The sequence below is a fragment of the Microbacterium sp. SORGH_AS_0888 genome (assembly GCF_030818905.1).
GTDB lineage: Bacteria > Actinomycetota > Actinomycetes > Actinomycetales > Microbacteriaceae > Microbacterium.
This window is the reverse complement of the sequence record NZ_JAUTAZ010000001.1, coordinates 3,060,378-3,510,551: the sequence shown is the minus strand read 5'-3', so window position 1 is coordinate 3,510,551 and position 450,174 is coordinate 3,060,378. Positions and strand designations below refer to the sequence as shown.

Annotated in this window: 451 protein-coding genes, 7 tRNA genes, 16 pseudogenes and 1 riboswitch (2 of these 475 running past the window's edge); of the genes and pseudogenes, 183 read left to right on the top strand and 291 right to left on the bottom strand. The window is 68.7% G+C overall.

Going from position 1 to position 450,174, the window contains the following annotated elements; all coding sequences use genetic code 11:
* The 5 genes from QE381_RS17230 to QE381_RS17210 form a co-directional block, all read left to right on the top strand.
* On the top strand, nt 1-385 hold the end of the coding sequence (locus QE381_RS17230; protein WP_307220157.1) for a family 20 glycosylhydrolase. The gene continues 1,025 nt to the left of window position 1, outside the view; only the last 385 of its 1,410 coding nucleotides appear in the window; its start codon lies off the left edge, out of view; the stop codon is at nt 383-385.
* Nucleotides 382-1,632, top strand: coding sequence for an N-acetylglucosamine-6-phosphate deacetylase (locus QE381_RS17225; RefSeq protein ID WP_307220156.1), 1,251 nt, complete (start codon nt 382-384; stop codon nt 1,630-1,632). The genes QE381_RS17230 and QE381_RS17225 overlap by 4 nt, the downstream gene beginning before the upstream one ends.
* A 56-nt stretch (nt 1,633-1,688) precedes the next feature.
* On the top strand, nt 1,689-2,063 hold the full coding sequence (locus QE381_RS17220) for a YrdB family protein (RefSeq protein WP_307220153.1): 375 nt from the start codon (nt 1,689-1,691) through the stop codon (nt 2,061-2,063).
* The gene (locus tag QE381_RS17215; protein ID WP_307220151.1) at nt 2,060-3,463 is read left to right on the top strand and encodes an FAD-binding oxidoreductase; all 1,404 of its coding nucleotides are present in this window, start codon (nt 2,060-2,062) and stop codon (nt 3,461-3,463) included. The genes QE381_RS17220 and QE381_RS17215 overlap by 4 nt, the downstream gene beginning before the upstream one ends.
* A gap of 90 nt (nt 3,464-3,553) precedes the next feature.
* A complete protein-coding gene (locus QE381_RS17210) occupies nt 3,554-4,036 on the top strand; it encodes an NUDIX domain-containing protein (protein ID WP_307220149.1) in 483 nt (160 codons plus the stop codon).
* Nucleotides 4,037-4,189: 153 nt separating this feature from the next.
* On the opposite strand, the gene QE381_RS17205 is transcribed toward QE381_RS17210, so the two are convergent.
* From QE381_RS17205 to QE381_RS17180, 6 genes are all read right to left on the bottom strand, one after another.
* Nucleotides 4,190-4,969, bottom strand: a complete 780-nt coding sequence (locus QE381_RS17205) for a glucosamine-6-phosphate deaminase (protein WP_307220147.1) — start codon at nt 4,967-4,969, stop codon at nt 4,190-4,192.
* Nucleotides 4,962-5,984, bottom strand: a complete 1,023-nt coding sequence (locus tag QE381_RS17200) for an ROK family protein (protein WP_307220145.1) — start codon at nt 5,982-5,984, stop codon at nt 4,962-4,964. The genes QE381_RS17205 and QE381_RS17200 overlap by 8 nt, the downstream gene beginning before the upstream one ends.
* Before the next feature lie 34 nt (nt 5,985-6,018).
* A complete protein-coding gene (locus QE381_RS17195; protein WP_307220143.1) occupies nt 6,019-6,861 on the bottom strand; it encodes a carbohydrate ABC transporter permease in 843 nt (280 codons plus the stop codon).
* Between the two features lie 121 nt (nt 6,862-6,982).
* Nucleotides 6,983-7,939: a carbohydrate ABC transporter permease gene (locus QE381_RS17190; RefSeq protein ID WP_307220141.1), complete on the bottom strand. Its 957-nt coding sequence runs from the start codon at nt 7,937-7,939 to the stop codon at nt 6,983-6,985.
* Nucleotides 7,940-8,013: 74 nt separating this feature from the next.
* Entirely contained in the window at nt 8,014-9,282 is a 1,269-nt protein-coding gene (locus QE381_RS17185) for an extracellular solute-binding protein (protein ID WP_307220139.1), read from the bottom strand.
* Nucleotides 9,283-9,341: 59 nt separating this feature from the next.
* Nucleotides 9,342-10,514: an ROK family transcriptional regulator gene (locus QE381_RS17180; RefSeq protein WP_307220137.1), complete on the bottom strand. Its 1,173-nt coding sequence runs from the start codon at nt 10,512-10,514 to the stop codon at nt 9,342-9,344.
* Nucleotides 10,515-10,668: 154 nt separating this feature from the next.
* Between QE381_RS17180 and QE381_RS17175 the strand changes: the two genes are divergently transcribed.
* Nucleotides 10,669-12,141, top strand: a complete 1,473-nt coding sequence (locus QE381_RS17175; RefSeq protein ID WP_307220135.1) for a L,D-transpeptidase — start codon at nt 10,669-10,671, stop codon at nt 12,139-12,141.
* A 50-nt stretch (nt 12,142-12,191) separates the two neighbouring features.
* On the opposite strand, the gene QE381_RS17170 is transcribed toward QE381_RS17175, so the two are convergent.
* The 3 genes and pseudogenes from QE381_RS17170 to QE381_RS17160 all read right to left on the bottom strand — a co-directional run bounded on the left by QE381_RS17170 (nt 12,192) and on the right by QE381_RS17160 (nt 15,334).
* Complete coding sequence (locus QE381_RS17170; RefSeq protein WP_307220586.1) at nt 12,192-12,641, bottom strand: BLUF domain-containing protein; 450 nt, start codon at nt 12,639-12,641, stop codon at nt 12,192-12,194.
* Nucleotides 12,641-12,886 carry a hypothetical protein gene (locus tag QE381_RS17165; RefSeq protein ID WP_307220133.1) on the bottom strand — a complete coding sequence of 82 codons (246 nt, stop codon included), beginning with the start codon at nt 12,884-12,886 and terminating at the stop codon, nt 12,641-12,643. Before QE381_RS17165 ends, QE381_RS17170 begins: the two co-directional genes overlap by 1 nt.
* A 230-nt stretch (nt 12,887-13,116) precedes the next feature.
* A pseudogene (locus QE381_RS17160) lies at nt 13,117-15,334 on the bottom strand (NADP-dependent isocitrate dehydrogenase).
* A gap of 314 nt (nt 15,335-15,648) precedes the next feature.
* Between QE381_RS17160 and QE381_RS17155 the strand changes: the two are divergent.
* The gene (locus tag QE381_RS17155; protein ID WP_307220131.1) at nt 15,649-16,101 is read left to right on the top strand and encodes a GNAT family N-acetyltransferase; all 453 of its coding nucleotides are present in this window, start codon (nt 15,649-15,651) and stop codon (nt 16,099-16,101) included.
* Nucleotides 16,102-16,222: 121 nt separating this feature from the next.
* Here QE381_RS17155 and QE381_RS17150 read toward each other — a convergent pair whose 3' ends face one another.
* Entirely contained in the window at nt 16,223-17,401 is a 1,179-nt protein-coding gene (locus QE381_RS17150) for an MFS transporter (RefSeq protein WP_307220129.1), read from the bottom strand.
* Nucleotides 17,402-17,582: 181 nt separating this feature from the next.
* Between QE381_RS17150 and QE381_RS17145 the strand changes: the two genes are divergently transcribed.
* The 6 genes from QE381_RS17145 to QE381_RS17120 all read left to right on the top strand — a co-directional run bounded on the left by QE381_RS17145 (nt 17,583) and on the right by QE381_RS17120 (nt 23,086).
* Entirely contained in the window at nt 17,583-18,497 is a 915-nt protein-coding gene (locus QE381_RS17145) for a methylenetetrahydrofolate reductase (protein WP_307220127.1), read from the top strand.
* Nucleotides 18,498-18,564: 67 nt separating this feature from the next.
* Entirely contained in the window at nt 18,565-19,548 is a 984-nt protein-coding gene (locus tag QE381_RS17140) for an ABC transporter substrate-binding protein (protein ID WP_307220125.1), read from the top strand.
* On the top strand, nt 19,545-20,351 hold the full coding sequence (locus tag QE381_RS17135) for an ABC transporter permease (protein WP_307220123.1): 807 nt from the start codon (nt 19,545-19,547) through the stop codon (nt 20,349-20,351). The genes QE381_RS17140 and QE381_RS17135 overlap by 4 nt, the downstream gene beginning before the upstream one ends.
* Complete coding sequence (locus QE381_RS17130; RefSeq protein WP_307220120.1) at nt 20,344-21,240, top strand: ABC transporter permease; 897 nt, start codon at nt 20,344-20,346, stop codon at nt 21,238-21,240. Before QE381_RS17135 ends, QE381_RS17130 begins: the two co-directional genes overlap by 8 nt.
* Before the next feature lie 14 nt (nt 21,241-21,254).
* On the top strand, nt 21,255-22,025 hold the full coding sequence (locus QE381_RS17125; RefSeq protein ID WP_307220118.1) for an ABC transporter ATP-binding protein: 771 nt from the start codon (nt 21,255-21,257) through the stop codon (nt 22,023-22,025).
* Nucleotides 22,022-23,086 (top strand): methylenetetrahydrofolate reductase C-terminal domain-containing protein, encoded by a 1,065-nt coding sequence (locus QE381_RS17120; protein ID WP_307220116.1) that lies wholly within the window; start codon nt 22,022-22,024, stop codon nt 23,084-23,086. Before QE381_RS17125 ends, QE381_RS17120 begins: the two co-directional genes overlap by 4 nt.
* A 1-nt stretch (nt 23,087) precedes the next feature.
* On the opposite strand, the gene QE381_RS17115 is transcribed toward QE381_RS17120, so the two are convergent.
* Complete coding sequence (locus QE381_RS17115; RefSeq protein ID WP_307220115.1) at nt 23,088-23,240, bottom strand: hypothetical protein; 153 nt, start codon at nt 23,238-23,240, stop codon at nt 23,088-23,090.
* Nucleotides 23,237-23,761, bottom strand: a complete 525-nt coding sequence (locus QE381_RS17110) for a cyclodeaminase/cyclohydrolase family protein (RefSeq protein ID WP_307220113.1) — start codon at nt 23,759-23,761, stop codon at nt 23,237-23,239. Before QE381_RS17110 ends, QE381_RS17115 begins: the two co-directional genes overlap by 4 nt.
* 69 nt (nt 23,762-23,830) lie before the next feature.
* Between QE381_RS17110 and QE381_RS17105 the strand changes: the two genes are divergently transcribed.
* Nucleotides 23,831-24,415, top strand: coding sequence for a helix-turn-helix domain-containing protein (locus tag QE381_RS17105; RefSeq protein WP_307220111.1), 585 nt, complete (start codon nt 23,831-23,833; stop codon nt 24,413-24,415).
* 76 nt (nt 24,416-24,491) lie between these two features.
* Nucleotides 24,492-25,805 carry an FAD-binding oxidoreductase gene (locus QE381_RS17100; RefSeq protein ID WP_307220110.1) on the top strand — a complete coding sequence of 438 codons (1,314 nt, stop codon included), beginning with the start codon at nt 24,492-24,494 and terminating at the stop codon, nt 25,803-25,805.
* 23 nt (nt 25,806-25,828) lie between these two features.
* On the opposite strand, the gene QE381_RS17095 is transcribed toward QE381_RS17100, so the two are convergent.
* The 7 genes from QE381_RS17095 to QE381_RS17065 form a co-directional block, all read right to left on the bottom strand.
* Nucleotides 25,829-26,434, bottom strand: coding sequence for a pyridoxamine 5'-phosphate oxidase family protein (locus QE381_RS17095; RefSeq protein WP_307220108.1), 606 nt, complete (start codon nt 26,432-26,434; stop codon nt 25,829-25,831).
* On the bottom strand, nt 26,431-27,249 hold the full coding sequence (locus QE381_RS17090) for a creatininase family protein (RefSeq protein WP_307220106.1): 819 nt from the start codon (nt 27,247-27,249) through the stop codon (nt 26,431-26,433). Before QE381_RS17090 ends, QE381_RS17095 begins: the two co-directional genes overlap by 4 nt.
* Complete coding sequence (locus tag QE381_RS17085) at nt 27,246-28,535, bottom strand: amidohydrolase family protein (protein WP_307220104.1); 1,290 nt, start codon at nt 28,533-28,535, stop codon at nt 27,246-27,248. Before QE381_RS17085 ends, QE381_RS17090 begins: the two co-directional genes overlap by 4 nt.
* Before the next feature lie 114 nt (nt 28,536-28,649).
* Nucleotides 28,650-30,461 (bottom strand): ABC transporter ATP-binding protein, encoded by a 1,812-nt coding sequence (locus QE381_RS17080; RefSeq protein ID WP_307220102.1) that lies wholly within the window; start codon nt 30,459-30,461, stop codon nt 28,650-28,652.
* Nucleotides 30,461-32,338 (bottom strand): ABC transporter ATP-binding protein, encoded by a 1,878-nt coding sequence (locus QE381_RS17075; protein ID WP_307220101.1) that lies wholly within the window; start codon nt 32,336-32,338, stop codon nt 30,461-30,463. Before QE381_RS17075 ends, QE381_RS17080 begins: the two co-directional genes overlap by 1 nt.
* A 149-nt stretch (nt 32,339-32,487) precedes the next feature.
* Nucleotides 32,488-32,985, bottom strand: a complete 498-nt coding sequence (locus QE381_RS17070) for a methylated-DNA--[protein]-cysteine S-methyltransferase (RefSeq protein WP_307220098.1) — start codon at nt 32,983-32,985, stop codon at nt 32,488-32,490.
* Entirely contained in the window at nt 32,982-34,466 is a 1,485-nt protein-coding gene (locus tag QE381_RS17065; protein WP_307220583.1) for an Ada metal-binding domain-containing protein, read from the bottom strand. The genes QE381_RS17070 and QE381_RS17065 overlap by 4 nt, the downstream gene beginning before the upstream one ends.
* A 219-nt stretch (nt 34,467-34,685) precedes the next feature.
* On the opposite strand from QE381_RS17065, the gene QE381_RS17060 reads away from it, so the two are divergent.
* Nucleotides 34,686-36,107, top strand: a complete 1,422-nt coding sequence (locus QE381_RS17060; RefSeq protein ID WP_307220096.1) for an NAD(P)/FAD-dependent oxidoreductase — start codon at nt 34,686-34,688, stop codon at nt 36,105-36,107.
* Between the two features lie 92 nt (nt 36,108-36,199).
* On the opposite strand, the gene purH is transcribed toward QE381_RS17060, so the two are convergent.
* The 11 genes from purH to QE381_RS17005 all read right to left on the bottom strand — a co-directional run bounded on the left by purH (nt 36,200) and on the right by QE381_RS17005 (nt 47,122).
* Nucleotides 36,200-37,804, bottom strand: a complete 1,605-nt coding sequence (purH, locus tag QE381_RS17055) for a bifunctional phosphoribosylaminoimidazolecarboxamide formyltransferase/IMP cyclohydrolase (RefSeq protein ID WP_307220094.1) — start codon at nt 37,802-37,804, stop codon at nt 36,200-36,202.
* A gap of 26 nt (nt 37,805-37,830) precedes the next feature.
* Nucleotides 37,831-38,424 carry a phosphoribosylglycinamide formyltransferase gene (gene purN, locus QE381_RS17050; protein WP_307220093.1) on the bottom strand — a complete coding sequence of 198 codons (594 nt, stop codon included), beginning with the start codon at nt 38,422-38,424 and terminating at the stop codon, nt 37,831-37,833.
* Between the two features lie 9 nt (nt 38,425-38,433).
* Entirely contained in the window at nt 38,434-39,633 is a 1,200-nt protein-coding gene (locus QE381_RS17045) for a DUF6350 family protein (protein WP_307220091.1), read from the bottom strand.
* A gap of 75 nt (nt 39,634-39,708) precedes the next feature.
* Nucleotides 39,709-41,259, bottom strand: coding sequence for a polysaccharide deacetylase family protein (locus QE381_RS17040; RefSeq protein ID WP_307220089.1), 1,551 nt, complete (start codon nt 41,257-41,259; stop codon nt 39,709-39,711).
* Entirely contained in the window at nt 41,256-41,813 is a 558-nt protein-coding gene (locus QE381_RS17035) for a hypothetical protein (RefSeq protein ID WP_307220087.1), read from the bottom strand. Before QE381_RS17035 ends, QE381_RS17040 begins: the two co-directional genes overlap by 4 nt.
* Nucleotides 41,814-41,915: 102 nt before the next feature.
* Nucleotides 41,916-42,359, bottom strand: coding sequence for a nitroreductase family deazaflavin-dependent oxidoreductase (locus tag QE381_RS17030; protein WP_307220085.1), 444 nt, complete (start codon nt 42,357-42,359; stop codon nt 41,916-41,918).
* 162 nt (nt 42,360-42,521) lie between these two features.
* Nucleotides 42,522-43,424 (bottom strand): succinate--CoA ligase subunit alpha, encoded by a 903-nt coding sequence (gene sucD / locus QE381_RS17025; protein WP_307220083.1) that lies wholly within the window; start codon nt 43,422-43,424, stop codon nt 42,522-42,524.
* A gap of 33 nt (nt 43,425-43,457) precedes the next feature.
* Nucleotides 43,458-44,624: an ADP-forming succinate--CoA ligase subunit beta gene (sucC, locus tag QE381_RS17020; RefSeq protein ID WP_307220082.1), complete on the bottom strand. Its 1,167-nt coding sequence runs from the start codon at nt 44,622-44,624 to the stop codon at nt 43,458-43,460.
* Nucleotides 44,625-44,778: 154 nt separating this feature from the next.
* Nucleotides 44,779-46,224 carry a glycosyltransferase 87 family protein gene (locus tag QE381_RS17015; RefSeq protein ID WP_307220080.1) on the bottom strand — a complete coding sequence of 482 codons (1,446 nt, stop codon included), beginning with the start codon at nt 46,222-46,224 and terminating at the stop codon, nt 44,779-44,781.
* Nucleotides 46,221-46,493: a helix-turn-helix transcriptional regulator gene (locus QE381_RS17010; protein WP_307220078.1), complete on the bottom strand. Its 273-nt coding sequence runs from the start codon at nt 46,491-46,493 to the stop codon at nt 46,221-46,223. Before QE381_RS17010 ends, QE381_RS17015 begins: the two co-directional genes overlap by 4 nt.
* The gene (locus QE381_RS17005; RefSeq protein ID WP_307220076.1) at nt 46,493-47,122 is read right to left on the bottom strand and encodes a hypothetical protein; all 630 of its coding nucleotides are present in this window, start codon (nt 47,120-47,122) and stop codon (nt 46,493-46,495) included. Before QE381_RS17005 ends, QE381_RS17010 begins: the two co-directional genes overlap by 1 nt.
* A 139-nt stretch (nt 47,123-47,261) precedes the next feature.
* Here QE381_RS17005 and QE381_RS17000 point away from each other — a divergent pair, with 139 nt between their 5' ends.
* From QE381_RS17000 to QE381_RS16985, 4 genes are all read left to right on the top strand, one after another.
* Nucleotides 47,262-47,930 (top strand): TetR/AcrR family transcriptional regulator, encoded by a 669-nt coding sequence (locus QE381_RS17000; protein WP_307220074.1) that lies wholly within the window; start codon nt 47,262-47,264, stop codon nt 47,928-47,930.
* A 104-nt stretch (nt 47,931-48,034) separates the two neighbouring features.
* Nucleotides 48,035-49,267 (top strand): acyl-CoA dehydrogenase family protein, encoded by a 1,233-nt coding sequence (locus QE381_RS16995; protein ID WP_307220072.1) that lies wholly within the window; start codon nt 48,035-48,037, stop codon nt 49,265-49,267.
* A gap of 93 nt (nt 49,268-49,360) precedes the next feature.
* Complete coding sequence (locus tag QE381_RS16990) at nt 49,361-50,515, top strand: AI-2E family transporter (protein WP_307220070.1); 1,155 nt, start codon at nt 49,361-49,363, stop codon at nt 50,513-50,515.
* 15 nt (nt 50,516-50,530) lie between these two features.
* Complete coding sequence (locus QE381_RS16985; RefSeq protein ID WP_307220068.1) at nt 50,531-51,562, top strand: ATP-dependent DNA ligase; 1,032 nt, start codon at nt 50,531-50,533, stop codon at nt 51,560-51,562.
* 10 nt (nt 51,563-51,572) lie between these two features.
* Here QE381_RS16985 and ligD read toward each other — a convergent pair whose 3' ends face one another.
* Entirely contained in the window at nt 51,573-52,592 is a 1,020-nt protein-coding gene (gene ligD / locus QE381_RS16980; RefSeq protein WP_307220066.1) for a non-homologous end-joining DNA ligase, read from the bottom strand.
* A 52-nt stretch (nt 52,593-52,644) separates the two neighbouring features.
* Nucleotides 52,645-53,646 carry an SseB family protein gene (locus tag QE381_RS16975; protein WP_307220064.1) on the bottom strand — a complete coding sequence of 334 codons (1,002 nt, stop codon included), beginning with the start codon at nt 53,644-53,646 and terminating at the stop codon, nt 52,645-52,647.
* A 365-nt stretch (nt 53,647-54,011) separates the two neighbouring features.
* Here QE381_RS16975 and QE381_RS16970 point away from each other — a divergent pair, with 365 nt between their 5' ends.
* Nucleotides 54,012-54,275 carry a helix-turn-helix domain-containing protein gene (locus tag QE381_RS16970; RefSeq protein WP_307220062.1) on the top strand — a complete coding sequence of 88 codons (264 nt, stop codon included), beginning with the start codon at nt 54,012-54,014 and terminating at the stop codon, nt 54,273-54,275.
* A gap of 3 nt (nt 54,276-54,278) precedes the next feature.
* Here QE381_RS16970 and QE381_RS16965 read toward each other — a convergent pair whose 3' ends face one another.
* The 4 genes from QE381_RS16965 to QE381_RS16950 are packed head-to-tail and all read right to left on the bottom strand — an operon-like array spanning nt 54,279 to nt 60,726.
* On the bottom strand, nt 54,279-56,702 hold the full coding sequence (locus QE381_RS16965; RefSeq protein ID WP_307220060.1) for an ATP-dependent helicase: 2,424 nt from the start codon (nt 56,700-56,702) through the stop codon (nt 54,279-54,281).
* Nucleotides 56,703-56,744: 42 nt separating this feature from the next.
* The gene (locus QE381_RS16960) at nt 56,745-58,142 is read right to left on the bottom strand and encodes a mechanosensitive ion channel family protein (RefSeq protein ID WP_307220058.1); all 1,398 of its coding nucleotides are present in this window, start codon (nt 58,140-58,142) and stop codon (nt 56,745-56,747) included.
* Nucleotides 58,139-60,265 (bottom strand): adenylate/guanylate cyclase domain-containing protein, encoded by a 2,127-nt coding sequence (locus QE381_RS16955; RefSeq protein ID WP_307220057.1) that lies wholly within the window; start codon nt 60,263-60,265, stop codon nt 58,139-58,141. Before QE381_RS16955 ends, QE381_RS16960 begins: the two co-directional genes overlap by 4 nt.
* 26 nt (nt 60,266-60,291) lie before the next feature.
* Nucleotides 60,292-60,726: a hypothetical protein gene (locus tag QE381_RS16950; RefSeq protein WP_307220056.1), complete on the bottom strand. Its 435-nt coding sequence runs from the start codon at nt 60,724-60,726 to the stop codon at nt 60,292-60,294.
* Between the two features lie 611 nt (nt 60,727-61,337).
* On the opposite strand from QE381_RS16950, the gene QE381_RS16945 reads away from it, so the two are divergent.
* Nucleotides 61,338-61,410 (top strand) — tRNA-Met (locus QE381_RS16945).
* Nucleotides 61,411-61,503: 93 nt separating this feature from the next.
* On the opposite strand, the gene QE381_RS16940 is transcribed toward QE381_RS16945, so the two are convergent.
* Nucleotides 61,504-62,211, bottom strand: coding sequence for a phosphatase PAP2 family protein (locus QE381_RS16940; protein ID WP_307220055.1), 708 nt, complete (start codon nt 62,209-62,211; stop codon nt 61,504-61,506).
* A gap of 139 nt (nt 62,212-62,350) precedes the next feature.
* Here QE381_RS16940 and QE381_RS16935 point away from each other — a divergent pair, with 139 nt between their 5' ends.
* From QE381_RS16935 to QE381_RS16925, 3 genes are all read left to right on the top strand, one after another.
* A complete protein-coding gene (locus QE381_RS16935) occupies nt 62,351-62,911 on the top strand; it encodes an isochorismatase family protein (protein WP_307220054.1) in 561 nt (186 codons plus the stop codon).
* Nucleotides 62,908-63,843: a GlxA family transcriptional regulator gene (locus QE381_RS16930; RefSeq protein ID WP_307220053.1), complete on the top strand. Its 936-nt coding sequence runs from the start codon at nt 62,908-62,910 to the stop codon at nt 63,841-63,843. The genes QE381_RS16935 and QE381_RS16930 overlap by 4 nt, the downstream gene beginning before the upstream one ends.
* A gap of 65 nt (nt 63,844-63,908) precedes the next feature.
* Nucleotides 63,909-64,475 carry a DUF1992 domain-containing protein gene (locus tag QE381_RS16925; RefSeq protein WP_307220051.1) on the top strand — a complete coding sequence of 189 codons (567 nt, stop codon included), beginning with the start codon at nt 63,909-63,911 and terminating at the stop codon, nt 64,473-64,475.
* A gap of 76 nt (nt 64,476-64,551) precedes the next feature.
* Here QE381_RS16925 and QE381_RS16920 read toward each other — a convergent pair whose 3' ends face one another.
* Nucleotides 64,552-65,577 carry a methionine synthase gene (locus QE381_RS16920; RefSeq protein WP_307220049.1) on the bottom strand — a complete coding sequence of 342 codons (1,026 nt, stop codon included), beginning with the start codon at nt 65,575-65,577 and terminating at the stop codon, nt 64,552-64,554.
* A 19-nt stretch (nt 65,578-65,596) separates the two neighbouring features.
* Nucleotides 65,597-66,589, bottom strand: coding sequence for a putative oxygenase MesX (locus tag QE381_RS16915; RefSeq protein WP_307220048.1), 993 nt, complete (start codon nt 66,587-66,589; stop codon nt 65,597-65,599).
* Nucleotides 66,590-66,712: 123 nt separating this feature from the next.
* On the opposite strand from QE381_RS16915, the gene QE381_RS16910 reads away from it, so the two are divergent.
* Entirely contained in the window at nt 66,713-67,654 is a 942-nt protein-coding gene (locus tag QE381_RS16910) for a LysR family transcriptional regulator (RefSeq protein WP_307220046.1), read from the top strand.
* Nucleotides 67,655-67,777: 123 nt separating this feature from the next.
* Complete coding sequence (locus tag QE381_RS16905; protein ID WP_307220045.1) at nt 67,778-68,059, top strand: helix-turn-helix domain-containing protein; 282 nt, start codon at nt 67,778-67,780, stop codon at nt 68,057-68,059.
* Here the strand turns inward: QE381_RS16905 and QE381_RS16900 are convergent.
* Nucleotides 68,056-68,877: an SDR family NAD(P)-dependent oxidoreductase gene (locus QE381_RS16900; RefSeq protein ID WP_307220043.1), complete on the bottom strand. Its 822-nt coding sequence runs from the start codon at nt 68,875-68,877 to the stop codon at nt 68,056-68,058. The two genes, QE381_RS16905 and QE381_RS16900, sit on opposite strands and share 4 nt — an antisense overlap.
* 27 nt (nt 68,878-68,904) lie before the next feature.
* On the opposite strand from QE381_RS16900, the gene QE381_RS16895 reads away from it, so the two are divergent.
* Both QE381_RS16895 and QE381_RS16890 read left to right on the top strand, forming a co-directional pair.
* The gene (locus tag QE381_RS16895; RefSeq protein ID WP_307220041.1) at nt 68,905-69,360 is read left to right on the top strand and encodes a MarR family winged helix-turn-helix transcriptional regulator; all 456 of its coding nucleotides are present in this window, start codon (nt 68,905-68,907) and stop codon (nt 69,358-69,360) included.
* A gap of 5 nt (nt 69,361-69,365) precedes the next feature.
* A complete protein-coding gene (locus tag QE381_RS16890; protein WP_307220040.1) occupies nt 69,366-69,746 on the top strand; it encodes a hypothetical protein in 381 nt (126 codons plus the stop codon).
* A gap of 91 nt (nt 69,747-69,837) precedes the next feature.
* On the opposite strand, the gene QE381_RS16885 is transcribed toward QE381_RS16890, so the two are convergent.
* The 5 genes from QE381_RS16885 to QE381_RS16865 form a co-directional block, all read right to left on the bottom strand.
* The gene (locus tag QE381_RS16885; protein WP_307220038.1) at nt 69,838-70,233 is read right to left on the bottom strand and encodes a hypothetical protein; all 396 of its coding nucleotides are present in this window, start codon (nt 70,231-70,233) and stop codon (nt 69,838-69,840) included.
* A gap of 352 nt (nt 70,234-70,585) precedes the next feature.
* A complete protein-coding gene (locus QE381_RS16880; RefSeq protein WP_307220037.1) occupies nt 70,586-72,769 on the bottom strand; it encodes a DUF5979 domain-containing protein in 2,184 nt (727 codons plus the stop codon).
* A gap of 227 nt (nt 72,770-72,996) precedes the next feature.
* Nucleotides 72,997-73,320: a hypothetical protein gene (locus tag QE381_RS16875; protein ID WP_373426963.1), complete on the bottom strand. Its 324-nt coding sequence runs from the start codon at nt 73,318-73,320 to the stop codon at nt 72,997-72,999.
* Between the two features lie 498 nt (nt 73,321-73,818).
* Complete coding sequence (locus tag QE381_RS16870; RefSeq protein ID WP_307220035.1) at nt 73,819-74,130, bottom strand: hypothetical protein; 312 nt, start codon at nt 74,128-74,130, stop codon at nt 73,819-73,821.
* Between the two features lie 327 nt (nt 74,131-74,457).
* Entirely contained in the window at nt 74,458-74,931 is a 474-nt protein-coding gene (locus tag QE381_RS16865; RefSeq protein WP_307220033.1) for a hypothetical protein, read from the bottom strand.
* Nucleotides 74,932-75,285: 354 nt separating this feature from the next.
* Between QE381_RS16865 and QE381_RS16860 the strand changes: the two genes are divergently transcribed.
* Nucleotides 75,286-77,316, top strand: a complete 2,031-nt coding sequence (locus QE381_RS16860; RefSeq protein WP_307220031.1) for a SpaA isopeptide-forming pilin-related protein — start codon at nt 75,286-75,288, stop codon at nt 77,314-77,316.
* A 665-nt stretch (nt 77,317-77,981) separates the two neighbouring features.
* Here QE381_RS16860 and QE381_RS16855 read toward each other — a convergent pair.
* On the bottom strand, nt 77,982-78,923 hold the full coding sequence (locus QE381_RS16855; protein ID WP_307220029.1) for a MerR family transcriptional regulator: 942 nt from the start codon (nt 78,921-78,923) through the stop codon (nt 77,982-77,984).
* A gap of 103 nt (nt 78,924-79,026) precedes the next feature.
* Here QE381_RS16855 and QE381_RS16850 point away from each other — a divergent pair, with 103 nt between their 5' ends.
* Nucleotides 79,027-79,509, top strand: a complete 483-nt coding sequence (locus tag QE381_RS16850; protein WP_307220027.1) for a helix-turn-helix domain-containing protein — start codon at nt 79,027-79,029, stop codon at nt 79,507-79,509.
* Between the two features lie 222 nt (nt 79,510-79,731).
* Here QE381_RS16850 and QE381_RS16845 read toward each other — a convergent pair whose 3' ends face one another.
* Nucleotides 79,732-80,289 carry a hypothetical protein gene (locus tag QE381_RS16845; protein ID WP_307220025.1) on the bottom strand — a complete coding sequence of 186 codons (558 nt, stop codon included), beginning with the start codon at nt 80,287-80,289 and terminating at the stop codon, nt 79,732-79,734.
* Nucleotides 80,290-80,335: 46 nt separating this feature from the next.
* On the opposite strand from QE381_RS16845, the gene QE381_RS16840 reads away from it, so the two are divergent.
* Nucleotides 80,336-81,103, top strand: a complete 768-nt coding sequence (locus QE381_RS16840; RefSeq protein WP_307220022.1) for a class I SAM-dependent methyltransferase — start codon at nt 80,336-80,338, stop codon at nt 81,101-81,103.
* A gap of 6 nt (nt 81,104-81,109) precedes the next feature.
* Here the strand turns inward: QE381_RS16840 and QE381_RS16835 are convergent, their stop codons facing one another.
* On the bottom strand, nt 81,110-81,757 hold the full coding sequence (locus QE381_RS16835) for a TetR/AcrR family transcriptional regulator (RefSeq protein WP_307220020.1): 648 nt from the start codon (nt 81,755-81,757) through the stop codon (nt 81,110-81,112).
* A gap of 89 nt (nt 81,758-81,846) precedes the next feature.
* Between QE381_RS16835 and QE381_RS16830 the strand changes: the two genes are divergently transcribed.
* Nucleotides 81,847-83,301, top strand: a complete 1,455-nt coding sequence (locus QE381_RS16830) for an MFS transporter (RefSeq protein ID WP_307220018.1) — start codon at nt 81,847-81,849, stop codon at nt 83,299-83,301.
* Nucleotides 83,302-83,634: 333 nt separating this feature from the next.
* Nucleotides 83,635-83,931 (top strand): helix-turn-helix domain-containing protein, encoded by a 297-nt coding sequence (locus QE381_RS18005; RefSeq protein ID WP_373426962.1) that lies wholly within the window; start codon nt 83,635-83,637, stop codon nt 83,929-83,931.
* 333 nt (nt 83,932-84,264) lie between these two features.
* Here the strand turns inward: QE381_RS18005 and QE381_RS16825 are convergent, their stop codons facing one another.
* Both QE381_RS16825 and QE381_RS16820 read right to left on the bottom strand, forming a co-directional pair.
* Complete coding sequence (locus QE381_RS16825; RefSeq protein ID WP_307220016.1) at nt 84,265-85,434, bottom strand: FAD-dependent oxidoreductase; 1,170 nt, start codon at nt 85,432-85,434, stop codon at nt 84,265-84,267.
* Nucleotides 85,435-85,445: 11 nt separating this feature from the next.
* Nucleotides 85,446-87,080, bottom strand: a complete 1,635-nt coding sequence (locus QE381_RS16820) for a DHA2 family efflux MFS transporter permease subunit (protein ID WP_307220014.1) — start codon at nt 87,078-87,080, stop codon at nt 85,446-85,448.
* A gap of 109 nt (nt 87,081-87,189) precedes the next feature.
* Here QE381_RS16820 and QE381_RS16815 point away from each other — a divergent pair, with 109 nt between their 5' ends.
* The 4 genes and pseudogenes from QE381_RS16815 to QE381_RS18000 form a co-directional block, all read left to right on the top strand.
* Nucleotides 87,190-87,681, top strand: coding sequence for a MarR family winged helix-turn-helix transcriptional regulator (locus QE381_RS16815; RefSeq protein ID WP_307220012.1), 492 nt, complete (start codon nt 87,190-87,192; stop codon nt 87,679-87,681).
* A gap of 1,239 nt (nt 87,682-88,920) precedes the next feature.
* The gene (locus tag QE381_RS16810; RefSeq protein ID WP_307218771.1) at nt 88,921-89,220 is read left to right on the top strand and encodes a transposase; all 300 of its coding nucleotides are present in this window, start codon (nt 88,921-88,923) and stop codon (nt 89,218-89,220) included.
* Nucleotides 89,217-90,077, top strand: a complete 861-nt coding sequence (locus QE381_RS16805) for an IS3 family transposase (protein ID WP_307218769.1) — start codon at nt 89,217-89,219, stop codon at nt 90,075-90,077. Before QE381_RS16810 ends, QE381_RS16805 begins: the two co-directional genes overlap by 4 nt.
* 559 nt (nt 90,078-90,636) lie before the next feature.
* A pseudogene (locus QE381_RS18000) lies at nt 90,637-91,806 on the top strand (recombinase family protein); the annotation flags it as partial.
* Between the two features lie 649 nt (nt 91,807-92,455).
* On the opposite strand, the gene QE381_RS16790 reads toward QE381_RS18000, so the two are convergent.
* The 4 genes from QE381_RS16790 to QE381_RS16775 all read right to left on the bottom strand — a co-directional run bounded on the left by QE381_RS16790 (nt 92,456) and on the right by QE381_RS16775 (nt 93,974).
* Nucleotides 92,456-92,531: transfer RNA gene (locus QE381_RS16790), tRNA-Ala, on the bottom strand.
* A gap of 11 nt (nt 92,532-92,542) precedes the next feature.
* Nucleotides 92,543-92,878: a hypothetical protein gene (locus tag QE381_RS16785; RefSeq protein WP_307220007.1), complete on the bottom strand. Its 336-nt coding sequence runs from the start codon at nt 92,876-92,878 to the stop codon at nt 92,543-92,545.
* The gene (locus QE381_RS16780) at nt 92,875-93,432 is read right to left on the bottom strand and encodes an Asp23/Gls24 family envelope stress response protein (protein WP_307220005.1); all 558 of its coding nucleotides are present in this window, start codon (nt 93,430-93,432) and stop codon (nt 92,875-92,877) included. The genes QE381_RS16785 and QE381_RS16780 overlap by 4 nt, the downstream gene beginning before the upstream one ends.
* On the bottom strand, nt 93,429-93,974 hold the full coding sequence (locus QE381_RS16775; RefSeq protein ID WP_307220004.1) for an RNA polymerase sigma factor: 546 nt from the start codon (nt 93,972-93,974) through the stop codon (nt 93,429-93,431). Before QE381_RS16775 ends, QE381_RS16780 begins: the two co-directional genes overlap by 4 nt.
* 176 nt (nt 93,975-94,150) lie before the next feature.
* On the opposite strand from QE381_RS16775, the gene QE381_RS16770 reads away from it, so the two are divergent.
* Genes QE381_RS16770 through QE381_RS16745 form a run of 6 tightly spaced genes read left to right on the top strand, consistent with a single transcriptional unit; the run spans nt 94,151 to nt 96,389 of the window.
* The gene (locus QE381_RS16770) at nt 94,151-94,561 is read left to right on the top strand and encodes an Asp23/Gls24 family envelope stress response protein (protein WP_307220003.1); all 411 of its coding nucleotides are present in this window, start codon (nt 94,151-94,153) and stop codon (nt 94,559-94,561) included.
* Nucleotides 94,558-94,746 (top strand): DUF2273 domain-containing protein, encoded by a 189-nt coding sequence (locus QE381_RS16765; protein ID WP_307220002.1) that lies wholly within the window; start codon nt 94,558-94,560, stop codon nt 94,744-94,746. Before QE381_RS16770 ends, QE381_RS16765 begins: the two co-directional genes overlap by 4 nt.
* Complete coding sequence (locus tag QE381_RS16760) at nt 94,746-95,054, top strand: hypothetical protein (RefSeq protein ID WP_307220000.1); 309 nt, start codon at nt 94,746-94,748, stop codon at nt 95,052-95,054. The genes QE381_RS16765 and QE381_RS16760 overlap by 1 nt, the downstream gene beginning before the upstream one ends.
* Nucleotides 95,051-95,611, top strand: coding sequence for a DUF6286 domain-containing protein (locus tag QE381_RS16755; RefSeq protein ID WP_307219998.1), 561 nt, complete (start codon nt 95,051-95,053; stop codon nt 95,609-95,611). Before QE381_RS16760 ends, QE381_RS16755 begins: the two co-directional genes overlap by 4 nt.
* Nucleotides 95,608-96,156 (top strand): hypothetical protein, encoded by a 549-nt coding sequence (locus QE381_RS16750; RefSeq protein ID WP_307219997.1) that lies wholly within the window; start codon nt 95,608-95,610, stop codon nt 96,154-96,156. The genes QE381_RS16755 and QE381_RS16750 overlap by 4 nt, the downstream gene beginning before the upstream one ends.
* Before the next feature lie 53 nt (nt 96,157-96,209).
* Nucleotides 96,210-96,389, top strand: coding sequence for a CsbD family protein (locus QE381_RS16745; protein ID WP_307219995.1), 180 nt, complete (start codon nt 96,210-96,212; stop codon nt 96,387-96,389).
* Nucleotides 96,390-96,451: 62 nt separating this feature from the next.
* Here QE381_RS16745 and QE381_RS16740 read toward each other — a convergent pair whose 3' ends face one another.
* The 3 genes from QE381_RS16740 to galU all read right to left on the bottom strand — a co-directional run bounded on the left by QE381_RS16740 (nt 96,452) and on the right by galU (nt 98,981).
* Nucleotides 96,452-97,216, bottom strand: coding sequence for a large exoprotein (locus QE381_RS16740; protein ID WP_307219993.1), 765 nt, complete (start codon nt 97,214-97,216; stop codon nt 96,452-96,454).
* A gap of 250 nt (nt 97,217-97,466) precedes the next feature.
* Entirely contained in the window at nt 97,467-98,093 is a 627-nt protein-coding gene (locus QE381_RS16735; protein ID WP_307219992.1) for a GNAT family N-acetyltransferase, read from the bottom strand.
* Nucleotides 98,094-98,096: 3 nt separating this feature from the next.
* A complete protein-coding gene (gene galU, locus QE381_RS16730) occupies nt 98,097-98,981 on the bottom strand; it encodes a UTP--glucose-1-phosphate uridylyltransferase GalU (protein ID WP_307219990.1) in 885 nt (294 codons plus the stop codon).
* Between the two features lie 39 nt (nt 98,982-99,020).
* Between galU and QE381_RS16725 the strand changes: the two genes are divergently transcribed.
* Genes QE381_RS16725 through mscL form a run of 3 tightly spaced genes read left to right on the top strand, consistent with a single transcriptional unit; the run spans nt 99,021 to nt 100,383 of the window.
* Nucleotides 99,021-99,617, top strand: a complete 597-nt coding sequence (locus QE381_RS16725; protein WP_307219988.1) for a 5-formyltetrahydrofolate cyclo-ligase — start codon at nt 99,021-99,023, stop codon at nt 99,615-99,617.
* Between the two features lie 15 nt (nt 99,618-99,632).
* Complete coding sequence (locus QE381_RS16720; protein WP_307219986.1) at nt 99,633-99,926, top strand: FmdB family zinc ribbon protein; 294 nt, start codon at nt 99,633-99,635, stop codon at nt 99,924-99,926.
* A gap of 34 nt (nt 99,927-99,960) precedes the next feature.
* On the top strand, nt 99,961-100,383 hold the full coding sequence (mscL, locus tag QE381_RS16715; protein ID WP_307219985.1) for a large conductance mechanosensitive channel protein MscL: 423 nt from the start codon (nt 99,961-99,963) through the stop codon (nt 100,381-100,383).
* Nucleotides 100,384-100,466: 83 nt separating this feature from the next.
* On the opposite strand, the gene QE381_RS16710 is transcribed toward mscL, so the two are convergent.
* The 3 genes from QE381_RS16710 to QE381_RS16700 form a co-directional block, all read right to left on the bottom strand.
* Complete coding sequence (locus QE381_RS16710) at nt 100,467-100,715, bottom strand: hypothetical protein (RefSeq protein ID WP_307219983.1); 249 nt, start codon at nt 100,713-100,715, stop codon at nt 100,467-100,469.
* Nucleotides 100,708-104,397 carry an AAA family ATPase gene (locus tag QE381_RS16705; RefSeq protein ID WP_307219982.1) on the bottom strand — a complete coding sequence of 1,230 codons (3,690 nt, stop codon included), beginning with the start codon at nt 104,395-104,397 and terminating at the stop codon, nt 100,708-100,710. The genes QE381_RS16710 and QE381_RS16705 overlap by 8 nt, the downstream gene beginning before the upstream one ends.
* Nucleotides 104,398-104,534: 137 nt before the next feature.
* A complete protein-coding gene (locus QE381_RS16700) occupies nt 104,535-104,777 on the bottom strand; it encodes a hypothetical protein (RefSeq protein ID WP_307219981.1) in 243 nt (80 codons plus the stop codon).
* Nucleotides 104,778-104,844: 67 nt separating this feature from the next.
* Here QE381_RS16700 and QE381_RS16695 point away from each other — a divergent pair, with 67 nt between their 5' ends.
* From QE381_RS16695 to QE381_RS16680, 4 genes and pseudogenes are all read left to right on the top strand, one after another.
* Nucleotides 104,845-105,111 carry a methylated-DNA--[protein]-cysteine S-methyltransferase gene (locus QE381_RS16695; protein WP_307219979.1) on the top strand — a complete coding sequence of 89 codons (267 nt, stop codon included), beginning with the start codon at nt 104,845-104,847 and terminating at the stop codon, nt 105,109-105,111.
* A gap of 96 nt (nt 105,112-105,207) precedes the next feature.
* Nucleotides 105,208-106,062 carry a LuxR C-terminal-related transcriptional regulator gene (locus QE381_RS16690; RefSeq protein ID WP_373427000.1) on the top strand — a complete coding sequence of 285 codons (855 nt, stop codon included), beginning with the start codon at nt 105,208-105,210 and terminating at the stop codon, nt 106,060-106,062.
* A gap of 211 nt (nt 106,063-106,273) precedes the next feature.
* Nucleotides 106,274-107,381, top strand: a pseudogene (locus tag QE381_RS16685) (fatty acid desaturase).
* A gap of 148 nt (nt 107,382-107,529) precedes the next feature.
* Nucleotides 107,530-108,771 (top strand): LCP family protein, encoded by a 1,242-nt coding sequence (locus QE381_RS16680; protein ID WP_307219977.1) that lies wholly within the window; start codon nt 107,530-107,532, stop codon nt 108,769-108,771.
* A 14-nt stretch (nt 108,772-108,785) separates the two neighbouring features.
* On the opposite strand, the gene QE381_RS16675 is transcribed toward QE381_RS16680, so the two are convergent.
* From QE381_RS16675 to QE381_RS16645, 7 genes and pseudogenes are all read right to left on the bottom strand, one after another.
* Nucleotides 108,786-109,373, bottom strand: coding sequence for a G5 domain-containing protein (locus QE381_RS16675; RefSeq protein ID WP_307219976.1), 588 nt, complete (start codon nt 109,371-109,373; stop codon nt 108,786-108,788).
* A gap of 128 nt (nt 109,374-109,501) precedes the next feature.
* The gene (locus QE381_RS16670; RefSeq protein WP_307219974.1) at nt 109,502-109,858 is read right to left on the bottom strand and encodes an LPXTG cell wall anchor domain-containing protein; all 357 of its coding nucleotides are present in this window, start codon (nt 109,856-109,858) and stop codon (nt 109,502-109,504) included.
* Complete coding sequence (locus QE381_RS16665) at nt 109,855-110,943, bottom strand: WxL protein peptidoglycan domain-containing protein (protein ID WP_307219973.1); 1,089 nt, start codon at nt 110,941-110,943, stop codon at nt 109,855-109,857. The genes QE381_RS16670 and QE381_RS16665 overlap by 4 nt, the downstream gene beginning before the upstream one ends.
* On the bottom strand, nt 110,925-111,551 hold the full coding sequence (locus tag QE381_RS16660; protein ID WP_307219972.1) for a hypothetical protein: 627 nt from the start codon (nt 111,549-111,551) through the stop codon (nt 110,925-110,927). The genes QE381_RS16665 and QE381_RS16660 overlap by 19 nt, the downstream gene beginning before the upstream one ends.
* Nucleotides 111,552-111,636: 85 nt before the next feature.
* Nucleotides 111,637-112,491 carry a GH32 C-terminal domain-containing protein gene (locus QE381_RS16655; RefSeq protein WP_307220579.1) on the bottom strand — a complete coding sequence of 285 codons (855 nt, stop codon included), beginning with the start codon at nt 112,489-112,491 and terminating at the stop codon, nt 111,637-111,639.
* A 15-nt stretch (nt 112,492-112,506) separates the two neighbouring features.
* Nucleotides 112,507-114,360 (bottom strand): annotated as a pseudogene (locus tag QE381_RS16650) (glycosyl hydrolase family 32); the annotation flags it as partial.
* A 352-nt stretch (nt 114,361-114,712) separates the two neighbouring features.
* The gene (locus tag QE381_RS16645) at nt 114,713-114,982 is read right to left on the bottom strand and encodes a helix-turn-helix transcriptional regulator (RefSeq protein WP_307219970.1); all 270 of its coding nucleotides are present in this window, start codon (nt 114,980-114,982) and stop codon (nt 114,713-114,715) included.
* Between the two features lie 87 nt (nt 114,983-115,069).
* Here QE381_RS16645 and QE381_RS16640 point away from each other — a divergent pair, with 87 nt between their 5' ends.
* Both QE381_RS16640 and QE381_RS16635 read left to right on the top strand, forming a co-directional pair.
* Nucleotides 115,070-115,444, top strand: a complete 375-nt coding sequence (locus QE381_RS16640; protein ID WP_307219969.1) for a hypothetical protein — start codon at nt 115,070-115,072, stop codon at nt 115,442-115,444.
* The gene (locus tag QE381_RS16635) at nt 115,444-115,881 is read left to right on the top strand and encodes an ImmA/IrrE family metallo-endopeptidase (RefSeq protein ID WP_307219967.1); all 438 of its coding nucleotides are present in this window, start codon (nt 115,444-115,446) and stop codon (nt 115,879-115,881) included. The genes QE381_RS16640 and QE381_RS16635 overlap by 1 nt, the downstream gene beginning before the upstream one ends.
* A gap of 58 nt (nt 115,882-115,939) precedes the next feature.
* On the opposite strand, the gene QE381_RS16630 is transcribed toward QE381_RS16635, so the two are convergent.
* The 10 genes from QE381_RS16630 to QE381_RS16585 all read right to left on the bottom strand — a co-directional run bounded on the left by QE381_RS16630 (nt 115,940) and on the right by QE381_RS16585 (nt 127,914).
* A complete protein-coding gene (locus QE381_RS16630) occupies nt 115,940-116,419 on the bottom strand; it encodes a PaaI family thioesterase (RefSeq protein WP_307219965.1) in 480 nt (159 codons plus the stop codon).
* On the bottom strand, nt 116,412-116,984 hold the full coding sequence (locus QE381_RS16625) for a TetR/AcrR family transcriptional regulator (RefSeq protein ID WP_307219964.1): 573 nt from the start codon (nt 116,982-116,984) through the stop codon (nt 116,412-116,414). Before QE381_RS16625 ends, QE381_RS16630 begins: the two co-directional genes overlap by 8 nt.
* Nucleotides 116,981-117,415, bottom strand: coding sequence for a tautomerase family protein (locus QE381_RS16620; RefSeq protein WP_307219962.1), 435 nt, complete (start codon nt 117,413-117,415; stop codon nt 116,981-116,983). Before QE381_RS16620 ends, QE381_RS16625 begins: the two co-directional genes overlap by 4 nt.
* 49 nt (nt 117,416-117,464) lie before the next feature.
* Nucleotides 117,465-119,042: an AMP-binding protein gene (locus QE381_RS16615; protein WP_307219961.1), complete on the bottom strand. Its 1,578-nt coding sequence runs from the start codon at nt 119,040-119,042 to the stop codon at nt 117,465-117,467.
* Nucleotides 119,043-119,114: 72 nt separating this feature from the next.
* Nucleotides 119,115-120,083, bottom strand: coding sequence for an ROK family protein (locus QE381_RS16610; protein WP_307219959.1), 969 nt, complete (start codon nt 120,081-120,083; stop codon nt 119,115-119,117).
* A complete protein-coding gene (locus QE381_RS16605) occupies nt 120,080-122,809 on the bottom strand; it encodes a CocE/NonD family hydrolase (protein ID WP_307219957.1) in 2,730 nt (909 codons plus the stop codon). Before QE381_RS16605 ends, QE381_RS16610 begins: the two co-directional genes overlap by 4 nt.
* A gap of 44 nt (nt 122,810-122,853) precedes the next feature.
* Nucleotides 122,854-123,708, bottom strand: a complete 855-nt coding sequence (locus QE381_RS16600; protein WP_307219955.1) for a carbohydrate ABC transporter permease — start codon at nt 123,706-123,708, stop codon at nt 122,854-122,856.
* 2 nt (nt 123,709-123,710) lie between these two features.
* On the bottom strand, nt 123,711-124,622 hold the full coding sequence (locus QE381_RS16595) for a carbohydrate ABC transporter permease (RefSeq protein WP_307219954.1): 912 nt from the start codon (nt 124,620-124,622) through the stop codon (nt 123,711-123,713).
* Nucleotides 124,607-125,926, bottom strand: coding sequence for an ABC transporter substrate-binding protein (locus QE381_RS16590; protein ID WP_307219953.1), 1,320 nt, complete (start codon nt 125,924-125,926; stop codon nt 124,607-124,609). The genes QE381_RS16595 and QE381_RS16590 overlap by 16 nt, the downstream gene beginning before the upstream one ends.
* Nucleotides 125,923-127,914: a beta-mannosidase gene (locus QE381_RS16585; protein WP_307219952.1), complete on the bottom strand. Its 1,992-nt coding sequence runs from the start codon at nt 127,912-127,914 to the stop codon at nt 125,923-125,925. The genes QE381_RS16590 and QE381_RS16585 overlap by 4 nt, the downstream gene beginning before the upstream one ends.
* A 95-nt stretch (nt 127,915-128,009) precedes the next feature.
* On the opposite strand from QE381_RS16585, the gene QE381_RS16580 reads away from it, so the two are divergent.
* Nucleotides 128,010-128,630, top strand: coding sequence for a TetR/AcrR family transcriptional regulator (locus QE381_RS16580; RefSeq protein WP_307219950.1), 621 nt, complete (start codon nt 128,010-128,012; stop codon nt 128,628-128,630).
* Nucleotides 128,631-128,642: 12 nt separating this feature from the next.
* On the opposite strand, the gene QE381_RS16575 is transcribed toward QE381_RS16580, so the two are convergent.
* Entirely contained in the window at nt 128,643-129,293 is a 651-nt protein-coding gene (locus QE381_RS16575) for a TetR/AcrR family transcriptional regulator (protein WP_307219947.1), read from the bottom strand.
* A gap of 126 nt (nt 129,294-129,419) precedes the next feature.
* On the opposite strand from QE381_RS16575, the gene QE381_RS16570 reads away from it, so the two are divergent.
* Complete coding sequence (locus QE381_RS16570) at nt 129,420-130,922, top strand: DHA2 family efflux MFS transporter permease subunit (protein ID WP_307219945.1); 1,503 nt, start codon at nt 129,420-129,422, stop codon at nt 130,920-130,922.
* Nucleotides 130,923-130,975: 53 nt separating this feature from the next.
* Here QE381_RS16570 and QE381_RS16565 read toward each other — a convergent pair whose 3' ends face one another.
* The 3 genes from QE381_RS16565 to QE381_RS16555 all read right to left on the bottom strand — a co-directional run bounded on the left by QE381_RS16565 (nt 130,976) and on the right by QE381_RS16555 (nt 132,113).
* On the bottom strand, nt 130,976-131,263 hold the full coding sequence (locus QE381_RS16565) for an antibiotic biosynthesis monooxygenase (protein WP_307219944.1): 288 nt from the start codon (nt 131,261-131,263) through the stop codon (nt 130,976-130,978).
* A gap of 67 nt (nt 131,264-131,330) precedes the next feature.
* Nucleotides 131,331-131,693: a metalloregulator ArsR/SmtB family transcription factor gene (locus tag QE381_RS16560; protein WP_307219942.1), complete on the bottom strand. Its 363-nt coding sequence runs from the start codon at nt 131,691-131,693 to the stop codon at nt 131,331-131,333.
* Between the two features lie 72 nt (nt 131,694-131,765).
* Nucleotides 131,766-132,113: a hypothetical protein gene (locus tag QE381_RS16555; protein ID WP_307219941.1), complete on the bottom strand. Its 348-nt coding sequence runs from the start codon at nt 132,111-132,113 to the stop codon at nt 131,766-131,768.
* A 118-nt stretch (nt 132,114-132,231) separates the two neighbouring features.
* Here QE381_RS16555 and QE381_RS16550 point away from each other — a divergent pair, with 118 nt between their 5' ends.
* Together QE381_RS16550 and QE381_RS16545 are read left to right on the top strand one after the other, a co-directional pair.
* Nucleotides 132,232-132,456, top strand: a complete 225-nt coding sequence (locus QE381_RS16550; protein ID WP_307219939.1) for a hypothetical protein — start codon at nt 132,232-132,234, stop codon at nt 132,454-132,456.
* Nucleotides 132,457-132,577: 121 nt separating this feature from the next.
* Complete coding sequence (locus QE381_RS16545; protein ID WP_307219938.1) at nt 132,578-132,820, top strand: helix-turn-helix domain-containing protein; 243 nt, start codon at nt 132,578-132,580, stop codon at nt 132,818-132,820.
* A 6-nt stretch (nt 132,821-132,826) separates the two neighbouring features.
* Here QE381_RS16545 and QE381_RS16540 read toward each other — a convergent pair whose 3' ends face one another.
* Entirely contained in the window at nt 132,827-133,150 is a 324-nt protein-coding gene (locus QE381_RS16540) for a hypothetical protein (protein ID WP_307219937.1), read from the bottom strand.
* Between the two features lie 508 nt (nt 133,151-133,658).
* Entirely contained in the window at nt 133,659-133,979 is a 321-nt protein-coding gene (locus QE381_RS16535; protein ID WP_307219935.1) for a hypothetical protein, read from the bottom strand.
* Nucleotides 133,980-134,037: 58 nt separating this feature from the next.
* On the opposite strand from QE381_RS16535, the gene QE381_RS16530 reads away from it, so the two are divergent.
* On the top strand, nt 134,038-134,262 hold the full coding sequence (locus tag QE381_RS16530; protein ID WP_307219933.1) for a hypothetical protein: 225 nt from the start codon (nt 134,038-134,040) through the stop codon (nt 134,260-134,262).
* A 31-nt stretch (nt 134,263-134,293) separates the two neighbouring features.
* Here the strand turns inward: QE381_RS16530 and QE381_RS16525 are convergent, their stop codons facing one another.
* Nucleotides 134,294-135,610 (bottom strand): hemolysin family protein, encoded by a 1,317-nt coding sequence (locus QE381_RS16525; protein WP_307219931.1) that lies wholly within the window; start codon nt 135,608-135,610, stop codon nt 134,294-134,296.
* Nucleotides 135,611-135,945: 335 nt separating this feature from the next.
* On the bottom strand, nt 135,946-136,125 hold the full coding sequence (locus QE381_RS16520) for a hypothetical protein (RefSeq protein WP_307219930.1): 180 nt from the start codon (nt 136,123-136,125) through the stop codon (nt 135,946-135,948).
* Here QE381_RS16520 and QE381_RS16515 point away from each other — a divergent pair.
* From QE381_RS16515 to QE381_RS16495, 5 genes are all read left to right on the top strand, one after another.
* The gene (locus QE381_RS16515; protein ID WP_307219929.1) at nt 136,118-136,372 is read left to right on the top strand and encodes a hypothetical protein; all 255 of its coding nucleotides are present in this window, start codon (nt 136,118-136,120) and stop codon (nt 136,370-136,372) included. The two genes, QE381_RS16520 and QE381_RS16515, sit on opposite strands and share 8 nt — an antisense overlap.
* 470 nt (nt 136,373-136,842) lie before the next feature.
* A complete protein-coding gene (locus QE381_RS16510; RefSeq protein WP_307220576.1) occupies nt 136,843-138,132 on the top strand; it encodes a branched-chain amino acid ABC transporter permease in 1,290 nt (429 codons plus the stop codon).
* Between the two features lie 11 nt (nt 138,133-138,143).
* Nucleotides 138,144-139,139 (top strand): branched-chain amino acid ABC transporter permease, encoded by a 996-nt coding sequence (locus QE381_RS16505; RefSeq protein ID WP_307219928.1) that lies wholly within the window; start codon nt 138,144-138,146, stop codon nt 139,137-139,139.
* Nucleotides 139,140-139,149: 10 nt separating this feature from the next.
* A complete protein-coding gene (locus QE381_RS16500) occupies nt 139,150-140,154 on the top strand; it encodes an ABC transporter ATP-binding protein (RefSeq protein ID WP_307219927.1) in 1,005 nt (334 codons plus the stop codon).
* Nucleotides 140,151-140,936 carry an ABC transporter ATP-binding protein gene (locus QE381_RS16495; RefSeq protein WP_307219925.1) on the top strand — a complete coding sequence of 262 codons (786 nt, stop codon included), beginning with the start codon at nt 140,151-140,153 and terminating at the stop codon, nt 140,934-140,936. Before QE381_RS16500 ends, QE381_RS16495 begins: the two co-directional genes overlap by 4 nt.
* A 197-nt stretch (nt 140,937-141,133) precedes the next feature.
* Here QE381_RS16495 and QE381_RS16490 read toward each other — a convergent pair whose 3' ends face one another.
* From QE381_RS16490 to QE381_RS16480, 3 genes are all read right to left on the bottom strand, one after another.
* Entirely contained in the window at nt 141,134-142,351 is a 1,218-nt protein-coding gene (locus tag QE381_RS16490) for an ABC transporter substrate-binding protein (RefSeq protein WP_307219923.1), read from the bottom strand.
* Between the two features lie 303 nt (nt 142,352-142,654).
* Nucleotides 142,655-143,605 (bottom strand): EamA family transporter RarD, encoded by a 951-nt coding sequence (gene rarD / locus QE381_RS16485; protein ID WP_307219922.1) that lies wholly within the window; start codon nt 143,603-143,605, stop codon nt 142,655-142,657.
* 87 nt (nt 143,606-143,692) lie between these two features.
* On the bottom strand, nt 143,693-144,619 hold the full coding sequence (locus QE381_RS16480; protein WP_307219921.1) for a DMT family transporter: 927 nt from the start codon (nt 144,617-144,619) through the stop codon (nt 143,693-143,695).
* A gap of 69 nt (nt 144,620-144,688) precedes the next feature.
* On the opposite strand from QE381_RS16480, the gene QE381_RS16475 reads away from it, so the two are divergent.
* Nucleotides 144,689-145,429 carry a haloacid dehalogenase type II gene (locus tag QE381_RS16475; RefSeq protein WP_307219919.1) on the top strand — a complete coding sequence of 247 codons (741 nt, stop codon included), beginning with the start codon at nt 144,689-144,691 and terminating at the stop codon, nt 145,427-145,429.
* Nucleotides 145,430-145,459: 30 nt separating this feature from the next.
* On the opposite strand, the gene QE381_RS16470 is transcribed toward QE381_RS16475, so the two are convergent.
* On the bottom strand, nt 145,460-146,908 hold the full coding sequence (locus QE381_RS16470; RefSeq protein WP_307219918.1) for a PLP-dependent aminotransferase family protein: 1,449 nt from the start codon (nt 146,906-146,908) through the stop codon (nt 145,460-145,462).
* Between the two features lie 19 nt (nt 146,909-146,927).
* Between QE381_RS16470 and QE381_RS16465 the strand changes: the two genes are divergently transcribed.
* Nucleotides 146,928-147,290 (top strand): hypothetical protein, encoded by a 363-nt coding sequence (locus QE381_RS16465; protein WP_307219917.1) that lies wholly within the window; start codon nt 146,928-146,930, stop codon nt 147,288-147,290.
* Nucleotides 147,291-147,399: 109 nt separating this feature from the next.
* Here QE381_RS16465 and QE381_RS16460 read toward each other — a convergent pair whose 3' ends face one another.
* A complete protein-coding gene (locus QE381_RS16460) occupies nt 147,400-148,275 on the bottom strand; it encodes an SDR family oxidoreductase (RefSeq protein WP_307219915.1) in 876 nt (291 codons plus the stop codon).
* Between the two features lie 294 nt (nt 148,276-148,569).
* Nucleotides 148,570-149,316: a hypothetical protein gene (locus QE381_RS16455; RefSeq protein WP_307219914.1), complete on the bottom strand. Its 747-nt coding sequence runs from the start codon at nt 149,314-149,316 to the stop codon at nt 148,570-148,572.
* 259 nt (nt 149,317-149,575) lie between these two features.
* Between QE381_RS16455 and QE381_RS17995 the strand changes: the two genes are divergently transcribed.
* Entirely contained in the window at nt 149,576-149,818 is a 243-nt protein-coding gene (locus QE381_RS17995) for a DUF3263 domain-containing protein (RefSeq protein WP_373426961.1), read from the top strand.
* On the opposite strand, the gene QE381_RS16450 is transcribed toward QE381_RS17995, so the two are convergent.
* From QE381_RS16450 to QE381_RS16430, 5 genes are all read right to left on the bottom strand, one after another.
* Complete coding sequence (locus QE381_RS16450) at nt 149,784-150,362, bottom strand: hypothetical protein (protein ID WP_307219913.1); 579 nt, start codon at nt 150,360-150,362, stop codon at nt 149,784-149,786. The two genes, QE381_RS17995 and QE381_RS16450, sit on opposite strands and share 35 nt — an antisense overlap.
* Nucleotides 150,363-150,377: 15 nt before the next feature.
* Nucleotides 150,378-150,551: a hypothetical protein gene (locus QE381_RS16445; RefSeq protein WP_307219912.1), complete on the bottom strand. Its 174-nt coding sequence runs from the start codon at nt 150,549-150,551 to the stop codon at nt 150,378-150,380.
* Between the two features lie 794 nt (nt 150,552-151,345).
* Entirely contained in the window at nt 151,346-151,807 is a 462-nt protein-coding gene (locus QE381_RS16440) for a hypothetical protein (RefSeq protein WP_307219910.1), read from the bottom strand.
* A 9-nt stretch (nt 151,808-151,816) separates the two neighbouring features.
* Nucleotides 151,817-153,553 (bottom strand): hypothetical protein, encoded by a 1,737-nt coding sequence (locus QE381_RS16435; protein ID WP_307219908.1) that lies wholly within the window; start codon nt 153,551-153,553, stop codon nt 151,817-151,819.
* The gene (locus QE381_RS16430; protein WP_307219905.1) at nt 153,504-155,519 is read right to left on the bottom strand and encodes a hypothetical protein; all 2,016 of its coding nucleotides are present in this window, start codon (nt 155,517-155,519) and stop codon (nt 153,504-153,506) included. The genes QE381_RS16435 and QE381_RS16430 overlap by 50 nt, the downstream gene beginning before the upstream one ends.
* 571 nt (nt 155,520-156,090) lie before the next feature.
* Here QE381_RS16430 and QE381_RS16425 point away from each other — a divergent pair.
* The 4 genes from QE381_RS16425 (at nt 156,091) to QE381_RS17990 (ending at nt 157,668) form a co-directional block, all read left to right on the top strand.
* Nucleotides 156,091-156,219, top strand: coding sequence for a hypothetical protein (locus tag QE381_RS16425; RefSeq protein WP_307219904.1), 129 nt, complete (start codon nt 156,091-156,093; stop codon nt 156,217-156,219).
* Nucleotides 156,220-156,534: 315 nt separating this feature from the next.
* A complete protein-coding gene (locus tag QE381_RS16420; protein WP_307219902.1) occupies nt 156,535-156,804 on the top strand; it encodes a hypothetical protein in 270 nt (89 codons plus the stop codon).
* A 98-nt stretch (nt 156,805-156,902) separates the two neighbouring features.
* Nucleotides 156,903-157,208: an antibiotic biosynthesis monooxygenase gene (locus QE381_RS16415; protein ID WP_307219900.1), complete on the top strand. Its 306-nt coding sequence runs from the start codon at nt 156,903-156,905 to the stop codon at nt 157,206-157,208.
* Between the two features lie 181 nt (nt 157,209-157,389).
* Complete coding sequence (locus QE381_RS17990; protein WP_373426999.1) at nt 157,390-157,668, top strand: hypothetical protein; 279 nt, start codon at nt 157,390-157,392, stop codon at nt 157,666-157,668.
* Between the two features lie 358 nt (nt 157,669-158,026).
* On the opposite strand, the gene QE381_RS16410 is transcribed toward QE381_RS17990, so the two are convergent.
* Nucleotides 158,027-158,611 (bottom strand): hypothetical protein, encoded by a 585-nt coding sequence (locus QE381_RS16410; protein ID WP_307219898.1) that lies wholly within the window; start codon nt 158,609-158,611, stop codon nt 158,027-158,029.
* Nucleotides 158,608-159,135 carry an RNA polymerase sigma factor gene (locus tag QE381_RS16405; RefSeq protein ID WP_307219896.1) on the bottom strand — a complete coding sequence of 176 codons (528 nt, stop codon included), beginning with the start codon at nt 159,133-159,135 and terminating at the stop codon, nt 158,608-158,610. The genes QE381_RS16410 and QE381_RS16405 overlap by 4 nt, the downstream gene beginning before the upstream one ends.
* A 45-nt stretch (nt 159,136-159,180) precedes the next feature.
* On the opposite strand from QE381_RS16405, the gene QE381_RS16400 reads away from it, so the two are divergent.
* The 5 genes from QE381_RS16400 (at nt 159,181) to QE381_RS16380 (ending at nt 162,818) form a co-directional block, all read left to right on the top strand.
* Nucleotides 159,181-159,597, top strand: coding sequence for a phosphatidylglycerol lysyltransferase domain-containing protein (locus tag QE381_RS16400; RefSeq protein WP_307219894.1), 417 nt, complete (start codon nt 159,181-159,183; stop codon nt 159,595-159,597).
* 122 nt (nt 159,598-159,719) lie between these two features.
* Nucleotides 159,720-160,220, top strand: coding sequence for a hypothetical protein (locus QE381_RS16395; RefSeq protein ID WP_307219892.1), 501 nt, complete (start codon nt 159,720-159,722; stop codon nt 160,218-160,220).
* A 339-nt stretch (nt 160,221-160,559) separates the two neighbouring features.
* Nucleotides 160,560-161,054, top strand: coding sequence for a transposase (locus QE381_RS16390; RefSeq protein ID WP_307219890.1), 495 nt, complete (start codon nt 160,560-160,562; stop codon nt 161,052-161,054).
* Nucleotides 161,023-161,454 (top strand): hypothetical protein, encoded by a 432-nt coding sequence (locus QE381_RS16385; RefSeq protein WP_307219888.1) that lies wholly within the window; start codon nt 161,023-161,025, stop codon nt 161,452-161,454. The genes QE381_RS16390 and QE381_RS16385 overlap by 32 nt, the downstream gene beginning before the upstream one ends.
* A gap of 99 nt (nt 161,455-161,553) precedes the next feature.
* Nucleotides 161,554-162,818, top strand: a protein-coding gene (locus QE381_RS16380; RefSeq protein WP_307220573.1) for an IS3 family transposase whose coding sequence is annotated in 2 segments (ribosomal slippage) — nt 161,554-161,857 and nt 161,857-162,818 — 1,266 coding nt in all. Because the reading frame shifts where the segments join, the coding sequence is not laid out codon by codon here.
* 128 nt (nt 162,819-162,946) lie between these two features.
* Here the strand turns inward: QE381_RS16380 and QE381_RS16375 are convergent.
* The 9 genes from QE381_RS16375 to QE381_RS16335 all read right to left on the bottom strand — a co-directional run bounded on the left by QE381_RS16375 (nt 162,947) and on the right by QE381_RS16335 (nt 170,421).
* A tRNA-Arg gene (locus QE381_RS16375) sits at nt 162,947-163,021 on the bottom strand.
* A gap of 13 nt (nt 163,022-163,034) precedes the next feature.
* Nucleotides 163,035-163,664, bottom strand: coding sequence for a hypothetical protein (locus QE381_RS16370; protein ID WP_307219887.1), 630 nt, complete (start codon nt 163,662-163,664; stop codon nt 163,035-163,037).
* 110 nt (nt 163,665-163,774) lie between these two features.
* On the bottom strand, nt 163,775-164,986 hold the full coding sequence (locus QE381_RS16365) for an MFS transporter (protein WP_307219885.1): 1,212 nt from the start codon (nt 164,984-164,986) through the stop codon (nt 163,775-163,777).
* Nucleotides 164,987-165,362: 376 nt separating this feature from the next.
* Entirely contained in the window at nt 165,363-166,139 is a 777-nt protein-coding gene (locus QE381_RS16360) for a hypothetical protein (RefSeq protein ID WP_307219883.1), read from the bottom strand.
* Nucleotides 166,140-166,143: 4 nt separating this feature from the next.
* A complete protein-coding gene (locus QE381_RS16355) occupies nt 166,144-167,283 on the bottom strand; it encodes a hypothetical protein (protein ID WP_307219880.1) in 1,140 nt (379 codons plus the stop codon).
* Nucleotides 167,284-167,319: 36 nt separating this feature from the next.
* On the bottom strand, nt 167,320-167,616 hold the full coding sequence (locus QE381_RS16350; RefSeq protein ID WP_307219878.1) for a hypothetical protein: 297 nt from the start codon (nt 167,614-167,616) through the stop codon (nt 167,320-167,322).
* Complete coding sequence (locus QE381_RS16345) at nt 167,613-167,870, bottom strand: SAV_915 family protein (RefSeq protein WP_307219877.1); 258 nt, start codon at nt 167,868-167,870, stop codon at nt 167,613-167,615. Before QE381_RS16345 ends, QE381_RS16350 begins: the two co-directional genes overlap by 4 nt.
* Nucleotides 167,871-168,010: 140 nt before the next feature.
* Nucleotides 168,011-169,744: a ubiquinone-dependent pyruvate dehydrogenase gene (gene poxB / locus QE381_RS16340; protein ID WP_307219876.1), complete on the bottom strand. Its 1,734-nt coding sequence runs from the start codon at nt 169,742-169,744 to the stop codon at nt 168,011-168,013.
* A gap of 65 nt (nt 169,745-169,809) precedes the next feature.
* The gene (locus QE381_RS16335) at nt 169,810-170,421 is read right to left on the bottom strand and encodes a TetR/AcrR family transcriptional regulator (RefSeq protein WP_307219874.1); all 612 of its coding nucleotides are present in this window, start codon (nt 170,419-170,421) and stop codon (nt 169,810-169,812) included.
* A gap of 151 nt (nt 170,422-170,572) precedes the next feature.
* On the opposite strand from QE381_RS16335, the gene QE381_RS16330 reads away from it, so the two are divergent.
* The 4 genes from QE381_RS16330 (at nt 170,573) to QE381_RS16315 (ending at nt 172,751) form a co-directional block, all read left to right on the top strand.
* Nucleotides 170,573-171,166, top strand: a complete 594-nt coding sequence (locus QE381_RS16330) for a DUF6230 family protein (protein WP_307219872.1) — start codon at nt 170,573-170,575, stop codon at nt 171,164-171,166.
* Nucleotides 171,157-171,594 carry a DUF6114 domain-containing protein gene (locus tag QE381_RS16325; protein WP_307219870.1) on the top strand — a complete coding sequence of 146 codons (438 nt, stop codon included), beginning with the start codon at nt 171,157-171,159 and terminating at the stop codon, nt 171,592-171,594. The genes QE381_RS16330 and QE381_RS16325 overlap by 10 nt, the downstream gene beginning before the upstream one ends.
* Nucleotides 171,591-172,325, top strand: a complete 735-nt coding sequence (locus QE381_RS16320; RefSeq protein ID WP_307219868.1) for a hypothetical protein — start codon at nt 171,591-171,593, stop codon at nt 172,323-172,325. Before QE381_RS16325 ends, QE381_RS16320 begins: the two co-directional genes overlap by 4 nt.
* A 147-nt stretch (nt 172,326-172,472) precedes the next feature.
* Nucleotides 172,473-172,751 (top strand): Fe-S cluster assembly protein HesB, encoded by a 279-nt coding sequence (locus tag QE381_RS16315; RefSeq protein ID WP_307219866.1) that lies wholly within the window; start codon nt 172,473-172,475, stop codon nt 172,749-172,751.
* 96 nt (nt 172,752-172,847) lie between these two features.
* Here QE381_RS16315 and QE381_RS16310 read toward each other — a convergent pair whose 3' ends face one another.
* From QE381_RS16310 to QE381_RS16295, 4 genes are all read right to left on the bottom strand, one after another.
* On the bottom strand, nt 172,848-176,333 hold the full coding sequence (locus tag QE381_RS16310; protein ID WP_307219865.1) for an error-prone DNA polymerase: 3,486 nt from the start codon (nt 176,331-176,333) through the stop codon (nt 172,848-172,850).
* A 15-nt stretch (nt 176,334-176,348) separates the two neighbouring features.
* A complete protein-coding gene (locus QE381_RS16305; RefSeq protein WP_307219863.1) occupies nt 176,349-177,872 on the bottom strand; it encodes a DNA polymerase Y family protein in 1,524 nt (507 codons plus the stop codon).
* Nucleotides 177,872-178,558 (bottom strand): hypothetical protein, encoded by a 687-nt coding sequence (locus QE381_RS16300; protein ID WP_307219862.1) that lies wholly within the window; start codon nt 178,556-178,558, stop codon nt 177,872-177,874. Before QE381_RS16300 ends, QE381_RS16305 begins: the two co-directional genes overlap by 1 nt.
* 104 nt (nt 178,559-178,662) lie before the next feature.
* Complete coding sequence (locus tag QE381_RS16295) at nt 178,663-179,571, bottom strand: EamA family transporter (RefSeq protein ID WP_307219860.1); 909 nt, start codon at nt 179,569-179,571, stop codon at nt 178,663-178,665.
* 40 nt (nt 179,572-179,611) lie between these two features.
* Between QE381_RS16295 and QE381_RS16290 the strand changes: the two genes are divergently transcribed.
* Complete coding sequence (locus QE381_RS16290) at nt 179,612-180,124, top strand: MarR family winged helix-turn-helix transcriptional regulator (protein ID WP_307219858.1); 513 nt, start codon at nt 179,612-179,614, stop codon at nt 180,122-180,124.
* On the opposite strand, the gene QE381_RS16285 is transcribed toward QE381_RS16290, so the two are convergent.
* The 3 genes from QE381_RS16285 to QE381_RS16275 all read right to left on the bottom strand — a co-directional run bounded on the left by QE381_RS16285 (nt 180,121) and on the right by QE381_RS16275 (nt 182,713).
* Nucleotides 180,121-180,618: an HNH endonuclease gene (locus QE381_RS16285; protein WP_307219856.1), complete on the bottom strand. Its 498-nt coding sequence runs from the start codon at nt 180,616-180,618 to the stop codon at nt 180,121-180,123. The two genes, QE381_RS16290 and QE381_RS16285, sit on opposite strands and share 4 nt — an antisense overlap.
* Before the next feature lie 295 nt (nt 180,619-180,913).
* Entirely contained in the window at nt 180,914-181,783 is an 870-nt protein-coding gene (locus tag QE381_RS16280) for a M23 family metallopeptidase (protein WP_307219854.1), read from the bottom strand.
* A 234-nt stretch (nt 181,784-182,017) separates the two neighbouring features.
* A complete protein-coding gene (locus tag QE381_RS16275; protein ID WP_307219852.1) occupies nt 182,018-182,713 on the bottom strand; it encodes a metal-dependent transcriptional regulator in 696 nt (231 codons plus the stop codon).
* Nucleotides 182,714-182,817: 104 nt separating this feature from the next.
* On the opposite strand from QE381_RS16275, the gene serC reads away from it, so the two are divergent.
* Nucleotides 182,818-183,930 (top strand): phosphoserine transaminase, encoded by a 1,113-nt coding sequence (gene serC / locus QE381_RS16270; RefSeq protein WP_307219851.1) that lies wholly within the window; start codon nt 182,818-182,820, stop codon nt 183,928-183,930.
* A 61-nt stretch (nt 183,931-183,991) separates the two neighbouring features.
* Here the strand turns inward: serC and QE381_RS16265 are convergent, their stop codons facing one another.
* Together QE381_RS16265 and QE381_RS16260 are read right to left on the bottom strand one after the other, a co-directional pair.
* A complete protein-coding gene (locus QE381_RS16265) occupies nt 183,992-184,645 on the bottom strand; it encodes a DUF3027 domain-containing protein (RefSeq protein ID WP_307219850.1) in 654 nt (217 codons plus the stop codon).
* Entirely contained in the window at nt 184,629-185,012 is a 384-nt protein-coding gene (locus QE381_RS16260) for a cold-shock protein (protein WP_307219848.1), read from the bottom strand. The genes QE381_RS16265 and QE381_RS16260 overlap by 17 nt, the downstream gene beginning before the upstream one ends.
* Before the next feature lie 111 nt (nt 185,013-185,123).
* On the opposite strand from QE381_RS16260, the gene QE381_RS16255 reads away from it, so the two are divergent.
* The 6 genes from QE381_RS16255 (at nt 185,124) to QE381_RS16230 (ending at nt 191,734) form a co-directional block, all read left to right on the top strand.
* Entirely contained in the window at nt 185,124-185,390 is a 267-nt protein-coding gene (locus QE381_RS16255; RefSeq protein WP_307219847.1) for a multidrug ABC transporter ATPase, read from the top strand.
* 2 nt (nt 185,391-185,392) lie between these two features.
* Complete coding sequence (locus tag QE381_RS16250; RefSeq protein WP_307219846.1) at nt 185,393-187,078, top strand: helicase-associated domain-containing protein; 1,686 nt, start codon at nt 185,393-185,395, stop codon at nt 187,076-187,078.
* A 45-nt stretch (nt 187,079-187,123) separates the two neighbouring features.
* A complete protein-coding gene (locus QE381_RS16245) occupies nt 187,124-188,782 on the top strand; it encodes a DNA repair helicase XPB (protein ID WP_307219844.1) in 1,659 nt (552 codons plus the stop codon).
* A gap of 104 nt (nt 188,783-188,886) precedes the next feature.
* Nucleotides 188,887-189,579 carry a response regulator transcription factor gene (locus tag QE381_RS16240; RefSeq protein ID WP_307219842.1) on the top strand — a complete coding sequence of 231 codons (693 nt, stop codon included), beginning with the start codon at nt 188,887-188,889 and terminating at the stop codon, nt 189,577-189,579.
* A gap of 5 nt (nt 189,580-189,584) precedes the next feature.
* The gene (locus QE381_RS16235; protein ID WP_307219840.1) at nt 189,585-191,321 is read left to right on the top strand and encodes a cell wall metabolism sensor histidine kinase WalK; all 1,737 of its coding nucleotides are present in this window, start codon (nt 189,585-189,587) and stop codon (nt 191,319-191,321) included.
* A gap of 125 nt (nt 191,322-191,446) precedes the next feature.
* Complete coding sequence (locus QE381_RS16230) at nt 191,447-191,734, top strand: WXG100 family type VII secretion target (protein ID WP_307219838.1); 288 nt, start codon at nt 191,447-191,449, stop codon at nt 191,732-191,734.
* Nucleotides 191,735-191,801: 67 nt separating this feature from the next.
* On the opposite strand, the gene groL is transcribed toward QE381_RS16230, so the two are convergent.
* The 5 genes from groL to QE381_RS16205 form a co-directional block, all read right to left on the bottom strand.
* Nucleotides 191,802-193,421 (bottom strand): chaperonin GroEL, encoded by a 1,620-nt coding sequence (gene groL, locus QE381_RS16225; RefSeq protein WP_307219836.1) that lies wholly within the window; start codon nt 193,419-193,421, stop codon nt 191,802-191,804.
* Between the two features lie 222 nt (nt 193,422-193,643).
* Nucleotides 193,644-193,847 (bottom strand): cold-shock protein, encoded by a 204-nt coding sequence (locus QE381_RS16220; protein WP_307219834.1) that lies wholly within the window; start codon nt 193,845-193,847, stop codon nt 193,644-193,646.
* A gap of 123 nt (nt 193,848-193,970) precedes the next feature.
* The gene (locus tag QE381_RS16215; RefSeq protein WP_307219833.1) at nt 193,971-194,531 is read right to left on the bottom strand and encodes a LytR C-terminal domain-containing protein; all 561 of its coding nucleotides are present in this window, start codon (nt 194,529-194,531) and stop codon (nt 193,971-193,973) included.
* Between the two features lie 31 nt (nt 194,532-194,562).
* Entirely contained in the window at nt 194,563-194,808 is a 246-nt protein-coding gene (locus tag QE381_RS16210; protein ID WP_307219832.1) for a DUF3263 domain-containing protein, read from the bottom strand.
* Nucleotides 194,809-194,817: 9 nt separating this feature from the next.
* Nucleotides 194,818-195,828: a DUF2332 domain-containing protein gene (locus QE381_RS16205; RefSeq protein ID WP_307219831.1), complete on the bottom strand. Its 1,011-nt coding sequence runs from the start codon at nt 195,826-195,828 to the stop codon at nt 194,818-194,820.
* Between the two features lie 65 nt (nt 195,829-195,893).
* On the opposite strand from QE381_RS16205, the gene msrB reads away from it, so the two are divergent.
* Nucleotides 195,894-196,301, top strand: a complete 408-nt coding sequence (gene msrB, locus QE381_RS16200) for a peptide-methionine (R)-S-oxide reductase MsrB (protein ID WP_307219829.1) — start codon at nt 195,894-195,896, stop codon at nt 196,299-196,301.
* Nucleotides 196,298-196,834, top strand: coding sequence for a nitroreductase family protein (locus tag QE381_RS16195; RefSeq protein ID WP_307219827.1), 537 nt, complete (start codon nt 196,298-196,300; stop codon nt 196,832-196,834). Before msrB ends, QE381_RS16195 begins: the two co-directional genes overlap by 4 nt.
* A gap of 23 nt (nt 196,835-196,857) precedes the next feature.
* On the opposite strand, the gene QE381_RS16190 is transcribed toward QE381_RS16195, so the two are convergent.
* The 3 genes from QE381_RS16190 to QE381_RS16180 form a co-directional block, all read right to left on the bottom strand.
* Nucleotides 196,858-197,814, bottom strand: coding sequence for a DMT family transporter (locus tag QE381_RS16190; protein ID WP_307219825.1), 957 nt, complete (start codon nt 197,812-197,814; stop codon nt 196,858-196,860).
* A gap of 89 nt (nt 197,815-197,903) precedes the next feature.
* Nucleotides 197,904-199,244 carry a nitrate/sulfonate/bicarbonate ABC transporter ATP-binding protein gene (locus QE381_RS16185; RefSeq protein WP_307219824.1) on the bottom strand — a complete coding sequence of 447 codons (1,341 nt, stop codon included), beginning with the start codon at nt 199,242-199,244 and terminating at the stop codon, nt 197,904-197,906.
* A gap of 41 nt (nt 199,245-199,285) precedes the next feature.
* On the bottom strand, nt 199,286-201,034 hold the full coding sequence (locus QE381_RS16180; RefSeq protein WP_307219823.1) for an ABC transporter permease subunit: 1,749 nt from the start codon (nt 201,032-201,034) through the stop codon (nt 199,286-199,288).
* A 209-nt stretch (nt 201,035-201,243) separates the two neighbouring features.
* Here QE381_RS16180 and QE381_RS16175 point away from each other — a divergent pair, with 209 nt between their 5' ends.
* Nucleotides 201,244-201,648 (top strand): metalloregulator ArsR/SmtB family transcription factor, encoded by a 405-nt coding sequence (locus QE381_RS16175; RefSeq protein WP_307219822.1) that lies wholly within the window; start codon nt 201,244-201,246, stop codon nt 201,646-201,648.
* A 71-nt stretch (nt 201,649-201,719) separates the two neighbouring features.
* Here QE381_RS16175 and QE381_RS16170 read toward each other — a convergent pair.
* Both QE381_RS16170 and QE381_RS16165 read right to left on the bottom strand, forming a co-directional pair.
* A tRNA-Thr gene (locus QE381_RS16170) sits at nt 201,720-201,792 on the bottom strand.
* A gap of 210 nt (nt 201,793-202,002) precedes the next feature.
* Complete coding sequence (locus QE381_RS16165; RefSeq protein WP_307219820.1) at nt 202,003-202,974, bottom strand: thioredoxin domain-containing protein; 972 nt, start codon at nt 202,972-202,974, stop codon at nt 202,003-202,005.
* 208 nt (nt 202,975-203,182) lie between these two features.
* On the opposite strand from QE381_RS16165, the gene QE381_RS16160 reads away from it, so the two are divergent.
* A complete protein-coding gene (locus QE381_RS16160; RefSeq protein WP_307219818.1) occupies nt 203,183-204,286 on the top strand; it encodes an ABC transporter ATP-binding protein in 1,104 nt (367 codons plus the stop codon).
* 75 nt (nt 204,287-204,361) lie between these two features.
* A complete protein-coding gene (locus QE381_RS16155; RefSeq protein ID WP_307219816.1) occupies nt 204,362-205,666 on the top strand; it encodes a DUF4032 domain-containing protein in 1,305 nt (434 codons plus the stop codon).
* A gap of 14 nt (nt 205,667-205,680) precedes the next feature.
* Here QE381_RS16155 and QE381_RS16150 read toward each other — a convergent pair whose 3' ends face one another.
* The 6 genes from QE381_RS16150 to QE381_RS16125 form a co-directional block, all read right to left on the bottom strand.
* Entirely contained in the window at nt 205,681-206,322 is a 642-nt protein-coding gene (locus QE381_RS16150; protein WP_307219815.1) for an NAD(P)-dependent oxidoreductase, read from the bottom strand.
* Nucleotides 206,323-206,342: 20 nt separating this feature from the next.
* Nucleotides 206,343-207,347, bottom strand: coding sequence for a 23S rRNA (guanosine(2251)-2'-O)-methyltransferase RlmB (gene rlmB, locus QE381_RS16145; RefSeq protein ID WP_307219813.1), 1,005 nt, complete (start codon nt 207,345-207,347; stop codon nt 206,343-206,345).
* Nucleotides 207,347-208,768: a cysteine--tRNA ligase gene (cysS, locus tag QE381_RS16140; RefSeq protein ID WP_307219812.1), complete on the bottom strand. Its 1,422-nt coding sequence runs from the start codon at nt 208,766-208,768 to the stop codon at nt 207,347-207,349. The genes rlmB and cysS overlap by 1 nt, the downstream gene beginning before the upstream one ends.
* Nucleotides 208,769-208,834: 66 nt before the next feature.
* Complete coding sequence (gene ispD / locus QE381_RS16135) at nt 208,835-210,025, bottom strand: 2-C-methyl-D-erythritol 4-phosphate cytidylyltransferase (protein WP_307219810.1); 1,191 nt, start codon at nt 210,023-210,025, stop codon at nt 208,835-208,837.
* Between the two features lie 9 nt (nt 210,026-210,034).
* Nucleotides 210,035-211,306 (bottom strand): acyltransferase, encoded by a 1,272-nt coding sequence (locus tag QE381_RS16130; protein ID WP_307219809.1) that lies wholly within the window; start codon nt 211,304-211,306, stop codon nt 210,035-210,037.
* A 13-nt stretch (nt 211,307-211,319) separates the two neighbouring features.
* Entirely contained in the window at nt 211,320-211,802 is a 483-nt protein-coding gene (locus tag QE381_RS16125; protein WP_307219807.1) for a CarD family transcriptional regulator, read from the bottom strand.
* Between the two features lie 143 nt (nt 211,803-211,945).
* On the opposite strand from QE381_RS16125, the gene QE381_RS16120 reads away from it, so the two are divergent.
* Nucleotides 211,946-212,449, top strand: coding sequence for a DNA modification methylase (locus tag QE381_RS16120; protein ID WP_307219805.1), 504 nt, complete (start codon nt 211,946-211,948; stop codon nt 212,447-212,449).
* 96 nt (nt 212,450-212,545) lie between these two features.
* On the opposite strand, the gene QE381_RS16115 is transcribed toward QE381_RS16120, so the two are convergent.
* Nucleotides 212,546-213,229 (bottom strand): response regulator transcription factor, encoded by a 684-nt coding sequence (locus tag QE381_RS16115; RefSeq protein WP_307219803.1) that lies wholly within the window; start codon nt 213,227-213,229, stop codon nt 212,546-212,548.
* A complete protein-coding gene (locus QE381_RS16110) occupies nt 213,226-214,458 on the bottom strand; it encodes a cell wall metabolism sensor histidine kinase WalK (protein WP_307219801.1) in 1,233 nt (410 codons plus the stop codon). The genes QE381_RS16115 and QE381_RS16110 overlap by 4 nt, the downstream gene beginning before the upstream one ends.
* Nucleotides 214,459-214,611: 153 nt before the next feature.
* On the opposite strand from QE381_RS16110, the gene phoU reads away from it, so the two are divergent.
* A complete protein-coding gene (gene phoU, locus QE381_RS16105) occupies nt 214,612-215,268 on the top strand; it encodes a phosphate signaling complex protein PhoU (RefSeq protein WP_307219798.1) in 657 nt (218 codons plus the stop codon).
* 60 nt (nt 215,269-215,328) lie between these two features.
* Here the strand turns inward: phoU and QE381_RS16100 are convergent, their stop codons facing one another.
* Complete coding sequence (locus tag QE381_RS16100; protein ID WP_307219796.1) at nt 215,329-216,078, bottom strand: phosphoglyceromutase; 750 nt, start codon at nt 216,076-216,078, stop codon at nt 215,329-215,331.
* A gap of 40 nt (nt 216,079-216,118) precedes the next feature.
* On the opposite strand from QE381_RS16100, the gene QE381_RS16095 reads away from it, so the two are divergent.
* Complete coding sequence (locus tag QE381_RS16095; protein WP_307219795.1) at nt 216,119-216,991, top strand: class I SAM-dependent methyltransferase; 873 nt, start codon at nt 216,119-216,121, stop codon at nt 216,989-216,991.
* 47 nt (nt 216,992-217,038) lie between these two features.
* Here QE381_RS16095 and QE381_RS16090 read toward each other — a convergent pair whose 3' ends face one another.
* The 4 genes from QE381_RS16090 to QE381_RS16075 form a co-directional block, all read right to left on the bottom strand.
* Entirely contained in the window at nt 217,039-218,148 is a 1,110-nt protein-coding gene (locus QE381_RS16090) for an aromatic acid exporter family protein (protein ID WP_307219793.1), read from the bottom strand.
* A 2-nt stretch (nt 218,149-218,150) separates the two neighbouring features.
* Nucleotides 218,151-219,245: a folate-binding protein YgfZ gene (locus QE381_RS16085; RefSeq protein ID WP_307219791.1), complete on the bottom strand. Its 1,095-nt coding sequence runs from the start codon at nt 219,243-219,245 to the stop codon at nt 218,151-218,153.
* Complete coding sequence (locus QE381_RS16080) at nt 219,242-219,844, bottom strand: FABP family protein (RefSeq protein WP_307219789.1); 603 nt, start codon at nt 219,842-219,844, stop codon at nt 219,242-219,244. Before QE381_RS16080 ends, QE381_RS16085 begins: the two co-directional genes overlap by 4 nt.
* Nucleotides 219,845-219,992: 148 nt before the next feature.
* Nucleotides 219,993-220,286 (bottom strand): hypothetical protein, encoded by a 294-nt coding sequence (locus QE381_RS16075; RefSeq protein ID WP_307219786.1) that lies wholly within the window; start codon nt 220,284-220,286, stop codon nt 219,993-219,995.
* Between the two features lie 112 nt (nt 220,287-220,398).
* On the opposite strand from QE381_RS16075, the gene QE381_RS16070 reads away from it, so the two are divergent.
* From QE381_RS16070 to QE381_RS16055, 4 genes are read left to right on the top strand one after another with little or no spacing between them, the layout of a single operon-like run.
* Nucleotides 220,399-221,097 (top strand): winged helix-turn-helix domain-containing protein, encoded by a 699-nt coding sequence (locus QE381_RS16070; protein ID WP_307220569.1) that lies wholly within the window; start codon nt 220,399-220,401, stop codon nt 221,095-221,097.
* A 56-nt stretch (nt 221,098-221,153) separates the two neighbouring features.
* Nucleotides 221,154-223,319: an RNA degradosome polyphosphate kinase gene (locus QE381_RS16065; RefSeq protein WP_373426960.1), complete on the top strand. Its 2,166-nt coding sequence runs from the start codon at nt 221,154-221,156 to the stop codon at nt 223,317-223,319.
* On the top strand, nt 223,316-224,254 hold the full coding sequence (locus QE381_RS16060; protein WP_307219782.1) for an NUDIX hydrolase: 939 nt from the start codon (nt 223,316-223,318) through the stop codon (nt 224,252-224,254). The genes QE381_RS16065 and QE381_RS16060 overlap by 4 nt, the downstream gene beginning before the upstream one ends.
* Nucleotide 224,255: 1 nt before the next feature.
* A complete protein-coding gene (locus QE381_RS16055; protein ID WP_307219780.1) occupies nt 224,256-224,789 on the top strand; it encodes a chemotaxis protein CheY in 534 nt (177 codons plus the stop codon).
* A gap of 96 nt (nt 224,790-224,885) precedes the next feature.
* Here the strand turns inward: QE381_RS16055 and QE381_RS16050 are convergent, their stop codons facing one another.
* Nucleotides 224,886-226,181: a M1 family metallopeptidase gene (locus tag QE381_RS16050; protein ID WP_307219778.1), complete on the bottom strand. Its 1,296-nt coding sequence runs from the start codon at nt 226,179-226,181 to the stop codon at nt 224,886-224,888.
* Nucleotides 226,178-230,122 (bottom strand): Pls/PosA family non-ribosomal peptide synthetase, encoded by a 3,945-nt coding sequence (locus QE381_RS16045; RefSeq protein WP_307219776.1) that lies wholly within the window; start codon nt 230,120-230,122, stop codon nt 226,178-226,180. The genes QE381_RS16050 and QE381_RS16045 overlap by 4 nt, the downstream gene beginning before the upstream one ends.
* Before the next feature lie 83 nt (nt 230,123-230,205).
* Between QE381_RS16045 and QE381_RS16040 the strand changes: the two genes are divergently transcribed.
* From QE381_RS16040 to QE381_RS16015, 6 genes are all read left to right on the top strand, one after another.
* Complete coding sequence (locus tag QE381_RS16040) at nt 230,206-231,369, top strand: substrate-binding domain-containing protein (RefSeq protein WP_307219775.1); 1,164 nt, start codon at nt 230,206-230,208, stop codon at nt 231,367-231,369.
* Nucleotides 231,370-231,525: 156 nt separating this feature from the next.
* Nucleotides 231,526-232,644 carry a phosphate ABC transporter substrate-binding protein PstS gene (locus tag QE381_RS16035; protein ID WP_307219773.1) on the top strand — a complete coding sequence of 373 codons (1,119 nt, stop codon included), beginning with the start codon at nt 231,526-231,528 and terminating at the stop codon, nt 232,642-232,644.
* Between the two features lie 169 nt (nt 232,645-232,813).
* Entirely contained in the window at nt 232,814-233,827 is a 1,014-nt protein-coding gene (gene pstC / locus QE381_RS16030) for a phosphate ABC transporter permease subunit PstC (protein WP_307219771.1), read from the top strand.
* Entirely contained in the window at nt 233,824-234,915 is a 1,092-nt protein-coding gene (gene pstA, locus QE381_RS16025) for a phosphate ABC transporter permease PstA (RefSeq protein ID WP_307219769.1), read from the top strand. The genes pstC and pstA overlap by 4 nt, the downstream gene beginning before the upstream one ends.
* Before the next feature lie 26 nt (nt 234,916-234,941).
* Nucleotides 234,942-235,721 carry a phosphate ABC transporter ATP-binding protein PstB gene (gene pstB, locus QE381_RS16020; RefSeq protein WP_307219768.1) on the top strand — a complete coding sequence of 260 codons (780 nt, stop codon included), beginning with the start codon at nt 234,942-234,944 and terminating at the stop codon, nt 235,719-235,721.
* A gap of 233 nt (nt 235,722-235,954) precedes the next feature.
* A complete protein-coding gene (locus QE381_RS16015; protein WP_307219767.1) occupies nt 235,955-236,809 on the top strand; it encodes a type IV toxin-antitoxin system AbiEi family antitoxin domain-containing protein in 855 nt (284 codons plus the stop codon).
* Nucleotides 236,810-237,062: 253 nt separating this feature from the next.
* Here QE381_RS16015 and QE381_RS16010 read toward each other — a convergent pair whose 3' ends face one another.
* From QE381_RS16010 to sigK, 3 genes are all read right to left on the bottom strand, one after another.
* Nucleotides 237,063-237,947 (bottom strand): aminodeoxychorismate lyase, encoded by an 885-nt coding sequence (locus tag QE381_RS16010; protein WP_307219765.1) that lies wholly within the window; start codon nt 237,945-237,947, stop codon nt 237,063-237,065.
* 237 nt (nt 237,948-238,184) lie between these two features.
* Entirely contained in the window at nt 238,185-238,979 is a 795-nt protein-coding gene (locus QE381_RS16005; RefSeq protein WP_307219764.1) for an anti-sigma factor, read from the bottom strand.
* A complete protein-coding gene (gene sigK, locus QE381_RS16000; RefSeq protein WP_307219763.1) occupies nt 238,976-239,566 on the bottom strand; it encodes an ECF RNA polymerase sigma factor SigK in 591 nt (196 codons plus the stop codon). Before sigK ends, QE381_RS16005 begins: the two co-directional genes overlap by 4 nt.
* A 189-nt stretch (nt 239,567-239,755) precedes the next feature.
* On the opposite strand from sigK, the gene QE381_RS15995 reads away from it, so the two are divergent.
* Nucleotides 239,756-240,418, top strand: coding sequence for a fasciclin domain-containing protein (locus QE381_RS15995; RefSeq protein WP_307219761.1), 663 nt, complete (start codon nt 239,756-239,758; stop codon nt 240,416-240,418).
* A gap of 104 nt (nt 240,419-240,522) precedes the next feature.
* A complete protein-coding gene (locus QE381_RS15990; RefSeq protein ID WP_307219759.1) occupies nt 240,523-242,121 on the top strand; it encodes a molybdopterin-dependent oxidoreductase in 1,599 nt (532 codons plus the stop codon).
* Between the two features lie 4 nt (nt 242,122-242,125).
* On the opposite strand, the gene QE381_RS15985 is transcribed toward QE381_RS15990, so the two are convergent.
* A complete protein-coding gene (locus QE381_RS15985; RefSeq protein ID WP_307219757.1) occupies nt 242,126-242,764 on the bottom strand; it encodes a DNA-directed RNA polymerase subunit beta in 639 nt (212 codons plus the stop codon).
* Between the two features lie 112 nt (nt 242,765-242,876).
* On the opposite strand from QE381_RS15985, the gene QE381_RS15980 reads away from it, so the two are divergent.
* Nucleotides 242,877-242,949, top strand: a tRNA-Lys gene (locus tag QE381_RS15980).
* A gap of 162 nt (nt 242,950-243,111) precedes the next feature.
* On the opposite strand, the gene QE381_RS15975 is transcribed toward QE381_RS15980, so the two are convergent.
* Genes QE381_RS15975 through ribB form a run of 4 tightly spaced genes read right to left on the bottom strand, consistent with a single transcriptional unit; the run spans nt 243,112 to nt 246,045 of the window.
* Nucleotides 243,112-243,570: an SRPBCC family protein gene (locus tag QE381_RS15975; RefSeq protein WP_307219755.1), complete on the bottom strand. Its 459-nt coding sequence runs from the start codon at nt 243,568-243,570 to the stop codon at nt 243,112-243,114.
* A complete protein-coding gene (locus QE381_RS15970) occupies nt 243,567-244,160 on the bottom strand; it encodes a hypothetical protein (RefSeq protein WP_307219754.1) in 594 nt (197 codons plus the stop codon). The genes QE381_RS15975 and QE381_RS15970 overlap by 4 nt, the downstream gene beginning before the upstream one ends.
* On the bottom strand, nt 244,157-245,389 hold the full coding sequence (locus QE381_RS15965) for a lysophospholipid acyltransferase family protein (protein WP_307219752.1): 1,233 nt from the start codon (nt 245,387-245,389) through the stop codon (nt 244,157-244,159). The genes QE381_RS15970 and QE381_RS15965 overlap by 4 nt, the downstream gene beginning before the upstream one ends.
* Nucleotides 245,386-246,045 carry a 3,4-dihydroxy-2-butanone-4-phosphate synthase gene (ribB, locus tag QE381_RS15960; protein ID WP_307219750.1) on the bottom strand — a complete coding sequence of 220 codons (660 nt, stop codon included), beginning with the start codon at nt 246,043-246,045 and terminating at the stop codon, nt 245,386-245,388. Before ribB ends, QE381_RS15965 begins: the two co-directional genes overlap by 4 nt.
* A gap of 75 nt (nt 246,046-246,120) precedes the next feature.
* On the opposite strand from ribB, the gene QE381_RS17985 reads away from it, so the two are divergent.
* From QE381_RS17985 to QE381_RS15950, 3 genes are all read left to right on the top strand, one after another.
* Entirely contained in the window at nt 246,121-246,672 is a 552-nt protein-coding gene (locus QE381_RS17985; protein ID WP_373426959.1) for a MarR family winged helix-turn-helix transcriptional regulator, read from the top strand.
* A 42-nt stretch (nt 246,673-246,714) separates the two neighbouring features.
* The gene (locus tag QE381_RS15955) at nt 246,715-248,898 is read left to right on the top strand and encodes an MMPL family transporter (RefSeq protein WP_307219748.1); all 2,184 of its coding nucleotides are present in this window, start codon (nt 246,715-246,717) and stop codon (nt 248,896-248,898) included.
* 72 nt (nt 248,899-248,970) lie between these two features.
* Nucleotides 248,971-249,507, top strand: a complete 537-nt coding sequence (locus QE381_RS15950) for a MarR family winged helix-turn-helix transcriptional regulator (protein WP_307219746.1) — start codon at nt 248,971-248,973, stop codon at nt 249,505-249,507.
* Nucleotides 249,508-249,616: 109 nt separating this feature from the next.
* Here the strand turns inward: QE381_RS15950 and QE381_RS15945 are convergent, their stop codons facing one another.
* The 7 genes from QE381_RS15945 to QE381_RS15915 form a co-directional block, all read right to left on the bottom strand.
* A complete protein-coding gene (locus QE381_RS15945; RefSeq protein WP_307219744.1) occupies nt 249,617-250,684 on the bottom strand; it encodes a helix-turn-helix domain-containing protein in 1,068 nt (355 codons plus the stop codon).
* A gap of 16 nt (nt 250,685-250,700) precedes the next feature.
* Complete coding sequence (locus tag QE381_RS15940; RefSeq protein ID WP_307219743.1) at nt 250,701-251,138, bottom strand: hypothetical protein; 438 nt, start codon at nt 251,136-251,138, stop codon at nt 250,701-250,703.
* 14 nt (nt 251,139-251,152) lie between these two features.
* Nucleotides 251,153-252,490: a DNA/RNA non-specific endonuclease gene (locus QE381_RS15935; protein ID WP_307219741.1), complete on the bottom strand. Its 1,338-nt coding sequence runs from the start codon at nt 252,488-252,490 to the stop codon at nt 251,153-251,155.
* A complete protein-coding gene (locus QE381_RS15930; protein ID WP_307219739.1) occupies nt 252,490-252,810 on the bottom strand; it encodes a type VII secretion target in 321 nt (106 codons plus the stop codon). Before QE381_RS15930 ends, QE381_RS15935 begins: the two co-directional genes overlap by 1 nt.
* Complete coding sequence (locus QE381_RS15925; RefSeq protein ID WP_307219737.1) at nt 252,807-253,202, bottom strand: hypothetical protein; 396 nt, start codon at nt 253,200-253,202, stop codon at nt 252,807-252,809. The genes QE381_RS15930 and QE381_RS15925 overlap by 4 nt, the downstream gene beginning before the upstream one ends.
* Nucleotides 253,203-253,395: 193 nt before the next feature.
* The gene (locus QE381_RS15920) at nt 253,396-254,118 is read right to left on the bottom strand and encodes a hypothetical protein (RefSeq protein WP_307219735.1); all 723 of its coding nucleotides are present in this window, start codon (nt 254,116-254,118) and stop codon (nt 253,396-253,398) included.
* A 162-nt stretch (nt 254,119-254,280) separates the two neighbouring features.
* Entirely contained in the window at nt 254,281-254,499 is a 219-nt protein-coding gene (locus tag QE381_RS15915; protein WP_307219733.1) for an Lsr2 family protein, read from the bottom strand.
* A gap of 326 nt (nt 254,500-254,825) precedes the next feature.
* Here QE381_RS15915 and QE381_RS15910 point away from each other — a divergent pair, with 326 nt between their 5' ends.
* On the top strand, nt 254,826-255,158 hold the full coding sequence (locus tag QE381_RS15910) for a hypothetical protein (protein ID WP_307219731.1): 333 nt from the start codon (nt 254,826-254,828) through the stop codon (nt 255,156-255,158).
* On the opposite strand, the gene QE381_RS15905 is transcribed toward QE381_RS15910, so the two are convergent.
* Entirely contained in the window at nt 255,155-255,454 is a 300-nt protein-coding gene (locus QE381_RS15905; protein ID WP_307219730.1) for a helix-turn-helix domain-containing protein, read from the bottom strand. The two genes, QE381_RS15910 and QE381_RS15905, sit on opposite strands and share 4 nt — an antisense overlap.
* 121 nt (nt 255,455-255,575) lie before the next feature.
* Between QE381_RS15905 and QE381_RS15900 the strand changes: the two genes are divergently transcribed.
* From QE381_RS15900 to QE381_RS15890, 3 genes are all read left to right on the top strand, one after another.
* Nucleotides 255,576-256,550: a hypothetical protein gene (locus QE381_RS15900; RefSeq protein WP_307219728.1), complete on the top strand. Its 975-nt coding sequence runs from the start codon at nt 255,576-255,578 to the stop codon at nt 256,548-256,550.
* Nucleotides 256,551-256,560: 10 nt separating this feature from the next.
* Nucleotides 256,561-257,271, top strand: coding sequence for a hypothetical protein (locus tag QE381_RS15895; RefSeq protein ID WP_307219726.1), 711 nt, complete (start codon nt 256,561-256,563; stop codon nt 257,269-257,271).
* A 282-nt stretch (nt 257,272-257,553) separates the two neighbouring features.
* Nucleotides 257,554-257,898, top strand: coding sequence for a hypothetical protein (locus QE381_RS15890; protein WP_307219724.1), 345 nt, complete (start codon nt 257,554-257,556; stop codon nt 257,896-257,898).
* A 428-nt stretch (nt 257,899-258,326) separates the two neighbouring features.
* Here QE381_RS15890 and QE381_RS15885 read toward each other — a convergent pair whose 3' ends face one another.
* The 5 genes from QE381_RS15885 to QE381_RS15870 all read right to left on the bottom strand — a co-directional run bounded on the left by QE381_RS15885 (nt 258,327) and on the right by QE381_RS15870 (nt 261,926).
* Nucleotides 258,327-258,650, bottom strand: coding sequence for a hypothetical protein (locus tag QE381_RS15885; protein WP_307219722.1), 324 nt, complete (start codon nt 258,648-258,650; stop codon nt 258,327-258,329).
* A 389-nt stretch (nt 258,651-259,039) separates the two neighbouring features.
* Nucleotides 259,040-259,477 (bottom strand): hypothetical protein, encoded by a 438-nt coding sequence (locus QE381_RS15880; RefSeq protein ID WP_307219720.1) that lies wholly within the window; start codon nt 259,475-259,477, stop codon nt 259,040-259,042.
* 13 nt (nt 259,478-259,490) lie between these two features.
* Nucleotides 259,491-259,739, bottom strand: coding sequence for a DNA/RNA non-specific endonuclease (locus QE381_RS17980; RefSeq protein WP_373426998.1), 249 nt, complete (start codon nt 259,737-259,739; stop codon nt 259,491-259,493).
* Nucleotides 259,740-259,992: 253 nt separating this feature from the next.
* Entirely contained in the window at nt 259,993-261,294 is a 1,302-nt protein-coding gene (locus tag QE381_RS15875) for a sensor histidine kinase (RefSeq protein WP_307219718.1), read from the bottom strand.
* Nucleotides 261,291-261,926, bottom strand: coding sequence for a response regulator (locus QE381_RS15870; protein ID WP_307219717.1), 636 nt, complete (start codon nt 261,924-261,926; stop codon nt 261,291-261,293). Before QE381_RS15870 ends, QE381_RS15875 begins: the two co-directional genes overlap by 4 nt.
* Nucleotides 261,927-262,017: 91 nt before the next feature.
* Here QE381_RS15870 and QE381_RS15865 point away from each other — a divergent pair, with 91 nt between their 5' ends.
* From QE381_RS15865 to QE381_RS15840, 5 genes and pseudogenes are all read left to right on the top strand, one after another.
* Entirely contained in the window at nt 262,018-263,061 is a 1,044-nt protein-coding gene (locus tag QE381_RS15865) for an iron ABC transporter substrate-binding protein (RefSeq protein WP_307219715.1), read from the top strand.
* Nucleotides 263,062-263,120: 59 nt separating this feature from the next.
* The gene (locus QE381_RS15860) at nt 263,121-264,614 is read left to right on the top strand and encodes an iron ABC transporter permease (RefSeq protein WP_307219712.1); all 1,494 of its coding nucleotides are present in this window, start codon (nt 263,121-263,123) and stop codon (nt 264,612-264,614) included.
* Nucleotides 264,611-265,033 (top strand): annotated as a pseudogene (locus QE381_RS17975) (ABC transporter ATP-binding protein); the annotation flags it as partial. The gene QE381_RS15860 and the pseudogene QE381_RS17975, both read left to right, overlap by 4 nt.
* A 286-nt stretch (nt 265,034-265,319) precedes the next feature.
* Entirely contained in the window at nt 265,320-265,586 is a 267-nt protein-coding gene (locus tag QE381_RS15850) for a TOBE domain-containing protein (RefSeq protein WP_307219709.1), read from the top strand.
* A gap of 362 nt (nt 265,587-265,948) precedes the next feature.
* Nucleotides 265,949-267,403, top strand: coding sequence for a benzaldehyde dehydrogenase (locus tag QE381_RS15840; protein WP_307219707.1), 1,455 nt, complete (start codon nt 265,949-265,951; stop codon nt 267,401-267,403).
* Between the two features lie 48 nt (nt 267,404-267,451).
* Here QE381_RS15840 and QE381_RS15835 read toward each other — a convergent pair whose 3' ends face one another.
* The 8 genes from QE381_RS15835 to QE381_RS15800 all read right to left on the bottom strand — a co-directional run bounded on the left by QE381_RS15835 (nt 267,452) and on the right by QE381_RS15800 (nt 273,327).
* Nucleotides 267,452-268,663 (bottom strand): acetyl-CoA C-acyltransferase, encoded by a 1,212-nt coding sequence (locus tag QE381_RS15835; RefSeq protein WP_307219705.1) that lies wholly within the window; start codon nt 268,661-268,663, stop codon nt 267,452-267,454.
* 15 nt (nt 268,664-268,678) lie between these two features.
* Nucleotides 268,679-269,479: an enoyl-CoA hydratase-related protein gene (locus QE381_RS15830; protein ID WP_307219703.1), complete on the bottom strand. Its 801-nt coding sequence runs from the start codon at nt 269,477-269,479 to the stop codon at nt 268,679-268,681.
* On the bottom strand, nt 269,472-270,386 hold the full coding sequence (locus QE381_RS15825; protein ID WP_307219701.1) for a 3-hydroxyacyl-CoA dehydrogenase family protein: 915 nt from the start codon (nt 270,384-270,386) through the stop codon (nt 269,472-269,474). The genes QE381_RS15830 and QE381_RS15825 overlap by 8 nt, the downstream gene beginning before the upstream one ends.
* Nucleotides 270,387-270,464: 78 nt before the next feature.
* Nucleotides 270,465-271,010, bottom strand: coding sequence for a MarR family winged helix-turn-helix transcriptional regulator (locus QE381_RS15820; protein WP_307219700.1), 546 nt, complete (start codon nt 271,008-271,010; stop codon nt 270,465-270,467).
* A 25-nt stretch (nt 271,011-271,035) separates the two neighbouring features.
* Nucleotides 271,036-271,791 carry an enoyl-CoA hydratase/isomerase family protein gene (locus tag QE381_RS15815; RefSeq protein WP_307219698.1) on the bottom strand — a complete coding sequence of 252 codons (756 nt, stop codon included), beginning with the start codon at nt 271,789-271,791 and terminating at the stop codon, nt 271,036-271,038.
* Nucleotides 271,788-272,246, bottom strand: a complete 459-nt coding sequence (locus QE381_RS15810) for a hypothetical protein (RefSeq protein ID WP_307219697.1) — start codon at nt 272,244-272,246, stop codon at nt 271,788-271,790. Before QE381_RS15810 ends, QE381_RS15815 begins: the two co-directional genes overlap by 4 nt.
* Before the next feature lie 4 nt (nt 272,247-272,250).
* Complete coding sequence (locus tag QE381_RS15805) at nt 272,251-272,721, bottom strand: MaoC/PaaZ C-terminal domain-containing protein (RefSeq protein WP_307219695.1); 471 nt, start codon at nt 272,719-272,721, stop codon at nt 272,251-272,253.
* 36 nt (nt 272,722-272,757) lie between these two features.
* On the bottom strand, nt 272,758-273,327 hold the full coding sequence (locus QE381_RS15800; protein WP_307219693.1) for a MarR family winged helix-turn-helix transcriptional regulator: 570 nt from the start codon (nt 273,325-273,327) through the stop codon (nt 272,758-272,760).
* A gap of 68 nt (nt 273,328-273,395) precedes the next feature.
* Between QE381_RS15800 and QE381_RS15795 the strand changes: the two genes are divergently transcribed.
* The gene (locus tag QE381_RS15795) at nt 273,396-274,202 is read left to right on the top strand and encodes an SDR family NAD(P)-dependent oxidoreductase (RefSeq protein ID WP_307219692.1); all 807 of its coding nucleotides are present in this window, start codon (nt 273,396-273,398) and stop codon (nt 274,200-274,202) included.
* A gap of 48 nt (nt 274,203-274,250) precedes the next feature.
* Here the strand turns inward: QE381_RS15795 and QE381_RS15790 are convergent, their stop codons facing one another.
* From QE381_RS15790 to QE381_RS15770, 5 genes are all read right to left on the bottom strand, one after another.
* Nucleotides 274,251-275,012, bottom strand: coding sequence for an SDR family NAD(P)-dependent oxidoreductase (locus tag QE381_RS15790; RefSeq protein WP_307219690.1), 762 nt, complete (start codon nt 275,010-275,012; stop codon nt 274,251-274,253).
* Between the two features lie 106 nt (nt 275,013-275,118).
* The gene (locus tag QE381_RS15785; RefSeq protein ID WP_307219688.1) at nt 275,119-275,808 is read right to left on the bottom strand and encodes an ABC transporter ATP-binding protein; all 690 of its coding nucleotides are present in this window, start codon (nt 275,806-275,808) and stop codon (nt 275,119-275,121) included.
* Nucleotides 275,801-277,567, bottom strand: coding sequence for an ATP-binding cassette domain-containing protein (locus tag QE381_RS15780; RefSeq protein ID WP_307219686.1), 1,767 nt, complete (start codon nt 277,565-277,567; stop codon nt 275,801-275,803). The genes QE381_RS15785 and QE381_RS15780 overlap by 8 nt, the downstream gene beginning before the upstream one ends.
* Complete coding sequence (locus QE381_RS15775) at nt 277,554-278,411, bottom strand: branched-chain amino acid ABC transporter permease (RefSeq protein WP_307219684.1); 858 nt, start codon at nt 278,409-278,411, stop codon at nt 277,554-277,556. The genes QE381_RS15780 and QE381_RS15775 overlap by 14 nt, the downstream gene beginning before the upstream one ends.
* A gap of 32 nt (nt 278,412-278,443) precedes the next feature.
* Nucleotides 278,444-279,613 (bottom strand): ABC transporter substrate-binding protein, encoded by a 1,170-nt coding sequence (locus QE381_RS15770; RefSeq protein WP_307219682.1) that lies wholly within the window; start codon nt 279,611-279,613, stop codon nt 278,444-278,446.
* Between the two features lie 167 nt (nt 279,614-279,780).
* On the opposite strand from QE381_RS15770, the gene QE381_RS15765 reads away from it, so the two are divergent.
* The gene (locus QE381_RS15765; protein WP_307219680.1) at nt 279,781-280,212 is read left to right on the top strand and encodes a hotdog fold thioesterase; all 432 of its coding nucleotides are present in this window, start codon (nt 279,781-279,783) and stop codon (nt 280,210-280,212) included.
* Between the two features lie 24 nt (nt 280,213-280,236).
* On the opposite strand, the gene QE381_RS15760 is transcribed toward QE381_RS15765, so the two are convergent.
* Nucleotides 280,237-281,070, bottom strand: coding sequence for an enoyl-CoA hydratase/isomerase family protein (locus QE381_RS15760; RefSeq protein WP_307219678.1), 834 nt, complete (start codon nt 281,068-281,070; stop codon nt 280,237-280,239).
* A gap of 132 nt (nt 281,071-281,202) precedes the next feature.
* Between QE381_RS15760 and QE381_RS15755 the strand changes: the two genes are divergently transcribed.
* Nucleotides 281,203-283,326: an acetate--CoA ligase family protein gene (locus tag QE381_RS15755; RefSeq protein WP_307219676.1), complete on the top strand. Its 2,124-nt coding sequence runs from the start codon at nt 281,203-281,205 to the stop codon at nt 283,324-283,326.
* Nucleotides 283,323-284,189 (top strand): SMP-30/gluconolactonase/LRE family protein, encoded by an 867-nt coding sequence (locus QE381_RS15750; RefSeq protein WP_307219675.1) that lies wholly within the window; start codon nt 283,323-283,325, stop codon nt 284,187-284,189. The genes QE381_RS15755 and QE381_RS15750 overlap by 4 nt, the downstream gene beginning before the upstream one ends.
* 82 nt (nt 284,190-284,271) lie before the next feature.
* Here QE381_RS15750 and QE381_RS15745 read toward each other — a convergent pair whose 3' ends face one another.
* The 3 genes and pseudogenes from QE381_RS15745 to QE381_RS17970 form a co-directional block, all read right to left on the bottom strand.
* A complete protein-coding gene (locus QE381_RS15745) occupies nt 284,272-285,864 on the bottom strand; it encodes an amidohydrolase (protein ID WP_307219672.1) in 1,593 nt (530 codons plus the stop codon).
* Nucleotides 285,857-286,696 carry an MFS transporter gene (locus QE381_RS15740; protein WP_307219670.1) on the bottom strand — a complete coding sequence of 280 codons (840 nt, stop codon included), beginning with the start codon at nt 286,694-286,696 and terminating at the stop codon, nt 285,857-285,859. Before QE381_RS15740 ends, QE381_RS15745 begins: the two co-directional genes overlap by 8 nt.
* A gap of 91 nt (nt 286,697-286,787) precedes the next feature.
* A pseudogene (locus tag QE381_RS17970) lies at nt 286,788-287,222 on the bottom strand (MFS transporter); the annotation flags it as partial.
* Between the two features lie 114 nt (nt 287,223-287,336).
* Between QE381_RS17970 and QE381_RS15735 the strand changes: the two are divergent.
* The 3 genes from QE381_RS15735 to QE381_RS15725 are packed head-to-tail and all read left to right on the top strand — an operon-like array spanning nt 287,337 to nt 290,056.
* Nucleotides 287,337-288,251 (top strand): LysR family transcriptional regulator, encoded by a 915-nt coding sequence (locus tag QE381_RS15735; RefSeq protein ID WP_307219668.1) that lies wholly within the window; start codon nt 287,337-287,339, stop codon nt 288,249-288,251.
* Nucleotides 288,252-288,293: 42 nt separating this feature from the next.
* Nucleotides 288,294-288,899, top strand: a complete 606-nt coding sequence (locus tag QE381_RS15730) for a TetR/AcrR family transcriptional regulator (protein ID WP_307219666.1) — start codon at nt 288,294-288,296, stop codon at nt 288,897-288,899.
* 59 nt (nt 288,900-288,958) lie between these two features.
* On the top strand, nt 288,959-290,056 hold the full coding sequence (locus QE381_RS15725; protein WP_307219664.1) for a zinc-binding dehydrogenase: 1,098 nt from the start codon (nt 288,959-288,961) through the stop codon (nt 290,054-290,056).
* A 71-nt stretch (nt 290,057-290,127) separates the two neighbouring features.
* On the opposite strand, the gene QE381_RS15720 is transcribed toward QE381_RS15725, so the two are convergent.
* Nucleotides 290,128-291,183 carry a nucleoside hydrolase gene (locus QE381_RS15720; protein ID WP_307219663.1) on the bottom strand — a complete coding sequence of 352 codons (1,056 nt, stop codon included), beginning with the start codon at nt 291,181-291,183 and terminating at the stop codon, nt 290,128-290,130.
* Between the two features lie 43 nt (nt 291,184-291,226).
* Nucleotides 291,227-291,727 (bottom strand): GNAT family N-acetyltransferase, encoded by a 501-nt coding sequence (locus QE381_RS15715; RefSeq protein WP_307219662.1) that lies wholly within the window; start codon nt 291,725-291,727, stop codon nt 291,227-291,229.
* A 194-nt stretch (nt 291,728-291,921) separates the two neighbouring features.
* Here QE381_RS15715 and QE381_RS15710 point away from each other — a divergent pair, with 194 nt between their 5' ends.
* Complete coding sequence (locus QE381_RS15710) at nt 291,922-293,112, top strand: S1C family serine protease (protein WP_373426958.1); 1,191 nt, start codon at nt 291,922-291,924, stop codon at nt 293,110-293,112.
* A gap of 83 nt (nt 293,113-293,195) precedes the next feature.
* Here the strand turns inward: QE381_RS15710 and QE381_RS15705 are convergent, their stop codons facing one another.
* The gene (locus tag QE381_RS15705) at nt 293,196-293,540 is read right to left on the bottom strand and encodes an Lsr2 family protein (RefSeq protein WP_307219658.1); all 345 of its coding nucleotides are present in this window, start codon (nt 293,538-293,540) and stop codon (nt 293,196-293,198) included.
* A gap of 196 nt (nt 293,541-293,736) precedes the next feature.
* Here QE381_RS15705 and QE381_RS15700 point away from each other — a divergent pair, with 196 nt between their 5' ends.
* Together QE381_RS15700 and QE381_RS15695 are read left to right on the top strand one after the other, a co-directional pair.
* Nucleotides 293,737-295,056 carry a HupE/UreJ family protein gene (locus tag QE381_RS15700; protein ID WP_307219656.1) on the top strand — a complete coding sequence of 440 codons (1,320 nt, stop codon included), beginning with the start codon at nt 293,737-293,739 and terminating at the stop codon, nt 295,054-295,056.
* 29 nt (nt 295,057-295,085) lie between these two features.
* Nucleotides 295,086-295,409: an LPXTG cell wall anchor domain-containing protein gene (locus QE381_RS15695; RefSeq protein WP_307219654.1), complete on the top strand. Its 324-nt coding sequence runs from the start codon at nt 295,086-295,088 to the stop codon at nt 295,407-295,409.
* Here QE381_RS15695 and QE381_RS15690 read toward each other — a convergent pair.
* Entirely contained in the window at nt 295,384-296,469 is a 1,086-nt protein-coding gene (locus tag QE381_RS15690) for a WxL protein peptidoglycan domain-containing protein (RefSeq protein WP_307219652.1), read from the bottom strand. The genes QE381_RS15695 and QE381_RS15690 overlap by 26 nt on opposite strands.
* 87 nt (nt 296,470-296,556) lie before the next feature.
* On the bottom strand, nt 296,557-298,533 hold the full coding sequence (locus QE381_RS15685; protein ID WP_307219650.1) for a metallophosphoesterase family protein: 1,977 nt from the start codon (nt 298,531-298,533) through the stop codon (nt 296,557-296,559).
* A gap of 281 nt (nt 298,534-298,814) precedes the next feature.
* On the opposite strand from QE381_RS15685, the gene QE381_RS15680 reads away from it, so the two are divergent.
* Nucleotides 298,815-299,474: a hypothetical protein gene (locus tag QE381_RS15680; RefSeq protein WP_307219648.1), complete on the top strand. Its 660-nt coding sequence runs from the start codon at nt 298,815-298,817 to the stop codon at nt 299,472-299,474.
* A gap of 9 nt (nt 299,475-299,483) precedes the next feature.
* On the opposite strand, the gene QE381_RS15675 is transcribed toward QE381_RS15680, so the two are convergent.
* The 13 genes and pseudogenes from QE381_RS15675 to QE381_RS15615 all read right to left on the bottom strand — a co-directional run bounded on the left by QE381_RS15675 (nt 299,484) and on the right by QE381_RS15615 (nt 312,244).
* Nucleotides 299,484-300,059 (bottom strand): isochorismatase family protein, encoded by a 576-nt coding sequence (locus QE381_RS15675; protein WP_307219646.1) that lies wholly within the window; start codon nt 300,057-300,059, stop codon nt 299,484-299,486.
* Nucleotides 300,056-302,254, bottom strand: a complete 2,199-nt coding sequence (locus tag QE381_RS15670; RefSeq protein WP_307219644.1) for an MMPL family transporter — start codon at nt 302,252-302,254, stop codon at nt 300,056-300,058. Before QE381_RS15670 ends, QE381_RS15675 begins: the two co-directional genes overlap by 4 nt.
* Before the next feature lie 190 nt (nt 302,255-302,444).
* Nucleotides 302,445-302,520 (bottom strand) — tRNA-Thr (locus QE381_RS15665).
* Nucleotides 302,521-302,604: 84 nt separating this feature from the next.
* Nucleotides 302,605-303,144, bottom strand: coding sequence for a bifunctional 2-polyprenyl-6-hydroxyphenol methylase/3-demethylubiquinol 3-O-methyltransferase UbiG (locus QE381_RS15660; RefSeq protein WP_307219643.1), 540 nt, complete (start codon nt 303,142-303,144; stop codon nt 302,605-302,607).
* A gap of 129 nt (nt 303,145-303,273) precedes the next feature.
* Complete coding sequence (locus tag QE381_RS15655; RefSeq protein ID WP_307219641.1) at nt 303,274-304,827, bottom strand: alpha/beta hydrolase; 1,554 nt, start codon at nt 304,825-304,827, stop codon at nt 303,274-303,276.
* Nucleotides 304,824-305,982, bottom strand: a pseudogene (locus QE381_RS15650) (DNA polymerase III subunit delta'). The gene QE381_RS15655 and the pseudogene QE381_RS15650 overlap by 4 nt, the downstream one beginning before the upstream one ends.
* 73 nt (nt 305,983-306,055) lie before the next feature.
* Nucleotides 306,056-306,679, bottom strand: a complete 624-nt coding sequence (tmk, locus tag QE381_RS15645; RefSeq protein WP_307219639.1) for a dTMP kinase — start codon at nt 306,677-306,679, stop codon at nt 306,056-306,058.
* A complete protein-coding gene (topA, locus tag QE381_RS15640) occupies nt 306,676-309,336 on the bottom strand; it encodes a type I DNA topoisomerase (protein WP_373426997.1) in 2,661 nt (886 codons plus the stop codon). Before topA ends, tmk begins: the two co-directional genes overlap by 4 nt.
* 133 nt (nt 309,337-309,469) lie before the next feature.
* A complete protein-coding gene (locus QE381_RS15635) occupies nt 309,470-309,796 on the bottom strand; it encodes an Rv3654c family TadE-like protein (RefSeq protein ID WP_307219636.1) in 327 nt (108 codons plus the stop codon).
* On the bottom strand, nt 309,796-310,098 hold the full coding sequence (locus QE381_RS15630; protein ID WP_307219633.1) for a TadE family type IV pilus minor pilin: 303 nt from the start codon (nt 310,096-310,098) through the stop codon (nt 309,796-309,798). Before QE381_RS15630 ends, QE381_RS15635 begins: the two co-directional genes overlap by 1 nt.
* A 26-nt stretch (nt 310,099-310,124) precedes the next feature.
* Nucleotides 310,125-310,331, bottom strand: coding sequence for a DUF4244 domain-containing protein (locus QE381_RS15625; protein WP_307219631.1), 207 nt, complete (start codon nt 310,329-310,331; stop codon nt 310,125-310,127).
* A 57-nt stretch (nt 310,332-310,388) separates the two neighbouring features.
* The gene (locus tag QE381_RS15620; RefSeq protein WP_307219630.1) at nt 310,389-311,267 is read right to left on the bottom strand and encodes a type II secretion system F family protein; all 879 of its coding nucleotides are present in this window, start codon (nt 311,265-311,267) and stop codon (nt 310,389-310,391) included.
* A complete protein-coding gene (locus tag QE381_RS15615) occupies nt 311,264-312,244 on the bottom strand; it encodes a TadA family conjugal transfer-associated ATPase (protein WP_307219628.1) in 981 nt (326 codons plus the stop codon). The genes QE381_RS15620 and QE381_RS15615 overlap by 4 nt, the downstream gene beginning before the upstream one ends.
* 343 nt (nt 312,245-312,587) lie before the next feature.
* Here QE381_RS15615 and acs point away from each other — a divergent pair.
* From acs to QE381_RS15590, 5 genes and pseudogenes are all read left to right on the top strand, one after another.
* Nucleotides 312,588-314,562, top strand: a pseudogene (gene acs, locus QE381_RS15610) (acetate--CoA ligase).
* 150 nt (nt 314,563-314,712) lie between these two features.
* Entirely contained in the window at nt 314,713-315,510 is a 798-nt protein-coding gene (locus tag QE381_RS15605) for a GIY-YIG nuclease family protein (RefSeq protein ID WP_307219626.1), read from the top strand.
* A gap of 127 nt (nt 315,511-315,637) precedes the next feature.
* Nucleotides 315,638-316,336: a hypothetical protein gene (locus QE381_RS15600; protein WP_307219624.1), complete on the top strand. Its 699-nt coding sequence runs from the start codon at nt 315,638-315,640 to the stop codon at nt 316,334-316,336.
* A 68-nt stretch (nt 316,337-316,404) separates the two neighbouring features.
* Entirely contained in the window at nt 316,405-317,436 is a 1,032-nt protein-coding gene (locus QE381_RS15595) for an adenine-specific methyltransferase EcoRI family protein (protein WP_307219622.1), read from the top strand.
* The gene (locus tag QE381_RS15590) at nt 317,433-318,533 is read left to right on the top strand and encodes a DUF262 domain-containing protein (protein WP_307219621.1); all 1,101 of its coding nucleotides are present in this window, start codon (nt 317,433-317,435) and stop codon (nt 318,531-318,533) included. The genes QE381_RS15595 and QE381_RS15590 overlap by 4 nt, the downstream gene beginning before the upstream one ends.
* A gap of 27 nt (nt 318,534-318,560) precedes the next feature.
* On the opposite strand, the gene QE381_RS15585 is transcribed toward QE381_RS15590, so the two are convergent.
* Both QE381_RS15585 and QE381_RS15580 read right to left on the bottom strand, forming a co-directional pair.
* Nucleotides 318,561-319,334, bottom strand: coding sequence for a hypothetical protein (locus QE381_RS15585; RefSeq protein WP_307219619.1), 774 nt, complete (start codon nt 319,332-319,334; stop codon nt 318,561-318,563).
* Between the two features lie 90 nt (nt 319,335-319,424).
* Nucleotides 319,425-321,266 carry a hypothetical protein gene (locus QE381_RS15580; protein WP_307219617.1) on the bottom strand — a complete coding sequence of 614 codons (1,842 nt, stop codon included), beginning with the start codon at nt 321,264-321,266 and terminating at the stop codon, nt 319,425-319,427.
* Between the two features lie 87 nt (nt 321,267-321,353).
* On the opposite strand from QE381_RS15580, the gene QE381_RS15575 reads away from it, so the two are divergent.
* On the top strand, nt 321,354-321,878 hold the full coding sequence (locus tag QE381_RS15575; RefSeq protein WP_307219615.1) for a hypothetical protein: 525 nt from the start codon (nt 321,354-321,356) through the stop codon (nt 321,876-321,878).
* A gap of 211 nt (nt 321,879-322,089) precedes the next feature.
* Here the strand turns inward: QE381_RS15575 and QE381_RS15570 are convergent, their stop codons facing one another.
* Entirely contained in the window at nt 322,090-322,362 is a 273-nt protein-coding gene (locus QE381_RS15570) for a hypothetical protein (protein WP_307219613.1), read from the bottom strand.
* Nucleotides 322,363-322,812: 450 nt separating this feature from the next.
* On the opposite strand from QE381_RS15570, the gene QE381_RS15565 reads away from it, so the two are divergent.
* Complete coding sequence (locus QE381_RS15565; RefSeq protein WP_307219611.1) at nt 322,813-323,364, top strand: hypothetical protein; 552 nt, start codon at nt 322,813-322,815, stop codon at nt 323,362-323,364.
* A 142-nt stretch (nt 323,365-323,506) separates the two neighbouring features.
* Here the strand turns inward: QE381_RS15565 and QE381_RS15560 are convergent, their stop codons facing one another.
* From QE381_RS15560 to QE381_RS15535, 6 genes are all read right to left on the bottom strand, one after another.
* Nucleotides 323,507-323,944, bottom strand: coding sequence for a hypothetical protein (locus tag QE381_RS15560; RefSeq protein WP_307219609.1), 438 nt, complete (start codon nt 323,942-323,944; stop codon nt 323,507-323,509).
* Nucleotides 323,945-324,016: 72 nt separating this feature from the next.
* Nucleotides 324,017-324,556, bottom strand: coding sequence for a hypothetical protein (locus tag QE381_RS15555; RefSeq protein WP_307219608.1), 540 nt, complete (start codon nt 324,554-324,556; stop codon nt 324,017-324,019).
* 69 nt (nt 324,557-324,625) lie between these two features.
* The gene (locus tag QE381_RS15550; RefSeq protein ID WP_307219606.1) at nt 324,626-324,913 is read right to left on the bottom strand and encodes a hypothetical protein; all 288 of its coding nucleotides are present in this window, start codon (nt 324,911-324,913) and stop codon (nt 324,626-324,628) included.
* Between the two features lie 25 nt (nt 324,914-324,938).
* Nucleotides 324,939-325,568, bottom strand: coding sequence for a hypothetical protein (locus QE381_RS15545; RefSeq protein WP_307219605.1), 630 nt, complete (start codon nt 325,566-325,568; stop codon nt 324,939-324,941).
* Nucleotides 325,569-325,940: 372 nt separating this feature from the next.
* Nucleotides 325,941-326,234, bottom strand: a complete 294-nt coding sequence (locus QE381_RS15540) for a hypothetical protein (protein WP_307219603.1) — start codon at nt 326,232-326,234, stop codon at nt 325,941-325,943.
* A gap of 68 nt (nt 326,235-326,302) precedes the next feature.
* Nucleotides 326,303-327,310 (bottom strand): hypothetical protein, encoded by a 1,008-nt coding sequence (locus QE381_RS15535; RefSeq protein ID WP_307219601.1) that lies wholly within the window; start codon nt 327,308-327,310, stop codon nt 326,303-326,305.
* Between the two features lie 294 nt (nt 327,311-327,604).
* Between QE381_RS15535 and QE381_RS15530 the strand changes: the two genes are divergently transcribed.
* Nucleotides 327,605-327,835, top strand: coding sequence for a hypothetical protein (locus QE381_RS15530; RefSeq protein WP_307219599.1), 231 nt, complete (start codon nt 327,605-327,607; stop codon nt 327,833-327,835).
* A 43-nt stretch (nt 327,836-327,878) separates the two neighbouring features.
* Entirely contained in the window at nt 327,879-328,973 is a 1,095-nt protein-coding gene (locus QE381_RS15525) for a DUF4062 domain-containing protein (RefSeq protein ID WP_307219597.1), read from the top strand.
* Nucleotides 328,974-329,034: 61 nt separating this feature from the next.
* Here the strand turns inward: QE381_RS15525 and QE381_RS15520 are convergent, their stop codons facing one another.
* The 28 genes from QE381_RS15520 to QE381_RS15385 form a co-directional block, all read right to left on the bottom strand.
* Nucleotides 329,035-329,220: a DUF4314 domain-containing protein gene (locus QE381_RS15520; RefSeq protein ID WP_307219595.1), complete on the bottom strand. Its 186-nt coding sequence runs from the start codon at nt 329,218-329,220 to the stop codon at nt 329,035-329,037.
* Between the two features lie 122 nt (nt 329,221-329,342).
* A complete protein-coding gene (locus QE381_RS15515) occupies nt 329,343-329,618 on the bottom strand; it encodes a hypothetical protein (protein WP_307219593.1) in 276 nt (91 codons plus the stop codon).
* A gap of 296 nt (nt 329,619-329,914) precedes the next feature.
* A complete protein-coding gene (locus QE381_RS15510) occupies nt 329,915-330,547 on the bottom strand; it encodes a hypothetical protein (protein WP_307219591.1) in 633 nt (210 codons plus the stop codon).
* A gap of 83 nt (nt 330,548-330,630) precedes the next feature.
* Nucleotides 330,631-330,966: a hypothetical protein gene (locus QE381_RS15505; RefSeq protein WP_307219589.1), complete on the bottom strand. Its 336-nt coding sequence runs from the start codon at nt 330,964-330,966 to the stop codon at nt 330,631-330,633.
* 71 nt (nt 330,967-331,037) lie between these two features.
* Complete coding sequence (locus QE381_RS15500) at nt 331,038-331,703, bottom strand: hypothetical protein (protein ID WP_307219587.1); 666 nt, start codon at nt 331,701-331,703, stop codon at nt 331,038-331,040.
* A gap of 42 nt (nt 331,704-331,745) precedes the next feature.
* Nucleotides 331,746-332,972: a S24/S26 family peptidase gene (locus QE381_RS15495; protein ID WP_307219585.1), complete on the bottom strand. Its 1,227-nt coding sequence runs from the start codon at nt 332,970-332,972 to the stop codon at nt 331,746-331,748.
* 124 nt (nt 332,973-333,096) lie between these two features.
* Nucleotides 333,097-333,927 (bottom strand): hypothetical protein, encoded by an 831-nt coding sequence (locus QE381_RS15490; RefSeq protein ID WP_307219584.1) that lies wholly within the window; start codon nt 333,925-333,927, stop codon nt 333,097-333,099.
* Between the two features lie 100 nt (nt 333,928-334,027).
* Nucleotides 334,028-334,291 carry a hypothetical protein gene (locus QE381_RS15485; RefSeq protein WP_307219582.1) on the bottom strand — a complete coding sequence of 88 codons (264 nt, stop codon included), beginning with the start codon at nt 334,289-334,291 and terminating at the stop codon, nt 334,028-334,030.
* The gene (locus QE381_RS15480; protein WP_307219580.1) at nt 334,288-334,635 is read right to left on the bottom strand and encodes a hypothetical protein; all 348 of its coding nucleotides are present in this window, start codon (nt 334,633-334,635) and stop codon (nt 334,288-334,290) included. Before QE381_RS15480 ends, QE381_RS15485 begins: the two co-directional genes overlap by 4 nt.
* 40 nt (nt 334,636-334,675) lie before the next feature.
* On the bottom strand, nt 334,676-335,254 hold the full coding sequence (locus QE381_RS15475) for a hypothetical protein (protein WP_307219578.1): 579 nt from the start codon (nt 335,252-335,254) through the stop codon (nt 334,676-334,678).
* 47 nt (nt 335,255-335,301) lie between these two features.
* On the bottom strand, nt 335,302-335,946 hold the full coding sequence (locus QE381_RS15470; protein ID WP_307219576.1) for a hypothetical protein: 645 nt from the start codon (nt 335,944-335,946) through the stop codon (nt 335,302-335,304).
* Between the two features lie 96 nt (nt 335,947-336,042).
* On the bottom strand, nt 336,043-336,312 hold the full coding sequence (locus tag QE381_RS15465) for a hypothetical protein (protein WP_307219574.1): 270 nt from the start codon (nt 336,310-336,312) through the stop codon (nt 336,043-336,045).
* Complete coding sequence (locus QE381_RS15460) at nt 336,309-336,980, bottom strand: recombinase family protein (RefSeq protein ID WP_307219572.1); 672 nt, start codon at nt 336,978-336,980, stop codon at nt 336,309-336,311. The genes QE381_RS15465 and QE381_RS15460 overlap by 4 nt, the downstream gene beginning before the upstream one ends.
* 12 nt (nt 336,981-336,992) lie before the next feature.
* Nucleotides 336,993-337,367, bottom strand: a complete 375-nt coding sequence (locus QE381_RS15455; protein ID WP_307219570.1) for a hypothetical protein — start codon at nt 337,365-337,367, stop codon at nt 336,993-336,995.
* 247 nt (nt 337,368-337,614) lie between these two features.
* Complete coding sequence (locus tag QE381_RS15450) at nt 337,615-337,887, bottom strand: hypothetical protein (RefSeq protein ID WP_307219569.1); 273 nt, start codon at nt 337,885-337,887, stop codon at nt 337,615-337,617.
* Nucleotides 337,888-337,939: 52 nt separating this feature from the next.
* Nucleotides 337,940-338,269, bottom strand: coding sequence for a hypothetical protein (locus tag QE381_RS15445; protein ID WP_307219567.1), 330 nt, complete (start codon nt 338,267-338,269; stop codon nt 337,940-337,942).
* Between the two features lie 155 nt (nt 338,270-338,424).
* A complete protein-coding gene (locus tag QE381_RS15440; protein WP_307219566.1) occupies nt 338,425-338,673 on the bottom strand; it encodes a hypothetical protein in 249 nt (82 codons plus the stop codon).
* Between the two features lie 29 nt (nt 338,674-338,702).
* The gene (locus QE381_RS15435; protein ID WP_307219564.1) at nt 338,703-338,933 is read right to left on the bottom strand and encodes a hypothetical protein; all 231 of its coding nucleotides are present in this window, start codon (nt 338,931-338,933) and stop codon (nt 338,703-338,705) included.
* 245 nt (nt 338,934-339,178) lie between these two features.
* Nucleotides 339,179-339,556 (bottom strand): hypothetical protein, encoded by a 378-nt coding sequence (locus tag QE381_RS15430; protein ID WP_307219562.1) that lies wholly within the window; start codon nt 339,554-339,556, stop codon nt 339,179-339,181.
* On the bottom strand, nt 339,553-340,203 hold the full coding sequence (locus QE381_RS15425) for a hypothetical protein (RefSeq protein ID WP_307219561.1): 651 nt from the start codon (nt 340,201-340,203) through the stop codon (nt 339,553-339,555). Before QE381_RS15425 ends, QE381_RS15430 begins: the two co-directional genes overlap by 4 nt.
* 3 nt (nt 340,204-340,206) lie before the next feature.
* A complete protein-coding gene (locus QE381_RS15420; RefSeq protein WP_307219559.1) occupies nt 340,207-340,362 on the bottom strand; it encodes a hypothetical protein in 156 nt (51 codons plus the stop codon).
* 48 nt (nt 340,363-340,410) lie between these two features.
* Nucleotides 340,411-340,578 carry a hypothetical protein gene (locus QE381_RS15415; RefSeq protein WP_307219557.1) on the bottom strand — a complete coding sequence of 56 codons (168 nt, stop codon included), beginning with the start codon at nt 340,576-340,578 and terminating at the stop codon, nt 340,411-340,413.
* 23 nt (nt 340,579-340,601) lie between these two features.
* A complete protein-coding gene (locus QE381_RS15410) occupies nt 340,602-341,018 on the bottom strand; it encodes a hypothetical protein (RefSeq protein ID WP_307219555.1) in 417 nt (138 codons plus the stop codon).
* A 141-nt stretch (nt 341,019-341,159) separates the two neighbouring features.
* On the bottom strand, nt 341,160-341,909 hold the full coding sequence (locus QE381_RS15405) for a hypothetical protein (RefSeq protein WP_307219553.1): 750 nt from the start codon (nt 341,907-341,909) through the stop codon (nt 341,160-341,162).
* Nucleotides 341,906-342,655 (bottom strand): signal peptidase I, encoded by a 750-nt coding sequence (locus QE381_RS15400; protein WP_307219551.1) that lies wholly within the window; start codon nt 342,653-342,655, stop codon nt 341,906-341,908. Before QE381_RS15400 ends, QE381_RS15405 begins: the two co-directional genes overlap by 4 nt.
* A 223-nt stretch (nt 342,656-342,878) precedes the next feature.
* Nucleotides 342,879-344,711: a hypothetical protein gene (locus QE381_RS15395; RefSeq protein WP_307219550.1), complete on the bottom strand. Its 1,833-nt coding sequence runs from the start codon at nt 344,709-344,711 to the stop codon at nt 342,879-342,881.
* Nucleotides 344,712-344,861: 150 nt separating this feature from the next.
* On the bottom strand, nt 344,862-345,062 hold the full coding sequence (locus QE381_RS15390; protein WP_307219548.1) for a hypothetical protein: 201 nt from the start codon (nt 345,060-345,062) through the stop codon (nt 344,862-344,864).
* On the bottom strand, nt 345,059-345,406 hold the full coding sequence (locus QE381_RS15385) for a hypothetical protein (RefSeq protein ID WP_307219546.1): 348 nt from the start codon (nt 345,404-345,406) through the stop codon (nt 345,059-345,061). Before QE381_RS15385 ends, QE381_RS15390 begins: the two co-directional genes overlap by 4 nt.
* Nucleotides 345,407-346,806: 1,400 nt before the next feature.
* Between QE381_RS15385 and QE381_RS15380 the strand changes: the two genes are divergently transcribed.
* Together QE381_RS15380 and QE381_RS15375 are read left to right on the top strand one after the other, a co-directional pair.
* Nucleotides 346,807-347,142, top strand: coding sequence for a hypothetical protein (locus QE381_RS15380; protein ID WP_307219544.1), 336 nt, complete (start codon nt 346,807-346,809; stop codon nt 347,140-347,142).
* Entirely contained in the window at nt 347,139-347,849 is a 711-nt protein-coding gene (locus tag QE381_RS15375) for a hypothetical protein (RefSeq protein ID WP_307219542.1), read from the top strand. The genes QE381_RS15380 and QE381_RS15375 overlap by 4 nt, the downstream gene beginning before the upstream one ends.
* Before the next feature lie 9 nt (nt 347,850-347,858).
* Here QE381_RS15375 and QE381_RS15370 read toward each other — a convergent pair whose 3' ends face one another.
* From QE381_RS15370 to QE381_RS15360, 3 genes are read right to left on the bottom strand one after another with little or no spacing between them, the layout of a single operon-like run.
* Complete coding sequence (locus QE381_RS15370) at nt 347,859-348,434, bottom strand: hypothetical protein (protein ID WP_307219540.1); 576 nt, start codon at nt 348,432-348,434, stop codon at nt 347,859-347,861.
* Complete coding sequence (locus QE381_RS15365) at nt 348,431-349,048, bottom strand: hypothetical protein (RefSeq protein ID WP_307219538.1); 618 nt, start codon at nt 349,046-349,048, stop codon at nt 348,431-348,433. Before QE381_RS15365 ends, QE381_RS15370 begins: the two co-directional genes overlap by 4 nt.
* Before the next feature lie 28 nt (nt 349,049-349,076).
* Complete coding sequence (locus QE381_RS15360) at nt 349,077-349,778, bottom strand: TIR domain-containing protein (protein WP_307219536.1); 702 nt, start codon at nt 349,776-349,778, stop codon at nt 349,077-349,079.
* A gap of 182 nt (nt 349,779-349,960) precedes the next feature.
* On the opposite strand from QE381_RS15360, the gene QE381_RS15355 reads away from it, so the two are divergent.
* Nucleotides 349,961-350,566 (top strand): hypothetical protein, encoded by a 606-nt coding sequence (locus tag QE381_RS15355; RefSeq protein WP_307219534.1) that lies wholly within the window; start codon nt 349,961-349,963, stop codon nt 350,564-350,566.
* 50 nt (nt 350,567-350,616) lie between these two features.
* Here QE381_RS15355 and QE381_RS15350 read toward each other — a convergent pair whose 3' ends face one another.
* The 8 genes from QE381_RS15350 to QE381_RS15315 all read right to left on the bottom strand — a co-directional run bounded on the left by QE381_RS15350 (nt 350,617) and on the right by QE381_RS15315 (nt 358,520).
* The gene (locus QE381_RS15350; protein ID WP_307219533.1) at nt 350,617-350,946 is read right to left on the bottom strand and encodes an Lsr2 family protein; all 330 of its coding nucleotides are present in this window, start codon (nt 350,944-350,946) and stop codon (nt 350,617-350,619) included.
* A 179-nt stretch (nt 350,947-351,125) separates the two neighbouring features.
* Nucleotides 351,126-351,356, bottom strand: a complete 231-nt coding sequence (locus QE381_RS15345) for a hypothetical protein (RefSeq protein ID WP_307219531.1) — start codon at nt 351,354-351,356, stop codon at nt 351,126-351,128.
* Nucleotides 351,357-351,553: 197 nt separating this feature from the next.
* Nucleotides 351,554-353,674 (bottom strand): hypothetical protein, encoded by a 2,121-nt coding sequence (locus tag QE381_RS15340; RefSeq protein ID WP_307219529.1) that lies wholly within the window; start codon nt 353,672-353,674, stop codon nt 351,554-351,556.
* Nucleotides 353,675-353,884: 210 nt separating this feature from the next.
* Nucleotides 353,885-354,442, bottom strand: a complete 558-nt coding sequence (locus tag QE381_RS15335) for a S26 family signal peptidase (protein ID WP_307219528.1) — start codon at nt 354,440-354,442, stop codon at nt 353,885-353,887.
* Between the two features lie 54 nt (nt 354,443-354,496).
* A complete protein-coding gene (locus QE381_RS15330) occupies nt 354,497-355,369 on the bottom strand; it encodes a hypothetical protein (RefSeq protein WP_307219526.1) in 873 nt (290 codons plus the stop codon).
* Nucleotides 355,370-355,575: 206 nt separating this feature from the next.
* On the bottom strand, nt 355,576-357,036 hold the full coding sequence (locus QE381_RS15325) for a hypothetical protein (protein WP_307219525.1): 1,461 nt from the start codon (nt 357,034-357,036) through the stop codon (nt 355,576-355,578).
* A 121-nt stretch (nt 357,037-357,157) separates the two neighbouring features.
* A complete protein-coding gene (locus QE381_RS15320) occupies nt 357,158-357,862 on the bottom strand; it encodes a hypothetical protein (protein WP_307219523.1) in 705 nt (234 codons plus the stop codon).
* 133 nt (nt 357,863-357,995) lie between these two features.
* A complete protein-coding gene (locus tag QE381_RS15315; RefSeq protein ID WP_307219521.1) occupies nt 357,996-358,520 on the bottom strand; it encodes a DUF1643 domain-containing protein in 525 nt (174 codons plus the stop codon).
* Between the two features lie 103 nt (nt 358,521-358,623).
* Here QE381_RS15315 and QE381_RS15310 point away from each other — a divergent pair, with 103 nt between their 5' ends.
* Entirely contained in the window at nt 358,624-359,583 is a 960-nt protein-coding gene (locus tag QE381_RS15310) for a hypothetical protein (protein ID WP_154922845.1), read from the top strand.
* A 6-nt stretch (nt 359,584-359,589) separates the two neighbouring features.
* On the opposite strand, the gene QE381_RS15305 is transcribed toward QE381_RS15310, so the two are convergent.
* On the bottom strand, nt 359,590-359,952 hold the full coding sequence (locus QE381_RS15305; protein WP_307219517.1) for a hypothetical protein: 363 nt from the start codon (nt 359,950-359,952) through the stop codon (nt 359,590-359,592).
* On the bottom strand, nt 359,939-361,003 hold the full coding sequence (locus QE381_RS15300; RefSeq protein WP_307219516.1) for a P-loop ATPase, Sll1717 family: 1,065 nt from the start codon (nt 361,001-361,003) through the stop codon (nt 359,939-359,941). The genes QE381_RS15305 and QE381_RS15300 overlap by 14 nt, the downstream gene beginning before the upstream one ends.
* Before the next feature lie 157 nt (nt 361,004-361,160).
* On the opposite strand from QE381_RS15300, the pseudogene QE381_RS15295 reads away from it, so the two are divergent.
* The 5 genes and pseudogenes from QE381_RS15295 to QE381_RS15275 form a co-directional block, all read left to right on the top strand.
* Nucleotides 361,161-361,298, top strand: a pseudogene (locus tag QE381_RS15295) (helix-turn-helix domain-containing protein); the annotation flags it as partial.
* Between the two features lie 165 nt (nt 361,299-361,463).
* Entirely contained in the window at nt 361,464-361,763 is a 300-nt protein-coding gene (locus QE381_RS15290) for a hypothetical protein (RefSeq protein ID WP_307219515.1), read from the top strand.
* A 750-nt stretch (nt 361,764-362,513) separates the two neighbouring features.
* Nucleotides 362,514-363,845 (top strand): hypothetical protein, encoded by a 1,332-nt coding sequence (locus tag QE381_RS15285; protein ID WP_307219512.1) that lies wholly within the window; start codon nt 362,514-362,516, stop codon nt 363,843-363,845.
* Nucleotides 363,838-365,691 carry a hypothetical protein gene (locus tag QE381_RS15280; protein ID WP_307219511.1) on the top strand — a complete coding sequence of 618 codons (1,854 nt, stop codon included), beginning with the start codon at nt 363,838-363,840 and terminating at the stop codon, nt 365,689-365,691. The genes QE381_RS15285 and QE381_RS15280 overlap by 8 nt, the downstream gene beginning before the upstream one ends.
* A 36-nt stretch (nt 365,692-365,727) precedes the next feature.
* Nucleotides 365,728-365,916, top strand: a complete 189-nt coding sequence (locus tag QE381_RS15275; RefSeq protein WP_307219509.1) for a hypothetical protein — start codon at nt 365,728-365,730, stop codon at nt 365,914-365,916.
* A 467-nt stretch (nt 365,917-366,383) separates the two neighbouring features.
* Here the strand turns inward: QE381_RS15275 and QE381_RS15270 are convergent, their stop codons facing one another.
* The 5 genes from QE381_RS15270 to QE381_RS15250 form a co-directional block, all read right to left on the bottom strand.
* Nucleotides 366,384-366,560 carry a hypothetical protein gene (locus tag QE381_RS15270; RefSeq protein ID WP_307219507.1) on the bottom strand — a complete coding sequence of 59 codons (177 nt, stop codon included), beginning with the start codon at nt 366,558-366,560 and terminating at the stop codon, nt 366,384-366,386.
* Between the two features lie 3 nt (nt 366,561-366,563).
* Entirely contained in the window at nt 366,564-366,890 is a 327-nt protein-coding gene (locus QE381_RS15265; RefSeq protein ID WP_307219505.1) for a hypothetical protein, read from the bottom strand.
* Nucleotides 366,891-367,151: 261 nt separating this feature from the next.
* Nucleotides 367,152-367,679, bottom strand: coding sequence for a type IV pilin protein (locus QE381_RS15260; protein WP_307219503.1), 528 nt, complete (start codon nt 367,677-367,679; stop codon nt 367,152-367,154).
* A gap of 128 nt (nt 367,680-367,807) precedes the next feature.
* A complete protein-coding gene (locus QE381_RS15255) occupies nt 367,808-367,972 on the bottom strand; it encodes a hypothetical protein (protein WP_307219501.1) in 165 nt (54 codons plus the stop codon).
* A gap of 181 nt (nt 367,973-368,153) precedes the next feature.
* The gene (locus QE381_RS15250; RefSeq protein WP_307219499.1) at nt 368,154-369,746 is read right to left on the bottom strand and encodes a recombinase family protein; all 1,593 of its coding nucleotides are present in this window, start codon (nt 369,744-369,746) and stop codon (nt 368,154-368,156) included.
* A 154-nt stretch (nt 369,747-369,900) separates the two neighbouring features.
* Here QE381_RS15250 and QE381_RS15245 point away from each other — a divergent pair.
* Nucleotides 369,901-370,194: pseudogene (locus tag QE381_RS15245) on the top strand (acetyl-coenzyme A synthetase); the annotation flags it as partial.
* A gap of 39 nt (nt 370,195-370,233) precedes the next feature.
* On the opposite strand, the gene QE381_RS15240 reads toward QE381_RS15245, so the two are convergent.
* The 6 genes and pseudogenes from QE381_RS15240 to QE381_RS15215 all read right to left on the bottom strand — a co-directional run bounded on the left by QE381_RS15240 (nt 370,234) and on the right by QE381_RS15215 (nt 378,926).
* Nucleotides 370,234-371,043, bottom strand: coding sequence for a carbohydrate ABC transporter permease (locus QE381_RS15240; protein ID WP_307219497.1), 810 nt, complete (start codon nt 371,041-371,043; stop codon nt 370,234-370,236).
* The gene (locus tag QE381_RS15235) at nt 371,030-371,980 is read right to left on the bottom strand and encodes a carbohydrate ABC transporter permease (protein ID WP_307219494.1); all 951 of its coding nucleotides are present in this window, start codon (nt 371,978-371,980) and stop codon (nt 371,030-371,032) included. Before QE381_RS15235 ends, QE381_RS15240 begins: the two co-directional genes overlap by 14 nt.
* Nucleotides 371,967-373,301 (bottom strand): ABC transporter substrate-binding protein, encoded by a 1,335-nt coding sequence (locus tag QE381_RS15230; protein ID WP_307219493.1) that lies wholly within the window; start codon nt 373,299-373,301, stop codon nt 371,967-371,969. The genes QE381_RS15235 and QE381_RS15230 overlap by 14 nt, the downstream gene beginning before the upstream one ends.
* A gap of 314 nt (nt 373,302-373,615) precedes the next feature.
* The gene (locus tag QE381_RS15225) at nt 373,616-375,202 is read right to left on the bottom strand and encodes an HtaA domain-containing protein (protein ID WP_307219492.1); all 1,587 of its coding nucleotides are present in this window, start codon (nt 375,200-375,202) and stop codon (nt 373,616-373,618) included.
* Nucleotides 375,203-377,832: 2,630 nt separating this feature from the next.
* Nucleotides 377,833-378,369 (bottom strand): annotated as a pseudogene (locus QE381_RS15220) (HtaA domain-containing protein); the annotation flags it as partial.
* A gap of 89 nt (nt 378,370-378,458) precedes the next feature.
* A complete protein-coding gene (locus QE381_RS15215; protein WP_307219491.1) occupies nt 378,459-378,926 on the bottom strand; it encodes a neocarzinostatin apoprotein domain-containing protein in 468 nt (155 codons plus the stop codon).
* A gap of 206 nt (nt 378,927-379,132) precedes the next feature.
* On the opposite strand from QE381_RS15215, the gene QE381_RS15210 reads away from it, so the two are divergent.
* Nucleotides 379,133-380,290 (top strand): LPXTG cell wall anchor domain-containing protein, encoded by a 1,158-nt coding sequence (locus QE381_RS15210; RefSeq protein WP_307219490.1) that lies wholly within the window; start codon nt 379,133-379,135, stop codon nt 380,288-380,290.
* Here the strand turns inward: QE381_RS15210 and QE381_RS15205 are convergent.
* Together QE381_RS15205 and QE381_RS15200 are read right to left on the bottom strand one after the other, a co-directional pair.
* Complete coding sequence (locus QE381_RS15205; RefSeq protein ID WP_307219489.1) at nt 380,277-380,744, bottom strand: RidA family protein; 468 nt, start codon at nt 380,742-380,744, stop codon at nt 380,277-380,279. The two genes, QE381_RS15210 and QE381_RS15205, sit on opposite strands and share 14 nt — an antisense overlap.
* A complete protein-coding gene (locus tag QE381_RS15200; RefSeq protein ID WP_307219488.1) occupies nt 380,741-380,962 on the bottom strand; it encodes a hypothetical protein in 222 nt (73 codons plus the stop codon). Before QE381_RS15200 ends, QE381_RS15205 begins: the two co-directional genes overlap by 4 nt.
* An 81-nt stretch (nt 380,963-381,043) precedes the next feature.
* Between QE381_RS15200 and QE381_RS15195 the strand changes: the two genes are divergently transcribed.
* From QE381_RS15195 to QE381_RS15155, 9 genes and pseudogenes are all read left to right on the top strand, one after another.
* A complete protein-coding gene (locus QE381_RS15195) occupies nt 381,044-383,626 on the top strand; it encodes a transglycosylase domain-containing protein (RefSeq protein WP_307219487.1) in 2,583 nt (860 codons plus the stop codon).
* A 14-nt stretch (nt 383,627-383,640) separates the two neighbouring features.
* Nucleotides 383,641-384,577, top strand: a pseudogene (locus QE381_RS15190) (metallophosphoesterase).
* Between the two features lie 103 nt (nt 384,578-384,680).
* The gene (locus QE381_RS15185) at nt 384,681-387,131 is read left to right on the top strand and encodes a hypothetical protein (protein WP_307219486.1); all 2,451 of its coding nucleotides are present in this window, start codon (nt 384,681-384,683) and stop codon (nt 387,129-387,131) included.
* Between the two features lie 32 nt (nt 387,132-387,163).
* A complete protein-coding gene (locus QE381_RS15180) occupies nt 387,164-387,586 on the top strand; it encodes a hypothetical protein (protein ID WP_307219484.1) in 423 nt (140 codons plus the stop codon).
* Nucleotides 387,587-387,639: 53 nt separating this feature from the next.
* Nucleotides 387,640-387,713, top strand: a tRNA-Pro gene (locus tag QE381_RS15175).
* A 412-nt stretch (nt 387,714-388,125) separates the two neighbouring features.
* Entirely contained in the window at nt 388,126-388,551 is a 426-nt protein-coding gene (locus tag QE381_RS15170) for a hypothetical protein (protein WP_307219483.1), read from the top strand.
* A 109-nt stretch (nt 388,552-388,660) separates the two neighbouring features.
* Nucleotides 388,661-388,993 carry an ester cyclase gene (locus QE381_RS15165; protein ID WP_307220565.1) on the top strand — a complete coding sequence of 111 codons (333 nt, stop codon included), beginning with the start codon at nt 388,661-388,663 and terminating at the stop codon, nt 388,991-388,993.
* 106 nt (nt 388,994-389,099) lie between these two features.
* Nucleotides 389,100-390,350 (top strand): hypothetical protein, encoded by a 1,251-nt coding sequence (locus tag QE381_RS15160; protein ID WP_307219482.1) that lies wholly within the window; start codon nt 389,100-389,102, stop codon nt 390,348-390,350.
* On the top strand, nt 390,347-390,814 hold the full coding sequence (locus tag QE381_RS15155; protein WP_307220604.1) for a hypothetical protein: 468 nt from the start codon (nt 390,347-390,349) through the stop codon (nt 390,812-390,814). Before QE381_RS15160 ends, QE381_RS15155 begins: the two co-directional genes overlap by 4 nt.
* Nucleotides 390,815-390,834: 20 nt before the next feature.
* Here the strand turns inward: QE381_RS15155 and QE381_RS15150 are convergent.
* From QE381_RS15150 to QE381_RS15140, 3 genes and pseudogenes are all read right to left on the bottom strand, one after another.
* A pseudogene (locus QE381_RS15150) lies at nt 390,835-390,963 on the bottom strand (IS5/IS1182 family transposase); the annotation flags it as partial.
* 664 nt (nt 390,964-391,627) lie between these two features.
* Nucleotides 391,628-392,479 carry a flavin reductase family protein gene (locus QE381_RS15145; protein ID WP_307219481.1) on the bottom strand — a complete coding sequence of 284 codons (852 nt, stop codon included), beginning with the start codon at nt 392,477-392,479 and terminating at the stop codon, nt 391,628-391,630.
* Entirely contained in the window at nt 392,476-393,702 is a 1,227-nt protein-coding gene (locus QE381_RS15140; protein WP_307219480.1) for an acyl-CoA dehydrogenase family protein, read from the bottom strand. Before QE381_RS15140 ends, QE381_RS15145 begins: the two co-directional genes overlap by 4 nt.
* Nucleotides 393,703-393,912: 210 nt before the next feature.
* On the opposite strand from QE381_RS15140, the gene QE381_RS15135 reads away from it, so the two are divergent.
* The 3 genes from QE381_RS15135 to QE381_RS17965 all read left to right on the top strand — a co-directional run bounded on the left by QE381_RS15135 (nt 393,913) and on the right by QE381_RS17965 (nt 396,668).
* A complete protein-coding gene (locus QE381_RS15135; protein ID WP_307219479.1) occupies nt 393,913-394,872 on the top strand; it encodes a LysR family transcriptional regulator in 960 nt (319 codons plus the stop codon).
* A gap of 253 nt (nt 394,873-395,125) precedes the next feature.
* Nucleotides 395,126-396,391, top strand: a complete 1,266-nt coding sequence (locus tag QE381_RS15130) for an ABC transporter substrate-binding protein (RefSeq protein ID WP_307219478.1) — start codon at nt 395,126-395,128, stop codon at nt 396,389-396,391.
* Nucleotides 396,372-396,668, top strand: a complete 297-nt coding sequence (locus tag QE381_RS17965; protein ID WP_373426996.1) for a tyrosine-protein phosphatase — start codon at nt 396,372-396,374, stop codon at nt 396,666-396,668. The genes QE381_RS15130 and QE381_RS17965 overlap by 20 nt, the downstream gene beginning before the upstream one ends.
* On the opposite strand, the gene QE381_RS15125 is transcribed toward QE381_RS17965, so the two are convergent.
* The gene (locus QE381_RS15125; protein WP_307219477.1) at nt 396,590-397,963 is read right to left on the bottom strand and encodes an L-serine ammonia-lyase; all 1,374 of its coding nucleotides are present in this window, start codon (nt 397,961-397,963) and stop codon (nt 396,590-396,592) included. The two genes, QE381_RS17965 and QE381_RS15125, sit on opposite strands and share 79 nt — an antisense overlap.
* Nucleotides 397,963-399,273: a serine hydroxymethyltransferase gene (gene glyA, locus QE381_RS15120; RefSeq protein ID WP_307219475.1), complete on the bottom strand. Its 1,311-nt coding sequence runs from the start codon at nt 399,271-399,273 to the stop codon at nt 397,963-397,965. Before glyA ends, QE381_RS15125 begins: the two co-directional genes overlap by 1 nt.
* Nucleotides 399,274-399,414: 141 nt before the next feature.
* Nucleotides 399,415-399,512: riboswitch (glycine riboswitch) on the bottom strand.
* 334 nt (nt 399,513-399,846) lie between these two features.
* Here glyA and betA point away from each other — a divergent pair.
* From betA to solA, 8 genes and pseudogenes are all read left to right on the top strand, one after another.
* A complete protein-coding gene (gene betA, locus QE381_RS15115) occupies nt 399,847-401,556 on the top strand; it encodes a choline dehydrogenase (protein WP_307219473.1) in 1,710 nt (569 codons plus the stop codon).
* The gene (locus QE381_RS15110) at nt 401,553-403,037 is read left to right on the top strand and encodes an aldehyde dehydrogenase family protein (protein WP_307219471.1); all 1,485 of its coding nucleotides are present in this window, start codon (nt 401,553-401,555) and stop codon (nt 403,035-403,037) included. Before betA ends, QE381_RS15110 begins: the two co-directional genes overlap by 4 nt.
* A 25-nt stretch (nt 403,038-403,062) precedes the next feature.
* Nucleotides 403,063-404,136: a glycine betaine/L-proline ABC transporter ATP-binding protein gene (locus QE381_RS15105; RefSeq protein ID WP_307219469.1), complete on the top strand. Its 1,074-nt coding sequence runs from the start codon at nt 403,063-403,065 to the stop codon at nt 404,134-404,136.
* Nucleotides 404,133-406,223 (top strand): ABC transporter permease subunit, encoded by a 2,091-nt coding sequence (locus QE381_RS15100; RefSeq protein WP_307219468.1) that lies wholly within the window; start codon nt 404,133-404,135, stop codon nt 406,221-406,223. Before QE381_RS15105 ends, QE381_RS15100 begins: the two co-directional genes overlap by 4 nt.
* Before the next feature lie 47 nt (nt 406,224-406,270).
* Entirely contained in the window at nt 406,271-407,251 is a 981-nt protein-coding gene (locus QE381_RS15095; protein WP_307219466.1) for an ABC transporter substrate-binding protein, read from the top strand.
* A gap of 123 nt (nt 407,252-407,374) precedes the next feature.
* Nucleotides 407,375-408,424, top strand: a pseudogene (locus QE381_RS15090) (NAD(P)/FAD-dependent oxidoreductase); the annotation flags it as partial.
* 28 nt (nt 408,425-408,452) lie between these two features.
* Nucleotides 408,453-409,868, top strand: coding sequence for a glycine cleavage T C-terminal barrel domain-containing protein (locus QE381_RS15085; protein ID WP_307219464.1), 1,416 nt, complete (start codon nt 408,453-408,455; stop codon nt 409,866-409,868).
* 38 nt (nt 409,869-409,906) lie between these two features.
* Nucleotides 409,907-411,073 carry an N-methyl-L-tryptophan oxidase gene (gene solA / locus QE381_RS15080; protein WP_307219463.1) on the top strand — a complete coding sequence of 389 codons (1,167 nt, stop codon included), beginning with the start codon at nt 409,907-409,909 and terminating at the stop codon, nt 411,071-411,073.
* Between the two features lie 75 nt (nt 411,074-411,148).
* Here solA and QE381_RS15075 read toward each other — a convergent pair whose 3' ends face one another.
* The 8 genes and pseudogenes from QE381_RS15075 to QE381_RS15040 all read right to left on the bottom strand — a co-directional run bounded on the left by QE381_RS15075 (nt 411,149) and on the right by QE381_RS15040 (nt 417,477).
* Nucleotides 411,149-411,313, bottom strand: a complete 165-nt coding sequence (locus tag QE381_RS15075) for a glyoxalase/bleomycin resistance/extradiol dioxygenase family protein (protein WP_307220601.1) — start codon at nt 411,311-411,313, stop codon at nt 411,149-411,151.
* A 320-nt stretch (nt 411,314-411,633) separates the two neighbouring features.
* Nucleotides 411,634-411,810 (bottom strand): annotated as a pseudogene (locus QE381_RS15070) (MerR family transcriptional regulator); the annotation flags it as partial.
* 127 nt (nt 411,811-411,937) lie between these two features.
* Nucleotides 411,938-412,420 carry a GNAT family N-acetyltransferase gene (locus QE381_RS15065; RefSeq protein WP_307219462.1) on the bottom strand — a complete coding sequence of 161 codons (483 nt, stop codon included), beginning with the start codon at nt 412,418-412,420 and terminating at the stop codon, nt 411,938-411,940.
* A 49-nt stretch (nt 412,421-412,469) separates the two neighbouring features.
* Nucleotides 412,470-413,549 carry a hybrid-cluster NAD(P)-dependent oxidoreductase gene (locus QE381_RS15060; RefSeq protein WP_307219460.1) on the bottom strand — a complete coding sequence of 360 codons (1,080 nt, stop codon included), beginning with the start codon at nt 413,547-413,549 and terminating at the stop codon, nt 412,470-412,472.
* Nucleotides 413,546-414,832 (bottom strand): aromatic ring-hydroxylating dioxygenase subunit alpha, encoded by a 1,287-nt coding sequence (locus QE381_RS15055; RefSeq protein WP_307219459.1) that lies wholly within the window; start codon nt 414,830-414,832, stop codon nt 413,546-413,548. The genes QE381_RS15060 and QE381_RS15055 overlap by 4 nt, the downstream gene beginning before the upstream one ends.
* Before the next feature lie 220 nt (nt 414,833-415,052).
* Complete coding sequence (locus tag QE381_RS15050) at nt 415,053-415,847, bottom strand: IclR family transcriptional regulator (protein ID WP_307219457.1); 795 nt, start codon at nt 415,845-415,847, stop codon at nt 415,053-415,055.
* 155 nt (nt 415,848-416,002) lie between these two features.
* On the bottom strand, nt 416,003-416,722 hold the full coding sequence (gene deoD, locus QE381_RS15045) for a purine-nucleoside phosphorylase (RefSeq protein WP_307219455.1): 720 nt from the start codon (nt 416,720-416,722) through the stop codon (nt 416,003-416,005).
* Nucleotides 416,719-417,477, bottom strand: coding sequence for a glutamine amidotransferase (locus QE381_RS15040; RefSeq protein WP_307219453.1), 759 nt, complete (start codon nt 417,475-417,477; stop codon nt 416,719-416,721). The genes deoD and QE381_RS15040 overlap by 4 nt, the downstream gene beginning before the upstream one ends.
* A gap of 133 nt (nt 417,478-417,610) precedes the next feature.
* Here QE381_RS15040 and QE381_RS15035 point away from each other — a divergent pair, with 133 nt between their 5' ends.
* Nucleotides 417,611-418,582, top strand: a complete 972-nt coding sequence (locus QE381_RS15035) for a nucleoside hydrolase (RefSeq protein ID WP_307219451.1) — start codon at nt 417,611-417,613, stop codon at nt 418,580-418,582.
* A gap of 34 nt (nt 418,583-418,616) precedes the next feature.
* Here QE381_RS15035 and QE381_RS15030 read toward each other — a convergent pair whose 3' ends face one another.
* Complete coding sequence (locus tag QE381_RS15030; RefSeq protein ID WP_307219449.1) at nt 418,617-419,498, bottom strand: nucleoside hydrolase; 882 nt, start codon at nt 419,496-419,498, stop codon at nt 418,617-418,619.
* A gap of 71 nt (nt 419,499-419,569) precedes the next feature.
* Here QE381_RS15030 and QE381_RS15025 point away from each other — a divergent pair, with 71 nt between their 5' ends.
* From QE381_RS15025 to QE381_RS15010, 5 genes and pseudogenes are all read left to right on the top strand, one after another.
* Nucleotides 419,570-420,544: an ADP-ribosylglycohydrolase family protein gene (locus QE381_RS15025; protein WP_307219448.1), complete on the top strand. Its 975-nt coding sequence runs from the start codon at nt 419,570-419,572 to the stop codon at nt 420,542-420,544.
* Nucleotides 420,537-420,929, top strand: a pseudogene (locus QE381_RS17960) (ADP-ribosylglycohydrolase family protein); the annotation flags it as partial. The gene QE381_RS15025 and the pseudogene QE381_RS17960, both read left to right, overlap by 8 nt.
* Entirely contained in the window at nt 420,844-421,590 is a 747-nt protein-coding gene (locus QE381_RS15020) for an ADP-ribosylglycohydrolase family protein (protein WP_307220562.1), read from the top strand. The pseudogene QE381_RS17960 and the gene QE381_RS15020, both read left to right, overlap by 86 nt.
* On the top strand, nt 421,587-422,000 hold the full coding sequence (locus QE381_RS15015) for a hypothetical protein (protein WP_307219447.1): 414 nt from the start codon (nt 421,587-421,589) through the stop codon (nt 421,998-422,000). The genes QE381_RS15020 and QE381_RS15015 overlap by 4 nt, the downstream gene beginning before the upstream one ends.
* Nucleotides 421,952-422,728, top strand: coding sequence for a hypothetical protein (locus QE381_RS15010; protein ID WP_307219445.1), 777 nt, complete (start codon nt 421,952-421,954; stop codon nt 422,726-422,728). The genes QE381_RS15015 and QE381_RS15010 overlap by 49 nt, the downstream gene beginning before the upstream one ends.
* 6 nt (nt 422,729-422,734) lie before the next feature.
* Here the strand turns inward: QE381_RS15010 and QE381_RS15005 are convergent, their stop codons facing one another.
* The 6 genes from QE381_RS15005 to QE381_RS14980 all read right to left on the bottom strand — a co-directional run bounded on the left by QE381_RS15005 (nt 422,735) and on the right by QE381_RS14980 (nt 429,553).
* A complete protein-coding gene (locus QE381_RS15005; protein ID WP_307219443.1) occupies nt 422,735-423,316 on the bottom strand; it encodes a hypothetical protein in 582 nt (193 codons plus the stop codon).
* A gap of 18 nt (nt 423,317-423,334) precedes the next feature.
* Nucleotides 423,335-424,657 (bottom strand): amidohydrolase family protein, encoded by a 1,323-nt coding sequence (locus QE381_RS15000; protein WP_307219441.1) that lies wholly within the window; start codon nt 424,655-424,657, stop codon nt 423,335-423,337.
* Nucleotides 424,654-426,207 (bottom strand): ABC transporter ATP-binding protein, encoded by a 1,554-nt coding sequence (locus QE381_RS14995; protein ID WP_307219439.1) that lies wholly within the window; start codon nt 426,205-426,207, stop codon nt 424,654-424,656. Before QE381_RS14995 ends, QE381_RS15000 begins: the two co-directional genes overlap by 4 nt.
* A 68-nt stretch (nt 426,208-426,275) precedes the next feature.
* Nucleotides 426,276-427,355 (bottom strand): BMP family ABC transporter substrate-binding protein, encoded by a 1,080-nt coding sequence (locus tag QE381_RS14990; protein WP_307219437.1) that lies wholly within the window; start codon nt 427,353-427,355, stop codon nt 426,276-426,278.
* A gap of 42 nt (nt 427,356-427,397) precedes the next feature.
* Nucleotides 427,398-428,351 carry an ABC transporter permease gene (locus tag QE381_RS14985; protein ID WP_307219435.1) on the bottom strand — a complete coding sequence of 318 codons (954 nt, stop codon included), beginning with the start codon at nt 428,349-428,351 and terminating at the stop codon, nt 427,398-427,400.
* Nucleotides 428,351-429,553: an ABC transporter permease gene (locus QE381_RS14980; RefSeq protein ID WP_307219434.1), complete on the bottom strand. Its 1,203-nt coding sequence runs from the start codon at nt 429,551-429,553 to the stop codon at nt 428,351-428,353. Before QE381_RS14980 ends, QE381_RS14985 begins: the two co-directional genes overlap by 1 nt.
* A gap of 255 nt (nt 429,554-429,808) precedes the next feature.
* Here QE381_RS14980 and QE381_RS14975 point away from each other — a divergent pair, with 255 nt between their 5' ends.
* Both QE381_RS14975 and QE381_RS14970 read left to right on the top strand, forming a co-directional pair.
* Nucleotides 429,809-430,801 (top strand): LacI family DNA-binding transcriptional regulator, encoded by a 993-nt coding sequence (locus QE381_RS14975; protein WP_307219433.1) that lies wholly within the window; start codon nt 429,809-429,811, stop codon nt 430,799-430,801.
* Nucleotides 430,802-430,811: 10 nt separating this feature from the next.
* Nucleotides 430,812-431,519, top strand: a complete 708-nt coding sequence (locus QE381_RS14970) for a hypothetical protein (RefSeq protein ID WP_307219431.1) — start codon at nt 430,812-430,814, stop codon at nt 431,517-431,519.
* On the opposite strand, the gene QE381_RS14965 is transcribed toward QE381_RS14970, so the two are convergent.
* Complete coding sequence (locus QE381_RS14965; protein WP_307219429.1) at nt 431,505-432,815, bottom strand: nucleotide disphospho-sugar-binding domain-containing protein; 1,311 nt, start codon at nt 432,813-432,815, stop codon at nt 431,505-431,507. The genes QE381_RS14970 and QE381_RS14965 overlap by 15 nt on opposite strands.
* Complete coding sequence (locus tag QE381_RS14960; protein ID WP_307219427.1) at nt 432,812-434,950, bottom strand: glycosyltransferase; 2,139 nt, start codon at nt 434,948-434,950, stop codon at nt 432,812-432,814. The genes QE381_RS14965 and QE381_RS14960 overlap by 4 nt, the downstream gene beginning before the upstream one ends.
* Before the next feature lie 144 nt (nt 434,951-435,094).
* Between QE381_RS14960 and QE381_RS14955 the strand changes: the two genes are divergently transcribed.
* The 3 genes from QE381_RS14955 to QE381_RS14945 all read left to right on the top strand — a co-directional run bounded on the left by QE381_RS14955 (nt 435,095) and on the right by QE381_RS14945 (nt 438,015).
* Nucleotides 435,095-436,285 carry a polysaccharide pyruvyl transferase family protein gene (locus QE381_RS14955; protein ID WP_307219425.1) on the top strand — a complete coding sequence of 397 codons (1,191 nt, stop codon included), beginning with the start codon at nt 435,095-435,097 and terminating at the stop codon, nt 436,283-436,285.
* Between the two features lie 105 nt (nt 436,286-436,390).
* Nucleotides 436,391-437,158: an HAD-IIB family hydrolase gene (locus tag QE381_RS14950; protein WP_307219424.1), complete on the top strand. Its 768-nt coding sequence runs from the start codon at nt 436,391-436,393 to the stop codon at nt 437,156-437,158.
* Nucleotides 437,159-437,178: 20 nt separating this feature from the next.
* Entirely contained in the window at nt 437,179-438,015 is an 837-nt protein-coding gene (locus QE381_RS14945) for a DUF1295 domain-containing protein (protein ID WP_307219422.1), read from the top strand.
* Here QE381_RS14945 and QE381_RS14940 read toward each other — a convergent pair whose 3' ends face one another.
* The 4 genes from QE381_RS14940 to QE381_RS14925 all read right to left on the bottom strand — a co-directional run bounded on the left by QE381_RS14940 (nt 438,016) and on the right by QE381_RS14925 (nt 442,667).
* A complete protein-coding gene (locus tag QE381_RS14940) occupies nt 438,016-438,621 on the bottom strand; it encodes a thymidine kinase (RefSeq protein ID WP_307219421.1) in 606 nt (201 codons plus the stop codon).
* 12 nt (nt 438,622-438,633) lie between these two features.
* Nucleotides 438,634-440,082 carry a malate dehydrogenase (quinone) gene (mqo, locus tag QE381_RS14935; protein ID WP_307219419.1) on the bottom strand — a complete coding sequence of 483 codons (1,449 nt, stop codon included), beginning with the start codon at nt 440,080-440,082 and terminating at the stop codon, nt 438,634-438,636.
* A 93-nt stretch (nt 440,083-440,175) separates the two neighbouring features.
* Nucleotides 440,176-441,246: an aspartate-semialdehyde dehydrogenase gene (locus QE381_RS14930; protein ID WP_307219417.1), complete on the bottom strand. Its 1,071-nt coding sequence runs from the start codon at nt 441,244-441,246 to the stop codon at nt 440,176-440,178.
* A gap of 137 nt (nt 441,247-441,383) precedes the next feature.
* Nucleotides 441,384-442,667 carry an aspartate kinase gene (locus QE381_RS14925; protein WP_307219415.1) on the bottom strand — a complete coding sequence of 428 codons (1,284 nt, stop codon included), beginning with the start codon at nt 442,665-442,667 and terminating at the stop codon, nt 441,384-441,386.
* Between the two features lie 113 nt (nt 442,668-442,780).
* Here QE381_RS14925 and QE381_RS14920 point away from each other — a divergent pair, with 113 nt between their 5' ends.
* Nucleotides 442,781-443,269: a hypothetical protein gene (locus QE381_RS14920; protein WP_307219413.1), complete on the top strand. Its 489-nt coding sequence runs from the start codon at nt 442,781-442,783 to the stop codon at nt 443,267-443,269.
* Between the two features lie 9 nt (nt 443,270-443,278).
* Here QE381_RS14920 and recR read toward each other — a convergent pair whose 3' ends face one another.
* The 5 genes from recR to QE381_RS14895 all read right to left on the bottom strand — a co-directional run.
* Entirely contained in the window at nt 443,279-443,872 is a 594-nt protein-coding gene (gene recR, locus QE381_RS14915) for a recombination mediator RecR (protein WP_307219411.1), read from the bottom strand.
* On the bottom strand, nt 443,872-445,971 hold the full coding sequence (locus tag QE381_RS14910) for a DNA polymerase III subunit gamma and tau (protein ID WP_307219410.1): 2,100 nt from the start codon (nt 445,969-445,971) through the stop codon (nt 443,872-443,874). The genes recR and QE381_RS14910 overlap by 1 nt, the downstream gene beginning before the upstream one ends.
* 75 nt (nt 445,972-446,046) lie before the next feature.
* Nucleotides 446,047-448,569 (bottom strand): glycoside hydrolase family 65 protein, encoded by a 2,523-nt coding sequence (locus QE381_RS14905; protein ID WP_307219408.1) that lies wholly within the window; start codon nt 448,567-448,569, stop codon nt 446,047-446,049.
* Between the two features lie 63 nt (nt 448,570-448,632).
* Nucleotides 448,633-449,355 (bottom strand): HAD family phosphatase, encoded by a 723-nt coding sequence (locus QE381_RS14900; RefSeq protein ID WP_307219405.1) that lies wholly within the window; start codon nt 449,353-449,355, stop codon nt 448,633-448,635.
* Between the two features lie 75 nt (nt 449,356-449,430).
* Nucleotides 449,431-450,174: the 3' portion of an acetate/propionate family kinase gene (locus QE381_RS14895; RefSeq protein ID WP_307219403.1), read on the bottom strand. It continues 489 nt past the right edge of the window; only the last 744 of its 1,233 coding nucleotides appear in the window; its start codon lies off the right edge, out of view — the gene reads right to left on this strand; the stop codon is at nt 449,431-449,433.

Genomic DNA, 450,174 nt, shown 5'->3' with positions numbered 1-450,174 from the left:
CGTCCGCGCCGGCGGACGCGTCATCCTCTCCCCCGCCGACGCCGTCTACCTGGACATGAAGCCCGACGCCGACAGCCGCCTCGGACTCGTGTGGGCGAACGGCCCGACGAGCCTCGCGGACGCCTACGACTGGGATCCGGCAACCCTCATCGAGGGCATCGGCGAGGCCGACGTCCTGGGCGTCGAGGCGGCGCTGTGGACCGAGACGATCCGCACCGAGGGCGACATCGAGCAGATGCTCTGGCCGCGGCTGTACGCGGCGGCGGAGATCGCGTGGACGCCCGCGGAGGAGCGCGACGTCCGCGGCTTCACGGCGCGCGTCGAAGCGCTGTCGGCGCGCAGCGCCACGGCGGGCGGCCGCGCCGTCTCGGAGGCGGGGTCGTGACCGCGGCACCGGCTCGGGACGTCCTCGTCCACGGGGTGCGGCTCGTGAGCGACGGCGACGAGAGCCCGGATGCATGGGTGCTGCTGCGCGACGGGGTCGTCGCCGCGCGCGGAACCGGCGAGGGCTGGCGCGCGCATGCGGGAAGGACGGAGCCGAGCGTGCCACCGCACCGCGACGCGGGGGCGGCCGACGCTCCTCCGCACGATCCCGACGCTCCTCCGCACGGTCCCGACGCCGGAGCGCCGCCCGAGGTCGTCGACGCCGTCGCCGTCGCCGGGCGCGGCGCGGTGCTCACCCCCGGGTTCGTCGACCTGCACACGCACGGCGGCGGGGGCTTCGCGCACGAGGACGGCGCCGCCGCGATCCGCGGAGCGCGCGCGTTCCATCGGGCGCACGGGACGACCCGGGCCGTGATCTCGCTCGTGACGGCACCGGTCGAGGTCCTCGCCGCGCGAGTGCGCGAGGTCGCCGCGCTCACGGGCGGCGACGTGCTCGGCTCGCACCTGGAGGGCCCGTTCCTCGATCCGGGGCATCGCGGTGCCCACGACCCGGCGCTGCTGCGCACCCCGGAGGCCGGAGCGCTCGAGACGCTGCTCGCCGCGGGCGAGGGGACCGTCCGGCAGGTGACTCTCGCGCCGGAGCTGCCCGGCGGGCTCGACGCGGTGCGCCGGGTCGTCGCGGCCGGCGCCGTCGCGGCCGTCGGCCACACGGCCGCCGGGTGGGAGGCGACATCCGCCGCCTTCGACGCCGGCGCCCGACTGCTCACGCACGCCTTCAACGCGATGCCGCCGTTGCACCACCGGCTGCCCGGACCCGTGGGGGCGGCGCTCGCGCGCCCGGACGTCGTGCTGGAGGCGATCGCCGACGGCGTGCACCTGCATCCGGCCGTGGTGCGGATGCTGATGGATGCCGCGCCCGGCCGCATCGCGCTCGTGACCGACGCGATGGCCGCCGCCGGCGCCCCCGACGGCGCCTACCGGCTGGGATCGCTCGATGTCCTGGTCGAGGGCGGCGTCGCGCGGCTGGCGGGTCGGGACACGATCGCCGGATCGACCCTGACGCAGGATGCCGCGCTGCGCCTGGCGGTGGCGGCGGGGACGACGCTCCCGCAGGCCGTCGCGGCGGTGACCTCGACGCCCGCGTCCGTGCTCGGTCGACCCGATCTGGGGTCGCTGCGCGTGGGCGCGGCAGGGGATGCGGTGCTGCTGACCCCCTCCCTCGAGGTGGTCCGCGTCTGGTCTGCGTGACGCCCGCGAGTCCACCTTCCCGGGCGGGCCGGGCGGCCGCGGGATAGGATGAGCGGATGAGCACGCCGAAGACGAGCGAGCTGCCCGCGGGCACACGCGCACCCCTGAGCGCGATCGACGTCGTCGCCTTCCTCTGCGAGATCGTCGCGTTCCTCACCCTCGCGCTCTGGGGCTTCGTCGCGTGGCCCTTCCCGTGGAACATCGTCCTCGGCATCGCGACGCCCGTCGTCGCCGTCGTGCTCTGGGCACTGTTCGTCTCCCCGCGTGCCGTCCTCGCCGTGCACCCGTTCGTGCGGGCCGTCGTCGAGCTCCTCGTCTACGCGGCGGCGACCGCCGCCTTCTGGGCCTTGGGGCTGCTGTGGGTCGGTCTCGGCTACGCGGTCGTCGCGATCGCCGTCGGCCTGATCGCCGGGCGCCGCCGCCTCTCATGACGACGGATGTCGTCGAGCTGCTCCGCGCGGCGCTCGGCGACCGCGTCGACACGGGCGATGCCGGGCTCGAGGCGGCGCGAGCCGACAAGTCGGGGCACGCCGCGGCGGGTCGTCCGCTCGCGGTCGTGCACGCGGCATCCGTCGACGACGTCCGGGAGACCCTCCGCATCGCGTCGGCGACGGGCACCCCCGTGGTCCCGCGCGGCGCCGGCACCGGGCTCGCGGGCGCCGCGAACACCGGCACCGGGGAGATCTCGCTGTCGCTGCGCGCCATGGACCGGGTGCTCGAGGTGCGCGGCGACGACCTGCTCGCGGTCGTGGAGCCCGGCATCCTCAACGCAGACCTGAACGCGCACCTCGCGCCGTACGGGCTCTGGTGGGCGCCGGATCCGGCGAGCCGGGCCATCTCGACCGTGGGCGGCAACATCGCCACGGGTGCCGGCGGACTGCTGTGCGCGAAGTACGGGGTCGTGCGAGATGCCGTCCTGGGCCTCGACGTCGTGCTCGCCGACGGCCGCCTGCTGCGGCTGGGCCATCGGAGCGTCAAGGGCGTCACCGGCTACGACCTCGCGGCGCTCATGATCGGCTCCGAGGGCACGCTCGGGGTCGTCGTGGGCGCGACGCTCAAGCTGCGCCGGCTCGTCCCCGGCGAGGTCTGCACGCTGGCCGCGACCTTCCCGCACGTCGCAGCGGCCGCCTCGGCGGCGGCAGCCGTCACCGCCGCCGGGGTGCAGCCGGCGATCATGGAGCTCATGGATGCGGTGAGCCTGTCCGCCGTGCATGCGCTGCTGGATCTGCCCGCCCCGCTGCCCGGGGTCGCGCAGCTCACGATCCAGACCGACGGGCCTGCCGCACGCGAGGAGGCCGAGGCCATCGCGGCCGTGCTGACGACGGCGGGCGGCACGGTCGCGCTGTCGTCCGACCCCGACGAGGGAGAGCGACTGCTCCGCATCCGCCGATCGATGCATCCCGCGATGGAGCGCCTGGGGACGACGCTGATCGAGGACGTCTCCGTGCCGCGCTCGGCGCTGCCCGCCATGTTCGCGGAGATCGCGCGCATCGAACGGGAGCACGGGGTCGCCATCCCGACCGTCGCGCACGCGGGCGACGGGAACCTGCATCCGAACTTCGTGTTCGCCGGCCCGGACGTGCCGGCGCGGGTGTGGGAGGCGGCGGACGAGCTCTTCCGTGCCGCGCTGCGGCTGGGCGGGACGCTCACGGGCGAGCACGGCATCGGCGTGCTGAAGCGGCGGTGGCTCGCCGACGAGCTCGGCGCCGATCAGTGGCAGCTGCAGCGCCAGATCAAGCGGGTGTTCGACCCGGCCGGCATCCTCAACCCCGGCAAGGTCTTCCTCGACCCGGTCGAGGCCTCCCCCGCCCCGGTCGAGACCTCCCATTGATCATGTCCCACTTCCGACCTATGCATGTCCCACTTTCGACCGCTCGGAAGCCTGCGCAGCGGTCGAAAGTGGGACATCAAGAAGAGGGACATGAGTGAAAAGGGTGAACGGGTGAGCGAGCGGGCGATGGATGCGGCGGACGCCGTGCGCGCCGGCGACGCGGCCGCGGACGAGGAGACGCCCGTCGTGCGCGTGAGCGCGGCGGTCGTCGTCGACGAGCGCGGGCTCACGCTCGTCGTGCGCAAGCACGGCGCGAGCGTGTTCCAGCAGCCGGGCGGCAAGCCCGACCCGGGCGAGACGCCGGTGGAGACCGTGCGGCGCGAGGTCGCCGAGGAGATCGGCGTGCACGCCGACCTCGAGGACTACGAGCCGCTCGGCCGCTTCAGCGACGCCGCCGCGAACGAGCCGGGGCACCGGGTCGTGGCGGACGCGTTCCGCCTCCGCATCCGGCACGATCAGGCCGCCGCAGCGGCCGAGATCGCGGAGCTGCGCTGGGTCGCACCGGACGAGGTCGACTCCGTGCCGCTCGCGCCCCTCAGCCGCCGGCATCTCCTCGATTTCGCCTGGCGCTGACCTCGCACGACTCCTCCCGCTGCTCAGCCCGCCACCCGCTCCTCACTCTTTCTGCCCGCACGGGCGCGTTCGTCGGGCACCGGCGCGTTCGTCGGGCACCGGCGCGTTCGTCGAGCACGGGCGCGCCCGGCGACGCGGCGGAGCCCGCGGCGGTCACAGCCCCTGCCAGGCGGGCTTGTTCGCCCAGGCGTCGCGGTAGTAGTCGGCACGCTGCAGCCGCGACGCGGCGGCCTCGTCGAGCACGACCGTCACATGCGGATGCAGCTGCACCGCCGAGCCGGGCAGCATCGCCGTCACGGGTCCCTCGACGGCACCCGCGATCGCCGGCGCCTTCGCCTCGCCGAACGCGAGCAGCACGAGGTGCCGCGCGCGGAGGATCGTGCCGAGGCCCTGGGTGATGCAGTGGCGCGGCACCTCGTCGATGCCGTCGAAGAACCGCGCATTGTCGGCGCGGGTCTCGGGCGTCAGCGTCTTCACGCGCGTCAGGGAGGCGAACGACGATCCCGGCTCGTTGAAGCCGATGTGCCCGTCGGTGCCGATCCCGAGGATCTGCAGATCCACGCCGCCCGCGGCGACGATCGCCCGCTCGTACGCCTCTCCTGCCGTCTCGATCCCGGCCGTGCGGCCGTCCGGCACCTGCACCCGCTCGGGGTCGAGGCCGAGCGGCTCGACGACCTCGCGGGCGATGACGGACCGATAGCTCTCCGGATGCGCGGGGTCGAGGCCGACGTACTCGTCGAGCGCGAAGCCGCGCACACGCGACACGTCGACATCCGCGAGCCTGGAGCGCAGCGCCTCGTAGACCGACAGCGGCGTCGAGCCGGTGGCGAGCCCGAGCACCGCATCCGGCCGCGCCCGCACGAGCCGGGCGATCTCATCCGCGACGAGCACGCCCGCCTCCTGACGCGACCCCACGATGACGACTTCAGCCATGATGCCTCTCCTCCTCGGCGCCGACGACGACGCCCTCGCTCTCGGCGCCGACCGCGACGCCCTCGCAGCCGACCGCGACCGCCGCGGCGCCGACCTCGACGCCCTCGTTCCCGCGCGCGAGATCGGCAAGCCCTCCCACGATCGCGGCGCCGAGGGCCGCGGCGGACGAGCCGACCGGCAGCAGCTCCACGCGTTCGGACAGCCGCAGCGAACGCAGGAACACGGATGTCGCCGCCCCGGCGTCGAGCGACGCACGCACATCGGTCAGCAGCCGCTCGCCGAGCGCGGTGACGCCGCCGCCGAGCACGACCGCGTCGACGTCGGCCGTGAGCACGAGCAGACGCACGGCCGCCGCGACGGCGCGCGCGAGATCCTCCCGCAGCCGTATCGCGAGCGGATCGGCGGCGTCGGCCGCGTCGAACACGTCGCGCACGGGCAGCGGGACGTTGCGGCCCCACCGCGCGGCGACGGCCGCACCGCCCGCGAGCGCCTCGATGCAGCCGCGCGCGCCGCACCGGCAGACCGGACCCTGCGGGTCGATGGAGACGTGTCCCACCTCGCCGGCCGTGCCCCGCCGGCCCCGCCACAGACGCCCGTCGGTGATGAGTCCCGCCGCGACCCCGGTTCCGAGGTTGAGGTAGGCGAGGTCACGACGACCGCCGTCGAGCGCGTGCGCGCCCACGGCGGCGGCCTTCACGTCGTTCTCGACGCGCACCGGCAGCGCGAGCCGCGGTCCCACGGCGCGGGCGACATCCAGCTCGTCGATGCCGAGGTTGAGCGCGTGGGCGACGACCGTCGTCCCGGGCACCGCCTGCCCCGGCATGCCGATCCCGACCGACACGAACGGCGCGAGCCCGGGCAGCTCGCCCAGCGCGACCACCGCTCCCACGATGGTGTCGACGACGCCCTCCGGACCCCATGCGGTCGGTCGCCGGACGCGAGCCGCCACGGTGCCGTCCTCGGCGACGGCGACGGCGTCCGTCTTCGTGCCGCCGACATCCAGCCCGATCCTCATGCGCCGCTCCCCTCGGCACCGGTTCCGCCCGCCATCAGCCCTTGACCGCGCCGGACACGAGTCCGCTGGTCATCCGGTGCTGGACGAAGAGGAAGAACACGATCACCGGGATCGCCATGAGCGTCGAGGCGGCCATCACGACCGACCAGTCCGTCGCCTTGGTCGCCTGCACGAAGCTGCGCAGCCAGATCGGCAGGGTCTGCATCTCGGGACGCGTCATGATCACGAGCGCGTAGACGAACTCGTTCCACGCCTGGATGAAGGCGAACACGCCCGTCGCGACGAGGCCCGGCGCCAGCAGCGGGAAGGTGATGCGCCAGAACGCGCCGCCACGGCTGCAGCCGTCGATCATCGCCGCCTCCTCGAGCTCGGCGGGCACCCCGCCGACGAACCCGCGCAGTGTCCAGATCGTGAACGGCAGCACGATCGCGATGTACACGAGGCTGAGGCCGGCGACGGTGTTCACGAGCGCCCACCCGTCCAGCACGCGGAAGGTCGAGATGATGAGCGACTCCGCGGGGATCATCTGGACGACGAGGATCGCCACGATGAGCGCCTTGCGGCTGCGGAACCGGAACCGCGAGAGCGCCACGGCGGCGAGGAACGCGAACACCAGCGCCGTCGCGACGGTGATGAGGGTGACCGCGAGCGAGACGCCGAGCGCGGTGAGGAAGCCGTCGTCGTTCATGGCGGTGACGTAGTTCCCGAGGGTGAGCTGGTCCGGCCACAGGTGCGGCGTGGGGGTGCGCACGGCCGACGCCGGCAGGAGCGACGTGTTCACCATCCAGTACACCGGGAACACGCTGCACACGATCACGACGAGAGCGGAGAGGTTCAGCAGGATGCGGCCGGCACGCCGCTTCGCGCGGGCGCTCATGCCGCATCCCTCTCGTCGGCGCCGACGGCGCCCCTCTCCCCCGCATGTCCCACTTTCGACCGCTTGAGGGGACTCTGAGCGGGCGAAACTGGGACATGCCCCGGTCGGAAGTGGGACATGCTCATGAGTCCTCCTGCTTCAGCATCGAGCGGATGTAGTAGGCCGAGACCACGAGCATGATCGCGACGAGGATGACCGAGATCGCCCCGCCCGCGCCGAGATCGCCCGAGGCCATCGAGACGGAGTAGATGTACACGCCGATCGTGTTGGTGTCCGCGCGCACGCCGCCCACCGTCTGCAGTGCGTAGATCTGCGCGAACACCCGCAGGTCCCAGATGACCTGCAGGATCAGCAGCACGACCAGGATCGACCGCAGATAGGGGAACACGATGTGGCGGAAGCGTCCGAGACCGCCCGCGCCGTCGAGGGACGCCGCTTCGAGCACCTCGCCGGGCACCTGCGACAGCGCGGCGTAGACCGAGAACGCGACGAAGGGGATGGCGCCCCACGTGATGATGAGGGCGGCCACGGAGAAGAAGCTCAGCGGGTCGATCAGCCAGCTGTGTCCCTGCCAGTCGGAGCCGGTGACGGCCGAGAGGAACCAGTTCACCAGCCCGTACTGGGTGTCGAAGATCCAGCCCCACACGATCGTGGCGGTCAGCGCCGGCATGGCCCAAGCCAGCAGCAGCGCGATCGAGACCGCCAGTCGCATCGCACGCCCCAGCTTGGTCATGAGCACCGCGATCACGATGCCGAGCAGCATGGTCGCCGCCACGCACACGAGACACAGGACGGCGCTGCGACCGAGCACGATCCAGAACTGGGGGTCCGAGAGGACGGCGACGTAGTTGTCGATGCCGACGAACTCGGGCGGCTTCCCGAAGATCTGCGCGCGGCCGAACTTCTGGAACGACATGGCCACGAGCTGCACGAGCGGCCAGCCCACGAAGACCACGAGCATGACCGCCGCGGGCGCCATGAGCAACAGCGGCGCGATCTGGATGCGGCGGCGCCGCGGCGCAGGGAGCGCACGGCGACGTGCGGGTCCGAGCGGTGCCGGCGGGACCTGGATGGCCATGGCCTACCTCCTGTGGAAAAGGGATGCGGACATGACGCGGGGCGCCCCGTCACCGAGGCGCCCCGCGCACGATGTCAGCCGTTGAGGATGGAGTCGATCTTCTCGTCGGCCGCTGCCGCGAGGGAGGCGACGTCCCCGCCGCCGGCGATCTTGACGAACAGGTCCTGCATCACGCCCTGCGCCTCGACGTCGGCCCACTTGGGAGACGCCGGGGTCAGCTTGGCGTTGGCCGCCGTCTTCACGATGACGGCCGCCAGCTCCGGGGAGGCGGCTGCGACCTGGTCGCCGAGCGAGGTCTTCGCCGGCACGAGGCCCGCCTTCGCGAGGATCGTCTGGTAGTCGTCGCTCAGCATGATCTTCATCGCGCTCTTGGCGAGGTCCGGATGCGCCGACTTGGCCGCGATCCCGATGTTCGAGCCTCCTGCGAACACCTGTGCGGCGCCGCCGTTCTTGCCCGGCAGCGGGAAGTAGCCGGTCGTCGAGGCGACCGCGGTCGGCTGCTTCTGCTCGTCGGCGACGATCGACCAGTACGCCCAGCTGGGCGCCGAGTAGGTCGCGGCCTCCTGCGTGCGGAAGGGCACCCAGCCGTCGCTCTCGTCGCCGTCCTTGGGAGCGAGCGACGCCTTCGTCATGAGCTCCTGCACCTGCTTCAGTCCGGCCACGGAGCCGCTGCTTGCGAGCTGCGACTCCCAGGTCCCGTCGGCGTTCTTGACCGCCAGCTCCCCGCCGTTCTCCCAGATGAACGGGAGCGCGTTGTACCAGTCCTTGCCCGGGAAGTAGACGCCGGAGACGCCGGGCAGAGCGCCGGCGAGCGTCACCCCGTTGGAGACGTACTGGTCGAGCGTCGTCGGCACCGACACGCCCGCCTTCTGGTACATGTCGGTGTTGTAGAACACGACGCGCGAGCCCGAGTAGTACGGCACGGCGTAGAGCGTGCCGTCCCAGGTGCCCGCCTCGACGAAGCCGGGGAGCAGGTCGCTCCCGCCGAGGTCGTCCTTGATGTCGTCGAGGCTCACCAGCGCCCCGCTCGAGGTGAACGCGGCCGCCTGGGTGTTGCCCATCTCGACGATGTCGGGGCTGTCGTTCGAGGACAGGCTCGTCGTGAGCTTGTCGACGAGGCCCGTCCACTGCTGCTCCTCGATCACCAGCGTGGAGCCCGGGTTCTCCTTCTCGAACGTGCTGACGAGGTAGTCGCGCGCGTCCTGGGGAGTGTCGGTGCCGACGAGCCAGACCCGGATCTCGGCGTTGCCGTCCGAGGAGGTGCCGCTGCCCGATCCGGCGCAGCCGGCGAGCGCAATCGCCGAGACGCCCAGCAGGGCGACGGCTCCGAGGGACTTCTTCATGTGCTGTCCTTTTCTCTGATGGATGCGGACACGCGTTCTCGCGTGCCCCCGGGATCCCGTCACGAGACGCCGAGCCTCGCGGACAGGACCATGACGGCCGCACCGCGCAGGACGATGTCCTGGCCCTGCTCCGTCATCCGCACGGACACGCCCTCGCCCGTGGGGGCGAGCGTTCGCGTGCGGAGGGCCTCGGCGGTGGCCTGCGCAAGCACACCGCCGAGGAGCTCATGGGGGCCGGAGAGCACGATCTCCGACAGATCGAGGGCGCCCACGACGGGGGCGAGGGCGATGCCCAGCCGCTCCCCCGCGTCCCGCAGCACGGCGGTGCGGGCGTCGTCCGTGTCGGCGGCCAGCAGCCGCGCCGACAGCTCCGTGACCGACAGCCACGCCTCCAGGCACCCGACCTTGCCGCAGGCGCATCGGGGACCGCCGTCGGTGCCGACCGTGACGTGCCCGATCTCGCCCGCGGCGAACCGGCTGCCGCGCATCGGCTGGCCGCCGGCGAGCAGGCCGGAGCCGACGCCTCGCCCCACCTTCACGAGCAGGACGTCGTCGCCCGCGCCGCCGAAGGTGTACTCGGCGAGAACGGCGGCATTGGCGTCGTTCGCGACCAGCACGGGCAGCCCGAGCGCCTCGCCGAGCACCCCCTCCAGGTCGAACCCGGCCCAGCCCATGTTGGGCGCGGTGAGCACGACGCCGCGGTCGTCGACCACACCGGGCGTGCCGATGCCGACCCCGAGCACGGGGGCGTGCGCGTCGGCCACGAGGGAGCGGGCGAGGGCGATGACGGCCGGCAGCACCTCGGCCGGGTCGGCGGGATGCGGCACCTCGCCCCGGGCGACGATGTCGCCGTCGAGCGTGAGCACGGCACCGAGGAACGCATCCGCGCCCGACAGGTCGATGCCGATGATGCGGTGACCGGTGCGGTCGACGTCGACCAGGATGGCGGGCTTTCCGGGACGACCGGCCTCTCGCACCCCGGTCTCGACGACGAAGCCGTCGACGATGAGGCCGGCCACCAGGTCGGAGATCGTGACCCGGGTGAGCCCGGTCTCGCGGGAGAGGTCGGCACGGCTCATCGCGCCGCCGTGGTACAGCGTCTGGAGGACCAGGGAGCGGTTGTGCTCGCGCGCCTGCCCCGGCAGGACCTTGCGGTCCGACCGGAGGGCGCGGGGGGCGAAGCCGCCGGCCCGTGCAGCGTCGGCGCTGGGCTGCGCGTCGTGCGTTGTCATGTTTGTTAGTACACCTTACGAACAAACCCGACGCAAGCCCCGATCCCCGATGTCACATGACCGTTACATGCGCGTCCGCAACCCATTCGTGATCCCGTTCGCGGCGTCCTCGCATACCATGGAGGTTCAGGGTTCATGACACAGGGGGTGAGGCATGACCGACCTCGCAACCGGATCGACGCCGTCGTCGACAGCCACCGACGCTCCGACAGCGCTTCTCGACGCGCCCGATGCGGGCTCCGACCAGACCGCTCCCCCGTCGTACGCCTGGGCGCCGCAGGAGCCCAGGCGCCGCTCCCGCCACCTCGGTCTCTGGCTCGGCATCCCCGGCGGTCTCGTCGTCATCGGCGCCGTCGCGGCCTCGCTGATCCTCATCGCCCCCGGCACCGCGATCGCCGGCGTCGGGGTCGGCGGCCTCACGGTGGGCGGCGCCACGACCGCGCTCACCTCACGGCTGGCCGCGACCACGATCCAGATCGAGACGCCCCGGGGCGAGGTCGCCGTCACCGGCGCCGCCCTCGGCGCCTCGATCGACGCGGAGGCGCTGGCCCAGACGGCGTACTCGCAGCATCCGTTGTGGAACGTGTCCCAGTGGAACTCGGAGCCCATCGAGGCGCAGGTCACGCTCGACCCGCAGCGTGCGGAGACCGCGCTCCAGAACGCGCTCGGCGACGCCTTCGTGCAGCCGCGCGACGCGACGGTGACCTTCGACCCGGCGAGCGCGAGCTACGTCGTGGGCGACGCCGTCCCCGGCACGGGCGCCGATCTGAACGCGGTGCGCGCGACGCTCGAGCAGGCGTTCAGCCGCGGCTCGGCCCCGGCCGTCAGCGGCGCCGGCGTCGAGGTCCCGGCGTCGATCACGACCGCGAAGGCCCAGGAGGCCGCGACCCTGCTCAACCACATGCTCGACACGGCGGGCTTCTACGTCGGCACCGAGCGCACGGTTCCCGTCGACCGGGCGACCCTCGCCTCCTGGCTGACGGTCCGCAACTCCGACGGAGCGGTGACCGTCTCCGCCGACGCCGCGGCGATCGCTCCGGCCGTCGCCGCACTGCCGGGCACGGTGAACCGCGCGCCCGTCGACGGCACCGTCGTGACGAACTCGTCCGGTGACGTGCTGTCCGACATCACGACCGGGGTGTCGGGCCGCACGCTCGGCGACACCTCCGGGGTGGCCGCCGCCTTCGCCGCGCAGCTCGCCGGCGGAGACGCGCAGTTCGTGCTGCCGGTGACCGAGACGGCGCCCGCCGTCACGAAGCTGCAGCGATCGGTCGAGGTCAACCTGTCCGAGCAGCGGCTGTATCTCCACGAGAACGGCAAGGTCGTCGACACCTGGCTGATCTCCAGCGGCAAGCCCGGGTTCGAGACGCACACCGGCAACTTCCGGATCGGCTGGAAGACGCCGGAGCAGACGATGCGCGGCTACAACGGCGACGGCACCATGTACGAGACTCCGAACGTGAAGTGGGCGGCGTACTTCAACGGCGACGAGGCGTTCCACGGCGTGTACTGGCACAACAACTTCGGCCAGCAGATGAGCCACGGCTGCGTCGGGATGCCGGAGTGGCGTGCCGAGCAGGTGTACGACTGGGCGCCCGAGGGCGTGGACGTCTCGATCCACTACTGAGCGCGCGGGCGGGTGCCCGCACCCTCGGGCATCGGCGACGCGGGAGGTCGCTACGAGGCGTCGCCGGCGCGGACGCGAAACCAGAGCGAGAGCTCGTGCGCCGCGCGCGTCGCAAGGTTCTCGTCGTCCCGCTGCTCCAGGTCGTGGAACGTGTCACGGACACCGCTCGGCGCGGGATCGCTCGGCTCGTCGAGGCTCTGGTAGCCCATGCTCCAGTCCTCGAAGCGGCGCTCGGGCACCCCTTCCTCCAGCATCACGCGCAGGCGCGTGTGCCGCGGATCGGCGCGGATGCGGTCGACGAGGGCATGCACGTCGTGGGCCGAGCCCTCGAGCACCTGCACGAACCGGCCGCTGCGGTACAGCAGCATGCCGGTGATGTCGTTGCGCTGGTTGGCGGAGCGGCTCTGCGCGAGAAGCGCGGCGAGCTCGTCGTCGTCGAAGGCCTCGACGGCCTCGCTCGCGTACATCAGGGAGATCAGGTCGGGGTGCACCGCGGTCATCACGGCTGCACCGTGGGGTGCGCGGTGTCGGTTGCTGCCGATACGGCCGTCATGGCCGCCGTGATCTCGGTGAACACACCGACCTCCCGGGAAAACATGTCGCACGCCAGATACTGACCGTCGCGTTGACGGTCGACGTATCCGAGGAACTCACCGTCTCTGCTGCCGACGTGAAAGCCCTCTTCTACCCGAGCCCACGTTACTCGTGCGCCGGCGCGTGTGCCATCGAGCGTCGTCATCGCCATGGACCTCCTTGGTCAGCGCCCCGCCCGGAGCGCCCCGCTCACACTATCCGCGTTCGCCGCCACTCCCCGGAGGCTTGACGGCGAGCACGCGGCACTGTCGCGTGTCCTGCTCGTGAGACCGCGACGAGGCGCGGCCGCCGTCGCTCCGCGTGTTCGCGCGGATGCCGCGTCACAGCGACGGGGCGCGGATGCCGCAGCATCCGCGCCCCGTGACGCCCGCGCCGTGCCCCTCAGAGTGCGTCGATGATGGCGTTGAGGGTCGCGGAGGGCCGCATGACCGCGCTCACCCGCTCCGGGTCCGGGTGGTAGTAGCCGCCGATGTCGACCGGCGAGCCCTGCACCGCCACGAGCTCGGACACGATCGTCTCCTCCGCGGCAGCCAGCTGCTCGGCGACGGGCGCGAACGCGGCGGCGAGCGCGGCATCCTCGGTCTGCGCTGCGAGCTCCTGCAGCCAGTAGAGCGTCAGGTAGAAGTGGCTGCCGCGGTTGTCGATCGTGCCGAGGGCGCGTCCCGGCGACTTGTCGTTCTCGAGGAAGGTGCCGGTGGCGCGATCCAGCGTGTCTGCCAGCACCTGCGCGCGGGTGTTGCCCGTGAAGCCGGCGTAGTGCTCGAGCGAGGCGGCGAGGGCGAAGAACTCGCCCAGCGAGTCCCAGCGCAGGTAGTCCTCGGCGAGGAGCTGCTGCACGTGCTTCGGGGCGGACCCGCCGGCGCCCGTCTCGAACAGTCCGCCGCCGGCGAGCAGCGGCACGATCGAGAGCATCTTCGCGGAGGTGCCGACCTCGAGGATCGGGAACAGGTCGGTGAGGTAGTCGCGCAGCACGTTGCCGGTCACGGAGATGGTGTCGAGGCCGTGGCGCATGCGCGCGAGCGTGTATCGGGTGGCCTCCTCGGGAGCGAGGATGGAGATCTGCACGCCCTTGGTGTCCATCGTCGCCAGCGCCTGGTAGACCTTCGCGATGACCTGGGCGTCGTGCGAGCGGTTGACGTCGAGCCAGAACACGGCGGGCACGCCGGTCGCGCGGGCGCGCGTGACGGCGAGCTTCACCCAGTCCACGATCGCGATGTTCTTGGTCTGGGTCGCGCGCCAGATGTCGCCGGCCTCGACCTCGTGCTCGATGACGACCTCGCCGTCGCTGTCGACGACCTGCACGCGACCGGGGGCACCGATCTTGAAGGTCTTGTCGTGGCTGCCGTACTCCTCGGCGGCCTGCGCCATGAGGCCCACGTTCGGCACGGTGCCGATCGTGGTCGGGTCGAGCGGCCCGTTCGCGATGACGTCGTCGATCGTGGCCTGGTAGACGCCCGCGTAGGACGAGTCCGGGATCACCGCGATCGTGTCGTCCTCGCCGCCGTCGGCGCCCCACAGCTTGCCGCCGTTGCGGATGAGGGCGGGCATCGAGGCGTCGACGATCACGTCGCTCGGCACGTGCAGGTTCGTGATGCCCTTGTCGGAGTTGACGTACGACAGGCGCGGGCCGTCCTTCAGCGCGGCGGCGAACGCCGCGGCGATCTCCTCGCCCCCCTCGACGCCGTCCAGGCCGGCGAGGATGCTGCCGAGGCCGTTGTCGGCCGAGAGACCTGCGGCGGCGATCTTGTCGCCATGGCGGTCGAAGACATCCGCGAAGTAGGCGCGCACCACGTGACCGAAGATGATCGGGTCGCTGATCTTCATCATGGTGGCCTTGAGGTGCACCGAGAAGAGGACGTCATCGGCCGCGGCGGTCTGGATGACCTCGGCCAGGAACGCGTCGAGAGCGGCGGCCGACATGAAGGTCGCGTCGATGATCTCGCGCGGCAGGACCTTCAGGTCGTCCTTGAGGATCGTGACGGTGCCGTCCTCGGCGACGTGGCGCACCGTGAGCACCTCGTCGCGCCATCCGACCCACGACTTCTCGTTGGCCTTGAAGTCGTCGTGGCCCATGGTCGCCACTCGCGTCTTCGAGCCCGAGGGGAAGGCCTTGTTGCGGTGCGGGTGCTTGCGCGCGTAGTTCTTCACGGACAGCGGCGCGCGGCGGTCGCTGTTGCCCTCGCGCAGCACGGGGTTCACGGCGGAGCCCTTGATGCGGTCGTAGCGGGCCCGCACGCTCTGCTCCTCGTGCGTGACCGGCTCGTCCGGATAGTCGGGGATGTCGTAGCCCTGCGACTGCAGCTCGGCGATCGCGGCCTTCAGCTGCGGGATGGACGCCGAGATGTTCGGCAGCTTGATGATGTTCGCCTGGGGCAGGGTCGCCAGTCCCCCGAGCTCGGCGAGCGCGTCGCCGACGAGCTGGTCGGGCGTGAGGCGCTGCGGGAAGGCCGCGAGGATGCGGCCGGCGAGCGAGATGTCGCGGGTGTCGATGTCGACGTCCGCCCTTGCCGGCGACGGCCTTGACCATCGGCAGGAACGACGCCGTGGCGAGGGCGGGAGCTTCGTCGGTGTGGGTGTAGATGATCGTCGAATCAGGCACGGATCGCCTCTCGTACGGGCTTTTCGGGGTCTGCGTCAGCCTACCGCACGGCGGGAAAGTATCTCGATGTCGAGATACTTTGGTCAACGGATGCCGCGCGTGGCGGCCGTGCGCGGGAGGGCGCGGTCATGCCTGCCGCGTCGCCGCGAGGTCGCGTTCGAGCTCTGCCGCGCGGGCGGGCGGTTCTTCTCGGCGGCCGGCGAAGCGACAACTGGTCGTCGTCAACGCGCATTCGCACCCCATGACCGGCCCCCGCTCTCTGACGACATCGTCCGACGGTGGCTCCGTTCTCCACAGCACGTTAGCCTGTGATCATGACGGAGCTTCGCCTCGAAGAGTTGTCGGCCGCGACGATCGTCGCCGTGAACTCCATGTCGCTCAAGCCGGGGCAGGAGCAGTTCATCGCGCCGGTGAGCTACGGAACGGCCGCGACGGTCATGAACCCGCGCACGAGCTGGCAGCGCGTCGTGCTGGACCGCAACGAGGTCGTGGGCTTCATCAGCGCGAACTTCGACCCCGAAGAGCCGCACGAACGGTTCCGCTCCGTGCTGTGGCGCATCAACGTGGACGCCGACGATCAGGGCCGCGGCGTCGGCCGCTTCGCCGTCGAGGCGCTGGTCGAGGAGGCTCGCGCGCGCGGCATGGACCACGTCAACGTGATCTACGAGGCCGGCGAGGCCGGCCCGGACGCCTTCTTCACGCGCGTGGGCTTCCGCCCCGTCGGGGAGACGGAGTACGGCGAGACCATCGCCGAGATCCGGGTCTGACCCGTCCCGCGCCGGCGGATCTCTTCGGCGGTCGTCGCAGGATCGCGCCGGGGTCGCACCATCCCGCGGGAATTCTGCGCCCCCGGCGTCATTCTGCGAACCCGCGGAGGCCGGCGGATCGTTAGCGCGAGGCGGTGGGAGCCATCGCGAGCGCCGCGACGAGCGCCGCCGCCGCGATCAGTGCGCCGACAACGGCCGACCATCCGAGGCGTTCGTACAGCACGCCGGTGACCGAGCCGACCGCGGCGGTCCCGGTCAGCCATGACAGCTGGTAGAGCCCGCTCGCCTGCGCGCGGTCGGCCGGCGCGGCGCCCATGGTGGCGATGGCGGTCGCCACGGGCTGCACCAGGTAGCAGCCGACGGTGAACACCACCAGGCCGCCGACCGCCGCGCCCGGCGGCCCGCACGTCAGGAACGTGCCCGCGATCATGGCCGCGGCTCCCACCATCACGACGGCTCGCGCGCCGTACCGCCGCACGAGCGTCGCCGAGAAACGTGCGGAGACGGCGCCGGCGAGGTAGGCGAGGAAGATGAAGGACGCGACCGAGCGCGGCACGCCCATATCCGGTGACACGAGCCGCACGCCCAGGTAGTTGTACATGGCCCCGAACGCCCCCATCGCGAGGAACCCCTGCGCGAGCGCCGGAAGCGAGCCGCGCCGGCGGAGCTGCGTGGCGGCGGCCGCCGCCACGCCGCGCACGCCGATCCGTCGGCGGACGAAGCCTTCGACCCCCGGAGCGGCCATGAAGAACAGCGCCGCCGCGACGAGGCCGAGCACGCCGACGGCCCCGAGGCCGACACGCCAGCCGGCGGCGTCGCCGACAAGTCCGGCCACCAGCCGTCCACAGACTCCGCCGAGCGTGTTCCCGACCACGAACGTCCCGATCGAGCCGGTCACGCGCGACGCGGCCGACTCCTCCGAGATATAGGTGACGGCCGCCGCCGGCACCGCCGCCAGCGCCGCACCGAGGACCGCCCGGCTCCCCAGCACCATCCACAGCTCGGGCAACGCGGGGCCCAGCAGCGCCGCAGCGGTCGCGACCGCCAGCGCGAGCCGGACGGCGGCGAGCCGACCGTGTCGATCCGCGTAGATCGTCCAGGGCAGCACGGCGAGCGCCATGCCCACCGTCGTCGCGGACAGGGCGAGCGATGCCGTCGACAGCGACGTCCCCTCGTCGACCGCGATCGCCGGAAGCAACGCCTGCACCGAGAAGACCTGCGCGAAGGTCGCGAACCCCGCGGCGAAGACGGAGAGGCGAAGCCGCCGCTCACGGCCGCGCGCCGCATCCGCGGTCGTCACGATGCGCTCCCCGCCTTTCGACCTCCGCAGGCGCACGCCGCGGCGAGAGAGCGTGTCATACGGTGCAGCCCCAATCGAAATCCTCCCGAAACATGTAACTCCTACCGTATTCGGTGTAAGCAATATCAACATATGTTCACCGCTACTGGCAGGGAGCGGAGACATGACGGAGGGACGGCGCATGAACGCATCGGCCGAGGAGTCCGCTACGCCGGACATCGATCGTGCACGTCTGCCGGAAGGGACGGCGCTGCTCGAGAAGCTGGGCCGAGGCCGCGTCGTCGTCGGCGACTTCCCCGTCCGCGAGGCCGATCGGGACGCCCACCTGCGCACCGCCGAGGCCCTCGCCGGATCGGTCGACCTCGCCCTCATCGGCGAGCCGATCAGCGTCGTCCGGCAGTTCCCGCCGGCCTATCGGACCCGTCTGCTGCGCGACCAGGGGCTCGCAGTGTGGACGAGCCTGAACTGCCGCGACCGAAACCGGGTCGCCCTGGAGGGCGAGCTCGTCGCGCTCGCGGATGTCGGCGCGAGCGCCGTGCACGCCATCACCGGAGGACACCCCGCTCGAGGCCGCCGCCCCGACGCGATGCCCGTCTTCGACATCTCCGCCATGGAGCTGACCACGCTCGCCGCGCAGACGCCGCTCGTGGTCTCGGCCGCCGAGGCGCCCGAGGAGCCGCCGGCCGAGACACGAGCCGCACGTTTCGCAGAGAAGGCACGACGGGGCGCGGACATCGCCTTCCTCAACCTCACCAGCAGCCCCGAGGTCGTCGACGACTTCCTGCGCGCGGTGGCGGAGCTCGGCCAACGGCGCCCGGCCGTCGTGTGCGTGCCCTTCATCATCGACGAGGACACGGCCTCCGTGCTCACCAGCCTGCACGCCAGCACGATGCCCGCCGGCTACGTCGAGCGCATCCTGGCGGCCTCCGACACCCTGACCGCGGGCATCCGAGCGTTCGTCGAGCTCGCGACGGCCTACCTGGACGTGCCGGGCGTCGCCGGCGTCTGTCTCTCCGGCGGCGGTGCGCCCGGCCGGCAGCTCGACTATGCCCGCGCCATGGCCACCGCGGCCCGCGAGCTCGGCGCCGGCCTCTGACCCGCTCCTTTCCCTGTCCGCACCACCCGACCCCCACGCTCCACCCGCTCTGAGAGGAAACACCCCCATGCCCTACCGCCCGTCTCGCCGACCGATGGCCCTGCTCATCGGCATCGGCTCCGTCTTCGCACTGGCCGCCTGCAGCTCGGCACCGGCGACGGACGCCAGCAGCGGCTCCGCGTCCCTCACCCACGTCCGCGTGAGCACACTGGGCTTCTGCGACGATCCGATCGTCTGGGGCATCGACCAGGGCATCTTCGCCGACGCCGGACTGGACGTCGAGCTGGTCACCGTCCAGTCCGGTGCAGCGGGCGTGTCCGCGCTGCAGGCCGATGAGATCGACATCGCCTACGCCAACCCGCTGACCAGCCTCCAGGCGATCGAGAACGGCGTCGATCTGAAGATCGTCTCCGGCAGCTCGCTGTCCAACGAGAAGTCCTATCAGGTCGTCGTCGCCGGCGACTCGGGCATCACGAACGCCGCCGGGCTCGAGGGCGCCACCATCGCCGTGAACGCCCTGGGCAGCCTCGGGGAGATCATGACCGCACGCTGGATCGCCGACAACGGCCGCGGCGCGACCGCGCAGTTCGTCGCGCTGCCCTTCGCCGACCAGGTGCCGAGCGTCAAGAACGGCACCGTCACTGCGGCGTCCACCGGATACACGCAGGCCGCCGCGAGCCTGGCCGATGGCAGCATCCGCTCGCTGGGCAACCCGTACTACGACGGCGTCGGCGAGATCCCGACCTCGTTCTACGTCGCCGGATCCGGCTGGGTGTCCGCGAACGAGGGCGCCGCGGAGAGCTTCGCCTCCGCGATGACCACGCTCGCCGCATCCGCCTCGGACCCCGCCAACGACGACGCCCGCTTCGCGGTCACCGCCGCCGCCTGCGGCTCGACCGCGGCGGACCTGGCCGACACGCTCGAGCCCACCTATACCGGCCAGCTGGATGCCGCTCAGGTCTCGTCGCTGGTGGACATCCTCGTCGACGCCAAGGCCATCTCCTCGATCGACCTCGCGGCGGTGCTGCCGGACTGGGCCCGCACCGCATGACCCCGGTCGCGGAGCACACCACGGGTGCGGGGCGGACCTTCGGTCTGACCCGCGCCCGTGGCGCCCTGCTCGGTCTCGCCGGCGTCGCGATCGTCGTCGCCGCGTGGGAGTCGATCGTCGCGACCGGGTGGGTCTCCGCGCAGTCCCTCCCCTCGCCGCTCGCGGTCGCGGTCCAGCTCCCGGTGGTCGCCAGCGACCCGCTCTTCCTCCGCGGGCTCCTGGACACGCTGGGCGCGTGGCTCAGCGCCCTCGGTCTGGCGACGGCCTCGGCCATCGTCCTCGGGTTCCTCGCCGGAACCATCCCGGCCCTGTCCCGGCCGCTCATGGTGGTCGTCAACGCGCTGCGCTCGATCCCGGCCACGGCTCTGATCCCGGTCGCGATCCTCGTGTTCGGTCTCGGCCCCTCGATGAAGACCGCCGTCTCCCTCTACGCGGTGTTCCCGGTCATCCTCATCAACACCATCTACGGCGTCGCGGGGACCGAGCCGATGCGCATCGACGCGGCACGGTCCCTGCACTGGCCCTGGTGGCGCCGCTACCTGCTGCTGGTGCTGCCGAGCGCCACCCCCTCGATCGTGACGGGCATCCGCATCGCCTCGGGGATCTCGCTGGTCGTCGTGATCAGCGCCGAGCTCCTGGGCGCGCGCAGCGGCGTGGGACTCGCGCTCGTGCGGTACCAGCAGGCCCTGCACATCGACATGGCGTACGCCTGCATCACCATCATCGGGATGCTGGGGCTGCTCCTCTACTCGCTCATGGTCGCCCTCGAGCGGGCGACGATCGATCGGATCCACCTTGACTGACACCCAGACGCCCGCGAGCGATGAGCGCGCCGGAGGGAGGCGCGCTGCCGCCGGTGCCACGACGGCCGCCCGCACCCGCGCATCACGCCGCCTCCCCCGCGTCCTGACGCGACTGCTTTCCTACAGCTGGCTGCTCATCGCGCTGCTGATCGTGTGGGAGGTCGTCGCACGGCTGAGCCCGACCGTGTTCTTCCCACCGCTGACGGTCGTGCTCGGTCAGTTCGCACAGGACTGGCTGAGCCCGACGCCGCAGACGGCGTTCCTCTCCGACCGCTTCTGGCGGACCGTGCCGGTGAGCCTGTCGCGGCTCGCGCGCGGCTGGCTGCTGGCCGTTGTCGTCGGCGTCACGCTCGGCGTCGTCCTCGGGCGCAGCGTCACGACGCGGGCGATGTTCAACCCGGTGATCCGGTTCTGGATGTCCGTTCCGAACGCCGCGCTGCTGCCCATCGCGCTCCAGTTCTTCGGGGTCACCGAGGGCATGGGGATCTTCCTCATCTTCTTCGGCACCGTCTGGCTGATCGTGATCAACACGGCGGACGGGGTGTCCGGGGTGAACGCCTCCTGGCTGCGCTCGGCCCAGAGCCTGCGGCTGCCGCGCCGGGTGATGCTGCTGCGCGTCGTGCTCCCCGCCGCCAGCCCCCACATCCTCGCGGGGCTCCGCATCAGTGTGAACTTCGCCCTGATCCTGATGATCGTGGCCGAGCTCTACGCGACGACGACCGGCCTCGGTCGCGACATCGCGCTGTACCAGCAGACGTTCCAGTACCGCCAGATGTGGTCGGCTTTCCTGCTGATCGCGCTGATCGGCGTCCTCGTCAACGTCGTCTTCGACCTCCTGGAGGCCCGGCTGCTGCGGTGGCAGCGGCGCGGCGGCCTCCTCTCCCGCTGAAAGGACCCCCGATCATGGACATCACCGTCGACCGCGTCTCCAAGAGCTACGGCGCCACGCTCGCGCTCAGCGAGACGTCCTTCCGCATCGCGCAGAACGAGTTCGTCACGATCGTCGGCCCATCGGGATGCGGCAAGAGCACACTCCTGATGATGATGGCCGGTCTCCTGCCGACGAGCACCGGCAGCATCCGGCTCGATGAGCAGGAGGTGCGCGGCCCCGCCCACGGCGTCGGCGTCGTCTTCCAGGACTACAGCCGCTCGCTCTTCCCCTGGATGACCGTGAAGAGCAACCTCGCCATGGCGATGGTGTCGCAGAAGCTCCCGAAGGGGGAACGCGACGCACGGATCGCGCGCGCCCTGCACAGCGTGGGGCTGGAGGGCCACGAGAAGACGTATCCCTGGCAGATGTCCGGCGGCATGCAGCAACGCGTGGCGATCGCGCGCGCCGTGGTGGCGCTGCCGCGCATCCTTTTGATGGACGAGCCGTTCGCGGCCGTCGACGCCCAGACCCGCGCGGATCTCGAGGATCTGATCCTGCGCATCCGTGACGAGTACCGGGTCACCGTCGCGCTGGTCACGCACGACATCGACGAGTCCGTGTACCTCGCCGACCGGGTGCTGGTGCTGGCGGCGGGACCCGGCCGGGTGATCCGGGACCTCCCGGTCGACCTGCCCTCCCCCCGCGAGCAGGTCGCGACGAAACGATTGCCGGCGTTCGTCGACTACCGCTCGACGGTGTTCGAGCTCGTGATGCGTCCGGTGGCGAAGGAGACGCGGGCATGACCGGTCCGGCAACGCTCCCGCTGCGCGGCGAGTGCCCCAAGAGCATGATGTACGGCCCCTGCGGCGACGTGCACTCGGACGGTCGCTGCGAGATATCCTCGTCGCCCTGCGTGTTCCTCGGAACGGCCACCGTCGCGTGGCCCGCGCCCGGAGACGACGCGGTCGACCGCAGCGGCTCGGCCGCCGCGGCCATCGCGACCGAGGCGGGCCGCGAGCTGCAGGCGCTGATGTCCCGGCGCAAAGCCGTGATCACGGGCCTTCCCGCACGCGCGATGGACGTGGACTCGCTCGCGGCGTGCGCGGAGGTGCTGGCGGGATCGGTCGATGCCGTGCTCTCGGGCGACTCGGGCCGCGCCCGCGTGCAGTTCGCGCCGTCGTACCGTGCCGAGCTCATCCGGCGGGCGGGCCTGCGTGCCTGGCTCGGGATCAACTGCCGCGACCGCAACCGGGTGGCCATCGAGGGCGAGCTGGCGGGCGTCCTGGCCTCGGATGCCGCGGGCGTGCTCTGCGTCACCGGGAACCACACCGACAGCGGCCATCGACCCGATGCGCAGCCGGTGTTCGACCTGGAGGGGACACGTGTCGTGCCGCTGGCACGCCGATTCGGCCTGTTCACCGGCGCGGCGGCATCCCCCGCGGCGCCTCCCACGCGGCGACGGGCGGCCCGCTTCGCCCAGAAGGTGCGAGCCGGCGCGCAGATCGGACTGCTGCAGTACGCAGGTGAGCCCTGGCAGGTGGCGGAGTTCATCGACGAGGTGCGGGCCGAGGGAGCCGACGTCCCGTTCCTGCCGGGCGTGCCGGTCGTGATCGACCACGAGGGCGCCGCGCTGCTGGCCTCGTTCGAGTCCGCCGACCTGCCCGCCGGCTACGTGCAGCGCGTCCTCGATGCGCGCGATCCCTTCACCGCCGGCATCGAGGCCGCCGTCGACTACGGACGCGGGCTGCTCGAGCTGGACGGTGTCGCGGGCGTCGTCGCGGCCGGCGGCGCCCGGTTCGGTCAGGAACGGGAGTTCTCGCTCGCGCTTGCGACCATCGCGCGCGAGCTCGGCGGCGCCTCGTGAGCTACTCGCCGTCGAGCGTCGGCAGCACGCGCGACTCCAGCGCGCGCTGCATCGCGTCGATCCGGTGGATGGCCTCGGTCGTGGCGGAGAGCATCCGGTACGGCTCGGGGTGGGACCGCGCCAGCTCCTCGGCGGAGGCCCCGGCCTCGATCACAGCCCGCCCAGGTCGACCCCGATGTTCGTGCGGGATGTCGCCAGCGCCGTGCGCAGCATGTCGCCCGCGACGACCACGTCCGCGATGAGCGCGGGGTTGGCGAGATCCGCGAGCCGAGCAAGACCGGGCAGCACGGCGATGGCCCCGCTCGCCATCTCGGCACAGGTCTCGGCCGCGCGGACGCTCTCTTCACGGATGCGGCGGTCCCGATCGGGTCCCGGCTCGCTCCGGTACGCCGCGGCCAGCCGGGCCGAGGCCTCGCCGTCCTCGTCCACGAGTCGCAGCGCCGTCCGGCGCAGCGCCGCCGCGTCCTGGGCGAGCGCGGCGACCTCCTCGTCGCTCCCCCGCCCGACGGAGTATCCGCACACCATCTCGATCAGCGCCGCGGCGAAGCCGAGGACGACGGCGCCGGCCGAACCGCCGCCCGGGTTCGGAGCGGCCTCGGCGAGCGCCTCCGTCCAGCCGGAGACGGACGTCGATCGGACGGTGAGGGCGCTGTTCGCGGGAACATCGACGGACATGTGGATCAGGCTACATGTAAGCGGTACTGTCAGAACGCTGCCACGTCGCGGCGGGAAGGGTGGACCGAGATGACCGACCGTGGGACGACCCAGGAAGCCGACGCGTTCGCCCGTTCGCTCGGCGCCGTCATCCGGGGGCGACGGCAGGAGCTCGGTCTGCGCCTGGTCGAGGTGGCCAAGAGCACGGGACTGTCGCACTCCTTCCTCAGCCAGCTCGAGCGGGGCCGCACCCGGGCGAGCATGCGGTCGCTGTTCGCGGTCGCCCGCACGCTGAACACGACGCAGCAGGAGCTGCTCGCGCTCGCAGCGGGGCCCGATTCCGCCAACGCCCCGGAGTCTCCGCTCAGCGTGATCCAGCCCCAGACGGAGGCGCACGCACGGCTGCTGATGCATTCGGACTCGCAGGTGGACGTGACCGAGTTCGTCGGGCTCCCGTTCGAGAGCGGCGAGTTCTTCAGCCATGAGCGTCCCGAGTTCATCTACGTCGTCCAGGGCAGTATCGAGTTCGAGATGCGCGTCGCGCCGGACTCGGGCGGGAGCGTGCAGCTGCTGCAGCAGGGCCAGAGCGTGCTGTGCCCGGGATCGATGCTGCACCGGTACCGGTCGGTCGGCGCGCGCGCCGCGACCGTGCTCATGATCCAGTACCCGGCCTGAGGCCGCGGACGTAGCGCGGTCGTCCGCGTTCGGTAATGTAAGTATTTGTAAACTTTTTGATCCCCAGGAGAGCACCGTGGAAACGACCGACACCTCGCACCGGCTGGTGTCCCTCATCGACGAGCTGAGCGCACGTCTGGATCCTCGCCTCATCTCGGTGGACCGCCGTCAGCGCGAGCGCGCCTCGCTCGACGGCGCGACCATGTCGCCGATCCTCTCCGAGCTGCTTCCCGCCGGCCTCGCCGATGTCGTCATCACGCCCCGCGCGATCGACGACGTCCCCGTGATCGTGTCCGCGGCCGTGCGCCACGACATCCCGCTCACCGTGCGAGGACGCGGCACCGGCAACTACGGCCAGGGCATCCCGCTGCACGGCGGGATCGTGCTGGACACGAGCGGCCTCACCGCCGTCTCGACAGCGCAGGACGGCTCGATCACGGCGGAGGCGGGCGCCCGCATGCGCGCCATCGATCTGGTCGCGCGCGAGTCCGGCCAGGAGCTGTGCCTCATGCCCTCCACGGTGCAGAGCTCGCTCGGCGGGTTCCTCGCCGGCGGCTCCGGCGGCGCCGGCACGATCGAGTTCGGCAACACCCGCCAAGGATTCGTCCTGGCGCTGGATGTCGTCCACGCCCACGCGGACGCCCGCATCGTTCACGTCACCGGCGAACAGGCGCAGGCCTACCTGCACAGCTTCGGGGTCGCCGGCGTGATCGTTCGCGCCACCGTGCGACTGCGACCGGCGCTCGAGTGGCGTCCCGTGTTCGCGAGCTTCCCGACGCTGGGCGAGGCGTCCTCGGTCTTCCGCGCACTCGGCGCGCTCACTCCCGCGCCCAAGCTCGTCTCCGCCGACGACCCGGAGCTGGTCGGGACGCTTCCCGCCGACGACGCGCTGGCACCCGACCGGGTGAGCCTGCGCACGATCGTGGCCGACGACACGCTCGAGGCCGCCGTCGAGATCATCGAGGCGGCGGGCGGACGCGTGGACGAGGTGCGCAGCGGCTACGCCGAGACGATGCGGATGTCGGTGATCGCGTACAACCACCCCGCCTGGTGGTTCCTGCGCGCTCACACCGGCGACTACTTCCACCTCGAGGTGTTCGGCGACGTCCTTCTGGACGACCCGGAGTCGGTGCGGTCGCTGTTCGACGAGGCGCACCTGCACCTCGAGCTCGGCCACTCGGTGAACTTCGGCATGCTGCTGCTCCCCTATCGCGATCCCGGCGACGTCACGGCCGCCATCGAGCGACTGGCCGCGGTGGGCATCGGCGCCCACGACTGCCACAGCTGGATCCTCGAGTCGCCCTCGCTCGCGCTGCGCAGCGCCGCGGACCGGAACGACCCCCACGGGGTGCTCAACCCCGGAAAGCTCATCGCGGCCGCGACCGCCTGACCGCGGTCGGGCCTCGCCGGAGCTCAGCCGGGGAGGACGGCGCTGGTCCAGGGCGCGTCCGTCGTGGCGCGGCGGTACCGCACCCGCACGCTGCCGGCTCCCTGCGTCGCCTGCCAGAACGTCAGCTCGAGGGGCTCGAGCACGTAGCCGATCCAGCTCGGCGGCGCGACCTCCGGGACGGCGCTGTGGATCGTCTCCTGCCAGCGCTCGCGGCGCCGGGCCATCGACAGGGCGGCGAACGCGTCGTCGTTCAGCCACGCGAGCGTGCGCAGCTCCGGACTGCGACGAGCGAAGGCGGCGGCCGCGGCGGCCTCATCCTCGCGCACGGCGTCGCCGCGCGCCACCAGGTGACGACCCCGGTCCAGCCAGGCGAACGAGGCGGCGACCCGCGGCATCCGGTCGATCTCCGTCGTCTTCGCGCTGCGTTCGTCGGTGTGGAAGCGCAGGTTCACCCGATCGTAGGAGGACAGCACGAGCACACGGCTCGCCGGCCCGCCGTCCGCCGCGGTCGTGCTCAGCGTCATCACCACTCCGGGGGCGTCCGGCTGGGGGATCCACGCGGCCAGCACGGTGGCGGGGTCGGCCGGCGGAGATGCGGGATCGGGCAGGAGTGCCGACGGTTCGGTCATGGGCGCCCTCCTCGGGTCGCGGACGCTGTCGTGTCGTCGAATCGGAAACGTGCGACCTCGCCGATCGCCTCGGCGACCTGCGCGACGGTCGCCTCGAAGATCGCACGCCCGTACTCCGCGGTCGCCGCCGAGGGATCGCCGATGACCCCGTTGGCGGCGAGATCGTCCGAGGACCACCCGAACGACACCGGCTTGGGCGGCAACCCTATGGTGCGGTAGCTCTCCAGGTGCGTGGGGACGGTCCCCTCGGCCGAGGCCATGTCGACCGACTCCGGCCGCAGGAACAGCATGAGCGAGGTCTCCGCCGCCCCGGCGTGGAGGGCCAGGCCCCGCTCCCCGGCATCCTCTCCGTGGGGCGCGGACACGAGGCGGGGCGCGAACGCCGTGGTGGAGAAGGCGAGGAGCCCATCGTCGATCCGCAGCTCCCGCAGCATGAGCTGAACGATCGGGACGTTGCCGCCGTGGCCGTTCACGAACAGGATGCGGCGCGCCGAGGTGGTCGCGATCGCATGGCCCAGCTCGCGGATCGTCGCCATCAGCGTCTGGGCCGACAGCCACAGCGTGCCCGGCGCCCAGCGGTGCTCGTCCGACTTCGCGTAGCGCAGCGACGGCAGCAGCAGGACGCGCACGCCGGCCTCGTGGGCCCGCGAGGCCGCGCCCTCCGCCACCGCCTCGGCGATCGCGGTGTCGGTGTCCAGGGGAAGGTGCGCGCCGTGGTGCTCGATCGCCCCCACGGCACAGACGAGGACCGTGTCCTCGGTGAGCACCTCGACCAGTCGGGGACCGGAGTGGTGCTCCCATCGCAGCAGGGTCATGCGCCGACCGCCTCGGGCTGCAGGACGTTGCGGCTGCTGCGCTGACGCGCGACCAGACGCCCGCCGCGCACCACCGCCCGCTCGGGGGCGCGCTCGGCGAGCGCCTGCCCGAGCGACTCCGCACGCACGAGCACGAGGTCGGCGGGCTCGCCCGCCCCCAGCCCCGCAGGGGGAAGTCCCATCACCGCGCGGCCACCGGCACTGCCGACCCGGTACGCCTCATGCGGCGCGAGGTGCGCCGTGGCCACCAGCAGAGCCACCAGGTCCCACATGTCTCCGCGCCCGAGCGGGTTGAACGGGTCCTGGACGTTGTCACCGCCCAGCCCGACCATGACGCCCGCGTCGAGCAGGTCGCGAACCGGCGGCACCGCGCGCGGCATCGGCGGCGGTGAGCTCTGCCCCTGCAGCAGCAGGTTCGTCAGCGGGTTCACGACGATGCCCACGCCGGCCGCGGCGACCTCTCGCAGCAGCGGGGCGAGCACCGAGATCGGCTGCACCGCCAGGCTGACGCAGTGGCTCGCCGTGCGGGGGCGCGCCACATCCCATCCTCGGGTGCGCGCGGCGAGCAGCGCGAGGTCGAGCGAGTCGGGGTCCAGCGTCTCATCCGTGTGCAGGTCGACGCCGAGGCCGAACTCGTCCGCGATGCCGATCACGCGATCGGTCTCCGCCTCGGGGTCGGGCGTGAGATGCGGACAGGCGCCCAGCAGGTCCGGGCCGAGCGAGGCGGCCTCGCGGATCAACGCGGCGGGGCGGTCGTGGGACTGCATCGCCACGACCTGCACATCCAGCAACGGCCGGTACTCCTCTCGCAGCGCGACGAGAGCGCGGATGCCGCGCAGCGGATCGTCGCCGGCGTGGTAGTTCACATGGGTGCGCACGGCGGTGACGCCCGAGGCGAGCGCGGCCTGGAGCCCGCGACGCGCGCTGCGCTCGATCGTCTCGCGCGAGACGGTGTGGGCGATCAGCCGCCACGAGTCCACGGCCCCGTCGAGGTCGACCCCGGCATGGGCACCGCCGGGGCGCGTGTAGGCCTTGTCGAGGTGCGCGTGCGCGTCGACGAGGGTCGGCAGCGCCAGCCAGCCCGTCGCGTCGACCGGCGGAGCCCCGTCCGCGGCGGGGCCGGGGGTCGCGGGGGCGATCAGCCCCTCCTCCGTGAGGACGAGCGTTCGCGCATCGACGGCCCCCGTGCTCAGGTCGACGATGCGCGCGCCGGTCACGGTCCCGAGTCGGTCTCCCGGGACGAGGTCGTCGATCGCGGCCACGTGCAGCTCCTCTCGCCGGGACATGCGCGCACGGCTTCAGAATGTAAGCATAAATTACATACACCATCGATCTTGACACGCATACTGTCACCGCCATGCCCGCCAACGCGAGCGGGCTCCGGGGCCGCACGGAGGGAACTAGACGAGGGAGTTCCGCCACGCCGCGTGCAGCTGCGCGAAGCGGCCCGTTCCGGCGATGAGCGCCTCGGGCGTGTCGTCCTCGACGACCCGGCCCCGCTCCATCACCAGCACGCGATCCGCGATCGCGACGGTCGAGAGACGATGCGCGATGATGATCGCCGTCCGATGGGCGAGCAGGGTCTGCAGCGCCTCCTGGATGAGACGCTCGCTGGGGATGTCGAGCGACGCCGTCGCCTCGTCGAGGATCAGCACCGCGGGGTCTGCGAGGAAGGCTCGGGCGAAGGAGATCAGCTGTCGCTGCCCCGCCGAGACGCGGCCGCCGCGCTTGTTCACATCCGTGTCATAGCCCTCCGGCAGCTCCCGGATGAACGCGTCCGCGCCCACCGCCTGCGCCGCGCGGCGGATCTCCGCAGGCGAGGCGCCGGGCTTGCCGAGCGCGATGTTGTCGGCGACGGTTCCGCTGAACAGGTACGCCTCCTGCGTGACCATGACGATCGCGCGCCGCAGGTCGTCCTCCGACAGCTCGCGCAGGTCGACCCCGTCCAGGGTCACGGCACCGGCGGTGGGGTCGTAGAAACGCGAGACCAGCTTGGCGAGCGTCGACTTCCCCGCACCGGTCGTTCCCACCAGCGCGACCGTCTGCCCGGCGGGGATGTCGAGATCGAAGCCGGGCAGGATGACGCGTCCGTTCGCGTACCCGAACTCGACGTGGTCGAAGCGCAGATGGCCCTGAGCGGCGGCGAGCGGCGTCGCCCGAGCGGGCTCGGGGACCCCCGGCTCCTCCTCCAGCACGCCCGACACCTTCTCGAGCGCTGCCGCGGCGGACTGGTACGAGTTGAGGAACATCGCGACCTCCTGCAGCGGCGAGAAGAAGTTGCGCACGTACAGCACGGCCGCCAGGAGCACGCCGATCTCGACCCCGCCGTCGACGACGCGGATCCCGCCCCAGAGCACGACGACCGCGAGGGTGACCGACGAGATCGCCATGAGCCCCGGCTCGAACGCGCCGAAGAGCCGCAGCGACGCCTTGTTGACGTCGCGGTACTCCCCCGACAGCTCCGCGAACTCCGCATCGCCGCGGGGCTCCGTACGGAACGCCTTCACCGCGCGGATGCCGGTCATGGTCTCCACGAACTGCACGATGACCTTCGCGCTCACGACGCGCGAGCGGCGGTACACCGCCTGGGAACGGCGGTAGAACCAGCGCATGAGCAAGGCCAGCGGGATGCCGGCGATCACGAGCACCGCCCCGCTCTGCACATCCAGCAGCAGCAGTGCGATCAGGGTGAAGCCGCCGTAGAGGACACCCGAGACGAGCTCGTTGAGACCGCCGTCGAGCAGCTCGCGGATGGTGTCGAGGTCGCTCGTCTGTCGAGAGATGATGCGCCCCGAGGTGTAGGACTCGTGGAACTCGAGGCTGAGCCGCTGCGTGTGCCGGAAGATCCGCACCCGCAGATCGAGCATGACCGCCTGCGTGATCCGGGCGGCCACGACCGCGTACCAGCCGATGAGCGCCGCCCCGAGGATCCCCGTGGCCAGGTACAGGGCGACGACGCCGACCGTCGGCATCCAGTCGAGCCGGTCGACGACCGCGGGCAGCGCGTTGTCGATCCCGAACGCGATCAGCGCCGGACCCGCGACCTGCATCGCGGTGGACACGACCAGCACGACCGCGGCGAGCACCAGCCGTGCCCGCAGCGGGCTCACGAGCGAGCCGAGCAGGCGCAGCGAGCGCCGCCGGATCGCACGGCTCTCCTCGCGGGTGTAGTCGGAGCGGTCCTCGCCGCGGGTCCCGGTGACGTCGCTCATCACGAGTCCTCCCGTTCGCGTGCGCCCCGGGGGAACCGGCGGTCATCGCTGGGCAGCGGGGGGATGTCGATGGGCCCGGTGGGCACGAAGTGCTCGGCGTGATCCGCCTCGAGGCTCGAGATCACGTGGCGGTAGTGGGCGCTGTCGCGCAGCAGCTCGGAGTGCGTGCCGACGGCCGTGATCCGACCGCCCTCCAGCAGCGCGACCCGGTCGGCGAGCGCCACGGTCGAGGGGCGATGCGCGATGATCAGGGCCGTCGTGCCCTCGAGCACGCGGCGCAGCCCCTCCTCCACGCGCGCCTCTGTGTCGACGTCCAGCGCCGAAAGGGGGTCGTCGAGCACGAGGACGGCCGGCCGTGCGGCCACGGCGCGCGCGAGCGCCAGCCGCTGTCGCTGTCCGCCCGAGAGACTCAGGCCCTCCTCGCCGATGATCGTCTCGACCCCCTCGGGAAGCGCGTCGACGAAGTCGGCCTGCGCGACGGCGAGCGCTTCGCGCAGCAACGCCTCCGCGGCCGAGCCGTGCTCGTCGAGGTCGTCGCGGCCGAGCAGCACGTTGCGTCGCACCGACGCGGAGAAGAGCGTCGCATCCTCGAACGCCATCCCGATGTGGCGCCGGAGCTCCGACAGCCGCAGGTCGCGCACGTCGACGCCGTCGAGGAGCACCCGGCCGCCCGTCACGTCGTAGAGGCGGGTCGGCAGCGTCGTGAGGGTGGTCTTGCCGGAGCCCGTGAGCCCCACGAGCGCCATCGTCTCGCCGGGCCGCAGCACGAGGTCGATGCCGTCGAGCAGGTCGCGGCTGTCGGCGGGGGCATCGGGGTAACGGAACCGCGCCCCCTCGAACACGAGCTCGCCGCGCGGTTCCGGGATCGTCGCCGGCTCCGGCGGGTCGACGATCGTGTTCTCGGCGTCGAAGACCTCCATGACCCGGTCGGTCGCGGTGCGGGCGTCGAGGAGGAACGAGAAGAGGAAGCCGATCGACTCCACGGGCCACCGCAGCACCGCGCCCATCGCGAAGAAGGCGAACAGCTGTGCGACGTCCAGCTGTCCGAGCTGGACGAGCACGATGCCGACCGCCAAGCACAGCGCGAACGCGATCTCGGGCAGCAGCACGAGCCAGAACCAGATGCCGCCGACCGCGCGCGCCTTCTCGATCTCGGTGTCGCGCAGCTGCAGCGCCTGCGTCCGGAACGCGCGGAGCGCGTGCGGACCGCGTCCGAACGCCTTCAGCACGCGGATGCCGTGCACGCTCTCCTCGACCGCCGTCGCGAGGTCGCCGGCCTGATCCTGGCTGCGCCGGGTGAGCAGCCCGTATCGCTTCTCGAAGCGGTATCCGACGTACCAGAGGGGCGCCGAGCAGATCAGGAAGACGAGCCCCAGCATCCAGTGCCAGGTGAAGAGCACGGCCGTGCCGACGACGATGGTCAGCAGGTTGACGACGAGCAGGATCACCCCGAACGCGAGCCAGCGACGGATGAGGCTGATGTCCTGCATCATGCGGCTGAGCAGCTGCCCCGACTGCCACCGGTCGTGGAACGAGACGGGCAGACGTGTCAGGCGCTCCGAGAAGCCCGTGCGCAGAGCGTACTCCACGCTCGTGGACGGGGCGAGGACGAACCAGCGGCGGAGCCAGACGAGTCCCGCCTCGGCGAAGCCGAGAAGCAGCACGAGCACGGCTCCCACGGCGATCTGGCCGATGTCGCCCGATCCGATGGGCCCGGAGACGACGGCCTCGAGCATCAGGGGGATGCTCAGCGCGACGAGGCTCGCCCCGAGCGCGCTCGCGGCGCCGAGGATCAGCCGCGGCAGCACCGGGCGGGCGAACGGCAGCAGCCGCGCGAGGGCGCGCAGCGTGGAGGGCGGGGCGGAGTGTGCAGTCATGATCGAGGCGAGCCTTCGAGCCTATGCTCCGCCTCCCCCGCCGCACAACTCCCCGCTCCCTCCCCCTCGCCCCTACCCGCGAGACCAGTCTCGCCCGCCGAGACCGGTGGGTTACCCGCCGGTCTCGGCGGGCCGGACTGGTCTCGCGGTCAGCTCGCGGTCAGCTCGCGGGCGAGGAGAGCGCGCTTGACCGGCTCGCCCCACGCGAACCCGCCCATCGAGCCGTCGCTGCGGAGCACGCGGTGGCAGGGCACGAACAGCGCGGGAGCGTTCCGGGCGCAGATGGATGCGGCCGCCCTCACCGCCGACGGCCGGCCCAGCGCCGCGGCGAACTCGGAGTAGGTCAGCGGCCGCCCGGGGGCGATGGCCCGCAGCGCCGCCCAGCCGATCCGCTGCAGCTCGGTGCCCGTCTGGCTCACCTCGACCGCGTCGATCGCGGCGACGTCCCCGGCGTAGAACGCGACGACGGCGTCCGCGGCATCCGCCTGCCCTTCTCTCACCTGGGCCGGACGCAGCATCGGGTGGATGCGGTCGCGCACCGCCTCGACATCCGCCGTCCAGCCGGATGCGAGCACACGCTGCCGATCGTCGGCGACGATCGTGAATGCCCCGTCGGGGGTCTCGAGGGTCTGGAACAGGGCGGTCATGGTGCTCCTTGTGAGGGGGTCGAGGGACGTGCGGGGCGAGCCGAAGCGGCCGCGGCGCGCCAGAGGTGGGCGGTGGCGTAGCTGCGCCAGGGGGCGACGCGCTCGAGCCGGGCGCTGAGCGCGCGTGGGTCGGCGGGCAGGCCCGCGCGCACGGCGCCGGCACGCGCGGCGACGTCGCCGGGCAGGAAGACGTCGGGATCGCCCGTCACCCGCATCCGCACGTAGTCCGCCGTCCACGGTCCGATCCCGGGCATCGCGAGCAGGGCTGCACGCTGGGCGACGGGGTCATCGCCGGGACCGAGCTCGAGGGCGCCGTCGGCGAGCGCCGCCGCGGCGCCCCTGACGGCACGGATGCGGGCGGCCGGTACGCGCAGCGTCTCCGCACCGTGCTCCGCGATCGCGGCCATGGTCGGGAACAGACGGTCGGTCCCCTCATGGGCTTCGAGCGGATCGCCGAGGGCCGCCGCCAGCGCGCTCAGCGCCGACGTCGCCTGGCGCACGGTGATCTGCTGGCCGATCATGGCGCGGATCAGCATCTCGTGCGGATCGGCCGTGCCCGGAACCCGGATGCCCGGACACGCCGCGACGAGCGATGCGAGCTCCGGCGCCGCCGCCGTCAGCGCCCGATCGACCGCGAGCGGGTCGGCGTCGAGGTCGAACAGCCGCCGCACCCGCGCGAGCAGCTGGGGCAGGTCGCTCAGCCGCGTCAGCCGGGCGCGCAGACGCAGCTCGCCGCCGTCCCGTCCCACGCGGAACCAGGCCGGCCCGCCGGCGAGCGCGAGCGTCCGGGCGAACGAGTCCGCCGTGGCGACCTCGACGCCCGATACGGCGCGTGCCGCGAACCAGGCGAACAGGCCGTCCAGGTCGATCGGCGCACGGTGGGCGAGCAGCAGGTCGAGTCCGCCCGACGCGGCGGGCGCGGCGGGGTGCGCACGGGCCCGGAGCGCGGTGGGCGGCATGCCGAACACCTCGCGCACCGTGTCGTTGAACTGGCGGATGCTGGCGAAGCCCGCGGAGAAGGCGACGTCGGCGACCGGGAGCTCCGTGCCCGTCAGCAGCAGTCGCGCGGTCTGCGCGCGGTGTGCGCGGGCGAGCGCGAGCGGCCCGGCGCCGAGTTCGAGGGTGAGCAGCCGCGAGAGGTGACGCACCGAGTATCCGAGCCGCCGGGCGAGTCCCGAGACGCCTTCCCGCTCGACCACGCCGTCGGCGATCAGTCGCATGGCGCGGCCCGCGACATCCCCCCGCAGGTCCCACTCGGGCGAGCCCGGCGCCGCCTCGGGCAGGCAGCGCTTGCAGGCGCGATAGCCGGCCTCGTGAGCGGCGGCGCTCGTGGCGTAGAAGGTGACGTTGCCCGGCTTGGGCGTGCGCGCAGGGCACGAAGGGCGACAGTAGATGCCGGTCGTGCGCACGGCGGTGACGAACTGGCCGTCGAACCGCGCGTCGCGTGCGTCGATCGCACGGTAGCGCTCGTCGAAGGTCATCGCGGGTTGTGGCACTCCCCCAGCCTGACACGCGCCGACCGACTCGGCTCGCGGTTTTCGGCCACGACTGTCCGCCCGGCGCCGCCCCACGATCGCGACGTTTTCATGCACCCGCGACGCGAATGTGGCGGCGGGTTGCACGAAAACGCCGCGAACAGGGGGCGGATGCGGGGGCGCAAGCCCCCGCGGAACCCCACCGGCCCCGAGTACCGTGGCGGCATGAGCGAACGCGAGTACGACCTCATCGTCATCGGCGCCGGCCCCGTGGGCGAGAACGTCGCCGACCGCGCCGTGCAGGGCGGCCTGTCGGCGGTGATCGTGGAGAGCGAGCTGGTCGGGGGCGAGTGCTCCTACTGGGCGTGCATGCCCTCGAAGGCCCTGTTGCGTGCGGGGTCGGCGCTGCGCGCCGCACGGGACGTCGAGGGCGCGCGCGAGGCCGTGACCGGCGAGGTCGATGCGCCCGCCGTGCTCCGCCGCCGCGACGGCTTCACCCACGACTGGGACGACTCATCGCAGGTCGCCTGGCTCCAGCAGGCGGGCATCGACCTCGTGCGCGGACACGCGCGGCTCGCGGGCGAGCGCCGGGTCGAGGTCACGGCGGACGACGGCTCGACCTCGGTCCTTCTCGCCCGCCGCGCGGTCGCGGTCTGCACCGGGACCGGCGCCTTCGTGCCGGAGGAGCTCGCCGACATCGAGCCGTGGACGAGCCGCGACGCCACGGGCGTGCAGGAGATCCCCGCGCGGCTCGCGATCGTGGGCGGCGGGGTCGTGGCCTGCGAGATGGCCACCGCATTCGCCGACCTCGGGTCGCGCGTCACCCTCATCGCCCGCGGCGCGCTGCTGGCCGGGATGGAGCCGTTCGCCGGCGAGCGGGTCGCGACGGCGCTGCGCGAGCGCGGGGTCGAGGTGATCCTCGGCGCCGCGGTCTCGCGGGCGAGCCGCAGCGGCACGGTCTCGACGCTGGAGCTCGCCGACGGCCGCACGATCGAGGCCGAGCAGGTGCTCGCCGCGACCGGACGCACCCCGCGCACGGAGGACCTGGGCCTGGAGAGCGTCGGACTCGAGCCCGGCTCCTGGCTGGATGTCGACGACACCCTGCTCGTGCGCGGCACGGACTGGCTCTACGCGGCCGGCGACGTGAACCATCGCGCGCTGCTCACCCACCAGGGCAAGTACCAGGCGCGCGCGGCCGGAGACGTGATCGCCGCGCGCGCGGCCGGGGCACCGGTCGACGACGCGCCCTGGGGCGCCCACGTCGCCACCGCCGACCACGCCGCCGTGCCGCAGGTCACCTTCACCGATCCCGAGGTCGCCTCAGTGGGGCTCACGGCCGAGGCCGCGCGGGCGGCGGGTCACCGCATCCGTGTCGTGGACTACGACCTCGGATCCGTCGCGGGCGCCGCGACGCACGCCGACCATTACACCGGACTCGCCCGGGCCGTCGTCGACGAGGACCGCGGGGTGCTCGTCGGCGCGACCTTCGTGGGCCCGGATGTCGCGGAGCTGCTGCACGGGGCCACGATCGCGGTCGTCGGCGAGGTGCCGATCGCCCGGCTGTGGCACGCCGTGCCGTCGTACCCGACCGTCAGCGAGGTGTGGCTGCGGTGGCTCGAAGCGCTCGGGCGGGCCACCGCGTCCTGACGCCGGTCCGCCGCGCGGCGCTCATGCCGCCCGCTCGCCTCCGGGCGTCCCCCACGGCCCCGGGATGCCGCGGCAGCCGACGACGGTGCGGCTCAGTGGTAGAAGTGCCGCTCCCCGGTGAAGTACATGGTCACCCCGGCCTCGCGGGCCGCGGCGATCACCTCGTCGTCGCGCACGGATCCTCCGGGCTGGATGATCGCCGAGATCCCGGCGTCGATCAGCACCTGCGGGCCGTCCGCGAACGGGAAGAAGGCATCGGATGCCGCGACGGACCCGGCGGCGCGATCGCCCGCCCGCTCGACCGCCAGGCGGCAGGAGTCCACGCGGTTCACCTGACCCATGCCGACGCCGACCGTGGCGGAGTTCTTCGCGAGCACGATCGCGTTCGACTTGACCGCGCGGCACGTCTTCCAGGCGAACGAGAGGTTCTCGAGCTCCTCATCGTCCGGGCGTTCGCCCGACATGAGCTCCCACGAGTCGACGAGCGACTCGATCTCGGCCGGGAACCGGTCGGCGTCCTGCAGCAGCAGACCGCCCGAGACCAGGCGCACGTCCATCGGCTCCTGCGTCCAGTCGACCGGCAGCTGCAGCACGCGCAGGTTCTTCTTCTCCCGGAAGACCTCGAGCGCGGCGGGCTCGAAGTCGGGGGCGACGATGACCTCGGTGAAGATGTCGCGCATGTTCTCGGCCATCTTCATCGTGACGGTGCGGTTGGCCGCGATGACGCCGCCGAACGCCGAGACCGGGTCGCACTCGTGCGCGCGCAGGTGGGCGCTGGCGATCGGGTCGAGCGCGTTCGGCGCGCCGATCGCGATGCCGCAGGGGTTGGCGTGCTTGATGATCGCCACGGCCGGCTTGACGAGATCGAACGCCGCGCGCAGCGCCGCATCCGCGTCGACGTAGTTGTTGTACGACATCTCCTTGCCCTGCAGCTGCGTCGCCTGCGCGATGCCGTGGCCGCCGGCGCGGGTGTAGATCGCGGCGCGCTGGTGGGCGTTCTCGCCGTACCGCAGGGTCGCCAGGCGCTCGGCGTTGATCGTGAGGTGCCCCGGGAGGTCCTCCTCGACGAGGGTCCCCTCGGCGAACCAGGTCGCGACCGCGCGGTCGTACGAGGCCGTGTGCGCGAAGGCGCGCGCCGCGAGCTCCTTGCGCTGCGTGAGCGAGGTGCCGCCCGCCCCGAGAGCCTCGATGATCGCGGGGTAGCTCTCCGGTGAGACGACGATCGCGACGTTGGCGTAGTTCTTGGCGGAGGCGCGCACCATCGCGGGACCGCCGATGTCGATCTGCTCGACGACGACGTCGCCTTCGGCCCCGGAGGCGACGGTCTCGACGAAGGGGTAGAGGTTCACGACGACGAGCTCGAACGGCGCGATCTCGAGCTCGCTCAGCTGACGCTCGTGGTCCTCGAGGCGCAGGTCCGCGAGGAGACCGGCGTGGACGCCGGGGTGCAGGGTCTTGACGCGACCGTCGAGCGACTCCGGGAAGCCGGTGACGGAGGCGACATCCGTCACCGGGTGCCCGGCGTCGCGGATGGTCTGCGCGGTCGACCCGGTCGAGACGATCTCGACGCCGGCGCCGGCGAGCGCTTCCGCGAGACGCAGCAGGTCGGTCTTGTCGCTGACCGAGACGAGGGCGCGCCGGATCGGAACGACGTCGCGCGGGCGGTAGAGGGACGGATCGTGGCTGGGCCCGGCCATGGGGACCTCCTCGGGTGGTGGGTGGGTCAGGATGCGGCGATCGCCGCCGGGTCGAGCTCCCCGGTCGCGAACCGCCGAACGACGTCGATCAGCAGCCGCCGCTCGACCGGCTTGATGCGCTCATGGAGCGTGGTCTCGTCGTCGCCCGGCAGCACCGCCACGCGCTCCTGGGCGAGGATCGGCCCCGAGTCGACGCCGTCGTCGACGACGATGACGCTCGCGCCGGTGGTCGTGGCACCCGCGGCGAGCGCGTCGCGCACGGCGTGGGCGCCGGGGAACTCGGGCAGGTGGGCCGGATGCGTGTTGATGAGCCGCGGCGCCCAGGCGGAGACGACGGCGGGCGGCACGAGCCGCATGAGGCCGCTCAGCACGACGAGGTCCGGCGACCAGGCGGCGAGCTGCTCGTTGAGCTCGTCGCCCCAGGCCTCCCGCTCGGCGGCGCCGCGCCACGGGACGACGAAGCTCGGCATGCCGAACTCCTCCGCGTGCGCGAGGCCTGCCGCTTCGCGATCCGCGCCCACGACGATCACGCGTGCGGGAAAGTCGGGGTGCCGTGCCGCCTCGAGAAGGGCACGAAGGTTGGAGCCGGCGCCGGAGATGAGGACGGCCACCGTGAACACCCGGTCAGTCTAGTCGTGACGCGCCCGCGGCGAGAGCAGCAGGATGCCGGCCCCGACGAGCACCTCGAGCCCGATCGCGAGGGCGACGGGTCCCGGCTCCGGCCCGACCTGGGAGAGCCGGTCGGGTCCGAGCGAGCCCGAGGCGACGAGGCACAGGAGCGCGGCGACCGCGGCGGACAGCGCCGCGATCGCCACGGCGATGACGGCGCGGGGCCCGGCGGGCTCGGCGTCGCGCTGCAGGCGCGAGCGCACCGCCCAGCCCGCGAGGGCGCCCGCCGCGATCGGGAGCAGCGCGAGGACCAGCAGCCACGGCGAGGTGGAGTCGGGGAGCACGCCGAGCAGCGGCACGCCCGGCACGACGCCGAGCTGTGTGCCCGCGGGCGTGACCGAGGTGCCGACGCCGACGGCGAAACCGGGGCCGGAGAGGAAGGACACGGCCCAGACGATCAGCGTCGGCAGGTAGAGCACCTGCGCGAGTCCCATCGCGATGACGCCCCACAGGTCCAGGTTGGCCGACTGCGAGAGCGCCACGATGGTGCCGCCGCGCAGGATCAGCGCGACCGCCGTGACCAGCGCGCCCGCGCCCACGACGCCCGTGACAGCGATGGCGGCGCCGCGCACGGCGAGACCGGGAACCGAGAGCCACGCGTCGGAGACCCTGCCGAGCCGGCGGCGGAACGCATCCAGCACTCCGTCGTCGCCCTCGCGCCACGCGGTCGGCACGGCTCCCAGCACGAGCCCGGCGGCGTAGAACGCGGCCGGGAACGCGACGGCCTGCCACAGGTAGACCGCGGCGAGCCCGCTGCGCGCGGTGACCGCCGCCACGGCGGCGAACGCCGCGAACACGACGGCACCGGAGAGCACGCCCGTGATCCACGCGCCGGCACGGGCCGCACGCGCACCCGAACGGGCCCCGAAGAGCAGGGATGCCGCGGCGAAGCCGAGCGGGGCGAGCGAGAGCACGAACCGCGCGAGCGAGGGGTCGATGGCATTCGCGGCGAGGTAGGCGTCCGGGAGCGTGATGTGCAACGGCACCCCGTGACCCAGCTGCCACACGGCGACCGTGGTCTGCCAGAGCGCCGATGCGTCGCCCGCGCCGAAGACGACGAACCACAGCACCATCAGCGGCGCGAAGGCGGCGGCGATGCCGACGAGCACCGCGACGAACGCGTCGAGCGCGGAGAGGAGGAGGACGAGGACGCGTTGCATGCCTCCTCGACCTTAGTCAGGCACCGCGCCGTGTCCAGGCGCCGCGCGGCGGACCCGTCCTCTGCACAGGCTCGCTCAGCGGCCCGACTTCCACACGCCCGAGCTCGGAAGCCTGCCGCCGAAGAGCTGCCTGATGTTCACGAGCGTGAAGCCGCGGTCCGCGAGCGCGGTGTAGACCCGGTCGACCGTGCGGGCGGTGACCGGCTGGATGTCGTGCTGCAGGACGATCGATCCCGGCTGCGGCTGATCGACGACCCGGCTCACGAGGACGTCGTCCGCCGGGCCCTGCCAGTCGAAGCCGTCGACGTCCCACAGGATCGCGGGCATCCCGGCGGCGGCGAGCACGGCAGCGTTGTACTGCCCATAGGGCGGGCGGAACACGGTCGGCGCCTGCCCGGTGGCGGACAGGTAGGCGGCCGTCGTGTCGCGGATCTGCCGGGCGACCTGCGCAGCCGAGAGCGTGGTGAGGTGCGGATGGTCCCAGGTGTGGTTCTCGACGAGGTTGCCCTCGGCGAGCGCCCGTTTCGCGACCGCCGCGTAGGGGGCCGCCTTCTGCCCCATCGAGAAGAACGTGACCGAGGCGTGGTGCGCGGCGACCGTGTCCAGGATGCCGGCCGTGTACTCGCTCGGTCCGTCGTCGTAGGTCATGGCGACGCACGGCACGAGCGTGCAGTCCACGCTCGTGAACCCCGCGAACGCCGGAGCGGGCGGCTTGAAGGGCACGGCTGCGGCGGCCGCCAACGCGGCGCCGAACGGCGTCGTGATCGCGGCAGCCGTGTCGGCGGGCACCGCCATCGTGGTCGGCTCCGCCGTCGGCGGCACGCCGAGCGCGGTGAGCTCGGGAGCGGTGAAACCGGGCGGAAGGGTGACCGCGAGCGATCTCCCGGGGATCACCTCGGCCTGCGCGAGCGCGGCGCGGACCGCGGAGATCGTCGCGTCGCCGGGAGGCTGCACCGTCGCCAGGCTCAGCGAGCCGTGATCCCGACGGATCGCCTCTACGAGGTCGTCCCACAGGACGAGCGGTGCGGCGTCCGTCCACAGCGCATCACCGGTGACGACCTCTCCCGTGGCGGTGTTCGTGAACAGCGTCGTCGCGACGTCGGACGTCACCGCCCGCGACGACCCGGTGACGACGCGGATGCGCTCGCCGAAGAAGGTGCCCGCGGCCACGACCACGTCGCAGACGACGGCCGTCCCCACGCCGCCGGCGGGACCGAAGGCGGGATCGGCGAGCACCTGGGTGGCGGGCCGCAGCGTGCTCCCCCGCTGGCACGAACGGTCGCCCATCCCCGTTCCCTGCGGGAACACGGCGGGACCGTACGCAACCCGCGCCGCCGCGGAGCGGGCGGTGATCGCGTCACGCACGAGCTGCGAGAGACGGGCGTTGATCGGCGCGTCGCCGGGCAGCCGCGTCCAGCGGGCCTGGACGCCGACCGCGTCGTTGCGGATGCGCTGTCCCGACAGTCCGCCGACATCGGCCGGATCGAGCGTTCCGGGTGTCTCCACGATGCTGACGGATGCCTCGGGCCACGTCGACGGCGTCCACGAACGGTCGACGGCGGGGGCGCAGCCGGCCAGCAGCGCGACGACGGCGACGACGGCCGCCGCGGTCAGCCGCCGCCTCATCGTGCGACCGCCGTCGAATCGGTGCGGACGCGGACGCTCTCGATCAGGTGCGCGAGCACGCACGTGTAGCGCGGGAGATCGCCCTCCGCCGTCGCGACGACGATCACGGCGCCGTCGGGCTCACCGACCGCGGCCGTGACCGTCTCCGGGGCGGTCTGGGCGTGCACCGAGGTGAGTCCCGAGCCGAGCGGCTCCTCGATGGGATCGCCCACCGAGGGCGCGGCGTCGGAGAAGGCGGCGCGGGGCGATCGCGGGCTCGGCGAGAACGTCACGTCGAGGTTTCCGTCGGGGCTCGTGACCAGGAGCGAGTCGGGATCGACGAACGAGCGACGCACGGACCATTCCGCCGGCACGGTCAGGCTCGCTCCGCCGATCTCGACCGTCGTATCGGTGGTCTCGACGCGCGCACTGAGGTTCGCCAGCAGCGGCGGGAGCACCAGCCTGGCCAGCACCGCGCACGCGAGGGCGAAGACGACGACGAGGACGATCAGGATCGCGAGCCGACCCCGGCGTGAGCGCAGCACACCGCCCCGCCCCGACACCACCTGTGACACATCCCCGCCTCGAGCGGCCGGACCTCCCGACCCCGTTGCGAGTCTACAAGGGAACTGCGCGGCACCACGGAACGGCCGGCGACCGGAGGCCGCGCGAGGCCGTCATCGGTCGGCGAAGGGCTCCAGCACGAACACCGCGATGACCCGATCCGTCTTGGTCTGGTAGTCGGCGTAGTCGGGCCACACCGCAACGGCGCGCTCCCACCACAGCTCGCGCTCCTCGCCCGAGACCTCACGGGCGAGGTAGTCGCGTTTGACGGCCTTGTCCTGCAGCTCGACGTGCGGGTGGCGGCGCATGTTCCCGGCCCAGACCGGCTCCTCCGGCAATCCGCCCTTGGATGCGATGACCGCGTACCGGCCATCGTGCTCGACCCGCATCAGCGCCGTCTTGCGCAGGGCTCCGGTCTTGGCACCGACGGTCGTGAGCACGATGATCGGCACGCCGCGCAGCTCGCCGCCCTCTGCGCCGTTCGTGGCCTCGTAGGTCTCGGCCTGGGTGCGGGCCCACTCGGCGGTGGACGGCTTGTACTCCCCGGTCAATGGCATGGCATCTACGGTACTCCCCGCGCTTCGTGCGCATAACTCAGGCAGAATCGCGTCTCGGCGACGCGCGCGGCTCCGGAAGCCCGGATCTGCCTGAGTTGTGCGCACAGCGCGCAGCGAGGAGGGGTGGGCGCCGTCGGCGCCCACCCCTCCTCGCTGCCTGCGTCAGAGCGCGGCGATGATCTCGCGCATCAGGGCAGCCGTCTCGGACGGCGTCTTGCCGACCTTGACGCCGGCGGCCTCGAGGGCCTCCTTCTTGGCCTGTGCCGTGCCGGCGGAGCCGGACACGATCGCACCCGCGTGACCCATGGTCTTGCCCTCGGGCGCCGTGAAGCCCGCGACGTACCCGACAACGGGCTTGGTGACGTTCGCCTTGATGAAGTCCGCGGCGCGCTCCTCGGCGTCGCCGCCGATCTCGCCGATCATGACGATCGCCTTGGTCTCCGGGTCGGCCTCGAAGGCGGCGAGCGCGTCGATGTGCGTCGTGCCGATGATGGGGTCGCCGCCGATGCCGATGGCGGTCGAGAAGCCGAGGTCACGCAGCTCGAACATCATCTGGTACGTCAGCGTGCCCGACTTCGACACGAGTCCGATCGGGCCCTTGCCGGTGATGTTGGCGGGGGTGATGCCCACGAGCGACTCGCCGGGCGTGATGATCCCGGGGCAGTTCGGGCCGATGATCCGGGTCTTGTTGCCCTTGCTCTTGGCGTACGCCCACGCCTCGGCGGTGTCGCCGACGGGCACGCCCTCGGTGATCACCACGAGCAGCGGGATCTCGCTGTCGATGGCCTCGACCATCGCGTCCTTCGTGAACGCCGGCGGCACGAACGCGATCGACACGTCGGCGCCGGTGGCCTCGATCGCCTCCGCGACAGACGCGAACACGGGCAGCTCGACCGGGTTTCCGGCGGCATCCGTGTGCGAGACGGTCGTGCCCGCCTTGCGCGCGTTGACGCCTCCGACGACCTGGGTGCCGGCCTTCAGCATGAGGGCCGTGTGCTTCGTGCCCTCGCCGCCGGTGATGCCCTGGACGATGACCTTGGAGTCCTTGTTGAGATAGATCGACATTGTCCTAGTTCCTTGAGATCCGGATGCCGCGACTCAGGCGTTCGCCAGCTCGGCGGCCTTGTCGGCGCCCTCGTCCATGCCGGCGGCGAGGGTCACGAGCGGGTGGTTGGCCGCGGCGAGGATCGCGCGACCCTCTTCGACCTGGTTGCCGTCCAGGCGGACGACGAGGGGCTTGGTCGCGGTGTCGCCGAGGATCTCGAGCGCCTTCACGATGCCGTCGGCCACGGCCACGCAGCTCGTGATGCCGCCGAAGACGTTCACGAACACGCTCTTGACCTGCGGGTCGCCGAGGATGACGTCCAGGCCCGCGGCCATGACCGTCGCCGAGGCGCCGCCGCCGATGTCGAGGAAGTTGGCGGGCTTCACGCCGCCGTGGTCCTCGCCCGCGTAGGCGACGACATCCAGGGTCGACATGACCAGCCCCGCACCGTTTCCGATGATGCCCACCTGGCCGTCGAGCTTGACGTAGTTGAGGCCGTTCGCCTTCGCCTTGGCCTCGAGCGGGTCGGCCGCGTCCTTGTCCTCGAGCTCCTCGTGCTCGGGGTGGCGCACCTCGGTGGCGTTGTCGTCGAGGCTGACCTTGCCGTCGAGCGCGACGATGTCGCCCGAGGCGGTCTGCACGAGCGGGTTCACCTCGACGAGGGTCGCGCCCTCGCCCTTGTAGACGTCGTAGAGCTTGACGAAGACGTCGGCGACCTTCGGGGCGAGCTCCTCGTCGAAGCCGCCGGCCCGGGCGATCTCGAGGGCCTTGGCCGCGTCGATGCCCGTCAGCGGGTCGACCTCGACCTTCGCGAGCGCCTCGGGCTTCTCCACCGCGAGCTGCTCGATCTCCATGCCGCCCTCGACCGAGCACAGCGACAGGTAGGAGCGGTTGGCGCGGTCGAGCAGGACCGAGAAGTAGAACTCGCGCTCGATCTGGGCACCGGCGGCGACCATCACGCGCTTGACGATGTGGCCCTTGATGTCGAGGCCGAGGATGGCCTTGGCCGCCTCGTACGCCTCGTCGGGAGTCTTGGCGACCTTCACGCCGCCGGCCTTGCCGCGTCCGCCGGTCTTGACCTGAGCCTTCACGACCACGACGCCGCCGAGCTTCTCGGCCGCTGCCTTCACCTCCTCGGGGGTGTCGGCGACGATGCCGGCGAGCACCGGCACCTCGTACTTCTCGAACAGATCACGTGCCTGGTACTCGTACAGATCCACGGGCAATCCTTCGGTGGACGGTGGGGTGGGGTACGGCCGAGAAATCTTGATGTCGAGATATCGACCAATCCCCCACCCTACTACCGCAAGGGAAACACGCCGGACGCCTGCCCCGCTCCGCCGCGAGAAGGACGGTCCTGCGCGCTCATGCCCCTCACGCTCCCGCGGCCGGTGCCGGTCGACGAGCGAGCATGCAGACGGCCACCGCGCCGAGGATAACGAGCGACTCCCGAAGGAGCAGCCCGATCGGCTGCAGGGGCGCGAGCTGCATGCCGAGCACGACGTCGCCGAGGTTCGGCCCGGTGCACAGCAGGACGACGGCGGCCACCGCGACGAACCGACGCGCGGACCGCGAGGGCCGGGTGGAGAGAAGGACGAGCGCGGGCACGAGGTAGACCCAGTGGTGCAGCCAGCTCACGGGCGAGACGAGGCAGGCCGTGAGACCGACGATGACCGTCGCCGAGAGCTCGTCCGCGCGTCGATGTGCCACGACCGCGGCGGCAAGCCCCGCGGCGCCGGCGCCGGCGGCGGCGAGGACGGCGAGCACCGAGGGCGCTCCGGCGAAGGCCAAGGCGCCCTGGATCGAGTTGTTCCCCGACGTCGCGAACAGGCCGCCGAGGTCCACCCTGTCGCTGAGATGCCAGACCGTGTCCCGGAAGAACGTCCCGCTCGCCTCGGGGAACACGACGGCGCCGATCGCCGTGCATGCCGCGGCGATGCCCGCACCCCAGGCGAGGCGGCTCCATTGACGGGTCACCGCGAAGTACAGGAGGAACAGCGCGGGGGTGAGCTTGATCGCCGCCGCCACGCCCACGAGCGCACCGGAGGGCAGCCACCGTGCACGGCCGCCGCCTTCTCGGCGCAGGACGTCGACGAGGCAGAGGGCCATGAGGGGGACGTTGATCTGGCCGAAGATGATGTGGCTGGCCACCACGATCGACGCTCCGCTCACCGCGAGAGAGACGACGACACGGCGGACTCGTGCGGGTCCTGCCGGCGTGCAGCTCCAGATGACGCCCGTGAGGACGGCCATCGTCATCCATGACCACAGCAGATAGGCCACGGTCGGCTCGAGGAGCGTGGTCGGCAGGAGCACCAGCGCGGCGAACGGTGTATAGGTGAACGGCAATCCGCCGGGCGGCATCATGGGACCGCCGAGGTTCTGTCGATAGATGTCCTCACCGGCCGACGCAGCTGCGGCGCCGTAACGGTAGACGAGGAAGTCGACCGGGTTGACGCTGCTGACGACGGCGGTCAGCACCCAGACGACGACGAGCGACACGACGCTCGCGCCGAGAACCAGCAGCCACCGCTGGGGCACGCGGCACGTCGTCCGCGGGCGATCGCGAACACCCGTCACCGGTACCCCGCCGGAGCGGTCGAACAGGTCGTCGACAGCGCAGTCGAGCTCCCGTGTGAGCGCGACAACGGTGTCGAACCGGATGCCCTCCGCCGTTCCGAGTCGGAGCCGCTCCAGGGGCGCGGCGGCGACGTCGCACCGCTTGCTCAACTGCTCGACCGACACACCGCGGCGGTCGAGCACCGCCGCGAGCCTCGTCCGCGCGCCCGCGCCGTGCTCGCCGGAGCCGATCGTCGTCACGGAGACCTCCGGCCTCGTCGCGCTCGCGGGGCCGGGGGCGAGCCGGGCAGGATGACGAAGAGCTCCCCGACCTCGCAGTCGAGCACGTCGCAGATCGCTGCGAGGGTCGTGAACCGGATCGCCTTGGCGCGGTCGTTCTTCAGGATCGAGAGGTTGGCGATCGTCACGCCGACGCGGTCGCTCAGCTCGGTCAGACTCATCCCGCGCTGATCGAGCAGCTCGGTCAGCCGACAGTGCACGTACCGGTCGGAGACGCCGACCGACGGCATCAGACGATCCCGTCGGCGTCGCGCCGGAGCTTCAGGGCGACGGCGAGCGCGACAGCGACGAGCAGCAGTCCGCCGCCGACGAGAAGGGGGACGACGGCGAGCTCCTGAGCCGCGTACAGCACGACATCGCCCCGCCCGACGAGGCTTCCCGGGTGATCGACGGGCAGCGACTGAGCCACGAGCTCGGTGCCGCGGCCTCGCAGCATCGGCCCGAAGACGCCGACCGACAGCACCGACGCCCCCGCCATGAACCAGATGGCGACGACCGGGACGCCGAAGGGTCGGTCACGCATGAGGCTGACGCACAGGAGGATGAGTGCCGCCCCGGTGATCGCGACGGCGGCGAGGTCGAGGGCAGCGGCGAGGACGAAGACCGTGCCGGCCTCGGCGGTGTCCGTCACGAACATCTCGACGCCGGTGTACCGCGCCCATTCGACCCGCGGGCCCAGACCGCCCGGCTCGATGGTCGTGAGCGCGGGCATCACGACACGGGCGCGTCCGTGAACCGCCTCGGCGAGCTGTGCGCCGGTGATCGCCAACGCCGCGCCCGTCAGGATCATGATCAGCACGAGCGCGCCGATCATCCCGCCGCGGCGCCAGCGCACGGCACGTTGTCCGAGCTGCGTCATCCTCCACCTCCATTTATCGTGAAACAATAAACGCAAGCTTATCGAAGAACGACAAACAGCGCCCGAACGCCCGCGGCAGGACGGGACGTGGGCCCGCCCGTCGCACGCTCCCGGCCCCGCGGGTCTAGGCTTCGATCACATGAGCGTGACATCCCCCCCGTCCGCCGCGCGCACCGCCGTCGTCGCCGCTGCGCTGGACCTGTTCGCCCAGCAGGGGTTCGAGTCGACCACGGTCGATCAGATCGCGCGGGCATCCGGGATCTCCCGCTCCACGTTCTTCCGGCAGTTCGGCGGCAAGGACGACGTCGTCTTCGCCGATCACGACGCGGTGCTGCAGACCCTTCGCGACTACCTCGACACGCACCATGCCGATCCCTGGGAGGCGGTCTGCGAGGCCTCGTTGATCGCCTACCGCCACTTCGCCGCGGATCCGGAGCTGGCTCGCCGTCGTTACGCCGTGGTGCGCGGAGTGCCGGCGCTGCGCGAGCGCGAGATCGTCATGGTGTTCCAGTACGAGCGCCTCTTCGACGAGTACCTGCGGCGGGCGCTCCCCGGGATCGACCCGCTCGACGCGGTCAGCTTCGCGGCGCTCGTCACGGCGGTGCACAACCACGTGCTGCGCCAGCTGCTGCGCGGCACGAAGCGCGTGCCGGTCTCGGTGCTGCGGCGCGCGCTCGACAAGGCGCTCGCCCGGTTCGGGGTGGGCGACGCGGCGGTCCCGGCGTCTGAGGAGCTCGTCGTCGCGGTCTTCCCCCGCCGGATGCCGCCGGCCGAGATCGCGCGCCGCCTGCGCGACGAGCTCACCTGAGCCCGCCTCGACCTCGCGACACTGCGTCTCGAAACTGGCGGGACCTCGTCGCATCCCGCTACCCTGATCCAGGGCGGCACGGACGCGCCCCGGACAGGAGCGACATGGGCGAGGAAGCCGTCTTTCCCGGCGAACGCGTGACCGGATACGACGTCACCGACCGGCTCGACACCGACTACTACGCGGTCTTCGCCGACATCCCCGATGCCGACCGCGAGGTCTGGGACCGGGCGAAGGCCTACGTCGACGAGGTCGGCGATCGGATGGTCGCCGCCTGGGATACGGCCGACTACCCGCTCGAGATCGCGACGCGGCTCGGCGAGCTCGACCTGTTCAACGACGGGGTGGAGCACCCTGCGCTCACCCGTTTCTCCCCGCTGGCGGCAGGGCTGGTGAACATGGAGGTCTCGCGCGGCGACGGGTCGCTCGGCACCGTCATCGCCGTGCAGGGGGGTCTCGCGCTGCGCACGCTCGCCCTCTTCGGAAGCCCGGCGCAGCAGGAGCAGTGGCTCGTGCCGCTCGCCCGGGCCGAGGTGCTGGGCTCCTTCGCCCTCACTGAGCCCGACCACGGCTCCGACTCCGTCTCGCTGGAGACCACGGCACGCCGCGAGGGCGACTCCTGGGTGCTGCGCGGCGCGAAGAAGTGGATCGGCAACGGCGCCTCCGGCGGCATCGCGTTCGTCTGGGCCCGCGTCGACTCCCCCGGCGCAGACGACCACGGCGGGGTGCGCTGCTTCCTCGTCCCGCAGGACGCCCCCGGCTACACCGGCACGGTCATCACCGGGAAGGTCTCGCTCCGCGGCATCCACCAGGCCCACATCGTGCTCGACGACGTGCTGCTTCCGGCGGATGCCGTGCTGCCGGGCGCGCGGACCTTCAAGGATGCGTCGACCGTGCTCTACTCGACCCGCTCCGGCGTCGCGTGGTCGGCGCTCGGCCACGCGACCGCCTGCTACGAGGCCGCGCTGTCGTATTCCCAGCAGCGCATACAGTTCGGCAAACCGCTCGCAGCGTTCCAGATGGTGCAGGAACGTCTGACCCGGATGCTGGACGATCTGACGAGCATGCAGCTCTACTGCCGGCGCCTCGCCGACCTGGAGAGCGCCGGCGCGTTACGCCCCACCCAGGCGTCGCTCGCCAAGTTCCACAACACGCGCACCGCACGCCGTATCGCCGCGACGGCCCGCGACCTGCTCGGCGGCAACGGCATCCTGCTGGAGAACCGCGTCATGATGCACCTCGCCGACATCGAGGCGATCCACACCTACGAGGGAACCGAGAGCGTGCAGGCGCTGCTGCTGGGCCGCGACATCACGGGCCGCAGCGCCTTCGCCTGACCCACGGCGCGCCCGCAGCCCTCCCGACTACCGACCTCCGCCGGGCGGCGCAACCCTCCCGCCGCTCGCGCCGGCGCGTACTACGTTCTGATCATGGGACTCTTCCGTCGTACCCCCACCGAGGTTCAGCCGACCACGCGCGACATCGAGATCTCCGCGAAGCGCCCGCCGTGGAGTCTCTGGTCCGACACCTTCGGGCAGCTCGCGATCCGCGGCGTGCAGATCATCGTCGTGGTGGCGGTCGCCGCGGCGATCATCTTCGCGATCCAGTCGCTCACGCTCGTCACGATCCCGCTCGTGCTCGCGCTCATCTTCGCGGCCGCGTTCTCTCCGGCGATGCGGTGGATGCGCCAGCACGGCGTCCCGTCCGTGCTGGCGACGCTCATCACCCTGCTGACGGTCGTGGTCCTGCTGGGCGCGGTCACCTGGTTGATCGTCTGGGCCGTCGAGAACCAGTGGGACGATCTGTATCAGCAGGCGCAGGACGGCGTGAACCAGCTCATCTCCTGGGCGCAGTCGCTGGGCTTCCAGCCGAGTCAGGATCAGTGGAACGAGTGGCTCGGTCAGGCCCAGAAGTTCCTCACGAGCTCGCAGTTCGGCTCCGGCGCGATCGCCGGGGTGAGCGCCGTGGCGAACTTCGTGACCGGATTCGTGCTGATGGTCACGATCCTCTTCTTCTTCCTCAAGGACGGCCCGCGCATGTGGGAGTTCCTGCTGCGCCCCTTCCAGGGCAGCCACTACGAGCGCGGGCGCCGCATCGGCGACAAGACCGTGTCGGTGCTCGGCTCCTACGTGCGGGGGACGGCGACGGTCGCGTTCGTGGACGCGGTCGGCATCCTCATCGGTCTGCTGATCCTGCAGGTGCCGCTCGCGATCCCGCTCGCCGTGCTCGTGTTCCTCCTCGCGTTCATCCCGATCGTCGGCGCCACCCTCGCCGGGATCCTCGCGGCCCTCGTCGCGCTGGTCGCCAACGGCTGGGTCAACGCGCTGTTCGTCGTCGGCGTCGTGGTGCTCGTCAACCAGCTGGAGGGCAACTTCCTCCAGCCGTTCCTCATGGGCCGGTCGATGAAGCTGCACGCCTTCGTCATCCTGGTCGCCCTGACCGTCGGCACGGTGCTCGGCGGCATCGTCGGCGCCGTGTTGGCCGTCCCGATCACCGCGACGGCGTGGGGCATCGTGCAGGTGTGGGACGGTCCGGACAAGCCGGCGCGCTGGGCCAGGCCCAAACGGACGGAGCTCGAAGCCTGACGGGGGTCCGGCGCCGTGCGCTACGACATCCCCGCTCCCATGCTCGCCAAGGCCGTTGCCGACGTGCCGGGCGGCGAGGGCTGGTCGTTCGAGCCGAAGTGGGACGGCTTCCGGGTGCTGGCTGCGTGGGACGGGGAGACCGTGGAGCTCGGCTCCCGCGGGGCGAAGCCGCTCACGAGGTACTTCCCGGAGCTCGTGGCCGCACTGCCGGAGGTGCTGCCGGGGCCGTGCCTGATCGACGGCGAGCTCGTCGTGGCACGTGGCGAGCCCGGCGCCCAGCGGCTCGACTGGGAAGCGCTGAGCGCGCGGATCCACCCTGCCGAGTCACGCGTGCGGATGCTGGCCGAGCACACGCCGGCGATGCTCGTCGCGTTCGATCTGCTCGCGGTCGGCGACGAGCAGCTGACGCAGGAGCCGTTCGCCGTGCGGCGGGAGAGGCTGGAACGCCTGCTGGCCGATGTGCCGCATCCCGTGCACCTCACTCGCACGACCCGTGACCCCGCGCTCGCCCGCCGCTGGCTCGCCGAGTTCGAGGGCGCGGGACTCGACGGCGTGGTCGCGAAGGCGCTCGGCAGCCCGTACACGCCCGGCAAGCGCACGATGCTGAAGGTGAAGCACGCGCGCACGGCAGACGTCGTCACGATCGGCTACCGCGTGCACAAGAGCGGTCAGGGCGTGGGGTCCTTGCTCGTGGGGCTGTACGACGACGCCGGCGAGCTGCACGGCGTGGGCGGGGTCTCGGCCTTCACGGACGCCCGCCGGCTGTCGCTCGTCGACGAGCTCGCGTCGCTCGTGGAACGGGATGCGGAGGGGAACGCCGTCTCGGGCGAGGGCGAGCGGTCGCGGTTCACCGGGGCGAAGGACGTGTCGTTCGTGCGGCTGCGCCCGGAGCGCGTGCTCGAGGTGCGCTACGACCAGCTCGAGGGCGCGCGCTTCCGCCACACGGTGCAGTTCGCGCGCTGGCGACCCGATCGCGAGGCGCGGTCCTGCACCTTCTCGCAGCTCGACGCCGTCACGGCCTACGACCTCGGCGACGTGCTGAGCTGACTGCCCGCGCTCAGTCGCGGCGGGCTCGCGAGGGCTGCACGCGCGAGGGCTCGCCGGGCATCTTCGGGAACTCCGGCGGGAAGGGCAGCTCACCGAGCCCGGCGGCGAGATCCCGCTCCCACCAGTCGAGCAGCGTGTCGATGCGACCCGGCGCGGCGTCGAAGTCAGCCCAGGGGTCGCCGACGGCATCCAGCCGGGCCGGGATGGTGCGCACGGTGAAGGCCGCAGGGTCCACCTCGGGCAGCTCCTCCCACGTGATCGGGGTGGACACGGTGGCTCCCGCCAGCGCGCGCGGGCTGTAGGCGCCGGCCATCGTCCGGTCGCGATTGGCCTGGTTGAAGTCGATGAAGATGCGGGTGCCGCGCTCCTCCTTCCACCACGCGGTCGTGACGCGGTCGGGCATCCGGCGCTCGAGCTCGCGTGCCGCGGCGATGACCGCATGCCGCACGTCGAGGAACTCGTGCGTCGGCTCTATCGGGCAGAACAGGTGGAGGCTGCGGTTTCCGCTCGTCTTGATCCACGACGCCAGCCCCGCCTCCGCGAGGACGTCGCGCATCGCGGGGGCGACCGCCGATGCCTCGGCGAACCCGGTCCCCGGCTGCGGGTCGAGGTCGATGCGCAGCTCGACCGGCCTGTCGGTGTCATCGGTCCGCGAGGCCCAGGGGTGGAACACCATGGTGTTCATCTGCACGGCCCAGACGGCGGTCGCCACCTCGGTGAGGACGAGCTGCGGATGTCGCCGCCCGCTGTTGTAGGTGACGGTCACCGCCTCGACGAACGCCGGCGCCCCCTTGGGCGGGTTCTTGGAGAAGAAGCTCTCACCGCCGACACCGTCCGGGAACCGTTCCAGCGACACCGGACGGCGACCGTTGGCGGCGAGGAACGGCGTGCCCACGGCGATCACGTACTCGGCGAGCTCCCGTTTCGTGATCCCGAGCTCCGGCCACAGGACGCGGTTCGGGCTCGAGAGCCCGATCTCGCGCTCGCCGGCGGGGCCGGGGACGGTCAGGGTGATGCGCTCGGACGCCATTCCCTCACCCTAGGCAGCGGTGGCGCATCCCACATCCCCCTTGCCTTCCGGCTCAGGGCAGCAGCGGCGCGAGGTCCGCGCGCGAGAGCTGCATCCACGGCCCCTGCGGGTTCACCACGACCCCGGCCAGCTCCGGGTCGCTCGCCAGCGCGAGACCGAGCTGCTCCGCCGTGACCTTGGCAGCCGCGTCGCCGCGGCCGAGGACGTGCAGCTCCAGCGGGTGCGAGTAGACCTCGAGCATGCGACGGCCGTCGCTCATACGCGCCTCGGCGACGCCGATCTGCCCGTCCTCGCCCTGCCGCGCGGCGATCCACAGCGGTGCACCGCGCATCGCCTCCACGAGCGCCGCGATCGCCTCGGGCGTGCGCTCGCCGATCAACGCCGACTTGACGGCCGTCGTCTCGTCGAGGTCGTCGAGCGCGCGCTCGAGCAGCGTGCGCGGCAGGATCACGGATGCGTCCCCCGAGGCGTGATCGATCACCAGCCCCGTGAACGGGCCCGCGAGCGCCTGCTGCAGCACCTGCGCGACCGGCACCGCGACGGCCGAGGTCTCGGTGTCGCCGTCGGAGCGGACGGCCTCCTGCAACGGCTCCCCGCCGCTGTAGGCCAGGAGGTACTGCTCATCGCCGGAGGTGGCGACCGTCATCGGAAGGTTCTCGCCCGCGGCGAGCAGCGACCGCGCGTCTCCGCGAACGCGGAGGTAGAGGTGCCCCTGGAGCATCTGGCGCACGACGTTCAGGCGCTCCTGCGGGCTCGCCTGCGGAGGAAGAGCGAGCAGCGCCGCCGTCAGCAGCGCGTTGTCGGTGACTCCGGGAACCGTCGTCCGCGTGCGCGGCGTGCGCGCCGACGGTGCGGGAGCCGGCGCCTCGGCGTCCTCGACCGGCGCCGGACCGGCGGCCTCCCCCACACCTCGGAACGAGGAGACGGAGATGCCGACGGCGGGAGCGGCGTCGGCGGCGGGGTCCGCCTGTTCCGCCGGCGTCGCCGCCGCGTCGACGGACGCGGACGAGTCGCTGGACGAGGGGGTGCGTGAGGACCGCGAGAAGATGCCCATCGTCCGACCCTAACCCCGGGGCCTCCCGCACGACAGCGGGTGCGAGGGCGCCGCCGGGTGGGGCGTGCCAGGGAGCACTCCCCACCCGGCGACTCACCGGGGGGACACCGACGCCCGCTCGCTCACCCGCCGTTCCGATGACGACGACGTCGACGGACGAGCCGACCATACGAGGACATCACGGACGCCGCATTCCGTTTGCCGGCCACGAGGGGCACGCAGTCCGCAAACGGGTGATGTGACGCGACGTGACCCCGAACGGTCGCCGATGTAGCCACATGATAGCACGTATACATGCGCCCTCCGCCATAGTTGAGCATGTTTACATGTGCATGTGTTGCCGCCCCTCACGCGAGCCTGGGGAGATGCCGATTCCCGACGACGCGTGGACGAGGTACGCGAAAGAGCTCGGGCTGACACTGGCCCGCGCACGCGCCGGCAAGGGCATCTCGCAGGAGTACCTCGCTCACGCGGCAGGCCTCTCCGCGTTCACCTACCGCAAGCTCGAGAAGGGCGAGTCGAATCCGGGGACGCCCGCGAACCCGCGACTGCGCACGCTCTCGGCGCTGGCCGCCGTGCTCGAGATCCCCTTGTCGACGCTGCTGCCGCCGGACCCCGCGAGCGACTGAGCGCTACAGCTTCTCGATCGGCGCGATCTTCACCAGCAGCTTCTTGGCCCCGGCGCTGTCGAACCGCACGTGCGCGACGCGCTTGGCCCCCTCGCCGGTGACGGCGTCCACGCGCCCCTCGCCGAAATCGTCGTGGCGGATGCGGTCCCCGGGCGCGAGCTCCATGTCGCTGTTGTCGCGCACCTTCGCGGGAACCCGGTTCGGGAAGCGATCCAGCGAGGTCGACTTCGGCTTGAGCGCGGGGATGTCGTCGCGGCGGGGACCGCCGGGCCGACGAGCGTTGAGCGCGCGGGACTGCATGCCGCCGCGCGAGTTGACATCACCCGGAGACTGGCGCCAGTCGATGAGCTCGGCGGGGATCTCCTGCAGGAACCGGCTCGGCATCGCGACCGTCACCTCGCCGAACTGGGCGCGTGTCATCGCGAGCGACAGGTACAGACGCTTGCGGGCGCGCGTGACGCCCACGTAGAACAGGCGGCGCTCCTCGGCGGGGCCGCCGGGCTCCCCCGCCGAGATCCGGTGCGGGATGAGGTCTTCCTCGACGCCTGTGATGAACACGGCGTCGTACTCGAGCCCCTTCGCGGTGTGGAGCGTCATGAGCGACACCGAGCCCGACGCGTCGTCGAGGTCGTCGGCGTCGGCGACCAGCGCGACCTCGGTGAGGAAGTCGACGAGCGTGCCCTCGGGGTTGTTGCGAGCGAACTCGCGCGCGACGGCGACGAGCTCGTCGAGGTTCTCGAGCCGCGCTTCGTCCTGCGGGTCGCGGCTCGCGCGGAGCGCGTCCGAGTAGCCGGTCTTCTGCAGCAGCAGGCTGAGCCCCTCGGCGACGACGGTGGGGGGCGCGAGCTCGCCCGTGGCCGGGAGCATGAGCGCGCTCGCCTCGGCGAGCACGGCGTCGAGCTGCACGATCGCGGCTTGGATCTTCGGCCCGAAGCCGAGCGACGGCGCGTCCGCCAGGGCATCGCGGAACGATATCTCGTGCTCCTGCGCATAGCGGGCGATCGCCGTCTCGGTGACCTCGCCGATCCCCCGGCGCGGCTTGTTGAGGATCCGGCGCAGCGCCATCTCGTCCGAGGGGTTCGCGACCGCCACGAGGTAGGCGAGCGCGTCCTTGATCTCGGCGCGCTCGTAGAACTTCGTTCCGCCCATGATCTTGTACGGCAGTGCCGCACGGATGAAGATCTCCTCCAGCGCGCGCGACTGCGAGTTCGTGCGGTAGAACACCGCGACGTCGCCGTACGCGACGCCCCGGCGGTGGAGGGCTTCGATCTCGTCGGCGACGAACTGCGCCTCGTCGTGCTGCGAGTAGCCGGTGAACCCGACGATGGGCTCCCCCGCTCCGACATCCGTCCACAGCTTCTTGTCCTTGCGGTCGAAGTTGTTGCTGATGACGGCGTTGGCGGCCGACAGGATGTTCTGCGTCGAGCGGTAGTTCTGCTCGAGCAGCACGACCGTCGCGCCTGGGAAGTCGCGCTCGAACTCGCTGATGTTGCGGATGTCGGCTCCGCGGAAGGCGTAGATCGACTGGTCGGAGTCGCCCACGACCGTCAGCGACGCCGCCTCGACCTCGGGCGCGGACTCCGCCTCGAAGATCATCATGCCGCCGGAGGAGAAGGCCTCGCCCCCGCCGGTGACCGGCCGCGTCAGCTCGCGGATGAGCGCGTACTGCGCATGATTCGTGTCCTGGTACTCGTCGACGAGGATGTGGCGGAACCGGCGCCGATACGTGTCGGCCACGTGCGGGAAGGCGCGGAACAGGTACACCGTCTGCGCGATGAGGTCGTCGAAGTCGAAGGCATTGGCGCGCTGCAGCGCCCGCTGGTAGTCGCCGAAGATCTCGACGAAGATGCGCTCGGCCGGGTCGCTGAGGTTCGCCTGGCGGGCGTAGGCCTCGGCATCCGTCAGCTCGTTCTTCAGCCGCGAGATACGGCTCTGGACCGCCGCCGGGGTGAGCCCGTACGCGTCGCCCTCGTGCTCCTTGACGAGACGCTTGATGAGAGCCCGCGAGTCGCCGGAGTCGTAGATCGTGAACGCCGAGGTGAAGCCGAACTGCTGGGCCTCGCGCCGCAGGATCCGCACGCACGCGGAGTGGAACGTCGAGATCCACATGCCGCGGGCACTCTCGCCCACGAGCTGCTCGACGCGCTCACGCATCTCTCCCGCGGCCTTGTTCGTGAACGTGATCGCGAGGATCTGGCTGGGCCATGCCTCGCGATGCCGCAGCAACGACGCGATGCGGTGCGTGAGCACGCGGGTCTTGCCCGACCCCGCGCCCGCGACGATCAGGAGCGCAGGACCGCGGTACGTGACGGCGGCGCGCTGCGGCTCGTTGAGCCCGACGAGCAGGTCGTCGTCGGGCCGCGCGGCGGAGGGGACGACGACGGGAACGGATGCCGCGCCGCGCGCGGCCGCGTGGGCCTCGGTCATATCGAGATCAAGTGTAGGTCGGACCGCCGACACCGGCCCGGCTCAGCGGCTCGCGTCGACGGCGTGCGCGGCCTGCTCCCGGCGCAGCTCCAGGTCCGCGCCGAGCTCGGACGCGAAGATCGGGTGCGCGCGGATCACCCGGTTCGCGAACTCCACCGGCAGCACGAGCACCGAGGAGGTCTCGCGGGTCACGACGGAGACCCGGGAACGTTCCCGGGTGAGCGCGGCGCTGCCGATCAGCTCGCCCGCGTCGATCGTGCCGCACTCGACGTCGCCGCGCGGGGTCGGCGCCGTCACGCGGGCGGACCCGGCGACGACGTAGCGCACCGCGTCCGGCACCTCGCCGGCACGGCCGAGGAGCTCGCCCGCGGCGTAGGTCTCGATGCGGCACATCTTCTCGGCATCCTCACGGAGCGGCCCGTCGAGGTGGAGTGCCCGCGCCGCGCCCTCGAGCGCGACGGCGAGGGCCGTCCGGTGCTGCTCGGGATCGGAGGCGATCTTGTCGAGCGCCAGGCCCGCACGGCGCGCCGCGTACCACAGGCGTCCGAGGAAGACACCGGTCGTCTCGCCCTGCAACGCGGGCGAGAGCACGGGGATGGCAGCGGAGAAGGACCCGGCGCCGAGATAGTCGACCTCGACGGGGCGGCCGACCAGGCGCTGGGGCAGCCGCTCACCGACATCCCGCAGCAGCGCCCGGACGCGCTCGGGCGGATCGGAGGGCGCGAAGACGACCGGGATCGTCACCGCGAAGGGCCCGGCAGGACGGCTGAGATTGCGGAACGAGGCCGCTGCGAGCTTGGCGTTCGGGATCACCTGGACGCCCGATCCGGTCTCGATGTGCAGCGCGCGCCAGTTGACCTCGACGACGCGTCCGTTCGCATCGCCCGTGTCGATCCAGTCGCCGATCTTGAAAGGCTGCTCGAAGAGGACGAGCAGCCCGGAGACGATGCCGCCGACGGCGTTCTGCAGCGCGAGGCCGATGACGATCGATGTGACCCCGAGCGCGGCGATGAGACCGCCGACATCCGCCTGCCAGACCACCTGGAACAGGAGCGCGAGGCCGACGACGACCAGCAGGAGTCGTGCGATCTCGATGAAGATCGTCGGCACGCGCTCGCGCCAGGTTCCCGCCCGCGCGGTCGAGAAGAGCGCGACGTTGAGCGCCGACAGCACGAGCAGGATGAGCAGGAAGCCGAACACCGTGCCGACGATGCGTACCCAGATCAGGTCCTGGTCGGAGCGGGTCGCGAACGCCAGCAGCGCGACGAGCGCCGCCACCGGGACGACCCAGTTGCGCAGCAGCAGGAGCGGCTTGACGACGGGGCTCCGACGCCGGCGAAGGATGCTGATGACCTCGGTGAGCACGACCAGCACGAGCGGGAGCCCGACCGCGAGCGCGAACGCCCACCAGACCCACCCCTCGCCGAGCAGTGCGTTCACGCCTCGACCCGCCAGACCGTCCCGGCCGTGCCTGCGGTGTCCACCGTCCCCGCCTGCACGAACTCCCACAGCCCGTGGAGCCGATCGTGCACGGCGTCGCTGACGTAGACGCCGGGCTCGTCGACCGCGCGGCGCACACGTCCGGCGAGGCTCACCGCGTCGCCCCACAGGTCGTACGCGAGCGTGGTGCGCGCGACGAGGCCGCTCGTGACCGACCCGCTGTGCACACCCGCGCGCAGGTCGAGCGATGCGCCCGTGCGGTCGTTGAACTGCCGCACGGTCTCTCGCATCCCCAGCGCGAACTCGACGGCACGACGCGCGTTGTCCACGCGCGGCACCGTGAGGCCGCAGGTCGCGAGGTACCCGCCGCGCAGCGTGCGGACGGACTCGACGCCCGTGCGGGCCGCGACCTCATCGAAGCCGCGCATGAGCTCGTTGAGGGCGAGGGTCTCCTCGTGTCCGTCCAGCGACCGCGAGAAGTCGTCGAAGCCGAGGAGCTCGGCGAAGACGACCGTCACGTCGTCGTGCTGCTCGGCGATGGTCTCCTCCCCCTCGCGATAGCGCTCGGCCAGGCTGTCCGGCATGAGGGTGTGCAGCAACCGGTCGTTCTCCGCACGTTGATGGCGGATGAGGTCCTCCTTGACGCGGAGGGTTCCGGCCATCTCGTTGAACGCTCGCGACAGCTCGCCCATCTCGTCCGTTCCGCCGACGGGGACGCGCACGTCGTAGTCGCCGTCGGACACCCGGTGCACGGCATCCGCGAGTCGGCGGACCGGCCGGGTGAAGGCCTGCGCGAGCACGAGCGCGAGGACGCTGACCAACAGCAGCAGTCCGAGGGTCGAGAGCACGAGATTGCGGGTGAACTCCGCCACCGGCGCGAAGGCCTCGGAGGTCTCCATGCGGGCGACGACGACCCAGTCGAGTCCTTCGATGTTCGCCGGACCGTAGGCGGTGATGCTCTCCGAGCCAATGTACTGGGCCGACGTCATCGTCCCGGTCTTGCCCGCGATCGCCTCCTGTACGGCCGCCTGATCGACCGGCTGGCGGATGACCGTGTCGCCGACCGCGACGATGCGGTTCGCGACATCCGGGGGCGTGCCGTTGTCGATCACGGCCTGGGCATACGTGCTCGGGTCCTGGATCAGCGACCGGGAGTTGGAGCGCATGAGTCCGTCGGTGCCGGCGAGGTACACCTCGCCCGTTCGACCGAGCCCCTGGGAGTCCCACCGGTCGTACCCGGTCATGACGTCGTTGATCCAGGACACGGGGATCTGGAGCGCCATGGCGCCGGTGATGCCGTTCGCGTTGCCGATCGGCGAGACGACCCACATGGTCGCCGCGCCGAACGAGGGCAGCCAGCTCTCCATGTCCGTCGTGATGACGGTGTCGACCGAGTTGGTCGCGATCGCGTCGTGGTAGGCCTTCGCGAGAAGACTCCCGCGATACGGCCCCTTGTCGAGGTCCGTGCCGAGCTCGACGCCGTTGTAGGCGCTGAACACCACGTTCCCGTCGAGGTTCATGACCAGCACGTCCTCGTAGCCGACCGTGTCGACGAGGTCCGTGAAATAGCCCTGTGCCCGGGCGTGCGCCGCGGAGTAGGCGCTGCCGTCGCCGGGGTCCAGGAGCGAGAGCGCGGCATCCGTCCCGCCGCCCTGGCGCGTGTACCAGTACTGAAGATAGGCGCCCGCGGCGGAGTCGGGGACGAAAGCGGAGTCGGCATAGGTCTCACCGGTCGCGGACTGGACCTTCGGCAGGAACGTGTCGCGGTAGTAGCCGGTGAGCGCGTCACGCTGCTCGGCGCTCAGCTGCGCGCCGGCGAGTGCGTCCCAGCCGCGGTTGAGCGCCGCCGAGGCGTCGAGGGCGCTCGAGTTGTCGGTCGCGAGCGACGCCTCCCGCTGGATCTCCCCGATGAGCGCGCTGATCTCGCCCGTGCGCAGCTCGCGCACCGCGGTGAGCTGGTCGACGACGGCATCTCGGAGCGAGTCGCGGCCGTTGACGTAGCCGATGACGCCCACCACGCCGGCGCTGACGAGGCTCACCGCCATCAACATGATCAACAGGCGCGACTGGATGCCGAGCCTCCTGCGTATCCGCCCGTTGGCCGGTGTGCGGTCCTCCGTCATGCAACGCCCCCTCCGAGGGCGCCACTCTATCGGCCCGAGGGGTCTGAGCGCTTCACCCTGATCACGAGCGACCCCGCGGCCGCGAGCACTGCGCCGATCGCCACGGCCGCCCAGGCGAGCGGCTCGACCGCACCCGGGTGGAGCGTCGCGATGATCGAGTGCGGGATCAGGCCGAGCCCGTCGTCCCAGTTCGCCACGACGTCCACCGCGCCGACGAGGGCGATCCCGAGCGCGGGAAGGGCGAGACCGGCACCGAGGGCCGCGAGGATCCCGCCGCCCGCGTAGCGCGCGCCGCCCTGCAGCTTCAGGGCCCACACGGCTGCGACGAAGGTCCAGACGAACAGCGTGAACGCGACGGCGACGAAAGCGCCGCGCAGCACCGGCTGCGTCCAGAACTCGTCGGAGAAGCCCGCCCGCCCGGTGATCGAGATCGCCGCGAGCGTCACGATGCAGCGGAGCACGACGACTCCCCCCGACCGCGGCGATGACCGGCCACGGCGAGCGGCGCCCGACCGCGGCGCGGAGCACGAGCGCGAACGCGGCCCAGGCCCCGACGGTCACCACCAGGTGCACCCACCCGCGCAGCCCGGTCTGCACCATCCGGGTCGCCACCAGCAGCGCGACCGGCACGAGGAAGATGAGCCAACGGTCCAACGGCAGGAGACCGAGAGTCGACTCGCGGGCACGCCACGGTCGGCTCGACGCGAGCCAGGTCGCCCGGGCCGCCGCGGCGCCCGGCCGGCCCACCAGGCGCGTGCGTGCGGCGAGCACCCCGATCACGACCCATGCGGCCGCGAGGACGAGGAGCACGGGCGCCGCCCACCCCAGCGGGGCCGCGTCTTCGACGACCACGCGGTCCGCGGGCGGCTGCAGGACGTTCCCCAGGAGGGCGCCGATCACGAGCAGAAGGGCGAGGAGAGCGATGGCGAGCGCACCTCTTCGTTCCGCCATCGTCATCCGATTAGCCTAATCCGCCCGCGGGCTCGTCCCCGCCGCGTCACAGAAGGCAATCGGCGGACTCACCCCGACATACACCGGAAAGCCTCGCGCATCTGGCGTAGCGTTGCGGCATCGCGGCGATCCGGGTGGTCCCGGGCACCGGCTCATACCCGGCTGCGTTGCGGGTTCGACTCCCGCCGTCGCGTCTATCGCCGGCTCGTGGGAGCCGGCTCATCCTCTGCGGTCGGCGCGGGCTCAGCCGCCGCCCTGCCGGGGAGCCGGGTCTGCGACGTCCCGTCTCAGCGCAGGAACGGGATGCGGGGCGTCAGCCAGTCGACCCAGATCAGCCGCGCCGCGGGCGCGACCGCGAGCGCCCACACGATCGAGGCGGCCACGTCGGTCGGATAGTGCACGGCGTCGATCGACAGCGCCGCCCCGACGAGCGCGATGAGCACGGCCCCCACCGCGACGCCGACCGGCAGCCAGCGCGTGCCCCGGAGCAGGAGGATCACGGCGATCACGAGCGTGACGATGAAGACGGTGTGCCCGCTCGGGTAGGACGGATCGGGCTGAACCGGCGAGAACGGATACGTCATGAGCGCGACGTCGGGACGCGGCCGATGCACGAGGAGCTTGACGAGATCGGACGGGATCCAGGTTGCGGCGACGACGACCGCGAACGCCACGGCGACACGCAGCTGTCTGCTCGCCGCCCACACCACGCCCGTCAGCACGACCGTGATCGCGATCGCCGGCACCGGGCTGATGACGGCGTACGCCGCGTTCGAGATCGCGCCGATCGCGCCGGTGTGCAGCGTGTTGAGCCGTTGCGACAACGCCAGGTCGATCGGGTGCGAGCGCAGCACGAAGCCCAGCGCGGTCAGCAGCGCGACGGCGACGACCGCCGTGACGAGCACCGCCGCCGGATGCCGCGACGGGCGGAGGATGCCGGTCGCCCGGGCACGGGAATGGGCACGGCGCACGTCCGCGCGCGAGGGTGTCGACATCCCCGAATTATGGCGTCGGCTTCTTATGAGTTCCCGAGGAACGCACCCGGCGGCGCGGCGCGCTACGCTGACCGGATCGTTCCGGTATGAGCCCGGGTCGGCCCTGGTCGCGGGCTCCGCGACCGGAAAGGATCGACACATGACCATCGCCCTGATCGTGATCGACGTCCAAGAGTCCTTCCGCCAGCGTCCCTCCTGGGAGCAGGTGTCGAACCCGCTGATCGTGGAGCGGGTGAACACGCTCGTCCACGCGGCACGGGCGGGCGGGCGCCCCGTCTTCTGGATCTGGCACGCCGAACCGGGCAGCGGCTCGGTCTTCGACCCCGTGGCGGGCTGGGTGCGCCCGATCGCGGGCCTCGACGTCCGTGACGACGAGCCGCAGGTCACCAAGACCTCGGCCAACGCCTTCACGACGACGAACCTGGCGCAGCAGCTCACGGGAGCCGGTGTTGACGAGATCATGGTCTGCGGCATCCAGACCGAGCGGTGCTGCGAGACGACGACGCGGGTCGCCGCCGACCTCGGGTACGCCGCGGACTTCGTGACCGCGGCGACGGCGACGTTCCCGATCCAGCGCCCCGACACCGGCGAGACGCTGGATGCGGCGGCGGTCGTCGAACGCACGGAGTACGCCCTCGCGGGGCGCTTCGCCCGAGTGGTCGGCGTCGACACGGCCGTCCAGCTGCTGCGAGCGGCATGACACCGCCCGTCGCCGACGACGCGGTCCGTGCCGTGTTCCTGCTGGCGCCGGGCGTGCAGCTGCTCGACGTGGCCGGGCCCGCGCACGTCTTCGGCGGCGTGGCGGAGGCGACGGGCCGCCGCTGGGAGCTCTCCTACGTCGCCGACAGGCCTCTCGTCGACTCGCACCAGGGCGTGCCCCTGCATGCGGACACGCTGCTTCCCGCGCTCACCGCACGTGACCTCGTCGTGGTGCCGGGCTGGCACATCGACGACGACGCACGCGCACCGTTCGCCTCGTCCACCCTGGCCTGGGTCCGGGCGCACCACGACCGGGGCGGGGCCGTCATGAGCGTCTGCGCGGGCGCGTTCGCCCTGGCCGAGGCGGGACTCCTCGACGGCAGGCGCGCCACGACCCACCACGACCTGCAGGACGAGCTGGCCCGCCGGTTCCCGGCGGTCCGTGTGAGCCGCGACGTCCTCTACGCGAGCGACGGCAGCGTGCACACCTCGGCGGGGATCGCGAGCGGAATCGACCTCGCGCTGCACCTGGTCGCGCAGCAGTACGGCGCCCGCGCGGCGTCACGGATCGCTCGCGCGATGGTCGTGTTCGCGCGGCGCAACGGCCACGAGCCGCAGGAGAGCGTGATGCTGCGGCATCGCGACCATCTCGACGACCTCGTCCACCGCGCGCAGGACGTCCTCGACGACCGCTTCGCCGAGCGCGTGCCGCTCGAGCTGCTCGCGCGGGAGGTGCGCGCGAGCGAGCGGACCGTGACGCGCGCGTTCGTGCGCGCGCTGGGCATGACGCCGCTGCGTTACCAGCAGCTGCTGCGGCGGGAGCACGCGGAGCGCCTCATCGCCGCGGGCGAGAGCGTCGAGGCGGCAGCGCGCGCGGTCGGGTTCGACGACGCCCGGATGCTGCGGCGTCTGCGCTCGGCCGCGGCGCAATGACGGTACGCCGCTGAGGCGACGCATCCTCGGCGCCCGGCCTCGGTGACGGACGTACCCTGGACCGCATGGGTGAGGACCCGCGGATCGAGTCGGCGCGGTATCGGGCCGCGCAGGAGGCGCGCGCGGACGGTGGCGAGGCCGAGGCGCCTTCCGAGCCGGCCGCATCCCGGCGTCCCACCGCGCGCGACCGCGCGATGTATGTCGAGACGGTCATCCAGCAGGCGATCCGGCGCGGCGACTTCGACGATCTGCCGGGCTCGGGCAAACCGATCGAGGGGCTCGGCGATCACCACGACCCGGACTGGTGGATCCGACGCAAGATCCGCAACGAGCAGCTGACGGGACTCGGCCCTCCCGCCCTCATGCTGCGCGTCGAGCACGCCGAGTTCGCGGAGCGGACGGATGCGTTCTCCCGCGAGGCGGACGTGCGCGAGTACGTCGAGGACTTCAACCGACGTGTCGTCGAGGCGCGTCGACAGCTGCTCGGCGGCCCGCCGGTCGTGACCCCGACGCACGACGTGGGAGCCGAGGTCGCCGCCTGGCGCGAGCGGCGCACCGCTCGCGCGGCGGCGGCCCGTGACGACCCGATCGAGGAGCCTCGCCCGCGCCGCGGTCTGTTCCGCCGACGTTAGGACCGGACGCAGCCGCAGCGACCCGGAGCGGATCCGGCAGAGGTCGTGCGGATCGCGGCGACCGTGCACGGCCCGGTCACGACAGCTCCTCGCGAACGATGGCGGCGCCCGCGCTCAGGGCGGTGAGCTTCTCCAGCGCGACCTCTCGGGGCAGGGGCGCCATGCCGCAGTTCGAGCTCGGCATGAGCTTGTCGGGATCGACGAACCGCAGCGCCCGCCGGAGGGTGTCGGCTACCTCCTCGGGCGTCTCGATCGCCTCGTTCGCGACATCCAGGGCTCCGAGCATGACCTTCTTGCCGCGGACGAGCTCGACCAGCTCCATGGGGACCCGTGAGTGGTGCGACTCCAGCGACACGATGTCGATCGAGGACCGCTGCAGCAGCGGGAACGACTCCTCGTACTGCCGCCACTCCGCGCCGAGGGTGGCCTTCCATTCCGTGTTCGCCTTGATCCCGTAGCCGTAGCAGATGTGCACGACGGTCTCCGCACGGAGCCCTTCAGCCGCGCGCTCGAGCGCGGCGACCCCCCAGTCGCGCACCTCGTCGAAGAACACGGCGAACGCGGGCTCGTCGAACTGGATGATGTCGACGCCGGCCGCCTCGAGCTCCCGCGCCTCCTGGTTGAGGATCTTCGCGAACTCCCACGCGAGCTTCTCGCGGCTTCTGTAGTGACGGTCGTAGAGCGTGTCGATCATCGTCATCGGTCCGGGGAGGGCCCACTTGATCGGTGCGTCGGTCTGCTGTCGCAGGAACGCGGCGTCGTCGACGAAGACGGATCGCTCGCGGCTGACGGCGCCGACGACGGTCGGCACGCTCGCGTCGTAGCGGTTCCGGATGCGGACGGTCTCGCGCTGCGCGAAGTCGACGCCGTCGAGGTGTTCGATGAACGTCGTCACGAAGTGCTGGCGGGTCTGCTCTCCGTCGCTGACGATGTCGATGCCGCGGCGTCGCTGTTCGTGCACCGCTGCGCGCAGCGCATCGCGTTTGCCCTCGGCCAGGGCGTCATCCGAGAGCTTCCACGGCGACCACAGGGTCTCGGGCTGCGCAAGCCAGGACGGCTTGGGCAGGCTGCCGACGATGGATGTGGGCAACAGGACGTTCATGAGCGATCGCTCCTCCGTTTCAACCGACGAGCGCCGGGTAGCCGGCCGCCCACTGCGCCAGGACGTCCGCGTGCGGCTTCACGAAGTGCTCCTGCGCGTAGGCCCCCTGCGTCACGGCGAGCTGAGCTCGCTCCACACGGTCGTAGTCGATCTGCGTGCGCGAGAAGTCGCCCTGCTCCAGACTCGGCCGGTAGATGCTCGCCGCGGCGGAGTTCGCGTTGTAGATCTCGGGGCGATAGATCTTCTGGAACGTCTCCATGGTGCTGATCGTGCCGATCAGCTGGAGGGACGAGTAGTCGTTCAGCAGGTCGCCGCGGAAGTAGAACGCGAGCGGGGCGACGCCTCCCGGCGGCATGAAGTAGCGGACCCGCAGCCCCATCTTCCCGAAGTACTCGTCGGTCAGGGAGTGCTCGTCCTGCCGGTACTCGACGCCCAGCACCGGGTGGGTGTTCTCGGTGCGACGGTAGGTCTTGCTCGTCGAGACGCTGATGCAGATCACGGGCGGCATCGAGAAGCGCTCCCGATACGCGTCGGAGTCCAGGAAGTGCTGGAAGAGCTTCCCGTGGAGGTCGCCGAAGTCATCCGGAACGGTGAACCCGGATGCGGCCTCGTTGACGGCCGGCAGCAGCACGCTGAAGTCGAAGTCGCGGAGATAGGACGAGAAGTTGTTCCCCACGATGCCGTGCCGGCGTGCGCCGGTCTGCCGATCGAGGATCTGGATGTCGAGCACCTCGAGCAGCGGGAACTCGCGGTCCTCCCCTCCTGCTGCGAACTGCAGGTCGACCGACACGATGTCGATCTCCAGGGTGTAGCGCTTCCCGTCCGGGTTGTCCCAGCGCGCGAGGTCGTTGAACCGCCGGTCGATCATCGTCAGGGCGTTGCGGAGGTTCTGCTGCCGGTCCTCGCCCCGCGCGAGGTTGGCGAAGTTGGTGGTGGAGCGGGAGCTGCGTGACGGCGAATAGTCCTCGTCGAAGCGGGTCGTCGTGATGCGGAACGTGAACTCGCTCGCCATGGGCGGCAACTCCGGTGGTTCGTGGGCCGAGCGGGCCGTGCGGACATGGATGGCTCCATGTTCGCGGCACCGCTATGACATCGGGTAACTCGGACGCACTATCGATTCATATAGCCTTCACCTATGCCCAGGCGGTCCAGCGGCATCTCGCTGCAGCAGCTCCAGTCCTTCATCGAGGTCGCGGCGGAGGGCTCGATCAGCGCGGCCGCCGACCTCCTCTACATCTCCCAGCCGACGATGTCCGCGGCGATGAAGGACCTCGAGGCCCGCGTCGGCCGCGCTCTTCTCGTCCGCTCGGCCCGCGGGGTCACTCTCACGACCGAGGGAGTGGAGTTCCTCGGGTACGCGCGCCAGGTCGTCGAGCAGGTCGCACTCCTCGAACAGCGCTACCTGGGTCGACCGCCATCGCGCCGCCTGCTGGGGGTGTCGACGCAGCACTACTCCTTCGCGGTCGACGCGTTCGTCCGCATGGTCAGGGCCAGCGGGGCGGCCGAGTACGAGTTCTCGCTCCGCGAGACCCGGACCTGGGACATCATCGAGGACGTCCGCACGCTCCGCAGCGAGGTCGGCATCCTCTACCGGAACGACTTCAACCGGAACGTCATCGACAAGCTACTCCGAGACTCCGGGCTCTCGTTCCACGCGCTCTTCTTCGCCGAGCCGCACATCTTCGTCTCCCGGAAGAACCCGCTCGCCTCCCGCGATCGCGTGGGTCTCGAGGATCTGGCCGGTCTGCCGCGGCTCACGTTCGACCAGGGAGCGAACAACTCGTTCTACTTCGCCGAGGAGATCCTCTCCACGCTCTCGAGCGCACAGGAGATCCGGGTCTCCGATCGGGCGACGATCTTCAACCTCATGATCGGGCTCGACGGCTACACGATCTCGACCGGCATCATCAGCGACGACCTCGACCCGGAGATCGTCGCGGTGCCCCTGGATGTCGACGAGCGCATCGAGATCGGCTGGATCGGCCACTCCGCGATCCCGCTCACGGACCAGGCGAACCGCTACCTCGAGGAGGTGCGGGCCGTCGTCGCCGGATTCGGCGTGCCGCTGCTCGACTGACGCCCGCGATCGGGCGGAGGCTGCGTGAATCGCGGAGGCTGCGCCGAAGCCGCACAGAGTACGCGCAGACAATACCAATTTCTATTGGTTCTCACCAACTCTTGTTTGTCTCAGGGTGGAGGGATGACCTCCAGCCCCGCCGCGACACCGGAGTGGGCGGAGTTCACGCGAGCGCTCGGGATCGAGCTTCGACGCGCCCGCGACGCTCGAGGCCTCACGCAGGAGACCATGGCGGAACGGGCGGGAATCTCGCTGTACGCCTACCAGCAGTACGAGCGCGGTGCGGTGACGAAGAACGGGGCGGCGACCAACCCCCGCCTCGCCACCGTCCTGGCGATCTGTCAGGCGCTCGAGGTCAGCATCGCGCAGCTGCTCCCGCCCGTGCCGCCGCTGACCGCACGCTAGGCGCTCGCGTCCTGGGCCTCATCGCGGTCGCGCGGTCGCCCGGGTCGGTATCGCCGGGTCGGCGAACGGCCCGCGGACATCAGGAAGAGCTCGTTCTGGCGTTCGAGCAGGTCACGGAAGAGGTCGGACGCCGTGGCGCCGAACCCCACCTCGTCTCGAGAGCCATCCAGCAGCGGGAAGACCGCGTCGCAGAACTCGCCGAGATCGGCTCCGTGCCGGTCACTGTCCCCCGCGAGGGACGTCGCGACCGCCGGAGGGATGAGCTCCGTGACCCCGATCCGCGTCTCCGCGAGCGCCCATCTGAGGTTGACGCTGTAGCTGTGCAGCGCAGCCTTCGACGCGCTGTACACGGGTGCGAAGGTCTGCGGCATGTACGCACCCCCGGAGGTGACGTCGATGATGAGTACGTCACGATCGGCGCGAAGGAGCAGCGGGAGAAGCAGCCGGTTGAGGTGCATCGGCCCCTCGAAGAGGATCTCGATCTCCGCACGCACCTCAGCCCACGGCTCGTCGTCGTCCGCGAGCGGGACACGACGCTGGACTCCGGCGTTGTTGACGATCGTGTCCAGCTCGGGCATCACGTCAGCGATGTGCGCCGCGAGCGTCTCTCGCGCCTCGGGCGAGCCGATGTCGCTCGCGAAGGTCTCGAGTCCGGGATGAGCCGCGGCCGCCGCACGAAGGCGCCCGTCCCGTCGGCCCGTCACGATCACCCGGTGACCCCCGTCGAGGTAGCGGCGAGCGAGACCCAGGCCGATGCCGTCGCTGCCGCCGGTGATCAGCACGGCGTGCCGGCGAGTCGCGTAGTCTGATGTTGCCATGTACACATCATAGAACGGTATGTTTCCATGTCAACAAAAGTTCTGAGCCGGAGTGAGACCGAGCAGTGGGAGGCCTGGAAACGCGCACAGGCGAGTGTGATGGGCGCGGTCGAGCGGGCGATCGAGACGGCGTCCGGCTTGTCGGGACCGGACTTCTCCGTCCTCACCCGACTCGTCGAGCTCGGCGACGGAGCACTCGGCCAGAACCAGCTCGCCTCGTCGCTGGGCTGGGACCGAAGCCGACTGTCACGTCAGCTGGCGCGCATGGCCGCACGCGGTCTCCTCGTCAGCACGGCCGCATCGGGCGGCGCCGCCCGCCGGCAGATCGTCGCCACGGAAGAGGGCCGGGCCAAGGTCAGCCTGGCTCGGCCTGCGCATGCCGAGGCGGTTCGCACCGCACTGCTGCGACCCTCCTCGGTCGCGACCGACTTCTGGTCGGGCGTTCGGCGCCTCTCGGACCCGGCGGACCCCGTCGGCGGCTGATCCGCGTGCCGACCCGGGGCGCCGACGCCTCTCCCGGCGTTCCCGTCGGCCGCGACGACCTCCTCGTGCGGGAGCCGCGGATGGTGGGCACGCCCGAGACGATCGCCGACCGCCTCGAGGAATGGCAGGATGCCGGCATCGACGGGCTCAACATCATCGCGCAGCACTTCCCCGGCTCCTCCCGCGACTTCGTCGACCACGTCATCCCGGTCCTCCAGGAACGCGGCCTCGCCCAACGCGAGTACGCGCCGGGCACGCTGCGCGAGCGCCTCTTCCCCGAGAGCGGCGGTCGGCTCTCCGACCGTCATCCTGCCGCTCGGTACCGCGGCGCTTTCCAGGCCGAGGATGTGTTGAGCACGAGCGGCACGAGCGCCGGCTGGCGCTGATCCCGCCGACATGGGAGGGGGTCGCCGGGCGGGCTGGCGGTCCCCTTGCGACGGAGGAGCCCCAGGCCTCCGGAGAACGCGGCGCGACCGCTCAACGGGTCGCGGTGATGACGAGGTTCTCCGTGGACGGCGAGCCGTCGGGCCGCTGGAGACAGGTGATCAGCACGAGACGGTTCGGTGTGTTCGACCAGACGGAGGACTGGCCCGCGATGCTGTCCTTGGAGATGAGCTCCGATCCGGTGACGGCGTACGCCACACCGGCGACGACGACGACTGCGCCCGGCGCGAGCTTCGAGCGTTGCTGGTCCACATCGATCAGATAGTTCCCCGGCCCGATGGCACCGTTGCGTAGGGAGTGCATCACCACGACCACCGTCCCCTGCGCGCTGTCCTCGGGGCTGACGCCCCTGTTGCGGACCTGATAGGCGGAGGTGAATCCGGGCGGCGTGATCTGCCCGTCCACCTCGTTCAGCTGCCCGAGCGGCACGTCCCAGCTGAACGGAGGGCACCACCAACCGGGCTCCGGTGTCGGCGACGGCGTCGGACGACGCGGCCGGCACGGGCACCTCGCCGGGGTCGAGCGACACCGGCTGACCTCGCATGTCCGTGGCCGTCGTCGGGGCGGGAGGGAGCGAGTGCCACAGCCCGACGGCGCCGACGGCGCACATCGCGATGCAGACGGCGAGAACGACGAGGAGCACGACAGGCGGAGTGCGCCGTGTGCGGGTCATCGAGGCTCCCTGCGCGTGAACGGATGGGCGGGGTCGGAAGGAGGAGCGAGCGGCCCGCCGGCGGGTTCGACGAACGAACCGCCGGCGGGCCACCGGGCTGTCACCCGACTAGCTGTCGTGGCGTCGCGTGGCGCGGACGACGACGATCGTCGCGGCAGCGATTCCCACCGCACCCGCCGCGAGCAGGCCGCCCCAGAGCCACGGTGCCGTGCTGCCGGCAGCGGCGCCACCGGTGTTGACGGCGGCACCGGGCCCGACCGCGGTCGGGCTGGGTGCGGGCACGGGTGCGAGGCTGTTCGTGATCGCACCGAGGCTCACCGTCAACGCCGCGCTGCCGATCGTGAAGGTGTGCGTGGTCGCGGAGACGGCGTACCCGGACGGCGGGGTCGTCTCGAGGAGCGTGTACTGGCCCCACGGCAAGCCGTCGACCTCGAGGTCCCCGGCGGTGGGGTTCGCATCGTGGCTGCCGTTGTCTGCGATGGTTGCGGAGAACCCGTCCGGCCCGGTCAGCGACCACACCGAACCGGAGAGCAGGGCGCCGGTGTCGCTGTCGGTCTTGGACCAGGTCACCGAGCCGGGGTCACCGGTGATCTGATTGGTCAGAGTGACGGTGGTCGGGGCGTCGGAGCCGATGGTGACGGGATTCTGGCTGAACGACGGAGCGTCCCACGTCGCGCCGGTGACCGTGGCCGGAGTCGCCTCGCTCAGCGTGACGACAGCGCCTTCGGGGATCCGGGAGGAGGAGATCGCAGAGCCGCCCGGATGCACGCTCAGCGTTCCCGAGCCTGCGGGATACGTGCTCGGAGCGCCGCTGGCCGCGGACGGCGCGGGCACGTAGGCACCGGCCGGATAGGAATAGTCCACCGTGAACGACGTCGACGGGTCCACCGCCGAGGCGGCCGTGCCGGTGAGCCGCTTGTCGATCTCGAGCGGCGCGGACCGGTAGGTCGCGACATCGGCGGTCGACGTGCTGGTGTGCGTCGTGTTGTCGGTGTCGACTCCGGTCGCGGTCGCGGTGTTCGTGAAGGTGCCGGACGCGACATCCGACGCTGTCAACGGCCCGTATGTTCCCGTGCAGGTGAACGAGTTCGCCGGCTGCAGAGTCGTCGCCGGGCAGCTGATGCTGCTGATCTTCGGGTCCGTCACGGTGACGTTTGAGAGCGCCTCCGCTCCGGTGTTGGTCACGAGGAAGCTGTAGGGGACCTCGTCGCCCTCGGTGAAGACGGTCTGAGACGTGCCCGTCGCGTCGCTGTGATCCACGGTCTTGGTGAGGTCGATGCTCCCCAGCGGGTCGATCGACGAGACGGCGACGTTGCGGATCATGTGGACCTCGTGGCCGGAACCGGTGGATGCGGCGAAGCCGAGCTTCAGCGTCGCCGGAACCGGCGTGGTCATCGTCGCCTGCAGCACCTGCACGCCGTTGATCGACGCGGTGACCGTGGGGTACGGGTCGCTGGGGGTCGTGGGCGACACGGTGACGGTGACCCGCTGCGGCGTTCCCCGCGCGCCCCCGGGCGCGGAAGCGGGCGCGTTCTGCAAGCTCGCGTAGGGGGCGCTCGCGATGAGACAGTAACCGTCGGTCCCATCACCCGGACCGCGGAGGCCGACGCTGTTGGCCGTCGACGGCGAGCTGGGGGAACTGGAGTTCTGCGCAGGGCAGGACGTGCCGACGTACGGCTGGTTCTCGTAGTTGCCGAAGACATCGAAGCCCAGACCGAGATACCCGTGCGGGATGCCCGCGTCGCTATTGATCGATGCGTAGCCGAGGGAGCCGCCCGAGGGGCCCGCCTGGGTGAGTGTGTAGGCGCCATCGGTGAGGAAGAAGCCGATCCCGTCCGCCGGCCCGAACCCTGTGCCGGAGGAGGCGTACTGATACTGGTCGAAGGTCATCTCCAGTCCCGCAGACGAGGGGAACGCGCGGTCGAGGACCGTCGCCGCGGAGGCGCTACCGGAGTTGTCCGTGAGCTGGAGATACCCGTCTGATCCGGAGCCCATGTTGGTCACGGAGTCCTGCACCTTGCTGCACCCGGAGAGGTTCGACACCCCGGCGGGCGGGGCGGAGCCCGGCGTCGCGGCGGTCAGGCAGGAGTCCCCGAGGCCGATCCACCGCGCGTCCGGGACGGTGGCGCCGGAGAAGGTCTCATCGGACAGGAGCGAACCGCCCGAGACGGGCGCCGCCGACGCCGCGATCGGGCCGGCGAGCGCAGCCGCCGCCGCAAGGCCGGCGACCACCGCCAAGCCGAGGATGCGGCGCCTCAGACGGCGCCCTTCCCACACAGATGTGTCAACCACGGGGACAACCGCTTTCCGGGTCGGGCGCCCGACTGCCGCGCCGTCCGTCGAGAGAGCACGACGGGGGCAGGAGGATGAGAACGTCGGGTCACGTCAGACGCCCCCGCAGGTCAGGGGCGGCCACGAGGTGTTCGCGTGGCGCCATCATTAGAGCAAGATCGGCCTCCCCGCATGAGACGAACGTCGGACAATTCACCCGAAAGATCACCCGATGGCTCGGATTCGGCCTACTCCATCGAAGTGAGCGCGGCGCCGAGCGCCGAGTGCAGCAGCCTGGCGCTGTCACGAGTCAGTGCGAAGAAGCGGCCGACATCCTCGAGCGCGCCGAGGTACACATAACTCCCCCGGCGATCCTGCTCCGCTGCGACGACGAACTCCGTGGTCGCGAGAGCGTCGGTCCGGCCGGACGAGAAGAACGCGTAGCGACGCTCCACGACGGTCAGCATGATCGGTTCGCCGCGGTGTCCGAGAGGCGGGCGGGGCTCCTGACTGTCGTCGTGTCCGGCGCACCAGGGTGGGCAGCCGCATCCGGTCGTAGACCCGTCATCCATTACTGCCTCTCCCTCGCGTAGACACCGACGGCGCACGAGGACTGCCGCTTCGCAGCGCGTCGCGCGCACCGACCCCGTAACGGAAGAATGGACCACGGGGCGGGCGGGTCGCGTGTCGGAATCGACCGAGACGGTCGAAGCCGGAAGAGCCGACGCACAGGGGATGGGATGGGACATGGTCGACGCGGACGACGCGGCAGAGGAATAGGCAGCGTCTCACCGTCGGATTCCGGGACGGTGAGGCTGAGTTCGACCACGGCTCGAGCGGGAACGCTGGGACCGGACGCGATGGTCGTGCTGCCGTTGGTCGGGTTGAGCGTGCCCGGCTCCCTCCCCAGCTGTCATGGCCGATCTGGCACACCTCCGCGTGAGCATCGGTGTCGAGATCGATGTCGGCAGCGATGGCGCCGTCGACGGCCAGAGCGGCCGAACTGCGTGTTCCGCTGGGGGCCGCTGAGTCGAGGAGCGCTTCGTGGCGGTCGCCGTCGAACGAGATGGTCAGGGCGTCAGCGGCGTCAGGTCCGACTCGCGGAGAGCGTAGTGATCGGGAACTGCGAGCGCGTGGAAGTAGTGCACGAAGATGTCGCCGGCTTCATCCGCGGTGAACACCTCATCCGGGTAGACGAGAGCGCGGGCTGTTCCCCCGAGGAGCTCGATCGCCACCGTGGGCTCGCCCTCGCGCTGCCCGCCGTGCCCGACGGTGTAGAGCCGCTCGACACCATCCTCGTCCACGCGTCGCCACTCGATCGTCATGGCATCGGCGGTCCCGCCCGCCTGCACGAACACGCTCGGCGGCGTTTCCCGCGTCACGTCCCAGATGCTCTGACCGTCGGGCAGCTTTGACAGAGAGAACGTCGAACGATCCGGTTCCCCGAGGAGGGATACCATCCGGCGCAGGTTGTCCTCGTACGACCGCGGACCGTTGACAAGGTTCGCGAACGAGGCTCTGTTGACCTCGTAGACAAACGTGGGCTTCCCACTACTCATGGCACTCGCTTCAGATGAACGCCGGCGACTCTCATGATCTCACCATCGATCTTCACGACCGCGGGGTTCGACTCCGTCGAAGCATCTGCGACAGTTCGCGCCCTCGACACCGGTGATGCGATGGTGTTCCCCCGCCGGGAGACGAGATCGTCAGGGCTTCGGCCAGGTGAGGTCGAACTCGCGGAGTGAGTAGCGGTCGGGAACGGCCTGGGTCTCGTAGTAGGTCGTGAAGATGTCGACCGCTTCATCGACGGTGAACACCTCGTCCGGATGGACCTGCGTGCTGCGCGTACCGTCGAAGAACTCGATCGTCACGAACTCCGGGTCATGATCCTGCGTGTGCCCCAGCGTGTAGAGCCGGGACTGCCCGTCATCGTCACGGCGCCGCCACTCGATCGTGAGCTCGTCTCCGGTGCCCGCACACTGCAAGAACGCGGCAGGCCCTTTCTGCGTCATGTGACGCAAGACGTGAACCCCGTCGGGCACGGGCGTGAGCCCGAACGTCGATCGCTTGCCCTCACGCAGCAGACCCAACATGATCGCAAACTGCTCCCTCGGTGGGCGAAGCTCTTCCGGGAACTCCATCCCGCCCCGACCGTCCATCGAGAAGAAGAACTCGCTCATCCCGGCACCACCTTCACGCCAACGCGCACGACCTGAGCCCACTCACCATCGATACGGACCCCGTGGGATCAAAAGCCAGCTGTTTTCGCCCGGTTCCGAGGGTACTCGGATGCGTCGCACGGGCGGAGCGGAGTGACGGAGGACTGCAGCGTCACGATTCGCTGCGGATCTCATCTCACAGAGTGATGGATCAGGTGATCGTTCGAGCCGAACCTCGGTGCCGGAACGAGAGCCGCGGGCACCCGGTTGGCTCCGGGCGCTCTCCCCGTTGGCTGAATCACTCTCGAAAGGTGCGATGTGAAACGTAAAAAATTGGCTCGGACGAGCGCGAGACGCGTTGGTTCTCTGGTCGCTGTGGCCGTGCTGTCCGGCATCGGTCTCGTGGCGCTCCCCTCCGTTGCCTCTGCGGCGGGCCCGGCAGGCGTCGAAGATTGCGACTTCGGCACGGGCGGCCCGTCGGCCGATACCGTGTGTTGGCTGCGCTTTCCCGACTTCCAGCCTTTGTCCGCCGCGCAGGTGACGGCCGGTTCTTCGGAGAACCAGACAGTTCGGCTGGGTGACTACACCCTGACGTTCACGTTGACGGCTTCTCCGGGAGCGCAGGGCGCGAGCGGTGTGCGGACTTCGGGTCTTCCGACGTGGGATGGCGGCGTGCTGGGCAACACGATCGACGGGGTCCCGTATTACTCCGGGCTTCAGGCAGACGACTATGCCTTCTACCAGGACCAATCCGCGGACCTCACCGGGGGCCAGTACAACGAACGCGACACCATCACCCTCAGCAACATCACCATGACCGGGCCGGGCGGCGTGGTACTCGACGCTGGCTGGTCGATGGTGATCGCGGACGCCGAGACGACGTCGAACTACGAGGGCTTCGTCTGGAAGTCGGACAAGCCGCTGCAACAGTTCTTCTCTCTCGTCCCGTCCGGCTACAAGGATGTGTGCACGGGCGATCCCGCTATCCTCGCGGGTGAGCTCTCTGGTCTTGGGACGAACACCGTGACCTGCCGTGGTGGAAACTTCGGTGACTCCACCGGAGCGGGGTACAACCCGAACCGCGGCATTCTTGCGGTGCAGTCGGAGGCCCCGCAGCAGATCTCTTCGACGTTTATCGACGACTACGGCACGAGCAGGCAAGGTGTGGCTTTCGGCGTCGTCTTCTCGGAGGTCTCCGTGGAGAAGACCGTCGTCTCCCGCTACTCCGCGGCCGACCAGTTCACCGTGTCGATGAGCACTTCCGGACGCAGCATCGCGAGCGCATCGACCTCGGGAGCAGACACCTCGACCGGGACCGGGAAGCATCCCCTGATCACGTCGACCAGCGGATCACAGGTGAGCTTCACCGAGCAGGGCATCGGGTCCACGGCCCTATCGCACTACTCGATCTCCTGGGCCTGCACCGACGATGGCGCTCAGATCCCCAGCAGCGACCTCGTCGTGAGCGACGGGGGCGCGACCGTCACGGCCAACGTCGCCGCGGGGCACTACGTCGACTGCAACGTCAGCAACACTGCCCTCCTCGGATCCGTTCAGTGGTCCAAGACCGACGGCTCTTCGCTGCTCTCCGGCTCACAGTGGACGCTGACGGGACCTGACGGCTACTCCGCGAACATCACCGACGACAGCGCACCGGACGAAGACCCCGCCGGGGGCGTTCTGCGCGTCGGAAGCCTGCCCTGGGGCGACTACACGCTGACGGAGACCCAGGCCCCGTCCGGATACCTCATCGGAACGGCTTCCACGAGAACCTTCAGCATCAGCGGAAACGCGACGACAGTTGATCTCGGCGGAATCGTCAACCGGGCCGCCGTTCCGGGAATGCACGTGAAGAAGACCTCCGACCCGGCTTCCGGTCAGACGGTGCGCCCCGGCGAGCAGATCACCTACCAGGTCGTGGTGCAGAACACCGGCAACGTGGACCTCACCCCCGCGAAGCTGACCGATGACTTGTCAGACGTCCTCGACAACGCATCGTATGTGGAAGGGTCCGCGACCGCGACGATCAACGGAGCCTCAGCGGCAAGCCCGGTCGTCAACGGAACCACGTTGACCTGGAGCGACGCACTGAAGGTCGGACAGACGGCCACCCTCACCTACGTGGTGACGGTCAGCCCCCACGTGACCGCCGACGACAAACTCGTCAACGTTGTCGTGGGCTCCGCGGACGTGCCCCCCGGCGTGACCCCGCCGACGTCCAACTGCGTCCCGGGCACCACCGATCCTGACTGCACGACAACGCACACTCCCGTCGTCCAAACCGCACAAAAGCTCGCGATCACCGGTCTCGACGACAGTTGGAGGCCACTGGTACTGGGCGGATCGGCTGCGATGCTGATCGGCGTCCTGCTTCTGGCCTCGTATCGACGGTTCCGGCGATCATGACCCGCCGCTAGCGTCGCGCTCACCCGGCGCGCTGGGAGAGTCGTGTTGCCACAGCACCTTGCCGCAGCAATATGACTCTCCCAGTTGTCCGTTCCGACGAGGTGATCGATCGGCGGCCGGTTCCCGAGCTCGGACAAGGGGTACTCGTCGAAGAAGAACCGCGTCCACCGTGCCGCGATACCCCTCGCCGCCACTCTGATCTCGATCGCGACGGACTCGACCGATGCGTCCTAGCGTCGTGCGGTCGCGCCGAAGAACGGCTGGCGGAGCTACGAACGGCTGAGCACGTGATCCGCGAGGAAGATCGCGCTCCTCAAGGTCAGGCGTGGAGCCTCTCGCCGAAAAGCACGCGTGACGTTCACTGTGTCGCGACGCTCCACGGGAACTCCCTCGAGAACGACACTCGCCCACTCGAGCGCAGCCCTGGGTGGCTGACCGCTCTCCGGCACCTCACCGCCGAACACGGACTGCAACCGCACACGCGGGTCTTCCTTGTCGCCGAAGATCTTCGCGGCCCACTCGCTCTGCATCCCTCGCACCTCCGCTGCTGAACATACGCCGACATGCTCCGCTCGTCCTCCGCCGCACGACGGATAATCCCGCCTCGTGATGGAGCCGGATGGCTCGCTCGGAGTGGGGAGCGGGACGCCGCGTGAGGTGCCGACTCACGCCGGGTTCTGGATGAGCCAGGTCAGGACCTGCTGTGCGTGGGTGTTGGGCGGGAAGATCGGGTAGAAGACGTGCTCGATGCGTCCGTCTCGGACGATCAGAGTCAGCCGGGAGTAGAGCCGGTCCCGCCCTGGAGCCCGGAAGGTGGGCAGATCCAAGGCGTCGGCGAGGCGGAAGCGCTCGTCGGAGAGCATCGTGAACGGCAGCCGGAGCCGACCGACGACCTCTGCCTGGTAGTCGACGTCCTGGCTGGAGAGTCCGTAGACGGCGTTCACGCCCGCGTTGCGGAGGTCGTCGTGGTGGTCGCGAAAGTCGCAGGCCTCGGTGGTGCAGCCACGTGCGCCCGGGATCGAGTCCCAGCCGTCGGGCAGGTCCGCATCCGGTCGCCCCGTGAGCGGGTAGAGATAGATCACCGTCCGCCCCGGTGTGAGCTCGCCCAGATCCACCTGGTCGCCGTCGGCGGTCGGCAGGGTCAGAGCGGGCAGAGCGAGTCCGGGCAGGTGGGCCGCGGCTCCGTCGTCGGCGGGGATGGGGAGGTCTTTGGGCAAGGTGCCGTCGTCGCTCATCGGCTGCTCCTTCGTGAATGTGCGAGATGCGCTCTCGTGGAGGCGCTCGGCGAGTTGCGCTCGCCTGGCACGGAGGGTGGCGATGATCCGGTCGATCTCGGCGATGCCGTCGCGGTAGGCAGCCAGCGACGACACGCAGTCGTCGCCATGATCGTGACCGAGCCTCAGGCACTCCACGAACGGCGCCGCCTGTCGGGCAGTGATCCCGGTTGCCGCGAGCTCGCGGATCTCGATCACTACGCGCACGTGGCTCTCGTCGTAGTCGCGGTAGCCGTTCGGGAGCCGGTTCGGCCCGATCAGCCCCAGCCTCTCGTAGTAACGCACGGCCTTCGTCGTCACGCCCGAGCGCTCCGCCAGCTCACCGATCCGCATCCCTCATCACCCTCCGCTACGACGCTAAACCTTGCCCCGCGGGATAAGGTCAAGCTCCCGGCCGGAACCACGAACGGCGCCCCTCCCGAAGGAGAAGCGCCGCGTGAGGTTGGCACTTACAAGTGCGATCTGTGCTCAAGAGACCGATGTGGTGGACCTACTGCACGCCTACTCCAAACATTGCGACGGCCGCGGTCCGGCAGAGCTGGCGGTGCAAGCAGCGCAGTCCCGCAGAGTACGATCCGTTACGCAGCGGAGTGGTACTGCTCGCCAGCTACGCGCTGCGCAGGTAGATGACCTGGTCGCTCACTACCAGGAAGTGCGCAACGTGGCCGAGGTAGCACGACACTTCGGTGTCACACGGCAGACCGTCGGTGCGCATCTCGCCTCGCGCGGAATCCAGACCGTTCGCCGGATGAGCGAGGCGGATATCTCGACCGCGGCGGCGCTGTATCGCGAAGGACGTTCGGCCGCGATCATCGGACGCAGACTCGGGTTCGACCCGCAGACCGTGCTCAACGGACTGCGAAGCGTTGAGGTTCCGATCCGCGCGCGTCCCGGGCGCGACCGCCAAGGACCACGCTGACGGCAGTTCATATGCCCTCGGAAAACGAAGGGGGATGCCACTCCGCGCGACGTTCTCTCGCGAGCCGCACCGGTGCTTGGGAATCTGCTCGAACCCGGACTTCGACTGAGCCTCATGACGAGAGCGGTCACTCGTACGCCAACGGTCGCCGATTGGCGTGGCAGTCAACTGAGGGAAGTCAGCGGCGTGTGTTCGAGTGGGCGAAGGTAAGGCCGCCTGAGATCAGTCGCAATCAATCCAGCCACCGACCTGCCATGATTCCGGAAGACGTGCCAGGTAATCGAGACACCAGTCTCGATCGGCCCGAAAGCCATGCCACGTGAGGCGGAGGATCTCCATGGCATGCGCGGGTCCGAGATCTCGCGACTGATCAAGAAACTCCTGCTCATGGGCGAGCACCGTCTCGATAGCGGCCACTCGTGCAGAGAGTCCGCGACGAAGTTCATCAATCGTCAGTGTGGGCGTGAAGTAGAGCAGCGGAATCAGGCTCAGCGGTTGAAAGTCTCGCTCTTCCAGCAGTGACCGCAGCAAGGAGAGCAACTGCTCACGACCCTTTGTAGTGCAGACGTATTGCGTTGCCCGTTCGCTCTCGCCGCTCGTCACGTCGATGAAACCGCGCGAGCTCAGGGTGCGGAGCTGCTGATAGATCGACGGTGCGGCGATGGTCGTCCAGCGAGAGACCGCCCACTCCTTCAGCACCTTCTCGATGCCGTACGCACCGATGGGACCGCGATACGCAACGATTCCCAACACCATGATCTTTGTCGTCTGCCGTGACATCAACCACGTCCTATACTCGTTACTAAAACTATAGTACCATGATGACATGAGAAGCGAAAGACCGCTAGGCAGCTACGGGGTGGACGCCCCCTGGGTTCCGTGGATGTGGATCGGCTACGCCATCCTCTACACCTGCCTTGCCATCGCATCGGTGGTCTTATGGTCTGCGTGGCGGCCCATCACAGTCCTCCTCTGCGTCGTCGCCTTAGCCTCGGCACTCGGGGCAGCGCTGTTCTGGTATGCCTCACTGCGCGGCAAATTCATCCTCTGGGAGCAGATTCTGCGGTCCGCGAACGTATGCGATCGCCGGAACGCACTCGATCTCGGGTGCGGGCACGGCATGGTCGCAATCATGACGGCACGACGAGCCCCAGCGATGACCGTCGTCGGTATCGATCTCTGGCGTAGCGTCGACCAATCCGGGAACACCCCGGAGGCCGCACAGGCGAACGCAAGGATGAACGGCGTCGATGATCGAGTCCGATTCGACACCGGAGACATGACCGCGCTGCCATACGAGTCGAACTCGTTCGACCTCATCACTGCCAGCCTCGCCATTCACAACATCCCTTCCCGAGAAGGACGCCGCGACGCAATCAACGAGGCCGTGCGAGTGCTTTCGGACGGAGGGACGATCCTCATCGCGGACATCCGACGCACGAAGCAGTACGCCCAAGACCTCCGCGCAGCGGGCCTACACGTCACAACCCAACCGCTCGGCTGGCGCGGCTGGTGGAGCGGCCCCTGGATGGCGACAACCTCACTGAGTGCAGTGAAACCACCGGCGCCGAAGAGGACCCGACTCAGCGCCTAGGATCATTCACCGCCCGGGGGAATCGACGTCTCTCTGGATTCCCAGCAGGATCAAGTCCAATCCGACGGTGAACTGGCTTCGGTCGTCATGGTGACGGAAGTCCGACGCGGTGGCGTGAAGGAACGGGTACCGCTCGGCGTCAAGCTCTTCCCATCGTTTGGACTGTTCCATGAGCCACTCGTCCTGCGTCTGCCCGGGAGTCACCGACTGGGCGTTGTCGGCCATTTGTGCGGCCACTCCCATCACGTAGGTGACGATTGCCGTTGCAACGTAAAACTGGCGTTTGGCCGGGACGCCGTAGGAGTCGAGGAGTCCGCCAATCCGGTCCAGCACTCTCAGTGTTCCGTGGAGCCCGGGACTCTTGGGGAGTCGTGCACCCACCCAGGGGTGGCGGTCAAGGTTATCGAAGAGCGACAGCGCGATGCTGCGGATGGCCTCAAGCTCCCGTATGGGCTTCTGGTCGTTTGCCGTGGCGACGTTCGCGAGCACCTGCTCGCAGGCGAGGTCGAGAAGTTCGTTCCGATTCGAGACATGCCAGTAGATCGCGCCCGACCCGCTACGCAACCGTTCTGAGAGCATTCGAAAGGTTAGCCCCGTTTCGCCGGACTCTTCGAGGATCTCGATTGCCGCACGCACGATCTCCTCCCTCGACAAGGAAGCGTCCTTGCGTCGCCGACCCGAGGTGTGTGAAGCGGGCATGCTTCCATCTTGACACAAATGGAACGGCAATCCAATATGAGATTATGGAACAGCGATCCAATTCACAGCAGCACCCGAACGCGGGCACCCGCCCGCAGTCGCTTCGCGCTGCGGGGCTTGCCCTCACGGGTCTTGCGGCAGTGTTCCTCATCGAAATGCTCGACACCTCGGTGCTGAACGTCGCACTGCCGACGATCGCGAAGGATCTGGCAGCCTCCGCATCAGAATTGCAGTGGGTGAGCGGCGCCTATGCGTTGATGTTCGGCGCACTGATGCTCGTCTTCGGATCCATCGCTGATCGATTCGGTCGCCGCCGCATGATGCTCATCGGCCTCGCGCTGTTCGGCGTGTCAAGCGCGGCAGTCTTGTTCGTGTCGACTCCCGAGGAACTGGTCCTTCTTAGGGCGCTGACCGGTGTCGCCGCGGCCATGACCGCCCCCGGTTCGATGGCGTTGTCGTTTCGACTCTTCGATGACGATGCACTCCGCGTGCGGGCGACCGCCCTGATCTCCACGGTCGGACTCGTCGGCCTCGCAGTCGGACCGACAATCGGCGGGCTGGTTCTCGAGGTCGCTCCTTGGCAGACGCTCTTGTTGATGAACGTCCCCATCGCTGTACTGGCTTTTCTCGGGATTCGTCTCGGGATCCGCGCCGACCGTCCGGATGAGCTGCGCCTTGTTCCCATCGATGTGCTCGGGGCTATCTTGGGCACTGCCGCGATTGTCCTCGCGCTACTCACCCCCACGATGCTCCTCGACGCGATTCCAGGTGCATGGGCGGTCGGCGTGGCAGCCGTGGTCGCCCTCGCTGCCTTCGTCGTCCGTCAGCGCCGAGCGTCGCACCCGCTCATCGACATGGCGCTACTCCGACGCCGCCCCGTCTCGACGGGATTGATTTATCAAGCGGCGCTCGGACTCGCGACCGCCGGCCTCGGCTACACCGTCACCCTGCAACTGCAGCTCGTGTGGGGATGGCCACCTGCACTCGCCGCACTCGGTGTGCTTCCGCAAGTTATCACCATGATCGCGATCGGACCCTTCGTCGAACGAATCGTCAAGACATTCGGCATCGACAAATCCGCGCTCTTCGGCTCCTGCGCGGTCATCACCGGGCTCCTGCTCTACGCCCTCTTCGCGCGCTTGAGCTATGTCCTCATTGCCATCGCGATGATGCTCGTCGCCGCAGGCATGCGCGTGACCATGATCACTACGACAATCAACGTCATGCGCGGCCTCCCCTCCGACCGCACATCAATCGGCGCCGCATTCAACGACACCGCACAAGAACTCGCCGCCGGAATCGGCATCGCCATCGTCGGCTTGGTCGTCGCAGCATCAACCAGCGGCCCCCTCATCGCAGAGGGATGGACATCGACGCAATCGATCACTCTTGAGAACGCGATCACCCTTGGCGTCCTGACATTGACGACGACCGCGTTCACGCTTCTCGCCGTTGCTCTCGTCAGAGCGCGTCGTAGCCGCGCCGAGGCAGCACACTGATGACTGCAAAGAGCCGGAAAGGGGGTGGTATAAGACGGGGGTATCGGCGAAAGCCCGATCTGCAAGCGACTCCCCGTTCGGCGGAGATAGCGGGACCCGAGAGGGCTGGAGCAGGCCTAAGCATGTCCCGATAACGAATGTCGAAAACCCGATCAGACACACTTTCGTGTGTCCGATCGGGCGTCCGGTCGGTGGACCTGCTGCACGCTTACTCCAAACATTGCGACGGTCACACTGCTGCCGAGCTCGTACTGAAAGCTGCGCAGTCCCGGAGACCGAGGCAAGCAGCGCCGCGAGCCCGATCTGCCCGACAGCTCCGCCCGTCTGAGATAGATGAGCTGGTCGCGCGTTACCTCGAAGTGGGCAACGTCGCTGATGTGGGCCGTCAATTCGGCGTCACGCGGCAGACAGTCGGCTCACATCTCGCTTCTCGCGGCAATTGAAACCGTCCGTCGGATGAGCGAGGCGGATATCTCGACTGCCGCTGCCCTGTATCGCGAAGGGCGTTCTGCCGCGGCCATAGGACGCAAGCTCGGGTTCGACCCGCAGACCGTGCTGAACGGACTGCGAAGCGCTGGCGTTCCCATACGCCCGCGCCCAGGACGAAACCGAAACAGCAGGCGCGGTTGACTACCGAGGATGCGCCCACTACGCGTCGCGCACCACCGTGGGTCGCGAGCCGTCGGCACGGCAGCTGCGCGACTCGCTCCCCGTCCCAGATCGCCAGGCTGCATGTGGAGGACTACGGCGTCTGCGGGCGTCGGAAGATGCGTGCGCTGATGCGCAGCCCGGGCTGGCAGGTGAGCGGCGACCGAACCGAACGGCCCATGCGCCGGGGGCGTGTCTCCTACATGTCGTGTCCAGGCGATTATGGCGTTGAAGGCAGCGGCTGAGCGGTAGACGATGGGCGCCAGCGCAGTGAGAAGCACCTCAAGTCCCGCACTCCCTCATTGCCACGGCGCATCAGTACATCGGAAGCTCCATCTGATCCGCCGGCGGCCGGAAGAGACCCGAGGTGATCCGGCGGCCCGCGGCCGTCCCCGCGGCACGGAGAACGGTGTGAAACGCTGCGATGCCGAGTCGCGTCCGGGGGTTGGCCAACCGAGGAGTGCCCGGCGGAAGATCCTGAGCCTTGTCGACGTAGGGTCGCATGAGCGCCTCATAGGCGGCGAACGCGCCCTCCACACCGGAACCCGTGTTCAGCTCGCCTGCAAGCACGTATGCTCCCGTCAGGGCGAGGCTCGTGCCCATTCCACTGAGGGGCGACGCACAATAGGCGGCGTCTCCGACGAGCACCGTGCGACCGCGATGCCAGGCATCCAGCTTGACCTGCCCGACATGGTCGAAGTACAAGTCAGCATCCCGATCGATCTCGTCGAGGACGCGCCGCGCCTGCCAGCCCGCATCATTGAACACGCGATGCAGGAGCGCACGCACAGCGCCGTCGTTCTGACGGTCGAGTTCCGGCTCGCGATCGGGAAAGGACAGCGTGGCCCGCGTGGTTCCCAGATTGTCCGGACGGAGGGTGATGCTGCGGCCACCGGTCGCCGAGTACCACCTCCACCAATCGATGTCGGAGTCGATTCTGGGGATCGTCGCGTAGGCGGTATACATGCCCTTGTAGACGACGGGCGAAACGCCGGGGAAAGCGAGCCGCCTTGTACGCGACCGCATTCCCTCGGCAATGACGACCACGTCGTACTCCGCCTCGGTGCCATCGTCGGTGGCGACGAGGGCGGCGCGATCACGGTCGTCAATGCTCGTCACCGACGTGCCGAATCGATACCTGACGTCATCGCGGGTGGCCTCGAAGAGGAGCCTCGACAACTCACCCCGCAGGATCTCGAGCTCAGCTGTGGCCCCACCCGAGTCATCCGTTCCGGCAGGAAAACTCGCGACAGCTCGCCCCGCGCGGTCGAGGAACTGCGTGCCGACTTCGCCTGTGGTGCACGCGCGGATCGCGGGTTCGAGACCCATTCGCCGCGCCACTTCCCGGCCCGCACCGCGCACGTCGATGTTCTGTCCACCTGTCCGCAACGTCTCAGCACGTTCGAGAATTGTCACGTCCCATCCGCCGCGGGCCAGCCAGTAGGCGAGGGTCGGGCCAGCGATGCTGGCACCGCTGATGAGCACGCGTCCGCTTGTCACTTCGCGCCCTCGACAGCTTCGTGTCCCGCCACGTTGTGCGCCGGCGATCCTGACACAGCACGCCGCTGTGGAATGAGGAGGGTGGCGATGACTCCGATGACGAGGAAGCCGGCAGCGAGTGCGGATCCGAATGCCACAGCATGGGTCATCGACTCCCGCGCGAGGTCTGCCACGTACTCGAGCCCGGGTACCTGACCGATCGGATCGATCGACGCGCCGGCGCTGTCGGTCACGGCATCCGCGAAGTCCTTGGCGTCTTTCGCAGCAAGACCGGTGTCTTCCAGCTTCTCCTGCAGGGTGGTGCCGAGCGTGGAGAAGAACACGGTCGTCAACGCCGCGATACCGAGGGCCGATCCGAGCTGACGGAAGGTGCTCTGGATGCCTGAGCTCTGACCACCTTCGTCAGTCGGAACATCGGCGAGCACGACGTTCGTCACCTGGGCGGTCGCGAAGCCGACTCCTACTCCGTAGAAGAACAGTACGAGAGCGATGGTCCACCATGAGGCATTTGTGAATGCCGCGACGGCTCCGAGCCCGATCAGGCCGATGACCTCGAGGATCAGGCCGATGCGCACGAAGGTGAGCGCGCTGACCCGACCGGACAGCGGGAAGCTCATGCCACTAGCGACGAAGCTACCCACCGCGATGGGAACAAGCGCCAGACCCGCCTGTAGTGGCGTGTATCCGAGCGTGAACTGCAGCCAAAGCGGAAGCACCGCGATGATGCCGAACTCGCCCAGGCCGATGATGAGGGTGGCGACGTTGCCGTTGCGGAACGACGCGATCGAGAAGAGCCGAGTATCCATGAGTGGCTGGTGCCGGGTGGAACCACGGCTCACCACGACCTGGCGCCGCACGAAAAGGCCCATCACCACGACAGCGGTCACGATGGCGACAAACGCGGGCGACAGACCAGAGTCCCACGTCCACCCCACAACCGTGAGCGGCTCTTCGCTGAACAGCCAGCCGTAGATGCGTCCTTCGACCAGCCCGAAGGCGAGCAGTCCGAGCCCGACGATCGACAGGGCTGCGCTCACCCCGTCGACGGTTCCGCGAGAACGTGTCGGCTGTACCAGGAACACCGCACCGATGACGAGGATCAGCAACGTCAGAGGGATGTTGATCCCGAATGCCCACCGCCACGAAGCGTGTTCGGAGAGCCACCCGCCCAGCACCGGGCCGAGCGCGGTCGCCGCGCCGATCGTCGAGCCCCACACCGCGAACGCCTTGCCGCGCGCGGGTCCGGTGAACGCGGCATTGAGGAGGGCTAGTGATGTCGGCAGGATGGCCGCGGCGCCGATTCCCTGCAGGAACCGGGCAGAGATGAGGACCTCTCCCGTGGGGGCGAGGCCGGCCAGAAGGCTCGTCACCCCGAAGATGACGACCCCGAGAAGGAACACGCTCTTCGCTCCGCGCAGGTCTGAGATGCGGCCGACGACGAGCAACAGGGCGGCGAAGACGATCGCGTAAGACTCTTGGATCCACTGCGCCTGACTGGAGTCGATGCCCAACTCGTCGATCACGGATGGTGTGATCACGTTCACGATCGTCGTGTCGACGACGATGAGCGCGACCCCGAGGGCCACGGCGACCAGTCCGATCCACCGGCGCGCGTTGTCTGAGAACGCCATGAATGCCTCCGTGTTATTTCACTGTCAAATGATTTGGCGATAGAATAACTTCATGCTCTGATAAAATCCAAATCGTGGCCTACACGGACACGCTGGAGGGAGGCCGCCGGTGAGCGCGCAACCACACGACGAGCCGCGCGCTGAAGCGGAGACCGTGAACGAGGCGTTGCGTACATATGGAGCCGCGTACGCTCAGGTCGGCCGAGCGTTCGCCGCGCGTGAGGATCTGCACTCCACCGACGCGGCGGCAATGATCGAGATCCTCGCCGCCGAAGATGCGGGTGAACCCCTCTCGCCCGCGAAGCTCAGCGAGCGAATTGGTTTGAGTTTCGGTGCAACCTCCACCCTCCTCAACCGCCTCGAGGCCGTTGGGCACATCACACGATCTCGCACGCACTCGGATCGCCGCATAGTGACGCTGCACTCCACCCCGGGAGTTCAAGAACTGGCCGACGCCTTCTTCGATCCACTCGGAGAGCGTCTCGCGCGGAAAATGTCCGAACGCAGCCCCGAGTTCCTTCTGGAGTTCGCCCAACTCCTGACGGAACTCCGCCTCGAAATGCTGGACTACATCACCTCAGACGAAGCGGTCGAACCCTGACCGCCACCCCACGGTGAGTTCAAGCCCACAGTAAGCGCCTCAAACCGGGGGTATACGGCGACATTGGCAACTGCGACCGCCGCCGCATGTTAGCCAGTCACGTCCTGTGTCACCGAGTCGCCATCGAACAAACGCGACGTCTCCGTACAGCGCCTCCTCTCCAAGCGCGCTGATGTTTTCCTCCGTCACCGCGGAACATCCGCCGAGAACCGGGAAGATCCCCTGCGCGGCCGTCGCTGACGCCGTCTCCCGCCACGTGGTCGGGAGGGCGATCAGCGGATGGCATCCGTACCATTCGCCGACATCGTGACCGTAACCGAAATGAGAACAACGCCTCTCCGGACAGAGGCGCCGTTGTGAGGTTGTGGACCTGCCCATATCGTCGGCATCGAGCAAGGCCTCCGCAACCTCCGCCTGCGCTTCGTGGAAGTTTCGCGGCAATATCGACATCGATCCGCTGGAACTCCTTTGCGAAGCCCGTGGGCCGTCGAGGGCGTGCTGGCCGAACCGTTCGCCAGCATCGTCACCGAGCACGAAAAGGCATGCGGCGCCGCTCCCGAAGGAAAGGCGCCGCATGTTATTCGATGGACCTACTGCACGCTTACTCCAAACATTGCGACGGTCACCCTCCTGTCGAGCTCGCACTGAAAGCGGCGCAGTCCCGGAGACCGAAGCAAGCAGCACCGCGAGCCCGATCTGCCCGACAGCTCCGCCCTTCCGAGATAGATGAGCTGGTCGCGCGTTACCTCGAAGTCGGCAACGTCGCTGATGTGGGCCGTCAATTCGGCGTCACGCGGCAGACAGTGTGTACCCACCTCGCCTCCCGTGGGATTGAGACGGTTCGCCGCATGAGCGAGGGAAACATCACGGTCGCTGTGGCACTGTACGTCGAGGGGAAGTCCGCCGCCGCAATCGGGCGCAGGTTGGGATTTGATCCGCAGACCGTGCTCAACGGGCTACGCAGCGTTGACGTCCCCATCCGTGAGCGTCCGGGATACAGCCGGCCTACAAGCCACCCTTCATAGCAGTTCGCATGCCCTCGCGTTGCGGGCACTGAAGCGCCCTGGGTTTGTTGGAGGCTCCTGACCTTGGAAACGAGGATGGAGTTATGCCGAAGGAACAGGCGATCGGGAAGCCGACGACGCGTCGCTACTCGCCCGAGGAGAAGGCTGCCGGAGCTGAACCCGGTCTTGTGGACACCTGATCTGAGCGGCGAGAGTCGTTCGTGAAGGAGTCAACATGCCTGCAGCTCACCCGGTGGAGTTTCGTCGGAGGGCGGTCGCGCTCGCGCGGTCGAAGGAGAAGCCGATCGCGCAGCTCGCGACTGATCTCGGGATCAGCGAGTCCTGTCTGCGCCGGTGGATGAAGATCGCTGATGTCGACGAGGGCGTCCAGGAAGGCGTGACCTCGGACGAGCGCGCCGAGCTGGTTCGCTTGCGTCGCGAGAACCGGGTTCAAGCTGCGGAGATCGAGATCCTTCGGCAGGCGTCAGCGTATTTCGCTCGGGAGGTGGTCGGCCCAAAAGGGTCTTCCCGGTGATCGACCGCCTCGTCACCACCGGGATCGATGCGTCCCTGGCCTGTCGGGTACTGCGGGTCTCTCGTTCCGGGTATTACGCGTGGAAGAAGCGACCGCCCTCGCATCGTTCTCGAACGGATGCGGACCTGACGGTCACGATCGTCCGCATTCACCGCGACTCCCGAACCAGCTACGGTGCGAGGCGGGTGCATGCGGAGTTGCGGCTCGGGTTGCAGATCCGATGCGGGAAGAAGCGGGTGGCTCGGCTGATGCGCCTGGCCGGGATCGCGGGGATCAGTCACCGTCGCAAACGTGGCAAGGTCCGCCCGCTGCCGGCGCCGCATGAGGATCTCGTGAAACGTCAGTTTGTCGCGGACGGCCCGGACAAACTCTGGGTCACCGATATCACGGAACATCCGACGCGGACCGGGAAGGTCTACTGCGCGGCCGTCGTAGACGTCTTCTCCCGTCGCGTTGTTGGGTGGGCGATCGCCGATCACATCCGCGCGGAGCTCGTTGTCGACGCCCTCGACATGGCTCGGTGGCGGCGGAACCCGGAGCCGGGAACCGTGGTGCATTCGGACCGCGGATCCCAATACACGTCCTGGGTGTTCGGGCATCGGCTCCGCCAAGCTGGACTGCTCGGATCGATGGGCAGGGTCGCGTCCAGCGTCGACAACGGACTCATGGAGTCGTTCTGGTCCACGATGCAACGCGAACTCCTCGACCAGCACGTCTGGCAGAGCCGAGACGAGCTCGGGCAAGCGATCTTCGAATGGATCGAGGCCTGGTACAACCCGAAACGCCGCCACTCCGGCATCGGCGACGTCTCACCGCTCGAGTTCGAGAACACCCATCACGCCGCCATCGCGGCATAATCAACCAACAACCGTGTCCACCGAACCGGGTTCAGCTCCAAGCCCTTCAACGCGTCGCCGCTGCCCTCACTGCCCACGACTCAGACACCGGTGCGAGAGTGTCCGAGGGGATGCCCGCGGGTGAGAGAAGCCGTCAGCGACGGCTTATCTCAGAGAGCGATGCCATCGAACCGGTAAGGCGTCAAGCGGCTGAGGCCAACGAAAAACGCCATCTCACAGAGGTGGAGATGGCGGCTTTCGATGGAGGGACCAGTGGGGCTCGAACCCACGACACCCTGCTTAAAAGTTTGACTTTTGCCCTTTCGGAGACGATCCCTAACTCTGTTATTCACCACCATCACACGCACGCACGACGGCAACTTTGGGGTGCTCAAGCCGTCAAAAGTTGCCGTCAAAACTCAGCGTTGACCGGCGCGCAGATGGCGTGGTTCGGCGACCGCGTGAACGCACTTCGCAGCATGCGCGATGCGCTTGGAGGCGTCGCCATCGAACGTCTGCGACGTCGATCCTTCCCTCTCTGCCTCATCCCATCGACACACGCGATCACGAAGGAGCGCTCATGACCTCACAACGATCAGTCGGCAACGGGGCAGCAACCCCACCCGCGTTCGCAACCCGTGCCCCCTCGGCCACGCCGATGCTCATGGAAGTCGAAGTTGACGACGAACCCACCGATCTGTTCAGCGGTTCCGGCATGCTCCCCTCCGTCGCAGCTCCCGGCACTCGAGCCGTGATCTACCTCCGCGTCTCGTCTCGCGACCAGGTGAACACCGATTACGACCCCGAGGGCATTTCTCTACCGGCCCAGCGGATTGCATGTCGCCGCAAGGCTGACCAACTCGGCCTCTCGATCATCGAGGAGTACATCGAACCCGGGCGAAGCGGCACAGAGATGGAGAAGCGCGTGGCGTTCCAGCAGATGCTGCAACGCATCCGCAGCGAGAAGGACGTCGACTACGTCATCGTCCACAAGCTCAATCGCTTCGCCCGCAACCGCATTGACGACGCCATCGTTATGGCCGAGCTTCAGAAACGCGGCGTGGCGCTCATCTCCGCGACCGAGCAGATCGACGACTCGCCCGTCGGGCAACTGATGCATGGCATCCTCGCCGCTTTCAATGAGTACCGCTCACGCGAGGACGGCGCAGATATCGCCTACAAGATGGGCCAGAAGGCGAAGAGCGGAGGCACCCTCGGGAAGGCGCCGCTGGGGTACCTCAACGCGACGGAGATCTTCGAAGGTCGCAAGGTCAATACCGTCGTCATCGATCCCGAGCGGGCACCCTTCATCAGCCTCGCGTTCCAGCTCTACGCCACGGGCGAGCACACCATGGACGACATCGTCGAGATTCTCACAGCCCGCGGCCTCACCACCCGCCCGACGATCTCTCGGGCCGCGGGGCCGATCTCGGTGTCAAAGATGTCTCGCTTGCTCCGCGACCGGTACTACGTCGGCGAGGTCACGTACAAAGACGAGTCCTACGACGGCCGCCACCCCGCGCTCGTTGACCGCGAGCTCTTCGAATGTGTCCAGCGCATGCTGGAGGACACCAGCAAGGCCGGCGAACGGAAGCGCGTCCACCAGAGCTATCTGAAGGGCAGCGTGTTCTGCGGTGAGTGCCAACTCGAGCGCGGTCGCGGCGACAACCGCCTGGTGATCCAACGCGCGGTTGGCTCGAACAAAGCCGAGTACTTCTACTTCTTCTGCTCCGCTCGACAGCACGGGCAGTGCGACTCCCGCCACCTGCCCATGCACGACGTGGAGGACGCGGTTATCCGCCACTACCGAACTGTTCAGCTCAATCCCGAGTTCATCGCATGGGTCGAGAAGGCCATTGACGACGTCCTTGCCGATCAAAGGAGCGTTCAGAACCAGCTCCGCAATCAGCTCAAGACCCGACTCGCTCAGCTCGCGATAAAAGCTGCGAACCTCGTCGAACTCGTGGCTGAAGGCGGACTCGTAGCAGCCACAGCCGCCGACCGCATCCGCGCGATTGACGAAGAGAAGCGCTCCGTCGAAACCCAACTCGGTAGCATCCAAGACGACCTCTCACGAGGCGTGGACTACATCCGCGGCTGGCTGAAACTGCTTCACGATCCGTACGCCCTCTACCGCGACGCGAGCGACGAGATGCGCCGACGACTCAACCAGGCCATCTTCAAGAGGCTCTGGGTCGTCGACCTCGAACGAGTGCACTCCGAGCTGTCAGAACCAGCCCAGCTTCTCGTCGAGGCACAGAGGGCGTGGCAAGCTCAGCGCTGTTCTCAGCAACCAATGCAAAGTCCCCGACCGCCAACAGCGGACGGGGACTTTCCGTCGGTATCTCTCAGCTCAACTCTCCACATCGACGATGGCAATGTTTGGAGTAAGCGTTCTTTGGTGGACCTGAGGGGATTCGAACCCCTGACCTCTTCATTGCGAACGAAGCGCGCTACCAACTGCGCCACAGGCCCGTTAACCTCAGCTACATTATCACGACCCCAGACGGTCCTTCGTCCGCGGGCACGATCCGGCTCACCCGGATGCGCACCACTGCTTCCTCCAGGCCGGGGATGCCGCGGACCGCCGCCGCGAGCCGGCCGGCGACCGCAGCGCCGCCCTCGCTCGAGCCCACCCCGACGCTGGCCGTGACGCGAAGCTCGCTCCCCCGCTGCACCCAGCTGCACGTCGTCTCCGCTGTCGCCGCGTGCAGCGCGTGGCGCACCACGGGGCGCGCCGGATACACGTGCACCACACCGGGCTCGGCCGCGAGGACCGCATCGACACGGTGCGCCAGCTCCTCTTCTTCGATCCCGCTCATCGCCCCTCCTCCTCCACATCGACAACGGTGACGTCGACCTTCAGCACGCGCAGGGTCGTGAGGTCCTCGACCGCCGTCGCGACCGCCTCGCGTACGCGTTGGGCAGCGTCCGGGATCACGAATCCGTACGCCACGCTGACCGCGACGGACAGCGCCACCGCCCCCTCCGGTTCGTCCGTCACCCGGACGCGTCCGACCAGCACTCCGGGCACCGCATCGCCCGCCCGCCGCGCCACCTCGCGCAACGCCCCTTCGGTCACGAGCAGGGATGTCGTCTCGTCGCCACCGATCGGCAGATCGCGCCCGGCACGCACCTCTCTCGTGACCTCCTGCAGGATGCCGTCGAACCACGACCGTGCGGGCGCCTCCTGTGTGTCCTGGGCGATCATCTCGCGCGAGAGCGCACTCAGCCGTTCCATCGATGCGAGCACCGCCTGGCACTCGGGGTTGCGCTCGATCGCGGCGATCGCCGGCGTCCGGCCGCGGTCGAGGTAGGCCGAGAGGTCCTCGAGCGTGTACCCGGACCCGCCGATGTCGCGCTCCTGTTCGGTCATCGCCAGTCCTCCATGTTCTGCATCACCGCGCGCCGCGCACGAGCGATCCTGCCGCGCACGGTCGACTCGGTCGCACCGGTCTGCGCGGCGATCTCCTGATAGGAGTGCCCGCCGATCTCCCGCATGACCCATGCCACCCTCACATCATCGGGAAGCCCTGCCAGCGCCCGCCGCAGCTGTTCCACCTGAGAGCCGAGCTCCGCACGCTCCTCGGGTCCGACCGCCGCGTCGGCGACATCGACACCCTCGAGCGAGTCGACCGGATGCCGCTGCCGGAACCGGTCGTTCACCTTCCGCACGACGATCGTGGACAGCCACGATCGCACACGCTCGGGGGCATCGAGGCTCGGCAGCTTCTGCCAGGCGGTGATGAACGCCTCCTGCACGCAGTCCTCCGCATCCGCCCGCGAGGACATCATCCGCGTCGCGAATGCGATCAGGTAGGGCGCGTGCCGACGCATGAGGACGGCGAACGCGTCGGTGTCGCCATCGGCCGCACGGCCCGCGAGAACCGCGTCCGACGCCGACTCGATCGAGATCACCCCTCTTCGGTACCACGCGGCGAGAGACCGCGACAACCCCCTCACCGGGCGAAAGCAGGGCACGTGATCATGCTCAGAGAACTCCCAGGGAAAGCCGCATGACAAAACGGGAGGTCGCCCCGTCTCACCTGTAGACGCATTGATCGCCCCGAGATCCGGGGCAGGAAGGGAGCATCATGGCTCAGAACATCACCGAGACCGCCGTCGCTCAGAACGGCAAGACCACGATCGTCGACCCCGTCGTCGCGAAGATCGCCGGCATCGCGGCACGCGAGGTTCCCGGCGTCCACGCCCTCGGCGGCGGAGCGGCCCGCGTGATCGGGAACATCCGCGAGGCGGTCGGCGCGAAGGACTACGGCCAGGGCGTGCGCGTCGAGGTCGGTGAGACCGAGGTCGCCGCCGACATCTCGATCGTCGTCGACTACCCCGAGGAGCTGCAGCGGGTTGCGAACGGCGTCCGCACGGCGGTCGCCGAGGCGATCACGGATCTCGTGGGCATGAAGGTCGCCGAGATCAACGTCACCATCGTCGACGTCTACATCCCCGGTGAGGACGACGACGCCGAGACCGAGGCTCGCGTCCAGTGAACGCCATCGCCTACGGGACGGGCGTCGGCATCGCGCTCGCCTTCGCCGCCCTGCTGTTCGGGTTCTGGGGCTTCCTCCTCGTCGTCGTGCTCGGCGGCATCGGCGCCCTCGTGGGTGCAAGCCTCTCCGGCCGGATCGACCTGCGCGCCGCCCTCGACGCGGCACGCGGGCGCCGGGTCGGCTGATGGCCGCGGTCCCGGGGCGCGTGGTCGTGACCGCCGCCGCGTACCAGCGCGTGCTGGGCGCGGTGGCGGCCGACGCCCTCGGCGTCCCCCGCAGAGTCCCCCGGGTGCGCGTGAGCGACGAGGCGGGAAGCCTCCGCGCCGAGGTGCGCTCACCGGTCCGCGTCCGCGCGGGCGAGACAGTGCTCGCGCTCGCCCGTGACGCGTCGGCACGCGTGCAGGAGGAGGGCTCGCGTCTCACCGGCGCCGCCGTGGCGACCGGGCACATCCACATCACCGCCGTCGAGAACAGGAAGGAGAGAGTCCGATGACCGAACGCGCACTGCGCGCCGCAGAACGCCGGATGCTGTATCGCTCGCGCAGCGCCGCCGTCACCGTCGCGCTCGTCATCCTCGTGATCGCGGCTGCGTACGGGGCCACGGAGGCCGTGCTCGCCGCCCTCGGGCAGCCGCCGCTGCTGCGCTCCCCCGCCGACACCGTACGCCTGCTGGCGACGGACGACGTGGCGCGATGGATCGCGATCGGCGCGCTCGGCGTCGCGGGGATCGCGGCGCTCGTCGCGGCCCTCACACCCGGGTCGCGGCACCGCCGCCGCGTGCACGACGAGCGCTTCCGCGCCGTCGTCGACGACGACGTCATCGCCGGCTCCGCATCTCGGGTCGCCGCCACGGTCGGCGCCGTGCCGTCCGCGCACGTCCTCACCCGCATGAGCCGGCGTCAGGCGCTCGTCGAGGTCCGCCCGACGACGGGGTTCCCGGTCGAGCAGAGCACCGTCACGGATGCCGTCGCCCGCGACCTCGCGGAGCTCTCCCTCCGGCCCGCACCGCGCGTACGGGTGGCCGTCGCAACGAAGGGAACCCTCTCATGACCCGTAGCAACCGCACTCTCAACCGGGTAATCCTGGCCCTGCTCGGCCTCATCGCCCTGAGCGGGGCCGCGGCCCTCGCCCTTCCCTGGCTCGACGTGCCGACACCGTTCCTCGCCTCCGGCGACGCCGTCGTGCAGGGCCTCGGCGAGCCGACGGTGCTCTGGATCGGCGTGGGCGCCGCCGCCGTCATCGTCGCGCTGTCGATCGCGTGGATCGCGACCCGCGGCCGCGGCCACACCACCGCCGCCTGGGAGGACGACGCGCTGCGCATCGACGGCCGCGTCGTCGAGGACATGCTGCAGACGGGGCTGGCGGCGAACGCGGACGTGCTGGGCGTGTCAGCCACCCCCTACCGGCTGCGCGGCGCGCGCATCCTCGGCGTACGGGTCATCTGCCGTCGGCGGACCGCCGTGCCCCTCCTGCTGCAGGACCTGCGCCGCGCCGTCGCGGAGCTCGACGCGACCTTCGGCACACCGCTTCCGCTCGTCATCCACGTGAGCGGCGGCACGCGTTCGCGGTTCCGCTCCGCGACCGCCATCCACTGACCACACCACGTCCTGGGTCCCCCCAGGCACCCCCCCGAGAGAAAGGAACCCCCATGGGAATCGCCGACGACATCAAGCACGCTGCCGAGGACCTCGCCGGCAAGGCGAAGGAGGCCACCGGCAAGCTCACCGGCAACGACAAGCTCGAGGCCGAGGGCAAGACCGAGCAGGTCACGTCCGACGTCAAGAAGACGGGCACCGACATCAAGGATGCGGTCACCGGCGACAAGTGACTCGAGCGATCGAGGCCGCGGGGAGCATGCTCCTCGCGGCCTCGTCGTTTCCGGTCCGGGAATCAGCCCGCAGCGCGACGCTGGTCCAGCAGCCGCCGCACGTGATCCTCGATCTCTGCGTCATCGACGTAGCCCATGCTGGCGAACGGCGACGCGGATGCCGCCCGCTCCTCACGCGCGACGGCGATCGACGGCGGCGCCGCCTCCTCGGCCTTCTCGCGCTTGGCCTCCTCAAGCGCCGCGGCGCGCAGCGCCTCCCGCGCCGCCGCACCGTCGAGCACGGCCGCCGCGCGCGAGCCCGTGGACGAGACGAGCGGTTTCGGCAGCTGCCGCGGATGCCATGTGGCCCGTGGCGCCGCGACGGGCAGCTCGACGTCCTGCACGGTCTGGGGCACGGTCGCCGGCTCAGCAACCGACCGGGTCGCCGCACGGGCGGCCACTCGCGCCATCCGCTGCAGCAGGAGGAAACCGATGACGGTGGCAACGCCACCCGCCCACAGCAGGGTCTGCGCGCCGGCGGTCATCACCATCCAGACGCCCGTTCCGGATGCCGCAAGCCCGAGCACCGTCAGCACGGTCGCCAGAAGGCGCAGACGCCGTCGTGCCCGGGCACGGCGGGCGGCGGGCAGCGCTCGCGCGCGTGCAGCGCGACGCTCGGCCTCTTCGCGCTGCGCGGCGGCCTCAGCCTTCGCGGCCTCGAGCGCGGCACGTGTGCTCGCCCGCTCGGCCTCGGCTTCGGCACGTGCCCGAGCGAGCTGGGCCTCCTCGCGTTCCGCGAGCGTCTTCCGCGCCAAGCGCTGCTGAGCCAACGCGGTGCGGGCGTTCAACTCGAGTCGCACCTCTTCCGGGCGTCTCACTGGTCTCGGCCAGCACGCGCAGCGCCTGGTTCAGCCGCACGGCGTTGCGCTCGGCAGCGTTGTACTGGTGCCGGCTCTGCCAGGAGGGAAGCAGATAGAGCAGCCACAGCGCGACCGCGACGAACACGACGATGCCACCGCCCCACATCTGCCCGTTCATGCCCCTCACGGTATGCGACGAGCGCCCCGGCGGCCCGCTAGGACCGCGCGTGTCGGCGGTTCAGCCCCGGCGATCGGCCTCCGGGACGTCGGCGGCATGACGCGGAGCCTGCCCGCTGACCCACCGCGCGAGCACGCCGTGAGGCACCTCCTCGCGCACGAGGGCGAAGGCGTAGTGGTCGCGCCAGTCGCCGTCGATGTGGATGTAGCGTCGCCGGAGACCCTCATAACGGAAGCCGAGCTTCTGCACCACGCGCAGGCTCGCCGCGTTCTCGGGGCGGATGCAGATCTCCATGCGGTGCAGCCGCAGCTCGGTGAAACAGAGGTCGGTGGCAAGCGCCACGGAGGTCGGCGTGATGTCCCGACCGGCGAACTCCTTCGCGACCCAGTAGCCGATCGTCGCGGAGGCGAGCGAGCCGCGCGCGATCCCCCACACGTTCAGCTGCCCGGCGACGTTCCCCTCGTACTCCATGACGAACGGCACCCCGCCGCCGTCGCGGTACTGCTGCAGGAGCCGGCGCACGCCCACCCGCATGTCCAGCGACACCGGGCCGTCGGGGCTCGTCGCCTCCCAGGGCGCGAGCCACGCACGGTTGCTCATCAGGTGATCCTGGAGAACGCGCGCGTCGCGCTGCCTGATCAGCCGGATGCCGATCGGGCCGTGCTCTCGAGGGACGCTCAGATCCACCGGTCAGAGCCCGGAGGCGAAGTCCTTCAGCCACGGCCGCAGGTCGGGGCCGAGGTCGTCGCGGTCGCTGGCGAGCTGCACGATCGCCTTGATGTAGTCGAGCTTGTCGCCCGTGTCGTAGCGACGCCCGCGGAACACGACGCCGTACACCCCCTTCTCGGGGTCGGCCGCCATCTCCTGCAGCGCATCCGTCAGCTGGATCTCACCGCCCTTGCCGGGGGCCGTGTGCTCGAGCACCTCGAAGACATCCGCTCCCAGCACGTAGCGTCCGATCACGGCCAGGTTGGAGGGAGCGTCCTCTTTCTTCGGCTTCTCGACCATCCCGGTGATCTTGACGACCCCCTCCGTGCCGGTCTCCTCGACCGCAGCGACGCCGTAGAGGTGGATGTGGTCGGGGTCGACCTCCATGAGGGCGATGACGGCTGCGCCGCGCTTGTCGTACTCGGCGAGCATCTGCGACAGCAGCGGGTCCCGCTCATCGATCAGGTCGTCCCCGAGGAGCACCGCGAAGGGATGGTCGCCCACGTGGGCCTGGGCGCGCAGCACTGCGTGTCCCAGTCCTTTGGGCTCCCCCTGACGGACGAGGTGGATGTCGGCGAGATCGGAGGAGTGCTCGACCTTCGCGAGCTTGTCGGAGTCGCCTTTCTCGCGCAGCTTCTGCTCGAGCTCCGGCATGGAGTCGAAGTGGTTCGCGATGTTGTTCTTGTTGCGCCCGATGATGATGAGCACGTCCTCGATGCCAGCGCCCACCGCCTCTTCGACGACGTACTGGATCGCGGGCTTGTCGACGACGGGCAGCATCTCCTTCGGCATCGCCTTGGTCGCCGGCAGGAACCGGGTCCCGAGGCCCGCGGCAGGGATGACGGCTTTGAAGGGCTTGTGCGACATGCGCCGATCCTATCGGCCACGGAAACTACAATCATGCACATGTCCGACCCCGTCGATCACGCCAAGCGCGCGCTGCGCGCCGACCTGCGCGAGCGCCGCCGAGCGATGTCGGAGCGAGCGCGGGAGGCCGCGGCAGCCGGTGTGACGCAGCAGCTCAACGCCCTCGTCGAGTCCCTCGAGGCACGATCCGTGTCGTGCTACCTCTCGACCGGCGCCGAGCCGGACACCCGCGAGTTCGTCCGCGGCGCCGTCGCCCGCGGCATCCGGGTGCTGCTGCCCGTGACCCGCGTGGACGGGCTCCTCGACTGGGCCGTCGCGACCGCCGACGACGAGCTCACGGAGGGCCTGCTCGGCCTGCCCGAGCCGACCGGCGACCTGCTGGGACCCATCGCCGTGAACGACGTCGACCTCATGATCATCCCCGCCGCCGCCGTCGACCGCACCGGCATGCGGCTCGGCTGGGGCCGCGGCTACTTCGACAAGACGATCGGGTCGATGGAGCGCTGCCCCCCGGTCTACGCCGTCGTGTTCGAGTCCGAGGTCCTCGACGACGTGCCCGCAGAACCCCACGACCAGCCGGTGACCGGCGTCGTGACCCCCACCCATACGACGCGCCTCGCGCCCGCGACGCGCTGAACCATCCGGAGACCCATGCCCACCTACGCCTATGCCTGCAAGCAGTGCCAGCACCGTTTCGACGCCGTGCAGTCCTTCTCCGACCCGGCCCTGACCGTGTGTCCGGAGTGCGGCGGCGAGTTGCGCAAGCAGTACGGCTCGATCGGTGTCACCTTCAACGGTTCCGGCTTCTATCGCACCGACTCGCGATCGGGGTCGACCACCGGCTCGACCGGCGGCGCCGCGGCGTCAAGCGGTGGCGATTCCTCATCGTCTTCGACATCATCGAAGTCTGAGTCGACGAGCACGTCCGCGCCCGCCGCATCCTGACAGCAGACGATACGAGAAGCACGAGGAGTACGAGATGATCAAGGGCTTCAAAGAATTCATCATGCGCGGCAACGTCATCGACCTTGCCGTCGCCGTCGTCATCGGCGCAGCGTTCACGGCGATCGTGAACGCTGCCGTCTCGAGCATCATCACGCCGCTCATCTCGGTCTTCTGGAAGGCGGACGCCGCAGGGGTTCCGGGGATCCCGGTGCCGGATCTGTACGGCGGGACCGTGATCTTCCCGATCGGCGAGCTGATCAGCGCGATCATCAGCTTCCTCGCGGTCGCCGCCGTCGTGTACTTCGTGTTCGTCTACCCGATGAACACCTGGAAGGAGCGCCAGGCCCGTCGCGCCGGTGTGAAGGAGCCTGAGGACGCCAAGCTCCCCACCGAGCAGGAGCTCCTCATCCAGATCCGCGACCTCCTCGAGAAGCAGCAGACCCCGCCGCGCGCCTGAGACCCGTCAGGCCCCGGAGCGCGCGGTGTCGTCACCGCGGCGAGGACCCGCCGACGAGCACAGGCCCCGGGGGTGTCACGCGGTCAGTAGTGCGGGGGGACGTCGCGGCGCATGCGCTCGTCGTTCGGGCCCGACGAGCCCGGGGCAGCGGATGCCGTCGAGCCGGTGGGCGTGCCCACGTCGCCTGCCTGCAGCGCATCGGCCGCCGGCTCCGGGATCGTTCCCGGCGCCGGCGTGAGACGGGCACGCCGAGCCCCCGGCATCCGCTCGATCCGCTGACGGGGCGCCGCCTCCGCGCGGCCGGGCGCGGGAGAGTCGGTGGGGTCAGACATCGAGCGGCTGTGTGGTGACCTCTGCTGCGCCCGCGACCCCCTCGACGCCGAGCATCGCCGCCGCACGAGCGGCCACCGCGGCGGGATCGCTGTAGAGGTCGAAGGCGTGCACCCGCAGATAGTGCCAGCCCAGGCGCCGCAGGATCTGCGGCCGCAGTCGCAGCGACTCGCGCAGCGACTCCCCTCGCGTCTCGGGATCGCTCTCGACCACGATCGCCTTGCCCTCGTGCTTGGCGACGAGCGGCAGCAGACCGCGGTAGTTCAGCTCGACCGTCACGCCCAGGCGCCGCAGCTCACGCGCGAGCACACGGGTCAGCGGATCGGACAGGTCCTCCAGGTGCGAGTCGCGCCCACGGGCCGCCACGCCGCCGAGGATCGACATCAGAGTCGCCGCGCCGTTCTCCAGGCGTCCGTCCTCGAACGCCGTCGGCCGGATGGAGGAGACGATCACCATGGAGCGCCGCGCCCTGGTCATGCCGACCGTGAGCAGGCGCTCTCCGTCGGGCCCCGACAGGTCGCCGAAGTCGCTCAGGACGCGCCCGTGCTTGGTGAGCCCGAAACCGAGCGAGAAGATGACACGATCGCGGCTCTCGGCGACCGACTCCTCGAGCGTGAGAACCGCGAACGGCTCGGCCGTGTCCCGCGAGACGAACTCGGCGACATCCGACCGGCCCGCGAAGGCCTCGCCGACCGCGGCTCGGACACGCTCGGCGTGGCGACGGCTCGCCGTGACGACCATGAGCGACTCGGTGGGGCGCCCGGTTGCGTGCTCGACGACGAGCGAGACCACGCGGGCGAGCTCGGCGTCCGGGCTCTCGACGGCGCCGGTGACCGGGTCGGGGGTGCCCGTGCCGCCCTCGACGTAGTCGACGCTGAGGCTGCCGCGCCCGAGGTAGGAGCCGGCCCAGGGCAGCGACACGAGCTCGCCGCCATAGAAGGCGTCGTTCACGAGCTCGGCGAGGTCCTCGCCGCCGGCGCGATAGCTGCGGGTCAGGGTCGCGACGTCGAGCAGCTCGCTCGCGCGCTCGAACACGCTCACCGAGTCGAAGGGCTCGTCGAACTCGTCGCGGTCGGAGGCGACGCCCGCGGTCACCGCGAAGGGGGTGGGGCGCTGCGTGACCGGGTCGCCGAACAGCACCACCTGTCGCGCCCGGCGGAGCGCGGGGGCGGCCTCTGCGAGGCAGAGAGCGCCCGCATCCGCCACCAGCACGACGTCGAAGGCGGGCGCATCGGGGATGTCGGGAACCTCATAGGGCGAGGCGATCCAGACGGGTGCCAGCACGCTCATGAGCGTAGGCGCCGCCCGCAGGAGCCCCTCCGGGCTCTCGACACCGGCGCGAAGCGCGTTCTTGAGGGCGTCGGACTCGTGCGGGTGGTCGACGATGCCGATGCGCCAGCGGGTGGCGAGCTGGTGCGCGAGCAGGGGTCCGGATGCGGCGGCATGCGCCTCGTCGACCAGCCGGAAGTCGCGCTCGAGACGGTCGAGGACCGCCGTGTTGGCGCCGAGGAGGGCGCGGTCCGTGCGCAGCAGGTGCTCGAGCGCCGACTGCCACCAGGCGAACTCGAGCTCGGCGGCGACCTGCGACTCGGGCACGTGCCGGACCGACAGCTCGGTGAGCAGCGACTCGAGCCCCAGGGCCGCGAGCTCGGCACGCAGAGCGGTGCGCTCGACGAGGTTCTCGAAGTAGGACGACTCGGCGGCGAGGGCGGCCAGGGTGCGCACGAGGTGCGGGATCGGCAGGGCCGACAGCCGCGCGCTCTCGGGCCGGCGGAGGATCGCATCGAGCTCTCCGAGCTGCGCGTGCACGCGCTGCCAGGCGACGTGCACGTCGGCGAGCCCGACCGGGACCTCGGGGATGACGCCCAGCTCGACCAGTCGCTGCCAGTCGGCGCGCTGCTGGTGGATGCGCACGAGCGACTCGTACATGTCGCCGACGTGGACGCCGGGACGCACGTACTCGCGAGAGAGGTTCTTGAGTCGGCGACGGTTCGCCGAGGACATGTTCGGCGCATCGCGCTTGGGGGCGTGGGCCTGGATGAGCTCGACGAGCGGGCGTTCGAACACGCTGGGGCTGAACTTGTCGAGCGTCTCCCGGATCCCCTGCAGGAGCCGCACATACTCGCCGAGCTCGTCGATCGTGCGGAACGGCCGCATCCGCGTCTGCGCGATGAGCTCGTACCCGCGCTCGAGAAGGCTCGGCACGTCCTGCCCGTTCAGCCGCCCCGCAAGGGCGTGCGCGGCGCGAGCGGCATCGGTCGTGTCGAAGGCGACGCCGTACCAGGGCGAGTCGTCCGGCCCGAAGCGGAACTCCCCCAGCCGGGCGGCATCCACCAGACGCTTCGCCGCGGCCGGCCGGCTGTCACGCAGCACCTCGAGGGTCGCGACGTCGAACCGTGCGGTCGTGGACGGTGCGGGGCTGCGGGTCGCGAGCTCGGTGAGCCGGCTCACGACCTCGAGCGCCGTCGTCCCGAGCGCCGGATGCGGCACGGTCAACGCCCCGCGGTAGTCGCGCAGCACCGTGCGCAGGCGTACGAGCGCGTCGTCGATGTCGGACACGGCTGGCGCGGTCGCCCTCTCGTTGCGGCCGATGGCGCGGATGAGGTCTCTGCGCAGCCGGCGCGGCGAGACCGCGAGCGCGTCGAGCCCGATCCCGGCGAGGCGGTGGCGGATGCCGTCCAGCGTCGATCGGCGGGCGCTCGTGACGAGCACGCGCTTGCCGCTCGCGACGAGGGCCCCGATCGCGTTGATGACGGTCTGCGTGCCCCCGGTGCCGGGCAGGGTGTGCACGGCGAGCGAGTGGCCGGCCGCGATCCGCGCGAGCACGGCCTCCTGCTCCTCGTCGGCGTCGAGCAGCAGCGTGTCGGCCGCGGGAGTGCGGTCGTCGGGGCTGGTCACGAGCGGCAGCGCCGGGCGGATCGAGACGCGTTCGCGGTCGTCGGGGTGCCCGGCGAGGGCGTTGAGGAACGGCCGGTCGAGGTCCTGCGTGTCGCGGGCCATGCCCGAGCCGACGTCGACGAAGTTCGACACGACGAGGCGGGGCACGACCGTGAAGGTGGCGATGTGGGTCGTGAGCGCGCGGAGGTGGTCGATGACCGGCTGCGGCTTGAAGACGTTGCCGTCGTAGGCGAGGGCCGCGAGCGCCTGGCTGTCGAGGCTGATGCCGAAGTGCGAGCCGAGCGCGCGCAGCAGCTCGGGGTTGACCGCGAAGCCGCCGTGCAGCTTCAGCTCGAAGTCGGTGTGGTGGCGACGGATCCCGAGCGGGCGCAGCAGCACCGGCGCGGTGTAGGGCTGGCCGCCGATCTTCCAGGAGGCCATGCCCACGGCGAGATGGACGGACTCCAGGCCGCGGGCGGTGCGCAGCTCGACGTTCTTCGCGGTGATCCGCTCCGCGGCGATCCGCGCGGTGCGCAGAGCGACCTCGTCGCGGTAGAGGTTGGAGAGCAGCGTCGAGCGGCCGGTGAGGAATTGCGGCAGGCTGCCGGGGTGGGCTTTGTTGATGTCGATGCCGCGCTCGGGCGTGTCGTCGTAGGTGAGAAGGGTCGAGCGACCCCCCAGCAGCGCGGCCTGCGCGCGGATGCGGCTGCGCTCCGCATCCGCGATATGGCCGACCTCCACGCCGGGATCGGCCACGCTCAGATCGCTCGGGCGCACATCTGCTCCCGCCTCGTCTGCACCGGCCACAGCCGTGCCCTCTCCACGCCACACACCAGTCACCTTAGGTGCCGTGCCTGCACAAACCCGTCAACGGCGTCAGAGTTTCGCCGGATCGGCGACACGCGCTCTGATCGGCCTTTCCTCCCCAGAGCTCTCTCGAGGTGTCACCATCCACAGATCGCTCCTCCCCCTCCGATCGTTGCCCGAGCGCCCGTGAGGATGACGGCATGACTCCCCCATGCTTCGAGATCGAGCCGACACCGGTCGGAGACATCCTTCTCCTGCACAGCGATTCCGGCCTCCTCGCCCTCGACGTGCTGCACGATCCGCTGGGCGCCGTGCTCGAGGGCTGGAGCCGGCGCCTCGGGGGTCGCACCCGAGCCCGCCGAGGCCCCGTCCGCCGCCACCGAACAGCTGTCCGAGTACTTCGAGGGGCTTCGCCGCTCATTCGATCTCCGCCTGGACTGGTCGCTCGTGACCGGCTTCACCCGCGCGGCGCTGCAGGCGGTGCGGACGATCCCGTACGGGCAGACGGCGAGCTACGCCGAGGTCGCGGCGCTCGCCGGGAGCCCCGGCGCGCACCGCGCCGTCGGCTCGGCGTGCGCGAAGACGCCGTTCTCGATCGTCGTGCCCGCGCACCGCGTCGTGCGCGCCGACGGCTCGATCGGCGAGTACGGCGGCCACCCCGAGGTGAAGCGATACCTCCTCGACCTCGAGGCGGGGGCGCAGCCCGGCGTGTAGGCCGCCGGGCGCCTCCGCCCCGAGACGGCGGCGGTGATATCCTCATCGCTACCAAAAGCGGCGAAGACGCCGCCACCGCCGGGAAGCAGGTCGTGCATCGTGGTCAGCGTCGGAACGCAGAGCACCTCGCAGCTCGTCTCACGCGCTGTGAGCGATCTGGCACGCCGGACCCGGTTCCCGATCGCCTTCGGCGGTCTGGCCGAAGCGGGCGAGATCCACGTGTCCTCGATCGTCGGCGCACGCAGCCACAGCATCGAAGGGCTCGTCGTGCGCGCCGAACGCGGACTCGGCGGGCGGGCGTTCGTCGAGGGCCGCCCGCGCCTCGCCCTGGACTACCGCACGGCCCGCGGCATCACCCACGACTACGACCGGGCGATCCTCGGCGAAGGGATCGCGACGCTGTTCGCGGTGCCGGTGGTCGCGGGCGGCCGCACACGGGGTGTGCTGTACTGCGGGTCGTGGTCCCAGGCCGGGCTCGACGCATCCGTCGCCCAGCCGGCGCTGCGGGTGGCCGAGGAGCTCGCGACGGAGCTCCGCATCCGCGACGAGGTCGATCGGCGCGTCGCGATGGCGACCCCGCGCACCGAGCAGGGGCTGCCCGCAGCGACCCGGGAGGAGCTCCGCGAGAGCTATGCGAGCCTGCGGTCGATCGCGGCGGATGTCGCGGACCCGGCGCTGCGCGCCCGCATCGCCGCGGTCGAGGAGCGCATCGCGTCGCTGACCGCAGAGCCTGCCGAGCGCGCGGCCACAGCCGACGTGAGGCTCTCGCCCCGCGAGCTCGACGTGCTCTCGCACGCGGCGATGGGCGCCACGAACGCGGAGATCTCCGAGGCGCTGGGACTGCGCGAGACGACGGTCAAGTCCTACCTGGCGACGGCCATGGCGAAGTTCGACGCGTCCACGCGTCACGCCGCCGTCACCGCCGCCCGCCGCGCCGGTCTCCTCCCCTGACCCCCGCCCCCTCCACCGCCGCTTTACCGCGAGACCAGTCCCGCGCGCCGAGACCGGCGATGAACCCACCGGTCTCGGCGGCCCGGACTGGTCTCGCGGTCAGGGCCGACGTATGCCGGACGGGTCATACAGGGGTGCGTAGCCTGAAGGCAGCGATGGGCAGACGCCTCTGGCAAAAGCGGCCGAAAGGCCCCACGGAAGCGGGTGCATCATCTCCTCCACGACCATCGAGTCACGACTCGGACCCGTTCGCCAGACCTACGCCGGCACAGCCGAGTTCCCGCCGATCGCGCGGGCGTACACGGATGTCGCGCAGGTCGTCCGCGAAAGCGGACTCCTCCGCAGAACGCCCTGGTTCTACGCACTCGTCGGCGGCGCGATCACCCTCGGCTTCGGCGGCGCGATCACCGGATTCATCCTGTTGGGCGACAGCTGGTTCCAGCTGCTCATCGCCGGAGCCCTCGGCATCCTGTTCACGCAGGTCGCCTTCCTCTCGCACGAGGCGGCGCACAAGCAGATCCTCTCCTCCGGCCCGGCGAACGACCGTCTCGCCCGGCTGCTCGGCAACGGCGTGGTCGGCATGAGCTACTCCTGGTGGACGAACAAGCACACGCGCCACCACGCCAACCCCAACCGCGTCGACAAGGACCCCGACATCGAGGTCGACACGATCTCGGTTCCTCGATGTCGACGCGGCCCAGGCACGCGGCATCCGGCGCTGGATCACGCGCCGCCAGGGATGGCTGTTCTTCCCCCTCCTCACCCTCGAGGGGCTGAACCTGCACGCTCTCGCGTTCCGTCACCTGTTCTCCCGCGGGCCGGTCAAAGGCCGATGGACCGAGCTGGGACTGCTCGCCGTGCGCTTCAGCATCTTCGTGGTGCCGGTCTTCGTCTTCCTGCCGCTCGGCATGGCGTTCGCGTTCCTCGGCGTACAGCTCGCGGTCTTCGGCGTGTACATGGGCGCCTCCTTCGCCCCAAACCACAAGGGGATGCCGATCATCGCCCCGGATGCGAAGCTCGATTTCTTCTCGAAGCAGGTCCGGACCTCGCGCAATGTCGGCGGCGGCTGGTGGGCCACCTGGCTCATGGGCGGTCTGAACTACCAGATCGAGCACCACCTGTTCCCGAACATGCCTCGCCCGCACCTCGCGCAGGCGCGCGAGATCGTGCGCGAGCAGTGCCAGACCCTGGACGTCCCCTACACGGAGACGACGATCCTGCGCTCCTACGGCATCGTGATCGACTACCTCAACCGTGTGGGTCTCGCCGCTCGCGACCCGTTCGACTGCCCCATGGTCTCGACCTACCGCCGCGTCTGACCCACGCCGCAGCGGTCACCGGCCCCTTCGCCCCGACGGGTGAAGGGGCCGGTCTCGTCCCCGGGGCGCGGCGAAGCCCACCCGGCGTCCAGCGTTCCGACAGCTTCCTCCCACCGCATCGATAGGACGCGCCCGTCACGATGAGGCGGTGTCTCGCCGTCCCGTCTCCCGCCGTGTCTTCATCCGGCGCCGTATCGTCGTGGGCGTCCTCGCCGTGGTCGTGGCGGCGGTCGTCGTCGCCGGCATCGGAGTCGTCGTCACGCTGTCGAACCTCAACGGCATCCATCGCTCCGACATCGCGATGCCCGCGGCGAGCCCCGGCGTCCCCCAGGACACGGGAGAGGTGAACATCCTGGTGATGGGGCTCGACAGCCGGGTGGACGAGAACGGCGACCCCTACCCGCAGGACATCTACGATGCGATCCACGCCGAGGACTCCTCGGTCGGCGGCTACAACACCAACGTGCTGATCTACATCCACATCCCCGCGGGCGGCGGGAAGGCCGTCGGCATCTCGATTCCGCGCGACGACTACGTCGACTACGCCAACTCGCCCGACGGCGTGTCCAAGGGGAAGATCAAAGAGGACTACGGACGCACGTTCCAGGCGTCCTACGACACCCTGACGGCCCAGGGCACGGACGAGAAGACCGCGTACCAGCAGGCGCGCGACGACGCCCGCGAGGCCGAGATCCAGACCGTCTCGCAGTTCCTGGGCGGGGTGCGCATCGACCACTTCGTCGAGGTGACGATGGCCGCGTTCTACCGCGTCGCGCAAGCCGTGCAGCCGATCACGGTGTGCCTGAACCACGCGACCGCCGACACGTACTCGGGTGCGGACTTCGCCGCCGGCGTGCAGCAGATCGACGCCTCGCAGGCCATGGCCTTCGTGCGGCAGCGACGTGACACGCAGTACGACGACGTGTCGCTCACCGACCTCGACCGCACACGTCGCCAGCAGGCGTTCATGGTGTCGCTCGCGCTCAAGCTGAAGGATGCGCAGACCTTCACGAACTTCGGCACGCTGCAGACGCTGGTCGACACGGCCAAGCAGTACGTCGCGCTGGACCAGGGCTTCGACCTGCTGAGCCTCGCCAGCGATGCGCAGCGCCTCGCCGGCGGCGACATCACGTTCCAGACCCTGCCGGTCGAGAGCTTCGGCACCGTCGACGGCGAGAGCGTCAACATCGTGGACACCGACAAGATCCAGCAGATCGTGCACGACCTGCTGAGCCCGCCGGCCTCGACGGCGGCGCCGACCACGACACCCACGGATGCCGGCTCCCCCGCCCCGACGGAGGCGTCGACGCCGAGCACCGCGCCGACGCAGCAGAGCTACAGCGACTCCGAGCAGCCGATGGCCTCCGGCTCGCTGCCCTGCGTCAACTGACGGATGCCCGTCGGTCACTCGCAGGCGATGCCGTCGCCGTCGCGGTCGAGACCGTAGACGTCACGTCCGACGACGCGTGCCGTGCCGGAGAAGTACGCCGGCCCGTTGCCGCTGCCGCCCGCGCAGTCGACGTCGCTCGCGATGGGGACGCAACCGTCCGCGTAGTTCGGGTCGCACCCGGATCCGGCCTGAGCCACGTCCGGCTCGGGCTCCGGCGGCGGGGCGACGTAGGTGCCCACGGCCGTGACCTCGGTGACCGGGGCGGTCGTCACCTCGTCCTTCACCAGCGTCCGGGATGTCTCCACGCCGTCGACGCGGGTGACCTCGAACGTCTTGGAGCGCACACCGGCGACCCCGGGGGTCGTGACCGCCGACGAGCCCCTCGGACGCGAGGGGTCGTCCACCGACACGCGCTCGAACGCGACGGGCTCGGTCTGCACGATCTGCTCCACGACCCTCACCGGGGTGTGCAGCGGGCTCGGCGTGGCTGACTCCGTCGACGGCGATGACCGGATCGCGACGACAGGAGCGCCGGCGGTGCTGCCGCATCCTGCGAGCATGAACACGAGTGCGACCCCCAGTGTCGCGGCATAGCGCCTCATCGACGTCCCCTGTCGACTCACCGCGCCCCACGCGCGGTCCCGACGCTCACTCTGTCGGACGAACGCCCCGGGCGCAAGATCCCGTTCCATGCGCGTCGGCCGCGGTGGCGCGCGGCGGACGCGCGGACTCAGACCGCAGGGCTCCGCTGAGGACTCGCCGCATCCCCCTGGCGCGCGCGACCGGCGGCAGCGGCCCGCCCGCGACGTGTCCGTACGAGCAGGGCCGCGCCGACACCGGATGCCGCGAGCGCCGCCCACGCGAGGAGCACGGGCGGCTCCGCACCTGTGGCGGGAAGGATGTCGGCGCCGTCACCGCCGTCACACGGATCGACGGCGGGCGGGGCATCCCGCGTGATCTCCACCGTGATCGTGATCGCGCTCGAGGGCGGGTCCTCCGCGGCACGCGCGGGCGCGGGCAGCGCGGACAGGATGACGACCAGCCCGCCCAGCGCCGCCGAACGGAGGCGAGCTGCGGCTCCCGTCACGGTCGTCCGCTCCGTCCGGTCGCGTCCCGCCGGCCCTCGTCGCGGGCGGCCTGAAGCAGAGCGGCGAGCCGACGGCGTCCGAGGATGCGGCTCCCCACGATCGCGGCGACGAGGAGAAGCACGCCGATGACCACGAGCAGCTGGGGCCACGGGAGCGCCCAGACCCACACGTCGCGGACGCTCGACGGCGCGGTCACGACCGTGCCGTCGAGCGCGACGACCTCGGGATCGACGGTGACGGTGGCGGGCAGGAGCACGCCCGGCCAGACCCCTCGCACGACCGCGGTGATCTCGCGGGAGTCGCCCGGGAGGAACTCGTGGCGATGGTCGGGGGCCGCGACGAACCCGCCGGAGGATCCCCCGACCATCGCGCCGCCGGCGGCCACGAAGCGCATGTTCCCGGTGTTGGTCACCGCGATGCGCAGGCGGACCGTGCCCGGTGCGAACGGATTCCACGACGTCTCGTACACGGCGTCGACACCGTCGATGCGCGCCGAGGGAGAGAGATCGCCGCCCACCCGGATGGTGACCCGGAAGCCGACCCTGCTCTCGACGCCGAGGCCGGTGCCGCCGGTAGCCGGGGTCGAGAGCACGGATGCGGAGATCCCCGCCGCGTGATCTCCCGGTTGCGCGAGCTCCGGCACGGTGACCGTGAAGGGGACGACGACGGTCTCCCCCGCAGGCACGGTCACGGAAGGGGGAAGACTGATCCACGTGCCCGCGTCGACGGACTCCTGCTCGGACGAGAGCGTGTTGAACCGCCCCGTGTCGGTGAGGTAGCCGTCGGCGGCGCGGAGCGCGAAGGTCACCGCGACACTGCTGAGGTTGCGGACAGCCAGGTGGTCCTCCCGGGTCTGCCCCGGCTCGGCGTCGAGCGAGACGGCGCGGCGCCCGTCGGGTCCGGTGGCGTTCGCCGGCGTCACACCCCACGTCATCGTGTACGGCGCGGGTGTGGCGGCGGCCCCGCGCACCGCCGTCGCGTCGCCCAGCGGCGAGGCGACGGCGGTGGGACCGGCGGGCGCGAGCGCGAGGATCGCGGAGATCAGCAGCGCGACCGCCGGGCGGATCAGAGGTCGTTCTCCCACAGCGACAGCGTGAGGGTCGAGCTGTAGCTGCCCGGCGCCTGCGCCCAGGTGGTCTTGAGGTTCAGCGCGGCCTGCGCGGACCAGGCGGTCTGGTTCTCGTTCACGGCAGCCGAGTCCTCGGTGACGGTGAACAGCAGCTCCTTGTCGACGAGACCGACATCCGGGGTGCCGTCCAGCGCGGTTCCGACCTCCGGTCCCTCGGCGACGAAGCCGTCCACATCGGTCACGACGAGCTGCGGCGTCCATCCGAGATTGGCCGCGGGGATCGTGTGGGTGCCGTCGGAGAAATCGGAGGCCTGCCCGAGCACGTACCAGTAGCGGTTCGCACCGACCTGGCTTGCCGACCGTGTGTCGTTGACGGTCACTTCCGGCAGCTGCCCGGTGAACTGGCGGTAGGCGGTCGTGGACCCGTTCTCCGTGAGCCCGGCCGTCGTCCCCGCCACGCTCAGGGTGAGCGCCCCGGCCTCGTCCGCGATGTCCACGGTGACGTCGATGTCCTCGTCGCCGTGGGAATCCTCGGCGGCGAACGCCGCGCCCGCGACGCCCGCGAGCAGGAGCCCGCCGAGAGCGGCGACCGATGCGCGGACCGCGATCTCTGACTTCTTCATTCTTCGTGCCTTTCTTTCTCCGGGGCCGAACGACCGCCGGTGCAGGGACGACCGGACGGTCCGGCCGTGTCGTGCGGGAGGGGAATCAGCAGCTGCGCGCATCGATCGGCGCGGTGGAGGCGACCGTGACCGGTTGCCCGTCGATCTGGGCGGTCGTGACCACCGGCATCTCTCCCGCGGGGATCGACCGCAGGCGGGTCGTGAAGGCGGCCGAGGTCGTCTTGCCCGGGTCGACGGTCACGGACCGGGCTCCGTAGGGAGTCGTCAGCGACACCGTGACCGGCGCCGTGTCGCGGTTGTGCACCTGCGCCGTGACGGTGACCTTGCCGGCCATGCAGCGCGGAGAGGTCGTGGCTTCGACATCCAGTGTCGGCACCGCCGGCACCTTCCACATGGTCGGGGTCAATGGGGTCACCGTGATGCTCTCGAGCGTGGCGCTTCCGCCCGTCGCCCATGCGGTGATGGCGTCCGCTCCCCCGTTCGGGAAGACCTGGTCCGTGATCGTCAGCCGTCCGTCCTCGGTGAACAGCTCGACCGATGCGCGGTCGAGATAGAGCTCGAGAGCGATCGTGCCGTCGGGCCGCAGCGTCGTCGGCGCCTCGTCGATCGATGCGAAAGCCGGGTGGAAGCCCACGTCGCCCGAGGCACGCCGGTCGATGAAGACGCGCTCCGTGTCGGCGTCGTAGCCGATGCGCGTCCCCGAGGTGGCGTCGCCGAAGACGGTGATGCCCGCCTGGCTCGCGGTGCCGGGGCGGAGGACCGCCTCGATCTTCACGACATCCCCGGCCAGCCCGAGGTCCACGTCGCCGTCGAGGGCGACCGCCGCGCGGGTCTCCGCCGCGGCATGCTCGAGCTGAGCGTCCAGCTGAGGCACCACGCGCTGGCGCAGGCGAGGCCCGTCAGCCGTGCTGACGAGGGTCACCTCGCGCGGCAGCGACATGGAGCTGCGCCAGGTCGAGGTCGGGATGTCGTTCGCGTAGTCCCAGTTGTTCATCCAGCCCTGCATGACTCGAGAGCCCGATGGCGTTCCGAAGTACGAGACGGCGGCGTAGTAGTCGCGTCCCCAGTCGAGCCAGTCGTACCCCTCCAGCGCCGTGCGCACGGGAGTGTCGGAGAACGTGATCTGGTCGGCGAGGATGTGTCCCCACCCGCCGCGGTTGTTGTCGGCGATGCGGATGCGGGCCTGCCGCCCCTCGAACTCCGTGACGTTCCAGGATGCCCAGTCCAGGTGTTCGCTGTCCGAGCCGGTGGCGGAGCGGACCACCTCGTCGTCGACGATCAGGCTCACGCTCGTCTCCGTGGATCGGGGCCGGGCGGCCTCATCGCCCAGGACGATGTGGTCGACCGCGAGCGCACCCCAGCCGCCGGTGGCCTGGTCGACGACACGGAACCGCGCCTGGCGTCCCTCGATGTCCGAGACGTCCCAGCTGACCCAGTCCATCGCGCCCTCGTCCTTGCCGGTCTGCGTGCGCACCGGCTGTCCGTCGACCAGCAGCTCGGCCTGCAGGGTGCCGTCCGTGCGCGCACCGCCCGAGATGAGGAACGAGAGGTGGTCGCCGTCGATCGTGAACTCCGGCGAGGTCAGGGCGCCGACGTTCTCGTCGCCGCGCGGGCCGCCGGCGAAGGTGTTGAGGAGGCGGTCGCCGAGCATGAAGTCGCCGCCGTCCGTGGACGGGTTGCGCCATGGCTCCGTGGCGAAGTCGCCCGTGAGCTGCCAGCCGGCGTCCACGAGGGTCCCCGGCGCCTCGAAGTCGAAGAGCGTGCGCCCGGAGGGCGGCGTGTTGCCGAGCTGTGTCCCCGCGACGTAGGGGTGGTCGCCGCCGCCGACGAGCAGGTTGATGTAGTCGTCCTCGATCGTGAACGAGGGCGACTCGAGGGTCCCGATGGGCCAGTCGTGGTCGAGGAACCCGTTCACGAGCCCGGCGCCGAGGAAGCCGGTGACCTCGCTCTGCCCGTCCAGGGCGCCCGACGCGGGTGCGCTCCCCCACGGTCCGTTCGCCACGTTTCCCGGCTCGTTCGCGACCGTCCACCCCTCGTAGGTCCCGGCGTCGAAGCCCGCGAAGACGGTTCCGGCCGGCGCGTCGGTCGCGGCATCCGTGGTCTCGGAGGTGAAGGTGACGCCGTCGAAGTCGCCGACGAAGTACTGTCCGCCGCTTCCGCCGTTGACCCCGCCCGGGTTGAGGTTGACGACCATGACCCACTTGGTGTTCGCGGGATCGCCGTCGACGGGGAGCTCGAACAGGTCGGGGCACTCCCAGACGCCGCCGGTGGAGTTGGCGGGCCCGAAGTCGGACAGGTGCGTCCAGCTCTTCAGATCGGTGCTCTTGTACAGGATGACCTTGTGCTGGACCGCCTCGACCGTGGTCATGACCCAGTAGGCGCCGGCCGGGCCGTCGTACCGGAACACCTTCGGGTCACGGAAGTTGTCGGAGCCGCGATCGAGCACGGGGTTGCCGGTGTACTTGGTCCAGGTCTGCCCGTCGTCGAGGCTGTAGGCGAGCGACTACGCTTGGATGCCGGGCAGCTGCGGATGCTGCGGGGTGTAGGCGGACGTGTAGATCGCCACGAGCGGGCGGGACCCGGCGGGGCCGAATCCTGCTGAGCTGGTCTCGTCGACGACGATCGAGCCGGAGAAGATGTCCTCTATCGACTGGCCGTCGCCGTTGAACGTCTGAGGGATGGCCAGCGGCTGTTCCTGCCAGTGCAGCAGGTCCGTCGAGGTCGCGTGGCCCCAGCTCATGTTGCCCCAGCGCGTGCCCTCCGGGTTGTGCTGGTAGAAGAGGTGGTACGTGTCGTCGACGAGGACCATCCCGTTCGGGTCGTTCATCCAGTTCTTCTCGGGCGTGTAGTGCGTCAGCGGCCGATACCGCTGGTCGCCCGGCGGCGTCTCGTCGGCGATCGCCGCGACCGACCCGCCGAGCACGAGGGCGGCGCAGAGCGCCCCGCCGATCACTGCGCGCGCGACGCCTGGTCGCCTCCGGACGGCTTCGGGTGCCATTCGTTCTCTCCTCACTGCCGGCCCTGCGTCTTCGTGGGACTCGGCATCTCTCTGACATCGGTGTCAATCGGGCCTGCGGACGCGACGCCCACCCTCTCGCCGTTCCGCACACGGCACCGATCACGATGACGGCTGGTGCGCCCTCATCGATCTCGCACTCCGCTCACGACGCGACGGCGGTCGCCTGCCGTTCCGCGCGCTTCATGAGCTCCGCCGGCTCGACGTCGAGCCAGCGGCACAGCGCGACGACGTCGACGACGGTGAGCGGCGTCTCGCCGCTCAGTCGCCGGGCCATCGTCGCCGTGGTGATCTCGAGCACCTCGGCCGCTTCGCCGATGGCGCGCTTCCGGCGAATCAGCTCGGACCGGAGCTCCGCAGCGAGGAACTGCGACGCAACGTTCTCCGCAGAACCCCCCTCTGCATGAACATCCATGCGCCATATCCTGCATGACCACTCACGCACCGTCAACCTTTCCCTGCACATTGACCAATATTCATGCAGTGGGGCAGACTCGGTTCCGTGGACAGCGACTTCGCACAGCGCCTCTCGGATGCCCTCGTCTCCGAGATCAAGGCCGAGATGGGCAGGCGGGACCTCTCCTCGCGGGGGCTGGGACGGCTCATCGGCAAGTCCTCGCAGTACATGTCCGATCGCCTCGACGGCGGGAACTCCAAGACGGGCAGACGGGTCGTTCTGAACGTCAACGACCTGTACGCCATCGCGAACGCCCTCGGGCTCGAGGCGTCCGACCTCCTCACCCGCGCCGACGTGCTCGCCCAGCAGCGCGGCGAGGTGCTCCCGGGCCGCTTCGGTGTCGCACCCACCGCTCACAATGAGTCCAAGGTCGCGAAGGAGAAGTCCCGCGACCGCGGCGGCGATGACGGGAAGGGCTGATGGACGACGGCATCTGGACGACCCTCGACGCCCTCGGGGTCACCGTCGAGTACGTGGACCTCCCCCGCGACCGTGACGGCGAGTACGTCCACTCCCTCGGGCTCATCCGGCTGCAACGGGGGATGGCGACGCGCCTGCACCGATCCGTCCTCGCGCACGAGTGCGCCCACGCCGTGTTCGCCGATGTGCCCTCCCCCTCTGCTCAGGTCAACCGCAAGCAGGAGCGCCGTGCCGACGAGTGGGCGGCGCAGCGACTCATCGACATCCGCGAGTACGAGCGCGCCGAGGCACTGCACCAGGGGAACATCGAAGCCCTCGCCGTCGAGCTCGGCGTCACGGTCGATCTCATCCGCGCGTTCCGGAGCGCGCTGAGCCGCGCCCACACCGCCGCCGTGCGTCGCACCGTCGCGCAGGGCAGCTACGAGAAGGTGCGCTGACCTCGACGCCCGGTCCCGGACCTTCGCCCGAGCGAGCCGCTCACCGATCGCCCTGCGTTCACAGGACCAGCAGCGAGCTCGATGCCGTCGCGACGAGCCTTCCCTCGGCGTCCTGCACGGTACCGTCGGCGAAGACGACGCGACGCCCCGGCTTCGTGACGACGCCGACGGCGGTCAGCTCCGCGCCGGCGACGATCGGGCGCAGATACTTCACGCTGAGCTCGATCGAGGTGTACCCCCGGCCCGCGTCGAGTGTCGTGTGCGCCGCACACCCGACCACCGTGTCGAGAAGCGTGCACGCGAGCCCGCCGTGTACGGCGCCGATCGGGTTGTAGTGCTCCCGGCCGGGCGTGCAGCGGAAGACGACGCGGCCGGGCTCGACCTCGGTCACGGTGAAGTTCATCGTCACCGCGATCGGGGGCGGCGGGATGCGACCGTCGCGGAGCGCCTGCATCGCTTCCAGACCGCTCAGGCTTCGGATCCGCTCGAACGTCTCCAGCGGGTCCGACCAGGTGAGCATCCGTGAGCTCTCAGCCATCTCCGTCCCCCTCCCGCAACCGTGCGGCATCGCGCCGCAACCTCTCGACCACCGTGTCGAAGACCGTGAACGACCCCTGAGCACGCGACATCACGACGGCGCCCTCGATGGCCGCCAGCACCTGGGTCGCGAAGGACGTCGCCGTCTCCGCCGCCACGCCCGCCCGCCTGAACAGCCCGCTCAGGGCCGCGATCCACCGCGCGAACGCGGCGCCCGCCTCGTCGCGCAGCGCCCCCGGCCCGGCCGAGGTCGTCACGGCGACCAGGGAGCAGCCGACGGCGAAGCCGGTGCTCTCGAGCCCCGCGCGCCACCACCCGGCGAAGCGCGTGACGACCTCCTCGGGATCGAGACCCGCAAGATGGTCGAGGCCTCCGATGACGCGGCGGGCCTGATGCGCGAGCGCCGCGGAGACGAGCTCGTCCTTGCCCCCGGGGAAGTGGTGGTAGATCGACCCTCGTGGCGCACCGGACTCCTCCAGCACGGCGCTGAAGGATGTCGCCTGGTAGCCGTCGCGCGCGAGCAGGAGCGCCGCGGCGTCGGTCATGCGTTCGCGGACCTCGGTCATGCGCCCGCCGAGAGCCGGGTGATCTCGGCGCGTGCGGCGTCGACGAGCTCGGCGTTCGTGTGGGCTCGGCCCCACAGCCCCCAGCCGCCCTCCGGCGCCTCGGTGAGCAGCACCCAGGTACGTTCGGCCAGCGACGGGTCACCCGCGGCCTCCGCCACGAGTGCCGTCAGCCGCGCCACCACCGCCTGCTGCTTGTCACGGTCGAGGGCGCCGGAGTTCGTCAGGACCTGCACGCGCACGTAGTCGGAGTCGCCGTCGACATTGGAGATCGCGCCGACGGGAAGCTCGTGGACGAAGGCCGCGGTGTTCTTGCGGAACATCGGGATGTCGGGCACCCCCTCGACATCCTTGACCGCGGCCGCGGCGGCCTTGGCGACGGCGTGGGGGTCGGCGAACGTGCCGGCCGCGGCGTAGAGATCGATCATCGGCATGAGCGGGGCCCTCTCCATCGGTATGACAGTCATCATACTATGATGATCGTCATACCGCCGAGCCGGCCTCTTCCCCTTCGGCTTCGAGCCGCGCACGCAGCTCCCGCCGCAGGATCTTGCCGGCCGAGGAGGTCGGGATCGACTCGCAGAAGATCACGCGGCGGATCCGCTTGTAGGGGCTCACACGCTCAGCCACGTACGCCATGACCCGGTCGGCGTCGACGTCCGACGTCGCGGTCCGCACGACGAAGGCCACCGGAAGCTCGCCCGCCTCGGCATCCGCCGCCCCGACGACGGCCGCAGCGGCGATGCCGGGATGATCGATGAGCACGGCCTCCAGCTCGGCGGGCGGCACCTGGTAGCCCTTGTACTTGATGAGCTCCTTCAGCCGGTCGACGATGTAGACGTTCCCGTCCGCGTCGACCGTCACCAGGTCTCCCGTGTGCAGGAAACCGTCGTCGTCGATCGTCGCCCGCGTCGCTTCGGGGTCGTTCACGTACTCGCGCATGACGTTCGGTCCCGCCACCAGCAGCTCGCCGACCTCGCTCATGCCGCCCTGCGGCCGCTCGATCGATCGTCCGTCGATGCCGATGACGCGATTGCGGGTCCCCCCGACGGGCTTGCCGACGCTCGCATGCGGCACCGCCTCACCGTCCCCCACGAAGTGGGACACGGGGCTCATCTCGCTCATGCCGTATCCCTGTCGCACGGTGACCCCGAGCCGGCGCTCCACCCGCGCGCTGAGCGCCGCGTCGAGCGGGGCCGCACCGGAGAAGACGACTCGAAGGCTCGAGAGGTCGGCCTCATCCACGCTCGGGTGGTTCGCCAGCGCGAGCGCGATCGGCGGCGCGACGAACACGAAGGTCGCGCGGTGACGCTCGACGAGCGAGAGGAACTGCGAGAGGTCGAACCTCGGCATCGTCACGAGTGTCGCTCGGCGGCGCAGCGCCAGGTTGACCAGGACGGTCAGGCCGTAGATGTGGAAGAAGGGGAGCACCGCGATGATCACGTCGTCGGGGCCGATGCCCATGCGCTCTTCGATCTGCGCGACGTTCGCGACAAGGTTGCGGTGCGTGAGCCGGACGCCCTTGGGGTGTCCGGTCGTGCCCGAGCTGAAGGGCAGCACAGCGTCGGCCGTCGGAGCATGCCACTCGGAGGGCTGCGCCTGCGGGGCGTGGGCGAGCCTTCCGACGTCGAGGACGCGGTCCGCGGCGATCCCCGCTTCTTCCGCCGGCGCGGTCGCCGCGACGAGCAGCTCCGGATGTGTCAGCAGGAACCCCGCCCGGGCCGCCCGGAGCTGACGGCGGATGTCCTCCGCGGTGGCGAGCACGGGCACCGTCGTCGAGGTCGCCCCGACGGCGCCGATCGCGTGGAACGCGATGACGAAGGCGCTCGAGTTCGGCGCATGCAGCGCGACCACGTCGCCGGCGCGCACGCCCCGCTCTCGCAGCTCGTGCGCCGCCGCGTGCACGCGCGCGAGGAGTCCACCGTAGTCGAGCGTCTCACCGCTGTCGGCATCGACGATCGCGGTACGCGTGAGATCCTCGGGCGTGAGGTCCGCGAAGATGAACTCCTGCAGCGACGCATCCGGGATGACGGGCTCGGGGAAGGGGCTGTCGATGGTCATGGCGACGTCCTTGTCTATATGGGGGTGGGGACATTCTGTCCTTCTAGGAAGGCACGGAGAAGAGGAGACCGATCACGGCGATCCGTTCTGCGGCGACGGAGTGGCGCCTTCCGGCGCCGTCCATGCTCCGCCCGCGTCCGGCAGGATCGTCGCCGCCGCTCCGACCAGCGGGCCTTCGCCGCCGAGCGCGGCGCGGACGACACGTGTCCCGGCCGCGAACGAAGGCACCGCGTAGGCCCGCGCAGCGGTCTGGACGCGCTCGACGTAGTCCGGACTGACACCGGCGAACCCGCCGCCCACGACGACGAGGTCCAGGTCGAGCAGGGCGGCGACGCTCGCGATGCCCGCGCCGACGGCGTCCGCCGACCGCTCGACAGCGGCGATGGCACGCGGATCCCCCGCCGCCCATGCCGCAGCCAGGTCCTCGCCGGTCGCGCCCTGCCAGCCGAGCGACCGCGCGTAGGCGACCGTGGCGGGCCCCGAGGCGAGCCCCTCGACGGTCGCCGCGGCGGCCGTCGGACGGCCGCGATCGACGATGATCTGGCCGACGTGACCGGCGTTCCCGGTACGGCCGGCCAGCACGCGCCCATCGACCACCAGACCGCCGCCCACCCCGGTCGAGACGACCATCACCAGCGCGTGACGCACGCCGCGCGCCGCGCCGAACAGATGCTCGGCGCGGGCGATCGCCGCGCCGTCGAGCTGCAGCTCGACCCTGCCGACGCCCGTGATCCGACGAACGTGGTCGACGATCGCGTACCCCTGCGCGGCCGGCAGGTTCAGCGGTGAGACACGTCCCTCGGCCGCGTCGATCGGGCCGGCGGACGCGATGCCCACGCCCGCGAGGGCCTCGATGTCGGCGAGTGCCGCGGTGGCTGCGACGACGTGCTCGACGGCGGCCCCGAGAGCGTCCGGAGTGCGGGCGGCATGGGCTCCGGTGTCGGCACGGCGCCGCGTGCCCGGGACGATGCGGCCGTCGAGCCCGACGAGCGCCGACTCGACCTTCGTGCCGCCGACGTCCACGGCGAGGACGTACGTCATGCCCGGCCTCCGTGCACGCGGGCGGGCGCGAGACAGGCTCGCACGAGGCCCGACAGCGCGACCGCTCGCACGTCGGCTCCCCCGGGGGTCGTCATCCGGGTCGGGATGTAGCCGAAGCCGATGTCGTGGAGCGGATCCGCGAAGGCCAGCGCACCGCCCGCGCCGTCGTGCCCGAAGGCGCGGAAACTCGCGAAAGGCAACTGCGCGTGCGGCTTCATGAAGACGATCCCGAACGACATCGGGGCGTCGAGGACGATGTCGTGACCGCTCACCTGCACCTGCGACATCGCGGCGAAGGTATCGGGGCTCGCGATCGGCGCCCCGATGTGGCCGAGGGCGGCCGCGTAGAGACGCGCCAGACCGTGCGCGGAGCCCACGCCTCCCGCGGCCGCCGTGCCCCTGGTCCGCACGGCGGGCGAGAAGGGCCCGAACTCGGCGAGGGTCGCATCCGGGGCACGCAGCAGGCGTCCGAACGCCGCTGCGGCCAGGTCGTCCTCGACGGCGGGAGCCGGCTCGGCGGGACCGAGCGGCGGCCGCGGGTCCCGGTATCGGTGGGACTGCTCGGCGGGAAGGCCCAGGAAGACGTCGATCTCGCGCGACGCGCGGATGTGCTCCTCGTACAGCTCCTGGAGCTCGACGCCGGTCACGCGGCGCACCAGCTCTTCCATGAGGATGCCGATCGTGATGCCGTGGTAGCCGAAGGCCGTCCCGGGTCGCCACAACGGCAGCTGCGCCGCAAGCCGCGCGGCACCCTCACGCGAGTCGAGGGCGTCTCCTGGCCGCACTCCGTCGTCGACGGCGGCGAGACCCGCCTGGTGCGAGAGCAGTTCACGCACCGTGACCGACGCTTTTCCCTGCGCGGCGAACTCGGCCCAGTAGGACGCGACCGGGCGGTCGAGCTCCAGCGCGCCGCCGTCGATCAGCAGGGCGACCACGGTCGCCGCGACGCCCTTGCTCACCGAGTAGAACCCGGTGAGTCCCGCCAGAGCCGCCCCCGGCCCCCAGGCCAGGTCGACGACCACGCGGTCGCCGCGGTAGACGCACAGCTGGCCGCCGAAGTCGGCATCCGCGTCGGTCAGGCGGACGACCTCGTCGCGGACGGGCTCGAACCCCGTCGCCACCCGACCGAGCACCGTGCTCATGGCACCCTCCTCGGCCGGGGTCGCCGGCAGGGCCCGCCAGCCGCCCTCGATCGTCGGCAGCTCCAGGACGCTCCACGCACCCGCCCGCGAGAGCACCCGTCGGCGCCCCGTCTCGCCGAGCGACGGATGGAACGGGTGTCCCGTGCCACTGATCTGCAGGCGGATGCGGTGGCCCGCGCGGAAGGTGAAGGCGGCGGGCGAGAGCTCGGCGCGAACGCTCTCGGCACCGGGTGGGGTGCGCACGAAACCGTCGGCGATGTTGCGCGAGACACCGACGGCGTCGACGTCGCAGAGCCGCACGAACCAGTCCTGCTGCCGGTCGGAGGCCGGGGTGACGAGCTCGACCGAGGCGCGTCCCGCGATCGTCAGCGGGGAGCGGAGCGCGTGCGTCGAGAACACCGGCACGTCGGCGCGCCTCTCGCGGGCCGTCTGCCGCCGGCGCCCCGCGAACCGCGGGTTGAGCCCGCGCCCGCCGGCGGGCGGTGGCGGATCGCCGGGATCGACGATCCACGAGAGGTCGAGCGACGACCGCGGGTCCAGACGCAGCGCGGCGCCGCCATCGAGGACGAGTCGTCGGGTCACCGCTGCGGGTGGCCAGGCGCCCAGCTCGACCCATCGCCGGAGTCCCCCGTCCCAGACGACCGCGCCGCCGCGGGGCGCCTCATCCTGCAGCCGGAGGCTCTCGCGGACGAGGTGGCTCGCGATCGGGGGCGATCCATGGGTCCAGGGCCCCACGATCAGGCGGGTGAGCCGCCCCGCCTCGACCATCGCCTCGTGATCCGCGAGCTGGCCGACCACGAACGGGTCGTACCACCCGGCCACGAGGACGGAGGGCGGCATGATCTCGCGGATCTGCGACCGACGGGTCGGCTCCCACCACGGGTCATCGGCCCGATCATGGCTCACCCAGTCCTGGTACGGCGGGTAGGTCTCGCCGAGGAGCACGCGGTCGGCGTCCTTCTCCGGCGCGGCGAGCGCGGCGGGCATGCGCCGTGTGAGCGCCCGCATCGCGCGACGCTGCGCCCGCCGCGGCAGCTCTTGCGTCGTCAGACCGGCGATCCAGACGAGCGCGGTCTCCGGCGCGAACACACCGTCCGGATACACGGCACTCGCCCGCATGTCGGTCGCGGTGACCGCGACCGACACCGACGAGATCCGTGACGCGTCCGCGGCCACCGCCGTGTAGGCCGTGTGCCCGAAGTAGCTGGCCCCGAGAAGCGAGACCGGACGGTCGCCCCACGGCTGCGCCGCGAGCCATGCGAGCGTGTCCTCGGCATCCGCCGACTCCGTGCGGAAGGGGTCGAAGACACCGGCGGACCCGAACGTCCCCCGGCAGCTCTGGACGACGACGGGGTGGCCGCGCTCGGCGACGAGACGGGCGACGAGGTCCATGCCCTCACGGCCGTACGGCGTGCGGATCAGCACGACGGATGCCGACGCTCGGAGGGGGCGAGGCAGCCAGAGGTCGGCGCGGAGCGCACCGCCGTCGCGCAGAGGCGTCGCGAGATCGCGGCGCACGTCGACGGACGCCACGCGCTCGGGCAGGCGGGCAAGCAACCCCATGATGCGGGTCTGGATCGTCACCGTTTCTCCTCACTGCCTGCGGTCGCGACATCCGCCGCGACGGGTCATCCTTTGACGGCTCCTGCGGCGAAGGCGTCGATGAGCCGTCGCCGCAGGACTGCATACATGATGAACACCGGAATGACACTGATCACGACACCGGCCGCGAGTCGCCCGAGATCGACGTCGGCGCCCTGGAAAGCCCCCTCGCTGCGCAGCAGCGGAAGCGCGACCTGAACGGTGTACGACGCGTTCGTCGTGATGACCTGGGCGAAGATGTACTCGTTCCAGGCGGAGAGGAAGCACAGGATCGCGACGGTCGTGAGGCCGGACAGCACGATGGGCATGAGCACGTGCCGCATGCGACTGAGGGCGTTGGCCCCGTCGAGCTCGGCCGACTCCTCGATCTCCTTCGGGATGGCCCGGAAGAAGGGGATGAGCAGCAGCACCGCGAGCGGCACGTTCATGGCCGCGTAGAACAGGACCAGGAAGAACAGCGGGAGCTGGATGAGCCCCGTGCGCACCGCCAGCAGGTAGGTCGGCACGAGCACGGCGAACTGCGGGATGAGGAACGCCAGCCCGAACGCGATCTGCGCTCCCGTGGCGAAACGGGAGGAGCGGCGGGCGATGCCGTGAGCGGCGGGCGCCGCCAGCAGCACCGTGAGCACGACGGAGCCGAGCGCGACGGCGAGCGAGTTGCCGGATGCGGCGATCAGCCCGACCGCTCCGTTCGCGTCCGCGAACCTGTCGAACGAGAGTCCGCCGGGCAGGCCCAGCGGGTCGAGCGCGATCTGCGTGTTGTCCTTGAACGCGCTCACGACGAGGTAGTACAGCGGGATCAGGATGAGCGCGGCGTAGACGAGCACCGGGACGTAGGCGAGGGTCCAGCCGAGGGCGCGGCGGGGGCGAAGCGCGTACATGGTCACTCCTTGGTGCGGAAGGCGAAGCGGATGACGCCCATGCCGATGAGGCCGACGACCAGGCCCACGACGCCGATCGCCTGGCTGTAGCCGATCCGACCGGAGACGAATGCCTGGTCGTAGAGGTAGAAGGCGAGGGTCATCGTGGTGGATCCGGGGCCGCCGTTGGTGAGGAGCAGGACCGTTCCCGCCGAGCCGAGCAGGAGCCAGAGGAACTGGAGCATGGTCATGAGGCCGATGAAGTCCTTCGACATCGGCAGCGCGATCGAGCCGATCTCCCGCCAGATGCCGGCGCCGTCCAGACGCGCGGCCTCGTACACCTCCTCCGGGACACGACCGAGCGCGGCGGAGAAGATGACCGCGGTCGCACCGATGCCCGCCCACGCCTCCGTCGCGATGATGGCCCAGAGCACGGTGGCGGGGTCGGCCAGCCAGATGTGCTGGAGATCCCCGAGTCCCACGGCGGAGAGGATGCTGTTGATCGCACCGCGGGGCTGATAGAGCCCCGTGAACATCATGGCCCGTGCGGATGCGGACACGATCCACGGCGTGAAGAAGACGATCGAGAGCACCGCGTGTCCGGGCGGGCGTCGGCTGAGGAAGAACCCCAGCAGGAATCCGAGCGGGATGATCAGGAGCAACCCGATGCCGACGTAGAGGATCGTGTTCACGATCGCCACCCGGAGGATCTGGTCCTCGAACAGATAGGCGTAGTTGGCGAAGCCGCTCGGGGTGGGCGCAGCGACCAGGCTGTTCCACGTGAAGAAGCTGAGCACGATCATGGCGATCAGCGGCACCACCATGAACAGCCCGTACCAGAGGAGGGCCGGCGAGACCTCGAGGGCCTGTCCCGCCCCGCGGCGACGCGCCGAGACGCGCCGCCGCGGGGCGGAGCCGATCACTGCGCTTGCCACGCCTGCTCCAGGCTCTGGGTCACCTGCTGTGCGGTCGAGCCGGCGACGAACGCCTGCGTCGATGCCCGGAAGAACGCCGAGGTGACGGTCGGGGACAGGATGTTGTAGGTCGGCTGGTAGACGGTCGTCTCGGACGGCAGCTCCTTCTGAGAGGCGACGTTCAGCGGTGGCAGCGCTGATTCGTCCAGCGTCAGATAGCCGTCACGAGCGGGCGAGATGTATCCCAGATCGACGAACGCGGCGAGGTTCGCGGGCTGATAGAGGAACGAGACGAACTTGCCGACCTCATCGATCTTCTTCTGGCCGTTCGGACTGATCCACACCCCGGTGGACTGGCCGGCGAAGCTCACCGGCTTGGCCACCGGACTGCCCTGCGGCAACGGGAACCCGCCCAGCTGCACCGGGATCTGCGGGAAGGTGGCCTGCGCATTGCCGTAGCCCCACGAGCCGTCGAACAGCATCGCGGCCTTGCCCGCCGCGAAGGCGGCGACCTGGTCCGGGTACTTGAGACCGGCCGAGTCATCGGCGAACACGCCGGCATCGCGGAGCTGCAGCACCCCGTCGATGACCTTCTGGCCGTTCGCGCCGCCCCAGTCGCCCGACGTGAACAGGGCGGTCACGTCGTCCTCACTGAGCAGCGTCAGCGCGACGAGCGTCAGGACGGCGGGGGCCGGATAGTCCGCGGCACCGACCACGAACGGCTGCACTCCGTCGGCACGGAGCGCCGTGGAGAGAGCGATGAGCTCGTCCCACGTCTTCGGCGGCGCCGAGAATCCGGCCTGCTTCAGCAGGTCCGTGTTGTACCACATCGGCCAGTTGTAGCCCTCGAGCGGGAAGGCCTGAAGCTTGCCGTCGGAGGTGGTCCACGCCTTCAGCGCACCGTCAGAGAAGACGTCCGAGAGTCCCCACTGGTCGAGGTAGCCGCTCACGTCCACCGTGGCGCCGTTCTTGAGCCAGGTCGTGGGATCGCCCACGAGGTTGGTCATGACGATGTCCTGCTCGTTTCCCGCGACGACCGATTTGCCATACGTCGTGGGCAGGTCGGTCTGCGCGACGAACTGATTGGTGACGGTGATCCCGGGATTCGCCTTCTCGAACTCGTCGGCCATCGCGTTGAGCCACTTTCCGGCGGGGCTGTCGGCCGAGTAGAGGCTCAGCGTCGTGATCTCGTTGGCGCCGCCGGAGGCGCCGGAGCTGCCGCCGGTGGAACAGGCGGCGGTGGCCAGCGCCAACGCCGCGACGGAGACGAAGGAAAGGACGCCACGTCGGATACGACGACGGGACGTGGTCGGGTGGAGGGTCATTGCGGCGTGCCTTTCTCATCATTGAGTCGTGCTGTTCTGGAGGGGGGTTGCGGAGGGCCGGCCGGCGTCGTGGGACCGCCGAGGGGGACGACGACTGCGCCCAAGGGCGGCAGCGACACGTCCTTCTTCGCGAGCGGCGTCGCGACGGTGACGTCTCTCGGCTCGTCGGCCTGGCTGACGACGACCGCGAACTCGGCGCCGTCGGGATGACGCAGGATGTCACCGTAGACGTCGTCCGCGGAGACGGTCACCAGGTCGCGGGAGCCGGCGAGCTCGCCCAGAGCACGGTAGAGGCGCACGAGGGCGCTGCGGTCGAGGAAGGGGACCCGGGCGGCGAACAGCTCCAGCGGATAGGTGCAGAGCAGCATCCGTCCCGTTCCGGCCGCCTTCGCCACGATGGCGGGCCGGCCGTGTCCGTCGCGGGCGATGACGGCGTCGTCGTCCGCGAGCACGGGCAGCATCACGCGCACGATCTCGGAACCGCCCACGGGGAAGACGAGATCCTCTCCCGCGGCGATGTCGCCGAAGGCGCGTTCGAACCGGAAGGTCAAGGTGTCGCCCTCGACGGGTCGGGTGAGGCCGTACCGGGCCTCGTGACGGATACCGAAGCTCGCGTCGACATCGGGCCACCACCATCCGCGCTGGTTCAACGACTCGCCCGAGCAGAAGCTGACCCAGACGGTGGATCCTTGCGCGGCGGCCGCCTGGAGACCGCGGGCGCCGGGAGCGGTGATCGCCTTGGCGGCGGGCGCGAGCAGGAGGGGAAGCGGCGGGACGTCGCCGGTCTCGCGGACGACGGCGGGCTGAAGGTCGGCGAGCCGTCCGGCGATGTAGCCCTCGAGCAGTGCGTCGCGGATGCCTGCGGCCTCCGTGGGATCCCAGAAGGGGAAATCTCCGTCGAGGAACGCGCTCACGAGAAGACCGGTGTGCGAGGGGGCGCGCTGCGCGCGCGGCAGGTCATGCTCTCGCACGGTCGCCGCGAAGGCGCCGAGCTCCCCCAGCGCGGGCTTGGGCGTGCCCTCGGCGGTGGTGAGCCCGAAGTGCATCTCGTAGGGGTGGTGGGAATAGGGCTCCTCATCGGGCATGTCGAAGTCCGTGTTGTTCCAGCCGAGCCAGCCGGTCACGCCCGCGGCGAGCGTCGAGTGCAGGACCTGGCGGTAGTAGTCGGCGGCGTTGTGGTCGGAGGCGAACTCGCTCGTGACGCCGAACTCCTCCATCACGACGGGACGCCCGAAAGGCGCACACAACTCGGAGTTGAACGCGGGGATGAGGTGCTGACGGACCGGATCGTCGCTCATGTGGTACGAGTGGGGGCCGATCCAGTCGGTCAGCGGGGCGGTCCAGCTGAGCCGGAACCCGTTGTCCTGCCCCATGACCTCACTGCCCCAGGCACCATCGCCGAGCGACACCGGCTGCGTCCCGCCCGCGGCCCGGACGGCAGCCACCATGAGCTCTCCCCAGGTGCGGACCGCATCCTTGTCGGTGTGCTCGGCGGGGCCCATGAGGCCGCCGCCGCCGCCATACAGAGGCATCTCGTTGGACACGAGCCAGGCGGAGACGGCCGGGTGCGTCGCGAAGCGGCGCACCATCTCGCCGATGAACCAGGCCTGGCGCCCGACCATCCAGACGTCGCTGTACAGGTCTCGTCCCTGACGCCAGACCGGATCCCAGTTCTGGCCCGACATGTGCCCCACGATGAACGTGGGAATGGTCCGGAGCCCGGCCTCGACGTGCAGATCGAGGAAGCGCAGGAACGCGACGCACTTCTCCTCGTCGATGCGGTACGGCTCGGGATGGAAGTCGGGCCAGAAGAAGAAGGACCGGGTGACGGTCAGGGAGTGCGCGGCCAGCAGCGCGAGCTCTTCCGCGACCACGGACTCGTCGAAGCGGCGCCACATGTGGGGACCACCTGCGCGGGACCAGAAGTTGACGCCGATCCAGGTGTCGTCCAGCGCCCTCATGGGGCGTTCGAATTCGGTCGCGGCCACTCTGCGGCACTCCGTTCCACGTCGCTGTCGGATACACGACGACACTAGGGCAGAAATAGCTCACGTGCAATATTTTCGAGAGCTACGCTGAGACCGTGGCGAAGAAGGGCACTCGGGGGCCGTACGCGAAGTCCGCGGCACAACGGCAGAACATCCTGGCCGCCGCACGCCGGACGTTCGCGCAGCTCGGGTACAACGGCGCATCGATGCGCGGGATCGCCGAGGAGGCCGGCATCACCTTCACCGGCCTTCGGCACCACTTCGCCACGAAGGACGAGCTGCTGATCGCCGTCCTCACCCAGCGCGACGAGGAGCACCAGGCGCAGCAGGCCGACATCCACGGCACGGATCTGCTGGACGCGCTCGGCGAGCTGCTCCACCAGGTTCTCGAGGAGCCGGCGATCACCGAGGTGTTCACGACGGTGTCGGGCGAGGCCGTCGCGCGCGATCATCCCGCACACGAGTTCTTCGTACGGCGCTACGAGCGTGTGCGCGGTGACTTCTCGAGAGAGCTGACCTCGCCGGCCGGGCAGAGCGGCGGCATCGCCGTCCCCCCCGCGCACGCCGCGATCCTGCTCGCCGCGGTCATGGACGGGCTACAGCTGCAATGGTTGCTCGACGAGGACGTCGAGGTCCACGCGGCCTTCGCCACCTTCATCGAGCTGCTGCGCACCGGCGGCAGCCGGGCTCCGGACGGCACCGACGAACACGAGTGAGACCGTCGCGCCTCACTCGGCCGACGGCGTCACACCCAGCGCGGGGAGGACGACCTCGTCGATCACCGAGATCAGGTACTCGCGGGTGATGGGCTTGCGCATCATGAGGGCGCGGTAGCAGATCATCGCCGAGCTGACGGAGGCGAGCGTCTCGATGTCGCGATCCGCGGAGACCTCGCCGCGCTCGACCGCCCGGTGGATGAGAGCCCGGTTGACCTCTTGCCGAGGCGCGACCAGCGCCGCCTGGGCCGCATCCGCGAGCTCCGGCGAGCGCGAGAGCATGGACACGATGCCCGACATCACCTGGAGCTTCTTCTCACCCTCTTCGATGGAGACCGGTTTGATCAACGCGATGAGGTCACCCCGAAGCGTGCCCGTGTCCGGCAGCTCGTGATCCTGCAGCTCGCTGCGCTTCATGCAGGCGACCGCGTCCAGCACGAGTTCGGCCTTCGACGCCCACCGGCGGTAGACGGTCGCCTTCCCGGCGTGCGCCCGCGCGGCGACCATGTCGATCGTCATTCCCTCGTACCCCGACTCGGCCAGCACCTCGAGTGCCGCGTCGAGGATGTCCGCGTCGCGGGTGTGGTCGCGTTTGCGCCCCGGTCGCGACACGTCCCCGCCCGTGTCGACGGCGTTTGCGTCGATGAGATCCAGCGGCGTCATCGCGGCCGGCCCCTTTCTCGATTGTGCCCGGCACGGTGCCGCCGGCCCCTCCAGCTTAAGCGCCCCCGGCACAATTGAGGAACTTTTTGTTTCCGGAACTGAAGAGTTCCGTATACAGTGACCGTCATGACCTCTTCTTCTCCCGTGGCGACGGCTTCGCGTCGACGCTGGCTGACGCTCGTCATCGTCGGCCTCGCTCAGCTCATGGTCGTGCTCGATGCCACGATCGTGAACATCGCCCTTCCTGCGGCGCAGACCGACCTGGGGTTCTCCGACGGAGACCGCCAGTGGGTCATCACCGCCTACTCCCTCGCCTTCGGCAGCCTGCTCCTGCTCGGCGGCCGGCTCTCCGACCTCATCGGACGCAAGCTCACCTTCGTGATCGGCCTGATCGGCTTCGCCGCAGCGTCAGCCTGGGCCGGCGCAGCACCCGACTTCGGGGCGCTCGTCGCAGCACGCGCGTTCCAGGGCGCCTTCGGCGCACTGCTGGCGCCCACCGCGCTGGCCGTGCTCACCACCACGTTCACGGTCCCGAAGGAACGCGCTCGAGCCTTCGGCGTGTTCGGGGCCATCGCCGGCGCGGGCGGCGCCGTGGGCCTCCTCCTCGGCGGAGTGCTCACGGAGAAGCTCGACTGGCGATGGAACCTGTACATCAACGTCATCATCGCCGTGATCGCGATCATCGGCGTCCTGCTCTTCGTCCCGCGCATCGAACGCCATGGCCCGCGCCCGCGGCTCGACCTTCCCGGCACCGTCCTCGTCTCCGGGGGACTCTTCGGGATCGTGTACGGCTTCGCGAGCGCCGAGACGGAGGGGTGGGGTTCCCCGCTGGCGTGGGGATCGCTCTCCGTCGCCGGAGCTCTGCTGATCGCGTTCGTCCTCTGGCAGCGCCGTGCGGCACATCCGCTCCTGCCGTTGCAGATCGTCATGGACCGCAACCGCGCCGCCGCCTACCTGTCGATCCTGGTCGCCGGGGCCGGCATGTTCGGGATCTTCCTGTTCGTGACCTACTTCCTCCAGGTCTCGCTGGCGTTCACGCCCATCCAGACCGGGCTGGCCTTCCTCCCGATGATCGTCATGCTCGTGCTCGCCGCCCAGCTGTCGACCAACATCTTCGTGCCGCGTTTCGGCCCGAAGATCATGGTGACCGCCGGGATGCTCCTGGGCGTCGCGGGGATGCTGCTGCTGACCCGACTCGACCTGGACAGCACGTACGCCGCGAACGTGCTCCCCGCCCTGATGATCATGGGCGTCGCGATGGGCACGATCATGCCGGGCTCCATGCAGACGGCGACACTCGGCGTCGACCGGCACTTCGCCGGTGTCGCCTCGGCGATGGTGAACACCAGCCAGCAGGTCGGGGGCTCGATCGGCACCGCCTTGCTGAACACGATCGCGACGACGGCCGCGACCGATTACGTCAACGCGCACCTTCCCGTGTCCCCCGACGTCATCGCGCGCGCTGCCGTGGCGAGCTACGCGAGCGCGTACTACTGGGCCGCCGGCGCCTTCGCGGTCGGCGCGCTCATCGCCGGCCTCCTGTTCCGCGCTCGCGCCGCCACCGCGAACCGTCCGACGGCCCAGCCGTCGGGGGCCGACGACGCGCCGGAGCCCGTCGTGGCGCACTGACCCGCGGCGCCGCGGTCCGGTGCCGGCCGGGGATGCCGGCCGGCACCGGATGCTCAGAGCGCGACGGTCTCGAACTCGAGCAGTTCGGCGCCGGTCGCGACGGGATTGCTCCCGCCATGGTGCGCACCCGCCTGCCCGGTGCGCCAGGCCTGGTAGGACTCCTCGTCCGCCCAGGTCGAGACGACGAAGTAGCGCGTCTCCCCGACGACGGGGCGGAGCAGCTGAAAGCCCTCGAAGCCGGGCTGCTGCTCGACGTCGTGGTTGCGCCCGACGAAGCGGGCTTCGAGATCCGGCCCCCTTCCCTCGGGAACGGTGATGGCGTTGATCTTGACGACGGACATGGGTCCTTCCTTTCCTGCGGTGGTCAACGGCGGCGAGTCGACGTCCCCGGCGCACGCCTGTGGCGGATCACCCGCTCAGCCGCTCAGGGCGGTGGTGCGGCGGAGCCCCGACGACATGCTCCGCCTGCTTCACGGCGTCGATCACGAGGTCGGAGGCGTGCTCGTCGGTGAGGCGATAGAACACGGTCGTGCCCACACGACGCGTGGACACCATGCGCGCGAGCCGCAGCTTCGCCAAGTGCTGCGAGACACCCGCCGGGCTCTTGTCGACGACGTCGGCGAGATGGTTCACCGACAGCTCTCCCGCGCTCCGCAGCGCCAGGATGATCTTCACCCGGGTCACGTCGGCGAGCATGGCGAACACCTCGACCGCGAGCTCGACGTACTCCGAGTCCGGATCGAGGCCACAAACCTTCTTACCTACGTGCACACGAAGATAATATGCACGTCTCTCCTCGTCCGCATCCCCGGAACCACGGGCACACGGACGACAGGGAGGAGGTCACCGCGCGTCGCGAGTGAGTCCGTCGACCTCGCCGTCGCGCCGCCGGGCACCATCCGGATGGGGGGATCCGTCTTCGGATGCGGATGCGTACGCCTCACGCGGCGGCACGGGGCCGGAGTCGGGCGTGAGCCTTCGCTCCCACGCCGCCTCCGAGCGGGCCTGGGCCTCGACGTCTGCTTCCGCGTTCGCGTGGCGTCGAGGACCGACCGGTCGCCCGATCGCCTCCGCCTGGAGGGCGGCGGCGAGCGAGTGCGTCTCGTCTCGCAGCGCGCGCTCGATCCGCGCGATGACATCTCGCAGGCGGCGACGCTCATCCGCGTCTCCGTCCGCTCGGCTTCGTACCATGTATACATGGTAGCGTGTCTGAGGTGACACCCGCATCGACCCACTTGCTCCCCGTGATGCCCGTTCGACGGCGATCGCCTCACCACCGCATGCACACACCCGCACGATCGGCGACACGATGACCTCACCACCGTCACCGGCGAACGCCCTCATCTTCAGCGTCATGCGACACATGGCGGGAGAGCTCTCGACCGCCGAGTCCGCCGCGCAGGCGGGGGTGCCCCCGACCGTGATCAGACAGCTGAGCAGCGAGTACGCGTCCTATATGCTGCCCCGCGCACTGCGAGCCCTCCGCTGGGCGCAGGAGAACGCGGCCGCGCACGATGACGACCTCGACGGCTGAGGACGCGCCACCGACAGGGCAGAAGCGGATGGCGTTGCCTTTCCCCGTGACGTACGCTGCTGGGAGCATGGCACTTCCACGGACACGGCAGCCTTGGGCTGAGTACGCCCGGCTCTTCGGCATGAACCTTCAGCGCGCTCGCCTGGACGCGGGACTCTCGCAGGAGCGCGTCGCTCTCAGCGCCGGGATCTCCACTTTCACGTATCAGAAGATGGAGAACGGCGAGTCCAACCCCGGGACGCCGGCGAACCCGCGCCTGCAGACGCTCGTCTCCCTGGCCATCGTCCTCGGCATGCAGGTGGACGAGCTCCTCCCCCCGTTGCCCACCGACCTGGTCCGAGATACGGGAACGCGGTCCGGCTGAGGGACGTCACGGCCTCGGCTCGCGATCCAGCAGAGCGATCAGCGCATGACACAGGCGCCGCGCGCTCTCCTCGGTCAGGACGAGGCTTCGCCGAACGTCCTCTTCGGGACCGATCCACACCCAGGTCTCACTGTCCACCCGCTCCAGTCCGACGATCAGGTCGACCGTGGCGGCCGAACCGAAGCCGCCGTCGTCGTCGGCGACCCGCTCCACCGCGGGCACCGGGATGGGATCGCTTCGATGCACGAGCTGCATCCGTTCGGTGACTTCGTCCCGACCATTGCACCAGGGCGGGCACGCCGACATCAGCCGCAAGAAACCGAAAGGCATGTGTTCCCCACCTTGAGTGCCACCAGATGCGTCATCGTGCGGTCGGCCGGTCGAGTACGCTCCGGACCTACCAGTGACCCCAAGGAGTGCTTCCACGCCGCCACCGTCGCAGAGATCGAACCTATCGCTGCTCGTGATGCCCGTCAGAGCCGGACCTATGGTTCGAGCCTCGACCAGTGTGGCGCTCGAGATACCGAAACAAGGAGACCTCCTTCCGTCGCCACCACCCGATCCGCACGCGCACGATCGAGTAGCCGAGCGCGCGGAGCTGGGACGCCGTGTCCGGCGCGAGGCAGAGACCGCGCTCCGCCGGCCTCCACCCCTCCGCGCCGGCGTAGACATCCGTGATCCGCAATCGCCTGGATATGTCAACCGCGTGACGACGCACGGCGCCACCTCCATCCCCTGACCGACGACGAATGCCAACTCATCTCACAACCGTCGGGCTAGGTCGAGCGTACCATGTATACATGGTAATGATCGACGTGACATCTTCACTCGGACAGCTTCAGAGGATCTGGATGTGCCACCCCTCGCAATCCAGATACCAGACCTCGTCCTGGTCGAGCTGCGTCAGGCCGAGAGCGCGCACCCACCCCTCGAGCCGCTCCCGACGAGAGCGCCGCACGCCGACCAGGGAGCCTTCGAGCGTGATGCCGAGCTCCCAGTGGAGGACCAGCCATCGGAGCGGCGTCAGTCCGCGCGCACAACCCCAGGAGTTCAGGGCCTCGCCGATCGCGTGGGCGAGGAGCTCGTTGATCTCATCGGCCGATGTCGACACCTCGGAGCGACCATCCGCCACGCCGTCGACCGGGTTGTCCTGCGTCATATACCATGTATACATGGTACTCTTGGGGCGGGCAAGCGACCGATGAGGAGGGCGGCCCATGGCACGAAGAGCATCGCCGGGTGACGCACGGAAGCCGCGCGAGGGGCACTGCCTCGTGCGACTGACCGTCCGCGATCACCTCGGGTTCACCTATGTGCTCGACGATGTCGAGTGTGCCAACCTCGCCGCGTCGGCGGCAATCGAGTACCTCTCGAGGAACGCACGTGAGCGAGTCCGACGAGAGCCCGATCTCGAGAACCTGGTCGGGCTCGTCTTCGAGTGATCCCGCACGCACCCCTCCCCGGCGGTGCGACTCACTGCGGATCGGACGGCTTCGTCGCGGCCGTCTCTGCGTCGGGTTCCCCCTCCGAGACACGCCGGGGAACGACCCGAACGCCGGACACACGGCGACGATCCATCGCGACGACCTGGATGACCGCATCCGGCACCTCGACCGCGTCGCCGACGACCGCGAGACGGCCGAGCCGTTCCGTGATGAACCCGGCGATCGTGTCCGACGAGCCGCGCGGGAGCTCGATGCCGGTCGCCTCCTCGAAGTCGGCGAGGTTGAGTCGCCCGTCCACGACGCCCGTGGTCGCATCCACGACCGTGTCGTACTCGTCGAAGATCTCGCCCACGACCTCCTCGACCAGGTCTTCGAGGGTGACGATCCCATCGGTGCCGCCGTACTCGTCGACGACCACACCGATCTGATCGCCGTCCGCGCGCATGCGTGTCAGGGTCGCGAGGACACCCGCCGTGGACGGCAGGTACGGGATGGGGCGCACGACCTGCCTCACGGGAGCCGTCGCGTCGCGCGTCGCGATGTCGAACAGGTCGCGCACATGGACGAAGCCGGTGATGTCGTCGATCGACTGGTCGACCACCGGGTAGCGCGAATACGGCAGCTCACGCACCTGAGCCAGGGCGTCGGTCACGCTCGCGGCGATGTCGAGTGCGACGACCTCGGGGCGGGGCCGCATGACCTCGCTGATCTGCCGCCCCCGCAACGAGAGCACGTCGTCGAGCATCCGCCGCTGGTCATCGGGGAGACCCTGGTGCGTGGCCACGATGTCGCGGATCTCCTCCTCGCTGAGCTCCTCCGCCGTCTTGTTCGGATCGCCGCCGAGCAGACGCACGAGCGCATTGGTCGACACCGAGAGGAGCCAGATCACCGGGCGCATGACGACCGCGAAGCCGTCGAGCACGGGCGCCACGGCGTAGGCGAACTGTGCGTTGCGCTGGATGGCGAGCCGTTTGGGCACGAGCTCCCCCAGGACCAGGGAGAGGTAGGCGATCACGAGCGTCAGCGCGACCGTCGCGAGCGTCATGGCCAGCTGCGGCGGAACACCCCAGCGCTCGAAGAGCGGTGCCACCGACGGCGCGATCGACGTGGCACCGTAGGCCGCCGAGGCGAAGCCGGCGACGGTCACACCGATCTGCACCGCGGAGAGGAAGGTGTTGGGGTTGCGGGCGAGGTCCGCGACCTTCCGCCCTCGCTTGCCGCGCTGCGAGATGGCGTTGATCTGGCTTTCTCGCAACGTCACGAGCGCCATCTCGGTCGCGGCGAAGACGCCGCCGACGAGCACGAAGATCACGACGAGGGCCACGTTCCAGGCGAGATCGCTCATCAGCGGGCACTCCTTCTCTCGACGGAGAGCCATCCGACGAGGGAAGACGACCCCGCCCTCCACGACACGGCGACGGGCATCGCGAGGGTCCACGCGAGTGGTGTGACGTTCACAGAGGTCTCCCGGAGAGCGGCGTGACGAGGTCTACGCCAGAGTCTCCTCCATCCCGAATCAGGACCGGTCGGCCCGGGTCGCGATGCGACCGTAATGACGAGCCGTCCGTATCGGAGTACTCCCCCTGGACTGAATGAAGGCTAGGGCACCGCGATGACAGGAAGCTGGGAGATCGCCCGAGCACGGGACAGCACCGCACCCGCGAACGGTCGCCGAGGACGTCACCGGCGCTGCGCACCTCCGTCACCAGACGTATGGCTTGCGAGCCGTCGCGCCCACGCCGCGAAGAGCGCGGTCTCCTCGGCGCGCTCCTTCCGGCCGAGATAGAGGTCGAAGCCTCGCTCGATGACCGCCTCGATGAGCCCCTGCTTGCCGCCGAAGAAGTGATAGAGGGTGGGCATCTTCACGCCGACGGCCGCGCAGATGGCCCGGAGGGAGACCCGGGGCGCCGATCGCGTGCGCCAGCGGGCGGGATCCGACGCCATCGGCGCCGGCGCACAGACGACGATCCTCTCGGCCACGACGGAGGGCGCCACCACGACGGTCCGGTTCGACTGGCGGAGCCGAGTGTTCGACGGGCAGTCCACCGGCATCTTCGTCGCGGCGGGAGACCGGCTGCGCAGCTTCACGATTCCGCCTGCGCACTGAGCACCCGACGGGATGTCGGGAGCCCCACGACGGCGCCCATCGCCGCAGCGGGGCTCCCGACATCCTCGTTCTTCACCCGCCGCGAGCACGACGCCGACGTCATTCATCCCGGGGCTCGCATACGAGAGCGTCGCCGATAGCCGACCCGGAATACATGCATCGACCGCGAGATAAGCGCGTGCTCTCGTCGATATCCGACTGCCCGATTCCAGCGAGAAAAGAGAACAGCCGAACGGGCGTTTTCTTTCATTTCCCGTTGAATCCGAGGCATAAGAACTCTGTCGTCGATGGTTCCGGAACGGAAACACCCATGACACATTCCGCTCGTAGCTTTTCCTCAACGTTGATGCGATCCCTCGTCTCGGGCTGCGAAGGTCTCGGACCACGCCGGTTCCGTGGCCATATCTGGAGGGCAAGTGAGTTCTACGCCGTTGTTCACACGGAAGTCGCGAATACGACGTCCTCCCCTTCTGGCCCTTGCGGCACTCCTGAGTTCCGTGCTGGCCGCGCTGCTGCTCCTTCCCGGCGCCCCCGCCTTTGCAGCGACCTCTCCGGCGTGCAGCGCCGACGCCGCGACAGCGTGCGTGCAGGGAACCATCCGGCAGAGCGACGACAAGCCCGCCGTCGGCATCGGGCTGACGATCGCCGGGCCGGGTGCGACGGAGACCGAGACGAAGACCGACGACTCCGGCCACTGGAGCTTCGCCGTCACGGAGGACGGCGAGTACACCGTCACGCTCGACACGTCGACGCTGCCGTCAGGACAGTTCATCGACGGCGAGTCCACGCGCACCGTCACCGTGAGCCTGCACTCGGACGTCTCGGCGATCTTCCGGCTGAGCGACAGTCCGAACGGCTCCGACAGCACGGCCGGCGGGTTCGACTGGCAACGCTTCTGGCAGCAAGCCGTGCAGGGTATCCGCCTCGGCCTGCTTCTCGCCCTCGCGTCCCTCGGCCTCTCGCTCATCTTCGGCACGACCGGGCTGAGCAACTTCGCCCACGGCGAGTTGGTCACACTGGGCGGTGTGATCGCGTGGTTCTTCACATCCGTGGTCGGCAATCTCTGGGTCGGTGGCATCCTCGCGGTGATAGCCATGGCGGCACTGGGCTGGGTGCAGGATCTCGGGATCTGGCGCCCGCTGCGCCGCCGCCGGCTGAGCCTGACCCAGATGATGATCGTCTCGATCGGCCTCTCGATCGCCCTGCAGTACGTCGTGCAGCTCTGGATCGGCGCGGGAACGGTGCGCATCGACCGTGCGAACCCGGACACAGTGACCCTGTGGGGCGTCACGTTGACCATCCAGTCCTATGTCGCGATGGGGATCGCGATCGTCGCGATCGCGGGCGTCGGGCTGGGCTTGATGTACACGCGCTTCGGTCGCGCGACGCGAGCCGTCTCCGACAATCCGGCGCTCGCCTCGGCATCCGGTATCGACGTCGACAAGGTGATCCGAGGCGTGTGGATCCTGGCCTCCGGCCTCGCGGGGCTCGCGGGCGTGCTCCTCGGTCTCGTGCTCAACGGCGTCGGATGGGAGACGGGCGGCCAGCTGCTCCTCCTGCTCTTCGCGGCGGTGACCTTGGGCGGGCTCGGGACCGCGTTCGGAGCCTTCGCCGGCGCCATGGTGATCGGGCTCATCGTCGAGCTGACCAACATCTGGCTGCCGGGAGACCTGAAGTACGCGACCGCGCTCACGCTGCTCATCGTCATCCTGCTGTTCCGACCGCAGGGAATCTTCGGCCGTCGCGAGCGGATCGGTTAAGGAGCGAGAACATGGATTTCTGGGTTTCGCTGCTCCAGCAGCTCACCGAAACGGCGATCGCACCGGCGACGGCGGCCTACGTGATCGCCGCGATCGGGCTGAACATCCACTTCGGGTACACCGGCCTGATGAACATGGGGCAGTCGGGCTTCATGCTCCTGGGGGCGTACGGGTTCGCCATCACCGTCATCCACGGCGGCGGGTTCTGGCTCGGCGTCCTCGTGGCGCTGATCGCATGCGTCGTGTTCGCGTTCATCCTCGGCGTGCCCACGCTGCGTCTTCGTGGCGACTACCTCGCGATCGTGACGATCTGCGCCGCGGAGATCATCCGGATGGTCGGTCGCCTCGCGGCCCTCGTCGACGTCACCGGAGGATCGACGGGGCTCGTCGGCCCCGAGTACCGCGGTCCGTTCACGGATCTCTCGTTCCTGCCGCCGGGCTCGACTCAGATCCTGTGGTTCGACTACCCCAACACCGACCCCGGATCGGGCAACGACTGGTGGACTCGCCTGGTGTCGTGGAGCATCGTCGCCATCGCGTTGCTGTTCACCTGGCTCGCGATGCGCAGCCCCTGGGGCCGCATCCTCAAGGGAATCCGCGAGGACGAGGACGCCGTGAGGAGCCTCGGGAAGAGCTCGTACTCCTACAAGATGCAGGCGCTGATCATCGGCGGCGTCCTCGGCGGCATCGCCGGCATGCTGGTCGTGCTGCCGGCATCCGTGCAGCCGGATGGATTCGGCCGGCCGCTGACCTTCAATCTGTGGACGATCATGCTGCTCGGCGGCGCGGCGACGATCTTCGGGCCGCTGCTCGGGACGATCATCTTCTTCATCGTCCGGATCGCCATCGTGCAGATCCTCACCGAGGTGGTGCCGAGCTCGGTGCTCAACACCCAGCAGACTCAGTGGGTCTCGTGGGTCCTGATCGGCGTCGCTCTCATGCTGCTGGTGATCTTCCGACCACAGGGCGTCCTCGGCAACAAGAAGGAGTTGAGCTTCAATGCCTGACGAGTCGACCATGGCGCCCTCATCATCGGAGACGCATCACGCACCGGGTCCCGCGACCGCGGCGATCCGCACGACGCTCGCCGGCGTCGAGGAGACGGCGGGTTCGCCCAAGCCCGACCCGATCCTCGTCGTCGACAACATCGTGCGCCGCTTCGGCGGCATGACCGCCGTGAACGTCGAGCACCTGGAAGTCCAGCGGGGAGCGATCACCGCCCTCATCGGCCCCAACGGCGCCGGCAAGACCACCTTCTTCAATCTCATCACGGGGTTCGACAAGCCCTCTTCGGCCAAACGTCTCCTCGGCGGCCCGCCAGCGGCCGAGGCGGCGAGGTGGTCGTTCGACGGACGCACACTCGCCAACACCGTCGCCTCACGCGTCGCGCGGGCGGGGATGGTGCGCACGTTCCAGCTGACCAAGGCGCTCTCGCGGATGACCGTTCTGGAGAACATGCTCATCGGCGCGAAGGGCAATCCGGGTGACAACCTCGCGATCGGGCTGATCAAGCCGCTCTGGGCCAAGGCCGAGCGGGCCAACCGTGAGAAGGCACAGGAGCTGCTCACGCGTTTCAAGCTCGACACGAAGCGCGACGACATGGCCGGAAGTCTCTCCGGGGGTCAGAAGAAGCTCCTCGAGATGGCTCGGGCTCTGATGAGCGACCCGAAGATGGTGATGCTCGACGAGCCGATGGCAGGCGTCAATCCGGCGCTGACGCAGAGCCTGCTCGAACACATCCAAGCGCTGCGCGAAGACGGCACGACGGTGCTGTTCGTCGAACACGACATGCACATGGTCCGGCACATCTCCGACTGGGTCGTCGTGATGGCGCAGGGCGAGGTGGTCGCCGAGGGCGGCCCGGAGCGGGTCATGAAGAACCCGGCGGTCATCGACGCCTATCTCGGCGCCTACCACGACACCGATCTCGGCGACGACGAAGCCGTGACGACGGGTCTGATCACGCAGATCGAGGCAGAGGCAGAGGCCGAAGCCCACGAGAGCGACGAGGAGTCCAGATGAGCGCGCCATCCGCCGCCTCCGCCCCGGAGACGGAGACCCGCACCCCCGTCCTGAAGGCCGACGACCTGGTCGCCGGCTATCTCCCCGGCGTCAACATCCTCAACGGCTGCACGCTCGAGGCGTACCCGGGCGAGCTCGTCGGGATCATCGGACCGAACGGTGCGGGCAAGTCCACGCTGCTCAAGGCGCTCTTCGGACTCGTCACGGTCCGGTCGGGCTCCGTCACGCTTCAGGGCGCGGACATCACCAACAACCGCGCCAACCAGCTCGTGCAGGCGGGGATCGGCTTCGTCCCCCAGACCAACAACGTCTTCCCCTCGCTGACGATCGAGGAGAACATGCAGATGGGCATGTTCCTTCGGCCGAAGGCCTTCGCGGCGCGCGTCGCGGAGATCTGGGAGCTCTTCCCGGTGCTCGGGGAACGCCGGAAACAGCGTGCGGGGTCGCTCTCGGGCGGCGAACGGCAGTCGGTCGCCATGGCGAGAGCCCTCATGATGAGCCCGCAGGTGCTGCTGCTCGACGAGCCGAGCGCCGGACTCTCGCCGGTGCGCCAAGACGAGACCTTCATCCGCACCCGTGAGATCAACAAGACCGGGGTGACCATCATCATGGTCGAGCAGAACGCTCGCCGATGCCTGCAGATCTGCGACCGCGGCTACGTGCTCGACCAGGGACGCAACGCCTACGAGGGAACCGGTCGCGAGCTCGCGAAGGACCCGAAAGTCGTCGAGCTCTACCTCGGCACACTCGCCAGCGAGGTCGATTCAGCGCACGACGCGTAAGCCCGCGGCAGCGGCACGATGCGCCCATGAGGAGGCGCCACGGTGCGTCGTGCGTGCGCACGGGAGGCCGATGACGACGGTGCACGTCGGTTGTGGCGGATGCGGGAGGTCGAGGCGTGTTGAGCAGTCGCGCGGCCCCGCACAGAGAGGGGGTCGGATGCCGAAGCATCCGACCCCCTCCGGAGTCCTTCGAGGACTCAGTTGGTCGAGCCCTGGATCGACTTCTGGAACTGCGGAACGTTGTTCGCGTCGAACTTGTAGATGCCGATGTAGGCGCTCGACGGGTCGTTGTCCGAGTTGAACGCACCGATACCCGCCTTGCCGGCGTACGTGATCTCCTTGCCTTCCTTGATCAGCGCGAGGCACGAGGCGTAGTCCGAGCACTTCTCGCCGTTCGTCGCACCCGAGACGGCGGCCAGGTTGGCCTGAATGGTCGGGCCATCCGTTCCCTTGCCCTTCTCCGCCGCGAGCGCGGTGAGGACGATGGCGTCGTACGACTCGGGCGCGTACGAGAAGTCCTTCAGGTCGGCGTTCGCCGAGGACTTGTAGAAGTCCGTGAGCTGCTGCTTGAAGGTCGCATCAGGCTGGGCGCCGGGGATCGTCCCCTGCGCGCCCTCGAGAGTCCCCGCAGCGAAGTCCGCGCTGTAGTCGGCGGTGTTGCCGTCGACGTAGTAGGTCTTCGACAGGTCGAAGCCCTGCGCTTTCAGCTCCGGGACGATCTGCTTGGTCTCGTCGAACGCGAGGATCACGATCGCATCGGGCTTGGCTGCCAATGCTGCCGAGACCTCCGAGGAGAACGTCTTCTGACCGGGCGCGAACTCCTGCCCCTTGCCCTCGGCGCCGTAGACGACCTCGCCGCCGGCCTTCTCGACCGTGCTCTCGATGACATCACGCAGGCCCGTGCCGTAGGCGTCGTTGAAGACGAGGAACGCCACCTTCTGCACGCCGTCACCGACGACCAGGTTGCCGAGCGCCGATCCCTGCACCGTGTCCGGCGGGGCGGTGCGGAAGTAGTAGCTGGAGTAGCCGGAGAGCTTGGTCGCCGTATTGGCCGGCGAGATCTGCACCTTGCACTTCGAGACGATCGAGTCGACGAAGTTCAGGGTGACGCTCGACGATTCCGCACCGAGCACGACCTGCGCGTCGGACGATGAGATCTGCGCAGCGGAACCCGTCGATACCGACAGGTCGGAGGAAGCGCCGGAGTCCGTGATCGGGCCGACCTTGATCGGCTGTCCGAGCACACCCCCTGCGGCGTCGATGTCCTTGACGGCAAGGCCGTACCCCGCTTCCGCGGGCGGGGTTGAGGTACGCGAGCGAACCCGTCTGGGGAAGGATCGTTGCGAGGGCGAGCGGACCCGTGCTGGGGGTACCCGGCGCGCATGCGGCTGCAGGATCGTTGTGCGCGGACGCACTCGACGATGGAGCGGACGACGAACCACCCGAACTTGAACATCCCGCGAGCGTGAGCGACGCCGCACTGGCCAGTGCAACGGCAGCAATGATCGCTTTCTTACGATGAAGCATCATGTGTAGCTCTTCCTTTCTCGGTGATGATCACGTCGATACAGATCGATCGCATGATCTGGGATGAACGTACGAGAAAGCTGTCACCAGAATGTTTCGCTCAGATCGCGATGATGACATGCGGCCCAATCGTTATCAAAAAGATCGAAAGATTCCTATCAGAAGGTTTTTTCGGCGCTCGAGAAGGCGCTTTATCTCTCCCCCGCCTCCGGCGCCGTGTCAACCGCATCGGACCGCACAGGCCTTCGCCACGCCGAAACAATCGAATCCACGCTGAGCATGACGAGCGCGAGCCAGATGATGCCGAAACCGATCCACCGTTCGAGCGGCATCGGCTCGCCGAGAATCCACGCACCGGTGATGAACTGCAGGATCGGCGTGGCGAACTGCAGAAGTCCGATGAGGCTCAGGGGGGCACGTCGCGCGCCCTCTGCGAAAAGCAGAAGCGGCACCGCTGTCACGATGCCGGCGGCCGCGACCAGCGATGCGTGCGCAGGACCTGCCGTGGTGAGAGTGAGCCCGCTCGTCGCGGCGACGACGGCGAGCTGGACCACCGCCACCGGCGTCAGCCACATCGACTCGAGAGCGAGCCCGCTGAGCGCGTCGACCCGCGGGCCGATCTGCTTCTTCACGAGACCGTACATGCCGAATGAGAAAGCGAGAGCGAAGGAGATCCACGGGACCGTTCCGTAGCCGACGATGAGCACGACGACGGCGACGGCTGCGAGCCCGATCGTGAGCCACTGCAGGATGCGCAGTCGCTCTCGCAGCACGATGACACCGAGCAGCACGGTCACGAGCGGGTTGATGAAGTAACCGAGGCTTGCCTCGATGAGATGGCCCGTGAGGGTCGCGACGAGGTACACCTGCCAGTTGACGTAGATGAGGGCGCCCGCGAGCGCGGTCAGGCCAGCCAGACGCGGCGTCCGCAGGACTGCGCGCACGCGCGGGTAACCGCGGACGATCGCGAGGAGCACCGCGCAGAACACGAGGGAGAACACGATCCGCCAGCCGACCACCTCCCACGGTCCCGTCGGCGACAGCAACAGGAAGTAGAGCGGGAAGAAGCCCCACAGCAGATAGGCCAGGAAGGAAAGGAGACCGCCGACCGCATGCTGGTGCGACGAGCCGACCTTCACCACGATCGCTCCCTCCTCCGAAGAGCGGAGCGGCGCGAAAGCCGGCACCCGGACGCCCGTTCGACTTTCACCGTGACCTCGCTTCCGCGCTCACTCGTCGCCCGCACGTACGCGCCTGCGCAGCCGCAGCCTCTGCTGTACCAGCAAGATGCCCACGAACACCACCGCGGCTCCGACGGGTTCATTCCATGAGATCCGCTCGCCGAGCACCAGAACGCCGAGCACGACTCCGACGACCGGGGTGATGTAGGTGACGGTCGAGGCTCGCGTGGGCCCCCAGGCGCTCAAGGTGTTCTGGTTCCAGACGTAAGCCACGCCGGTGCCCAGGACACCCAGGGTCACGATGCTCAGCACGACCGGCACGGTCAGATGCATCGGCACGACGAGAACGAAGGGGGACAGCAGCAGCATGAAGAGCGCCGCAGGAGCGATGTATCCGAAGGCGAAGGCGATGCCCGATAGGCCCGTGCCGGCCAGGAAGCGTCGCATGTACGCGAGGCTGAAGCCGTAGCAGGCGGTCGCACCCAGCAGGGCGAGCTGGGCGACCGTGCTGCTGGCGGCCTCGGCCACCGCTCCGGGAGCGATGATGACGATGACGCCGACGATGCCCACCGCGATGCCGACGAGCTGGCCGGGCCGAAGGCGTTCGACGCGGAAGACGGCCCACGCCATCACCGCCGTCATGATCGGCGTGGTCGCGTTGAAGATGCTCGCGAGCCCCGAAGACACATGCTGCTCGGCCCAGGCGAAGAGCAGGAACGGCGTGACGCAGAAGGTCAGCGCGAGCACGCACAGGTGCGCCCACACTCGGCGGCTGCGCGGGAGGCGCTCGCGACGGATCGCCACGATCGCTCCCAGGGCGATGGCCCCGAACAGGAGGCGCCCGCCCGCGACCTGTGCGGGGGTCATGCCGGTGAGGGCGATGGCGATGAAGAGGAAGCTCGAACCCCAGACCACGCCGGTGAGGGTGAACTGCACGGCGATCGACACGGAGGACGGAGAGGAAGGGGACGCCACGAGTCAGACGATAGGGGGTGACTCCGACATCGCGATAATTGTCATGATCGACGTCTGAGAGGAGATCCCATGGCCGTGGACCTCACGGAGTACACCGCGCTGAGCTTCGACTGCTATGGCACGCTCATCGACTGGGAAGCGGGCATCGCCGCGGTCCTCGGCCCGTGGGCCCGCAGGAACGACCCATCCATCAGCGACGAGGCCGTGCTCGTCGCATACGCGGAGAACGAGGCCGCCGTCGAGGCCGAGATGCCGACCGCGCTCTATCCGGACGTGTTGCGTGAGGCCTTCCGACGGACGGGCGGGGAGCTCGGGTTCACCGTGACCGACGCAGATGCAGACGCTCTCGGCACCTCCGTCCCCGACTGGCCGGCGTTTCCGGATTCGGCAGAGGCGCTGGCCCGCCTGAAGAAGCACTACACGCTCATCATCCTGTCGAACGTCGACCGCAAGAGCTTCGCGGGAAGCAACGCCCGCCTCGAGGTCGCCTTCGATGAGATCCTCACCGCCGAAGACATCGGTTCCTACAAGCCCGATCCGGCCAACTTCCGCGCTCTGGCCGCACGCGTGGCGGAGATCGGGGCGACCGGCAAGCTGCTGCACGTGGCGCAATCGCTCTTCCACGACCACGTTCCGGCCAAAGCGTCAGGACTGAGCACGGCATGGATCAACCGCCGGCACGCTCAGCCGGGCTGGGGCGCTACCCCGGACCCGCGCACCGAGGTGGCCCCCGACATCGAGTTCCCGTCGATGGCCGCGTTCGCGGACGCTGTCGACGACGCGTTCGACGCGCAGGTCGAGACCGTCTGATCCACGACATCCCGTCCGGATCGGGTCCGGTCAGAGACGGTCGCCGAAGGCTCGCCAGGCTTCGCCCAGGCGCTGCACACCGTCCTCGATGAGCGCGGCGCCAGAGGTGATCGGGATGCGGATGTGGTCGTCCGTGTCGACGTCGGAGGCGAACTCGCCCGAACCGGCCACCAGCACGCCGAAGCTGGCGGCCTGACGCGCGAACGCGGCAGCGGACCCGGCAGGAAGCTGCGCCCACAGACACAGCCCGCCGCGAGGCGGACGGAACCGCCAGTCCGGCAGGTGTCGTGCGACGAGGGAGCCGACGAAGACGGCCGCCTCGCGGTGCGGGACGGCGGTGTCCCGCCGGAGGGCGGGCGCGTCCACCAGGAAGTCGAGGGCGAGGAGCTGCGAGGGCACACTCGTCGACAGGTCCGTGCTCTGACGGATGCCGCGGAGTCGTCGGATGAGCACGGGGTCGGCACGCACCCAGCCCACGCGCAAGCCCGCCCATGCCCATTTCGACAGCGACTCGACGACCACGATGGGGGCATCGGGCCGGAGCGCGGCGAGCGAGGGCGGAGTGACGCCGTCGAACGACACCGACGCGAGCACCCGGTCCTCGACGACGGTGATCCCGTGCTCCGCCGCCAGGTCGGCGATGCGCTGACGGACAGCGGGGTGCGTGTGGATTCCGGTCGGGTTCTGATTGTGCGGGTTGAGGGCGATGAGCACCGGTCTGCGCACCACGATCGCTGCGGCGAGCTCGTCGACGTCGATCCCGTCCGGCGTGAGCCGGATGCCGTGGACTCGTCCGCCGCGTCGACGCACAGCATCCGTGAGCCCGGGCCAGGCGACCTCTTCGGTGAGGACGGTGTCGCCGGAGGAGACCAGCTCGTCGACGAGCAGGCTCAGTGCCTGCTGCGCACCGTTCGTGACCAGGATCTGCATCGCGGTCGTGGGTGTTCCGTCATCCGTCATGGTCTGCGCCATGAGCGCACGCAGGGCGGGAAGACCAGCGGGGTCGGCGTCGTCCGTGCCCGCGTCGAGCGTGGGTCGATGCCGTCGCACGATCTCCATCGCGCGCGGCGACATCGCGGGGACCGCTCGCAGCAGATCGATGCTCGAAGGAAGAGTGGCGTACAACGCCTCGCCCCGTCCGGCGGATCGACGCGCGGCCGACGGCGCGGCGCCTGCGATGCGGGTGCCGCTGCCCTGACGGCGGTCGAGGATGCCGTCTTCCTGGAGCCGTGCGTAGGCGCTGACCACCGTGCCCCGCGAGACCGAGACGGTCGCTGCGAGCGTCCTCTCCGAGGGGAGGCGATCACCGCCCCGCAGCTCTCCCTCGTGCACGAGGCGGGCGATGGCTTCGGCGAGACTCGTGGAAAGCGTCGCGTCGGTCGTCGCCCACTTGCCCAGGCGGGCTGCGAGCCGTTCGGCCGAAACGACAGCCGTTCGCTGGTCCACCAGCGCGGAAGTGGCTCTGTCGGAAGAGGTCATAGTCATTGATTCTGGTCCAATGACCCGAACCACATCATCCGAGAGGCTCTTCCTCGATCCACTCACACCAAATTGGACCATCGCCGACCTGCTCGACTGGATCGCTGCCGATGACGTCCGTTGCCACGACACGAAGCTGACCGTCGTCCTCGAGGCCGTGGACCGCGCACTCGGCGCGCCCGCCGCCGCCGTCGCGCCCAGCTCCCCCGTCGCCCTCGTGCGCGCGATCGCGACCCGGGCCGCCGGCGACCCCACCCTCGGTGCGCGACGCCTCGGCGACCTGGTTGCGGTGCCGACGCTGGCGCCTGTCGTGGCCACGGTCTCTTCACCCCGGGAGACGGCCGTGCCCGACGACCTCGCGTCGAGCGCTCCGGCCGCCTAGGGAACGTCTGCGGATCGTCGACTGTTGGCCTCGCAGGCGCTGAGGTCGCAACGCGGGCTCGGACGGGCGCGATGTCGTCGAATCGCGCCCGTCCGAGCGGTGGAGAAGGTCAGTTGATACTGAGTCCGCCGTCGGAAGTGATGACCTGCCCCACGATCCAGGCCCCGCTGTCGGTGCTGAGCCACCCGATGAGTTCCGCCGGATCCTCGGGTCGTCCGTATCGCCCGAACGGCGTCGTCGCGAGAAGGTCCTTGAGTGCGTCGAGCGGGCGGTCGGCGGTGTCGGGATCCATGTAACCGGTGTTGACGGGGCCGGGATTGATGGTGTTGAGCACGATGCCCAGGTCGAGGAGCTCGGCGGCGACGGTGGTGGTGACTCCCGCGAGCGCGGCCTTGCTCGCCGCGTAAGCGACTTCGCCTCGCAGGGGACCGTGCAGTTGACCTGAGGTCATCCAGAACACTCGGCCCACCGGCTCGACGAAAGGTCCGTCGCGGTGAGCGCGTTCCCCGGGGCGTCGCTGCGCTCTTGTCCCGACATCGGTCTTCCGCTTGGCGAACTCGGCCGTGAGCAAGAGCGTGGATTGAGCGTTGGTGCGCCAGAATGCGTCCAACCGGTCGGGCGTCATGTCGAGGATCCCGCCGTCGTCGCCGCTCTTCGCATGGTTGCAGACGAGGATGTCGAGGCTGCCGGTGAGCCCGACAGCGGAGTCGATGAGCGCTGCGACCCTGTTGGCATCTGTCAGGTCAGCGCTCAGGTCCCCGCTGAGCGCAGACGGATGGAGGACATCCCGTATGCCAGCGCGGATCGCGTCGAGGTCGTCGCCGCCCCAGGGCAGGTCGAGGTCGTGCGGCCGATAGTGGTGAAAGAAGATGCTCGCGCCGAGCGTGGCAAGTCTCCGAGCCACCGCGTATCCGATGCCGCGGCGCCGTGAGACGCCCGTGACGAGAGCGGTCTTTCCGAGCAGAGGGAGCGCAGAACTGTGCATGATCGTGAGCCTTCGAGCATGAGCGGTGATGCGGCGTTCACGCCGATCGCGCTCGGTGAGAAGTGAATGCGGGAAGCAGGCTCAGATGCATTGCATGCCAGCGAGCATATCCACGCAGCGTGGACGACGAAAAGGCTGACGATCGTTCGCGCCCGGAAGGTCGGAGAATCCGACGGTGGCGCCGGCGTGGGTCGCTCGCGCACGTTCTCCTTCGGCCACGACCCTTGTCAGACCTGCAGCCGAGGCGAGATCGCCAGGATCCTGCTCGGGCCAGCGAGCCTGATGAGAGTTCGTTCAGCCGAGGTTGAGGCGTATCGGGGTTCCGGGTGGGACATCACGCACTTGCGCCCAGATCTGCGACCCGATCCCCCACAGCATGTCCGTATCGGTCAGCTCAAGATTGCCCACCGTGTACTCACCGCCCAGATACAGCGGGACGCTGAACCCGACACTGTCCGTGAACGACAACCCGGCGTCCGGCGCCCCCACCGCGTTCTTCCACTCACGGAAGAACGACTCCGCGAACACCTGCGACACCATGTCGTCATGACGCAGGATGCCCGTGAACTCGCTCAGCTTCCCGAACTCCCCCACCTCGCCACGACCGATGTCCGCAACCACCAGCACCGGGTCAGCCCCATCCCCCTGGTTCGTGGCAACGATCTGACGCCCCTGCCAATCGAACGCCACAACATCCGCGTCCACGCTCACCAGCTCGGGGAACGCCTCACGTACATGATCACGGAACGTCGGCGCGGACTCGGAGTCATGAAACCTGAGCAAACCCTCGTCGAACGAGCGCCCGCAATACCCCGCACTCGCGAACACCGACCCCACATGCGCCGGCACGAACGTCCCGCCCGCACCCGACACCCCCGCATCAACCCGCAGACTCACCTCTTCAACTCCTCTCACGCTGCCCAGCCGGGCAACAACGCGATGTTCGCCGCCCTCTCTCGTCGTAGACGTGTAGATCCGCCCACGAGACCGCTCGGCCCAACCACCAAGCAGCCACATTCGCCCCAACATCACAAGTTCCATGACCCCTCGCCGGCACCGGGAGTGTCTGGCGAACGTCCAGTGCGCTCGCTGCGAGCGTCATCGCGTTGCTGGCGAGCGCCGACGCACTGCGACGGACGTACACCCAGGCGTTCTTCAAGCTCATCCTGATCTAGGAAGACGAACCAGCCGAAAGCGAACTCCAGGACCTCTTCGGACTCGTGTCCGCCGCCCCAAAAGCAGAGGGCAAAGAGCCCCACAGGAGGAGAACGACCCTTAGGACGCGTTGCTAAACGCCGTCATGCTGACCTGGTCAGTTGCATTTCTTATGGGCCGCTGCGGTCTCCGTTCGGGACAGCAACAGCGACCGTTGCTCGCGTTCGAGAGCGCTCACCCCACTCCGGCGAAGGAGGAACTGATCCGCCGCCAGCTCGCCGTAACCCCGGCTCGCTACTACGTGCTTCTGCTGCGCGCTGCATCGTCGCGCGAGGGGCAGGCGTTCGACGCGATCACGGCGCACCTCGTTTCACGAGCGCGCGATTGAGCTGATCCGCGAGCCGCGCCGATTCCGGGTACCTCTGCACACCCTGTTGGAGAAGCGCGAGCTCCCCGTCGAGGTCTCGAAGTTTCCGCAGGATCAACGCCGCTTTGAGATACCAACCCGAGGCGCCGCGATCTCCGCCCCAGATCTTCGCAACCGCGTCCGCCGCCATGGCCGTCTCCAGCGCGAGAGCCAGCGCGACTTTGAGTCGTCCCTCACGCTTCATCTGGTCGATGTGCATGGCCCACTCGAGGTAGAACACGCCTCGGACGTCTCCAGCGCCCAGCACCTCGGGTGGCTGGTGCAGGAAGTTTCGGCCGAAGCGCGCAATCGCGATCCGGCGGTGATACTCGGTACGCGCTTCGGAGCGAACTCCTGGGGCGTACAGCAACGAGCTGGGATCGGCCACGCGCCGCGCCACTTCGATCAGCTCGTCTTCGTCCGCTGTGACGGGCTTCGCCGTGCCGAGGTCGAGCCACGCAAGGTCGAGGACCTCTCGCGTGTCATAGTCGTACGGCCACAGGACGCCTCGGCGCGCGAGCTCCATGCCTGCGTCGGCTTCCTACTGCGCCTCGTGCTCAGCGCGTTGCTTCGCGCGTTCCCGCTCGACACGTCGTTGGAACTGCCGGTCCTGGATGAGCGCGCTCTGCACTGCGCCGCGGATCACGACGTACATGACGACCCAGTTCACGACCACCAGCACGATCGCGAGAAGCACGATGACTACGACGTTCATGATCTCCCCCTCGGAATGTGAGGAAGACCATAGCGGTCACGGCCGGAACGCGACGTCGCACTCCGGGTGATCCGGGTTCGGGACCGCGACCGAGAAGCAGATGTTCGGGAAGCACGACGTGTCGTTCACCCCGTCGCTCGAGTTCGCCGAGGACCCGGCGGGACACCGCACGAGTTCCGGCGCGAGGGGAGCGGGCTCGGAGGCGGGGGCGATCTGACCACCGCACCCGAGATCGCACCTACACGCTTACCGTTCGTGTCCATCCCCCGTTGAGGTTGAGGATGACGCGGTCACACCATCCGTTGAAAGCGATGGATTAGAGAGGGCCTGCCGGGCTTCGCGATCCGCGATCCCAGCATTTCTGGTGCGCCTAACAGAGGTGCTTGCACTTAATTCGGCCCCTGTTGCTGCGCTACTTCGTGCATGGCACACGGGCGAGGTGGCCAAGGCGTTAGCTCGAGCCGTTCGACCCGAGGCGCAGGTTCCGGGGCGAGCACGGAGAGCGAGCGCCGAGGAAACCGCACACTTGGTCACGGCGTACCGTGCTGGTGCGACAGTCGAGGAAGTTGCTCGTCAGTTCGGGATGCACAAGACTACCGTGTCTGCACGTCTCGCAGATGCCGGCGTGGTGCTCAGAACCGAAGTGCTCCCAAGCGAACGGTCACGGATGCTCGAACTATTCAGAGAAGGTCTATCGATGAACCAGGTCGGTAGGCATGTGGGACGAGACCCAAAGACGGTGCGAGCAGCACTCGTGGCCGCCGGCATCACTCCCCGGGCCGAAACGGAATGAACTAGGCAGCATCGCGGAATTCGCCACGCCGTTCCCTGTCTGCCTGTTCGAGCAAGGCGCGGGCGAGTTTCTCGTAGTCGATGTCTGGATTGACGAGCGGCATGATCATGATGCGTCGCTTCTCGGACGGGTCCCAGTTCTTCCGGGCGTAGTCCCGACGGATACCAGCCTCGATGGCCGAGAAGTTGGTCTTGCCGACCTGATCCGCATAGCGCTTGTAGACCGTGAAGATGAGACGATAGTGCTTCCCTACCCGCTGAGCCAGCGAGGGCTCGGAGGCAAGAACCTGCTTCATGTGAGCGAGGAACTCGTCGTCGGTCAGGTCACGGCTCGGAGCATAGAAGCGATGGAGTTCCCATCGCGCCTTCGGCGAGAGGAGGCCAATCGCTACGGGAACATGGTTCCAGCAAGCGACGAGAAGGTCGCGACGGCCGAGATGATTGTGGTCATCAACACGCGCCAAGCCAGCTTGTCACCCCTTTTTCATATTGACTTTGATATCCGACCCGACAACCGAACTGGTCTTGGCGACTCCAAGCGCAATCAGTCGATCGACGATTGCCTGATGCTCGGGCGTGTTAGGTATCCGTGGATGGCGGCCGTTGCGCGCGGTGAGTTGGGCGTAATTTCCACCCAGAGGGCTGAGAATATCGGCTATCTGCGGTTCACTCAAAACAGAGAGGTGAGGTTGCATTGTTGCAATGACGGTCTCTTTGAGAACCCCCTGAGTAGCCAGACGGATAGTTTGATCGATGGTGAGGATCTTGCCAAGAGTCAGTGCCTCGCGAGCGATGGGCCCAAGGTTCCGTCCACCACTGCCAACAGTGAATTCATCGAACCGGTCGATAATGGCAGCTTTAATCTCCCTAGGTGTTAGCGGCGACTGCATAATCTGACCAACCTCCAGCGGCGGAACCAGCGCCGCGTCCATGAACTTCGCGAAATCACTGGACTTACTGATAGCAAAGATGCGTCCCTCTTTGTCGCCAGCTGCGATCGCCGTGAAGGCTGTTGCATCATCCGATATGACATCCGCGTCAATGAGCCACCCGACCAACTCGCCCTTCTCCACGGGTATTGATGCGGCAGCGACATAGTTCTCTAGACGCAGACTGCGGACAAGGTCGGCGCGTAGCTTTGCCGAGGGAAGAACATCAACGCCGGCGAGTAGCGTGAGCGCCACTTCAAGCTTGGCCGCTTCGTCATCGGTCACATCTGTCTTGATCGACTCATGAGCGGTCAGCATTGCTGCGAGCGATGCGGTGAGACCGATGGAATCGATGAACGCGCGCACGTTGCCGAACGTTGGCGCCAGATGGCCCGAGCGTGCCAGCTCAGGCCAAGCTAGAGTCGTCACTCCGATCAAACTTTCGAGAATAAAGCCATCCGCAACCCGCTGGACGATCTGGGCTGGGAACCTCTCATCGATCTCGACTGCATCATTAAGGATCTCTCCGAACACCTCAGCATCGTCGATCGGCGACTCATCTGGCTTAAGAACCCCCAGATAGTCGGGCAGCTCCTGAAGCGCCCTCTCATACACCTCGCGGCTACTTTTCGCAATCGCGTTGAGCGTCAAGCTGTGCGCCGGGTCTCCGACCGCGGTGAGGATATTCTCTCTAGAAAGAACGTAAGCGTCCAACTGGATCAGAGCCTCGATGATGTTGCGACTCAAGCCGTCGAGTTTAGGCAGGATTGCTCCGCTGAGACTAATGATCGTGGCGATGGTCTTCGCCTGCGATTCCGAGATCGACGTATCGGCCAGGCTCGGCATCGCGGCGTACGACGCCACTAGGTAATCTCGAATGCTCTCGTCGAGTCGATAGCTCAGGTCCGAGCTAGCATTTGCAAGCGCCGCGTTGACGAGTTTTAGGCGTCGATCGTCATCCATCGCGCCGTCCACAATGAGAAACTCGAATATCCAAGCTGCCCTCGAGGCAAGCCGCCTAATGAGCTCAACCGAGTTAGCTCCCGACTCAATGTAAGAGTTCAGGAAAGCGATCTCATCGGGTCCATGCCTCAATAATTGCGTAACAACGAACTCAACCAGCTTCGGCCTCTCGGCTATCAGATAGTTCACAAGCGTCACGTTATAAGCGGAACGTTCAGTCAGCACTTCCTCCCCAGCGTCGCGAATGATAGCTTCGACATCTGCCGGCTCAAGTGGGAATGCCATGTCGATGATGTTGGGCTCGATGTTCTTCAACACGAAGTTGGTGGCGTTTAGACTCACACGGTTCGCATGGAATGTAGAGCTGTACAGCGTGAAGTTGCGATCGATATATCCGGCACGGATGAGCTGAATCGCTAGCTCGGACGGCAACAAGAGCTGGGCGACCTGCAGGAAGGTGCGCTCCTCGCCGTCGAAAGTGATGGTGAAGTCGTCGCGCCCGGCCCAGATCAGCCATATCTGCGTGTGCGAGAAACGATCGCTCCTCTGTCGCGATGCCAATAGCACTTTGCAACCGTTGACGCTCACTCGTGGCCCATGCTTCAGACTCAAGCGCATCGCCGACTATCACTGCGGCCTCAGCGCGCCCGATCTGGATCGTAGACGGCGAATAACCAGGCCTCGCGTAAGTCACCTGGAGCGATTGACCGCCTACGAGCTGTTCCCAGAACTGGTCGGTCCCGAGACTGTCCCTCGTCACCGTTGCTCCCGCTATGGCGTACTGGGTGGGAGTCGCTCCAAGGAGCGCAATCATCACATCGATGCGGCTTGTAAGGATCGCTCCCAATGCCCCACCTCTTCCCCGCACACCACGAACTCGCCGAAGCGCCGACCGATGTGCCGCGATCTCACCGTTCAGTCGTTGGATGTTGGTGTTCACCAGTTCCCGCCCAACCCGGTAAAGCTGGTCAAGTTTGCTGGTTCCGAGCTTGACGAGTTCGAAGTCAGCGAGATGGCTGCTCTTGTAGAGCATCATCGCAAACAGCTTCGTCTGCTTGAGATCGATACTCTCCTTCGGATCAATGATCATGCGCTTGAAGACCACGAACTCGTTGCGGACATTCTTGATCAGCCGCATGTCCGCGAGGTGTCGCGCCGCTAGGTCGACGAGCTTCGGAGACACAGTGTGCTCCACGTCCTTCAATGTCTCATCAAAGAGATCCCGCGCGCTCCGGTGGGTCACAAATGGGACGACTGGGACTACTAGGTCGAAGAACTTCGTCCGATTCGAGCGTGCGAGCTCTTCCTGTGCGAGGTCGGCTGGCACGCTCTGAGCCGCCGCGGTTGCGTCCGTCGGCTGGCCAAGGCGTTCAAAAATGCTGTCCTTGATGGCGTACACGAATCGAATGTTCCGACCCCGCAACTGCTCAGCCTTGTTCAAGATTGCATTGAGTGAGCGAAGGGTCTCGAAGATGTGCGCGTCATCAAAACGATCGATGTCCTCGAAAATCAGCAGGTCACACTGGTTGGCCTCAAAGAAGTAAACAATCTCGTCGAGGTACTCATCAAAGTAGGTGGCGGACGCTGGAGAAAGGGATATGGTGGCCGCGCCCGCGGTTAGCTTCTCCACATAGATTCGGTTGTGTAGGGCGGCTCGGAAGAACCAAATGGCGAGTCCTGCAGCGACGAAGACGAGTGGATGTATCCACAGATTCTGATCGAGCGGCATGCCGACCGCTGCTGCAATCGTTTCGCTCCAGCCCAGTAGAAGAAACGCGATAGTGACCGGCAGCGCAAAGAGAAAAGAGCTCGGAAGGGACTTCCACCAACGAAAGCGGCTTACGCGTCGATATCCCGAGCCCGGCATGGACGTCGGATCCTGGCTGTAGAGAAGCTGCTTGACGATCTCCTTCTGAATCCGGTTCGTCTTTGTGGACGCGGCCGGCGACGCCTTCGGATTTGTTGATGCCTCAGCTTCGGTGGCTGGACCCACACTCGATAGAGAGATTGAGAGCGACGTGCGCCGATGCTCACGCGCCAACTCCTCGAGGATGCTGCTCTTGCCGACTCCGTAACTTCCGGTCAACGCAATGTTGCGCACCGGGTCGCTCGCATCAGCGAGAGCAGCCTCGATTAGATCTAGATAGACACCGTGGTGAGCAGGCACAAACTTCGGAGTCAGGGGGACGAGGGCTAACGACTCGGCCTCAGTATCCCGACCGACGCCCCAGCCTTCAACCCAGTTGGTCAGCGACCTCAGCGCCGAGAGAATCTGCTCTTTCATACTGCGCCTGATTATGACAGCAGGCACCGACACGTCAAGCACAAGCAGCACAAGCTGTTGCGCTTCTCACATCAGTACCGGTACAAGCCACTCCCGTCAGAATGAAGTGGAAGATGCCGCACCGGCGCAATGACCCTGGCGAGACTCACACCCTTCAACAGGGGTGACCGATTCGTCCGACCGACCGACCCTTTCGCGAATCGTGTACCGGTTAGACACGAAACAACACCGGTCAAGGTGTTGTTAATGATAATGAAAATCGTTATTGGTGCGCCTAACAGAGGTGCTTGCACTTAATTCGACCCCTGTTGCTGCGCTACTTCGTGCATGGCGGACGGGCGAGGTAGCGAAGACGATGGCCGGAGCCGTTCGACCCGAGGCGCGGGTTCCAGGCCGAGCACGGCGAGCGGACGCTGAGGAAACCGCACGCTTGGTCATGGCGTATCGCGATGGCGCAACGGTCGAGGAAGTTGCTCGTCAGTTCGGGGTGCACGACACCACGGTCTCTGCACGTCTCGCAGATGCTGGTGTGGTGCTCCGAACCGAAGTGCGCCCGAGCGAACGGTCACGGATGCTCGAGCTATTCAGCGAGGGACTGTCGATGAACCAGGTCGGCAAGCAGGTAGGACGAGACCCCAAGACGGTGCGAGCAACGCTCGTGGCCGCCGGCATCACTCCCCCACGTCGCAGCGGCAAGTGAGCCCAGGAATGGAAAGAGCGCGCACCTTCGGCGAGCGCGGCTCCCGGCGAAGCCGGATCACTCCCCACACCCAAGCCGAGTCCGCTATTGGACAGTACGGGCCGCAGGCAGAGTGGGAGCGCGCACTGTCGCCGGGTTGCGGGACACTTGTCATCGGTGGGCGGCACCGGAGGATCTAGCCAGAGGGCACAAGGAGGCAGCGTGGCGTTGCTCTGGACTGTTACAGGGGACATGGTGCATACCTCCACTGACGAGGTCGTGGCCTGATGCGGATTACCGGCGACGTCGAACTGACCGACGAGATCCTCAACGCCCATGAGCGGTGAGGGCGCTGAGCATCGTCGGCGACGTGACCTCCCAGCGGACCGCCTGACGGACGCCGGCGAGAGCGAACATGGCCTCCTGCGCGTCCCGGGCACCATCGCCGGCACGATCATCCTCGCGATCGCCGTCACTCCCCTCATCGGGCTCGTCGCCACCGGCAGTGCAGTTCTTCTCCTGCCCCTCGCTCTGGCAGTGGGCGCCGGTGGATCGTTCGTCATCACCGGGCTCGTGGGCCGGAGCTATCTCATCCAGGAGAGCTAAGTGCGGGGGGCGCACGTCGAGCATCATAGGCACTCATCGCACGGCTTTTGGCAGTCGCGCGCCGGTGAGAGAGCTGCCCGGCCGCTTAGCGTCTTGTCATGATCGTTCGGGTGTCCGAAGCGCAACTGATCCCCGGCGCTGAGGAGGAGTTCCTTGGCCTGTTGCTCGCGCTCGTCGCATCCTTCCCCGCGCGCTATCGAGGTCTTGTCAGGCATGAGGTTCTCGTCGATCACGCGAACCCCCGTCGTGTGCAATACGTCTCCACCTGGGTGGATGAAGAAGCTCTTATCGAGTACGCCGGCAGGAACTGGCGATCAGAAGCCGTCACGTTTCCCAACGAGGAGAAGTTCCTGACCACGCCGCTGTCTCTTCGCCATTACACGACCGCCGCCATCAAAGCCTGATCACGCGTTCGTCGAGGTGGTGACGGGACGCATCATCGGGTTTGTGGCGCCATGTGCACGACCTCGATCACCACCAATACGCCGGATAAGCCGATCACATCACTTCCAATCGCGCTGACGACCTCCCACCCGAGGGAAGAGCTGGCTAGGGCTCACCTCATCACGCCGTCACTGGCCGCCGCTGCGCCTTGGATACAAGCTCGGACTCTGGCGCCAGCTCGAACGACCCCATGCCGGATCGCACGGCGAAACGGAATCCTGGCAGCAGAAGATCGCGCTCCTCTCCGCCGCCTCCGCGACCGAGAACCCCACACACGGCTTCACTCCCAGCGACCTTCTCGCTCTCGTGCTGGCGGTGTGCCAAACGTGGCACCTCGCACCTGACGCCGTATCGACCGACAAGACATCACCAGAACGACGCCAAGTCATCGTCGACGCGGTGGCGCGACTCCTTTGCTAGCCCACGGCATCGTCGAACTGAGGTCGCCTGGCCTCACGGATGGTGCAAAACCGATCGGTTTCGCGACGCCCCGCGGCACCCCCTTCGGGCGAGAGTTGTGAATCTCCACCTCGAGTGGCGGTGTTTCAGTCAGCTTGTGACGGCCTCCGGCGTCGCGTGGGCCGGGTCAGGTTCTAGCGGCCCAGATGGTTCGCAGAGCGCCGTGCACGTCATCGGCTGGCAGGTTTTCGGATTGTGCGAGCTCCCTCCCGTGACGAGCGCAGTGCGTCCGTCCAGACCGAAGAGTTCCTGCAGTGACATCCGGTCAGGCTACCGCGCCCCCGTTGCCGCACGGACAAACCCGATTAGGAGACACGTCCTAGCCGCCGTTCGTCGGCGTGGTGAAGGCTTCGAGATACAGCTGTCGTAGGTCGTCCGTCGCGAGCCCACTGTCGCAATCGGAGACATAATCGTCGGCCGATGCGACGAGGTACGTCTTACCGACGGCAAATAGGCCGCCGCCCTCCGCCGTGCTGGGATCACCTGGTTGCGGGACGGTCAGTGTCTTCGAGGGGGATCCGGCGAAGATTTGTGTCACCTGCAGGGTCACGTTGTCGCCTTTGATGGCGGTCGCTGTCGCTTCGTATGCGGTGTCAAACTCGCGGAGGCTGTCGACGCTCACGGGCGCGCAAGTCGCGGAGGTTTCGTCCGGGCCGGGTGCCTGAATGGCGGGGGTGGCGACGAGGCCGGCGATGACGAGACCCGCGGCTGCCGTTGCAACTGCCCCGATCGAGACGCCGGCGAAAAGTCGACGACCACGCCGAGGGGCGGGTGCGCTTTGGCCGTCGAGGCTATCGCGCTCAGCGGCGGCAACGATGCGCCGGATACGTCCGTCGTCGAGGGGCTTCTGCCCATTACTGGGGTCTGCTTTGCGCAGCAACGCTCTGAGGTCGTCGTCGTTCATCGCTTTCCTCCTTTCCTGTCGTCGAGTCGGCGGGGCGCGTCCATTTCCTGCCGAAGCTTCTTCTTAGCTCGGTGGAGCCGGATTGTGGCGGCGTTGACCGAGGTCTCAAGCACGGTTGCGATCTCCGTCGGTCCAAGTTCTTCCCAGGCCCATAGGCGAAGGACCTCGGCGTCCGTCGGTGAGAGGCGCGCCAAGGCGCTGCGGAGACAGTCTGCGCGAGGATCCTCCTCGAGGCCCGCATCGACAGTGTCTTTCGGCGGATCGACCGTCGTAATCTTTTCCACAACTCGCCCCTGGCGTCGCATCGACCGTTCGGCGGTGCGGAGACAGTTCCGCGCGGTGACGTAAAGCCATGGCAGCGGCTCGTCATGAGGAACATCGTCGAAGCGTCGCCACAGCACGAGCATCGTCTCCGAGAACACGTCCTCGGCCGTGTGGGGGTCGGTACGCCGTCGCAGAAACCGCAGGACCGCGTCGCCATGCAGGCGGACGAGCGTCTCGTAGAGATGAGAGCGGGATTGCACACGTTCATCATGTCCGGTCGAGGCCAATCCTTTCGCAAGGGGGTCATGGAATTCGTGATCGGCGCCGTCGCCGAGCGGCTCCGCGACGAGCCATGCACAGTTCTGAGCCTGTCCGGGTCGCCCCTGGCCCCGCATCGCGATGACAAGACGGCTGACCTGACCGGGGTCGACCGACTCCTCGAGATTCTGAGCGGCGTCATCGAACCGGCCTACGGATTCCGATCCCTCGCCAACTTCAAAAAGAAGTTCCAGCCTGAGTTCACCCCGCTATGGATCATCTATCCCGAGTCCGTCCACCTTCCCGCCATCGCCCTCGCGCTCCTGCGGTGTTACATCCCCGGGCTCACTATTGCGGGGGCCGCCCGCCTTGCCAGACAGATCCGCAGACCCGCGCGCCCACAAGGCCTCGGCAGGCCCGATCGAGTTCAGCAAATCCCCAGAAAACTTTCTCCGCAGATGTGAAAGAGAGACGGGGCTGACGGTCATTCCCTCAGTACAAGCCGCAATCACCACTCGTTCACCGGAACGGGGGCCGCGAAATCAACTGAAAGGTGCAGCTCATGCGCATTCGAACCCTCACCGCCGTGACCGCGTCGATCCTCGCCGTGGGCCTGATGACCACCGGCGCCGCCGCCTACGCCGCAACCCAGGCGACCCCCAACCCGGATCAGAGAACCTTCATCGACGGTGTCCCCACCCCTGACGACACATTCATCGACGGTGTCCCCTCGCCCAACCACGACGAGGATGTCACCCCCGACAACGAAGAGGGCAGCTTCATCAACGGTCAGCCCGCCCCGCTCTTCATCACCCCCGCCAACCTCGCCAAAGGCCCCGTGACGCTGGCACCGGGCCAGTCGCTCATCATCGTCACGGACACCGAAACCGGCGGCACCTTCACCGGTACCGGCGGCACCGACGACAACACCATCGTCACCTTCGAGGCAGCCACCACCGGCGCCACCGACGACGATGCGTCCTTCAACGCGGCATTCTCGGCCGAGAAGGCCGGCACGACCAAGGGCTGGATCGCCGGACGCGACGGACACCGCACCAGCTTCGACATCACCGTCGCCACCTCCTGACCGCGGCACTCCCCGGGCCGGCGGAATCTCCTCCGGCCCCTCCCCCATCCACAAAGCACGGAGCCCGCCTGCCACCTAAGGTGTGGGCACTGTCTGACTAACAATGAAGATGTTCTTGACGGCTTCGGTCGGGGCTGACCTGCTGTTTAACTGACACGGCGTGTGCTGTTGTCCTGACACCGACGAGTCACTCCGGCCGGAGTTCGCCGTCACTGTCCCGGGGCCTGTCGGGGCCGGGTGGAACGTGACTTCATAGGACCTTGTTCGCGCACGATGCCTCGTCATTGTTGTGTCCGTTCTGCACCACTCCGGGGACTCCGCTATCGAAGAGGAACCCCAGTGGAAGAACATCAGCAACTGACCAGCACGATCATCGTCGGTGGGATCTACGCTCACTCGAACACCCATCATGTTGCGGCCCTCGACTCGTCGGGTCGGCGCCTCGGCAGCCAGGCATTCGCCGCCTCGACCCGCGGCTACCAGGACGCGCTGGATTGGCTCGGACGCTTCGGTGTGATCGACAAGATCGGGATCGAGTCGACGGGATCGTATGCGGCCGGCATCACCCGGTTCCTTCTCGCTCGCGGCGTTGAAGTCGTCGAGGTCAACCAGCCCCACCCTCACATGCGTGCACGTCGCGGCAAGGACGACGCGATCGATGCCGAAGCGGCGGCGATGAATGCCCTCTCCGGCCAGGCCGCGGTTGTGCCGAAGACCACCACCGGTGTTGTCGAATCCATCCGGATCCTGCGGGTCAGCCGGGCGTGGCCACTACCTATCCATCGGTTTGAACGTCGTCGAAGTGGCCGACATTGTCTACCTCTGTTCCAATAAATCAACTACCTCTGTTACGGCGGCGCAGATCCGCGAGATTTCGGGCTCCATCGGGGATTCTGAGCGCGAATTGCGACCTCGCGTGAAGCGCGGCTGGAACCGTCTGGCGGACGAGCAGCGTGGCGAGGTGGCGCGCCGTTATGAGGTAGGAGACACCACGACGGAACTGGCGAAGGCCTACGGAGTCGCGAAGTCGACGATCATTGGCATCCTCCGCGAGAGGAGTATCGTCGTTCGTCGCCAGCCGATGACACCCGATCAGGTGCGCGACGCAGTAGCGCTTTACGGGTCCGGCCTTTCGCTCTCTCAAGTCGCTCTGCAGCTCAACGTGAACCAAGAGACGATGCGGGTCGCGATCATTCGAGCCGGCGTTCAGATCCGGCCAGCGACGGGAGCCTGACTCCCCGCGAGACTACTTGCCCTTCGTGGCGTTGATCTTCGCGATTGAAGTGCCCTGGGTTTGTTGGAGGCTCCTGACCTTGGAAACGAGGATGGAGTTATGCCGAAGGAACAGGCGATCGGGAAGCCGACGACGCGTCGCTACTCGCCCGAGGAGAAGGCTGCCGCGGTGCGGATGGTCAGGACTTTGCGGTCCGAGTTAGGTACCGAGCATGGGACGGTGCAGCGGGTTGCGTCGCAGCTGGGTTACGGGGTCGAGTCGGTGCGGACTTGGGTGAAGCAGGCCGATATCGATGACGGTGTTGTGCCCGGGGTGAGCAGCAGTGAGGCGGCTCGGGTGCGGGAGTTGGAGCAAGAAGTCCGGGAGTTGCGTCGCGCCAACGAGATCCTCAAGCGTGCGGCGAGTTTCTTCGGGGCGGAGCTCGACCGCCAACACCGGAAGTAGTCGCGTTCGTCGACGCGAACAAGGACGACATCGTCGAGGGGCGCCCGCTCGGAGTCGAGCCCATCTGCGCACTGCTGCAGGTGGCTCCGAGCACGTACTACGCCGCCCGTGATCGGGCGCCGTCGGCGCGAGCGGTGAACGACGCGGTCGTGATGCCGGAGCTGGTGCGGCTGTGGACGGAGAACTACTGCGTCTACGGGGTCCGCAAGCTCTGGAAGGCGGCCCGCCGCGACGGGATCGACATCGGTCGAGACCAGACGGGTCGGTTGATGCGCGCTGCGGGGATCGAGGGCGCGAGACGGTCGAAGCGGGTCAAGACAACATGCCCTGATCCTGCCGCTGCGCGTCACCCGGATCTGGTGAAGCGGGAGTTCACCGCGACTGCCCCGAACCGGCTCTGGGTGACGGACCTCACGTTCGTACCGACCTGGGCCGGTGTCGCCTACGTCTGCTTCATCATCGACGCGTTCAGCCGGATGATCGTGGGATGGCGGGTCGCGTCGCACATGCGCACCGACATGGTCCTCGACGCGATCGAGATGGCCCGGTGGTCCCGCGGCGCCCGCCACCACGACCTGCGCTGTCATTCCGATGCGGGCAGTCAATTCACGTCGATCCGCTACGGCGAACGCCTCGCGGACATCGGGGCCACCCCGTCGATCGGGACCGTCGGCGACAGCTATGACAACGCCCTGGCAGAGACCGTGAACGGCTACTACAAGACTGAACTCGTCCGCGGACCCGCCCGATCCGGGCCCTGGAAGACGGTCGAGGACCTCGAGCTCGCGACCCTCGGGTGGGTGCACTGGCACAACACTCAACGCCTCCACGGCTACCTCGGCGACATCCCGCCCGTCGAGTTCGAGCAGGCGTTCTATGCTGACCAAGCCCGCCGCGATCAGCTGGTGGGAATCAAATAGCGCGAGTCTCCATCAGACCCAGGGCGCTTCATTCACCACCCCACGTGCAGAAGGCGAAGAGTCCACAGGAAGCAAAAAGGCCGAGAACACGGGGTTCTCGGCCTCAAAGGGTTCTAAAGACGAACATTTGGTGCCCCTGGAGGGACTCGAACCCCCAACCGTTTCCTTAGGACGGAACTGCTCTTCCATTGAGCTACAGAGGCTGGCTCGACGAGTCTAGCCGGGCTGGAGCATCCCGCGCGGCGCGAGGGCGAGGCGGACGAACGGCAGCTCCGAACGCGCGATCGCGACGGTCACCACGACATCCTCGCTCAGCTGCACGCCGACCCCGTACACGAACGGGTCCGTGTCGATCTCCGCTGCCGGCCGCGCGACCCCGTCGACCTCGAGCGTCGCGCGCCGGTTCACCGACGACTGCCGCGCCCGCCATGGCCCGTCGAACGTGGGTCCGGGGGCGAGCCCGAGCTCCGTGCGGAAGTGATTCACCAGGATGTGGTTCACATGCTGCACGAGCCGTGCCGCCAGGGTGGTCTCGGCGTACGACTCCGAGCTCCACGACGTCCGTACCGCCTCGGGAAGCCGGCGGTACCGCAGGCGCTTCACGGAGTCGAGAATCCACGAGGGTCTGGGCCACGGCGGATCGATCTCGAGCGAGGCGCGCGTCACCTCGTCGAGCTCGGCGAGGTTGCCCGGATCGTCGTGGTCGTCGGGATTGCGCCAGAGCGTGTAGCTCACGCCGACCTCGGCCTGCTGGCGCCGATGCCCGTCGGTTCCCTCCATGAGAGACAGATCGCCGACATCCTCCAGCGTGGGCTGAGGCACCAGTCCCATCACGGTGAAGGGCATGTCCCGAACACGTTGTGCCAGCTCGACACGCGGATCCGGCGCATCGGGAGGTGTGATCCCGGCGAACTGCATCTCCCCAGCGTGACGCACGACCCGGTCGACGGCAAGCGTCAGTCCGTGCCGCTGCGGGCAGCCGGATCACGAAGCACCCGCTGCGCCCAGGCGGCCGCGATCGCGCACAGAAGGACGACCACGCCCGCGACCCCCACCCATCCGACCCCGGCGAAGACCAACCCCAACGCCCAGCCCAGCGCACTCGAACCGGCGTAGTAGGCGAGGTAGTACAGCGACGAGGCCTGCGCGGCACTGCCGGCGGGGGCGGATGCGGGCGTCCACCCGGACGCAACCGCGTGGGCGGCGAAGAATCCGGCGGTGAAGATCACGAGCCCGGCGACGACCGCCCCGACAGAGGGCACGAGCAGGAGCAGCGCTCCCCCGGCCATGACTCCCGCGGAGCCCAGGAGCACGGGCAGACGTCCGAAGCGCCCGGCGAGCGCGCCGGCTCGCGGCGATGAGACGGTGCCCGCCAGGTACGCGAGGAACAGCAGGCTCACGGTCCACTGCGGCACGAGGTACGGCGGCGCCGCCAGCAGGAACCCGACGTAGTTGTACACCGCGACGAAGGCGCCCATCAGCAGGAATGCCTGCGCGTAGAGGGCGAGCTGGACCCGCGAGCGCAGGTTCGTCGCGAGTCGCCGCAGCACGGTTCCCACACGAACGGGGGATGCGGCGAACCCCCTCGCGCGCGGAGCCAGCCACAGGAACAGCACGGCGCTGGCCGCGCACACCGCCGCGACGATGAACACACCCAGCCGCCAGTGCCCCGCCTCCCCGAAGGGCCCCGATATCAGGCGCCCGGCGAGACCGCCCACCGTGGTGCCGGCGATGTAGCTCCCGGCGGCACGGGCGGCGTGACCGGCATGGACCTCCTCGCTCAGATACGCCAGCGCTACGGCGGGAACGGCTCCGAGTGCGGCTCCTTCGACGAGCCGCGCGATCAGGAACAGCTCCATCGTCGGGGCGAGCGGCGCGAGCAGACCGATAGCGGTCGCCGCGACCACGCCGATGGCCATGGTGGGCCTGCGCCCGCGACGGTCGGCGACCATCGACCAAGGGATCACCGCGAGCGCGAGACCGAGAGTCGCCGCCGACACGGCGAGCGCAGCCGTCGCCGGCGAGACACCCAGGTCGGCGGCGAGGAAGGGCAGAACCGCCTGCGGCGAGTACAGCTGAGCGAACGTCGCCACTCCGGCGAAGAACAGTCCGGCGATCAACCGGCGATAAGCAGGCTCCCCCGGCCGATGCCCAGCGAACTCCGTCACCCTGCCACGTTATCCGCGGACCGTCCGCATCCCGGATGCCGACACCCGGCGCGCCGCGCACCACGCCCGCTCCCGCGGAGATCACCACCGACACGCCGCACCACGAAACCCACACACCGCGCGCCGCGCACCACGCCCGCTCCCGCGGAGATCACCACCGACACGCCGCACCACGAAACCCACACACCGCGCGCCGCGCACCACGCCCGCTCCCGCGGAAATCACCACCGACACGCCGCACCACGAAACCGACACCCGGCGTGCCGCGCACGATCCCCGCCGTTCGGTCGGCCCTCACGCACGAAGGCCCTCACGCACGAAGGCCCTCACGCACGAACGCGCGATCGGGCTCAGCCGAGAACCCCGGGCAGCCGGGTCACCGCACGCGCAGCCCCGCCTCGGCACGCCGCACCGCCGCCTCGCCGCCCTCGAGGAGCACGGCACGTTCCGAGGGGGTGCGCAGGAAGTACCGGACGATCGCGGCGACCTGATTCGGATCCGACCCGAGCAGCATCGCCTGAGCCATCACCGGCGCGCCGCCCTTGGGCACGAGACAGAGCTTGGCGGCGGGCGCGGCGACGACCTTCGCCTCGACGAGCTCCTCCCATGTCCACGCGACCACGCCCGCACCTCGGATGCCGCGCAGACCCTCGGGCGTCAGCTCCAACCCCGCGGGCACCCGCATCCGCCAGGCCTGTACGACCAGGATCGCCACGCCGAGGATGCCGAGCACATAGGGCGCACGGGAGAAGACCGCGGTCATCGCCATCGTCGGAAGCCCCGCCGTGTCGATCGCCAGCTGCGCGATCGCCGGAAGCAGCAGACTGAACGCCATCACGACGACCGGCAGGGTGGCCGCGAGGGGCGGCCCGAATCGCAGGCTGGCCCCTCCCGGACGCACGCGCACGCTCCCCTGCCCGACGGCTCCGAACATCACGAGCACCCCGACGCCGACGGTGAGACACACGAGCGCGAGCGAGCCCATCAGCAGCCGGAACCCGATTCGGCCGTCCACGAGCGCCAGGAGCGCGGGGAGGAGCGCGAACGCGACGATGGCCCACGCGAGCCCGCGGGGGGCGCGCCCCTTCGGGAACACCGGCACGACCTCGACACCCGTCTCCCGCACCTGCGGCGACATCCTCTGCCACGACATGTCGTCAGCCCGCCGGTGACGGGACGGGGCCCGGCGTCGGTCGGGGGACGGGCGCATACCCCTCGAGACGCGGCGGTGAGCCGACGAAGAAGTCGTCGATGCTCTCACGCACGTCGAGCGGGACGGCGGCCTCCCACAGCCAGCGCGCACCGGCGGCAACGGCCAACCCGCCGACGACGGTCCCGCCGACGACCCAGCCGATGGGGTTGCTGCCCACGGCCACGGCGATGCCGCCGCCCGCCGCGGCGCCGGCTGCGCCGCCGGCAGCACCGCCCAGGATGTCGGCGACGCCCGAGGTCAACGATCCGCCCTGGGCGACGTCCGAGGCGAGCGTCACGACCTCCAGGACCGTGCCAGCGACGGGGATGACCTTCGAGTACTTCGAGACGTGGCCGATCTGCTCGGCGAGCTCTTGGACGCCCTGTCGCATCGCATGGGGATCGGCGGCCTCCGCAGCGGCCCGCAGCGCCGGGTTGCCCGAGCGCAGCTGGTTCCGGAACGTGTCGGCCGACTCCTGCAGCGCGTCGTGCGCCTCGCGCCACTGGCCGAGCTTCTCGTCCAGGAACGCCTCGTACCCGTCGAGCACTCCGCTCGCGACCTTGTCGTTGCCGAGCTCGAGGAGCGAGCCCACCGTGCCCGAGAGCTGCTGGAGGTCCTTCACGCGCGCGACGAGCGGGACGATGTGCTCCCCCACCCAGGAATCGAGCTCGCCCATGATCCGGCCGAGCTGCTCGCCGAGGTCGTTGTAGCTCGCCAGGAGATCGAGATAGCGCTGATACTCGCGCTGGTCGGCCGCCGGAGCCGTGTCCGCCGGGCAGTAGTCGAGGCTCGTCGTCGGCGGGAAGACGGTGACGCCGACAGCGGTCAACCCGACCGCCTTCGCCTGCGACAGCAGCGTCGCGTAGTCCTCCTGCGCACGCTCGAGGCGGTTCGCATACGCACGGAACACATCGACGGCGTCCGACAGGAAGCCGTGCACGCCGAGCGCTCTGCTCCTCACGGTCCCGACAGCACCGCGCCAGGCGGTCGCCGCTTCGCCGGTCCAGTAGTAGTTCGAGTCTCCCCAGAACGCCGCGAAGTCGACATCCGTGTCGGCGAACCCGGCCGCGCACCCGATCGAGCCAGTCGGCCACGGCCCGCACACTGGCGGGCGAGCCCGGCATCCGCACCTCGATGGACATCAGTGATCGAGCTCCTGCTCGAGCTGCGTGAGCTCCGCCGTCATCTCACTCTCGGTGGCCTCGTTGTCTCGCATGACATCGTCCGTGATCGCACCGATCAGCTGCACCGCCCCGGCGTACTCGTTCGCCGCCTCCGAGCCCCCCGCCGCGATGAAGCCGAGGAGTGCGGAGGCGGCCCCGCCGTCCGCGGCCGGCGGCATGCCGCCCATCGCGGTCTCGATCTCGCGCGCGAGCGCCGAGACGTCACCCATACGACGGCGGATGTTGTCGCGGTCGACGTAGATCGGATCGCTCATGCCAGCCGCCCGTTCTCGACCATGGCGGGCGGCACGTCGATGTCGAACGCCACGACGTCGAACGGCTGCTCCTCCTTGATTCGACCGAGCTCGGAGGTCATCAGGAGCATCCACGGCTGGTTCATGCCGCAGTTCGCGGCGAGCCGGTCCAGCGCGGTGTAGGCGAGCAGCCCCTGACGGCCGTCGGCCATCCTGCGGACCACCGCCATCTGGCCCTCGGAGAGTGGATTGTCGACGAGGGGAAGGTAGAGCACGGGCGGCACGATGACACCACGCTCATCAACGGTGGTCTGCCGCGGTGCACCCAACTGCATATCGCCCTCACTCGTCGAGACATCGGGACGCTCAGCCTAGCCGGGCCGCGCCGAGAACCCGCCGTCTTGTCCACAGCCCCTCACCCGAACAGCCGTCGCCACACGTTCGTGTCGGCGAGGTCGAGCAGCTCGTCGCCGCGGCCGGACATGACCGTCCGCAACGCCCACAGCCCGAAGCCCTTGGCCTGCTCGACGGAGATCGATGGTGGGATCGACAACTCCTCCCGTGCCACGACGACGTCGACGAGCACGGCCCCGGGATCGGCGAGTGCCCGACGAAGAGCCGGCTCGAGGTCTGCTCCCTTCTCGACACGGATGCCGGTGATTCCGACAGCCGTCGCGATGTCGGCGAAGCTCGGGTTGTCGAGCCCGGTGCCGAAGTTCACGATCCCCGCCGCTTTCATCTCGACCTCCACGAACCCCAGCGCCGAGTTGTTGAACACGACGATCTTCACGGGCAGGTCGTTCTGCCGGATCGAGAGCAGGTCGCCGAGCAGCATCGACAGGCCCCCATCGCCGGCGAGCGCGATGACCTGGCGCTCACGGTCGACGGCCTGCGCGCCGAGCGCCTGGGGCATGGCGTTCGCCATCGACCCGTGCGTGAACGAGCCGAGCAGCCGGCGCCCGGCGGTCATGCGCAGATAGCGTGCCGCCCACACGACCGGCGTGCCGACATCCACCGTGAAGACGGCGTCCTGATCCGCCAGCTCGTCCACGAGCCGGGCCACGTACTGCGGGTGGATCGGTGTGCGGCCGTCGTCATCGGCGAGCCCGTCGAGCTCCGACCGCGTCTTCTCATAGTGCTTCAGCGCATCCCGCAGGTGGCCGGGGTCGCGACCCTCCGGCAGGAGCGGGAGCAAGGCGGATGCGGTGGCCCCGACATCCCCCACGAGTCCGAGGTCGATCGGGGTACGCCGTCCCAGCTGCTCGCCGCGGACGTCGACCTGCACGATCGTCGCCTTCTCCGGGTAGAACTGGCGGTACGGGAAGTCGGTGCCGAGCATCAGCAGTGCGTCGCACCGCTCCATGGCCCGGTACCCCGATGCGAAGCCGAGCAGCCCCGTCATCCCCACGTCGTAGGGGTTGTCGTACTCGATGTGCTCCTTGCCGCGGAAGGCATGGACGATCGGGGCCTGCAGCCGCTCGGCGAGCGCCATGACCTCGGCGTGCGCGCCGGCGACGCCGGCGCCCGCGAGGATCGTGACCTTCTTCGCCTCCCCCAGCACGCGCGCGGCCTCGCGCAGCTCGGCCTCACCGGGGACGATAACCGGCGAGGCCGCACGGATGGGCGCCGAGGCGCGCCGGGAGGGCGCCTTCTGGAAGAACACGTCGCCCGGAACCACGACGACGGCCACCCCGCGCTTCTCGACCGCCGTGCGCATCGCGGTCTCCAGCACCCAGGGCAGCTGGCTCGGGTCGCCCACCAGCTCCGCGTAGACGCTGCACTCGCGGAACAGCTCCTGCGGATGCGTCTCCTGGAAGTATCCGCTGCCGATCTCGGCGGAGGGGATGTGGGAGGCGATCGCCAGCACCGGCACCCGGGAGCGCTGCGCGTCGAAGAGCCCGTTGATGAAGTGGAGGTTGCCCGGCCCGCAGCTTCCCGCGACGACGGCCAACTCGCCCGTGATCTCGGACTCGGCCCCCGCCGCGAACGCCGCCGCCTCCTCGTGCCGCATGTGGAGCCAGCGAAGGCGACCGTCCCGGCGAAGCGCATCGGTGAACGCGTTGAGCGAGTCGCCCGGCAGTCCCCAGACGCGGGTGACCCCGGCGCGGACGAGGGTGTCGACGAACAGTTCCGCGATGTTCTGTGCCATGTCTGCAGGCTACGGCGCACCGTCCGTCGCAGCCAGGGGTTGCGGGGCCGGCGGACGCGTGGTGACTACGTCGCCTGGGCGCAGCTCGCGGACTCGGCGGCCGCGACGACGCCGTGGGCACTGCCGACGAGGAGGTCCACGATGCTCTCCGCCGCCGTCTCGGTCCCGAGGGCCAGCTCGATCAGGATCTCCTCGGCGAACGAGACCCATGACCGCAGCACGACCCGCAGCAGGCGGGTGTCGGGGGACCCCATCTCGACGAACACCGAGACGATGCGCTGGGCATGCACGTCACGGGCGTCGTCGACGACCGTGCGCACCACGGGGTCTCCGCTGGCCACCCCGCGCACGAGCGAGAAGAAGGTGCCCCGGTACTCGCGCACGAATCCCACGACGCGGCCGAGCGTGTCGCGGAGGCGGCCGGATGGCGGGAGCTCCTCGCGGGGTACGGCGAACGCGAGCATGCTCTCGGCGGCCGTCGTCACGACCGCACGGTGCAGCCCTTGACGGGAGCCGAAATAGTGGAAGACGAGCCCGCGCGAGACGCCGGCCCGCTCCGAGAGCGCCTCTATCGTCAGGTCGTCCAGCGACTGATCCCCGAGAAAAGCGACACCGATCGCCAGAAGCTGCGACCGCCGCTCCTCCGGAGTCAGACGTCGCCGTCGTGCACTGGCCATCCCTCACCATAACTGAAGGCTGCGGGGGCAGGAGAGGAAGACGCGGATGAGATTTCTCTCATCCGGAGCCCGATCATATTGACTCTCTGTCAATGAGGTCTACGCTCAACCGACGACGGCATCGGGGCCGTCCCACACCCTCGGAGGACCGATGAAGATCCGCTCCCTCACCCGCTCCCGCGCCGGCCGCATCGCGCTCGCCGCCGTGCCTGTCGCCGCCGCATCCTCCCTCCTCATGGGCGGCGTGGCCCAGGGCGCCGTGCCGGTCTCCTTCGCCGTGTCCGGCAGCCAGTTCCAGATCAGCGCCTCGCAGCTCGAGGGAACCGGGTTCTCGCAGTACGCCGGCGTCACGAAGGACACCGCCGGCGGCGAGCACGCCGTCGCGATCGCGAACATCGCCTCGGCGACGCTCTCCGACCTCTGCCAGTCGGTCGTGACCGAGACACCGCTCGGAACCGTCGGCATCCTCATCACCGCGGGCGGCGGCGGCAGCCCGGCATCCGCGTCCGATCTGCAGATCGGCATGACCGGGCTCCGCGGCGACTCGTCGTTCCAGAACATCCGGATCGGTGTCGACGCCTCCACTGTCAACACCGGCCCCAAGGGCACGGCGGGTGACTTCGCACAGGATGCCGACACCGTCTCGATCGCGAACCTGCAGCAGACCGCCTGGAGCACGCAGGCATCCGTCTTCACGCTCACCGGCATGTCGCTGCAGCTGACGGACGGCAAGACATGCTTCTGACGGACACCGTGACCAGGCCCATCCGGCGTCGCCAGAACCGCCCGTCGACCTGGCGACGGTTCCGTGAGTGGGCACGACGGCGACCCCTCGTCGGCGGCGTCCTCGTCGCCCTCGGCGGCGCCGAGATGTTCGGGTCGAGCCAGCTCGACATCGGCAACCTCCACATCCAGCTCGGCATCGAGGGGTTGCAGGCCACCGTCATCCCGATCGCGCTGGTGCTGCTCGGCGTGCTCGCGATCGCGATGCCGGCGCACCGGATCTTCTACGGGGTGATCGCGCTGGTCGTCGCGGTCTACTCCCTCGTGGGCGTCAACCTCGGCGGCTTCTTCATCGGGATGCTGCTGGCCAGCGTCGGCGGGATCATCGTCGTCTCCTGGATGCCACGGCCTCCCGCAGCCGAGCCCGCCACGGAGGAGCCGAAGCCGTGAGGCGACCGCTCCGGGCAGGAGCGACGCTGACAGCGGCACTGCTCGTCGCCGGGGCGCTCTCGGGCGCTGCGGCGGCGCCGCGCCCGGCCGCGTTCTGCATCCCGATCCCGATGATCTGGTCGTGTCCGTCCGATCCTTCGTCGCCCTCGCCCGTGCCGACACCGTCGCCCTCGCCGAGCGGAAGCTCCCTGCTTCCCGGCATCCCCGACATCGGCGCCCCCACGCCGGGCAGCACGTCGCCCGCGCCGGGTGAGGCGCCGGCCACGCCGGCCCCATCGACGCCGGCACCCGTCGAGGCCGTCCCGGACGAGGACGCCCCGGTGTTCACACAGCCGCCGGCGCAGCTCGGCTCGCAGTCGCTGTCGTTCACGGGACTGAAGGGCATCAGCATCGTCACCGTGCCGCTGGCCGACGGCTCGCGCGTGGCCGCGGTCAAGATCGCCGCGGACAGCATCACGATCGACGGCTTCGCGCTCACGGTGCGTCACGACGACAGCAGTCCTTCGCTGGTGACCACCGCGGACCGGATGACCCTGTCCGGCAACGTTCGGGTATACCTGAACTCGCTGACCGCGACCACGCAGAGCGGCCGCTCGGTCACCCTGGGCGCCGACACCCCGCCACCGGCCGACGGCGTGGAGCCCACTCTCCTGCGCGTGACGTTCGGTCTCGTCGGGGCCACCGCCGACTCCATCGTCTACTCGAACACCGACCAGCAGCTCCACGGGTGACGGCGGACCGCGAGCAGGCACGGTGAGCGTCCCGCGATGCGGCGAAGGGCACGTGGGAGTTCGCTGGGTATCGGCACCGGGGGTTGCGTCACGCGTGGATTCTCGGAATCGTGGCCCACTCCGCACCATCGATGGAAGGAGAGCACCATGCTCACACTGACGGAGAACGCGGCCACGGCCGTCACCTCGATCACGGCCCAGATCCCGGCGGACGGCGGCGGGCTGCGCATCCGCGACACCGGCGCCCAGACCGGCTTCGAGCTCTCGCTCGTCGAACGTCCCGAGCCCAGCGACACGGTCGTGGAGACCGACGGCGCGCGCGTGTTCGTCGCGGAGGACGCGACGGTCGCGCTGGACGACCGGGTGCTCGATGCCGAGATCGGTGCCGACGGAGCCGTGCGCTTCGCACTCGGCGTCGCCGGCTGAGACATCCCGTGCGGCGGGGCCCGGGGCGATTCGCCTCGGGCCCCGCCGTCGTTCGGCGGCGACCGCATGCCGTATCGCGCGTGCGGCATGCGCCCGTCAGCGGAAGTCGCGGGAACGATGCTGCACTCCGACGCGAAGATCCTCGAACCCATCGGCGACGACGTTGACGACCCCTTCGCTGGAACGCTCCAGCATGCCCCGCACGATGAGGGCCGGAGCATCGCGGACGAGACGGCGATGCCGGTTCCACACCCCGACCGAGCAGACCACGTTGACCAGACCGTGCTCGTCCTCCAGGTTGAGGAACGTGATCCCGGATGCCGTGGCCGGACGCTGGCGGTGCGTCACCAGCCCCGCGACCTCGATGCGGCGACCGGCCTCGTGCCCCCGCAGCTCCCGGGAGGTGAGCACGCCCCGGGCATCGAGCGCCGAACGGTAGTGGGTCAGCGGGTGATCCTCGGTCGCGATCCCCGTGGCCCACAGATCGGCCGCGAGGACCTCGTAGCTGGAAGGGTCGCCGAACAACGGCGGCTGCACGAAGGTCACCGAGTCGGGAAGATACTGCGCGCGGTCCTCCGCCGCCGAGCCCGCGAGCCAGATCGCCTCGCGGCGCGAGAGGCCGAAGCACTCGAAGGCCCCGGCTGTGGCGAGGGACTCCAGCTGCGCCACGCTCAGATCGGCACGCCGCACCAGATCGCGCATGTCGCGGTACTCCCCGCCCCGCTCACGCTCGGCGACGATGCGCCGGGCCACATCGTCCCCGATCCCCGTGATCTGCGCGAGACCCAGCCGGACGGCGTACGGCAGATCGCGGCGATGGGCCGCGGAGTCGTCAGGAGCCTCGGGGTCGAAAGGACCGGGCGGGGGCTGCTGCGGGGCGCAGCAGGAGTCGAGCCCGGAGGAGGGCGCATCCGCTCCGCCCACCGCCGTTCCCGGATCAGGACATCTCGCGAGATCAGAAGATTCTCGGGCCAGATCGTCCTGCCTCTGCGAGATGTCCTGATGAGGAGCAATGAGCTCGAGCCCGGCCTGTACTCCGCTGCACTGCAGATCCGGACGCCGCACCACGACGCCGTGCCGGCGGGCATCGGCCGTGAGCGTCGCGGGCGAGTAGAAGCCCATGGGCTGAGACCGCAGCAGCCCCGCGAGGAACGCGGCGGGATAGTGCAGCTTGATCCACGAGCTGGCATAGACGAGCAGCGCGAACGACAGCGAGTGGGACTCGGCGAACCCGAAGTTCGCGAACGCCTGGATCTTGGCGTAGATCGCATCGGCCTCCTCGCCTCGGAGTCCGTGACGGGCCATCCCGGAATAGAGCTTGTCGCGAACGCTCTCGATGCGCTCCAGCCCACGCTTGGAGCCCATGGCCCGGCGAAGGATGTCGGCCTCCTCCGGGCTGAGGTCGCCCACGACCATCGCCATCTGCATGAGCTGCTCCTGGAACACGGGGATCCCCAGCGTGCGTTCCAGCACCGGCTTCAGCTTCGGATGCGGGTATGTCACTTTCTCCTGCCCCAGCTTGCGGCGCACGAAGGGATGCACGGCCCCGCCCTGGATGGGACCGGGACGGATGAGCGCGATCTCGATCGCGAGGTCGTAGAACGCCCGCGGCCGGAGCCTCGGCAGCAGCCCCATCTGCGCCCGCGACTCGACCTGGAAGACGCCGATCACATCGGCCCGGCACAGCATGTCGTAGACCGCGCCCTCCTCTTTCGGGATCGTCTCGAGGTCCCACACCTCGCCGGTGGCGTCGCGGATCAGGTCGAAGCAGTGCTGCAGCGCGCTCAGCATCCCGAGCCCCAGCAGGTCGAACTTGACGAGCCCCATCCAGGCGGCGTCGTCCTTGTCCCACTGGATGACGGTGCGATCCTTCATCCGGGCATGCTCGATCGGCACGACCTCGCCCACCGGACGCTCGGTGAGCACCATGCCGCCCGAGTGGATGCCGAGGTGCCGCGGTGCCTTCAGCAGCTCGGTCGCGTAGTCGATCACCTGCTGCGGGATGTCGTGCCCCTCGGCAGAGGCGATGTCGGAGCCCCACCGCTCCACCTGTTTCGACCAGGCGTCCTGCTGCCCGGGGGAATAGCCCAGCGCCTTGGCCATGTCGCGCACCGCGTTCTTGGGCCGGTACTGGATGACGTTCGCGACCTGAGCGGCGTTCTCACGGCCGTATCTCCCATAGACCCACTGGATGATCTCCTCCCGACGGTCGGAGTCGAAGTCGACGTCGATGTCGGGCTCCTCGTCGCGCATGCTCGAGAGAAACCGCTCGAACGGCAGGTCGAAGAAGATCGCGTCGATCGCCGTGATGCCCAGCACGTAGCAGACGGCGCTGGAGGCGGCCGACCCCCTGCCCTGACAGAGGATGCCCCGGTCGCGCGCCTGCTTCACGATGTCGTGCACGATGAGGAAGTAGCCGGGGAAGTCCTTCTGCTCGATGACGTCGAGCTCTCGCTCGAGGCGCCGCCGGTGGCCTTCGGGCAGACCACCGGGGTATCGCCCGTCGGCGCCCTGCCACACGAGCTCACGCAGCCATGACATGGGGGTGTGTCCCTCGGGCACCTGCTGCTTCGGCAGGGCGGGGCGGGCTCGGCGCAGCGGAAAGGCCAGTTCGTCGGCGAGGGTCACGGTGCGGGCGACGGCTCCCGGGTACCTCGCGAAGCGGGCGGTCATCTCTGCACCGGAGCGCAGGAAGGCCCCGCCGTGCGCGGGCAGCCAGCCGTCCAGCTCGTCCATGCTGCGGTTCGCCCGCACCGCCGCGATCGCCGCGGCGAGCAGTCGCCGCTCCGGGACCGCATAGTGGACGTTGCCGGTCGCGAGCAGGGGCAGCCCCCGCTCGGCGGCCAGGGCGGCGAGCACGTCGTTGTCGCGGCTGGCGGAAGGATCTCCGTGGTCGTAGAGCTCCACCTGCACCGCCTCCCGGCCGAACAGATCGATGAGCAGATCGAGCTGATCCGCCGCAGCCCGGGCACCGCCCGCGGCCAACGCCTGCCGGACGGCCCCCTTGCGGCACCCAGTGAGCACCGCCCAGTGCCCTTCCGCCTGCGCCGCGAGCTCGGCGAGGTCGTACACGGGACGCCCCTTCTCCGCCCCGCGCAGCTGTGCCCTCGTGATGGCTCCGGACAGCCGGTGGTAGCCCTCCTGCTGCCGTGCGAGCACGAGCAGATGGGTTCCGACGGGATCGGCATGCCCCTTCTGGGGGGCCGGGAGATCGAGCGAGAGCTCAGCCCCGAAGACCGTCTTGAGCTGCCTGTTCTCGGCCGCCTCCGCCAGTCGCACGATGCCGTAGTAGCCGTCGTGGTCGGTGAGGGCCAGGGCATGGAGCCCCAGACGCTCCGCCTGCTCCACCAGCTCCTCCGGCGAGGAGGCGCCGTCGAGGAAGGAGGAGGAGGAATGTGCGTGCAGCTCGGCATAGGGCACGGCATCGGCGGGACGTTCGATCGGCGCGCCGACATAGGGGCCGCGCTTGTGGGAGAACGCGGGGCTGTCGCCCCCGTCGGCTCCGGCGGGCCTCGGACGTCGTGTCTCGCTGAGGGTGCGTTCGAGCTCCGACCACGGCACGGACGGGTTGTTCCAGCCCATCAGGCACCCCTCCGCTCAGTCATAGCGGGCCTCCGCACGCCACTCCCCGCCCTCGCACACGAGCAGCCAGGCCCGTTGCTCGTCGTCGACGACCTGGAACCGATGCGCGAGGCGGCGGCGCGCGTCATCCCACTCGCGTTCGAGCACCGGCCACGGCCCCGCCCACGACACGATCGCACGGGACTCGCCGTCGACCCCGAGCGTCTCAGGCGCTCCCACGAGCTGCCCGCGATCGTCGACCTGCACCGTCGCCTCTCCTGCCCCGGTGACCATGACCCGGCGCGGCAGCGGGAACACGGTCGAGGGCAACGGGGGCGGCAACGATCCCGGCCATGGCTGCGCGGGATCGCGGGGCACCGCCGCCCGGTCACCCCAGGGCACGAGCACCTGGCGCTCGTCGAGCCACCGGCCGCCGGCGATGAGCGGGGTGAGCACGGCCCGGTGACCGAGGATCGCCTGCACCCGCGACAGGGCATGATGGACCTTCTCTTCACCGCCTCCGCCGAACAGCGAAGGGGTGTGGGCGGATGCCGCATCCACCGCCTCGGGCGAGATGCGCACCCGGGTCACTCCGCTGCTCAGGACATCTGCCTCGGCGAGCTGCCAGCGCACCCGGTCGACGATGGCGGCAGCGTCGAACGTGCCGGGGTGGAGCCACACCCGTTCGCTGCGCTCCCCCCGTTCGGTCTCGAGCTCGACCCGCAGCTCGGTGCAGACCAACCGTTCGACGTCGAGCCCGGCGATGAACTCGTCGGCGGCGATGCGCATGCCGAAGGCGATCTGCTCGGCGAGCTCGACCGGCGGATCGAACCACGTCTCACGATCGAGCTCGGGCGGGGGCACCCGCGCCTCGACCCCGCTCGGATCGCGTCCGGCGGCCAGGGACCGCAGTCGCACGCCGTGCTCGCCGAGCCGTTCGCGCACCCTGTCCTCGGCGAGCTCGGCGAACCCGCCCAGGGTCCGGACTCCGAGTCGCGCCAGGAGATGAGCGAGCGAGGGCTCGTCGAGCACGGTCACCGGCAGCGGAGCGAGGAACTCCGGACCGGTGCCCGGCGGGACGATCAGGATCGGCCGCGCCGGCGTGGTGGCGCGCGCCGCCTGCTCGGCGGTGAAGGGCCCGTCGGCGATGCCGACCCGCACCTCCGGAAGCCCCTGCCCGGCCAGGGTCTCGCGCAGCACGGCCGCCGCTGCCTCCTCTCCTCCGTAGAAGCGGGCGGGGCCACGGGCACGCAGCGCGCACAGCCCCGGGCGCAGGATCTGCACGTGCGGGATGCGTTCCTCGATCGACGCGACCACCGGTGCGAAGACCCGCTGGTCGCGCACCGGATCGGCGGGGAGGATGCGCAGCCGCGAACTGCGCGCCTGCGCGTCACGGCGACGCTGGCCCCGGCGCACCCCCTCTGCACGCGCGGTCGCCGAGCACGCGACGACGGTGTTCTTGTCGATCACGGCGACGGGCTCGCCCGCCTCGATCCTGCCCTCCCGCTCGCCGGCGACGACCGGCCAGTCGGGAATCCAGACCACGAGGCTGCGCAGCATCAGCCCACCGCCCGGAGGGGCACGACGGATGCCGTGGCGGTGGATGCGGTGAGGGCGCCCTGCGGATCGGGCAGCAGCATCCGCGCCCGTCGGGGCACCGGCGATCGGCGGGATCGCACCGTCACAGTGACCTCGCGGGCGGCGAGATATCCGTGCCCCCGGCCGAGCCCGGACCAGTGCGGATCGGCGATCTCGAGCGAGGCATCGGCCTGCGGCCACGCCCCCTGCACCAGCAGTGCCGCTCCGCGATCGCGCAGCCGGGCCAGCAGCCGGGTGGCATCGGCCTCGGAGACACGACCCGCGGGCCGTACGGCGACGACCGTCATGACCTCGGCCAGGGTCGCCGTCACGGGGAGCCACCGAGGCCCCGGTTCGGGGACGAGCACCAGCCGGTCGAGCACGACCCCGAGGTCTGCTGCGGCTTCGGCGCCCAGCTCGGGCATGCCTACGGCGGCGCACCACGATCCCGCGCGAGTGGGGGGCGCCAGCAGCGACAGCAGCAGGGCGGAGGAGGGTGCCACGACATAGGCCGAGCCGGCGCGCAGCCCGCCCCCGGGGAGCAGGTCGGCGAGCGCCGGCGACGTGGGCAGCAGGGGCGCATCGAGGCGACGCCCCTGCAGCTGCTCGAGCTGCGCGCGGAGACGCTGCACCTCGCCGGCAGCGTCGTCTCGCACGGTCACCCTCATCCCGACAGGCTAGAACATATGTTCTAGCTCCTCAACGTCAGGTTCGAAGATATTCCCGACCTCTGACATCCTGCCCGAGCAGCGGATCGAGCGACGACACCGGCTCAGGAGGACACGCGCGAGGAGCGGTCCGAACCAGCGAGATGCCCCGCCGAGAGCACCGGACGCCGCGGCAGCACCCCCAGCACGACGCCCACGATCACCATCGCCAACCCTGCGACCTGGGGGATGCCGAAGGCCTCGCCCGCGAGGAAGACGCCCAGCACGACCCCGGTCACGGGGTTGAGCAGCCCCACGATCCCCACCACCGAGCCGGGAAGATGCCGCAGCCCCGAGAACCACGCGGCGTAGGCGAGAGAGGTGGCCACCACGATCACATAGGCGAAGCCGGCGATCGCGGGCGGATCGAGCGCGGGCGGCGCCCCCTCGAACGCCACGGCGAACGGGAGCACGACCAGAGAGCCCGCGATCAGCTGCCAGGCCGTCATCGTCAGCGGCGGCACCTCGGCACCCCACTTGGCCGTCAGGACGAACCCCAGCGACGACGAGAGCATGGCCCCGACGGAGGCGGCCACTCCCCAGCCGTCGACAGGCCCCTCGCCGAACCCCATCATGACGACGACCCCGACGATCCCGACCATCGCGCCGACGACGGCCGCCAGCCGCGGCCGCTGCCGGAGCAGGAGCCAGCTGAGCAGGAGCATGGCGGCCGCCGAGGTGGACATGAGCGTGGCCGCGAAGGATGTCGGCAGCCGCTGCGCGACGACGTACACGAGCACGTTCAGCCCGCCGACGGTCAGCACCCCGAGCACGAGCGAACGCCACCACCATGACCCGCGCGGCAGGCGGCGCACGATCAACAGCACGAGAAGGCCTGCGGGAAGACACCGGATGACACCGCCCCACAGCGCCGCGTCAGCGGGGAGCACCTGCCGCGTGACGTAATAGGTGCTCCCCCAGGCGATGGGCGCGATCGCGGTCAGGAGCACCCACCGCATCCTTTTGTCTTCCATGGAAGAGATCTTATCTTCCCGGGAAGATAAGATCTCCGCCATGGCCGAGATCCCACCCCCCGATCGCGTGGATCGCATCCAGCAGGAGTGGCGCACGGCCCGACCCGATCTCGATCCCACACCGCAGGGCGTGATCGGCCGGCTCCACCGCCTGGCACTGGCGCTGACCGCCGAGCTGGCCGTGGTCTACGCCCAGCACGGGCTGAGCGAGCCGGAGTTCGACCTGCTCGCCTCGCTCCGCCGTTCCGCCGACGTCGCGGGGCTGGCCGCCGGCGAACTCGCCGCGCACACCATGGTCACCACCGGCGGCCTCACCAAGCGCGTGGACCGACTCGTCGCCCGCGGACTCGTCGAGCGCACGACGACGGGAGACGACGGCAGGCGGCGGATGATCCGGCTCACGCCCGAGGGACGCCGCCTGATCGATGAGGCCTTCACGGCGCACCTCGCGAACGAACGACGCCTGCTGGACGACCTCGGAGCGGAGGACGCCGCGGCCCTCGAACCGATCCTGCGGCGCTGGCTCGGACTCCTCGGCGACGTGGAGTCCTAGGCGGCCAGCTCGAGATAGGGCTCCCAGCGCGGATCGGCGCGGTCGGTGCCCCGTACGCTCCACTGCGGACCGCGAGGCGCGCCGGGCACGAGCCGGAGCGACCACGACATCTCCTGCGGCGTCCGATCGCCCTTCACGTTGTTGCAGCGAAGGCAGCAGGCGACGAGGTTCTCCCACGTGTCCTTCCCCCCACGGGAGCGAGGAAGGACGTGGTCGATCGTCGTCGCGGACTTCCCGCAGTACGCGCAACGGTGCCCGTCGCGCCGCAGCACACCGCGACGGGTCACGGGCACGCGTCGCGCACCGGGAATGCGCACATAGCGGGACAGGATGATGACGGCGGGACGCTCGTACGCCCCGTTCGTCCCCCATACCGGATCACCGTCCACCTGCTCGACGATGGTGGCCTTCTCGTTCATCACGAGCACGAGCGCTCGCCTGAAGGAGACCACGGCCAAGGGCTCGTAGCCCGCGTTCAGCACCAGAGTGCGCATCTTCTGTCCTCTCGAATGGCCGGGACGGCTTCGCGGTTATTCGATTCCTGCGGCATTCGTTGGGCGGAGGGCATGAAAAAAGGCGCTGTCTCACAGACAGCGCCTTGGACGCGCGGACGTTCCGCGGCATCCTGTCACGTGATGCCGGAGGACGAGCAGGCCGAGAGCATCCATGGTTCGGATGCGTGGCATGCTTTCCACTCGGCGACCTCCGCTTCACTCAGCGTCGGGTCACAGCGTAACCCACCGGGACACGCCCGGGATGCACGAGGGGTGAACGGGGGATGTCGTGTCGTCAGCCGGCGTTCTGCACGAGCCACGCCCACGGGTCGACCGTTCCGCCGTTGATGCGGACCTCGAAGTGGAGGTGGTTCGCCGTCGCGCTCCCGGTCATGCCCATGAGGCCGATGAGCTGACCGGCCTGGACGGTCTGGCCCTGGCTCACGAGGATCGTGCTCATGTGCGCATACGCGGTGGACACGCTGACGCCGTTGATGACGTGGTCGATGAAGACGACCTGGCCGTAGCCGCCGGACCAGCCGGCGAAGCTGACGGTGCCGGCCGCGGCCGCGTACTCGTTGGTCCCGAAGGCGCCGAGAAGGTCGACCCCCTGGTGGTAGCCGTCGGCGCCGAAGCCGCGGCCGACCGTGATCTGCGACATGTCCAGCGGCCAACGCACGGCACCCGAGCCGGGCGCCACCATGTTCAGGTTGACCGAGGAGGGCACGCTCGCCGCGCTGGCCGCGGAGCTGGCCGCCCGAGCCGCGGCCGCAGCGGCGGCCTCGGCCGCCTTCTTCGCATCGAGCTCGTCGGAAGTGGTCGCGGCATAGCTGTCACGGGCGAGATCGCCGGTCGTGACGTCGGAGGCGACGACGAGCGACTGGGAGTTGACGGCCGCCATCTGCTCGACGGTCATCTCGTTCGAGCCGGGGTTCCACGCCGCGTAGGCGGGGAGTCCGGCGGCGACGATGAGCCCGCCCACCATGGCGAGGATGACGACGGTCCGGGCGGGCTTGGCGATGCCGCCGCGGCCTGCCCGTGGCGTGGCCGCACGCGCGGCGCGGGGCGCACGGCGCTGCCGATCGGCCATCTGACGCCGGCTCCGCCGACCGAGGGCGGATGCCTCGTTCGCGTCACTCGGGTCGTTGTCGATCTCTTCAGCCACTCTGTCCTCCGGAGCCTCCGCGCAGTGCGCCGGCTCGTCGGCACCGGGTGTCGGGGCACCAGGTACGGATCAACACCACATCGGACGACGAGCCGGGGAGGCGGTCCGGGTGGGGTCCGACGGCGGGCTTTTCGCCTGTGGACTCCCAAAAGGGTACCCGAGTATAACGACTAAGTCACGCTGAGCCCCTGGCAGCGGACGCTTGCCCCGCCTCCGACGAGGCGGGAACGGGGATCAGTCGTCGACGAGGAAGATGTGCGCGGCGACCTCGACGGGAAGCTCCAAGGCCTCCTCCGAGCCGTCCATCTGCACCAGGACGTAGCCCTCGCTGTACTGGTAGGCGCCGTGCGCGCCGGGGGTGACGCCGGCGCTGCGCAGCTGCTGCAGGAGCTCGGGGTCGACCTGCGCGGGCTCGGCGAGGCGACGCACGGTGCCGGTGATGGGCCCCTTGCTCGCGTCGAGGCGACGGACGAGACCGACCACCCCCTCGTCGAACATGGCCGTCGGCCGGTCGCCGAGCTGGTCGAGGCCGGGGATCGGATTGCCGTACGGCGACTCCGTGGGGTGCCCGAGCAGCTCGACGAGGCGACGCTCGACCTGTTCGCTCATGACGTGCTCCCAGCGGCAGGCCTCTTCGTGCACGTAGGCCCAGTCGAGGCCGATCACATCGCTCAGAAGGCGCTCGGCGAGCCGGTGCTTGCGCATGACGTCGACGGCCTTCTGGCGTCCGGCGTCGGTCAGCTCCAGCGTGCGGTCGTCCGAGACGATCACCAGCCCGTCGCGCTCCATGCGCCCGACCGTCTGCGACACCGTCGGGCCGGAATGCCCGAGCCGCTCGGAGATGCGCGCGCGCAGCGGCGTGATGTTCTCCTCCTCGAGCTCGAGGATCGTGCGCAGATACATCTCGGTGGTGTCGATGAGATCGGTCATGGTTTTCCTCGAACGTTCGGCGGTCCTCCGAGCCTATCCAATAGGGGTGTGCCGGAGGTCGTCCGACGTGCGGGACGCCGTCATGCCGCGCCTAGAATCGAGGAATGCCCCATGTCGTGCTCCCCCGCGAGATCCTGCCCGCCGACGGCCGCTTCGGGTGCGGTCCGTCCAAGATCCGTGAGGAGCAGCTGGCTGCGCTCTCCGGGCCCGGAGCGGCGATCCTCGGAACCTCCCACCGCCAGGCGCCGGTGAAGAACCTGGTCGGCAGCGTCCGCTCCCGTCTGGCCGAGCTGCTGCGTCTGCCGAACGGCTACGAGATCATCGTCGGCAACGGCGGCTCCACCGCGTTCTGGGATGCCGCCGCGTTCGGGCTGATCGAGCGCCGGGCCCAGAACCTGGTCTCGGGCGAGTTCGGCGGAAAGTTCGCCGCGGCCGCCGCCGCTCCCTGGCTCGAGGCGCCCGACGTGCGCAAGGCCGAGCCCGGCTCGCGCGCGAGCGCCGAGCCCGTCGAGGGCGTCGACGTCTACGCGTGGCCCCACAACGAGACCTCCACGGGCGTCGCCTCCCCCGTGGAGCGCGTGCACGGCGACGCCGGCGCGCTGACGGTGATCGACGCGACGAGCGCCGCCGGCGGCATCGACTTCACGGTCGCCGAGTCCGACGTCTACTACTTCGCGCCACAGAAGAACCTGGGGTCGGACGGCGGGCTCTGGTTCGCGGCCGTGTCGCCCGCGGCGATCGAGCGGATCGAGCGGATCGCGGCATCCGGCCGCTACATCCCCGAGTTCCTGAGCCTCAAGAACGCGGTCGACAACTCACGCCTGCAGCAGACGCTCAACACGCCCGCTGTCAGCACGCTGCTCCTGCTCGACGACCAGCTGCGGTGGATCCTCGACAACGGCGGCCTCCAGTGGGCCGATGCGCGCACCCGCGAGTCGTCGCAGGCCCTCTATGACTGGGCCGAGGCGTCCCCCGTGGCGACTCCGTTCGTCTCGAACCCCGCGGACCGGTCTCCGGTCGTGGTCACGATCGACTTCGACGAGAGCGTGGATGCCGCCGCGCTGGCGAAGAGCCTGCGCCACAACGGCATCGTCGACACCGAGCCGTACCGCAAGCTCGGCCGCAACCAGCTGCGCATCGCGACGTTCGTCTCGATCGACCCGGACGACGTCCGCCAGCTGATCCGCTGCATCGACTACACGCTCGAGCGCCTGTGAGCACTGCTCGCCCCACGTGACGGCGGTCCGGCACGGTCGCTCCGCCGGGCGGCGGATGCGGTCAGTCGGCGTCCGGCTCGTCGCCGGCGTCGTCGAGCTCGTCGATGTCGACGCCGTCGAGGTCACCGGCGTGCAGGATCGGCGATCCGTCGGCGTCGAAGTCGCCCGGGTCCAGGTCGTCGAGATCGTCATCCTCGTCGAGCTCCTCGTCGAGGTCGTCGAGCACGTCCTCCGCTTCGGCCTCACCGGCTTCGGCGGCCGCCGCGGCGGCGGCCTCCTGCTGAGCGCGGTATTCGGCCAGCCGCACGGCCCACGGAACCCACTCCGGCGCCAGGAGCGCCGCCTCGCCCGGGAGCAGCTCGACCTCGAGCACGGTCGGCTCCTCGTCCTGGACGCGCGCGAGGCTCACGGTCCAGTACCAGCCCGGGTAGCCCGGCAGGCGGTTCTCGAAGCGCAGCGAGACGACGCCGTCCGGCTCCGCGGCATAGCCCGCGGGAGGCCCGACCGTCGCCGGCGCCGTGATCTCGTGCAGCGCCGCGAGTGCGAGGTCGTGCGCCGCGATCAGCCGCTCGTCCGGGAGTGACGCGACAGCCGCCCCCGCGTCGGTCTCGGCGTCCTCCGTGCCCGCCGCGGCGATCGACGCGTCCTCCGTGACCGGCTCCGCAGCGGTGACCGGCTCGGCGGCGGCCGCATCCGCGTCAGGCATCGAGCTCATCGGCGACCTTGCGCAGCACTGCGGCGACCTTCTTGGCGTGGCCGCCACTGGGGTAGCGGCCACGGCGCAGGTCACCGCCGATGCCGTCGAGGAGCTTCACCAGGTCCTCGATGATGACGGCCATGTCGTCGGCGGGCTTACGGGCGCGCTTGGCGAGGCTCGGCGGTGCGTCGAGCACGCGGGCCGACAGCGCCTGCAGGCCCTTCTTCCCGTCGGCGACACCGAACTCCAGCCGCGTGCCGGGCTTGAGCGACGTCACGTCCGCCGGCAGTGCCGTGGCGTGCAGGAAGACGTCCTGGCCATCGTCGGTGGTGACGAAGCCGAACCCCTTCTCCTCGTCGTAGAACCTGACCTTGCCGGTGGGCATTCGGACCTCGCTGGATTGTGGCCTGCGATGCGCAGGCACGACGGAACCGGGGACCGATCGACCCCCACCCACAAGACTAGCCGCTCCCGGGAAGGCGGTAGGCTGGGGCCGATGAGCAAGCCCAGCGACAAGAGCGATGTGGGGATGCCGCGCCTCGATCGCATTCTGGCGTCCATGGCATTGGGGCTGGTGGTGCTCTCGATCGCCTGTTTCGTGGCGATCATGATCGGCTCCGGCGCCCGCGTCGACCCGCATGCCGGCGCCTGGCCGGTCGTGAGCGTCGTGGTGTATTTCGCGCCCATCGTCGCGTTCCTGCTGATGCTCACGGTGCTCATCCTGGCGATCGTGCGGAGGGCGCGGGCGAACCGGGCCCGCTGAGCGTGGGAGCCTCCGACGAGCGGATGCTGGCAGCGACGCTGGCGGCTCTCTCCGACGCGGAGCTCGCCGACGTGCTCGCGGCACGCGACGCCTCCCCGCAGGCCGGCTGGCGCGACTTCTTCGACCTCGCCGCGGAGCTCCTCTCCCCCGCCGGCGTCGACCGCGCGGTGCGGACCCTTCCACGCACCTCGATCGAGGCCCTGATCGCGGGGGAGCCCGACGCCGAGGCGCAGCGGCGGATGCTCGTCCGCCCCGACGGCGCCCCCTACGCCGCGGCAGCCGAACGCCTGGAGGCCGCGGGCGGGCCCGGCCCCGTTCCCGCGCCGGAGGCCGAGGCCGCCGACGCGGAGGTCGCGGTCGCCGCCGAGCGCGCGTTCCACGCGATCGGGTCGCTCACCGACATCCTGCTGTGGACACTGTCCGCACCGCTCGCGCGGATCGGCGCCGGACCGGTCACGGTCAGCGACCGCCGCCGTCTGATCGAATCGGGGTCCGTGGAGGATGCGGACACACTCGAGGACCTGCTGGGCGTCGCCGCCGCGGCCGGTCTCATCCGCGACGTCCAGCGCACCTGGCAGGCCACGGCGTCCGCCGAGCGGTGGATCGCCGCCTCGACGCCCGAACGCTGGGCGGCGCTGGCGACCGGGTTCGTCTCGGCGCTGCCGGACGGCATCCGCGCGAACGGACGACACGTCCCGCCGTCCGCCTGGGCCGGGGCCTACCCCCTGGACCCGGACTGGCCGGACGCCGTCGCGCTGCTGCGCCGCCGCGCGCAACGCATCGGCCTGCTGACCGCCGACGGTCTCGAGCCGCCGTGGACACGAGGCCTCCGCGAGAGCGGCGCCCCGGAGCTCGGGTCGCTGTCCCGTCACCTCCCCACCGAGATCGACCGCGTGTATCTGCAGGCCGACCTCACCGCGATCGCCCCGGGGCCCCTGCTGCCCGCGCTGGAACAGCGCCTGCGCGGCATGGCCGTGCGCGAGACGCGCGCGCAGGCATCCACCTATCGTTTCAGCGCCGAGTCGCTCGCCTCCGCGGTCGCCTCGGGTGAGACACGCGAGTCGCTGCGCAGCTTCCTCGGGGAGCTCTCGCTGACCGGGATCCCGCAGCCGCTGGCATACCTCATCGATCGGGCCACGGCGAACCGGTCCCGGCTGCGAGTGGGCTCCTCCGCGGCGACAGGCTTGACGACCGTCACCGCCGAGGATGCCGATCTGCTGGCGACCGTCGCGGTCGACCAGGCGCTGCGGCCGCTCGGGCTCGTGCCGCACGAGGGAACGCTGATCTCGCGCGCCGACCGCGACGCCGTGTACTGGTCGCTGGCCGAGGCCCGCTATCCGGTGGTCGCCGTCGACGAGGACGGGGCCGCGCACACCCTCTCGCGCCGGGTGGCCCCGGAGGCGGCGGCGCCCGTCGGCCCCGCGGAACGGTACGCACGGCTCATCGCGACGCTGCGCTCCTCGGCGGGGCCCGACGCGGAGACCGCGTGGCTGGCCCGGGAGCTCGAGCAGGCCGTACGGACCCGAGCGGCCGTCGAGGTCACGGTACGGCTGCCCGACGGGAACGCGCGGGTCTTCTCGCTCGAGGCCACGGGGCTGGGCGGCGGACGGCTTCGCGGCAGGGACCGGGCGGCGGATGTCGAGCGGACCGTGCCGCTGTCGAGCATCGAGGGCGTACGCCCGCTGTGACGTGGCCGGGTCCGGCCACAGCCGGCAACGGTAGACTCGTCGGTTATGTCTGACGGCCCCCTGATCGTGCAGAGCGACCGCACCGTGCTGCTCGAAGTCGCCCACCCCGACGCCGAGAACGCCCGGCACGAGCTCGCCGTGTTCGCCGAGCTCGAGCGGGCGCCCGAGCACATCCACACCTACCGCATCACCCGGCTGGGTCTGTGGAACGCACGGGCCGCGGGGCACGACGCGGAGGACATGCTCGCCACCCTCGACCGGTTCTCCCGGTTCCCGGTGCCGCCGTCGGTGTCGACCGACATCCGCGAGACCGTCTCGCGCTACGGCCGTCTCGTGATCGAGCGCGGCGAGCACGACGGCGAGCAGGCGCTCATCCTGCGGTCGACGGATGCCGCGGTGCTCACGCAGGTCGCCGGCAACAAGCGCATCCAACCGCTGCTGACCGCCCACCCCTCGCCCGACACCTTCGTCGTCGACGCCTGGGCGCGGGGGCAGATCAAGCAGGAGCTGCTGAAGATCGGCTGGCCGGCGGAGGATGTCGCCGGCTTCACGCCCGGGACACCGCATCCCATCGAGCTGGTCGAGGACGGCTGGCACCTGCGGCCCTATCAGCGCAAAGCCGTCGACATCTTCTCCGACGGGGGCTCGGGCGTCGTCGTCCTCCCCTGCGGCGCCGGCAAGACGCTCGTGGGCGCGGCCGCCATGGCCGACACCAAGACGACGACGCTGATCCTCGTGACCAACGCCGTGAGCGCCCGGCAGTGGCGCGACGAGCTGCTCAAGCGCACCTCGCTGACCGCGGAGGAGATCGGCGAGTACTCGGGGCAGGTGAAGGAGGTCAAGCCGGTCACGATCGCGACCTACCAGATCCTCACGGCGAAGCGGAAGGGCGCCTACGCGCACCTCGCGCTGCTCGACGCGCTCGACTGGGGTCTGGTGGTCTACGACGAGGTTCATCTGCTGCCGGCGCCCGTTTTCAAGCTCACCGCCGATCTGCAGGCCCGGCGCCGGCTCGGGCTCACGGCGACCCTCGTGCGCGAGGACGGCCGCGAGGGCGACGTGTTCAGCCTGATCGGACCCAAGCGCTTCGACGCGCCGTGGAAGGAGATCGAGGCGCAGGGCTTCATCTCCCCCGCCGCCTGCTACGAGGTGCGGGTCGACCTGCCGGCCGGCGAGCGGCTGGAGTACGCCGCGGCGGCGGACGAGGAGCGGTACCGGCTGGCGGCGACGGCGCAGGCGAAGATCGACGTCGTGCGGGCGCTCGCGGCGCGCCATCACGACGAGCAGATCCTCGTGATCGGCCAGTACCTCGATCAGATCGACACGCTCGCCGAGGCCCTCGACGCCCCGAAGATCACGGGCGCCACGCCGGTGGACGAGCGCGAGCAGCTGTACCAGGCGTTCCGTGACGGCGAGGTGCCCCTGCTCGTCGTGTCCAAGGTCGCGAACTTCTCCGTCGACCTGCCCGAGGCATCCGTCGCCATCCAGGTGTCGGGATCGTTCGGGTCCCGGCAGGAGGAGGCGCAGCGGCTCGGACGCCTGCTGCGGCCGAAGACGAACGGCCACACGGCGAGCTTCTACACGCTGATCGCGCGCGACACGGTCGACCAGGACTTCGCGCAGAACCGGCAGCGGTTCCTCGCCGAACAGGGCTACAGCTACACGATCCTGGATGCCGACGACCTGACGGCCGCCGCGGCCTGACCTCCCGCCGGAGCGCCTCCCGGGAACCTCACCGTTGGGTGTGCAACCGGCTCTCGCAGGCGGGTTTCAGCCCGCGAATAGGCGCCGCACACCATAATGGGGCCATGACCGCACCGCGCATCCTCGTCGTGGACGACGAACCGAACATTCGCGACCTGCTCATCACGAGCCTCAAGTTCGCCGGATTCCAGGTCCGCGCCGTCGCCAACGGCGCGCAGACGATCTCCGCCGTCCTGGAGGAGGAGCCCGACCTGATCGTGCTCGACGTCATGCTCCCCGACATGAACGGCTTCAGCGTCACCAAGCGCCTCCGCGAGGCCGGCTACACGGCGCCGATCCTCTTCCTCACGGCGAAGGACGACACCGAGGACAAGATCACCGGACTCAACGCGGGCGGCGACGACTACGTCACCAAGCCGTTCTCGCTCGACGAGATCGTGGCCCGGATCCAGGCGATCCTGCGTCGCACGATGCAGGCCGACGAGGAGTCGGTGCTGCGCGCCGGCGAGCTCACGATGGACCAGGACACGCACGACGTCTTCGTCGGCGATGCCCAGATCGAGCTGAGCCCCACCGAGTTCAAGCTGCTGCGCTACCTCATGCTCAACCCGAACCGGGTGCTCAGCAAGGCGCAGATCCTCGACCACGTGTGGGAGTACGACTTCAACGGCGACGCCGGCATCGTCGAGAGCTACATCTCGTACCTGCGTCGCAAGATCGACCCGCACTCCTCCGAGTCGCTCATCCAGACCAAGCGCGGCTTCGGCTACATGCTGAAGGCGGGCAAGACCTCCTGACCCGGATGTCGGGACCCCAGCCGCGTCACGCCTCACCTGACCGCCTCACCCGGTGGTGGCGGAGCGTCAGCCTGCGCGCCAAGGTCACCGGGGTCACCGTCGCGGTCCTCGTGATCGGGCTGCTGGCGACGGGGCTCGGCACGATGGTGTTCCTGCGCACGACGCTGCTGGCCAACCTCGACTCCACACTGACCCAGGTCGCGCAGTCCTCGATCGTGAGCACGCTCATCGACACCACCGTCGGCGAGGACGGCGCGCTCGTGTTCACGCCCACGACCGACAACTACGGCATCGCCTACTCCGTCGCCCTCTACGACGCGAGCGGGAAGCTCGTGGCGACCGCGAACGGCGCAGAGGCGAACGAGAAGCCCGTCTTCCCCTCCTCGTTCGCGCTGGATCGGGCGTGGCCCGAGCAGCTCAAGCTGTTCGACCTCTCCGGCGACCACGGCGGGTCGTTCCGCGCGACCGTGGTCGTCACGCCCCTCAGCGGGACGAACGCGCTGTACACCCAGCTCGTCGCGATCTCCACCACCCCGACGGAGCGCGTCGTCGCGACCTATCTCGGCATCTACACCCTGCTGGCGCTGGTGGTCGTCCTCGCCGCCGCCTTCCTCGTGCGCTGGGCCGTGACCCTGACGTTCCGCAGCCTCACGCAGGTCGAGCGCACGGCCGAGCAGATCGCGGCGGGCGACTTCGGCCTGCGACTGACGGATCTCGAGCCGGAGTCGACCGAGGTGGGACGCCTCAAACGCGCGATCAACGCCATGCTCGGACGCATCGACGGGGCGATCACCCAGCGCGACGCGACCGTGCGGCAGATGCGCCGATTCATCGGCGACGCGAGCCATGAGCTGCGGACGCCCCTGGTGACCGTCCGCGGCTATGCGGAGCTGTACCGCATGGGCGCGATCCCGGACGCCGAGGCCACCGCCCAGGCGATGGAGCGCATCGAGAAAGAGGCGATGCGGATGACGACGATGGTCGAGGACCTGCTGCACCTCGCCCGTCTCGACGAGCGGCGCGACATCGTGCTGGCGCCCGTGGACCTGCGCCCCATCGCCCGCGATGCCGCGATGGACGTGCGAGCCGCCGCGCCCCAGCGCGACGTCACGATGACGGACGTGAGCGCGGGCGTGAGGGCCGTCTCGCGACCGGCGCCTCTGCCGCAGGCCACGCCCGCCCGCCGTCGCGGCTCGGTGCCGACGGCGGCCATCACGCTGGCCGCCCGACTGCGCCGGCGCCCGCGGGGCGAGCAGGGCGACAGCGGCGAGATCGCGCCGATCCCGGTCGCCGCGATCGCTCCCGTCATGCCGCCGGTCGTCATGGGCGAGGAGAACAGCATCCGTCAGGTCGTGGCGAACCTGCTCGGCAACGCTCAGCGGTACTCCGCCGACGACGCCCCGATCGAGCTGCGGGTGGGCACGGACGAGGAGCTCCGGATCGGCTGGATCGAGGTCGTCGACCACGGCGAGGGCGTGCCGCCGCAGATCCGCGATCAGATCTTCCAGCGCTTCTGGCGCGCCGACACCTCCCGCGCGCGGGACACGGGCGGGTCAGGACTCGGCTTGTCGATCGTCGCCTCGATCGTCAGCGCATTGCACGGCACCGTCGAGGTGCGCGACACGGAGGGCGGCGGGGCGACGTTCCGCGTCTCGCTGCCGCTCGCGGTCGACCAGGACATCGCGGCGCACCTCATGATCGAGACCCAGCCGATCACCCGCCTCGACATCGAGCTGGACTGACCCGACACGCGTCCTCGTGCCCACCGGCGTCGCGCACGGACCGGTTCTCCACGGATGAGCGGATGCGGAGCGCCGCGGCCGCGGCATCCGTCCTAACGTGGGCGCACCCCACGAAAGGAGCATCCATGTCCGCGTTCTCCGTCGATTCCGACGCCCTCTTCGCCGCGACCGCCACGATGCGCGGCACGATCGATCGGCTGCAGGCCGAGTCCGGCTCGCTGCTGGCCCAGCTGACCCAGCTGCAGTCGAGCTGGACCGGCTCGGCGGCCGTCCTCTTCCACGGCACGGTCGAGCAGTGGCGTGCGACCCAGCTTCAGGTCGAGGACGCCCTCGCCGCGATCGGTCAGGCCCTCACCGCGGCAGGGCAGCAGTATCTCGAGGTCGAGCAGGCGAACGCCTCGCTCTTCCGCTGAGCCGCCGTGAGACGGCGCAAGCCCCCGACCCATTCGGGCCGGGGGCTTGCGCGATGTGGGCTCGGACTCAGAAGTCCATGCCGCCCGAGGGGTCGGCCGGAGCAGCCGGGGTCTTCTCCGGCTTGTCCGCGACGACGGCCTCGGTGGTGAGGAACAGACCCGCGATCGACGCGGCGTTCTGCAGCGCCGAACGGGTGACCTTGGCCGGGTCGATGATGCCCTGTGCGAACAGGTCGCCGTACTCACCGGTCGCGGCGTTCAGGCCGTGACCGACGGCGAGCTCGGACACCTTGTTCGCGACGACGCCCGGCTCGAGACCGGCGTTGAGGGCGATCTGCTTGAGCGGAGCCTCGATAGCGACCTTGACGATGTTCGCACCGGTGGCCTCGTCGCCCGAGAGCTCGAGACCGGCGAACGCCGTCTTGCCCGCCTGGATGAGAGCCACGCCACCACCGGCGACGACACCCTCTTCGACGGCTGCCTTCGCGTTGCGAACGGCGTCCTCGATGCGGTGCTTGCGCTCCTTGAGCTCGACCTCGGTGGCCGCGCCCGCCTTGATGACGGCCACGCCGCCCGCGAGCTTGGCAAGACGCTCCTGGAGCTTCTCGCGGTCGTAGTCGCTGTCGGTGTTCTCGATCTCGCGACGGATCTGGGTCACGCGGCCCTCGATCTGCGCGGAGTCGCCGGCACCCTCGACGATCGTGGTCTCGTCCTTGGTGATGATGACCTTGCGGGCACGACCGAGCAGGTCCACCGTGGCGTTCTCGAGCTTGAGACCGACCTCCTCGGTGATGACCTGGCCACCCGTGAGGATCGCGATGTCCTGCAGCTGAGCCTTGCGACGGTCACCGAAGCCGGGGGCCTTGACGGCGGCCGACTTGAAGATGCCGCGGATCTTGTTCAGCACCAGCGTCGCGAGCGCCTCGCCCTCGACGTCCTCCGCGATGATGAGGAGCTCCTTGCCCTCCTGGATCACCTTGTCGACGATCGGCAGCAGGTCCTTGATGTTGGAGATCTTCTGGTTCGCGATCAGGATGTACGGGTCCTCGAAGACCGCCTCCTGACGCTCGGGGTCGGTCACGAAGTAGGGGTTGATGTAGCCCTTGTCGAAACGCATGCCCTCGGTGAGCTCGAGCTCGGTGCCGAAGGTGTTGGACTCCTCGACGGTGACCACACCCTCCTTGCCGACCTTGTCGATCGCCTCGGCGATGAGCTCGCCGATGGCCGGGTCGGCGGCGGAGATCGACGCGGTCGCGGCGATCTGCTCCTTGGACTCGACCTCCTTGGCGTCGGCCAGCAGCTGCGCGGTGACAGCCGCGACGGCCTTCTCGATGCCCTTCTTCAGGCTGATCGGGTCGGCGCCGGCCGCGACGTTGCGCAGGCCCTCGCGCACGAGCGCCTGGGCGAGCACCGTGGCGGTCGTGGTGCCGTCACCGGCGACGTCGTCGGTCTTCTTGGCGACCTCCTTGACGAGCTCCGCACCGATCTTCTCGTACGGGTCGTCGAGCTCGATCTCCTTGGCGATCGACACACCGTCGTTCGTGATGGTGGGCGCGCCCCACTTCTTCTCGAGAACGACGTTGCGACCGCGGGGACCCAGGGTCACCTTGACGGCGTCGGCCAGGGTGTTGAGGCCGCGCTCGAGGCCGCGACGGGCCTCCTCATCGAAAGCGATGATCTTTGCCATGTGTGTGTCGTCCCTCCCGGACGTTGGCTGATGTCTTTAGCACTCAACAATCACGAGTGCTAATGCCATTCTGGCACTCGCCCCATCCGAGTGCAAGCGGACGACACACGACAGACCGCGAGACCAGTCCTGTGCGCCGAGACCGGTGGGAAACCCCACGGTCTCGGCGCGACGGACTGGTCTCGCGGTTACGTTGCCCGAGCGGGCGGCGGATGCGTCGCGTCAGGCGAGGACGCGCACGGACTCGGCCTGCGGCCCCTTCTGGCCGGAGCCGACGGTGAACTCCACCGCCTGGCCTTCTTCGAGCACCCGGAATCCGGACATCTCGATGTTCGAGTAGTGCACGAAGACGTCCTGCCCATCACCGGACGTGATGAAGCCGTACCCCTTCTCGGCGTTGAACCATTTCACGGTGCCCTGGGTCATTCGAGTCTCCTGATGCTGCGGAACCTCGCCATCGTATCGACGCGAAAACCGGCCATTCCGCCGCACGGACAACTGCTTACACGGGTGCCGCGAACTGTTTACCGTGCCGAAACACGCCCGGGTTCAGGGGGTCGGCGTCGCCCCCGCCGAGCGGTCCATTCCGAGCACGACGGTCAGCTGGGTCGCAGAGGTCGAAGGCAGCGGGTAGTTCGGGTCGTAGGCCACGTTGCTCATCCCCAGGAGCCTGGCGAGGCCGAGCGCAGCGGGGTAGGCATCCGGCGAGGCGTAGTAGACGGTCGAGGTCTCGAACGTGCTGCCCGCGTTGCCGGCGCTGACCTTCTGCTCCGTCCAGCCCTGCCCCAGCAGGGTGTCCCTGACGCGCGTCGCGAGGCCCTCCTCGTTGGCCGCGTTCAGCACCAGCACGGTATAGGAGGTGTCGACGACCGGGGTGACCTGCGCCGTCGCGGTGGGCGTCGGCTCCGGCGTCGGGAACAGGACGACCCGCCCCGAGAGGATGAGGCTCCCGAAGATCCCCAGCCCGATGAGCACGATCGTCGCCGCGATCGCCCAGAGCAGGATGCCGCCCGCCCGAAGCCGCGGATTCTCCGCCCGGTGGGCACCGACGCGGCCGGACGACGCCGAGAGGTCGTCGAAGCGGTCGCGGGGGAAGTTCTGACGCGGCACCCCCCGATGCTATCGGTCGGTCCGGTGTGCCTTATGACGCCGTGCTCAGACGCCGCTCGCGGTCACGGCGGCGGGCGTCGCGCGATCGCCGCAGCCGGCCCACGAGCAGCGGATCGTGGGCCATCGCATCCTCCCGGTCGATCAGACGGTTCAGCAGCTGGTAGTACCGTGCCGGGGCCAGCACGAGCTCGACCCGCACCGCCTCCTCCTTGGCCGCGGTGTGCCCCGGCCAGCGGCTCTCGAACTCGAGCAGGGCACGGTCGCGATCGGTCAGCACGCCCTCACGCTATCCCCGGGGTGCGCCTGCGCCGCGACGCCACTCCACGAATCGCCCGAGCGGGTCCGCGCTGGCCAGCACCTCGCCGTCCAGCGCGAGCGCGCACGCGCCAGCGGGAACGACGGGATGTCGCCGCCACCCGTCGTGGACGGCGGGCTGGTCGAGGGTCAGCCACCTGCCGACGCGCCTCGCCTCGGCGATCACGGCGACGCGGGCGTCCCGCGGCAGGTACACGAGGACCCCGGGCGTCGAGACGACGAGGGTCGCGTGCGCGGGCGCCGCCGCGGCGAGACGGGTGATGGCGCCGGAGGCCGCATCCGCGGCCACGAGCACCGGCGGGTCGGACGCGGCGATGTCGAGTGCACGCCCGATGCGGGCTGCCCGGCCGTCCTCGCCGGGCCAGACGAGGGCTGTGAGCCACTCCCGCGTGCCGGGCGCGTCGGGCGGAAGCGGGGCGAGGTCGACTCCGGCCCGCCACACGACGTCGGGCAGTCGCGCAGGCGGGCGCGCCACGGCATCCCAGCGGCTGTGCAGCACCACCGCGCTCGGTCCCGCCTCCGGATCGATCGCGACCGGGCCGGAGGGAGTCTCGTACCGGTACGAGTAGCGGTCGGGATACAGGCAGAGCCCGGCGCTCGCGCCCACCTCGAGGAGCGCGATGGGCCCCTCGATCATCGCCAGGGCCGGCAACAGAGCGGCGCATCGCAGCGGCTCGTTGGTCTGCACCGTACGGCGTTCGCAGGCTGCTGCGAGCTCATCGGCATGGGCGAGCATCCACGCGCGCCAGCGGGCGCCGACGACCTCGGGAGCGCCCAGCAGGCGCGCCACGGCGAACACGAGCGGGGGCTGACGGTGCGCGGCGGGGATGCGGCCGACGACCGCCGTGAGCGCGGGGTCCTCCGCCACCTGCGCGCCCCAGCCGGTATAGAGGTCGCTCCTCCCCGGCGCCTCCTCGTCCGCGAACCGCCGATAGCGCTCCGCGGCGGCGGCGATGTCCTCGTCGCGTGCCACGACATCCATTCTCGGGCAACGCGGGGAACAGCGCTCGCGCGGACAGGGTTGAATGGGAGGAACAAGGAGGATCCATGAGCTATGCCGTGAACAAGTCCGAGGACCAGTGGCGCGAGGAGCTGGGCGCAGAGCAGTACGCCGTGCTCCGCGAGGCGGCCACCGAGCGCCCGTGGACCGGTGAGCTGCTCGACGAGCAGCGCGCCGGGCTGTACACCTGCGCCGCGTGCGGAGCCGAGCTCTTCAAGAGCGGGACGAAGTTCGACTCCCACTGCGGATGGCCGAGCTTCTACGAGTCCATCCGGCCGGATGCGGTCGAGCTGATCGAGGACAACAGCCACGGGATGGAGCGCACCGAGGTGCGGTGCGCCTCGTGCGGCTCGCACCTCGGCCACGTCTTCCCCGACGGCTTCGGCACGCCCACGGGAGACCGGTACTGCATGAACTCGATCGCCCTCGACTTCACGCCGCAGGACGAGGCATGACGGCACTCGACGCCATGCGTCGTCGACGCTCCTGGTCGAAGGTGACCGATGCGGCGCCCGACCACGAGGAGCTGGTGCGGATGGTCGCCGCCGCGGGACGCGTCGCCGACCACTCCTCGCTCAAGCCCTGGCGGCTCATCGAGCTGCGCGGCGACGACCGGCGCACGCTCGGGCGGGCGATCCACAAGGCGGAGCACAAGGACGGCTTCTCGACCAAGCCGATGCGCGCCCCGCTGCTGATCGCTGTGGTCGCGAGCATCCGCAAGAGCAAGGTCCCCGACTGGGAGCAGGAGGCCGTCGCCTCGGGCGTCGCCCATGCGCTCAGCCTGGTGCTCGACGAGGCCGGATGGGGCGTGTTCTGGCGCACCGGGAGCTACACCCGCAGCAAGGCTGTGGCCAAGGCGCACGGGCTCGGCAAGGGCGAGCGGCTGCTCGGCTGGCTCTACGTCGGCGGCAAGCCGGAGGGCCGCGAGCGCACCGGGCACCGCCGGGGTGTCGACGGGGAGCGCTTCCTCTCGCGCATGCCCCGCTGAGCCGGCGCTGAGCCGGCGCGGGCTCAGCGCCGGCGCCATCCCGGCAGGGTGCCGACGATGACGCCGGCGAGCCCGACGGCCACGGCGGCGATCGCCACCGGCAGCGGCGGTGCCGCGCGTCCGGGGAAGGCGGCATCCAGGACCGCGGATGTCGCCAGCAGCCCGACCACGGAGCCGAGACCGAGCCGGAGCACGCCGGTATGGCGGACGATCGCGGCCGACAGGAAGATGTACACGACGCCGAGCGCTCCGCCCGCGTACATCCACGGAGCCGCCGGCCATGCGTGCGGCGGTCCCGCCACGAGCAGATGGACGGCCCAGGCGGCGGCCAGCGCAGCCGTCCCGACGGCGAAGTTGACGAGGGTCGCCGTCAGCGGGCTGCCGACGGCGTGACGCAGCCGCCCGTTGGTGGCCTGCTGGTACGAGATCCCCGCGCCGGCGAGGAACGGCAGCACGAGCATCCACGGCGGGGCCGCGCTGCCCCCGGCTCCGACGAGGGCGACGACGACCGCGGCCACGGCGAAGACCGCGCCCGACAGGCGTCCGATCGTGACGCCCACACGCCCGCCGGGCCCGTAGCCCACCCGGTCGAGCACGATCCCGCCCGTCGTCTGACCGGCGACGACGCCGACCGTGAACGCCGCGACGCCGATGGTGGCCACGGTCCCGCCCTGCACGCTCACGGTGAACGCCCCGGCGCAGCCGCCGAGCAGCATCCACCACGGCACCCGCCCTGCACGGATCCCGGCGCGGAGCTCGCGCAGCCCGGCGCGGCCGGCGGACGTCGCGGGCACGATCGCGAGCAGGATGAGGAAGCCGGAGCCGAACGACACGAGCGCAGCCATCTGGGCGTCGGCGAGCGCCGCCGCGAGCGAGCCGTTGACCTGCGCCTGCGTCGTCGTGAGCACACCCACCGTCACGGCGCCGCCCATCGCCAGCCAGGGCGGAAGGCGACGGTCGCGCGCGACACCGGCAGTCATGTACACCTCATCGAGAACACGGGGACCGTCGACGAAGGCGTCCGCATCCGGGATCCCTCGACTCCCCCAGCGTACCGAGGGCGCACGGCTCAGCCGCCCGCGGGCTCCTCGCGCGCGGCCAACGCCGCGGCGACCTCGGAGAGGATGAGCTCGCCGGAGTCCGCGTCGTAATCGAAGAGCTCGCCGTAACGCCCCCAGTCGATCGCGATGTCGAGCTGCTTCTCCGTGTCCTCCGTGCTGTAGCCGCGCCGGAGGAGGTCGCGGAAGAAGTCGTCGCGCAGCGCTCCGTCGTTGCTGTTCTCCAGCGCCTTGACGATCGTCTTGACCAGCGGTGCGCGCTGCGCCGCCAGCGACGCGAACATGCTCTTCGACCGCTGGATGTCGGCCGTGTACCAGGCGCGTCCCTCCTCCGTGAGGAACGCCTGGGCGCCGTCGACCTCCAGGAGCCCCAGCATCCGCGCGGCATCCACGAGCGGCAGGAGGTCGTCGACCTCGAAGGAGAGCTCGTCGGCGAGATCGGGGAGGTCCGTCTGCCCGTCGTGCGAGTAGACGATCTCCACGAGTCCCGCGAGTCCCCCGACGCTCGCGTCCGGCAGCGGGTGGCTGAGCGGGCCGGGTGTCGCGGCGCTCGACGCCGCCGACTTCTCGTCGCGACCGGTGAGGATCGCGTAGAGCCGATCCACCGTCGCCTCGAACGTCGGGCTGCGCCGATCGCGCGGCCGCGGCAGCAGGACGGGGACCTCGGCCTTGATGTGCCCGGGGCTGGAGCCGAGCACGACGACGCGGTCGGCCAGCAGCACCGCCTCCTCGATGTTGTGCGTGACGATGCAGATGCACCTGGTCGGGAAGTCCGGCTGCGCCCAGAGCGAGACGAGCTCGTTGCGCAGGTTCTCGCTCGTCAGCACGTCGAGCGCGGAGAAGGGCTCGTCCATCATCAGGACATCGGGCTGGAGCACGAGCGCACGGGCGAAGCCCACGCGCTGGCGCATGCCGCCGGACAGTTCGCGGGGGTAGGCCGTCTCGAACCCGTCGAGTCCGATCTGGTCGATCGCGGCCAGCGCACGCGCGCGCCGTTCCGCCGCGGGCACGCCGGCTGCTCGGAGTCCGAGCTCGACGTTGTCCTGCACCGTCAGCCACGGCATGAGGGCGAACGACTGGAACACCATCGCCGCACCGGGGTTGGCGCCGTTCAGAACCGTGCCGCGGTAGCGGACCTCGCCGCTCGTGGGAGAGATGAGACCGGCGAGCGTGCGGAGCAGGGTCGACTTGCCGGATCCGGACTTGCCGAGAAGGGCGACGACCTCCCCCTCGTGCAGCGTCAGCGAGACGTCATCGAGGACGTGGAGGATCGATCCGTTCGCGGAGGGGAAGGAGGCGCTGAGGTGGGCGGCCTCGATCAGGGCGGTGCGGGTGGCGAGGGAAGTGGTCATGGCGATTCACGTCCTTTCAGGGGGTCGATGCGGTCGGGTCGTCAGGCGAGCGAGAAGCGGCGCTCGGCGTAGTCGTAGAGTCGGCGCCAGAAGAGGCGGTTCAGGCCGACGACGAAGATGCTCATGACGGTCACCCCGACCAGGGTCTTGGCGAAATCGCCCTCGGCGGTCGCCTGCGTGATGTAGGCGCCGAGCCCCACGGCGGTGAGGGTCTGGTCGCCGTAGGAGACGACCTCGGCGACGATCGCGGCGTTCCATGCGCCGCCGGCCGCGGTGATGCCGCCCGTCACCCAGCAGGCGAAGATGGCGGGACCGTACAGCATCCGCCACTTCTGCCAGCGGCTGAGCCGGAGGCTGGTGGCCGCCTCCCGCAGGTCGTTCGGGATCGCGGACGCGCCGGCGATGACGTTGAACAGGATGTACCACTGCGACCCCAACGCCATGAGCAGGATGCCGCCGATGTTCAGGCTGACGCCGGTCGTGATGAGGGCGAGCGTGATGAACGGGAAGAGGAAGTTCGCCGGGAAGCTCGCGAGCACCTGCACGATCGGCTGAGCGAACCGCGTGACCCGGGGGCTCAGCCCGATCCAGACCCCGACGGGCACCCAGATGAGGGTGCCGACCACGAGGACGACGAGGACCCGCGCGAAGGTCACGAGCCCGAGCCCCGCCGCGACGCCGAACTGGTCGAGCCCCGCGTGGTCTCCGATGTAGCCGAGCATGCGGGCGACACCGATGGCGATGAGCGCGCAGACGACGACGGCGAAGAGGATGTCGCCCACGCGGCGCCGGGCGGGATTCACGCGGAGCGGGCGTCCCGTCCGCCCGAACGGGCGGGTCGCTCCATCGAGCGCCGCCCCCACCGGACGCAGAACGCGGGCGACCGCGCCGGGGACGACGGAGCGGCGGACGAGGTCGAGCACGAGGCTGCGCTGCCGGTCCGCGCCGACCGTGTCGCCGGTGCGGAAGCGTTCGGCCCACGCGGTCAACGGGCGCCAGAACAGGAAGTTGACCCCGACGACCATGACGATCATCACGGCGATGGCCAGCAGCATCCGCCCGAGCTCCTGTTGCTGGGATGCGGCGGCGACGTAGGAGCCGATGCCGGGCAGGGCGTAGACGTGGTTGTTGACGCTGATCACCTCGGAGGCGATCAGGAAGAACCAGCCACCGCCGAAGCTCATCATGTCGTTCCAGACGAGCGGGATCGTGCCGTATGGCACGTCCATGCGCCAGAACCGCTGCCACCGCGTGAGCCGGAGGATACGGGCGGCCTCGTCCAGCTCGCGGGGCTGGGTCACGAGGGTCTGATAGAACGCGAAGGTCATGTTCCACGCCTGGCTCGTGAAGATCGCGAAGATGCTCGCGCACTCGACGCCGAGCTCGGTGCCGGGGAAAAGCGTCAGCCAGATGGAGAGCGTGATGGAGAGGAACCCGAGCACCGGGACCGACTGCAGCACGTCGAGCGCCGGCAGCATGATCTTCTCCGCGCGGCGGGAGCGGGCGGCGATCGTGGCGTAGACGAACGTGAACACGGTCGAGATCCCGAGCGCGATGAACATCCGCAGCAGAGAACGTGCGGCGTCGTACGGCAGGTTCGCCGGATCGGTCGAGACGGTCGAGGGCGCCGTGACCCGATCGAACGGCGCCGTGATGCCGTGGGAGAGCTGGACGACGAGCCAGAAGATCACGGCGACGGCCGCGAGCACGACGACGTCGGCGGCCAGGTGGCTGCGCGAGCGCAGCGTGGCGTTCTGGCTGGTGAAGGTGAATGAGCGCAGCGAAGCCATCTCGGCCTCCTCTTTCGATGACAGAGAGGTGCCGCGCGACGGCGTCAGGGCAGGGGCGCGGCGGAGGGTGGGGTGAGCGGCGATGCCGTACTACTCGGGTCAGAGCTCATGCCGTCCACCTCCTTCGTCCGCGGCCTGCTGGGCCGCCGATCAGCATAGCCGACATTCAATGACTTGCGCATGTGTCAGATCGTTGGATGATGGAACACATGGAGTCGCCCCGGGAAACAGCTGCCGTCACGGAGGCGCAGCTCGCCGCCGCGGCCGCCACATTCGACATGCTGTCCGCCCCCACCCGCCTGCACCTCGTCTGGCTCATGGCGTCCGGCGAGTACGACGTGACGACGCTGGCCGAGCTCTCGGGCATGAATGTGCCCGCCGCGAGCCAGCACCTCGCGAAGCTGCGCGCCGCCGGCATCGCCGCGGCCCGACGTGACGGCCGCCGCCAGCTCTACCGCGTCGAGGATCCGCACATCCTGGCGGTCATCGGCGAGATGTTCTCGCACATCGCCCCCGACGGGACGCTGGCGGGGTCCGCCGATGCGAGACGGCCGCCGCGCCTCCCGCGGTTCGCGGCCGTCGGCACGGATGGCGCCGGTCCCGGCCACGGCTGAGCCGAAGACGCGCGCGCCGTGCGGCGGATGCCCGGCGACCAGAGGCGCGTCGATGCAGGGACCGGTGACGGTGCCGGCTACAGGACTTGAACCTGCAACCCCCGTATTACAAGTACGGTGCGCTACCAATTGCGCCAAGCCGGCCTGGCCCGAAGGGCCTCCACGAGTCTACGGTGCGTTGTGGGGCCCTGCTGCCGCCGCGACCGTCCTGCGGGGATTCCGCCCGACACGCCGACACGAGGGCCGGCCACCCGGCGCGTCGCGCACGATCCCCGCACGACGGCTCACCCGCACGGCCCGGCGAGGGCGCGACCAGCCGACACCGCCCGGGGGTCCGTGCGGCACGAGGGCACCTCAGGGCTTGGGCGTCGGGGAGGGCGTGCCGCGGTAGTACGAGTCGCTCGCCGTCGTCAACACGAACTGCGCGAACTCCTTGGGGTCGGTCAGCGACCCCTGGTACTCCTGGCCGTTGACGAGCACGAGGGGTGCACCGGTCAGCGTCACGCCGTCGGTCGCCGGGATGCCTGCCAGAGCCGCGTCGGTCGCCCCCCGGGCCCAGCTGACGAACGTCCCATCCTCGATGCACTCGCGCACCTCGTCGGCGGAGGTCGCCCCCGTCGAGGCGGCCAGGTCGCCGAGCGCCGTGTCGTCGAGACCGGCCGAGTCGACACCGGGCTGCTGGAGCAGGAGCTGATGCGAGAAGGCGTAGAACGAGGCTGGCGAGTAGTTGGCGACACAGGCCGCGGCCGCTGCCGCACGCAGCGAGTACTTCGTGCCGTTCGACTTCGCCGTGAGGATCGCCACCGGGTAGTAGGTGAGGGTCGCCGAGCCCGCTGCGAACCACTTCGTCAGCTGCGGGGTGTTGGCGATCTCGAAGTCCTTCGCACCCGAGGCGAGGTAGTCGACGTAGATCCGGATGTCGACCGTCGAGGCCGAGGTGGGACCCGGGGTGGGCGCCGTCGTCGGCGAGGCCGACTCGGTGGGCGCCGGCACCGCATCCGTGCCCGCCGCGGGCGCGGATGCGGTGGGCGCCGGCGTGGCGGTCGGAGCGACCACCGGCGTGGGATCGGCGATCGAGGTGATCGCGACACCGCCGTCGGAGTCGATGTTCAGCGGGAAGGCCGTCGGCTTCGCGGTCTGCGACGTGACCGCCAGGACGACGCCGATGACGATCGCTGCCACGACGACGATCGCGAGGACCACGAGGATGACGAGCCGGGCGGTGTGCGCGCGCGCGTGCTTCGCCTTGACCTTCTGGGCCTTCTCTCGAACCGCCTCGCGCCGATCGCTCGGCGCGGGCACGTTCGGGGAGTCGTCGTGGGACATGGAACCTCTGGGACACGCGAAAGCCGGTCGATCCGGCGGGCCGCCCGGGTGAAACGGCCCTCTCGATGCTAGTCAGCGTCCCTGGGAAATGCCCAGACGGGCGTGCCATACTGATCGTGCGCCCGAAGATGCGCGTGCGGGACAAGCCCCCGCTCATTCCATTCACTACGGATCGTCCGGCACGTACCTGCCGGTGAAGGAGAAAAAAATGGCGTCCGTCACGTATGACAACGCAACCCGTCTCTACCCCGGAGGCACCCGCGCCGCGGTCGACAAGCTCGACCTCGAGATCGGCGACGGCGAGTTCCTCGTCCTCGTCGGCCCCTCCGGCTGCGGAAAGTCCACCTCGCTGCGGATGCTCGCCGGCCTCGAAGAGGTCAACTCGGGCCGCATCCTCATCGGCGACCGCGATGTCACCGACATCCCGCCGAAGGACCGTGACATCGCGATGGTGTTCCAGAACTACGCGCTCTACCCCCACATGACGGTGGCCGAGAACATGGGCTTCGCCCTGAAGATCGCCGGCGTCGGCAAGGAGGAGCGCGCCCAGCGCGTGCTGGAGGCCGCCAAGCTGCTCGACCTCGAGGAGTACCTGACCCGCAAGCCGAAGGCGCTCTCCGGCGGTCAGCGCCAGCGTGTCGCGATGGGTCGCGCCATCGTCCGCAAGCCGCAGGTCTTCCTCATGGACGAGCCGCTGTCGAACCTGGATGCGAAGCTGCGTGTGCAGACCCGCACCCAGATCGCGTCGCTCCAGCGGAACCTGGGCGTCACGACGGTCTACGTCACCCACGACCAGACCGAGGCGCTCACCATGGGCGACCGCATCGCCGTGCTCAAGGACGGTCTGCTGCAGCAGGTCGGAACCCCGCGCGACCTGTACGAGCGTCCGAACAACGTGTTCGTCGCCGGCTTCATCGGCTCGCCGGCCATGAACCTGTTCGCCGCCGACATCGCGGAGGGCGGCGTGAAGTTCGGCGACCTCGTGGTCCCGGTCGAGGCCGACACGATCGGCAAGGCCAACGGCTCGCAGGTCACGATCGGCGTCCGCCCGGAGGACATCCAGGTCGGCCCCGCCGATGGCAAGGGCCTGTCGGTCGTGGTCGACCTCGTCGAGGAGCTCGGCGCGGACGGCTACCTCTACGGCCACTCGGAGATCAACGGCAAGCGCACCGACATCGTGGCGCGCGTCGACGGCCGTCGTCACCCGAACGCGGGCGAGACCGTCGTGCTGGCGCCCGTCCCGGGTCACGTGCACGTGTTCGACCTCGAGTCGGGCGACCGGCTGACCGACAAGGCCATCGCCGCCGCCTGACCGGCATCCCTCACCGACAAGACGCGGCGCGGCGGGTTCTGAACCCCCGCGCCGCGTCCGTCTTTCCGGAGCACCATGTCCGAATCCCTCACCATCACCGCGACAGCGGTCGACCCTGGCCTTCTCAGCCTGCCGTGGAACGTTCCGCTCGCCGAGTGGCCGAGCTCGTCGATCGTGTACCTGCCCAAGGGGCTCTCCCGCCACCTCGTGCGGTTCTCGACGCTCGCCGGCCGGGTGGTCGCGGTCAAGGAGACGACGGACGAGATGGCGCGCCGTGAGTACGACATGCTCGGCAACCTCGCGCGTCTGGACGTCCCGTGCGTGGAACGGGTGGCGGTCATCGCGGGACGGAAGGATGCCGCGGGCGAGCCGCTGCCGGCGGCGCTCGTCACGGCGCACCTCCGCTTCTCCCTCCCCTACCGTGCGCTGTTCACGCAGGTCCTGCGGCCCCACACGGCCGCCCGCCTCGTCGACGCCCTCGCAGTGCTGCTCGTGCGCCTGCACAACGTCGGCTTCTTCTGGGGCGACGTGTCGCTGTCGAACACGCTGTTCCGCCGCGACGCGGGCGCGTTCGCGGCGTACCTCGTGGACGCCGAGACCGGCGAGCTCCACGAGCAGGGCCTGACCCGCGGGCAGCGCGAGCACGATCTGGATGTGGCGCGCACCAACATCGCCGGCGAGATCATGGACCTGGAGGCCGGAGGCCGGCTGGAGGGCGGGGTCGACGCCCTCGCCATCGCGGACGGCATCGTGTCCTCCTACCGCTCGCTGTGGGCCGCGCTGACCGACCGCGAGAGCTTCTCGGTGGACGAGACGTGGCGGATCACCGAGCGCGTGCAGCGGCTCAACGCGCTCGGGTTCGACATCGACGAGATGTCGATCCAGACGACCCCGGACGGCACGCGCGTCTCGATCCAGCCGAAGGTCGTGGATGCCGGACACCACCAGCGCCGCCTGCTGCGGCTCACCGGCCTCGACGTCGAGGAGAACCAGGCGCGGCGTCTGCTCAACGATCTCGACGAGTTCCGAGCGCGGATCTCTCGTCTCGGCTCCGACGAGGAGATGGTCGCGCACGAGTGGCTGACGCGGGTGTTCGAGCCGGTGGTGAAAGCCATCCCCTACGACCTTCGGAGCAAGCTCGAGCCCGCCGAGGTGTTCCACCAGGTGCTCGAGCACCGGTGGTACATGTCGCAGTCACGCGGCCGGGCGGTGCCGTTGGCCGAGGTCCTCACGAGCTACATCGACGAGGTGTTGCGCCACCGCCGCGACGAGGCGACCGTGATGGGGCCCGTGACCGAGACGGTCGGCATCCCCATCATCCGCGACAGCGACGGGGACGACGAGGACGTCGACGAGGTCGACTGGCGAGATCTGGTCTGACCGCAGGGGCCGGATCAGTAGCCGACGGTGAAACGCCCGCGGTGATGCTTGGGGTCCTCGATCTCGTCGAGCACGGCGACCGCCAGGTCGGCGCCGGAGATGTACGACTCCCCCGCCTCGTCGACCACGAGCACGTCCCCGCCGTCGCGGTAGGAGCCCGTGCGCTCGCCCGGCGCCCACACACCGAAGCCGCCGGCCGGGTGCACGTAGAACCAGTCGCGCCCCGAAGCGTCGGCCTGCAGGTCCTCGAGCACGCCGATCGCCTCGGCGGCCTCCGGCTTGTACTCCTCCGCGAAGCCTTCGGTGTCGATCAGACGTGGTCCGACCGGGGCGACCAGGCTGCCGCCCGCGCCGCCGATCACACCGATGCGCACGGTTCCCGGCAGCACCGAGTTGAGCTCGGCGAGCGCCGGCCGCAGGCGACCGAGCATGTCGCCGCGCGCCGCCACGGCGCTGACCACGACATCCGCGCCCTGGAGCTGCGTGACGAGGTGGGGCACATCGAGCAGCGTGCCTTCGAGGTAGGTGGCGCCGGGAACCCGCTCCGCGGCGACGTTTCGGGCGATGGAGAGGACGGTGTGTCCGCGCTGGACGGCCTCCTCGACGATGTGTCGGCCGGCGTAGCCGGTGCCGCCGAGAACAGCGATGAGTGCCATGGTCGCTTCTTTCTGATGGGTTACTCGCGCACAGCGCGCAGGGTCGAGACCTGGTAGAGGGCGACGGATGCGGCGATACCCGCGTTGAGGGACTCGGTCGCCGCCTCGATCGGGATCGACACGACCTGGTCGCAGGTCTCCGTCACCAGGCGGGAGAGCCCCTTCCCCTCCGAGCCGACGACGATCACGACGGGACGGTCGGCCAGTTCGAGAGCCGGCAGCGAGACCTCGCCGCCGCCGTCGAGGCCCAGCACGAACACGCCCTGCTTCTTGAACTCCTTGAGCATCGCGGTGAGGTTCGCCGCGATCGCGACGGGGATGCGGGCGGCCGCGCCGGCGCTCGTCTTCCACGCGGCCGAGTTGACGCTCGCGCTCCGTCGCTGCGGGAGGATCACGGCCTGACCCCCGAAAGCCGCCGTCGAGCGGATGATCGCGCCGAGGTTGCGTGGGTCGGTGATGCCGTCGAGCGCGACGAACAGCGGCAGCTGGCCGCGCTCGATGACGGACTCCAGCAGGTCCTGGGGGTGCGCGTACTCGTACGGCGGGACCTTCAGCGCGACGCCCTGGTGCACGCCGTCGAAGCCGGCCATGCGGTCGAGCTCGGGGCGCGTGACCTCGAGCACCGGGATGTCGCGGTGCGTCGCGATCGACAGCATCTCCTTGACGCGGTCGTCCATCTCGATGCGCTGGGCGACGTACAGGGCGGTCGCCGGGATCTTGGCCCGCAAGGCCTCGAGCACGCTGTTGCGTCCGGTCACCGTCTCGGTGTCGTCGGTGCCCTTGCCCCGCGGCGTCCGGTTCGGGTTGGAGCCGCCGGCCTTCTGGCCGGGGCGGCCCTTGCCGCCCGCGGCGGCGAACCGCTCCGCGGCGGCCTTGCGCTTGCCGGCGACGTGCCAGCTGCGGTCCTCCGCCTTGGGCGTCGGTCCCTTGCCCTCGAGCGACTTGCGCCCGTTGCCTCCGGTGCCCTTGGTCGGGCCCTTCTTCTTGCCCCTGCTCGCGCCGGGCCGTCCTGGTTTGTTCGCCATCAGATGCTCCAGTGGGTTCCGTCGGGGGTGTCTTCCAGTGTGATGCCGGCCGCGGACACGGCGTCACGGATGCGGTCCGCCGCAGCCCAGTCCTTGTCGGCGCGGGCCTGCGCACGCTGCACGATCATGGCGCGCACGAGCGCGTCGAGCGCGCCGGCCTCGGGGCCGTCCGCGCTCTGCCATCGGTCGTCGAGCGGATCGATGTCCAGCAGGCCCGTCATGGCACGGACCTCGCGCAGCGCGGACCACGCGGCCGGCTCGTCCCCCGCGTCGAGGGCGGCGTTGCCGGCGCGCACGCGCTCGTGCACCACGGCGAGCGCCTGCGGCACCGCGAGGTCGTCGTCGAGAGCGGCGGTGAACGGCTCGGGGTACGGGTTCTCGGCGCTCCAGGAGAGCACCGGCTCGCCCGCCGGGGTCGGCGGGTGCGCGCGCAGCGCCCGGCGCTCGAAGGTCTCGATCCGCTCCAGGGCGGCCTGCGCCTCCTCGAACGCGCGGTCGGAGAGGTCGAGACTCGAACGGTAGTGGGCGGCGGCCAGGGCGTAGCGGATCACGAGCGGGTCGCGATCGCGAAGGGCATCGGCGGCGAGCACGAAGTTGCCGAGCGACTTCGACATCTTCTGACCGTCGACCGTGACGAGTCCGTTGTGCACCCAGTACCGGGCGAAGCCGTCACCGGCCGCGGTCGACTGCGCGAGCTCGTTCTCGTGGTGGGGGAAGCGCAGGTCGAGGCCTCCGCCGTGGATGTCGAACTCGGCGCCCAGGTAGCGCCGGCTCATGGCCGAGCACTCGATGTGCCAGCCGGGGCGACCCGCACCCCAGGGCGCCGCCCAGGACGCATCCGCCGGCTCCTCCGGTTTGGCGCCCTTCCACAGCGCGAAGTCCCGGGGATCGCGCTTGCCGCGCGGATCCGCATCCGCGGCGGCCTCCATCGCATCGATGGACTGCCGCGTGAGCGCCCCGTAGGAGGGCCACGAGCGCACGTCGAAGTACACATCGCCCGAGCCGTCCGGGGCGGCGTAGGCATGACCCGCCTCGATCAGGCGCTCGATGAGCTCGACCATCTGCGGGACGGACGCGGTCGCCCGCGGCTCGTACGTCGGCGGACGGATGCCGATCGCGGCATATGCGCGGGAGAACTCGAGCTCCATCCGGTACGCGAGCGCCCACCACGGCTCTTCGTCCGTCGCGTTCTGAAGGATCTTGTCGTCGATGTCGGTGACGTTGCGCACGAAGGTGACACGACCGAACCGGTGCTCGAGCCAACGGCGCAGGATGTCGAAGCTCAGGGCGGCGCGGAGATGACCGATGTGCGGCCCCGACTGCACGGTCGGCCCGCAGACGTAGAGGGTGACGTGCGAGGCGTCGAGGGGAACGAAGTCGCGCAGCGCCTGCGCCTTCGTGTCATACAGCCGTACCGTCACTCATCCAGCCTACCCGGGACGCCTCATCCGGCCCGCCCGATGTCGAAGCGCACCGTCGGACGGCGATCAGGCGGGCAGGAGCAGGGCGACGGCGGTCGCCGCGACGCCCTCCCCGCGTCCCGTGAACCCGAGGCCGTCGGTCGTGGTCGCCGCCACCGACACCGGCGCCCCGCCGAGCGCCGCGGACAGCGCCGCCTCGGCCTCGGCGCGGCGCGGCGCGAAGATCGGCCGCAGGGCCTGCAGCTGCACCGAGACGTTGCCGATGCGCCAGCCCGCAGCGGCCACGAGCGCCGCGGTGTGGGCCAGGAAGACCTCGGCATGCGCGCCGGCGAACTCGGGCCGGCCCGTGCCGAAATGGGTGCCGATGTCGCCGAGCCCCGCCGCCGACAGCAGCGCGTCGACGATCGCGTGTGCGGCCGCATCCCCGTCGGAATGGCCCGACAGGGCGCGCTCCCCCGGCCACTCGAGACCCGCCAGCCACAGCGCACCGTCGCCGCCGAAGGCGTGGACGTCGGTGCCGACCCCGACACGCGGTGCGGCCGCGGGCGGCCGCTCCCCGGTCGCCGGCACCGCGGCGACGAGCGCCCGTGCCCGGTCGAGGTCGACCGCCGTCGTGATCTTGAACGCCCGCGGCGAGCCCTCGACCGTGACGACACGGTGCCCGGCCGCCCCGACGAGCGCTGCGTCGTCCGTGAACTCGTGCGTGGCCGTGCGATACGCGGTCTCGAGGACGTCTCGCCGGAAGCCCTGCGGCGTCTGGGCAGCGCCGAGCTCGGCGCGGTCGACGGGACCCACCACCTCGCCGTCCGCGACCCGCTTGATGGTGTCCACGACGGGCAGCACCGGGAGGACGGCGGGCGCGTCCTCCAGCGCGGCGATGACGCGGGCGAAGACCTCGGGCGGGGTGAGCGCGCGCGCCGCGTCGTGGACGAGCACGGTGTCGACGTCGGCCCAGAGCGCGGCGATCCCCGCGGCGACCGACTCCTGACGGGTGCTCCCGCCGGTCACCACGCTCGTCAGGTCGAACCGTGGTCCGGCCTCCTCGCGCAGCTCGGTCTGCACGGTCCCCTCGTGTCCGGGCGGCGCGACGACGACGACCTGGGACTCGGGCGCCGCGAAGACTCCGCGCAGAGCGTGGCGCAGCACACTGTGCGCGTCGAGGCCGACGAGGGCTTTCGGCGCTCCCGCGCCCAAGCGGGTGCCGGAGCCCGCCGCCACCACGATGACGGCGATGTGCGGGACGGGGATCGGTGTCACGCCCCGAGCCTATCGGCGGGCCGGTGCCCCGCCCCGGCGCAGGAGCCACACGGCCAGCGCGAGGGCGATGGCACCTCCGACCGCCAGCGGCAGGCTGAGACCGAGCCGCATGACGGCGAAGGCGGGCAGGAAGGCCAGCGCGAAGCCGACGGCGACGATCGCGGCACGGGGCGCCGGGGCGAGGTCGCCCACCGCCTCCCAGCGCGCCACCAGCAGCGACAGCGCATAGAGGAGCGCGAGGACCGCGACGAGGACGACGGGTCGGGACCACCACCAGGCGGCCGAGGCGGGGACGGGCGCGGCGCCCGGCACGAGCAGGGTGAGGCCGGTGACGAGCAGGATCACCGGCAGGTGCCACAGGTAGACCGTCATCAGCCGCGAGCCGACCACGAACACGATGGCGCGCATGACGCGGGTCTGCATGAGCCGCGACAGCGGCGTGCGCGCGAGCCGCAGCAGGCACGCCTGGGCGAGACCCAGCACGACGAGCGGGAGCGTGGGCGGGTTGAGGCCGGCGAGCATGTTGTCCGAGTAGGGGCCGATGCTCGTGAGCGGCCACAGCGACAGATAGCAGGCGGCCGCGATCCCGAGCAGGGTCAGCGGGTGCCGCCGATCGAACCATCCGTCGGCGTACCAGAACCCGAGCTGGTGCACGAGCAGCCAGACGAAGACGAGGTTCACGAGGCCGACGTCCGTCGCCCCGGACGAGAAACGCGCGGCATCGACGATGACGACACCGACCAGCAGCACCGCGACCGTGAGGCGCGGCATCCGTCCATGGAATGCGAGCAGCCAGGGCGTCGCTGCCTGGCACAACAGGTACGCCGCCAGGAACCACAGCGGCGATCCCGCACCGAGGGCGGCCGCGGAGACGAGCGCGGGAGCGAGCGCGAGCAGCGTCGCCGCGCCCAGCACGATCGCGAAGAACACGAACAGCGGCAGCGTCGGCTGTGCGAGCCGCAGCGTCCGGAGCCGGACGTAGCCGCTCGCCGTGCCGCCCTTGCGCGCCCAGGAGCGCCATCCCGCAGCGGAGGCGAAGCCGCCCACCACGAAGAAGAGCGGCATGATCTGGCCCGCCCAGGTCGCCGCGGCGAACCACGGCTGCTGTTCCAGCGGTCGGGATGCGGTCAATCCGCCATCCGGCCCCGGCCCGACGCCCGTCTGCAGCAGGTGGATCAGCACCACCAACAGCACGCAGACGACACGGGCGAGATCGAGCGTCAGGTCGCGCCGCGAAAGATCCGGTGTGTTCGCTGCACCGCGAACATCGGTCGTGCTCACCGAAGGGCCAGGCTCAGGAGGCGAGGACCTCTTCGAGCAGCACGCTGGCCTTCTCCTCGTCGGTCTTCTCGGCGAGCGCGAGCTCGGAGATGAGGATCTGCTTGGCCTTGGCCAGCATCCGCTTCTCCCCCGCGGAGAGCCCGCGGTCCTGGTCACGACGCCACAGGTCGCGCACGACCTCGCTCACCTTGATGACATCGCCGGAGGCGAGCTTCTCGAGGTTCGCCTTGTACCGGCGGGACCAGTTGGTGGGCTCCTCGGTGAACGGTGCGCGCAGCACCTCGAAGACGCGCTCCAGGCCGTCCTTGCCGATCACGTCGCGCACGCCGACCAGGTCGACGTTGTCTGCCGGGACCTCGATGACGAGATCGCCCTGAGTGACATTGAGCTTCAAGTACTTCTTCGTCTCGCCCTTGATGACGCGTTCCTTGACCTCGATGATCGTCGCGGCCCCGTGGTGGGGGTAGACGACCGTTTCGCCAACCTCAAAAAGCATGGAGTTATGTCCTTTCGGCAGCTTACAGACTACCACAGGCGATCTGCGCTAAGGTTTGCCCCCGCATCGTCGGCGCATCACGGCGCGGGCCGCGCGACCCCCTAGGATGAGGGAGAAACCTGTCAGGACCTGTGGGAGGAACTGTGAAATCGCGCCTGCTCGCGTCCCTGGCCATCGGCGCCGCGGTCGTCATCGGAACGACCGGCTGCAGCATGATCGCCCCGCAGGGCACGACCGTCGTCTACTCCCCCTCGGACGGCCTCAACGTGCCGAACACCTCCGGCCCGCTGAAGGTGCGCAATGTGCTGATCGTGGCGAACGAGGACGGCAGCGAGGGCAACCTCGTCGCGGCGATCGTGAACGACACCGACTCCTCGGCCGTGCTGAACATCGAGGTCGGCGAAGGCGCCGGCGCCGTCACGAAGACCGTGCGCGTCGCCGCGGGCACGACCAAGAGCCTCGGCGTCTCGGACGTCGCGGGCGTCGAGAACCTCGAAGGTGCGGAGCCGCTGCTCATCACCGGCCTCGACACCCCTCCGGGAGCCACCGTGTCCGTGTACTTCCAGTCAGGCGACGGCGCGGGCGCGCGGGTCGAGATCCCGGTGCTCGACGGCACGTTGTCGCACCTGTCCACCCTCGCCCCCTGAGCCCGCGCTCCGGCGAGAACGCTCCGCCCCGCGAGACCTCATCCCTTCGGATGCGTTCTCGCGGGGCGGAGCCGTTCTGGGCACAGGTGGGCCGTGTCAGGCCTCGAAGCGGTAGCCGAGACCGCGCACCGTCACGAGCATCTCCGGGTTCCCGGGCTTGCGCTCGATGCGCGAGCGGATGCGCTTGATGTGGACGTCGAGCGTCTTCGTGTCGCCGAAGTAGTCCGTGCCCCAGACCCGATCGATGAGCTGCCCACGGGTCAGCACGCGCCCGGCGTTGCGCATGAGGACCTCGAGGAGCTCGAACTCCTTGAGCGGCATCGCGATCTCGGAGCCGTCGACCGCGACCGTGTGCCGGTCGATGTCGAGCACGACCCGGCCGCCGCTCAGCACCCGCTCGTCGAGGTCGGCATCCAGCTGCGCGTAACGGCGCAGGACGGCCCGCATCCGGGCCAGCAGCTCGCGTGCCGAGTAGGGCTTGGTGACGTAGTCGTCGGCACCGAGCTCGAGGCCCACGACGATGTCGACCTCGCTGTCCTTGGCCGTGAGCATGATGATGGGCACGGCCGACTCGACGCGCAGCTGCCGGCACACCTCCGTGCCGGGGATGCCGGGGAGCATGAGATCGAGCAGCACGATGTCGGCGCCGTGCTCGCGGAACACCGCGAGGGCGGCGGCACCGTCCTCGACGGTCTCGACCTCGAACCCCTCGCGTCGCAGCAGATACGCCAGCGGGTCGGCGAGGTCGGGCTCGTCCTCCACGATCAGTACGCGGGTCATGCAGGTGCTCCGTTCTCCGCGGCCTCTGACGGGACCGCGTTCTTGCTCTTCTTCTTGCGCGGGCGCGCCGGCTTCGCGCGCGCACCGCGGGGCTCGAGGGGCTCGGGGGCCCCGGTCATGGGCAGCTGGATCGTGAACGTCGACCCGCGCCCGGGACGCGACCACACCCGGACCTCGCCGCCGTGCCGCTGCACGGCGTGCTTGACGATGGAGAGGCCGAGGCCGGTGCCGCCGGTGCGGCGCGAGCGAGCCTGGTCCGATCGGTAGAAGCGCTCGAAGACGCGCTGCTGCTCCTCCTCGGAGATGCCGATCCCGCGGTCGGTGACCGCGATCTCCACCGCGTTGTGCACCGGCTTGACCCCGACTCCGACGCTGGAGCCGGCCGGCGAGTAGGCGATCGCGTTGGCGATGAGGTTGCCGAGCGCCTCGCCGAGGATATGGGCGTCGCCGCGGACGAACAGCCCGCGGGTGCCTCCGCGCACGAGTGTGACGCCCGCCGCGTTCGCGGCCAGCGCGTGCGCCTCGATCGCCGAGGTCACGACCTCGTCGACCGGCACCTCGCGCATGTCGGCGCTCTCGTCGGCCGACTGCAGCCGGGACAGGTTCATGACGCGCGAGGTGAGGCTCGCCAGTCGAGCCGCCTCCGCGCTGAGCCGGGCCGCGAAGGCCCGTACCTGCTGCGGATCGTCGGCTGCGCTCTCCACCGCCTCCGCGAGCAGGGTGATCGCACCCACCGGGGTCTTCAGCTCGTGACTCGTGTTGGCGACGAAGTCGCGGCGCATCTGCTCGACGCGTTCCCGCTCGGTGATGTCACGCAGCACGACCAGCACGAGACGGGGCGTGATGACGGTGGCGCGCGCCGAGACCTGCCGCTGATCGGCGGGCGCCGCAGCGCGGCGGAGCGAGAGGAGGGCCGAGCCGGCGCCGCCGCCCACGCGCACCGCACGGGCGAGCTCGCGCAGCCTGTCGTCGGGCAGCGTCTCGCCGACGAGGAGCCCGAAGCCGGATGCCGCCGCCGAGGCCCCGCGGATCGTCGAGGAGGCGTCGACCACGAGGGCCGCGTCATCCATCGCCCGCAGCACGTCGGTCACGCCCTCGGGCATGTCGACCGAGCTCTGCGCCACGACCCGCGCGCGGGCGCGCAGCGAGATCACGATGAGGAGCGCAGCACCGCTCCCGATGACGATGCCCACCAGGAGCGCGACGAGCGCCAGCTGCGTCGAGTCCATGGGTTACAGCGTAGATCCCGTCTCCGGCACGCACCGGCCCGTCGAACCCGCCGGGCTACTATTCACTCCCGGGGCACTGTTCGTTAACCTTCGGCCGGGACAATCGCCCCCGCGGCCGCTCGTCCGTGCCGCCGACAAGGAAGGTGCATGTCCATGCGCGAGGTTTTCCAGCAGTCCCTCGACGAGGTGCGCGTGCGCCTGGTCGAGATCTCCGAGCTCGTCGCCGAGGCGATGGAGAAGGCCACCCGCGCGTTCGGGACCAGCGATGTCGCCCTCGCTGAGGAGGTCATCGACAACGATCCCGTGATCGACGACAAGGCGATCGCGCTCGACGAGCTGGCGATCGACATCCTCGCCCGCCAGCAGCCCGTCGCGAGCGACCTGCGCACGGTCGTCTCCGCACTGCGCATCAGCGCCTCGCTCGAGCGCATGGGCGACATCGCCGAGCACATCGCTCAGCTGACGCGCATGCGTTTCCCCGACCGTGCCATCCCGAAGGGCCTCAAGGGCACGTTCACCAAGATGGGCGAGATCGACGTCGAGGTCGCGCGCACCCTCACCGAGCTGCTCGACACGCGCGACATCGCACTGGCCGAGAAGATCCGCAACGAGGACGACAAGCTCGACGAGCTGCACGTCAGCGTCTTCGAGAAGGTGCTCAGCGAGTCCTGGCACGGGGAGGCGTCTGCGACGGTCGACGCCACGCTCGCCAGTCGCTACCACGAGCGCTTCGGCGACCACGCCGTCTCGGTCGCGAAGAAGATCGTCTACCTCGCGACGGGCGACTGGGCGCCGTCCGACGACGCCTGAGCGTGGACACGCAGAAGGGGGGATGCCGCGCGGCATCCCCCCTTCTGCGTGTCGTCAGGGTTACTTCTTGCCCTGCGAGGCGACCGCTGCGGCACCGGCGGCGGCGGCCTCGGGGTCGAGGTACTCGCCCGGCCCGAGCGGACGCAGGTTCTCGTCGAGGCGGTAGACCAGCGGGATGCCGGTGGGGATGTTGAGCCCGGCGATGTCGTCGTCGCTGATGTCCTCGAGGTGCTTCACGAGTCCACGGAGCGAGTTGCCGTGAGCCGTCACGAGCACCGTCCTGCCCGCCGTGAGGTCGGGGACGATCTCGTTCTCCCAGTAGGGCAGCAGCCGGTCGATCACGAGCTTGAGGGACTCGGTGCGGGGCACGTCGCCGTCGATGCCGGCGTAACGCGGGTCGTTCACCTGGCTGAACTCGCTGTCGTCGGCGAGCGGGGGCGGCGGAACGTCGAAGGACCGGCGCCAGAGCATGAACTGCTCCTGGCCGAACTCCTCGAGCGTCTGCGCCTTGTCCTTGCCCTGCAGGGCACCGTAGTGGCGCTCGTTGAGCCGCCACGAGCGCTTGACCGGGATCCAGAGACGGTCCGCCGCATCCAGCGCGATGTTCGCCGTCTGGATCGCGCGGCTGAGGAGCGAGGTGTGCAGCACGTCGGGCAGCAGCCCCGACTCGGCGAGCAGCTCGCCGCCGCGGGCCGCCTCCGCCTTGCCTTGGTCGGTCAGGCGCACGTCCACCCATCCGGTGAACAGGTTCAGCTCGTTCCACTGGCTCTGGCCGTGGCGCAGCAGGATCAGGGTGTAAGGGGAGGTCATGCGGCAATGATATCGAGCGCGGGGCTGGCATCATGGCGTCATGGCCGCGGCGTCCTCCCCCTCCGGTCGCATCACCCGCGGGACCACGGGGACCAACCGGCTCCGGCGCGTCGACCGCTGGATCGCGCGGCATCCCGCGCTGCGCACGGCAGGCCCGGATCCGCTCGTGGTCGACCTCGGATTCGGCGCGAGCGCGGTCACGACCCTCGAGCTCGAGGCCCGGCTGCACCGAGCGCGGGGGGATGTCGAGGTGCACGGGATCGAGATCGATCCGGCACGTGTGATCTCGGCGCGCGCGCACCTGAGGCGGGTCCGCGAGGGCACGACGCCCTTCCGCCCCGACGCGCGGGTCTCGTTCGACCGGGGCGGCTTCGAGGTGCCCGTGCCGCGGGCGCCTCGCATCATCCGTGCCATGAACGTCCTGCGGCAGTACCACGAGGAGGATGTTCCCGCGGCGTGGCGGCAGATGACGGCGCGGCTGGAGCCCGGCGGCATCCTCGTCGAAGGCACGAGCGACGAGATCGGGCGCGTGTCGACGTGGGTCGCGGTCGGAGCCGACGCGCATCCCCTGACCTTCACGGTGTCGCTCCGGCTCGCGGCCCTCGAGGACCCCTCGATCGCGGCCGAGCGACTCCCGAAGGCCCTCATCCACCGCAATGTGCCGGGCGAGCGCGTGCACGAGCTGCTGGACGCGCTCGACCGCGAATGGACGCGGGCGGCGGCGATGTCGACGTTCGGCCCCCGTCAGCGCTGGCGCGCAGCGCTCGGGGCGCTCGCGGACGCCGGATGGCCGCTGCTGCAGCGGTCGCGCTGGCGGCTGGGCGAGCTGACGCTGGCGTGGGCGGCGGTGGCGCCCACGCCAGCGTCAGGCCATCCGGCCGAGACAGGCGAGTCAGGGCAGAGAACCTCCTGACCCGGCGAGAGGACCTGATCCGGCGGCGTGGAGTCAGCGGCGCAGGGTCAGATACGAGGGATCGCCGCCCGCGCGTCGTCGGGCGGCGCCCCGGCCGCGGTGAGCAGATCGACCGCGAGCGGCCGCATGGCCGTGAGCAGACTGTGATCGCCCAGCGAGGCGTCCGGGAGCAGCTCCGCGGGATGCAGGTGGGCCGCGGTCGCGCGCAACGCCTCCCGAGCGGCGGGCTCGAGTGCGATGTCCTCCAGGCACTCCCCGACCAGGGCCATGCCGCGTGCGAGCTGGTCGAGCACGTCGGCGGCCACCGGACGCGGCACGCCGTCGTCCAGCACGTAGGCCGCCCTCCGGCCGACGACGCGCAGGTTGCGCACCGAGAGATCCATCGCGAGAAGGATGCGCCGCTGACGCTCGAGCTCGCCACGGCGACGCCGCAGGAACGGCGAGATGCGAGCGATCGCCGTGGCCGAGTCGAGGGACTCGCGCCACGCCCGGACGAGCGGATCCAGTCCCCGTGCCTTCTCGAGCCCGCGGTCGGCGCGGCGGCTCTGTCCGCTCTCGAGGCCCTGCACGATCGCCGCCACGGCCGCATCGGCGGCGGCGAACAGTGCGCGGGCGTCGTGGCGCAGCTCTCGACGGAAGCTCCGCGGCACCACGACGGTGAGGAGGATCGCCGCGGCCCCTCCCACCGCGCCGTCGAGCGGCCTGGCCATGACCGCCTCGGTGTCGGCGCCGGGGAACAGCAGGACGATGAGCCCCTGGATGGCGGCCGCGATCGCGAACCCCGGCTGCGGCGAGAACAGCCGGGCGACCAGGAGCACCGCGGCCAGGACGATGGGCAGCTGCCACCAACCGGTGCCGACGATGCGCAGGAGCGCCTCGGAGACGAGCACGCCGAGCATCATCCCGACCACGGTCTCGACCACGCGACGCGGACGCGCGTCACGGACGAGCCCGAGGCTCGACACTGCGATCGTTCCGGCCAGCACGGGCGTCTCGTGGCCGAGGACGAAGTGCGCGAAGGCGAACGCCGCGGTCGCCGCGATCACGATCTGCACGATCGCCGGGAGCGACTGACCGGCACGGGCGAACGCCGGGCGCGGGTCGAGGCGGTCGTGCCAGCGCACCGGCACGGGCTGCGTGACGGGGCCCGCGCTCATCGTCAGCGGCGTCGCGACAGCCGCGGCAGGCGGGGAACGGATGCCGCAGCCCCGGCGTCGGCGGGGACGACCGTGCGCACGCTCGCCGCCACCTCGCCGCCGGCGGTGCGGACGACGGCGTCGACCTCGACGCCCGCGGAGCGCTTGACCAGCGCCAAGGCGATGGGGCCGTCCTCGTGGTGCCGCGCGACGGAGGTGATCGCGCCGACGACAGCGCCGTCGATCTCGACCGGGTCGCCGGGCGCCGGCAGGACGTCGTCGCTGCCATCGAGGTGCAGCGCGACGAGGCGGCGGGGCGGATGGCCGAGATTGTGCACCTTGGCCACGGTCTCCTGCCCCCGATAGCAGCCCTTGTCGAGGTGGACGGCGGTGCGCAGCCAGTCGACCTCGTGCGGGATGAGCCGCTCGTCGTTCTCGGCGGCCCAGCGCGGCCGCCACGCGGCCACGCGCAGCGCGTCGGCCGCGACCGCGCCCGCAAGCGCGATCTCCCCCGCGATCGCCGCGGCGGCGAGCGCCTCGGCATCCGCGGTCGTCACGAGCACCTCGTTCCAGGAGCGTTCGGCGCCCGGATGGTCGGCGGCGTCGGCGTACCCGACACCGCCGGGCGCGACCTGCGGCCACGGGTCGCGCCACACGAGCGGCACGTGGGCGGGCGCTGCGGCCGGCAGCAGGTGGACGCCCGCGTCCGTCGCGCCGAGCACGATCAGCCCCGATGCCTCCTGCGGGTCGACCCGAAGCCGGAATCGCATGCGCCGGAGCCACTCCAGGAGAGGTGCGGCATCCCCGCGGTCGACGATGAGCCAGGTCGTCACGCCGTCGTCGATCACGGCCGCGGCGTGCTCCACCCGCCCCTGCGGGTCGAGCACGAGCAACTCGGTCGAGACGCCGGGAGCGAGACCGGTGAGCGCCTGCGAGCTGATCGAGTCGAGCCAGGAGAGCCGATCCTCGCCCGTGACGGCGAGCGCCGCACGATCCTCCAGGACGGCGACGGCCCTGCCCCCGACGAGCGCGCGCTGCTCGGCGAAGGGATTGCCGAAGTGCTGCACCCGGTCGTCGTCGACGACGACCCCGGGCACTCCCGCGAACACGCCCGTCATCGCTCGACCTTCGCCAGCCGGGCGGAGGCGTGCGAGGCGAGCTCTCCGCCGAGCGCCGCGATGTCCCATGCCCACAGCAGATGCCCGTCGACGAGCCCGTACATGCGGGTCGCGGCACCGTACTCTGCGCCCCCGGGCGGGGGCACCACGGCGTCCGTGGCGATGTCGATGCGCGGACCTCGGATCTGTCCGAGGTACAGCTCGCTCAGACCGTCGGCGTGCACGATGCTGGCCTGGATCTCGAAGCCGCCCTCCGGCGTGCGCAGGACCTCGACGTCGTCGGCCGTGCGGACGCTGCCGCTCGCACGCGGCGGCAGCAGCCCGGGACCGGCATCGGCCGGGGTCTGCGGGCGCGCGAGCCGCCAGTACCCCGTCTCCGAGACGAGGGGGATCGCCGCGTCGGTGTCGATCATGCGCGCCGTCGCGCGGTAGCCGAGCGCACCGGCACCGTCGTCGGTGAAAGCCAGTCGATGCGAGAACTCACCGGTGAAGCGGTGTCCGGACGCCTCGTAGTCGATGACGCCCGTCCCCTCCCAGACGCCCACGAGCCAGGCGAGAGGGGCGAGGTCTGCGGGCAGATCGGTCGGAATCTCGATCATCGCCCGCTCCGTCAGCGCTGGCCGCGGTACAGATTCTTGACGACGACGGCCGAGACGAAGACGATCGCGAGCGAGGCGAGCGAGAGCAGCCCCACGAAGAAGAGTTCGAGCGCGACGAGGTCCATGCACTCATCCTACCGCGCAGGGATCACAGTCCGCGCAGCAGGACCACGAGTGCGGCGACGGCCGAGATGACACCGAGGATGAGCAGCGACCCGAGCACCGTGATCGCCGTGCGCCGGATGAACCGCTGCGCCCGACCGTAGGCGAGCTGGACGATGAACGCGGCGATCAGCGCGATCCCCAGCGTGAGGGTGATCCACGAGGACTGCCAGTGCAGCGGCACGAAGAGCACGATGCCGACACCGGCGAGCGCCGTCGCGATCCAGACCCCGACGATCCCGCCGGTGGGCCTGGGAGGGACGAGTTCTGGCGCGGTCATTCCGCCATTCTCGCGTACCCGCGAGGCATTCGCACGCGCAGACCACGAGCCGAGGGTCGCGCAGCGCCTAAGATGAGGGTCGATGCGGCTGAAGACCGCCGGGAGGACTCCATTGGCACAGCTACTCGTCCTGAGCTCTGCGCAGACCGGAACACCGGTGCTGCCCTCGCTCGAGTTGCTTTCGCACCGTGTGCGTCAGATCCCGGCTGAGCCCGCTCAGCTGGTGAACGCACCGAGTGCCGACGTCGTCTTCGTCGACGCCCGTCTCGATCTCGTCGGCGCCAAGTCGCTCTGCAAGATCCTCAACACGACGGGCCTGGACGCTCCGCTCGTGCTGATCGTCACGGAGGGCGGCCTGACGGCCGTGTCGACGGACTGGGGCGTCGACGACGTGATCCTCGTGGGCGCCGGCCCCGCCGAGGTCGACGCCCGGATCCGGCTCGTGCTCGGCCGCCGCAGCGCGGAACAGGTCTCGACCCGCATCCAGACCTCCGGCATCTCGATCGACGAGTCGTCCTACTCCGCCAAGGTGCACGGCCGCCCGCTGGACCTCACCTACAAGGAGTTCCAGCTCCTGCACTTCTTCGCCACGCACCCGTCTCGTGTGTTCACCCGGGAGCAGCTGCTGAGCGAGGTCTGGGGCTACGACTACTTCGGCGGCACGCGCACGGTCGATGTGCACGTGCGGCGACTGCGGGCCAAGCTCGGCGACCTGGAGCAGCTCATCGGCACGGTCCGCAACGTCGGCTACCGCTTCAACGTGTACGAAGAGGACCAGGTGCCCGTGCCCAAGGAGCGTTCCGGGGCCTGAGGCCGCGGACATCCGTTCACACGCCGGTCACCCTCGACTGCAATGATGAGGTGGTGATGGAACAGGACGTGCTGGATGCCGGCCTCGGCGACGCGGACGACGACGACTTCGACGAGATCAGCGAGGCCGAGGACGCAGAGCTCCCCGAAGGGCGCTACCTCGACCGGGAGCTGAGCTGGCTCGCGTTCAACCAGCGCGTGCTGGAGCTGGCGGAGGACCCCAACCTCCCCGTGCTCGAGCGGACCAACTTCCTCGCGATCTTCGGCAGCAACCTCGACGAGTTCTTCATGGTGCGCGTGGCCGGCCTCAAGCGCCGCATCATCACGGGCCTGGCCGTTCCCACCAACATCGGCCGTTCGCCCGCCGACGTCCTGGGCGACATCTCGCAGGCCGCGCACGCGTTGCAGCTGCGCCACGCGGAGGCATGGCAGGAGCGGGTCAAGCCGGCCCTGGCCGAGGCGGGCATCGAGGTGCTCAGCTGGAACGAGGTCGCCGAGGAGGATCGCGAGCGGCTGTACGAGTACTTCCAGGCGCAGGTGTTCCCGGTCCTCATGCCGCTCGCCGTCGACCCCGCCCATCCCTTCCCGTACATCTCGGGGCTGTCGCTGAACCTGGCGATCCGCGTGCGCAACGCGAAGACAGGACGGCAGGAGTTCGCGCGACTCAAGGTCCCGCCGATGCTCCCCCGCTTCGTCGAGGTGTCACGCACCGGCGAGCACGTGCGCTACATCGCGCTCGAGGACCTCATCGCCAACAACCTCGCCGATCTGTTCCCCGGCATGGAGATCCTCGACCACCACGCGTTCCGGCTCACCCGGAACGAGGACATGGTCATCGAGGAGGACGAGACCGAGAACCTCATCCAGGCGCTCGAGGCCGAGCTCCTGCGACGCCGGTTCGGTCCCCCCATCCGGCTCGAGATCACCGACGACATGGACGAGCTCACCCTCGACCTGCTCCTGAAGGAGCTCGACATCACCGAGCAGGAGGTCTACCGCCTCCCCGGGCCGCTCGATCTGCGCGGGCTGTTCGACCTCGGTCGCATCGATCGGCCGGAGCTGCACTACCCGCCGCACGTGCCGACCACGGCGGTGGCGTTCCAGCCGGGCGACAACAACGAGCGCCCCGACATCTTCGCCGCGATCCGCAAGGGCGACGTGCTCGTGCACCACCCCTACGAGTCGTTCGCGACGAGCGTGCAGGCCTTCCTCGAGCAGGCGGCCAAGGACCCGCACGTGCTCGCGATCAAGCAGACCCTGTACCGCACCTCGGGCGACAGCCCCATCGTGCAGGCGCTCATCGACGCGGCGGAGGCGGGCAAGCAGGTGCTCGCGCTGGTCGAGGTGAAGGCGCGCTTCGACGAGGCGAACAACATCGTGTGGGCGCGCAAGCTCGAGAAGGCGGGCGTCCACGTCGTCTACGGCCTCGTGGGACTGAAGACCCACTGCAAGCTGGCGCTCGTCATCCGCGAGGAGAAGGGGTCGCTGCGCAGCTACTGCCACGTCGGCACCGGCAACTACAACCCGAAGACCAGTCGCGTCTACGAGGACTTCGGGCTGTTCACGGTCGACCCCGAGGTCGGGCGCGACCTCACGCGTCTGTTCAACGAGCTCAGCGGCTACGCGATCGAGAAGAAGTTCAAGCGGCTCCTGGTGGCACCTCTGCACCTGCGCAAGGGCCTGCTGCGGCAGATCGACCGCGAGCGGCGACACGCGCTGGCGGGCAAGCCGGCCGGCATCCGCATCAAGGTGAACTCGATGGTCGACGAGCAGATCATCGACGCCCTGTACCGGGCGAGCCAGGCAGGCGTGCCGGTCGAGGTGTGGGTGCGCGGCATCTGCAGCCTCATGCCGGGCGTCCCCGGGATGAGCGAGAACATCACGGTGCGCTCGATCCTCGGCCGTTACCTCGAGCACTCGCGCATCTTCGCGTTCGAGAACGACGGCGATCCCGCCGCGTTCATCGGCAGCGCCGACATGATGCACCGCAACCTCGACCGCCGGGTGGAGGCGCTCGTGCGCCTCGTCGCGCCGGAGCAGATCACGGAGCTCAACGATCTGTTCACGCTCGCGATGAGCGAGCAGATCGGCTCCTGGTGGCTGGGCCCGGACGGCGTGTGGACGCGGCATCACCTGGATGCCGAAGGCCGCCCGCTCGCGGATCTGCAGGACGTGACGATGGCCAACGTGCTGCGCCGTCGGCGTCCCCGGACGGTGCGATGACCGACACCGCCGTCTACGCCGCGGGCGGGGTCGTGTGGCGCCTCGTGGAGGGCAGGCTCAGGATCCTGCTCATCCACCGCACCCAGTACCGCGATGTGACGCTCCCCAAGGGGAAGGTGGACCCCGGCGAGACGCTCGTCGAGACCGCGGTGCGCGAGATCCACGAAGAGACCGGCATCCGGGTGCATCTGGGGCTGCCGGTCGGCGTCTCCCGCTACATCATGCCCAAGGGCCGCGAGAAGATCGTGCACTACTGGGCGGCCGAGGCGACGGAGGACGCGATACGGGCGTCCGACTTCGTGCCGAACAAGGAGATCGCGGCGCTGGAGTGGGTCACCCCGAAGCGGGCCCTCGGCTATCTCAGCTACCCGGTCGACGTCGAGATCGTCGAGGCGTTCCTGACGTTCGCCGACGACGGCGTCCTCGAGACGTTCCCGGTCATCGCCCTGCGCCACGCGAAAGCGCTCGCCCGGAGCGAGTGGGGCGGCTCGGACGCGACCCGTCCGCTGACCGATCGGGGCAGGAGACAGGCGAAGGCGATCGTGGGGCCGCTGCGCGCGTACGGCGTGCGACGCATCCTGTCCAGCGACGCGACCCGATGCATCGAGACCGTCGATCCGCTCGCACGAGCGCTGAAACGGCCGATCCGGCTGGTCCCGGAGATCAGCCAGGACGCATGGGAGGACGGTGCCTCCGACGCGCGAACGGTCGTCGGCAAGCGCGTGCGCGCGCGCAAGCCGGCCGTGCTGTGCAGCCACGGCCCGGTGCTGCCCGACATCCTGAACGAGCTGGCGCTGGCGACCGGGACGCTGCGGGGCTCCTACCTCGGAAGCGCGTCGAGCCTGGAGGTCGGGGGGTTCTCGGTCGCGCACCTGTCGCGGACCAATCCCGGTTCCGGGATCGCGGCGATCGAGACCGTGCTGCCGCAGGTGTGACGTGGCGAGGGCACTGATCGCCTGGCGTCAGGTGCCCGAGGGCGTCGACCGGCGCGAGGTGTCGCGGGCACTCGTGCGCGAGCTCGCCGGCGCCCCGCTCGAGCTCGTGCAGCGCTGCGCGCGCTGCGGCGCGGAGGACCACGGGCCGCTGCGGGTCGTGGGCCGGGGACCGCAGGTGTCCGTCGCCTACGCCACGAGCCGGACGGGCGCGCCGACGCTCGCGGTCGCGGCCGTCGGCGCGGGCCCCGGGGCCATCGGGGTGGATGCCGAATACACCGTGGATGCGGTGCGCGAGCGCGCGGGCGTCGGACCGGTCCTGGGCCGGGCGGGTGCCGACATCCGGGACTGGGTGCGCGTGGAGGCGGCGCTGAAGGCCGACGGCCGCGGGCTCCTCGTCGACGTCGGCTCCGTGCGGGTGTCGGGCTTCGGCCGGCGATGGCGTGCCCGCGTTCCCGGCCGCGCTGCGCCCGTGGTCGGTCGCGACATCGCCGTCGCCGTCGGCGTGCTGATCTCGCTCGCCCGCACGACCCCGTGACCCCGTCCCTCTCCCTCCCGCGAGTCCACACGCGTGCGCCGATTCCACACCCCCGCGACCCATATCGGGCGTGGATTCGGGAGAGGCGGGAGGCGGTTACGGGAGGGCGGGGAGGGGGAGGTCGTCGAGCCAGACGTGCAGCGTCTCGACGGCCTCGTCGGGCGCGCGGAGGGCCAGGAGCGCACGAAAGTCCTCCGTCGTCACGAGGCCGTGCCGGTGCTCCGCGCACCACTCGCGCAGCAGCGCGAAGAACGCCGCATCTCCCAGCCGACGGCGCAGCGCGTGCAGGGTGAGCGCGCCGCGCTTGTAGACCCTGTCGTCGAACATCAGGTCGGGACCCGGGTCGGCGAGCAGCAGATCCTGCGCCTCCTCACGCAGTCGCGCGTGGTGGTGACGGGCGCTCTCCTCCGCGGTCGGACCGCCCGCGGCCTCGGCCCACAGCCACTCCGCGTAGCACGCGAAGCCCTCGTTGAGCCAGATGTCGCGCCAGCGCGCGATGCCGACGCTGTTGCCGAACCACTGATGCGACAGCTCGTGCGCGATCAGCCGCTGCTCGGAGGGATGCAGGTGGTTCGCGCCGAACACCGCGAGGCCCTGCGCCTCGAGCGGGATCTCCAGGTCGTCGGCCGTGACCACGAGGGTGCAGCTGACCTGCGGATACGGCCCGAACGCCTCGGCGAAGAGCTCGAGCATCCGCGGCACGTCCGCGAACGCCCGGCGCGCATCCGCCGCGAGCGCGGGCGGGGTCGCGAGGATCCCGGGGATCCCCGCCGGCAGCTCCAGCTCCTCCTCCCGGTACGCGCCGATGTGAACGGCGGCCAGGTAGGTCGCGGTCGGCACGTCGCTCTCGAACACGGCCGTGCGACGGCCACCACTGCGCGTCGTGCCGAGGGGGCGACCGGTGGCGACCGCCGTGTACTCGGCATCCGTGGTCACGGCGATGCGAAAACGCGCACGATCGTCGGGACGGTCGTTGCAGGGGAACCAGGTGGGCGCTCCCGTGGGCTGTCCGGCCACGAGCGCTCCGTCGGTGAGCTCCTCCCAGCCGATCGCCCCCCAGCGCGAACGTCGCGGGGCCGGGCTGCCGGCGTAGGCGACCTCGATCGAGAACCGCTCCCCCGGCTCGACGACGGCCGGCGCCGTGACGCGGAGCACTCGCGGTCCCTGCGTGAACGCGGAGCGCCGATCGCCGTCGACCCGCACCTTCGTGGCGCGCAGCCCGACGAGATCGAGCGCGAACGAGCGCGTGGCGATCAGCGCCACGGCGTTGATGATCGCGCGTCCCTCGAGCCGGTTCGTGCGCACGCGGTAGTCGATCTCGAGGTCGTACGACTCGACACGGTAGGCGCGGTCCCCGCTCTGCGGCGCGTAGCCGTCCCCCGTGCCCGTCATGAGGTCGACTGGTACGGGCGCACGCGCACGGCTCGCCAGGGGCCGATCGGGTTCCCGCTCCAGCGCGACCCCACCGGCACGGTCTCCCCGCGCATGACGAGGGATGCGGGGCCCACGGTGGCGTGCGCACCGATCGTCGCCGCGGGCAGGATCACACTGTGCGGGCCGAGCGTGGCACCCGGCTCGAGCTCGACGACATCCATGCTCATGATTCGATCATGGAAAAGGTGGGTCTGCACGACGCAGCCCCGGTTGACGGTGGATGCGTCGCCCAGGGTCACGAGGTCCGGCTCTGGCAGCCAGTAGCTGTCGCACCAGACGCCGCGGCCGATCCGCGCGCCGAGCGAGCGCAGCCAGACGGCCAGCGCCGGGGTGCCGGCGGCGGCACGGGCGAACCAGGGAGCGGCGACCATCTCGGTGAAGGTGTCCGAGACCTCGGTGCGCCACACGAAGCTCGACCACAGCGGCTTCTCCCCGGCACGGATCGGACCCACGATCAGCCACTTCGCCGCCGTCGTCACGCCCGCGGCCACGGCGCCCGCGGCGAGCATGACGATGCCCGAGAGGAGCGCCGCGAGACCCGCGCCGACGGCCGCTGCGAGCGCGGCGAGCGCGAGGAGGACGCCGAGCCCCAGGGCGCACGTGGCCACGACCGGCACGAAGCGGCACAGCTCCCAGAGCGTGCGGGCCAGCCGCAGCCCGGGCGTCGGGCGATAGGTGCGGCTCTCGTCGGCCTCGCCCACGACACGGCGCAGGCGCACGGCGGGCGAGCCGAGCCATGACGAGCCGGGCTTCGCCTTGACCGGCGCCGACGAGAGCACCGCGACCAGCCCGTCGCGGGGCACGCGATGGCCCGGTGCCGCCATGCCGGAGTTGCCCAGGAAGGCGCGCTTGCCGATGCGGACCTCGCCGATGCGGAGCCAGCCGCGCCGCAGCTGGTACGACGCCACCATCGTGTCGTCCGCGAGGAAGGCGCCGTCCTCGATGCGGGCGAGCGAGGGCAGGAGGAGCACCGTGGAGGCCTCGACGTCGCGCCCCACGCGGGCGCCGAGCATCCGGAGCCACACCGGTGTGAACAGGCTCGAGTAGAGCGGGAACAGGATCGTGCGCGCCGAGTCGAGGAGTCGCTCGATCGTCCACGCCTGCCAACCGACCCGGCTGCGCACGGGACACGTGCCCGGTGCGAGACCGATCGAGAGCAGACGCACGAACAGCACGACGGCGCCCGCGAACACGAGACCCGCGACCACGACGGCTGGCACGAGCAGCGCGAACGCGGCGCCGGCCGCGTCGCCGAGCGTGTGCGCGTCGCGCATCCCGGCCGCGAGCACCAGCGCCCCGGCGACGAACGCGACGACCGGCAGCAGCGCGAGCGCGAAGGCGGATGCCGCATACGCCCACATCCAGGCGTGCGGCGCGGGTGCACGCTCCGTGGGCCAGCCCGCGTCGACGGAGCCGACGCGCACGGCGGGCGAGCCGGCCCACGACTGGTCCGCCTTGACGCGGCCGAACACCGCCGAGCCCGGGGCGACCTCGGCGCGCTGGCCGATGCGGGTCCCCGGCGCGAGCGTGCTGCGCGCCCCGACGGAGGCCTGGGCGCCGATGCGCACGCCGCCGACGCGGACGACGTCCCCGTCGATCCAGTAGCCGGAGAGGTCGACCTCCGGCTCGACCGAGGCGCCGTCGCCGATCTCGAGCATGCCGGTGATGGGCGGCAGGGTGTGCATGTCGACATCCCGCCCGATCTTGGCGCCGAGCGCGCGGGCGTAATAGCTCACCCACGGGGCGCCCGCCAGGCCGACGGCGTCGATCTGATCCGCGATCTGCTCCGCCAGCCACAGGCGGAGGTGGACCTCTCCGCCGCGGGGGTAGTCGCCCGGACGCAGTCCCGTCAGCAGCAGCCGGGCCGAGAGCACCGCGATCGCCATCTTGCCGAAGGGGGTCGCGAACACGACCAGGCCGATCACCAGCGTCCACCAGGGGGCGGTCGGCAGGGCGTCGATGCCGAAGACGGCGTGGAGGAGGGTCCCGGCGGTGAGCACGTACAACAGCCAGCGCACGCCCGTGAGGATGAGCAACGGCGCCCCGAGCAGGGTCTGCACCCACTGCGTCGCCCGCGGAGTCGGCGACGGCCGGTGGAACCCGGTCGCCTCATCGGCCGCGGCGAGGGGCCCGAGCGCCGTGGCCATCGCGCCCAGCCGGGGGATGTCGTAGATGTCGGCGACCGAGAACTCGGGAACGCGGAGCCGGATGCGTGAGACCAGCTGCGCCGCGGCCAGGGAGCCGCCACCGAGGTCGAAGAAGTCCGCATCCGAGCCGGGGACGGGAAGCCCGAGGACGGCCTGCCACTGTTCGGCGAGCCATGCCTCGGCCGGTGTGAGGCCGGCGACCGGCGTCTCGCTGCCCGGCAGCGGCCACGGCAGGGCGGCGCGATCGACCTTGCCGGAGGTGCGCACGGGCAGCTCGTCGACGACCCCGAGCAGCGGCACGATGGCCGCGGGCAGGCGCTCGGCCAGCGACAGCCGCGCGGCCGCCCTGTCGAGTCCGGCCACGGGGTCGGCGAGCACGAGGTATCCGACGAGCACCGGCACGCCTGCCTCGCTGCGCTGCACGGCGACGGTCGCCGCGCTCACGCCCGGCAGGTCCTGGAGGGCCGCCTCGACCTCCCCCAGCTCGATGCGGCGGCCGCCGACCTTGACCTGGTCGTCCGCGCGGCCCTGGAACACGAGGCCCTCGGGGTCGTACCGCACCAGGTCGCCCGAGCGGTAGGCACGCTCCCATCCGAGCTCGGGCATCGGGGCGTACTTCTGCGCATCCTTCTCGGGATCGAGGTAACGGGCGAGCCCGACGCCCCCGATGATGAGCTCGCCGACCTCGCCCGGCGCGACCCGGCGACCGTCCGCATCCACGACGGCGAGCGCCCAGCCGTCGAGCGGCAGGCCGATGCGCACGGGCACGGAGCCGTCCAGCAGCGCACCGCACGCGACGACGGTGGCCTCGGTGGGCCCGTACGTGTTCCACACCTCGCGGTCGGCCGCCGCGAGCCGCGCGGCGAGCTCGGGCGGGCAGGCCTCGCCGCCGAAGATCAGCAGGCGCACGTTCTCGATCGACTCGGGGGGCCACATGGCGGCGAGCGTCGGCACGGTCGAGACGACCGTGATGCCCTGCCGGATGAGCCACGGCGCGAGGTCCTCGCCCGAACGCACGAGCGCGCGCGGCGCCGGGACGAGGCAGGCGCCGTGTCGCCAGGCCAGCCACATCTCCTCGCAGGAGGCGTCGAACGCGACCGAGAGCCCGGCGAGCACGCGATCGCCGGGGCCGAGGGGCACCGTCGGCAGGAACAGCCGCGCCTCGGCGTCCACGAACGCGGCGGCGGAGCGGTGCGAGACCGCCACGCCCTTGGGCACGCCGGTCGAGCCGGAGGTGAAGATGATCCACGCGTCGTCGTCCGGAGTCGGGGTGGGAACGGCCAGGATCGCCTGCGTCGACGGATGCGGCGACTCGCCGTCGAACAGGGCGGCCGGCGCCGCGCCGACGCCCGGCTCGTCGTCCGCGGTCGCGATGAACTCGCCGTCGCCGCCGATCACCCCGCGCACGCCGGCCTCGCCGAACACCAGCCGAGCCCGCTCATCGGGGTCATCGGCGTCGACCGGAACGTAGGCGGCGCCCGCGGCGAGCACGCCGAGGATGGCGGTGTAGAGCTCCTTGGAGCCGGAGGGCATCCGCACGCCGACGCGATCACCGCGCCGCACGCCGGCCTCGACCAGCCGGGTCGCCGTGCGCGAGACCAGCGCGAGCAGCTCGCGGTAGCTGATCGCTCCGGAGCCGTCGTCGATGGCCGACGCCTCGGGGTGGCGGCGGACGGTGTCGGCCAGGACGTCGATCAGCGTTCGTGGGGCCGCCGCTCGCGCAGTGCGGTCGAGCTCGGTCTGCAGGGCCATAGAGGGGAAGGATATGGGGCGCGGGTGAACGGGCGGTGTCCCACGCCGGGGCGCCGCCCAGCGTTGGTCATTAGGATGTCCGGGTGCCGATTCCCCGCCGACTCCGGGACAGCGCCGTGCTGGGGCTCGCGACTCTCGTCGCCGCCACCGGCTGCACCGCGACCGTTTCACCCACCGTGCCGTCTTCGCCGACCCCTTCGCCGACCGCGACCCCGTGGACCCCGACGGGTGTCGTCGCGTCCCTCTCGGGCGCCGGGCCCGCCCCGCTGTCGTCGACGATCGACATGTGGCGTTCGGGCCTCGCCGCCTCCAACCCGGACATCTCGCTCGCATACGAGGACGCCGAGTCGCCGGCCAGCCGCGGACGCTTCGCCGCGGGCGTCGACCAGTTCGCCCTCTCCTCTCGTGCGTTCACGGAGGCCGAGCGTGCTGAGCTCGAGTTCACGGGCTGTGCCGCGGACGCCTCCCCGACCGCGACGGCCGCGCCCGAGAAGGTGCAGCCGACGATCGTCCAGGTGCCGGTGTCGGTCTCGTCCATCTCGGTCGTGTTCCGCCTCGACGGCATCACCGAGCTGAACCTGGACGCGGCGACCCTCGCCGGCATCTACGCCGGCCGCATCACCGTCTGGAACGACCCGGCGATCGCCGCATCCAATCCGGACGTCGAGCTGCCCGATCTGCCCATCACGGCCGTGCACGTCGGCCAGGCGTCCGGGCTCACCCAGAACTTCACGGACTACCTCTCCGCCAACACCGACTCGGTGTGGACCAGCGGCGCCGTCGAGCGCTGGCCGCTGCACAACGGGCTCGCCGCGCCCGAGGCCCGCGACGTCGCGAGCACGGTCGCCGCGCGCGAGGGCGCCATCGGCTACGCCTGGACCGCGGATGCGGGCGACGCCCACGTCGCGCGCATCGCGAGCCTGTCCGGCTACGTCGCTCCCTCGGCCAGCGGAGCGCTCGCCACGGTCGGCAACTCCGAGCTGCGGACGGATGCGCTCGGCACCACGCTCACGGTCGTGGTCGACCGCTCCCCCTCGGTCGAGGGCGCGTACCCGCTCGTGTCGGTCGACTACCTCATCGGCTGCGCCGAGTACCCCGATGCTGCGACGACCGACGGCTTCCGCGCTCTCGCGCTCGCGGCGACGGCGGCCCGCATCCCGGCGGAGGACGCCCAGACGGGACTGCCCGCCTCGGTGCGCACCCCCGTACGCGACCTCCTGGCCGCCATCCCGCAGCCGGGCGCCTGAGCATCGTGGGAACTGCGGATGCGCGACACGCATCGGCTTCCCACCGTTTACCTCTCGTTCACTCTGACGGCCCACTTCGGCCAGACGGCGTGTTTAGCGTCATGGCGAGCCCTGCACCGGGCCGAACAAAACCCTGACACGTGAAGGAAACTCACAGTGAAGATCACCCGCATCGCCCAGGTGGGCGCCATTGCGGCCGTCGCGGCCCTCGCGCTCGCCGGTTGTGCCTCGAACTCGAACGGGGACTCCCCGGCATCCACGTCCTCCTCCTCGGCCGTCACGGCGCAGCTCGACGCCTCACTGACCGGCACGATCACGGCGGGCGGCTCCAGCGCGCAGTCCAACGCACAGGCCGCGTGGACGAGCGCCTACAACGCGCAGGTCAAGGGCGTCACGATCAACTACGACAAGTCGCAGGGCTCGGGCGGCGGCGTCACCAACTTCCTCAGCGGCGCGTACGACTTCGCCGGCTCCGACTCGCCGCTCAACGCGGACCAGACCACGCAGTCGAAGCAGCTGTGCACCGAGGGCGGCGTCAACATCCCGATCTACCTCGACGGCGTCGCGATCATCTTCAACATCCCCGGCGTGACCCAGCTCACCCTGAGCGGCGAGACCATCGCGAAGATCTTCAACCTGCAGATCACCGACTGGTCCGACCCGGCCATCACGAAGGACAACGGCACGGCGCTCCCCGCCGGCGCGATCACCACGGTGGCGCGTTCGGACGGCTCCGGCACGACGCAGAACTTCACCAACTACCTCGCCGCGACCCAGTCGGCCGCGTGGCCCTACAAGGCGGACAAGAACTGGCCCGTCACCGGCAACGTCTCGCTCCAGAAGGGCGGCTCGGGCGTCGTCCAGGCCGTGCAGGCCGGCACCGGCACGATCGGCTACGCCGACCACTCCGCCATCGGCAGCCTGAGCTCCGCAGCGATCCTGCAGAGCGGCACCGCCATCCCCTTCAGCGCCGACGCGGTCACCAAGACGTTCGCCGTCGCTGCCGTCGACGCCTCCAACGGCGTCCCGGGCGACCTGTCGAAGAAGTTCGACTACAGCAAGCTGACCGCCGAGACCTACCCGATCCCGCTGGTGTCGTACGCGATCCTCTGCTCCACGTTCAAGAACGCCGAGCAGGCCAAGGTGACGACGTCCTACATCGGCTACATCGCCAGCTCGCAGGGCCAGGCGATCGCCGCCAAGAACGCCGGTTCGGCGCCGCTGCCGGAGAGCGTGCTCGCCGACGCCGCGAAGACCATCGCCGCGATCAAGTAACTCCCACCGAGCCGGGCTCGCCCTCCCTTCGAGGGCGAGCCCGGCTCAGCCGGTTCCCCGGGCGTCTGCGCGGTGAACGGGCTGAGCCGGCACATCGTCGCTCGGATCAGAAGAACGAACCTCGAGAAGGAACCCGACACATGCCGACAGTCACCTCTTGGGGGGACCGATGACTCAGACCGTCTCGCCACCGCGCGTCACGGCCAAGGCCTCCGCCCGGCGCCGCCCGGGAGACACGGTCTTCCTCGGGCTGTCCACCGCATCCGCCGTCTCGATCATGGTGATCCTCGCCGGCGTCGCGATCTTCCTGATCATCAAGGGTCTGCCCGCGATCACGGCGAACTGGAGCGACAACGCCGACCTCCTCAACTATCAGAACCAGAACTGGGGCACCTTCTGGAACTACGTCGCCCCGCTGCTGTGGGGCAGCATCTGGTCGGCGCTCATCGCGATGGTGCTCGGGGCTCCGGTCGCGATCGGCATCGCCCTGTTCATCTCGCACTACGCGCCCCGTCGCATCGCCGGGTTCCTCGGCTACATCGTGGACCTGCTGGCCGCGGTCCCCTCGATCGTCTTCGGCCTGTGGGGCATCTACGTCATCCGCCCCTTCCTGCTGCCGCTCTCGGAGTTCCTGAACGCGAACCTCGGCTGGATCCCGTTCTTCGGCGGTCCGGTCTCGACGACGGGGTCAACGATGCTCGCCGGCGGCGTCGTGCTCGCGGTCATGATCCTGCCGATCGTGACCTCGATCACGCGCGAGATCTTCCTCCAGACCCCCCGGCTGCACGAGGAGGCGGCGCTCGCGCTCGGCGCGACGCGCTGGGAGATGATCCGGCTCGCCGTCCTCCCCTACGCGCGGAACGGGATGGTGTCGGCGACGCTCCTCGGCCTCGGCCGCGCCCTGGGCGAGACGATGGCGATCGCGCTGATCATCTCGCCGTCGCTCATCTTCTCGGTGCGGCTGCTCACCGACGGGTACAACTCGCAGACGATCGCGGCCAACATCGCCCTGAACTTCCCGATCGCGACGGACATCCAGCGCTCCGCGCTCATCGGCACGGGCCTCATGCTGTTCGTGGTCTCGTTCGCCGTCAACATGCTCGCGCGCTACATCGTCGCGCGGACGTCCTCGACGGGCCGCGGCTCCGCCAAGCGCGGCGTCAAGAAGGGAGCAGCAGCGTGAGCGCTGCCACATCGACGAGTGCGCCGGTCACGGTCCTCACGAGCGGCCGGCTACCCCGGTACATCGAGCCGGTCGTCCTCGGCGTCACCGCCGTCGTCCTCGCGGTCGTGATGCTCGTGGTCACGCAGGGATTCAACTGGGCCCTCTGGCTCGTCCTCACCGCGGTCGTATACATGATCGCGATCGGCATCGGCTCCTCGATCGTCGAGGGCCGGCGGAAAGCGGTCGACCGCATCGTGCGGGCACTCGTGACCTGTGCCTTCGTGCTGGCCGTCGCGCCGCTCATCTCGACCCTGTGGACCGTCGTGACCCAGGGGATGTCGATGTTCAACCCGTCGTTCATCTTCGGCGTCGGCGGCAACCAGTTCAACCCGGACACCCTCGAGGTCGCCTACACCCCCGGCGCGTGGCAGGCCGTCGTCGGCACGCTCATCATCACGGGGATCGCCGCCGCCATGGCGGTGCCGATCGGCATCCTCGCCGCGGTGTACCTCACCGAGTACGCGCTGCCGAACAACCCGCTGCGGCGCGCGATCACGTTCCTCGTGGACGTCATGACCGGCATCCCCTCGATCGTCGCCGGTCTGTTCGCGTTCTCGCTGTTCGCGCTGCTCATCGGCCCGAAGGCGTTCAGCGGGTTCTCCGCATCCGTCGCCCTGGCGGTGCTCATGATCCCGATCGTCGTGCGCTCGACGGAGGAGATGATCCGGCTCGTGCCGGCCGACCTGCGCGAGGCCTCGCTCGCCCTCGGGGTGCCGCGATCGACCACGATCATCAAGGTCGTGCTGCGCACCGCCCTCAGCGGCATCGTCACGGGCGTCGTGCTCGCCGTCGCCCGCGTCGTGGGCGAGACGGCGCCGATCTTCATCGCCGCCAGCTTCACCGACAACTTCAACGCCAACCCGTTCGACGGCGCGATGCAGACCCTGCCGGTCATGGCCTACACGAGCTACAGCTTCCCGGGAACCGACATCGCCGCCTCGCAGGCACAGGCGTGGGGCGCGGCTCTCCTGCTGGTGGTCCTGGTCGTGATCTTCAACCTCATAGCCCGAATCGTCGCGATGGTCTTCGCGCCGAAAACCCGATAAGCCCGAAGGCAAGGAAGGCCACTCGCGTGTCCAAGAGCATCGAAGTCAACGATCTCAACGTCTACTACGGCGATTTCCTCGCCGTCGAAGGCGTGTCCATCCAGATCCAGCCGCGCACGGTGACGGCGTTCATCGGTCCGTCCGGCTGCGGGAAGTCGACGTTCCTGCGCACTCTCAACCGCATGCACGAGGTGATCCCCGGGGGTCGCGTGGAGGGCGAGGTGCTGCTCGACGGTGACAACCTCTACGGCCCCGGCGTCGACCCCGTGATCGTCCGGCGCCAGGTGGGCATGGTGTTCCAGCGGCCCAACCCGTTCCCCACCATGTCGATCCGCGAGAACGTGCTCGCCGGTGTGCGGCTGAACAACAAGCGCATCTCCAAGTCGGACGCCGACGCGCTCGTGGAGAAGTCCCTCCGCGGCGCGAACCTGTGGAACGAGGTCAGCGACCGGCTCGACAAGCCCGGCGCCGGTCTCTCGGGCGGCCAGCAGCAGCGTCTGTGCATCGCCCGGGCGATCGCGGTCTCCCCCGACGTGCTGCTGATGGACGAGCCGTGCTCGGCTCTCGACCCGATCTCGACCTTCGCGGTCGAGGAGCTGATCGAGGAGCTCAAGAGCCAGTACACGATCGTCATCGTGACGCACAACATGCAGCAGGCGTCGCGTGTGAGCGACAAGACCGCGTTCTTCAACATCGCCGGCACCGGCAAGCCCGGCAAGCTCATCGAGTACGACGACACCTCGACGATCTTCACGACGCCGTCCGTGCAGGCGACCGAGGACTACGTCTCCGGCCGCTTCGGGTGAGCGCCGGATGCGGGGGCTCGGGCCGCCGCATCCGGTTCGCCGCCGCATCCATCCGCTCCTGCGGGGATCGTGGGCGACACGCCGAGGGATCGCCCCCTCGCCCGCGTGCCGTGCACGATCCCCGCAGTTCGGTTTCGACATCCTCTCCTCCCCAGGCCGGGTCTTCTCGGCTCCGATCCACAGTCGGCTGCCGTGTCCCCGATCGGCGTCGCGCCGAGCGGCACGCTGATCCGATGTGCGAGCAGAACGCGACGATCATGACGACAGCCGAGCTGCGACGGTCGGGCTGCTCCCGCACGCAGCTGCGTGCACAACAGGATGCGGGCATCCTCCATCGCGTGCGAAGAGGGGTCTATGCCACTCGCGGCCTCTGCGTCGCGGTCGCCACGGCAGCCGCGCACGGCGGCGTGCCGGCCTGCGTGACGGCGGCACGGCATCTCGGCCTGTGGGTGCTCGACGATGACGACGACGTGCACGTCTGGCTGCGCGGCGACGGACACCGCCACCACCCAGCCGGATGCGGCTGCGTCGAGCACTGGGACGACGTCCCCTCGACCGACACGTTCGGCGTTCCCTCGGTGTCGCGCGTGCTGCGGCAGATCCTCGGATGTCGCGGCGTCGAGGCCTTCTTCGTCGCCCTCGAATCCGCACTCCGTCAGGGGCTCCTCGATCGCACCGGCATCGAGTGGCTCCTCCGCCGCACGAACCGTGACGGACGCGCCGCGATCGCGCTCGCACGTCGCGACGCCGACAGCGGGCTGGAGTCGCTCGTGCGTTGGCGGCTGCGGGAGCACCGCCTGCGGGTGCGCACGCAGCGACGGGTGCACGCTGTCGGCACGGTGGACCTGCTGATCGGCGACCGGCTGATCGTCGAGACCGACGGCGCGGGGAACCACGACGGTCCCTCGCTGCGGCACAAGGATCTCGTGCGGGATGCGAACGCCGCCGCGTGGGGATACGTCACCCTCCGATTCGACTACGCCCTCGTGGTGCACGACTGGGATCTGGTCGAGCGGGCGATCCTCGCCCAAGTGGCCGCGGGGCACCACCTGGCTCCCGGACACCATCTGGCTCCCGACCGCGACTGACGGCGCGCCCGGGCGGCCATGCCGCCGTGCGGCCTCGACGCTGCCGCGGCGGTGCCACCCCGCATCCGCTCCTGCGGGGATCGTGCGCGGCACGCCGGTGACCAGCCCCCGAACACGGCGTGTCGGTCACAATCCCCGCAGCCCGGTCGGCCGACCCGGACCCGGCACGGCCAGACCGGCACGGCCGGACGGGCGCGACGGTCACGGCCCGGCGACCGCCGACGGGCCGGACCACACGGCGGTCGCGCCCGGATCAGTCCCGGGGAGAGAGCAGGTAGGCGTTGATGGATGCCGTCAGCGCGGCGTCGTATGCCAACGGCTCGCCGTCGACGGCCGTGACACCCGCCGCGAGACGCACGCTCGAGAGCAACCACGCGGCATCCGCCTCGCGCAGCGCCGACACAGGCAGCGACGCATAGCCGGTCTCGTAGCCCTGCGTCTCGAGCCACGAGAACAGGCTGAGCTGCGTCGTGCCATGGAGGATGCCCGCTCCCGGCTCCGGGGTCACGAACCGATCACCCTGCCGCAGGACGAGCGACGACGTCGGCCCCTCCAGCAGCACGCCGTCGCTGGAGACGAACACGGCATCGTCCGCCCCACGGGCGTGTGCGGCGCGGATCGCGGCCATGTTGGTCGCGTAGGACAGGGTCTTCGCGCCGAGCAGCAGCCACGGCGCCCGCGCGGGGGCACCGCTGTCGTAGCCGCGGTCGAGCGTGACCACGCGGATGCCGTGCTCACGCACCGCCGCGTTGTCGGGAGCCGTGGACGCCGTGACCCACGCCGTCGGCGCGGGTCCGTGCTCGACCCCGCGCGACAGGATCAGCTTGATCACGCACTCCCCGGGCGGGCACTCGCGGGCGATCGCCTGGACGGCCTGACGCCACTGCGCGACGTTCGGCGGGGGCAGCTGGCAGATCGCGGCGGAGTGGGCGAGGCGCTCCAGGTGCGCCTCGACCTCCTGGGCATGCCCGTCGACAACCCCGATCGACTCGAAGATCCCGTCGCCGCGTTGCGTGCTGAGCTCACCGACGCTCAACGCGGGAGCCGTCGGGTCGATCGGTGTGAGAAGCTCGGCGAAATCGGTGCGCGGATCGTCGGATGCCGCGGGCTCGAGCAGGATCGCATGACGCCAGACCATGGGTCGAGCCTAAGCGGAACACCTCCCCCGCCGCCTCGGTTACACTGGTTCGGCCGGGCCGCAGTAACCCCGGGCTCCATCTTCTGCCGCTGCGAGCGGCCTCGCGCCGAGAGGCGTTCTGCGGCCCGGCGCTTCCATGTCCAAGGCCCTGCGACCGCGCTCCGGCCCGACACGCTCAAACCGCACGGTCACGACGACCGGCTCGCTCATACCGCACGGTCACGACGACCGGCACGCTCAGGCCGTGGGGATCGCGACGATCGGTGTGCTCGTGGGCTGACCGCTGGGCGATCCGCCGGCGGCCTCCACCGTCACGGCGACGATGTCGCCCGCTTCCATCCGCCCCGCCAGCTCGGCCGTCGTCGACGAGCCGGATGCGTCGAACACCCCCGCCGAGACGGGCTCGCCGTCGCGGACGAACCACAGTTCGAACGACTGGTCGGAGGCGAGGGCGGGCAGCCCCTCGGAGACGAGAACGGCTTTGCCGAGGGAGGGCGACCAGTGGAGCGTGGCGTCGCCTCCGCCCGCGACCGACGACGACGCGGTCTGCGCGTCGGGGGCTCTCTCGATCTGCTCGAGCGCGACCACCGCCGCCGGGCGCTGCGTCTGCTGCGCCACGACCGCGACGCCCGCCCCGATCGCGACGACCAGCGCGATGCTGGCGGCGAGCGCGAACCAGAGCCGGCTTGCGCGCAGGGGTCGCGCGGCGCGGCGGGATGCGTCCTCCCGGAGCACCGCGACATCCCCCGTAGGGGTGTCGGGAGATGCCGGAGCCGATCCGTCCTCGACGGGCGACGCGTCGACCTGCGGGGTGACCGCGATGCGGGCCAGGAGGCTGTCGCGCAGAGCCGGGGGCGGCGTCACGGGCGTGACGGCATCCGCCAGCATGGCCGCGGCCTCCTCGTCGTCCCGGCTTCTGTCGACACGGTCGGGGCGCGCGCGCACCGCCTGCTGGAACAGGCGTTCGTCCTCGGCAGAGAGGGCACCCAGCGCGTGCCCGGCCGACAGCTCCTCGAACTCGCGGTCGTTCACGACATCACCCCCATCACCGAACGCAGGCGCGAAAGTCCGTCGCGCATCCGAGTCTTCACCGTCCCGAGGGGAGCTCCCACGAGCGCGGCGATCTCGCTCTGACTGTATCCCCCGTAATAGGCGAGGGTGAGCGTCTCTCGCTGGGCGTCGGGCAGCTCGGCCATCGCACTCGCCACCTTCCGTCCCTCGATCCGAAGCTCTGCTTCCTCGGCCACGCCGTCGTGCGGCACGCCGAGGTCTCGGAAGCCCGCGCGCACGTCGCGATCCGCGCTCGACTGCGCCGACCTCACCCGGTCGACGGCCCGTCTATGCGCGATCGTGAGAACCCACGACCTTCCCTGCCCCTTGTTCGGAGCGAAGCGGGATGCGGATTGCCAGACCTCGAGGAAGACCTCCTGCAGCACCTCCTCGCTCTGTGACCGGTCGACGAGCACACGCAGGATCAGGCCGAACACACGCGGTGAGAGACGGTCGTACAGCTCGGCGAACGCGTCCTGGTCTCCGGTCGCGGTGCGGACGAGAAGGTCGGCGACCGGGTCGGTGGGGTCCGAGCCGATCGCGGACGCGTCCATTCCGTCGATCACCATCCCCTCAGCATGACCGAGATTGCCGCAGCGCATCGCATCCGGCCACGGGGTTGACGAGGACGGCGATGTGCGGCAGTCGCCGCGATGCGCTCGATCCGGAAAAACTTCCCATCCGATCCGACGAGCACGCCGAACAACCTCGTGAAGGCCGCACCGAGCGGCCGACAAACACTCACACCGGAGGTAGTCATGCTCAGCACGAAGACGAAGCTTGCCGCGGGTCTCACCCTTGCCCTGGCAGGAGCGTTCGCACTCACTGCATGTAGCGGTTCCAGCGGATCGACCTCGACGCCGATGTCGTCGCAGAGCTCCGCACCGATGGCCACACAGTCGCCGATGGCCAGCGACGCGGCGGCGGACCTGGTGGGCTCGGGCTGCGCCGCATACGCCAAGGCCGTTCCGAGCGGCGCCGGCTCGGTCGAGGGGATGTCGACGGCACCGCTCGCGACGGCCGCATCCAACAACCCGCTCCTGACGACGCTCGTCTCGGCCATCAGCGGCAAGCTCAACCCGGACGTGAACCTGGTCGACACGATCAACGGCAGCCAGTTCACCGTGTTCGCTCCCGTCGACGAGGCCTTCGCGAAGATCGACTCGGCCACGATCGACTCGCTCAAGACCGACTCGGCCACGCTCACGAAGATCCTGACCTACCACGTGATCCCCGGCCAGATCAGCCCCGACAAGATCGACGGCACGCACAAGACCGTCGAGGGCCAGGATGTGACCGTCTCCGGCAGCGGCGACAACATCAAGGTCAACGGTCAGGCCACCGTCATCTGCGGTGGCGTCAAGACCGCGAACGCGACCGTGTACCTGATCGACACGGTCCTCATGCCCCCCGCTATGTGACGCACGGACACCACGCGGCCGCCGGTTCGGTTCCGACCCACCGGCGGCCGCGTCGTCGACAGGTCGAGGGATCGGCGAGGAGCCGAGGACGAGGAGAGGGTGAGATGGGCGGAAGACGATTCGCGCATCGGGCGTGGGCGGCGCTGTCGGGGATCGTCGCGGCGGCTGTGCTGCTGGCGGCGAGCGAGCTGATCGCGGCGTTCGTGGCGCCTCAGGCGAGCCCGCTTCTCGCGGTGGGATCGTTCGTGATCGACATCGTGCCGAGGCCGCTGAAGGAGTTCGCGATCTCGACCTTCGGCAGCTTCGACAAGCCTGCGCTGCTCATCGGGCTCGGCATCGCGGTCGCCGTCGCGGCCGCGGTCGCGGGGCTCCTGCAGGCCTGGCGGACACCGTGGGGCGCCGTGCTCCTGGCGACGGGCGGCACCGCGGGAACCGCCGCCGTCGCGACGCGCGCCGGCGCGAGCCTGCTCGCCCTCGTGCCTCCGGTCGTCGGCACCGTCGCGGGTGTCGCCGTGCTCGTCCTGCTGGTGGCCCGGCTGCGGCGGTGGACGGATGCGGTGCGCTCGGCGCCCGCCACGGGCTCCGCAGAGGAGGCGGCAGCCGCCGCGGACGCGGTGTCGGCAAGAGGCCAGGGCGTCGACCGCCGCGCCTTCTTCCGCTTCGCGCTCATCGCCGGGGCGTCGGCCGTCGTGATCGGTGCCGGTTCCCGGATCTGGACCGCGACGACCGCGTCGATCGACGGCATCCGGCGCGCGTTGCGGCTGCCGGCACCGCAGCGCACGGTGACGATCCCGGCGGGCGCCGAGCTCGACATCCCGGGTCTGACTCCCCTGATCACCCCGAACACCGACTTCTACCGCGTCGACACGGCGCTCACGGTTCCGCAGGTGGACCCGTCGTCGTGGCGGCTCTCGGTCGACGGGATGGTCGACGAGCCGTTCGATCTGAGTTTCGACGACCTCCTGGCGATGGGGGTCGACGAATACGGCATCACACTCACCTGCGTCTCGAACGAGGTGGGAGGGGACCTCGTGGGCAACGCGATCTGGCTCGGCGTGCCGGTGCGCGACATCCTCGCGCGGGCCAAGCCGCAGGCGGGGGCCGACATGGTGCTCTCGCACAGCGTCGACGGGTTCACCGCGAGCACGCCGCTGGCCTCGCTCACCGACGCGGACCTCGACGCGATCCTCGCGGTCGGCATGAACGGCGAACCGCTTCCGCTCGAGCACGGGTTCCCGGTGCGGATGGTCGTGCCGGGTCTGTACGGCTACGTCTCGGCGACCAAGTGGCTGAACCGGCTGAGCGTCACAACGTACGCGAAGGACGAGGCGTACTGGACCCCGCGGGGATACAGCGCGAAGGCCCCGATCAAGTTCTCGTCGCGGGTGGACACGCCCAAGCTCGGCACGCAGGTGAGTGCGGGGACCGTGCCGATCGCCGGCGTCGCCTGGGCGCAGACGGTCGGGATCGCGAGGGTCGAGGTGAGCGTCGACAACGGGCCGTGGCAGCAGGCGACGCTGTCGAATCCCATCAACGACGACACGTGGGTGCAGTGGATGATGCCGTGGGAGGCGACGGCGGGCACACACTACATCGCAGTGCGGGCTGTGGACAAGGCCGGAAACCTGCAGATCGAGCAGGCGGCGCCGATCGCACCCGACGGGTCGTCGGGGTGGCAGCGCACGCTCGTGTCGGTGTCCTGAGGTCTCAGCTCAGCGAGTCTCGGCGCCAGAGCGCCGCGGCGGCGGTGAGATCCTCGGCGTAGCGGGCGAGACGCAGCGCGCGGGTCGTGAGTCCCGAGGCGCGCTCCGGCTCGGTGGGCTCGTAGTCGTCGGCCACGTGCGTGGCGCCGGCGGCCTGGATGCGGCAGAACGCCGCCGCGCGCTCGAGCGCGATCGCGAAGTCGCCGTCGAACGCGCCGCGCAGGATCATGTCGATGAGGGCGACGAGCTCGTCGGGTCCGGCAGGAGCAGGCGCACCCGCCACGACCTCGTCGACGGAACCGAGCTCGGCGCGACCGCGCTCGAACAGGAGCGCCGCCGACGCTGCGTCGTCGTGGATCATGAGCTGCAGCAGGTAGAGCCGCCACAGCGCACCTGGCAGTGAGCGCGCCGGGGATCGCGACCAGAGCTCGGCGATGTCGTCGATGCCGTGGTCGTCGGTGAACGCCACGAGCCGGTCGACGACGGACGCATCCGGGTCCTGCCGCACCCGCGACAGCAGCGCCGCCGCGGTCGAGTGGGCGACACGGGACACCTCAGCGGGGTCGGAGGCCGCGAACAGCCGGTCGAACAGTTCGGCCGGCCGACGTATCGGCTTATGGAAAGGCCTCGAGTCGTCGGTCATCGTATCGAGGGTACCCGCGCCTCGTCCCCGGCGGTCTCGATGCGCAGATGCGCGCTCGGCGCGGGGACGTGCGCTCGGCGCACGCTGCGACGGCGATAGGCTTGGTCACCTGGGGCCTCTAGCTCAGTCGGTAGAGCATCGGACTTTTAATCCGCGGGTCGAGGGTTCGAGCCCCTCGGGGCCCACCCACCGTCACCCCCCCGGGCGTGACGTCTCGCGTAGTGAGGCGCCAAGAGACCGATTCGCAGTTCGGATGCCCGAGAGGCCTAGGCGGATGCCTTGATGCGGAGGCGGAGCAACCGCCGCCGCGAGATTTGCCATCAAAGATCACGCCCTGTGATACTCCTCTACTCGAAAGAATGGCTCGCCGGCGGAATTACCTCCAGCGTCTTTGCCTGGTGCACAAGTAGAGCCCGGAGCCGCTCCAATCGCCACATCGCTACCGGCGTGAACGCGTCATGCATGAGCCGCAGGATTGGCCCCTGGTGCTCGAAGCGATGGCTGACCGCGCTCACTCCGTGCGCGACCTCGGTAACTTGCCAGATCCCACGTTCGAAGTTCCCCAGCGCGCTCATTTCATAGGTGGCTACGGTGTCAGTGACGGTCTGATAGGTGACGGAGGCGGGCACAAGCCCACGGATGCGTGTTCCGTATGGCTTGCCGGTGACCGCGACCGGGTCCGTCGCGTGAAGAGCCGACAGAGCGGGATTCCATTCATGGATGCTCGCGATGTCAGTAACGGCTCGCATCACCCGGCCTACCGGAGCCGCGACAGTTACCTCTGCGACGTATCTCAGGACTTTCATTTCATCGATCCTTCGGGCCGGAGCGTAGCCTTTCGCGTGCGAGCGGACTTCTGCGAAACCAGCGACGCGACAAGCTCTTCGAGTTGGGGAGCGAGTGCGTCTCGGGTGAACGCGCTGCAGACATACAGAAAGAACAGGTTGGTTCTGCGATCGTGGAAGATCGATGCTGGTGCTCGTAGGAGCTGCGGCGCGTGCTGTCGTCGTGCGTTTTCGGCCTGGATGAATCCGTCGAGGCGCGAACGAACGGTTCTCGGCAGCCAATCACCCGGCCTGACGGTGATCTCCACGAGTCCTTCACCGATATCCGAGGCGCGAATCGCCAGATGCCTCGGGATCTCATCAAGGAAGGCCGACTCAGATTCGGGGCGACCCTTCACAAGGACGACCACCGTGGCACCGTCTCGAGCACGCTTCAGTACCTCAGCACGCTGAGGGGGTGTGGGCCAAATGTCGAGAAGCTGCCACTGAGCGGAGCTGAGACGTGTCCATACGATGCGACTCAGATCGTCAAAAATGACGGCGCCGTGCTCACCCCAGAGGATCGGCGGTGCGGTAGCGGGACGGACCGTCTGCGCAGCGTGAACATTCATCGTTCGTCCTCTGTTTTGGACATTTGGTTCGTCAGAGACGCGATTCTCTCCATGGTGCGAACACGCCGGTATTCGGCGCGAGGCGCGGCTTGGTCGGTCTCAGCCAGGACTCGCCTGAGGGACGCGACGGCACTTGTTGGATCGTTGGCTGCGAGGTAGGCGTCAGCGAGGCCGGATAGGGCGCGCGTATCGCCGCGATTAGCCGAGGCGGTGGCTGCTTCAAAATGGAAGATTGACCTTTCCACTTTGCTACCGAGCGCGCGGGGCACTGAAAGGTGCCAGCGCCCCAAGATGTAATGAGCGACAGATTCGTTGGGCGATTGTCGCAGGATCCGTTCGGCGCGCACCCGGATCGTCAAGGCTTTCAGTGGGAAGAGCGCCTTCGACCCCTGCCCCGCCGCAAGCCCGTCTAGCCGAAGGAGCTGCGTCTCGAAGGCAGGTGTCTTCGGGATGGTGGCTCCGAGGTATCGAGCGATGCGTCTCAGCTGCCGAAGATCTTCTCCGCGAAGCGCCCCTCCCTCGCTAAGTGCGTTAGTGATCAGCCGGTCGAGCTCGCGGACGGTGTTCCGAGCAAGATCACCCGCGGCGCGGCGCTGTTGTGAGGCTTTGCTCTTCAACTCATTAATCGCGACTCGAGCATCAGCCGACAGGGCCGCCGCCTTCATCTGCGCACTCCCCTGTGCGGGGGCTCGCAAGGCCGGCCCAAAGGCCATGTCCAGTCGGCCTCGGCCGCGGAACCACCGGTCGCCGCGCGCGAGGACGGTCTCTGTGCCTGCAAGGCCGAGCGGAATCACAACCACGTCGTTCGCGATCGCGAATCGAAATGCACCGGACTTAAAAGGCAGGAGACTTGTTCCGTCGCCGCGGGTACCTTCCGGATAGACGCAGAGCGCGTCCCCGCTCATCAACACTCGACGCACTTCGCGAAGGGTATCCGGGGTCGGGGCGTCTCGGTCTACAGGTATTCCGTACCAGGCCCGCGCCCACGCTCTGGGTAGCGGCCGCGCGAAACTCTCCCGCTTGGTGAGGAACCATGTTGGTGTTCCGCGCAGCGCTTCTAGGATGATCTCCACGGCAAAATGATCGAAGTAGCTCGTATGGTTCGGTACGAGAATGAACGATCCGGTTGGCGGCAGGTTGTCGAGGCCGCTGATGCTAGCCACGTGCTTTCGCACCAAATATCGAACGTACGGCGCACTGACGGCGCGCACGAAAGCCCCGAGATTCATAGCTGCTCAACCTTGGCCCGGTATCGCTGCAGAAGATCGATACTGGTGATCAGCAGACCCTGCTCGTGAGCAAACTGCTTCAGCGATTCGAGACGCAACATCTCGCCGTCCTCGCCGATGATCTCGACGATGACGCCAGCAGCAGCACAACCAGCCAAGCGGGCGAGGTCGACCGCGGCTTCCGTATGTCCGCGACGCTCAAGGACCCCACCCGGGCGCGCAATCAGGGGAAAGACGTGCCCAGGCCTGCGAAAGTCCTGTGGCTCGCCAGTGAGAGCGAGCTTGATGGTCTTCGCGCGCTCGGCGGCCGAGATTCCCGTGTGCACTCCGTGCGACGGATCCGCGTCGATGCTCACAGTGAACGCGGTCCCCATGTGATCTTCGTTGCGCGAGACCATGGGTGGAAGCTCGAGTTCGAGAGCTCGAGGGGCCGTGAGCGCGAGGCAGACGAGGCCCTTACCCTTCGTGATCATGTAGTTGATCGCCGAGGCAGTCACGTGCTCCGCTGCCATGATGAGGTCGCCCTCGTTCTCGCGATCTTCGTCGTCTACGACGACCACCATCTCGCCGCGCGCGATCGCTGCGATTGCCGCTGCCGGAGAATCCAGCCCCGGGCCGATGTCCTCGATGAGTTCCGTCGCCGTGTTCACGGTCATAGTTGCGCCCCCCTCGTGCAAGGATGCTGCGACAGTAGATGTCGAAGCATCTAATGATGTGTTAGCAATTTAGAGGTGGACGTGTCAGTCTGTCAACACATCGAAGTGGAGGCCCAGGTGGCGAAAAATCAAAATCGATCAAACCTGTCACCCCCCACCGAGGGCGGCGGTTGGGAGATTGGTGAGCTTCGGCGAGCGATCCTTGCCCTGCAACGCGATGGCAGCCGCCGCCTCGCCGCTGCACTCCGGCCCTTCGGCTTAACCCCACTGCAGGGAGAGATCCTGGCGCAAATGGCCGACGGGGCACCGGCAACGCTCCGCGAGCTGGGCGAAGGCCTCGTCTGCAACGTCGACCCTCCCAGTCGAGCGGTCGACCAGCTCGTGAAGCGTGGCGCCATTCGGCGTCGGCGCACCCCAGCCGACCGTCGGAAGGTCGTGTTGCACCTCACACCAGACGGTTATGCGTTAGCGGACCGCGCACTCGCTGCCTTCGCGTCGATCGACAGCCTCATCGCTGACAGACTCGATGAAAGCGCGCGCCTCCACACTTTGACCGCGATCCAGCGACTGTCAGCCCTTGGGGACCACGGCCATCAATCCACATCTCGCCTTTACCCTCACAGATAGATGTTGTATCATCTATTGATACAACACATACGGAGATTTCCCATGAACGCACTCATCTCTGCCGTCACACGCAAGCCCCGCCTGACGCTTGGCCTCTGGCTGGCGGTGCTGATCGCGGCTGCGCCGCTGGCGATACAGCTGGACGGCGCGCTATCGGGCGGCGGATTCACGAACCCTCGCGCCGAGGCCCTCGTCACGCAGGCCAAGATTCAAGAGCAGTTCGGCGACGAGCCCAACCAGTTCGCAATCGCGATCACGTCCGAAAGTCGCGTCACCGACCAGGAAATTCAGGCGGCAGCTCAGGTGCTAAAGGATGAAGGAGCTGCAAGTGTAATCACTCCAGAAACGAGGCCCGCCTGGCTCTCCGACGACCAGAAGGCAGCGCTAATAGTTGCGGGATTCGATGGCTCGAACACGGCTGCACAAAATCTCACGCCCCGTTTGCAGGACAGAATCTCCGATGCAGTCGGAAACGACGCTTCCGCCTACGTGACCGGTCAACCCGCTCTTGATTATCAGTTGAACGTTCATTCCAAAGAAGATGCGACGCGCGCGGAACTGATCGTCTTCCCTTTGCTGCTCATCATCCTGCTGGTCGTATTCCGCTCGGTGGTGGCGACCATCCTCCCGCTACTCATGGCTGGCTCGGCTCTCGCAGTAGGAAGTGGCATCGGCTACCTGCTAACGCGCATCACGGATCTATCGAACCTGTACTCGAACATCGTGTCCATGATCGGGTTGGCCCTCGCCGTCGACTACTCGCTGTTCATCATCAAGAGGTTCCGGGAAGAACTCGCAACCGGGGCCGACACCAATCTCGCTGTCCGCACGGCGATGTCGACCGCCGGGCACTCTGTCTTATTCAGCGGGATTGCCGTTGTTCTCGCCCTCGCGTCGCTCCTCATCCCGAACGTGATGGCGTTCACAAGCATCGCGCTTGGAGGGATCATCGTGACTCTAGCCGCGCTAGCCGTGACGATGATCGTACTCCCCGCAGCACTTCTGCTCCTTGGACGGAACATCGACAAATGGCAGATACCTGGACGCGCGCTCGCCCGTCCACGTGACCCTGCGCCGGCGCGCGTCGGAACCCGCTTCAAGATCGCCGGCGTCTCAGCCGTACTCGCGATGGTCCTAGCTGCAACCCCTGTCCTCGGTCTCAGTCTTCAGTCTCCTGTTGCAAGCGCGACAGTACTGCCTGCTAATGACACGGCCCGCCAAGGGCTTGAGGTTATCAACCAAAAGATCGGCGCAGATCAGCTTTTCCCCCTCCAGGTCGTCTTGGAGTTCGGCCCGGACGTTTCCGTTGCGCAAGCTCTCGATGCCGTGAGTGCAACCGCTCACCATATAGAGATTCAGACGGGGGTCGCCAGTTTGACTTCCGTGCTCGACGTCGGCCTCAATCGTGATCAGCTCACCGCCGCGCTCGACGCCACCACCCGCCCGAGCGAGCTCAGCAAACTGTGGGCTGACAATGACGGACGGATCGTGACGCGGATCCTCGTAGAAACCTCACAAGGCCCGGACTCGGTCCAGACCCATACCCTCGTTACAGACCTTCGAAACGCCTTGCCCACCGTCGTCGGCGCCGGAGTTACGGTCGGAGTTGCCGGCGCGACGGCCCAAGGCGTTGACTTCGACAACACCATCATCGACGCAATTCCTCCAATCGCTTTGATCGTGTTCACCCTCACCTTCATCTTGCTCGCGTTCGCCTTCCGCTCGTTTGTATTGCCGACCCTGGCGCTGCTCTTCAATGCACTCGTGGTCGGCGCTAGCCTCGGTCTGCTCACGTTGATCCAAGCCTTGACTAACCATCAGCCACTCAACTCCGTCACCCCCGTCTTACTCTTCGCTGTGATGTTCGGTCTCAGCATGGACTACATGGTGATCATCATCGCCCGCATGATCGAGGCGTTCCAAAACGGCAAACCGTTCGAGCAGGCCGTTCTGACGGGCATGCGGCAAACCAGGTCCATGGTCAACAGCGCGGCAGTCGTCATGATCGCGGTCTTCCTAGCCTTCATGACGGGGCAAATCAGTATTGTCCGCGAAATTGGTATCGGCCTCGCCCTTGCCGTCATTCTCGACGCGCTCGTGGTGCGCATGCTTGTAATGCCGGCCTTGCTGTCCCTCATCGGGCCGGGGGCGTTTGGACGGCGAGCGCGTCTCAACAACGCGCGCAACAGCGGCACAACAACCGCCAGGGAACCGGCGGGCGTATGACGCTAAGACCGCGGCGATCGCCGCAGCCACCGCATCGTGGACGCAATAAGATGGTGCTGCAACATGTATGACGTGTCGACGATTGAGGTGTCAGCCGTGACGAGTAGTGAACCGCGAGAACCGACGATGCTCGCACCGTCCGAGCTACGGTACCTCGTCCTCGCTGTCCAGCGAGAGGGAAATCGACAGCTGAACCAACTGCTCGCACCCTTGGGCCTTACAGCCTCGCAAGCAGAGATCATCCTTGTGCTCCACGAGTTCGGCCCGATCACACTCAAGGAACTCGGAGATCTGATCATCTGTGAAGTGGGTGGGCCCAGCCGCATCGTCGAGACTCTCGTCAAACGGGAACTCGTGACCCGCATTCCCGACGAGCGCGACCGGAGAGCCGTGTCCTTGTCTTTAACTTCGTCCGGCAAAGCGCTCGTGCCGTCGCTACTAGATCTTGACCGGGGGATCAACGCTGGCGCGCTCGAACGGCTCACGGATGACCAGCTTGCCGGACTGGTCTCCTCGATGCGTGCAGTTCTTTCGACTACGAACAGCCACGACATCCTCGAGCGCAGATTCGCCTCGAGGCGCACGCTCGCGAGCGACCTGAGACAGTAGCCGCGTTGGAATATCGTCTACGCGCTGCGCCAGGGCGATCACCGAGCGTCGGCAAGTCCCTCCGTGAGCGAGTTTGCCCCGATCCCCTTCACGATCACATTCTCGTCGTCTAGCGACATCGCTCTCCGGTCACCCAGCCCTCAAAACCGCAGAACCAGGACAACGTCAACCACGAAGCAGATGAGCCCGCCCACGCCTGAAGTGATCGCGAAGAGCGTGGCACCGGACGGTGTAGTGATTGGCACCCGCTCCCGCGAGAACGTGAAGAACGCCGGGGGAAGCGATCAGCAGCCTGGAGTTGCTTGCGCACGCAGGCATAGCTCACGCCGAATTCCTCCGCGATGCTTACCATCGGGGACCCGCGCTCGTACCGATCCACGAGGTCCCGTACCTGCGCACTCGTCAGCCGTGAACCTTGCGGGCCACGAGACCTGATCGGCTCCTCCCCCACCGCGACCAGCAACCGCTGCACCTTGTTCGGGCTGAAGCCATGCCGGCTGCCAATGACCGCAAGCGTCTCCCCTGCTCGATACGACTCAACGACCGCATCCGTGACCGCCGGAGGGACGGCGTCGGGATCTGTGCGCGATAGCTCGAGACGCTTGATGAGATTGTCGAGCGTCGTTCGATGAACACCCAGCTTCGTGGCGAGGTCGGCGATCGGCTCACCCCGTTCGTAGCCCTCAGCGAACGCCATCTTCTCGTCATCAGTCAGCTGTCGTGCCTTCCGAGGCATTGTTCGTCGCGCATCCGGACGTCGGCCATGTCCCGCGGCCGCCAACTTACGGAGGTGCGAAGCCCCTCCCGATTTATTCGAGTACCACCGAACGAGCCCCACCAGACTTGTCGTAATCGAAACGTCGCCCGAGGCGATCTTCGCAAGAGCAGTCGCTACCCGATACCTCGCCGCCCATGTCCCCAGGGGGGGGTTCGTTGGGTCCTCGAACAGCTCGCCTGCGGTCATCAGCATGTCGAATGGCTCGTTGAGCTCCACCTCGGTCGCCTCATCGGCGTACACGTAGATACACGAGAAGACCGCCTGGTCGAGTGCGCGACGTTGCTCGCCAGTCGCGTTCGCGTACGACTCCCCCGGCCGCGCGAGAAGCGACAGTGCCGCGTCGAGATAGTCCATCACCGCCGCGAACTTCTGTTCTGTCTTCTCCAGCCGAGCGGTCACAGAACGGCGGACGGTGTCAGAACAACTTGGGAGCCCTGTCGCCCAGCCAGTCCTCGATTCCCCGTTCCGGGATCTTCGTAGGGTGATTCTCGTAGATAAGTTCACGCGACAACTGCACGTCAAGTTTTCGAGTACTTGGTTCGTAGTAGACTTTGTATTCTGTCGGTCGTGGAATTCCTGCGCCGTCAAACTCCTTGTTCGCAGCCGAGAGGTCCTCTCTCAGGAAGCGCTGCATCGCTCGCACGCGAGCTGTAGATGCCTCGCCTCCTTTGAGGTCATCGGGGAAGATGACGGTGCCGCCCTGGTCGTAGTACACATTCGCGAAGATTGCACCGCCCTCGCAGGATGCGTAGATGTAGAGGGCTCGCACATCGGGCGCGGCGCCTGCGTACTCAAGGCCGATTGAAACCCACTTTGAGAAGAGGTCCTGAAGAATTTGAGCTTCGTTTGTCATGTGAATCCATTATTCTATTGATTGAACTCGGCGTCTACGGCTCGCCCGTTAACCGTCGACTCGACTTCGAACTTCGTGGGTCTGCCGGTCGCATCGGTGGTGATCTTTATATCCACAGTCACATGACCCGGAGGATCGGTTTTCAACGCACTCGCCCACTGATTCTCCAACTTCTTATACTGACTGAGGTTGATGTCGGAGAATTGGCTGACGATGTTGTCCAGTTTAGGTGAGCCGCCGAAGAAGTCGCCGGCGAGGTGGCCGGCGTGGTCTCCGGGGAGTTTGCCGGGGCTGTCTCGGTCGTGTGGAAGTCGGCCTTCGTGTGTTTTCATGCCGAGTTCTTCGGCGTAGAACCGGTCGATGTGACCGTTTTCGTCGGTGTGGTAGATGTAGTCGTGTTCGCCGGCCTGGTACCAGGTGTTGGGTCTCAGGCTTCCGTCTGGATTGAGGTGGGAGCCGTCACGCACAATCGGTAGTTGGTCGATGTCAGCCCTGGAAAGCGGCCGCCAGCCGTCCTTTACTGTGCCGCCGCGGAGCCTAGGGACCGCCGGTAACGGCGCGTCTGGTGCCGTTTTGGGTGCGAGTGGTGTCGTGCCGGGAAGCCTGCCGTGGAGTCTGGTCGTGATCTTCTCGATGACTTCAGCGAGTCGGCGGATCAGCGGCACTGCTTCACGGAGCGAGCGGAGAAGCCTCATAACGAACACGCCCACGCGCATCGTGATCATCGAGACGCGGGCGCCGATTTCTGCGGCAGCTTCTGGTGCGCCGAGTCCTGCGGTGACGCCAGTGACGAACGCGGCACTGAGGGCGGTGCCGACGATCTGGGAGAGCGCGTCGCGCACCATCCCGTACACCGCTTGCACGAGGGTCGACGCGAGCTGCAGTCCCGAGCTGACAGCGCTTGCCCACTGTCCGGTGGCGGAGATGTTCTGGGCAAGGTCGTGGAGGTGGGCCCGGTAGGCGTCCACGGTCTCGCCGCTCATACCGTCCAGGTCGCTGATCCGTTGGTTCAGGGTCGTGCCGACCTGATCGAGTCGTTCGGCGGCGTTCGACCAGGTTTGGGCGAACGCCTGCACCTCGTTCGCGTTGCCGGTGAGATCCTGCATCCACCCGCGGAGCGGCTCGAGATGCTCGATCAGCCAACCCAGACCGTTGGCAATCAATGTGCCCAGCGGATCAAGCAGCCATCCGGCCGCGTCGATCGTGTAAGAAAAGCCAGAAAGCCCACCCTCGACCCAATCGCCCCGTGTGATGGCAACCGCCAGACTGTACCCATCCTCCAGCAGGTACGCGCCGGAAATGCCGGACGAAGGCTCGTATGGCTCCGGGATGGCGATCAGCGGGTTACTCATCAACCAAGGGCCTTGTCCAGGCCCTGGATGGTGCCGCGCACCGACTGCTCGTAGGCGTCGAAGTCGCGCACCACGCCCCGCGCCTCGGTCGCTGTCCGCGTGATCAGTCCCTGCTCGGCGGAGATACCCGCCGCAGCCACCGCCGAGACGACAGCGACGGGCGGGATCATCCACATACACATCGGCCCGAACGCCCCGCCGCTGAGATTGACGGACTGGATCGCCGCGACTGCTTCTGCCGCGTCCGAGGCAAGCTGGTCGACTTTCGAGGCGTGCTGGAGCAGCACGTCCGGGTCGATCCGGATCTCACCCGCGCTCACGCCCTCCCCCCGGTGCGCCAGGCATGAGACCCCGTCTCCTGCGCTTCCAAGTCCGCGGCCACGACTTTCACGATCGGGTCATCCTCGCCCAGGATCTCCGCCGTGATCGCGAGCGTCTTCGCCCGCGCATCGCGACTCGCAGCCCCGATCAGGGCCATCACTTCCTGGGTCACATACCGGCCACCACGTTCCGCCGCGGCATCCGTGACCTCCAATACCCGCACGATCCCGCCAGCGTCGACTTCCACAGCGACATCACGACGCCGCGACACCGCACGGGCCCGCACCCCATCAACCGCGGCTTGAAACGCCGGATACCGTTCCGCCCGCCGCTGCGCACGCCGAACATCCTCTTCTATCCGCGCGATCGCTGCATCAGCATCCCCGAACACCCGACGCCCCCTCCCCTCGCACGGCTGAAGACTACGCCCGCAGATCATGCACAACGCAAGTCATGAGCAGATCGTGACCCCCGTGATCGTCCCGACACTTACCCCACAGCTCGTCATCGCGTGACATGTGGAGAACGGGATGTCGACGGAGACGATCGGGCGCGGGGTTAAAGCGCGCGGCCCCTGAGATAGATCATGGGGTCGCAGATGGTCGGGGTCGTGGTCGTGGTTCGCGAAGCACGAAGAAAATGAAAGCACCGACGACCAGTGCGCCGAATACGGTGACAGCGATAACGGGGCCCGCCCCAGTGCTTTCAGGCAGCTGGTTCTGAGTGAAGGAGGTTGCCGATAGAGCCCACGCAGCAGCGATGTCCGGCTGCGCCTCGGTAATGGAGCGAGGCTCAGGCGCGATCTCCGCGGCAGGCTCGTTGAGTCCGACGATAGTCCCCTCGCCAACCGCGTAGAACTGGCGCCCGGTGATACGTAGCTCGACGAAGGAGTCGCCCGCATGGCTCACGATCGCGTCGGTGAAAGACGCACGCGTGTCGATTCCATACCGCTTCCAAGCGCCGTCGGGAGAAAACGCCGAAGATGTCCCGAACGCTTTGCCGTCACTGTCGTAAGCGACCGCGATCCACGAGTCAATCTCACCCACCGGGTCGTCACTGGCGCCGTCGATGTACGCCTGGTTCATCCGGTACACCGGTCGCGGATCACCGAAATGTCCGACGCCCGCGCACAGCTCACTGGCTGAATCAGTCGCGGACGCATCGCAAGAAAACGCCCGCTGAACATCAGGCGGCACGGCACCCTCGCCGGCGGCAGATGCAGCAGCCGCCGGCAGCAGAATCGAAAGAACAGCTACCGAGGTCACGGCCACGACCCCGCAGATACGCTTCAACACTCCCCGTCGCATCGCCACCTCCTCCCTCAATCTCACACACGCAACCTCACCGAAGCAACAGCTACACGCCCTATGTCGAGATCAGAGGCGGAGTCAGATCGTCCTCGCTATCAGCGAAGCCACACAACCACGACATCGAGGACAACAACGGCAGAGCGGACAACCGCGGCGCCTTTACTTAGCTCGCGGCGTCGTATACCTCGATGATGCTGGCGGGCGCGCGGCGGCAATGAAGGGGGCGAGAGCGTCTTCGAGCTTGGCGGCGTTGGTGTCGGAGAGGTCGATCTCGTAGGACTTCTTGCCGTACGCGAAGGTCACGGTGCTGCCGGTGCCGTCTTCGATCGGGGTGCCATCGAGATCGTCGACCAGCTTGACAATGACTTTCCGCGCCATGAGAGCAACTCCTTATAGAGATGAGTCGAGCATGCAAACATGTGCCTGCAAGAAGAGGCTGTAGCGATCGCCTTGCGTGATTCACGATGCCGCAGGAGTGCTCTTGACAAAATCGACGAAATGACGCATAACCCCCTACGACTTTATGGTGCACGGACTGCGGCATATCTCGACGCCGACGCATACCTCGGCGTCGCTAGGGCCATTGTCATCTCCGGCCCAGCGAACTCCGTGTCACCAATTGTCTCGACTCTCGTGCGCGTCATCCGCTAGGAGTGACGTGCTGCTTCTGCCTGCCCGTCTGCCGCTTCTTGGAAGGTGTCCCCGTGACCGCGCCAACGCTTGAACGCTTCTCCTCCTGCCCGTTGTGGTGTGCAGGGCACGACGACGACCAGGAACCGCCTCCCGTGCGCTGGCACCGCAGCGAAGGCGAGGTTGTCCCCGTGGTGGAGCGTCATCGCATGGCCCTTGGCGGGGTCGTCCCGGCGCCTCTGACCCTGACGGAGTATGTGGTCGCGGTCGAGCAAGACACGCAAGCCACCTACGTCTATATCGGGCCGCTCGAGGAAGCACACCGATTCCTGGCACTCACCCTCGACAGCGCCCGCCGACTTCACGCCGTCCTCGGCGGACTGCTGCGCAGCGTTGACCAGTCCTAGTTGGTCGTCAGCGGCGGGACGGGCGGCAGGAGCTCCTCGATGGGTGTGTCGAGGGCTTGGCAGATCGCGAGGATAGTCGCCAGGCGCGGATTGGTCGCGGCACCGTTCTTGGTGACAGCTCCGCGTTCGTACTGCTGATAGGCGTAGAGCGAGATCCCCGCACGCTCCGCCATCGCTTCTTGCGTGAGGTTCTTCGCGTCCCGCGCCCGGCGCAGCTGCAGTCCCAGTGCCCAGGAGAACTCCGCCCATGCGGGCGTTGTCGTGGGGCGGAACTCATCGTTACAGCCCGAGACCAAGAAGAGTTGGTGAGAACCAATATAAATTGGTAAAGTCCGGGCGTACCCTGTCCACCCCGAACCTCGGGCGGGGAACGCCGGCTCTGCACCACACCCGACTCGCCTCCAGGGGGACCACGCCATGACCCGCACCGCTCCCACGCGCCGCCGCACACGCACGAGCGCCCGACTTGCCGCTCTACTGACTCTCACCGCCGTCGGCCTCCTGGGTGGTGCCCTTGCTGCGCAAGCTGATGCGACCGGCTCGTCGTCGACCGCGTCGGGATCTGGTTCTCTTGGTGGCCTGAGTGCCACGATCGACACCACCTACCAATGTCAGCTTGAGACTGGCGAGATCGGCGGGACTGTCACTGCCACGGTCGCGAACAATGGAACGTCGGCGCAGGATGTCACCCTCAAGCTGTGGTCGGGCTCGCTGACGGCAAGTTACCCGTACCCGCCGCGCGTATTCACTGTGCCCGCTGGATCGTCCGCTGAGCTCTCCACCGGGTACAGCATGTACGACCCGAACGGTGGATTCATCCTGACCTCCACGGACGGCACCATCGCCACTCTCGACATCCACTGCACGACTCCGTCACCGTCGCCCAGCCCCACGGACACCTCTAGCCCCGAACCGTCGCCCACGCCCACGGAGACTGCGACGCCCGAGCCGGCCCCGACGCTGATAGCGACGGATTCCCCTGCCCTCGCTCCTTCCGGGCCCACGGCAACCGCACCCACCGCATCCCTGTCCACTCACACGGCCCTGCAAGGCGGCCAGCTCACGGTCACCGGCAGCGGGTTCACCGCCAACGAACCCCTCGAACTCTGGCTGCACTCCACCCCCGTGAAACTCACCACCCTCACCGCCAACGCCGACGGCACCTTCACCCAAGTGGTCACCATCCCCACCGGAACCGCTCTTGGCAGCCACCAGATCGAAGTACGCGGCACCACCAGCGGATCACTCACGCTCAACCTCACAGTCACCGACACCCTCGCAGCCACCGGACTCGACCCGGCAGCATCGGTCGGCGTCGGTATCGGAGGAGGAGCGCTGTTGCTCACGGGTATCGCAGTGACGGTGATGGCTGCACGTCGGCGCCGTGCCTAACGAGCCCGATGTGACGAGGCCTCGCCGTTGGCGGCTCACGGTCGCGGCGTTGCTCGTCGTGGGAGTTGTCACGCTGAGTGGCTGCACGGCTCTGAACGGGTGGCTCGATAGGAACAATCCCACGCAAACGGCAGCCGTGGAAGAAGAACCCGCCCCCGACGTGCCGATGTTCGCCACCGCAGAGGATGCCTACAAGTACTTCGCCGTCCAATCCCCACCAGACAGTCTCACGCTAAAGGCCGGCGCTTCCCCGGAAGAGTTCGGGAGATGGATCGTCAAGATGGAGAACACGTGGATGAAGGCCAGCTGCGACAAGGCTGACGACATCTTTTACGTGTTCGTGAATCAGTTCACGGCACTCGGTCCCGACGCCGCCTACACGGGCATAGCTCAGGAGAACGCCAAGGTCTTCGTTGAGCCGATCTTCGGCAAGAACTGGAAGAACAGCACCGCGGCGAGTCGATGGATGAGCGGCATGACGAAGCTCAACGCCGACAACATATCGTGGTGCATACCGCGCAAGGAGAGCTACGTCGCGCAGTACGAGTTCGTCTCCGCCGCCGAAGGTGCGTCCTACACACCAGATGCACGTGTGATCGTGGTCACACAGAACCAGTTCAGCGCGAACCCCGAAGCGACCGGCATGGGCGAGGTCACCTTCGCCTACACAACCACAGTCGAAGACGGCAATCTGGTGCTCGTCGATGCGTCCATGAAGTAGATCGCTGCAACTCTCCGGGTGCGGAACACGGCGCCGGCCTGGAGAGGCCTTTACAGGCGCACAGCTCGTTCAGTGTTGGAAGGCCAAGCGAAGATCGGCTTCGTCTTCCGGGGCCAAGGAGGGGCAGCTACCGAGGCGTGCGCCGATCGGACGGTTGCTGGTTCGTCGCCGCCGTCGTTCACTGGGGGTGTAGCCCGCGCGCGCTCGTTGTCGGTCTGCGGTCTCGTAGAGAACCCTTCTCGAGTTCTCGGCCGCACCCGTCAAGGAGGTGACCCGCCCCATATGAGCGAGTCCAACGTCAAAACCCCGCCCGCCACCGCTGCGTCCGCGAACGGACTCGGCTACGGCCCGAGCAAACCCCTCGCGGTCAGACTCAACGAGTCCACCCGCACCCAACTGGACATCATCGCCCAGCTACGCGACCGCAACGTCACCGACGAAGTCAGCCTCGCCATCGACGCATGGATCGAGGTAGCCAAAGCCGACCCAGCTCTCCAACGCCTCGCCCAGACTGCTCGCGAGGAGATCGAACGCGAAGCCGCAGGCAAACGCGACGCGATCACCGCCATCATCAACGCCACACCGGCGCCGAAGACCCCGCGAACGTCGAAGCCCCAGGGAAGCTGACGGATTCACCCCACAGGCGGCCGGCTCGAGCGATGTCCCATCCGGACGCTTGCTCGCCGGCTGCCCCGCCTCATCCTTCGCCCCCGCCTGATGACTGCTGCTCGTTTGTGCTCTGCGATTCCACGAGAACCATCCCGGTTCCCGGTCGCACGCACAAAGGAGACACCCTCATGGTGCAGGGCATCATCATCCCGCCAGACAACACGAAGGAACCGACAGCCGCGACATTCGAGACGCTGGAGGATTACCAGCAGGCCGCCGGTGGATGTGCTCGACGACCGATGACCGTGATGAGAACCAGCGCCGCAGGGTCGGTAGTACGCGAGGGAAACCGTTCGGCATCCAGACCCCCGGCAGAGGAGTGCTGATAAACCTACAGCGAGACTCCTGCGCGCTCCACGACATATCCGTCGGACAGGCTGAAACTGTCAGCCTTGCTGGAATCTGCTATCGACGAGGGCATGAGTCCATGCCAGCACATCAGGAGCGCTCCCCGCCGCGATCGTCTCGTAGACATGGTGCTCCCACATGCTCCGAAGCGCATCAGCAGAATCGGGAGGCATCTCCATCGCTTTCTCCACCGCTTCTTGCCAAGTGGTCGCGTCGACGTGGAGAGCCGCGGCGAGTTTCGGAGCCATCTCCACATTGCGTCTAGACGTCGTGTCATCGAGTGCGCCTAGCGCGTCGAGGACGTACGCATCCAGGAACCGCAGCATCGGCTTCCCGTCGTACCGGTCGACTGTCGAATCCATCGGTTCACTCCCAGTTGCAGTCATTCAGTGCATCGAAGCCGCCTCGGAGAAACTCGTCAGCGGTGGAAGATGCGGTATGCGACTGATATTCGGTCAATCATCAATGGCACTGATCAGGGCACGACTTTAAACTTCACTGGCGGCTCGCCAGAGGTCTTTGATCTGTATTGATCGGAGCCAGTTTGGAAAGTACGCGCACCGGCGGAATCAGACGGTTTTTACCGTGAAGTTGATGTAGCGGCCGCATACTTCTAGCACCTCTCCGAGCCGGCCCCATTCTCTTCATCTCTGTACGCGGGCACCACTCTGCGCCCACAGATCGCCACCTGACTGACACGACCTGCTGCACGGATAGGCGCCATGACACCTCCGCAGAGCGGCGGACGGTGTCACAAGAGCTTAGGTGCCCTGTCTCCAAGCCAGTCTTGGATGCCCTCCGAGGGGACTTTTGTTGAATGGTTCGTGTAAATCAACTCACGCGACAACTGCACATCAAGCTTTCGCGTGCTCGGCTCATAGTACACGCGGTACTCAGTGGGTGCAGGGGAATTCACGTTAGATAGAGATTTCTCCGCAGCGGCGAGATCATCAAAAAACAGACTCATCATTTGGGATACCCGACTCAAGTCCGTATCGATGCCCTGAATGCTGCGTGGCCTCACGACGGTTCCGCCCTGATCGAAGCAGACGTTGACGTAACGCGTGCCCTGCTCTGATGAAGCGTAAAGGTATACAGCGCGGAGGTCGGGGGCGCCCTGAGAGTACTCAAGCACAAGACTGATCCAATTGCTGAAGAGGTCCTGAAGTATGGCTGCTTCGTTATTCATGGCTCCTCATATTTTACTGTACGAAATCATATGGTTCCACCTCGCCGTTAATCACCGATTCAATCTCGAACTTTGTCGGCCTGCCGGTGGCATCGGTGGTGATCTTTATATCCACAGTCACATGACCCGGAGGATCGGTTTTCAACGCACTCGCCCACTGATTCTCCAACTTCTTATACTGGCCGAGGTTGATGCCGGAGAGTTGGCTGACGATGTTGTCGAGTTCGGGTCGTGACGCTCGCGACCCTCGTGGAGTTTCAATTCGAGTTCTTCGGCGTGGAACCGGTCGATGTGGCCGTTTTCGTCGGTGTGGTAGATGTAGTCGTGTTCGCCGGCCTGGTACCAGGTGTTGGGTCTCAGGCTTCCGTGGGGATTGAGGTGGGAGCCGTCACGCACAATCGGTAGTTGGTCGATGTCAGCCCTGGAAAGCAGCGGGTACGCGCCGGAGATACCGGACAAGGGCTCGTCCGGCCTGACCCCGCCGCATGAGCGTGGGGGCGAGAGTGAGATCGCGGTCAGCGCCCGGGGACCGGCGCGTCACGCACCGGAACATGGGCGCGGATCGTCGTGCCCGCACCGCCGGACGAGACGTGGAGGTCGCCACCGGTTTCAACGAACGCGCTGCGCAGCAGGCGCAGGCCGTGTCCTGACGACGGCGTGCGTCCGGCGGGAAATCCCCGGCCGTCGTCGGTGACTGTGAGCTCGTACTCGTCGTCGGGGCGCCCGACCCGCACCTCGATGTGCTCGGCGTGCGCGTGCGCGCGGGCGTTTCGCACGAGCTCACGGGTCGCCTCGGTGAGCAGCCGGGAGGTCTCGGCATCCGGGGCGGCGTCGCCGTCGATCTCGGGGGCGACGTCGACGCGCACGTGCCATCCCGCGGCGCGGGCGGCCGCGACCACATCGTCGAGAGCTTCGCGCAGCGGGAGCGCGGCGACGGGGGCGTCATCGTCGAGCAGATCGCGCAGTGCTCGGGCGTCGTCGGAGAGCGTGGCCGAGATCGCGCGCAGCCGCGAGGGATCGGGCGCAGACGCCAGGACCTCGAGCGCGAGGGCGGATCCCGCCAGATTCTGCAGAACGTCATCGTGCAGACGGCGGGCCAATCGCAGCCGTTCGCGCTCCCGCGAGCGCAGCCCGTAGTCGATCGCGGCCCGGCGGTCGCTGTCGGCCTCGGCGAGCCGGCGCGCGAGGCGGATCGACATCGGCACGAGCAGCGCCGTCAGTGCCGCGATGCCCGCGACGAGCACGGGGACGTACACCGCCAGCGTCGAGGCCACCCACGCGTCGCGGAAGACCGGTACGTAGACCTCGAGGCGCAGAGGTGTGCCGGTGGCGTCTGTGAAGGCGATGAAGGCCTCGCGCAGCTCACGGCTGTCTCTGCCCTCGAAGCGGTGCTCGACATTGGACGGGACGTCGAGGACGACCACACCCTCGCGCCCGAGGCGGTCGGCCAGGCCTGCGGAGTAGGGCCGCTCGTCGCCGATGAGTCGCCGCTCGTCGGAATACACGACGCGCACGGTGTTGCCGTCGACGCTCCATACTTTGATCCGTGCGACGGCGCCCGCGTCGAAGAATCCCTGCACCTGCGCGTCGAGCGTAGCGGCGTCGAGAGTGCCACCGGTGAGGTCGGCCACTGACAGGGTCGACGACACTCGCTCGGCGACCCGCGTGGCGGCTGCGCGGGTGACCCGGTCGGCCTCAGCGGTGGCGAGCGCCCACTCGAGTCCGACGAGCGCGGCGAGCAAGCCGACCGTGACGATGGTGGCCGCGAGCAGGTGCCGACGGATGAGGGTGGCCGCGGTGGGCGGGCGTCGGCTCATCGGCGACCTCCGTCGTCCATGCCCAGAGCACGCGCCCGGGCGACCACCTCGAGCTGGGAGCCGGCGCGCAGCACCGCCCGCAGGGTCTTGACGTGGTCGCGTACGGTGTGAGTCGACAATCCCAGCGCGCGGGCGATATCGGCCGGGCGTGAGCCGTTGCACAGCAACGTCAGAACGTCTCGCTCGCGCGGGGTGAGGTCGTCGAGGGGGGTGCGCGTGAGACCCTGCGCGAGCGTCGGACGGTGCGGGGTGGCGGTGCGGATGGCGGCGATCAGGTCGCCGAGCCGGGTGTCCTTCGCGAGATAGCCCGCCGCGCCCGCCGCGAGCGCCCGCTCGGCGCCGGCGGCGCGCGGGTGCGCGGTGAGCACGATGATCCGCGCCCGGGGCAGCCGACGGTGGAGGATCGGCAAAACGGTCAGGCCGTCGTCGTCGCCGATGCTCACATCGAGCACGATCACGTCGGGCGCGAGCGCGTCGGCCTTGCGCAGTCCTTCGTCGAGGCTGGCGGCGGTGCCGACGCAGACCGTGTCGGCCGTGGCATCCAACGTGAAGGCGAGGAGATCGCTGAAGACGCGATGGTCGTCGACGACGAGCACGCGGCACGCATGATCGGGGGCGGCGGGCACGGTCATGACCCCCTCATTTTAGGGGGCGGAAGCCAATAAAGGTAAGGCTAGCCTCAGTGAGTCGCGACGTCCCGCACCGTCCCACTCAGGAGTCCCCATGCCCCGCTTCCGATCCACCGCGAGCGCGCTCGCACTCGCCCTCGCCGGAGCCCTCGCTCTATCGTCGTGCTCCGGCGCCCCCACCTCCGCCCCCGCCGAAACCGGTGCCGATGAGGAACGCACCCTCACGCTCTACTCGGGTCGAGACGAAGAACTCATCGCGCCGCTCATCGAGCAGTTCGAGACGGCCTCCGGCATCGACGTCGAGGTGCGGTACGCCGGCTCCACCGAACTGGCCGCACAGCTGCTCGAAGAGGGCGATCGCACCCCCGCCCAGGTCTTCCTCTCCCAGGATTCCGGCTCCCTCGGCGTGCTCGCGGCCGAAGGCCTGCTCGCCTCCCTCCCCACAGAGGTCACGGCGGTCGTCCCCGAGCAATACACCTCGAAGGATGGATCGTGGGTCGGCCTCACCGGTCGCGCACGGGTGATCGCCTACGACAGCCAGGCCTACACGGCCGCCCAGATCCCCGCCGATGTGTGGGAGCTGACCAAGCCGGAATGGAACGGCAAGGTCGCCATCGCCCCCTCGAACGCGTCGTTCCAGGCTTTCGTCACCGCCTTGCGCGTGGCTGAGGGCGAAGACCGAGCCCGTCAGTGGGTCGAAGGGATGGTCGCGAACAACGTGCAGACCTACGCCAAGAACGGCGAGATCCTCGAGGCCGTGAACACGGGTGTCGTGCCCCTCGGCCTCATCAACCACTACTACTGGGCGCGATCCGAGCAGGACCCGACGACGCTGCGCGCCCAGCTGAAGTTCGGTGAGCCGGGCTCGGTCTCGTCATTGGTGAACGTCACCGGCGCGGCCGTGCTCGCATCGAGTGCGGACTCGCCCGAGGCCCGCGAGTTCGTGGCGTTCCTCGTGTCGAAGCCCGCGCAGACGTACTTCTCGGAACAGACCGCGGAGTACCCGCTCGTCGAGGGCGTGGCGTGTCCCACCGGAGTGCCCCCGCTGAACGAACTCGGCGGTGCCGACATCGACCTCGCGCAGCTGTCGTCGGTGCAGGACACCGTCGCCCTGCTCACCCAGGCGGGTCTGCTCTGACCCGGGTCTCGACACACCAGCACCGGGGTGCCCACTCGGGCACCCCGGTGCTGGTGTGCGTGGCGGCCGTCGTGGGTGCGGCCGCGGCCGCACCTCTCGTTCACCTCGTGCTGCGGGTGGTGGCTGCCGATCCGGAACGGTTGGCGAGCGTGCTGATCCGCCCGCGCACGCTCGAACTGCTCGCGACCACCGTCGGGGTGACGACGGCGACGAGCGCGGGAGCCCTCGTGCTGGGGGTGGGAACAGCCTGGCTGCTGACCGGCATCGCGCTGCCCGGTGCCGCGTTCTGGCGCATCCTCGCGTGCCTTCCGCTGGCAGTGCCGAGCTTCGTCGCCGCCTTCGGCTGGATGGGAGTGTTCCCGGGCCTGTCGGGTGCGGGGCCGCTCGTGGCCGTGCTCGTGCTATCGACCGCGCCGTACGTCACCGTGCCCGCGATGGCGGCCTTCGCCCGTGCCGACAGGGCGGTGACGGATGCCGCGGTGTCGCTCGGCACCCCGCCGCTGCGCGCCTTCTGCACGACGACCCTGCCCCAGGTGCTGCCGGCGGCTCTTGCCGGCACTCTCCTGGTCGCCCTCTATTCGCTGTCGGACTTCGGTGCACCGGCTCTGCTGCGGGTGGACACGCTCACGACCGGCATCTACGCGCAGTTCACCGGCGGCTTCGACCGGTCGCTGTCGGCGGCGATGGCGCTGGTGCTCGCCGTTCTCGCCCTGGGCTGCGTGTTCGTCGAGGGCGTGCTGCGTCGGCGTTCCTCCGCGCGAACCGACGCGCGCGCGGTGCCCGTCGCCGCGCGCCGACTCGGTCGCGGCGGGTCGGCGGGCGCGATGCTGCTGCTCGCGGCTGTCGGTGTGGCCGCGGTCGTGGTTCCGCCGACCGCGCTGATCGCCCGCCTTCCTGCGACGCAACGCTATGTCGCCGAGCCTGTCGACCTCGCCGTTGCCGCCGCGACGACGCTCGCATTCGGGCTCGTCGCCGCGGGGATCGCGGTGGCCGCCGCGCTGCCGGTCGCATGGCTCGCGGCGCGCCATCGTTCGCGGTTCGTGACCGCGCTCGAGGCGGTCACCTACGTGGGCCATGCCCTTCCAGGATTGGTGGTGGCGCTCGCCCTCGTGTCGCTCACGCTGGCGGTCGCACCCGGGGCCTACCAAGGTCCCCTCGCGCTGATCGCCGCCTACGTCGTGCTCTTCCTGCCCAAAGCGGTCGGCTCGGAGCGCGCCGCATTCGCCGGGACTCCGAGAGGACTCGAAGAGGCCGCAGGCAGCCTGGGCGACGCCCCCGCTCGCGTCTGGCGGCGGATCACACTCCCGCTGGCAGCACCGGGAATCCTCGCCGGCGGGGTGCTCGTGCTCGCGGCGGTGATGAAGGAGTTGCCGGCCACACTGCTGCTGCGCCCCATCGGCGTCGACACGCTCGCCACCGAGCTGTGGCGCGCGACGAGCGTCGGGGCCTACGGGGCCGCAGCGCTGCCGGCGCTGCTGCTCATCGCCGTGGGGCTGATCCCCGCTCTCGCTGTGGCTCACGGCATCCGTTCGATCGGGAAGGACCCGCGATGACCCTCCACCTGCGCGACGTCTCGGGGGGATACGGTGCGGCCTCGGTGGTGCGCGGCGTCGACCTAGCTGTCGATCGTGGCGAGATCGTCTCGGTGCTGGGGCCGTCGGGGAGCGGCAAGACCACGCTGTTGCGCATGATCGCGGGGCTGCACCCGCTGACCTCCGGTCGTGTCCTGTCGGGTGGTCGCGACCTCACCCACGTGCCCGCGCACCGTCGCCGCATCGGTCTCGTCGCCCAGGAGGGCGCGTTGTTCCCCGGGCTGAGCGTCGCGGCCAACATCGCCTATGGCTTGCGCGGCGTGCGCGCCCGCCGGGCGGCGGAGCACCCGGATGTCCGGCGCTTGCTCGCCTTGGTGCACCTCGACGACCTTGCCCACCGGATGCCGCACGAACTGTCGGGTGGTCAGCGTCAGCGCGTGGCGGTAGCGCGTGCGCTCGCCCCGGAGCCGACGGTGGTGCTGCTCGACGAGCCGTTCAACGCACTGGATGCGGGACTTCGCTCCGGTGTCCGCGACGGCGTGCTGGCGCTGCTTCGCGAGGCGGGCGTGGCAGCGCTTCTGATCACGCACGACCGCGCCGAAGCGTTCGCCTCCGGCGACCGGGTGGCGGTCTTCCTCGAGGGGGCTGCTGGCCCAGGTCGATACTCCCGCGGCGATCTACCGCTCACCGGCGACGCCGGCGGTCGCCGCGTTGGCGGGGGATGTCGTGCCGCTTCCCGCAGCGCTGGGCGGCGGCCGCGGAGTGGGGGTGCGCCCCGAGCAACTGGTGCTCACCACGACGGGCGGCGTGCGGGCGCGTGTCACCGCCGCGCTCGACGAAGGCTCCCGCGCGGTGATCGGCGTGGCGTTCGACGATGGCGAGACGGCGGCTGTCGAGGTGTCCGGGTACGCGGAACACCCCGTGGTGGGGCAGCGCGTGGGGGTGGCGGTGCGGGGCCGTATCCTTCCTGCTGTGACCGTGAGCAGGCTCTGACCCGCCGCCGACGTCGCGACCGCGAGCGTCTTGAGCTGCGGAGCGCGTCGACAGCAGGCTTCGCGGTCATCCGATCCGAGAGTGAACAGCCCACGATCCGGTTCGCGCAGACGTCTTCGATCGCGCAGCGGCGCGGCTTGCCTTCGCTCGTGCGATGTTCCGTGACACCGGTGAGCTCGCACGCTCTCGGGAGCCACCACTGACGGACGCCCAGCCCTGGAGCAGTTGCACAGACCGGCTGAGCTCGCTGTGGTCATGTCCGCCGAGACCGAGCCTGAAGCACACCCACGGTCATCGCTCCGGAAGCCCGATGTCGATTGTCAATGATTAGACTATCTGCATACCCGCTCAAGGAGGAGATCATGACCCTACTCGCCCCCGACACCTGGCCCCGGACGCAGCCCGACAGAGCCCCGAGCCAGCGCAGCGAGGTTCGCGCCGTCATCGCGCCGGCAACCGGACAGCATCTCGGAGACGTCGCCCTCGCGACGGCGGAGGACGCGCAACGCGCCGGCGCCTCGGCCTCCCTGGCCCAGCGCGACTGGGCGGCTCGCCCGCCGGCGGAGCGCGCCGCAGTGCTGCGACGAGCGGGAGACCTGTGGACGCAGCACGCTGCCGAGATCGAGTCGTGGATCGTGCGCGAAGCCGGCTCGATCCCACCCAAGGCGGCTCTGGAAGTATCGATCGCCGCAGCCGAGTGCTACGAAGCCGCTGCGCTGCCGACACATCCGGCCGGAGACGTGCTTCCCTCGTCGGAGCAGCGTTGGAGCTTCGCACGGCGGCGTCCCGCCGGCGTGGTGAGCGTCATCGCGCCCTTCAACTTCCCCCTCATCCTGTCGATCCGGTCGGTCGCCCCCGCGCTCGCACTGGGCAACGCCGTGTTGCTCAAACCCGACCCGCGCACGGCGGTGTCCGGTGGCGTGGCACTCGCACGCGTCTTCCAGGAAGCAGGTCTGCCCGACGGCGTGCTGCAGCTGCTCGTCGGCGGCGTCGATGTGGGCGAGGCCGTGGTCACGGCACCCGAGGTGCGCATCGTCTCATTCACCGGCTCGACCGCCGCAGGGCGCCGCGTCGGCGAGCTCGGCGCGCGTCACCTGAAGCGCACGCATCTCGAGCTCGGCGGGAACAACGCGCTCATCGTGCTCCCGGGCGCCGATCTGGCACTCGCCGCCTCGGCGGGCGCGTTCGGCTCCTACATGCATCAGGGTCAGATCTGCATGACCACGGGGCGCCACCTCGTCCACGAGAGCCTCAAGGAGGACTACGTTGCGGCACTCGCCGAGAAGGCGGCGCACCTTCCGGTCGGCGACCCCGCCTCGCAGCAGGTGGCCCTCGGGCCGCTCATCGACGAGGGGCAGCGCTCACGAGTACACGCGATCGTGCAGGACTCGGTCGCCGCCGGCGCCCGTATCGCCGCCGGCGGCACATACGAGGGGCTGTTCTACGCCCCGACGGTGCTCGACGATGTGCAGGGCCACCACCGCGCCTGGGCGGAGGAGATCTTCGGGCCCGTCGCACCCGTGCGCTCCTTCGCGACGATCGACGAGGCGGTCGCCCTCGCGAGCGAGAGCGAGTACGGTCTCTCCCTCGGCGTCCTCGGCGATGTCGGACTCGCGATGGAGGTCGCGGATGCCGTCCCGAGCGGCATCGTGCACATCAACGAGCAGACAGTCTCGGACGAGGCGAACGCTCCCTTCGGCGGCGTCCGCGCCTCCGGCACCGGGTCGCGCTTCGGCGGAGCCGCAGCCAACATCGAGGCGTTCACGGAGACGCAGTGGCTGACCGTGCGGCCGTCGATCGCCCCGTATCCGTTCTGATCCCCGTGGGGAGGGCGGCGCATCCGCCCTCCCCACGGTCTACGGACCTCAGAGCGCCTCGATCACCACGGCCATGCCCTGACCGCCGCCGATGCAGAGCCCGGCCACGCCGAGAGTGCCACCCCGCACGGATAGCCCGTTGAGCAGGGTTCCCACCATGCGGACACCGGTCGCTCCGAACGGGTGTCCGAGCGCGATCGCTCCGCCCAGCGGATTGAGACGCTCGTCGTCGATGCCGAGGGCACGCTGCGAGGCGACGACCTGCGAGGCGAACGCCTCGTTGATCTCGAAGACGTCGATGTCGTCCACACGCGCGCCCGCTCGATCCAGTGCCGTCTGGATGGCGGGCACGGGACCCATCCCCATGATCTCCGGAGAGACGCCCGCCACGGCAGACGAGAGGATGCGCGCACGCGGCACGAGACCCGTGGCCCGGGCGGTGCGCCCGCTGACCACGACAGCAGCCGACGCGCCGTCGTTGAGCGGGCACGCGTTGCCGGCCGTGACCGTGCCGTGGGGCACGAACGCGGGCGGCAACGCCGCCAGCCCCTCTCGGGTGGTTGCGGGCCGCGGGGAGTCGTCGGCATCCACGATCGTGCCGTCCGTGAGGCGGACGGGGACGATCTCCCGCGCGAAGAGTCCCGAGGCGATCGCGCCGGCCGCGCGCCGCTGCGAACGGAGGGCGAGAGCGTCCTGATCCTCCCGGCCCACTCCATGACGTCGCGCGACGAACTCGGCCGTCAGCCCCATCGCCACGTAGACGTCGGGGAGTTCTCCCTCCATGCGCGGGTCGACCCAGGAGTCGCCCTCCGCCTGCTGCCGAGCCCGGGCTCCGGGGCCCTCGAACGCCGGATGCGGACGCTGCTCGCGGGCCACGTAGCGGCTCACGCTCTCGACCCCGGCGGCGACGAAGACGTCGCCCTCCCCCGCGCGAACGGCATGGAAGGCCATCCGCAGCGCCTGGAGCGACGAGGCGCAGAAGCGCGTGACCGTCGCGCCCGGCAGGCGGTCCTGACCGAGCAGCACGGCGACGCGGCGCGCCATGTTCTGCCCCTGCTCGTCCTCCGGCTCGGCGCACCCGAGATAAAGGTCCTCGACCGCATCGACCGGGATCTCCGGCACGGCGGCCAGTGCGGCGGAGACCGCCTGCACGGCGAGATCATCGGCACGCACCGATACGAGACTTCCCTTCCTCGCACGGCCGATGGGGGTGCGCACCACCGAGGCGATCAGGACATCGTCATCCTTGTAGTCGCTCATTCGCTCACTCCTCTCTCACCGCGCGGACCACGACGGCGGTCGCCGCTCGACGAACGCGCGCGGCCCCTCGCGACTGTCCTCCGTCTCGAGCACGCGCTGATGCTCGGCGTCGCTCAGGGCGAGGGGACCGGACTCGGCCGCCACGGCACCGTCCACGATCCCCCGCGCGATGCGCTTGCTGGCCTGGACGGCCAGCGGGGCGGCGCGCGAGATGGCGGCAGCGACCTCCAGCGCGACCTCCCGCACGGAGCCCGCGGGAGCCAGCCGTGACACGAGGCCGAGCTGGTGGGCACGAGCGGCATCGATGGACTCGCCCGACAGGATCATCTCCCACGCCACCGTCTGGGGAAGACGTTCGGACAGCCGGACGACCCCGCCCATCGCCGCGATGATCCCACGGGTGACCTCGGGCAGCGCGAACGATGCCCGCTCATCGGCGACGATCACGTCCGCCATCAGGCAGATCTCGAGGCCACCGCCGAGAGCGAGTCCGTTGACGGCGGCGATGAGCGGCTTCGTGCCGTATCGCCCGGTGCACCCTCCGAATCCCCAGCGCTCGAGGCCCGGATCATCGGGAAGCACCGACGCGCCCGCCGAGAGGGCCTTCAGATCCGCGCCGACGCAGAACGCCCGCTCCCCCGCGCCGGTGATGACGACCGCCCGGATGTCGACATCCGACTCCGACAGCTCCATCGCCCGGGCGACGCCTGTGCTCACGGCGGCGTTCACGGCGTTCAATGCTTCCGGACGCCGGATCGTGACGACCAGGACGTGGTCGATCCGTTCGACGGCCACGACCTCGTTGATCTCAGCCACGCGACACCTCCCGGTCGTAGTCGAAGAACCCTCGGCCCGACTTGCGACCGAGACGCCCCGCGGCCACCATCCGCTTGAGAAGGAACGGCGGCTCGAATCGCGGGTCCCCGGAGGCCTCCCGGATCGCCGCGCCGGCGTTCACCGCGACGTCGATCCCCGTCAGGTCGAGCGTCGCGAGAGGCCCGAGCGCGTGCCCGAATGCGAGAACACACGCACGATCGACGTCCTCGGGTGTCGCCAGACCAGACTCCACGATGCGCGCCGCCTCCTGCGTCAGCACGGTGATCAGTCGGGAGGTCACGAAGCCGGGGTCGTCCCGGGAGACCACGATCGGCTCCTTGCCGAGGGACTCGACGAACGCGACCGTACGTGCGACCGTCGCGTCCGAGGTCGCCGAGCCACGGACGATCTCGCACAACGCCATCGCCGGGACAGGCGAGAAGAAGTGCGTGCCGATCACTCGCGCGGCGTTGCGGGTGCGTCCGGCGATGTGGGTGATGGGGAGCGAGCTCGTGTTGGACGCGAGGATCGCGTCGTCCGTCACGACCTCCTCCACGTGCGCGAACAGTTCTCGCTTGATCGCCAGGTCTTCGATCACCGCCTCCACGACGATCGCGGCGTCGGCCAGCGACGCGAGATCGTCGACGGCAGAGACGCGTTCGAGCGCGTCACTGGCGAGTTCGGCGGAGATGCGCCCGCGGTCGCGCGCAGCGGCGAGTCGAGCGGCGATCGCCTCGCGCGCCGCCTCGGCAGCGCCGGGGGCGACATCCGTCAGGCGCACGGTGTGCCCGGCGACGGCAGCGACCTGGGCGATGCCGGCGCCCATCAGCCCGGCGCCCACGATGCCGACGACGAGGGGAGGACGAGGGAGGGAGCCGTCGGCGAGCGAGGCGGATGGGTGAGACATGAGACTCCGTTGTCGTAAGGGATCCAGACCCTCAGACTACTTTGTCAACTACTTGACTATCAAGTGTCGCCCCGACGACTAGCTGCGATCGGCCTCGTCGGCGGCATCGCCGTGGTTGACCAGCTTCTCGAGCAGCCGATCCAGCTGCGCGCGCTCATCATCGGTCAACGGCGCGAACCAGCGTTCGACCAGCAGGTTCTGCTCGGTGACGGCCTCACGAGCGATGCGGCGCCCTTCGTCGGTCAGCCGCACCGTGAGCAGGCGACCGTCCGCATCCCGTGGACGCTTCCGCGTGATGAGCCCCTTGCGCTCGAGCGTCGCCAGGACGACCGATGTCGCCTGTCGCGTCACGCCGATGAGCCGCGAGATGGTCCGCGCCTCCAGAGCGTCGAAGACGGACAGGGCGAACATCGCGCTGAAGCCGCTCCAGCTGAGACCCTTCGGGCGGTGCACCCGGCGCTCCGAGACCCCGACGAAGACATTGGCGGCACGGACCAGATTGATTCCGAGACGCATATGACTCGCGTCCACACCGTCCTCGATCGAGGACGCGTAGCGCATCGCGGCGTCGCTGTACTCGACAGGTCCGATGTCATGGGGCGCAGGATTGTCGGGCACTGACATGGCCTCATGATATGTGCGAACCCGGTCAGGTCCTGGGCGCACCGAACGACGAAGCCGCCGCCAGCGTCTCGACGAAGCGTCGAGCTTCGCCGTCGGCGTACTCGGCGAACCCCTGGCCAGACGCCGCCCGCACGTTGTCCTTCATGGCCGCGACCGCCGCTTCCGGGTATCCGGCGATCCGGGCGGCGAGCGCCGCGACCTGCGCTCGGGCGTCATCGTGCACCTCGGTCAGCAGCCCGATGCGGTGGGCATGATCAGCCGAGATCCGGCCGGGCGAGAGAAGGAGCGCGGTCGCCTGCGAGACACCGCACAGCCTCGACAACAGCCAGCCCAGACCGAAGTCGCTCCCCAGGCCGACGCTGAGATATGCGGTGTCGAAGGTCGCCCGCGGGGATCCGATGCGGATGTCGCAGGCCGCCGCGATCGCCATGCCCGCCCCGATGCAGTACCCCTCCACGAGGGCGATCGTCGGCGTGGATGCCGTCAGCAGCTCATGGACGACATCGGCATTCGCCCGCAGGCGCGACACCACGGCCTCCCCCGCGCCGCCGACGACCTCATGATGCATCTCCGCCAGCATCGCGAGGTCGCCTCCGACGCTGAAGGAGCGCCGGCCCCCTTCCACCACGACCACGCGCACCCTCGGATCCGCGAGAACCGCGGACAACGCCCGCCCGAAGTCGGAGACGACGCCGTCATCGAGGGCGTTCAACGTCTCCTCCCCTCCCAGCGCGAGACGCGCGACGCCGTCGTCGCCGACGCTCGTGACGACCTGCGTCACAGCAGCGCGTCCACGGTCGTGACCACGACGAAGAACGTTCCGGACTCTTCTCCCACCGTGCTCCAGGCGTGGCTCGTCGCCTGCTGGATCACCACGTCGCCGGCAGCGAGATCGACGCTCTCGTCGTCGAGATCGAGGCGGATCCAGCCGTCGAGGACGACGACGTAGTCGATGGAACGCGTCGTATGGAAGCCGTGCTCCCGAACGCCCGGCAGCGGCATCGCCCGCTGCTCGCGAACGTTCTCCGGCGTCAGGTGCACGATCATCGACCGGCTCGCGCCGGCGGCGGGCTCGAAGGGCAGCGCGGTCGCGGGATCGTGAGGCGAGATCCACGACGGCAGGGCATCCGGTTCGACGGTCCAGACCTGCGCGGAGAATCCGTCGAAGACGATCTCCTCGTCCGAGATCACCCTCGAACGCCCTTCGACGTTCCCGGTCACGATTCGACGCGACATGTTGTCATCCTTCCTCGGTGTGACGCATGAACAGAGCGAGCATCTGGGCCGACACGGCGGGCTTGACCGCACCATCGACGACGAGCGTGCCGGCGATGCGGGCGAGCACGCCCTGCGGGCGCAGCTCACCCGAGACGAGGGTCGCCTGCAGCCGCACACTGCTTCCCACCAGGAGCGGCGAGGGGAACCGCACCGACTCGACGCCGTAGTTGAGCCCGAAGGCCGAGTCGGAGACCTCGAGGAGGTCGAGGAGCAGCAACGGCATCAGACCGAGTCCGAGGAAGCCGTGCGCGATCGTCCCCCCGAACGAGCTCGCGGCGGCTCGCTCGACGTCGACGTGCATCCACGCATGGTCGCCCGTCGCGTCGGCGAAGCGGTCCACGCGCTCCTGCGAGACGGTCAGCCCTCCGCTCACGCCGAGGGGGACATCCCTGGCGGCCGCCAGCTGCGTCATCGTCATCGACATCGTCGTCATGACCACAATCATGGGGGCGGAACCCCACATTGTCAACTATTTGACAGATTGGGGGGTCGACCCGGCTCCCTGCTCCTCGTCGGGATCGAAGGGCGGGAGGTGAGCCGCGAGGAGCTTGTCGAGGAGGCGGATGAGTGTCACCCTCTCCCGCTCGGTGAGTATCGCCGCCCATTGTTCTTCACGCCGGTTGTTCAAGCCCAAGAGGCGCTCGAGGGTGTCCCCGCCATGGTCGGTCATGGTCACGATCGTCATCCGGGCGTCGACGTCGGAGCGGGCACGCGTCACCATGCCGTACTTCTCGAGGGTGTTGAGCACGGCGGACATGCTCGCCGGGGTCACGCTCGACAGACGCGCGAGGTCGTTGGGCGCGAGCGGGCCGGCCGCGCCCAGGGTGAACAAGACGCGGTACGCCGCCCACGTCATCCCCTGGGGACGATGCACGGTCCTCTCGAGGTCGTGCTGCAGCCGGTTGCCCACTCGCACCAGCCCGAGCACGACATCCATGGACTCCACGGACGCGTCCGGCCGCGACGCCACGAGCGCGGCGCGCGCGAGCTCGCCGAACTCACTCGCACGAGGGGCGAGGCGTCCGCGCTTCCGAGTCACACTGCCAGCCTAGCGCGAACGGACGAAATTCGTTCGATATCGAACATATTCGGGGTAAGGTCACCTCCATGGATGCACCGGCGCACACCCCCTTCGCTCAGACCGCGACCACCCGGAACCGCGACCATCGCGTGACGTTCGTCACCGGCGCCGGCGCCGGGATCGGCCGCGCCAGCGCCCTTGCCTTCGCCGCGCGCGGCGACGCCGTCGCGGTGGCCGACATCGATGTCGAGGCCGCCGCGGAGACGGTGCGCCAGATCGAGCTGGCGGGGGGAATCGGTCGACCATTGCGATGCGACGTATCGGTCGAGGCCGACGTGCGCGCGGCGGTCGAGGCCACGGTGGACAGCTTCGGCGGGCTCGACTACGCGCTCAACAACGCGGGGTTCGGCGGCCCGCCACGGAAGCTGGTCGACTGGCGTCGAGAGGACTTCGACCGGATCCTCGCCGTCAACGTGACCGGCACGTGGCTGTGCCTGAAGCACGAGCTGCGCTACATGCAGGAGCAGGGCGGCGTCATCGTGAACATGGCATCCATGTTCGGGATGGTCGGGTTCGCCGACCTGGTGCCCTACACCGCCACCAAGCACGCCGTGATCGGACTCACACGCGGCGCGGCCCTGGAGCACGCCGCGGCCGGCGTGCGCGTCAATGCCATCGCTCCCGGCACGATCGACACCCCGAGCGCCCGCGCCTTCGGGAACACCCCCGAGGAGAGAGAGGCCGCGGACGCGGTCCAGCTGGCCAATCTGCCGATCGGGCGGATGGGCCGCCCTGACGAGGTGGCGGATGTCGCGACCTGGCTCTGCTCGGATGCGTCGTCGTTCGTGACCGGCTCGGTCATCACCGTCGACGGCGGCTGGACCTCGCGCTGACGTGGAGGGGCCGCGCCCACGAACGGGCGCGACCCCTCCACGGGCGTCTCAGAAGACCCCGCCGTCGACCGGGATGACGGCGCCGGTCGTGAAGCTGGACTCATCGCTCGCGAGATGCACCCCGAGCTGAACGACCTCCTCGGGCCGCCCCATACGCCGCAGGGCGGCGGAGTCGATGACCGCCTGCGCCACGGTCTCCCGCTCGGCCTCCTCGAGGTGGGCGGTGGGCAGCGTCGCCATCGGCGTGTCGATCACACCGGGACAGATGACGTTGACGCGCACGCCGTCATCGGCCAGCTCCGCCGCCAGTGAGCGTCCCAGCTGGATGAGCGCGGCCTTGGTCATGGAGTACGCGGTGATCCCCCGGACGGCGCGGAGCCCCGCCGTGCTGGCCACGAGAACCATGACTCCGCCACCCGCGCGACGCATCTCGACGGCGCACCTCTGCGTCAGCCGGAAGACCGAGCGGACGTTGATCTCGAACACGCGGTCGAAGAACTCCGTCGTCGTCTCGATGAACGGCTGCAGCGGTTGCGTGATCGCGTGGTTGCTGTAGAGGACATCGATGCGACCCGATCGCGTCAGCGTGGCCGTCACCACCCGGTCGACCTCGCCGGGCTCGGTCAGATCGGCGCGCACGTACTCCGCCGACGCGGCCGACATCCGCTCCCGCAGGGCCGGCGACAGCTCCACGACATCTGTCGCGAGCACCGTGGCACCTTCACGAGCCATGATCTCCACCGCCACGATGCCCTGACCCCCGGCCGCCCCCGTGATGAGAACGGACTTGCCCGCCAGCCGACCCGTCATGCCGTCGCCCCCACACCGCGCCGACGATGACCGTGTCGGTCCCCAGTGCGGCCGATCACTCCGCTGAAGATTTCGAGACCCATGACTTCCTTTCAGGGGTGAGGGATCAGGTGTCCAGGTAGACCGCGCGAAGCAGGTCCGGCTGGTCGATGAGCTCGGCGCAGGAGAGCTCGTGCGCCACCGAGCCGCGGGCGAAGAGATAGGCGCGGTCTCCGTACGTCAGAGCGAGGTGCGCGTACTGCTCGACGAGGATGATCGCCAGGCCGTCGTCCGCGAGCGATCGGACCGCCTTCAGCAGGCGAGTCACGAGCTTGGGGGCAAGCCCCAGCGACAGCTCGTCGATCATGAGCACAGCCGGTCGCTGCGCAAGGGCACGGGCGATGACGAGCATCTGCTGCTGACCGCCGGACAGCTGCGCGGCGGGCGTCGTGCGCTTCTCCACGAGCTCGGGGAACAGGTCGTAGGCGCGCGCGATGTCGCTCGCGCCTCCCGTGACCCTGAGGTTCTCCTCGACCGTCAGCGGTCCGAAGACGCTTCGCCCCTCCTGCACGTGGGCCAGGCCCAGGCGCGTGCGCCGGAAGACGGACAGCCGGTTGAGCTGCGCGCCGTCCAGCGCCACGGTGCCGCCGGCGATGGGGATGACACCCGACACGCCTTCCAGCAGGGTCGTCTTGCCTGCGCCGTTGCTTCCCAGCAGGAGCGTCACTTCACCGGAACGCGCGACCAGGTTCACGTCGCGCACGACGCTGCGGCCCTCTCTTTCGATGCGTACCGCATCGAGGATGAGTTCACTCATCGATGTCCGCTCCTCCCAGGTAGGCACTGACGACGAGATCCCGGCTCAGGACGTCGTCGGGGGCCCCGCTGGCGATCACCTGCCCGAAGTTGAGCACGGTGATCGATTGGCACAGCGCGCTCACGATTCGCATGTCGTGCTCGATCACGAGCACACCGGCACCGCAGATGGCAGGGATCGCCGAGACGCCGCGAATGAGCGACTCGACCTGCGCCTCGCCGAGCCCGGCTGCGGGCTCGTCCAGCAGCAGGAAGCGCGGAGACGACGCGGCCGCGGCGACGACCTCGATGAGCCGCCGGGTTCCGATGTCGACGCGTTCGATCCTGGTCGACAGCGCCGGGATGCGGAACGTCGCCGCCAGCTCCTCGGCGATCGCCACGGAGTGCCCGTGCGGACTGGCGAGCGCCACGTACTCGCCGATCGTCAGCTCGGGAATCGTGCGTTCGCGTTGGAACGTGCGGCGCACCCCCGCGCGTGCGCGTGCTTGCGGGCCCCAGCCGTTCATGCTGTCTTCGCCGAGCCGGACATCGCCGCTGTAGCTGCGAGTGAACCCGGACACGATGTCGACGAACGTCGACTTGCCGGCGCCGTTCGGACCGATGAGACCCACGACCGATCCGGCGTCCATGGAGAAGTCCACGTCGCGCAGAGCGGGCACGCCGGAGAAGCTCACCGTCACACCCGAGACAGACAGCGTCTCCGCCCCGCCGGCCGCGCGAGTCGTGGCGTCGGCGTCGCGACGCCGGCTCGCGGCCACGGCGGCCGCGGGCGGCACCGCCACGGTGCCCGTCTCGAGCACAGCGGCGGCCGGCACGACCTTGGTCGCGCGGAGAAGGCGTCGAAGCCCGGACCGGATGTCGGCGGCCATGCCCTCCCGACCGGTGGCGAGCACCTGGATCGCGCCGACGGCGAAGAGCACGTTGTTGTAACCGCCCGAGACCCCGAGCGAGGTCAGCACGACGGGGAAGATCGTGCTGAACAGTCCCGCCATGACCGCGCCTTCCACGTATCGTGCCCCGGACATGACCGCGGCGAGGAAGATGGTGAGGGAGGCCATCGGCGAGAACGACGCCTGGTCGATCACCCCTTGCTGGACGAGGAGCATCGATCCACCGAAGCCCGCGATCGCGGCCCCGATCGCGATCGCCATCAAGCGGGTGGGAAGAAGCCGCATCCCCATCGCCGCGGAGGATCGCTCGGAGTGCTTGATGGCCAGCCAGGAGCGGCCGAGACGACGATGCGAGACGAAGACCATCGCACCGGCGACCACGGCGAACGCACCCCACGTCGCGATCATGAAGACTCGATCATTGGCGAGGAACGACGGGCGCCCGATGAACAGTGTGCCGGCGCCGCCCGGGAAACCGACATTGCCGATGATCTGCTGGAAGGCGATCGCGAACGCGAGCGTGACAACCATCAGATCCACGTCGCGCAGGCGCAGGGCCAACACCCCGACGAGCGTGCCGAGCACCCCGGCGACGACGGCCCCGGCGAGCACCGCGACCAGCACGGGCAGGCCGAAGTCCAAGACGAGCTTGGCGGTGATCCACGCACCTGCGGCGGCGAAGGACAGCTGGCACAGCGAGCTGATGCCGATGTAGCCGAAGGTCACTCCGACGCTCAACGCGATGAGCGCATTGATACCCGCCGTGGTGACGAGGTAGATCCAGAAGTTGGGCAGCGTGCCGGCGAGGATCACGACCGCCGCGAGCGAGGCCACCACCGTGGCCGACAGCAGAGCCTTAACGCGCGTCATTCCAGACCTCCCGGCGCTTGGTCCATCCGAGGATGAGGACGATCAGGACGAAGGGCAGCACGTCCTGGAGATCGGCGATCCAGCCGCCGCGGAGCATGAACGCCTGCAGGACGCCGACGGCCAAGCCGCCGACCACCCCCCACACGACGCTCACGAGCCCGCCCAGAAGCGCCGCCGCAAGGGCGGGTGCGATGAGGAAGCTGAGGTCGGTGAAGCTGCTCGGGAACGCCGGCGCGAGCAGCGTGACCGCGATGGCGGCCAAGAAGCCGGTGCCGGCCCACGTGATGACGATGAGTCGCCGCACGGGGACACCGACGAGGTTCGCCGTGATGGGCCGGGCGGCGATGGCTCGCAAGCGGATGCCCGTGCGGGTGCGCGCGAGGAAGAGCGACACGACGATGGCCAGCACCACGGCCGCCGCTGCCGACACGACCGCGGTGTAGGGCAGCCGGAAGTCACCGAGAGCCACCGTGCCCGGAACCAATGACGGGGCGTTGCGCACCGAGTTGCCGAACACCTGCAGCGAGATCGCGATGAGGCCGATCATCATGCCGATCGTCGCACTCGATCGGATCACGACTCCCAGCTGCGACAGCCAACGCGCATCCACCAGTCCCATGACGGCGCCGACGGCGGCCGCCACGACGGCGCCCACGAGGGCGCTGACGGCATAGGGCGCCGCCGTGGTGTCATTGACCCAGAGCGCGACGAAGAGGCCCACGCTCCCGACCGCCGCGAGGGCGAAGTTGAGCACACCGATCATGCGGTACATCATCACGATCGCCAGCGCGAGCGTCGCGTACGCTCCTCCGGTGACGAGTCCCGCACCTATGGTCTCGATCATGTTCGTGGACTCCTTCGTCGCACCGCGCGGGCTCAGCTGGCCTTGGTGAACCACTTGCCGTCGACGGGCATCCAGCTCCCGCTCGACGGATCCAGGGTCACCATCATGATGGCCTTGTTCGGCCCCGCGTTGTTGCCCTGGACGCCGAACTTGAGCGGGGTGCCGACCATCGTGGTCTGGACGTTCATGTCTTTCAGCGCCGCCCCGACCGAGTCCCGCGTGATGTCGCCCTTGATGCCCTTGAGGACGTCGACGAGCGCCATCGCGGCGACGTATCCCCCCTCTTGCAGCGAACCGACGGGGATGTTGTTCTTCTTCATGAGCTGGAGGTAGTCCTGCAGGTCGGCCGATCCGGAGTCGGCGGTCGTGTAGGGCAGGAACTCGCTGCCGAGGTAGATCTTCTGCCCGTTGCCCTTGAGGGCGAGGCCGACGTCCTCGGTGAAGACGGTTCCCGGAGAGACCCAGGTCACTCCCGTGAGGCCCTGCTCGTCGGCGGCCTTCATCATCGACACGAACAGCTCGGAGTAGACGCCGAGGACGATCACGTCGCAGTTGGCCTCTTTGATCTGCTGCACCACGCCGCTCGCGGGGCTGGTGGACGTGAGCGAGCGGATGTCGAGCGCGAACTGGCCTCCCGTGTCGTCCTGCCAGTTCTTCACGGACTGATCCAGCGCCTCGTTGCCGCCGGGGTTGTTGTTCTGCACGTTGCAGACGCGCTTGCCGTGGAGCTCGTTCGATGCGTAGTAGTAGAGCAGCTCGGTGTTGAGGTACGGGCCGGTGTTGACGGGGGCGATCACTCCGGAGCCGAAGCAGGCCTGCGAGGCCCCGATGGGCAGGGAGTAGACGCTGTTCTGCTCGTAGTAGGCGGCATTCGCCGTGCAGTCCACGGTGCTGATGCCGCCGGCCATGGCGTACACGCCGTCCTGGTCGACGAGCTTGCGCGCCCCCTGGGCGGCGAGTGCGGGTGTGGCCTGGTCGTCCTCGACCGTGTACGAGATCTGACGGCCGTTGATGCCGCCCTCCTGGTTCACCCGATCGAACACGGCCTGCGCCGATTCGGACACGCCGGGGAACGTGATCTGACCCGATGTCGAGCTGACTGCGCCGATCGGGATGGGGTCGCTCGCGCCGGGCGACGAGGAGGAGGGGCCACACGCAGTCAGCGCGAGCGCCGCGACGGCGACCAGCGCGATTCCAGACATGCGCATCGGGTGGAGTTTCATGACAGGTCTCCCTTGACTCTGGTGTGTTGCGAGGCTGCGCCGACGACGGGGTAGCGCATTGCGTCGAGACGTACATTAGATTAGACATCTAACATCTTCAACGTCAATAGACAAAGGTTGGACAATCTCGAGGCTAAGGAGTCGCCATGACGCAGAGGGCAGATGCCACCACCAGCACCCGGCAGCGGGAGGCCGAAGTGAGCGTGCGCGACCTGCTCGCGGCGGACACCGCCACCCGCAGCCTCGGGATCAGCCTGGGGGCGGTCGACGTGGGCGTCGTGACCGCGTCGATGCCCATCACACCCTCGATGGTCAACGGCCTCGGGGTCGCGCACGGGGGCTACCTGTTCCTGCTCGCCGACACGGCGTTCGCCTACGCATGCGCCGCACGGGGGACCCGTGCGATGTCCCGGCATGCCGACATCACCTACCTGTCACCGGCGCGCGAAGGACACGTCGTCGTCGCTCATGCCCGGGAGCGCTCCGCCTCCGGACGCTCGGTGATCGTCGACGTACGCCTGACGCTCTCCGACGGGACGCTCATCGCGGAGTCCCGCGGACACGGCACCGTGGTGTGACCGACGTCACACCACGGCCGAGCCTCACTGCCAGCGCGGCGTACGCTTCTCGACCCAGGCGGCCGGGCCCTCGACGGCATCGGGATGCAGCAGCTGACGCTGGATGAGCTGCCAGGCGAACGCGCGCGCCCCCGCCGGGTTCGACACAGTCTCCCACCCCGCCTGCAGCGTGCGGGCCACCGCGGCCGGAGAGTTCGCGGCGATGCGCTCGGCCAGCGAGAGAGCGCGAGAGACCGCGTCGCCGTCGGCGACCACCTCCTGGACCAGACCGGCACGCTGAGCCCAGGCGGCGTCCATCCGCGCATCCTTTCCGAGGAGAGTCAGATAGAGGGCATCACCCAGGCCGACCCGCTCGGTGAGGCCCACCACCTCGATGCCCGCGGCGAGGCCGATGTTCACGTGGGAGTCGCCGAACTGGGCGGAGGACGAGGCGACCACGAGGTCGGAGTCCAGCACGAAGTGCAGACCGGCCCCCATCACGAGCCCTTCGACGGCGGCGACGACGGGGAGCCAGACCCCGGCGCGCCGCGCCGTGATGGCGAAATCGTGCGCATGGGTCTCCCGCGGCGACGGCAACGCCAGCCCCGCGAGCTCCGTGACATCGCGTCCCGTCGCGAACAGCCGTGCGGTGGAGGACGCCAGCACGACGCTTCGCACCCCCGGGTCGGCGGCGAACATGCTCCACGCCTCCTCGAGAGCTGAGATCATCGCCGTATCGAAGGCGTTGCCCCGGTGCGGACGGTCCAGAAGGAGCACGGCGACGTGCCCCTTGCGCGCCGTTGCGATGCCGCGAGGATCCCGAACGACGTCCGTGAGCCCGAGCTCCGCCACGTCGATCGACCATTCCTGCTCTGTCACGAGTACTCCTTCGTCCGCCGCGGGAAAGAAATTTGACAATGTGTTGACTAACACGGATCGTCAGATCATACAATGTCTAATGAAACACGTTGCGACTCCGTCCGACGGCCGTTCAGCGCAGAAAGGCACCCCGTGCGATACGCACCCTCGATCATCCGCAGAACCCTCTCTCCGTCCGCCGTCGCCCTCGTCGGCGCAAGTGATCGCTCGCCCTTCGCGGTGCGGCTGTTCGAGAATCTCACGCTGCGGGGCTACGCGGGAGAGCTCGTGCTCATCAACGCGCGACGCGACGTCGTGTTCGGCCGCCCGGCATACCCGCGTCTGGTCGACGCGCCGAGCGTGGATGTCGCGATCATCTCCCTCCCCCGCGAAGCGGTGGAGGAGGCGGTCGATGACGCCATCTCCGCCGGGGTCGCCGGAATCGTGCTGATGGCCGTCGGCTTCCGCGACAGCGGCGAACCGGAGTGGATCCGAGCAGAGCGACGCATCGCCCGCAAAGCGCGCAGCGCCGGGGTGATCCTCGTCGGCCCGAACGGACTGGGCGCCGTCTTCGCTCCCGCTCGCCTGGGGGCGCTGGGGGCACCGGTCACGTGGGACATGTCCCGCGACGGCCGGATCGCCCTGGCGATGCAGTCCGGCGCCCTGCTGGACAGCGCGGTGCGGTGCCTCGTGGACATGGATGCGCCGGTCGCCTACGCCGTCTCGACCGGTAACGCGACGGGCACGAGTCTCGGCGAGTGGGCGCAGATCCTGATCGCCCTCGACGACGTCGCGGTCGTGGGCCTGCTCATCGAGGAACTCGGCACCGACTGGTCGGACCTCGCGGCGGCCGCCGCCGCGGCGGCGGAGGCCGGCAAGCAGCTCGTCGTCATGAAGATGGGGCGGAGCGCGGCCGGGCGTGCGGTCGCAGCCAGCCACACCGGTTCGATGTCGGGCGAGTACGAGGTCTTCCGCGCCGGTCTCGAGCAGATCGGCGCGGCCGAGGCGACCAGCTACGGTGCGTTCCTGGGGGCGCTGGCGCTGCGCGCGCGGTTCGGCGAGGCCGGAGCGGCCGGACTGGCCGTCCTGTCCCCCACGGGCGGAACCAACGGCATCGTCGCGGACCTGGCACAAGAGCTCGGAGCCTGCGTCCGGCCGCCGGCGCCGGTCACGGACGCGCAGATCCGCGACCTCCCCGATTTCACGGGATTGACCAATCCGCTCGACCTCAACGCACGATGGTCGTTCACCCCGGAAGGCGAACGTGCCGGAGTGGACCTGCTGCTGGGCGATGCGACGATCGGGGCCGCACTCTTCGGGGTGCCGCTGCTCCCCAGTGACGACTTCCTTCCGATGCTCGAGCAGATCGCGCGGATCTGCGAGGCGGCCACCCGCCACGGCAAGCCGGTCATCCTCACGGAGGTCGGGTACGGCGCGGTCTCGACGGGCCTGCGAGAGATGCTCGAGACGAGTCCCGCGGCGATCCGCATCCCCTCGGCGCGGGACGCGCTGGAGGCGTTCGTCCTGTGGACGAAGCAGTGTCCCGTCCCGCCCGCGGCGCTCGACGAACCGGCGGAGAGCGGACGACAGTGGTCGAGCGAGGAGGCCCTGAAGCGGACCCTGCGTGGACTCCTCGCAGGAGAGCAGCGCATCACCGTGCCGAGCTCGCGCTTGCTCCCCCGGCCGTGGGACGCGGCGCTGAGTGCAGAGGATGTCGCCTCTCCCGCCTACCTCAAGGTCGTCGCTCCGGAGGTGATGCACAAGAGCAAGCTCGGCCTCATGGCGGGTCCGGTGTCGGGCGCCGCGGCCGTCGCCGCCGGTTCGCACCTCGCCGAGCGGGTCGATGAGCTCGGCATCGAGGCAGAGGGCCTGCTGATAGAGGAGTCCGCCCCGGCGGGCAAGGACATCATCGTCGGCCTGACCCGCCAGCCCTTCGGCCTGGCCGTCATGCTCGCCGAGGGTGGCGTGCAGGTGGAGCAGACGGGCCGACCGCTGTTCGCGATGCTCCCGGCACCCGAGGGCCGGATCCGCGAGCTCGCGGCGGCCGTGCTCGGCCGCGAACCCGACGATGCAGCCGTCGCGGCGGTCGAGCGTGTCGCCGACGCGCTGAAGACACTCGCCGTGGAGCACGACCTGACATCCGTGGAGTGCAACCCGGTGCGCGTCACACCGAACGGCGAGGTGTGGATTCTGGACGCTCTGGCGACCGTCACACGGGCGGAGCCGAGCGCGACGGAGAGCGATCCGATGCAGGCGGAGGAAGCGGTGACGGCATGAATGGCGCGAACGGTTCGAACAGCTTCGCCGAAGGTCTCCGCTGGCACGAGGGCGAGCTCTGGTACTCGGACATGCGCACCCGCAGGGTCGTCTCCGTCCGCGACGGCGACCGGCAGGAGCGCGCGTTCATTCACGGCACGCCGTCCGGGCTGGGATGGCTGAGCGACGGCACGCTGTTGGTGTCCTCGATGCTGGACTCCGTCGTGGTGTCCGTGCGAGACGGCGTCAAGCGGGTGCACGCCGACCTGCGCGGCCTTGTCGTGGGCCCCATCAACGACCTTCTCGTCGACGCAGCCGATCGCGCCTACGTCGGTGCGATGGGGTTCGACCCCGTCTACGGCGGCCTCGCCCCCGAGCATCTCGGGCCATCGAGCATCGGGGTGACGACGTCGTCCAACCCGCTGCTGCTGATCCGTCCCGACGGGACCCACGAACCGGTCGGCGACGACCTCGCCGCCCCGAACGGCATGGCGCTCCTGGAGGGTGGTCGCGTGCTCGTGGTCGCGGAGACGCTGCGTGAGCAGCTCACCGCGTTCGACGTCCTCCCCGACGGCACTCTCACCGGCAAGCGGGTCTGGGCACGCACGGACGGACCGCCGGACGGGATCTGCGCCGGCGCCGACGGAACGGTGTGGGCGGCTCTGCTCATGTCCGGGGCGTTCGCCCGTATCGCAGAGGGCGGCACGGTCGTCGAACGCATCGACGCCCAGGGGGTCGCGGTCGACTGCGTCGTCGACGGGGACGAGGGGGACGTGCTGCACGGCTCCGTCGTGCGCGGACCGATGAGGCTGTGGGAAGACGGCGTCGTCGCCGGCCAGCTCGACAGCTGGCGCATCGGACGGCCACGCCCGCGGACGCTCTGAGGGCACCGCGGCTCGAGTGCGCTGCGCCGCCGGGGCGGTCGTCACCCTCCAGAGCGACGCCGCCCCGGCAGACCCCCGGCAGTCACGCCGCCTCGAACACGGGTTCGCCGCCGACGTAGGTGGCCACGACGTTCACGCTCGCGATCTCCTCCGGGGGCACAACCCGCGGATCACGATCGAGGACCGCGAAGTCGGCGAGATAGCCGGGTTCGAGGCGCCCCTTCACTCCGGCCTCGCCGGTCGTCCGCGCCGAGCCGATCGTGTAGACGGCGAGCGCCTCCTCCACCGTGATCGCCTGGCTCCCGCCCACGGTCACGCCATCGACGCCGGCTCTGGTCACCATGGACTGCAGCGCGCCGAGCGGGGAGAGCGGACTCGCAGGGTGATCGGTCGAGGCGCCCACGGTCACGCCCGCGTCGAGGAAGGACCGATGCGCGAACATCCGCTCCGTGCGCGCGCTCCCGTACCACCGCTCCAGCCGCTGTCCGTAGAAGCTCGCGTAACGCGCGAAGGGTGTGACCATGACGCCCAGCCGAGCGATCCGCGCGATGATGTCGCGGTCGACGATGCTGCAGTGCTCGATCCGGTGGCGCGTCGGCAGCGGATTGCGCGCCTGGGCGGCCTCGAACGCATCGAGCAGCCGTCGGATGGCCGCATCCCCGTTCGCGTGGACCGCCAACCGGTTGCCGTCGTCGTGCACAGCGGTGACGAGAGCTGCGAGCTCATCGACGGACGAGACCTCCATCCCGTGGTCGTGCGTACCGCAGAACGGCTCGGAGACCAGACACGTCCGACCCCCGATCGCGCCGTCGACGAATGCCTTGATCCCCGCGATCCGCAGCCATTCGTCCCCCATCTCCGTGCCGAGCCCCAGCGAGCGGAGATCGTCGTAGCGCTCCGCCGCGAGCAGCATGTTCACGCGGATCCGTCGCACTCCCGCCCGCTTCGCGGCCGTGTGCATAGCGAGCTGCCGGGGACCGACGAACGCATCGCACGCGGAGGTGATCCCGTGCGCGTTCCACTCCCGGGCCGTCTGCTCGTAGAGATCCAGAAGCGCACCCGGCTCCGCGAGCGGGATGGGCGTCAACGCGTCCGTGTCACGGCTCACGTACCGCGCCAGCAGGGCACGTTCGTAGACGTGCCCGGTGAGCCGGCCGCGCAGGTCGCGCCCGTAGGTGCCGCCGGGGATGTCGGCCTCATCCTCCGAGATGTCGAGAGCCCGCATCGCGGCGGTGTTCAGCACCGCCCAGTGGCTCGAGACGTGACGCACCAAGACCGGCTTCTCGGGGATCACCGCGTCGATCATGTCCCGGTCGAGCGGGCCGCTCGACGCATCGTCGTACCCCGACGCCATCACCCAGTCGGCGACGCCCGCGGCGGCCCCTCGCAGATCGCTCAGCAGCGCGGCGACATCCGGGACCCGTGCCGCCGACACATCGATCTCCCGGTGCCCGTGGACGGTGTCGGCGAAGTGCGCGTGCGCATCGTTGAATCCCGGCACGATGGTCCGGTCTCCGACATCCACGAGCCGCTTCGTCCGGAAGCGCTCGAGGAGCTCCGCCGAGCCGCCCGTCGCCAGAACCCGCCCGCCCGCCATGGCGATCGCCTCGGCATCGGGGGCGCCGGGCGAGAACACCCGCGCCGCCCGAACGACGACGACATCCTGCTCACGCATCGGAGCCCCGCGTCGTGAGGTCGGCTCCCTCATCGTGCCCTCGAACCACGGAGATCGTGTTCGTCAGCTCGCTCTCATGGCGTCGGATATGCGCCGACAGCGCGACGACGCACACGAGAGTGATCAGGATCAAGAGGCTCTGATAGGCGGCGACGCCCCACACCGCGCCGCCGAACGCCGCGAGCAGCGACTGGGCGATGAGCGGGGTCGCGCCTCCGACGACGGTCGCGGAGAGCTGATACGAGATCGACAGCCCGGAGTAGCGGACCTGCGGCGGGAACGCGCTGGCGAGGAAGCCGGCGAGGAGCGCGAAGTAGGCGGCGCCGAAGAGCGTCGAGAGCGCGAGCCCGACGGCGATCCACACGGGGTTCGCCGTGGCGATCAACAGGTAGGTGGGCAGTGTCGTGACGAGCCCGAGTCCGAGCGCGACGACCATGACCCTGGTCATGCCGACCTTGTGGCCGACGAACGCCGCGATCGGCTGGACGAGGAACTGCAGGATCGCGATGACCAGCAGCACGTTGAGCATGATCGGACGCGGCACGTCGAGGGACGTCGTCGTCCAGGCGAGCGCGAAGGTGTTCGTGAAGTAGGCGATGGCGATCCCCATGGCGCTCGCGCCGATGCCGAGGAAGACCGCGACCGGCGCGATCCTGAACACGTCGAGGATGGGAGCCTTCGCGACGAGCTTGGCCCGCTTCATCGCCACGAACGTCTCCGTCTCCTCGAGCGACAGCCTGATCAGCAGCGCGACGACGACGAGGACGGCCGAGAACAGGAAGGGGATGCGCCAGCCCCACGCCAGGAACTGCTCGTCGGGCAGCCGGCTCACCGCCAGGAACACCAGCGTCGACAGGATCGACCCCGCAGGGGGATCCCTGCTGCACCCAGCTGCCCGCGACGCCGCGACGGCTCTTGGGCGCGTTCTCCGTCGCCATCGTGACGGCGCCGCCCCACTCCCCGCCGAGGCCGAGCCCCTGGCACGCGCGGAGGAGCACCAGGACGATCGGAGCCCAGATCCCGATCTGCGCGTAGCCGGGGAGCACGCCGATGAGCGTGGTCGCGACGCCCATGAGGAGAAGCGTCGTGACGAGGGTGCCGCGGCGGCCGATCCTGTCGCCGAGATGACCGAAGATCGCACCGCCGATCGGCCGGGCGATGAAACCGACCCAGAAGGTCGCGAACGACGCCAGCAGCCCGACCTCGGGTGAGGTCTCGGGGAAGAACACGGGCCCGAAGACGAGCGCTGCGGCCGTGCCGAAGACGAAGAAGTCGTACCACTCGATCGCGGTGCCGACGAACGTCGCCAGTCCCGTGCGGACCTCCGCCGAGCGCCCGCTCGAAGTCTTCCTGGACATCGTTGCTCCTCGGTCTTCCCAGAGTCACCGCAGCGAGTTCGCCGCATGGAGAAGATCTCAGCAGTGGCCGATAATGCGGTCAAATGATATTTGTCGAGGTTTAGCATGCAGATTGTGCATACTGACGTCGACCTCCGCCTCCTCGCGAGCTTCCTGACGGTCGTGACGGAGGGGACCGTGAGCGCGGCGGCAGCACGCCTGAACCTCAGCCAGCCCGCGGTGTCCCGCCAGATCCGAGAGCTCGAACGACGACTCGGGGTCCGCCTGTTCGATCGCACCCCGACGCGGCTCACGCTCACGGCAGCCGCGCGTCGCGTCCTCCCCTGGGCCCGCGACGTGGTCGAACGGGCGAACGTGTTCGCCGCTTCGGTCGATCGGCTCGCGAACGCCCGATCGCCGTACTTCCGGGTCGCGTGCCCCGAGGCGACCGTGCGCGGCGTGATCGCGCCGTTCGTGGCAGACACCGGAACCCCGATCTTCCACACCTCTCTCAGCGTGGCGTCCGCGGTCTACGAGAAGGTCCTGCGGCGCGAGGTCGATTTCGCCGTGAACACCCTCCCTCCCCCGGTCACCCTCGCCTCGGCGCCCGCGGCCACGGGCTTCCTCTCCGTCTTCTCCTCGCGGGACGACCCGCTCACGGCGGGGCCGGCCGTCGGCATCGACGACCTCCGCGGGAGATCGCTCATCCTGCTCACGGCGAGCTCGGGGCTCCGGCGGACGATCGATCACGAGCTCTGGCCGATCCGCGACGACATCGAGGTCGTCGCCGAGCCCGAGTCATCCGATCTCGCGATCGCGATCGCGGCCGCCGGCAACGGCATCTGCGTCGATCTCGTCGGCCCGACTTTCGGGGGCCGACAACGTCCCCTCCTGCGCGCGGACGGGAGCCGCCCGTTCCTCCAGCTCTACGCCGCCTGGGAGCACGACCACTTCGCGGCCGCCGAGATCGCGGGCATCGCACAGACCATGGCGCAGTGGGACCGAGACAGGCACGCGGCAGACGGTCTTCGGGACTCCTCTGGCGGATGACGCATCTTCTGGACATCTGTCAAATAGGCGTAGGATGACGCCGTGAGCGGCGAAGCCACCCCGACAGAGATCCTTCGACGGGCGCTCGAGACCTCGAGCGACCCGCGCGTCGGGCGCACCCGCACGGCGATCGCGGAGGCGGTGCACGAGCTCAGCCGGCGCGGAGAGGATGTCACGGTCGCCGCGCTCGCTCGCACCGCGGGCATCAGCCGGGCGAGCTTCTACAGCCACTACGCCAGCCTCGACGAGCTCGCCCTGGCTCTCCAACGCGAAGCGTTCGCGACCATCAGCGACCTTTACGCGCAGGAGAGCGGCGACCCCCCGACCGCGATGCGCGTCGCACAGCAGCGCCTCGTCGCGCACTTCGCGGAGAGCCGCGGTCTCAGCGCCGCCATCGCGGGGCTTCCCGTCTCCAAGGAGATGCACCTCGGAGGTATCCGCGCTCTGGCCGCGGTCATCGAGCGCTCGCTCGCGGAGCATCCGGACATCCCGGTCGGCCTCGAGATCGCCCCCACGGCCCGTTACATCGCCGGCGCCGCCTACGGCCTGATAGACGCGTGGCTGACGGGCGAGCTCGAGATGACCGACGACGCGCTCGTGGATCACCTGACGCGGCTGCTGCCGCCCTGGCTCAGCGGGCTCGAGTGACCGGCGCGTCCGCGCCGGCGCCGCGTCCCACGCCCTGCACACAACGAGAAGGAAAGATCATGAAAGCCACACTTGTCCGTGAATTCGGCGCCGGCTTCGTCACCGAAGACGTGCAGCTGTCCGCTCCGACCGGTCGGGAGGTGCTCGTCGACGTCAAAGCGTCCGGCCTCTGTCACACCGACCTCACCGCGTCGCGCAACGACATCGGCTACGAGCCGCCGATGCTGCTGGGACACGAGGTCGCGGGCGTGGTCTCGGCGATCGGCCCCGAGGTCACCGAGTTCGCGATCGGCGATCACGTCGTCGGATGTCTCGTGCAGTCGTGCGGCCACTGCGAGGCCTGCCTCACGGGGCGCACGTTCCAGTGCCTTCACCCGGAGCAGACGTTGCGGGTGGCGACGGACGCCCCGCGGATCACGGATGCCGCAGGCCGAACGGTGACGCAGGCCTTCGGCCTCGGCGGCTTCGCGCAGCAGGCCCTCATCCACGAGAACCAGCTCGTGAAGGTGAGCGACGCGATCCCCTTCCCCCAGGCCGCACTCCTCGGCTGCGGCGTCGTCACCGGCGCCGGCGCCGTCATCAACACCGCCAACACGAAGCCGGGAGACGCGGTCGTCATCATCGGAGCCGGCGGAGTCGGCCTCAACGCGATCAACGGTGCGGTCACCGCCGGAGCGACGACGATCATCGCGGTCGACGTCGCCGACGACAAGCTCGCGAAGGCGCGGCGCTTCGGCGCGACCCACACCGTGAACTCGACGAAGGTCGACGCCGTCGCGGAGGTGCTGGCGATCACCGGCATCGGCGCCGACTCCGCGTTCGACTTCGTCGGCCTCCCGGCGGTCACCGCGAGCGGACTCGAGATGATCCGCCCGGGCGGCGGGCTCTACCTCATCGGGATCCTCGATCCGACGGCGACCCTTCCCCTGCTCACGATCGGCCTGATCGGCAGCCAGAAGCGCATCGAGGGCGTCTACATGGGTTCCACGACGCCGAAGCACGACATCCCGCTCTACGCGGACCTGTATCTGCAGGGGCGTTTCAACCTCGACGACCTCATGTCGCGTCAGATCGCCCTCGACGGCGTCGACGCAGGCTACGAGATGCTCAAGGATCCCGACGTCACACGCGTCGTGATCACCTCCGGGCTGAGCTGATCCCCACCTCGCGTCCCGCCGCTCGCAGGAGGAGGTCCGCGACTTCTCCTGCGAGCCCGCCGGAGCGGGCGCTACACGCCCGCAAGCCTCGTGAGACACTCCGCGCGCACCGCGTCGGCGTCGCAGAACAGCGCGACATCGACCTCGAACGGCGATGAGACGCCGCCGACGAGCCGATGCGGCTGGACGAACGCGTCCCAGACGCCGTCGGCGTTGGCGACCTTGGCCTCGTCCAGATCGCCGGGCCGGTAGAGGTAGCTGGTGCCGTATGCGGGTCCGTGACTCAGGTCGATCTGGACGGTCATGCGCCGGATGTCGAACAGCTCGGGCCGGAGGGCGGCGATCACCGCGGTCGAGTCCGTCAGGCCGTAGTGGGAGAAGTTCGCCACCGAGCGATCGTCGGTGCCCTCGTCGAAGAACCCGGCCATGCGTTCGCGGAGCATCCGGGCACTGCCACCGTCACCGCTCGTCGCAGCACGGTGGAAGTCGGCGGTGTAGCCCACCTGACGGGTCGCGTTCAGCGGCACCAGCAGCTTCTCCACCGGCGCACGAAGGACGGCGGCCGCTGCTTCCGGATCGACCCAGAAGTTGAACTCCGCGGTCGGGGTCACGTTCCCGGCTCCGCCCGCGAAGCTGACGGCGGAGCCTCCCATGATCACGACCCGGCGGAGCAGGGCGGGCAGCTCGGGATCGAGGGCGAACGCGATCGCGAGATTGGTGAGGGGGCCGATGGCGAGGACCGTGACCTCGCCCGGGTGCTCCCGCGCCGCGACCTGGAGCGCGGCGGCGGCACGCAGCGGCGCGGCGTCGATCGCCGGCGGCCGGCCCAGCGGATAGTCGAGCTCCGGGAACGTGGCGAAACGTCCCCACCCGCGCTCTTCGTAGGGGCCGCGCTCATGGACGAGCGGCTGCACCGCGCCGCGCCACAGCGGAACCTCGGTGCGCCCCAGTCGTTCGAGCATGCTCAGGCCGTCGACGACCTCCTGGTCGTGATCGAAGTTGCCGGCGACGACGGCCACTCCGAGCAGATCGACGTCCTCGCTCCCCAGGAGCACGGCGAGCGCGATGCTGTCGTCGTTGAGGTAACCGATGTCGGTGTCGAGGATGATGCGCTGCCGGTCGGGCATGGTGCTCCTGGGGGTCGATTCGAGGTCAGCGTAGTACGCCGACTCATCCCTGCCGGGCCAGCTCCATGCAGACGAGACCGGGCCGTTGTTCCCACGAGGGGACCGGAACGAAGCCGCGGCGGCGATACAGGCGAATCGCGTCCTCCCGCCACTCCCATACGGTCAGTCGCACGGGAAGCTCGCCTCCTTCGAGCGCCGCGTCCATCAGCGCGGAGCCGACCCGGAGGCCTCGCGCGCTCGGATCGACCCAGACGCGCTTGATCTCGCACGTCGTCGGGCTCCGCTGGACGACGACGACTCCGATCGGCGCATCGCCGAGCTCGGCCAGATAGACCGTGGCGCCCTCGTAGGCGCACGCGGGATCCTCCACCTCGCGGCGATAGCGCTCGGGCAGGCGAGCGATGGTGCCGGTCTCCCCCGTCCGCGTGGCCTTCTCGAGCTCGGTCTGAATCAGATACGCCTCGACCAGACGGCTGACGGAGGCGCCGTCAGGACCCGTCAGATCCGCCGAACGGACACGGACGCTGGGCGTTTCGAGCGGCATGCGCCTCATTCTCCCGGACGTCGCGACGCGACGTGTCTCAGGGCTGACCGGCCCACCGACCTCTATGGCGGCCTGACCACCGGCTGGGCCCCGTGACCTCGGCGCCGCACACAGAGATCCCAAAGGGTTCGGATCGCCCGCACATCGGCGCGGTTGGTCTCATGTCTTCAGAACATGAGCCACAGGAGACGACCATGACCGGAACCGTGAACAGCCCCCGACCCCGCACGCGCCCGTGGTACCGGCGCACCGCGCCGCTCGCGTGCGCCGCCGCCGGATTCGCTCTCGCCGGCACGCTCGCGCTCGGCATCCCGCTGGCGACGAGCGCCGCGGTGTACGCCGCCGCGAGCGAGCTGACGCATTCCCCCGCCGCGACCGGCGGCACGACCGAGGTGCTGGAGCCCAGCCGGCAGGGAGCCACGGGAAGGCAGAGCACCTCGCAGCGCGTGACGCAGACGCCGGCGACAGCCGCGAGCGCGAGCGAGTCCACGGGCGTCGTCCTGATCGACACCGCCCTCGGATACCAGGACGCCGCGGCGGCGGGCACGGGGATGGTGCTCACGAGCGACGGACTCGTCCTCACGAACAACCACGTGATCGAGGGCTCGACCGAGATCCGCGTGACGGACCCGTCGAACGGGCTGACCTACGCCGCGACGGTCGTCGGGACGGATGTGAAGGACGACGTCGCGCTGCTGCAGCTGAAGGATGCCGCCGACCTCCCCACCGTCACGATCGACAACGACAACGAGGCGGTGGGCGATGCGGTCACCGCCGTCGGGAACGCGTCCGGCGGTGGCACGCTGATGGCGGCCGACGGAGCCATCACGGCGCTCCAGTCGAGCGTGACGACCCAGGCCGAGGGCACGGTCGCGGGCGAGACGCTGCACGGGATGATCCAGGTCTCGGCGGATGTCGTCCCCGGCGACTCGGGCGGGGCGCTGCTCGACGCGCAGGGCGAGGTCGTGGGCATGACGACCGCGGCCTCCAGCGGAACCGCCGTCACGACGGCCTACGCCATCCCCATCGAGAAGGCGCTCGCGATCGTGGATCAGATCCGCGCGGGGGACGAGACGGATGGCGTGGCGCTCGGCTACCCGGCCTTCCTCGGCGTCTCCGCAGCTCCCGGCGTCTCCGCGCTCCCCTCGACGACGACCGGGGCCCTGATCGGCGGGGTCGTCGACGCGACGCCCGCCGCGACCGCCGGTCTCGAGGCCGGCGACACCATCACGGCGGTCGACGGCCGGGCCGTCACCGGTTGGACCGGGCTCTCGCAGGCGCTGGCCGCGCACAAGCCCGGCGACACCGTGACCCTGTCCTGGACGGACCAGCAGGGCGTTCCCGCCACGGCCACGGTGACGCTGGCGGCGGGTCCGGCGGCCTGACGCGGCATCGCAGACTCCGGCTACGCAGACGATCGCGGGGCCCGCAGCGGAAAGCTGCGGGCCCCGCGATCGTCGTCTAGCCCTCAGTGGGCGGCGTCATAGGCCTCGATGACCGAAGCCGGCACCCGTCCGCGGTCGGAGACGGTGTGGCCGTTCGCGCGCGCCCACTCACGGACCGCACCGAGATCACGCGAGCTGGCTGCGGGCCGCGCTGCACGGGCACGGGGCGCCGCCGTGCCGGCGGACACGACACGACCGGCGTCGATGAAGGGCTGCAGGGCATCGCGGAGGCGTGCGAGGTTGGCATCGGAGAGGTCGATCTCGTAGCTGCGGCGCTCGAGGGAGAAGACGACCGTGCCACCCCCGTTCTCGGCGATAGGCGTGCCGTCCAGGTCATCGACCAATTCGACTGTGACCTTCTTTGCCATGAATTCCTGCTTTCGGATGTGGGATGGATGGCGGAATTCCGAATACGTCGGGACTCCGATACATCCACATTAGCCAAAGAATTGCCCATGAACCTGGATGTGCGACAATTGCGTGCACGTGTGTCGAGACGGCGGGTGCGCCATCCGGTTGCCGGGTGTTCCCCTCGTGTTTTCCCGATGTCAGTACGGTCGGCTCGTGATTCCTGTGCTCGCCCGGCGTTCTCGGGCCCTGATCGTTCTCGCGGCCCTGCTGGCCGCCGCCGTTCTCGTGATCCTGCCCGCGCAGCGCGCGTCTGCTCACCCCGTCGGCACGACGGGCGTGTTCGTCACGGTGCAGTCCGACGCGGTCGACGTCGAGATGCAGATCCAGAAAGCCGGATTCGTCGCCGCCACGGGCTATGACATTCCGACCGATCAGTCGGCACTGGATGCGATATCCGCAAATCTCATGAGCTTCATCCTGCATCGCGTCTCGGTGGCGGACAGCGCATCCACGCTCTCCCCCGAGGTTAGCCAGCAACCCGAATTCCGCACCGTGAATGGCGAGGACGCCATCGTCACGACAATTCGATTCTCGGCGGGCCGGCCGATCACGGGCAAGGTCACGCTGCACGATGATTTCATCATCGACGTCGTGCCGGGGCATCAGGTCTATGTCGCGCTCGTGAGCGACTGGGACAACGGGCAGGTCGCCGAGGGCGACCCTCAGGTCATCGGAGTGCTCGGCGGCGGCGTCACCGACATCACCCTCGAGCGCACCGAGCAGACCCCACTGCACGGCTTCCTCTCGGTCGTCTGGCTGGGAATGCTGCACATCGCGGAGGGCACCGACCACCTGCTGTTCCTGTCCACGCTGCTGATCGTCGCGCCCTCGCTGGCGGTGCGCGCCCGCCGCGGCTTCCGCTGGACGCAGCCGATCCCGCTGCGTCGCACGATCCTCCGCGCGACGCTGGTCATCACGTCGTTCACGGTCGGGCATCTGATCACGCTCGCGCTCGTGTCGCTCGGTGTCGTGTCCTTCCCGACGAAGCCCGTCGAGGTCCTGGTCGCGGTCTCGATCATGGTCGCGGCCATCCATGCCGTCCGGCCCCTGCTCCCCCGCGGCGAGCTGTTGATCGCGGGCGGCTTCGGCCTCGTGCACGGCACCGCGTTCGCCACCACGATCCTCGACCTGAACCTCGGGCTCGGCGAGCGGCTGGTCGCCATCCTCGGTTTCAACATCGGTGTCGAGCTCGCGCAGCTGTGCGCGGCGATCCTCGTGCTGCCGCTGCTGATCTGGCTCTCACACGCCCGTGCGTACCCGGCGTTCCGCGTCACGGTGGCGATCCTCGCGATCCTCGCCGCCGTCTGCTGGATCGTGGCGATCGGCACGGATGGCGAAACCGTGCTGCAGCCCGTGTTCGACGCCGTGGCGCGGTTCCCGATCGCTTCCTACCTCGTGCTCGTCGCTGTCGTCGGCGTGCTGTGGCTGTTCACCCGACGCCGGGCTGCCGCGCCCGCGGCGCTCGGCGAATGAGGGCCACGGGCGAGGGAGGAAAGAGAGTCATGACAAGACGGCACACCGCCGCCGCCGCCCTCACGCTGTTCGCGCTGTCGTCGGCGCTGCTGCCGACGGGCCCCGCTCTCGCGGCGGAGCCCCCGAGCGGCGACGCCGCGCCCGGGGGCTCCATGATCATCACCGTCGTCGTGCCCGCCCGCTCGGCGGCCGCCGAGCCCGCTACGCCTGCCCCACCCGGGACGGCGACGGGATCGCTCCCGGCGACGGGAGGGGATGCGGCCGCTCTCTGGGCCGCCGCGCTCGCCGCCGTGGGCGCCCTTGCCCTCGGCGGCGGAGCGGTGGGACTCAGTCGCCGCGCGAGCCGGCGGTAGTCCGCTCGCGCTCCTCGAGCGCCTTCGCGACCGCCTCGTCGACCCGTGCATCCACCTGGGCGGCGGCGAGCGCCTGCCTGCGACGTCGCCGGCTGCGCCACAGCACGGCGGCGAGGACGAGGAGGACGATGATCGCCAGCAGCGTCCACGGCACCGCCGCACCCACCGCCGTGCCCGAGACGACGTCGATCGGCGAGACGGAGCCCGCGGCATCCTTCACCAGCGGAGTGACCGTCGTCGCGGCGATCAGGGCGAGCACCGGGGGCACGCCGGGGGCCGTCATCGTCGTCGTCCAGCTCTCGCCCGGAAGAAGCTGCGGGATGTCGGCGCCCGGCGCCGCGTCGACGCCGAAGAGTCCGAAGAGGCCGGAGACGCGCGCCGCCGGCTGCGCCGAGAGCACGGTGTTGCCGGTGTTGTGAAGCGTGTAGGTCACAGTGGCGTCTCCGCCCGCGAAGGGGTTGAGTCCTCCGTTCCATGAGACCGACATGTCCTCGACGGCGAGGGCGGGCGCGAGGGCGCCGCCGACCCGCAGGTCGACCCGGATGCCGAGGCGCCGATCGACGTTCACACCGCTGGCGGCGTCGGGGACGGTGAGGGAGGTCACGACACCGCCGGCGTAGTCCCCCGGCGTCGCGTTGTCGGGGATGCGGACGGTGAACGGGACGGTGGCGCTCTGCCCCGCGGGAACCGTGACGGTCGACGCGTCCGGGACGATCCAGGCGCCGACCGCCTGCGACGCCTCGCCGGACACCCGGAGGGAGAGCTGCCCCTCATCGGAGGTGAAGCCGTCGGAGGCGTAGACCTTCAGGTCGACGGGCTGCTGACCGTGGTTCGCGATCACGATGGCGTCGCTGACCGAGCCGCCCGGGTCGACCGTGTAGGCGAAGCTCGTGCGATCGGCGCCGAAGGCGTTGGACGCGGTGCGGACGGTCCAGGTGACGTCGCCGTCCGCCGCCGCGGCGGGGAGGGCGGGGAGCAGGGCGGCGAGCGCGGCGAGCGCGGCGACGCCGATGCGCCGGAGCGCGGGGCGGAGGCTTCGAAGGGGACGACGTGCGTTCATGACGGGGCTTTCGGACGGGGGCGGAAACGGGAGTGTCCGTGGGTGAGGGGAGATCCCCTCACCCACGGACGCGGGGTGGACCGGACGTCAGCCGGCCAGAGCGGTCACCGTGAGGGTCGCGCGGTAGCTGCCCTTCGCGGTGTCGATCGGCAGCTTCAGGTCGAGGTCGGCGCCCAGCTGGGCCTGACCGCGCTCGTGGCCCTGCGCGGCGGAGCCGAGCACACGGCTGACCGAGAGGCCCTTGCCGCCGTCGAAGCCCGAGGCGATCGCGCTGCCCGCGACGGCGCCCGCTCCCGCGGCGGCGACCTTCGGGGACCAGCCCAGGAAGCTGCCCGAGAACGTCTTGGTCCCGTCCGTGAAGTCGCCCAGCACACCGCTGAGCGACCACGGCGCGAGCGACGACCGGGTGTCGGAGACGCTGATGGGGTTGATCGAGCCGGTCGCCTGGAAGAAGTTCGACTGCTCCTGCGCCGTCCCCATGTCGACGAGGCCGTTGTGTCCGTCGATCGTCCAGCCGAACTCGCCCGGGGCGGCCGTCGGCACGTCGACCTGGATGTCCTGACCCGCACCGTGGTACGGGTGGATCGTGACGGAGTCGATCAGCGATCCGACCCCGCCGCCGGGAGCCGTGTAGCCGGCGCCGTCCGCGCCGCAGCTCACCCGACCGGCTTCCACGGCACCGTTGGGCGCGTCGCAGGTTCCGGAGCGGACGCCTTCGACGACGAGCTTGTCGGCCTTGACCTGGACCTTGACGTAGCTGCGCACGTGCTCCTGGTTCTCGACCGAGTCGTACCAGTAGTTGCCGGGGTTGAGCGGGTCGGCACCGTTTCCGGCGCCGCTCGTGCCGGACGAGTCGGGCTGGGTGATGTCGTAGTACTTCGACCCCGACGAGGAGTTGGCGGTCATGTAGATCACGCCGCCCTCGCCGACGAACACGTCGTTCTGGCCGGGCTGCTCGTTCGGGTTGGCCTTCACGCCGTCCTTGATCTCGTAGCTGCGGGTGTACACGTGGTCGTGGCCCTGGAGCACGAGGTCGACGCCGAGCTGGGAGAACGTGGCCGGGAAGTCCGTGCGACGGACCTTGTTGTCGGCGTCCTTCGCGTGGTCGGCCGCGGAGTAGATCGAGTGGTGGTAGACGAGGACCTTGTACTTGGCCTCGGAGCCGTGCGCGTTGATGACGTCGGTCACGTACTTCACGTGCGCCGCGTCGCCGCCGCCGGACGTCGAGTCGTAGCTGTTGCTGTTCAGGTCGATGAACAGCACGTCCTTGTAGATGTACCAGTAGTCGCCGCCCGACGTGGTCGACTTCTTGGTGGCGTCCTTGTAGTACGCCGCCGAGTAGTCGGTGTTCGGCGTGTAGAAGTGCTGCTCGTAGGCCTTGCCGCCCACGTCGTGGTTGCCGATCGTGGCCGCCCACGGGTACTGGCGGAGCTGGTCGGGCGCGAGGAACGCATCCCACTGGGACTCCGTGTTCGCGGTCTCCACCTGGTCGCCGCCCGACACGAGAAGCTCCGCGTTCGGGTTCGCGGTCAACGCGACGTTGAGGGTGTCGGCCCAGCCGGCGCCGTCCTTGGTCGTGTTGCCCGAGGAGCCGATCTGCGGGTCGCCGAAGAACAGGAAGTCGAAGTCGCCCTCGAAGGACTGCGTCTTGAACGAGTAGGTCTGCGACCAGTTGCCGTCGGAGCCGACGCGGTAGGAATACTGCGTGTTCTCGTTCAGGCCGGTGAGCACCGCGTGGCGGTTGTAGCCGGTGGTCGAGACGTTCGCCGCGCCGGTGGCCGAGAAGGTCGTGACGGATGCGACGAAGTCACCGCCGACGAGAGCCTGGGTGGGGGCGAGCTGCACGACCTGGGCGCTGTCGGCCGTGGTGTACCAGCTGACGACGCGCTGGCTCTCGTCGGCGCCGACGCCGAGGACGAGACCCGTGTAGGACGCGGGGGTGTCGGCGGAGGCGGCGGCCGGCACGATGATCGCGCCGCCGAGGACGAGAGCGGCCGTCACGGCTGCGGCGGAGAGCCACGTCGCCGCGCGGCGGGTCCGCCGTGGGGGTACTGCGAGAAGCATGAGTCTTCCGTTCTGTGGGGAAGTGGAGGGTGTCGGGACGCACGAACGCGCGACCCGATGCCCAAGGCTCGACCCCGGACCTTTCCTGGGAGTGAATTCTGTTCGACCTATGGACCCGCTCGGAAGCGAACAGTCGGCGACGGGATCGTGGACGGCACGTGACGCGCTCCGTGAACGCACGGCGCAGATCCGGCGAACACTTCGGGAACGCGGCGTCCGGGGCCCGCGTGCGATCGCGGCGTCCCGCATGCTGAAGGAAGCCCAACCCGCAAGGATCTGCCGTGCCCCATCGCACCGTCGTCGCGACGAGCCTCGTCGCGACCCTGCTTCTGGTCTGTCTCACCGGCTGCGCCGGCTCCGACTGGAGCATCCCGCATCCGGCCACGACGGCCGTCGGCACACCGTCGGCGGGCTTCGCGCCCGCGATCGCCCCCACTCCCGAGGCGACCGTGATGCCCGCGGACGGCTCGTGGCGCGGTGTCCGTCCGTCCCCCGGATACCGCGTCGCCCTGCTGGTCGGGGATGACTCGAGCACCACGACCGCTCTCGTCGCCGCGGTCACCGCATGGGCGTCCGAGACGAACGCGGATCTGCGCACGGTCTCCGGCGCCGAGGACCCGGTCGCGGGGATCGTGGCCGCGATGGAGCTGCACCCCGAGCTGGTCGTCAGCGTGGGCGACCCGCTCATCGATCCGCTCGCGACGGTCAGCGCGAATCACCTCGACGTGCCGTTCCTCGTGCTCGGCGCCGAGCTCGCGGAGCCGACCGCCAACGTGACGGCCGTCGACTGGACGGGAGCCGGCTACCGGGGCGAGGGCCTCGGTACCGCGACCCACTTCAGCGAGGCCTCCTTCACCGCCGAGCGGTGCGGCGACGCCATCCGGGCGGGCGTGGCCGCCGTCCTCACCGGGATGACGGGTGTGGTGCTCTGGCTCCCCTGAGCCCGCGGATCACGCGGATGCGGTGAGCACGCCGCCCGCGTGGGCGATCTCGGCGAGCGCGCGGTCGCTGGACCCGGGGTGCACGCCGGCGACGAGATCCGTGAACACCCGCACGTGACGACCGGCCGCGAGGGCATCGAGCGCGGAAGCGCGCACGCAGTAGTCGGTGGCGATGCCGGCGACGTCGATCTCGAGGATCCCGTGCTCCTCGAGCAGCTGGACGGCCGTGCGCCCGTCGTCGGTGCGCCCCTCGAACAGCGAGTACGCGGGCTTGCCCTGCCCCTTCTTGAGGTGGTGCGTCACCGCGGCGGTGTCGAACCCGTCGTCGTACTCGGCGCCGAAGGTTCCGCCGACGCAGTGCACGGGCCACGTGTCGACGAAGTCCGGCGTCTCGGAGAAATGACCGCCGTTGTCGTCGTCGCCGTCGTGCCAGTCGCGCGAGGCCACGACGATCGCATAGTCACCGGCGTGCGCTGCCAGGAAGGCGGAGATGCCGCGGGCCACCGCATCCCCTCCTTCCACGCCGAGGGCCCCGTGCTCGGTGAAGTCGTTCTGGACGTCGACGAGGAACAGTGCCTTGCTCATGGCTCGAGCGTACGCTCCCGCCGCGACAGCTTCGAGGGCCACCAGATGCGCCGGCCCAGATCGTAGGCGAGCGCCGGCACGAGGAGCGAGCGCACGACGAAGGTGTCCAGCAGAACGCCGAACGCCACGATGACGGCGAGCTGCGCGAGGAACAGGATCGGGATCACGCCCAGTGCCGCGAAGGTCGCCGCCAGCACGAGACCCGCTGAGGTGATCACTCCCCCGGTCGCGACGAGCCCGCGCAGGATGCCGCGTCGCGTGCCGTGCGACAGCGACTCCTCCCGCACGCGGGTCATGAGGAAGATGTTGTAGTCGATCCCGAGCGCGACGAGGAAGACGAAGCCGTAGAGCGGCACGGCGGGATCCGCGCCCGGGAATCCCAGCACATGGGTGAAGACCAGCGCGCTGACTCCGAGGGCGGCCGCGAACGACACGATGACGCTGAGGATCAGCAGCACCGGCGCGAGGATCGACCGCAGCAGCAGCATGAGGATCACGAGGATGACCGCGAGCACGATCGGGATGATCAGGGTCCGGTCCCGGATCGAGGTGTCGTTGGTGTCGACATCCGTCGCGGTGACGCCCCCGACGAGTGCGGTGCCCTCGCCGAGGGCATCGGTGAGCTGTGCACGCAGGGCCTTGACCGTGTCGGCCGCGGCCGCCGAGTCGGCCTCGGCGGCGAGGGTGGCGATCAGCAGGACGTCGCCGTCGGACACCGTGGCGGCGGGCGCCGGCTGTCCGGGGATGGCGCTGGTCAGCACCGCCCGACCGCCCTCGACCGTGACGGTCGCCTGCCCGCTGGGCGCGTCCTGGGCCGAGACGGCGACGTCGTCGATGCCCGCGTCGGCGGCGAGCACGGTGGCGGCCTGCGCGAGCCGGTCCTGCGGCACGATGACGTAGACGGGGCTGCCCGAGCCGCCGGGGAAGTGCTCGGCGAGGGCGTTCTGCCCGTCGCGCGCGTCCGATGCGCCGAGCACCAGGTCGCTCGCAGGCACCCCGTCCGCCTTCAGCTGCAGGACCCCGGCCGCGGCGATCAGCAGGACGATCGTGCTGACGATCCAGATCGGGCGGGCCCTGCGCGCCACGAGCCGCGCCTGCCGCGGCCACAGGCCGCGCACCCGCTGCGTCAGGTCGTCGGGGATGTCGGCGACCCCGGTGCGCGGGATGAACGGCCAGAACGCGACCCGGCCGAACAGCGCGAGGAGCGCGGGGAGGAAGGTGAGGGCCGACAGCACCGCGAACGCGATCCCGATGGAGGCGATGGGCCCGAGCGCACGATTGGTCGCGAGATCCGACAGCAGCAGGCACAGCAGACCCGCGATGACGGTTCCTCCGGACGCGAGGATCGGCTCGACGGCGCCCCGCCACGCGGCGACCGTCGCCGTCCATCGTCCGGCGCCGCCGCCGATCGCCTCCCGGAACCGTGCGACGTAGAGGAGTGCGTAGTCGGTGGCGGCACCGATCACGAGGATGAACAGGATCCCCTGCACCTGGCCGTTGAGCACCAGTACCCCGGCTTTCGCGAGCCACCAGACCGTCAGCAGGGCCACGCACAGGGCGAACGTGGCTGTCACGAGCACGAGGATCGGCAGCAGGGGCGAGCGGTACACGACCACGAGGATGACGAAGACGGCGCCGAGGGCGACGAGCAGCAGCAGCCCGTCGATCCCGAGGAAGCCCGCGACGAGGTCCGCGCTGAAGCCCGCCGGTCCGGTGACCCAGCCCTGGAGCCCAGCGGGCAGGTCGTCGGCCAGCACCTGCCGCAGCTGTGCCACGGACGTGGAGATCTCGGCATCCGCGTCGAGGGGGACGAAGATCTGCGCCGCCCGCCCGTCGTCCGAGATCACGGCGGGTGACACGTCGCCCGCGACCCCCTCGACCGCGGCGAGGTCTGCCGCGACCGCGGCGAGCTCCGCGCGCTGCGCGTCCGTGAGCGCCGTGTCCCCCACGACCACGACGATCGCGGGAATCGTGTCGCCGCCCGTGAAGGCGGCGAGACGCTCGCTGACCTTCGTCGCATCCGCGCTGGAAGGGAGGTAGCTGGACTGATCGTTGGTGGACACCTCGTCGACCTTGCCGAAGTACGGTCCGCCGATCGAGCCGCCGACGAGCCAGACGAGCACGAGGAGGACGGGGATGCCGATCCGGATCCACCTGGTCGTCGTGTCGATCGTGGGGCGGCGTCGAGAGCTCATATAGCTAGCTTATCTAGCTATATGAGCTCTCCGCCACCTTCTCCTCCCGGCGGCCGCGCACCATCGCGCGACGTGTCCACGAGCGTGACACGCGCGCCGTCGACGCGCGGCGCATCCGCGACGCCGTGCGTCAGCAGATCGGACCGCGCGGCGGCACCGGAGAGACCGCACGAGAGTCCGGGATGAAGAGTGGAGCCACCTAAGGGAATCGAACCCTTGACCTATTCATTACGAGTGAATCGCTCTGCCGTCTGAGCTAAGGTGGCGCGTCGCTTGCGCGATGCACGATCACCGATCTTACATGGCCGCCGGGGCCGCCGCGAACCGACGGCGACGCCGGTCGTCCCCCGTCACGACCGCGCGCGGAAGAAGTCGTATCGGTGACGGTAGTGCGTGTCCGTGAGATAGTGGTCCGCGCCCAGCACCGGGAGCTCGGCATGGTCGAACCGGGCCGCCAGCATCTCCTCCAGTCCCTCGACGCGATGGCCCGGCACATCGTTCCAGCCGACGACGAGCCACCCGCCCGGACGCAGCACTGCGGCGCACGCGTCGAGACCGAGCGCAACCTGCTCGGGGCGGTTCAGCCCCCAGCCGATGACGCCGTTGCACAGGACGAGGTCGAAGGTGTCGTGCGCGAAGACATCCGTGAGCTTCGTCGCCGAGAGCGTGTGGTGGTGCGCGCGACGGTGCTCCGCCTCCGCGGGGTCGACATCGACGCTCCAGTAGTCGATGCCGCGGAACAGCCGCGGATAGTTGCGGGTGTACCAGGCGACGCCGATGTCGAGGACATGATCGACCTCACCGGCGGCCAGGACACCCGGGATGATGACGTCCTCGAGAACGACGCGATCGGGCGTGGCGAGTCGCCACCGCCCGTTCTTCCACCGCATCTTGGCGAGGAGCCGCACCTTTCGCGGAACCAGACTCTTCCAACTGCGTAAGGGCATACCACGTCACCATCGTCGTCTGCGTACGGGGAGTCTTCACCCTATCAACGCACCGCGGCGACGGGCGCCCGCTCACTCGCAGCGCAGGTCGCCGTTCGGGGGCGTCCCGTCGCGGAAGTAGGTCTCCACGGCGTCGTCGACGCAGGAGTTTCCCTTGTTGAACCCGGTGTGTCCCTCGCCGACGCGGGTGATCAGCACCCCCGACGACAGCTGGTGCGCGAGCGACACCGCCCAGTCGTACGGCGTCGCCGGGTCGCCCGTCGTGCCGATCACGACGATCGGCGCGGCTCCCGGTGCGGAGACGGGCTCCGCCGTGCCCGTGGCGGGCACGGGCCAGAAGCTGCAGGGATCGAGCTCGGGATGTGCGACGGTGTCGGAACCCCAGTAGGGGGCGACCGTCGGAGCCTTCTCCCGGAGGGTGCGGTTGGCCGCATCCACGTCCGCCGCCGTCGAGGTGCGCGCGTAGTCCATGCAGTTGTATGCCGTGAACGCCTCGGTCGAGTTGTCGCTGTAGGTGCCGTTCGACCGGTTGTAGTAGAAGTCGGCGAGCTGGAACGCCGTCGCGGGGTTGCCCGCGTCGACGTTCGTCAGCGCCGTCGTGAGGTAGCTCCAGCTGCTCTGCGAGTACAACGCGGCGACGATCGCCGTCAGCAGCGTGTCGGCGCCGAGCATGCGCCCGTCGGAGTTGGCGAGCGGCGACTGGTCGACCCGCGCCAGCATCGTGCCGAGATCGGCCATGCCGTCATCGACCGTGCCCGTGAAAGGACAGTCGGTGCCGGCGAGGCAGCTGGCCATGTAGGCGCGCATCGAGCTCTCGAAGCCGATCGCCTGCGCGGTCGAGACGCCGAGCTCTCCGATCGAGGGGTCCATCGCCCCGTCGAGGACGAGCCGACCCACCCGCGCCGGGAACAGCTCCGCGTAGATGGCGCCGAGCTTCGTGCCGTAGGAATAGCCGAGGTAGGTCAGCTTCTCGTCGCCGAGAACACCCCGGATCAGGTCCATGTCGCGGGCGGACTGCTCGGTCGAGATGTAGGGCAGGATGCCGCCGGAATGGGCCTCGCACGCCTGGGCGAAGGACGCGTTGCCGGCGCCGACCGCCGCGTTCCACTCGTCGGATCCGCGCGTGCCCGGTGGGATGTCGAACAGGTGCGCGTCCATCCCCGCCGCGTCCAGGCACGTCACCGCCGTGGAGGCGCCGACCCCGCGGGGGTCGAACGCGACCACGTCGTAGGTCTTCGGCAGCTCGCTGCCGACCGCCGTGGACAGCGAGTCGCGCAGGAACGAGACGGCGCTCGCGCCCGGGCCGCCGGGGTTCACGAGGAGCGAGCCCTGCGGGTGGCCGTCGAGCGCCGTCTGGCGGATGACGGCGAGCTCGATCCTGCCCGCCGACGGAGCGTGCCAGTCCAGCGGCGCGGTCACCTTCGCGCACTGGAAGCTGCCGCATGCGCTCCACTGCACGGTCTGCGTGTAGTACGGCAGCACGTCGGCGGAGAGGCCGTCGGTCGGTGCGGGCGAGGAGGTCGTGCGCTCATCGGGGATCGGCGAGAACAGGCAGCCGCTGAGGGTCACGGATGCCGCGGCGAGGCCTGCGACCACCGCCAGCAGACGAGGGAGACGACGGGTCATGGAGTACTCCCGGAGGCGACGGTGATCAGAAGGCTTTCGACCGCGAGGAGCGGCGCGACGTTGCGCTCGAGGTTGCGGCGGGTGAGCGCGAGCTGGTCGAGGACCGCGATCGTGCGGGTCGGCGGCCACGTCTCGGCGAGGGCGGTCAGCTCGGCGGACAGCTCGGAGTTGATGAGACCCTCCGAACGCCCGAACTGCAGCATGACGACATCGCGGAACAGCGATTGGAGGTCGGTGAGCACGCGATCGATGCCGTCGCGGAGGCTGCGCGTCGCGCGACGCTTCTGCTCGTCGGCGAGCGCCGTGAGCTGCGAACGCACGGCAGGGGGCACGGCGGCGCCCTCGGGCACCCCGACCGTGCGCAGCAGGTCGGCGCGCTCGGCCTCGTCGCGCTCGGCGGTCAGCGCCTTCGCGTCCTCGGTCGCCGCCTGCACGATGGTGCTGGCGACCTCGACCGCGCCGCCCACGCCCCGCACCGTCAGCACAGCACGCAGCGTCGCCTCTCGCCGCGCTCGCGCGTCGGGGTCTGTGGCCAGCCGCCGCGCCATGCCGATGTGCCGCTGTGCGTGCCGGGCGGACTGCTCGGCGGTCGCCGCGTCCGCGCCGGTGCGCAGCGACACGAGCCGCGCGACGTCCTCGACCTCGGGCTCGCGCAGGCGGACGGTGCGCACGCGCGAGCGGATGGTCGGCAGCAGATCGGCGTCGCTCGGGGCGCACAGGATCCAGACGGTGCGCTCCGGCGGCTCCTCGAGTGCCTTGAGCAGGACATTGGAGGTGCGCTCCGCCATCCGATCGGCGTCTTCGACGACGATCACGCGGTGGCGCCCGACGGACGGCGAGAAGTAGGCGCGCTCGACGAGCTGCCGCGCCTCCTCGATGCGGATCACCACCTGTTCGGTCCGCAGCGCGGGTGAGGTCGGGATGGGTGCGGGCGATCACCTGACGCATGGCCGCCTCGTCCCCCGGCTCGGCGATGAGCGCCGCGGCGAAGGCATAGGCGAGCGTCGAGCGTCCGGATCCGGGCGGACCCGTGATGAGCCAGGCGTGGCTCGAAGCCGCGTCGTCGGAGGCCGCAGCCTGCAGCATCCGGACGGCGTCGGGCTGACCCCACACCTCTCCCCAGGGCACGTCGAGGGCCACCACGGGTACGGTCATGACGTCCACCCTAACGGGGCGCCCCGACAGCACATCGCGACCATCCCCAGGCGCGGGCGGGCGGGTCCCGGCGTCAGAGGAGCGCCGCGACGCGATCGCGGATGACCGCCGCGATGTCCTCCGGCGCACGGGAGGCGTCGACCACGACGAATCGCCCGGGCTCTGCCGCAGCGAGCCCCAGGAACGCCTCCCGGACCCGCTCGTGGAACGACGCCGCCTCCGCCTCGAGCCGGTCGAACGGCTTGTCGGCGGCGTCGAGCCGGGCACGGGCCAGCGCCGGATCGAGATCCAGGAGGATCGTGAGGTCGGGGAGCGCATCCTCGGTCGCCCACATCGAGAGCCCCCGCACCTCGTCCGCGTCCAGCACGCGGCCCGCGCCCTGGTATGCGACGGAGGAGTCGAGGTAGCGGTCCTGGAGCACGATGTCGCCGCGCTCGAGCGCGGGACGCACGAGCGTCGCGACGTGCTGCGCACGGTCGGCGGCATAGAGGAGCGCCTCCGCGCGGGGGGCGACCTCGCCGCGGTGGTGCAGCACGATGTCGCGGATGAGCACGCCGACCTCGGTGCCGCCGGGCTCTCGCGTGCGCACGACCGTGCGCCCGCGCTCGGTGAGCCACTCGGTCAGCAACGCCGACTGGGTGGTCTTGCCGGAGCCGTCCCCGCCTTCGAGGGTGATCCAGAGACCTGCTGCGGTCACTTCTTCGCCGGCGCCTTGCGGGTGGTCGTCGCCCGCTTGGTCGTGCGCTTGGGTGCGGGGCCCTTGGCGCGCTTGTCGGCGAGCAGCTGCTTGGCCCGCTCGAAGTCGACGTCCTCCACGGTCTCGCCGCGCGGGATCGTGGCGTTGGTCTCACCGTCGGTCACATAGGCGCCGAACCGGCCGTCCTTGATCTTGATCGGCTTGCCGCTGACCGGATCTGCGTCGAACTCCTTCAGAGCCGCAGACGCGCGCCGCGCGCCGTACTTCGGCTGCGCGTAGCGCTCGAGCGCCTCGTCGAGCGTGATGTCGAAGATCTGCTGCTCGGCATCGAGCGACCGCGAGTCGGCGCCCTTCTTCAGGTAGGGGCCGTAGCGACCGTTCTGCGCCGTGATCTCCTCGCCGGTCGCCGGGTCCACACCGACCACACGCGGCAGCTCCAGGAGCTTCAGCGCGGTGTCGAGATCGATCGTGTCGACCGACATGCTCTTGAACAGCGAGGCCGTGCGGGGCTTCGGGGCCGCGGCCGCTTTCCTCGCCGGCTTCTTGGGCGCCTCCGCGACCTCGCCCGTCGCCTCGTCCACCGCATCCGGGTCGACGGGGTCGTTCTCCTGCACGTAGGGGCCGAACCGGCCGTCCTTGACGACGATGAGCTTTCCGTTGGCCGGGTTCTCACCGAGCACCCGATCTCCGGCGACGGGCGCGTCGATCAGCTCCTGCGCCTTGGCGGGCGTGAGCTCGTCCGGGGCGAGGTCGTCGGGCACGTTGACGATGCGCGGCTTCCCCTCGGGGTCGTCCGGGTTCGGCACCTCGAGGTAGGGGCCGTACTTCCCGAAACGGAGGGTGGCGACATCCCCGATGGGGGTGGAGTTGAGCTCGCGCGCGTCGATGTCGCCGAGGTTGTCGACGATGTGGCGCAGCCCCACGTGGCTGTCGGAGCCGAAGTAGAAGTCCCGCAGCCACTCCACGCGCTGCTGCTCGCCCCGCGCGATGGCGTCGAGGTCGTCCTCCAGCGCCGCGGTGAAGTCGTAGTCGACGAGGTCGGAGAAGTGCTCCTCCAGGAGGCGTACGACGCTGAAGGCGAGCCAGCTCGGCACGAGCGCCTGCCCGCGCTTGCTGACGTAGCCGCGGTCGAGGATCACGTCGATGATGCTGGCGAAGGTCGAGGGGCGTCCGATGCCCTTCTCCTCCAGCGCCTTGACCAGGCTCGCCTCGGTGTATCGCGGCTTGGGGCTCGTGGCGTGCCCCTTGGGCTCGACGTCACGCGTGGCGAGCACGTCGCCGACGGCCAACGCGGGCAGCGCCTGGTCGGAGGACTGGTCGGCGTCCGAGCGCTTCTCGTCGCGGCCTTCCTCATAGGCCTCGAGGAAGCCCTTGAAGGTGTAGACGGTGCCGGATGCGGTGAACTCGACCTGCTTGCCCTGCGCCGTCAGCGCAAGGGTCACCGTCGTCGTCTCATACTTCGCGTCCGACATCTGGCTGGCGACCGTGCGCTTCCAGATGAGGTCGTAGAGCCGCTGCTCGTCGCGGTCGAGGGCGCCGGCGACCGAGGCGGGCGTGCGGAAGTGCTCGCCCGAGGGGCGGATGGCCTCGTGCGCCTCCTGCGCGTTCTTGCTCTTGCTCGCGTACACGCGCGGGTTGGCGGGCACGGCCCGGTCGCCGTAGAGCGCCACGGCCTGCTCGCGCGCCGCCTGCACCGCCTGCTTCGACAGCGACGTCGAGTCGGTGCGCATATAGGTGATGTAGCCCTTCTCGTAGAGGCGCTGGGCGACGCTCATGGCGTGCTTGGCGCTCATCGAGAGCTTGCGGCCGGCTTCCTGCTGCATGGTCGAGGTCGTGAACGGCGCCTTCGGGCTGCGCGTCCCGGGCTTGGACTCCAGAGCGGTGACGGACGCCTCCGCCACCGCCGCGACGGCGTCGGCGAGCGCGCGGGCGTCGGCCTCGCTCAAGACGATGACGGCCTTCTTCAGCTGACCGCGATCGTCGAAGTCGGTGCCGCGCGCCAGCGGCGCTCCGTCGATGCGCGCGAGCCTGATGCGGAACGCCTCGTCGCCCTTTGCGGCGTCGGCCTCGATGTCCCAGTAGGACGCCGAGACGAACGCCATGCGCTCGCGCTCCCGGTCGACGACCATGCGCGTCGCCGCGGACTGCACGCGCCCGGCGCTCAGCGCCGAGCCCTCGCGACCGCTGCCGACCTTGCGCCACAGCACGGGCGAGACATCCCACCCGTAGAGACGGTCGAGCACGCGGCGCGTCTCCTGCGCGTCGACGAGGGCGAGGTCGAGCTCACGCGTGTTCTCGGCGGCGGCGCGGATCGCGTCCTTGGTGATCTCGTGGAAGACCATGCGCTTGACGGGCACCTTGGGCTTGAGCACCTCGAGCAGGTGCCACGCGATCGCCTCGCCCTCGCGGTCCTCATCGGTCGCGAGCAGGACCTCGTCGGCATCCTTCAGGGCACGCTTGAGCTCCGCGACGGTCTTGGTCTTGCGGTCGTTGACGACGTAGTACGGGTCGAAGCCGTTGTCGACGTCGATCGAGTACTTGCCGTATGCGGCCTTCTTCTCCGCCGGGATGTCCTTCTTGCTCGCCAGGTCTCGGATGTGCCCGACCGAGCTCAACACCTCGTAGCCGTCTCCGAGATACCCCTGGATAGAGGTCATCTTCGTCGGCGACTCGACGATCACGAGCTTCTTGCCGTGACGGGTGTTCGTCTTCGCGCCCTGTGCCAACGGTGGGTCCTTTCGTCCGATGCACACCATACACACTCGCGAGCCGGGGTCGGCTGGACGCGGTTCAGTCCGCGCGCCCCGGCGGCCCCGCACGCGCGCTCGCCGTGGCGTGGAACCGGAGCACCTCGGCGGCGACGGTCACGGTCGCGACGAGTCCGTCGAGGGTGCAGTCGACGAGCTCCGCGTCGCCCGCTCGTGCAAGCTCCGCCGCCCGCTCGCAGGGCTCCCCGCCGACCGCTCCGGATGCGGCATCCGCTGCCGCGAGGGCTGCCGCATCCGCCGCGGCCGCCACCCGCTGCCCCGCCGCCGCGACCGCGCCGCCGGCCGCGAGCGCCGTCGTCAGCACGAGGCAGGCCGCGACGATGCCCGCGACCGTGACAGTGCCGGCCATCACAGACCTCCTGCGAGGGCGCAGGAGCGCGCCTGCAGCGTCAGCCCCGGGAGCCCCGCGGGAGCGGTGGCCGTGACGCAGACGAGGTCGGCGACCTCCTCTACCGCCATGCCCGCGCCGCTCACGGACGCCTCGACGGCACCGGCCGCCCTCCCCCGGTCGTCGCCGCGGGCGAGCAGCCGGGCGGCATCGGCCGCGGCGTCCTGGAGCCGCACCTGGCGCGCTCCCGCGCCGAGCGCCGCGACACCGAGCGCGATCACGACGACGACCGCCGGAAGGGCGACCGCGAACTCGGCGGTCACCGAGCCGCGATCGCCCCACCGCGGCCTCATGCGACCGTCAAGGCGCGGCGCACGAGGTCTTCCAGGATGCCGCGGACCTCATCGCTGCGCATGATGACGACCAGCAGGCCCGCGAAGGCCACGGCCGCCATCGTCGCGATCGCGTACTCCGCGGTGGCCGCCCCGGTGTCGTCGCCGAAGAGGCGTGCGGCGCGCCGGCGATCCAGCCTCGGCGGCGAGTTTCTGATGGTCATGTGCTCCTCCTTCTTGTCATGGGCACGTCTCGTGTGATGTGGGCACAGGTCGGGGCGTCACGGGGACAGCGAGGTCGAGCCGATGATGCTCAGCAGCATGGGAGCGACGCCGAGCGCGACGAACGCGGGCAGCACGCAGATCCCGAGCGGCAGCAGGAGCTGCGAGGAGAGGGATGCGGCGCGCAGGCGCCCCTCGATCCGCGAGCGATGACGGGCCAGCGAGGCGGATGCGCGCAGCAGCTCGACGGCGGGGACACCGGCCGTGCGCGACAGCGCCAGCAGCTGTTCGGTGTCGTCGTCCGGCGGCGTCCCGTCGAGCAGCTCGCGCGCCCGATCGAGGGAGACGCCGCCGCTCAGCGCGATCGCCAGCAGCTCCGCGGACAGGCCGGGAACCACCCCGTCCGGTTGCGCCCGCCGCACCAGACGGGCGTTCCACAGCGAGGCCGCGACCATGAGCCCCGCCCCCGACAGCGCACAGGCGATGCCGACCGGCGAGGCCACGAGCACGGTCACCGGGTCGAACCCCAGCAGGAACCCGAGCGCAAGGCCCACGAGCGGAAGCCAGCGCAGGAGACGCGAGGTCGCGGCGGGCTCCGCGACGGCGACGCGCACCTCGTCCCGCGACTCGTCCGCCTCCTCGAGCGCCGCCGCCAGCGCGCGCAGGCTGTCGGCCAGGGGCGCGCCGACCGCGTGGGCGATGCGCCACGCCGCGGCCAGCGCGTGCCATCCGGCTCCGCGAGCGGCGATCGCCTCCGGGAGCCGTTCGCCGCCGTCGCCCGCCGCGGCCACGACGGCGGTGGCGTCCGCATCGCCCGCGCGCGCCAGGTATCGCCAGGCGGCCAACGGCTGCAGACCCGACTGCAGCAGGACCGCGAGGCGCATCACGATCTCGGCCCGGGGCCGGGCAGGGGCGGGGCGACGCCGCGCGACCCTCACGACACCCTCTCGATCGCCAGGCGGCCGTCCCGCACGACGGGCCGCCCGACGCCGGCGACGCGGCGTGCGCCGTCGACGGCGCGCACGAGGTGGACCACCGCGCCGAACGCGCTCGTCGCCTGCCGCGCGAGGGCGCGATCGTCGAGCCCGGCCAGCGCGCCGAGGGCCTCGAGCCGAGCGGGCACGTCGTCGAGCCCGTTCGCGTGCAGGGTTCCGGCGCCGCCGTCGTGGCCCGTGTTCAACGCCGTCAGCAGCTCCCGCACCTCCTCGCCCCGGCACTCCCCCACCACGAGGCGGTCGGGGCGCATCCGCAACGACTCGCGCACGAGGCGGGCGAGACCGACCCCGCCCGCGCCCTCGAGGTTGGGCTGCCGCGCCTCGAGCCGCACATGATGCGGGTGGGCGATCCGCAGCTCCGCGACGTCCTCGATCGTGACGATGCGCTCGGTGGCCGGAGCCAGTGAGAGGAGCGCACCGAGCAGTGTCGTCTTGCCGGAGCCGCCGGCGCCCGTGACCAGCACGTTCACGCGGTCGTGGATGAGGGCCTCCAAGCGCGTCCGCATGGCGGCGTCGAACATGCCGCGGCGCTGCAGACCGCCGAGGTCGACGTCGAGCTGCCGCGGCAGGCGGACGGAGATGGTCGTCCCCGCGGCCGAGATCGGCGGGAGGACGGCGTGGACGCGGGCTCTGCCCTCGAGCCGGACGTCGACGCACGGCGCCGCCTCGTCGAGGTGGCGCCCGCCACGGGCGATGAGCGCGACGGCGAGCTCGCGCGCCGCCGACTCCTCGGCATCCCACCCCTCCCAGCGGACGGCGCCGGCTCCGCGGTCGACGAAGACCCCGTCGCCGCCGTTGACGAACACGTCGGTGACCGCCGCATCGGCGATGAGCGGCGCCAGCGGGCCCCACACGGGATGCGGCGCGAAGCCCTCGACCGCGGCGGATGCGCGGGGTCTGGCGACGAACGTGGACGACATGTCCGCCACGCTAGGCACCCCCGACCACCGGGGAGCCGGCCCGAGGCGCATCTGTGCACACTCGGCGCGGGAGACGGCGCTGGGGATAAGAGAGGAGTGGGCGGCACCCTGGATGGGGGTTCAGGATGCCGCCCTCGCGGGCCTCGCAGTTGGGGGTGGCGAGGCAACACGAATCCCGAACACAGATCGGGACACAGAGAGCATACGGGACGCGGACGACCGCGGCGACCGTGCGGACCACCGACTATCGGAGGTAGTCGGTGTCGGCGCGCCTGGGTACAGTGACCGAGCGCGGAGCGTCCCGCGCCCCGCCGGAGACCGGCCATCGCAAAGGAGCGTGCACATGAGCAGTCAGATCGATCACCTGCTGAACGAGAGCCGCCGGTTCGCCCCGGACCCGGACTTCGCCGCTCACGCCGTCGCGGACGCGAAGCTCTACGCCGAGGCCGGCGCCGACCGCGAGGCCTTCTGGGCGCGCCAGGCCGAGCAGCTGCACTGGCACACGCCGTTCACGCAGATCCTGGACTGGACGAATCCGCCGTTCGCGACATGGTTCGCCGACGGCGAGCTCAACGTCGCCTACAACTGCCTCGACCGCCACGTCGAGGCGGGCCACGGCGATCGTGTCGCGCTGCTGTGGGAGGGCGAGCCCGGCGACCAGCGGCGGATCACGTACGCCGAGCTGACCGACGAGGTGCGCCGGGTCGCCAATGTGCTCACCGACCTCGGCATCGGCCCGGGCGACCGCGTCGCGATCTACCTTCCGATGATCCCCGAGGCCGTGGCGGCGATGCTCGCCGTCGCGCGGCTCGGCGCCATCCACTCGGTCGTGTTCGGCGGGTTCTCCGCCGACAGCCTTCGCGCCCGCATCGACGACGCCGGCGCGAAGCTCGTGATCACCGCCGACGGGGGCTACCGCAAGGGCAAGGTCTCCGCGCTCAAGCCCGCTGTCGACCAGGCGCTCGGCGACCGCGGCACGGGCGTGCAGGAGACGGTCGAGCACGTTCTCGTCGTGCGCCGCGGCGGCAACGACGTCGACTGGACTCCCGGGCGCGACCTCTGGTGGCACGAGGTCGTGCCCTCGGCATCCTCCGAGCACGAGGCGCAGGCGTTCCCCGCGGAGAACCCGCTGTTCGTGCTCTACACCTCGGGGACGACCGGCAAGCCGAAGGGCATCGTCCACACCTCCGGCGGCTATCTCGCGCAGGCCGCCTTCACGCATCGGAACGTGTTCGATCTGCACCCCGAGTCCGACGTGTACTGGTGCACGGCCGACATCGGCTGGATCACGGGGCATAGCTACGTCGTCTACGGCCCGCTCGCCAACGGGGCGACCCAGGTGCTCTACGAGGGCACCCCGGACGCGCCGCACCCGGGCCGGTGGTGGGAGGTCATCCAGAAGTACGGCGTGACGATCTTCTACACCGCCCCCACGGCGATCCGCTCCTTCATGAAGATCGGCCGGCAGGTCCCGCAGGAGTTCGACCTGTCGAGGCCTGCGGGTTCTGGGGTCGGTGGGTGAGCCCATCAACCCCGAGGCGTGGATGTGGTACCGCGAGGTGATCGGGGCCGGCACCGCACCGATCGTCGACACGTGGTGGCAGACCGAGACGGGCGCCATCATGATCTCCGCGCTTCCGGGCGTGACCGAGACCAAGCCGGGCAGCGCGCAGGTGCCGCTTCCGGGCATCTCGATCGACGTGGTCGACGAGTCGGGCGCACGCGTGGGGAACGGGAACGGCGGACTCCTGGTCGTGACGGAGCCGTGGCCCAGCATGCTCCGCGGCATCTGGGGCGACCCCGAGCGCTTCGTCGAGACCTACTGGGAACGCTTCTCCGACCAGGGCTTCTACTTCGCCGGCGACGGCGCTCGCCTCGATGAGGATGGCGACATCTGGCTCCTCGGCCGCGTCGACGACGTCATGAACGTGTCGGGCCACCGGCTGTCCACGGCCGAGATCGAGTCCGCGCTCGTCGGCAACCCGGCCGTCGCCGAGGCGGCCGTCGTGGGCGCGAACGACGAGACGACGGGCCAGGCGGTGGTCGCTTTTGTATGTATCAAGAGTTCCTATGCTTCGAAGCACGAAGAGTTGACGGGTCTCGTCGACGAGTTGCGGTCGTGGGTCGCGCAGCAAATCGGTGCAATCGCACGTCCCCGTGACGTGTACCTCGTCACCGAGCTGCCGAAAACGCGATCCGGCAAGATCATGAGGCGGTTGCTTCGCGACGTTGCGGAGGGTCGCGAGGTCGGCGACACGACGACGCTGGCGGACACGATGGTCATGAGCACGATCAAGGGTCAGGTCACGGGCAAGTAGTCCCGCTTCGACGGGCACCGGACCGCCTGAGGTGCGGCGCCGGTGCCCGTCCTCCTGTCAGAGCTAGTCGATACGCTCGCGGGAAGAGGGGGACGTGTTATGACACTTCATTGCGCAATAGAAGCTGCGCTGAGCGAGGCGGGTCGCGCGATGACTACAGCGGAGCTGGCAGAGCGCGTCAACACCGGTGGTCTGTACAAGAAACGTGACGGCTCACCCGTGACGCCGTTTCAGATTCACGGCAGGACGCGAAAGTATCCTCAACTTTTCTCAAGGGCGGGAAGCACCATCAGTTTGGCCCGATGGGGTGATTCTTCCAATCCGGCGAGCATCGACGAGCCCTCCCGGACTGTGCCCGATACAGCCGTTCGTTCCATCACCCCCTCCCCTGCGGTCGCTTCGGACGTCCAAGCGAGTCTCTTGAACGACGAAGCGTTCCGGCCTGCTGGCAGCATCGACCCTGAGGTGCCGGACCGTCCGGGCTTGTACGCGATCAAGGTTCGCGACCGGGCGGCGCTCCCCCAACCCTTCTGCAACTTGCTCGACAGCCGGGACAGCGACCTGATTTACGTCGGCATTGCGAGTACCAGCCTGCGCAAGCGTTTCCTCGGACAGGAGTTGCGTGCGCGGGGACATGGGACCTTCTTTCGAAGCATCGGTGCAGTCCTCGGCTTCCGGCCGCCCTCGGGCAGCCTGGTGGGCATGGCCAACAGCAGGAACTACACCTTTGCCGCGCAGGACAACGGCGCGATCATCGACTGGATCAACGCGAACCTCATCGTCAACTGGATCGAGTTCGCGGGTGCGCACGCAGTGGAAGAGTCTGCTCTCCTCCGCGCACACACCCCTTTGCTGAACCTCCAGGGCAACCCAGCAGCTTTGCCCCTGCTGAAGGCGCTCCGAGCCGAGTGTGTGCGTATCGCTAACGCGGGAGCGACCACTGTCTGACGCTCGACCTCAATGCCCAATGGGGTGCGCCTGACTCACAGCTTTCAAGGCCCAATCAGATCGTCAGGTCCGGCGTGGCTGTCCCGCGGAGCTTGCCCTGGCATAGAACGACTGCCACAGTCATGATGTGCAGCCGCCTGTCATCGCAGCGTTCATCACCTCTGGTGTCACGCTCCTCTCGGTGGTCATCGCCGCACTGACACTTCGGCGGCAGTTCATCAAAGACCGGGATGAGCGGCGCCAAGCCAGCGAAGCTCGAACGACGGAAGCGAACAAGCAGGCGCGGCTGACCAAGGAAGCCACGGACGCGCGAACGTTGGCTGACCAGCAACGAGTCGAAGCCATTGAGCGCACGGAGCGCCACCGCGCAGAAGACGCCGACCGCCGTGAGCGCGCTCGGGCCTACTCTGACTTTCTCGTGGCTGAGAGCGCTAGGTCGGACGCCTTCGACCGCTATGCGACGATTCGGAATGAACTGAAGCAGACGCCGTTTAAGAAGGACACGCCGGAGGAGGAGGCGCGCGTGAGGGAGATTCACAAGCGCCTGGAGGTGGCGAGCGGCGAGATTGATCGCGCCCGGCACGCGGCATGGGCTCCTCTCGCTGCAATGCGCCTCGTTGCCACTGACGATGTGCTTCGCGCAGCTGACGAGTACGACAAAGCCCTGGCCGCAAGCAACCCCCGCCGAGTCAGGATGGCTCCGGTGCGGCTGGAGTTCGGAGAGAAAAAAGGCGTTGATCGAAGCGTTCGTAGCCGCCGCCCGAGCGGACCTGGGTCGCGCGCCAGTGCAGGCGGAAGCTCTGGTCAGTGTCGACGAACCCAGTGAGCCTGACGAGGAGCGGGAAAGTGGCCAAGGCGAAGGCCAACGTCGGTGACCCCCAGTAGTCTCGAAGGATGGCGAAGAACAGCAATCTGGTGGCCGCGCGCGCGGCGAAGGCAGACGAGTTCTATACGCAACTCAGCGACATTGAGCGCGAGCTGAAGCACTACCGGAAGCACTTCAGGGGCAAGACGGTCTACCTCAACTGTGACGATCCTCGTCTCAGCAACTTCTTCCACTACTTCAGCTACAACTTCGAGGCTCTCGGTCTTAAGAAGCTCATCGCAGCGTGCTACAAGAGCCAGGCAGTTGATCAGTTCAGTGCCGAGGACAGCGAGCAGGCGATCTGGTTGGAGTACGAAGGAGACAAGAACGGTAGCGGGGTCCCCGACCTCAATGAAGTCGGGGTCAAGCAGTTCGAGGGCGACGGCGACTTCAGGAGCGCCGAGAGCATCGCGCTCCTGCAAGAGGCAGACATTGTTGTCACCAACCCTCCGTTTTCCCTGTTCCGCGAGTATGTGGCTCAGCTCATGGAGTACGACAAGAAGTTCGTCATCATCGGCCCCACCAACGCCATCACCTACAAAGAGCTGTTTCCCCTGTTCAAGGAGAATCGAATCTGGCTCGGGAACGGCTTCCAGGCGGGGAACGCCTACTTCGCCACCGCGCACTCGGGCGACGAGTATGCGAAGGGCGTCTACGACGAGCAAACCGGCCTGGTGAAGTTCCGCAACGTCAGCTGGTTCACGAACCTCGACATTGCGAAGCGTCACGAGGAGCTGATCCTTTGGAAGCCGTACGACCCTGAGATTTACCCCCACTACGACAACTACGACGCCATTGAGGTCAGCCGCCTTAAGGACATTCCGGCGGACTGGGATGGTGCCATGGGCGTGCCGATCACGTTCATGGACAGCTACAACCCTGACCAGTTCGAGATTCTTGGTATAACCGATCGAGACAACAACTCTGGCCTGAAGACGAAGGAGTACACGCGAGCAGAGGTGCCCAATGCAGGGGACCTGAACCGCCGTGGGGCGCTGCTCGTGGACGGCAAGCTTAAGTCCACCTTCGCGAGGCTCCTCGTCAGAAAGAAGCAACCGTGAAGATAACTCCCCTGCAGCTGACGGCCGCTCAGCTCACCGAAGGCTTCGAAGATAGCGCTGAGTTGGGGGCGAGAGCCTACGGAGGCAAGCTCGACATTAGGCCTCCGTACCAGCGGGAGTTCGTCTACACGGGCAAGCAACGCCAGGCCGTTATCGAGACGGCTTCGAAGGACTTCCCACTCAACGTCATGTACTGGGCTGTCAACGGAGAAGATGACTTCGAGGTGATCGACGGACAGCAGCGCACCATCTCGCTCTGCCAGTACATGGACGGCGAGTTCGCGCTCTCCCTCTTTGGCAAGCCTGAGCAGCGGTACTTCCACAACCTTCAGCCAGACGAGAAGGAGCGCCTGCGTAACTACAAGGTAACCGTCTACCTGTGCGAGGGAACACCCAGCGAGAAGCTGGACTGGTTCAAGGTCATCAACACCGCAGGCGAGAAGCTCACGGACCAAGAACTCCTGAACGCCATCTACGCAGGGCCTTGGGTTACCGACGCTAAGCGCTACTTCAGCAAGACCGGCTGTCCGGCCTACCAACTGGGGTCTGACTACGTATCGGGTGCTCCGATCCGTCAGGACTACCTGGAGAAGGTCATCAAGTGGGTCAACGATGGCGATGTGGAGGGCTACATGGGCCTCCACCAGAACGACGCCAACGCCGCACCCCTCTGGCAGTACTTCCAGAGCGTCATCGCCTGGGTGAAGGCCGTTTTCCCCAACTACCGAAGCACCATGAAGAGCGTGAAGTGGGGAGCGCTCTATAACGAGTTCAAAGATGCTCCACTGAACTCGGTAGAGCTGGAAGAGCGCGTGAGCGACCTCGTCAAGGACGATGAGGTGCAGAAGAAGCCGGGCATTTACCCCTACCTGCTCACGGGCGACGAACGTCACCTGGGTCTGCGTGCCTTTTCAGAGAACCAGAAGCGAGCGCAGTTCGAGAAGCAGAAGGGCGCGTGCCCTGTCTGCGGAAAGACGTTCAGCTACGAGGAGATGGCCGGCGATCACATCGTGCCTTGGAGCAAGGGCGGCAAGACAGTCCCCGAAAACCTTCAGATGCTCTGTTCCTTCGACAACAACTCGAAGGGCAATAAGTAGCCGCACATCGCTCAGTCCAGACCAGGACTAATGCGCTTGACCTCCGCGTAGAGTCCCCGAAGCGCAGCATCGGACATGTCGATGATCGGCTCGTACATGAACGAGTTGACATGGATGTTTTCGGGCGTCATGAGCACAACACCGTCTAGCGTGTTCCTCGACTCCACCGTGCCTAGCCCGCGGTTCTTGAACCGCTGGAACAGCGCCAAGCGAGCGCAGTTCGACAACTGCGTAGCTCGCTGACCTAATGCGCTTGACCTCCGCGTAGAGTCCCCGAAGCGCAGCATCGGACATGTCGATGATCGGCTCGTACATGAACGAGTTGACATGGATGTTTTCGGGCGTCATGAGCACAACACCGTCTAGCGTGTTCCTCGACTCCACCGTGCCTAGCCCGCGGTTCTTGAACCGCTGGAACAGCGCCTGAGTCTGATTGCCAGTGATGCTGTCCGTAAACGGCGGGTCTGCAATCTCCGCAACCATGTAGCTCTCCGAAAGGAGTCGCGTGGCGATTGAAAGCACGATCTTGTTCTCGAAGTTGACCCCTTCGTCCGCCTGAACGGCCATGTCGGCTTGCTCGATGAGGAGGTCCAGCACTGGCTCGGTGGGCGCGCCCCATGCTTCGTTCTCAAAGCCCCGAAATGTGTCGATGAAGATCCGGTCGAGCTCAGCGTTTGTGATGGAACGCGAGTCCTGCTTCCAGTGGAGGAGCGAGGTGAGCTTCATGTAGTCGGGGTCGTCTGTCCCCTTGGTGTACTCGAGGATGTTGCGAACGAACGGGATAGAGGCGATCCGCTCCATACCGTTGGTGAAGAAGTGCTTCTTGAATCCGTGAATGAACGGATTGTTGATGTGCTCAGCCTTGCTGAGGACGACCTTCGTCTCGCCCTTCTAGGAGAGGAGGTCCAGCACTGGCTCGGTGGGCGCGCCCCATGCTTCGTTCTCAAAGCCCCGAAATGTGTCGATGAAGATCCGGTCGAGCTCAGCGTTTGTGATGGAACGCGAGTCCTGCTTCCAGTGGAGGAGCGAGGTGAGCTTCATGTAGTCGGGGTCGTCTGTCCCCTTGGTGTACTCGAGGATGTTGCGAACGAACGGGATAGAGGCGATCCGCTCCATACCGTTGGTGAAGAAGTGCTTCTTGAATCCGTGAATGAACGGATTGTTGATGTGCTCAGCCTTGCTGAGGACGACCTTCGTCTCGCCCTTCTGCGCCATGAAGCTGCGGTTGTAGCTCACTACTCGCCGACTGTTCAGAGTTCGGAAGAAGTCGAAGTTGTGCGTAAGCAGGATCAGCTTGAAGTTAGTGTGGTCGGCCATCTCCTTGAGGTACTGGATGATGGCGTACTTGTTCTTGTAGTCGAAGGAGTCCGCAAGGTCATCGATTACGAATAAGGTTTCACGACCAGCAGCTTTGCGAGCCTCCATTTCGAAGAGCACGTTGAGGATATACAGCGCCTTCTTCTCGCCGTTGCTGAGCACCTCAAGCAGATCGTCACGCTCGACCCCACGGGAGTCAGAGCCGTCCTCAAAGCGGAAAACGAGCTTCAACATGGAGTCTTGACCCAGCATGACCCGGTGCTTGTTCTCCGCGCTGAGCCGAAACGGGACGAAGAAGCGGTCGTTGAAGATCTTGATTACGTTTTCCCACTGCGTGCTCTCGGCGGCGGCTTGTCGCTCAATGTCCTTCCGCCGGACTTCAGTGTCCTTGAAGCACTTCACTGCGTGCTGAAAGAGCGATTCGTGGGTCTTGAAGTAGGACTTCCACACCGCCTGATGAAACTGGTCAACGTTGACCAGGAACGGAAGCAGTTCCTCGTGCTCCGCGATGAACTCGAAGAACTTCTGAGTGTCTACGTTCTTTTGGAGAGCTTTCTCAACGAGGTCCAGCTTCTTCTTGAGAGCCGGGTCGTCGGTGATCCGCGACTTCTCTTCCTCGATGATCGCTTCGAGTTCCTCGTGGTTGCTGACGCTACGCGGAACATCCTCTCCGTGCAGAAGCAAGGTGTGGCTAGCCGCGAAGAAGCCGCTGTCGCCAAGGCTCTTGGTCACCTTGCTTGCGCTGTAGAAGTCGAAGGAGTTGCGGCTGAAGAACGAAGACTCGTCCAGCAGCTCGTTCAGGCGCGTGACGTACTGCGCGAGGGCGCTCTGCACGGCGGGCGTCCGGAGCATAGTCACGACCCGCTCAGCGAAGAGAAGCTCGTAAGGCAGGTCAGCGAAGGGTGCGTCTTCCTGTTGTTCGACCTCATAGCTCACGCGAACTAGAGCATCGAAGAACTTGTCGTCCTGCTGCATGAACACTTGGGAGATTGCGGCAGGTACGTCCAGCTTCGGTCCAACCTGCTCACGAAGTGCAGCAACAAGGCTTTCCCGCGCGGCGAACAAGTCGACCTGCAGGCTCTCGTACTCCTTCCGGAGGTCGGCGTTGACCAGGAGAGTGGAGGTCGACTCGGACGGGCCAAGCTCCTCGTCGTAGGAGAGAACGACAACGACGTCTTGCGGGTCGAGTTCGCTACCGGCCTCGTCTGTGACGCTTCGCACGGTCTCACGCGTCGGAAACATGTGGTCCGTGGTCTCGACCTCGTTCGACAGGTCCGCAAGGGTTCGAGCGAAGGAGGTCTTCATCGTGCCGTTGGGTGCGTAGATCGCGACGGCGTTGCCCTTCGCGAAGTTGAAGCTCGCGTCAAGCTCCCGAATGCCGTGGCAGTTTTTCAGGGCGATGTTGAGCTTCTCCATCCTCCAAACCTAGTTGGCGGGACCCCTCCGCGCCGAGAGGCCTTCGATGCTCTCGCGGTCCAGCGGCAGGTTCGCCAAGATGTAGTCATGGCCGACGAGGACGAAGCAAGCACTTCCGGAGACAGCACTAGCGAGGCGGTCTCACCGCGGAAGTTCGAGGCCCTCAAGAAGCTGGCTACGAAGGACTTCGCGCGCTTTGCTGTAGCTGTTCAGCATGTGAGTTCAGAGGTGCAGATCAAGCTCATAGAACAACTGCCGGAGTTCCGGAAGCTGGCGTCAGACGCGCTCGACGCGAACGACAAAGCGTTCCAGTCGATCCTCAACTCGAACGACGCGAGCGAGCAAGGGCTCCGCGAGGCACACAAACAGTGGCGAGACTCGCTGGCGGGGCTTCTCAAGAATCCGGACCTGACGCTGGAGCAACAACTACTGATCACGGCTGAGATTGGCAAGAGCGTGGAGATGGAGTCCAAGAAGGACTCCGAGAGCAAGGCCTTCAAGCTTTCCATGTTCAACAAGGTGGGCCTGCTCACAGTGGCTACGGTGGGCGTGATCGTGCTCGGCCTGGCCGGAGGCAAGCTCATGCTGGACGGCGAGGCTCCGGAGGCGTGAGGCGCTCCACCCGCAACGCCCCGCCTAGTCGTGCTCAGCGGCGTAACGCGGCATCGCCACTGCGGCCGCCCACGCGCTTCGACTGCGTCCATCGGGTGGAGACATCCTGGACAGTTCGGCACGCTCATGGACTCTTCGCGAGCTTGGCGACGTTCCCTCTGGCGCTGTAGGTCGTCCATCGCCGGAGCCTACCCGCCCCCTGGCGCCCAGTTCAGGCAGTAGTGCGAACGTCGCCGTGGGTGCGGGCCCACTCGTTGAAGTACGAGACAGCTTGCTCCTCTGACTTGAAGTTGCTCTTGTCGAAGAAGATCAAGCGACGTGTCGACGCATCCCGGGCCCCGAGGAGGTAGAGCCCCTCCCGGAACTGGAGGGACGCTCGGGTATTGCCGTTCGCGTCCAGCAGAGGCTTGAACATGCCTTCCCCCGGGATATGCGTCCAGTGAAGCTCCGCATCTACCGTGGTGTCGTTAGCGCCATCGGTCATCTCGCCGCCCTGTGGGGCGTGACACTGTTGATGGCTTCGGGAACGCGCGCCGTGTTCATGGGAATGACGCTAATCGGACAGTGGAGAGTGTCAATGTGTTCTCGCAGACGTCTTGAACTCTTCGCATCAGCGAGAGCGACGTTCTTCTTTGGGGGCGCGCGACCTCCGGCGAGCCTCCGGAGCCGATGGGCGACGAGCGCTCATCGGGGAACGTGTCGCACTTCGCTGCGCGGCGTTCTCCCGTTCGATGAAGCGCGGTGACGCGACGATGCGTCGGGGTCGAGTTAGGCGTCCAGATCGCCTCCTACGGCGTCTCAACCACGGCTACGCGTTGCCCGTCGCGGCCTGCTTGCGCTCTCGCGTCGGTGTCGTCGCAACCCGTTAACGTGCCCATCCACGCGGGCCTCGTCACGGTGGCGCGGCACATACCGCGTTCACGATGGGGAAGACATGATGCGGTATTCGAGGATCACACTCACATTGACGATGGCGGTTACGGCGGCGGCGTTATTGAGCGGTTGCGTAACCGCGGAGGCCGCTTCACCGGATACGAAGAACACTCCTCTGCCGACAGTTTCGGGGACGATCAAGCCGCGTACGCCGACTGCTACGCCTACCCCTCCTCCCGTCGTCACTGAGGAACCGACACCGGAACCAACTAGTGACGTGCCGCCGCCGTGGTCGTGGCTACAGATCGATGGAACGTGGTGTGGGGCGAGCGGAACGTGCCAAACCATCGAGGGTGCATCGTTCGACGTTCTCGATGAGCGATGGATCATTCAACAGGACGACGTGGTTGACGGGTGCTTCACCGGACACAGCTTCAATCGGCAGTATCCGGGGATGGGGTTCATGTACTGCCCCGCAGAGGTTGCGACGCCGTTCCACGTGTTCAGCTCCGATGTCGCGAGGGCAGAGCAGACGGTGATGAACGATGACGAGGCGCGTGAGCGGATCTGGTTCTTCCAAGGCATGGGCGCGGAGACGTGGTTTAGGCAGTGAGCGTGAGCTTCCAGCCATAGGTATGGCCGCGCGCTCCTCGCAAAAGAAGAGAGGCCATGAGTTTCAAACTCATGGCCTCTCTTCGTGTTTCCACGGCGGTTTGGACTCGTACATCAGTACGGTCGAGCACTAGCTCATCCTCTCAGTCGCTCACCGAAACGACTCTCGCGCGGTGCTCGTCGTATTCGCGGCGAACCGTGCCCGCGGGGGCGGAAGAGATACTCAGCGTGTGCTTCGTCCATGCCGCACGGTCTTGTTCTTCGGGGAGAGCCACGTCGAGCTTGTGACGAAGGATCGAGAGGTTCCGGTCAAAGGGATGGTCGATAATTACGGCGAACCGACGCGACGTCCCCTCTGGAGACTTCCCAAGGATCTCGCGCGCTCCGATGGCGAGAATCTCAAGCTGCATCGCGAGCATCTCTGGGTCCCTCGACAGTCTGGGTACCTCAAAGTAGGTCGCACCGCGCCAGAATGGATCGTCCTCACAGTTGCGGTCATAGTGATCGCGCATCCATTCCTGTAGACGAGTCTCAGCACGTTTGCGCGGGTCTCCGGAACATCTCCTGCTCTTGTTACTCATGGTTCTTCCTTCCAGTGGGCGTTAGTGATCGGGTCAATGCAGCGGTCGAGGCATGCAGTGGTAGCGAAGGGCTCATGCTGCCGCACCCTTAATATCCTCAACAGTGGGGCAATGGTCGAAATGCCGGTAGCGGAACCCATCAGCGCGAAACTCGTGGAGGTCGGCTGGGTCACCAGTTTCGCCGCAGAGGATCGCCTGAAGCAGCGACAGAAGCGATGGGGCTAACCCCGGAGCACTCCTGGAAGTTTCCAGCGCTTGCGCCAGTTCCAAACTGTTTTTCAGCACGATCGGAACCCACACTGCGCGAGCGTCCATTTCTATTCCCAGCTCCCAGTGGGTGCCGTTCCACCCAATTCCACGTAGCCAGATCAGGCCTCCGAAGGTCTCCATGAGACTCTGAGCAACGACGGTAATCTCACGGTTGATGATGGCGAACTGCTGTTGGTCGAAGTGCTCGCGCCATAGCTCCCCGAAGCTGGTGAGCATGTCGGACGCGACCTGTGCAGCCTCCTTTTGCCACGCCACCTCGATGAGGTGATGGCGGTTGATCGAGCCTCTGCGGTTGCTCGGGTTCTTTCGACTACGACTGTGGTTCTTGTTCTTCTTGGACATTTCGTTACCTTTCGGTTCTTGATCGGGAGCCAGTGGGGCGGAGATGTGCCCCCGCCCCACTGGCGGGTTCTACTTGGGTGTCGCGAGGTAGGTGAGACTGTTGATCCGCCTACTCGCCTTGTCATGTTTGAACGTGAGGTAGTCACGTTCCTCCTCAACCTTGTCGGTGATGAGTTCTCGGATAGCGTTGTCGTGTTGAATCTGTGCGATGTACTCCTCTGGAATATCTTCGGTAAGCGGCAGTTCTTCGGGGGCGGATTCGAGGATCATCCCCCAGAGGTGGTCATAGAGGGAGTCGATCTTGGAGTCTTCTCCTAGCACGTACTGCACCCCGTGAGCGCTGGTGAAGTCGCGCAAGGCTTCACCCAATTGGTCGTATAGCTCACGCCACCGCTGAGAGCGCTTCACCGCTTTTGATGGCCTCGTTTGCCGCCTTGTTCAGCGCGGCCTGCTCACGACGGTTCTTCGCCTCGTCCTTGCCCTTCTGGATGAGGGTGTCGAGCATGTCGATGGTGGCCTGCTCGACACCGCTCACCGGCACGCCGTTACTCACTACGGTCTTGCCGATCTTGACGGTGCCTGTGGTCACGGCCTGCTTCACCTTCTCCGGCGACATTCCGCCGGTGAGGAAGCGAACCGAGTCAATGTCGAACTCCGTCACCGGCCCGCTCAGACGGCGCACGATCTTGACTCGTCGAGCTTCGTACACACCACGCGCACGACGGTTCAGATCCTCAAGGAGCGCATTCACTTCGCGTAGGTCGTCATCCTCTTCGTCAACCTCGAAGTTGGACTCCTCGTCCTTCCAAGCCGCAACCTGTGCGGCATAGGCCACGGGGCTCAACTGCGCCAGCATCTGACGGTTCTTCTGAAGCTGGACCTGCGCGGAGGCAGGTCGCTCAAAACTCCAAGTGAGCTTCGTCGGGTCGTTCGGGAAGAGCTTGAAGAGCGGCACCTCGGAGACGGAGTTGATAGATGCGGCGGTGATGTTGTCGTTGATCTGCGTGTTCATGATTGTTCCAATCTTTCGATTTGCTTTTGACTTTCGGGAAGTTGTTATCCCGACATGAATGAGATTGACATATTGGTAAAGGCCGCGCAAGTCCATAAACGAGCAAACTGTGCGATCAATCTCGTCCTATACGCATTAAGCCGCGGAATTACGCTGTTTAACTGATCTTTGGAAAGAAAAAGAAATTTTGAGTTATCGGCGTGTCGCGATTGTCAACTTCCTTCTGACCGTCAGTTACGGCTTAGTCAGCCGTCCTTGAACGCGCGCGGAGTATACGAAGAAAGACAGCCTCGCGCCGACTTATGGCGCCAGGCTGTCTTTCCGATTGTTCGAGTTTCGACTCCAGTTGCTTATGTGTCACACCCTCGCGGATCAGCCTTCGAGGAGTTCCATAGTGCGCGGTAGCTTCTCTCGAAGAAGTTCGATCCACGCCTGACGACGCGGCGCCTCGCACGGGTCGTAGGCCCACTCTTGAGCGGTATAGGCACGAATTGCCTGACCGAGAGCCCCGCAGAGAAACATGTCGAGTCGCGTACCGTGCTCACGGTGCCAAAGAATCTCCGCCACCTCTTCACCGTGTTCGCTCTTCATGAACCCGAACTCGCCGTAGTAGGCGCTATCCGTGGTGAACGATGCGATGGTCGCGAGCGCGTCAGTCTTTTTCATGGATGGAACCGTAATGGGACTCTTCGAAGAGTCAACGTGCTCTACGAGATTTGTTTAGCTTCGACGGCTTACAGCGAAAGTGATGCTTCCGTAATGAGCACGCGGTTCGCTGATTCTGAGTTCGCTCCGGCGTAGTTCGGCACGAGCTTGAGGGTCAACGTGCCTTTGGCGGTCGCCACAGTTTTGTCCTCCTGCCACGCGCTGTAGGTCACCTGTGCCGAGAAGTCCACGACGTAACCTCCGCGATCAGGGTCATAGGTGAGCACGACGTTCTCGGAACCGTCATCTATGGACCCCACCCATCGCGTACCTCCGGTCGGCAGGTAGTTTGCTTCGACCGGAGCTTTGGCGGTCGTGAGGATCGGCAGCGCCTCTGCACCGTTCGCCGTCAGCCAATCGCTCGTGAACAAGTCCGCGAGGGTTGCTTTCGTGGCGTCGGTGGCGGCATCCTCTGACGCGGCCTGCCAGCCACCGAAGCGGGGGTTGGTGAGCCTGTTAAGCATCACAGCGAACTCCGCGAGGAAACCTTCGCGCGTCCAGAAGGAGAACGCGAAGTTGGGCGAACCGTCTTCGACGGTGGCCTTCGTCACGTCGTCGGTGAAACCTGCCTCACGAGACGGGAGCACAGTGGCGGCGAAGTCTGTGTTGGTACCGACGAGGGTCTTTCCCGCTTCCGCGCGCACGGCGCTCACAGCGTCGGTTTCGGTGAAGCGACCGTCACCGCTACCGATGACCGGCGCTACCGGTGCTTCACGAGTGCTCCACTCTGCGACCTCGGTAGGGAAGACCGAATCACCGGTCTCCCACCACTCGTAGGGCACCGGCTCACCATGCTCTACGTCGCTCGTTTCCACGGGTGCCTCACCGGTGCCGCGGAAGTTCTGTGCGAACGGGTCATAGACCGCGAGGCCGACCACGAGAGCTACCGCGATTGTTCCGGCGGGAATGATGAGCGCGAGGCGGTTCTTCTTGACCTTCTTAGCCCGCTTACCAAGAAACGAGTTTTCCTTGCTCTTCTGTTGCTTTTCGTCTTCGATCAACTTCTCTAGATCGAAGCTCTGGTTCTCGTTGCTCATGGTGTTCTCCCCGTGTGGTGTCGTCGTAGACCTCTCTAACGAGCGCTGCACGAAACCTGACTCGCCGGTCGGCGTTGCTGCTGTCGCTCTCCCGCGGCGGGTAGCGAATACGACGTACCGTGCGAGATGAACGAGAGAGAGTCCGAGACCCGCAGCGGTGACGAACCAGCCATATAACGCAGGAGTTTGAGACTTATCGAGCGCCGGTTACGGTTTAAGTTCATGGCACTTGACCCATATTGGGACGCTTACGACAGGACGCTTGCTCGCATTGTCGAGGAGAAGCCTCAAGACATGGACACCCTCAAGCGGATACTCGACTCGTTCGAGCCGCCGTCTTCCGGTGACGCATTCTTCCCAGGAGGCGCGGACGAAACTCTCGCGGACGCCCTCCACAAAGCGGGGTGGGCGATCAGCTACCGCGAGGGCGACTACGTGTGGGTCGGTGTGTCTCCTACGGGAGAGAAGGTGTCGCACGTCGAAGGCGACCTCTATCGCGGTGACGTGACACTCCCCCGCGGCTGAGTCACGTCGAGCCGGGCGATGGCGGCTTCGGTAGTGTTCGCCTATGGATCGGCGCTACCAGGTCTTCATCAGTTCGACATTCACCGACCTCATAGATGAGCGGCGCGAGGTTACGCAGGCTTTACTTGAGATGGACTGCCTCCCCGCTGGCATGGAACTGTTCCCTGCGGGCAACACGGACCAGTGGACCCTGATTCAGGGCGTGATCGCGCAGAGCGACTACTACCTCGTGATCCTCGGTGGTCGTTACGGCTCTACGACCGAAGAGGGCGTGAGCTACACCGAGAAGGAGTACGACTACGCCATCGAGCTTGGCATTCCCGTCATGGGGTTCGTTCCTGCGGACGCTGACGCCATCCCAGTTGGCAAGACGGACAGAGACGACGCTGCCGCGAAGAAGCTAGCGGAGTTCCAGGCCAAAGTGCAGCGCAAGATGACGCGCGACTGGAAGAACGCGGAAGACCTTGGCTCGAAGGTCACTCGCGGCTTGATTCACCTCATAAAGAACAACCCGCGCCCTGGTTGGGTGCGCGGCGACGAGGCGATGACCCCCGAGACCAGAACGGAACTTGCCGAACTCAAAGCGACGATTGCCGAGTTCGAGAAGCGGGCGGTGGAGGAGAAGGCGGGCCTGTCCGAACAAATCGACACCACCTTCGCCCATGGTTCAGAGGTGGTCTCGCTTGCCATCACACATCGTGGACGCGACCCTCATTCTTACCGAACAGTGGATGAGGACGGCACTATGGACTACACCTGGGACGAGATAGTCGAGGTAATAGGTCCGTTCATGATCGATGAGGCTCCGGAACCCACGTTGCGAAGCACGCTAGAGAGTCACATCCTTCGGGACCTACAGGAGGAAGAAGACGGCGGGTGGGAGGAAGAATGGACGAACGAGACCGTACTCATCTCGGATCGATCCTGGGGCTCGATCATTGTGCAGCTCCGCGCCCTCGGCATTATCGCTACCGGCACGAAGAAGAGAACCGTCAGCGATAAGTCTGTCTACTGGCGATTGACTCCAGCTGGTGATGCCTATCTGGTGGGTTTGCGAGCAATCCCACACAACGCGAACGACGCCTCTGCGGAACCCGCGAGAGCGAAGCGATCATCGGTAGCGACTGACGAAAGATGATGCGTTCGCGGCTTCCGTGGTCGTAGAGTTATGACGCACCGTTCAGAGTGAGCTGGTCGACTCAGAGCACCACGAACCGGTCTTCTCCGGGGACGAGCCCGAGAGTAGCGCCGTTGTCCCACTTGACGTGGATGGTGTCAATGTCATCGACGTACTCGATGGTTCCTTCGTCTCCTTCACGGAGTCGGGTGAACTCGTCGGTGGTCGAGATGAGGCGCACGCGGGCACCTTTCGCGGTGATGTTCATGGATGGAACCGTATTTGGCTCTCTAGGAGAGTCAACGCGCTTTCTTGATTCGTCCGAGAACGACGAAGCCCCCGAAGATGTGAGGTCTTCGGGGGCTTACGTGCTTCGCATCGCGGGTGCGATCAGTGCGAAGGCTCCTTGTCGAGGAACTGCGCGAAGTCGACCACGGAGGCGACGGCGGCGGTGAACTTCTTCGCGGCCTCGTCCTTGTTCTTCGAGAGATACGGACGACTCCGCTTCGAGTCACGTTCGAGTTCTGCCAGCTTGTACCGGAGCAGACCGATCGCGGCGCGCGCGTCCTCGCGGGAGTTCGTCTGCTCCTCGGTCGCGGTGTTCACGGTCTCGTCCTTGACGTCGGTGGCGGCGGTCTTCGGGGCGGTCTTCGTGGCGTCGGCCATGATCTTTCCTTCGTTTGAGTGGTGAAGCGGTTGTTGGTGGAAGGAACGTTATTCGGACTCTTTGAAGAGTCAACTCGAAAACCGAGATTCGTTTGAGAGTGCTTCCAACGGTGTCGTTTCGGGGACGTGTGACACATTCACCAGTGACACTCTCCCGTCCTGAATGCAGTGATGATGTTGTCGATGCGCTCACGACGAGTAGTGCGTGCAGACTCGAATCCAGCGCCGTCCACACCCATAGGAAAGCCCCCGATGGTTTGGCTCATCGGGGGCTATGTCTCCTTCGGGCTATTCACTCAAGCAGCGGTGGTGTTTCCTACCGCTACCTCTTTCTCGATCCGCGCGAGGGCGTTCGGCAGGTGGGTCGCCATCACAGCCCGCTCATCGGAGTCTTGCCACTCGTTATCGTTCACGAAGTCAGGACGGGCGATGCGGGTCACGGAGTCGAGTAGGGGCGGCTTGCCATCCTGACGACCCCTGTGACCTAGACGTGCATGTAGCGCTGCATCCTTCGCGGCGCTTCGTCCCTGGCCGTGTTCCGCGGTGATGAGGGCGTGAGTTGCGCCGGAGGCGTTGAAGGTCTCGCTCCAATCCCAGTTGAACGGCGAGTCGGAGTAGAAGTGCTCGCGCAGCTCAAGCGGTGCGGACTCGGCAAACAACTCACGCTCATGCAACTCTCGTGCTGAGTGTCCGTCTTCGAGGAACCGCACACGTGCTTCTTGGATGCGCACTCTCGTCTGCACCTCCTTGTGCTCCTTGTCGAGTTCGGCGATGCGGGTTTCGGTCGTGCGTAGCTGTTCCTGGATGGCCGCTGTCGCCGCGTCTTTTTGCGAGGCGAAGTGGGCCTCCTCGCCGCCACGCGGGCACGCGCGCTTCGTCGCGGTGCATGGTTCGGGGTTGCCACTGGCGCTTACGTGAAACTTCTTCATGGTTGTCTCCTGTGTCGAGGTCGTAGGTAGCTCTCTAACGTGCGGCTCCGGCGAGTGAGCGTTCACCGACTGCCGCACGTGGACTATCGGTGGCGGGCCGCTAGCTCCTCCGCCTCAAGCGACAGCAAGAGGTCATGGTCACGGTTCAGAGCACGACCGAAGAAGAGGTGCGTCAACTCGTCACTGAGGACGTACGGCACGGCGAAGACGAGGAGTCCGAGAACCCATAGCGTTTGTGGTGCGCCTGTGAGGATGACGACGGCAGATACAGAGGCGAGGGAGAAGAGGTAGAGCGCCTTCGAGATGAGGTCGAGCGCGACGACCGTTCGTTGGCGACGACCCAGACGCGACAGCACTTCGGCTCGTTCGGCTTGTAGGGTTTCGGCGGTAGTAGACATGATGACCTCCTGACGGTTCACGGAGTTTTTCTAACGCGCCCATGAGAAAACCCCCGCCTATCTCGAGATTCGGCGGGGGTCTTAGGCTAGTGTCACGCGGCTACCGCGCTTGAATCGTCTCGTTTCGCCTCCCTTGCCTTTTGGATCATGAACTCACGGGGGTTCGGGTCGGCGGTGATGCTTCGCTTGACGGCCTCGAGGCCACCGTGGAGTTCTTGGGGAGCGTTCTCGCGGGTAGCGACGGTGAGGAGAAGAGCGAGGGATTCACTCGTGAACAACTCCTTCTCAGCCATCGACGCGGCGCTGGTCGCGGTCTCGCGGAAGTCGGCTCCCTCCGGCGCATCCCACGCGGCGATGCCGTCTGCCACACGTGCCTGAAGGTTCAGGAACGCTTCGTCCACGGCCTCCTCTTCGAACGCGGACAGGCGCGGCAGTAGAGCCTCCGCACGGGCGCGACGCTCACGGTCCTTGAGCGGTATGACTTTGTCGTTCTTCCCGTAGACGGTGGTGATGCGACCCGACACGGAGTACTCGCCGGTCTCCTCATCGGCGGGAGACACGGAGGTGATGCGGTAGCCGCCCTCGCCGTCCGCGCGGCGGATCTTGCCACCGCCGGCTCGTGCCACACCTCCGGCGCCGATGTAGTGCTTCACCTCGACACCTTCGAGCTCAAGCGGGCAACCGGTGACGCCGTGACCGGCCATCATCGTTGCTCGACAGCGCGTGTAGTAGCCGTCCGATTCGTGGTACTTCACCATGATTGCCTCCTCTGTGCGTACACCGACTGCTTGGCACGAATATCAATCACCGACACGGAACGAATCGTCCAAGTCGAAGAGACTGTGCTCGTTTCTGGCGGGTGCGGTCTCGTGAACGCGCAATGATGCGACCGCGGGCAGTTCGGTGCGGAGACTGCCGCTGGACGGTGGGAGCACGGTGTTGTGGCGTGCCGCCACAGAAGCGACGAAGGCATGCACATCTTCGTGGTCGTCCTCAAGGTCGAAGACCGGCAACGGAGCGTCGTCGGGCTCCCCGAAGGTCGGAAGCGGCACATCATCAGAGCCACCGAACATGGAGAACGGTGACTCCTCCGGCTCGTCGTAGATCGGCTTCGTCGGATCGAAGCTGTCCCACGCCGTCTTCTGTTGCTCAAGGAACGCGGCCTCTTCAGCGGCCTTCCTCGCCTTCTCCTCCTTCAGCTCGTCAACGACCGGTTGAATGTCATCCAGCGACTCGTCGTGTGAGCCGATGGCGGTGTCGTGGACGGTGACGGTGGCCTGTAGGCGAGCGATCGTCTCTCGCTGGCGCTCCTGGGAACGGCGGGCGATGCGCTCAAGGATCGATGGGACCAGACTCCAGGTGAGGATCGCGAACATCACGAGGATGATGAGGCCCCACGGACCGAACGGCAGAAGGCTTCCGACAGAGGCGAAGTTCGCCGTGAAGAGCGCCTTGAACAATTCACCCCACCAACCGAAATTGAGTGAGAAGAGCACGAGTACGGTGGCGAGCGGTTGCCCGATCTTGTTCCAGTGAACCCCTTGAATATCCGTGTTCGAGGCCTTGAAGACGTCGTTGGTGTTGTTGGCGTCACCACGAGTCGTATAGGTGCTGTCATCGTTCACCTCGACCACGCGGTGTAGGTACGGCACCTGACCATCCTTGGAGATGAGCGCCACCTCACCGACGTCGAGCTTGTCGTGAGACTGACTGAAGTGCTTCGTCAAAGAGATGTCGCCACGTTCGATGGAACCGGCCATGGAGTCGGTGAGCACAACGTTGGAGGTGAGGCCGAGGGACAGAGGACCGGTCATGAGCAAGGCGACGAAGAGCGCAACGAGTCCTACGGCGCGGGCGACGTGGAGAGTCGACTTGTCAACCCACCGGAAGACACCCTCTTTTCGACGCGCACGGCGACGCAAACGCGCCGCGACTTCTTCCGGATTCTCCTGCTCTCCCTCGTTGAGTACGGTTTCGTCCTCGTCTTGTTCTTCGACTGACTGCGCGTCGCTTCTCACGGTTGTCATCGATTCGTCTCCTCGTTTGGTGAATCATGTTCAAGTCATAAGTTGTTTCTAACGCGCTCTGCCGCTGACCAAACAAAAGAGCCCCACGTCGCTAAGGACGTGGGGCTCTTGTCGTGTTTTTTGATCAGCCTCCGACGGTGGTTTCGGATACTCCGTTGGCGGAGATGTTAGCGAGGTCGGCTAGCGGGATGAGGTAGAACTCACCAACGCGATTGTTCAACTGCTCGGCACCGCGGTAGAGGTCGGAGTTCCCGGAGGAGTCAGCCGCAGAGAAGGTGAACGCGAGGATGAACTCTTGGCTGAAAGCTCGCAGGTCAGCCGCCGTGAAGTTCTCGGCGCTGGTGGGAGGGGTGACGGTGATTCTGTACTCGACGTTCTCAGCGGGCTCGATGAGGTGGCTGTTGTGACGGTATGCGTGCGCGGGCACGAAGCCGTTGGTGGCGAACTGACGGAGAGTAACGGTCGTCGCTACCCAACGGTTGTCATCACCCAGAGCGGAGATGGTGAATCGAGTGTTGTCGAGGAAGCCATCGGTGAAGTTGGCTACATCGAGGTTCGGAGCGGAGAGCGCCGCGTGGCCGGAGATGTTACCCACGTTCGTGGCAGTGACAGAGAACTCTTCGGCGGCTTGATCGGGAGAAATGTCCTTCCTGATGACACCGGATTCGTCGGTGAAGACGAGTCCGGCCTTTGCCTCACCGGTGATTGCGTTGCCTTCGCGAACGGTCTCAACGGTCAGTGAGGCATAGGTCAGGCTGCCCACGCCGGTGATGGCGATTGCGAGGGCGAGTCCGAGAGCAAGAATCCCGCGGGGGCGGCTCTGCGGGGTTTCGTATACCGCTTCGACGGACGCTTCGGCGGCGTCCTCCGGCGCAGTGGTGGTCTCATCGACGGGTTCGTTTGCCTCGTCGGTGGTGGCAGCGTTGTCGGTGCCTGTTTCGTTTTCGGTGGTCATGTCCTGCTTCTCCAATGTGTTGTGAGGGTTTCGGCACCCTTTCTGGGGGTGGTAGTTGCGCCGGTCGGAATATCGTTCGAGGTGCGTCTAGCGGCACCGGTCAATGGTCGTCGCTCACCTCCTCGAGGAACGGCGCGTACTGGGCCGCTGCGGCTCGTAGATCGTCCGTGTTCGCCTGCGGCACGGGCACGCCGAGAAGACCAGCGAAGTGACCCATGGCGTAGGCGGCGAGGAAGAAGAGTGGAGTACCCCAAGCCGCTCCCTTGCCGAACTTCTTGAGTCCTGGCAGGGCTCGTTCAAAGGCGTCCGCGGCTCGCTGTGATGCGCTGGCGAAGCGGCCACGGGCCGCGGCGATGACGGTCATGACTCCTCCCCGAGTACATTGCGACCGGCGAGTAGGTCGTTGAGTTGTGGCGTGGTGAGTAGGTCCGCGTCGATGCTGATGAGTTGGTGGTAGCGGGCGCTTCGGCGGCGCTTGAAACCCTTGGCGTACTCCTCATCGATGGTCGCGAGGCTCCACAGGAAGTCGTTGATGAGGTCTTCGTTCGGCTCGTCGGTCATGAACCACTCGTCGACATGTTCGAGGAAGTAGTCAGCGAGGTTCCCGTAGGTGACGTGGAAGCTGTAGTCGTCGTCGCGGTTGTGTAGCCAACTCACGACCTCCGCGGCGTAGATGTGGGCGGCTGGGTACGGATTGATCGGGGTCATGTCCCTTCTCCTTGTGATTGGTGGGCTGGGGGTCGTTGGGTCAGTAGACGTGGTGGGCGACCACGGAAAGTTCCGGTAGTTCGGTCATGGGTGTGTAGGGCTGCACTGTCGGAGCGGTGGTCACACGAACGTTGAACGCCACCGTCTCCCCTCCCTTCACGTAAGTGCCTGAATCTCCACGCATCTCGTTGATGAGGTCTCCGTCAAGGGCGAAGTCGCGAAGCGAACCCCTCCACACGCGGACGTCGCCTTCGGCGAACACGAGTCGGACACGAACTTCCGTGTCGTCAAGCTCGTCGGCGGTGAAGTTCGCCGTGTCGAAGCCGTCGAGAGTGAGGATGAGCTTTCCGGGTACGTCACGGTTGACGACTTCGCCGGACCAGGAGGCGGTGAGAACCCCGTTCTCAAGTGAGGATGAGCTATCGCTGTGCTTCCAGTCGAAACCCACCTCTCCCGCGGCTTTCGCGTCCTCATATGCTTCGTGTCGCACCTGCGCAACTTCAGCCTGCGTCGAGGTCCCGGAATAGCGTTCGGTGAGGTAGTCATGGAACGCGAGATTCGGTACTACTGCTAAAGCGACGATCAGGGGGAGGTAAATGAGTCTGCGATCTAGTTTCATGGTGTTTCTCCTTGTTGTGTGAAGACCTCTCTAACGAGTCCGCTTGATTAGTCGCGTGATTCGTTGGGGTCGAAGCCCCACTTGTTCTCGGCCCAGTCCTTGGGGTCGAGTTGGCGGGTTGCCTCGAAGCGTTCCTGCTTGATGCGGAGCGCCATGTTCCATGCCGTCTTGAGCTTCGCTAGCTCGTGGACCTCGTTGCCGCGGGCGGTTGCCGCGTGCTTGTCGATGAGCGCGATGTTGTGGAGGATGCGCTGACGGCCACGAAAGGAGGCCTTGAATGCGAAGTGGCGGGTATTGTGCCGCGGGTCGCGGTTGACCGACTCGGAGTTGTTGCTGTTGTAGCAATAGACCGACTTGAGGAGCGCCTTCGCGATGAAGCGCCCTTCGAGGAACTTCGCTTCGAGGCCGTCGTCGGCCCACGCGAGAAGCTTTTTCGAGAAGTTGTGGACACCGTAGCCGCGTGCTTCGGTGAAGAGGTATGAGCCGGAGCCCATGTAGTGACGCCAGTCCTCCTCGGAGTTCGAGCGGTGCTGCCCGACGTAGATCGAACCTGTTACTTCATTAGTGATGAGGTAGATGTAGAACGGGTGGCGGGTGAGTCCCGCTACGGTCGGTGCATTGTCGTTGGCGTTCGTGGTGTTGTCGCCGTAGACAGTCTTGCGATCAACGAAGGTCGAGGTAGGGTTCGACATTCCTTTCTGCTCCTTGCTTGGAGCCCCATGGTGATAGGTGGGCTGATTGGTTGTAGTCCTCTCTAACGAGTCCAGCTAGAAACCTTGAGCGCGTCGTCACCGCAAGAAGCGCTCGACAACTTCGTCAACGGTCGTGGTGGCGTCGGCACCGAACCACTCGTGCTCGTAGCACTCGACGTACCGTCCCAGGTAGCGGGTGTTCTCGATGGCAGTAGTGGGATGCGCGTCGATGTAGGCAGCGACGGCGACACGCGCGGCAGCAGTGACCGCCCGCGAGCGGTCTCGCTCCTCGTCGGTGACGGTGCGACCGAACGGGTACTCTTCACCGGCAAGGATGCAGGGGACGTGTGACACGTCCACGCTCACTTCTTCCTCTGTGCCGCGCGCTTCTCTGCTTCCCACTCCTCGCGGGTTTGGTAGGGACCGGCACCGTAGAGCCCGAGGACACGAAGCACGGTCGAGCGCGAGGTGCTGTTGCGGTTCGCGATCTGCGCCGGAGTCCAGCGACCGGACTCGTGGTCGGCCTTGATGCTGTCCACGTCCTTCTGCTTCAACTTCGGGGGGTGTCCGAACTTGACACCCTTCTCGCGGGCGACCTTCCGACCTTCGGCGGTACGCGAGTTGATGAGCGCTCGTTCGAACTCCGCGAGAGCGCCGAAGACCTGTAGCTGGAACTTCGATGCGGGGCTGTCGGGGTCGTAGTTGAGTGAGTTATCGAGGGTGAAGAACTTCGCGCCCATGTCGGCTAGCTCCTGCACACCGTGAAGCAGATCCGGCAGCGAGCGGCTGAATCGGTCAAGCTTCGTCACGACCACCGTCACGCGGTAGCCCTCATCGGTGAGTTCGCGTACACGGTCGAAGAGGTCGCGGTAGGTGGACGAGTGTGCGTTCCGGCTGCCGGAGACCTTCTCGGCGAAGACCTCTGTCGCTCCCGCGGCTTCGAGGAGTTCAACCTGATTGTCGGTTCGTTGTCCTGCGGTCGAGACTCGCGCATAGCCGAGAACGGCTTCGAGTCGGTTGGTCTTCGTGCTCATGTCTTACTCCTTTCAGAATCGTGCGGGTAGGGGTCGTGTAGGAATGCCGCCACCCTTGGGGCGGGGAACGTCGTAATGCTTGCGAACCACGGAGGCGTCGTCGGTGTCTCCGCCGAAGGCGTTCTCCTCAGCCGCCTCTATCAGACACTCCACTTCGCGAGGCTTCTTGTTGAACGTCTTTGCTAGGTGCTGGATCATTTCGTCGCGTGTCGCACCAACGGCGGTGTCCGAAGACTTCTGCCACTTCGCACTCCACCCGTCTCCTCGTTTCATCGAGAGTTCCCATACCTGCTTGTTCGAGTAGTGCCCCCCGCCTAAATCGACGGTCTTTCTCTCCAAGTGGTAGTGAAGGTCACCGATGTTCCACTTCAGCTCTGCTTTACCCATGTTTGCGTTCCTCCAGGTAGTAGATGCGTTCGGTGGACCTTTCTAACGGGTATTTGAGTGAACCGTGTGTAGTGGACTTGTTCTCAATATCACTCCCGCGTCTTTTCGCACCTGTCCATCACTTGTAACAACTGGACACGTCGAAACACGCGCTAGACGTCATCTATAGGTGTGACACGCACCACGCACACGACGAACCCCCTCGCCGGTCGTCCTAGAACCAATGAGGGGGTTTCGCGGGGCAGTGTCACGCGAACAGGTCAGCGAGCAACTTGGCGACGATGGGCTCCTCGCTCGCCTTGTCTTTCCCAGCCGTGTACCACGCCGTGCGGTGCGCAAGCAGGTAGCTCAGGACGAGCCCGACTAGCTTCTCCTTATCAGCACGAGACTGGTACTTCGGATCGCCTTGCTGCTCGACACCCACAATTGAGTGAGCGAGCGCGCGCCGAATCAGCGGCTCCGGCAGGTTCACGTCGTGGTTGAAGAAGACCTCGTGGTCGTCGTCCTTTCCGAGCTTCACTTTTGCTCTTGTAATCATGATGAGCTTTCCTCGTTTGATGGTGAAGGAGTCTCTAACGACTCTCGGAGAAAATCGTCAAGCATATCCGTAGTGAGCTTGCCGCGTCGTGCTCTTCCTCCTCGCTCAATCGCGGATCGTTCCACTGGTCGGAGTTGAGCAGGAGCCAACTTAGAGCCTGTGACGTGCTCTTTTCGAAGAACGCGATGTTGTGAACGCCGAAGAAGGCGGACAGGTAGCGGGTGGCGGCTTTCGCGTGATGTAAGCCGCGTTCGACGAGCGGTTCAGGATAGTCGTGCGGCTCATCGAAGGTAACTTCAAGTGCAGCGGGAGTGAAGAGACCGGCTGGCCGGAACTTGACGGTTGCGTATGGCTTGCCATGCATGGTGTTGCTCCTCTCGCGTGGGGTTGTCGTTCACGCGGTGAAGCGAAATATCGTGAGGTCGCATAGGAGAACCCCCACCGTGTCAAATAAGGAAACGCACGGTGGGGGGTTCAGTGATCGCGACCCCTCATCCCCAATCAGAGTCGCCTTCAGCGTCACATATCGGTCTCTGCCGACTCAGAGGGAACGCGATCGTTGACGGCTGCTTCCCAAACCTGATGGAAAACGGCAGTCAGTACCTCCTCGTACTCTTCCTCGCTCATGAGGGTGTGAATCATGCTCGCGCGTAACGCAGCGTCAACGGCAGGGCGAAGCGTGCCGGTGACAAAGTCGTAGTCGACCAAACACTCAAAGGGCAAAGTGTCGAGTCCTGGGATGGTCACGACGGTTTGGTCGTCGGTCATGGGCGTCTCCTTCCTAACGGTGGCGAATATCAAGCGCGGTCGAAGAAGCGCTGGATGACGATGATGTAGCGGGTGTCTCCCTCATCGTGCGAGGCCCACTCGTCGGCGTGCTCTACGAGGTACGCTTCAAGGTCGGCAATCCATACCTCCGGCTGTGAGAAGAACTCCGCGCTCTCAATCTCGTTCGTGGCGAGGTCGTGTGCGGTGAGTCGAACGTCGATGACGCTTACGGCGCTTTGGGTTTTCGTTCTGCGGAACATGGCTGCCTCCTTCGCTGGCGGTGATGGAGGGTTCTCTAACGCGCCTCGGAGAAAAGCCGTGATCGGACAGTGGCTCGCGTTCTGTGGCGCGACGCTTCATGGTCGAGCGTTCGTGTATTGCTCGAAGGACAGGCGCGGAGACTTCGACTGGTGACGTTCCACACGCAAGCGAGAGCCCCGACCAGGAGACAATCGGTCGGGGCTCTCGGAGCTAGCGGCGGTGCCAAAACGCGCCGTAATGGCTATCAACGAAGCCGCTGCACCAACTCCATCCTGTGTTCCCAAAGCACGTGCGGGTGTGCGGAGTCGGTGTAGACCGGCAGGTTCTGCTTCCGGAGGGAGTAGAACGCTTGTTGCGCCGCTCTCTCGTCGGGGAACTCGCGACGCTCGACCTTGCGTGAGCGCACGATGAGGAACGGGAGGGACATAGCTTCGTACTCGCGGCTGGCCGCGTGCTCCGTGGCGTGATGATCCTCGGGCTCTCCCCACCCGCAGGTGTTCGGTCTCCTGCACCTCATGGGCTTGCCGTTACCGACGTCGATGTGCCACGTGAACCCTTGTGTCTCCATGAGCGTGTTGTTGCGGGCGATGGCTGCTTCTCTGATCCGTGGGTCTTCCATCATTCACCGCCTCTCAAAATGTCGATGAGTTCCTGATTGCGTGAGGCGGGACGCTCCGGCAGCGGCTCCGCGATGATCGACTCACTCGCACGTAGTGCGGCTCGAAGGCGGGCGTAGTGTTCCGTCGAGAGCTTCGTTCGCACGCTGTGTTCCTCGTAAGTACCGAAGAGCCGGTAGCTGTCCGGCGGTTCGTGTTCGACGCCATCGAGAAACTTCTTGAAGACGTCTCCCGCCTTTTGTCCTGGTCGAAGCTTGAGGTCAACAGTCGTGAACTTTCCGTCTGCCTCGTAGAGGATCGGAAGACGAACACGAGTGGTGCCGTTGTAGAGCTTCGTCACGACTACCCCGTTGCCGGACTCGCGTCCGTTCTCCATGAAGAAGACCTCTTCGCGGGAGGCAACATGGCGGGCGTCGTCCTCGTGAACGTCGAGGCGTTCTCTTCTGGCGGCTCCAACGAGAGTGTTCTCGCGGGCGAGGAGCACGTGCGCCGGTCGTCTACGCAAAGGCGCAGCGATCGGCATGGTCGCGTGGGTGGCGGCGACCGCTTCGGCCTGCGAGTCGAAGTGGCTCTCCTTCCCGTAGGGGCAGGCACGGAGCGATGCAGTGCACGCTCCGACCTGCCCGTCGGTGGTTCTGTGAAAGCGAGCCACGGTTCAGTCCTCGTCCTTCTCGTAGTAGTTGACGTCGGCGGTTTCGACCACTTGAGGTACGAAGTTGCCTTTGTCATCGAATTCCCACGTGAGCTTGAAGTCCTGTTTGATTGCATTCTGGTCAATGCGCTCGTTGTTGTCGTTGGGCTGATCGTTCATGAGGGTTACTCCTTCTTTCGTTGGTGTAGTCCTCTCTAACGAGACCTCTCAGCTACTTACCGATTCTTGGAACCACGGCATAGAAATGAACCAGTCCGCAACCATGCCGATCAGCCATACCGTGCGTCCCCACGTCCACTTGATGGTTGCGCCTATGTCCCAGTTGAAGGTGATGAGAAGAGCAACGGCGAGGCCGGTGACGACGACGGTCGCCACGAGGTTAATGAGTAGCCGGAACATCAGTCCTGCTCCTCGTCGGGCGTCGCGTCCCAGTAGCTGTTGACGAAGCCGGTAGTGGGGTTGCGGTCCGCATCGAGGTCACCGTTAGTTTCGGCGTCCGCGGCGAGCTTGTCGCGCCAGTCCTCGCGTACCCGCTGCGGTCGATTCGCCGCGGAGGTACGGAATGCCTCGAGGTCGTTAACGCTGAGGGATGCACTCGACTCGCGCGGCGCGCGTGCTCGACGGGTCGGCACGAGACCACTGAAGTTGTCGGGGATGGTCACCCCCATGTCCGCGTGGCTTTCGAGGGCTTTCATGGTGAGGGCGTAGTTGGCCGAAGCCTTGTCAGGGAAGTGTTCGTCGGCGTCGAGCGGACAGCGCTGTATCGACGCGGTACACGGCTGAACGTTGCCGTTCCGAGTGGTGTGGTACTTCATGGGCTTCCTCCCGCATCGTGTCGGCGTACACCGACTGCTTGGTACGAGACGAATATCGATGAGGGGCTTCTACGTGTCGCGCGTTCCCGCAACGCAAAGGCCCCGTGTACCGAAGCACACGGGGCCGATGGGTCATGCCGATCAGAGGATGATCTTGTCAACCTCGGAGACGGGGAGGGTGAAGACGGTAACCATCTTGCTCTGTAGCTGGCCCGCGAAGTTCGAGTTCATGTCCGGCTTGAGCATCCCACCACGCTGCTCACCGTGCTGAGATGCGTAGTCCCAGAGCGGAGACAGAGTGGGGTGGGTCAGCTGGTTGAAGGTCAGCTGAGTACCGAAGTTAATGTCTACGGCTTCGGCGGAGGCTTCGCTGCTCCATGTGTAGGTGGTCGGGGAAAGAATCTCGATAGTGACGGCGACTGCCTCGTCAGGACCGAGAATGTGGTTGGTCACGAAGGCGGTGTTGAGGTATTCGCGCATCGTGCCAGCCCAATCGTCGCTGCCACCACCCAGAACCGGTACGTGAACGATCACGTAAGTCTCGTCCCAGATCGGGTTGTTGGGGTCGAGTTCGGGGACGTCCACGTTGCGGAACATCCACTGCGCCTTAATGTCACCGTCGTTCTGGAAGACGATGTTCCTAATGTCACGCTTGAAGCTCATGTCATCGGTCGGGGTGATGTTGGTGTCGAACTTCTGGCTTGCGGAGTGGTACGAGAAGCCGAACTTGTCGAATTGCTCGGAGTACACGTGCTGACTGTCGGAGCCATCGGTGATCGTCTGGTTCAAGTTGGCGTAGGTTGCTCCCGCCGCTGCGCCACCGGCGATGATGGCGCCGACGAGGGCAAGCGCGACAGCGCGTCTCTTCTTCTTGTTGTTCTGAATGGTCATTGCTGTTTCTCCTGGTTGTTGCTCGGACCGGTAGCCGTGAGGTCGGCTACGGGTTCAATATCGTTCTGGGGCTCGGATCCGGCCTGCTCTTCCTCGGACTCTGCGCGCCGCGCTTTGTGTTCCTGCCGCGCTTCGATCACTTCGGGGATGACCCACCACACGAGCAGAGCCGCGACAACGAGAGCTACCGGACCCCACGGCGTCGTCGGCAACAGAGCGGCAAGTGCGTCCCACTGCCCGCCGACGACAGCACCCGTGGCGTTGGCCCACCATTCCGGGTTCAAGCTCATGACCGTGATGAAGCCCGCGAGCGGCTGAGGGATGACGTGAACAAGCACTCCCCACAGGTCGTCTTCGGACGGCTGGAAGAGGTCAGGCGCGTCGTTCGCATCACCCTTCGTAACGGCGCGTCCGTCGTCCCCTACCGCTTGCACGCGGTGAGTGAACTTTGTGTCGCTGGTGTCCTTGAAGCCGACGACTACTCCCGGACGTAGCTCGCCACCCACGGGCGTGCGCATCACCGCGACCTCGCCGACCTTGATCGTCGGTTCCATCGAGCCGGTGAGTACGGTCTCGTAGGAGTAACCGAGGAACCATTGGAACGTGGCGGGAATGGCGGCAAGTATCACAAGTGCGACCACGCCCCACTGCGCGAGCGTCAACGCGAGCGAACCCGTCGAGGCTGTCGCTTCACCAACTCGTCGTGTGAACTTGTCCCGTCGTTGCTTCTCTGGATCGTCAATCATTGCGCTACTCCTTGTTCGTTGTGCGAAGGAGTTTCTAACGCGGTTGACCGGCAGCCACGCGAATAATCGACAACAAGTTTCGGGGTCGATGAAGAGCAAGTTGAGCGCGTCAGATCGCGCTCTCCCCCCCACCGATGAGAACCCTATGTGATTAATCGCGCCTACCACTAATTGGCGCTGGATTCGATCCTGCGGCGTTCTATGGCCTAATCCCGCGCGATACTCAACCTTCTTCGTGCTTGACCAACTTCGGCAATGCGCGGGCGTCAACGTCGGTTTGGAACCCGTACTCGCGCGGGTCTTCGCCTTCACCAAGAGGGAACCCAGGAACGCCGGTCTTCGCGTAGTTCAAGGTCATCGGTTGACCGCCCTGATAACGAGCCGCGCCGGAGTAGAGCTGACCGTTAATGATCGAGCCGCCGCCGAAGGTGAGAACACAAGGGGTGTAGATGTAACCGGTGATCTTCTCGCTCATGGTGAGGCCGTAGATGTTGCTTTCACCTTGACCGTTTGAACAGCTCGGGGTGCGATCAACGACACTGTCCGGAGTGAGCAAGCTGAACTCGTGGGGCTCTCCATCGGCGGACTTGACTCGCACCTGCTGTGCGTTGGTGAAGGCGTTCGCGATGAACGCCACATCGGTCTTGAGTGAGAAGGTGACGGCGTTCATGTTCACGGTGGAGCAGCCGCGGAGGTCGTACACGGTCGGGGTCTCGCGCTCGTTGACCTCGCGCACAAGGGCCGGTGAGTTCTGCAAGTCACAGGCGGTCTTTCCCACGCGGTCGTAGCCGTTCGCGGCCCACTCAAGGTCGTCGTAGGTGTAATCGCGCCATGAGTAGGTTTCCGGCTTGAGCTCGTCGGGTAGGAGGAAGAACACGGGGTTCGGAGCGGCGGTCGCGGTGTTGGTTGCTTTGGTGCCGGTCACGCGCGGGCCGGAGTCCCACGTAGCGATCGTTCCGGCCACGGTGAGGTTCTTATCGATGCTCGTCGACGGGGCGATGTTGTTCGCGCCCGCGCCGGAGACGGTGACGGAGCCGCCGATGGTGGTTGCGCCCAACTGCTGGAACGTTCCTGCGATGTGGACGTTGCCGTGAATGGTCGAGTCGAAGAAGTCGGCGGTGGCGGTGTTGGTCGTGGCGACGTCTCCCCCGATGACGGTCTTGTTCTGCACGCGAAGCGGCCCGTTGGTTCTCAGGCTCAAGCCGATGTTGACGTTGTCCACGTTGGTGAGGCCGGTACCGGCGCCGACGACGCCGCCCTGTACTCGTGTGCCGGAGGAGAGCACGAGGTCACCCTGTGCGTACACGGAGCCGCCGATGACGGACCCGCTCGCGGTGGAAAAGTTGCCGAGGGTGAACACGTCACCGGTCACGGCCACGGCGGGGTTCTGGATCGCGACGTTCTCGCTCGCGAAGAGAGAGCCATCGATCACGCAAGCGTTGGAGATGCGCACGGAACCGGAGAGCACAACCACGTCGCCCTTGATGCGGGTGTTCGTGTTGCAGTTGAAGTCACCGTCGAGAAGAACAAGACCGGCGTCCTCCTCCGCGATGGTGAGGGACGAGAGTTCCACGTTGCCGCTGCCGGAGGTGAGGGCACCGTCGTTGGAGCCCTTCACCTTGTTCACCCATAGGTACGTCTGCGTGACGGTCATACTCTTGCCGTAGGTGTCCGTGCCGGTGCTCTTGATGAGGGCGTAGCGATCACCGTCGCGAGGACAACCGGCACTCACGGAGGGGTCATTGAGTCCGCTTGGGATGGTCGCGGAGGCTGATCGGTGGACCTCGTACACGAAGCCGTCACCGGTGACGGCCGTGTCTTTGCACTCACCCTTCGTGAGGCTGAACACGGCTACGGCTGTTCCGGACTCTGCGGCTGCGAGCGTCGTCACGGAGGATCGGTGCATCGCCGTGAGTTGGACGGCGTTCACCAGAGTCATTTGGAGTGACGCGCATATAACGAACATCACCACCATGAGGATCACGACGCTCAGTAACGCCGCACCCTCCTCGTCTCGGGATGGATTGCGACGGTCGTTTAGGAAGCGGTCAAGCATGGCGGTGATCCTCGTTCAGCGGCTTTCAGCCAACCCGTCGAATATCGCGGGTGTAGGTGTTTCTAACGCGGCTGAGAAAAAGAGAACGCCCCCGTGCGTGCCGCGGAACGGGGGCGTTCTCCGATTGGATTCACGAAGGGCAATATCGGCTTACGACAGGATGAGTCCCGTCGCGACAATGCCGAAGACGAGAAAGAATGCGAACACGGTTCCAGCGATCAGTTCGTTGCGGCGAACCACACGCCACTCTTCGTACTCCTTGCGCTCTTGCCGGTAGGCCGCGTTGATGACGGCTTGACGAAAGTTCGGGTCGTTCTGGTCCGGTTCCTCTCGACGCACTACCGCTCTCATAGCTCAAGCTCCTCGTCCGTGTACTCGCCGGAGGGAATGAGGTCGTGGGAAGCGCGGAGACCCGCAACCAGTGTTCTGGAGAACTCGCGTGAAGGAGTGAAGTCACCACGCACGGCGGCTGCGACTGCTCTGTGGATCACGGAAGACACCTGACCTACCGTCTTTGGCGGGACACGCTCGAGAACTTCTTCAAGCTTCTCTCCGGAAGGGGCGTCCTTCCTGTCACCCTCTTCGGCTCGCGCTTGAGCGATTGCTGCCTTCGAGATGAGGTGCCAGAGCAATACGTTGCTCTCGTCGTCGGTCGGAGGGCGTAGGTACGGTTCGAGCCTGTTGATGCGGTCCATGGGTGTTCTCCTTCGTCGTGGTTTGGACGGAGGAGTCTCTAACGCGCGTAGCCAGAAAGTTGGCATAGCTCTGCTCTTGATGGGCTTCGAGAAGACTGTTGCTCTCGCGCACCGCGAACCGTGCCAGCGCTAGCGGCGCTGGACCCCGCGCTACCGGTTCGAGCAAGCTCGCCCCGTCAGCATGTCCTTGTGGGGACGTCTCGATTAGTCGATTAGTTGTCACCGATGCGATCTTTCGATGGCTGACGCCGTTGGGTCACTTCACCGTGGCGCGGCGCGTGATTGCTCTTACCCACAAACAGAGTCGTCCGTGCTCTACCTTGCGCGGTGCGTTGATTCGCCCGTTCGCTTTTCACCGTTCGTTTGGTTCAGAGCATCCCCCCTTCGGTGCGGCGAGGTGATCGTGCAGAGCACCTGTGCTGAGGATCACAAGAGAAAGGGTCACGGCTTTCCGTGACACGAGTCGAAGACCGTAGCGAAGCGGAGTGTCAAAGACTCAAGCGGTCCAGCGTGCCACGCTGGCGCGGTCCGCGGCGTCGCGGGTGTAAGTCACCGTTGGTGCTTGCGACCACCGTCGTGTGCTCGATTCGATTGGTTCCCGTCGTCACGACGGGCTGTTGGAAGTCTTTGGAAAGTTTGTTAGCTCTCCCGCTTGAGTTCCCTCGCTCCCCGAAGAGAACCGCTTCCACCGCTGAAGAACAGGCGAGGCAGAGTGAGCGTCTTACACCTCGTGTGTTCCGTCCACTGTCGTTTCTACTTCGTGAACGCCGCGATCCTATGCTTTTCTAGCTGTCGTCGTCGCGGAGACCTAGACGGGCTAGGAACTGTTCCCGGCAGAGGTACACCGGCACTCCCGTCTTCATCCTGTATTTCGTGCTTCTCTTGGGGCAGGCGAACCCCCTCAACTCTTTTACCTGGTACGCACCCAGTAACCGCATCATCGGGACTTGTGTAGTTGTTGGCAGAAAACAGAAAGGAGTCCTAACCGAACGATCTAGCCGTGTCCTAATCCAGCAGTTCGTTCGGTTAGGACTCCGAATCGTTGAAAAGTAATATCAACATGGGTCACGATCAACGACCCACGGTTGTTATACCGACGTTTCCCGCGAACAATCAAAAAAGTTTTGGCCCGCGAAAATCCGCGGAAAATCGGGCCGAAACGGCTCGCCGGCTGTGCGCGCCGCCGCCAAAATCCGGATCGATCGACCGCCCCGAAACCCGCCCACCCACCAAACGCGCCAGAACGCCCGCTGACGCCCGATAATCGCCGTGACGCACAATCACGTCACCCCCGCTCCGCCGTCGTCAGATCGCCGCACAGCGACACGTCACACGCTCCCGCGATGTACCCGCGTACACCGACTGCTCGCGTTGTCGGAGGTGCGACGTACCGTGCTCCCGTGACTCCGGATCTGACCACCACTCCCCTGCCGCCGCGCTCACGCACGGATCGCACGGCGCGGTGGGAGGTTCGTTTCGAGGGCAAGCGCATCGGCTACCTCGAGGAAAAGAAGATCGGGCGTTCGTCGTCGCGGTTCTTTCAGGCCTACGTGTTCATCGATGACCGCACGATCAACCTCGAACTCGACCCCGACTTCGAGCAGCGTTGCGAGGTCATCCTGCAGGCGTGGCGGGACCCGTCATCGAACGTCCACGCGCGCTACGCGTTGGGTCTCCCCGAGACGAAAATAGGAGTTGCCGATGGGGTCACACACCGCGATAGGTTGACCCCATGATGTGGGGGCCGTCAAAGAAGTGGGTACAGGAGCGCGACGCAGCGCGGAACCGTCGCGAGGAGTACTGGCAACACTTCCTGGAAAAACTCTCGTACATGTCTGAAGCAGAGGCGACAAACTACCTCGCGCAGCGCCACCTCGCCCACTCGACTAAAGCGGGCGGCTTCATGGTCAACGCTGAAGGCTACATGGTTCACATCGATGATGTAGTCCGAGAGTCGCGTTACGTCAGGAGCGCGCGGGAACGTGAAGAAGAGTATGCGCGCTCCTCGGCTCAGAAGGAACGCGATCATGCTGCGCGAGCCACCCTCGCGGCGGAGGAACGTGAGCAGGAAGAAGCCCGAGAACGCTCCCGTCAGCTTCGTCAGCGCCTGCGCGCTGAGCAGGGACTGCCCCCAGAAGTCGACCACGCGCTTGGAGAGCCTCGTCCGCGCGCGGCCACCACAGCCGCCCCTCCCCAGGACTCACGCTCCGCGTGGGACCTACACGTAGAGCGCGAACAGGCTAAGCAGGAACGGATTCGTGCGCGCCGTGCGGAGGAGAAGGAAGCACGCCGCACCGCGCAGGACGCGAAACGAGGTGCCATGCAGCGGGAGAGGACGAAAGCCGTCAGCGTCCTATCGCGAGTGTTGAATCAGGCCATGACGTCTGCGGCCGAGCGCGGTGCCGACGTTGCAGAACAACGACTCACTACGCCTGAACGGTGAAGCATAGCTTCAAGGGCGATTAGGGCCCCTTCGATAGTTCGCTATCTCAGCCTCGACTTCTGCCCGACGTTTCTCGGACTCCCTGGACTGCCACCAAGCGCCAGTTCCTACAGTTGCCGCGGCGACACCACCGAGCAGCGCCGCAAACACGGCGATGAAATCCCCTCCGTTAGCAAGGAGGCCGGGGAAGAGAACCGTCAGCCCCCAGACTCCGGCAACTATCGCGACCCCAACCGCGAAACCCAGAGCCCAGAGCCAGAACTTTCTCCACCATGACGGGCCGGTGATGCGGGTGGCGATCCGCTCTGCGAGAAGGTCCCGAGCTGCGGCGAACCCGAGAGCTACTGGCTCCCCGGAGGGCAAACCAGCCAGGGCCTCGTTCATACCCTTGAGTCGCTTCAGCGCTGCGGACTCACCCCGCGTATTCCAGAAGGCGACTGCGATAGCACTCACTGCCCCTACCACGGCCACGATGAGTGGAACCCACTCTACAAACGGGCTCGCGTCCTCCGCAGACTGATCGGCAGCCGCGTTCAACAGAGGCGCTGCTTGGAGGTAGCTGAAGCCACCGTCGCTACCGATCATGACCGTGGCCTCGCTTTGTGGTTAACGCAGGGATTGCGAGGTTTCGTGAGTGACTTGGAATTGGTGCGACACACCTCTCCGACCGCTGATCCGCAAGACGGACACGGACGTGACAGGTCCATGAGGGCACGAAGGTCCCGCTCGTAACCGCCGTAGAAGTCGTCTGCCGTAATGGAGTTCGCCGCTTCGATAGCCGCCTCGACCTGCGGACGGTTCTCTGCAATGAGGCGATGGAAGGCTTTGTGGTCGCGGAGCAAAGCCGCCATCATCGTCTCAGGCAACTCTTCACGCAGATAGCGTTGCATCGTTGGGAACGGCCGGGGCCCACCAAAGTCGCCGTTGAGTAGGAACGCCCCTTCGGCTCGGGCCTCCGCGATGTGCAGCATCTCGAGGTAGTGCAACTCGGTCGAGGTCCGTGCGCTCGCGAGGACTCGCTTCGTCAGCACCTCAGTACCGTGCCGACTGATCGCCTCGGTGATGTTTGTTCCGCTTCCAAAGTAGGACCGCACGTGCTCCCTGTCGAGTCGCGTGCTCTGGCCGATGTAGGACCAGCCTTCGCGTCCGCAGTCCGTCCGGAAGACGTAGCCAACGGCGTCGGCGCTGATAATAGCCACTGGCAGCGTCGCCTCTACGCCCGTGCGATCAGAGAGCCTCGGGGTCAGGAGTGTATCCCGCCGCCTGCAGCTCTTTGAACAGCTTTGCCTTCACCTCTTCGATCTTGTTCTTGAAGGGGAGGTAGAGCAGGCCATGAATGTCGCTGGGCTTTTCAACGTCTTCTTGGTAGAGGATCGCGACTCGCTTGCGACCGAGATTTGCGAGGACCATGCCTAGTTCGAGAATGACGTTCTGACGGGCTCGGGCCTGTGCCTTCGTTGCGTCTGTCTTGACGTGGCCTACGTCGTCAGGAGTGAGGAGGACACAAGCGTAACCAACGTCACCCGACTGCCTCAGGTACCGTTCGAGCTTCTCGATGACCGTATCGCCGGCAGCCGGAAGGTTAGCCAGGATGATGGGCTTCAATCCCATCTTGCGCAGAAGCAGTTCAAGAGCATCGGTTGCAGCCGTGTCGTGCCCGTAGACCACGAAGACATTTTTGTTCGGGCCGGGGGTGGGCTGAATGCCGACTCCTTCCGTGGGCTCAGGGTTCGGCACACCGCCGTCCTTCCAGGCTTGCAGCTCTGCCAGTAGCGGAGTCTTCTTGCCCTGCGTTTGCACCGTCCCCGTGTGAAAGAAGTTGACGACCTCGCCGGACTTCGCCCTCACCTGCGTGCAGTGGTCCTGCTCCTTCACCTCATACTCGACGCCTCGCTGCGTAAGCAGAGCTTCCACTTCAGCCTGATTCATGGCTCCCCCTGATTGCTCGCTTCAAGATACCCCGCGGCGCCTCCTGGCCGCATCAGGTCCAGCCGCCCTCTCACGTTGAGCACCCCGTCCCAGAACGAGCCAATACACAGAGGAAGGCCCCCGCCAACACTATGTTCGCCACGCATCGGGCCTTCCAGACCCCCGTTGACGATAATGGCGTCATGCCTACGATCCACCAGTTCCTCAGTGACCCGTCATTCTTGACGCTGCCGCTGCTCGCTCAGCGAGACAAGCTCTGGGACAACCCCTACTCCCTGTTCGAGAAGGAGGACGTTGGGGTTGTGCTCGACTACTTGAACGAGCTACCTGCGCCCATCTCGAACCAGCAAGCGAACGCGCAAGTGGACTTCACCGAGGACGTCATCTTCACCTTCCCGCCTCCGATCGGACCCGTCGAACGCTACGAACACCGAGTGCGGCGGTTCGCGGTGCAGTTCCCTACATGGTCGGCTTTCGACCTGAACGAGCGCCTGAAAGCGCCAACCTACGTTTACGAAGGCTCACTCTCTCCCCTGGTGCTCAGGAGCCCTTCACCGACCGAAGAGGAAGAGTTCGCGAAGCTGGAAGAAACTCTTTCGAGCCGTATGACCGAGTCAATCTCGCCGCTTCACATCGCGCTTGTTCTCGATTGGTGGCGTACCCATTACCCCAACCGTCTTCGCGGTTCCGTCATCGACGCCATCAGAGGTAACCGCTACACACCGGAGCATCTACAGGACGCGCTCACCGTTGACGTGCTCTGGGATGGGTCCAGCAACAACGTGTGACACGCGGAAGAGCCCCCGACGAATCGAGGGCTCTCGCTGATGGTTCGGCCTTAGTACTTCGTGCCGTTGGCTTCGTTGTAGGCGGCGACGACAGCCTTCGGCACAGCACCACGGTCACTCTTCACGAGGCTGCTGATCTTCTCCGGCTGCTCCTTTGCCCACGCGCGAATCTCCTTCGCGGGCACCGCCGCACGCTTAGTCGGAGCGTTGCCGCTCACCGCCGCGTCGATGAACGGCGCGAGGGCGTCCTCCAACTTCTTACGGTTTGCTTCGCCGAGGTCAATCGTGAAGGAGCGGTTGCCGTAGGAGAACTTCACGGCTTCAACGCCGTCAGTCACGGAGGAGTCAAGGTCATCAATGAGAACGGTACGGGTAGCCATAACGGGAACAGTAGCACTTCAACTGAGCGATGGTCATCACATTCCGATGGCTACCCGTGGCATGCGAGTCCAGGGTTCCACGTCGTACCGCGTCGTCGCTTCCATAGTCAATGACCCGCGTACACCGACTGCCCGCCAGGACCAATGTCAACAAGTGTCAACAAGATCGGTCCAGCCGATCAATCCACGGGCGGAAGAATCGCCGCGATCACTCGCTCTGCGTCCTTCTCACGAATCCAAAGATTGCCGTACCGATCGGCGAGCGTGTAGATGCTGCTGTGCGGATTGCGAGCCTGATAAGCGTTGAAGTTTCGAACTAGCTCGTTTTTCCCAGGACCGCGTGACGCCGCCTTCACCAGGAGCGGAAACAGTTTCACTAGGTCCACGTTCATGGCGGGAATATCGGCCACCAGAGCGCACAGGATCGATTCTCCGCGCCTTTCTCGCACTCAATGCGTCGTACTACCGGATTCGTCTCCCCGCCGTCAGAACGCCGCACAGCGACGTGTCACACCGACACTCCGGCCACCGATCCGCGTACACCGACTGCTTGCGCACCAACAACAAAGGGTCACGAGCCGAAGCCCATGACCCTTTGCGATGGGTGTTACTCGGCAACACCTCGCACGAATCTGATGACGAGATTGTGCTCGTTCTGGTGAGCCGATGAACCGCTCAAGGTAGGAGCGAGAACGTTGGCGTCCACCGTGTTTCGTTTCATCGGACCGTAGAGACGGCTGTCGTCACCGGAACCGGTGTCACGCGAGGCGACGTAGCCGTTCGGTACGGACTCGTTCTGCCCGAAGGTCGCGTAGCAGTCCACATCGATCTTCTGAGTAGCGGTGCCGCTCACGGTCGTTGGTCTGCGGTTGGCGTCGAAGCCGACAGTGGAGGGGAACGTCACGACGGTGGTCGGCTGGTACTCCCACTTCACGTTGAGCACAACCGGCGCGTCCTTCTCAGAGGCCCACGTAGCGGCCACATCGAAGTTCTGGAACGCACCACGAAGCTTCGTCGCGGTAGGGCCGGAGAACGTTTGAACCGGACGGCTCGAATCAGCGAGGGTGAAGTTCGTCTGCTGCGCCGGTTGGGCGTTACCGGTGAACAACTTCTGAGAACCCGCGCTGTTCAAGGCGGCCATTCTGAACTGCCCGCCGTTGCTTGCCTTCGTATCCGGCGTGCTGCCGTTCCACAGGCTCACGGTGGTGGCGATCGGTGCTTGTCCCTCGTAATCGAGCGACGTGCCGTCCACGTTCGGGTAGGCCATGTTCACCTTGATACGACGGTCATCGTTGTCACGGAACATCTCGAAGTAGCTTGAGTCGCTGCCGTCGAAGACCGCGCCACCCTTGGTGTCGCTGTCGCTTCGGTTCGATTCCACCGACACGTTGCCCTTCGCTCCGTTGTTGGTCGACGCTCCGGCTCCGTTCGGATCGGTGAGGCATTGTGCGCCACAGTGCATGTCGTAGAAGCCGACCTGACCGGTTCGAGCGAGAGCAGCGTTCGCGTTCGTGTTGACGCCGAAGGCCTTCGCGTTGTTTCCGGCGGGACGTTCGCTCCTCGAGGTGGTGTGAAGCACGGTGGTCACGCCGTCATCCACACGGTTCTGGCTGATGATGGTGTAATCGCTACCGGGAACGCCGTAAGCGGCGAGGGCCGCGTCCAACTCCTCGGGGTTGCAGTGCACGGATACGATCTGCCAAAAGGCGGTGTTCTGCGGGGTCGCGAGACCAGCGGTGAGGCTGTGCGAGCGCGAGCCGTTGTCTTCGCTCCAACCGGACCACGCACCGTAGACGCAGTTCGCCGGAGTCGCGAGCTCGCTGCCGTTGGTGTTCGCCTTGTAATCGCAGGTGTAGTCGCGCACGCGAGACTCCGACCAGTTCTGATTGAGCGTCACGGTGCGAGATGAGGTGTGCTCGTTGACGCTCAACACGCCGCCCTCCGCGAGACCTTCCTCATTGGCCGCGTCGAGGTCGAGGTTCGCGTGACCTTCGGCGGCGTCGCGGAACAGAGCCTCTTCAAGCTGAAGACGCTTGCCGTCGTAGTTGCCCTGACCGGAGGTAGCGATCTCTCGCACGAGGCGTCCGTAGTTGCTCTCCTTCGAGGACATTTGCGCGTGCAGGTTGTTCTTGCCGATGGGGTCCTTACCTTCGGCGTCGCGAATCTCAGGAGTGACAGAGGTGTTCCACGCCACGGGGCCGGAGACGGTCGCGGCGTCCGCGCGGGTGCGGTGGTCCCACTGCTGCTTCGTGATGCGTTCGGTGGCGTCGACCACGCAAATCACGTAGGTGCCCTTGTGGTTCATCTCGCGGGCGAACTGGTCGATGCGGTCACCGCCCGCGGGGTCGGTCCAATCGAGTTTCGCGCTACCGGAACTCATGAGAGCAGCGTCGCCGTTGGCCCACGTGATCCAGTAGACGCGAACAAGCTGCGGGCTGCGGCAATAGCTGTTCCACAGGCCGGAACCACCGCTTGAGTTCTCCACGTAGCGCTGCGCGCCACCGTGAGCGCCAATTCCCTTCGCGTTCAGAAGGCCATTGAGGCTGTTCGAGTAGGTCCAACGCCAGCCAGCCGGTAAACCACCGCTGCCGCCGCCCGAACCGCTACCGCCACCCGATCCACCGTCAAACGCGGAGGAGGGAGTGTTCGGCACGAGAACGAGTACGGCGGCCAGAATGAATGACGCTGCGATCATCGTCAGCGTCCAAAGTTTCCTTCCATTTCGCATTCCTGCTTCTCCTTGAGATTAGCGACCATTGCCGCGTTATCGAATATCGAGCTACAGGAGTGTTTCTAACGAGCCGCGAAGATAAATGACGGGGTGACCGTTCATCGACTGCTTGTGGGTGACGTGTGTGATGCAGTGAACGCCTCGCTCCCTCGCTGCGAGGACGTGTCACAGGCCTGACACGATGCGGTCGAGACTGACCACTACCCCTCAGCCAAGTCGCTTCGCTGACCACGCGAGGAAGCGCTTCACGGGCGAGAGCATGCCGACTAAAACCGCGGCGGCCAGAAACGCGCCCAGTGAGAAGCGAACCGCTGCGCCATCGAGGTTGACAGCCACCACACCGAGCACATCTTCGGCTCCGATGGTGAACTCATCGGCTGCTTCATTGCGGTCGCCCTTCATCGTTGCTTGGCCGTTCTTTACGGCGATGACGCGGTGGGTGACACTGATTACTCGGTCGCCGCGCTCATGACGGTAGCTGAGGATCGTGCCTTCGCTCAGGTCGCCTTCCACGTAAGGGCGAGTCACCACGTAGTTACCGGTCACAATGACCGGCTCCATGGAGTTCGTGACCACCGGGGTGACTTCGTATCCGAACACCATTCCGCCAACGCCGCCAACGACCATCACAACGCCGACCCACAGCAATCCCTTCAGGGAAGCCGACACCCCTCGAACAAGTGCCAGAACTGCGGTGAAGAGGAGAGCGAAGACGTGTCGCACACTGAGCGCGGAGCGGGTGGCGGTGGTGGTGGCGGTGGTCATAGCGGTTCCTTCGAGCAGGTGACTTAGACCTCTCTAACGCGCCGCTCCGCTTACCTAACGCTTTGGAACAAGCGGTACCGGAACCGGTCGTTCCCCGTTGACCTGCAACTTGAGGTCACGCCAACGCTCCAGGGCTCTTCCGGAGGCGCGTCCTGCAATACCTATCAGGCTGATGGTCCAATCAGTGCGCGACGACAGCACACCCGAGAGGACGTCGCCTTCGGTGTCGGGGTGGGTGAATTCGAGAACAGACGCGCCACGTCGGAACGATGGATGGGTGAAGCCGCTTGCCAAGCGCCACACCACGACCAAGGCGTCATTGTGCAGGTCGATGGATTCGCCAGCCTCCCGCACGATGGCCTCCCACGGAGGCAACGCGTTCTCGTAGTCGTCGGGGGCGATGCCGTTCGCGGTCGCGATTGCGCGCAGGTATCCCTTGTGCCTCTTCTGCCTCAGAGCCTCTTTGCGCAGCAGATCGTTCGCCTCAGACTGCGACCTGCCTTTCAGACCGCTCTTCGTGAGGGCTCGCTCGTGAGTCAATTCGTCGTGTGCTGCCTGAAGCCGTCGCAGTATCCGGCTCCTCCGGTCTCTCGGAACCATCACCCAGATAGCCATACTGGCGCTTTCGATCTGCGCTCGCACAAGGGGATAGAACGCCATGATGGGGACCTGGAGCGAGCCATCGTCACCGCGAAGCATCGACCTCATAGCCCGCCCGAGGTCAACGGCTTGAAGCAGGCAATAACTCACGAAGTGTTCGAGCTGCATGGGCGCGGAGGCCAGGTTGTCGCAAGCCATCACGGAACGCGGCTGAGAGTTTGGCTTCTGGATTCGGTCGAAGGCGTCGCTCAGGGCGGCTTGACGGTCAAGCACATCGGTCAGCAGGACAGCGAGTTCGTTCTCATCCACAAGCAGGGTTTCGCCCATTGCAATATCTCCGCACTAGAAACCTTTACGCAGACGCTAAGCGCCACCACCGACATTGCAGAAGCGCAAACCGCGCTTCATCAGCACGGTGGCGGCGATGGTCGGCCGAATCATCGAGGCTAACGTCACCACTGATGGGCAGATCGCCGGGTGCTTAGAGAGAAGAGCCTGCCCGGAAAGTGCGGGCAGGCTCTTCAGGATGAGCCTCAGCGCACGTAACCGAGGATGGCAGTCTCGGTCTGAACAACGTTGAGAGGAGCCTCAGCGCCGGTCTTCCACTCACCATCCATGAGGACTGTCGATCCTGCCCCCTCAACGACAGCCCGCGTGAAGCTCGCCGGATCAGAGGTGGACCCGCTTGCCGTGCACGCTTCGATAGTCGCGCCTGTCACCTCGGTGAGGGTCTTCCTCGTCGGGATTGAGAACTCTGAGAACGTGGCTTGAGCCGGAACGGTGCAGGCGACGGCTGCACTGCCACTCAGTGGCGTCAGCGCGCCGGAGTTCCAGTCGAGAACGACGAGTTCGTCGTCATTTCGCAGCGGCCAATACGTCGCGAAGGGTCGAACGGTGCCCGCCTGCGAGGCATTGCCAAGACCAGACAAGTTTTTGAAGTCCGTCTGCCATCTTGTCTCTCCGGTGACTGAATCAACCCCGGTCATCGTGACGTCCCCAGTCGACAGTCCGATGGCTCCGCCTGCTGTGTCCCGCGCCAACGACCATTCCCCGTTGCAGAGAATGGGTGAATCGACGTCACCACCGCACGACACAAATCCGGCCTTGGTCCAACGAACCTTGCCCGTTGCAAGTTCGATGAAGCCTGCAGTTTCCTCCGCGGCGGTAGCTTTGAACGTGTCGGGCATGGTGACGCCGGTCGAGTTGTAGACGAGGGCGCCCTGCTCTTCCCTCGCATACCAGCCGCCAAGCGAGTCAACAACTTTTCCGTCACCGCCCACTACCTCGATCGCGGGGATTTTCCAGGCCTCTTTACCGTCAACGATGCGGAGGACAAACTCCTCCCCCGCTTCGTCGGCGACACCCCAGACCCCCGCGCCGAGGTCTCGGGAACGCGAGTATCCGGCTACGGCACTCGTGTACGGCTGCACTCCCCCGTTTAAGGTCAGCTGATATCGAGCATCATCGCTTACCCCGGGGGTGTTGCCCCAGAAGCACACGCCATCCTTCAGGCCGCAGTCCCAAATGCTGCTCACCCACATTTCTGAAGCTGACGCTTTGACGGCTCCAGACTTCGGGTCGATCAGCGCCAGTGCCGGCGCCCAGGTGTCGTTGCTCTGAGCGACGGGCTCCCCGACGACAGCGATGATCGGTTGAGACTTCTCACCGAGGATCATGGGGAAAAGGCTGCCGTTGACGCGGTTGTTGATGCTAGCGGCGCGAGTCCATCGTTCAGTGCCGTCGGCGGAGTTGTACGCAGCGAGGGTGACGGCATGCTCCGGCGTCTTCACGTAGGCGAGAACCGTGTCATCGACAGTCACCACGAAGCTCGAGCCGATTGGTGCGGCGTCGACGGCCCAGGTCGGTTCAACGACATTGTTGAGCAGACTTTCCAGTTCCTGCGGCGACCCGTCAGGCTCGTCGGTGCCGGTGCAACCCGCGAGAAGGAGAGCCGTTAGGCTCAGCACCGCAACGACCGTTGTAACGCGCTTCATAAATTTCCCCCGTAATGGACCCACTTAGAGCCAGCCAGATCCTATCGAGGTGCAGAGCATCGATTCGAACACACCTCCGCGAGCGCCCGCCCCGGCGCAACACATCAGCTGTTCGGCGTCATCATGGGTGGTCACTGGCCACGTGTGCGCTGAGCGCGGTGGCGAAGCGAGGGGCGCAGCCATCGCAACGCACCAAGTCCCACAAATCGCCCTCCGCCAATGCCGCCCAGTCATCCTGAGCCCACTCGTGAGGACATTGACTCTGCTCCAGCGGCGCCATACCCAGCATCCAGCCAGTCAGTTCATTTACTGAGTGGAACAGCGGGGCCGCGGACGCACGGACCTGTTCGATAATCTCCACGTGGCCGGCTTTCAGACCTGCGGGTAAGGCGGCTTTTGCGCGTTCGCACCCATCACACCGGCAGATCCTTGCGGTTCGCGCCTGTTCCGCCCGCTCTTTTGCCTCTTCCGAGAGTTCAAGCGACTCAATGACTTGACTTGCAGCCTGCTCGCACTCGGGACAGTCGTAGTACAGGAGTCCGACCTCGCAACCCTGCCGCTCCTCAGCCTCAGACAGCTCGCGACGCCAGTCATCGGCGTCGTAACGGTGCGGACACTCACGGTGGTCCGAAGCAAAAGGGTGTGAAGAGTTGCCAAAGAGATGGAAGTGCGGCAGGTCCTTGTCAGCCAGGTAAGCAAAGAACTCCTTTGACTCCGAGTAGTCGGGTCCCTCGTGTACGCAACCGTTCGCGGGCCCGTAGAAGTCGTCGAATCCCGCTCGCTCCTCGCATTCCCTACAAGCGTGCAGGTCCTTCGCCTCCTGCACGACTGCCTCAACCCTTTTGCAAACTGAGCACACGCGGCTCTCCCCCCGACCGACATCGCCTACATTTCGACTCTATGCGCGAACGCACCATGGACTTGATGAGCACCCGTCACAGAACCGATCGGCCACGTCATTACGTCAGTCCCCTCGCGACCATATAGGCGTCCACGTCGAACGGTACCAACGGTGTGGAACCCGCCACGTAGAGGGGATGACGCGGATGACCGCGCTTCGTCAACGTCCCGAGATTGACCCACACGCAATCGTGGGCCGCCATCACCGTGAGTAGATCCGCCAGCACCGGTTTCAAGAAGTCGCGAGAGTCGATGGTGTCACCCCACGCCGCCAGCACCGTCGAACGCCGCCCCTCGAGGACCGCGGCCACGTGACGTTCGTTCTCGGCCTTGAGCGCGGGGTCAAGCTGAAATTCGATGTTCTCAGGGTCGGCAGCGATCTGGGGGTACACGTTGAGCAACGTCCAACTGTCGAAACCGTTGCTCGATGCGAAGCCGGTGACACGGTTCACCGTCCGGTCAAGATCGTCCGGAACCGCCGTACTCGGATTTATGCCGACGCACACCAACGGATTGTTCCCGAGGGTGGCGAGGGTGAACCGCGCCGTACCCTCCGCGTTCCGTTGCCACAGCCACCGTGTCATGGTGACAGCGTGGCACGAACGGCGCCGGTATCTTTGAACCTCCGCCGTCGTCACGCTTCATCCATTGCGAAGCGTCCGACGCCACACCGGGGAAGGCTCAACGATGACCTACTGGCAGGCCGTACCGTCCACGTCCAGTGACCGCCTCGAAGAGCTGGCGCAGACCCTCATTGCGTGCCGCGACGCCTTCCACGAAACCGCCAACGAGTTCCACTGGGAGCCGGTAGGAGGGTCGGGCGCTGCTGACGCGGCTGCGGCCCTGCCGTCGCCTGATCCGGCAATCGATAACCCAACAGGCGAAACCGGCCATCGCCTCATCACAGAGGCCATCCAGATCTTCCTCTTCAACTCCGCGGCGCATCTAGGAAGCTGGGCCGCGTTACTGCGTGCCGCGGAGGTGGTCGTGACTCCTTCACTACTCCTACGCGCCGTGATCGAGAACTGCGCGCACGCAGTTTGGGTCGTGGGGGATGATCGTGAGGATGATCCGGGCGCGCGGCTCGCGCGCGCCTACCTGGAAGAACTGAAGAGCGCCGAGCAAGCCAAGATGAACGCGGGCCGTCTGCGCGGCAAGAGTCATCCCAGCCACACTCGCACAGCGGCCGCGTATAAAAAGGTCAAGGCTGACATTTCCGCCCGTTTCCCTGACTCGACTCCCGAGGAGCTCGACAAGTGGCGGCTTCATGGACAGAAGCTACCGAGCCTCGGGGAGGCGGTCGAGTGGATGTACGAGCTGACACGCTCCTTCGGCGGCACCATCAACGCAACGGTGGCCTCCGGATTGTACGGGCTGCTCTCGAACCTCACGCACCCGACCCTCTACACAGTGAGAGAAATGCGCGTGTGGACCAAGGACGAGGAGACAGGTCACAACGTGGCGAACGTCCAGGTCACAATCAGGTCGGTCGAGAACGACGTTCGTGCAGCGCTTGCGGCCTTCTACAACGCCCTCAGCTACGTCACCGGCTACTACGACTGGCCTGAAACTGTACTTAGGACTCTCGAAGGCAAGATCGAAGCGGTCATCCCTGAGTTTTTCGTCATCGCCACCGAAGCCGATTGAAGTAACTCAAGCGTCTGTAAGACCAAGCTCCTTAGTGAAGGCGGGATGGACCTGTAGTTGCCCCGTTTCAGTTGCTCTCAGAAAACGGTCCTGATAGCGGTAAACAGTTCGCGACCCTCCGCCGCCGCCGCCTGTACGCAACACTCCCACAACCGATGCTTCAAACAGCTGCTCAAGCACAGCGTCCACATTCTCGGCTTCGATACCCGCGCTCATTGCCGCGGTTTTCCAAGTACTGAGCGTGAACGTCCTACGACCGAGCGCCTTCAGCGCGTTGACTACGGCGACCATGCTGGGAACGTGGTCCCCGAGCTCATCCCGTAGCTCGTCAACGATGTGCTTGCTGTATCTGACCTCAGCGTCGTACAATGTCCTGACCGTCGATGGTGGTGTGCCCGTTGGAAACAGCGACGTCAAGAGCGAAGGTCGAGAAAGCCACAATGTCACGGGGCCTTCCCAGCACCCGTTTCGTCATGTATTTCAGGGCAGTAGTCCCGGACCTCATACGTTCAGTCGTGAAGACCGACGCCCATCCCTCGCCTTCCGGCACCCCCGCCGTTTTGTGAATGCGGCGGTCGATCACACGCTCAAGCTCCTCGTTCGGCCAATCGAGATACACAGCATCTTGGGCGAACTTGTTTTTGTCGTTGAACGCGATCTTTTCCCACAGATCAGTGCGAAGGAACACGATGACAGGTGCCGGTCCTTCTTGTTTCAACTTTCCCGCGAAGTGCCGTGCCGCTCGCACCGCACCGCCGATAAGCCGAAGAGACTCCTCGGTACCGTCCCACGCATCATCCAGTCGGTCGACTAGCGCGGTTACGGGAGTTCGCTTGACGTGAGCCGCCAACACGTCCTCAAGCTGGTCTAGCAGCGTGAGAGTTGACTTCTCGAGGAACGTCTCTTCTACGTCGGCTATCTCGAAGCCTCCGAGCTCCGCTATGCCGGGGACAGACGGCAGCGCGACCTTTCGCACGCGACTTAACCACCCGAAAAGAGCCGCGAGGGGTCCCCTGTTTGGACCAGCGCCGATTTGACGAAGTATGCGCTTGCCACGCCAACGCAACCTCCATTTCATCGTGTGACTCGCCTCGACGAACATTGAAATTGCGATGGCGAACCGCCAAGACGCGGCGTAGGCGAACGCGGGGCTTACCGCCTGATCGAGCAGCCGTTTGTGAGCCTGGAACACGTAGTCCTCGAGGTCCATCTCAACCACTGTCCCCGTCGCCGAGGCCGCGACATGCTTAAACAGTGCAGTCTTACCGGACCCCTTACGTCCGATGACCAGATACTTCCCGAGCAAGGCGTCCGAGGCAGTGCCGACGTCGATGAAGTAGTCAAGGAGGTTGGCGTCCTGTTCGGCGTCGAAGCGTCCGAAGTCGATGGCGCTGAGGACTCCCGGCGTAGGCGATGACATGAGTCGAAGCTACCGGAAGCCCCGTACAAACTCGGCAAGTCCGTCAAGCGTCTAGATGTACCGGGTCAGGAGGTTGGTGGCTGGTTCGGGTCTTGTGGATGAGGAAAACCTCCGGCTGAGTGGAGATATCTGACGTCTTCACGAACCGGAGGTTCTCGTGCCCCACCGTAATGCTCCGCTGACTCCTCGGGGCCGGCTGTTGATTGTTGAGCGTGCTGCCGCAGGGTGGAAGCAGGCGCATATCGCGGCCGCGATGGGTGTCTCGCGACGGTGCGTGCAGCGATCACCATCGCGGGCGAGTTCGTGCTCGCCACGGAGAAGTACCTCTGACACACGTCGGCTAGGAGACGAGACACCGATCTACTGCTTGTGTCGCAAAAGTTCGTCACCTCGTAGGCTCACCAGACGTACCGTCAAGGCTCCGTGAGTGCACGGGTTCGATGACCTGGAAGGAGCGCCCATGCCTGCGCCGTCTGTACCTGCCGATGCCATTACCGTCATGACACGCGCCGCGACTCGCGGCCTGATCCAGTACATGGTCAAGAATCCGAACAGCTACTACGGCGAGATTCGCGAAGCGACTGAGGCTCCTGTGAGCTCGCTCACCCGCGACCTGCGGCTTCTCGAGTCTGTCGGGGTCGTTCACACAGACGTAGATCATCCACTGGGTTCCCGACGAGGCCGCGCTCCGCGCTATCGGGTCGATGTGCAACGTGTCACGGACCTACTCGCAGAACTCAAGAACCAGTTGTTGGGCTGACGACGTACCCGCCGGTGGCTGCAACCACGTGCATCGACCTGAGTACGTGTCGCACACCGCCGCGTTGAGCTTGACCATCAGCTTGGACATGCATCGAAGGCGCGTCTTCCGTCATCAAGCCGATGAGTGTTCACACGATTCGGCCAGGGGTCCAGAGGAAAACTGGGGCAGGGGTCCGGGGAAGCCACTCCCCGCTCCCTTACGAACGGATCATCAGTAAACGAACTTCTCTGTCGTTTGCGGCCATCGGTTGCACATCGTCATGGCTTGGACGAAGGGTGTACTCCACTTAACGGTGAGTTGTGGAAGCTCTTCGAAATTGTTCGAAGTATCATCCAACGCTGCGACGTTGGTTCGGCACTCAGGGCGACCCCCTGAGAACGCCGTTGGGCGACTACCCAAACCCCGTCCTTGGCGCAAGGGTTATTGCAGGGAGCTTTCGGCGGTTTCTAGAAGTCCTTGTCAGGCCTGGAGGCTGTTTTAGGAGTCCAGGGGTTCTGGTCAGCGAAGCTCCGGCGAAGCCGGCCCACTCGCAACCATCCACGTATATCCGGTTTCTTATTGCGAAGTGCGGGATTACGCGCGTCTCCTCGACTCAGCACGTACAGACCCACAGCCCGCGGCTGAGTCAAGCTGAGTACCCCACCTCACGTACCAGCTGAGTCAGGCTGAGTGCCCGTGCATGTCGATATTCCTCTCCTCAATCGCTATGGCCTCTTCATCGAGGCCCATCCTTCGAGGAGGAACAACATGCTCGATACAGCCATCAACCCGATGCTCGATGACGACGACGAGGTGACCACCGAAGTAGTCAACCCGATGCTCGAAGACGAGGAAGTATCCGAACCCGTCGGAAGCACCGGAAGGTTCACGGGGCTGCGCCTACCGACCCGTCCCGATGTGGCCGCTCCGGTGAAGCCGGAAGCACCCGTCAAGGTCGTTCGGGAGCAACCGCGTGTAGTCGCCGCACCGTCCTTGACCGTGCCCGCGCCGAAGAAGAAGCCGCACCGTCTGGGTGGTCCGGTCGTAAAGCCGGAGAACATCGGCAAGGAGGGTTATGACTCTCTCGGACGCAAGAAGACCGGAAGTCCTCGCTTCAAGCCGACTGAACTCGACGCTCTGTTCCTCGCACACCTCGCAAAGTTCCGAGTGGCTTACGCCGAAGACCTCGCTGAACTCGCCTACGCGAAGGTACTTCCGATGAACGCCGCGACCGCCACTCCGACTCTCCTGAGTGAGCGTGCGGTGACGAAGCGTCTTGAGCGCCTTCGTGCCAAGGGGTACGTGGGAACCAAGAATGACAAGCGTGGCAAGACCGTGTGGGGCGCGACACAGGACGGCGTGGAGGTAGCTCGATCCTTTGGCCTGCTCGCTCACGAGAACGATGCTCACCCGAAATCTTTCACGGACATGGGTTGGAGCCCTTCGGACCACTTCCTTCAAATCAGCCGTATCGCTGCCCGTTTCGCGTCTCCGGCTGGCATGTTCCAGGACACACTCAACGTCGGTCCTGTGGATCACTCCGCGTTGGTTGCCGAACACCAGATCGGTTCGGCCTTCGCTCGTGCGACCGATCGTTGGAGGGCACTCAAGGGCGAAGGGCGCGAACTCGACTATCCGGCCTTCCGAGAGAGCGTGCTTGCCGCTGCTCAGAAGAAGGTCGCGGAGGGCCGTTTGGCCTGGAACGAGATGCTCGCCGCCTATCCCGTGCTGTGGATGATCGGGAACTACGGCGAGGAGAAGCAGGCTCACCCCTGTGACTTCATCGTCAATCGCGAGGCACAGCGCACCGGTCGCGACTCCGAAAGTATCGCGGTCGAGGTGGAGTTGAGCATCAAGTCGTGGGACGAGTACGTGGCGCTGCTGCGCTCGTTCGCAAAGGAGCTTTCCACCCTCGCCGTATTCGGGTACGTCGCCTATCTCGTGCCGACCAACAAGACCGGTCGCGACATTGAGAAGATGCTGCGCGCCGTTGATCGTTCCGAGGATCTGGGCCTGTTCGACAGTGGCCGCTTCCTCGTGCTCCCCATCTACAACCGTGATGGATCGAACCTCGAACTCAGAAGGAAATTAGGTGATTGAAATGGACCAGTACGTCGTTTGGATCGTGGTGGCCGTTATGGTCATCGCCGTCGTCGTGATCGGTGGGCGCTTGCTCGCCTCGAAGGTCATCAGCGTCACCACCCGCCTCATGCAGGTTCCGGAAGAGCGCGCGGTGTTCCATCACAAGGTGGTTCTCCTCGAAAACACTCCGCTGGTTCAGGCTCTCGCTCCAGCGTCGGAGTTCACCCGCGAGTACGGCGAGGACGAGAAGCGCCGCGCGCCACTGTTCTTCCTGAGCCCATGGCCGCAAGCGCTGAAGGTGGCGTGGAAGAAGCACAAGGGTTCGAACCGCTTCGTGGACGTGCGCGCACAGCTTAAGGCCGCCGCCGCCGACCTGACGGTGCGCGTACTCGATGAGGACCGCCAGCCGCACAATGCCGGTGACGAGCACTTCTCCGTCATCGTGCCGTTGGGCGACCGCACCGAAGAGGATGTCACGAGGCTCAAGCCGATGCTCAAGGCGAAGTTGGGTCTGTACTCCGTGGATGCTGCCCTCACCGATGACTACCTCGCGGTCGAGTTCGTGTGTCACACCGTGAAGCCGGTTGACGTGCTGCTGAACCGCAAGTTCGACGTGTCGGTCCTGGACGATAACCCGCCCGAAAGCTGGAAGAAGCTTCCCATTGCCGTTGATCGCAACGGTGCCGTTCTTCCGGTGGACCTCCACCAGACCTACGTCTACGGCATGAGCGGTTCCGGTAAGGGCTCCGTGATTCACGCTTACGTCCGCCAACTCGCCCACGAAGTGCGCAAGGGCACCGTGAAGCTGTACGGCGTTGACACGAAGAACGAAGACGTCGGGGTGTACCGCAACTCGCGTCTCCTCGAGGCGTTCGCGGATTCGGAGGAGTCAGCGGAGGACCTGATCGAGTTCTTCTACACGAAGATGAAGGAACGTGCTCGGATCGCTCGCGCTCAGGACTTGAGTGCCGGGAAGACGGGTATGCGCGTGGACCTGGGACAGGACAACCCTGTGTGCGTTCTCGTCATTGACGAACTCATCGCTCTGCTCCTCGCAATGCAATCCCGTAAGCGCTTTAGCTACTACTTCGGCCTGCTACAGCAGGTCTACCTAGAGGGCCGTTCTCTTGGGTTCGTGGTCGTCGCTGCTGGGCAAACGATGGACGAGGAGATTCTGAAACGTCTGCGTTCTCTCAACGTCGTGGTCGCTTGTATGAAAGCGAAGAAGCCGTATTGGCCCGCCGTTCTCTTCGACATTGAAGAGACGCACCCCGTTGCCATCGCCGCGGCGCAACTCGCCAACGCGACCGCCGGTAACGACTACGCAACCGCTGGCATTGGCTGGATCAGAGTTGAGGACGGCGAGATCACCAATGTGCGTTTCCCATTCACCACGGAACGCGACGTGCTCACGATGCTTCGCGAGTGGGGCCTTCGTGAAGCCGGTGAAGCGACGGAGTTCAGCGAGTGGAGGGCAACACGCGGCCTCGCGTCAAAGGCCACTTCGGCACGACGAGTGGAACCGGTCGCAAAGCCCGTTGCCATTGCCCCGAAGTCCATCGTGGTCGATGAGTCTCCCGCGCCGGAGCCGGTCGCACGTCCAGCGAAGCCGAAGCCGCTCCCTACACCGTCCGCTACTTGTTCGCAGGTTGACGAGTTGATCGCGGTGAAGGAGTTCGATGACGCGAAGCTGGCCCGTGCCCGTGAGCGCGTCGCGGCGCGACTCGAACAAGGTGACAGCGTGAAGGGTCGCGCGATGCTCGACGCCATCGAAGCGGAACTTCGTATTCGTGCTCGCCTGTCGCAGTACAAGCCGGTCCAGCCGCAGCCGCTCGACGGTGCTCTGCCGCCGCTCAACTTCTAACGAGCCGCGTTAGAGAACTACCCGAAGGAGGTCACGATGACTAATCACAAGGAATGGGATGGAGACGACTCCGACTTCACGGCGGAGGAGCTTGCCGCTGCGAAAGCGTCTCGTCTTCGCTGGGACGAAGATGTGGCGCGAATGACTCAGGAAGGCGTCTGGGATGAAGACGCCCTCAAGCCGTTCGATGCTGTGAGCATCGAGGAGGTGTTGTCATGGGAGTGAAGAACCGTAGACAGTGGGTCGGCGGCGGCATGCCGCGGGCTGTGGGCTATTGCCCGAACAAAGAGTGTGGCGTTCCGATTCACATTGTGAGGTACAGCAACGGAAGCATCGAGCCACGCGGCTTCATCTCCGGTGATCCGTACCGCTGTAAGGTCTGTCAGCACGAGTGGACCCAGGAATGACGAAACCCCCGCCGATGCACGAACATCGGCGGGGGCTGATCGGAGAAGCAATCCGATTCACGAGGGCAACAACCTTCGACAACCGAATATCAGTGAAGGGCGGGTCGTAGTGACCCGCCCTTCGTCGTGTGTGCGCGTACACCGACTGCTCGAAACACGGGTCGGTGTGACACATCGCTAGGCCGCGATCTGCGCGCCATGGTGCCGTGGTGACATGTCGTGTCGATGACGACGTGGGAGGCGCGGAGACTCGAAGCCAGCGCCTCCCACGGGTGTGCCAGCGCCTCAGTCGCTCACGTCGTAAACGATCGGGGTGCCCCCAACGAGGATGACACGCTTGACCTCCTTGCCGTCACGCTTGCTCTCAGCGATCGTTTCGAGGAAGCGCGCGTGGTTCTCAGGTGAGACGAGCTTCCGCCAGTCTTCGGACTCTTCCCACAGCTCGCGGTTCATGGTTGCCATTGGTCATCGCTCCTTCGTGGTGAGTCCGGACCAGAGACCGGTTCCGAACTTCTTGGTCTGTTGCCAGAGGTGGTTTAGCTGCTCGCCGACCCGCTCGCCGGTTTGGTTAGCCGGTGTCGTGGTTACCGGTTCGTCAGTGGCCTCGTCACCGGTTTCGCCGTGGTCACGGTCAAGTGGTTCGGTGGTCTCGACCGGTGGTTGTGGCTCGATGGTCACGTGGACGACCGGCGTGGGTGGTTCACGCAAGAAGGGCGTAGAGACCACGTAGATGGCGAAGAATCCAAGGACTCCGACCGAAACCACTGTGATGAGCTTCTTGAAGACCGGCATGGGCTGGAACCATAACCGGCTCTCTCACGGAGCACGACAACCACTCGGAAACCACTCCTGGTCACGTGGTTCACGCGAACGCTAACCACCCGCGAACCGGTTTGGCCCGCGGGTGGTCTTGTGTGGGAGTGGTTGTTAGCCTTCGTCCTCATAACCGGCGTTCTTTTGAGTGCCGAAGCTCCGGCTGAACGGAGTACCACCCTCGGGGTAGTGAACCACCGCTGATGAAGCGGCTGCTCTCGCAAAGAACTCCCGCCTGCTTCAGCAGACGGGAGTTCCGTGAGGTGTGTGGCACTTACTCCAAGTTACCTCTGTATTGAGTGGTGCCTCCGTACTGTAGAAGACGTCACCTTCCAGGTCATAGACCTGAATTTGAGGAGCGAGCTCCCACGCTGGCCATTCACCGTTAACGCCGACGCCCTGCAAGTTGACCCAGTGGCCGCTCGCCGGAGGCTCGTCCCAAGGGCGAGATTCGAACTCCGGGTCCAGGTCATGTACTACCTCTTTGCCGATGCGTTCCATGAGTTGTTGGTTGGAGGTAGCGGTGGCGCCCCAGCTTTCACCAGCCTCAGTTCCGCCCTCCTGAATGAAGCGCACCATGATCTTCTCAGCCACCTTCTGGGCCTCTCCCGCATAGGCAGCCCTCCGAGTTTCCTTGACAATCCACCCATAGGCAGGAATACCGATGGCGATCAGAATGCCGACGATGGCGACTACGACGATTAGCTGAATGAGGGTGAAGCCTTCCTCGTTGGTCGCTCCTCTCTTCTGTGTGATGTTGCTGAGCACGTGTGTTCTCCTTGGTCTGGTACGGCCTCGTATATCGCCGTCAAGGAGGTCTCTAACGAGTCCGAGAGACTTTCTGCACCCGCTGTAGAAGCGCACCGCGAACCGTGCCAGCGCGGGCGTCGCGCCTCTTACTCGCGTCCCCACACGGTCATGGTCTCGTCGGTTGCTTCGATGACGAGAGCGCAGTCATCGATCAACCACTCGTCGGTCACGTCGAAAGGCACATCGTTCTTCACGAGGGTGTAGCGGTCGTCGTTGCCGTCTGTCTTGAGGTACAGGTCTCCGTTGCTCATGGTGTTTCTCCTGGGGATGGTTAGCGATTGAGATGTAGACCTCTCTAACGAGTCCGGCCAGCGAGTTGAGAAAGAAGTAGCCCCTCCCGGGAACCTTGTCGGGAGGGGCTACTTATACGGACCGTTCGCCGTGGGCTGTCTCAATCGCGTGAGGAGAAACGGTTGCCGAACCAATATCGCGTTACGGAGTAGAGTCCTCTTGCTCTTCGGGCACCGTGAACAGTTCCCACAGACGCTTCATGGCCGCGGGGCTGTCTCCGGCGTTGACCATGATGCTCTTCCACTCCTCGTCGCTCAGTAGCTCGACTTCGGGATGCGGCTGACGCCAAACGATGCTCACGCGCTTGCGAAACTCCTCCTCGAACCGGCCTCCGGTGTAACGCCCACGCGAGGCCTTCTGCACCCAGACGGCTTCGACCTCCGCGCGAATGGCTGCTTGCCGGTCTTCGAAGGATGAGCCCTCGTTGTTGAGCGCTTGCGTTCGCAACCAGCTATCTTCGCCGCGCGAGGCAGGCACGGCCCGCGCTTCGCTGTGAAACAGACCGCGCTCAGTACGTAGCTCCGCTCGTTGATCGTTCAGCTTCGTGACCTGCGGCCACACGACTTCACCGGGAAGCTGCCCGCTCGCGTGAGCCGCCATGAGTTCGTCAATACGGTCCGCGATGGAGGCTAGTTCGGCTTCCTTCGGCCACACCCGCTCCGGCTCCGGTGCCGCGTTGTAGCCGCGGTAGGTTCGGGCGAATACGTACTCGAAGACTTCGCGGGAGACGAGTTGTTCTACGCGAAGCGCGTTGATTGACAAGTGGTTGTTGGTCTTACCGCTGTTACAGCCGTAGGTGCTGCGCGTGGGTCGGTCGTCTCGCTGCCCGTAGAGCTTCCCTTCACATATCCCGCAGAACATGAGGTTCGAGAGGAGCCATCTCCCTTCTTTGACACCGCGACGAGTCCGCTGTTTGAGTTTCGCGAGTGCCGCTTCGCGATCTTCCAGCGAGATAATCGGTTCCCAGTCCCCCATGATGATGTTCCCGTCCGCGTCGTAGAGCGGCTTGCCGTTCAGGCTCCGCACTCCCGCGGTCTTCCATCCCAGAAGCACTCGATGTACCGGTGTCCATCCCCAGTCGGGCTTGCCGTCCGTCGTGAGCACGCCTTGCGACTGCCACCGTTGGCGGATCTTCGTAATGGAGACACCTGTGAGCAGATCGTCAACGGCTTCTCGGATCAGCGCAACCTCGTCGGGGCGATGCGTGCGAGCGTCCGCTTCGAAACCGAAGTGGCGGCGGTGTTGAAGTCCTGGCCGACCCTCCATGGCCTTTTGGAGGTTCGTGCGCTTGATGCGTTCCGCGATGCGTTCCGATTCGGCGGTGTCCACGGACGCTTTGATACGGGCAACCATCCTGCCGTCAGCGGTGGACAGGTCATCGTTTCCGGACACCACCGTCTGGATGATGACGCCCTTGCCTTTGCCGAAGACCTTCTCGGTCTCTTCGTGCAGACGGATCAAGTCTTCGAGCTCAAGCACTCGTCGCGTGATGCGAGAGTTCGAGTAGGCAATGATGTGCTGGAACTCTCCTGCCCTCGCCCGCGCGATCATGTCCGCGTAGGCGTGGCGGACCTTCCCTTTCGCCGTGCGTGTGCTCGCGCCAATGTCGTTGTCGATCTTCACACCGACGACCTCGAGGCCCATTTTCGCCGCCAACGCGCGACAGTCCTCTTCCTGACGCTGAACACCCAACTCGTCGCCCTCGCGATCATCGCTGATCCGGCAATACACCATGGCCTTCGTCGTTCTCGACAAACGAACCCCCACTCAAACGCCCCACCGGTCACCGTTCGCGCGACCACCGGTGATACACGCCGACCGACGACAATGGCAACGTCGCGCCTCACCGATCGACCCCAACACCCCGATCTTGACACATACTTTTTCAACCACGTGCCAGGCGGTGGTCGCGTTCGTGATCATCAAGGAGAACTACCTCCGCGAGCACTCCCCCGAGAATCTCGTGGGCGACTTGCGCACGTGGGTCGGGCAGCAGATCGGGCCGATCGCCCGTCCCCGCGACGTCTACCTCGTCACGGAGCTGCCCAAGACCCGCTCGGGCAAGATCATGCGCCGCCTCCTGCGCGACATCGCCGAGGGCCGCGAGGTCGGTGACACCACGACCCTCGCGGACACGATGGTCATGTCCACGATCCAGGCCAAGCTCACGAAGAGGAAGTGAGCTCCGCCACGACGAGGAGCAGGACCGAGCGCGGGACGCTCAGCGCAGGGCGCCGGAGGTGAGCCCGGCGACCAGCCGCCGCTGCAGCAGCACGGCGATCACGAACACGGGCACGGCGGCGACCAGCGAGGCGGCGGCGAGCTTGCCGAAGTCCTGCACCTTGTCGCCGAGGAGGTTCGCGAGCACGACCGGTGCCGTCTGCGCGTCCGGGCTCACCGTCAGGAAGGTCGCGAACAGGAGATCCTGCGAGCACAGGAGTCCCACGATCACCCCGACGGCCACGACTCCGGGTGCCAGCAGCGGCAGCACGATGCGCAGCAGAACCCGCACGGGTCCCGCTCCGTCGAGCTGCGCCGCCTCGTCGAGCTCCACCGGGATGCGGCGCACGAATCCTTCGAGCAGCCAGATCGCGACCGGCGCGTTGGCGAGCCCGCAGACGAGCGCGAGCCCCGCCAACGTGTTGTTCAGCTGGAGCTGACGCAGGAGCAGCAGCAACGGGAGCACGGCCACGATGGGAGGGAGCAGCCACGGGCTGAGCACGGTCGCGCCGAGCGCACGTCCTCCCGTGCCGCTGCGCACGATCGCCCACGCGGCCGGTATCCCCACGAGCAGCGCGATGAGCGCGCCGCTGAACGAGACGATGAGCGTGTTGGCGACCCCGTGCGGCAGCGCGCCGGCGAGCGCCGCGGCCCAGTTCTCCGGATTCGGTGCCGCGGGAAGCAGCTGCCCCGCGGCCACGTCGCTCTGGCGCGAGAAGGAGAGCGAGACGAGCCAGGCGAGCGGCAGGAGCGTGAACAGGAGCGCGATCCCGACGATCACCCACGCGAGCACGGGTCTATTCCGCCGCATGATGGAGCCTCCTGGTGAGTGCGGCGACGGGCAGCGTGACGACCGTCACCACGACGGCGAGCAGCAGCGTGATCGCGGACGCCCGGCCGAGATCGAACTGCTGCAGCGCCGCCTGGTAGGTGAAGTACGACGGCATCGACGTCGAGGTCCCCGGACCGCCCGCGGTCATGACCGCGACCAGGTCGAACACCTTGAAGGCGAGGACGAGCCGGATGAGGAAGGCCGCGGCGATGCTGCCGGCAACCGACGGCAGCACGATGCTGCGCAGCAGCGCCCAGCCGCGTGCCCCGTCGAGCTCTGCCGCCTCCAGCACGCCGCGGTCCTGCCCGAGAAGGGCCGCGAGCACCAGCAGAGTCACCAGCGGCGTCCACTCCCACACGTCTGCCGCGGCGACGGCGACGATCGCCCAGGCGGGATCCGCGAGCAGCGACACGGGCGCCCCGTGATGTCCCAGCAGGCGCAGGACGGTGTCCAGCAGCCCACCCGACGGCGTCAGGATCAGCTTGAACAGCACGGCGACGACGACCGGGGCGAGGATCAGCGGGAGCAGCAGCAGGGTGCGGATGAGGCCGCCCGCCGCCACGCGGTGCAGGGCGAGTGCCACGGCGGTTCCGATGAGCGTGCTGACGGCGGCGACGACCAGCGCGAACACCACCACGCGGACGAGCGCCGCGACCTGATCGCCGTCCCCCAGCACCTCGGCGAGGTTGGCGAGACCGACCCACCGCTGGAACGGCGCGCCGAGCTGCGACACGGAGAGGGCGGCGGCGACCGTGAAGACGAGCGGATAGAGCCCCAGCACGAGGATCGCGAGCACGGCCGGCGCGACGAAGACCCGGTGCCAGCCGCGGGTCGACAGCGTGCGTCGGCGCACCCGGGGAGCAGCCGTGTGCTCCGCCGGATGCGCCGCCACACGCTCGGCGTCAAGAACCGCCAAGGATCTTCTCCCACTGGCTCTGCACCTCGTCGAGCGTCTGCTTCGGCGTGCCGCCGGTGCCGGCGAGCAGCTTCGCGAGCTCATCTGTGAGCACCTGAGCGAGCTCGGTGGCGTGCTCACCGGTCGGCCAGGCGAGAGCACCCGAGAGCGTGGCCTGGTTCGCGGCCTGGATCGAGGGGAGCTCGCTGCCGTACGTCGGGTCGTCGAGCGAGGACTTGCGCTGCGGGTCGATGCCCGTGAAGGGCTTCGCGGTGATCAGCTGCGCGTTGACCTTCGACGACGCGGCGTACTCGATGAACTTCTTGGCGAGCGCGTCCTTCGTGGTGTGCGCAGCCTCGACGAGCGTGAAGCCGGCGACGAGCGACGCGCGCGGCGTCGTGTTCGTGCCCCCGACGGGCAGGAGCGAGACGCCCCACTTGCCGGAGACGGTCGATCCGGTGCTGGGGTCGTCGGACTTGAGCCCGAGGTCGGTCCAGCTCTCGGTGAAGCCGACCTTGCCCGCGAACCACGCGGTGTTGGCGGCCCCGAAGTCGGTCTCGGCCGGGGTGGGCAGTGCGGCCGAGTTGATGTCGAGCAGCGCCTGGGCCGCCTGGACGGCCGCCTCCGAGTTGATCGTCGGCTTGCCGTTCTGGTCGAGGAAGCTGCCGCCGTAGCCGGCGAGCCGGTTCGCGAAGCTCGCCCCGAGGATCAGGGGCGACTTCTGTCCGAGCACCGCGGCGCCGTAGACGCCCTTCGAGCTCTGGTCGGCGGTGATCTTCTTGACGTCGGCGGTGTACTCGTCCCACGTCTTCGGCGGGTCGGTGATGCCGGAGGCGGCGAGGATCTCCTTGTTGTAGAAGAGCACGTGGGTGTCGCCGTCGAAGGGGATCCCGTACCGCTTCGAGCCGACGAGGCTGTAGGGGTCGTAGATGTTGGGGATGAAGTCGCTCGTGTCGAGCGCGGCGTCCTCGTTCGTCCAGTCCGTCAGGTCCTTGATGGCGCCGGCGGCAGCGAGGTCGCCGAGGGAGACGTACCAGGGCGCGGCGACGTCGATCGTGTTGGCTCCGGACTGCTGGTCGAGCAGCAGCTTCGACCCGATCTGGTCGTAGGGCACGATGACCGGGTTGATGGTGGCGCCGGTCTCCGCCTTGAAGTGCTCGGCGAGCCAGTTGGCAGCTCCCTCGTGCGAGGAGATGAACAGGACGTTGAGGCTCTGGCCGGTGAAGTCGGTCTCGGACGCGCTGCTCTGCCCGGAGCACGCGGCGAGCCCGGTGACGGCGAGTGCTGCCGCGGCGACGGTGGTGACGGCGCGGCGCAGAGGACGCGGACGGATGCGGGACATGGTGCTCCTGAGTGTCGGGTGCTGGGGAACGGGTCGGGCGCTGCGGAACGGGCCGTGAACGGCCCTGAGGGCCATCGTGGAGGGTGTCTCACCGCGCGGCAAACGTCCGCGTAACCCTGTGTCGGCGCATTGCGTCGTGTTTCGCCGCTGCCGATCGGCCCGCGTCGACTCGGCCATGATTCCGCCGCCGGCCTCCCGCCCGTGGGCCCACGGTGCCCGCCACGGCCGCTTCCCGCGCACGACGACGGCGGGGACGCGTATCGTGCCGCGTCCCCGCCGTCCCTCACTCTCGCGGCGGAATGCCTCCGCCGGTGTCAGACCGTCCCGGACGAGCCCGTCTCACGTCCGCGCGCCCGCATCACGGCGGCGGTCGTGAGGGATGCGACTGCCGCGAGCGCGAGCGCTCCGCCGGCGATCAGGACCCAGCCCCACCACGGCAGCGCGGATCCCGCGGGCGCGGCGGCTTCCCGCGTCGCCGTCGCGTCCTCCTCGGGCAGCGCGAGTGCGGCGCAGTCGCTGACCGTGATGGTGAAGTCGATCGGATCGAACGCCGTTCCCACCGGGTAGTTCGGGAAGGCGGCGAATCCATCCGGCGTGATCGTCGTCGGGACTCCCTTCGCGGTGATCGTGTCGCCTTCCCGCGTCACCTGGCCCTGCGACAGGTCGAGGGCGACGAAGGGCACCGCGGTGACGGTCACGACCTTGTCGGTGCGCCCGGCGAGCGCATCGTCCATGGTGAGCCCGGAGACATCCATGAGCAGCTGTGCGTGTTCCGCGTCGACGAGGCGGATGCGGGGATTGCCCACGGTCGTGTGCAGCAGGCCGTCGTGCCCCGTGAAGGTCACGGTGCCGGTGAAGTCGACCTGTCCGCTCATCGCCGCGGCGTCCACCGTGCCGCTGCCGCCGCGCCACTGGAAGACGGGGGTCTTGTAGGCCGCGCCGTCCGACACGGTCCACTCGCCGTGGGCGATCGAGCCGGAGATGTAGGACCGGAAGGACTCCTTGAAGCCCCAGTCGATCGAGGCGTCCGTCACGGTGCACCCCGTGATCGGAGCGGCCGCGCGAACGGTGATCGGCGCGCCCAGCGCCAGAGCCGCCCCCTGGAAGGTGAGCGTGTGCTCGCCGGGTGCGAGGGTCGCGGGGAGCAGACCGCGCCAGGTGGCCACTCCCTGCTCGTCCGCGGTCAGCGCCTGCTCGAGCACGACGGGGGTCGAGTACACGACGACCTTGATGTCGGTCTCCCCGGGCGCGAACCCCGCCCCGGATGCCGCGATCTCGGTGCCCGCGGTCACGCCCGACGCGTACTTCGCATCGATCGTGAGGCCCGTGCGCGAGGGCGGATCGGCCGGCGGGGTCCACGCGGCCTTCGCGGCGGCTGCGGCGACCGTTCGCGCCGGAGCGCCGGAGCCGGGCGCCGCGTCCGCGCCGACGACGAACGTGACGGGGTCCATCGCGGTGCCCGCCGAGTAGAACTGCGACGAGCCGTAGGAGAAGACACCCGCTCCGGATGCGGTCAGCGTCGCCGGAACCGAGCTGTAGGCGATCGCGCCGTTGGAGTCGCTGCGGGAGCCGGCGGCGAGGTCGAGCGATGCCACCTCGGTGCGGCGCCCGCCGATGCTCACGAGCAGCGCACCGTTGGAGGACGAGTCGATGCGTACCTGCGGGTCGGCGAAGGTCAGGTCGAGCACGCCGGAGTGACCCGTGAAGCGCACGGAGCCGCCGTAGCTCGCTGTGCCGCGCCCGTCCGAGATCGCGCTGCCGGTCTGTCCGAACCGGAACTGGCCGTCCGACTCGCTGGCACCGTTCGCGACGGCGATCGAGCCGTGCGCGATCGGGCCGGTGATGTAGCTGCGGAACGAGGCCTTGACACCCCACAGCAGCGCGCCCTCACGTGTCTGCACGGCGGTCGTCGGACCCGTGGGGGCGACGACGGGAGGCGTGACGACAGGCGTCTCGGGTGTGACGGGAGTGCTCGGGATGCTGGCCCCGGCGAAGCCGACGGCGAACGCGGCCGGCCGCTTTGCGGCATCCATCGACCCGCCCGTCGAGTAGAAGTACGCCGCGAGGTGGGTCGTCGACTGGAAGTCGATGAACGGCTGCGGCCAGGAGCCCCATCCCGATCCGGACCGCACCTGCGGGGTGCCGCCGCGCGGGCGTCGATCTCGACCCCCGCGAAGTCCGGGGTCACGACGAAGCCGCGCTGGGCGTCGACGACCGCACCGCGGAACGTGGCGATCGTGACGTCGTCCTGGGGGGCGACCGCCTCCTTGGGCTTGTCCGGGTTCGACATGTCGCCCGCGTAGCCGGACAGGTCCGCCGTGAGCGACCCGGTCCCGTCGGCGGCGACGACGAGCTTCGGGTCGGTGATCGTGAAGGGCACGAGGCCGTCGTAGAAGTTCACGCTCACCGCTCCGGGCCACGTGATCGTCGCCGCACCGTCCGCATCCAGGACGGCGGTGCCGTTCGTGAACCGCATGAGCTGGGCTGCCTGGCCGCCGGCGGCGACGTGCGCACCACGGGTGTCCCACGTCGCCGGCGCCGTCGTCGTGCCGTCGGAGCCGCGCTGGAGGATCTCGACGCCGTCGGCCGAGGCGCGGTACGTGGCCTGGGTGCCGTCCGAGACGCCCGCGGAGAAGTAGTTCGCGGTGCTCCCGTTCGGGGGCCGGTGCTGCCACTCGGGTCCGCCCGTCCATTCGAAGGCGACCCCGGTGTAGGTCGTGGTCTCGGGAACGGTCGGGCGTTCGCGCACCGTCACGCGGACCTCGGCGCTGTAGACCGTGGCCACGGCGTTCACGAGCATCGCGCGGTACACGGCGCCGTCGTCGGCGAGGGGCGCGGCGGCCACTGTCAGACGGGTGCCGTCGACGCCGGTCGTGACATCGACCCATCCGTCCCCGGACTGGCGCTGCCAGGTCACGGTGGGAGCGGGGTTGCCGGTCGCGAGGACCGAGAGCTCGTAGGGCTGACCGACGTAGACGGTGGATGCGGTGGGCTGAGCCTCGATGATGGGCGCGGTCGTGACGCGGATCGTGGCGACGGCCGTCGCCACCGCCCCCGCCGCGTTCGAGAACACCGCGCGCACCTGCGTGCCGTCCGTGTTCAGGGTGGCGTTGAGCGCGAGCAGCGGCGAGGTCTCGCCGACGATGTCGCTGAAGGTGGAGGCTCCGGCCGGGCGGATCTGCCAGCGGATGTCACCCGTCCCCGAGGCCTGGAAGGCGATCGGGGCGGAGGAGGTCCCCGCCGGCAGCGTGACGGCTCGATCGGTGGGGTCTGCGGTGATCGTCGGCGCGACACCGGTGAGGGTGAGCCGTTGGAGGGCGCGGCGACCCGTCGCGGTGTCCGCGACCTGCACGATCAGCGAGCCGTCGCCGAGCACGGCGAACGCGTCGCGACCGCCGCTGTCCCGCGCGAAGCCGCCGATCGGGATGCTGGTGAGCAGGCGGTGGTCGCGGAGCACGTCGATCGCGCTCGCCGTCTGGCTCAGCGCGTAGTCGAGCCCGTGCGCCGCGTCCGAGCCGGCCTGCTCGCCGAAGCCCTGCACGCCGAGCGCGACGTCGTTCGCCAGCGTGCGCACCGTGCCGCCGACGACGTCGACGTAGCCCACGACGCCGGTCCAGTTGGCGCTGTAGAGCATGATGCTGCCGTCGGCCGCGCGCGCGGCGAGCTCGTAGTTGAAGTACTGGTTGTACTCGGCGAGATAGGGCTGCACGGTCGGCACGGCGTTCTCGACGAGCGTGACGACCGCGGACGAGGCTCCCACGACGAGGTGCCGGGGGGCGAGGGGCTTGCCGCCGACCAGCTTGCCGACGGCGAGGTAGCTGCCGTCGCGGAGCGCGACCAGGGTCCCGCCTGCCTTCGGGCCGCTCGAGCCGAAGAGGTCGGCGGAGCGTTGCGGATCGACCACGCTGTCGGCGATCACGATCGGCTGCGCGACGAGCGAGCCGGTCCCGCCGGGCACGCGGGTGAGCGTGAAGCGGTCGGCGGCGGAGCCGCGGACCTGGGTGATGATCGCGAGCTCGCCCGTGACCGCGTTCCAGGTCATCGAGTTGAAGGTGTACGCGGTGCCGGCGATCGTGCCGAGGGTCGACGACTCGTACTGGCCGCCCGCCAGGGTGACGGCCCGCACGGTCGCGTCGCCGCCGCGGACGCCGTTGATGTTGGTGCGCACCTGGGTCACGATGAACACGCGGTCGGACGCCGGATCGATCGTGACGGCATAGGCGGCGTTCGATGCGAGCGGCACGTCGATGGACGCGCCGGCGACGAGGGTCACGGGGTCGAGCGAGCGCACCGTGAGCTGTGTGGCGGAGGAGGTCGCGCGCTCGACGACGTGCACGGCGTTCGCACCCACGAGGACGTCGCGGCTGACGGGATTGGCTGCGCCCACCCAGGTCGCCCCGGGCGTGAAGGCGGGCGTTCCCGGGGTGCTCCAGTGCTCGCCGAGATCGGGCGCTCCGCCGGGTCCCTGGTAGGACAGGGACACGGGGTCCATGGTGGTCCCCACCGGGTAGAGCGGGAAGCCGTCCCCGGCGACCGTCGGCATCGCCGGCCACGACGTCGTGCCGTTCTCGATGCTCGGCGTCGCCTCGAGCGCGTTGATCGTCGCGATGACGACATTGCCGTAGTGCGTGATCGCCCCGCCCGGCGTGTCGCGCGAGATGCCGTCGTAGTCGCCGCGCAGCTCCTGTCGTTCCGCGGAGATCGTCAGGCTCAGCTTCGAGAACGTCGAGTCGAGCAGACAGTTCGTGTAGGCCGCGTTGTCCTCGCAGTAGGCCGCGAACCGCACGGTTCCCCCCAGCTGCAGCGTCAGCGCGTTGCCCGCGTCGTCGAACGAGCCGCCCGTGACCGGGAAGTCGAAGGCGCCGTCGGCGGCGCGCGTCACCCCTCCCGTCATGAGGACCCCGGAGCCGATGTAGTTGCGCCAGGACTCCTTGATGCCCCAGTGCACGGAGCCGGACGAGATCTCGGTCGACGCGGCGACGGCGGGCGTCGGCGCAAAGACGACGAGGAGTCCGGCCAGGAGGGCGAGGACGGCGGTGAAGGCGGGGATGCGGCGGCGCGCGGACATGCGGAGGTACCTCGGTCGGGTGCGGGGACGTGGGGAGGCGGGTGGGGGCGGTCAGGGCCGACCCCACCCGCCGGGTGGGAGCGCGGCGACTACTGGTCGACGCGGAACGACACGCTCTGGTCGACGACCTGCTTGACGGTGCCGTGGGTGGCGACCTTGATCGCGCAGGCGTTCGTCGCACTGCAGTCGACGGTGCTCGGCTGCCCCGGGGCCCCGGCGTGCGTGTTGGCGCCGTCGCGCTGCAGGGTGACGGTGGCCGTCAGCGAGCCCGACGCATCCGAGGTCACCGACTGGAAGCCGGCGCACGCGGGGATGCCGAAGAGGTAGGAGGTGTTCGAGCACAGGCCGACGTAGTACTCGGTGTTGGCGTCCAGCCCGGTCACGGTCGTCGTGGTCGTGTCTCCGTCGACGAAGTACCGGGCGCCGGAGCCATCGATCGACGGCGCGGGGCTGAGGCCCGTGGCCGCCAACGCCGGGGCTCCCGCCAGGCCGACGAGGGCGAGCGCGAGGCCCGCGATCGAGACCGCCATCGTGCGCTTTCGCAGCATTCCAGACATTCGGGGATACTCCAATCACTAGGGTTGGAGTGCCTCTCGGCACTCGGAGAGACGTCCGCACGCGTGCGGACGGTCGATGAGCCGACGAGGTGCCGGGGTGGCTGCCGCTACCAACAGTCGCCACCCCGGCCTGACACGCGGCTCTGAGGTAAGGCTAACCTAATTCATAGGTGGGCGGTAGAGCGCGCCCTCGAGGAGGAGACACCGTGCGACGACGGCTCGCCCTGATGATCGCGACGGTGGCGACATCCGCCCTCGCGCTGCCCGCCGCCGCATCCGCCGCCCCCGATGTGCGCGACTCGCGGCGCGTGATCGTCTACTACCAGAAGCATTATCAGAGCGATCCGACCCGTACCGGGTACATCTCCGCGCTGCCGCTGCTCATCGAGCGCACCGGGGTGGATGTCGTGAACCTCGCGGCGATCCACATGAACACCAACGTCCTGAACCTCAATGACGATCCGCCGTCGGATCCCATGTACGACCGGATGTGGGACGAGCTGCACCAGATGCACGCGGCCGGGATCGCGGTCATCGGCATGATCGGCGGTGCGCAGAACGACACCTGGCCCAACCTCCAGAGCGACTTCGCGACCCAGTACCCCCGCCTGCGCGATCTCGTCCAGACATACGGGCTGGACGGCATCGACCTGGACACCGAGCTCGACAGCGCGCAGATGTCACAGGGCCTGCGCATCGACGTCGACACGGTCGTCGACGTCATCGACGCCCTCCGCGCCGACTTCGGACCCGACTTCCTCATCACCGCGTCCCCGGTCATGTCCGAGTTCGGCTCACCCGACGAGAACGACCCGGACGCGGATCCGTCCCCGGACGGCCAGTACGGCGTGGACGTCAACGAGCTCTACCGTCAACGCGGATCCGATATCGCCTGGTTCAACATGCAGGCCTACTGCGGACACGGCGACCCGACGCCGGACGACTACAACGAGATCATCCGCTACCAGCGGGAGAAGGGCGCGGGCATTCCACCGGAGAAGCTCGTCATCGCCGCGATCACCGATCCCGACAACTGCACGGCCGGCGGCTGGGTGCCCATCCCCGAGCTCACCGCCGGGCTGCGCGAGCTGACCGCCACCTACCCGCAGTTCGGCGGGATCGCCGGCTGGGAGTACTTCAACTCGCAGCCGGACGGCCCCTCGCGCCCCTGGCGATGGGCGACGACGATGCGCGCGGCCCTCGACGGGACCTCGCCCGACCCCTCCCCGTCATCGGATGCGGTTCCGCAACTGCCAGCGACGGGCCAGGACGCGTTCTCGCTCGCGATCGCCGGTGCGGTCGCGGTCGCAGCCGTCCTGGCGGGCGTCGGTGTCCTCGGCGCGCGACGGCTCAGGCGAGGGTGAAGACGACCTCGACCTCGACCGGACTGTCCAGCGGCAGCACGGGAACCCCGACCGCCGAACGGGCGTGACGGCCGTCGTCGCCGAAGATCTCGCCCAGCACCTCGCTGGCGCCGTTGATGACACCGGGCTGACCGGTGAACTCGGGAACCGATGCGACGAACCCGGTGAGCTTGAGGACGCCCGAGAGACGATCCACTCCCCCGGCGACGGCGGCCGCGGCCGCGAGCGCGTTCAGCGCCGACTGCCGCGCGAGCGCCTTCGCATCGTCGGCGGGTACGAGGCCGTGCCCGTCCCCGACCTTCCCGGTCGCGGGCAGGGCACCGGAGACCATCGGCAACTGCCCCGAGGTGTAGACGAGATCGCCGTGCACGCGTGCGGGGATGTACGCCGCGACGGGCGGCACGACGTCGGGAAGGTCGATGCCGAGCTCGGCCAGGCGAGCGGCGATGCTCACTGCGCGTCTCCCTCGAACTGGCGCGCGGCGACGGCCGCAGCGCCGAGCCCGGCGTTCTCCGCCCCCGCACCCGCCGGCCGCTTGAAGTAGCCCACGAGGCCGCCCTCGGGACCCTGGACGACCTGCACGAGCTCCCAGCCCTGCTTGCCCCAGTTGTTCAGGATCGCCGCCGTGTTGTGGATCAGCAGCGGGGTGGTCACGTACTCCCACGTGGTCATTCGGGGCTCCCGGGGTTCGAGGTGAAGCGGATGCAGGCACCATGAAGGTGACCCCCAGCATCCTGGCCTACCATCAACCCTATGCCCGATACGAAACGGACAGCCAGCGGCGTGCTCGGGGGGATCGCCGGACTGGTGGGCCTCAGCGCCGTCGCCGGTGTTCTCATCACCGCAACCGTCACGCCCGCGATCGCCGTCTCCGGCGCTGCGGCGTCCAGCGCGATCACGATGTTCGACAATCTTCCGAGCGTCCTGCAGATCGACGAGCTCATGCAGCCGACGACGCTCATGTACTCCGACGGCACGACGCAGCTCGCGACCTTCTTCGACCAGAACCGCTCTCCGGTGAAGTTCGACCAGGTCGCGACGGTCATGTACGACGCGATCCTCTCGAGCGAGGACCCGCGCTTCTACGACCACGGCGGTCTCGATCTCATCGGCACGACCCGCGCGCTCCTGTCGAACCTCAAGGGAGGCGGCGAGACCCAGGGCGGATCGTCGATCAGTCAGCAGTACGTGAAGAACATCCTGGTTCAGCAGTGCGAGTGGACCGCCACCTCCGACGAGGAGAGCCAGGCCTGCTTCTACAAGGTCACCAACGCGGACATCGACCAGGGCGGCATCGAGCGCAAGCTGCAGGAGATGCGCTACGCGGTCGCGCTCGAACAGCAGTATTCCAAGAACGACATCCTCCTGGGCTACCTGAACATCGCGAACTTCGGCGGCACGACGTACGGCATCGACGCGGCCGCGAAGCGGTACTTCGGCGTCCCGGCCAGCAACCTCACCCTCAGCCAGGCCGCGACGCTCGCCGGGATCGTGCAGAACCCCAACACCTACCGTATCGATCTGCCGGACGGAACGACGACCGACGCGAGCGGCAATCCCCTCAACGGCGCGGCCGACGGCTACAGCCTGACGAAGAAGCGGCAGACGTATGTGCTGGACCGCATGCTCGCCGACGGAAAGATCACCCAGGAGCAGCACGACCAGGCGGTCGCCGATCCGATCACCCCGCACATCACGGAGGCGGTGCAGGGCTGTGCCGCAGCCGGCTCCGCGGCCTACTTCTGCCAGTACGTCGTGTCGATCATCAAGAAGGACCCCGCCTTCGGCGCGACGGAGGACGATCGCATGACGGCGCTGCGCCGCGGCGGCCTGAAGATCGTCACGACGCTCGACCCGAACCTGCAGGCCTCCGCTGCCGCGACCATGGCGGAGAACGTTCCCAGCTCGATCGAGGGAATGAGCCTCGGCGCGACGAGCGTCAACCTCCAGACCTCGACCGGGCGCATCCTGTCCATCACGCAGAACACGAAGTTCAGCGAGTCAGCGTCCACGGAGAACGATCCGAACTACTCCTCGCTCGTCTACGCAGGCGACCAGGAGCACGGAGATTCGACCGGCTTCAATGCGGGGTCGACCTTCAAGCTTTTCACGCTCATCGACTGGCTGGAGAAGGGGCATTCGGTCAACGAGCAGCTCAACGGCGTCAACCGCACCTTCAAGCGGTTCACGAACACCTGCTCCGGCGACTGGGTCAACACGGAGAACTGGAAGATCAACAACTTCAGCGGAAACGGCTTCTACGGCACGCCCATGCAGTTCACCGCCCAGTCGCTGAACTCCGGCTACCTCGCCATGGCGGAGAAGCTCGACCTCTGCGACATCGGCAAGGTCGCCACCAAGATGGGCGTGATCGACACGTATCACGACGCTCCCGTCGCCATGTCGAACGCGAGCGAGATCATCGGCTCGGATGCGGTCTCGCCGCTGGCGATGGCGGGCGCTTATGCCACCGTCGCGAACAACGGCATCTACTGCCAGCCGCAGGCGATCGACAAGGTGCTCGACTCGGACGGCAACGAGCTGCCGGACAAGAAGCCCCAACGCACCTGCAGCCAGGTCATCACCCCGCAGGTCGCGGCGACCGCGGCGTACGCGTTGAAGGGCGTCATGGCCGGCGGTGGCACCGGGTCATCGGCGAACCCCCGCGACGGGGCACAGTTGATCGGCAAGACCGGAACACACGAGCAGTACAACAGCTGGATGATCGAGTCGAGCACTGCGGTCACGACCGCGGTCTGGGTCGGAAACTCCACCGGTCTGGGCGATATCTTCAACAACTTTGCGAACGGAACCCAGGTGTCGAACCTGCGCTACCCGGTGGCGCTCGGCATCCAGGCCAAGGCCGACGAGCTGTACCCCCCGGGGAACTTCCCCGACCCGGACAACAACCTGACCAAGGTCGTGTACGTCAACCTGCCGAACGTCGTCGGGATGCCGGTCGACCAGGCGACCCAGACGCTCACGGCGGCAGGGTTCCAGGTCACGGTGGGAGACCCCGTCGACTCGGATGCCGCGACCAACCTCGTGGCCGCACAGAGCCCTGGTGCGGGTCAGGTCGCGAGCGGCACGACCGTCACGATCAACGCGAGCAACGGCCAGGGCGCGACCGTGCCACCGGTCAGCGGCACGGTCCAGGCGGCGCAGTCGCAGCTGCAGGCGAAGGGCTTCACCAGCATCTCGCTCGGCACGTGTACGCCCGATCCGACGCTCCCCGCCAACGACACCCGCGCCACCGGCACGGATCCGGCGGCGGGCACGGCGACCAACAAGAGCGCCGCGATCAAGATCAACTACTCCAAGCTCGCGTGTCCGTGAGCCGACAGAGGTCGATGACGGCTCGCCGGCTCGCCCTCGCCGCGCTCGGCGCGGCGGGGGCGGCCGGCGCTGCGGCCGCCGTGTGGGGCATCGGCATCGAGCGGCATCTGTTCACCCTGCGCCGCCACACGCTCGCGATCCTGCCCGAGGGCGCTCCCCCGCTGCGCGTGCTGCACCTGTCGGACGCGCACATGGCACCCTGGCAGCATCGCAAGCAGGCCTGGATCGCCTCGCTCGCCGAGCTCCGCCCCGACTTCGTCGTCAACACGGGCGACAACCTCGGGCACCCGGACTCGCTCGACGGCGTGCGCCGCGCGCTGTCGCCCCTTCGCGGGAGTGCCGGGGGTCTTCGTCCATGGCTCGAACGATGTGTGGGGGCCTTCTCCGCGCAACCCGTTCCGCTACTTCCTGGGTCCGTCCACGGCGAAGCCGGCCCAGGTGCGGCTCGACACCGACGCCCTCGACCGTTTCTTCACGGACGACCTGGGCTGGAGCGACCTCGACAACCGCACGAGCAGGTGGGATGTCGAGGGGCTGCGGATCGACGCCTTCGGTGTGAGCGACGCCCACCGGCACTGGGACGACCTGGACGCCGTTTCCGAGCTGCGGGCCGCGCAGCTCACGAGCGAGAAGGGTCGTGCCGATCTCTCCCTCGGGGTCTCGCACGCGCCCTATCGCCGAGTGCTCGACCGGTTCACCGACCTCGGCGCCGACGTGCTGTTGGCCGGCCACACGCACGGGGGACAGGTCCGCGTGCCCTTCTCGGCCAAAGCGCTCGTCGCCAACTGCGACATCCCGCTCGATCAGGCCCGCGGGCTCAGTGGCTGGACGCACGGCGGACGACGCGTGCCGCTGAATGTCAGCGCGGGCATCGGACACTCGATCTACGCACCCGTGCGGTTCGGCTGCCGCCCGGAGGCCTCGCTGCTGACGCTGGTGCCGCGGCTCTGAGCAGCCGCATCCTCCCCTCCACAGGCGGCTGAGCGGACGCCGTCCTCCACAGAAGCAAGGAACAGCGCCCGCCGAGGCGGGCTCCCGCCGCACGATCGGGCGCATGAAACGCGTGCTGATCGCCCTGCTCCTCGCCGCGACCGTGGTCGTCGGCGGCGCCGTCGTGCTCACCAAGTCGGCCTCGGCCGCCTCCCCCGGTGCGGGGTTCGGCGCCTGGGAGCCGGTGTCGGCGTACGGATGGCACGGTTCGATGCGCGTGAACGGCATCGACACGTACTGCATCTTCCCCGGCCGCCCCGTGCCGACCGGGGAGAGCGTCGACCACGGGCTGTCGTTCGACGCGGCCGGTCTCGACCCGCAACGGCTCACGGCGATCAACATGCTCGTCTCCCGCTACGGGCAGACGAGCGACCCGGTGCAGGCGGCGAGCGTGGGATGGGCGGTCAAGGCCATCGCCGACTGGGACGAGACGCTGCACACCTTCGGCTATCCCGGCGACTCGCTGCAGGGCGCGATCCACTGGACGTTCTCGGCCCTCGCCCCCGCGCAGGATCAGGCGGTGCAGGATCTGGCCGCCGCGTACTACACCGAGGCGATGGCGCAGCCGGCAGGCCCGGCGCAGGGCTCGGGCCGGCTGGAGTTCACCGCGGATGCCGCCGACTCCGGGCGCGGGACCGTGACGGTGCATGCGGATGTCGCGGCTCGGGGAACCGTCACGCTCGAGAACGCGGTCTTCGCCGACACCGGATCCCCGGTCCGCGAGGACGCGACCGCAGGGGCGACGTACGAGCTCATCGCCACTCCCCCATCCGGCGCAGCGACCTACACGGTGCGCGGCTCGGGCACGCTCCGCGGCGGGTTCCTGCCTGCCGTGCGCTACATGACGACGCCCGGCGGGCAGGACACGGCCGGCCCCGGCGGCGAGCTCGAGTTCCCGGTCGCCGGCGAGGACGCCACGCCCCGCGACATCCGCTTCGCGCCGCAGATCTCGACTCAGGTCGTGTCGCGCTATGTGCCGGGCGGCCGCTACATCGACGACGTCAGCTTCTCGAGCGCGAAGGGCCCGTGGGCCCGCACCGCTGACGGCGGCTATGCGCCGGTGTCCGCGACCGCATCCGTGTACCGCACCGCGACGGAGCCGCAGCTCGCCGACACGGTGCCCGCGGACGCCGAGGAGGTGGGTGCGCTGACGGTGACGACGGACGTTGTCGGCGGGCCGGAGGTGCCCTACCGGGTCGAGTCCGAGTGGCAGCTGCCGGGGCCTGGGTTCTACACGGCCGTGTGGCGGATCGAGCACGACCGGCAGACGGCCGGGACACAGGCGGTGCTGGAGCCGGGGTACGTCTGGGTGGAACGGTTCGGCGAGGTCAGCCAGGTCACGGCCGTGACCGCCGTGTCGTCGGCCGCGGAACCCGTCGTCGCCGTGGGAGCCTCGATGAGCGACGTCGTGATCGTGTCCGGCGCGGTGCCGTCGGCAGGGCTCGATGTCTCGACCGAGGTGTTCCGCGTACCCGACGGCGTCGTGGCAGGGGACGCCTGCACCCCGGAGAACAGCCTGTGGCGGAGTGAGAGCATCCGGATCCATGCTGCGGGCTCGACCTCGTTCACCGCACCGGCGGTCCCGGACTTCGGCACCTACGTGTGGCGCGAGCGTGCGACGGACACCGAGGGCGTGCTCGTCCACGAGGGGCTGTGCGGAGTCGAGGAGGAGACGACGCGGGCGCCCCGCCCGACGGTGACGACGACGGCTCAGGCATCGACCGGGCTCGGCGGCGAGGCGCGGGACGTGGCGACGGTGGCCGGCCCGATCCCGGCGACGGGTCCGACCGAGATCACGTTCGATCTCTACCGCTCGCCCGGCGGTGAGCCGGCGGCGGCGTGCACACCGGAGACGCTCGTGACGTCGACGGCCGCGGTGACCGTGATCGGTCCGGGCGAGGTGGCCTCGCCCGGAGTGCGGCTGCACGAGACCGGCACCTACTTCTGGATCGAGAGGCTCTGGCACGGCCCCGCCGGTGGCGAGCGCACGCTCCTTGCGGAGGGGACGTGCGGCCAGCCGAATGAGACGACCGTGGTGACCGCGCCGGAGGTGGCGACTGTCGCGGATGAGCGCGTCGCCGTCGGCGCCCCCTACGCCGACACGGCGACCGTGACCGGTCTCGGAGAGGGAGCGGATGCCGAGCTGGTGTTCACCGTGTACCGATCCTCGGGCGATGCGCCCGTGTGCACGGACGAGACCCGTGAGACGGTCACCCCGCCGATCGCCGTGACGGGACCGGGCGAGTACCGGTCGCCCGAGGTCTCATCGCGGGATGCCGGGGTGCGCCACTGGATCGCCGAACTGCGCTACCGCGCCGCGCCCACGGCGGAGCCGCTGGTGGTGCACCGCGGCACGTGCGGCGAAGCAGGCGAGACGACCCGCGTCGACCTGCTGGCTGCGACCGGACCGGACGCAGCGGTGGTCGGCGGGGTCGCAGGTGTCGGAGGTCTCTCGGCGCTGATCCTCGGCGGCATCGCCCTGTGGGTGCGGCATTCCCATCGCGCACGGCCGTGACAGTGCACAGGGGCGCGGGGCACAATGGAGGCATGCTCGTGACCGTCGAGGTGATCAGCGTTGTCGTGGCCATCTGCGCCGCTGCGATCGCGCTCCTCGGTGGCGTCGGCTCACTCCTGGCGTGGGCGCTGCGGCGGATGGATACGCGGTTCGAGAAGATCGTCGCCCGGTTCGACGAGGTCGATGCGCGGTTCGAGAAGATCGATGCGCGGTTCGACCGGGTCGACACCCGGTTCACGAAGATCGACGCCCGGTTCGACCGGGTCGACACCCGGTTCACGAAGATCGACGCCCGGTTCGACCGGGTCGACACCCGGTTCGAGAAGATCGAGGGAGACATCAGCGACATCCGGAAGGAGACGTCGGATGCCCGAAAGGACCTCTCCGACGTGAAGATGTCGGTGAGCCGCCTGGAGCTCGCCCAGCCTCGCCTTCTCCTGCCGCCCCACCGCTGAACGGCACCGATTCGTCCCGCGGCGCGGAACACGGTAGAGTTGGAGGGTTGCCACGGGGTGTGGCGCAGCTTGGTAGCGCGCTTCGTTCGGGACGAAGAGGCCGCAGGTTCAAATCCTGTCACCCCGACCGTAACGAATAAGGGATCGGCCCGCAGGGTCGGTCCCTTACTCGTTTGCGCGAGGGGTTGTTCAGGCGGGCCCCTGTGACGGAGGCTCCGCACGCCGCGAAGCGGCGGGTGGAGTGTCACAGGGCGCACCCCGACCGTAACGAATAAGGGATCGGCCCGCAGGGTCGGTCCCTTGTTCGTTTGCGCGAGGGGTTGTTCAGGCGGGCCCCTGTGACGGAGGCTCCGCACGCCGCGAAGCGGCGGGTGGAGTGTCACAGGGCGCACCCCGACCGTAACGAATAAGGGATCGGCCCGCAGGGTCGGTCCCTTGTTCGTTTGCGCGAGGGGTTGTTCAGGCGGGCCCCTGTGACAGAGGCTCCGCACGCCGCGAAGCGGCGGGTGGAGTGTCACAGGGCGCACCCCGACCATGTCATGGATGTTCCAACCTTCGGACGAAGAGTTCGACTGAAGGGACAATCTGCCTGGCACCCCCACGGTGACCGGCACATTCCAGCTCTTCCCGCCGGGCAAGGACTACCCCTGCGATACGACCTCACCATCGTCCACCACGGACAGCACATCTGGGCGCTGACCGGGATCAAAAGCCACGTCGGCCACGGCCCGATCGCACGCTACCGCGCCTCCACCCGCGTCGTCTTCGATGTGCAGTCAGCCGACGGTGCGACCGCATTCCGCGCACACCTTCGCATCCTCCCACAGGACGTCCTCCGTAACGGCTTGTCGATCCGCGGCACCGGCTTCACCCTCACACGGCGACGGCGCGCGTTGTTGCGCTTCTGCGTCGTGTTCACCCGCGGGCTGCTAGCTCGACGAATCTCCCAACGAAAAGAGCTTTGATGGATGACGTCACGCACCGCATCGCCAATGACTGGGGCGCCTTGTGGAACGGCGACCTCAGAGCGACGGACCGCATCGTGGCCGAGGGCTTTACCTCGCACGCGCACCGCTGACAGGCGGCGAACCCGGAGAATCTGCGGGCCGATCAGCGCTGAACGGCTGGATCAACGGCATCCACAGTGTCCTCAGAGGTCTGCGCTTCACGATCCAGCTCGGACCGTTCCGCGACGACGACATAGTGGTGCTGCGGTGGCGCGCAAACGGCGCCTACGTCGGCGGCATTCCCGGCGCGACGGCCGCGGTCGGTCGGGCGGTGAACTTCTTCGGCACCGACATCCTCCGAGTCGAGCAGGATGGCCTCATCCACGACTACTGGGCAAACGCCGACAGCCTGTGGTTCGCGCAGCAGATCGGTCTCGAAGTCGGTTCCCACGGGCGGTGACTGCGGATAACCGCGTCATAGTCCGCCCTCCACGCACTCTCTCTCATGACGCCACCACTGCGAACATCACTCACACGTCCACGGTCGAACAATGGCGTCCTTAGCCGTGGGCACCTGGAGCATCATGAAAAGCCATACACCATCCTTCACCCGCCGGAGGCTCGTCGGGCTCGCCGCCGTCGTCCTGGCATGCATCGCCGCGGCTCCCGCATTGTCGCCCTCGGCCGCTTCTGCCGCGACAGCGCAGCGCGCCACAGAGGCGACGATCGACTCCCTAGAGTTCACGCAGCAGAACGTCACGTCGGGATCGGCTGCCGAGCTGAGCGGAACATGGTCGTTGCCCGACGATCCCGCCACTCCCGCAGGCTTCACTATCGCTCTCCCCGAAGCGCTCCAAGGCAGATCGGACGGTTTCCCCCTGCTCGACCCGTCCGGAACCGCAATGGGTCAATGCACCGTGACGAACACGGCATTGGACTGCGTCTTCGACGACGGCTACCTCACAGCACACCCGCGTGACCTGCACGGGTCGTTCACGTTCTGGGTGACGGTCACCACCGAGACCACGCAGTCGACGACCGAGCGGTACTCGGTCGCGGGACGAACCGTCACGATCACGGTGGATCCCGCACCGACCCCGGGACCGGGCCCCGGCGCGTGCACGACTGACTGCGCCTTCACCGGACGGGAGAACGGAAAGTGGGGCTCCTACGACGCTGCGAACGGCGTGACCGACTGGGTCGTGCAGATCGGATCGGGCCGCGACGGCCTGCCCGATGGCGACACGGTGACCGTCACCGACCGCCCGGGACCCAACCAAGAACTGCTCAACGAGTACAACGGAACCACCTACGCCCAACTGTGGGAATCCTCACGCCTTGTCGTCGACGGAGGTCGAGAGTTCCCTAGCTATTGGGCACCGGCGGATCCCTCGACCTACACTTCCACGGCGTCGTCGGTGACATTCACCGCCCGCGCCGGACACTACTACGACGTCCACTTCATGACCCGTGTCACCGACCAGGGCGTAAGCGGCACCTACACGAACAGCGCCGACATCGCCGTAGAGGGCAGCGACACCGTCCCAGTCACCGGCACGGTCGTCCGCCAGGGCGGCGGCGGAAACGGGAGCGGCACAACCGCGCCCCCCATCCCTACCCCTATCCCGACGCCGACGCCGACCCCGACTTCCACGCCGATGCCGAGCGTCGGCATGCCCGCCCGGACGGGCGCGACCCTCGCTGCCACCGGCTCGAGCATGGGCGTTGTCGCTCTCCTGCTGCCATTCGGCCTTCTGGCACTGACGACCGGCGCGCTTCTCACCACACGACGTCTGAAGGATCGAGGCTCGCGATGAGACCCGATGCCCGAATCCTCAGCGTGCTCGATGCCCTTCTCAACAACCGCGACATCTCGGTCGATGACGCCGTAGAGCAACATTTCTCAGACGACTATCGCCAACGCACTGACGGCGTCTGGAGCGACCGGGCGGGGTTCGTCGAGCACATCGCGCACCTACGAGAGATCATCGATCGAGCCGAGATCGAGGTCCTCGACGAGCTCGTGTACGACAGGTCATACGCAGATCGACACCGGGCGCACATCACCAGGATCGACGGCACCATCGTCGTCCAGGAGGTGTACCTCTTCGGCGCCCTCGCCGACGACGGACGGTTCACCGAAGTCCACGAAGCAACACACATGATCACCGGGACTGATGCAGACCGCGACATCGGAAACGCGCGAGCGGACCATAAGCCAGCGCGGCACGTCTCTAAGGGTGTTGGTGCTGCCTTCGACCTCGGCCCGCCGCTCCGATGAAGCTCAGCCTGTTGTCCTGTGAGCCAGTGACGTGTCGCGGCGAGGCAGAGCCCGGCGTAGTGATTGCGGGCGAGCTTGTCCGAGCGCATGGCGATCCCGCGCCATTGCTTGAGCTTGTCGAAGCGCCGCTCGACGACGTTGCGGCCGCGGCAGCGGGCGCGCTGGACTGTCCGCTCAGGCGCGCCATGCTCGAGAAGCAGGGCCTCTAGGAGGCTCATCCGGCAGGGCCGTCGTTGTGACTCGCCGTGCTCGTACTGCGCTGCCATCTGCTGAATCTGATCGTCGGAGACGGCCGGCTTCCTTGGCCCACGAGCACGGACTAGCTCCCCCGCCCCGACCAGCAAACGCTGTACCTTGCTTGGACTGAGGCCATGCCGACCGCTGATGACTGCGAGCGTCTCCCCTGCCCGATACGACGCAACGATCTCATCTCTAACCGCCAGAGGGACGGCCTCGGGATCCTCACGTGTGAGTTCAAGACGCTAAGGCGACGAGCACGCCGCGGAACCGGTCCACTCGCCGCCGGACCACGTCGTGCGGGCTGCGGGTCGGCCAGTCGGCGGAGCTTCGCCACCCCTGTCGAATTGTTCGAGTACCTCTGAACCAGCCCTACCGTGTTGGCGCTCCTCGAACATTCATCTTTTCGAGAAGCCACGTACGCGGATTACCGCCCCGCGGGTGGGCGTAGCGCTACATCTGCTGCCTTCAGGGCCAGCCGGATCGTGTCCTGCTTCAGCGACATCTGCGCTGCAACCTGTGACAGCGACCGCCCGGAGTCGTAAAGCGCTGCCGCTTTCGAGACCTGCTCGGAAGTTAGGGACTGCGCCGCACCATCACGTTCGCCTCCCGCAAGACACTGAGGATGGTTGACTTGGCCACCCCATAATCAGTCGCAAGCGTCGTAGACATCTCCCCCGCCTCGTACCGCTGTGCCACTTGGGCTCGCTCCGACGCTGTCAACCGCTTCCATCGACGCACCGTCGGCGACGTCGGCTCAGCTCGAACAACCGACGACTCAGACAGGATTGATGCCAGCTTCGCGCGGTCCACACCGGTTGCTGAACTTTGGGAACAGAGGGCAACTAGGCCGACCGTAATGAGCAAGGGATCGGGGATCAGCTTCTCGACGTGTCGCCGACCCCGGTGCCAGGACCGGTTGAAATAGACCAGGCCTTGTCGATCTCCGTACGCCTCCAGATGGTCGTCGTCCACGCTCGACTCGATTCCCTCGGCGACGATCACGGTGGATCCGCCGGCGTCGAGCCGGTGCAGCACGCGTGCTCTGATCCAGGCACGCGCCTCGTGGAACACGGGCTCGCCCGTCTCGAGTCGAGACCATCGCACGGTGTCCGCAAAGCGATCGATGCCGCGTGCGGCCCCGAGCTCGGCGAGATCCTGACCCTCCGCGTCGAGGAGGTGCACGACGACCGTTCCAGCGGTCCGGAGCACCGGCGTGCTGGAGGAGAGCGCGGAAACCGAGAACATGAGGATGGGCGGCTCTGCGCTCACGGATGCCAGCGAGCTGGCGGTGAGCGCGACAGGCCCCGTTCCCGAGTCGGCGGCGATCAGTGCGACGCCTCCGGGGTGCAGCCGGAACGCCAGCTTGAAGTCGTCGGGGGTGATCGGCCTGCCGGGGGCCGCCGTCGGTGTCGTCGCAAGGCTCATGCCGATCCCTCCTCGATGGCTGCGGAGAGATAGCGGACGGAGGCCTGACGCCAGTTCAGCGTCACATGGGAAGCGACCATCTCGGCATCCCTCTTGGCACGAGACGCGTAGTGGGCGGGGAACCCCGCCTTGGCTCCGACGATCATCTGCAGCCGCTGCGTCGCCTCGAGCGCGACGCGCGCGACCAGGGAGTTGTCACGGATCTGGATCGCCAGATCCTTCTCGCTCGGTGAGATGTGCTGGGCCGCTTGCTCGGCGGCGACGCGGCTGCGGTACTCGACTTGGCGCTGCGCCATCTCCAGCTCTCCCATGATGTCGGCGAACTCGGTGGCGATGTAGTCCTGGTCGGCAAGACGTACGCGCCCACCGAGGGCGTTGGCCACACGGCTCGAGGACCCTGCCGTCGCGGCGAACTGGTCCGAGGCCCCGAGCGCGGCGCCCAACCCGACCCCGGCGAACGAGAATCGTCCGTACGACGGCCACGGAGCGTACAGCGCGTCGAACGTCGGATGCAGCGACCTGCGCTCCTGAAGCTTGTCGACCGTCTCGGACGTCTTCATGATGCGGTGATCGGGCACGAACACGTCGTCGACGACCTTGGTGCGGCTGCCCGTCCCCCGCAGACCCGTCGGCGTCCAGTCGTCGACCGTCCCCACGTCCTCCCGCGGGAGCAGGAACATGTGGCCCTCACCGTCCTCACCGACCGGCGCGTTGAAGATGAGCCACTCGGAGAAGTCCGACCCGCTGCAGAACCCCCAGCTGCCGGAGAGGCGGTATCCGCCCGAGACCCGCTCGGTCTTCGCCTTCGGGTTGAGGTTCGTGTTCCCCGCGAGAGTCGCGTAGCTGTCGTCCGCCCAGATCTCGTCCTGCGTCTGCTCGGGATACGACAGGATCGCCATGTTGTCCGAGCTCAGGATCGAGACGACCCACGCCGTCGAGGCGCACCCCTTCGCGAGCTCCATGACGACGCGGGCATGCTCGTGCTCGGAGAGCTCCAGCCCGTGGTACTTCTTCGGCTTCAGGATGTGGAGGAGGCCGGCCTCCTGGACCGCGCGGTACACCTCGTCGGGAATTCGCCGCTCCTCGTCGGTGCGCACCGCGTGTTCGCGGAGGAGGGGGACGAGGTTCTTCGCGGCGCTGACGACGTCGTCGGCAGTGAGATTCGCGTCTGGCGGAGAGCTGGGGTTCTCTCGCGTCATCGCTGCCGGAGCGATCGTGTTCATTTCATCTCCTCTGGTCGCCATCGGCCGTGCGGCTCACGTGGCCGCGTCGGACGACGTTGTCCGGTTCACTCGACATCCGAAATCCGATGTCCCTCCGATGGTGCGCGGGCCCACTAAACCTGGTCAACCTCGCTAATTCTCTTTTCTTCCACGACTGAGCCGGTGATACCGTCTGGTCTCGACAGGGTGCGTCGATGTCAAGGAGGACGTATGCATTCCGAACGCGCAGGACGCGGCACGGCCGGACTGGAGCGAGGCGACCCGCTCAACTGGAACGACTTCTCGCTACGTCAGCTCGCCCATTTCGTGGCGATCGCGGAGACGGGAACCATCAGCGGCGCGGCCGAACGCCTGTTCATGTCGCCCTCTGCGCTGGCGGCATCGCTGGCGGAGCTGGAGCGGTCGCTGAACGCGAACCTCTGCGTGCGACGACGTTCGCACGGAGTGACGCTGACACCCGTGGGGCGGGTCGTGCTCCGGGGCGCGAAGACGCTGCTCGGGGACGCCTCCGAGCTCAGCTATCTCGCCCGTGGCAATGCGGCCGAGCTTGTCGGGCCGCTCGTCGTCGGCTGCTTCGTGACCCTCGCCCCGACCGTCCTGCCCCCGTTGCTCGAGGCCTTCGAGGCACAGCATCCGAAAGTGACCGTGGACTTCGTCGAAGGCGACCAGATCACACTGCAGGAGAAGCTCATCGAGGGCGAACTCGACATCGCCGTCATGTACGACCTGGACATCACCGCAGACCTCGCCGCCCTCGTGCTGTACGAGCCACGCGCCTACGCGCTCTTCGCCACAGACCATCCGCTCGCTTCAGCGGAGTCGGTGAGCCTCGAGCAGCTGGCCGTCGAACCGCTCGCGCTGTTCAATCAGCCGCCCAGCGCCCACTACGCGATGTCGCTCTTCAAGAACCGCGATCTCGTGCCGCTGGTGAGGCACCGCACCCAGACCCTGGAGCTGACGCGGTCCCTCGTCGCCCGGAACCTCGCCTACGCGATCCTCGTCCAGCGCCCACGCAACAAGTCCAGCTACGAAGGGCGTTCGATCGTCGAGAAGGAGATACGGCCGGCGGTCGAGGCGTGTCCCGTGATCCTGGCGTGGCCCCGCGACGCAACCCCCTCGCCGCGCGCGCGAGCGTTCGCCCAGCTCGCCCGCGAGCAGTACGCGAGCTGAGCGACGCGCGAGCGACACCATCCACGTCTCCGTCGCGACGAAGCCGGGGCTGCAGCGCCCGGGAAGGCCGCACCCCGCCTGGATGCCCGGTTTTTCCGCGCTTGTTGAACGATTTGTCTCGATTGACCGAACAACCCTCCGCTTCCCAGGATGACACCGGAGCCACCTCCAACGTTTCGCCGATGGCGGCGGGGCGCAACAGACCTCGGGTGATGTGGGTGACCGAGGTGAGATCACAGAAGGCAAAGGTGCCATGAAGATCACACATACGTCGTGCCGCGCGACCGTCGCGGTCGTATCGGTCCTGGTGACAGCGGTCACCCTGAGCGGGTGCGCTCGCGATGGGAGCGGAGGACCGGGTTCCAGCGGCGCCGCGTCCTCCCCCGGCATCACCGACACCACGATCACGCTCGGCATCACCTCGCCGCTGTCGGGAAGCGCGGCCGGCGTGGGCAACTGCGCGGTGGACGGCGCTGTCGCCTACTTCGACGCGAAGAACGCCGACGGCGGCATCACGTTCGGCGACGGCAAGCAGCGCAAGGTCGAGATCAAGACCTACGACGACGGCTACGACCCCCAGCGCGCGGCCGCGAACTATCAGCAGATGAGGGCCGACGGGGTGTTCGGCGGCGTGCTCAGCCTGGGGACCCCCACCAACCGTGCGTGGCGCGAGGCGGCGATCGCAGACCAGTTCCCGCAGGTGCTCGTGCAGACCGGCGATCCGATCTTCAGCGACCCGGCGCAGAGCCCCTGGCAGCTCGGGCTTCTCCCGATCTACCAGCAGGAGGGCAAGGCGTTCGGCGAGCTCGTGAGGAAGTCCGGCTCGACCCACCAGGTCGCGGTTCTCTATCAGAACGACGACTTCGGGAAGGGATACGTCGAGGGGTTCAAGGAGGCCATCGCGGGGGCATCCAACGTGACGATCGTCAAGGAGGCGGGCTTCGAGACGACCGCGACGGACGTCAACGCCCAGGTGACGGACCTGGCCTCCACCGACGCCGACATCTTCTTCAACGCGATGTCGTCGTTGGCGCCCCTCGTCGTCGGCTCGCTCAAGCAGGCGAGCGCCATCGGATGGCATCCCGATGTCTTCCTGCCGTCGACCTCGTCGAGCCCGGCGCTGATCGCGCCCTCGGGCGTCGCCGACACCTTCGCGGGGATCTACACGTCGTCCTCGTCCCAGTCGATCGCCTCCCCCGCGGTGCAGGCCGGCGACGACGGCAAGAAGTTCCTCGACGCGCTCCACACCTACACCAGGCAGACGGATGTCCCGGCGTTCCCGCAGTGCGTCTGGAGCTGGATCGGGAGCTCCATCCTCGAGAAGGCCTTCTCGTCGATGACGGAGCCGAACCGCGACGGCTTCATGACCGCGCTCCGCTCCATCTCCGGCTTCGAGGCGCCGTTCCTCCTCCCCGGCAGCACGATCGACACCACGAACAGCGACCTCCCGGCCATGAGCGGCGTCGTCATCCAGAAGTTCACCGGAAACGGCTACGCACCTGCCGAGGACTTCTCCTGACACCGGTTCGCGCAGCGCGACGGAGCGCGCCTCCCGTCTGAGCCTCATCGACGAGAACCGCCAGGGCGCCGCGCTGTTCCCCTGCACGACGGGCAAGGACCGCACCGGCTGGGCTGCGGCGTCGCGAGGGGCTAGGGCTGAGTGCCGACGACCTGCGGACCCTCCGAGGGAGGTCCTGACCCCGGCCGCCGCGCCGGATCAGCACTCCACGACGTTGACGGCGAGGCCCCCACGGGAGGTCTCCTTGTACTTCGCCTTCATGTCGGCGCCGGTCTGACGCATCGTGCGGATGACGTTGTCCAACGACACGATGTGGGTGCCGTCGCCCCGCAACGCCGTGCGCGCCGCTGTGACCGCCTTGACCGCGGCCACGCCGTTGCGCTCGATGCACGGGATCTGGACGAGACCTCCGACCGGGTCGCACGTCATGCCCAGATGATGCTCCATGCCGATCTCGGCGGCGTTCTCGACCTGTCGCGGGGTCCCGCCCAGGACGGCGGCGAACCCCGCGGCAGCCATCGAGCAGGCCGACCCGACCTCTCCCTGACATCCGACCTCGGCGCCGGAGATCGATGCGGTCTCCTTGTAGATCGAGCCGATCGCGGCCGCTGTGAGAAGGAACGTCACGATGCCGTCCTCGTCGGCGCCCGGCACGAACCGACGGTAGTAGGCCAGCACGGCGGGGATGACGCCCGCCGCCCCGTTCGTGGGCGCTGTGACGACGCGTCCGCCGGCGGCGTTCTCCTCGTTCACGGCCATCGCGAACAGGGTCAGCCAGTCGGTGCCGCGCAGCGGATCGGGAGAGTCCACCTCCGCCCGCAGCTGACGCGCCAGGTCGGGCGCGCGACGGGGCACGCGCAGGCGGCCCGGAAGAACCCCCTCGGTGCGGATGCCGCGATCGATGCATCCGCTCATCACGTCCCAGATCTCCAGGAGCCCGCGCCGCACGTCAGGGGCCTCACGACGTGCCCGCTCGTTCTCGAGCGCGATCTCGGCGATCGACAGTCCCGACTCCTCGCAGCGGGCGAGCAGATCGTCGGCGGTGCGGAAGGGATGGGTCGCGCCGACGTCACCGGCCGGTGCGCCGGGTGCGCCGGCGTCGCCGTCGGCGACGACGAACCCGCCGCCGACCGAGTAGAAGGTGCGCTCGGACAGCACCGCGCCCCGGGCGTCCCACGCCGTCAGGACCAGGGCGTTGGGATGGAAGGGCAGGGAGCGCCGCCCGTCGAGCACGACGTCGGCATCGACGTCGAAGGGGACCGGGGATCGGCCCAGGAGCCGCAGCACACCCTCGCGACGGATCCGCTCGTCGATGTCGCGCATGAGCTCGAGATCGCAGCTCTCGGGCCGCTCCCCCGCGAGACCCATGAGCACGGCGCGATCCGATGCGTGGCCGCGACCGGTGGCCCCGAGCGAGCCGAGCAGCTCCACCCGGAGCCGGGCGACGTGAGCGTCCAGCCCCGCGTCGCCCAGCTGGCAGACGAAGGTCCTCGCGGCACGCATCGGGCCCACGGTGTGGGAGCTCGACGGCCCGACACCCACCGAGAACAGCTCGAACGCGCTGACGACCATCAGCGCACGTCCTCGTAGAGCGGATACGCGGCGGCCAACGCCGAGACCCTCGCTCGCAGCTCGGCGATGCGCTCCGGTGCGAGGTCTGCGCGCAGCGCCTCGGCGATGATCTCCGCGACGTCCGTGAAGGCCGCATCGTCGAAGCCGCGCGTCGCGAGCGCGGGTGTGCCGATCCGCAGCCCCGACGTCACCATCGGCGGGCGGGGGTCGTTCGGCACGGCGTTCCGGTTCACCGTGATCCCGACCTCGTGCAGCCGGTCCTCGGCCTGCCTCCCATCGAGCGCAGAGGCCACCAGATCGACGATCAGCAGGTGCACGTCCGTGCCGCCGGTGAGCACGCGCACGCCCTCTGCGGCGACGTCCGGCTGAGTGAGACGGCTCGCGATGATCTGCGCGCCGCGAAGCGTGCGGCGCTGACGGGCGGCGAACTCCTCCCCCGCCGCGATCCCGAACGAGACCGCCTTGGCCGCGATGACGTGCTCGAGCGGCCCGCCCTGCAGGCCGGGGAACACCGCGCGGTCGATGCGCTTGGCGATGTCGGGATCGTCCGTCAGGATGACGCCGCCACGCGGCCCGCCGAGGGTCTTGTGCGTCGTCGAGGTCGTCACATGCGCGTACGGCAGCGGGCTCGGGTGCACGCCCGCGGCGACGAGGCCGGCGAAGTGCGCCATGTCGACCCACAGGTAGACGCCGACCTCGTCGGCGATCTCACGGAAACGCGCGAAGTCGAGGTGGCGAGGGTACGCCGACCACCCGGCGATGATGAGCCTCGGCCGCCTGTCGCGCGCGAGCGCGGCGACCTCGGCCATGTCGATGTAGCCGTCGGCGCCCACGTGATACGCGACGGCGTCGAAGGCCTTCCCGCTGTAGCTCAGCCGCATCCCGTGCGTGAGGTGCCCGCCGTGGGCGAGATCGAGACCGAGGATCGTGTCGCCGTGCTCGAGCAGGCCGAACAGCACGGCCGCGTTCGCCTGTGCGCCCGAATGCGGCTGCACGTTGGCGTAGGCGGCGCCGAACACCCGGCACACGCGCTCGATCGCGAGACGCTCGATCACGTCGATGTGCTCGCAGCCGCCGTAGTACCGGCGGCCGGGGTATCCCTCCGCGTACTTGTTCGTGGCGACCGAGCCCTGGGCCTCCATCACCGCGAGCGGGGCGAAGTTCTCGGACGCGATCATCTCCAGGGTCGTGCGCTGACGTTCGCGCTCCGCGTCGAGGGCGGCGGCGATCTCCGGATCGATGTCTGCGAGCGGAGCGGTGAGGAGGGCAGCGGCGCGCGACGCCGCAGGACGGACGGTCTCAGTGGGCATGGTGGGAGGCTCCCTGTCGGTACCGCGCGGGCGCGCGGCGGTCGGATGGGTCACCTCCCCGCTCTGTCATCGGGCCTGAGAGCTTCACCGCGGATGGCGGCTTGCACCGTGGGCGCAGGCGTGCCTGCTTTCCAGAGTCGCCTCGCCCCCACGGTCTTGGGCCTGAGAGATTGTGCGGGGAGGGCTTGCTCCTTCGGCGCCGCGTCCGCGTGGGACACGGGCTCTCCCGCGGGGGTTCGATCGGCGTGTGGAGTTGTCGTGTGGGGCACGCTAAGGGGTCCGGACCCCGCTCGTCAAACGCGGGATGCCGGGTGTTTCCCCCCGGTGAAATCCCGGTTCCGGACGTTGTCGCGGTCTTGACAGAGGTGACCTGACGCATCACAATCCGCAACGCGATTCATGATACGCAACAGTCCGGCCGCGCACAGCCGTTCCGGGCGCCGCGTAACAGCCGTGTAAAAACTGCGTCACGCTCGCTCGCGAAACCTGGTTCGCGACGGATGGCGCCCTTAGTGTGTTGCGCAGATCGCACAGACGTTTCCTTCAGCGCAACACCCGAACCCCGAGGATGCCATGAGCCGTTCCGCACGCACCCGCCGCCCCGCACCGAAGAGCTACGACTACGTGGTCGTCGGCGGCGGCAGCGCGGGCAGCGTCGTGGCGCGGCGGCTCTCGGACGATCCCGCCGCGCGCGTGCTCGTCCTCGAGGCGGGACGCAGCGACTGGCCGTGGGATCTGTTCATCCAGATGCCGGCCGCGCTCACCTTCCCCAGCGGCCACGCCCTCTACGACTGGAAGTACGAGTCCGAGCCCGAGCCCCACATGCACGGCCGCCGCATCGCCCATGCCCGGGGCAAGGTGCTCGGCGGCTCGTCCTCGATCAACGGCATGATCTTCCAGCGCGGCAACCCGCTCGACTACGAGCGCTGGGGCGAGCTGCCGGGGATGCAGGACTGGGACTGGGCGCACTGCCTGCCCTACTTCAAACGGATGGAGAACGCGCTCGCCGCGTCGATCGGCGACCCCTACCGTGGTCACCACGGACCGCTCGAGCTCGAGAAGGGCCCCGCCACCAACCCCCTCTTCCAGGCGTTCTTCGCCGCGGCCGAGCAGGCCGGCTACCCCCGCACGGAGGACGTCAACGGGTTCCGGCAGGAGGGCTTCGGCCCCTTCGACCGCAACGTGCGCCACGGCCGGCGCCTCTCGGCATCCCGCGCCTACCTCCGTCCGGTCTGGCGCTCGCGCCCCAACCTGACCGTGAAGACCCGGGCGCTGGCCACGCGGATCCTCTTCGAGGGCACGCGCGCCGTCGGCGTCGAGTACCGACGGAACGGGCGCACGCACACGGTGCGAGCGAATGAGGTCGTCCTCGCCGGGGGATCCATCAACACCCCCCAACTGCTCCAGCTGTCGGGGGTCGGTCCGTCCGAGCTGCTCACCTCGCTCGGGATCCCCGTCGTCGTCGACCTCCCCGGGGTCGGCGAGAACCTCCAGGACCACCTCGAGGTGTACATCCAGCACGAGGCGACGCAGCCCGTCTCCATGCAGCCGTACCTCCGACCGCTGAGCATGCCGATGACCGGCCTGAAGTGGCTTCTGGGCCGCACGGGCCCCGCCGCGACGAACCACTTCGAAGGCGGCGGCTTCGTCCGCTCCAACGACGACGTGCGCTGGCCCAACCTCATGTTCCACTTCCTGCCCGTCGCGGTGCGCTACGACGGGCAGATCGCGGATGTCGCCCACGGCTATCAGGTGCACGTCGGACCGATGTACGCCGACACGATCGGACGCCTGCGCATCCGCTCGACCGACCCGACCGAGCACCCCGAGCTCGTCTTCAACTACCTCAGCACCGAGAACGACCGGCGTGAGTGGGTCGAGGCCGTGCGCGTGGCGCGCGACATCCTCTCCCAGCCGGCCATGGCGCCGTTCAACGGGGGCGAGATCGCTCCGGGCCCCGCGGTCAGCACCGACGAGGAGATCCTCGACTGGGTGGGCCGCGAGGCCGAGACGGCCCTGCACCCGTGCGGCACCGCCAAGCTCGGTCCGGCCGAGGACCCGATGGCGGTCACCGACCCGCGCACGATGGGCGTGCACGGCACCACCGGGCTTCGCGTCGTGGACGCCTCCGTCATGCCGTTCGTGACCAACGCCAACATCTACGCGCCCACGATGATGATCGCCGAGAAGGCCGCCGATCTCATCCGCGGCGTGCCGCCGCTCCCGGCAGAGGACGTGCCGTACTACGTCGCCCAGGGCCCGGCGAAGGCGGCGTCCGCATGAGCTCGTCGCTCTACGTCGCCGGCGAATGGCGCACCCCGCACGCCAGCGCCTCGCGGGAGATCCGCTGCCCCGCCGACGGCACGCTCGTGCGCACCGTGAGCGAGTGCGATGCGCAGGATGCCGCCGACGCCGTCGCGGCGGCGTCGACCGCCTGGCGCTCAGGAGCATGGAGCGAGACGCCCGAGCGCGAGCGGGGGCGCCTGCTGGAACGCGCGGCGGATCTGATCGAGCGCGATCTCGAGCAGTACGCCACGGCCGAGTCGCGCGACACGGGCAAGCGCATCGTGGAGGCGCGTCTCGACATGCAGGACGTGATCGCCTGCTTCCGGTACTACGCGACCCTCGCCGGCGCCCATCCGGGCCGCCTCGTCGACACCGGCGACCCGCACAGCCGCAGCCGCGTCGAGTACGCTCCGGTCGGGGTCTGCAGCCTCATCACCCCCTGGAACTACCCGCTGCTCCAGACCGCGTGGAAAGTCGCCCCCGCGCTGCTGGCGGGCAACGCCCTCGTGCTCAAGCCGAGCGAGCTGACCCCCTCGACCGCGATGCTGCTCATGGAGACGCTCACCGAGGCGGGGCTGCCCACGGGGGTGGCGAACCTCGTCACCGGGACGGGCGCCGAGGTCGGCGAGGTGCTCACGACGCACCCCGACGTCGATCTCGTCTCGTTCACCGGCGGGCTCGCGACGGGCCGGCGGGTGATGGCCTCGGCCGCCGCGACCGTGAAGCGGGTCGCGCTGGAGCTCGGCGGCAAGAACCCCAATGTCGTCTTCGCCGACGCCGACCACGAGACGGCCCTCGACTACGCGCTCACCGCGATCTTCCTGCACAGCGGACAGGTGTGCTCGGCGGGCGCCCGGCTGGTGATCGAGGAGTCCCTCCACGACGTCTTCGTCGACGAGCTCGTCGCACGGGCCCGACGGATACGGCTCGGCGGCCCGTTCGACGCGGCGGCCGAGACGGGGCCGCTCATCTCCGCCGCCCATCGGGAGAAGGTCGACGCCTACGTGCGCGCCGGCATCGCCGAGGGAGCCGTGCTGCGATGCGGCGGTGCGGCGCCGTCCGACCCCGCTCTGGCCGACGGCTTCTACTACCTGCCGACGATCCTCGACGGCTGCGACGGCTCCATGAGCGTCGTGCACGAGGAGAGCTTCGGGCCCGTGCTCACGGTCGAGACGTTCCGGGACGAGGAGGAGGCGGTGCGCATCGCCAACGACACCCCGTACGGTCTCGCCGGAGCGGTGTGGACCCAGGACGCCGGACGCGCCCAGCGGGTGGCGAGTCGCCTGCGCCACGGCACGGTCTGGATCAACGACTACCACCCGTACCTGCCCCAGGCGGAATGGGGCGGGTTCGGCCAGTCGGGCAACGGACGGGAGCTCGGCCTGGCCGGCCTGGACGAGTACCGCGAGGCCCGGCACGTCTACCACAACCTCGACCCGAGGCCCCAGCACTGGTTCGCTCCCGCGGGCCGGAACTGACCTTCTCACGAAAGGGATCACGCAGATGAGCACGATCATGGCGCCACCCCTCCACCCGCCCGCCGCGTCGAGCGTCGACGACTTCGAGGTCGACGGCCTCTGGAAGGTCTTCGGCACCAACCCCGAGAAGGTGGTCGGCGACGAGCGGCTCGCCGAGCTCAGCACGGCCGAGATCCTCGAGCGCACGGGAAGCGTCGTCGCCGTCCGCGACCTCAGCTTCCGCGTGGGCCGCGGGGAGGTGTTCGTGATCATGGGCCTGTCGGGGTCGGGAAAATCCACCCTCGTGCGCTGCCTGACCCGCCTCATCGAGCCCACCGCGGGTGCGATCACGATGCGCGGGGACGACCTGCTCTCCCTGGCTCCGGGACCCCTGCGGGAGTTCCGTCGGACCAAGGCGGCGATGGTGTTCCAGCACTTCGGGCTGCTGCCGTTCCGCACCGTCGTCGACAACATCGCCTACGGCCTCGAGATCCGCGGCATCGGCAAAGCGGAACGCCGGGCGCGGGCGCTGGAGATGGTCGCGCTGGTCGGGCTCGAGGGGTACGAGTGGCGCTACCCGTCGCAGCTCTCCGGCGGGATGCAGCAGCGCGTCGGCTTGGCGCGAGCGCTGGCCGGCGACCCGGACGTGCTCCTGTTCGACGAGCCCTTCTCCGCCCTCGATCCGCTCATCCGGCGCAATATGCAGGCGGAGATCGTGCGTCTGCACCACGAGATGGGCAAGACCATGGTCTTCGTCACGCACGATCTCTCCGAGGCGCTCAAGCTCGGCGACCGCATCCTCATCATGCGCCACGGGGAGCTGCAGCAGATCGGAACGGGCGCCGAGCTCGTCGGCGCGCCCGCCAACGACTACGTCGCCGACTTCGTCTCGGACGTGCCGATCGCGAGCGTGCTGACCCTGGAGTGGATCGTCCGCCCCGGCGAGGCGGCCCCCGACGCGCCGACCTTGCCCGCCACCACGGTCATCGCCGACGCGATCCCGACGCTCCTCGGCTCACCGAGCCCGGTGAGGATCGTGGACGCCGCCGGCGCCCCGCTGGGCGTCGTCGACCGCGATGCGGTCCTGCGCACCGTCGCCGGCGAACGGCATCCGTCATGAGCGCGCCGGCCGCGCCGACGACGGTCGAGATCACGAGGATCGACGCCGCCGCGCTGCAGTCCGCACCCCGTCCGCGCCGCGTCTCCGTCCCGGGCGCGATCCTCGCAGGGGTCGGAGTGCTCTGGCTCGTCGTCTTCGCCCTCTCCCACGGCCAGGGCACGGACACGCTCCCGGTCGCAGCGCTCACAGACGTCCATCAGCTCCTCAACGACGTCAAGGAGTGGGTGTCGGACAACCGCGCGACGAACCCGCTGTTCATCGCCCTCGACGGCGTGCGTGTCGTCGTCAACGCCGTGGTGCAGTTCCTCCTTGCGGCGCTGGCCGCGACGCCCTACGGACTCGGCTACCCCGAGATCGGATGGCTCGGCAGCATCCTCGTCTTCGGCTGGATCGCGTGGGTCTTCGGCAACGCACGCGTCGCCGCTCTCACCGTCGGCTTCCTCCTCGTCATCGGCGTGCAGGGCCTCTACACGGAGGCGATGCAGACCCTGGCGATCACCCTCGCCGCGGTGTTCTTCTCACTCCTGGTCGGCATTCCCCTGGGCGTGTGGACCGGCCGCTCCCGGCGCGTCGAGAGGATCGTGACGCCGGTGCTGGACTTCATGCAGACGATGCCGACCTTCGTCTACCTCGCCCCTCTCGCCCTGATCTTCCTCATCGGTCCGGCCGCCGCGGTCATCACGACCATGATCTACGCGGCACCGCCGGTGATCCGCCTCACCGCGCACGGGGTGCGCGACATCCCGGAGTCGATCGACGAGAGCGTCGCCTCGCTGGGCGCCACCCCGCGCCAGCGTCTGCGCACGGTCGTGCTGCCGCTCGCACGCAGCTCGATCGTGCTCGGCATCAACCAGACGACCATGGCGGCCCTGTCGATGGTCACGATCGCCGCCCTCATCGCCGCCCCCGGGCTCGGGCAGACCGTCGTCCAGGCCCTGCAGTCGCTCAACGTGGGGCGCGCCTTCAACGCCGGACTCGCGGTGGTGCTGCTGGCCATCGTGCTCGACCGGGTGACCACGGCGATCGGGCGTCGCGCCGATCCGGCGGTCGTCGCCGCACGCCGCTCCGCCGCCGTATGGCCGCGCCGAGCCGCGTACGCCGCCGGCGCCGTGATCGCCGCAGCCGGCGTCATCCTCTCCCGCACCCAGCTGTGGGCCGCGATCTTCCCCGCGCAGCTCGAGATCGGCGGAGCGATCGAGAGCGGCGTCAACGCGGCTTCCGCGTGGGTGAGCTCCGTCTTCGGCGACGTCACCTCGACCGTGCAGGAGATCGTGACCACGGCTCTCCTCAACCCGCTCCAGGCCCTTCTCGAGCAGTCCCCGGTCGTCGTGGTGATGGCGGCGCTCACGATCGTCGCGACCGTGGCGGGGCGCGTGAAGCTCGGGGTCGGAGCCCTCGTCGGCATGGTCGCGGTCTGGGCGCTCGGCGTGTGGGGCCCCTCGATGGTCACGCTCGCCTCGACCGTCGTGGCCAGCGCCATCACGGTCGCGATCGCGCTGGTGCTGGGCGTGTGGATGGGGCGCGTCCCCCGTGTCGACGCGGTCCTGCGGCCGATCCTGGACGCCGCCCAGACCATGCCCGCGTTCGTCTACCTCGTGCCGTTCCTCGGACTCTTCGGCCCCAACCGTTTCACCGCCATCGTGGCGGCGGTCATCTACGCGGCCCCGATCTCGATCAAGATCGTCGCGGACGCGATCCGTCAGCTTCCCGAGACGCTCGGCGAGGTCGTGCTCTCGACCGGGTCGAACCCCTGGCAGGCCGTCGTCAAGGTACAGCTGCCCATGATCCGCCCGGCGATCACGCTGGCCGTCAACCAGGCGCTCATCTACGTCCTGTCGATGGTCGTCATCGGAGGTCTCGTCGGCGGCGGGGGCCTCGGCTACCTGGTCGTCGCCGGGTTCGTCCAGACCGACCTCTTCGGCAAGGGACTGGCTGCGGGTCTCGCGATCGTGATCTGGGGGATGCTGCTCGACCGCACCACCCAGGCCTTCGCGCACCGCGCCCCGCGCGCCTCCACAGCTCCCGCGACGTCGCCTCGGCGCCGCCGGAGATCGATAACCCGATCACCTCGCACCGCCACCGCATGAGCCGAGCCCCTCGGCTCGCCCACAGAGAGTCTCACGAAGGAGAATCCATGCACCACGCACCGAAACGACGCATCCGCACCCTGTCCGCGCTCGCCGTCATCTCGGCCGGCGTCCTCGCCCTCGCCGGGTGCGGGTCCTCGCTGAACGACGCGTCGGCGAGCGCCAGCGGCGCCGCCTGCGGCACGACGAACCTCGCGATGAACAACTGGGTCGGCTACACCGCCGACGCCGCCGTGTACACGTACCTCGCCGAACACGAGCTGGGATGCACCATCGTCCAGAAGTCGATCTCGGAAGAGGTCGCCTGGCAGGGCTTCGGGACCGGCGAGATCGACGCCATCATCGAGAACTGGGGCCACACGGACCTCAAGAAGAAGTACATCGACGGCGACAAGAGCGCGGTCGAGGTCGGCCCCACGGGCAACGAGGGGGTGATCGGATGGTTCATCCCCGAGTGGATGACCGAGGCCTACCCGGATCTGAAGACCTCCGCCGACCTCAACAAGTACGCGAGCCTGTTCCAGACCAGCGAGTCCGGCGGCAAGGGACAGCTGCTCGACGGCGACCCGAGCTACGTGACGAACGACGAGGCGCTGGTGACGAACCTCGGCCTGGACTACAAGGTCGTCTACGCCGGCTCGGAGGCAGCCCTGATCGAGGCGTTCCGCTCCGCGCAGGCGAACCGCACCCCGCTGCTGGCGTACTTCTACGAGCCGCACTGGTTCTTCTCGGAGCAGAAGCTCGGCCACATCACCCTGCCGGCGTACACGGACGGCTGCGACGCGGACCCGCAGAAGGTCGCGTGCGACTACCCGCCCTACACGCTCGACAAGATCGCCTCGGCGTCCTGGTACGCGAAGGACACCCCCGCCGCGAAGCTCCTCAAGAACTTCTCGTGGACCAATGACGACCAGAACGTCGTCGCGGCGTACATCGCGAAGGACAACATGTCGCCCGAGGATGCCGCGAAGAAGTGGGTGACCGACAACCCCGACAAGGTCGCCACGATGCTCGAGGGCATCAAGTAGCCACCCCACCCCGGGAGGGGGCGGCGCGTTGCCGCCCCCTCCCGCCACACCTCTTCCTCTCCCCCGCCACACCCGCGCCGGTCGACTCGTCCCGCGCACGCTCCTGATCCCGAGGTATGCCCCATGGTCTCGTCCCCCTCCCGCAGTCCCCGCGTCGTCGTCATCGGTCTGGGCGTCGTGGGCGCAGCACTCGCCGATGAGCTGACCCTGCGCGGCTTCACCGACGTGACCGTCTTCGAGCAGGGGCCGTTGTACATCACCGGCGGCTCCTCCTCGCACGCGCCGGGATTCGTCTTCCAGACCAACACCGACCGCACGATGACGCAGCTCGCCGCACGGACGCTCGACAAGCTCGACGGCGCCTCGCTGAACGGCCAGTGGCTGCTCAAGCGCGTCGGCGGGCTCGAGATCGCCACGACCCCGGAGCGCCTCCACGACCTGAAGCGCCGTCGCGGGCTCGCCCACGCGTGGGGGGTGCCGGGCGAGCTCATCGGGCCGGAGGAGTGTGCGCGGCTGTGGCCGGGCCTGGACGTGTCCGCCGTGCTCGGCGGATTCCTCACCCCCACCGACGGAATCGTCAAGAGCGCCGCCGCGGTGCAGTGGCAGGCCGAGCGTGCACGCGACCGTGGGGCGCGCATCGTCGGCAGCACCCGAGTGGTGGGCATCGAGCGCAGCGGGGGCCGGGTGACCGGCGTCAAGGTCGTGCCGGTCCCGGCGGGATCGGCGGAGCCGGATGTCGTCGCCGCCGACATCGTGATCTCCTGCGCCGGGCTCTGGGGGCCGGGGGTGGCACGCGACCTCCTCGGCTTCGAGATCCCCATGCAGCCCATGGAGCACGGCTTCGGCTACAGCGCACCGGTTCCCTCGCTGCGCGGCGCGAACGTGCCGACCGACGAGGCGCGGCGCCCCATGCTGCGCCACCAGGACTTCTCGCTCTACCTGCGCGAGTACGTCGACCGCATCGGCATCGGCGCGTACAACCATCGTCCGATCCCCGTCGAGCAGTCGGAGATCGCGGATGCCGACGAGTTCGCCGCCACGGGCGTGCACCCGGCCATGCATCCCCTCACCTGGGACGATTTCGCCCCGTCGTGGGAGGAGGCTCGGCGTCTGCTGCCCGAGCTGCGCCAGGTCTCGTTCGAGTCCGGGTACAACGGGATCTTCTCCTTCACCCCCGACGGGGGACCCATGCTCGGTCCCCGTGCCGGGCACCGACGGGCTGTGGCTCGCGCAGGCCGTGTGGGTCACGCAGTCCGCCGGCGTCGCACAGGCGGTCGCCGACTGGATCGTCTCGGGCGACCCGGGTGTCGACACCCACGGCCTGGACGTCAACCGCTTCGATCCCGCGATCGTCAGCCGCCGGTTCACACGCGAACGCTCGTCGGAGTCGTACGACGAGGTCTACGACATCCGCCATCCGCACACCGCGACGAGGCGCCTGCGGGGCCTGCGGCGCACGCCCTTCCACCAGCGCTACGAAGAGCTCGGCGCGGTGTTCGGCGAGGGCGGCGGCTGGGAGCGACCGCTGTGGTTCGAGGCCAACGCGCCGCTCGTCGACGAGCTCGAGACCGTTCCCGTGCGCGACGACTGGGCCGCGCAGAACTGGTCGCCCATCGCCGCGGCCGAGGCGCACGCCACGCGCACCGCCGTCGCCCTCTACGACCTGACCGCGCTTCCCCGCGTCGAGGTGTTCGGCCCCGGAGCGACCGCCCTGCTCCAGCGCCTGCTCACGACGAACGTCGACGTCGCCGTCGGCCGCGTGGTCTATGGGATGCTGCTCGACGAGCAGGGCGGAATCCTGTCGGACGTCACCGTGACCCGGCTCGACACCGAGCGCTACATGATCGGCACGAACGGCAACCTCGACCTCGTGCACCTCGGCGAGCGGGCGCCCGAGGGGGTGTGGGTGCGGCAGCTCTCCCCCGGCCAGGGCGGCCTGGGCCTGTGGGGACCGCGCGCACGCGCGGTGCTGGAGAGCCTGACCGACGACGACGTGTCGAACGAGGGGTTCGGCTTCTTCCGCGCGAAGGAGATCGATGTCGCGGGCGTCCGCACGCTCGCGCTGCGCGTCAGCTACGTCGGCGAGCTCGGCTGGGAGCTCTACGTCAGCGCCGACAACGCTGTCTTCCTCTGGGACGCGCTGTGGGAGGCCGGGCGAGCGCACGGTCTCGTCGCGGCCGGGCGGCGAGCGTTCAACGCCCTGCGTCTGGAGAAGGGCTACCGCGCCTTCGGCCATGACATGACCCGTGAGCACTCCCCCGCCGAGGCGGGTCTGGACTTCGCCGTCCGCATGGACAAGGACGACTTCGTCGGCAAGGCGGCCCTCGTGGGGCGCCCCGTCACGACCCGCCTCGTGCCGCTCACCCTCGACGACCCGACGCGAGTCGTCCTGGGCTCAGAGCCGGTGTTCCTCCCCGGGGCGGCGGAGGCGGCGGGCTACGTCACCAGCGCCGACCAGGGGTACACGCTCGGGGTCTCGATCGCGTACGCCTGGCTGCCGCCGGAGCTCGCCGAGCCCGGCACGGCACTCGAGGTCGAGTACTTCGCCGAGCGCCTGTCGGCGACCGTGCGCGCCGAGCCCCTGTACGACCCCGAGATGGCCGCGATCCGCCGCTGAGCCGAGCGCCCGCCGACAGACAAGGAGAAAGAACCACGATGGAGCACTACGACGTCATCGTCCTCGGACTGGGATCGATGGGCGGGGCCGCAGCCAACATGCTCGCCGAGCGGGGCACGAAGGTCCTCGGGCTCGAGACCTTCGAGCCCGGCCACGACCAGGGTGCCGCGCACGGCGGCACCCGCATCATCCGTCAGTCGTACTTCGAGAGTCCCGAGTACGTGCCGCTGCTGCAGCGCGCGTACGAGGGATGGCGGAAGCTCGAGGCCGAGTCCGGCCGCGACATCATGGAGCTCTGCGGCGGAATCTACATCGGTGATCCGGATGACATCACCTTCCGCGGCAGCAAGGAGGCGTCGGAGCTCCACGGCCTGCCGCACGAGATCCTCGACGCCGACGAGATCCGCCGCCGCTTCCCGACCATGGACCCCGCCGACGACGCCCTCGCCGTCTACGAGGCGAACGCCGGTTACGTGCGTCCCGAGGAGACGACGATCGCCAACGCCCAGGTCGCCGCCCACAAGGGCGCGACCCTGCGTTTCCACGAGCCGGTCACGCACTGGCAGGCGACACCGAACGGCGGTGTCGAGGTCGTCACGACGCAGGGCGCCTACGGTGCCGACCGTCTCGTCGTCACCCCGGGACCGTGGGCGCCGCAGGTGCTTCCGGAGCTGCGCCTGCCGCTGTCGATCGATCGCATGATCTTCTACTGGTTCGCCCCCGACTACAGCGACGCGGTGCCCTACGAGCGTTACAGCGACGCGCAGCATCCCGTCTACATCGAGGAGACCCACGGCAACGGGCAGATCTACGGCTTCCCGATGACCGACGGCCCGTCGGGCGGTCTCAAGCTCGGCTTCTTCCGCAAGGGCACGCCCACGACCGCGAACACGATCGACCGCAACGTCTACGACCACGAGGTCGCCGAGATGCGCGAGCGTGCCCTGCAGCTGTTCCCCTTCGTCACGGGGCCGCTCGTGCAGGCCAAGACGTGCCTGTACTCGGTCACCCCCGACGAGCACTTCGTCATCGGGGCGCATCCCGGCCACGAGCAGATCCAGATCGCGTGCGGCTTCAGCGGCCACGGCTTCAAGTTCGTCCCGGTGGTCGGCGAGATCCTCGCCGACCTCGCGCTCGACGGGTCCTCGGCGCTGCTGCCACCGACGCTGTTCGATCCGACGCGTGCCGTGCTGCAGGCGTCCTGAGCGCGCTGCGGCTCCCGCTCGCGCCGCGGCCTGACGTGCCCGAGGCGTTCTCGCTCGGCGAGCGGGGGCCAGAGGTCACTCGACACCCGCCTGCATGAACGACCAGAGGGTGCCCTCTCCGTCGCGCGCCCCGAACTCGCGCACACCATAAGACATCTCGGTCGGCTCGTACACGATCTCCGCGCCCGCTCCACGCGCGCGACGGTACTGGGCATCGACGTCCGAGACGTACATCGCCATGCAGTGGGTGGCGCGTCACGCACCAGATTCCCCGGCGCGAAACCGAACACCTCGACCAGATACCGCTGCGCCGCCTCGATATCGCGATACACGAGCAGCGTCAGCCGCCGATCCAGGCCCGACTCGGCATCATCGATGCCGGCCAGGACGCCCAGCAGCTCGCCGTCGGTGGGAACGTCACCGCTCAGCAGGCGCTCCTCGACCGTTCGCACGCGCTGCCGGTGTCGCGCCAGCTCGGCGATCCTCGAGTCGATGTCGGCCAGACGTCGCTCCGTCAGACCGACCAGGTCCGTCGAGTCCGGATCGAGCCCCGCCAACGGGCTCCCCAGCTCCCGCATCAATCGGATCCGATACAGCCGCTCGACCTGTGCCGCGTCGTATCGCCGACGTCCGTCGCTGCCGCGCTCGGGCACGAGCAGCCCTCGCTCCTCGTAGTACCGCAACGTGCGCTCCGTGACCCCGGCTTGCGCCGCGACCTCACCTATCGTCCTGTCCATGACGCCGACGCGAGAACCTCACGTAGCGTGAGGAGCAAGCGAGAACCGCGCGAAGGCCGACTCGACGTCGCACCCGCGATCGGCCCTCGGGCCTGCAGCGATCTCCGGGGAGCGTCGCTGAGCGTCGTCAGTCCGAGCCGCCCCGCACCCATCGCGTCTCGCCCAGCCCTGTGTCGGCGTCGACCTGCACGTCGCCCGTCGCGACGAATCCATGCTTCGCGTAGAAGCGCTGCGCTCGGGCGTTCGCGTCGAACACCCCCAGATGCGCGGGCGAGGCGCCGATCGCGTGGTCCAGCAGCGACGACGCCACTCCGCGACCGTGCCAGGCGGCATCCACGTAGATCGACGCGAGCTCCAGCGCCGGCAGATCGGGGCGGTCCTTCGACGTCGGTGCGGTGCTCGCCACGCCGACCGCGGCCCCGTCGACCTCTGCGAGCCACACCGCACGCTCGCCGGACGCGATCCTGTGTCGCCAGCGCGCGGCGCGGACCCGCCATGTCGTGACATCCAGGTATTCATCGGCGACGAGACCGCGGTAGGCCTGTTCCCACGCCCGTGTCTGAAAGCGTCCGATCGCATCGGCATCATCTATCTGCGCGAGTCGGAGCATCCATCAACTGTCGCACGCGGTGCGGACGACGAGCCGGGAACGGGCGCGGTCAGACGTCGACCTCCACGGGCCCCTTCGGCCGCGAGCAGCAGGCGAGGATCTTGCCGGCGTCGATCTCCCGCTGGCGGATGCCGCCATTGTGCGCGATGTCGACCTCGCCCGCGATCTTGACGATCTTGCAGGTGCCGCAGAGACCGTTCTGACACGACGTCATGATCCGGATGCCCACCTGTTTCGCGGCCTGGAGGACGGTCTCCCCCTCCGCGATCACGACGCTCTTCCCGCTGCGCGCGAAGTGCACGGTGTGGCCCGGCGCGCCCTCGGTGTCGCTGACCTCGGGCGGAGCGATCTCGGCGAGCACGAACGACTCGACGTGGATGCGTTCGGCTGGGACTCCGAGCTCCTCCAGCAGCGCCACGGCATGCTGCATGTACGCGTCGGGGCCGCAGACGAACACCTCACGCGCGGACAGGTCGGGCACGTTCCGCGTGAGCATGTCGGCATCCAGACGTCCCACCGGTCCCTCCCACCTGCCGGCGGGGTCGACCGAGACGGCCTGGATCACGCGGATGCTGTCGCTGCCCGCCGCGAGGGCGCGGAGCTCGTCGCGGAACACGACCGCGTCGGGGTCGTGCGAGTTGTGCAGCAGGACCGCGTCCGTGGCGTCGCCGAGGTCGTGCAGGGCTTCCAGGACCGCGACCATCGGCGTGATTCCCACGCCCGCCGCCAGCAGCAGAACGCGCTCCGCGGGGTGGAAGGCGGTCGAGAACTCCCCCGCCGGTCCGCTCAGCTCGAGGCGGTCACCCACCCGGAGGGTGTCGTGCAGCCACCGCGAGAAGACGCCGTCGGCTTCGCGTTTGACCGTCAGCTGAACCGAGTACGGGCGGGTGGGCGGCGAGCTGACGGTGTAGCAGCGGCTGACCCGCTCGCCGTCGATGTCGGCGCTGACCGTCACGTACTGACCGGCGGCGCGCGGCAGGGCGCGGCGGTCGTCCGAGACGAACTCGAAGGTCGACACCTGCGGCGTGCGGGCGACGATGCGGGTGCACCGCAGCATCCGAGGGGCGGGGTCGTCGTCCCAGCGGTCGTGATCGTGCAGCAGAGCCGCCGGCGCGAACGTCGGGGTCACTGCGCGGCCTCGGCAGACTCGGCATCCAGGTGGGCGTTGAGCTGGTCGATGTACCAGTTGCAGAACGCGTTCACCTGGTACTCGCTCGGCACGTACGGGCCGGGGATGTAGGCGGGGTCGGTGACGCCGCGCTGGGCGAGCGCGACGAACTCCGCATCCTGATCGTTGGTCGCGCGCCACACGTAGGTGAGGTCGTCGACGTCGTAGTCGACGCCCTCGACGGCGTCTTCGTGCACGAGCCACGTCGTGCGCACGAGCGTGCGGCCCGGCGCGATCGGCAGGACCGCGAAGGTGATCGCGTGATCGGCCATGAAGTGGCACCAGAAGTTCGGCTGCGTGTGCATCGACAGGCGCCCCAGCTTGGCGTCGTCGAAGTCCCCGAGGAGCTTCGTCACGAGCTTGGCGCCGGTCATGCTGTACGACTCGCCCTCACCGTCGAGCGCCTCGCGCTGCACCCGGAAACCCATCGTGCGCGTGTCGAGCTGCTCGATGCCCCGGAAGGCGAGACCGCGCTCGATGCACTTGTGCTCAAGCTCGGCCTCGGCCGCGAGGTAGCGCTCGTGGGTCTCCTGCAGGTGCGGCGGGATGGCGTCCTCCGGGTAGCCCCAGGTGATGAAGTACGTGCAGCCGAGCTCGGGGTGCATGTCGCAGTGGTAGCACTCGCGGTTGTTCTCCATCGTGAGCTTCCAGTTGCCCAGCTCGATGAGGTCGATCTGCTTGGCGACCTTGGCGCGCCGCAGCTGGTGCTGCTCGAAGTAGGGCTCGACGATGGCCGCGACCTCGTCGATGTCGTCGTTGGGCTCGTCCGAGAGGTTCACGTAGATGAGGCCCGCGATCGAGCGGAACGCGACCTGTCGCAGGCTGTGGCAGCTCGTGTCGAAGTCGTCGGCCGCGGATGCCGCCCACACGAGCGTCCCGTCGGGCTTGTAGGTCCACTGGTGGTAGCCGCAGACGAGGTTCCCCACCGAGCCCGCGCCGGGAGTCAGGATGCGGGCACCGCGGTGACGGCAGACGTTGTGCAGCACCTGGACGTTCTCGTCGTCGTCGCGGATCACGATGAGCGAGGTCTTGCCGAACTCGACCGTGACGTAGTCGCCGGGCTCTCGGATCTCGGCCTCGGACGCGACGAAGATCCAGTGCCGGCCGAAGACGGCCTCGAGATCCAGGTCGAAGATCTCGTCGCTCGTGTAGAAGGGGGCGGGGAGGCTGTGCCCGGGTGTGCGCTCGGCGACCAGACGGCGGGTGGTCACGTTGTCGTGGGAGCGGACGACGGTAGCGGGCATCTCGTGATCCTTCGACGGGGCGCGCCCGGCGGGCGGGAGCCGTGGCGCATCGGAACGGGGATGTCGCGCGTATGACGCGACATGTTGCGCATTACGCGCGACATGCCGATTTTCATCCCCCCGCAGAGGCAGTGTCAACGCCGACGAGGCGAGCGTCGCGATTCTTCTCTGGACAGAAACATCCGTGACACATCACGGCCATGGAGCCGCGATGGCGAGGTCAGACCGCCGCACCCAGACGGGCGCTCAGCTGCCGAGCATGACGCAGCAGGACCTCGACGAGGTCGGGGAACGCGGTCTCCGGCATCCGAAAGCTGGGAGCGGTGATGCTCAGCGCCGCCACCACGGAGCCGTCGATGCCGAGCACGGGAACCGCCAGCGCGTTCGTGTCGTACTCCCACTCCTCCGCGGCTGCCGCCCACCCACGACGACGCACGAGCTCGAGGTGCTCTTCGAGCGTCGCCGGCACGGTGAGCGTGTTCTCGGTGCACTGCTCCAGCGGCTGCGCGAGCACCTGCCTCACGACCTCCGGCGCGGCGTGGGCCAGCAGCACCTTGCCCGTCGACGTCGCATGCAGCGGGGTCCGCTGACCCACGTACTGGCGCGTGACCGACACCAGCCGGGTCCCGGTCGCCTGCGTCACGTTGACCGCGGCGCCGTTGTCGAGGATCGCGACGTTGCTCGTCTCGTTGAGCTCTGCGGTGAGCTCGTCGCACACGAGCTGCGCGTCCTTGACGATGTCCATGCGCGCGGTGATGCGGCCGGCCAGCCGCAGCACGCCGAAGCCGAGCTGATAGGTGCCCCGCCGCTCCTCCTGCTCGACGAGGTTGCGGGCCTCGAGGGTCGCCAGCAGCCGAAACGCGGTCGAGCGGTGGACGCCGAGACGGCGGGAGATCTCGCTCACTCCGAGCGCGGAGGCGTCCGACAGCATCTCGAGGATCTGGATGGCCCGGTCGACGGACTGCACCGAGCCACCCGATCCGGCGACATCGTCGGCGACGTCTGCGCTGCTCATGCGGGGCTCCTCGGTCTCAGGGATCTCCTCAGCCTACGCGACTGTTGCGCAAGACGCACCGGTGCGGAGCGAAGGCAACAGCAGTGGAGGGCGACACGACGCACGGCGCCCCCTCCCGCGGAGGCACCCTCGATCACCGAGACGGGATCCGCACGTCACCGCTCGCGCGGCTCCCGCAGCGCGGCGAGCGCGAGCGTCAATGCGCCGTCGAACGAGGTCTCGCGATCACTCGCCGACAACGACTCCCCCGTGGCGAGCAGATCCGTCACGGTGAGGACCGTGAGGGTCCGAGCCCCCTCCGCGGCGCCGACCGCGTACAGCCCCGCCGCCTCCATCTCGACCGCGAGCGCTCCGTGCGCGGCGAGCTGGGCGAACCGCTCCGTCGGCGTCGCATAGAAGTGATCGGACGAGAACACCGAGCCGACGTGCACCGGGACGGCGACCGCGGCCTTCGCCGCGACGGCCGCGGCGGCGAGCGAGAAGTCCGGGGCGTGGCTGAACACGACGCCCGGGACCCGCGTCTGCGACATGGCCGAGTCGGTGTGCGCGGCCGTGGCGACGACGACATCGCGCACCGCGACATCCGGGTGGATGCCGCCGGCGGTCCCGACGCGGACGATCGAGCGCACGCCGTAGAAGCGCACGAGCTCGGTCGCGTAGATCGTGATCGAGGGGGCGCCCATGCCGGAGGCCATGACGGTCATCGGCTCGCCCTCGAACAGCCCCGTGAACCCGAGGATGCCGCGCACGTCCGTCACGAGCTCGGGCCTCTCCAGCCGGGTCTCGGCGATGCGCTGCGCACGCCGCGGGTCGCCGGGCATGATCACACGACTCGCGATCTGGCCCTCCCGGGCCGCGATGTGGGGAGTTGTCATGCGATTTCCTCTCGGGACAGCCAGCGGACGATGCGGTCGAACAGGACGGCGTAGCCCGGCCACGCCAGGAAGGCGGGCGGGGCCCAGTGGGGCGCGAGGTCGGACGTGAAGGCGGCGGTGCGTCCCGCCTCCCACTCTCCCACCACGAGCAGCGGATGCGCGTCGACCGTCGCGAGGACCGCGCCCGCGGGGGCGGCGACCACCTGGTTCAGCCCCAGCACGGGCGGCCACTCGCGGTCGAGGCCGGCGACGATCGGATGCGTCGGCTCGCACACCCGCGGCGCCGCGCCGGCCGGCAGCTCGATGCGGTCGTCGCGGTCGAGGACGCCGACCGGGAGCGTCTCGGCGAGGACCGTGTGCGCCCAGCGCGCCTTCGCGTCGATCCCGGAGAAGCTCAGGTACCCGCCCACCATGAGCAGCGCCCCTCCCCGGGCCACGAACTCACGCAGCGCGGCGATCGGGTCCTCGACGACACCGCAGCGGGCGAACACCTCGGCGGGCAGCTGGAAGGTGTTCGCCCCGATGTCGGAGAGGACGACGACATCCGCGATGTCCGCGATCCCGGCCGCCGTGCGGGGGAAGTCGTGTTCGACGCGATGGGCGGGGATGTGGGTCACGACGTGGTCACCCCCGCGGAGTGCGGCGACGAACTCCGCTCCGCCCTCCTCATATGTGGAGGTCGTGAACGAGTCGAAACCCTTCTGATGGATCGAGTGGACGAACCAGGACTCTCCTACGAGCAACACGCGCGCCATGTGACTATGCAAATGCATTTGCACGCACGCCATGAGGCGCGGCTGTTACAGGTCCGTAAACTCTCGGGCGCATCGCCCTGCCGGGCGGGCCTCCGCCGCCGGGCGGGCCGCGCCGTTCAGGTACTCTCGCGAGGTGATTCCTCTCGTGATCGACACCGACACCGCCGCCGACGACTGCTTCGCCCTCCTGGTCGGGATGCTCGACCCGCGCAGCGACCTCAAAGCGGTCACGATGGTCGCCGGCAACGTCGGGTTCGAGCAGCAGGTGCACAACGCGCTGCTCACGATCGCCCTCGCCGGTCGCGCCGGTCAGGTCCCCGTGCACCTGGGCGCCGACCGCCCGCTGCTGCGGGACTGGGTCGACGCCGCCGAGGTGCACGGCGACGGTGTCGGCGGCATCCGACGGCCCGAGGACGGGCAGCAGCCCGAGTCCGAGCATGCCGCACTCGCCCTCATCCGCCTGTCCCGCGAGTACGAGGGCCGCCTGCGGATCGTCGCGATCGGGCCGCTCACCAACATCGCGCTGGCCACCGCGCTCGACCCCGGGTTCGCCGCACGCGTCGAGCGCCTGACCATCATGGGCGGCTCGATCAACGGCCGCGGCAACATCACCCCGGCGGGCGAGTTCAACATCTACGTCGACCCGGAGGCAGCGGCCATCACCCTGCGAGCGGGCTTCCCGGACGTGCGACTGGTCACATGGGATCCGCTGACCCTGCGCGACGCCGTGTTCGACCAGGAGCGGGTGAACGAGATCGCAGCGCTCGGCACGCCGCTCTCACGCTTCTTCGTGCGCGCGAACCAGGCCACGTTCGACTTCGACCTGCAGGCCGGGATCGACGGCTCCACCCACCCCGACTCGCTGTCCGTCGCGCTGTCGCTCGACGTCGAGCTGGGCCAGGAGGACGTGCCCTACCGGGTGGCGGTCGAGACCGACTCCGCGCTCACCCGCGGGGCGACGGTCTTCGACCGGTGGTCGGATGCGCCGAACGCCACCGCCGCGGCCCGGATCGACGGCGAGCGGTTCGCCGCCTACCTGATGGGGATCCTCGCCTCGACCCCGGACACCCCGGAGGCCGTGGTCGCGGCGGTCGACGCCCGCTGAGGCACGCCGGACCCTGCCCAGCGCGCCCGGCGGCTCAGGCCTGCGCGGCGACGACCCCGGCGACGATCGCCTCGGCCACCGCGGCCGTGTCGATGCCGTCGATGTAGCGCACGGTCCCGGCGGGGTCGGGCACGAAGCGGGACACGCCCTCCTCCGGGCCGTCGGCGATCACGGTGACGGTGCCGAACGGCGAGAACGAGAAGAGCTCCGGCCGGGTCATCGCGAGCACCACCACGGGGTCGTGCGGCACGTTCCAGGTCTCGTTCCAGAACGCCCACCACTGATGGATGTCGCGCTCGAGCGCTGCGCCGAGCGGTCCGCTGCGGGCGATCACGCCGAGCTGCTCCTCGCGCATCACGACCCTCCGCGTGGCATCGAGGGATGCCACCGTGGTCGGGATGCCGGCCGCGAACACGCGGTTGGCGGCGGTGACGTCGCTGCGCAGGTTGTGCTCGGGCTCGTCGGTCTCGAAGGCGCCGCCCATGATCCACAGGTGACGCACGCTCGGCGCGAAACGGGCGTCCTGCTCGATCGCCGCCGCGACGTTGGTCAGCGGCCCCACCGCGATGACGTCGACGAGCCCCGGCTCGGCCAGGACGCTCGAGACGAGCACCTCGACGCCGTCGACGTCGGAGACCTGCTCGCGCTCGAGTCGATCATGCAGGGTCCCCTCATGACCGGCCCACCACACCTCGCGTCCGGAGAGCGTGAGCTCCCGCCCGGCGGCCGCGACCAGGGGTCGCCCGGCCAGCGCCGCGTAGCGCGCGGCCAGACGCGCGCGCAGCACGGTGTCGCCGTAGACGGTGGTCACCCCCCGCAGCTCCACCTCGGGCGTGCCGAGGAGCACGGCGAGCGCCAGGGCGTCATCGACATCCGTGCCGAGGTCGGTGTCGAAGAGGACGACGTGTTCGGGCATGCCTCATCATCGCACGATACAAACCGATTTGGAGTATGCTCGCACCAACCCAGCCCGCCGGAGGCTCGCCCATGACGCGCACCGATCGCTCTCGCGCCTCGCTCATCGCGCTCGCGGCCGGCGACGCGCTGGGCGCCCCGACCGAGGGGATGTCGCGTGACGCGATCCGGGAGCGCTACGGCCGGGTGGAGACCTTCCTCACGGCGGACGCCGCCGGCACGGACGACACCGAGTACGCCGTGCTGACGGCGACCGCGGTCCTGCGGCACGGGCACGCGCTCACCTCCGACGACGTCGCCGACCTCTGGCTCGAAGCGCTCGCGGTTCAGGACGGCGGATTCGCCGGAGCCGGCTTCTCCGAGATGGTCGCGCTCGCGGGGCTCTCGGCGGGACTCCGACCGCCCGACACCGGGATCCGCAACTACGAGCGCTGGAGCGACGGCGCCGCGATGCGCGCCGCTCCCCTCGGGCTGCTGTGTCCGGGAGACCCCGTCGAGGCGGCTCGGCTCGCCACGATCGACGCCCGGGTGAGCCATTCCGGCGACGGCATCCTCGGCGCACGCGCCGTCGCGGCGGCCGTCGCCGCCGCCGCGGGCGGCGCGCCCTGGCAGGAGGCGCTCGAGGCCGGCATCGCCAGTATCCCCGAGGACTCGTGGAGCCACCGCATGATCGCGCGCGCGTTCGCGATCGTGGACGCCGCCGGTGACGTGGAGGGGGCCGAACGCGCGCTCTCCGAGGAGCTGCCGCTGCGCCACTATCCGTGGGCGGACGCCGCACCGGAGGCCGTGGCGTTCGCGTTCGCCCTGGTCCGCGCGCACGAGGGCGACCCGGTGCAGTCGGTCCTCGCCGGCGTCAACATGGGTCGGGACTCCGACACGATCGCCGCGATGGCCGGCGCGATCTGCGGCGCCGCCTCGGGCACCTCGGCGCTGCCCGACGACTGGGCCCCTCGCGTCCGCGAGGTCGCAGGGGTCTGCGTCACCGCCACGCGCGGCGCGGACCTGCTCGCGATCGCCGACGACCTGGCGGCGGCCTCCCATGGCTGAGGCAGCTCTGAGCGACCGCGCCCGCGGCGCCCTGCTCGGCCTCGCCGTGGGCGATGCGCTCGGCTACCCCGCGGAGGTGCACCGCTCCGTGCGCGCTCCCTGGGTGCGCGGCAGGCTCTGGGGCGGGAGCGCCGAGCTCGACGCCGAGCGCGTCAGCCGCCCGCTGCTGCCGTTCTCACCGGGCCTGTCGCACACCGCGCCGCTGATCGCGACCGACGACGCCGAGGAGGCGGCCGCGGCCGCGCTGACCCTGCTCGCGGCGACGGACGACGCATCCCTGCTGGTCGGATGGCTCCGCCATCACGCGGGCGACGACGTCTGGCTCGGCGTGGCCGCGCGCAGCGCCGAGCGCAACGCCGCGGCGGGCCTCCGCCCGCCCCACACCGGGAACGACAACCCCGCCGCCCGACGACGACACCGCCGTGCCCGCGGGCGTCGTGTGCGGGCTGGCGCACGCCGGCGATCCGCGGGCGGCGAGCGAGCTGGCCCGACGGTACGCCCGCATCACCCACGCCGGCGACGGAGTCGACGCGGCCGCGGCCATGGCGGCCCTCGTCGCGCGGGTGCTGACCGGAAGCCCGCTGCGCGACGCGGTCGACGCCGGCCGCGGCGAGATCGCGCCGGGGTCGTGGCTCGACGCCGGTCTCGACACGGCGCTGGGTATCGCCGACACCGCGGGCGACCCGTTCGCCGCCGTGCCCTCCCTCATCCGCGCCCTGAGCCCTCGGCTGTACTCGCACGCCTCGACGGCGGCCGAGACGCTGCCCCTCGCCGTGGCCGTCACGCTCCTGACCGATGCCGAGCCGGCGCGCGCGATCCCGCTGTCCTTGACGATCGCCCGCAAAGCCGACTCCGTCCCCGCCTTCGTGGGCGCGCTGTGCGGCGCCGCCCGCGGCCGCGCCGCGTTCGGCCCCGAGTGGGACGCGCTCGACGAGCTCCGCGGCATCCTGCTGCCGACCCTGGAGGGCGTCCGGCTCAGCGCCCTCGCCGACCGCCTTCTCGCCCGCGCGGAACACCCGAACCCCACGGAGGATGTGACCCCATGACCAGCCCGACGACCTGGACCGACCCGGCCGACCCGCTCACGCACCTGCCCAAGGTCTCGCTCCACGACCACCTCGACGGCTCCCTGCGCCCCGAGACCCTGATCGAGCTCGCGAACGCGTCCGGCGTGGCCCTGCCGCGACGGACCCCGGATGAGCTGCAGACGTGGTTCCGCGACTTCGCGATCCTCGAGCCCGGGCGCGACTGGGAGGACCTGTTCGGCCTCAGCACCTCGGTCATGCAGACGGCGGCGCAGCTGCGCCGCGTCGCGCGCGAGTACGTCCACACGCTCGCCGCCGACGGCGTGGTCTACGCCGAGACCCGATGGGCGCCCGAGAAGCACCTGGCCGGCGGCCTGAGCATATGGACGAGGCGGTCGTCGCCGTGCACGACGGGCTGGACGCCGGGATGAGGGATGTCGCCGGCGCGGGCCACCGCGTGACCGTGCGGCAGGTGCTCTCGGTCATGCGCACCGGGGTGAGCGACGACGCGGTCGTCGCGGCCGCCGAGCGTGGCGCGGGGGCGGGAGTGGTCGGGATCGACCTGGCCGGCCACGAGGAGGGCCACCCCGCGCACGCGCACGCTGCGGCGTTCGCCCGCGCGGCACGCGCCGGGCTCCGCCGCACGGTCCACGCGGGGGAGGCGGAGGGCGCCGTCAGCATCGCCGACGCGCTGACGACCTGTGCGGCGGAACGGATCGGGCACGGAGCCCGCCTCGTCGAGGACATCGCCGTCGCAGGCGTGCGCCACGGGGTCCGGGAGGCGGTCGCCGCCTGGCAGCGGCAGGACCGGGATGCGGCGGCGCTGGAGCCCGGCGAGATCGCCACGCGCGTGCGCGATGAACGGATCGTGCTGGAGGTGTGCCCGACGTCGAACTCGAACGGCGGGGTCGTCGACGCGATCGGGCAGCACCCGGTCTCCCTGCTGGCCGCCGCGGGCATCCGCGTGAGCCTGCACCCGGACAACCGGCTGCTGAGCGAGACCAGCGTGAGCCGAGAGATGCGCGTGGTCACCGACACGTTCGGCTGGACCGCCACGCAGCTGCGCCGGGCGACCTTCGACGCCCTGGATGCGGCCTTCGCGCCGGCGGAGCTGCTCGACCGGATCCGCGTCGAGCAGCTCGTGCCGGGGTGGGACTGACGCGGCTCAGGCCCGCCACTGGCCGGCGGCACGGAGCCGCAGGATCTCCTCGCGCACGCTCGTGTCACGGTCCGGCCGCTCGTTCGCGAGCAGGGCGCCGTCGGCCCAGAACCCGTCGACATCGCGGCCGAGCTCCTGGCCCCGCCGCGTGTGGACGTCGAGTGCGTAGTCCGGCACCTCGAACGGCCGGTCGCTCGCGGCGGCGAGGTGCAGCACGAGGTTGGCCCACTCGTCAGAGGTGCGGTCCTTGACGCGCTCGGCCAGGTAGCGGACGGCGTGGACGGCGAAGAGCCACCGGTCCCCGGCGGAGCGCTCCATCCGCTCGTGCATCTGGAAGAGCGCATTGACCACGACGGGCTCGTGGAAGCTGCCGTCTCCGACGTCCTCGCAGGAGATGACGCACAGCCGGGACCACATGACGGCCTCCAGCTCCGCACTGGTCTCGTAGAGCTCGCGCGCGACGAGCAGCGCGAGGCGGAGGTCGCCGCGGCGGATCGACTTCTGGAGCGTCGAGATGAGCTCGTCGGCGGCGTAGCCGCGCACGGTGGTGACGCGGGTCCAGGGATCCTGCTGGTGGGGAACGGGCATGGTCGTCCTCTCGGGATGTCAGTCGGCTGCGGCGACGCGAGCCATGAGGGTGTCGAAGTCGTCCTGCCGCTGCGTGAGCGCCGCGGGCAGATCGATCGTCGTCAGGGCGCCGTCTCGCTTGAGCCAGCGTCCGCCGGTCATGACGTGCGTCGTGTCGAAGCCGACGGCGCCGTACACGAGCGCGGAGTGCACGGACTGCGCGCCGACGGGCCCGCGGTGCAGAGCAGCCGTCGGGAGCGCGATGAGATCGGCGACCGCGCCTTCGCCGATCGTCCCGTCGCCGGGGGCGCCGCCCATCGCCGCGCGTCCGCGCCAGGTGGCCATCCCCAGCAGCTCCACCGGGGTGATCGCGTTGGGGCGCCGCTCCACGAAGGCGGCGAGCTTGCCGAGCGTGCGCATCTCCTCGAACATGTCGGCGTTGTTGTTGCCGCACAGGTTGTCGGTGCCGATCACGACGTTCACCCCGGCGTCCAGGGCGGCGCGGGTGGGCGCCGCATGCGCACCGCTGATCATGGCGACGCTCGCCGCGATCGCGACGCTCGCCGCCGTCCCGGCCAGCAGGGGCAGGTCGTCGACCAGGATGTCGTTGGCGTGGGCGAGGAGCATCGGCACGTCCGTGGCCCCCAGCTCCGTCAGCATCCGCAGCGCCGTGCGCTCGTACCGCTCACGGCAGACGTCGTCCTCCTCCGTCGAGGTCGCGTAGTGCGCGTGCAGGCCGGCGCCGTGGGCACGGGCCATCTCGATCTCGGCCTGCACGGTCTCGAGGCGGTTGTCCACGAAGAACGCGTGCGGACCGATCCAGCGGTCGACGAGCGCGTCCTCCCCCGCCGCGACGAACGCCTCCGCGGCCACGAGGGAGCTGTCGCGGCGGGCGTCGTCGCCCAGATCGACGATGCCGTACGCCACGGTCGCGCGCAGTCCCGACGACTCGATGGCGCCGACGTACGACTCGGCGAACAGGTACTGGTCGGCGAAGGAGGTCGTGCCGCTCCCGATCATCTCGGCGCATCCGACGAGCGCGGAGGCCGCGAGCAGATCGGGCGTGAGGTGCAGCTCCTTCGCCCGGATCGCTCCGAGCCAGCCCTCCCAGGTGAGCAGCGAGTGTCCCTCGGACACCCCGCGCATCAGCATCATCGGGGCGTGCGCATGGGCGTTCACGAGCCCCGGCATGAGCACGCTCGGGCCGAGGTCGACGACGCCGGCTCCGCTCGGCCGGGATCCGCGGACGGCGCCGACCTCGACGATGAGGCCGTCCTCGACGACGACGACACCCGGTTCGAGCACGGTCGCGTCGTGTCCGCCGATCACGACATGGTCGGCGACGAGGGTCGTCCGGCTCATGCCGTGACCGCCGCGCCGTCCTCGCGCGCCTCGTCGATCGTGCGGCCCGCCATGAGCGCCCCGATCTCGACGTTCGAGAGCTCGCCGCGCGCGAACGGGCCGGCGAGCGCTCCGTCGTAGATGACCACGATCCGGTCGGCGAGGGTCATGATCTCCTCGAGCTCGGCCGAGACCAGGAGGATCCCCGCCCCGCGCTCGCGCGCGTCCAGCAGCGACTTGTGCACGAACTCGATGCTGCCGACGTCCAGACCGCGCGTGGGCTGGTTGGCGATGATCACGGCGGGGTCGCCTTCCAGCTCACGGCCGATGACGACCTTCTGGAGGTTGCCGCCGGAGAGGTTGCCGATGACGCGCCGCGGCGACCCGCCGCGCACGATGTAGTCCTCGATGACCTGCGTGGCGAACTCATAGACGGATCGACCGCGCAGGAAGCCCCAGCGCGCGAAACGGCGCGTCCGATAGGCCACCGACACGGCGTTCTCGGCGAGCGTGGCCTGACGGTTGAGGCCAACGTGCATGCGGTCCTCCGCGATGTGCGCGAGCCCGGCGTCGCGGGCGACACGGGGGCCGCGGTTGGTCACCGGGGTGCCGTTGATGACGACGGCTCCCGCGTCGACCTTGCGCAGGCCCGCGATCGCGTCGACGAGGTTCCCCTGGCCGTTGCCGCTGACGCCGGCGACGCCGAGGATCTCGCCGGCGCGCACCGCGAGGTTCACCCCGGTGAGCCCCGAGTCTCCCGCGCTGACCTGGTGGGCGGTGACGTCCTCGACGGCCAGCACGGTCTCTCCGGGCTCCACATCGGCGATCTCCGCACGCAGCAGCACCTCGCGACCGACCATGAGGCGCGCGATCCGCGCCGGTGTCGCCTCGGCGACCGGCATCTCGCCCACCATGTGCCCGCGCCGCATGACCACGATGCGATCGGCCACCGCCATGACCTCCGGCAGCTTGTGGCTGATGAAGACGACCGACGTGCCCATGCTGGCCAGGTGGCGCACCGCGACGATGAGCTCGTCGGCCTCGGCCGGGGTCAGGACGGCGGTGGGCTCGTCGAGGATGAGCAGGCGCGTGTCGCCGGCCAGGGCCTTCAGGATCTCCACGCGCTGCTGCAGCCCGATCGGAAGGGCTGCCACGATGTCGGACGGCTCGAGCGGGAACCCGAGCCGGTCCCCCAGCTCGCGCACGGCCTGTTCGCCCGCTCGGTCATCGACCATGCGGGCGCGGCTCTTCTCCCGTCCGAGCATGACGTTCTGCGCGACGGTGAAGCTGGGCACCAGCGCGAAGTGCTGCTGCACCATGCCGATGCCGTGCGAGATGGCGTCCTGTGATCCTCGGATCTGGACCTCTTCGCCCTCGATGAAGATGCGCCCGGCGTCGGCGGGGAAGGCGCCGAAGAGGAGGTTCATCAGCGTCGTCTTCCCGGTGCCGTTCTCGCCGACGAGCGCCACGACCTCACCGGCACCGACGGTGAGCGAGACGTCCGCGACGGCCAGCACGCCGGACGATGCGAAGTACTTCCGCAGACCCTCGAGTCTCAAGAACTCGGCCATCGCGAACGCTTCCTTTCTCTGGTGCGGAGGTGGTGCCGCAGCCGTGGCTGCGGCACCACCTCCGGGTGCTACTTGCCGAGGCCTGCGCAGGCCGTCGTGTCGGGAGCGTTGAGCGCGTCGCAGACCTGGAAGGATCCGTCGAGGATCGACGCCTTGTACTTCTCGACCAGCGCCTTCGCCGTGGCGATGCTGGAGGAGAGCTCGGGGTGCGCGTCCGCGAAGACCGTCGATCCCTCATCCCAGGACAGGCCGGTCGCGCCCTCGGCGAGACCCACCATCTGCGCGCCCGAGGTGAAGTTGCCCTTCTTTGCCTCGTCGATCATCTTGTACACGCTCGCGTCGACGTGCTTCATCATCGAGGTGATGACGGTGCCGGGAGCGACGTTGTCCTGGTCGCTGTCGACGCCGATCGCGTAGACGCCCTTCTCCTTCGCGGCCTCGATGACGCCGGTACCGGTGCCGCCGGCGACCTGGTAGATCACGTCGGCTCCGTCGCTGATCAGGTCGAGGGCCGTCGCCTTGCCGAGCGACGGGTCGTTGAAGACGAAGTTGAGATAGCTGAGCTGCACGGAGCAGTCGGCGCAGGAGGCGAGGACGCCCTGCTTGTAGGCGTAGGCGAACTGGTTCAGCGCCGGCGAGTCACCGCCGACGACGGCTCCGACCTTCTTGCTCTTGGTCATCGAGCCCGCGACCAGACCGGCGAGGAAGCTGCCCTCGTGGGTGTTGATCGTGTAGATCTCCAGGTTGCTGGGGATGGTCTTGCCCTCGCTCGACTGGTCGGGCATGCCGATCTTCTGGTCGGGGTACTGCTCGGCGATGGAGATCGCCGTGTCCAGCGGCAGCGTGATGCTGAGGATCAGGTCCGGCGAGGTCTGGATCGCCGAGCGCAGCAGCGTCTCACCCTGCGAGGGGTCGGGCGCCTCGATGTGGTTCGTGGTGACTCCCAGCTCGTCCTGCGCCTTCTTCAGCCCCGCGAGCGCCGAGTCGGTGTAGGAGAGGTCTCCGGCCACGCCGCCCACGAGGGTCGCGGTGTAGCCGCCCGAGCTCGCCGACGTTCCGTCGGACGCTCCGCCGGCGCACGCCGTGAGTGCGAGCGCGAGGGCCGCCAGGCCGGCGGTCGCGCCGAGGATCTTTCTGCTGTGGGACATCGATTCTCCTTAGGGTGGGGGTGGTGCGTTCGGGAAGGGGAGTCAGGCGGTCTGGGCGCGCAGGCGGCGACGAGCGCGCTTGGGCATGCCGATCGTCTCGGCACGACGCAGTCCGCGATACCCGACGATGCCGAGCACGATGAGGGTCGCCACCATGGGGATGCCCTGCACGATCGAGTTGGGCAGCGCCGTCGTGCTCTGCAGACGGATCGCGAAGGCGTCCGAGAAGCCGAAGAGCAACGCGGACGGCACGAGGAAGACGGGTCGGTTCACGGCGAGCAGCGCCGCGGTGATCGCGATCCAGCCCGCGCCGTCGGTCATTCCCCGGGCGAACAGGCCCAGCTCGCCGACCGTGAGGAACGCACCGCCGAGCGCTGCGATCGCGCCCGCGCCGACGAGGCTCCAGGTCTGGATCTTCGGCACCGAGAGCCCGGCGCTGAGCGCTGCGACGGGCGACTCGCCCGCGGCCAGCAGGTGGCGGCCGGATCGGAAGCGGAACAGCAGACCGTACGCGATCGCGGCCGCGAAGGCGAGGTAGACGAGCACGTTGTAGCCGCTGAGGAGCGTGCCGAGCACGGGGATGTCGGCGACGACCGGGATCCGGATGTCCTCCAGGATCGTCACGTCGGGCTTCCACACGCCCGTGCCCCCGAAGAAGACGCGCATGAGGTAGACCGACAGCTCGACGAAGAACATGTTCAGCCCGATGGCGAAGATGATCAGATCGACACCGATGCGGTGGGCACCGGCCATGAGCCCGCCGGTGGCCGCCCCCGCCGCCGCGGCGGCCAGCAGGGCGACGACGGGCGATCCGCTCGCGGAGAGGGCGATGAGGCCGACGAAGGCGCCGACCAGCATCTTGGCCTCGATCGCGAGGTTCAGCACACCGGCTCGCGAGCTGAGCGCGGAGGCGATCGCGCCGAACAGGATCGGGGTGGTCAGGCGGATCCCGTTCGAGAACAGCTCCGCGGTGAAGAACGAGGAGAGGAAGTCCATCAGCGCTCGCCTTCTTCCGGTCGGGTGCCGAGCCAAGCCGGCGAGGGAGTGGGATCGGGGTCGTCGTCCGCGGGGCTCTCGGCCTCGGCGAGCCCGACGTCGCCGGGCGGCTCCGCGAGCCGCTGTTGCATCTCACGGGCACCGCGGCGCTTGCTCAGCCACAGCTCGAGGCGGTGCGCGAGCGGCGTCTGCACCGCGACGAGCACGATCATGAGCGCGAGGATGACGGACCCGATCTCGCGCGGGATGCCCATGAGGATCTGCAGACCGTTGATCGCGCCGATCGAGATCGAGGCGAAGACGAAGGCCGCGATCGCCCCGCCGATGACGGTCGTCCCGCCCAGGATCGCCGCGGTCAGCCCGTTGAAGCCCGTGCCGTCCATGAAGCCGTCGATGACGCGGTAGTTCATCCCGAGCACCTGGATGCCGCCGCCGATGCCGGCCAGCGCGCCGCCCAGCGCGGCCGCGCGGATGACGGCGGTGCGCGTGCGCATTCCGGAGTAGCGGGCGAAGACGGGCGCCTCGCCGGCCATCCGCTGCTCGTACCCCCAGGTGCTCCGGCTCATGTAGATGTACGTGAGGACCACGAAGACGAGCGCGAGCACGATGTTCATGCCCACCTTGGTCGTGGTGTCGAAGACGGGCAGCCTCGCGGTCACGTCGATCTGCGGCGTGAAGGACGCGCTTCCGCCGGCGTCGCGCATCGGGTAGTTGACCAGATACGACATCAGCAGGCCGACCATCGAGTTCACGATGATGCTGACGATGAGCTCGTTCGCCCCGAGGAAGACCCGGAACAGCGCCGGCACGATGCCGATCAGCGCACCGGCGACGGCACCGCCGAGCAGCGCGACGATCCAGTGCAGGCCGCTCGGCATCGGGACCATGTAGCCGATCGCGACGGCGGCGAGTCCGCCGACCGCGTACTGCCCCTCCTGCCCGATGCTGAACAGGCCCGCCCGCAGCACCATGACCGCGCCCAGCGTCGTCATGATCAGCGGCGCCGCCGTCGTCAGCACCGTGCCGAAGTTGCAGAACTTCGGCGTGCAGCTGAACGCCGCCTGGCCGATCGCGCCGATCGCGTCGAACGGCGAACGGCCCGAGATCGCGATCAGCACACCGCCGATGATCAGCGCGACCGCCACGGCCACGATCGGGACCGACAGTCGCTGGGCCGAGCGGGCGAGGTCGAGGTCTTTCACGTTCGCCTTCTCCTCATGCCAATCGTTTTGCACTTGATGACTAGTGCGTGTGTGGCTCGATCATAAGAGGCCGCCGCTGACCAATCCGGCCCGGAAACAGCAACTTCATGAGGCGAAACGCAAAGGAAACACCGGCACCGGAAGGCGCGACATCTGGCTGGACATGAGAAGCTGTGATCCTGGCGCAAACGCTTTGCGGACCGGAGTGACGCCAGAGAGAGCGAGCCTGCGTTGCCTCGTACACCACGCCCGACCATGCAGCAGATCGCCCGCATCGCGGGTGTCAGCGTCACGACGGTCTCGCACGTGCTGTCCGGCAACCGACCGGTGAGCCCCCGCACGGCGGACCGTGTGATGGCCGTCATCCGGCAGTACGACTACGTGCCGGTGTCGGCGGCCCGCCGGCTGAAGGTCGGCCACAGCTCCCTCGTCGGTCTCGTCGTGCCGGACCTGACGGTGTCGTACTTCGCCCAGCTCGCGAAGGGCGTCGAGCTGGCCGTCGAGTCCGCCGGGCTCGGCCTGATCATCTGCAGCATGTCGCTGCGCACGCCCCGCCGTCATCTCGACCTCCTCCGCGACGGGACCATGGACGGCCTCGTCCATCTGCCCTTCGCCGCACGCGTCGACGAGGAGATCGCCGCGCTCGCGGGCGACTACCCGGTCGTGATCGCCGACGAGGAGCTGGCCGGGGACACCGGCCTGCCCACCGTGGTCGCCGACAACCTGCAGGGCGGCCGTCTCGTCGGCCGGCACCTGGCGGAACGCGGACACCGCCGTGCGCTCATCGTCGCGGGCCCCGAGACGATGCTGTCCTCGGCGCAGCGCGTCGTCGGGATCAAGGAGCATCTGCCGCAGGCCCTGGTCCTGCGCGGCGACTTCACCGCCGAGGCGGGCTATCGACTGGTCGACGAGGCCCTCGAGAGCGGCTTCGGCTTCACGTGCGTCGCCGCGGGAAACGACGAGCAGGCGTTGGGCGCGATGCGCCGGCTGCGTGCCGCAGGGCTCTCGGTGCCCGGGGACGTCTCGGTGACGGGGTTCGACGACGTCGCCGTCGCCGACGCCATCGGGCTGACGACCGTGCGCCAGCCCGCCCACGATCTCGGCATCCGCGCCGGCGAGCTGCTGCTGCAGCAGATCGCGCGCTTCGATGCCGGCGAGCGGCGCGCCGCCGTGTCCCCCGAGCTCCTCCCCGTCGCGTTCGTCGAACGCAGGACGACCGCCGCCGCGAGGGCACGCGCCGCGCCGTAGGCTGGTGACGATGACACACGCAACGCCCGCGGCCCATCCGGATGGCCCGGTCGAGGTCGTGATCCCCTGGCGACCGGCTCCCTCGCGGCTCGCGCCGTTCGAGCGCGTCCTCGCGTGGTACCGGACGCATCTCCCCGAGGCACACGTGCGCACGGTCGACACGGCGGACGACGTGTTCGTGCTCGCCGGCTGCCGCAACAGGGCGATGCGCACGGCCGCCCCGGACGCGGTCGTCGTCATCGGCGACGCCGACACCCTCCCCGAGGTCGCGCCCCTGCGCGCCGCGATCCGCGCCGCGCGGACGAGCGGCCTCGTCCAGCTGCCGTACGAGGAGTACCGGTGGCTGGGCGCCACCGGCTCCGCCGAGCTGGCCGCGGGCACGCCTCCCGCTCGATGCGCTCCGGAGCAGATCGTCCGCGGTGCGTGCTCGGGCGTCTACGTCACGACCGCCGACACCTGGTTCGCCCACGGCGGCCAGGATGAGACGTTCCGCGGCTGGGGCTTCGAGGACGCCGCGTGGTACCTCGCTCACGAGACGCTCCTGGGTGCACCCCCGCAGCGTCACCCCGGCCGCGTGTACGCGCTGCATCACGTGCCGGAGCGCCGCGAGGGTCCCGACTACGACGCCAACGCCGCGCGGATGGCCAGGTACCGGGACGCGGCGGGCGACCCCGCGGCGATGGCCGCCCTGGTCGGCATCCCGTCAGTCCGGATCTGACCCGCCCGTGAGCGCTGCGTAGGCGCGGTCCGCGCCGGGCCGGCGTGCGGCGTCGTCGCGCAGCCGTTCCAGCAGCGCGCGCCCGGGACCGGCGAGCGGGAGCCGATCGCGCACGGCGTCCGCGATCGCGCGCACGTCCGCCCGGTTCGGGTCGAGGGCGACGCCGGTCCCCGTGCGCTCGAGGGCGGCCGCCCCGGCGAACTGGTCGGTCGAGAACGGGAGCACGACGATCGGCACGCCGCAGGCGAGCGCCTCGGTGACCGAGTTGTTGCCGCCGTGCGTCACGGCGACCGCGGCCTGCGCGAGCAGCGCGACCTGCGGGAGCGTCTCGCGCACGAGCCAGTCCTCCGGGAGCGGACCCCCGAGCTCGCCGATCGTGCTGGCCCCCGTCGCCACCGCCGCACGCACCCCGAGCGCCCGCAGCGCGGCCACGACCCGGGAGAGGACATCGGCGCGCACCGAGAGGAAGCTGCCGAAGCTGACGTACACGAACGGCTCCGGCCGCTCCAGCCAGGCCGCGACATCCGCGGGCACGCTCTCCGCGCGCAGGGCGGAGCCGAGGAACACGTGCGGCGGGAGCACGCGCCCGTCGCCGTCGGCGAGCTCTTCCGGGTAGTTGTAGAGCACGGTGCCGCCGCGCACCGCGAACGCGTCCGCGACCGGCTTCGTCCCGGCGTCGAGCGCGGATGCCGCGGCGTTCCACTGGGCGGTGAACCCGGTCGCGACGCGGTCGCACAGCGCGCGCAGCGCCGCCAGCTCATCCGCCCCGGGCTGGAAGGCGGCGGGCCAGTACGGCGGGAGGCCGTAGACCTCCTCCCCCACCGGGAGAGCGGTGGGATGCCCGAGCACGACGTCGCCGTAGCCGATCCCCGCCGTGTGGAGCGCGAGCCGCGCGCTGAAGGCGAGGTGGTCGACGAGGATGTGCTCCGGCCGCAGCCGGTCGACGATCTCGAGCGTGCGGCGCGCACGGTCCACCGGCTCCCACATGAGGTCGGTGAGCCGTTCCTGCGCCTGATAGCGGAGGGTGGGCACCATGCCCTCGCGGGTCGCGGCGAAGAACCCGGCGAGGGACGAGGCTTCTGCCGCCGCCTGCTCGTCCGTGCGCATGACGCCCCCGTTCGCCCCGCGCCCGAGGGAGAGCTCGACGCGGCGCATCCCGGCACCGGCGACGATCGCATCGGTCGCCGGGCCCGTCGCGACCACGACGTCCTCCCCCGCGGCCTGCCACGCCGCGGCGAACGTCACGAGCGGAAGCAGGTGCGAGGCGTAGTCGGGGCTGATGACGAGCAGCGTCATGAGGGCAGCACCGCCGCGCGGGCCAGCCGCGCGTCCCGGAGCGCGACCGTGCCGTAGAGAGGCGCGAGGGTGGCCGCCATCGCCTGGACCGTGAACCGCTCCGCCACCATCGCGTGCGCCCGCGCCGCCGCCCCGGAGTCCGCCTCCGCGGCGCGATCGAGCGCGGCCTGCATCGCCGCCGCCAGCCGGGTCCGGTCCCAGGTGGCCGCGAGGAACCCGGTGTCGCCGGAGTCGACGTAGGTCGCCGGGCCCCCGCCGTCCGGGGCGACCACGACGAGCCCGGTCGCCATCGCCTCGAGCACGGCGAGCCCGAACTCCTCCTTCACGCTCGCGCACACGTAGGCGCCGGCGGGCGCGATCCGCCCCGGAAGACCGAACCGCGCGGCGGCGAGCCACTCCGCCGCCACCGCGTTGGGACGGTGACCCGCGAGGATCAGACCGCGTGCGGCCCGCTCGGCGGCGGGCACGACATCCTCGATCAGCGCCAGCTGCTCGCTCTCGTCCGCCGAGGGATGCCGCAGGTCGCCCCCGACGATGAGCAGGTTCGCGTGGGCGGACACGGGCGAGTCCGCCCACGCGGCCGCAAGCGTCGCCATGCCCTTGACCCGGTGCAGGCGGCCGACGCTCACGAGCAGCGGCAGCCCGCGCCGATCCTCGTCGAGGCCCGCGACGAGGTCGGCGAGCTCGCCGATCGCCGGGGAGGGCGTACCGCCGTCGGCGGCGTCCTGCGCGGCGCGCACGGCACGGTCGATCGCCGTCATGTCGACCCCTTCGGCCACGACCGTGTGCCGCTCCTCGTGGACCCGGATGTCGACACCGACCAGTCGGCGCATGTCCTCCGCGAGCGTCGGGCGCGGGAACAGCACGGTGTGCTCGGCGGACGCCGCGAGCGACTGCACCAGTCGCGCGCGGAACCAGAAGTGCTCGCGCAGATCGGCCTCGCCGAAGCCCGTCCGCGAGAGGGTGCCGGCATCCTCCATCGACTGGATGACGCTGTGCGGGTCGGGCGCGAGCGTGAACACGATCGGGATGCCGAGCTCGCGCGCCACGTCCGCGGCGGCGAGCGATCCGACATCCGCCATGCGCAGGTGGAGCACGTCGACCCGGCCCGCGGCGCGCAGCATGCGCCGGATCCCGCGGCGCGCGGTCACGCGCAGCGGCCACGCCGCGGCCGACGCCACGGGGGATGCGGCCAGCGGGACGTGCCCGAACAGGTGGCCCGCGCGGGCAGCGGAGACATCCAGCAGGTCGGCCGTCGTCTGCTCGACGGTGCCGCGCGCGAGCGTGATGACACGGCCGACGGTGTGCGAGGAGTCCGAGACGAGCGCGTCGCCCAGTCGGACGAGCAGCGTCGCGATCCCGCCGTTGTCACCGGCTCCGACCGAGCTGAGCGCAGGGTCGAGATCGGCGTGCAGGAACAGCTGAGCGATCGTGAGGCCCTCCGCGCCGACGTCGTCCTGCGCCGGCCGTGGCGGATCGAGATCGATCAGCGCCAGCCGGGCGAGGGCACCGAGGCGTCCCCCGCGGGCGACGAGGTCTTCGAGCACCGCCTCGACGCCGGGCGATCCCTGACGCTGGCCGAGGGCCGCGACAGCGGCCTCGCGCACAGCGGGACTCTGGGCGTCGTCGCGTGCCAGGGCGAGCAGCGGCCGGGTCGCGAGGGGCTGTCGCACGAGGCCCAGCGTCTCGACGAGCCGCGCGCGCCGATCCGGCTCGGACACGCCGATCAGGGCGGACTCGACGGCGACGGCGAGCATCTCGCCCGCGCGCACGGACCACTCCTCCAGCGTGCGCTGGGCGAGCATGCCGGTGAAGCCGCCGTCGGAGACCATGCCGAGCAGGTGCGCGACGGCATCCGGGCGGGGCATCATCGCGCCGAGCGCCCACGCCGCGTGCTCCCGGACGAACGCGCGCGCATCCGTCAGCAGTGCGACGAGCGTCCGCGCCGCCTGCTCGTCGGGCATCTCGGCGAGGGCGTGCACGGCGGCGACCACGACCACCTCGTCATCGCCGGCGAGCGCGGCGACGAGATGGCGCAACGGCCGCACGCCGGGGTCGCGGCCGGCCTCGAACGCCAGCTCGTCCGCCCGCCGAAGCGCATCGACGATCGTCCGCGCCGAGACGAGCGAGTCCATCGCGCGTCTGAATCCCCATGGCCCCGCTCCTCCGACTTCCGTGACGTGCCGAGGATACGCACCCCGTGTGAAAGAGCGGCTAGCGTTGAGCGTCGCCCCTTCGCCCAGTACGATCCACTCGCCCACGCCCTCGGGAGGCCCTTCGTGACCATCCTCGCCATCGGCGACATCGGCGCGGTGGACGGCATGTTCCACATCGGCGACGAGGCGATGTTCGACGCGGCCGTGCAGGAGCTGACCTCACGCGGCGCCTCGATCGTGGGCCTCTCCTCGGCGCCCGCCGAGTCCGCCGAGCGGTACGGCACGCCGATGCTGCCTCGGCTGGGCTTCGCCGGCCTCGATCGCACGGCCCTGTCAGCTCGCCGCGCCCGGATCCTCGCGGCCGCACGCGGCGAGGTCGCGCTGGCGCCCGATGACCCCGCGCGGGCGGTGATCGAGGCCCTGGACTCCGTCTCGGGACTGCTGCACGCGGGAGGCGGCAATCTGGCCTCGCGGTGGCCCGTGCACCTGTTCGAACGGGCCACGCTGACCGAGCTCGCCGTCGCCCGTGGGCTGCCGGTCGTCTTCACCGGCCAGACGCTCGGCCCCGACCTCCTCGGCGACGACGAGGCTCTCCTGCGCACCGCCGTCGCGGCGGCCACCCGATTCGGGGCGCGCGAGCCCACGACCCACGCGCTCGTGACGGGCTGGGGGCGCGCGGCACGGCTCGGGGTCGACGACGCCTCGTTCCTCTCCCCCGCCGCCCCGCCCGAGGCTCCGCCGGGTGTGCTCGTGAGCCTGTCGGGCTGGTACGGAGGGGTCGCCCAGGAGGACGGGGATGCCGCGATCGCCCGCCTCGTCGACGCCGCCGCCGCGATCACGGGCGGCCCGGTGGTCTTCCACGCCCACTTCGGCGCGCTGGAGGCCGGTCCCCGCACGGCCCGCGGAGACGAGCGGGTGCACGACCGCATCCGGGCCCTGCTGACGACCGCATCCGATGCCGCCCCGACCGGCGACACCGCGTCCGCTGTCGCGCTGGCGCAGCACGCGGGGCTGCTGATCACCTCGCGCTACCACCCTGCGGTGTTCGCCGCGCCGGCCGGGACCCCCGTCCTCGCCCTCGCCACGGACGACTACACGAGGATCAAGCTCGACGGCGTCCTCGGGCACTGGGACGGCCACCGGCCCGTCGACCTGGCGTCGCTGACCGGGCGCGATGCGGATCCCGCCGCGATCTGCGCGCACGTCGAGGCCGAACGGACACGGATCGCCGACCGCGCGCGCGAGCGCATCGACGCGCACCGGGCACGGGCCGCGACCTGGTGGGACGACGTCGCGGCCGTGCTCACCCGCTGACCTCGCACGGACGCCTCCCCGCGACCCCTAGACTGGTCGCGCATCGAGGCTCCGCTCCCACCGAGCGGGGCCTGTTCTCTGCCCCCGGACCTCGCTGGAGCCCGCATGACCGTCGCCCCGAAGCTCGTCGCGTTCGATCTCGATGACACGCTCGCTCCGTCCAAGCAGGCATTGGACCCGCGGATGGCGCAGCTGCTGCTCGCGCTGGCCGAGCGGGTGGAGGTCGCGATCATCTCCGGCGGCCAGCTCGCACAGTTCCGCGCGCAGGTCGTCGAGCAGCTCCCCGACGCGGGCGACGAGGTCCTCGCCCGGTTCCACCTCATGCCCACCTGCGGCACCCAGTACTACCGCATCGACCCCGACGGGATCCGCACCGTCTACGCCCACGCCCTCACCGACGACGAGAAGACCCGCGCGCTGACCGCCGTCGAGGAGGAAGCCAAACGCCTCGGCCTGTGGGCCGAGCAGACCTGGGGTCCCATCCTGGAGGACCGCGGCTCCCAGATCACCTTCTCCGCCCTCGGCCAGCAGGCCCCCCTCGAGCACAAGACCGCGTGGGACCCCACGGGCGAGAAGAAGAACACCCTGCGTGAGGCCGTGGCCGCCCGCATCCCCGACCTCGAGGTCCGCTCCGGCGGATCCACCAGCGTCGACATCACCCACCGCGGCATCGACAAGGCCTACGGCATGCAGCGCCTCGCCGAGCAGACCGGCATCCCCCTCGACGACATGCTCTTCATCGGCGACCGCCTCGACCCCGACGGGAACGACTACCCCGTCCTCGCCCTCGGCGTCACCTGCCACGCCGTCGACGGCTGGCCCGACACCGCCGACTACCTCACCACCCTCATCCCCACCCTCCCCACCCGCTGAACGGCGGTAGCCTGGCGAGCATGGACCTCGCCGCGCTCACCGCCGTGATCGCCGTCGCCGCGGCGACGTGCGTCGCCTGCTGGGTGCTCTCGCTCATCACGAAGGACACCTCCTGGGTCGACCGCATCTGGTCGATCGTCCCGGTCGTGTACGTCTGGATCTTCGCGGGGTTCGCGATCGGCGCGGGGGTGGATGCGACGCGCCTGGTCGTGATGGCCGTCCTCGTCACCCTCTGGGGTGCCCGCCTCACGGCCAACTTCGCCCGCAAGGGCGGCTACGCCGGGGTGGAGGACTACCGCTGGGCGATCCTGCGCGGCCGCATGACGCCGTGGCAGTTCCAGCTGTTCAACGTGTTCTTCATCGTGCTGTATCAGAACGCGCTGCTCGTGCTCATCACGCTGCCGGCCTTCGTCGCCCTCCAGCATCCGACGCCCTTCGGCGCGTGGGACGTCGTCTGGTCGCTGCTGTTCGTCGCCTTCCTGGTCGGCGAGCTCACGGCCGACCAACAGCAGTGGGACTTCCACCGCGCCAAGCAGCGCGCCGGCGGGACGCTGGAACCCGGCTTCCTCACGACCGGCCTCTTCCGCTACAGCCGCCATCCCAACTTCTTCTTCGAGCAGGCGCAGTGGTGGGCGTTCTACGCGCTCGGGGCGGTCGCGGCATCCGGGCTCGGCGTCGTCGGCGGCGTGCTGAACTGGTCGATCGCCGGAGCGGCGCTGCTGACCGCGCTCTTCATCGGCTCGACCGTCTTCACCGAGTCGATCTCGGCGAGCAGGTACCCGGCCTATGCCGAGTATCAGCGGTCGACCTCGATGCTCGTGCCGCTGCCGCCGCGCCGGCGTCGACCGCACGCCTGATCAGGCGGCGCCCGCCTCGCGCAGATAGCACTCGGCACACATCGACTCGTAGGTGACGGTGTCGGCGCTCAGCTCGTCGATCGCGACCTGATCGCCGTCGAAGACGAAGCGTCCGCCCACCAGACGCGCGTTGAAGATCGCCTTCCGACCGCAGCGGCAGATCGTCTTCAGCTCCTCGAGGCTGTGGGCCACCTCCAGCAGCCGCGCCGAGCCGGGGAACGCCCGGGTGCGGAAGTCGGTGCGGATGCCGTAGGCGAGGACGGGGATGCGGTCGAGGACCGCGATCGCCAGCAGCTGATCGACCTGCTCGGCCGAGAAGAACTGCACCTCGTCCACGAGCAGGCATGCGAGGTCGTTCCCGGCATCCCGCATGCGGTCGCGCTCCGCCGTCACGAGCGCGCGGACGTCGTCGTCGGCGTGGATGAGCACGTCGACGTCCCGCTCGACGCCCAGGCGCGAGGCGATGCGCTCGGCGCCCTTCGTGTCGAGCGCGGGCTTGGCGAGCAGCACGTGCTGACCGCGCTCCTCGTAGTTGTACGCGGCCTGCAGCAGCGCCGTCGACTTGCCCGAGTTCATCGCGCCGTAGCGGAAGTAGAGCTTGGCCACGACGGTCGCCGCTCAGGCGGGGATGTGCAGCTCTTCGGCCGTGCGCGCGATGACCTCGTGCGCACGCGCCGGATCGGCGTTCAGCGTCGTGCCGTACGTCGGGATGAGCTCGGTGAGCCGGGGCTCCCACTCCGCGATGCGGTCCGGGAAGCAGGTCTTGAGCAGCCCCAGCATGATCGACACGGCCGTCGAGGCCCCCGGCGAGGCGCCGAGCAGGCCCGCGATGGAGCCGTCGGCGGAGGCGACGACCTCGGTGCCGAACTGGAGCTTGCCGCCCTTCATCACCTGCGCACGCTGTCCGGCGTTCAGGAGCTCCCAGTCGCCCGCCTCGGCGGTCGGCATGAACTCCCGAAGGCTGTCGATCTTGCGCTTGTGCGACTTCAGCAGCTCGGAGACGAGGTACTTCACGAGGTCCAGGTTCGTGACGGCCACCTTGAGCATGCTGCCGATGTTCGAGAACCGCACCTGGGAGACGATGTCCCACATGCGTCCCTTCTTCAGGAACTTGGGGCTGAAGGTCGCGAACGGGCCGAACAGGAGGGAGGGCTCGCCGTCGACCACCCGGGTGTCGAGGTGCGGCACCGACATCGGCGGGGCACCGATCGCCGCCTGCGAGTACACCTTGGCCTTGTGGCGGGCGACGATGGCCGGATCGCTCGTCTTCAGCCACTGCCCACCGATCGGGAAGACGCCGAAGCCCTTGATCTCGGGGATGCCGGACCGCTGCAGGAGCTTGATCGCCCAGCCGCCCGCCCCCACGAAGACGAAACGCGCGCTGATGCGTCCCGGCGAGCCGCCGATGCGGCGCCGGAAGCCGACGCGCCAGGTGCCGTCGTCCTGCCGCTTCAAGCTCTTCACCTCGGTGTCGAGGAGAACGTCGGCGCCGCGCTCTTCGAGCGCCGCGACGAGCTGCCGGGTGAGGGCCCCGAAGTCGACGTCCGTGCCGCCGGACACGCGCGTCGCCGCGAACGGCTCGTCCGCCTTGCGGCGCTTCTCCATGAGCAGCGGCGCCCACTGGTGGATGACGCGCGAGTCCTCGGAGTACTCGATCGTGTCGAAGAGCGCCTGGTTCTTGAGCGTCTCGTAGCGCTTGCGAAGGTAGTCGACATCCTTCTGCCCGCGGACGAAGGTCATGTGCGGCGCGGAGTTGATGAACGTCGAGGGCTCGTCGAGGATGCCGGCGTCGACGAGCGATGCCCAGAACTGCCGGCTCTGCTGGAACTGCTCGTTGATCGCGACGGCCTTGGACGGGTCGTTCGGGTCGGGCATGTAGTTCAGCTCGCAGAGGGCGGAGTGCCCGGTCCCCGCGTTGTTCCACGCGTTCGAGCTCTCCGCCGCGACCTCGCCCAGCCGCTCGAAGACGGCGATCTTCCAGTCCGGCTGCAGCTGCTGCAGGAAAGTGCCGAGGGTGGCGCTCATGATCCCGCCGCCGATCAGAACGACATCGTAGGTTTCACTCACCCGACGATTCTAGTTCTCGTGAGGGCAGCCGCTTCCGCCCGGGGGGACGTCCGGAAGGCAACAACCAGGATTCTTGACCGGCGGTGAACCCGCTCAGGCGGTGACGCCGAGCCGCGCAGCCACGAGCTCCGCGATCTGCACCGCGTTGAGGGCCGCGCCCTTGCGCAGGTTGTCGTTGGAGATGAACAGCACGAGCCCCTTGCCCTCCGGCGCGGACTGGTCGCGGCGGATGCGGCCGACGAAGCTGGGGTCCTTGCCCGCGGCGTAGAGCGGGGTCGGCACCTCTTCGAGGACGACGCCGTCGGCCTCGGCGAGCACCTCGCGCGCCCGCTCGGGCGTGATCTCACGCGCGAACTCGGCGTTGATCGAGAGCGAGTGTCCCGTGAACACCGGCACGCGCACACAGGTGCCCGCGACGCGGAGCTCGGGCAGCTCGAGGATCTTGCGGCTCTCGTTGCGGAGCTTCTTCTCCTCGTCGGTCTCGTTGTCGCCGTCGTCGACGAGGTTGCCGGCGAACGGGATGACGTCGAAGGCGATGGGGGCGACGTACTTCTCCGGCTCCGGGAAGTCGACCGCGGAGCCGTCGTGCACGAGGCGAAGGGTGTCGCCCTGCGCGAGCACGCCCTCGACCTGGCCGAGGAGCTCCTGGGCGCCGGCGAGGCCGGAGCCCGAGACCGCCTGGTAGGTGCTGACGATCAGGCGCTCGAGGCCGGCCTCGGCGTCGAGCGCCTTGAGGACGGGCATGGCGGCCATCGTCGTGCAGTTGGGGTTCGCGATGATGCCCTTGGGTCGGTCATCGATCGCGTGCGGGTTGACCTCGCTGACGACGAGGGGCACCTCGGGGTCGTTGCGCCAGGCGCTGGAGTTGTCGATCACGACGGCACCGGCCTCGGCGAAGCGCGGAGCGTGCGCGCGGCTGCCGGTGGCCCCGGCCGAGAACAGAGCGATGTCGATGCCGGACGGGTCGGCGGTCGCGACGTCCTCGACGATGACGGTGGCGCCGCCGAACTCGACGGCGCGGCCGGCCGAGCGGGCGGTCGAGAACAGCCGGAGCTCGCGGATCGGGAAGGAGCGCTCGGCGAGGATCTCCTGCATGACCGTGCCCACCTGGCCGGTGGCGCCGACGACGGCGACGGAGAGACCGGAGTCTGCGATGCGGGTCATGCGTGTTCCTCGATGTCTGCGACGGGATGCCGCCGGTTCGCGTGCGCGCGGGTCGGGATGAGCCGGCGCGGATCGCACGATTCTACCGTGGCCGCGTTCGGCACCGGCTCACCGCGTCATGCGCGTGCGGAAGCGGCTCAGCGGCCGGTGCCGGCGTAGACCGTCGCGTCGGTGTCGCCGTCGAGGCCGTAGGCGGTGTGCACGACGCGCGCGGCCTCGGCGATGTCGGCGGCGCGCACCACGACCGAGATCCGGATCTCGCTCGTCGAGATCATCTCGATGTTGATGCCGGCGGTCGACAGCGCCTCGAACAGTGTCGCGGACACCCCGGAGTGCGAGCGCATGCCGGCGCCCACGACCGACAGCTTGCCGATCTGGTCGTCGTGCACGAGGCTCTCGAACCCGATCTCGGCCTGCACGGCGGCGAGGGCCTTCAGCGCGGGCGTGGAGTCCGTCTTGGGCAGCGTGAAGGAGATGTCGGTGCGGGCCGTGGCCGCGGCCGACACGTTCTGCACGATCATGTCGACGTTCGCGCCCGAGCGCGCGACGATCGTGAAGATCTCGGCGGCCTTCCCGGGCACGTCCGGCACACCGATGACGGTGATCTTGGCCTGGCTGAGGTCGGTGGCGACCCCGGCGACGATCGGCTCTTCCATGTGGTCTCCCTCGGATGCGAGTTCGGGATGCGCGCCGGGCCCGACCCACGTGCCCTCACCGGAGCTGAACGTGGAGCGGGCGTGGATGAGCACGCCGTGGCGACGCGCGTACTCGACGGCGCGGATGTAGAGGACCTTGGCGCCGTTGGCGGCGAGCTCGAGCATCTCCTCGCTGGAGACGTGCGCGAGCTTCCGCGCGCGCGGGACGACGCGGGGATCGGCGGTGAACACGCCGTCCACATCGCTGTAGATCTCGCAGACGTCGGCCTTCAGCGCGGCGGCGAGGGCCACCGCGGTCGTGTCGGAGCCGCCTCGTCCGAGCGTCGTGATGTCACGGGTGTCGCGGTTGAACCCCTGGAAGCCGGCGACGATGACGATCGCGCCCTCGTCGAGCGCCTCGCGCAGCCGGATGGGGGTGACATCGACGATCCGCGCGGCGCCGTGGGTCGCATCCGTGATCATGCCGGCCTGGCTGCCGGTGAACGACCGCGCCTCGAAGCCCATCGAGTGGATCGCCATCGCGAGCAGCGCCATCGAGATGCGCTCCCCCGAGCTGAGCAGCATGTCGAGCTCACGCGGGGCCGGGATCGGCGCGACCTCGTTCGCGAGCTCCAGCAGCTCGTCGGTCGTGTCGCCCATCGCGGAGACGGCGACGACGACGTCGTGACCCGCGCGGCGGGTGTCGACGATGCGCTTCGCGACCCGTTTGATGCTCTCCGCGTCGGCGACCGACGAACCGCCGTACTTCTGCACGATCAACGCCACGTTGGAACTCCCCGGGATGACGGACGCGAGGATGCCGCATCCAACCGTCCATCTTATGCGCGACCGTATGCCTCGCCCGCCATACGGATGCAGCGCGGCGATAGCATCGCCCCGTGGACGTGATCGAGAAGTGGAGCGACTTCAACGTCGCGATGCTCGGCGCGACGGCGGCGCTGGCGGGTCTGGTGATCGTGGCGGCGACGATCAACATCACCCAGATCGTCAAGGAGACCGCCCTCACCTCGCGCCTCGCGAGCGCGATCACCGGGCTCGTCCTGGCGATCTCGGTGTGCACGGTGGGCCTCATCCCCGACCTGACGCCCGTCGTCTACGGGGCCGTCGGCGCAACGCTGGCTCTCATCGGCGCCGCCTTCGCCGCCTCGACCACGGTGCGGGTGTATCAGAGCCGTCATCCGGAGAACCGGGCGCGGCCGGTCAAGGCCGCTCTCGCGTTCGCTCCGCCGCTGGTCTACCTGGTCGGCGGGGTGCTGCTGCTCGCGGGCGCGCCGTTCGGTCTCGTCGTCTTCGCGATCGGGGCGCTGGCCGCGATCGCCGCCGCGCTCATGGTGTCCTGGGTGGTCCTCGTCGAGGTGCTGCGCTGACCCCGAGGGTCAGACCGTGCGACGTCCCTCGAAGGCGCGTCCCAGCGTGACCTCGTCGGCGTACTCCAGATCGCCGCCCACCGGGAGCCCGGAGGCGAGGCGGGTGACCTTGATCGACAGGGTCGTGAGCAGCCGGCTGAGGTAGGTGGACGTGGCCTCGCCCTCGAGGTTCGGGTTGGTCGCGAGGATGACCTCGACGACCGTGCCGTCGGCGAGCCGCTGCATGAGCTGGGCGATGCGCAGATCGTCGGGTCCGATGCCGGCGATCGGGCTGATCGCGCCGCCCAGCACGTGGTACAGCCCGCGGAACTCTCGCGTGCGCTCGATCGCGGCGACGTCCTTGGCGTCCTCGACGACGCAGATGAGGGTCGGGTCGCGACGGGGATCGCGGCAGATGGCGCAGCGGTCCTGCTCGGAGACGTTGCCGCACACCTCGCAGAAACGCACCTTGTCGCGCACGTCTCCGAGGAGGTGCGCGAGCCGCGACACGTCGAAGTTCGGCGTCTGCAGGATGTGGAACGTGATGCGCTGCGCCGACTTGGGTCCGATGCCCGGGAGCCGGCCGAATTCGTCGATGAGCTCTTGGACGATGCCGTCGTACATCAGTGGAAGGTCGCCTTCGGCTCGTAGGGCTCCTCACGGACGAAGCGCGCGCCGAGCATCTGCCGCACGACCGCCTCGCCGTAGCGCTGCGGCGCGCCGGGGGCGCTGCGGACGGGCTGCGGCACGACCGGGGGCGCCTGCGGCGGATCGACGACGTCGAGCTGCTCGCTCTCGTCGTCGTCATCGGAGGCGGGAACGACCTCGGCCGGCGGCAGCACCTCGCCCTCCCGCGGCGGCGAGAGCGTCGCGACGCGCGCGGTCGCGGATGCCGCCTCCTCGGGCTCGTCGTCGACGGCGAGCTGTGCGAGGGCGGCGGCGGGTCCGGGCTCGTCCGACGAGGTCGTCGGGATGGCGGCGACGGCCCACTCCGTGACGGGCGCCGAGGCGACCGGAGCCGACGGCGCAGGAGCGGACGGGCGCGGTGCGGCGGGCGCGGCGGGCGCGCCGGAGCCGGATGGGGGCGCAACCGGAGCCGCAGGAGCGCTCGGCGCGGGCCCCGACGACGGCGGGACGGCGCTGCCGCCTCCGCCGGGCGCGTCGTCGGCGTCGTGCCGGGCGATGTACTTGACGCGGATGCCGAGCACCGACTGGATCGCCTGCCGGAGGTCTTCGCTCGGGCCCTGGCCCGCGGCACGGCGCTTGAAGGCCGCGACGTCGGCTGCCGTCGGGAAGGCGAGGGTCAGGACGTCGCCCTCGAGTGCGGTGGCGCGCGCGTTGACCGCGATGAGCCAGGACGTGCGGCTGAGCTGCTCGAGCCGGGCCATCACCTCGGTCCAGGAGTCTCGCAGCCGCTGAAGGGTCACGGGCCCCGCCGGCACCTCGACGGGCGGCGCCGCGGCCGGCGGAGCCGCGGCCGGGGCGGCGGGCGAGGGCGCGGCGACGGGGGGCGAGGGCGCGGCGACCGAGGATGTGGCGGCGGGGGCTGCCGGCGCGGCGGGGCCGTCGGCTCGCGGCGTGCTCGACGCGGCGGGCGGCGCCGGCGCGACCGCGGGAGCCTCTGCGGTGTGGGCGAGCACGCGCGCGACCATGAGCTCGAGCTGCAGCCGCGGCGAGGTGGCACCGGTCATCTCGTCGAGGGCCGCGACGACGATGTCGGCCGTGCGCGAGAGTCGGTCGGCGCCGAACACGCCCGCCTGCCGCGACATCCGGCCAAGCTCGTCGACGGGGATGCCGCGCAGCACGGCGGACGCTCCGTCACCCGTCGCGGCGACCACGATCAGATCGCGGAGCCGTTCCAGCAGGTCTTCGATGAAGCGACGCGGATCCTGGCCCGTCTGCACGACCCGGTCGATGGCCGCGAAGGCGGCCGCCGCATCCCGGTCGCCCAGGGCGTCGACGATCGCGTCGAGCAGCTCGCCGTGCGTGTAGCCGAGGAGCGCGACCGCCCGCTCGTAGGCGACCAACGGCCCCTCGGAGCCCGCGATGAGCTGGTCGAGCAGCGAGAGGGTGTCGCGCGGGGACCCGCCGCCGGCGCGGACGACGAGCGGCAGCACGCCCGCCTCGACCTGCACGCCCTCCTGCTCGCACAGCTGCTGCACGTACTCGAGCATCGCGGCCGGCGGCACGAGCCGGAACGGGTAGTGGTGCGTGCGCGAGCGGATGGTGCCGATGACCTTCTCGGGCTCGGTCGTGGCGAAGATGAACTTGACGTGCTCGGGGGGCTCCTCGACGAGCTTCAGCAGCGCATTGAACCCCTGCGGGGTGACCATGTGCGCCTCGTCGAGGATGAAGATCTTGAACCGATCGCGCGCCGGCGCGAAGATCGCCCGCTCACGGAGGTCTCGCGCATCGTCGACGCCGTTGTGGCTCGCCGCGTCGATCTCGACGACGTCGAGCGACCCGCCGCCGCCGCGCCCCAGCTCGACACAGCTGTCGCACACGCCGCAGGGGGTGTCGGTCGGGCCCGCCGCGCAGTTGAGGCAGCGGGCGAGGATGCGCGCCGAGGTGGTCTTGCCGCAGCCGCGAGGGCCCGAGAACAGGTAGGCGTGCCCGATGCGGTCGGCGCGCAGCGCCGTCATGAGGGGATCGGTCACCTGCGACTGGCCGATCATCTCGCCGAACGCCTCGGGGCGGTAGCGGCGGTAGAGGGCTGCGGTCACGGAGACAGCCTACGCGTGACGGCCGACATCGCGCCCGCCGTCGGTCCCGCCCCGCGCGGAGCCCCCGCCGCGCGCTCAGGCGTCGAGGGGGGCCTCCGCGTCCCCCGCGACCTGGACCGTGCCCGTCACGACGGGCAGCGAGGTCGTGAGCGTGGGCACGGAGGCCGACAGCAGCGTGCCGTCCTCACGACGCGCATCGGCGAACATGCGCAGCGTCGGGCGACCCGGACGGACCGGGCCCTGCGTCGCGAGCGGCACGACGACCTCGCCGCCCTCGCCCACCGTGTACTCCGAGCCGCGCACGCGGAAGGACACGGGTGCGCCGTCCTCCGCCCGCACGATCATCTCGTCGCGGCGCAGCGTGATCCGCAGGAGCGTGCCGTGCCAGGCGAGGGTGTAGGCCAGCTCCGGCCAGCCCGCGGGGAGCCGCGGGTCGAAGGTGAGCGACCCGAAGTGGTCGCGCATGCCGCCGAAGCCGCACACGAGCGAGGTCCACACCCCTCCCGCCGACGCGACGTGAACGCCGTCCGCGGCGTTGTGGTGCAGGTCGGCGAGGTCGACGAAGATGCCGTCGAGGAAGTACTCCAGGGCGAGCTCCTGGTAGCCGACCTCGGCGGCCAGGATGGACTGGACCACGCCCGACAGGGTCGAGTCACCCGTGGTCAGCGGGTCGTAGTACTCGAAGTCGGCCAGCTTCTCCTCTGCCGTGAAGTGGTTGCCCTGCAGGAACAGCGCCAGCACGACATCCGCCTGCTTGAGCACCTGGTAGCGGTAGATCACGAGCGGGTGGAAGTGCAGCAGCAGCGGGCGCTGATCGTCCGGCGTGTTCTCGAGGTCCCAGATCTCGCGCTCGAGGAAGACCGCGTCCTGCGGGTGGATGCCGAGCGCCGGGCTGAACGGGATGTACATCGCCTCGGCGGCGCGCTCCCACTCGTCGGCCTCCTCCGGCTCCAGCTTGAGCCGGTCCACCAGCCGCCGGTAGTCCTCGGGCGAGTCCATCTGCATCTCGCGGATCGTGCGGGCCGCGAATCGCAGGTTGAACCGCGCCATGACGTTCGTGAACAGGTTGTCGTTGACGACCGTCGTGTACTCGTCGGGACCGGTCACACCATGGATGTGGAAGGTGTCCTCGCCGTCGATCTCCTCGCGCCAGAAGCCCAGCGTCGCCCAGAGCCGCGCCGTCTCGACCGCGATGTCCGCCGCCTCGCGATAGAGGAACTCGACGTCCCCCGTCGCGCGCACGTACTTCGCGAGGGCGAAGCTGACGTCGGCGTTGATGTGGTACTGCGCGGTGCCCGCCGCGTAGTAGGCGGAGGCCTCCTCGCCGTTGATCGTGCGCCACGGGAACAGCGCGCCCGCCTCGTTGAGCTGGAACGCGCGCCGTCGGGCCGCGGGCAGCATGAGCACCCGCATCCGCAGCGCGTTGCGCGCCCACTGCGGCGTCGTGTACGCGAGGAAGGGCAGGACGTAGATCTCGGTGTCCCAGAAGTAGTGGCCGCTGTAGCCCGAGCCCGAGACGCCCTTGGCGGGCACGCCCTGGCCGTCGGCGCGCGCGGCGGCCTGCGCGAGCTGGAACAGGCACCACCGGGTCGCCTGCTGCAGGTCGTCGCGACCGCCGATGCGCACGTCGGAGCGGTCCCAGAACGCGTCGAGCCAGGCCCGCTGCCGGGCGAACAGCTCGTCGACCCCGGTCTCCTCGGCGCGGTCGAGCGTGCGGCGGCAGCGGTCGACCAGCTCGCCCGCCGGCACGCCGCGGGACGTGTGGTAGCTCGCGAGCTTGGTCACGGTGACGGGAACTCCCGCGCGGGCCTCGACGCGGAAGGCCTGCTTCGCGATGTCGGGCTCGACCACGGCGCGCTCGGTGAACTCGTTCTCGGTCTCGATGAGGTGGTCGGCGGCGACCGCGATCGTCATGCCGGACTGCGCGACCCGGTAGCTCAGCACCGAGCGGGTGCCGCTCTGCCAGTACTCCAGCGGCAGCAGCACGCGATCGGCGAGGCGCTCGGCCTTGCGCGGGTCGAAGCCGGCCTTCTTCGAGACGCCGCTGCCGCCGTACACGTCCTCGCCGTCCTGGCGGTTCACGAGCTGGCAGTCGATCGTGACCGCGGCGTCGGCGTTCAGCACCGTGACCTCGATGCTCATGACGGAGAGGTGCTTCTCCTCGAACGACACCATGCGGCGGTACTCGACCCGCACGCGCTTCCCGGCGGGCGTGCACCACACCAGATGACGGGTGAGCACGCCCTCGCGCATGTCGAGCACACGCTCGTACTCCAGGACGTCGGCGACGTCGAACGAGAGCGGCTCGTCGTCGACGTAGACGCGCATGACCTTCGCGTCGGGCACGTTCAGGATCGTCTGCCCGACCTCGGCGAAGCCGTATGCCTGCTCGGCGTGACGGATGGGGAAGGTCTCGTGGAAGCCGTTGATGAACGTGCCCTGCTCATGTCCGAACCTCCCCTCGGGGTGGTTGCCGCGGAGTCCGAGATAGCCGTTCCCGACGGAGAAGAGGGTCTCCGTGACCCCCGTGTCCTCGAGCGAGAACGAGCGCTCGACCAGTCGCCACGGGTCGACGGGGAAGCGGTCGCGATCCATCATGGGCGTGCCTTCTGCCTCGGGTGTAACGGACGGACGGGCCGCTCGGGTCGCGCGGCCGACGGCTCAGTCTACGAATGCGGCGAGGTCGTCGACGACCACATCCGCGCCGGCGGCGGTCAGCGCCCGCTCGCCGACACCGCGGTCGACGCCGACGACGAGCCCGAAGCCGCCGGCGACGGCCGAGCGCACGCCGCTGAGGGCGTCCTCGACGGCGGCGCTGCGTGCGGGCTCGACACCCAGCATCCGTGCCGCCTCGACGAACACGTCGGGAGCGGGCTTGGAGGCCAGGTGGTCGCGCTCGGCGACGACGCCGTCCATGACGACGGGGAAACGGTCGCGGATGCCGGCCGCGGCCAGCACCTCCTCGGCGTTCTTGGAGCTGGAGACGACCGCCACCGGCACGCCGGCGGCCCGCAGCCGGTCGACGAGGCGCAACGAGCCGGGGTAGGGCGCGATGCCCTCGGCACGCAGGATGCGGGCGAACACCTCGTTCTTGCGGTTGCCGATGCCGCACACGGTGTTCTCGGCCGGGTCGTCGTCGGGGCTCCCCCAGGGCACCTCGACGTCGCGGCTGCGCAGCAGCCCGGCGACCCCGTCGTAGCGCTTCTTCCCGTCCAGGTGCTCGAAGTAGTCGGCCTCCGTGTACGGCGGCTCGACGCCCCAGGCCGTGAACAGCTCGGTGAACATCTGCTGCCAGGCGTGCATGTGCACCTCGGCGGTCGGGGTGAGCACGCCGTCGAGGTCGAAGAGCACGGCGTCGAACGAGGTGAGATCGGGCAGGGTCACGGAGCCTCCTGGTCGGTCCCGCCAGCGTAGTGGCGGCAGGTTACTGGCGGGTGTCGTGGCGGCGGCCCAGGCCGGTCAGCCGGCGACCTGGAGGGTCTGCCGGGCGATCTCGAGCTCCTCGTTCGTCGGGACCACGAGCACCGTCACCGGGGAGTCGTCGGCGGAGACGACCCGGATGCCGCGGCCCCGGGCCGCGTTTCGGACGGGGTCGATCCGCACGCCGGCGTAGCCGAGGGTGGCGACCGCCTGTGCGCGCACGACCGGCACGTTCTCCCCGACGCCGGCCGTGAAGCTGATGACGTCGGCCCCGCCGAGCTGGGCGAGGTAGGCGCCCGCGTAGGCGCGCAGGCGATGGATGTAGACGTCGAAGGCGAGCACGGCCGCGTCGTCGCCCTGCTCGACACGGGCGAGGATGTCGCGCATGTCGGACGCGCCCGCGAGCCCGACCAGGCCGGAGCGCTTGTTGAGCAGGTCGTCGAGCTCGTCCGTCGTCATGCGCGCACGCCGGGCGAGCTGGAGCAGCACCGCCGGGTCGAGATCGCCCGAGCGCGTGCCCATCACCAGGCCTTCGAGGGGGGTGAAGCCCATCGAGGTGTCGACCGAGCGGCCGCGGTCGACCGCCGTGACCGAGGCTCCGTTGCCGAGGTGGAACACGATCTGCCGGAGCTCGTCGAGCGGACGGCCGAGGAAGGCCGCCGCGGCCTCGCTCACGAACTTGTGCGAGGTTCCGTGGAAGCCGTACTTGCGCAGCCGGTAGCGGTCGGCGAGCTCGCGATCGATCGCGTAGGTGAAGGCCTCCGGCGGCATGGTCTGGTGGAA

Excerpts from the sequence above, each read along its gene's own strand:
- QE381_RS14930 (WP_307219417.1), bottom strand. The coding sequence starts at position 441,246 with ATGACCCGCATCGCAGACTCCGGTCTCTCCGTCGCCGTCGTCGGCGCC.
- QE381_RS15250 (WP_307219499.1), bottom strand. The coding sequence starts at position 369,746 with ATGGTGTATTGCCGGATCAGCGATGATCGCGAGGGCGACGAGTTGGGT.
- QE381_RS17190 (WP_307220141.1), bottom strand. The coding sequence starts at position 7,939 with ATGGCCATCCAGGTCCCGCCGGCACCGCTCGGACCCGCACGTCGCCGT.
- QE381_RS15990 (WP_307219759.1), top strand. The coding sequence starts at position 240,523 with ATGGGCGGAAGACGATTCGCGCATCGGGCGTGGGCGGCGCTGTCGGGG.
- QE381_RS15200 (WP_307219488.1), bottom strand. The coding sequence starts at position 380,962 with ATGACCACGTGGGAGTACGTGACCACCCCGCTGCTGATCCACAACACG.
- QE381_RS15185 (WP_307219486.1), top strand. The coding sequence starts at position 384,681 with ATGAAACGCGTGCTGATCGCCCTGCTCCTCGCCGCGACCGTGGTCGTC.
- QE381_RS14970 (WP_307219431.1), top strand. The coding sequence starts at position 430,812 with ATGACACACGCAACGCCCGCGGCCCATCCGGATGGCCCGGTCGAGGTC.
- QE381_RS15520 (WP_307219595.1), bottom strand. The coding sequence starts at position 329,220 with ATGAACATCACCGCGAAAGGTGCCCGCGTGCGCCTCATCTCGACCACC.
- QE381_RS15585 (WP_307219619.1), bottom strand. The coding sequence starts at position 319,334 with ATGGAGCGGATCGCCTCTATCCCGTTCGTTCGCAACATCCTCGAGTAC.
- QE381_RS15715 (WP_307219662.1), bottom strand. The coding sequence starts at position 291,727 with ATGCCGCTCGAAACGCCCAGCGTCCGTGTCCGTTCGGCGGATCTGACG.
- QE381_RS15255 (WP_307219501.1), bottom strand. The coding sequence starts at position 367,972 with ATGAGCAACGGAGACCTGTACCTCAAGACAGACGGCAACGACGACCGC.
- QE381_RS15135 (WP_307219479.1), top strand. The coding sequence starts at position 393,913 with ATGCATTCCGAACGCGCAGGACGCGGCACGGCCGGACTGGAGCGAGGC.
- QE381_RS15890 (WP_307219724.1), top strand. The coding sequence starts at position 257,554 with ATGAGCGAGTCCAACGTCAAAACCCCGCCCGCCACCGCTGCGTCCGCG.
- QE381_RS17195 (WP_307220143.1), bottom strand. The coding sequence starts at position 6,861 with ATGAGCGCCCGCGCGAAGCGGCGTGCCGGCCGCATCCTGCTGAACCTC.
- phoU (WP_307219798.1), top strand. The coding sequence starts at position 214,612 with ATGCGCGAGGTTTTCCAGCAGTCCCTCGACGAGGTGCGCGTGCGCCTG.
- QE381_RS15030 (WP_307219449.1), bottom strand. The coding sequence starts at position 419,498 with ATGCCCGAACACGTCGTCCTCTTCGACACCGACCTCGGCACGGATGTC.
- QE381_RS15935 (WP_307219741.1), bottom strand. The coding sequence starts at position 252,490 with ATGAGTAACCCGCTGATCGCCATCCCGGAGCCATACGAGCCTTCGTCC.
- QE381_RS16785 (WP_307220007.1), bottom strand. The coding sequence starts at position 92,878 with ATGAGCGGGATCGAAGAAGAGGAGCTGGCGCACCGTGTCGATGCGGTC.
- QE381_RS16450 (WP_307219913.1), bottom strand. The coding sequence starts at position 150,362 with ATGGAGCTCGCGCGCCGAGGCGTCCTGTGGCCGTACGACTATGACACG.
- QE381_RS15335 (WP_307219528.1), bottom strand. The coding sequence starts at position 354,442 with ATGACCACCGCCACCACCACCGCCACCCGCTCCGCGCTCAGTGTGCGA.
- QE381_RS14990 (WP_307219437.1), bottom strand. The coding sequence starts at position 427,355 with ATGTCCCACAGCAGAAAGATCCTCGGCGCGACCGCCGGCCTGGCGGCC.
- QE381_RS17070 (WP_307220098.1), bottom strand. The coding sequence starts at position 32,985 with ATGACCGCCCTGTTCCAGACCCTCGAGACCCCCGACGGGGCATTCACG.
- QE381_RS15725 (WP_307219664.1), top strand. The coding sequence starts at position 288,959 with ATGAAAGCCACACTTGTCCGTGAATTCGGCGCCGGCTTCGTCACCGAA.
- QE381_RS15825 (WP_307219701.1), bottom strand. The coding sequence starts at position 270,386 with ATGTCTCACCCATCCGCCTCGCTCGCCGACGGCTCCCTCCCTCGTCCT.
- topA (WP_373426997.1), bottom strand. The coding sequence starts at position 309,336 with ATGACCTCTATCCAGGGGTATCTCGGAGACGGCTACGAGGTGTTGAGC.
- QE381_RS16125 (WP_307219807.1), bottom strand. The coding sequence starts at position 211,802 with ATGCTTTTTGAGGTTGGCGAAACGGTCGTCTACCCCCACCACGGGGCC.
- QE381_RS16265 (WP_307219850.1), bottom strand. The coding sequence starts at position 184,645 with ATGAGCTCGATGCCTGACGCGGATGCGGCCGCCGCCGAGCCGGTCACC.
- QE381_RS16575 (WP_307219947.1), bottom strand. The coding sequence starts at position 129,293 with ATGACGCCGCTGGATCTCATCGACGCAAACGCCGTCGACACGGGCGGG.
- QE381_RS17110 (WP_307220113.1), bottom strand. The coding sequence starts at position 23,761 with ATGTCCGTCGATGTTCCCGCGAACAGCGCCCTCACCGTCCGATCGACG.
- QE381_RS16230 (WP_307219838.1), top strand. The coding sequence starts at position 191,447 with ATGTCCGCGTTCTCCGTCGATTCCGACGCCCTCTTCGCCGCGACCGCC.
- QE381_RS15580 (WP_307219617.1), bottom strand. The coding sequence starts at position 321,266 with ATGGAGAAGCTCAACATCGCCCTGAAAAACTGCCACGGCATTCGGGAG.
- QE381_RS16310 (WP_307219865.1), bottom strand. The coding sequence starts at position 176,333 with ATGGGCTGGAACAACCCGTCCGTGCCGTGGTCGGAGCTCGAACGCACC.
- QE381_RS16570 (WP_307219945.1), top strand. The coding sequence starts at position 129,420 with ATGACCTCTTCTTCTCCCGTGGCGACGGCTTCGCGTCGACGCTGGCTG.
- QE381_RS16015 (WP_307219767.1), top strand. The coding sequence starts at position 235,955 with ATGTGCGAGCAGAACGCGACGATCATGACGACAGCCGAGCTGCGACGG.
- solA (WP_307219463.1), top strand. The coding sequence starts at position 409,907 with ATGGAGCACTACGACGTCATCGTCCTCGGACTGGGATCGATGGGCGGG.
- QE381_RS15695 (WP_307219654.1), top strand. The coding sequence starts at position 295,086 with ATGACAAGACGGCACACCGCCGCCGCCGCCCTCACGCTGTTCGCGCTG.
- QE381_RS15010 (WP_307219445.1), top strand. The coding sequence starts at position 421,952 with ATGGACGAGGCGGTCGTCGCCGTGCACGACGGGCTGGACGCCGGGATG.
- QE381_RS16260 (WP_307219848.1), bottom strand. The coding sequence starts at position 185,012 with ATGCCCACCGGCAAGGTCAGGTTCTACGACGAGGAGAAGGGGTTCGGC.
- QE381_RS15820 (WP_307219700.1), bottom strand. The coding sequence starts at position 271,010 with ATGTCAGTGCCCGACAATCCTGCGCCCCATGACATCGGACCTGTCGAG.
- QE381_RS16820 (WP_307220014.1), bottom strand. The coding sequence starts at position 87,080 with ATGGCGTTCTCAGACAACGCGCGCCGGTGGATCGGACTGGTCGCCGTG.
- QE381_RS15575 (WP_307219615.1), top strand. The coding sequence starts at position 321,354 with ATGGCCGACGAGGACGAAGCAAGCACTTCCGGAGACAGCACTAGCGAG.
- QE381_RS16370 (WP_307219887.1), bottom strand. The coding sequence starts at position 163,664 with ATGCCCTTCACCGTGATGGGACTGGTGCCTCAGCCCACGCTGGAGGAT.
- QE381_RS15095 (WP_307219466.1), top strand. The coding sequence starts at position 406,271 with ATGCACCACGCACCGAAACGACGCATCCGCACCCTGTCCGCGCTCGCC.
- QE381_RS17000 (WP_307220074.1), top strand. The coding sequence starts at position 47,262 with ATGAGCGTGACATCCCCCCCGTCCGCCGCGCGCACCGCCGTCGTCGCC.
- QE381_RS15290 (WP_307219515.1), top strand. The coding sequence starts at position 361,464 with ATGCCTGCGCCGTCTGTACCTGCCGATGCCATTACCGTCATGACACGC.
- QE381_RS16240 (WP_307219842.1), top strand. The coding sequence starts at position 188,887 with ATGACCGCACCGCGCATCCTCGTCGTGGACGACGAACCGAACATTCGC.
- QE381_RS16010 (WP_307219765.1), bottom strand. The coding sequence starts at position 237,947 with ATGGTCTGGCGTCATGCGATCCTGCTCGAGCCCGCGGCATCCGACGAT.
- QE381_RS16410 (WP_307219898.1), bottom strand. The coding sequence starts at position 158,611 with ATGAACGACGACGACCTCAGAGCGTTGCTGCGCAAAGCAGACCCCAGT.
- QE381_RS15555 (WP_307219608.1), bottom strand. The coding sequence starts at position 324,556 with ATGTCCAAGAAGAACAAGAACCACAGTCGTAGTCGAAAGAACCCGAGC.
- QE381_RS15350 (WP_307219533.1), bottom strand. The coding sequence starts at position 350,946 with ATGGCTACCCGTACCGTTCTCATTGATGACCTTGACTCCTCCGTGACT.
- QE381_RS15785 (WP_307219688.1), bottom strand. The coding sequence starts at position 275,808 with ATGAGTGAACTCATCCTCGATGCGGTACGCATCGAAAGAGAGGGCCGC.
- QE381_RS15310 (WP_154922845.1), top strand. The coding sequence starts at position 358,624 with ATGACCTACTGGCAGGCCGTACCGTCCACGTCCAGTGACCGCCTCGAA.
- QE381_RS16615 (WP_307219961.1), bottom strand. The coding sequence starts at position 119,042 with ATGACCATCGACAGCCCCTTCCCCGAGCCCGTCATCCCGGATGCGTCG.
- ribB (WP_307219750.1), bottom strand. The coding sequence starts at position 246,045 with ATGACCGTGAACACGGCGACGGAACTCATCGAGGACATCGGCCCGGGG.
- QE381_RS15130 (WP_307219478.1), top strand. The coding sequence starts at position 395,126 with ATGAAGATCACACATACGTCGTGCCGCGCGACCGTCGCGGTCGTATCG.
- QE381_RS15340 (WP_307219529.1), bottom strand. The coding sequence starts at position 353,674 with ATGCGAAATGGAAGGAAACTTTGGACGCTGACGATGATCGCAGCGTCA.
- QE381_RS15180 (WP_307219484.1), top strand. The coding sequence starts at position 387,164 with ATGCTCGTGACCGTCGAGGTGATCAGCGTTGTCGTGGCCATCTGCGCC.
- QE381_RS16760 (WP_307220000.1), top strand. The coding sequence starts at position 94,746 with ATGGCCGCGGTCCCGGGGCGCGTGGTCGTGACCGCCGCCGCGTACCAG.
- QE381_RS15625 (WP_307219631.1), bottom strand. The coding sequence starts at position 310,331 with ATGACCATCAGAAACTCGCCGCCGAGGCTGGATCGCCGGCGCGCCGCA.
- QE381_RS15375 (WP_307219542.1), top strand. The coding sequence starts at position 347,139 with ATGATGTGGGGGCCGTCAAAGAAGTGGGTACAGGAGCGCGACGCAGCG.
- QE381_RS15955 (WP_307219748.1), top strand. The coding sequence starts at position 246,715 with ATGAACGCACTCATCTCTGCCGTCACACGCAAGCCCCGCCTGACGCTT.
- QE381_RS15445 (WP_307219567.1), bottom strand. The coding sequence starts at position 338,269 with ATGCATGGCAAGCCATACGCAACCGTCAAGTTCCGGCCAGCCGGTCTC.
- QE381_RS17005 (WP_307220076.1), bottom strand. The coding sequence starts at position 47,122 with ATGACGCAGCTCGGACAACGTGCCGTGCGCTGGCGCCGCGGCGGGATG.
- QE381_RS15515 (WP_307219593.1), bottom strand. The coding sequence starts at position 329,618 with ATGGCCGACGCCACGAAGACCGCCCCGAAGACCGCCGCCACCGACGTC.
- QE381_RS15745 (WP_307219672.1), bottom strand. The coding sequence starts at position 285,864 with ATGCGTGAGCAGGATGTCGTCGTCGTTCGGGCGGCGCGGGTGTTCTCG.
- QE381_RS16970 (WP_307220062.1), top strand. The coding sequence starts at position 54,012 with ATGCCGATTCCCGACGACGCGTGGACGAGGTACGCGAAAGAGCTCGGG.
- QE381_RS16350 (WP_307219878.1), bottom strand. The coding sequence starts at position 167,616 with ATGAGCGATCCGATCTACGTCGACCGCGACAACATCCGCCGTCGTATG.
- QE381_RS16425 (WP_307219904.1), top strand. The coding sequence starts at position 156,091 with ATGCTCGAGCTATTCAGCGAGGGACTGTCGATGAACCAGGTCGGCAAG.
- QE381_RS15400 (WP_307219551.1), bottom strand. The coding sequence starts at position 342,655 with ATGATTGACGATCCAGAGAAGCAACGACGGGACAAGTTCACACGACGA.
- QE381_RS16540 (WP_307219937.1), bottom strand. The coding sequence starts at position 133,150 with ATGCCTTTCGGTTTCTTGCGGCTGATGTCGGCGTGCCCGCCCTGGTGC.
- QE381_RS17205 (WP_307220147.1), bottom strand. The coding sequence starts at position 4,969 with ATGGCTGAAGTCGTCATCGTGGGGTCGCGTCAGGAGGCGGGCGTGCTC.
- QE381_RS15100 (WP_307219468.1), top strand. The coding sequence starts at position 404,133 with ATGAGCGCGCCGGCCGCGCCGACGACGGTCGAGATCACGAGGATCGAC.
- QE381_RS17995 (WP_373426961.1), top strand. The coding sequence starts at position 149,576 with ATGCTGACCTGGTCAGTTGCATTTCTTATGGGCCGCTGCGGTCTCCGT.
- QE381_RS15495 (WP_307219585.1), bottom strand. The coding sequence starts at position 332,972 with ATGACAACCGTGAGAAGCGACGCGCAGTCAGTCGAAGAACAAGACGAG.
- rlmB (WP_307219813.1), bottom strand. The coding sequence starts at position 207,347 with ATGGCGAACAAACCAGGACGGCCCGGCGCGAGCAGGGGCAAGAAGAAG.
- QE381_RS14950 (WP_307219424.1), top strand. The coding sequence starts at position 436,391 with ATGACCGTCGCCCCGAAGCTCGTCGCGTTCGATCTCGATGACACGCTC.
- QE381_RS17095 (WP_307220108.1), bottom strand. The coding sequence starts at position 26,434 with ATGACCGAACCGTCGGCACTCCTGCCCGATCCCGCATCTCCGCCGGCC.
- galU (WP_307219990.1), bottom strand. The coding sequence starts at position 98,981 with ATGTCGCACAAGCCCTTCAAAGCCGTCATCCCTGCCGCGGGCCTCGGG.
- QE381_RS16925 (WP_307220051.1), top strand. The coding sequence starts at position 63,909 with ATGGGTGAGGACCCGCGGATCGAGTCGGCGCGGTATCGGGCCGCGCAG.
- QE381_RS15270 (WP_307219507.1), bottom strand. The coding sequence starts at position 366,560 with ATGGCAACCATGAACCGCGAGCTGTGGGAAGAGTCCGAAGACTGGCGG.
- QE381_RS16975 (WP_307220064.1), bottom strand. The coding sequence starts at position 53,646 with ATGGGCATCTTCTCGCGGTCCTCACGCACCCCCTCGTCCAGCGACTCG.
- deoD (WP_307219455.1), bottom strand. The coding sequence starts at position 416,722 with ATGACAACTCCCCACATCGCGGCCCGGGAGGGCCAGATCGCGAGTCGT.
- QE381_RS16965 (WP_307220060.1), bottom strand. The coding sequence starts at position 56,702 with ATGACCGAGGCCCACGCGGCCGCGCGCGGCGCGGCATCCGTTCCCGTC.
- QE381_RS14985 (WP_307219435.1), bottom strand. The coding sequence starts at position 428,351 with ATGGACTTCCTCTCCTCGTTCTTCACCGCGGAGCTGTTCTCGAACGGG.
- QE381_RS17090 (WP_307220106.1), bottom strand. The coding sequence starts at position 27,249 with ATGACCCTGCTGCGATGGGAGCACCACTCCGGTCCCCGACTGGTCGAG.
- QE381_RS15215 (WP_307219491.1), bottom strand. The coding sequence starts at position 378,926 with ATGTCTGGAATGCTGCGAAAGCGCACGATGGCGGTCTCGATCGCGGGC.
- purH (WP_307220094.1), bottom strand. The coding sequence starts at position 37,804 with ATGGCCGGGCCCAGCCACGATCCGTCCCTCTACCGCCCGCGCGACGTC.
- QE381_RS15875 (WP_307219718.1), bottom strand. The coding sequence starts at position 261,294 with ATGAGCCGACGCCCGCCCACCGCGGCCACCCTCATCCGTCGGCACCTG.
- QE381_RS15540 (WP_307219603.1), bottom strand. The coding sequence starts at position 326,234 with ATGAAAAAGACTGACGCGCTCGCGACCATCGCATCGTTCACCACGGAT.
- QE381_RS16195 (WP_307219827.1), top strand. The coding sequence starts at position 196,298 with ATGACGGCACTCGACGCCATGCGTCGTCGACGCTCCTGGTCGAAGGTG.
- QE381_RS17155 (WP_307220131.1), top strand. The coding sequence starts at position 15,649 with ATGACGGAGCTTCGCCTCGAAGAGTTGTCGGCCGCGACGATCGTCGCC.
- QE381_RS15145 (WP_307219481.1), bottom strand. The coding sequence starts at position 392,479 with ATGAGCCTTGCGACGACACCGACGGCGGCCCCCGGCAGGCCGATCACC.
- QE381_RS15915 (WP_307219733.1), bottom strand. The coding sequence starts at position 254,499 with ATGGCGCGGAAAGTCATTGTCAAGCTGGTCGACGATCTCGATGGCACC.
- QE381_RS16940 (WP_307220055.1), bottom strand. The coding sequence starts at position 62,211 with ATGTCGACACCCTCGCGCGCGGACGTGCGCCGTGCCCATTCCCGTGCC.
- QE381_RS15965 (WP_307219752.1), bottom strand. The coding sequence starts at position 245,389 with ATGAATCTCGGGGCTTTCGTGCGCGCCGTCAGTGCGCCGTACGTTCGA.
- QE381_RS15975 (WP_307219755.1), bottom strand. The coding sequence starts at position 243,570 with ATGAAAGTCCTGAGATACGTCGCAGAGGTAACTGTCGCGGCTCCGGTA.
- QE381_RS16360 (WP_307219883.1), bottom strand. The coding sequence starts at position 166,139 with ATGTCGTGGCAGAGGATGTCGCCGCAGGTGCGGGAGACGGGTGTCGAG.
- QE381_RS17145 (WP_307220127.1), top strand. The coding sequence starts at position 17,583 with ATGAACGCATCGGCCGAGGAGTCCGCTACGCCGGACATCGATCGTGCA.
- QE381_RS15635 (WP_307219636.1), bottom strand. The coding sequence starts at position 309,796 with ATGGCCGGCACTGTCACGGTCGCGGGCATCGTCGCGGCCTGCCTCGTG.
- QE381_RS17210 (WP_307220149.1), top strand. The coding sequence starts at position 3,554 with ATGAGTGAAAAGGGTGAACGGGTGAGCGAGCGGGCGATGGATGCGGCG.
- QE381_RS16750 (WP_307219997.1), top strand. The coding sequence starts at position 95,608 with ATGACCCGTAGCAACCGCACTCTCAACCGGGTAATCCTGGCCCTGCTC.
- QE381_RS16720 (WP_307219986.1), top strand. The coding sequence starts at position 99,633 with ATGCCCACCTACGCCTATGCCTGCAAGCAGTGCCAGCACCGTTTCGAC.
- QE381_RS15570 (WP_307219613.1), bottom strand. The coding sequence starts at position 322,362 with ATGACCGATGGCGCTAACGACACCACGGTAGATGCGGAGCTTCACTGG.
- sigK (WP_307219763.1), bottom strand. The coding sequence starts at position 239,566 with ATGGTGATCGACGGAATGGACGCGTCCGCGATCGGCTCGGACCCCACC.
- QE381_RS16625 (WP_307219964.1), bottom strand. The coding sequence starts at position 116,984 with ATGACCGAGGTCCGCGAACGCATGACCGACGCCGCGGCGCTCCTGCTC.
- QE381_RS15970 (WP_307219754.1), bottom strand. The coding sequence starts at position 244,160 with ATGAATGTTCACGCTGCGCAGACGGTCCGTCCCGCTACCGCACCGCCG.
- QE381_RS15370 (WP_307219540.1), bottom strand. The coding sequence starts at position 348,434 with ATGATCGGTAGCGACGGTGGCTTCAGCTACCTCCAAGCAGCGCCTCTG.
- QE381_RS17040 (WP_307220089.1), bottom strand. The coding sequence starts at position 41,259 with ATGAGGCGGCGGCTGACCGCGGCGGCCGTCGTCGCCGTCGTCGCGCTG.
- QE381_RS15865 (WP_307219715.1), top strand. The coding sequence starts at position 262,018 with ATGCCCCGCTTCCGATCCACCGCGAGCGCGCTCGCACTCGCCCTCGCC.
- QE381_RS17180 (WP_307220137.1), bottom strand. The coding sequence starts at position 10,514 with ATGACAACGCACGACGCGCAGCCCAGCGCCGACGCTGCACGGGCCGGC.
- QE381_RS15995 (WP_307219761.1), top strand. The coding sequence starts at position 239,756 with ATGCTCAGCACGAAGACGAAGCTTGCCGCGGGTCTCACCCTTGCCCTG.
- QE381_RS16400 (WP_307219894.1), top strand. The coding sequence starts at position 159,181 with ATGGAATTCGTGATCGGCGCCGTCGCCGAGCGGCTCCGCGACGAGCCA.
- QE381_RS16600 (WP_307219955.1), bottom strand. The coding sequence starts at position 123,708 with ATGTACGCGCTTCGCCCCCGCCGCGCCCTCGGCTGGACCCTCGCCTAC.
- QE381_RS15490 (WP_307219584.1), bottom strand. The coding sequence starts at position 333,927 with ATGACCACCGAAAACGAAACAGGCACCGACAACGCTGCCACCACCGAC.
- QE381_RS15880 (WP_307219720.1), bottom strand. The coding sequence starts at position 259,477 with ATGAATAACGAAGCAGCCATACTTCAGGACCTCTTCAGCAATTGGATC.
- QE381_RS15985 (WP_307219757.1), bottom strand. The coding sequence starts at position 242,764 with ATGACCGACGACTCGAGGCCTTTCCATAAGCCGATACGTCGGCCGGCC.
- QE381_RS15670 (WP_307219644.1), bottom strand. The coding sequence starts at position 302,254 with ATGAGCTCTCGACGCCGCCCCACGATCGACACGACGACCAGGTGGATC.
- QE381_RS16875 (WP_373426963.1), bottom strand. The coding sequence starts at position 73,320 with ATGGATGACGGGTCTACGACCGGATGCGGCTGCCCACCCTGGTGCGCC.
- QE381_RS15920 (WP_307219735.1), bottom strand. The coding sequence starts at position 254,118 with ATGCGACGGGGAGTGTTGAAGCGTATCTGCGGGGTCGTGGCCGTGACC.
- QE381_RS15110 (WP_307219471.1), top strand. The coding sequence starts at position 401,553 with ATGAGCTCGTCGCTCTACGTCGCCGGCGAATGGCGCACCCCGCACGCC.
- QE381_RS15470 (WP_307219576.1), bottom strand. The coding sequence starts at position 335,946 with ATGTCGAACCCTACCTCGACCTTCGTTGATCGCAAGACTGTCTACGGC.
- QE381_RS15840 (WP_307219707.1), top strand. The coding sequence starts at position 265,949 with ATGACCCTACTCGCCCCCGACACCTGGCCCCGGACGCAGCCCGACAGA.
- QE381_RS15750 (WP_307219675.1), top strand. The coding sequence starts at position 283,323 with ATGAATGGCGCGAACGGTTCGAACAGCTTCGCCGAAGGTCTCCGCTGG.
- QE381_RS15435 (WP_307219564.1), bottom strand. The coding sequence starts at position 338,933 with ATGTTCCGCAGAACGAAAACCCAAAGCGCCGTAAGCGTCATCGACGTT.
- QE381_RS16150 (WP_307219815.1), bottom strand. The coding sequence starts at position 206,322 with ATGGCACTCATCGCTGTTCTCGGCGGCACCGGCTACGCCGGCCGACAC.
- QE381_RS16445 (WP_307219912.1), bottom strand. The coding sequence starts at position 150,551 with ATGAACGTCGTAGTCATCGTGCTTCTCGCGATCGTGCTGGTGGTCGTG.
- mscL (WP_307219985.1), top strand. The coding sequence starts at position 99,961 with ATGATCAAGGGCTTCAAAGAATTCATCATGCGCGGCAACGTCATCGAC.
- QE381_RS16755 (WP_307219998.1), top strand. The coding sequence starts at position 95,051 with ATGACCGAACGCGCACTGCGCGCCGCAGAACGCCGGATGCTGTATCGC.
- QE381_RS16855 (WP_307220029.1), bottom strand. The coding sequence starts at position 78,923 with ATGCGGATCGGTGAGCTGGCGGAGCGCTCGGGCGTGACGACGAAGGCC.
- QE381_RS15125 (WP_307219477.1), bottom strand. The coding sequence starts at position 397,963 with ATGGTCGTCAGCGCGTTCGAGCTGTTCTCGGTGGGTGTCGGGCCGTCG.
- poxB (WP_307219876.1), bottom strand. The coding sequence starts at position 169,744 with ATGGCACAGAACATCGCGGAACTGTTCGTCGACACCCTCGTCCGCGCC.
- QE381_RS15900 (WP_307219728.1), top strand. The coding sequence starts at position 255,576 with ATGACCCGCACCGCTCCCACGCGCCGCCGCACACGCACGAGCGCCCGA.
- QE381_RS14945 (WP_307219422.1), top strand. The coding sequence starts at position 437,179 with ATGGACCTCGCCGCGCTCACCGCCGTGATCGCCGTCGCCGCGGCGACG.
- QE381_RS15615 (WP_307219628.1), bottom strand. The coding sequence starts at position 312,244 with ATGTCGTCCACGTTCGTCGCCAGACCCCGCGCATCCGCCGCGGTCGAG.
- QE381_RS16745 (WP_307219995.1), top strand. The coding sequence starts at position 96,210 with ATGGGAATCGCCGACGACATCAAGCACGCTGCCGAGGACCTCGCCGGC.
- QE381_RS15705 (WP_307219658.1), bottom strand. The coding sequence starts at position 293,540 with ATGGCAAAGAAGGTCACAGTCGAATTGGTCGATGACCTGGACGGCACG.
- QE381_RS15710 (WP_373426958.1), top strand. The coding sequence starts at position 291,922 with ATGACCGGAACCGTGAACAGCCCCCGACCCCGCACGCGCCCGTGGTAC.
- QE381_RS14965 (WP_307219429.1), bottom strand. The coding sequence starts at position 432,815 with ATGACGCTGCTCGTCATCAGCCCCGACTACGCCTCGCACCTGCTTCCG.
- QE381_RS15300 (WP_307219516.1), bottom strand. The coding sequence starts at position 361,003 with ATGTCATCGCCTACGCCGGGAGTCCTCAGCGCCATCGACTTCGGACGC.
- QE381_RS15885 (WP_307219722.1), bottom strand. The coding sequence starts at position 258,650 with ATGGATTCGACAGTCGACCGGTACGACGGGAAGCCGATGCTGCGGTTC.
- QE381_RS15025 (WP_307219448.1), top strand. The coding sequence starts at position 419,570 with ATGACGCGCACCGATCGCTCTCGCGCCTCGCTCATCGCGCTCGCGGCC.
- QE381_RS16190 (WP_307219825.1), bottom strand. The coding sequence starts at position 197,814 with ATGACTGCCGGTGTCGCGCGCGACCGTCGCCTTCCGCCCTGGCTGGCG.
- QE381_RS15360 (WP_307219536.1), bottom strand. The coding sequence starts at position 349,778 with ATGAATCAGGCTGAAGTGGAAGCTCTGCTTACGCAGCGAGGCGTCGAG.
- QE381_RS17185 (WP_307220139.1), bottom strand. The coding sequence starts at position 9,282 with ATGAAGAAGTCCCTCGGAGCCGTCGCCCTGCTGGGCGTCTCGGCGATT.
- QE381_RS14960 (WP_307219427.1), bottom strand. The coding sequence starts at position 434,950 with ATGGACTCGCTCGTCTCGGCGCGGACGATCGTCGATGCGCTTCGGCGG.
- QE381_RS16990 (WP_307220070.1), top strand. The coding sequence starts at position 49,361 with ATGGGACTCTTCCGTCGTACCCCCACCGAGGTTCAGCCGACCACGCGC.
- QE381_RS15315 (WP_307219521.1), bottom strand. The coding sequence starts at position 358,520 with ATGACACGGTGGCTGTGGCAACGGAACGCGGAGGGTACGGCGCGGTTC.
- QE381_RS15720 (WP_307219663.1), bottom strand. The coding sequence starts at position 291,183 with ATGCCCGACCGGCAGCGCATCATCCTCGACACCGACATCGGTTACCTC.
- glyA (WP_307219475.1), bottom strand. The coding sequence starts at position 399,273 with ATGCCCACTGAGACCGTCCGTCCTGCGGCGTCGCGCGCCGCTGCCCTC.
- QE381_RS16545 (WP_307219938.1), top strand. The coding sequence starts at position 132,578 with ATGAACCTTCAGCGCGCTCGCCTGGACGCGGGACTCTCGCAGGAGCGC.
- QE381_RS16255 (WP_307219847.1), top strand. The coding sequence starts at position 185,124 with ATGAGCAAGCCCAGCGACAAGAGCGATGTGGGGATGCCGCGCCTCGAT.
- QE381_RS15015 (WP_307219447.1), top strand. The coding sequence starts at position 421,587 with ATGACCAGCCCGACGACCTGGACCGACCCGGCCGACCCGCTCACGCAC.
- QE381_RS16660 (WP_307219972.1), bottom strand. The coding sequence starts at position 111,551 with ATGAAGAAGTCAGAGATCGCGGTCCGCGCATCGGTCGCCGCTCTCGGC.
- QE381_RS16590 (WP_307219953.1), bottom strand. The coding sequence starts at position 125,926 with ATGACCCTCCACCCGACCACGTCCCGTCGTCGTATCCGACGTGGCGTC.
- QE381_RS17170 (WP_307220586.1), bottom strand. The coding sequence starts at position 12,641 with ATGACCGCGGTGCACCCCGACCTGATCTCCCTGATGTACGCGAGCGAG.
- QE381_RS16645 (WP_307219970.1), bottom strand. The coding sequence starts at position 114,982 with ATGGATGTTCATGCAGAGGGGGGTTCTGCGGAGAACGTTGCGTCGCAG.
- QE381_RS14995 (WP_307219439.1), bottom strand. The coding sequence starts at position 426,207 with ATGGCCGAGTTCTTGAGACTCGAGGGTCTGCGGAAGTACTTCGCATCG.
- QE381_RS16315 (WP_307219866.1), top strand. The coding sequence starts at position 172,473 with ATGCTCACACTGACGGAGAACGCGGCCACGGCCGTCACCTCGATCACG.
- QE381_RS16475 (WP_307219919.1), top strand. The coding sequence starts at position 144,689 with ATGGCCGTGGACCTCACGGAGTACACCGCGCTGAGCTTCGACTGCTAT.
- QE381_RS15535 (WP_307219601.1), bottom strand. The coding sequence starts at position 327,310 with ATGAGCAACGAGAACCAGAGCTTCGATCTAGAGAAGTTGATCGAAGAC.
- QE381_RS16275 (WP_307219852.1), bottom strand. The coding sequence starts at position 182,713 with ATGACCGATCTCATCGACACCACCGAGATGTATCTGCGCACGATCCTC.
- betA (WP_307219473.1), top strand. The coding sequence starts at position 399,847 with ATGAGCCGTTCCGCACGCACCCGCCGCCCCGCACCGAAGAGCTACGAC.
- QE381_RS17135 (WP_307220123.1), top strand. The coding sequence starts at position 19,545 with ATGACCCCGGTCGCGGAGCACACCACGGGTGCGGGGCGGACCTTCGGT.
- QE381_RS15155 (WP_307220604.1), top strand. The coding sequence starts at position 390,347 with ATGAGACCCGATGCCCGAATCCTCAGCGTGCTCGATGCCCTTCTCAAC.
- QE381_RS16460 (WP_307219915.1), bottom strand. The coding sequence starts at position 148,275 with ATGCACAGTTCTGCGCTCCCTCTGCTCGGAAAGACCGCTCTCGTCACG.
- QE381_RS15870 (WP_307219717.1), bottom strand. The coding sequence starts at position 261,926 with ATGACCGTGCCCGCCGCCCCCGATCATGCGTGCCGCGTGCTCGTCGTC.
- QE381_RS16780 (WP_307220005.1), bottom strand. The coding sequence starts at position 93,432 with ATGACCGAACAGGAGCGCGACATCGGCGGGTCCGGGTACACGCTCGAG.
- QE381_RS16335 (WP_307219874.1), bottom strand. The coding sequence starts at position 170,421 with ATGGCCAGTGCACGACGGCGACGTCTGACTCCGGAGGAGCGGCGGTCG.
- QE381_RS16520 (WP_307219930.1), bottom strand. The coding sequence starts at position 136,125 with ATGCCCACCCTCTATCACTTCTTCGGCGGCAAGCAGGGGCTCATCGAG.
- QE381_RS17010 (WP_307220078.1), bottom strand. The coding sequence starts at position 46,493 with ATGCCGTCGGTCGGCGTCTCCGACCGGTACGTGCACTGTCGGCTGACC.
- QE381_RS16465 (WP_307219917.1), top strand. The coding sequence starts at position 146,928 with ATGACCCGAACCACATCATCCGAGAGGCTCTTCCTCGATCCACTCACA.
- QE381_RS16810 (WP_307218771.1), top strand. The coding sequence starts at position 88,921 with ATGCCTGCAGCTCACCCGGTGGAGTTTCGTCGGAGGGCGGTCGCGCTC.
- QE381_RS16840 (WP_307220022.1), top strand. The coding sequence starts at position 80,336 with ATGAGAAGCGAAAGACCGCTAGGCAGCTACGGGGTGGACGCCCCCTGG.
- QE381_RS17165 (WP_307220133.1), bottom strand. The coding sequence starts at position 12,886 with ATGGCGATGACGACGCTCGATGGCACACGCGCCGGCGCACGAGTAACG.
- QE381_RS16110 (WP_307219801.1), bottom strand. The coding sequence starts at position 214,458 with ATGGACTCGACGCAGCTGGCGCTCGTCGCGCTCCTGGTGGGCATCGTC.
- QE381_RS15460 (WP_307219572.1), bottom strand. The coding sequence starts at position 336,980 with ATGAGCACGAAGACCAACCGACTCGAAGCCGTTCTCGGCTATGCGCGA.
- serC (WP_307219851.1), top strand. The coding sequence starts at position 182,818 with ATGCCCCATGTCGTGCTCCCCCGCGAGATCCTGCCCGCCGACGGCCGC.
- QE381_RS15430 (WP_307219562.1), bottom strand. The coding sequence starts at position 339,556 with ATGATGGAAGACCCACGGATCAGAGAAGCAGCCATCGCCCGCAACAAC.
- QE381_RS16060 (WP_307219782.1), top strand. The coding sequence starts at position 223,316 with ATGACCGACACCGCCGTCTACGCCGCGGGCGGGGTCGTGTGGCGCCTC.
- QE381_RS15170 (WP_307219483.1), top strand. The coding sequence starts at position 388,126 with ATGGATGTTCCAACCTTCGGACGAAGAGTTCGACTGAAGGGACAATCT.
- QE381_RS14905 (WP_307219408.1), bottom strand. The coding sequence starts at position 448,569 with ATGATGGATCGCGACCGCTTCCCCGTCGACCCGTGGCGACTGGTCGAG.
- QE381_RS16470 (WP_307219918.1), bottom strand. The coding sequence starts at position 146,908 with ATGACCTCTTCCGACAGAGCCACTTCCGCGCTGGTGGACCAGCGAACG.
- QE381_RS16710 (WP_307219983.1), bottom strand. The coding sequence starts at position 100,715 with ATGTCTGACCCCACCGACTCTCCCGCGCCCGGCCGCGCGGAGGCGGCG.
- QE381_RS15810 (WP_307219697.1), bottom strand. The coding sequence starts at position 272,246 with ATGTCGCGTCGAATCGTGACCGGGAACGTCGAAGGGCGTTCGAGGGTG.
- QE381_RS16895 (WP_307220041.1), top strand. The coding sequence starts at position 68,905 with ATGTCAACAAAAGTTCTGAGCCGGAGTGAGACCGAGCAGTGGGAGGCC.
- QE381_RS16420 (WP_307219902.1), top strand. The coding sequence starts at position 156,535 with ATGAGCGGTGAGGGCGCTGAGCATCGTCGGCGACGTGACCTCCCAGCG.
- QE381_RS16905 (WP_307220045.1), top strand. The coding sequence starts at position 67,778 with ATGACCTCCAGCCCCGCCGCGACACCGGAGTGGGCGGAGTTCACGCGA.
- QE381_RS15525 (WP_307219597.1), top strand. The coding sequence starts at position 327,879 with ATGGATCGGCGCTACCAGGTCTTCATCAGTTCGACATTCACCGACCTC.
- QE381_RS17215 (WP_307220151.1), top strand. The coding sequence starts at position 2,060 with ATGACGACGGATGTCGTCGAGCTGCTCCGCGCGGCGCTCGGCGACCGC.
- QE381_RS16675 (WP_307219976.1), bottom strand. The coding sequence starts at position 109,373 with ATGAGGCGCTATGCCGCGACACTGGGGGTCGCACTCGTGTTCATGCTC.
- QE381_RS16525 (WP_307219931.1), bottom strand. The coding sequence starts at position 135,610 with ATGAGCGATCTCGCCTGGAACGTGGCCCTCGTCGTGATCTTCGTGCTC.
- QE381_RS17175 (WP_307220135.1), top strand. The coding sequence starts at position 10,669 with ATGACCGACCTCGCAACCGGATCGACGCCGTCGTCGACAGCCACCGAC.
- ligD (WP_307220066.1), bottom strand. The coding sequence starts at position 52,592 with ATGGCGTCCGAGCGCATCACCCTGACCGTCCCCGGCCCCGCCGGCGAG.
- QE381_RS15675 (WP_307219646.1), bottom strand. The coding sequence starts at position 300,059 with ATGAGCAAGGCACTGTTCCTCGTCGACGTCCAGAACGACTTCACCGAG.
- QE381_RS16530 (WP_307219933.1), top strand. The coding sequence starts at position 134,038 with ATGGCACGAAGAGCATCGCCGGGTGACGCACGGAAGCCGCGCGAGGGG.
- msrB (WP_307219829.1), top strand. The coding sequence starts at position 195,894 with ATGAGCTATGCCGTGAACAAGTCCGAGGACCAGTGGCGCGAGGAGCTG.
- QE381_RS16725 (WP_307219988.1), top strand. The coding sequence starts at position 99,021 with ATGTCCGACCCCGTCGATCACGCCAAGCGCGCGCTGCGCGCCGACCTG.
- QE381_RS17045 (WP_307220091.1), bottom strand. The coding sequence starts at position 39,633 with ATGCAACGCGTCCTCGTCCTCCTCCTCTCCGCGCTCGACGCGTTCGTC.
- QE381_RS15660 (WP_307219643.1), bottom strand. The coding sequence starts at position 303,144 with ATGCGGTGGAAGAACGGGCGGTGGCGACTCGCCACGCCCGATCGCGTC.
- QE381_RS15605 (WP_307219626.1), top strand. The coding sequence starts at position 314,713 with ATGACTACAGCGGAGCTGGCAGAGCGCGTCAACACCGGTGGTCTGTAC.
- QE381_RS16620 (WP_307219962.1), bottom strand. The coding sequence starts at position 117,415 with ATGCCGATGATCGATCTCTACGCCGCGGCCGGCACGTTCGCCGACCCC.
- QE381_RS16915 (WP_307220048.1), bottom strand. The coding sequence starts at position 66,589 with ATGGCGAGCGAGTTCACGTTCCGCATCACGACGACCCGCTTCGACGAG.
- QE381_RS14975 (WP_307219433.1), top strand. The coding sequence starts at position 429,809 with ATGCAGCAGATCGCCCGCATCGCGGGTGTCAGCGTCACGACGGTCTCG.
- QE381_RS15655 (WP_307219641.1), bottom strand. The coding sequence starts at position 304,827 with ATGACCCGTCGTCTCCCTCGTCTGCTGGCGGTGGTCGCAGGCCTCGCC.
- QE381_RS15805 (WP_307219695.1), bottom strand. The coding sequence starts at position 272,721 with ATGACGACGATGTCGATGACGATGACGCAGCTGGCGGCCGCCAGGGAT.
- sucD (WP_307220083.1), bottom strand. The coding sequence starts at position 43,424 with ATGTCGATCTATCTCAACAAGGACTCCAAGGTCATCGTCCAGGGCATC.
- QE381_RS15510 (WP_307219591.1), bottom strand. The coding sequence starts at position 330,547 with ATGAAGAAGTTTCACGTAAGCGCCAGTGGCAACCCCGAACCATGCACC.
- pstC (WP_307219771.1), top strand. The coding sequence starts at position 232,814 with ATGACTCAGACCGTCTCGCCACCGCGCGTCACGGCCAAGGCCTCCGCC.
- QE381_RS17085 (WP_307220104.1), bottom strand. The coding sequence starts at position 28,535 with ATGTCCCGGCGAGAGGAGCTGCACGTGGCCGCGATCGACGACCTCGTC.
- QE381_RS15390 (WP_307219548.1), bottom strand. The coding sequence starts at position 345,062 with ATGAGAGCGGTAGTGCGTCGAGAGGAACCGGACCAGAACGACCCGAAC.
- QE381_RS15195 (WP_307219487.1), top strand. The coding sequence starts at position 381,044 with ATGCCCGATACGAAACGGACAGCCAGCGGCGTGCTCGGGGGGATCGCC.
- QE381_RS17125 (WP_307220118.1), top strand. The coding sequence starts at position 21,255 with ATGGACATCACCGTCGACCGCGTCTCCAAGAGCTACGGCGCCACGCTC.
- QE381_RS16330 (WP_307219872.1), top strand. The coding sequence starts at position 170,573 with ATGAAGATCCGCTCCCTCACCCGCTCCCGCGCCGGCCGCATCGCGCTC.
- QE381_RS16305 (WP_307219863.1), bottom strand. The coding sequence starts at position 177,872 with ATGCTGCGCAGCCTCGTGGTCTGGATTCCCGACTGGCCGGTCGTCGCC.
- QE381_RS15055 (WP_307219459.1), bottom strand. The coding sequence starts at position 414,832 with ATGCCCGCTACCGTCGTCCGCTCCCACGACAACGTGACCACCCGCCGT.
- QE381_RS16085 (WP_307219791.1), bottom strand. The coding sequence starts at position 219,245 with ATGACGGGCGTGTTCGCGGGAGTGCCCGGGGTCGTCGTCGACGACGAC.
- QE381_RS15395 (WP_307219550.1), bottom strand. The coding sequence starts at position 344,711 with ATGCTTGACCGCTTCCTAAACGACCGTCGCAATCCATCCCGAGACGAG.
- QE381_RS15790 (WP_307219690.1), bottom strand. The coding sequence starts at position 275,012 with ATGACGGGTCGGCTGGCGGGCAAGTCCGTTCTCATCACGGGGGCGGCC.
- QE381_RS18005 (WP_373426962.1), top strand. The coding sequence starts at position 83,635 with ATGAGCTGGTCGCGCGTTACCTCGAAGTGGGCAACGTCGCTGATGTGG.
- QE381_RS16550 (WP_307219939.1), top strand. The coding sequence starts at position 132,232 with ATGACCTCACCACCGTCACCGGCGAACGCCCTCATCTTCAGCGTCATG.
- QE381_RS15685 (WP_307219650.1), bottom strand. The coding sequence starts at position 298,533 with ATGCTTCTCGCAGTACCCCCACGGCGGACCCGCCGCGCGGCGACGTGG.
- QE381_RS16290 (WP_307219858.1), top strand. The coding sequence starts at position 179,612 with ATGGCCGAGATCCCACCCCCCGATCGCGTGGATCGCATCCAGCAGGAG.
- QE381_RS15940 (WP_307219743.1), bottom strand. The coding sequence starts at position 251,138 with ATGACAAACGAAGCTCAAATTCTTCAGGACCTCTTCTCAAAGTGGGTT.
- QE381_RS15595 (WP_307219622.1), top strand. The coding sequence starts at position 316,405 with ATGGCGAAGAACAGCAATCTGGTGGCCGCGCGCGCGGCGAAGGCAGAC.
- QE381_RS16770 (WP_307220003.1), top strand. The coding sequence starts at position 94,151 with ATGGCTCAGAACATCACCGAGACCGCCGTCGCTCAGAACGGCAAGACC.
- QE381_RS15240 (WP_307219497.1), bottom strand. The coding sequence starts at position 371,043 with ATGCGGCGGAATAGACCCGTGCTCGCGTGGGTGATCGTCGGGATCGCG.
- QE381_RS15775 (WP_307219684.1), bottom strand. The coding sequence starts at position 278,411 with ATGATCGAGACCATAGGTGCGGGACTCGTCACCGGAGGAGCGTACGCG.
- QE381_RS15480 (WP_307219580.1), bottom strand. The coding sequence starts at position 334,635 with ATGACCCCGATCAATCCGTACCCAGCCGCCCACATCTACGCCGCGGAG.
- QE381_RS16995 (WP_307220072.1), top strand. The coding sequence starts at position 48,035 with ATGGGCGAGGAAGCCGTCTTTCCCGGCGAACGCGTGACCGGATACGAC.
- QE381_RS16300 (WP_307219862.1), bottom strand. The coding sequence starts at position 178,558 with ATGAGGGTGACCGTGCGAGACGACGCTGCCGGCGAGGTGCAGCGTCTC.
- QE381_RS16535 (WP_307219935.1), bottom strand. The coding sequence starts at position 133,979 with ATGACGCAGGACAACCCGGTCGACGGCGTGGCGGATGGTCGCTCCGAG.
- QE381_RS16090 (WP_307219793.1), bottom strand. The coding sequence starts at position 218,148 with ATGAGCGCGGGCCCCGTCACGCAGCCCGTGCCGGTGCGCTGGCACGAC.
- QE381_RS17060 (WP_307220096.1), top strand. The coding sequence starts at position 34,686 with ATGAGCGAACGCGAGTACGACCTCATCGTCATCGGCGCCGGCCCCGTG.
- QE381_RS16865 (WP_307220033.1), bottom strand. The coding sequence starts at position 74,931 with ATGAGCGAGTTCTTCTTCTCGATGGACGGTCGGGGCGGGATGGAGTTC.
- QE381_RS15040 (WP_307219453.1), bottom strand. The coding sequence starts at position 417,477 with ATGGCGCGCGTGTTGCTCGTAGGAGAGTCCTGGTTCGTCCACTCGATC.
- QE381_RS15050 (WP_307219457.1), bottom strand. The coding sequence starts at position 415,847 with ATGAGCAGCGCAGACGTCGCCGACGATGTCGCCGGATCGGGTGGCTCG.
- QE381_RS15530 (WP_307219599.1), top strand. The coding sequence starts at position 327,605 with ATGGACACCCTCAAGCGGATACTCGACTCGTTCGAGCCGCCGTCTTCC.
- QE381_RS17065 (WP_307220583.1), bottom strand. The coding sequence starts at position 34,466 with ATGACCTTCGACGAGCGCTACCGTGCGATCGACGCACGCGACGCGCGG.
- QE381_RS15545 (WP_307219605.1), bottom strand. The coding sequence starts at position 325,568 with ATGAACACGCAGATCAACGACAACATCACCGCCGCATCTATCAACTCC.
- QE381_RS16045 (WP_307219776.1), bottom strand. The coding sequence starts at position 230,122 with ATGGCCCTGCAGACCGAGCTCGACCGCACTGCGCGAGCGGCGGCCCCA.
- QE381_RS17120 (WP_307220116.1), top strand. The coding sequence starts at position 22,022 with ATGACCGGTCCGGCAACGCTCCCGCTGCGCGGCGAGTGCCCCAAGAGC.
- QE381_RS17200 (WP_307220145.1), bottom strand. The coding sequence starts at position 5,984 with ATGAGGATCGGGCTGGATGTCGGCGGCACGAAGACGGACGCCGTCGCC.
- QE381_RS16155 (WP_307219816.1), top strand. The coding sequence starts at position 204,362 with ATGTCCGAATCCCTCACCATCACCGCGACAGCGGTCGACCCTGGCCTT.
- QE381_RS15325 (WP_307219525.1), bottom strand. The coding sequence starts at position 357,036 with ATGAAGCGCGTTACAACGGTCGTTGCGGTGCTGAGCCTAACGGCTCTC.
- QE381_RS16955 (WP_307220057.1), bottom strand. The coding sequence starts at position 60,265 with ATGACGGAGGACCGCACACCGGCCAACGGGCGGATACGCAGGAGGCTC.
- QE381_RS15565 (WP_307219611.1), top strand. The coding sequence starts at position 322,813 with ATGATGCGGTATTCGAGGATCACACTCACATTGACGATGGCGGTTACG.
- QE381_RS15385 (WP_307219546.1), bottom strand. The coding sequence starts at position 345,406 with ATGGACCGCATCAACAGGCTCGAACCGTACCTACGCCCTCCGACCGAC.
- QE381_RS16080 (WP_307219789.1), bottom strand. The coding sequence starts at position 219,844 with ATGATCGAGATTCCGACCGATCTGCCCGCAGACCTCGCCCCTCTCGCC.
- QE381_RS16505 (WP_307219928.1), top strand. The coding sequence starts at position 138,144 with ATGGATTTCTGGGTTTCGCTGCTCCAGCAGCTCACCGAAACGGCGATC.
- QE381_RS16415 (WP_307219900.1), top strand. The coding sequence starts at position 156,903 with ATGATCGTTCGGGTGTCCGAAGCGCAACTGATCCCCGGCGCTGAGGAG.
- QE381_RS17220 (WP_307220153.1), top strand. The coding sequence starts at position 1,689 with ATGAGCACGCCGAAGACGAGCGAGCTGCCCGCGGGCACACGCGCACCC.
- QE381_RS16160 (WP_307219818.1), top strand. The coding sequence starts at position 203,183 with ATGGCGTCCGTCACGTATGACAACGCAACCCGTCTCTACCCCGGAGGC.
- QE381_RS16205 (WP_307219831.1), bottom strand. The coding sequence starts at position 195,828 with ATGGATGTCGTGGCACGCGACGAGGACATCGCCGCCGCCGCGGAGCGC.
- QE381_RS16500 (WP_307219927.1), top strand. The coding sequence starts at position 139,150 with ATGGCGCCCTCATCATCGGAGACGCATCACGCACCGGGTCCCGCGACC.
- QE381_RS16325 (WP_307219870.1), top strand. The coding sequence starts at position 171,157 with ATGCTTCTGACGGACACCGTGACCAGGCCCATCCGGCGTCGCCAGAAC.
- QE381_RS16910 (WP_307220046.1), top strand. The coding sequence starts at position 66,713 with ATGCCCAGGCGGTCCAGCGGCATCTCGCTGCAGCAGCTCCAGTCCTTC.
- QE381_RS16245 (WP_307219844.1), top strand. The coding sequence starts at position 187,124 with ATGTCTGACGGCCCCCTGATCGTGCAGAGCGACCGCACCGTGCTGCTC.
- QE381_RS16175 (WP_307219822.1), top strand. The coding sequence starts at position 201,244 with ATGGAGTCGCCCCGGGAAACAGCTGCCGTCACGGAGGCGCAGCTCGCC.
- QE381_RS16845 (WP_307220025.1), bottom strand. The coding sequence starts at position 80,289 with ATGTCACGGCAGACGACAAAGATCATGGTGTTGGGAATCGTTGCGTAT.
- QE381_RS16235 (WP_307219840.1), top strand. The coding sequence starts at position 189,585 with ATGTCGGGACCCCAGCCGCGTCACGCCTCACCTGACCGCCTCACCCGG.
- QE381_RS16180 (WP_307219823.1), bottom strand. The coding sequence starts at position 201,034 with ATGGCTTCGCTGCGCTCATTCACCTTCACCAGCCAGAACGCCACGCTG.
- QE381_RS15560 (WP_307219609.1), bottom strand. The coding sequence starts at position 323,944 with ATGAGTAACAAGAGCAGGAGATGTTCCGGAGACCCGCGCAAACGTGCT.
- QE381_RS15230 (WP_307219493.1), bottom strand. The coding sequence starts at position 373,301 with ATGTCCCGCATCCGTCCGCGTCCTCTGCGCCGCGCCGTCACCACCGTC.
- QE381_RS16100 (WP_307219796.1), bottom strand. The coding sequence starts at position 216,078 with ATGACCTCCCCTTACACCCTGATCCTGCTGCGCCACGGCCAGAGCCAG.
- QE381_RS16430 (WP_307219905.1), bottom strand. The coding sequence starts at position 155,519 with ATGAAAGAGCAGATTCTCTCGGCGCTGAGGTCGCTGACCAACTGGGTT.
- QE381_RS15500 (WP_307219587.1), bottom strand. The coding sequence starts at position 331,703 with ATGGTGAAGTACCACGAATCGGACGGCTACTACACGCGCTGTCGAGCA.
- QE381_RS16930 (WP_307220053.1), top strand. The coding sequence starts at position 62,908 with ATGACACCGCCCGTCGCCGACGACGCGGTCCGTGCCGTGTTCCTGCTG.
- QE381_RS17030 (WP_307220085.1), bottom strand. The coding sequence starts at position 42,359 with ATGCCATTGACCGGGGAGTACAAGCCGTCCACCGCCGAGTGGGCCCGC.
- QE381_RS15770 (WP_307219682.1), bottom strand. The coding sequence starts at position 279,613 with ATGTCTGGAATCGCGCTGGTCGCCGTCGCGGCGCTCGCGCTGACTGCG.
- QE381_RS16630 (WP_307219965.1), bottom strand. The coding sequence starts at position 116,419 with ATGGCTGAGAGCTCACGGATGCTCACCTGGTCGGACCCGCTGGAGACG.
- QE381_RS15265 (WP_307219505.1), bottom strand. The coding sequence starts at position 366,890 with ATGCCGGTCTTCAAGAAGCTCATCACAGTGGTTTCGGTCGGAGTCCTT.
- QE381_RS16075 (WP_307219786.1), bottom strand. The coding sequence starts at position 220,286 with ATGACCGCGCCAGAACTCGTCCCTCCCAGGCCCACCGGCGGGATCGTC.
- groL (WP_307219836.1), bottom strand. The coding sequence starts at position 193,421 with ATGGCAAAGATCATCGCTTTCGATGAGGAGGCCCGTCGCGGCCTCGAG.
- QE381_RS15795 (WP_307219692.1), top strand. The coding sequence starts at position 273,396 with ATGGATGCACCGGCGCACACCCCCTTCGCTCAGACCGCGACCACCCGG.
- QE381_RS16285 (WP_307219856.1), bottom strand. The coding sequence starts at position 180,618 with ATGCGCACTCTGGTGCTGAACGCGGGCTACGAGCCCTTGGCCGTGGTC.
- QE381_RS16220 (WP_307219834.1), bottom strand. The coding sequence starts at position 193,847 with ATGACCCAGGGCACCGTGAAATGGTTCAACGCCGAGAAGGGGTACGGC.
- QE381_RS16185 (WP_307219824.1), bottom strand. The coding sequence starts at position 199,244 with ATGACCACTTCCCTCGCCACCCGCACCGCCCTGATCGAGGCCGCCCAC.
- QE381_RS17140 (WP_307220125.1), top strand. The coding sequence starts at position 18,565 with ATGCCCTACCGCCCGTCTCGCCGACCGATGGCCCTGCTCATCGGCATC.
- QE381_RS16295 (WP_307219860.1), bottom strand. The coding sequence starts at position 179,571 with ATGGAAGACAAAAGGATGCGGTGGGTGCTCCTGACCGCGATCGCGCCC.
- QE381_RS15485 (WP_307219582.1), bottom strand. The coding sequence starts at position 334,291 with ATGACCGTCATCGCCGCGGCCCGTGGCCGCTTCGCCAGCGCATCACAG.
- QE381_RS15690 (WP_307219652.1), bottom strand. The coding sequence starts at position 296,469 with ATGAACGCACGTCGTCCCCTTCGAAGCCTCCGCCCCGCGCTCCGGCGC.
- QE381_RS15065 (WP_307219462.1), bottom strand. The coding sequence starts at position 412,420 with ATGCTCCGACTCGCGCAGATAGATGATGCCGATGCGATCGGACGCTTT.
- QE381_RS15000 (WP_307219441.1), bottom strand. The coding sequence starts at position 424,657 with ATGAGCCGGACGACCCTCGTCGCCGACCATGTCGTGATCGGCGGACAC.
- QE381_RS15405 (WP_307219553.1), bottom strand. The coding sequence starts at position 341,909 with ATGACCATTCAGAACAACAAGAAGAAGAGACGCGCTGTCGCGCTTGCC.
- QE381_RS15355 (WP_307219534.1), top strand. The coding sequence starts at position 349,961 with ATGCCTACGATCCACCAGTTCCTCAGTGACCCGTCATTCTTGACGCTG.
- recR (WP_307219411.1), bottom strand. The coding sequence starts at position 443,872 with ATGTACGACGGCATCGTCCAAGAGCTCATCGACGAATTCGGCCGGCTC.
- QE381_RS15075 (WP_307220601.1), bottom strand. The coding sequence starts at position 411,313 with ATGGCGATGTACGTCTCGGACGTCGATGCCCAGTACCGTCGCGCGCGT.
- QE381_RS16095 (WP_307219795.1), top strand. The coding sequence starts at position 216,119 with ATGGCCGCGGCGTCCTCCCCCTCCGGTCGCATCACCCGCGGGACCACG.
- QE381_RS15440 (WP_307219566.1), bottom strand. The coding sequence starts at position 338,673 with ATGACCGACGACCAAACCGTCGTGACCATCCCAGGACTCGACACTTTG.
- QE381_RS16635 (WP_307219967.1), top strand. The coding sequence starts at position 115,444 with ATGGACGACGGCATCTGGACGACCCTCGACGCCCTCGGGGTCACCGTC.
- QE381_RS15835 (WP_307219705.1), bottom strand. The coding sequence starts at position 268,663 with ATGAGCGACTACAAGGATGACGATGTCCTGATCGCCTCGGTGGTGCGC.
- QE381_RS15275 (WP_307219509.1), top strand. The coding sequence starts at position 365,728 with ATGACTAATCACAAGGAATGGGATGGAGACGACTCCGACTTCACGGCG.
- QE381_RS15285 (WP_307219512.1), top strand. The coding sequence starts at position 362,514 with ATGCTCGATACAGCCATCAACCCGATGCTCGATGACGACGACGAGGTG.
- QE381_RS15420 (WP_307219559.1), bottom strand. The coding sequence starts at position 340,362 with ATGAACGATCAGCCCAACGACAACAACGAGCGCATTGACCAGAATGCA.
- QE381_RS15330 (WP_307219526.1), bottom strand. The coding sequence starts at position 355,369 with ATGGGCGAAACCCTGCTTGTGGATGAGAACGAACTCGCTGTCCTGCTG.
- QE381_RS16050 (WP_307219778.1), bottom strand. The coding sequence starts at position 226,181 with ATGACGGGCACGGGGGACGGCTACGCGCCGCAGAGCGGGGACCGCGCC.
- QE381_RS16900 (WP_307220043.1), bottom strand. The coding sequence starts at position 68,877 with ATGGCAACATCAGACTACGCGACTCGCCGGCACGCCGTGCTGATCACC.
- QE381_RS15455 (WP_307219570.1), bottom strand. The coding sequence starts at position 337,367 with ATGGGTAAAGCAGAGCTGAAGTGGAACATCGGTGACCTTCACTACCAC.
- QE381_RS16555 (WP_307219941.1), bottom strand. The coding sequence starts at position 132,113 with ATGGTACGAAGCCGAGCGGACGGAGACGCGGATGAGCGTCGCCGCCTG.
- QE381_RS15410 (WP_307219555.1), bottom strand. The coding sequence starts at position 341,018 with ATGAAGTACCACACCACTCGGAACGGCAACGTTCAGCCGTGTACCGCG.
- QE381_RS15475 (WP_307219578.1), bottom strand. The coding sequence starts at position 335,254 with ATGAAACTAGATCGCAGACTCATTTACCTCCCCCTGATCGTCGCTTTA.
- QE381_RS15140 (WP_307219480.1), bottom strand. The coding sequence starts at position 393,702 with ATGAACACGATCGCTCCGGCAGCGATGACGCGAGAGAACCCCAGCTCT.
- QE381_RS16065 (WP_373426960.1), top strand. The coding sequence starts at position 221,154 with ATGGAACAGGACGTGCTGGATGCCGGCCTCGGCGACGCGGACGACGAC.
- QE381_RS16565 (WP_307219944.1), bottom strand. The coding sequence starts at position 131,263 with ATGTCCGTCGTCAAGATCAACGCCATCACCGTTCCCGAGGGAAGGGGG.
- QE381_RS17080 (WP_307220102.1), bottom strand. The coding sequence starts at position 30,461 with ATGAGCGACGTCACCGGGACCCGCGGCGAGGACCGCTCCGACTACACC.
- QE381_RS17075 (WP_307220101.1), bottom strand. The coding sequence starts at position 32,338 with ATGACTGCACACTCCGCCCCGCCCTCCACGCTGCGCGCCCTCGCGCGG.
- QE381_RS16830 (WP_307220018.1), top strand. The coding sequence starts at position 81,847 with ATGGAACAGCGATCCAATTCACAGCAGCACCCGAACGCGGGCACCCGC.
- QE381_RS16920 (WP_307220049.1), bottom strand. The coding sequence starts at position 65,577 with ATGAACGTCCTGTTGCCCACATCCATCGTCGGCAGCCTGCCCAAGCCG.
- QE381_RS16165 (WP_307219820.1), bottom strand. The coding sequence starts at position 202,974 with ATGTCCCACGACGACTCCCCGAACGTGCCCGCGCCGAGCGATCGGCGC.
- QE381_RS15780 (WP_307219686.1), bottom strand. The coding sequence starts at position 277,567 with ATGACGCGCGTTAAGGCTCTGCTGTCGGCCACGGTGGTGGCCTCGCTC.
- QE381_RS16655 (WP_307220579.1), bottom strand. The coding sequence starts at position 112,491 with ATGTCGCTGCCGCGCGAGGTGACCCTCGTCAGCACGGCTGACGGGCCT.
- QE381_RS15105 (WP_307219469.1), top strand. The coding sequence starts at position 403,063 with ATGAGCACGATCATGGCGCCACCCCTCCACCCGCCCGCCGCGTCGAGC.
- QE381_RS15005 (WP_307219443.1), bottom strand. The coding sequence starts at position 423,316 with ATGCCCGTTCCCCACCAGCAGGATCCCTGGACCCGCGTCACCACCGTG.
- QE381_RS17105 (WP_307220111.1), top strand. The coding sequence starts at position 23,831 with ATGACCGACCGTGGGACGACCCAGGAAGCCGACGCGTTCGCCCGTTCG.
- QE381_RS16455 (WP_307219914.1), bottom strand. The coding sequence starts at position 149,316 with ATGGAACTTGTGATGTTGGGGCGAATGTGGCTGCTTGGTGGTTGGGCC.
- QE381_RS16115 (WP_307219803.1), bottom strand. The coding sequence starts at position 213,229 with ATGACCCGCGTACTGATCGTGGAGGACGAGCCCGACCTCGCCGACCCG.
- QE381_RS16935 (WP_307220054.1), top strand. The coding sequence starts at position 62,351 with ATGACCATCGCCCTGATCGTGATCGACGTCCAAGAGTCCTTCCGCCAG.
- QE381_RS16495 (WP_307219925.1), top strand. The coding sequence starts at position 140,151 with ATGAGCGCGCCATCCGCCGCCTCCGCCCCGGAGACGGAGACCCGCACC.
- QE381_RS15765 (WP_307219680.1), top strand. The coding sequence starts at position 279,781 with ATGACGCAGAGGGCAGATGCCACCACCAGCACCCGGCAGCGGGAGGCC.
- QE381_RS16610 (WP_307219959.1), bottom strand. The coding sequence starts at position 120,083 with ATGACGTACGTCCTCGCCGTGGACGTCGGCGGCACGAAGGTCGAGTCG.